The sequence below is a fragment of the Cyanobacterium sp. Dongsha4 genome (assembly GCF_036345015.1).
Classification (GTDB): Bacteria; Cyanobacteriota; Cyanobacteriia; order Cyanobacteriales; family Cyanobacteriaceae; genus PCC-10605.
Window position 1 is genome coordinate 1095759 of sequence record NZ_CP084098.1, and the last position, 461373, is coordinate 1557131.

General features: G+C 35.1%; 364 protein-coding genes, 6 tRNA genes, 6 pseudogenes and 1 riboswitch (1 of these 377 cut by a window edge). Of the genes and pseudogenes, 171 read left to right on the plus strand and 205 right to left on the minus strand.

The features are described from left to right. The 5 genes from Dongsha4_RS04690 to Dongsha4_RS04710 form a co-directional block, all read right to left on the minus strand. Positions 1-727, minus strand: partial view of a hypothetical protein gene (locus tag Dongsha4_RS04690; protein WP_330204571.1) — the 5' portion only. Its footprint begins 173 nt before the window's first position; the window shows 727 of its 900 coding nt (coding positions 1-727); the start codon lies at positions 725-727; the stop codon falls past the left edge of the window. 183 nt (positions 728-910) lie between these two features. After that, positions 911-1813 (minus strand): apolipoprotein acyltransferase, encoded by a 903-nt coding sequence (locus Dongsha4_RS04695; protein ID WP_330204572.1) that lies wholly within the window; start codon positions 1811-1813, stop codon positions 911-913. A gap of 173 nt (positions 1814-1986) precedes the next feature. Next, entirely contained in the window at positions 1987-2919 is a 933-nt protein-coding gene (locus Dongsha4_RS04700) for a hypothetical protein (protein WP_330204573.1), read from the minus strand. A gap of 49 nt (positions 2920-2968) precedes the next feature. Then, a complete protein-coding gene (locus Dongsha4_RS04705) occupies positions 2969-3961 on the minus strand; it encodes a hypothetical protein (protein ID WP_330204574.1) in 993 nt (330 codons plus the stop codon). 132 nt (positions 3962-4093) lie between these two features. Further along, positions 4094-4990, minus strand: a complete 897-nt coding sequence (locus tag Dongsha4_RS04710; RefSeq protein WP_330204575.1) for a hypothetical protein — start codon at positions 4988-4990, stop codon at positions 4094-4096. Between the two features lie 304 nt (positions 4991-5294). On the opposite strand from Dongsha4_RS04710, the gene Dongsha4_RS04715 reads away from it, so the two are divergent. Further along, a complete protein-coding gene (locus tag Dongsha4_RS04715) occupies positions 5295-6464 on the plus strand; it encodes a transporter substrate-binding domain-containing protein (RefSeq protein WP_330204576.1) in 1170 nt (389 codons plus the stop codon). Between the two features lie 142 nt (positions 6465-6606). Beyond that, on the plus strand, positions 6607-8340 hold the full coding sequence (locus Dongsha4_RS04720; RefSeq protein ID WP_330204577.1) for a serine/threonine protein kinase: 1734 nt from the start codon (positions 6607-6609) through the stop codon (positions 8338-8340). 22 nt (positions 8341-8362) lie between these two features. On the opposite strand, the gene Dongsha4_RS04725 is transcribed toward Dongsha4_RS04720, so the two are convergent. Beyond that, entirely contained in the window at positions 8363-9127 is a 765-nt protein-coding gene (locus Dongsha4_RS04725; protein ID WP_330204578.1) for an NUDIX hydrolase, read from the minus strand. A gap of 373 nt (positions 9128-9500) precedes the next feature. Between Dongsha4_RS04725 and Dongsha4_RS04730 the strand changes: the two genes are divergently transcribed. Together Dongsha4_RS04730 and Dongsha4_RS04735 are read left to right on the plus strand one after the other, a co-directional pair. Continuing rightward, positions 9501-10523 carry a metal ABC transporter solute-binding protein, Zn/Mn family gene (locus tag Dongsha4_RS04730; protein ID WP_330204579.1) on the plus strand — a complete coding sequence of 341 codons (1023 nt, stop codon included), beginning with the start codon at positions 9501-9503 and terminating at the stop codon, positions 10521-10523. A gap of 82 nt (positions 10524-10605) precedes the next feature. Further along, positions 10606-11364: an ABC transporter ATP-binding protein gene (locus tag Dongsha4_RS04735; RefSeq protein ID WP_330204580.1), complete on the plus strand. Its 759-nt coding sequence runs from the start codon at positions 10606-10608 to the stop codon at positions 11362-11364. Positions 11365-11585: 221 nt separating this feature from the next. Here the strand turns inward: Dongsha4_RS04735 and Dongsha4_RS04740 are convergent, their stop codons facing one another. Next, the gene (locus Dongsha4_RS04740; protein WP_330204581.1) at positions 11586-12341 is read right to left on the minus strand and encodes a sulfite exporter TauE/SafE family protein; all 756 of its coding nucleotides are present in this window, start codon (positions 12339-12341) and stop codon (positions 11586-11588) included. Positions 12342-12352: 11 nt separating this feature from the next. Continuing rightward, positions 12353-14101 (minus strand): ABC transporter ATP-binding protein, encoded by a 1749-nt coding sequence (locus Dongsha4_RS04745; protein WP_330204582.1) that lies wholly within the window; start codon positions 14099-14101, stop codon positions 12353-12355. A gap of 317 nt (positions 14102-14418) precedes the next feature. Here Dongsha4_RS04745 and Dongsha4_RS04750 point away from each other — a divergent pair, with 317 nt between their 5' ends. The 3 genes from Dongsha4_RS04750 (at position 14419) to ald (ending at position 17012) form a co-directional block, all read left to right on the plus strand. Beyond that, positions 14419-14886, plus strand: a complete 468-nt coding sequence (locus Dongsha4_RS04750; protein WP_330204583.1) for an NAD(P)H-quinone oxidoreductase subunit N — start codon at positions 14419-14421, stop codon at positions 14884-14886. A 693-nt stretch (positions 14887-15579) separates the two neighbouring features. After that, entirely contained in the window at positions 15580-15798 is a 219-nt protein-coding gene (locus tag Dongsha4_RS04755; RefSeq protein WP_330204584.1) for a hypothetical protein, read from the plus strand. Between the two features lie 125 nt (positions 15799-15923). Then, entirely contained in the window at positions 15924-17012 is a 1089-nt protein-coding gene (ald, locus tag Dongsha4_RS04760; RefSeq protein ID WP_330204585.1) for an alanine dehydrogenase, read from the plus strand. A 234-nt stretch (positions 17013-17246) separates the two neighbouring features. Here the strand turns inward: ald and Dongsha4_RS04765 are convergent, their stop codons facing one another. The 3 genes from Dongsha4_RS04765 to Dongsha4_RS04775 all read right to left on the minus strand — a co-directional run bounded on the left by Dongsha4_RS04765 (position 17247) and on the right by Dongsha4_RS04775 (position 19907). Continuing rightward, positions 17247-18017, minus strand: a complete 771-nt coding sequence (locus Dongsha4_RS04765) for an ABC transporter ATP-binding protein (RefSeq protein WP_330204586.1) — start codon at positions 18015-18017, stop codon at positions 17247-17249. Between the two features lie 72 nt (positions 18018-18089). Then, a complete protein-coding gene (locus Dongsha4_RS04770; RefSeq protein ID WP_330204587.1) occupies positions 18090-18917 on the minus strand; it encodes an ABC transporter permease in 828 nt (275 codons plus the stop codon). 264 nt (positions 18918-19181) lie between these two features. Beyond that, the gene (locus tag Dongsha4_RS04775; protein WP_330204588.1) at positions 19182-19907 is read right to left on the minus strand and encodes a response regulator; all 726 of its coding nucleotides are present in this window, start codon (positions 19905-19907) and stop codon (positions 19182-19184) included. Positions 19908-20441: 534 nt separating this feature from the next. Here Dongsha4_RS04775 and Dongsha4_RS04780 point away from each other — a divergent pair. Both Dongsha4_RS04780 and Dongsha4_RS04785 read left to right on the plus strand, forming a co-directional pair. Continuing rightward, the gene (locus tag Dongsha4_RS04780; RefSeq protein WP_330204589.1) at positions 20442-26567 is read left to right on the plus strand and encodes a PAS domain-containing protein; all 6126 of its coding nucleotides are present in this window, start codon (positions 20442-20444) and stop codon (positions 26565-26567) included. Positions 26568-26730: 163 nt separating this feature from the next. Further along, the gene (locus Dongsha4_RS04785) at positions 26731-30069 is read left to right on the plus strand and encodes a response regulator (RefSeq protein WP_330204590.1); all 3339 of its coding nucleotides are present in this window, start codon (positions 26731-26733) and stop codon (positions 30067-30069) included. 110 nt (positions 30070-30179) lie between these two features. On the opposite strand, the gene Dongsha4_RS04790 is transcribed toward Dongsha4_RS04785, so the two are convergent. From Dongsha4_RS04790 to Dongsha4_RS04810, 5 genes are all read right to left on the minus strand, one after another. Continuing rightward, positions 30180-31175 carry a nitrate ABC transporter ATP-binding protein gene (locus tag Dongsha4_RS04790; protein WP_330204591.1) on the minus strand — a complete coding sequence of 332 codons (996 nt, stop codon included), beginning with the start codon at positions 31173-31175 and terminating at the stop codon, positions 30180-30182. 223 nt (positions 31176-31398) lie between these two features. Then, positions 31399-33396 carry a nitrate ABC transporter ATP-binding protein gene (locus Dongsha4_RS04795; protein WP_330204592.1) on the minus strand — a complete coding sequence of 666 codons (1998 nt, stop codon included), beginning with the start codon at positions 33394-33396 and terminating at the stop codon, positions 31399-31401. 194 nt (positions 33397-33590) lie between these two features. Beyond that, positions 33591-34415, minus strand: a complete 825-nt coding sequence (gene ntrB / locus Dongsha4_RS04800; protein ID WP_330204593.1) for a nitrate ABC transporter permease — start codon at positions 34413-34415, stop codon at positions 33591-33593. Positions 34416-34620: 205 nt separating this feature from the next. After that, complete coding sequence (locus tag Dongsha4_RS04805; protein ID WP_330204594.1) at positions 34621-35943, minus strand: CmpA/NrtA family ABC transporter substrate-binding protein; 1323 nt, start codon at positions 35941-35943, stop codon at positions 34621-34623. Positions 35944-36106: 163 nt separating this feature from the next. Next, entirely contained in the window at positions 36107-36823 is a 717-nt protein-coding gene (locus Dongsha4_RS04810; protein WP_330204595.1) for a DUF2993 domain-containing protein, read from the minus strand. Between the two features lie 172 nt (positions 36824-36995). Between Dongsha4_RS04810 and Dongsha4_RS04815 the strand changes: the two genes are divergently transcribed. From Dongsha4_RS04815 to Dongsha4_RS04825, 3 genes are all read left to right on the plus strand, one after another. Beyond that, entirely contained in the window at positions 36996-37730 is a 735-nt protein-coding gene (locus tag Dongsha4_RS04815; RefSeq protein WP_330205391.1) for a pseudouridine synthase, read from the plus strand. Between the two features lie 89 nt (positions 37731-37819). Continuing rightward, positions 37820-38638 carry a helix-turn-helix domain-containing protein gene (locus Dongsha4_RS04820; RefSeq protein WP_330204596.1) on the plus strand — a complete coding sequence of 273 codons (819 nt, stop codon included), beginning with the start codon at positions 37820-37822 and terminating at the stop codon, positions 38636-38638. Between the two features lie 800 nt (positions 38639-39438). After that, entirely contained in the window at positions 39439-39906 is a 468-nt protein-coding gene (locus tag Dongsha4_RS04825) for a YbjN domain-containing protein (RefSeq protein WP_330204597.1), read from the plus strand. Between the two features lie 157 nt (positions 39907-40063). Here the strand turns inward: Dongsha4_RS04825 and Dongsha4_RS04830 are convergent. Continuing rightward, positions 40064-40138, minus strand: a tRNA-Arg gene (locus Dongsha4_RS04830). 130 nt (positions 40139-40268) lie between these two features. Between Dongsha4_RS04830 and Dongsha4_RS04835 the strand changes: the two genes are divergently transcribed. Then, positions 40269-41528 carry a hypothetical protein gene (locus tag Dongsha4_RS04835; RefSeq protein ID WP_330204598.1) on the plus strand — a complete coding sequence of 420 codons (1260 nt, stop codon included), beginning with the start codon at positions 40269-40271 and terminating at the stop codon, positions 41526-41528. A 147-nt stretch (positions 41529-41675) separates the two neighbouring features. On the opposite strand, the gene Dongsha4_RS04840 is transcribed toward Dongsha4_RS04835, so the two are convergent. From Dongsha4_RS04840 to Dongsha4_RS04855, 4 genes are all read right to left on the minus strand, one after another. Next, positions 41676-42389 (minus strand): hypothetical protein, encoded by a 714-nt coding sequence (locus Dongsha4_RS04840; RefSeq protein WP_330204599.1) that lies wholly within the window; start codon positions 42387-42389, stop codon positions 41676-41678. Between the two features lie 93 nt (positions 42390-42482). Beyond that, the gene (locus tag Dongsha4_RS04845; RefSeq protein ID WP_330204600.1) at positions 42483-44681 is read right to left on the minus strand and encodes an MASE1 domain-containing protein; all 2199 of its coding nucleotides are present in this window, start codon (positions 44679-44681) and stop codon (positions 42483-42485) included. Between the two features lie 26 nt (positions 44682-44707). Next, the gene (locus Dongsha4_RS04850; RefSeq protein WP_330204601.1) at positions 44708-45862 is read right to left on the minus strand and encodes a glycosyltransferase; all 1155 of its coding nucleotides are present in this window, start codon (positions 45860-45862) and stop codon (positions 44708-44710) included. 85 nt (positions 45863-45947) lie between these two features. Beyond that, on the minus strand, positions 45948-46892 hold the full coding sequence (locus tag Dongsha4_RS04855; RefSeq protein ID WP_330204602.1) for an isoaspartyl peptidase/L-asparaginase: 945 nt from the start codon (positions 46890-46892) through the stop codon (positions 45948-45950). A 92-nt stretch (positions 46893-46984) separates the two neighbouring features. Between Dongsha4_RS04855 and Dongsha4_RS04860 the strand changes: the two genes are divergently transcribed. Then, positions 46985-47296 carry a DUF2499 domain-containing protein gene (locus tag Dongsha4_RS04860; RefSeq protein WP_330204603.1) on the plus strand — a complete coding sequence of 104 codons (312 nt, stop codon included), beginning with the start codon at positions 46985-46987 and terminating at the stop codon, positions 47294-47296. Between the two features lie 135 nt (positions 47297-47431). Here Dongsha4_RS04860 and Dongsha4_RS04865 read toward each other — a convergent pair whose 3' ends face one another. The 8 genes from Dongsha4_RS04865 to Dongsha4_RS04900 all read right to left on the minus strand — a co-directional run bounded on the left by Dongsha4_RS04865 (position 47432) and on the right by Dongsha4_RS04900 (position 54967). Beyond that, the gene (locus Dongsha4_RS04865) at positions 47432-48094 is read right to left on the minus strand and encodes a DUF4079 domain-containing protein (RefSeq protein WP_330204604.1); all 663 of its coding nucleotides are present in this window, start codon (positions 48092-48094) and stop codon (positions 47432-47434) included. Positions 48095-48235: 141 nt separating this feature from the next. Next, complete coding sequence (locus tag Dongsha4_RS04870) at positions 48236-48634, minus strand: PPC domain-containing protein (protein ID WP_330205392.1); 399 nt, start codon at positions 48632-48634, stop codon at positions 48236-48238. A gap of 199 nt (positions 48635-48833) precedes the next feature. Further along, positions 48834-50081, minus strand: a complete 1248-nt coding sequence (locus tag Dongsha4_RS04875) for a GAF domain-containing sensor histidine kinase (RefSeq protein ID WP_330204605.1) — start codon at positions 50079-50081, stop codon at positions 48834-48836. A gap of 158 nt (positions 50082-50239) precedes the next feature. Continuing rightward, positions 50240-51820 (minus strand): S8 family serine peptidase, encoded by a 1581-nt coding sequence (locus tag Dongsha4_RS04880; RefSeq protein ID WP_330204606.1) that lies wholly within the window; start codon positions 51818-51820, stop codon positions 50240-50242. Positions 51821-51826: 6 nt separating this feature from the next. Then, positions 51827-52024: a heavy-metal-associated domain-containing protein gene (locus Dongsha4_RS04885; RefSeq protein ID WP_330204607.1), complete on the minus strand. Its 198-nt coding sequence runs from the start codon at positions 52022-52024 to the stop codon at positions 51827-51829. A gap of 138 nt (positions 52025-52162) precedes the next feature. Then, on the minus strand, positions 52163-52843 hold the full coding sequence (gene cysE / locus Dongsha4_RS04890) for a serine O-acetyltransferase (protein ID WP_330204608.1): 681 nt from the start codon (positions 52841-52843) through the stop codon (positions 52163-52165). Positions 52844-53054: 211 nt separating this feature from the next. Next, positions 53055-54305, minus strand: coding sequence for an aspartate aminotransferase family protein (locus Dongsha4_RS04895; protein WP_330204609.1), 1251 nt, complete (start codon positions 54303-54305; stop codon positions 53055-53057). A 224-nt stretch (positions 54306-54529) separates the two neighbouring features. Beyond that, positions 54530-54967 carry a pentapeptide repeat-containing protein gene (locus Dongsha4_RS04900; RefSeq protein ID WP_330204610.1) on the minus strand — a complete coding sequence of 146 codons (438 nt, stop codon included), beginning with the start codon at positions 54965-54967 and terminating at the stop codon, positions 54530-54532. Positions 54968-55271: 304 nt separating this feature from the next. Between Dongsha4_RS04900 and Dongsha4_RS04905 the strand changes: the two genes are divergently transcribed. Then, complete coding sequence (locus Dongsha4_RS04905) at positions 55272-56285, plus strand: type I glyceraldehyde-3-phosphate dehydrogenase (protein WP_330204611.1); 1014 nt, start codon at positions 55272-55274, stop codon at positions 56283-56285. 159 nt (positions 56286-56444) lie between these two features. Here Dongsha4_RS04905 and Dongsha4_RS04910 read toward each other — a convergent pair whose 3' ends face one another. Together Dongsha4_RS04910 and Dongsha4_RS04915 are read right to left on the minus strand one after the other, a co-directional pair. Further along, entirely contained in the window at positions 56445-57044 is a 600-nt protein-coding gene (locus tag Dongsha4_RS04910; protein ID WP_015220849.1) for an ATP-dependent Clp protease proteolytic subunit, read from the minus strand. 77 nt (positions 57045-57121) lie between these two features. Next, positions 57122-57805 (minus strand): ATP-dependent Clp protease proteolytic subunit, encoded by a 684-nt coding sequence (locus tag Dongsha4_RS04915; protein ID WP_330204612.1) that lies wholly within the window; start codon positions 57803-57805, stop codon positions 57122-57124. A gap of 188 nt (positions 57806-57993) precedes the next feature. Here Dongsha4_RS04915 and Dongsha4_RS04920 point away from each other — a divergent pair, with 188 nt between their 5' ends. From Dongsha4_RS04920 to Dongsha4_RS04930, 3 genes are all read left to right on the plus strand, one after another. Next, positions 57994-58464, plus strand: coding sequence for a DUF4079 domain-containing protein (locus Dongsha4_RS04920; protein WP_330204613.1), 471 nt, complete (start codon positions 57994-57996; stop codon positions 58462-58464). A 179-nt stretch (positions 58465-58643) separates the two neighbouring features. Next, positions 58644-59783: a DNA-processing protein DprA gene (gene dprA / locus Dongsha4_RS04925; protein ID WP_330205393.1), complete on the plus strand. Its 1140-nt coding sequence runs from the start codon at positions 58644-58646 to the stop codon at positions 59781-59783. 103 nt (positions 59784-59886) lie between these two features. Continuing rightward, positions 59887-60315 (plus strand): restriction endonuclease subunit S, encoded by a 429-nt coding sequence (locus Dongsha4_RS04930; RefSeq protein ID WP_330204614.1) that lies wholly within the window; start codon positions 59887-59889, stop codon positions 60313-60315. Positions 60316-60616: 301 nt separating this feature from the next. Here Dongsha4_RS04930 and hrcA read toward each other — a convergent pair whose 3' ends face one another. Then, positions 60617-61693 carry a heat-inducible transcriptional repressor HrcA gene (hrcA, locus tag Dongsha4_RS04935; protein ID WP_330204615.1) on the minus strand — a complete coding sequence of 359 codons (1077 nt, stop codon included), beginning with the start codon at positions 61691-61693 and terminating at the stop codon, positions 60617-60619. Positions 61694-61939: 246 nt separating this feature from the next. On the opposite strand from hrcA, the gene glnA reads away from it, so the two are divergent. From glnA to Dongsha4_RS04950, 3 genes are all read left to right on the plus strand, one after another. Beyond that, positions 61940-63361: a type I glutamate--ammonia ligase gene (glnA, locus tag Dongsha4_RS04940; protein ID WP_330204616.1), complete on the plus strand. Its 1422-nt coding sequence runs from the start codon at positions 61940-61942 to the stop codon at positions 63359-63361. A 269-nt stretch (positions 63362-63630) separates the two neighbouring features. After that, on the plus strand, positions 63631-64302 hold the full coding sequence (locus tag Dongsha4_RS04945; RefSeq protein WP_330204617.1) for a response regulator transcription factor: 672 nt from the start codon (positions 63631-63633) through the stop codon (positions 64300-64302). Positions 64303-64408: 106 nt separating this feature from the next. Continuing rightward, a tRNA-Gly gene (locus tag Dongsha4_RS04950) sits at positions 64409-64480 on the plus strand. A gap of 326 nt (positions 64481-64806) precedes the next feature. Here Dongsha4_RS04950 and Dongsha4_RS04955 read toward each other — a convergent pair. Then, positions 64807-65205, minus strand: a complete 399-nt coding sequence (locus Dongsha4_RS04955) for a universal stress protein (RefSeq protein WP_330204618.1) — start codon at positions 65203-65205, stop codon at positions 64807-64809. Between the two features lie 100 nt (positions 65206-65305). On the opposite strand from Dongsha4_RS04955, the gene Dongsha4_RS04960 reads away from it, so the two are divergent. Beyond that, on the plus strand, positions 65306-66508 hold the full coding sequence (locus Dongsha4_RS04960; protein ID WP_330204619.1) for a phosphoglycerate kinase: 1203 nt from the start codon (positions 65306-65308) through the stop codon (positions 66506-66508). 245 nt (positions 66509-66753) lie between these two features. On the opposite strand, the gene Dongsha4_RS04965 is transcribed toward Dongsha4_RS04960, so the two are convergent. From Dongsha4_RS04965 to pheS, 3 genes are all read right to left on the minus strand, one after another. Next, positions 66754-68523, minus strand: coding sequence for a hypothetical protein (locus Dongsha4_RS04965; RefSeq protein ID WP_330204620.1), 1770 nt, complete (start codon positions 68521-68523; stop codon positions 66754-66756). 111 nt (positions 68524-68634) lie between these two features. Continuing rightward, the gene (locus tag Dongsha4_RS04970; RefSeq protein ID WP_330204621.1) at positions 68635-69570 is read right to left on the minus strand and encodes a glycosyltransferase family 2 protein; all 936 of its coding nucleotides are present in this window, start codon (positions 69568-69570) and stop codon (positions 68635-68637) included. A gap of 195 nt (positions 69571-69765) precedes the next feature. Continuing rightward, positions 69766-70761, minus strand: a complete 996-nt coding sequence (gene pheS, locus Dongsha4_RS04975; protein ID WP_330204622.1) for a phenylalanine--tRNA ligase subunit alpha — start codon at positions 70759-70761, stop codon at positions 69766-69768. A 248-nt stretch (positions 70762-71009) separates the two neighbouring features. Here pheS and Dongsha4_RS04980 point away from each other — a divergent pair, with 248 nt between their 5' ends. Beyond that, positions 71010-71612, plus strand: coding sequence for a response regulator transcription factor (locus tag Dongsha4_RS04980; protein ID WP_330204623.1), 603 nt, complete (start codon positions 71010-71012; stop codon positions 71610-71612). Positions 71613-71843: 231 nt separating this feature from the next. Further along, on the plus strand, positions 71844-72374 hold the full coding sequence (locus Dongsha4_RS04985; protein ID WP_330204624.1) for a Dps family protein: 531 nt from the start codon (positions 71844-71846) through the stop codon (positions 72372-72374). A gap of 131 nt (positions 72375-72505) precedes the next feature. Here the strand turns inward: Dongsha4_RS04985 and ovoA are convergent, their stop codons facing one another. Both ovoA and nagA read right to left on the minus strand, forming a co-directional pair. Beyond that, the gene (ovoA, locus tag Dongsha4_RS04990; protein ID WP_330204625.1) at positions 72506-73846 is read right to left on the minus strand and encodes a 5-histidylcysteine sulfoxide synthase; all 1341 of its coding nucleotides are present in this window, start codon (positions 73844-73846) and stop codon (positions 72506-72508) included. A 69-nt stretch (positions 73847-73915) separates the two neighbouring features. Further along, a complete protein-coding gene (gene nagA, locus Dongsha4_RS04995) occupies positions 73916-75073 on the minus strand; it encodes an N-acetylglucosamine-6-phosphate deacetylase (protein WP_330204626.1) in 1158 nt (385 codons plus the stop codon). Positions 75074-75255: 182 nt separating this feature from the next. On the opposite strand from nagA, the gene Dongsha4_RS05000 reads away from it, so the two are divergent. Further along, positions 75256-75759, plus strand: coding sequence for a bifunctional nuclease family protein (locus Dongsha4_RS05000; protein ID WP_330204627.1), 504 nt, complete (start codon positions 75256-75258; stop codon positions 75757-75759). Between the two features lie 29 nt (positions 75760-75788). Then, positions 75789-76916, plus strand: a complete 1128-nt coding sequence (locus Dongsha4_RS05005; RefSeq protein WP_330204628.1) for an aldo/keto reductase — start codon at positions 75789-75791, stop codon at positions 76914-76916. Positions 76917-77187: 271 nt separating this feature from the next. Here Dongsha4_RS05005 and cofH read toward each other — a convergent pair whose 3' ends face one another. Then, on the minus strand, positions 77188-78294 hold the full coding sequence (gene cofH, locus Dongsha4_RS05010; RefSeq protein WP_330204629.1) for a 7,8-didemethyl-8-hydroxy-5-deazariboflavin synthase subunit CofH: 1107 nt from the start codon (positions 78292-78294) through the stop codon (positions 77188-77190). A gap of 282 nt (positions 78295-78576) precedes the next feature. Here cofH and Dongsha4_RS05015 point away from each other — a divergent pair, with 282 nt between their 5' ends. Further along, the gene (locus Dongsha4_RS05015; RefSeq protein ID WP_330204630.1) at positions 78577-79212 is read left to right on the plus strand and encodes an L-threonylcarbamoyladenylate synthase; all 636 of its coding nucleotides are present in this window, start codon (positions 78577-78579) and stop codon (positions 79210-79212) included. Between the two features lie 82 nt (positions 79213-79294). On the opposite strand, the gene pstB is transcribed toward Dongsha4_RS05015, so the two are convergent. The 4 genes from pstB to pstS form a co-directional block, all read right to left on the minus strand. Next, positions 79295-80113: a phosphate ABC transporter ATP-binding protein PstB gene (pstB, locus tag Dongsha4_RS05020; protein WP_330204631.1), complete on the minus strand. Its 819-nt coding sequence runs from the start codon at positions 80111-80113 to the stop codon at positions 79295-79297. Between the two features lie 77 nt (positions 80114-80190). Beyond that, the gene (gene pstA / locus Dongsha4_RS05025) at positions 80191-81075 is read right to left on the minus strand and encodes a phosphate ABC transporter permease PstA (protein ID WP_330204632.1); all 885 of its coding nucleotides are present in this window, start codon (positions 81073-81075) and stop codon (positions 80191-80193) included. A 187-nt stretch (positions 81076-81262) separates the two neighbouring features. Next, positions 81263-82222 carry a phosphate ABC transporter permease subunit PstC gene (gene pstC, locus Dongsha4_RS05030; protein ID WP_330204633.1) on the minus strand — a complete coding sequence of 320 codons (960 nt, stop codon included), beginning with the start codon at positions 82220-82222 and terminating at the stop codon, positions 81263-81265. A gap of 142 nt (positions 82223-82364) precedes the next feature. Further along, entirely contained in the window at positions 82365-83507 is a 1143-nt protein-coding gene (pstS, locus tag Dongsha4_RS05035; RefSeq protein ID WP_330204634.1) for a phosphate ABC transporter substrate-binding protein PstS, read from the minus strand. An 828-nt stretch (positions 83508-84335) separates the two neighbouring features. Between pstS and Dongsha4_RS05040 the strand changes: the two genes are divergently transcribed. Further along, positions 84336-85496 carry an aminotransferase class V-fold PLP-dependent enzyme gene (locus tag Dongsha4_RS05040; protein WP_330204635.1) on the plus strand — a complete coding sequence of 387 codons (1161 nt, stop codon included), beginning with the start codon at positions 84336-84338 and terminating at the stop codon, positions 85494-85496. 120 nt (positions 85497-85616) lie between these two features. Here Dongsha4_RS05040 and Dongsha4_RS05045 read toward each other — a convergent pair whose 3' ends face one another. From Dongsha4_RS05045 to cobS, 4 genes are all read right to left on the minus strand, one after another. Continuing rightward, positions 85617-86804 (minus strand): M20 family metallopeptidase, encoded by a 1188-nt coding sequence (locus tag Dongsha4_RS05045; protein ID WP_330204636.1) that lies wholly within the window; start codon positions 86802-86804, stop codon positions 85617-85619. A 172-nt stretch (positions 86805-86976) separates the two neighbouring features. Continuing rightward, positions 86977-87561: an ATP-dependent Clp endopeptidase proteolytic subunit ClpP gene (gene clpP / locus Dongsha4_RS05050; RefSeq protein ID WP_330204637.1), complete on the minus strand. Its 585-nt coding sequence runs from the start codon at positions 87559-87561 to the stop codon at positions 86977-86979. A gap of 114 nt (positions 87562-87675) precedes the next feature. Further along, on the minus strand, positions 87676-90558 hold the full coding sequence (locus tag Dongsha4_RS05055) for a glycerol-3-phosphate acyltransferase (RefSeq protein WP_330204638.1): 2883 nt from the start codon (positions 90556-90558) through the stop codon (positions 87676-87678). Between the two features lie 108 nt (positions 90559-90666). Beyond that, a complete protein-coding gene (gene cobS, locus Dongsha4_RS05060; RefSeq protein WP_330204639.1) occupies positions 90667-91425 on the minus strand; it encodes an adenosylcobinamide-GDP ribazoletransferase in 759 nt (252 codons plus the stop codon). 596 nt (positions 91426-92021) lie between these two features. Here cobS and Dongsha4_RS05065 point away from each other — a divergent pair. The 5 genes from Dongsha4_RS05065 to Dongsha4_RS05085 all read left to right on the plus strand — a co-directional run bounded on the left by Dongsha4_RS05065 (position 92022) and on the right by Dongsha4_RS05085 (position 97741). Next, a complete protein-coding gene (locus Dongsha4_RS05065) occupies positions 92022-92465 on the plus strand; it encodes a hypothetical protein (RefSeq protein WP_015220245.1) in 444 nt (147 codons plus the stop codon). Between the two features lie 608 nt (positions 92466-93073). Then, the gene (egtD, locus tag Dongsha4_RS05070) at positions 93074-94069 is read left to right on the plus strand and encodes an L-histidine N(alpha)-methyltransferase (RefSeq protein WP_330204640.1); all 996 of its coding nucleotides are present in this window, start codon (positions 93074-93076) and stop codon (positions 94067-94069) included. 253 nt (positions 94070-94322) lie between these two features. Further along, entirely contained in the window at positions 94323-95504 is a 1182-nt protein-coding gene (locus Dongsha4_RS05075) for an aspartate aminotransferase (RefSeq protein WP_330204641.1), read from the plus strand. Between the two features lie 77 nt (positions 95505-95581). After that, positions 95582-96016 carry a tRNA (adenosine(37)-N6)-threonylcarbamoyltransferase complex ATPase subunit type 1 TsaE gene (gene tsaE / locus Dongsha4_RS05080; protein WP_330204642.1) on the plus strand — a complete coding sequence of 145 codons (435 nt, stop codon included), beginning with the start codon at positions 95582-95584 and terminating at the stop codon, positions 96014-96016. A gap of 234 nt (positions 96017-96250) precedes the next feature. Continuing rightward, complete coding sequence (locus Dongsha4_RS05085) at positions 96251-97741, plus strand: UDP-N-acetylmuramoyl-L-alanyl-D-glutamate--2,6-diaminopimelate ligase (protein ID WP_330204643.1); 1491 nt, start codon at positions 96251-96253, stop codon at positions 97739-97741. A gap of 140 nt (positions 97742-97881) precedes the next feature. Here Dongsha4_RS05085 and Dongsha4_RS05090 read toward each other — a convergent pair whose 3' ends face one another. Both Dongsha4_RS05090 and Dongsha4_RS05095 read right to left on the minus strand, forming a co-directional pair. After that, complete coding sequence (locus Dongsha4_RS05090; RefSeq protein ID WP_330204644.1) at positions 97882-98277, minus strand: MAPEG family protein; 396 nt, start codon at positions 98275-98277, stop codon at positions 97882-97884. Positions 98278-98481: 204 nt separating this feature from the next. Next, a complete protein-coding gene (locus tag Dongsha4_RS05095) occupies positions 98482-98826 on the minus strand; it encodes a c-type cytochrome (protein WP_330204645.1) in 345 nt (114 codons plus the stop codon). A 173-nt stretch (positions 98827-98999) separates the two neighbouring features. Here Dongsha4_RS05095 and Dongsha4_RS05100 point away from each other — a divergent pair, with 173 nt between their 5' ends. Together Dongsha4_RS05100 and Dongsha4_RS05105 are read left to right on the plus strand one after the other, a co-directional pair. After that, complete coding sequence (locus Dongsha4_RS05100; protein WP_015219914.1) at positions 99000-99995, plus strand: adenosine kinase; 996 nt, start codon at positions 99000-99002, stop codon at positions 99993-99995. Positions 99996-100301: 306 nt separating this feature from the next. Then, complete coding sequence (locus tag Dongsha4_RS05105; protein WP_330204646.1) at positions 100302-102485, plus strand: phosphoketolase; 2184 nt, start codon at positions 100302-100304, stop codon at positions 102483-102485. Between the two features lie 186 nt (positions 102486-102671). Here the strand turns inward: Dongsha4_RS05105 and Dongsha4_RS05110 are convergent, their stop codons facing one another. Further along, a complete protein-coding gene (locus Dongsha4_RS05110) occupies positions 102672-103664 on the minus strand; it encodes a hypothetical protein (protein WP_330204647.1) in 993 nt (330 codons plus the stop codon). A 131-nt stretch (positions 103665-103795) separates the two neighbouring features. Here Dongsha4_RS05110 and pdxH (Dongsha4_RS05115) point away from each other — a divergent pair, with 131 nt between their 5' ends. After that, positions 103796-104440 (plus strand): pyridoxamine 5'-phosphate oxidase, encoded by a 645-nt coding sequence (gene pdxH, locus Dongsha4_RS05115; RefSeq protein WP_330204648.1) that lies wholly within the window; start codon positions 103796-103798, stop codon positions 104438-104440. A 229-nt stretch (positions 104441-104669) separates the two neighbouring features. Here pdxH (Dongsha4_RS05115) and Dongsha4_RS05120 read toward each other — a convergent pair whose 3' ends face one another. Both Dongsha4_RS05120 and Dongsha4_RS05125 read right to left on the minus strand, forming a co-directional pair. Continuing rightward, a complete protein-coding gene (locus Dongsha4_RS05120) occupies positions 104670-107828 on the minus strand; it encodes a beta strand repeat-containing protein (RefSeq protein WP_330204649.1) in 3159 nt (1052 codons plus the stop codon). 463 nt (positions 107829-108291) lie between these two features. Continuing rightward, on the minus strand, positions 108292-113886 hold the full coding sequence (locus Dongsha4_RS05125) for a choice-of-anchor Q domain-containing protein (RefSeq protein WP_330204650.1): 5595 nt from the start codon (positions 113884-113886) through the stop codon (positions 108292-108294). Positions 113887-114042: 156 nt separating this feature from the next. Between Dongsha4_RS05125 and Dongsha4_RS05130 the strand changes: the two genes are divergently transcribed. Beyond that, positions 114043-116376, plus strand: a complete 2334-nt coding sequence (locus tag Dongsha4_RS05130; protein ID WP_330204651.1) for a TIGR03032 family protein — start codon at positions 114043-114045, stop codon at positions 116374-116376. Between the two features lie 143 nt (positions 116377-116519). Here the strand turns inward: Dongsha4_RS05130 and corA are convergent, their stop codons facing one another. The 6 genes from corA to Dongsha4_RS05160 all read right to left on the minus strand — a co-directional run bounded on the left by corA (position 116520) and on the right by Dongsha4_RS05160 (position 124596). Continuing rightward, a complete protein-coding gene (gene corA / locus Dongsha4_RS05135; protein ID WP_330204652.1) occupies positions 116520-117647 on the minus strand; it encodes a magnesium/cobalt transporter CorA in 1128 nt (375 codons plus the stop codon). 129 nt (positions 117648-117776) lie between these two features. Continuing rightward, positions 117777-118886: an S-(hydroxymethyl)glutathione dehydrogenase/class III alcohol dehydrogenase gene (locus Dongsha4_RS05140; protein ID WP_330204653.1), complete on the minus strand. Its 1110-nt coding sequence runs from the start codon at positions 118884-118886 to the stop codon at positions 117777-117779. Between the two features lie 182 nt (positions 118887-119068). Beyond that, entirely contained in the window at positions 119069-120799 is a 1731-nt protein-coding gene (locus tag Dongsha4_RS05145) for a diflavin flavoprotein (RefSeq protein ID WP_330204654.1), read from the minus strand. 145 nt (positions 120800-120944) lie between these two features. After that, positions 120945-121436, minus strand: a complete 492-nt coding sequence (locus Dongsha4_RS05150) for a phosphate-starvation-inducible PsiE family protein (protein WP_330204655.1) — start codon at positions 121434-121436, stop codon at positions 120945-120947. A 69-nt stretch (positions 121437-121505) separates the two neighbouring features. Next, the gene (locus Dongsha4_RS05155; protein WP_330204656.1) at positions 121506-123227 is read right to left on the minus strand and encodes a diflavin flavoprotein; all 1722 of its coding nucleotides are present in this window, start codon (positions 123225-123227) and stop codon (positions 121506-121508) included. A 754-nt stretch (positions 123228-123981) separates the two neighbouring features. Next, positions 123982-124596, minus strand: coding sequence for a WcaF family extracellular polysaccharide biosynthesis acetyltransferase (locus tag Dongsha4_RS05160; RefSeq protein WP_330204657.1), 615 nt, complete (start codon positions 124594-124596; stop codon positions 123982-123984). 70 nt (positions 124597-124666) lie between these two features. On the opposite strand from Dongsha4_RS05160, the gene cobU reads away from it, so the two are divergent. Next, positions 124667-125230 (plus strand): bifunctional adenosylcobinamide kinase/adenosylcobinamide-phosphate guanylyltransferase, encoded by a 564-nt coding sequence (cobU, locus tag Dongsha4_RS05165; RefSeq protein WP_330204658.1) that lies wholly within the window; start codon positions 124667-124669, stop codon positions 125228-125230. Positions 125231-125332: 102 nt separating this feature from the next. Here the strand turns inward: cobU and mtnA are convergent, their stop codons facing one another. The 3 genes from mtnA to thrC all read right to left on the minus strand — a co-directional run bounded on the left by mtnA (position 125333) and on the right by thrC (position 128264). Next, positions 125333-126451 (minus strand): S-methyl-5-thioribose-1-phosphate isomerase, encoded by a 1119-nt coding sequence (mtnA, locus tag Dongsha4_RS05170; protein WP_330204659.1) that lies wholly within the window; start codon positions 126449-126451, stop codon positions 125333-125335. 100 nt (positions 126452-126551) lie between these two features. Further along, on the minus strand, positions 126552-126827 hold the full coding sequence (locus Dongsha4_RS05175) for a MoaD/ThiS family protein (protein WP_330204660.1): 276 nt from the start codon (positions 126825-126827) through the stop codon (positions 126552-126554). Between the two features lie 129 nt (positions 126828-126956). Further along, positions 126957-128264, minus strand: a complete 1308-nt coding sequence (gene thrC / locus Dongsha4_RS05180) for a threonine synthase (RefSeq protein WP_330204661.1) — start codon at positions 128262-128264, stop codon at positions 126957-126959. Between the two features lie 453 nt (positions 128265-128717). Here thrC and Dongsha4_RS05185 point away from each other — a divergent pair, with 453 nt between their 5' ends. Continuing rightward, entirely contained in the window at positions 128718-128927 is a 210-nt protein-coding gene (locus Dongsha4_RS05185; protein WP_015220020.1) for a hypothetical protein, read from the plus strand. Between the two features lie 299 nt (positions 128928-129226). Here the strand turns inward: Dongsha4_RS05185 and Dongsha4_RS05190 are convergent, their stop codons facing one another. Both Dongsha4_RS05190 and Dongsha4_RS05195 read right to left on the minus strand, forming a co-directional pair. Continuing rightward, entirely contained in the window at positions 129227-131443 is a 2217-nt protein-coding gene (locus Dongsha4_RS05190; protein WP_330204662.1) for a DUF1796 family putative cysteine peptidase, read from the minus strand. A 278-nt stretch (positions 131444-131721) separates the two neighbouring features. Next, positions 131722-132021, minus strand: a pseudogene (locus tag Dongsha4_RS05195) (ISAs1 family transposase); the annotation flags it as partial. Between the two features lie 175 nt (positions 132022-132196). On the opposite strand from Dongsha4_RS05195, the gene rplI reads away from it, so the two are divergent. After that, complete coding sequence (gene rplI, locus Dongsha4_RS05200) at positions 132197-132655, plus strand: 50S ribosomal protein L9 (protein ID WP_330204663.1); 459 nt, start codon at positions 132197-132199, stop codon at positions 132653-132655. A gap of 251 nt (positions 132656-132906) precedes the next feature. On the opposite strand, the gene Dongsha4_RS05205 is transcribed toward rplI, so the two are convergent. The 3 genes from Dongsha4_RS05205 to Dongsha4_RS05215 form a co-directional block, all read right to left on the minus strand. Next, complete coding sequence (locus Dongsha4_RS05205) at positions 132907-134067, minus strand: metallophosphoesterase family protein (protein WP_330204664.1); 1161 nt, start codon at positions 134065-134067, stop codon at positions 132907-132909. 52 nt (positions 134068-134119) lie between these two features. After that, positions 134120-135094, minus strand: coding sequence for a DNA polymerase III subunit delta (gene holA / locus Dongsha4_RS05210; RefSeq protein ID WP_330204665.1), 975 nt, complete (start codon positions 135092-135094; stop codon positions 134120-134122). Positions 135095-135211: 117 nt separating this feature from the next. Beyond that, positions 135212-135355, minus strand: coding sequence for a high light inducible protein (locus Dongsha4_RS05215; protein WP_330204666.1), 144 nt, complete (start codon positions 135353-135355; stop codon positions 135212-135214). Positions 135356-135587: 232 nt separating this feature from the next. Between Dongsha4_RS05215 and Dongsha4_RS05220 the strand changes: the two genes are divergently transcribed. The 3 genes from Dongsha4_RS05220 (at position 135588) to Dongsha4_RS05230 (ending at position 141408) form a co-directional block, all read left to right on the plus strand. Continuing rightward, entirely contained in the window at positions 135588-137759 is a 2172-nt protein-coding gene (locus tag Dongsha4_RS05220) for a sigma 54-interacting transcriptional regulator (protein WP_330204667.1), read from the plus strand. Positions 137760-137915: 156 nt separating this feature from the next. After that, entirely contained in the window at positions 137916-138578 is a 663-nt protein-coding gene (locus Dongsha4_RS05225; RefSeq protein ID WP_330204668.1) for a queuosine precursor transporter, read from the plus strand. 601 nt (positions 138579-139179) lie between these two features. After that, positions 139180-141408, plus strand: coding sequence for a choice-of-anchor Q domain-containing protein (locus tag Dongsha4_RS05230; RefSeq protein WP_330204669.1), 2229 nt, complete (start codon positions 139180-139182; stop codon positions 141406-141408). 33 nt (positions 141409-141441) lie between these two features. Here the strand turns inward: Dongsha4_RS05230 and xth are convergent, their stop codons facing one another. The 3 genes from xth to Dongsha4_RS05245 form a co-directional block, all read right to left on the minus strand. Continuing rightward, positions 141442-142233, minus strand: a complete 792-nt coding sequence (gene xth, locus Dongsha4_RS05235) for an exodeoxyribonuclease III (RefSeq protein WP_330204670.1) — start codon at positions 142231-142233, stop codon at positions 141442-141444. 220 nt (positions 142234-142453) lie between these two features. Next, positions 142454-143194 (minus strand): phycocyanobilin:ferredoxin oxidoreductase, encoded by a 741-nt coding sequence (locus Dongsha4_RS05240; protein ID WP_330204671.1) that lies wholly within the window; start codon positions 143192-143194, stop codon positions 142454-142456. A gap of 41 nt (positions 143195-143235) precedes the next feature. After that, positions 143236-144573 (minus strand): TRAP transporter large permease subunit, encoded by a 1338-nt coding sequence (locus tag Dongsha4_RS05245; RefSeq protein ID WP_330204672.1) that lies wholly within the window; start codon positions 144571-144573, stop codon positions 143236-143238. 236 nt (positions 144574-144809) lie between these two features. Between Dongsha4_RS05245 and Dongsha4_RS05250 the strand changes: the two genes are divergently transcribed. Continuing rightward, entirely contained in the window at positions 144810-146093 is a 1284-nt protein-coding gene (locus tag Dongsha4_RS05250) for a glutamyl-tRNA reductase (RefSeq protein ID WP_330204673.1), read from the plus strand. Between the two features lie 202 nt (positions 146094-146295). On the opposite strand, the gene Dongsha4_RS05255 is transcribed toward Dongsha4_RS05250, so the two are convergent. From Dongsha4_RS05255 to Dongsha4_RS05275, 5 genes are all read right to left on the minus strand, one after another. Beyond that, positions 146296-151671, minus strand: coding sequence for a hypothetical protein (locus Dongsha4_RS05255; RefSeq protein WP_330204674.1), 5376 nt, complete (start codon positions 151669-151671; stop codon positions 146296-146298). A gap of 380 nt (positions 151672-152051) precedes the next feature. Further along, a complete protein-coding gene (locus Dongsha4_RS05260; RefSeq protein ID WP_015218801.1) occupies positions 152052-152222 on the minus strand; it encodes a hypothetical protein in 171 nt (56 codons plus the stop codon). Between the two features lie 178 nt (positions 152223-152400). Next, positions 152401-154050, minus strand: coding sequence for an MBL fold metallo-hydrolase (locus Dongsha4_RS05265; protein WP_330204675.1), 1650 nt, complete (start codon positions 154048-154050; stop codon positions 152401-152403). Between the two features lie 15 nt (positions 154051-154065). Beyond that, positions 154066-154188 (minus strand): hypothetical protein, encoded by a 123-nt coding sequence (locus Dongsha4_RS05270; RefSeq protein ID WP_015218803.1) that lies wholly within the window; start codon positions 154186-154188, stop codon positions 154066-154068. A 164-nt stretch (positions 154189-154352) separates the two neighbouring features. After that, positions 154353-155384: an NAD(P)/FAD-dependent oxidoreductase gene (locus tag Dongsha4_RS05275; protein WP_330204676.1), complete on the minus strand. Its 1032-nt coding sequence runs from the start codon at positions 155382-155384 to the stop codon at positions 154353-154355. Positions 155385-155997: 613 nt separating this feature from the next. Here Dongsha4_RS05275 and Dongsha4_RS05280 point away from each other — a divergent pair. Both Dongsha4_RS05280 and Dongsha4_RS05285 read left to right on the plus strand, forming a co-directional pair. Beyond that, positions 155998-156144 (plus strand): hypothetical protein, encoded by a 147-nt coding sequence (locus Dongsha4_RS05280; RefSeq protein WP_015221022.1) that lies wholly within the window; start codon positions 155998-156000, stop codon positions 156142-156144. A gap of 367 nt (positions 156145-156511) precedes the next feature. Beyond that, entirely contained in the window at positions 156512-157846 is a 1335-nt protein-coding gene (locus Dongsha4_RS05285) for a Rieske 2Fe-2S domain-containing protein (RefSeq protein ID WP_330204677.1), read from the plus strand. A 129-nt stretch (positions 157847-157975) separates the two neighbouring features. On the opposite strand, the gene urtE is transcribed toward Dongsha4_RS05285, so the two are convergent. Both urtE and urtD read right to left on the minus strand, forming a co-directional pair. Continuing rightward, positions 157976-158677 (minus strand): urea ABC transporter ATP-binding subunit UrtE, encoded by a 702-nt coding sequence (gene urtE / locus Dongsha4_RS05290; RefSeq protein ID WP_330204678.1) that lies wholly within the window; start codon positions 158675-158677, stop codon positions 157976-157978. A 447-nt stretch (positions 158678-159124) separates the two neighbouring features. Beyond that, positions 159125-159856 (minus strand): annotated as a pseudogene (urtD, locus tag Dongsha4_RS05295) (urea ABC transporter ATP-binding protein UrtD); the annotation flags it as partial. A gap of 244 nt (positions 159857-160100) precedes the next feature. On the opposite strand from urtD, the gene Dongsha4_RS05300 reads away from it, so the two are divergent. From Dongsha4_RS05300 to Dongsha4_RS05320, 5 genes are all read left to right on the plus strand, one after another. Further along, positions 160101-160808, plus strand: a complete 708-nt coding sequence (locus Dongsha4_RS05300) for a hypothetical protein (protein ID WP_330204680.1) — start codon at positions 160101-160103, stop codon at positions 160806-160808. Positions 160809-160903: 95 nt separating this feature from the next. Beyond that, a complete protein-coding gene (locus Dongsha4_RS05305; RefSeq protein ID WP_330204681.1) occupies positions 160904-161776 on the plus strand; it encodes a mechanosensitive ion channel family protein in 873 nt (290 codons plus the stop codon). Between the two features lie 74 nt (positions 161777-161850). Beyond that, the gene (petL, locus tag Dongsha4_RS05310) at positions 161851-161946 is read left to right on the plus strand and encodes a cytochrome b6-f complex subunit PetL (protein WP_330204682.1); all 96 of its coding nucleotides are present in this window, start codon (positions 161851-161853) and stop codon (positions 161944-161946) included. A gap of 235 nt (positions 161947-162181) precedes the next feature. Next, positions 162182-168364, plus strand: a complete 6183-nt coding sequence (locus tag Dongsha4_RS05315) for a hypothetical protein (RefSeq protein ID WP_330204683.1) — start codon at positions 162182-162184, stop codon at positions 168362-168364. A 216-nt stretch (positions 168365-168580) separates the two neighbouring features. Continuing rightward, positions 168581-169582: a zinc-dependent alcohol dehydrogenase family protein gene (locus tag Dongsha4_RS05320; RefSeq protein WP_330204684.1), complete on the plus strand. Its 1002-nt coding sequence runs from the start codon at positions 168581-168583 to the stop codon at positions 169580-169582. Between the two features lie 215 nt (positions 169583-169797). On the opposite strand, the gene Dongsha4_RS05325 is transcribed toward Dongsha4_RS05320, so the two are convergent. Beyond that, a complete protein-coding gene (locus Dongsha4_RS05325; protein ID WP_330204685.1) occupies positions 169798-170949 on the minus strand; it encodes an NAD-dependent epimerase/dehydratase family protein in 1152 nt (383 codons plus the stop codon). A gap of 182 nt (positions 170950-171131) precedes the next feature. Continuing rightward, entirely contained in the window at positions 171132-171974 is an 843-nt protein-coding gene (locus Dongsha4_RS05330) for a DNA-binding domain-containing protein (protein WP_330204686.1), read from the minus strand. A 240-nt stretch (positions 171975-172214) separates the two neighbouring features. Between Dongsha4_RS05330 and Dongsha4_RS05335 the strand changes: the two genes are divergently transcribed. Next, entirely contained in the window at positions 172215-172688 is a 474-nt protein-coding gene (locus Dongsha4_RS05335) for an Hsp20/alpha crystallin family protein (protein WP_330204687.1), read from the plus strand. A gap of 350 nt (positions 172689-173038) precedes the next feature. Continuing rightward, entirely contained in the window at positions 173039-175246 is a 2208-nt protein-coding gene (locus Dongsha4_RS05340) for a molybdopterin oxidoreductase family protein (RefSeq protein ID WP_425590790.1), read from the plus strand. Positions 175247-175340: 94 nt separating this feature from the next. Here Dongsha4_RS05340 and Dongsha4_RS05345 read toward each other — a convergent pair whose 3' ends face one another. Further along, positions 175341-176147 carry a DUF3598 family protein gene (locus tag Dongsha4_RS05345; RefSeq protein WP_330204689.1) on the minus strand — a complete coding sequence of 269 codons (807 nt, stop codon included), beginning with the start codon at positions 176145-176147 and terminating at the stop codon, positions 175341-175343. Positions 176148-176271: 124 nt separating this feature from the next. Between Dongsha4_RS05345 and Dongsha4_RS05350 the strand changes: the two genes are divergently transcribed. Beyond that, on the plus strand, positions 176272-177006 hold the full coding sequence (locus tag Dongsha4_RS05350) for a DUF1698 domain-containing protein (protein WP_330204690.1): 735 nt from the start codon (positions 176272-176274) through the stop codon (positions 177004-177006). Between the two features lie 8 nt (positions 177007-177014). Here Dongsha4_RS05350 and Dongsha4_RS05355 read toward each other — a convergent pair whose 3' ends face one another. From Dongsha4_RS05355 to Dongsha4_RS05380, 6 genes are all read right to left on the minus strand, one after another. Further along, complete coding sequence (locus tag Dongsha4_RS05355) at positions 177015-178064, minus strand: DNA (cytosine-5-)-methyltransferase (protein WP_330204691.1); 1050 nt, start codon at positions 178062-178064, stop codon at positions 177015-177017. A 20-nt stretch (positions 178065-178084) separates the two neighbouring features. Then, positions 178085-178429, minus strand: coding sequence for a hypothetical protein (locus tag Dongsha4_RS05360; RefSeq protein WP_330204692.1), 345 nt, complete (start codon positions 178427-178429; stop codon positions 178085-178087). A 104-nt stretch (positions 178430-178533) separates the two neighbouring features. After that, entirely contained in the window at positions 178534-178863 is a 330-nt protein-coding gene (locus Dongsha4_RS05365) for an MgPME-cyclase complex family protein (RefSeq protein ID WP_330204693.1), read from the minus strand. A 111-nt stretch (positions 178864-178974) separates the two neighbouring features. Further along, positions 178975-179697: a pyridoxine 5'-phosphate synthase gene (locus Dongsha4_RS05370; protein ID WP_330204694.1), complete on the minus strand. Its 723-nt coding sequence runs from the start codon at positions 179695-179697 to the stop codon at positions 178975-178977. 196 nt (positions 179698-179893) lie between these two features. Then, positions 179894-180034, minus strand: a complete 141-nt coding sequence (locus Dongsha4_RS05375; protein WP_015219945.1) for a hypothetical protein — start codon at positions 180032-180034, stop codon at positions 179894-179896. A gap of 109 nt (positions 180035-180143) precedes the next feature. Next, complete coding sequence (locus Dongsha4_RS05380; protein ID WP_330204695.1) at positions 180144-182390, minus strand: heavy metal translocating P-type ATPase; 2247 nt, start codon at positions 182388-182390, stop codon at positions 180144-180146. 484 nt (positions 182391-182874) lie between these two features. On the opposite strand from Dongsha4_RS05380, the gene Dongsha4_RS05385 reads away from it, so the two are divergent. The 3 genes from Dongsha4_RS05385 to glgX all read left to right on the plus strand — a co-directional run bounded on the left by Dongsha4_RS05385 (position 182875) and on the right by glgX (position 186477). Further along, positions 182875-183519, plus strand: a complete 645-nt coding sequence (locus Dongsha4_RS05385) for a class I SAM-dependent methyltransferase (protein WP_330204696.1) — start codon at positions 182875-182877, stop codon at positions 183517-183519. Between the two features lie 115 nt (positions 183520-183634). Beyond that, a complete protein-coding gene (locus tag Dongsha4_RS05390; protein ID WP_330204697.1) occupies positions 183635-184345 on the plus strand; it encodes a M15 family metallopeptidase in 711 nt (236 codons plus the stop codon). 65 nt (positions 184346-184410) lie between these two features. Then, the gene (glgX, locus tag Dongsha4_RS05395) at positions 184411-186477 is read left to right on the plus strand and encodes a glycogen debranching protein GlgX (protein ID WP_330204698.1); all 2067 of its coding nucleotides are present in this window, start codon (positions 184411-184413) and stop codon (positions 186475-186477) included. Between the two features lie 73 nt (positions 186478-186550). Here the strand turns inward: glgX and Dongsha4_RS05400 are convergent, their stop codons facing one another. From Dongsha4_RS05400 to Dongsha4_RS05415, 4 genes are all read right to left on the minus strand, one after another. Then, positions 186551-187453, minus strand: coding sequence for a histone deacetylase (locus Dongsha4_RS05400; protein ID WP_330204699.1), 903 nt, complete (start codon positions 187451-187453; stop codon positions 186551-186553). Between the two features lie 130 nt (positions 187454-187583). After that, the gene (locus tag Dongsha4_RS05405; protein WP_330204700.1) at positions 187584-188786 is read right to left on the minus strand and encodes a glucosyl-3-phosphoglycerate synthase; all 1203 of its coding nucleotides are present in this window, start codon (positions 188784-188786) and stop codon (positions 187584-187586) included. Positions 188787-188866: 80 nt separating this feature from the next. Next, the gene (locus Dongsha4_RS05410) at positions 188867-190138 is read right to left on the minus strand and encodes a pitrilysin family protein (protein ID WP_330204701.1); all 1272 of its coding nucleotides are present in this window, start codon (positions 190136-190138) and stop codon (positions 188867-188869) included. 185 nt (positions 190139-190323) lie between these two features. After that, complete coding sequence (locus Dongsha4_RS05415; RefSeq protein WP_330204702.1) at positions 190324-192021, minus strand: DUF262 domain-containing HNH endonuclease family protein; 1698 nt, start codon at positions 192019-192021, stop codon at positions 190324-190326. 188 nt (positions 192022-192209) lie between these two features. On the opposite strand from Dongsha4_RS05415, the gene Dongsha4_RS05420 reads away from it, so the two are divergent. Next, complete coding sequence (locus tag Dongsha4_RS05420; RefSeq protein ID WP_330204703.1) at positions 192210-194999, plus strand: DNA methyltransferase; 2790 nt, start codon at positions 192210-192212, stop codon at positions 194997-194999. 114 nt (positions 195000-195113) lie between these two features. Here Dongsha4_RS05420 and Dongsha4_RS05425 read toward each other — a convergent pair whose 3' ends face one another. After that, entirely contained in the window at positions 195114-195977 is an 864-nt protein-coding gene (locus Dongsha4_RS05425) for a shikimate dehydrogenase (protein ID WP_330204704.1), read from the minus strand. A 197-nt stretch (positions 195978-196174) separates the two neighbouring features. On the opposite strand from Dongsha4_RS05425, the gene cax reads away from it, so the two are divergent. The 4 genes from cax to aroC all read left to right on the plus strand — a co-directional run bounded on the left by cax (position 196175) and on the right by aroC (position 201079). Next, complete coding sequence (gene cax / locus Dongsha4_RS05430) at positions 196175-197269, plus strand: calcium/proton exchanger (RefSeq protein ID WP_330204705.1); 1095 nt, start codon at positions 196175-196177, stop codon at positions 197267-197269. Positions 197270-197452: 183 nt separating this feature from the next. Further along, positions 197453-198586: an ACR3 family arsenite efflux transporter gene (gene arsB, locus Dongsha4_RS05435; protein WP_330204706.1), complete on the plus strand. Its 1134-nt coding sequence runs from the start codon at positions 197453-197455 to the stop codon at positions 198584-198586. A gap of 383 nt (positions 198587-198969) precedes the next feature. Then, positions 198970-199833 carry a 6-carboxytetrahydropterin synthase gene (locus Dongsha4_RS05440; RefSeq protein WP_330204707.1) on the plus strand — a complete coding sequence of 288 codons (864 nt, stop codon included), beginning with the start codon at positions 198970-198972 and terminating at the stop codon, positions 199831-199833. A 154-nt stretch (positions 199834-199987) separates the two neighbouring features. Then, positions 199988-201079: a chorismate synthase gene (gene aroC / locus Dongsha4_RS05445; protein ID WP_330204708.1), complete on the plus strand. Its 1092-nt coding sequence runs from the start codon at positions 199988-199990 to the stop codon at positions 201077-201079. Positions 201080-201166: 87 nt separating this feature from the next. Here the strand turns inward: aroC and Dongsha4_RS05450 are convergent, their stop codons facing one another. After that, on the minus strand, positions 201167-201847 hold the full coding sequence (locus tag Dongsha4_RS05450; RefSeq protein ID WP_330204709.1) for an urease accessory protein UreF: 681 nt from the start codon (positions 201845-201847) through the stop codon (positions 201167-201169). A gap of 102 nt (positions 201848-201949) precedes the next feature. Between Dongsha4_RS05450 and Dongsha4_RS05455 the strand changes: the two genes are divergently transcribed. The 10 genes from Dongsha4_RS05455 to Dongsha4_RS05500 all read left to right on the plus strand — a co-directional run bounded on the left by Dongsha4_RS05455 (position 201950) and on the right by Dongsha4_RS05500 (position 213866). Continuing rightward, positions 201950-202459, plus strand: coding sequence for a TIGR02652 family protein (locus Dongsha4_RS05455; RefSeq protein WP_330204710.1), 510 nt, complete (start codon positions 201950-201952; stop codon positions 202457-202459). A gap of 206 nt (positions 202460-202665) precedes the next feature. Further along, complete coding sequence (locus tag Dongsha4_RS05460; protein WP_330204711.1) at positions 202666-203112, plus strand: VOC family protein; 447 nt, start codon at positions 202666-202668, stop codon at positions 203110-203112. A 125-nt stretch (positions 203113-203237) separates the two neighbouring features. Next, positions 203238-205268, plus strand: coding sequence for a thioredoxin domain-containing protein (locus Dongsha4_RS05465; RefSeq protein WP_330204712.1), 2031 nt, complete (start codon positions 203238-203240; stop codon positions 205266-205268). Positions 205269-205508: 240 nt separating this feature from the next. Beyond that, positions 205509-208646 (plus strand): DEAD/DEAH box helicase, encoded by a 3138-nt coding sequence (locus tag Dongsha4_RS05470; RefSeq protein ID WP_330204713.1) that lies wholly within the window; start codon positions 205509-205511, stop codon positions 208644-208646. A 56-nt stretch (positions 208647-208702) separates the two neighbouring features. Further along, the gene (locus tag Dongsha4_RS05475) at positions 208703-210232 is read left to right on the plus strand and encodes a hypothetical protein (protein ID WP_330204714.1); all 1530 of its coding nucleotides are present in this window, start codon (positions 208703-208705) and stop codon (positions 210230-210232) included. A gap of 62 nt (positions 210233-210294) precedes the next feature. Beyond that, positions 210295-210522 carry a hypothetical protein gene (locus Dongsha4_RS05480; RefSeq protein WP_330204715.1) on the plus strand — a complete coding sequence of 76 codons (228 nt, stop codon included), beginning with the start codon at positions 210295-210297 and terminating at the stop codon, positions 210520-210522. 46 nt (positions 210523-210568) lie between these two features. Next, positions 210569-211399, plus strand: a complete 831-nt coding sequence (locus Dongsha4_RS05485; RefSeq protein WP_330204716.1) for an SWIM zinc finger family protein — start codon at positions 210569-210571, stop codon at positions 211397-211399. A 177-nt stretch (positions 211400-211576) separates the two neighbouring features. Further along, the gene (locus tag Dongsha4_RS05490) at positions 211577-213214 is read left to right on the plus strand and encodes a TonB family protein (RefSeq protein WP_330204717.1); all 1638 of its coding nucleotides are present in this window, start codon (positions 211577-211579) and stop codon (positions 213212-213214) included. A 130-nt stretch (positions 213215-213344) separates the two neighbouring features. Beyond that, positions 213345-213728, plus strand: coding sequence for a PilZ domain-containing protein (locus tag Dongsha4_RS05495; protein ID WP_330204718.1), 384 nt, complete (start codon positions 213345-213347; stop codon positions 213726-213728). A 57-nt stretch (positions 213729-213785) separates the two neighbouring features. Then, positions 213786-213866: transfer RNA gene (locus Dongsha4_RS05500), tRNA-Leu, on the plus strand. A gap of 8 nt (positions 213867-213874) precedes the next feature. Here the strand turns inward: Dongsha4_RS05500 and Dongsha4_RS05505 are convergent. From Dongsha4_RS05505 to Dongsha4_RS05530, 6 genes are all read right to left on the minus strand, one after another. Then, positions 213875-215443 carry a serine/threonine-protein kinase gene (locus Dongsha4_RS05505; protein WP_330204719.1) on the minus strand — a complete coding sequence of 523 codons (1569 nt, stop codon included), beginning with the start codon at positions 215441-215443 and terminating at the stop codon, positions 213875-213877. A 97-nt stretch (positions 215444-215540) separates the two neighbouring features. Then, on the minus strand, positions 215541-215741 hold the full coding sequence (locus Dongsha4_RS05510; protein WP_015220336.1) for a hypothetical protein: 201 nt from the start codon (positions 215739-215741) through the stop codon (positions 215541-215543). Positions 215742-215879: 138 nt separating this feature from the next. Then, the gene (lexA, locus tag Dongsha4_RS05515; protein ID WP_330204720.1) at positions 215880-216485 is read right to left on the minus strand and encodes a transcriptional repressor LexA; all 606 of its coding nucleotides are present in this window, start codon (positions 216483-216485) and stop codon (positions 215880-215882) included. 90 nt (positions 216486-216575) lie between these two features. Next, the gene (gene queG, locus Dongsha4_RS05520; protein ID WP_330204721.1) at positions 216576-217514 is read right to left on the minus strand and encodes a tRNA epoxyqueuosine(34) reductase QueG; all 939 of its coding nucleotides are present in this window, start codon (positions 217512-217514) and stop codon (positions 216576-216578) included. A gap of 87 nt (positions 217515-217601) precedes the next feature. Continuing rightward, positions 217602-218585, minus strand: a complete 984-nt coding sequence (locus tag Dongsha4_RS05525) for a GntR family transcriptional regulator (protein ID WP_330204722.1) — start codon at positions 218583-218585, stop codon at positions 217602-217604. A gap of 160 nt (positions 218586-218745) precedes the next feature. Beyond that, positions 218746-219180, minus strand: a complete 435-nt coding sequence (locus Dongsha4_RS05530; RefSeq protein ID WP_015218263.1) for a CAAD domain-containing protein — start codon at positions 219178-219180, stop codon at positions 218746-218748. A 271-nt stretch (positions 219181-219451) separates the two neighbouring features. On the opposite strand from Dongsha4_RS05530, the gene lepB reads away from it, so the two are divergent. Continuing rightward, positions 219452-220015 carry a signal peptidase I gene (gene lepB, locus Dongsha4_RS05535; RefSeq protein WP_330204723.1) on the plus strand — a complete coding sequence of 188 codons (564 nt, stop codon included), beginning with the start codon at positions 219452-219454 and terminating at the stop codon, positions 220013-220015. Positions 220016-220152: 137 nt separating this feature from the next. Then, positions 220153-221109 (plus strand): PhoH family protein, encoded by a 957-nt coding sequence (locus tag Dongsha4_RS05540; protein ID WP_330204724.1) that lies wholly within the window; start codon positions 220153-220155, stop codon positions 221107-221109. A gap of 117 nt (positions 221110-221226) precedes the next feature. On the opposite strand, the gene Dongsha4_RS05545 is transcribed toward Dongsha4_RS05540, so the two are convergent. Then, a complete protein-coding gene (locus Dongsha4_RS05545; RefSeq protein WP_330204725.1) occupies positions 221227-222711 on the minus strand; it encodes a RecQ family ATP-dependent DNA helicase in 1485 nt (494 codons plus the stop codon). A 221-nt stretch (positions 222712-222932) separates the two neighbouring features. On the opposite strand from Dongsha4_RS05545, the gene Dongsha4_RS05550 reads away from it, so the two are divergent. Beyond that, positions 222933-223700: a DUF928 domain-containing protein gene (locus tag Dongsha4_RS05550; RefSeq protein WP_330204726.1), complete on the plus strand. Its 768-nt coding sequence runs from the start codon at positions 222933-222935 to the stop codon at positions 223698-223700. A 226-nt stretch (positions 223701-223926) separates the two neighbouring features. After that, positions 223927-224598: an HAS-barrel domain-containing protein gene (locus Dongsha4_RS05555; protein ID WP_330204727.1), complete on the plus strand. Its 672-nt coding sequence runs from the start codon at positions 223927-223929 to the stop codon at positions 224596-224598. A 23-nt stretch (positions 224599-224621) separates the two neighbouring features. On the opposite strand, the gene Dongsha4_RS05560 is transcribed toward Dongsha4_RS05555, so the two are convergent. Further along, the gene (locus Dongsha4_RS05560) at positions 224622-225680 is read right to left on the minus strand and encodes a mechanosensitive ion channel family protein (protein WP_330204728.1); all 1059 of its coding nucleotides are present in this window, start codon (positions 225678-225680) and stop codon (positions 224622-224624) included. A gap of 97 nt (positions 225681-225777) precedes the next feature. On the opposite strand from Dongsha4_RS05560, the gene Dongsha4_RS05565 reads away from it, so the two are divergent. After that, positions 225778-227556: an ABC transporter substrate-binding protein gene (locus Dongsha4_RS05565; protein WP_330204729.1), complete on the plus strand. Its 1779-nt coding sequence runs from the start codon at positions 225778-225780 to the stop codon at positions 227554-227556. 144 nt (positions 227557-227700) lie between these two features. On the opposite strand, the gene Dongsha4_RS05570 is transcribed toward Dongsha4_RS05565, so the two are convergent. From Dongsha4_RS05570 to Dongsha4_RS05585, 4 genes are all read right to left on the minus strand, one after another. Next, positions 227701-229047 carry a cytochrome P450 gene (locus Dongsha4_RS05570; protein ID WP_330204730.1) on the minus strand — a complete coding sequence of 449 codons (1347 nt, stop codon included), beginning with the start codon at positions 229045-229047 and terminating at the stop codon, positions 227701-227703. A gap of 19 nt (positions 229048-229066) precedes the next feature. Further along, positions 229067-229381: a hypothetical protein gene (locus Dongsha4_RS05575; RefSeq protein ID WP_330204731.1), complete on the minus strand. Its 315-nt coding sequence runs from the start codon at positions 229379-229381 to the stop codon at positions 229067-229069. A gap of 274 nt (positions 229382-229655) precedes the next feature. Beyond that, entirely contained in the window at positions 229656-231560 is a 1905-nt protein-coding gene (dnaK, locus tag Dongsha4_RS05580) for a molecular chaperone DnaK (protein ID WP_330204732.1), read from the minus strand. 284 nt (positions 231561-231844) lie between these two features. Next, positions 231845-232123, minus strand: a complete 279-nt coding sequence (locus tag Dongsha4_RS05585; RefSeq protein WP_330204733.1) for an addiction module antidote protein — start codon at positions 232121-232123, stop codon at positions 231845-231847. 237 nt (positions 232124-232360) lie between these two features. Here Dongsha4_RS05585 and Dongsha4_RS05590 point away from each other — a divergent pair, with 237 nt between their 5' ends. Further along, the gene (locus Dongsha4_RS05590; protein ID WP_330204734.1) at positions 232361-234433 is read left to right on the plus strand and encodes a response regulator; all 2073 of its coding nucleotides are present in this window, start codon (positions 232361-232363) and stop codon (positions 234431-234433) included. A gap of 78 nt (positions 234434-234511) precedes the next feature. On the opposite strand, the gene Dongsha4_RS05595 is transcribed toward Dongsha4_RS05590, so the two are convergent. Next, on the minus strand, positions 234512-235960 hold the full coding sequence (locus Dongsha4_RS05595) for a glycosyl hydrolase family 57 (protein WP_330204735.1): 1449 nt from the start codon (positions 235958-235960) through the stop codon (positions 234512-234514). A gap of 360 nt (positions 235961-236320) precedes the next feature. On the opposite strand from Dongsha4_RS05595, the gene Dongsha4_RS05600 reads away from it, so the two are divergent. Further along, positions 236321-236914: an Npun_F5749 family FMN-dependent PPOX-type flavoprotein gene (locus Dongsha4_RS05600; protein ID WP_330204736.1), complete on the plus strand. Its 594-nt coding sequence runs from the start codon at positions 236321-236323 to the stop codon at positions 236912-236914. Positions 236915-236958: 44 nt separating this feature from the next. Here the strand turns inward: Dongsha4_RS05600 and ispD are convergent, their stop codons facing one another. The 3 genes from ispD to Dongsha4_RS05615 all read right to left on the minus strand — a co-directional run bounded on the left by ispD (position 236959) and on the right by Dongsha4_RS05615 (position 238911). After that, positions 236959-237645, minus strand: coding sequence for a 2-C-methyl-D-erythritol 4-phosphate cytidylyltransferase (gene ispD, locus Dongsha4_RS05605; protein ID WP_330204737.1), 687 nt, complete (start codon positions 237643-237645; stop codon positions 236959-236961). A gap of 255 nt (positions 237646-237900) precedes the next feature. Continuing rightward, entirely contained in the window at positions 237901-238380 is a 480-nt protein-coding gene (locus Dongsha4_RS05610) for a DM13 domain-containing protein (RefSeq protein ID WP_330204738.1), read from the minus strand. A 207-nt stretch (positions 238381-238587) separates the two neighbouring features. Then, complete coding sequence (locus Dongsha4_RS05615) at positions 238588-238911, minus strand: phasin family protein (protein WP_015219300.1); 324 nt, start codon at positions 238909-238911, stop codon at positions 238588-238590. 191 nt (positions 238912-239102) lie between these two features. On the opposite strand from Dongsha4_RS05615, the gene Dongsha4_RS05620 reads away from it, so the two are divergent. Next, positions 239103-240083 carry an ABC transporter ATP-binding protein gene (locus Dongsha4_RS05620; RefSeq protein ID WP_330204739.1) on the plus strand — a complete coding sequence of 327 codons (981 nt, stop codon included), beginning with the start codon at positions 239103-239105 and terminating at the stop codon, positions 240081-240083. Positions 240084-240105: 22 nt separating this feature from the next. Here Dongsha4_RS05620 and Dongsha4_RS05625 read toward each other — a convergent pair whose 3' ends face one another. The 3 genes from Dongsha4_RS05625 to Dongsha4_RS05635 form a co-directional block, all read right to left on the minus strand. Further along, on the minus strand, positions 240106-240381 hold the full coding sequence (locus Dongsha4_RS05625; RefSeq protein ID WP_330204740.1) for a hypothetical protein: 276 nt from the start codon (positions 240379-240381) through the stop codon (positions 240106-240108). Between the two features lie 76 nt (positions 240382-240457). Then, entirely contained in the window at positions 240458-241651 is a 1194-nt protein-coding gene (gene tnpB / locus Dongsha4_RS05630) for an IS200/IS605 family element RNA-guided endonuclease TnpB (RefSeq protein WP_330204741.1), read from the minus strand. Between the two features lie 155 nt (positions 241652-241806). Then, positions 241807-242259, minus strand: a complete 453-nt coding sequence (locus tag Dongsha4_RS05635) for an SRPBCC family protein (RefSeq protein WP_330204742.1) — start codon at positions 242257-242259, stop codon at positions 241807-241809. A gap of 369 nt (positions 242260-242628) precedes the next feature. Between Dongsha4_RS05635 and Dongsha4_RS05640 the strand changes: the two genes are divergently transcribed. From Dongsha4_RS05640 to Dongsha4_RS05655, 4 genes are all read left to right on the plus strand, one after another. Further along, positions 242629-245553 carry a DEAD/DEAH box helicase gene (locus Dongsha4_RS05640; protein WP_330204743.1) on the plus strand — a complete coding sequence of 975 codons (2925 nt, stop codon included), beginning with the start codon at positions 242629-242631 and terminating at the stop codon, positions 245551-245553. Between the two features lie 556 nt (positions 245554-246109). Then, a complete protein-coding gene (locus Dongsha4_RS05645) occupies positions 246110-246808 on the plus strand; it encodes a response regulator transcription factor (protein WP_330204744.1) in 699 nt (232 codons plus the stop codon). Continuing rightward, entirely contained in the window at positions 246805-247941 is a 1137-nt protein-coding gene (gene alr, locus Dongsha4_RS05650) for an alanine racemase (protein ID WP_330204745.1), read from the plus strand. Before Dongsha4_RS05645 ends, alr begins: the two co-directional genes overlap by 4 nt. Positions 247942-248176: 235 nt before the next feature. Continuing rightward, positions 248177-248827: a MotA/TolQ/ExbB proton channel family protein gene (locus Dongsha4_RS05655; RefSeq protein WP_330204746.1), complete on the plus strand. Its 651-nt coding sequence runs from the start codon at positions 248177-248179 to the stop codon at positions 248825-248827. Positions 248828-249042: 215 nt separating this feature from the next. On the opposite strand, the gene Dongsha4_RS05660 is transcribed toward Dongsha4_RS05655, so the two are convergent. Next, complete coding sequence (locus Dongsha4_RS05660) at positions 249043-251202, minus strand: EAL domain-containing protein (protein WP_330204747.1); 2160 nt, start codon at positions 251200-251202, stop codon at positions 249043-249045. A gap of 363 nt (positions 251203-251565) precedes the next feature. Here Dongsha4_RS05660 and Dongsha4_RS05665 point away from each other — a divergent pair, with 363 nt between their 5' ends. From Dongsha4_RS05665 to gcvT, 3 genes are all read left to right on the plus strand, one after another. After that, positions 251566-252228, plus strand: coding sequence for a sigma-70 family RNA polymerase sigma factor (locus tag Dongsha4_RS05665; protein WP_155082809.1), 663 nt, complete (start codon positions 251566-251568; stop codon positions 252226-252228). A 36-nt stretch (positions 252229-252264) separates the two neighbouring features. Then, positions 252265-252765, plus strand: coding sequence for a hypothetical protein (locus Dongsha4_RS05670; RefSeq protein WP_330204748.1), 501 nt, complete (start codon positions 252265-252267; stop codon positions 252763-252765). 171 nt (positions 252766-252936) lie between these two features. Next, entirely contained in the window at positions 252937-254052 is a 1116-nt protein-coding gene (gene gcvT / locus Dongsha4_RS05675; protein WP_330204749.1) for a glycine cleavage system aminomethyltransferase GcvT, read from the plus strand. A gap of 165 nt (positions 254053-254217) precedes the next feature. On the opposite strand, the gene Dongsha4_RS05680 is transcribed toward gcvT, so the two are convergent. Next, the gene (locus Dongsha4_RS05680) at positions 254218-255555 is read right to left on the minus strand and encodes a Mur ligase family protein (RefSeq protein WP_330204750.1); all 1338 of its coding nucleotides are present in this window, start codon (positions 255553-255555) and stop codon (positions 254218-254220) included. 208 nt (positions 255556-255763) lie between these two features. Between Dongsha4_RS05680 and Dongsha4_RS05685 the strand changes: the two genes are divergently transcribed. Both Dongsha4_RS05685 and Dongsha4_RS05690 read left to right on the plus strand, forming a co-directional pair. After that, the gene (locus tag Dongsha4_RS05685; RefSeq protein ID WP_330204751.1) at positions 255764-257554 is read left to right on the plus strand and encodes a sodium:solute symporter family protein; all 1791 of its coding nucleotides are present in this window, start codon (positions 255764-255766) and stop codon (positions 257552-257554) included. A 120-nt stretch (positions 257555-257674) separates the two neighbouring features. Then, positions 257675-258643 carry a glycosyltransferase gene (locus Dongsha4_RS05690; RefSeq protein ID WP_330204752.1) on the plus strand — a complete coding sequence of 323 codons (969 nt, stop codon included), beginning with the start codon at positions 257675-257677 and terminating at the stop codon, positions 258641-258643. A gap of 137 nt (positions 258644-258780) precedes the next feature. Here the strand turns inward: Dongsha4_RS05690 and Dongsha4_RS05695 are convergent, their stop codons facing one another. Both Dongsha4_RS05695 and recF read right to left on the minus strand, forming a co-directional pair. Further along, entirely contained in the window at positions 258781-259722 is a 942-nt protein-coding gene (locus tag Dongsha4_RS05695) for a diguanylate cyclase (protein WP_330204753.1), read from the minus strand. Positions 259723-259987: 265 nt separating this feature from the next. Next, positions 259988-261121, minus strand: a complete 1134-nt coding sequence (gene recF, locus Dongsha4_RS05700; RefSeq protein WP_330204754.1) for a DNA replication/repair protein RecF — start codon at positions 261119-261121, stop codon at positions 259988-259990. A gap of 118 nt (positions 261122-261239) precedes the next feature. On the opposite strand from recF, the gene Dongsha4_RS05705 reads away from it, so the two are divergent. Next, positions 261240-262157 (plus strand): pentapeptide repeat-containing protein, encoded by a 918-nt coding sequence (locus tag Dongsha4_RS05705; protein ID WP_330204755.1) that lies wholly within the window; start codon positions 261240-261242, stop codon positions 262155-262157. Positions 262158-262280: 123 nt separating this feature from the next. Here Dongsha4_RS05705 and Dongsha4_RS05710 read toward each other — a convergent pair whose 3' ends face one another. Beyond that, on the minus strand, positions 262281-262910 hold the full coding sequence (locus Dongsha4_RS05710; protein WP_330204756.1) for a CPP1-like family protein: 630 nt from the start codon (positions 262908-262910) through the stop codon (positions 262281-262283). A 312-nt stretch (positions 262911-263222) separates the two neighbouring features. On the opposite strand from Dongsha4_RS05710, the gene Dongsha4_RS05715 reads away from it, so the two are divergent. From Dongsha4_RS05715 to aroF, 4 genes are all read left to right on the plus strand, one after another. Continuing rightward, a complete protein-coding gene (locus tag Dongsha4_RS05715) occupies positions 263223-263924 on the plus strand; it encodes a response regulator transcription factor (RefSeq protein ID WP_330204757.1) in 702 nt (233 codons plus the stop codon). Between the two features lie 144 nt (positions 263925-264068). After that, positions 264069-264338, plus strand: a complete 270-nt coding sequence (rpsO, locus tag Dongsha4_RS05720) for a 30S ribosomal protein S15 (protein ID WP_330204758.1) — start codon at positions 264069-264071, stop codon at positions 264336-264338. Between the two features lie 21 nt (positions 264339-264359). Beyond that, positions 264360-264845, plus strand: coding sequence for a PAM68 family protein (locus Dongsha4_RS05725; protein ID WP_330204759.1), 486 nt, complete (start codon positions 264360-264362; stop codon positions 264843-264845). A 132-nt stretch (positions 264846-264977) separates the two neighbouring features. Next, positions 264978-266036 (plus strand): 3-deoxy-7-phosphoheptulonate synthase, encoded by a 1059-nt coding sequence (gene aroF / locus Dongsha4_RS05730; protein ID WP_330204760.1) that lies wholly within the window; start codon positions 264978-264980, stop codon positions 266034-266036. A 162-nt stretch (positions 266037-266198) separates the two neighbouring features. Here aroF and Dongsha4_RS05735 read toward each other — a convergent pair whose 3' ends face one another. Further along, on the minus strand, positions 266199-266603 hold the full coding sequence (locus Dongsha4_RS05735; RefSeq protein WP_330204761.1) for a hypothetical protein: 405 nt from the start codon (positions 266601-266603) through the stop codon (positions 266199-266201). A gap of 328 nt (positions 266604-266931) precedes the next feature. Between Dongsha4_RS05735 and Dongsha4_RS05740 the strand changes: the two genes are divergently transcribed. Both Dongsha4_RS05740 and lysA read left to right on the plus strand, forming a co-directional pair. Then, entirely contained in the window at positions 266932-267675 is a 744-nt protein-coding gene (locus Dongsha4_RS05740; protein WP_330204762.1) for an alpha/beta fold hydrolase, read from the plus strand. A 232-nt stretch (positions 267676-267907) separates the two neighbouring features. After that, entirely contained in the window at positions 267908-269308 is a 1401-nt protein-coding gene (gene lysA / locus Dongsha4_RS05745) for a diaminopimelate decarboxylase (RefSeq protein ID WP_330204763.1), read from the plus strand. Between the two features lie 130 nt (positions 269309-269438). Here the strand turns inward: lysA and Dongsha4_RS05750 are convergent, their stop codons facing one another. The 3 genes from Dongsha4_RS05750 to Dongsha4_RS05760 form a co-directional block, all read right to left on the minus strand. Beyond that, positions 269439-270731 carry an ABC transporter substrate-binding protein gene (locus Dongsha4_RS05750; RefSeq protein ID WP_330204764.1) on the minus strand — a complete coding sequence of 431 codons (1293 nt, stop codon included), beginning with the start codon at positions 270729-270731 and terminating at the stop codon, positions 269439-269441. Positions 270732-270928: 197 nt separating this feature from the next. Further along, positions 270929-271627, minus strand: a complete 699-nt coding sequence (locus Dongsha4_RS05755; RefSeq protein WP_330204765.1) for a TIGR04283 family arsenosugar biosynthesis glycosyltransferase — start codon at positions 271625-271627, stop codon at positions 270929-270931. Continuing rightward, positions 271605-272315 (minus strand): ATP-dependent Zn protease, encoded by a 711-nt coding sequence (locus Dongsha4_RS05760; protein ID WP_330204766.1) that lies wholly within the window; start codon positions 272313-272315, stop codon positions 271605-271607. Before Dongsha4_RS05760 ends, Dongsha4_RS05755 begins: the two co-directional genes overlap by 23 nt. 210 nt (positions 272316-272525) lie before the next feature. On the opposite strand from Dongsha4_RS05760, the gene Dongsha4_RS05765 reads away from it, so the two are divergent. Continuing rightward, on the plus strand, positions 272526-274700 hold the full coding sequence (locus Dongsha4_RS05765) for a glutamine synthetase III (protein WP_330204767.1): 2175 nt from the start codon (positions 272526-272528) through the stop codon (positions 274698-274700). 185 nt (positions 274701-274885) lie between these two features. Here the strand turns inward: Dongsha4_RS05765 and Dongsha4_RS05770 are convergent, their stop codons facing one another. From Dongsha4_RS05770 to Dongsha4_RS05785, 4 genes are all read right to left on the minus strand, one after another. Then, a complete protein-coding gene (locus Dongsha4_RS05770) occupies positions 274886-276643 on the minus strand; it encodes a S8 family peptidase (protein ID WP_330204768.1) in 1758 nt (585 codons plus the stop codon). 184 nt (positions 276644-276827) lie between these two features. Continuing rightward, the gene (locus Dongsha4_RS05775) at positions 276828-277412 is read right to left on the minus strand and encodes a hypothetical protein (protein ID WP_330204769.1); all 585 of its coding nucleotides are present in this window, start codon (positions 277410-277412) and stop codon (positions 276828-276830) included. A gap of 109 nt (positions 277413-277521) precedes the next feature. Further along, positions 277522-277794 carry a type II toxin-antitoxin system PemK/MazF family toxin gene (locus tag Dongsha4_RS05780; RefSeq protein ID WP_330204770.1) on the minus strand — a complete coding sequence of 91 codons (273 nt, stop codon included), beginning with the start codon at positions 277792-277794 and terminating at the stop codon, positions 277522-277524. A gap of 252 nt (positions 277795-278046) precedes the next feature. After that, a complete protein-coding gene (locus tag Dongsha4_RS05785) occupies positions 278047-280302 on the minus strand; it encodes a bifunctional (p)ppGpp synthetase/guanosine-3',5'-bis(diphosphate) 3'-pyrophosphohydrolase (protein WP_330204771.1) in 2256 nt (751 codons plus the stop codon). A gap of 353 nt (positions 280303-280655) precedes the next feature. On the opposite strand from Dongsha4_RS05785, the gene patD reads away from it, so the two are divergent. After that, the gene (gene patD, locus Dongsha4_RS05790; protein WP_330204772.1) at positions 280656-281009 is read left to right on the plus strand and encodes a heterocyst frequency control protein PatD; all 354 of its coding nucleotides are present in this window, start codon (positions 280656-280658) and stop codon (positions 281007-281009) included. Positions 281010-281056: 47 nt separating this feature from the next. Here patD and Dongsha4_RS05795 read toward each other — a convergent pair whose 3' ends face one another. Then, the gene (locus Dongsha4_RS05795) at positions 281057-281638 is read right to left on the minus strand and encodes a Uma2 family endonuclease (RefSeq protein ID WP_330204773.1); all 582 of its coding nucleotides are present in this window, start codon (positions 281636-281638) and stop codon (positions 281057-281059) included. Between the two features lie 162 nt (positions 281639-281800). On the opposite strand from Dongsha4_RS05795, the gene speA reads away from it, so the two are divergent. After that, positions 281801-283747 carry a biosynthetic arginine decarboxylase gene (gene speA / locus Dongsha4_RS05800; protein ID WP_330204774.1) on the plus strand — a complete coding sequence of 649 codons (1947 nt, stop codon included), beginning with the start codon at positions 281801-281803 and terminating at the stop codon, positions 283745-283747. A gap of 438 nt (positions 283748-284185) precedes the next feature. Next, positions 284186-285640 carry a pitrilysin family protein gene (locus tag Dongsha4_RS05805; protein ID WP_330204775.1) on the plus strand — a complete coding sequence of 485 codons (1455 nt, stop codon included), beginning with the start codon at positions 284186-284188 and terminating at the stop codon, positions 285638-285640. Between the two features lie 125 nt (positions 285641-285765). On the opposite strand, the gene Dongsha4_RS05810 is transcribed toward Dongsha4_RS05805, so the two are convergent. The 5 genes from Dongsha4_RS05810 to Dongsha4_RS05830 all read right to left on the minus strand — a co-directional run bounded on the left by Dongsha4_RS05810 (position 285766) and on the right by Dongsha4_RS05830 (position 287927). Next, the gene (locus Dongsha4_RS05810; RefSeq protein WP_330204776.1) at positions 285766-286416 is read right to left on the minus strand and encodes a PAP/fibrillin family protein; all 651 of its coding nucleotides are present in this window, start codon (positions 286414-286416) and stop codon (positions 285766-285768) included. A 105-nt stretch (positions 286417-286521) separates the two neighbouring features. Beyond that, on the minus strand, positions 286522-286815 hold the full coding sequence (locus Dongsha4_RS05815) for a type II toxin-antitoxin system RelE/ParE family toxin (RefSeq protein ID WP_330204777.1): 294 nt from the start codon (positions 286813-286815) through the stop codon (positions 286522-286524). Next, the gene (locus tag Dongsha4_RS05820; RefSeq protein ID WP_015219598.1) at positions 286800-286988 is read right to left on the minus strand and encodes a hypothetical protein; all 189 of its coding nucleotides are present in this window, start codon (positions 286986-286988) and stop codon (positions 286800-286802) included. Before Dongsha4_RS05820 ends, Dongsha4_RS05815 begins: the two co-directional genes overlap by 16 nt. Before the next feature lie 142 nt (positions 286989-287130). Then, complete coding sequence (locus Dongsha4_RS05825) at positions 287131-287403, minus strand: DUF3143 domain-containing protein (protein ID WP_330204778.1); 273 nt, start codon at positions 287401-287403, stop codon at positions 287131-287133. Positions 287404-287456: 53 nt separating this feature from the next. Further along, positions 287457-287927, minus strand: a complete 471-nt coding sequence (locus tag Dongsha4_RS05830; RefSeq protein ID WP_330204779.1) for a J domain-containing protein — start codon at positions 287925-287927, stop codon at positions 287457-287459. 85 nt (positions 287928-288012) lie between these two features. On the opposite strand from Dongsha4_RS05830, the gene Dongsha4_RS05835 reads away from it, so the two are divergent. Continuing rightward, positions 288013-288603 carry a thylakoid membrane photosystem I accumulation factor gene (locus Dongsha4_RS05835; protein ID WP_330204780.1) on the plus strand — a complete coding sequence of 197 codons (591 nt, stop codon included), beginning with the start codon at positions 288013-288015 and terminating at the stop codon, positions 288601-288603. A gap of 109 nt (positions 288604-288712) precedes the next feature. On the opposite strand, the gene topA is transcribed toward Dongsha4_RS05835, so the two are convergent. After that, positions 288713-291337, minus strand: coding sequence for a type I DNA topoisomerase (gene topA / locus Dongsha4_RS05840; RefSeq protein ID WP_330204781.1), 2625 nt, complete (start codon positions 291335-291337; stop codon positions 288713-288715). A 677-nt stretch (positions 291338-292014) separates the two neighbouring features. Beyond that, positions 292015-293106, minus strand: coding sequence for an AbrB family transcriptional regulator (locus tag Dongsha4_RS05845; protein ID WP_330204782.1), 1092 nt, complete (start codon positions 293104-293106; stop codon positions 292015-292017). A gap of 169 nt (positions 293107-293275) precedes the next feature. Here Dongsha4_RS05845 and Dongsha4_RS05850 point away from each other — a divergent pair, with 169 nt between their 5' ends. Further along, entirely contained in the window at positions 293276-294853 is a 1578-nt protein-coding gene (locus tag Dongsha4_RS05850) for a Na+/H+ antiporter (protein WP_330204783.1), read from the plus strand. Between the two features lie 326 nt (positions 294854-295179). On the opposite strand, the gene Dongsha4_RS05855 is transcribed toward Dongsha4_RS05850, so the two are convergent. The 3 genes from Dongsha4_RS05855 to pdxH (Dongsha4_RS05865) all read right to left on the minus strand — a co-directional run bounded on the left by Dongsha4_RS05855 (position 295180) and on the right by pdxH (Dongsha4_RS05865) (position 310609). Next, complete coding sequence (locus tag Dongsha4_RS05855; protein WP_330204784.1) at positions 295180-301047, minus strand: ExeM/NucH family extracellular endonuclease; 5868 nt, start codon at positions 301045-301047, stop codon at positions 295180-295182. Between the two features lie 548 nt (positions 301048-301595). After that, positions 301596-309794: a choice-of-anchor I family protein gene (locus tag Dongsha4_RS05860; protein WP_330204785.1), complete on the minus strand. Its 8199-nt coding sequence runs from the start codon at positions 309792-309794 to the stop codon at positions 301596-301598. Between the two features lie 170 nt (positions 309795-309964). Continuing rightward, positions 309965-310609 carry a pyridoxamine 5'-phosphate oxidase gene (gene pdxH, locus Dongsha4_RS05865; protein WP_330204786.1) on the minus strand — a complete coding sequence of 215 codons (645 nt, stop codon included), beginning with the start codon at positions 310607-310609 and terminating at the stop codon, positions 309965-309967. Positions 310610-311064: 455 nt separating this feature from the next. On the opposite strand from pdxH (Dongsha4_RS05865), the gene ileS reads away from it, so the two are divergent. Next, positions 311065-314049, plus strand: a complete 2985-nt coding sequence (ileS, locus tag Dongsha4_RS05870) for an isoleucine--tRNA ligase (protein ID WP_330204787.1) — start codon at positions 311065-311067, stop codon at positions 314047-314049. A 213-nt stretch (positions 314050-314262) separates the two neighbouring features. Here ileS and Dongsha4_RS05875 read toward each other — a convergent pair whose 3' ends face one another. Continuing rightward, the gene (locus Dongsha4_RS05875; protein ID WP_330204788.1) at positions 314263-314844 is read right to left on the minus strand and encodes a CAP domain-containing protein; all 582 of its coding nucleotides are present in this window, start codon (positions 314842-314844) and stop codon (positions 314263-314265) included. Between the two features lie 183 nt (positions 314845-315027). Between Dongsha4_RS05875 and Dongsha4_RS18975 the strand changes: the two are divergent. From Dongsha4_RS18975 to Dongsha4_RS05915, 8 genes and pseudogenes are all read left to right on the plus strand, one after another. Beyond that, positions 315028-315147, plus strand: a pseudogene (locus Dongsha4_RS18975) (zinc finger domain-containing protein); the annotation flags it as partial. A 68-nt stretch (positions 315148-315215) separates the two neighbouring features. Next, on the plus strand, positions 315216-315458 hold the full coding sequence (locus Dongsha4_RS05885; protein WP_330204790.1) for a hypothetical protein: 243 nt from the start codon (positions 315216-315218) through the stop codon (positions 315456-315458). Further along, positions 315455-315673 carry a DUF2283 domain-containing protein gene (locus tag Dongsha4_RS05890; protein ID WP_330204791.1) on the plus strand — a complete coding sequence of 73 codons (219 nt, stop codon included), beginning with the start codon at positions 315455-315457 and terminating at the stop codon, positions 315671-315673. Before Dongsha4_RS05885 ends, Dongsha4_RS05890 begins: the two co-directional genes overlap by 4 nt. Before the next feature lie 14 nt (positions 315674-315687). Beyond that, positions 315688-315918: a type II toxin-antitoxin system MqsA family antitoxin gene (locus Dongsha4_RS05895; RefSeq protein WP_330204792.1), complete on the plus strand. Its 231-nt coding sequence runs from the start codon at positions 315688-315690 to the stop codon at positions 315916-315918. 28 nt (positions 315919-315946) lie between these two features. Further along, on the plus strand, positions 315947-316810 hold the full coding sequence (locus Dongsha4_RS05900; RefSeq protein ID WP_330204793.1) for a type II restriction endonuclease: 864 nt from the start codon (positions 315947-315949) through the stop codon (positions 316808-316810). 2 nt (positions 316811-316812) lie between these two features. Next, complete coding sequence (locus tag Dongsha4_RS05905; protein WP_330204794.1) at positions 316813-317826, plus strand: Dam family site-specific DNA-(adenine-N6)-methyltransferase; 1014 nt, start codon at positions 316813-316815, stop codon at positions 317824-317826. Between the two features lie 62 nt (positions 317827-317888). Then, positions 317889-318083 (plus strand): hypothetical protein, encoded by a 195-nt coding sequence (locus tag Dongsha4_RS05910; protein ID WP_425590791.1) that lies wholly within the window; start codon positions 317889-317891, stop codon positions 318081-318083. 388 nt (positions 318084-318471) lie between these two features. Continuing rightward, complete coding sequence (locus Dongsha4_RS05915; protein WP_330204796.1) at positions 318472-319503, plus strand: AI-2E family transporter; 1032 nt, start codon at positions 318472-318474, stop codon at positions 319501-319503. A gap of 103 nt (positions 319504-319606) precedes the next feature. Here the strand turns inward: Dongsha4_RS05915 and Dongsha4_RS05920 are convergent. Then, a pseudogene (locus Dongsha4_RS05920) lies at positions 319607-319774 on the minus strand (transposase); the annotation flags it as partial. Positions 319775-320124: 350 nt separating this feature from the next. Between Dongsha4_RS05920 and Dongsha4_RS05925 the strand changes: the two are divergent. Then, complete coding sequence (locus Dongsha4_RS05925) at positions 320125-321189, plus strand: mannose-1-phosphate guanylyltransferase (RefSeq protein ID WP_330204797.1); 1065 nt, start codon at positions 320125-320127, stop codon at positions 321187-321189. Positions 321190-321277: 88 nt separating this feature from the next. Here the strand turns inward: Dongsha4_RS05925 and Dongsha4_RS05930 are convergent, their stop codons facing one another. The 4 genes from Dongsha4_RS05930 to Dongsha4_RS05945 form a co-directional block, all read right to left on the minus strand. Beyond that, a complete protein-coding gene (locus Dongsha4_RS05930) occupies positions 321278-322627 on the minus strand; it encodes a hypothetical protein (protein ID WP_330204798.1) in 1350 nt (449 codons plus the stop codon). Between the two features lie 148 nt (positions 322628-322775). Continuing rightward, positions 322776-323165 (minus strand): hypothetical protein, encoded by a 390-nt coding sequence (locus Dongsha4_RS05935; RefSeq protein ID WP_330204799.1) that lies wholly within the window; start codon positions 323163-323165, stop codon positions 322776-322778. Positions 323166-323231: 66 nt separating this feature from the next. Continuing rightward, positions 323232-323777: an HAD family hydrolase gene (locus Dongsha4_RS05940; RefSeq protein ID WP_330204800.1), complete on the minus strand. Its 546-nt coding sequence runs from the start codon at positions 323775-323777 to the stop codon at positions 323232-323234. Positions 323778-323970: 193 nt separating this feature from the next. After that, positions 323971-325068, minus strand: a complete 1098-nt coding sequence (locus tag Dongsha4_RS05945) for a glycosyltransferase family 1 protein (protein ID WP_330204801.1) — start codon at positions 325066-325068, stop codon at positions 323971-323973. A 241-nt stretch (positions 325069-325309) separates the two neighbouring features. Between Dongsha4_RS05945 and msrB the strand changes: the two genes are divergently transcribed. The 3 genes from msrB to Dongsha4_RS05960 all read left to right on the plus strand — a co-directional run bounded on the left by msrB (position 325310) and on the right by Dongsha4_RS05960 (position 327949). After that, positions 325310-325708: a peptide-methionine (R)-S-oxide reductase MsrB gene (gene msrB, locus Dongsha4_RS05950; RefSeq protein WP_330204802.1), complete on the plus strand. Its 399-nt coding sequence runs from the start codon at positions 325310-325312 to the stop codon at positions 325706-325708. Between the two features lie 289 nt (positions 325709-325997). Further along, complete coding sequence (locus Dongsha4_RS05955; protein WP_425590778.1) at positions 325998-327266, plus strand: serine hydrolase; 1269 nt, start codon at positions 325998-326000, stop codon at positions 327264-327266. A gap of 125 nt (positions 327267-327391) precedes the next feature. Beyond that, entirely contained in the window at positions 327392-327949 is a 558-nt protein-coding gene (locus Dongsha4_RS05960; RefSeq protein WP_330204803.1) for a cobalt chelatase, read from the plus strand. 154 nt (positions 327950-328103) lie between these two features. Here Dongsha4_RS05960 and Dongsha4_RS05965 read toward each other — a convergent pair whose 3' ends face one another. The 3 genes from Dongsha4_RS05965 to Dongsha4_RS05975 all read right to left on the minus strand — a co-directional run bounded on the left by Dongsha4_RS05965 (position 328104) and on the right by Dongsha4_RS05975 (position 329791). Continuing rightward, entirely contained in the window at positions 328104-329240 is a 1137-nt protein-coding gene (locus Dongsha4_RS05965; RefSeq protein ID WP_330204804.1) for an esterase-like activity of phytase family protein, read from the minus strand. Positions 329241-329360: 120 nt separating this feature from the next. After that, positions 329361-329555, minus strand: coding sequence for a Txe/YoeB family addiction module toxin (locus Dongsha4_RS05970; RefSeq protein WP_330204805.1), 195 nt, complete (start codon positions 329553-329555; stop codon positions 329361-329363). 17 nt (positions 329556-329572) lie between these two features. After that, positions 329573-329791 carry a hypothetical protein gene (locus Dongsha4_RS05975; protein ID WP_330204806.1) on the minus strand — a complete coding sequence of 73 codons (219 nt, stop codon included), beginning with the start codon at positions 329789-329791 and terminating at the stop codon, positions 329573-329575. A gap of 208 nt (positions 329792-329999) precedes the next feature. On the opposite strand from Dongsha4_RS05975, the gene secA reads away from it, so the two are divergent. The 3 genes from secA to plsX all read left to right on the plus strand — a co-directional run bounded on the left by secA (position 330000) and on the right by plsX (position 334541). After that, complete coding sequence (gene secA / locus Dongsha4_RS05980) at positions 330000-332819, plus strand: preprotein translocase subunit SecA (protein ID WP_330204807.1); 2820 nt, start codon at positions 330000-330002, stop codon at positions 332817-332819. Between the two features lie 294 nt (positions 332820-333113). Continuing rightward, a complete protein-coding gene (locus Dongsha4_RS05985) occupies positions 333114-333443 on the plus strand; it encodes a hypothetical protein (RefSeq protein ID WP_330204808.1) in 330 nt (109 codons plus the stop codon). Between the two features lie 51 nt (positions 333444-333494). Beyond that, complete coding sequence (gene plsX / locus Dongsha4_RS05990; RefSeq protein WP_330204809.1) at positions 333495-334541, plus strand: phosphate acyltransferase PlsX; 1047 nt, start codon at positions 333495-333497, stop codon at positions 334539-334541. 180 nt (positions 334542-334721) lie between these two features. Here the strand turns inward: plsX and Dongsha4_RS05995 are convergent, their stop codons facing one another. Beyond that, on the minus strand, positions 334722-335555 hold the full coding sequence (locus tag Dongsha4_RS05995; RefSeq protein ID WP_330204810.1) for a carbon dioxide-concentrating mechanism protein: 834 nt from the start codon (positions 335553-335555) through the stop codon (positions 334722-334724). Between the two features lie 153 nt (positions 335556-335708). Beyond that, a riboswitch (TPP riboswitch) is annotated at positions 335709-335804 on the plus strand. Positions 335805-335809: 5 nt separating this feature from the next. Between Dongsha4_RS05995 and thiC the strand changes: the two genes are divergently transcribed. Continuing rightward, positions 335810-337192, plus strand: a complete 1383-nt coding sequence (gene thiC, locus Dongsha4_RS06000) for a phosphomethylpyrimidine synthase (protein WP_330204811.1) — start codon at positions 335810-335812, stop codon at positions 337190-337192. A gap of 58 nt (positions 337193-337250) precedes the next feature. On the opposite strand, the gene recJ is transcribed toward thiC, so the two are convergent. From recJ to Dongsha4_RS06020, 4 genes are all read right to left on the minus strand, one after another. After that, the gene (gene recJ, locus Dongsha4_RS06005) at positions 337251-338978 is read right to left on the minus strand and encodes a single-stranded-DNA-specific exonuclease RecJ (RefSeq protein ID WP_330204812.1); all 1728 of its coding nucleotides are present in this window, start codon (positions 338976-338978) and stop codon (positions 337251-337253) included. Between the two features lie 38 nt (positions 338979-339016). Then, on the minus strand, positions 339017-339769 hold the full coding sequence (locus tag Dongsha4_RS06010; protein WP_330204813.1) for an isoprenyl transferase: 753 nt from the start codon (positions 339767-339769) through the stop codon (positions 339017-339019). A gap of 137 nt (positions 339770-339906) precedes the next feature. Next, a complete protein-coding gene (argH, locus tag Dongsha4_RS06015; protein WP_330204814.1) occupies positions 339907-341292 on the minus strand; it encodes an argininosuccinate lyase in 1386 nt (461 codons plus the stop codon). A gap of 255 nt (positions 341293-341547) precedes the next feature. Continuing rightward, positions 341548-341733 (minus strand): hypothetical protein, encoded by a 186-nt coding sequence (locus tag Dongsha4_RS06020; protein ID WP_330204815.1) that lies wholly within the window; start codon positions 341731-341733, stop codon positions 341548-341550. Between the two features lie 174 nt (positions 341734-341907). Here Dongsha4_RS06020 and Dongsha4_RS06025 point away from each other — a divergent pair, with 174 nt between their 5' ends. Both Dongsha4_RS06025 and Dongsha4_RS06030 read left to right on the plus strand, forming a co-directional pair. Beyond that, positions 341908-342645 carry a DUF2993 domain-containing protein gene (locus Dongsha4_RS06025; protein WP_330204816.1) on the plus strand — a complete coding sequence of 246 codons (738 nt, stop codon included), beginning with the start codon at positions 341908-341910 and terminating at the stop codon, positions 342643-342645. Between the two features lie 242 nt (positions 342646-342887). Continuing rightward, positions 342888-343892, plus strand: coding sequence for an aldo/keto reductase (locus Dongsha4_RS06030; RefSeq protein WP_330204817.1), 1005 nt, complete (start codon positions 342888-342890; stop codon positions 343890-343892). A gap of 9 nt (positions 343893-343901) precedes the next feature. Here Dongsha4_RS06030 and Dongsha4_RS06035 read toward each other — a convergent pair whose 3' ends face one another. From Dongsha4_RS06035 to tsaD, 4 genes are all read right to left on the minus strand, one after another. Beyond that, positions 343902-344525 (minus strand): exopolysaccharide biosynthesis protein, encoded by a 624-nt coding sequence (locus Dongsha4_RS06035; protein WP_015218147.1) that lies wholly within the window; start codon positions 344523-344525, stop codon positions 343902-343904. 123 nt (positions 344526-344648) lie between these two features. Next, positions 344649-345863, minus strand: a complete 1215-nt coding sequence (locus Dongsha4_RS06040; RefSeq protein WP_330204818.1) for an ATP phosphoribosyltransferase regulatory subunit — start codon at positions 345861-345863, stop codon at positions 344649-344651. 48 nt (positions 345864-345911) lie between these two features. Next, on the minus strand, positions 345912-346931 hold the full coding sequence (locus Dongsha4_RS06045) for a DnaJ domain-containing protein (protein WP_330204819.1): 1020 nt from the start codon (positions 346929-346931) through the stop codon (positions 345912-345914). A gap of 360 nt (positions 346932-347291) precedes the next feature. Continuing rightward, complete coding sequence (gene tsaD, locus Dongsha4_RS06050; protein ID WP_330204820.1) at positions 347292-348344, minus strand: tRNA (adenosine(37)-N6)-threonylcarbamoyltransferase complex transferase subunit TsaD; 1053 nt, start codon at positions 348342-348344, stop codon at positions 347292-347294. A 149-nt stretch (positions 348345-348493) separates the two neighbouring features. On the opposite strand from tsaD, the gene Dongsha4_RS06055 reads away from it, so the two are divergent. The 3 genes from Dongsha4_RS06055 to Dongsha4_RS06065 all read left to right on the plus strand — a co-directional run bounded on the left by Dongsha4_RS06055 (position 348494) and on the right by Dongsha4_RS06065 (position 350588). Beyond that, entirely contained in the window at positions 348494-349000 is a 507-nt protein-coding gene (locus Dongsha4_RS06055) for a Photosystem I reaction center subunit III (protein WP_099434611.1), read from the plus strand. 42 nt (positions 349001-349042) lie between these two features. Further along, positions 349043-349171, plus strand: coding sequence for a photosystem I reaction center subunit IX (gene psaJ, locus Dongsha4_RS06060; protein WP_015218142.1), 129 nt, complete (start codon positions 349043-349045; stop codon positions 349169-349171). A 346-nt stretch (positions 349172-349517) separates the two neighbouring features. Next, positions 349518-350588: an MraY family glycosyltransferase gene (locus Dongsha4_RS06065; protein WP_330204821.1), complete on the plus strand. Its 1071-nt coding sequence runs from the start codon at positions 349518-349520 to the stop codon at positions 350586-350588. Between the two features lie 207 nt (positions 350589-350795). Here Dongsha4_RS06065 and Dongsha4_RS06070 read toward each other — a convergent pair. The 3 genes from Dongsha4_RS06070 to Dongsha4_RS06080 all read right to left on the minus strand — a co-directional run bounded on the left by Dongsha4_RS06070 (position 350796) and on the right by Dongsha4_RS06080 (position 353814). Then, positions 350796-350869: transfer RNA gene (locus Dongsha4_RS06070), tRNA-Pro, on the minus strand. A gap of 52 nt (positions 350870-350921) precedes the next feature. Beyond that, positions 350922-351446 (minus strand): GNAT family N-acetyltransferase, encoded by a 525-nt coding sequence (locus Dongsha4_RS06075; RefSeq protein WP_330204822.1) that lies wholly within the window; start codon positions 351444-351446, stop codon positions 350922-350924. Between the two features lie 415 nt (positions 351447-351861). Continuing rightward, the gene (locus tag Dongsha4_RS06080) at positions 351862-353814 is read right to left on the minus strand and encodes a glycogen-branching protein (protein ID WP_330204823.1); all 1953 of its coding nucleotides are present in this window, start codon (positions 353812-353814) and stop codon (positions 351862-351864) included. A gap of 48 nt (positions 353815-353862) precedes the next feature. Here Dongsha4_RS06080 and Dongsha4_RS06085 point away from each other — a divergent pair, with 48 nt between their 5' ends. The 10 genes from Dongsha4_RS06085 to Dongsha4_RS06130 all read left to right on the plus strand — a co-directional run bounded on the left by Dongsha4_RS06085 (position 353863) and on the right by Dongsha4_RS06130 (position 362825). Continuing rightward, positions 353863-355383: a hypothetical protein gene (locus tag Dongsha4_RS06085; protein ID WP_330204824.1), complete on the plus strand. Its 1521-nt coding sequence runs from the start codon at positions 353863-353865 to the stop codon at positions 355381-355383. A 258-nt stretch (positions 355384-355641) separates the two neighbouring features. Beyond that, complete coding sequence (locus Dongsha4_RS06090) at positions 355642-356073, plus strand: ATP synthase subunit I (protein ID WP_330204825.1); 432 nt, start codon at positions 355642-355644, stop codon at positions 356071-356073. Between the two features lie 50 nt (positions 356074-356123). After that, positions 356124-356879: a F0F1 ATP synthase subunit A gene (gene atpB, locus Dongsha4_RS06095; RefSeq protein WP_330204826.1), complete on the plus strand. Its 756-nt coding sequence runs from the start codon at positions 356124-356126 to the stop codon at positions 356877-356879. Between the two features lie 232 nt (positions 356880-357111). Continuing rightward, complete coding sequence (gene atpE / locus Dongsha4_RS06100) at positions 357112-357357, plus strand: ATP synthase F0 subunit C (protein ID WP_015218634.1); 246 nt, start codon at positions 357112-357114, stop codon at positions 357355-357357. Positions 357358-357556: 199 nt separating this feature from the next. After that, positions 357557-358036: a F0F1 ATP synthase subunit B' gene (locus Dongsha4_RS06105; protein WP_330205395.1), complete on the plus strand. Its 480-nt coding sequence runs from the start codon at positions 357557-357559 to the stop codon at positions 358034-358036. A 91-nt stretch (positions 358037-358127) separates the two neighbouring features. Further along, positions 358128-358652, plus strand: coding sequence for a F0F1 ATP synthase subunit B (locus tag Dongsha4_RS06110; protein ID WP_330204827.1), 525 nt, complete (start codon positions 358128-358130; stop codon positions 358650-358652). A 6-nt stretch (positions 358653-358658) separates the two neighbouring features. Continuing rightward, on the plus strand, positions 358659-359213 hold the full coding sequence (gene atpH / locus Dongsha4_RS06115; RefSeq protein WP_330204828.1) for an ATP synthase F1 subunit delta: 555 nt from the start codon (positions 358659-358661) through the stop codon (positions 359211-359213). 162 nt (positions 359214-359375) lie between these two features. After that, positions 359376-360887 (plus strand): F0F1 ATP synthase subunit alpha, encoded by a 1512-nt coding sequence (atpA, locus tag Dongsha4_RS06120; protein ID WP_330204829.1) that lies wholly within the window; start codon positions 359376-359378, stop codon positions 360885-360887. A gap of 286 nt (positions 360888-361173) precedes the next feature. After that, positions 361174-362121 carry a F0F1 ATP synthase subunit gamma gene (locus tag Dongsha4_RS06125; RefSeq protein ID WP_330204830.1) on the plus strand — a complete coding sequence of 316 codons (948 nt, stop codon included), beginning with the start codon at positions 361174-361176 and terminating at the stop codon, positions 362119-362121. A gap of 242 nt (positions 362122-362363) precedes the next feature. Further along, a complete protein-coding gene (locus Dongsha4_RS06130; RefSeq protein WP_330204831.1) occupies positions 362364-362825 on the plus strand; it encodes an ATP-binding protein in 462 nt (153 codons plus the stop codon). 50 nt (positions 362826-362875) lie between these two features. On the opposite strand, the gene Dongsha4_RS06135 is transcribed toward Dongsha4_RS06130, so the two are convergent. Both Dongsha4_RS06135 and Dongsha4_RS06140 read right to left on the minus strand, forming a co-directional pair. After that, on the minus strand, positions 362876-363865 hold the full coding sequence (locus Dongsha4_RS06135; protein WP_330205396.1) for a sugar transferase: 990 nt from the start codon (positions 363863-363865) through the stop codon (positions 362876-362878). A gap of 87 nt (positions 363866-363952) precedes the next feature. Then, a pseudogene (locus Dongsha4_RS06140) lies at positions 363953-364297 on the minus strand (glycosyltransferase); the annotation flags it as partial. 172 nt (positions 364298-364469) lie between these two features. Between Dongsha4_RS06140 and Dongsha4_RS06145 the strand changes: the two are divergent. Together Dongsha4_RS06145 and Dongsha4_RS06150 are read left to right on the plus strand one after the other, a co-directional pair. Next, positions 364470-364540: transfer RNA gene (locus Dongsha4_RS06145), tRNA-Gly, on the plus strand. Between the two features lie 253 nt (positions 364541-364793). Further along, complete coding sequence (locus Dongsha4_RS06150; RefSeq protein ID WP_330204832.1) at positions 364794-366680, plus strand: PP2C family protein-serine/threonine phosphatase; 1887 nt, start codon at positions 364794-364796, stop codon at positions 366678-366680. A 61-nt stretch (positions 366681-366741) separates the two neighbouring features. Here the strand turns inward: Dongsha4_RS06150 and Dongsha4_RS06155 are convergent, their stop codons facing one another. From Dongsha4_RS06155 to Dongsha4_RS06165, 3 genes are all read right to left on the minus strand, one after another. After that, positions 366742-367185, minus strand: coding sequence for an RrF2 family transcriptional regulator (locus tag Dongsha4_RS06155; RefSeq protein WP_330204833.1), 444 nt, complete (start codon positions 367183-367185; stop codon positions 366742-366744). Positions 367186-367270: 85 nt separating this feature from the next. Next, positions 367271-368713 carry a family 10 glycosylhydrolase gene (locus Dongsha4_RS06160; RefSeq protein ID WP_330204834.1) on the minus strand — a complete coding sequence of 481 codons (1443 nt, stop codon included), beginning with the start codon at positions 368711-368713 and terminating at the stop codon, positions 367271-367273. A 123-nt stretch (positions 368714-368836) separates the two neighbouring features. Then, on the minus strand, positions 368837-370471 hold the full coding sequence (locus Dongsha4_RS06165) for a CocE/NonD family hydrolase (RefSeq protein ID WP_330204835.1): 1635 nt from the start codon (positions 370469-370471) through the stop codon (positions 368837-368839). Positions 370472-370657: 186 nt separating this feature from the next. Between Dongsha4_RS06165 and Dongsha4_RS06170 the strand changes: the two genes are divergently transcribed. Then, positions 370658-371746, plus strand: a complete 1089-nt coding sequence (locus Dongsha4_RS06170; protein ID WP_330204836.1) for a GTP-binding protein — start codon at positions 370658-370660, stop codon at positions 371744-371746. A gap of 183 nt (positions 371747-371929) precedes the next feature. Next, positions 371930-373351 carry a phosphoglucosamine mutase gene (gene glmM / locus Dongsha4_RS06175; protein ID WP_425590779.1) on the plus strand — a complete coding sequence of 474 codons (1422 nt, stop codon included), beginning with the start codon at positions 371930-371932 and terminating at the stop codon, positions 373349-373351. 140 nt (positions 373352-373491) lie between these two features. Here glmM and wecB read toward each other — a convergent pair whose 3' ends face one another. From wecB to Dongsha4_RS06195, 4 genes are all read right to left on the minus strand, one after another. Further along, the gene (gene wecB / locus Dongsha4_RS06180; protein ID WP_330204837.1) at positions 373492-374607 is read right to left on the minus strand and encodes a non-hydrolyzing UDP-N-acetylglucosamine 2-epimerase; all 1116 of its coding nucleotides are present in this window, start codon (positions 374605-374607) and stop codon (positions 373492-373494) included. Positions 374608-374826: 219 nt separating this feature from the next. Further along, positions 374827-375642, minus strand: a complete 816-nt coding sequence (locus Dongsha4_RS06185) for a mechanosensitive ion channel family protein (protein WP_330204838.1) — start codon at positions 375640-375642, stop codon at positions 374827-374829. Between the two features lie 201 nt (positions 375643-375843). After that, positions 375844-376563, minus strand: coding sequence for an ABC transporter ATP-binding protein (locus Dongsha4_RS06190; RefSeq protein ID WP_330204839.1), 720 nt, complete (start codon positions 376561-376563; stop codon positions 375844-375846). An 84-nt stretch (positions 376564-376647) separates the two neighbouring features. Further along, positions 376648-376875, minus strand: coding sequence for an indolepyruvate ferredoxin oxidoreductase subunit alpha (locus Dongsha4_RS06195; RefSeq protein ID WP_041922657.1), 228 nt, complete (start codon positions 376873-376875; stop codon positions 376648-376650). Between the two features lie 91 nt (positions 376876-376966). Here Dongsha4_RS06195 and Dongsha4_RS06200 point away from each other — a divergent pair, with 91 nt between their 5' ends. Then, positions 376967-377587, plus strand: coding sequence for a hypothetical protein (locus Dongsha4_RS06200; RefSeq protein WP_330204840.1), 621 nt, complete (start codon positions 376967-376969; stop codon positions 377585-377587). Between the two features lie 38 nt (positions 377588-377625). On the opposite strand, the gene Dongsha4_RS06205 is transcribed toward Dongsha4_RS06200, so the two are convergent. After that, complete coding sequence (locus Dongsha4_RS06205; RefSeq protein ID WP_099435395.1) at positions 377626-378060, minus strand: Fur family transcriptional regulator; 435 nt, start codon at positions 378058-378060, stop codon at positions 377626-377628. A 279-nt stretch (positions 378061-378339) separates the two neighbouring features. Here Dongsha4_RS06205 and dxr point away from each other — a divergent pair, with 279 nt between their 5' ends. Both dxr and Dongsha4_RS06215 read left to right on the plus strand, forming a co-directional pair. Continuing rightward, positions 378340-379509, plus strand: a complete 1170-nt coding sequence (dxr, locus tag Dongsha4_RS06210) for a 1-deoxy-D-xylulose-5-phosphate reductoisomerase (protein ID WP_330204841.1) — start codon at positions 378340-378342, stop codon at positions 379507-379509. A gap of 99 nt (positions 379510-379608) precedes the next feature. Further along, complete coding sequence (locus tag Dongsha4_RS06215) at positions 379609-380493, plus strand: hypothetical protein (RefSeq protein ID WP_330204842.1); 885 nt, start codon at positions 379609-379611, stop codon at positions 380491-380493. A gap of 558 nt (positions 380494-381051) precedes the next feature. On the opposite strand, the gene Dongsha4_RS06220 is transcribed toward Dongsha4_RS06215, so the two are convergent. Continuing rightward, entirely contained in the window at positions 381052-382251 is a 1200-nt protein-coding gene (locus Dongsha4_RS06220) for an RNA polymerase sigma factor, RpoD/SigA family (RefSeq protein WP_330204843.1), read from the minus strand. A gap of 282 nt (positions 382252-382533) precedes the next feature. Here Dongsha4_RS06220 and Dongsha4_RS06225 point away from each other — a divergent pair, with 282 nt between their 5' ends. Next, positions 382534-383700, plus strand: coding sequence for a ferrochelatase (locus tag Dongsha4_RS06225; RefSeq protein ID WP_330204844.1), 1167 nt, complete (start codon positions 382534-382536; stop codon positions 383698-383700). A 202-nt stretch (positions 383701-383902) separates the two neighbouring features. Here the strand turns inward: Dongsha4_RS06225 and Dongsha4_RS06230 are convergent, their stop codons facing one another. Continuing rightward, complete coding sequence (locus Dongsha4_RS06230; RefSeq protein ID WP_330204845.1) at positions 383903-385162, minus strand: DUF481 domain-containing protein; 1260 nt, start codon at positions 385160-385162, stop codon at positions 383903-383905. 152 nt (positions 385163-385314) lie between these two features. Further along, positions 385315-386679 (minus strand): NAD(P)/FAD-dependent oxidoreductase, encoded by a 1365-nt coding sequence (locus Dongsha4_RS06235; RefSeq protein ID WP_330204846.1) that lies wholly within the window; start codon positions 386677-386679, stop codon positions 385315-385317. A gap of 374 nt (positions 386680-387053) precedes the next feature. On the opposite strand from Dongsha4_RS06235, the gene hemJ reads away from it, so the two are divergent. After that, the gene (hemJ, locus tag Dongsha4_RS06240) at positions 387054-387629 is read left to right on the plus strand and encodes a protoporphyrinogen oxidase HemJ (protein WP_099436221.1); all 576 of its coding nucleotides are present in this window, start codon (positions 387054-387056) and stop codon (positions 387627-387629) included. An 80-nt stretch (positions 387630-387709) separates the two neighbouring features. Then, positions 387710-388180 (plus strand): hypothetical protein, encoded by a 471-nt coding sequence (locus Dongsha4_RS06245; protein ID WP_330204847.1) that lies wholly within the window; start codon positions 387710-387712, stop codon positions 388178-388180. Between the two features lie 408 nt (positions 388181-388588). On the opposite strand, the gene Dongsha4_RS06250 is transcribed toward Dongsha4_RS06245, so the two are convergent. Further along, positions 388589-388759 carry a hypothetical protein gene (locus tag Dongsha4_RS06250; RefSeq protein ID WP_015219291.1) on the minus strand — a complete coding sequence of 57 codons (171 nt, stop codon included), beginning with the start codon at positions 388757-388759 and terminating at the stop codon, positions 388589-388591. A gap of 446 nt (positions 388760-389205) precedes the next feature. On the opposite strand from Dongsha4_RS06250, the gene Dongsha4_RS06255 reads away from it, so the two are divergent. Continuing rightward, positions 389206-390903 carry a potassium channel family protein gene (locus Dongsha4_RS06255; protein ID WP_330204848.1) on the plus strand — a complete coding sequence of 566 codons (1698 nt, stop codon included), beginning with the start codon at positions 389206-389208 and terminating at the stop codon, positions 390901-390903. Positions 390904-390915: 12 nt separating this feature from the next. Here the strand turns inward: Dongsha4_RS06255 and Dongsha4_RS06260 are convergent. Then, positions 390916-391640, minus strand: a protein-coding gene (locus Dongsha4_RS06260) for an IS1 family transposase (RefSeq protein ID WP_330202302.1) whose coding sequence is annotated in 2 segments (ribosomal slippage) — positions 390916-391316 and positions 391316-391640 — 726 coding nt in all. Because the reading frame shifts where the segments join, the coding sequence is not laid out codon by codon here. 241 nt (positions 391641-391881) lie between these two features. Between Dongsha4_RS06260 and petJ the strand changes: the two genes are divergently transcribed. Then, entirely contained in the window at positions 391882-392217 is a 336-nt protein-coding gene (gene petJ, locus Dongsha4_RS06265; RefSeq protein ID WP_330204849.1) for a cytochrome c6 PetJ, read from the plus strand. A gap of 89 nt (positions 392218-392306) precedes the next feature. Here the strand turns inward: petJ and nusB are convergent, their stop codons facing one another. From nusB to larE, 5 genes are all read right to left on the minus strand, one after another. Then, positions 392307-392936, minus strand: coding sequence for a transcription antitermination factor NusB (nusB, locus tag Dongsha4_RS06270; protein ID WP_330204850.1), 630 nt, complete (start codon positions 392934-392936; stop codon positions 392307-392309). 642 nt (positions 392937-393578) lie between these two features. Further along, on the minus strand, positions 393579-394739 hold the full coding sequence (locus Dongsha4_RS06275) for an LptF/LptG family permease (RefSeq protein ID WP_324283107.1): 1161 nt from the start codon (positions 394737-394739) through the stop codon (positions 393579-393581). 5 nt (positions 394740-394744) lie between these two features. Beyond that, a complete protein-coding gene (gene lptB / locus Dongsha4_RS06280) occupies positions 394745-395473 on the minus strand; it encodes an LPS export ABC transporter ATP-binding protein (RefSeq protein WP_324283108.1) in 729 nt (242 codons plus the stop codon). A gap of 37 nt (positions 395474-395510) precedes the next feature. Next, positions 395511-395936, minus strand: a complete 426-nt coding sequence (locus tag Dongsha4_RS06285; protein ID WP_324283109.1) for an LptA/OstA family protein — start codon at positions 395934-395936, stop codon at positions 395511-395513. 55 nt (positions 395937-395991) lie between these two features. Next, entirely contained in the window at positions 395992-396807 is an 816-nt protein-coding gene (larE, locus tag Dongsha4_RS06290; protein ID WP_330204851.1) for an ATP-dependent sacrificial sulfur transferase LarE, read from the minus strand. A gap of 345 nt (positions 396808-397152) precedes the next feature. On the opposite strand from larE, the gene Dongsha4_RS06295 reads away from it, so the two are divergent. After that, positions 397153-398952 (plus strand): diguanylate cyclase domain-containing protein, encoded by a 1800-nt coding sequence (locus tag Dongsha4_RS06295; RefSeq protein WP_330204852.1) that lies wholly within the window; start codon positions 397153-397155, stop codon positions 398950-398952. A gap of 77 nt (positions 398953-399029) precedes the next feature. Here Dongsha4_RS06295 and Dongsha4_RS06300 read toward each other — a convergent pair whose 3' ends face one another. Continuing rightward, positions 399030-400214 carry a class I SAM-dependent methyltransferase gene (locus Dongsha4_RS06300; RefSeq protein WP_330204853.1) on the minus strand — a complete coding sequence of 395 codons (1185 nt, stop codon included), beginning with the start codon at positions 400212-400214 and terminating at the stop codon, positions 399030-399032. A 184-nt stretch (positions 400215-400398) separates the two neighbouring features. After that, on the minus strand, positions 400399-400641 hold the full coding sequence (locus Dongsha4_RS06305) for a hypothetical protein (RefSeq protein ID WP_330204854.1): 243 nt from the start codon (positions 400639-400641) through the stop codon (positions 400399-400401). Between the two features lie 110 nt (positions 400642-400751). On the opposite strand from Dongsha4_RS06305, the gene Dongsha4_RS06310 reads away from it, so the two are divergent. Together Dongsha4_RS06310 and Dongsha4_RS06315 are read left to right on the plus strand one after the other, a co-directional pair. Beyond that, positions 400752-402380, plus strand: coding sequence for an MFS transporter (locus Dongsha4_RS06310; RefSeq protein ID WP_330204855.1), 1629 nt, complete (start codon positions 400752-400754; stop codon positions 402378-402380). Between the two features lie 165 nt (positions 402381-402545). Continuing rightward, positions 402546-402701, plus strand: a complete 156-nt coding sequence (locus tag Dongsha4_RS06315; RefSeq protein WP_330204856.1) for a hypothetical protein — start codon at positions 402546-402548, stop codon at positions 402699-402701. A 58-nt stretch (positions 402702-402759) separates the two neighbouring features. On the opposite strand, the gene Dongsha4_RS06320 is transcribed toward Dongsha4_RS06315, so the two are convergent. The 9 genes from Dongsha4_RS06320 to Dongsha4_RS06360 all read right to left on the minus strand — a co-directional run bounded on the left by Dongsha4_RS06320 (position 402760) and on the right by Dongsha4_RS06360 (position 415512). Beyond that, positions 402760-402933: a hypothetical protein gene (locus tag Dongsha4_RS06320; RefSeq protein WP_330204857.1), complete on the minus strand. Its 174-nt coding sequence runs from the start codon at positions 402931-402933 to the stop codon at positions 402760-402762. Between the two features lie 27 nt (positions 402934-402960). Then, positions 402961-403125, minus strand: a complete 165-nt coding sequence (locus tag Dongsha4_RS06325; RefSeq protein ID WP_330204858.1) for a hypothetical protein — start codon at positions 403123-403125, stop codon at positions 402961-402963. 57 nt (positions 403126-403182) lie between these two features. Further along, positions 403183-403401: a DUF2283 domain-containing protein gene (locus Dongsha4_RS06330; RefSeq protein ID WP_330204859.1), complete on the minus strand. Its 219-nt coding sequence runs from the start codon at positions 403399-403401 to the stop codon at positions 403183-403185. Positions 403402-403403: 2 nt separating this feature from the next. After that, positions 403404-403691 carry a hypothetical protein gene (locus tag Dongsha4_RS06335; protein WP_330204860.1) on the minus strand — a complete coding sequence of 96 codons (288 nt, stop codon included), beginning with the start codon at positions 403689-403691 and terminating at the stop codon, positions 403404-403406. Between the two features lie 108 nt (positions 403692-403799). Continuing rightward, positions 403800-406421, minus strand: a complete 2622-nt coding sequence (gene mutS, locus Dongsha4_RS06340) for a DNA mismatch repair protein MutS (RefSeq protein WP_330204861.1) — start codon at positions 406419-406421, stop codon at positions 403800-403802. An 84-nt stretch (positions 406422-406505) separates the two neighbouring features. Beyond that, positions 406506-407999 (minus strand): SAM-dependent methyltransferase, encoded by a 1494-nt coding sequence (locus Dongsha4_RS06345; protein ID WP_330204862.1) that lies wholly within the window; start codon positions 407997-407999, stop codon positions 406506-406508. Positions 408000-408002: 3 nt separating this feature from the next. Then, a complete protein-coding gene (locus tag Dongsha4_RS06350) occupies positions 408003-408656 on the minus strand; it encodes a restriction endonuclease (protein WP_330204863.1) in 654 nt (217 codons plus the stop codon). 149 nt (positions 408657-408805) lie between these two features. Continuing rightward, the gene (locus Dongsha4_RS06355) at positions 408806-414628 is read right to left on the minus strand and encodes a PAS domain S-box protein (RefSeq protein WP_330204864.1); all 5823 of its coding nucleotides are present in this window, start codon (positions 414626-414628) and stop codon (positions 408806-408808) included. Positions 414629-414834: 206 nt separating this feature from the next. Next, positions 414835-415512, minus strand: coding sequence for a beta-carotene isomerase domain-containing protein (locus tag Dongsha4_RS06360; protein WP_330204865.1), 678 nt, complete (start codon positions 415510-415512; stop codon positions 414835-414837). Positions 415513-415806: 294 nt separating this feature from the next. On the opposite strand from Dongsha4_RS06360, the gene Dongsha4_RS06365 reads away from it, so the two are divergent. Next, the gene (locus Dongsha4_RS06365; RefSeq protein ID WP_015220761.1) at positions 415807-415992 is read left to right on the plus strand and encodes a DUF3285 domain-containing protein; all 186 of its coding nucleotides are present in this window, start codon (positions 415807-415809) and stop codon (positions 415990-415992) included. Between the two features lie 59 nt (positions 415993-416051). Here Dongsha4_RS06365 and murJ read toward each other — a convergent pair whose 3' ends face one another. The 4 genes from murJ to Dongsha4_RS06385 all read right to left on the minus strand — a co-directional run bounded on the left by murJ (position 416052) and on the right by Dongsha4_RS06385 (position 421880). After that, a complete protein-coding gene (gene murJ, locus Dongsha4_RS06370) occupies positions 416052-417647 on the minus strand; it encodes a murein biosynthesis integral membrane protein MurJ (protein ID WP_330204866.1) in 1596 nt (531 codons plus the stop codon). Between the two features lie 64 nt (positions 417648-417711). Continuing rightward, positions 417712-418164 (minus strand): tRNA (cytidine(34)-2'-O)-methyltransferase, encoded by a 453-nt coding sequence (locus Dongsha4_RS06375; protein WP_015220763.1) that lies wholly within the window; start codon positions 418162-418164, stop codon positions 417712-417714. A 56-nt stretch (positions 418165-418220) separates the two neighbouring features. Next, entirely contained in the window at positions 418221-420488 is a 2268-nt protein-coding gene (locus Dongsha4_RS06380; RefSeq protein WP_330204867.1) for a hybrid sensor histidine kinase/response regulator, read from the minus strand. 309 nt (positions 420489-420797) lie between these two features. After that, positions 420798-421880: a metallophosphoesterase family protein gene (locus Dongsha4_RS06385; RefSeq protein WP_330204868.1), complete on the minus strand. Its 1083-nt coding sequence runs from the start codon at positions 421878-421880 to the stop codon at positions 420798-420800. Between the two features lie 46 nt (positions 421881-421926). On the opposite strand from Dongsha4_RS06385, the gene trmB reads away from it, so the two are divergent. From trmB to Dongsha4_RS06450, 13 genes are all read left to right on the plus strand, one after another. Then, complete coding sequence (gene trmB / locus Dongsha4_RS06390; RefSeq protein WP_330204869.1) at positions 421927-422562, plus strand: tRNA (guanosine(46)-N7)-methyltransferase TrmB; 636 nt, start codon at positions 421927-421929, stop codon at positions 422560-422562. Between the two features lie 111 nt (positions 422563-422673). Then, entirely contained in the window at positions 422674-423243 is a 570-nt protein-coding gene (locus Dongsha4_RS06395; protein ID WP_330204870.1) for a DUF3611 family protein, read from the plus strand. Positions 423244-423389: 146 nt separating this feature from the next. Further along, positions 423390-423863, plus strand: coding sequence for a tRNA adenosine(34) deaminase TadA (gene tadA, locus Dongsha4_RS06400; protein WP_330204871.1), 474 nt, complete (start codon positions 423390-423392; stop codon positions 423861-423863). A 235-nt stretch (positions 423864-424098) separates the two neighbouring features. Next, a complete protein-coding gene (locus tag Dongsha4_RS06405; protein WP_330204872.1) occupies positions 424099-424998 on the plus strand; it encodes a LysR family transcriptional regulator in 900 nt (299 codons plus the stop codon). A 498-nt stretch (positions 424999-425496) separates the two neighbouring features. Next, positions 425497-427317, plus strand: coding sequence for an NAD(P)H-quinone oxidoreductase subunit F (locus Dongsha4_RS06410; protein ID WP_330204873.1), 1821 nt, complete (start codon positions 425497-425499; stop codon positions 427315-427317). Positions 427318-427589: 272 nt separating this feature from the next. Continuing rightward, entirely contained in the window at positions 427590-429104 is a 1515-nt protein-coding gene (locus Dongsha4_RS06415; RefSeq protein ID WP_330204874.1) for an NADH-quinone oxidoreductase subunit M, read from the plus strand. A gap of 113 nt (positions 429105-429217) precedes the next feature. Further along, positions 429218-430504, plus strand: coding sequence for a CO2 hydration protein (locus Dongsha4_RS06420; RefSeq protein WP_330204875.1), 1287 nt, complete (start codon positions 429218-429220; stop codon positions 430502-430504). Positions 430505-430643: 139 nt separating this feature from the next. Next, positions 430644-431045, plus strand: a complete 402-nt coding sequence (locus tag Dongsha4_RS06425) for a fasciclin domain-containing protein (RefSeq protein ID WP_330204876.1) — start codon at positions 430644-430646, stop codon at positions 431043-431045. 177 nt (positions 431046-431222) lie between these two features. Continuing rightward, positions 431223-432539, plus strand: a complete 1317-nt coding sequence (gene bioA, locus Dongsha4_RS06430) for an adenosylmethionine--8-amino-7-oxononanoate transaminase (RefSeq protein ID WP_330204877.1) — start codon at positions 431223-431225, stop codon at positions 432537-432539. Between the two features lie 301 nt (positions 432540-432840). Further along, complete coding sequence (locus Dongsha4_RS06435) at positions 432841-433047, plus strand: hypothetical protein (protein WP_330204878.1); 207 nt, start codon at positions 432841-432843, stop codon at positions 433045-433047. A 268-nt stretch (positions 433048-433315) separates the two neighbouring features. Continuing rightward, positions 433316-434899, plus strand: coding sequence for an Hsp70 family protein (locus Dongsha4_RS06440; protein ID WP_330204879.1), 1584 nt, complete (start codon positions 433316-433318; stop codon positions 434897-434899). Positions 434900-434930: 31 nt separating this feature from the next. After that, positions 434931-435425 (plus strand): SMC-Scp complex subunit ScpB, encoded by a 495-nt coding sequence (scpB, locus tag Dongsha4_RS06445; RefSeq protein WP_330204880.1) that lies wholly within the window; start codon positions 434931-434933, stop codon positions 435423-435425. Between the two features lie 37 nt (positions 435426-435462). Next, positions 435463-435906, plus strand: coding sequence for a hypothetical protein (locus tag Dongsha4_RS06450; protein WP_330204881.1), 444 nt, complete (start codon positions 435463-435465; stop codon positions 435904-435906). Positions 435907-436268: 362 nt separating this feature from the next. On the opposite strand, the gene larB is transcribed toward Dongsha4_RS06450, so the two are convergent. The 3 genes from larB to Dongsha4_RS06465 all read right to left on the minus strand — a co-directional run bounded on the left by larB (position 436269) and on the right by Dongsha4_RS06465 (position 439095). Next, positions 436269-437045 (minus strand): nickel pincer cofactor biosynthesis protein LarB, encoded by a 777-nt coding sequence (gene larB / locus Dongsha4_RS06455; protein WP_330204882.1) that lies wholly within the window; start codon positions 437043-437045, stop codon positions 436269-436271. A gap of 85 nt (positions 437046-437130) precedes the next feature. After that, positions 437131-438093 (minus strand): glycosyltransferase family 9 protein, encoded by a 963-nt coding sequence (locus Dongsha4_RS06460; protein WP_330204883.1) that lies wholly within the window; start codon positions 438091-438093, stop codon positions 437131-437133. 384 nt (positions 438094-438477) lie between these two features. Continuing rightward, positions 438478-439095, minus strand: coding sequence for a VWA domain-containing protein (locus tag Dongsha4_RS06465; RefSeq protein WP_330204884.1), 618 nt, complete (start codon positions 439093-439095; stop codon positions 438478-438480). Positions 439096-439254: 159 nt separating this feature from the next. Between Dongsha4_RS06465 and Dongsha4_RS06470 the strand changes: the two genes are divergently transcribed. After that, positions 439255-439566 (plus strand): hypothetical protein, encoded by a 312-nt coding sequence (locus tag Dongsha4_RS06470; protein WP_330204885.1) that lies wholly within the window; start codon positions 439255-439257, stop codon positions 439564-439566. Positions 439567-439659: 93 nt separating this feature from the next. Here Dongsha4_RS06470 and urtC read toward each other — a convergent pair whose 3' ends face one another. The 5 genes from urtC to Dongsha4_RS06495 all read right to left on the minus strand — a co-directional run bounded on the left by urtC (position 439660) and on the right by Dongsha4_RS06495 (position 445318). After that, entirely contained in the window at positions 439660-440817 is a 1158-nt protein-coding gene (urtC, locus tag Dongsha4_RS06475; protein WP_330204886.1) for an urea ABC transporter permease subunit UrtC, read from the minus strand. A 124-nt stretch (positions 440818-440941) separates the two neighbouring features. Continuing rightward, a complete protein-coding gene (locus Dongsha4_RS06480; RefSeq protein ID WP_330204887.1) occupies positions 440942-441478 on the minus strand; it encodes a chemotaxis protein CheW in 537 nt (178 codons plus the stop codon). Between the two features lie 344 nt (positions 441479-441822). Beyond that, complete coding sequence (locus Dongsha4_RS06485) at positions 441823-442182, minus strand: response regulator transcription factor (protein WP_015220395.1); 360 nt, start codon at positions 442180-442182, stop codon at positions 441823-441825. A gap of 141 nt (positions 442183-442323) precedes the next feature. Beyond that, positions 442324-443526: a response regulator gene (locus Dongsha4_RS06490; RefSeq protein WP_330204888.1), complete on the minus strand. Its 1203-nt coding sequence runs from the start codon at positions 443524-443526 to the stop codon at positions 442324-442326. A 292-nt stretch (positions 443527-443818) separates the two neighbouring features. Further along, complete coding sequence (locus Dongsha4_RS06495; protein ID WP_330204889.1) at positions 443819-445318, minus strand: AAA family ATPase; 1500 nt, start codon at positions 445316-445318, stop codon at positions 443819-443821. Positions 445319-445837: 519 nt separating this feature from the next. On the opposite strand from Dongsha4_RS06495, the gene ppc reads away from it, so the two are divergent. Beyond that, on the plus strand, positions 445838-448867 hold the full coding sequence (gene ppc / locus Dongsha4_RS06500) for a phosphoenolpyruvate carboxylase (protein WP_330204890.1): 3030 nt from the start codon (positions 445838-445840) through the stop codon (positions 448865-448867). A 122-nt stretch (positions 448868-448989) separates the two neighbouring features. Here ppc and purF read toward each other — a convergent pair whose 3' ends face one another. Continuing rightward, positions 448990-450462: an amidophosphoribosyltransferase gene (purF, locus tag Dongsha4_RS06505; RefSeq protein WP_330204891.1), complete on the minus strand. Its 1473-nt coding sequence runs from the start codon at positions 450460-450462 to the stop codon at positions 448990-448992. A 255-nt stretch (positions 450463-450717) separates the two neighbouring features. On the opposite strand from purF, the gene Dongsha4_RS06510 reads away from it, so the two are divergent. Beyond that, positions 450718-450791 (plus strand) — tRNA-Arg (locus Dongsha4_RS06510). A gap of 396 nt (positions 450792-451187) precedes the next feature. Here Dongsha4_RS06510 and cas12k read toward each other — a convergent pair. Then, positions 451188-452705: pseudogene (cas12k, locus tag Dongsha4_RS06515) on the minus strand (type V CRISPR-associated protein Cas12k); the annotation flags it as partial. A gap of 142 nt (positions 452706-452847) precedes the next feature. On the opposite strand from cas12k, the gene Dongsha4_RS06520 reads away from it, so the two are divergent. Next, a complete protein-coding gene (locus Dongsha4_RS06520) occupies positions 452848-453726 on the plus strand; it encodes an IS982 family transposase (protein ID WP_217983190.1) in 879 nt (292 codons plus the stop codon). On the opposite strand, the gene Dongsha4_RS06525 is transcribed toward Dongsha4_RS06520, so the two are convergent. Continuing rightward, positions 453709-453831 carry a hypothetical protein gene (locus Dongsha4_RS06525; protein ID WP_330204892.1) on the minus strand — a complete coding sequence of 41 codons (123 nt, stop codon included), beginning with the start codon at positions 453829-453831 and terminating at the stop codon, positions 453709-453711. The two genes, Dongsha4_RS06520 and Dongsha4_RS06525, sit on opposite strands and share 18 nt — an antisense overlap. A gap of 64 nt (positions 453832-453895) precedes the next feature. On the opposite strand from Dongsha4_RS06525, the gene Dongsha4_RS06530 reads away from it, so the two are divergent. From Dongsha4_RS06530 to Dongsha4_RS06545, 4 genes are read left to right on the plus strand one after another with little or no spacing between them, the layout of a single operon-like run. Then, positions 453896-454342, plus strand: a complete 447-nt coding sequence (locus tag Dongsha4_RS06530; RefSeq protein ID WP_330204893.1) for a MerR family transcriptional regulator — start codon at positions 453896-453898, stop codon at positions 454340-454342. Position 454343: 1 nt separating this feature from the next. After that, positions 454344-456299 (plus strand): restriction endonuclease subunit M, encoded by a 1956-nt coding sequence (locus tag Dongsha4_RS06535; protein WP_330204894.1) that lies wholly within the window; start codon positions 454344-454346, stop codon positions 456297-456299. Further along, positions 456292-457812, plus strand: coding sequence for a restriction endonuclease subunit S (locus Dongsha4_RS06540; RefSeq protein ID WP_330204895.1), 1521 nt, complete (start codon positions 456292-456294; stop codon positions 457810-457812). Before Dongsha4_RS06535 ends, Dongsha4_RS06540 begins: the two co-directional genes overlap by 8 nt. A 36-nt stretch (positions 457813-457848) precedes the next feature. After that, on the plus strand, positions 457849-459306 hold the full coding sequence (locus tag Dongsha4_RS06545; RefSeq protein ID WP_330204896.1) for an ATP-binding protein: 1458 nt from the start codon (positions 457849-457851) through the stop codon (positions 459304-459306). Positions 459307-459479: 173 nt separating this feature from the next. On the opposite strand, the gene Dongsha4_RS06550 is transcribed toward Dongsha4_RS06545, so the two are convergent. From Dongsha4_RS06550 to Dongsha4_RS06565, 4 genes are all read right to left on the minus strand, one after another. Then, positions 459480-459875 (minus strand): TniQ family protein, encoded by a 396-nt coding sequence (locus tag Dongsha4_RS06550; RefSeq protein WP_330204897.1) that lies wholly within the window; start codon positions 459873-459875, stop codon positions 459480-459482. Positions 459876-460004: 129 nt separating this feature from the next. Then, positions 460005-460736, minus strand: coding sequence for a TniB family NTP-binding protein (locus Dongsha4_RS06555; protein ID WP_330204898.1), 732 nt, complete (start codon positions 460734-460736; stop codon positions 460005-460007). Between the two features lie 21 nt (positions 460737-460757). Next, positions 460758-461177 carry a hypothetical protein gene (locus Dongsha4_RS06560; RefSeq protein ID WP_330204899.1) on the minus strand — a complete coding sequence of 140 codons (420 nt, stop codon included), beginning with the start codon at positions 461175-461177 and terminating at the stop codon, positions 460758-460760. Beyond that, positions 461178-461348 (minus strand): hypothetical protein, encoded by a 171-nt coding sequence (locus tag Dongsha4_RS06565; RefSeq protein ID WP_330204900.1) that lies wholly within the window; start codon positions 461346-461348, stop codon positions 461178-461180. Between the last annotated feature and the right edge of the window lie 25 nt (positions 461349-461373).

The following is a 461373-nucleotide window of genomic DNA, read 5'->3' on the forward strand; positions in this document are numbered from 1 at the left end:
TTATTTCCTCAATAATCTCTTTAAATTCTCTTTGTTTAATATTCATATTTACCCAATTATTGAGTTGTTGATTTTCTTCTTTATATACTTGTTTTATTTCCTCTAAATTGTCTTCAATACTGTTAAATAATTCGGGAATTAAATTTTTAATTTTTACTGTTTTTTCTTTAGACAAATTTTGTAAGTTATCACTTTTACTTGTTAAATCTTCTCGTTGTTGTCTAAATTGCGATCGCATCTTTTCACTAATATCTTGAAGACTGTTTAAATTATTATTGGTTTCTTCTGAATAATTTTTTAAATCATTATCTAAAGTTTCTATTCTGTTTTGCCATTCATTAATATTATCTTTTAAACTATCAGTAATGGCATCAGTTTTTTGATTAATATTATCGATATTTTCTTGAAAAATTGAAGAGTGCGATCGCATCTTTGTCATTAAATCATCAGCAATATTATCAATGAATTTAACTTGCTCATTTAATTTTACCAACGTAGCTTGAGAAACCCCTGTTTGAGTCAGTAAATTTTCTTGTATTCTCATCATTTTTTTACTCAAACTCACAGTTGTGTTTTTAGTATTTTCTTGGAGATTAATAATACTTTGACGCAGAGAAGAAACACCGTTATTAATCTTAGAAAAAGAGCCAGAAGACAACTCCAATTTAGATTGCATTACCTCTAAACGCTCAGTCATAGTATCTATTAAATCATTTATTTTTTCCATTGTTTAATTCCTACTTAGTAGGGGAATAAAAGATAACTCTGAAGCGAGAGAAAAAGATAAAGGGTAAAGACAATTAAAAATTAGTAATTAACCAAAACCTAAAACCTGCTACCGGAAACCTACCCCAATTAAATATTCTTGTCATCAAACTGAGGTTATAAAAACTCCTAACTTCTCTTTTTTCTAAAATCTTCCCAATAACTCTTGCACCTCCTCAAATACTCCCAAAGCAGTATTTAAACCAATATTAGTGGTATCCATCGCCGTCATTAAAGTATCTTTAGTGGTGTCAACAGTGCCACCTAAATCTGTCACCAACTCACTCAAAGTAGTTAAAGCATCCTCAATATCTTCTGCCGTAGAAAGTAAATCCCCAAACATACCCTCTGCATTGCCCGTAAACTCATCTAAAGCTGAATTAGCAGACTCTTGAGTATTATTCGCTTCCTCTTCCGCTTTTTCCCTCACACTGGCAGTAATTTCCTGTAATTGAGTCGTTAAATTACTTACCATATCATTAACGCGAGAAACAGCCTCTTGAGTGATTTCTTGTTCCATTTCTCCCGCCCTGCCTTCGATTTCTTCCTCATTACTACTGAGGGCAGAATTAAAATCATTTTCCAACTTACCTTGAGACTCCGAGACAGTTTCCTCTAAATCCTGCTGCACTTCCTCAATCTTAGTTTGTAAAGTTTCTAATGCCTCTTTAACCGAATTAAATACTTCCTCAAACTCAGAAGACTTGGTATCACTATCTTCTCCTAAAGCAGTTATCTCAGTTTTAGTATCTTCCACTACCTGATTGGCTTCATCCTGTGCAGACTGTAGATTCATTTGTAAATCACTGATTCCCTGTCTTAAATTTTCTGTTTCCCCATTTAACTCATCTCTAGCATTAGAAATGCGCTCAAGTAAACCATCTGCACGAGTTGATAACTCATCCCAATTATTATCAAATTGCTGACTGACTTCTGCTAACCTCTCCCTTGCCTGATTTAAGTTTTCTTCAGCCTCATCCGCACGATTCAACAATTCCTGTAACTGAGTTACGGTTTCGGCTATACTTTGTTCTAAATCTACCGCCATAATTTTTACTCCTTAATTTATTAATAATTGACTTTTATCAATGATTTGTAGTAAGGGCTAAAGCCTTTATTTTGACTATTCTTATCGATGTCTAATAGAAATCTGGCAAAAACGCAGGTATCCTGACTGTTTCACAGAGAAAAATCGTAAATGTTTTGAAAATTTATTTCAAATCATCCGAAATCAATACCAAATTTTTCTGCCGCAGATTTAACTCCATCAATACCTGCCTCAACGGGCTCTTTAAATGCGTCTAAATCATCAATTAAACCAGCTACAACCTCTCGAATACCCGAAGATTCACTTTCAGCATCAGTAACTTTCTGCACCATATCTTCCACAGAGTCTGTCACCTTACTTACCGCAGAAGCAATCAACTCTTGTAATTGAGCCTCTATCTCACTTTGAGCCTTATCCATCAAGCCACTGACACCGCCAGACATCGCCTCAGAAGTCGAACCTAAAACACTGGTAAAATTCTCACTAATAGTAGTAAACTCATCCGCCATCGTCTGAATTTCACTATTAACGGTTTCTTGCCCTTGATTGACTTGCTCAGAAAAATTCTGCATTTCCTCATCCATACGACTACTAACATCTTCTAGTTTTTCCCTCAAAGCCTCCATTGCAGATAAACTAGACTCAAAAGCACTTCTTAACTGCTCTTGACTAGCTTGTAAAGCGGTTTGAGATTCCGTCATAGCACTTTTTGCACTTTCTTCGGTTTCTTCAGTAGATGCTTTACCCTCCTCAAGATTGGTTTTCAACTGATTCATTTTTTCCATTGCAGTCTGTAACTCTTGCACCATCTCCTCTTGAGCCTGTGTCATAAAGTTACCCAACTCCGTAGCACTACCCTCAAACTCATTAACGGCGGTTTCCGTTTCCGTTTGATTGTCTGCCATTTCCTGTTGCATTTCCCCTAACGCACTTTGCACTTCTCCTAATGTTTCTGATACCTGTGCCTGTTTTTCCTGCACATTGGCAACTAATTCGTTAGCTTCCGCTTCCACCTCTTGCGCCAGAGTAATTAAATTTTCTAAACGCTCAGGAAATTCCATAATTAGTTGAGATAGTAGATTGAGACTGTCACTTAATTCACTCATAAATATTTCCTTGTAATGGATTAATTGTTAATGATTAATTAATGATTAATTAGAGAGAAAATGCGTCAAGCACAGCATTAATAGCTCCGATCGCAATTTTCGCCGCCGCAATTTGTGGTAAGATAGGGCTTATACTAGCGGTAACGGAAGTACCAACGGTAGTCATGGAAATTTGCTCAACCATTTCACTAGCAAGAGACGACACCGCATCTTCCATAGCTTGTTCAAAAGTTTGTGTTAATTCATCTTTAGTGGTTTGCCCTGCATATTCGCTAGAGTTTGTCATGATTTCGTTGAGTCTTTCTTTTAACTCATCTGCTAAATTCATGTTTTCATCTTCAAAGGAGGAGAGTAAATCATCAAAACTGCTAGTTAAATTTTCCAGTTGACTGGTTAACTCGCTCAATTGCTCACCCGTAAGATTTCCACTAAAATCAGTTAAAAGAGAATCCATTTCTCCTTTATTAGTTTCTCCAATATTAGTAGCGGTTTCTTCAAATTTAGCCTCTGTTTCCTCTTGGGTGCTTTCTAAATCACCTTGTAAATTACTGGTGTTGTCACTGAAACTGTTAAAAAACTCCTCTGCTTCGCTATTACTGTTAGTAAGAGAATCTTCAAGACTACTAATCCCCTCAGCTAAATCAGCAAAAGTTTGGGTTAATTGTGCAAAAAAGTCGTCTAACTCCCCTTGTTGATTATCAATTTCGGTTTCTACCTCCGTCTCTTTTTCCTCCACCGATTGACTAATTTCCTCAAGCCTTACCTGAAGTTGAGTGAGGGCGGATTGTAAATCGGTTAACTCCGTTATCATTGCTTCGGAGTCTTCGGTAAATTCCTTCTTGGAGTTTTCAAATTCACTACTAGCTGTTTCTAAACTATTAGTAACTTCTTCCAAACAATTATCTAAGGATTGATTAGTTTCCTCTAATTGCTGAGTAAACTCCGTCATCTGATTGTTTGCTAAATCGAGGGCGGTGAGTAATTCTTCTAGCTTCTCCACCGACTCATCAATATTCTGCTCCATTACTTGTGCATCTGCCATGATTTTCCCCTTTTGTGTGCTAATTTGTTAATACTTGATAAGCCAAAATTTATTTAACTTAAATTGTCTATTCATGTTTGAAGATAAATAAAACTTTTGCTTGTCTTCACCAAATAAAATAAATTGAGATTACTAAGCCAAAACCGTTTGAATCGCATCTAAAACGGGTTTAATATCCTCAATCAAATCAGTAACTTCGTCAACCTTATCAACTATGTCACCGATACCGCCATCGAGTAATTCTCCCGATTCTTCTCCTGCGTCTTTGAGAAAACCTAAAGCATCCGTTAAACCTCCTGCAGATTCTGTTAAATCTCCCATTAATTCTTCTGTGAATTTAGAGGTTAGATTACTGATTAAGTCTCCTGCTTGAGATTCTAAATTTTGAGTGAGATTTTCTGCCCCGGATTTACTTTGCTCTGCAACATCTTCAAATTCAGATTGTAAGCTCTCAAGTTTATTGCTTAACTCTTCAGCTAAATCGCTAAATTGTTGTAGGATGTTTTCTTTTTGAGTTTGGAAACTTTCAGTAGCGGTATCCACTGCACCATTAAATTCTTCAATATTTCCTTTTACCACTTCTTGATAGCTTCCCATTTGCTCCTCAGTTTGTTGTATATTTTGGGAATATTGCTCAAATCCTGATTTATTCTCTTCAGTTTGAGAGTCTATTTCTTCGGTAATTTCCTGTTTACGGGCTAGTAAATCTTGTAAACGGGTTTGAAAATCTGTCATTAGTTGAGTAATTTGTTGATTAACCTCATGGGTTTTTCCTTCAAATTCTCCCATAATTCCCTTGGTATTTTCTAATTCCGTTTCAAGGGTGTTTTCGGCTTCTTCTAATTCACTAATCATTGCTTCCCATTTAGCTTGGGCTTCTTCTCCTGCTTGAGATAAATTTTCAGCAATTTCTGTAGCTTTTGTAACTATTTCTTCTACTTGAGTAAAAGATTTTTCTCCTTCTAAAATTAAAGCCTGTGCCCTTTCATCTACTTGCTCAATCAAGGCATTAATTTCGTCTGTCGCCATTATTTTTCCTCCATAGCAAGGTAGTTTTAATTAATATTTTTTATTTTTGGTTAGTGGTAGTTATACTTAATAAGGTTGTATTTAGATTATTTAAAAACTTTTTCCAAACTTATCAGTTACTTTTATTCTTGACAATCAGTATCTTAATTTTTATGTGATTGAATAGTTATAATTTGTTTATACAGTAATATTTTAAATTTTTTTTTAGGTGTCGTATTAAACCATAGAAAATTTTAAGGTTTATATTAATTTTTATTGCACTTTTTTGGATTATTTTACTTTTTGTTAAGTTTTTTTTACAGTCATGTTTTTTCCTCCTAAATTTCTTGAGCAAATTTTTCTTAAGTTGGTGTTATTTTTTCTTCTTTGTATAAGGGTTGGAGAAGCAAAAGCGTTAACAAACAAGATGATTGGGCAAAATAGTTTTCTAAGGGAGATAAATAGTAGTGAGTCGCAGATAATAGCTGAAAAGAAAAGGGAAAGGTTAAGGGTTGCAACAAAGTCTTTCCCTCCTTTTGCTTTTGAAGAAAATGGGCAGTTTGTCGGTTTTAGTATTGATTTGTGGAAGGAAATCGCTAATGAGTTGGATGTCGATTTTAATATTTATGGGGAAAAAACTATTTCTGATTTGCTTAATTCTGTGACTGATGGTTATACCGATGTGGGAGTGGCAGGTATTACTATTACTTGGGCAAGGGAAAAAGATATTGACTTTTCTCACTCTTTTTTTGAATCTGGTTTACAAATTCTTGTGCCGATGGAAACGGTTTATCCTTGGCAGTTTTTCTTTGCTTTTATTTTTTCTCCTATTCTTTGGAGTACTGTTGCCATAATACTTATTGTAATCGCGATCGCATCTCATCTAATTTGGTGGTTAGAGAGGAAAAATAATCCACAAATGTTTCCTGAAAATTATAAAGATGGTATTTGGGAGGCTTTTTGGTGGGCGGTTGTTACCGTTGTGACAGTGGGCTATGGAGATAAAACCCCAACGGGAAAGGCGGGGAGAATTATAGCGACAATTTGGATGTTTACGGGGGTGTTATTAATTTCCTATTTCACCGCCTCAGTAAGCTCAATTTTAACAGTGCAGAGACTTGATAATAACATTACTACCATTCAAGATTTATATAACAAATCCGTTGGCACGGTTAAAGATACCACTGCCGCAGAATTTTTGGCTTCAACCAAAAGCTATGTTGTTTTATTTAATTCTATTGAGGATGCTTACCTTGCCCTTGATGATGGTAAGATAAAAGCGATTGTCTATGATGCACCAGTTTTACGTTACTATTCTCGCAGTGATGGTGCTGGGAAAGTGAAAATTGTTGGCTCAGTTTTTGAGAGACAAAGCTACGGAATTGCTTTACAATCTAATAGCCCTTACCGAGAATCCATTAATCAAGCTATTCTTAAATTAAAAGAAGATGGCACTTATGAGCGTATTTATCAACAATGGTTTGGTGCTGATTAAAAAGTTGCTAACTAATATAAACTCAATTCTGCTTAAGAATATCTGATAAAGGCAGGTAACGGGTTGTAGGTTGCAGGTTTTAGGTTTTATGTCTCAAAAATCATTCTTGATTGCCATAACTAATTCCTCATAATTTATCACGATGAAAGATAAGACAATTATTCATAGTCAATACCAAATAATTCAAACTCTTGAGAATTTCAATGAGGAAAAGATTTATTTAGTCAACAATATTGTAAATAATCAAAAATATCTACTTCAGTCATTGGATTTGTCATTAATTACCCCAGAAGAAATTAATCATATAAGAGAGAAAATAGAATTCATTAAAAATATCGCTAAACAATCTGAAAATAATCAAAGATTTCCTTCTCTTGTTGATGTATTGGATGAAGAAAAAGTAATAATTATTGTTTATGAAAAATTTGAGGGAAACAATCTTCAAGAAACTCTCAATAATCGACAATTATGGACAGAATTAGAAGCTGTTAATTATCTTTACCATTTATTAGAGAGTTTAGATTTAATTCATCGTGAAAACTTAATTCATCAAATAATTAAACCTCAAAACTTAACCATCACTAATCAAAAAATATTTATTAACAATTATGGTAAATTAAGCAATTTAAAATCGTCTTTGATGGAAACAGTAACTCTTGAAGATAAATTATATATCGCTCCTGAACAAATTAGAGGCAAAATTAAGATTAGTAGTGATATTTATGCTTTAGGTATGGTAATCATTAGCCTAGTTACGGGAAAAAATATTCTTAGTTTAGAGGAAGATGACACGGGTAAAATAATTTGGAGTGAAGGAGAAACATTGACAGCAAATTTTATTCAAATTATCGATAAAATGATTGCTTATCAAACACAAAACCGATATAACAACTGTCGAGAAGTTATGGCGGATATAGCTAAGTTTTTCCCCCAAAGTGTTTCAGAAAAATCTCTTGATTATTCAACAGAAAATATTGCTCATTATACCCCCACTGAAATTATAATTCCAACGGAAAAAGAGGAATTTAGTCAGGAAGAAAATCATAGTAAATCAAGTTATCTTAATCCCACAGAATTTGTAAATTCAAATAATTTTCATCAAAAAGAAAAGGAAATTATAGTTAATGATACTGAGTTAATTAATGGTGAAGATGATATTAAATCTTTATTACCTTTAGCAGAAGAATATTTATCAGAGGAAAGCAACTCTTTTTCTAGCAGAATCGAAAGTCAAAATCAACAAGAAATTAGTAATAATACTACCAATAATTCATCATCTTTCTTACCTTATTCTGAGCATAAATTCAATTTAATTCGTCAGATTAAGACTCCTAAAGGAATTTTAATTAGTTTTATTATTTGCATTTTAATAATTTTCTCTTTTTCTTGGCTAAAAAATTATTTATATCAAAAAAAAGTAGAGAGTTTAATTACAGAAATTCAGAGTTATTATGAGCAGGAAAATTTTGATGAATGTATTGCATTAATTAACTCAAATACAGTACAATCTTTACCTATTGCTAATAGTTTAACAGATGAATTTTTAGGGAAATGTTGGTTAGGTTTAGGGGAAATTCAAGCAGTAGATGGTAACTTTGCTGAGGCGATTAATATAGCTATACAAATTAATCGTAATTCTTCTGATTATGAAAGGGCAAGACAATTTATTGATGATTGGTCTGAACAACTTTTTTTAGAAGCTAAAATTCTTTGTCAAACTAAGAGTGAATTGTCTTTAGTAGAGGAAAAATTAGCTCCTATTCCTGAAAGCAGTAAATGGAAAAAAGATGCTTTAAATTTGTTAGATCAATGCGAAAATAATACTAATAATAATCAAGTTATTCCTCTTTGTCCAGGTCCTTTATGTCCTGAATAATAAATTAGTATTTTTGTTTGTTTTAAGTTGCTCCTTCTATATTTCTTAAAAAAAAGTAGGTATCAATATTTTCTTTTAAACAATATAGTTGGGCAGGGCGTTTAACATCTTGACGGGTTTCTCCTGTGGGTTCGAGAATATTCGCTCTTTCAATGCGACGACGAAAAGATTTGCTTTCTAAAGTGCGATCGAGTATGATTTCATATACAGTTTGTAAATCTCTAAGGGTGAATTTTTCTGGCATTAAATAGGCAGGTAAGGAAGTATATAGCACTTTATTACGTAAACGTTCGATCGCTTTTTCCAGAATATAATTATGATCAAATGCTAGAGATTCTTTAATTTTGTTATTTTTTATGGGAGACCATTTAACAGCACTCACCGAGGATGAAGTTATATTGTCGGAATCTGTCTTTAATTGGATGTTTTCTGAGGGTAATAAGGCAAAATAAACTGTTGTGACAGACCATCCTCTAGGATCTCGTATTTTATTGCCAATAGTAAAACATTGCTCTAAATAGGGCGTTTTTACTCCAGTTTTCTCCTCTAATTTTCTTTTGGCGGTATCTTCTAAAGTTTGATCATTTTCTAAATCGATAAATCCTCCTACTAATGTCCATTGATTCTTGAAAGGATATTCTCCTCGCTTTACTAATAAAACCTGTAATGCCAAATCAAAAACCGTGAAGATGACTGTATCTACAGAAGTAGAAGGGCGATCGAATTTACTAGGGTCATAATTTTTAAAAAACTCTGTTTCTGAATTGTAGTTTTGATTTTTATTCATTTATTCTCAATAAAAATGACTCTCTCAATTGGGATATGATAAATTATCTCAAAAAAAGGTGTCAGGTTTCAGATGGTTGATTTTAGGTTTAATTAAATATGTTTTATCAGACAAAATTAATTTTAATTTCATTATATAGTGTTAGTGAAAAAATAAAAATTTTACTCTATTTTTCAATAATTATTAAGTTTAAACAATATTGTTTTCAATAATTAATCATCAATTTAAACATATCTACAAGTATCTATAAAATCCGACAAAACGTTCTCATTTACCAAGAGTGAAAACTGAATAAACGCTCATGTGAACAGACTAACAAAACAAAGTAAGTAAATTTGGATATAATTCTCTATTATGGTTAATTCAGAAAACTATGAAAAGAATTAGTTACCCCATACTAAAAATATTCTTAATTTTAACAATTTTTAATTTAGTTGCTTGTAACCAAGAAAAAATATCAACATCTACGGAAGAAAACACGACAGAAATAAATCAGAATCAAACAGAAAATCATCAAGAAAAATTAAATATAACCGTTACAATTCCTCCTCAGAAATACTTTGTTGAAAAAATTGGCGGCGAGTTAGTCAATGTTAATGTGATGATAGGACCAGGATTAGAACCTCATACCTATGAGCCACAACCTCAACAGTTAAGCAGTTTAGCCGAATCCAGTGCTTATGTTGCCATTGGTGTCCCTTTTGAAGAAGTATGGTTGAATAAAATCACAACAGCCAACTCTCAAATTGTCATGATTAATTCTGGAGAAGGCATTGATAAAATACCTTTAGTCGGTCACGATCATGATCACAGTCATGAAAATGATAATCATAATCATGAAGATGAACACAATGAAGATGATGAACATAATAAAAATAATCATACATCAGAAACGAGTAGTCCAGATCCCCATATTTGGCTATCTCCAAAATTAGCTAAAATTCAGGCAGAGAATATTTATCAAGGTTTAGTTAAAATAAATCCAGAAAATCAGCAAATATATCAAGAAAATTTAACCAAGTTTTTAGCGGAAATTGATAGTATTGACCAAAAAATAAAAGAAAAATTAGCACCAATTAATAATAGAACTTTTTTCATTTATCATCCTGCATGGGGATACTTTGCTCAAGAATATAATTTACAACAAATACCATTAGAATTTGAAGGGCAAGAAGTCACTTCTCAGGAGTTAAGTAATTTAATCAAACAAGCAAAAGCAGAAAAAGTTAATACGGTATTTGCTCAACCTCAATTTAATAATAAAACCATGGAAATATTTGCTAAAGAAATTGGGGCGGAAATCGTTTTATTAGATGATTTAGCTCAAAATTGGTCTGAGAATATGTTATCTACTGCGGACAAATTAGCGAAAGCTATGACAAAAAATACTAATTAGTACTGAATAATTCTATAAAGAATAAATTAGATTTGGGAAAATAAAAATAGTTATTTATATCTGATTTTCTACTCATAAATATATGCTCAATGAATGTGTCATCAAATTAAAAAATATTCATGTTAGTTATGGAAAAAATCTAGTATTAGAGAATATTAATTTAGAGGTAAAAGAAAAAGATTTTATCGGCATAATCGGGCCTAATGGTGGTGGAAAAACTACTTTATTAAAAACTTTATTAGGATTAATCAAACCCCAACAAGGGGAAATTTCTGTTATGAATTATCCTCTAAATAAAGGTAGAAAATATATTGGTTATGTCCCTCAAGCCTTAGAGTTCGATCGCACCTTTCCTATTTTTGTGGAAGATGTAGTAAGAATGGGCAGACTATCGACAAAACATCTATTTAAACCCTACAATCACTATGATGAAGAAATTGTTAGCCATTGCCTTCAACAGGTAGGAATGGAAAAATTGCGATCGCGCCCTATAGGGGAATTATCAGGGGGAGAAAGACAGAGAGTATATATAGCCCGTGCTTTAGCCACTAAACCGAATATTTTACTATTAGATGAGCCTACCGCTAATGTTGACTCAAAAGTACAAAACAATATTTATGAGTTACTAAGAGAATTAAATGAATATATGACCATATTACTAATATCTCATGATTTAGCGGCAATTTCTAGCTATGTAAAAACCATTGCTTGTTTAAATCGTCGCCTACACTATCACCAAGATAAACTTATTACCCCAGAAATGATTCAAGCAACTTATCAATGCCCTGTGGATTTAATTGCTCATGGTATTCCCCATCGAGTGTTACCGAAACATAAATAACCTGAGTTAGGGATAAATTTTCATCTATGAGTAATGGAGAAAAGGGCAAAGGTAAATAAGGAATAGGGAATAAGGTTAGGGGCAATGGTTTAATAATTAAGAATTAAGAATTAAAAACCCCGAACTCCGAATTCCGAACTCCGAACTCCGAACTCCGTAACGCTTTGCGGAACGAGCGCAGCGAACTCTCATTTCCCCCCAATCCCCTAATCGAGATTAATTTAAAACCAACCAATTATATTTCTGATAGCTAAAATAATTACCGTAATCATAAAGATTCTTCTTAACCATAAATTACTCATTTTTAAAGCCCATTTTGCTCCTAAAATAGCCCCAAAAAACATAGTTATTCCTAAAATAATACCGAGTTGATAATCAACTAATCCTTGACTCATAAAAATAGCTGTAGCAATAAGGGAAGAAAAAATATTTAAAACCTTTGTAATTGCCACTGCTTCTACAAATGTCATGTTTAAACAGCCGATAAAAGTAGCGGTTAAAGTAGTTACATAACCTCCACTAAAAAAACCACCATAAACTCCCAATAAGAAAGTAAGAAAATAGCCTATTTTTTCCATTAAAGGTGAAGATTTTTCCTGTTTTTCTACTCCTTTATTTTTGTTAATTATAGAAAAAATTAACACGGCTATCATAAAGACAGAAATCAGCAAAGGCATTGTTTCAGCAGGTATTATTAATACTAATAACGCTCCTAAAATTGAACCAATAACCGTCAAAATTGAGAGTAGAGGTATATCTTGCCTCTGTTTGAGAATATCTCCCTTCAAAAAAGGTATTGTTCCCCCAATACTCATAAAAATTAGTGCAAACATATTAGTTGCGATCGCATCTGGGGGAGAAATCCCAAACTCTAACATTACAGGCACGGTAATGAGGGAATTACTACCCGTCACCACCCCAATAATGCTTGTGACAAGAAAAATAAAGACTAAAAAAAATAATTGAAATAAGGTCACAATTGATAAAATTAAGCCAAGATTTCTTCTAGTTGATGTTTTTGCCACAGAGATTTATATAAACCCTCTTGAGACAATAGTTGCTCATGGCTACCTATTTGTACAATATTACCATCTTCCATAACTAAGATGCGATCGGCATTTTGAGCCGCCGACATTTGATGGGTGATGAAAATAACAGTTTTATTTTTCTCCTGCTTGAGATTTTCTAAAATTTGCGTAGCAGTCTTATTATCGACACTAGACAGAGCATCATCTAAAATCAGAATGGGAGCATCCGTGTATAAAGCCCTAGCTAATGAGCTTCGCTGTCTTTGGCCACCAGATAAAGCAATTCCCCTTTCTCCCACCAAAGTATCGTATTTTTGCGGAAAATTGACAATTTCTGGGTGAATTTGGGCTTGTTTTGCCGCATATTCTACCTCTGTTATTTCACCCACAGGATCACTATAGGCGATATTATTTTTAATAGTAGTGGAAAATAAGAAGCTATCTTGAGGCACATATGCGATCGCACCTCTCAAATCGGTTAAATTAATGGTAGTAATATCGACACCATCCAAAAATAACTGCCCTTGAGAAATATCAATTAAGCGAGGAATAGCATTAGCTAAAGTAGATTTTCCTGAGCCAATTAAGCCCACAATTGCCACTGTTTCACCCGCATTAATTTGAAAATTCAAACCATTTAAAGCAGGTTGAAAAGCATTGGGATAAGTATAAGTTAAATTAACAGCTTCAATATTCCCTTTGATATTATCTATGGATAAATTTACATTATCAATATCATTTTTAATTTTGGGTTCAACTTCCATAATTGCTTCAACCCTATCAATACTAACCTCACCCCGTTGATAAGTAGTAATAGTAAAACCAAGTAAGGCAGTAGGGAAAACTAACCTTTCTACATAAATAATTAAAGCAATAAAATCTCCAACAGTAATTAAACCTTTTTCAATATCAGAAGTGCCAAACCATAGTAAAACTAATAAACTAATATTGGCAATACCACCAATAATAGGAAACAGTAAATTGCGAGTTCTTGCTAAACTTAAATTAGCCTTAAGGAGACGTTGATTTTTTTGAGAAAAAGCCCTTCTTTCATTATCTTCTTGAGCATAAATTTTAATCAGAGAAATACCGCTCATATCTTCCTGAATTAACTCACTAATATCCGATAGTTTCTCTTGTACTTCAGCTTGATCAACTCTTAATTTATCACTAAATAACTGTACTGTGACTAACATTAAAGGATAAATAGCCAATGCCATTAAACTTAATTTAACATTGATAAATAACATGGCAGGTAAAGTCAAACCATAGGCAAAAATAGTATTAATTAAACTTAAAATTGCAAAACCAACTAAACGACGAATATTGTCCACATCGCTGGTAGCACGGTTAATTAAATCACCAGAAGTATTAGTATTAAAGTAAGCAGGTTCTAGTTTTAAAAGGTGTTCAAAAATTCTTTGTTTTAAATCAAACTCTACCTGTCTGCCAATACCAAAAATAAGCACACGGGAAGCCATACGAATCGCCCACATTATACAGGCTAAAACGAACAAAATGACCACATAACTAACAAGACGATTAAAGTCAAAATTAGCTTGTAAATCATCGAAAATATCCCTAATCAACCAAGGAATATAAACACCAATGACATTGACAACAAATAAAGCGGAAATGCCCCAATATAAACTTTTTAAATGAGGTTTTAAATATGATATTAACTTTGATAATCGATTAGCCTTAGCCATGCTTTACCATCTTTATTTTTTCTTCATTTTTATATGATAAGCCAGTCTGCATTGAAGTTTCATCATAGTGTTGGGGTGAATGGATTTGAAAAGGGCAAAGGGCTAGGGGCAAAGGTAAAAGGGCAAGGGTAAATAGTTAAGAATTAAAAACCCCTAACTCCTAACTCCTAACTCCTAACTCATTTCCCCCCAATCCCCATTCAGAAGTATAGAGATCTTATGAAAGAAAAAACAGTGGTAATATAACTTTATGATCAAAGACTTAAATGTCTGTTGGACTAAATTAAATCTTTTCATATTCAAAATAAGTAAAAATTATGCCATTATTGACCACTGGAAAAGCATTTATTAAAGATTTAGAAAAATCTGGTTCTGTTGCAGTTTATGCTCCTTTAGAGGGCGGTTTTGAAGGACGTTACCAGAGAAGGTTAAGAAGCTATGGTTATCAAACTTTTAATCTTTCTGCTAGGGGTTTAGGAGATTTAAGTGCTTATTTGATGAATGTTCATGGGGTGCGCCCTCCTCATTTAGGAAAGAAAAATATCGGACAAGAGGGAGCGGTAGGACCTACTTATTTTGTACCACCTATTGCGGGTTATCAGTTAGAAAATTTACCTGCTAAGGCTAAAGGTTTAGTTTTGTGGATTATTGAGGGTTTTGTGCTTTCTAATCAAGAAAAACAGTATCTAGTTGATTTAACGAAACAAGAACCAAAAATTAAAGTAGTATTGGAGTTAGGTGGCGATCGCTTCTTCCGTTGGCAATCTTTATCCGAAGCATTTTAAATATTTAACAATTAGCAATTAGCAATTAGGAAAAGACAAAAGGTTAAGGGTGAATGGTTCTTCATAATTGATCATAAAAAAACATGAAACCTAACACCTGATACCTCTTTCTGAACTCCTCACTCAGGTGATTTTATTTTTCTGGGTTAAAAAAAGGTAAAGTTTTGTAAATTAATCACTCATTAACCTAGAAAATATTGTTATATTATTCATATAGAAATCAGATAAAGATTTCTACTCGAAAGACAAAACAGCTCATTGTAAACTTTGAATAAATTGAGGTAAAAAGGCTGAAAACAAGATTAAATCTTTGTCTTTTGCAATCCGAAACAGCTTGTATTCTGTTCGAGATTTTCTGACCTATTAGTAATGAGAGCAAGGGAACTAATCGATGGTCAAAGTTAAATAATTGACTACTTAGTGCAACTCTATATAGTGTTAATTTAAGGTAGAAAATATAGTCTAAAAATAAGGAGGTTAATTAAGCTGTTTACGGTAAGTTACGTTGTCCATAAAATCAATAGCAGTAGCCAGTACCAGAGTCTTGAGTTTTCTAAAATGTGGCTTTAAGGGAGTAAGATGATAAGCTAGAACGTATAGTTGTTATCTCTCTGAATATTATCACCAAGGATAGAAAGCAAAAAAAGGACGGGTCAACTTTCGGGCTACTGTTGTTGTTATGAGAGGTTTTTTATGATTACGGTTAAAGGTGAAATTCAATATCGTGCGATCGCATCTGGCACATGGGTTTTAGTAAGCGACACAGGAGAAACCTATGAGTTGTATAAGCCTTCAGAAAATTTGCGTCAAGAAGGATTAAAGGTAGAAATAAAAGGTAATATTAGAAGCGATGTTATGACTATTGCAATGGTGGGGCAAATCCTTGAAGTGAAGGAATTTCATATCTACTAACAAGTCTGAAAATTAGGAATATCCCTTAAAACTAATCATCCTAGCATCCGCGATTATCCAAACATTTTTTCATCAAAGCCCAATTACCTTATAATTTATCAAGGATAATGACTTAAGAGGTTAAGATGAAAATCGGTGTCCCTAAAGAAATAAAAGATCGAGAGTTTCGAGTCGGTTTAACTCCTGCTAGTGCAAAAGTTCTGATTGAACAGAATCACCAAGTATTTATCGAAGATAATGCAGGTCTCGGTTCTGGTTTTACTAATCAAGATTATGAAAGTATAGGGGCAAATATCGTTGATCAAAGCACTGCATGGAATCAAGAATTAATTATTAAAGTCAAAGAACCTCTATCAGAAGAATATCAATATATTAATCAGGGACAAATATTATTTACATATCTTCACTTAGCCGCCGATCGCATCTTAACAGAATTTTTAATTAAAAGTGGCGTAACTGCGATCGCATATGAAACAGTACAATTAGCAGATGGCAGACTACCTCTTTTAACACCCATGAGTATTATCGCAGGGCGACTCTCTGTGCAAATTGGTGCGAGATATTTAGAAAAACAGCAGGGCGGTAAAGGGATTCTATTAGGGGGAATGCCGGGGGTTACTCAAGGCAATGTTGTCATTCTTGGAGGAGGCATCGTTGGCACAGAAGCGGCGAAAATAGCAGTAGGAATGGGGGCAAAAGTAACTATTTTAGATGTGAATATTGATCGTCTTTCTTACTTAGAAACTCTATTTGGTTCAAGAGTTGAACTACTTTACAGTAATTCCCAACACATAGCCCAAGTTGTGCCTCATGCTGATTTATTAATTGGAGCTGTGTTAATTACAGGTAGAAAAGCACCTATTCTGGTTTCACGGGATTTAGTTAAACAAATGTCCCCCGGCTCGGTTATTCTTGATGTAGCGGTGGATCAAGGTGGTTGTATTGAAACTTTACGCACAACATCCCATAGTCAACCTAGTTATGAAGAAGAAGGAATAATTCATTTAGGTATTCCCAATTTACCCGGTGCAGTACCTCGCACGGCAACTCAAGCCTTAAATAACAATACTTTACCCTATATTGTTAAATTAGCAAATCAAGGTATCGGGGCTTTAAAACAAGATCCCAGCCTAGCACAAGGGTTGAATATACAATACCATCGTTTAGTGCATCCTGCGGTACAACAAGTTTTTCCTGATTTAGTCACGACCTAATCAGACTATACTTTAACTGGTCGGTTAAGGTAAAAAGGGCAAGGGGCAATCATTTGAGTTAGGAGTTCAGGGTTCGGAGTTAAAATTAACAGATTTCGAGAAAAAAACTCATAAATCGATTTTCTCTTTTTAATCGTTTGAGTAACGAACCAACATTCAGAAAATCAAACCTGAAACCTGACACCTGAAACCCGACACCTATTCCCTAACCCTATCTTTAACACCAAAACAAAGTTAATTAACGGGGGGGGCAATATACTCTTTAATACCAACATAATCTAGGTAACGCTTAATAGCTTCTTCCGTATCCCCTGCAAAGGCAACTTGTCCTTTATTTAACCAAATACTGCGATCGCACAAATCTTGGACATAGTCTAAACTATGAGAAACAAATAAAATAGTGCTACTTTTTTCCCACAAATCTTGAATTCTTTGCCTTGACTTTTGGGTAAAACGAGCATCTCCCACAGATAAAACCTCATCTAAAATGAGAATATCAGGCTCAACATCCGTCGCTACAGAAAAACCTAAACGAGCTTTCATACCAGAAGATAAGGCTTTAACAGGTATTTCTGCATAGTCTTCTAACTCCGCAAACTCCAAAATTTCCCGAATACGCCCCTTCATGTCTTCCTTACGATAACCAAGCAAAACTCCATAAAGAATAATATTATCTCGCACCGACATTTCCATGTTAAAACCAGCTCCTAACTCAATTAAAGGGGCAATTCTTCCCCTAACTCGAACACTTCCTTCTGTGGGTGGTAAAATACCACAAATTACCTTTAAAAGAGTTGATTTCCCTGCACCATTAGAGCCAATTATCCCGATTTTTTCTCCAGCACTAACAGAAAAGTCAACATCTTGCAAAACCTGTTTTTTAGCGGGTTTAATATGTTTCCCTTGTAAAAAAGAAAAAATAGTTCTTTTCAAATCATAAGAAAATTCCTCTTGGGTTCTACGCCACAAAGAAACTTGATCTAATCTAATAACTTCTTGAGTCATTTTTTATTTAATAAAATATTAATTTATTTAAGTAATATCGAATAATTAAAATATCAATAAAATCAATTAGTTTTATAACAAATCCATAAAAGCAGATTCAAATTTTCGGAAAAACAAAATTCCTAAAGTTAGAATAATAACTCCTGCTAAAATTCCTTTAAACAATAACATAGCACTGGGTATATTTCCCATGAGGCTAATATCTCTTAAACTTTCAATAATTGATACTAAGGGATTTAAGCCAAGGATAGGTTGAATTCTGGGTGGTACGATTTCCGCAGGATAAAAAACGGGACTGGTAATCCACATAACGAAAGTAGTAATTTCATAGAAGTAGCCTAAATCTCGAAAGAAAACAAATAAAGCACTAACAAATAAACCTACTCCTGTACACACCAAAACTAAAGAAAAGAAGGGAATTAATAATAAGAATATATATAGAGGGTTTTTGCTATTAATAAGAGTTACTATGGCTAGTAAAGGAAAAGAACTAATCATAAATTGAAAAATATTCGCCGCAATCATTGACAGAGGAAAAACGGGAATAGGTAATTTAATTTTATTCAGTAAATCTCCATTAACAACAATACTACTGAGCGCCTGTGTAGTGGAAGAATTATAAAAGTTGATGACTAATAAACCTGTGAAAGCCGCTAAAATATAACTAATTAACGAGTCATTGTAGTAAGAAGCAAAAGTCGAACCAAAAATAGTAGTATATAATCCTGTCATAATAATAGGATTTAACAATGACCAATACACACCCAAATAAGAACCACGATAACGAGTATTAAGATTTTGTGGTACTAAGACGGAAAGTAAATCCCAATAACGATGAAAATTTCGCCAAAACACTGACTGCTCTTTTTCTTTAATCTTTTTCTTTCCCGCTAAAATCATAGACAATAACAACACATCAATTGAGTAACTCCCTTTGGAATAGGTCTATTGTATCCTAGAGTTACCTCCCCTCGATATGAAATTTTTGGGTTGTGATAAGCAAAGAGCAAAGTTAAAAGGGCAAGGGGCAAAGGTAATAAACAATTAGTAATTAGTAACTTCAGCACTTTAAGAATTAATTTCTCCCTCATACCCCAATCCCCTGACACCTGATACCTATTCAAATCTGATATTCTTACAATATTGAACTGAGGTTAATTTCAGTTACTTAAGTAGGTTAAATTGTAGCAACACAGATATATTTTCAGGGGTCAGAATTTTTTGTAATTCTTTGATTTCGTTTAACAAGCCTATTTCTTTTGAGCATTCTTCTTGTAATATTCTTAGGTAGGATTGGCGTTTTTCCTCAGATTCTGCGTCTGCTAACATTCTGATAGCCATATTCATGTTGTTAACTGGATTGCTCATATTGACAATGAGTTTACTAATGATTTCGTCTTTTAGTTCCAGCATATTTTCATTATTTTTGATTTTTTTATCTTTTTCCTTAATTTTTTCGAGAATATCTTGGACTAATTTGCGGTTTTTCTCTAGTTTTGCGTCAAATTCTTGCTCTAGTTCTTTTTTTCTTTGTAATCTCACGTCCACTGCTTCTAGTAATTCATCAGGGGTAAAGGGCTTGGTTAAATAGTCGTCTGCCCCCAATCTCATGCCCATACGAATGTCTTTTTTATCGACTTTAGCTGTAACAAAGATGCAGGGAGTCATTAGGGTTTTTTCGTCTATTCTCAGTCTTTCGATAAATTGATAGCCGTCCATCTCTGGCATCATAATATCGCAGATAACTAAGTCTGGGGGATTTTCTCTGGCTACTTCCCAACCTAATTTTCCGTTTTCTACTCCTGTGGCTTCATAATTATTCAATCTCAATATTTGCAGGATATTTTCTCTAATTTCTTTTTCATCTTCGATGACTAAAATTTTAACCATTAATCTTTAAATTTATGTTTGTTAATAAAATTAATACGTATTAAATGATAATTCTATTTTTAAGGGTTTTTAATATTATTACATAAATTCTTTGATGATTTTTAGATCTTTTCTTAATCTTCATCTAAAGTTCAGCATTGTAATGATAAAATCTCTTTTGCTTTTGTGAACATACTTAGTTTTATCCGCCTATTCCCTTAAGTATTTGCTAATAATTTATAAATTTCCTGTAAACTAAGTTAACTAAATTTATATTCAACTTATGTATTTCTACATAAACATTTATTAAAAAGAGTAAATAGAATGCTTAAGAGTTTTAATTATTGTGTCTAATCTAATTATTTTTGATAGGATATAAATAGATATTTAAAAAATTATTCAATGTGAATATTAACTTTAATTAAGTTTTTTTTGCTGTTTAAAATGGGAAATCTTAGCTGACCTTTATTAGCAAAAGAATTTCTTTAATTGTTGTCTGTGTTAATTTTTTTGCTCTTTCTTGAAAAATCTATTTATTATTCTTCTTTATTTTCTATGACTTATCAGTTTTTGGAACTACAGTCTCTTATTATTTCTTGTTTTTATACTGTTTCCCCTGATGTGAGTATCGAGGATGCGATTACGAAGTGGCACTGTACGATCGCATCTTCTCCGCAATTTAATCTATCTCAGCCTAATACCCATGATTATTTATTTGTCACGGATCAAGAAAAACTCGTAGGCATAATTACTTACAAAGCTCTATGTAAACTATGTATTAATCATGATGGAGAGGGAGAAATCTTGGTTAGGGAAGTGATGGAGATTCCGAAGCTAATTTGTGAGAGGGAAAGAATTAGAAATGTTGAAGAAATTATTAATATTTTCAAGGAAAGTGATATTAGTTGTTTGCCCATTGTTAATCAAGAGGGAGATTTAGAGGGATTTATAAGTTGTGAAGATGTGGCAAAAGTTTGTTATCAATCTCGGCAAAAACAAGAAGGGCTTTTAAAAGAGTCTAACAATGACCTTGACAATTATAGTTCCATAATGTCATCGGAAAAAGAAAAACAGTGGGAAATTGATTCTTTATATAAAAGGTTAGAAAGAGAAAAATTAGTTTATCAAATTACTTCACAAATTCACAACACCATTAAATTAGAAGATACCCTCAATGTCACCGTTAACCTAGTTCGAGATTTCATGAAGTGCGATCGCATCTTAATTTATAAATTTGAAGGTCATTGGGGAGGACAAATTATTGCTGAATCAGTAGATGAAAAATTTAGCAGTGCTTTAGGTAATTATGTAGAAGATAGTTGTTTTCAAGATCAAGTTTGTAACTTATATCAAGGAAAAGACCCCATTATTACCAATAACATTTATGAACAAGGTTACACCCCCTGTCACATTCAATTATTAGAACAATATCAAGTTAAAGCTAATTTGATTGTCCCCCTAGAAGTATCAGGAGAACTGTGGGGCTTACTTATCGGTCATCAATGTGAAACTTATCGAGAGTGGCAATTAGAAGATGTAGAGCTATTAAAAGAAATTAGTTATCAAGTTGCCATCGCAATTTATCAAAGTGAAATTAATCAAAAATTACAAAAAGAAATCTATGAACGTATAGTTGCAGAAAAATTATTACAGCGACAAAAAAGGCAGTATCGAAACCTCATGGAAATTTTACCAGTGGGGATATTTCGCAATGATTTACGGGGAAATTGTACTTATGTCAACGAGCAGTATTGTCGAATCACTGGCTTAACCCCAGAATTAGCCGATGGTATTGGTTGGCAAAAAATTATTCATCCAGAAGATTGGGAAAAAGTATTTCAGGCATGGGAAAACTTAGTTAATTATCATCAACCTTGTGAGCAGGAGTGCCGTTTTTTACATCCCAATGGTGATATTGTTTGGGGTTATGTTCAATGTATCCTCGATCGAGATATTTCAGGAAAAATAATTGGTTTTGTTGGTAGCATAACAGATATAACGGATCGCAAAATAAACGAACGACAACTCAAAGAAAACGAAGCCAGATTTGAGAAAATAGCCACAACCTTACCCGGTATTTTATATCTTTCCCGTCAACAACAAGATGGAAGTATTGAGTTTGACTATATCAGTGAAGAAGTTACCTCTATTTTTGAGTTAAGTGTAGAGGAAGTAATGCAAGATGGAAGTCTAATTTTTCAACAATTTCATCCCGAAGATATAGAAGAACATTATCAACGAGTAAAATATTGCTTAGAAAATGATTCTTTATTTTTCCATGAGTGGAGAATTATAACTCCGTCAGGCAAAATTAAATGGTTACAAGGACATTGTCGAGCAGAAAAACTGGCAGATGGGCAAATATATTGGGTTGGTTTAGCCATCGACATTACCGAGAAAAAAGAGACTCAAGCAAAATTAGCCAAAACAGAATCCTTATTCCGTCAGGCGGAAAAAATCGCCAAAATTGGTAGTTGGGAATACGATGCCATTACGGGTAATATTTATTGGTCAGATGAAATTTATAATATTTTTGAAGTAGATCCCAAACAATCTCCTCCTAACTATACTAATTTCTTTGATTTTATTCATCCTGATGATCGTGCCTATGTAGATCAAGCCTTTCAACAACATTTGAGGGAAGATACTTACTATAACATTGTCCATCGTTTACTTATGACAGATGGTAGAGTCAAATATGTAAGAGAACATTGTGAAACCTACCGAGATCAACAAGGTAACGCCATTAAATCCATTGGTACAGTACAGGACATTACAGAGCAACAAATAGCGGAAAACGTCATTAAAAATATCATTCAAGGAACTTCCACTGCCGTTAGTGGGAAAGAGTTTTTTGAAAACCTTGTTACTAACATTGCTTTATCTGTTGAGCAACCCTGTGTCGTTATTAGCAAACTTAAGGGGGAAATGCTTGAAAGTTTAGCCTATTGTTATCAAGGAAAATTACAAGCTGATGATACTATTCCTCTCCAAAATACCCCCTGTGAATGTGCTATGAAGGAAGGATATTATTATTGTACAGAAAAAGTAGCTCAGAAATTCCCCACAGATCCCTTTTTAGAAGCCATCAAAGCCGAGAGTTATGTGGGTATTCCCTTAATTAATAAAGGTGAGATTTTAGGAACAATTTGTGTTCTTAATGATAAGCCAACACCCCATGAAACCATTGAAAAGATTAAAAGGATTTTGGATGTATTTGCACCCCGTGCTGTGGCGGAATTTATCCGTATGAGAGCGGAGGAAGAACTACAAACCATTAATTTAACCTTAGAATCTCAAGTTAATGAGCGCACGAAACAACTTAGTGAATCTCAACAATTTATTAAAACTATTCTTGATACTATACCTCTACCAGTACTGTGGAAAGATAAACAGTCGAAATATTTAGGTTGTAATCGTGAATTTTTGGAGTTTGTAAATTTATCCACAAAAGAGGAGATTATCGGTAAGAGTGATGGAGATTTTGCCCTTCCTCCTGAAGAAATACAACGTTATCAAGAAAAAGATTCCATCGTTATGACGACAGCTAAACCGATGTTAGGCTTTGAGGAAACGGTAACAGTTGATGGAAAACAAAGATGGATTGAGAGTAATAAAGTACCTTTAAGAAATTCCCAAGGAGAAATTATTGGAGTTTTAACCATCTTTAAGGATATTACCCAAGAAAAAGCCATTCAAACTGCCTTAAGAACAAGTGAAGCTCGTTGGCAATTTGCCCTTGATGGTGCAAGTCATGGAGTATGGGATGTTAATTTAATCACTAACGAAACCTATTATTCTCCTAAATTTATGGAAATCCTTGGTTATGAACTTGGAGAATGGGGAAATAGTGTCGAGGATTGGCAAAACCGTATTCATCCTGATGATAAAGAAGTAACCCTTAATACGGCGCAAAAATATCTCAATGGTGAAATACCCACTTATCAAACAGAACATCGTCTCCGTTGTAAAGATGGCAGTTATAGATGGATTTTAGCAAGAGGTAAGTTTGTGGAATGGGATGAAAATGGTAATCCCACGAGAATGATTGGCACGAATACGGATATAAGCGATCGCATCCTCATGGAGCAGGAATTGCTTAAAAGTAAAAATAATTTTCAACGCTTGGTGGAAGAAATAGGTAATAACTTTGTTATTTTTAGTCATACCCTAGAAGATGTTATTACTTACGTTAGCGGTGGCATAGAATCAATTTTTGGACTAACTAAAGAGGAGATAATTGGTAAATCGTGGGTGGAAGCGGTTAACTGGCATGAAACTAGCTTAGAAAGAGCCTTGACATCCACATCGTTAATTCTTAATGCCGAAGATATACTATTAGATGAATTTGATATGTCTTTTACCCACAAATCAGGGGAAGAAAAAATAATTCGTGTTTGCCATCATGTGGTGAAAAATGATCAACAAGATGCGATCGCCATTGAAGGTATATTAGAAGACATTACCGAGAGTAAAAAAGCCTTGAGTGCATTAAAACGAAAAACCCAAGAACTCGATCGCTTTTTCTCCCTAGCCCTAGATTTACTATGTATCGCCAATGCTGATGGTTATTTTCTCCGTCTTAATCCCCAGTGGGAGAATGTTCTCGGTTATAAAATAGAAGACTTAGAAAACTCAAGATTTCTTGACTATGTTCATCCAGATGATGTGCAGAAGACCCTAGATGCGATGGAACATCTCAAAAACAATGTCGAATTACCCTACTTTGTTAATCGTTATCGTTGTGCTGATGGTAGCTATCGTTGGATTGAGTGGCGTAGTGCTTCCGACGGTAATTTATTCTATACTGCCGCCAGAGATATAACCGAAAAGCTCAAAACAGAAGCGGAAAAGCAAACTCTCATTAACGCCCTAGAAAACAGTAATCATCTCCTGCAATGTATTAGTAATGCTCAATCTCAATTTATCACTGCTGAAAACCGTCTGACTATTTTTGAAGACCTATTGGCTAATTTATTGGAATTAACGGACAGCGAATATGGCTTTATTGGAGAGGTTTTATTTAGAGATGATGGTAGTGCGGAAATGAAAGAAACTTTTTTGAAAATAAAAGGAGTACCTTACATCAAAACCCATAGTATTACTAATATTGCTTGGAATGAAGAAACCCAGAAATTCTATGAGGAAAATTATGAGCTGGGAATGGAGTTCAGCAATATGAATACTCTATTTGGGGCAGTGATTATGACGGGCAAACCAGTGATTACCAATAGTCCAAAAACCGATCCCCGTAGTGGTGGCACTCCTGACGGGCATCCCCCTTTAAATGCTTTTTTAGGATTACCTTTCTTTAACAAAAACCAATTACTTGGTATCGTTGGTATTGCTAATCGTCTTGGTGGTTATGATCAATCTATTGTTGACTATTTACAACCGTTTTTAGTGACTTGTAGTAACCTCATTGAAGGTTATAGGCTCGATCGCGATCGCCGTAAAACAGAGGAAAAATTAGCCCTAAGTAATCAGGAATTAATCAGAGCAACCCGTCTCAAAGATGAATTTCTAGCCAATATGAGCCATGAATTAAGAACCCCTCTTAATGCTATTTTGGGTAATACCGAAATTCTCACAGAACAAGTTTTTGGAGAACTCAATAACAGACAAATCAAATCTCTCAAGACCATTGAAAGCAGTAGCAATCATTTATTATCATTAATTAACGATATTTTAGACGTTGCCAAAATAGAAGCAGGACAAATCACCCTAGAATGTGTGTCCACCGACATTAAAAATTTGAGTCAATCCGCTTTAGTGTTTGTGCAACAACAAGCCCAAAAAAAAGGTATTCAGTTAGAATCTCGGTTTGCTGATAATCTTCCTTACTTACCATTAGACCAAAGACGCATTCGCCAAGCCCTGATTAATCTACTTAATAATGCGGTGAAATTTACCCCACAGGGAGGGAAAATCACATTAGAAATCAGTATATGTAAAGAAGAAAGGAGTCAGGAATCTTTAGTAACGGGAGAAGAGAATAACATCATGAAAACTTTTATTCGTTTTGCGGTGATTGATACGGGTATTGGTATTGCCCCAGAAAATATAGAAAAGCTATTTAAACCTTTTATCCAGATAGACAGTGCCTTAAATCGTAAATATTCGGGTACAGGCTTAGGATTATCTTTAGTTAAGCAAATTGCAGAACTTCATGGCGGTAGTGTCAGGGTAGAGAGTCAACTAGGAAAAGGTAGTTGTTTTTATCTTGATTTACCTTATATTTTTGCCTCTTGTAATTTAAGTCAAAGTCCTGCATCACCATCGCAAAATGTTTCTAATTCCGTTCAATTAAATACTACTTCTAGGGTTATTCTTGTGGCTGAAGATAACGAAAATAATATTTCAACTATGACAGATTATTTAAAAGCGAAAGGTTATCAACTCCTAATCGCCAGAAATGGTTTAGAGGCTTTATCCCTAACTAAAAATCATCATCCAGATGTCATTATTATGGATATTCAAATGCCTGAAATGGATGGCTTAGATGCGATCGCAGCTATTCGTCAAGATGAAAACATTAAGAATATACCCATTATTGCCGCCACCGCCCTAACTATGAAAGGAGATGAACAACGTTGCTTAGATGCAGGAGCAAATGACTACCTGAGTAAACCCTTACGACTCCGAGAATTAATCGATAAAATCGAGACTTTATTACAATAGATTTCTTGCAGAATTCAGGGAACAGGGAACAGTATAAAATTCAGAGGTGTTAAATAAATATTTCTCCCCACTCCCCACTCCCTACTCCCTACTCCCCTACTAAAAAAAACCTACTCCCCATTTTCATCAACTCCAAACTCCGAACTCCGAACTCAACTGAATCATGTCAAAAAAAATACCACTTTATATCTTATTATCCCTACAATTTGCCATTCAAGTAATTGGTATCGTGGGGATAGTGGGTTATTTATCTTATCGTAGTGGTCGTGAAGCAGTTAATAATTTAGTAGAACATTTAATGAATGATACGGGCGATCGCATCGATCAAGAATTAGATAACTATTTACAACAAGCCCATCAAATCAACCAATTAAACATTTCTGCCCTCAAATCAGGGGTGATTAATCTGAATAACTTAGATCAATTACATCGTTACTTAATCCTTCAGCATCAACAAATCCCCAATATTACCAGCCTACTTCTAGGCACAGAAAAAGGAGATTTTAGAACCATTCATCGAGTTGATGGAGAAGAAATAAAAAAAGGAATAACGATGATTAAACCCACCGATTTACCCCTAGAAGCAGGAATATCCGAGATTACCCCCACAGGAAACAGCCTTAAACTTTATACCGTTGACAAAAACGGAAACTTCGATCGCTATTTAGAAACCCTCCATAATTTTGATGTGAGAAAGCGCCCTTGGTATCTTGATGCAGTTAAATCTAATCAGCAAGGATGGACTCAACCTTTTCAAATTGGCAATACTAACATCTTAACCATTAACGCTTATGCCCCTTTTTATAATTCTTCCCAAGCCATAGAAGGGGTATTTTCAGTTCATTTATCTCTTAGTCAATTAAATAAATTCCTAAAAAAATTATCCACTAATCAACACGGAGAAATATTTATTCTTGAACGCAACGGCTTACTAATTGCCGACTCCTATCACCATACTCCTTTTCATTATCAAATAGATAATATTCCCCAACCGCCACAGCAAGAAAATTTTAAGATCAAATTTGAGCGTATTTCAGCTTTTGATAATAAAGACAATGGGATTCTTTACCCCCTAGCAGAAAAACTAAAAGCAAATAAAACTAATTTAGATCATATTCAGCACAAACAACTATTTGAGATTAAATTTGAGAATCAGAATTACTACTCTGCTGTTATTCCCTATCAAGATTCCCACGGCTTAGATTGGCTCATTATTATTGCTGTTCCCGAATCTCAATTTCTCGATACCATTAAAGATAATGCTTACCATACAGTTTTTTTATCTATTATCGCTTTAATTATCGCAATTATCAGTAGTATTATCACCTCTCGCAAAATAACTCGCTCTTTATCAGATTTAAGCCACATTGCTGATAATTTTAATCCTAAATCTGAACCTCCATCACTACCGCTATCTTATATTGAAGAAATATCTAGCTTCTCAGATTCATTACATCACATGATGTTAAACCTTAGTGAAGCGGACAAATTTAAACGTGAATATACAACCAAATTAGAACAAGAAGTCAAAGAAAAAACAGAAATTTTAGTCCAAGCCCAAAAAATAGCCAATATGGGTAATTGGGAATACAATGTTATCACTCAGGAGGTGATTTGGTCAGAAGAACTATACAATATCTATGAAGCTCAAAATATAATGCCCGTACCTCGTCCTGATCAAAGTATTGTCAAAATACACCCAGATGATATAGAGCTTTATCAAGATTTAGTTTTAAAAGCCGTTGAAAAGGGTCAAGATTTTGATCTCGACTTAAAGATTATTACTACTGAAAATAATATTCGCTATATTCAAACAAAAGGAAAGCCGATATTTAATCCAGAAGGAAAAATTATTAAATACATTGGCATTGTCTTAGATGTAACAGAGCGGAAACAGACAGAAATAAAAATCGCCCGTCAGCAAGAAATGCTGGAAATGATGAGTAACTTAGGGCGCATTGGAGCATGGGAATATAATCTTATCAATCAAAAACTATCTCTTTCTAGGATGACAAAAGAAATTCATGAATTACCCTTAGACTGTGAACTTGATTTAGATAAAGCCTTTGATTTTTATAAAGAAGGAGAAAATAGAGAGCAAATTCGTCGGGCGGTTCAATGGGGCATAGAAAGGGGATTTAATTGGGATCTCGAATTAGAGTTTATCACGGCAAAAGGAAGAGAAATTTGGGTAAGAGCCATTGGTAATCCAGAGTTTAAAAACGGTGTTTGTGTGAGATTGTTTGGCTCATTACAAGATATTACCTATCGCAAAAAAGCAGAAATCCAGCTATATCTAAGTAATCAAGAGTTAATCAGAGCAACACGCCTTAAAGATGAATTTTTAGCTAATATGAGTCACGAATTACGCACTCCTCTTAATGCTATTCTTGGTAACTCGGAAATTTTAACCGAACAAGTATTTGGTACATTAAATGCTCGTCAATTAAAGGCGATCGCAACCATAGAAAGTAGTGCGACTCATCTATTAACCCTAATCAATGATATTTTAGACATTGCCAAAATTGAAGCAGGAGAAACAACCCTTGATTGTAGTCCTACGGATATGAGCAGTTTATGTCAATCAGCTTTAACTTTTCTTCAACAACAAGCCCACAAAAAAAATATTCAACTCGTCACGGATTTACCCCCAGAATTACCTTATTTGTTAATAGATCAAAGACGAATTCGTCAAGCCTTAATTAATCTTCTCAATAATGCTGTTAAATTCACTCCAGAAGGAGGAAAAATTACCTTACAGGTGAGTGAGTATCAAGAAAGGGAACAGGATATTTCCCCCAATTTTTCTGATAATGTGAAGAATAATCCTAATATCATAAAAACCTTTATTCACATTGCGGTGATTGATACGGGTATTGGCATTGCCCCGGAAAATACAGAAAAGTTATTCAAGCCTTTTATTCAGATAGATAGTGCCTTAAATCGTAAATATACAGGTACAGGCTTAGGTTTATCGTTGGTGAAACAAATTGTTGAGCTTCATGGAGGAAATGTAGGAGTATCAAGCGAGTTAGGCAAAGGTAGTTGTTTTTATTTCGATCTTCCCTCCAATTATTGTAATATCCCTCAATCTTCCATCAAGGAGCAAGAAAAATTCCCCATAGAAGATAGGATGATAACTCCTTCGGTGATTTTGTTAGTAGATGATGAAGAAAGTAATATTCTCACTATTTCTGATTATTTAGAAGCCAAAGGCTATAAACTATTAATTGCTAAAAATGGTTTACAAGCGGTACAAATAACTAAAACTCAACATCCTGACCTAATTATCATGGATATTCAAATGCCTGAAATGCACGGCTTAGAAGCGATCGCACTTATTCGTCAAGATGAAGATATTAAGGATATACCCATTATCGCCGCCACCGCCTTAACCATGGAAGGAGATGAACAACGTTGCTTAAACGCAGGAGCGAATAGCTATATGAGTAAACCCTTACGACTTCGAGAATTAGTTGATAAAATTGAGGCTTTATTATAACCTCTGTTCGGTTTAAGAATATCTAAATAAGGGCAGGTTTTAGGTTTCAGGTATTAAGGTTCGTGTTAATTAAAAACTTTGAACTCAGCTAGGTTAATGAAAAAGTGATTTCAATTGCTTAACTGTTCAGTACGATTAGGGGTTTCTGTATTGCTTCCTGTAAAACTTTGGAAAAGGGCAAAACCTGTGATCGCAGCTATAACAATACCGCCAACAATACCCGCCATTTTCAGTTTATTATTTTTTGGTTCGGGTTCAATGGTATCCTCCGTTGGGTCTTCTGAATGGGCATAACGATGGAATAAGAAATCTAAAGCATAATTTCGTAATTCATAATATCTAGGATCTTCCGTGATTTGGGAACGATTACGGGGACGAGAAAAGGGAATATCAAGAATTTCGCCAATTTTTGCACTAGGACCATTGGTCATCATCACGAGGCGATCGCACAAAAAGAGAGCTTCATCAATATCATGGGTAATCATCATTACCGTTAAATTGTGTTCAGCACAAATTTGTAATAATTCCTCTTGTAACTCTTCCTTGGTAATAGCATCCAACGCCCCAAAAGGTTCATCTAAAATCAAAACTTCAGGACGAATCGCCAAGGCACGGGCAATGGCAACCCTTTGTTTCATACCCCCAGAGATTTGATTAGGCTTTTTCTGAGCGGCTTCGGTTAAACCAACCATTGCTAAATGCTCTTTAACAATAGTGTCTTTTTCCTGTTTATTTTTGTCAGGATAAACTGCATTAACCGCTAAATAAACGTTTTCATAGACCGTTTTCCAAGGAAGCAGACAGTAGTTCTGAAATACCATCATGCGATCGGGTCCGGGTTCAGCAATTACTTTATCTTTGAGAGTTACTTTACCAGTGGTGGGCTGATTGAAACCTGAAACCATGTTAAGCATAGTTGATTTACCGCACCCCGAATGTCCGATAACACAGATAAATTCTCCTTCCTTAACGGTTAGGTTGACTCCTTCCAAAACTGTGTAATTTCCGTTGGCAGTAGGATACACTTTGGAAATATCTTCAATGGTTAAAAATTCTGTTTTGGCTAAAGTAGTAGTTTTTTCCTCAGTATTCATTAAACTTTGCATGGCGTTTTAGTAGTGAATAAGTGTTAATTAAGAAAGTAAAAGGGTAAAGTAAAAGGGAGAAAGATCAAAGGTAAATAGTGAATAGTAAATAGTTGAGAATTAAGAATTAAAAACTCCGAACACTCACTACTTGTTTGCCCCCCTTACCTCATCACCTCATTTCCCTCTCCCCCGAACTCCGTGCCGCTTTGCGGAACGAGCGCTCGAGCGTTCTCCCAGAACCTTAACTCCTGACTCCTGCGTTAATTTCGATTTCCGATACTTCAAAATCACGGCTGATGGTGAATCTTTCTAAATAACCGATGGGGTCATCTGGATTGAATACCATCTTGTCAAAGAGTTGGAAGGAGGTGCGATCGCTCTCTAGGTCTGGAATACCTAATTGACGACAGGCTTCCCCAAATAAATCGGGGCGACGAACTCGATCGATTATTTCTACCCAGTTGCGGGGGAAAGGAGTATAACCCCATCTTGCTAATTGAGTTAAAATCCAGAGGGCTTCTACTCTCCCCGGACAGTTGGCGCGATCGACATGAAACTGATTAAACCTCAACAGGGGTTCAATTTTCGTGCCGTAATTGTAAGGGTCAACAAAACCGGGGCGAATATATTTTGGCTCAACTCCTACATATTCGGGACGAGCTAATATTTCCACAATTTCTTCTCGATTACGGCGATCATCACAGTAAGCACAAGCCTCTATCAATGCTTTAATTAAAGCCAAGTGAGTTTGCGGATATGCTTGAGCCCAATCTTCTCTCACTCCCAATACTTTTTCTGGATGACTAGCCCAGATGTCCAAATCAGTGGCAATGACATAGCCAACGTCCTGTAAAACTGCCTCAGAGTTCCAAGGTTCGCCGACGCAATAACCGTCAATATTACCTGCTTTTAGGTTTGCTATCATCTGTGGAGGAGGAATCACCGTTAAATTGACATCATTATCAGGGTCAATTCCCCCCGAAGCTAACCAGTAACGCAACATCAGGTTGTGCATAGAAGCGGGATGTACCATGCCAAATGTGTGTACAGTATCTGGAGTTTGATGGATAATTTCCCTTAACCCATGAACATCGGTAACTCCCATTTCTTGAAATTTTTTCCCTAGGGTAATAGCGTTACCATTACGACTTAAAACAAGGGAAGTGATGATGGGAATAGGTGTTTTACCTCCTGCTCCCACAGTCATACTAAGAGGCATTCCTGCTACCATTTGCGCCCCGTCAAGGCGTTTTTCGGCTACTCCTCTAGCGATATGTTGCCATGAATCCTCCCTAATAAGGTTTACTTCTTCTAAGCCATATTCAGCAAAAATACCTTTTTCTTTGGCAATAACTAAAGGTGCACAGTCGGTTAAGGGAATAAAACCGATATTGAGATTAATTTTTTCTAAACCGTTACGGGCAATTACTTGAGGACTAGCAGTAACTTTGTTTTTGTTCGATCGCTTCTGTTGATTGAGGAAGTAAACGATTTCATTACGGAGACTGTAATAACTGGGATGATTTACCACTTCTAACCGTTGCCTTGGTCGGGGGATTGGTACTTCGAGAATCTGCCCAATATGAGCCTCTGGCCCCGTAGTTAACATGACAATGCGATCGCTCAATAATAATGCCTCGTCCACATCATGAGTTACCATGACACAGGTTACATGATTTTCCTGCACAATCTGCATTAAACTTTCTTGCAAATTCCCTCTAGTTAAAGCATCCAACGCCCCAAAAGGTTCATCTAATAGTAATACTTTTGGTTTTGTTGCCAAAGCACGTGCGATCGCAACTCTTTGTTTCATCCCCCCAGAAAGTTGATTAGGACGCTTATTAGCGGCGTGTCTTAATCCGACAAGAGCAATATTTTCCTCGATAATTGCCTTTCTTTCTCCTTCGGGATAATGACGTAAAACTCGATTAACCGCAAGGGCGATGTTTTCCCTAACCGTCAACCAAGGTAGCAAAGAGTAATTTTGAAATACTACCATGCGTTCGGGACCGGGTTCAGTAACTTCCTTACCTTCAAGAATAACTCCCCCATGAGTAGGATTGAGTAAACCTGCGATCATATTTAACAGCGTTGATTTACCACAACCAGAATGTCCCACAAGAGAAATAAACTCACCTTTTTGAATGGAAAAATCAATATTTCTTAGGGCAATATATTCACCACCATTAGCCAGAGGAAATATTTTATCAACGTGATCAATTTCAATAAAATTTGACATCTTTTTTAATGAATAATTAATAATAATTAAAAGGTTTCAGGTTTCAGGTTTCAGGTTTCAGGTTTTATTTCTCTGACATTGGCATTAATGAGTAAGATATTTTTTAATTTCTCCCCATGCTTCCCATGCCTCCCTCTCTCCCCACTCCCCACTCCCTACTCCTAACCCCGAACTCCGAACTCCGAACTCGTTATCTATTTTTGTTCACCCGGAACAACAATACTAGCGATAAAACCAACGAATCTATCTAGCAATAAACCGACTATACCAACATAAATTAAAGCAATAATAATTTCACTCATTAAAGAGCTGTTATAAGCATCCCAAATAAAGAAGCCAATACCCACACCACCAATTAACATTTCTGCGGCCACAATTGCTAACCAAGATAAACCGATACCGATTCTTAAACCAGTGAAAATATAGGGAACTGAAGCAGGAAATAAGATGTTAAAAAAGTATTCAGTTTTAGATAATTTTAACACCCTAGAAACGTTAGTATAATCTTGAGGAATTTTTTGTACTCCTACGGTTGTATTGATAATAATAGGCCAAATAGCAGTAATGAAAATAACAAAAATAGCCGAGGGTTCTGCTTCTTGAAATGCGGCTAAAGCAATGGGTAGCCAAGCAAGAGGAGGAATAGTTCTTAATACTTGAAAAATAGGATCTACCGCATCATAAATAACTTTATTTGCCCCAATTAGAATACCTAAACCAATCCCAACTATTGCCGCTAAAGAAAATCCGATCGCAACTCTTGTTAAACTGGCAAAAATTTGAATTGCCAACCCTTTATCTGTACCGCCATTATCAAAAAAGGGATCAATAATTAACGGATAAGTATCTTCAAAAACCTGAACAGGACTAGGTAAATTTGAGGATTCACCACTGCAAACAATTTGCCAAATTACTAAAAATACGATGATAGCAACCGCAGGACGAATTACTTTTTTAGAATACAAAAAGCTGAGGGGATTTTTTTTGCGGAGTTTTAAATTAATACTAGAATTAGCCATAGTTAAAAAAGGAATGATTTGAATAAAAAATAAAATATAAGGTGATCATTTTTAGCTAAGTTGTTGTGGCAAAGAGAAGTAAGTTAGACGCATTTTACTTATATTATTTATTGGTTGATAGAAAATAAATAATACTCATAATTATTGCCCCTTGCCTCTCGCCTCTTGCCTACCTTAACTGAGGATTATTGATGTGAAGTTTATGTTAAGCCTTAATAGCTTTGATTTTGAGACTATCTAAATAGGCTTGAGGATTTTCTGGATCAAATGTGACACCATCAAAGAAGGTTTCAACCCCACGAGATGGGCTACTAGGTATTTCCGACTCAGGCACACCTAAAGCCGTTGCCGCTTCTCTCCATAAGTCTTCCCTATTAACTTCATCCACAATTTTCTTGGTATCAGTGGAAGCAGGAATATAACCCCAACGGATATTTTCTGTTAAAAACCATAAGTCATGACTCTTGTAAGGATAAGAAGCGTTATCAGTCCAGTATTTTTGCATTAACTCTGTATCTTCAAAAGTTGGGTCTCCATTACCAAAGTTATATATACCCTTGGAGCGATCGATAATATCTTCAAAAGGTACTTTAAACCATTCCCGTTTAGAGACAATTTGACACATTTCCTCTTTATTTTCGGGCTTATCACACCACTGTTGAGCTTCCAACACAGCCATTAATAGGGCTTTAGCGGCTTTAGGATTAGCGTCAACCCAATCTTTGCGCATACCAAAGGCTTTTTCAGGATGGTCTTTCCAAAGTTGCCCTGTGGTAATTGCTTGATAACCTACTCCCTGATTGACGGTTTGTAAAGGCCAAGGCTCACCCACACAGAATGATTCCATTGCATTAACTTTAACGTTTGCTACCATTTGAGCAGGAGGTACAACAATAGTGGAAAACTCTTTACCCGGTTCTAATCCACCTGCGGCTAACCAGTAACGAATCCAGCAGTCATGAGTTCCTCCGGGGAATGTCATTGCTACTTTTGGATCAGTTACTTTGGCAAATGCTTCTTTGAGAGGGGATGTATCTAAACCAACTTTAAGATCTTTATAGTTATTTCCCAACATGATACCCTGACCATTGACGTTTAACCGTGCCAAAATATACATTGGAGTGGGTTTACCATCAGTTACAGTTCCCATACTAATTAAGTAGGGCATGGGGGTTAAAATATGGGCTCCATCTATACCGCCACTAGCTGAACCTAAAACTAAGTTATCACGGGTTGTTCCCCAAGAAGCCTGTTTAATTACTTCGACATCAGGCATCCCGTATTTTGCATAAAAACCCTTTTCTTTAGCGATAATTAAGGGGGCGGCATCAGTGAGGGCGATAAAGCCTAATTTTGCTCCAGTTACTTCGGGTGCATCTTCTGGAGAAATAACGGGGGTGTTTTCAGGAGTGGTATTTTCAGTGGTGGTTTGATTTCCCCCTCCTTGGGCACAACCGTGTAAAATTGCAGTGGTTAGGGCTGTTGCCCCTGTGGTGAAGATAAATTTACGTCGGGATAGTTTGGACATGAACTATAAATTTCTAAGTAATTTAAACATTTCTTAAGTTTGATGTACATAAATTTAAAACTTTATTTTTTCTTTATTTTGTATGTTTAGTCACATTTTCTTGAAAATTTGCAGTAAATGAATTTTATTTATTCTAAATCTGCATATTGATGAAAAATAATGGTTAATCACTAACAATTTTGATTTTTCCTTGGCAGGATAATTCCTCTTCATTAAGGATTAAATTGCTAATAGCAACATCATTTCCTAGATCTACTTCAAATTCTTTAATAACTACTATTTCTGGGAATAAAATGCTGTTAATTTCAATGGGATTAAAAAGTAAAGTATGGTCATTTTTCAAGGTTAAACCAGTGGTAATATTTATATCTGATAATTCTTCTTTTTGATTTTTTATTTGTCCTTTTATAATCACTTTTTCTGTATATAAACTAATATTTTGCCAATAAAAGCTATATTTTTCTAAGATTGATACTGGATTGTTTATTTCTTTATAATCTAATAGTAAAGCTAATAAATCTATTAATCCTTGGGTTAGCAATTTTGAAGCTAATGATTTTTGAATATCTTTTTTCTTTAGTTTAATTTCTCCTTCTGCAAAAATAGGATGTAATAATTTTAATGGTTTTCCTCTTAATATGCCTCCTAAATTAACTGCTATTTCTTCAGTTTTTACTTGGGCATGATTAATATAAATTCCCTGATAGTTGGCTTTTTCTGCTGATAGAAAAACTCGCTCTATTTTTCCTCTTAAAATTTGTCTATCTCCTGCATGAATTTCTATGTTTAATGTTTCAATTTCTTGCAGTTGCGATCGCACCCATAGTTTAATAGCAGGGGTAAGGATGTGAGAAATAATCTCTGATTTATGTTTTACCATCAGCTTTCAGGATATAGTTATTAAATTTTTGGTTTGAGCTTTGAATTTTATCATTGATTAATTGATAATTGAAACTAGCAGGGTGAATTAATCACAACAAACTAATTGTTGATGAAGAATAACTAAAAACAAACAAGGGATTGAGACTTTTTAGTCTAATTAAAATAAGCCAATTATGGAAAGAGTACAAAAAATTTTAAGGGAATGGGGTATTGCTTCTCGTCGAGAAGGGGAAAAAATGATTTTAGAAGGGCGGGTAAAAGTTAATGGTGTCACGGTGAAATTAGGTGATCTTGCTTCGGCTCAAAGAGATAAAATAGAGGTAGATGGAAAGTTGTTAACCCCACAGCGAAAACCATCTTTAATTTATTTATTACTCAACAAACCAAAAGGATATATATGTACTTGCGATGATCCCCGTCAAAGAAAAACAGTTATGGATTTGTTACCAGCAGAATTAAGAATGGGTTGCGGTATTCATCCTGTGGGAAGACTCGATCGCAATTCCACTGGAGCGTTAATATTAACTAATGATGGTGCATTAACTGTTCATTTAACTCATCCTCGGTATAATCATCCCAAAACCTATTCAGTGACACTTAGAGGTAAAATCCCCCATAGATTCATCAAGAAATGGGCAGAGGGGTTTATGTGGGAAGGGAAAAAAACTCTCCCAGCAGAGATTAATATTAATTACCAAGATGAGCAGAAAACTCAAATGCAAATCACCCTCACAGAAGGAAGAAATAGACAAATCCGAAAAATTGCCGAACTTTTTGGCTATCCTGTAATTAGTTTACATAGAAGTGCGATCGCATTTTTGAATGTTTCGGCTCTTTCAACGGGAGAATATCGCTATCTAACCACAAAAGAAGTTAATTATCTAAAACAATTACATTCTCAATAATTGTCCTTATTTTACTTACTTAATCCGTTTAATTATCCCAACTAATTTAATTAATTTTTTTATACTGTTTTATCTTTCTAGTAACAATTATGTTATTCCCTCGATTTTTTGCTTCTAAATCATCCTCTGAAACTATAGATTACGACGCTATCAGAAAAACAAAATTAGAAGAAATTGGTCAGATACTAAAACAAAAAAGACTGGATTTAGATTATAGTAAAGAACTTATCAGTAATCAAGTTCATATTCCTATTACTACAATAAACGCGATCGAGAATGCAGATTTAACTCATTTACCTGAACCTGTTTTTATTAAACAAATTATCAAAAAATATGCTAATTACTTAAAGATAAATGGAGAAGAATTAAGTAACAATTTTCCCTTAGAAAATAATCAAAAAGTACAAAAAAAACATCTCAAAAAATCATCTAACTTTAAGTTTAATATTCAACTATCTCCTAAATATTTATATCTAATTTACTTATTTTTAATCCTATTTTCTATTAAAAGTTTGAGCAATATTTTAGAATTTAGAGAATTTCAAGAAACTAAACTACCCCAAACAAAAATAGTAGAAACAGATTCCACCAAGCAAAATAAACAACCCCAAGCCATTCCTGCCGTAGAAAAAAAAGAAGAACCAGTTAAATCCGAGCCAGAAGAATTAAACTTAAAACTCACCGTTAAACAAGATGCTTGGGTAAGAATAATTGTTGATGGTAAACCAGTTTACGAAGGAATTTTAAATCAAGGAACAGAGAAAGAATGGATAGCAAAAGAAAAATTAACCATTCGCACAGGTAACGCAGGAGGAGTAATGATTAGTTTAAACGAGCAAAAAGCAAAAGAATTAGGAAAATTGGGGCAAGTTGAGGAGGTTACTTTTGAACTACCAAAAAGATCGTGAAATTTGTGAATCGTGAAATTTGTGAAATTAAGTAACCTGAGTTCAGGATAAATTTTGTTCTGTGAGTGATAGCGAAAAGAGCAATAATTTGAGTTCGGAGTTCGGAGTTCGGAGTTCGGAGTTAAAATTTAAGATAAAAAAGAAATTTCCCCCCAATACCCTAATCCCCCTAACTAATCTCAGGGCTGTTTCAAAGTAGAAATACAAAAACGCTAAAACTATTGCCAGTAAAAGAATATAGGGTTTTAGAGCTTTGAGGATTAAGAAGTAGTTAAAAATGTTGAGATTATCAATTTATAACCAACCATAAACCATTAAAAACTATTGCCCATTGCAAGAGTGCCTATTCCCTACCTGAGTTCGATGAAAAAAGTATCGAAAAATAAAGCGCCCTCGAGTTATCATCGAGCCAATTTTGGAATAAAAAATTATTAAATTTAGGAAAAACTCATTGAAAATCAATTTATTCAGCTTTTTTGTCAATAATTATTACTTTTAACTCCGTTCACGACCGAAGGGAGTGCATGAGAGCAGCGAACTCTCCGAACTCCGAACTCCGAACTCAAGTATTCCCTGCCTTAACCAGAAAATTTTAGAATGAAACAGCCCTGGGTCTTGAACGGAGTTCGGAGTTAAGATAAAAAAGAATTTTCTCCCTAAAACCTGACACCCGACACCTACTCGGTATTCTTAAACCAAACTGAGTTTAAGTAGGGATTGTTGAAAAACGAATGTCGGGGGTGGGTATAAAACAAGAAACTACTATACAATAAATCTTAATTGAATATACATAATTAACTATGACTACTCCAGAACTTGAAATCAATCAGGAATTTAGCGATTTAGAAGATTTTACCCCCTCTAAAATCAGTCATAAAGACGAAATAGAAACTGTTATTTACAGTTTGGAAGAAAACGATAGTGCCATGGTGCAAAAAACTGATGAGGGATATATCTGGAAATTTCAATATGGCACAGTAGAAGTATTTGTACAGTTGACAGGAGAAACAGACGAAGATTTATTCACGGTTTGGTCTGTTGTTTTACCCTTACCCGCAAAAAATGAAGCTGAATTAATGCGTGTATTATTAGAAATGAATTGGAGTGGAACTTTTGAAACAAATTTCGGTATTTTTAATAATCAAATAGTGCTTTCCACTCAAAGAACAGTTGATGACCTTTCTGCCAGTGAAATATCCCGTGCTATTACCTTAGTGGCAACTCTGGCAGATGAATATGATGAGGAGTTACAGTCTAAATATTTGTAACATTGAATCTACATCTTTCATCAACATGACAACATTTAACAGATTTACTTTTTTCGGTTATTTCGGTTATGGTGAAAACTGAATTCTCTTACTTTGTTTTAACTAATTAAAAGATGTGTCGAGTAGGTGCAAAATTCTGATTTAATCCAAATTAAAGCGGGACTGAACGGACTTGAACCGTTGCTAACAGCGCTTAGGAGGCGCTTGCTCTATCCATCTGAGCTACAGCCCCAAATTTTAAGTTTTGTAAAGAAGATAATTCTAGTTTAGCTAATTTATCGGGTCTTGAACAATTTTTTCTGGTAATTGGGGGAGATTAAATTTCCCGATTAGTTATTAATCAATTTTTACAATCAAAGATTATGATGAGTCGAATCAAAATTTTATCTTGGTTAACTGTGATTTTTTTCAGTTGGACATTGGTAGGTTGTAGTGATACGATCGAAAGTGTTCAAGCCTTCAACAGTGAATCAAAGTCTCCGATTCCAAGGGTGGAAAATATCAGTGAAGTTGCACCCCCTAGACTAATTCAAGAATTAAATAAAAACTTTAGTCAAACTAAACCAGAGGTAAAGATTCTTTCCCCTCAAATAGATGAAATCATTAATTCTCAAGATGTTACTGTTAGTTTACAGGTTAAGGGGTTAGATATATTTAAGGATGAAGAATTAGGAATGGGACCTCATTTACATTTTTTCCTAGATGATCAACCTTATCAAGCTATTTATAGTGCAAGTGAACCTATCATATTGGAAGGTTTAGCCCCCGGTACTCATACTATTAGGGTTTTTGCTTCTCGTCCATGGCATGAAAGTTTTAAAAATCCCACAGCCTACGCTCAAACAACTTTTCATGTTTTTACTGCTACTGAAGACAATAATCCTTCTCAAGATGAGCCTTTACTCACCTATAGCAGACCTCAAGGCACTTATGGAGCAGAGCCGATTATGTTAGACTTTTATTTAACTAATGCTCCCCTTCATGTGGTTGCCCAAGAAAATCCTGCGGATGATATTGCTGACTGGCGCATCAGAGTCACTATTAACGGAGAATCTTTTTTATTGGATACGTGGCAACCCATTTATCTAACTGGTTTTAATGAAGGTCAAAACTGGGTTAAGTTAGAGTATATTGACGAAAATGGTAATGTGATTCAGAATGCTTTTAATAGTACAGTAAGGGCGATAAATTATGATCTTTCCTTTCAGGATACCTTGGCTAAATTGGTGACAGATAAAATTAGTTTAGAGAAGGTGAAAGCTATTGCCCTAAAAGATTATCAAGGGTTACAAGAGGCGAATAGTCAAGAGAAAGAAGAAATTGTTGAGGAAAAAGTAGAAGAAGTGAAAGAAGAAAAATCGGAGATTGTGGAAGAAGAGTTAACTCCAGAAGTCATAGAGGATGAATTAGTTGAAGATGCGGAGGATATAGTCGAACCTTCTGTGAATGAATATAAGCCAGAAAACATAGAGGTAGAAAAGGATAAAAATGTTTTACCGCAAGAAGAAATTGAACCTACCGCAAATTTAACAGAGGAGCAAAATGAGCAAGAAAACATAAGCCAAGAACTAGAAACAAAAGAAAGTCAGCAGGAGGAAATGAATAATTCTGATAATCAATAATCGGTAAAAGTTATTACTAACATCGTTAAAAGGGCAAGGGGTAAAGGGCAATTAAGGATTAGGAATTAAAAACTCCGTTTACGACTTAAAGGAGTGTACGAGCAAAGCGAACTCTTGTCTTCCCTAATACCCTAATCCCCCAATCCCTTACTTCTGTTTCATCACCATCGAAGGATAAATTATTTCAGACAAGGGTTGATGAGATAAGCAATGCCAATGACAGGTAAATAAATCTGGTTCTTGTGTACCTATAGATGCGATCGCAGGTGTGGCAGGGAAAGGCCAAAGACGGTCAAAAATTATCTGTTGCTCTAATAAACGAAATTGCAATAGGTAAACAGAGGGAATTGCTTCGATAGAATCTAATAAATTATCAGCTAAATGACACAGTTTTCGGAAAATATCTGGAGATAAATTACAAGGTTGCTGATAGTCGTTAGGAATCATTCCTTCACTAATTACTGAACCATAAATCAATTTTTCATGGGTAAAAATAATAGGCAACCATAAATCCCCTAAATATTGATTATCTTGACTGGTGTGATAACCAAAATTCTTTTCTACCCATTGTCGTCTTTTTTCTAATTCACGACAAGCAAAATAAATCTTCTGTGCTGGAAAAACAAACCAATCGGGTAATTTAATCGTCAAAGGACAATATACTAAGTTAGATGAAGGGGATGATAACTGTAGAGATTTTGACCACAAATCGGCACCACTAACAATCTCAATTTCTGAATGGGAATTAGACTTTTTCACCCCTCTCGCTAAAGCTCTAGCCATCCTCTCCGCCACAGGGGCATTAGGACTAATTTTACCTCCTTCCACTTGAGCATTGACGATAATGATAACTTTTGACATTCTTTAACTGATGTAGTTCTATACTTTATTATCTCAGTAACGGTAACTTAATTCTTGATTTAACTTGAACTTCTTAGTATTTTTTCATTATTTTTAACCTCGCCATTGATAATAACTTTTCAGGGCATTGCAAATATCCTCTATTTTTACTGGTTTAGAAATATAATCATTCATTCCCACTGCTAAACATTTTTCTTTATCCCCTTCCATAGCATTTGCTGTCATCGCAATAATATAGGGTGATTGTTTTATTGTACATTTCTCTCGTATTTTTTGGGTGGCAGTTATTCCATCTAAAATGGGCATTTGCACATCCATAAAAATTATCTCATATTTTATCTCATTTAATCTATCTAATACTTCCTGTCCATTGTTTACTAAATCTATTTTATAACCTAATTTTGACAAAATTTTTACAGTTATTTTTTGAATGACAAGATTATCTTCTGCTAACAAAATTTTTATATTCTTTTTAAATTGCTCAAGGTTAGACGGCGGTGAATAAATCTTTTCATCAGTTTTGAGAATCTCATTTTTTTCTGCTATAACTTCTAAGCTAATAGAAAAAAGACTGCCCTGATTTAAGGTACTTTTAACTTCGATTTTACCCCCCATCATTTGAATCAATTTTTGACTGATTGCTAATCCTAAACCTGTGCCTTGAGAATGTAAACGAGTTGATTCTACCTGCTCAAATGCCATGAAAATTTTTTCTAATTTGTCTGAAGGAATACCCAAGCCTGTATCCTCAACGACAAAATTTAATTCAACTTTATTTTCAGAGATTGGAATGGCAATAGTTTTAAAAATAATCTTTCCTTGAGGGGTAAATTTAACAGCATTCCCTAAAATATTAATTAGTATTTGTCTTAATCTTTTTTCATCTATTTTGATAGTAACAGGTAAAAAATGACTGTGTTCAATAATAAAATCTAACTTTTTCTTTTGGGCGGCTACTTTAAACATTCCTTCTAGTAAAGTAAGAAAATCCTTAAAATTTACTAATTTTTCTTCTAAAAATAGTTTCCCTGCTTCGATTTTTGATAAGTCTAAAATGTCATTAATTAATGTTAATAAATGTTCTCCCGATTCGTGAATTACCCTTAAATCATGTCTTTGTTTTTCTGTTAAAGCTGTTATGTTATCGAATATTTGTGTTGTTCCTAGAATAATATTTAAAGGTGTTCTTAATTCATGGCTCATATTGGTTAGAAAATTACTTTTCGCTAGGTTAGCAACCTCTGCTTCTCGCTTGGTTTTCTCTAATTCAATATTTTTTTCAATTAAATAATTCCTAGATAATTTTAATTCTTGCAGGGTTTTATCTCTTTCGTGTAGTAAAGCAATAATTAATAAATTAACACAAGCCATTACCGTAATAAAAATTTGTAAGTCAACAAGGGCTTGTTCTTTATTTACACCATCTAAAATAGAGATATTAATGATAGTTTTATTGATACATAAAATTGAAATTAACGCACTAAAATGGTTGGCAATTAAAGCCTTAAATCTAAAAGTACACCAGACTAATGGAAGTAATAAAAAATATTTTAAATGTAAAGAATAGTCAAAGGTAAAATAAACAAAAATAATAGTTATAGAAACAAAAAATATAAGTTCTTTTGTGTTGTTTATATCATTATAAATTAAACTATTTAATTTTCTTTTAAAAGAAGTAAAATTTTTAATGTGATTAAAATATAGCCAGTCTTTCCAAGTAAAAAATAAAGGGGTTATGAGCAGAATTGCTGTAATATTAGAAATCCACCACGTAAACCATGAAGAAACTATCAAGTCTGAACTAATTTTTCCTTGTGAAAATAAAATACTAATACCAAAAGTTGCATTTAATATTGGTGCTAATAAAGCAGAAAAAAAGATAAATTTTCCTACTCTTTGTAGATTTTGTAAAGGAGATTCTTTGCGATTGCCATGGCGAAGATAATAAGCAGATACACCAGTACCAAACATTGTTCCCAATGCCATAATACTAATAGCGATAGTATAAGATATAACAGACCAAAAATTATTAAGGTTAGAAAATGCCCAAAAATTGGCTAAAAATGAACCTAAAAACACACTAGGTAAAACTTTATAACCCCATAAATAGACAAAAGCAACGGCAAAGCCATCGGGAAACCAAACAGGGGTAACGGAATCGGGAGTCGATGCTAACCAACGACATAACAGGGAAATAGCATAATATAGTAGGGCGAAGAGAAGTAAGACAAAAGGATTGCCTATTTTTCTAATCTCAAAACCATTGATGAGGTTTTTTGCTTTAAATATCATCGTTGATTAGGCATGGTGCTTCAATGTTATATAAAACTTAATACCTGTGCTAAGGTATGGGTAAGGTTATTGATACTGTAATAATTTTCGCATCTCTGACGGGCTAGTTTGCCCCTTTGTTGTGCCTCTTCATAGTCACTGAAAAGAAGACTTATTTGTTGTGCAATTTCTGTGGGAGATTGGGGATTGATTAAGTAGCCTGTATCGCTCAAAATGTGGGGAATTTCTCCTACTTTCGTGGCGATTATGGGTTTTGCCATTGCCATTGCTTCAATCAATTCTAAGGGGCATTTAGCAATATTTGCTGGAAGATTATGGGGGGTTATCATCATTATATGGGAAAGTGCGATCGCATTTTGAATTTGGTCAAAAGATTGAGGTTGTATAGTAATTATCCATTTTCCCCATTTTTGCTGTAACTGTTGATAGTAGTCTTTATTTTCTGGATTTCCCCCCACTAAAATTAATCTTAACTGAGGATTATTTAATTGATCTAAGGCGGTTAGTATATCTTCTATGCCTTGCCCTGTTTTACAAGTGCCTGTTACCATTAAGAGTTTATAGTTATTTAAGCCGTATTTTTCTCTCAATTCCTCTTCATTAAAATTGTCAGGGTTAAATACTTGAGTATCTCTAACATTAGGTAAATAAGTGCCACCATAACGGTATTCGAGAAACTTACTACTAACCGTAATGCCACCAACACGATTCATTGCCTTTTCCAACCATTTCAAATAAAGAGGATGCCCCGGTTTTCTCAAATCGCTATTTTGATTAAAAACATCATGGAAAATCTGCCCTTGATATTGCCAATCATCTCCGCCCCATTCTCCCATTTCCCAATCATCTAAATCGAGAATTAAAGGCCTTTTCCCTCGCCATGCTTTTATCAAACCAACTCCAAAACTACTTAATTGCGGTTTAATAACATATAAAATATCTCCGTCAATTTCCCCACTTAAGTCAAACATCGTTTTTACCAAAGAGGGTAAGGGTTTACCATGAAAATAAGTGATAGGCAAACCATAAGGGGGAGAAGGATAAATTTCATCACCGAAAAGAAAGCCATAGATATTTACCTGATAACCTAACTTTTGTAACCCTTGAGAAATAGTGTAACCCCTTGTTGTGCCGTGAAGGGATAAATCGGGTATTAAGACAGAGATTTTTTTTTCACTCATCAGTTTCAGGTTAAATAAAAAGGTATCAGGAGTCAGAATTTAGGGTGTTAGGGTATTAGATTTAGCCAACCACAAGTATCTTAAATTAATAATTACTGATTACTAATTCTCCACCTTTCCATTCTAAACAATCGCTCATTTTTTCTCCATCATGATAGGCGGCAAGTAATATTTCGCTAGTTTTTCCCAATACTATATTACCTGTGTGAGAAATTGCGATCGCACCTAAGTCTCTTTTATTTTCCAACGCCTCTTTCATGGATTTTCCCATTGCTTCAGTTAAAGACAAACCATCAGTAACACGAATAACAATTTTTGCCGCTAAACACTCATCGATAATATCTTCTCCAATACCCGTGCAACTTACCCCTGCATAACTATTGGCATAATTACCCGCAGGCATAGCCGAATCGCTAACCCTTCCCACCTTTTCTAAACCTTTACCGCCTGTGGAAGTACCTGCACTTATCCTACCATATTGATCTAATGCTACCACCCCAATAGTACCCCTACGAGCATTCGAGTTAACTTCTGCTACCACTCCAGCCATTTTCCTTGTAAAATTATCTTTTCTTTCTTCCATCCACTCTTGCAAACGTAAGTCTGTTAAAGGATCATAAATAGGTAACTGTAATTCTCTGAGTAATTCTGCACTCCCGTAATCTGATAAAACTCTATCTTCTTTATTTTGAAGGATATTCGCTAAATTAATCGGATTTTTGACCTTAGAAACATTAATTACACCACTAAATCTCTGTCTTTCTCCATCCATTAAAGAAGCACTCATTCTAATTTGTCCATCTGATTGTAATACAGAACCTGTACCAGCATTAAAACGGGGGTTATCCTCCAATAGTTGACAACCTTTGATAACTGCTTCTGTGGAACTTTTCCCCTCTAACAACAAATTATAAACTTCTGTAACGATACCATAAAGAGATTCTCGTATTGCTGTTAATCCTCCCTCACCCTTTAATGAACTTCCTGCTCCGCCATGTATAATAAGTTTTGGTTGTACTTTACTGGTCATAATTATTGTCCACTAATATATATATAAGTCAATCCCTATATTTTACAAATATTTATATTCTCCAGTTATAATCATTTAGAGGATTTATTGTGATGCACTCTCTCTCGATTCCCACATGGATAGTTCATGTTTCCAGTGTTATTGAATGGATAGCGGCAATTTGGTTTGTATGGCGTTATGGAGAGGTAAGTGGCGATCGCAGTTGGTATTGGTTAGCATATGGTATGTTACCCGCCCTAATTAGCGCTATGTGTGCTTGTACATGGCATCTATTTGACAATGCTGAATCTTGGCAATGGTTAGTAACTATTCAGGCTTTAACTACTGTTATCGGCAACATAACTCTTTGTATCGGTGCTTGGAAAATTTGGCAATCATCTACAACCAATCAAAAAGAATATTAAACTTCTTACTTTCTGAGAGCAAAAGAAAAAGGAAAGAAAGTTTTTTGAAAACACTCCAATTATGACCTCGCTCAGTATAATTAAAACCTAAAACCTGCCACCTGATACCTGCATAAATATATCAATTAAATATTATCAAGAAGGAGGAGGAGACCACAAACCGATTTCAAATAAGTCTCTAGCCCCTGTATATCCTTGTCCAATAAATAATAGTAAAGCCAAACAATTAAGGATGATGTGAACATTGCGCCACTTTAAAGATTTATCTCGGTAAATATCATCAATAATTGCTACAGAAAAAATCATTAATAAAGTGACAATTACACCATAATAATAATGTGACCAATACCACTCATTAGTACGGCGAAAAATACCATCTTGACAACCTAATATTACTACTCCCATGCCACTCAAAGTCGCAAATACTCCCCGCCATAATTTGTTTCTAGCACGAAATAAAAGGATAAAAGTAATAATGGTAAAAAGAAAAATAAGAATCAAGAAAATAAATTGAAAAGTATTAGTTGCCCACAGAGTATTCTTAACTATATTTTTAGCAATAATTGGTCTTGCTAATCCAATTAAACTAACAATAATTACTGCGGTGGATAGCCATTTACCAATTTCCACATGGTTTTTGCCTACAAGGGGAGGAATTTTACTTTTTTCTCCTGCTTTTATTTGTAGTCTCCTTTGACGAGTTTCCCATGCAAAATAGCAAACTATTCCAATCAGTGGAAAAACACCTATTACCACTAATGTAGGATGAATTAAAAGAGTAAATTGTTCTGCTGTCATGACTTTCTGAGAGTATTAAATTAAGTATGTTCAGAAATAGATAATTTCAGTAAAGCGAAACAACTTTATTCTAATAGATGTTTATAAAATTTCTCTGAAAAGAACTATCAGAAATCAATAATTATTTTTACTAACTAATATTTACGGTTTTATCGGTTGTAAACGAGTAACTTTTAATTGAAAATTACCGTTTCCTGTTTGTCCAAAAGCCCTAACTCTAATAATATACTTTCCTGTTTCCGCAATTCTGGTAAATAATAAAGAATTAGTGCTACTGTCTGGGGCATCATCATTTTCTGCGATAGTTGTACCGTCTTCTGACATCAATACAACAATACTATCAAATTCATCAGAAATAAGATCGATCGCAATTTGGTCGCCTTTTTGTAAAAAAATGTAATAATCTCTAGCAAATCCCCCCTCTCCCGTAGGAATATCATCGGCAGTTAATTGGTCATTGATAGGTTGATTTTCGGGAATAGGTATGGGATTATAGATTTTAGATTGAGCAGTTTGTAATGTTTCCTCTTCTGCCTTCATAAAGTTACTCTGCTCGTTCACTGAAGATGCGGCCAAGGTTATCGCATTTTTTCCCCATAAAAATATATTAACAATGGTAAACAGAAAATAAAAGGAAATAACAAAATTTCTATTTTTAAAAATCATTTTTTTTGATTAATTATTAACCAGATTTTATTAAAATTAAATGTTTACTTAATCAGGCAATTATTATTTACTTCTAGTCAGTATAGGTAGGCATTTCTAAAATAAATTGTGTTCCATAGTCAACTTGATTTTCTAACCATTGAAAAGGACTAATTAACTTAATTTTTATATTAATTTTATCAGCTAATTCTTTAACAATAGCTAAACCTAAACCAGTGCCAGAGATGTTGCCATTAATTTGACTCCCTCGATAATGTCTTTCAAATATATGTTTTTGGTCTTCTAAAGGAATACCATAGCCTGTATCCGCAATTTTCACTATGATTTTATCATCTTTGTTTTGTTCAATTTCTATTCTTACTTTACCATTATTAGGAGTATATTTCACGGCATTATCTAGTAAATTATTGATTATTTCTCTTAATGCTTTTCTGTTAGTTAGTATAGATTCTCTATTAACATTTATTTTTTCTAAGATTTGAATATTTTTTTCTTCTGCAATAATTCTGATATTTTCTAAAATTGGCTTAATAATATTAATGATATTTATTACCTCTAAATTTTCTATATTTTCCGTTAAAAAAAAGCTAGTATGAAGAGTATCTAAAGTTAAAATTTCTTCTTCATTTTTTCCTTGCCACTGTTGACTAAAATCAGCAATTAGTTCCTTGATGCGATCGCTTTCTCGATAAATGCTTTGACTGGTACTATAATTAGGATCATCGGCAAAAAGACGCTTAAGTAATAATTTTGCAAAAGTACGAATTGCCGTTAAAGGATTGCGTAACTGATGTAAAAAATCATCTAAATGATCATTTTCTAGTTGTCTGAATTTTTGCAGTTGACTTAGTTTTTCGGCGGTTATTTGTTGTTTTTGTTCTAAAATACGTGCGATCGCAATTGTGTTAGTAATTTCTTTAATTTGTAAAATTTCTGTGGGTTGCCAAGGAGAGTTTTTTCTTGTAGTTGCTAATAATCCTAAAACAATATTTTGATAAATTAAGGGTAAAATAAGTTGATGAGGAGCTTGGGAATTAGGATAATAATTAATTAAAGGCTCACTATTTTTTTTCTCATCTAAAGCATAGGAAAACCCATCTTCCCATGAATTTTCTTGAAGAGGGGGTAAACTAGGGAAATCCTGAGAAGAAGAATCTGGATAGACTAAAATAGGAATTAACTTGGGCTCTTCTGCTTGGCTATCAGTTAAATAAATAGCACTTTCTTGAGCAAAAAATTTTGTAAATAAAAGATTTAATTGAGAATGACATAATTGCAGAAATTCATCACTAATTTTAATATTTTCATCATCTTTATTCATTATCTTTTGTTTTGTTAAAATCCTAAGTATTTGGTTTTGAAATATGAGAAATTAGGGAGAAACGAGTAATGAGTAGAAATAAGAAGTTTTTAATTATGAATTATCAACTATTTAACTTTGCCCTGTGCATCGTTGCCCCTTGCCCTTTGCCACCCTTTTTATTCACTAATTGAAATACCGTGCCAAGCAATAGCATAAGGTTGAATTGAATCATTTTCCTTTTCTGTAAATTTTACCCTGATTTTATACTCTCCTGTCACGGGAATAGGGCAAAAAATATGCTCAACGCTATCAACTTTACTAATAGATGAACAAACTATTTCCTTTTTTTTATCATTATTAATTAAGTATAAATCTAAATTATTTAAACCCTTATTAATAAAATTTTCTCCTAAGTCATATCGATCATTTTTATTTTTATCATTTAATTCAATTTTTCGATTCCATGCAACAGTTATACTGATAAAACTTTCTGCTTTTAAAGGAGTATTAATTATATAATCATGAACTGTATTTTCCGCTATATCATCATAGTTCCACCCCATACTTGGTACTTTTTCCAAATAGTTCCATTTTCTTGCTGATAATTGTTGATAAGCTCTCATTGCATTCAAATGACCTGTTCCCATTTCCATATCAAGGGGGATTTCTGGGTTTAAATAAGCATCACTTTCCAACCAAGTACTATTTTTTTGAGTTAAAACTGTTCTTGTCATTCCTAATAAATTGCCATCGCCTTTATCTTGCAATTTATCGGCAGAATTGAGCAAAATAGCTTTCATTACCTCAGCCTGACGATAATCACTATCAAGAAATTTACCTTGGGAAAAAAATCGATTTCCTGCTTCTTGTAATAAAGCAACCGTAGCGGTGACATGAGGTGAGGCAAAACTACTACCAGATACAGTCTCTATTTTCCCGTCTAAATTATAAACCCGAATGCGATTACCCGGAGCTAGTAAACCTATACTACGGCGATCGCCCACATTAATTTCTTGAGAAATAAGGGCTTTAGCAACGCCCCTTACAGAAACACTAAGATTGGCAAAATCAACCTTACGAAAAACCCCATTTTGACGACGACTATAAGCAGTAGTGATACCATTATAATTGTCTGTAGGAATTGGGATACCTCCCATGCCCTGATTACCAGCTACCACATATAAAACATTATGTACCCTTGCAGACCAATCAACACATTGAGTAAATAAAGCATTACCATCTAATAAGGGTTTTTCCCTTTCATCCCTCGCCAAAGACTCTCCAAAACTGAGATTAATTGCCTGAACAGTGTTACCATTCTGAGAAGCAATATTTTGAATTGTCAGACATTCTTCGGGCTGTTTTGCTGTTTTCAAAGATCCGATCGCACCTACATAAAGATTAGCAGAAGGAGCAACTCCCGGCAACTTTTTACTATTACTAACCATAACCCCAGCCACCATCATGGCATGATTATCGATATGAGTATTAGAAATGGCAGGTTGATCACGATAAAATAATCGAATAATAGGCAACTTACGATGGAGAGGAGGCAACTTATCCAAACCGAATTTTTTTGGTCTGCCGATTTCCACTTGCCCTATACTAATTTTACGTCCCAACAGATTATAAGGGGCTTCATGTAATCTTCTTGCATCTATACCCTTTTCCGAAAGAGAATCTTCTAAAGCATATCCAGCAAAAGTACAACTAAACCAAGACAGCCCCGTCAATAAAATTAAATCAAGTCGTTTCATTCAATATTAAGCTAAATCATGCCCTGCATCAAGGATTGCTTGTTTAATAATTTCTTCTGCTTTTTGAGTAGTAACATTTACCATTTTTGTCTTAACATCCACATTAATTTCAGCTATGTTATCTACATTTTGAATAGCTTTAGTAATGGTTTTTGCACAAACTTCACAAGCTATACTGGGAACATTTAAAGTAATATTTACCATAAAAAACTAATAATTTAAAATTAAGAATTGAGAACAAGGAGTCAAAAACTCAGAAGAATATAAAATTTTTTTCTCTATCTTCTCATGCCTCCTATAAAATTAAATATAACTCTGAACTCCTAACTCCTAACTCCTAACTCATTTAATATATCTTGCTTCTAAAGATTGCTTTTGTAACTCACTAACTTGTTTTTCCAACTGTTCGATGCGATCGCGCAGAGCCGCTTCGTGATCGAGTAAAGTACGAATCACTTTTGCTTCGGAGTCTGGTAAATTACTATGATCAAGAGGATCTACTTTTGCCCCCGCACGATAGACAACCCTCCCCGGAATACCGACTACTGTACAATCAGATGGAACATCTTTAAGAACGACAGAACCAGCTCCGATTCTCACCTCATTACCAATTAGGATATTCCCTAAAACTTTTGCCCCTGCTCCAACAACAACATTTTCCCCTAGAGTGGGATGTCTTTTTCCTTTTTCTTTTCCTGTACCACCAAGAGTTACTCCCTGATAGATTAAACAATAATCCCCCAGTATAGCCGTCTCTCCAATGACAACTCCCATACCATGATCTATGAAAACGCCCTTTCCAATGGTTGCCCCGGGATGAATTTCAACGCCAGTGAAAAAGCGCCCGAAATGAGATAACAAACGAGGAATTAATGGTAAACCGAGATTATATAACCAATGGGAAAAACGATGTAACAATAATGCTTGTAAACCCGGATAGCAGAGTAAAACCTCTAACCAATTGCGCGCTGCGGGATCTCTTTCAAATATTATTTTAAAGTCAGCGATAATTGATGAAAACACGGTTAGTTAGTTTTGTGATAGTTTCTTTTTCATTCTACCTTAAACCATAGGTGTTTAGAATAAAGAATTAAAAATTAGCCAGTCTATTCACCTGATATTATTGTATTGGATTGAGGTAAGGATTTTACATACTCAACCCTTACCCTTCAACTACTTAACGCTGTAACTATAAACCAGACAAGAAAGTTCTATTCCAAGTTTTGAGATTACATTAGATTAATTGAGACACAGTTTTTTCTAAAATATCACTCGCTTGGTCAATTTCTTCAGCAGAAACAATCAAAGGAGGCACAAAACGAATAACTTTAGGTCCTGCAGGGGCTAATAATAAGCCGTTTTCCATCGCTTTTTTAACTACTTCAATGGATGTTAATTCGGCATTATTGTTGATTTCCATTCCGTTAATTAATCCCCATCCTCTCACATCTATAAATGTATCAGAATATTTCTGTGCGATCGCTCTTAAACGAGTGCGTAGTTGCTCACCTCTTGCCTGTACATTTTGCAATAAATTATCCTTCTCAATGGTTTGTAAAACTGCCAAAGCAGAAGCACAAGCAAAGGGATTACCTCCAAATGTACTCGCATGATTTCCTGGCTCAAAAACATCACAGGAAGCCTTACACATCATCGCACCGATAGGAATACCACCAGCTAAACCCTTCGCACTGGTGAAAATATCAGGCTCAATACCGAGATTCTCATAACCCCACATTTTACCAGTTCTGCCAACACCGGCTTGAACCTCATCAAAAACTAATAAAATACCTGTGTCATCACAAATTTTTCTCAATCTCAAGAAATATTCCAACTCTCCGGGGCGCACTCCCCCTTCTCCTTGTAATGGCTCAATCATAATAGCGGCTACACGGCGATCTCCCTCATCAATATCAGTGATAGCCTCTTCTATTGCGGTAATGTCATTGTAGGGAACATATTCAAAACCCGGCACTAAAGGCTCAAAATTCTTTTGATACTTAGGTTGACCTGTAGCGGTGATAGTTGCAAGAGTGCGTCCATGAAAGCTAGATTTAGCAGTAAGAATCACAGGTTGTTCCAAAAATTCTAAAACCGTGTGAGCATATTTTCTTACTAATTTAATTGCCGCTTCGTTAGCTTCAGCCCCAGAATTACAGAAAAAGACTTTATCGGCACAGGAATGATCAACAATCCACTTAGCTAGTTCCCCTTGTTCGGGAATATAATATAAATTAGAAACATGATGCAACTTTTTGATTTGTTCTGTCACTGTTTCAATTAAAGCAGGATGTGCGTGTCCTAAAGTACAAGTAGCAATACCCGCCACAAAATCAAGATATTCTTTCCCCTCGGTATCCCATAATTTGCAACCTTCTCCTTTTTCAATGGCAACGGGAAAACGCCCGTAAGTATTCATTACATATTGATTGAAAGTATCTTGACTAAAACCTGTCTTAGTTGTCTCTAATGTTGCTGTAGTCACAAAATTCGCTCCCTTTTGAGTATATCTTCTATTCTCAGAATAAATTACCTTTATTTTGTCATATTCATTTCTTTTCCGATTCTAAATATAAGGAGATGTGGACAATTTAAGGTAAGGAAGAAAAGACAACAGTGTATAGTTAACAATTAATAATGAAAAACACCAAACACCAAATTAATCTGTATTATTAATACTCCAAATACAATACTTGACCTAGGAATTAATTATGGATATTCACCACCTACTGCAATACCTGTTTCAGCAATACTGGCATTTTCAATATTCATATTATTCATGATTGCCCCTTCTACTTGAGCATCAAAAATGGTAGCGTAGCTTAAATCAACATTATTCAAATTAGAATTGTTAAGAGTAGCATTAGTCAAAAAAGTATTGCTTAAATCTGCACCCTGTAAGTTAGCACCGTCTAAATCTGCTCCCTCTAAGTTAGCCGAATTTAAGTTGGCATTACGCAAATCTGCATTTCTCAAGTCTGCACCAATGAGATGAGCCCCTTCTAAGTTTGCTCCCACTAAATCACAGCCCATACAAAGATTGGTTTCTAATAACTGTTGAACATGGGCGGGATTTTCGGCTCTGCTATATCCTGAAACAACGAATGTACTTATAAGTGCGATCGCACCTGCGATATATTTTTTCATGATAAAAACTCCTTTGCTGAGTCTAGTTATATTATACCCGATCCATAGGCGAACACCGAAAGTGTGGTTATACCTAACACTGCATTTTTGACTTAATTACTTCCTAAAGGTAAAATTGCTAGGGAATTATTCCTACTAACAAAAAATCTTCTGACCTATCTTGTCTAAATGAGGTTATAGTTCTGTTTTGCCAACGGAAAAAAATTTCCAAATGGGTATTGCATTAGACAGGCTTTACGATATGATTAGGGTCATTAGAAAAATTTACTTGATTTAGTTTAAATATTAAAAGAGGAAAAAAACTGTGGTTAGAGTAGCTATTAATGGTTTTGGACGAATCGGGCGTAATTTTTTACGTTGCTGGTTAGGACGTGAAAACAGTGGTTTAGAAGTTGTTGGTATTAACGATACTTCTGATCCCCATACTAACGCACATCTGCTCAAATATGACTCTATGTTAGGTCGTTTAGATGCAGACATCCAAGCCGATGAAAATTCTATTATTGTCAATGGTAAAACTATCAAGTGTGTATCAGACCGCAACCCCCTCAATCTACCTTGGAAAGATTGGGATATTGACTTAATTATTGAGTCCACTGGTGTATTTGTTACCGAAGAAGGTGCATCCAAACATATCGAAGCTGGTGCGAAAAAAGTGTTAATTACCGCCCCCGGTAAAGGTGGAAATATCGGCACTTACGTAGTGGGAGTTAACGATAAAGACTATGACCACGATAAACAGAATATTGTTAGTAACGCTAGTTGTACCACTAACTGTTTAGCACCTATTGTTAAAGTCATTCATGAACACTTTGGTATCATCAAGGGTACAATGACTACAACTCACAGCTACACAGGAGATCAACGCATTTTAGATGCTTCTCACCGTGATTTACGTCGTGCTAGAGCGGCCGCAGTTAATATTGTTCCTACTTCCACAGGTGCGGCAAAAGCAGTGGCTTTAGTAATCCCTGAAATGAAAGGTAAATTGAATGGTATCGCTTTGCGTGTTCCTACTCCTAATGTTTCCGTTGTGGATTTAGTTGCTCAGGTTGAGAAGAAAACCATTGCCGAAGAAGTTAACAGCGTTTTGAGAGAGGCGGCTAGTGGCTCTATGAAAGGTATTCTTGACTATACTGATTTAGAACTTGTTTCTAGTGACTTCCGTGCAACTGATTGTTCTTCCACTGTTGATGGTAAATTAACCCTTGTTATGGACGGTGACATGGTTAAAGTTGTTGCTTGGTATGATAATGAATGGGGTTATTCTCAAAGAGTTGTTGATTTAGCTGAAGTTGTTGCTTCCAACTGGAAATAATTATCACTACTTGAACAGTAATTAGTAATGGGTTAGGAGTTAGGAAAAGGGTTTCAGGTATTAGGTAGCAGGTTTCAGGTTTTAATTAGTTACTAATTGTTAATTGTCTTTGTTTTTTGCTCTTTTCTTAATTACTAATTGCTAATTGCTAATTGATATTTACACCCTATCCTCAATAACTTTATCGATTAAGCCATATTCTTTAGCTTCCGCCGCAGACATAAAGTAATCCCTATCGGTATCTTTTTCAATTTTTTCAATAGGTTGACCTGTATGTAAAGCCATCATCTCGTTTAAATCGTGTTTGATGCGCAGAATTTCTTTTGCTTCAATTTCAATATCAGTGGCTTGTCTTCTTCCCTGAATACCTCCTAGGGGTTGGTGAATCATAATTCGGGAGTGGGGCAAAGCTAAACGCTTTCCTTTTGTCCCAGCAGATAGTAAAAAAGCCCCCATAGAAGCGGCTAACCCAACACAAATTGTTACTACCTCTGACTTAATGTGTTGCATGGTGTCATAAATTGCTAAACCTGCGGTAACAGAACCACCGGGAGAATTTATGTATAGGTAAATAGGTTTGCTATTATCTTCAGAATCAAGATATAACATCACCGCAATAATCTGATTCGCTAAAGAGTCGTTTACTCCTCTACCTAAAAATATAATTCTTTCTCTATAGAGGCGATCGTAAATGTTTACCCAGTCGCTGTAAGGTTGACCGGGTAGTTGATAGGGAACTCTAGGTACTCCAATAGGCATGATTTTTCCTCTTGATTATATGTGTATTTGATAAATGCGAACAATTATTGACTAATAAAATCCTTTTTAAGAGAATTTTAGATGGCAGGTACAGGGGTTGGTAACTGTTTGGTACTTTCCAAAATTTTATCAATAATACCGTATTCTTTTGCCTGTTGGGGATTCATGTAAAACATTCTATCGGTATCTTTCTCAATTTTTTCTTTGGGTTGTCCTGTTTTTGCCGATAAAATATCTAACATTACCCTCTTATTGGCGATAACTTCTTTTGCCCGAATTTGAATATCTGTGGCTTGTCCTTGTGCTCCTTGACGGGCTTGGTGCAGAATAATAGTTGCATGGGGTAAACTGGCTCGACAACCTTTTGTGCCAGATGCTAAAATCATGGCGGCTGTTCCCATTGCTTGACCTAAACAGATAGTATGAACAGGAGGTTTAATATAGTTGATAGTGTCGCAAATAGCGAAGGCTTCTGTTTCAAATCCGATCGAATCTCCTCCATACCATGATGTACCTGTAGAATTAATATACAAGTAAATAGGCTTTTCTGGATCGTCAAATTGTAAGTACAATAATTGAGCGATAATTAATTCTGTCACATCCACCCCTAATTGATCTTTATACTCATCAGGAGAGACGAGGGGTAAACCTAAATAAACGATTCTCTCTTTCAGTAATAAAGATGGTAAATCTGGGGGAGGAGTGCGGTAATAGGCATCACCTCGATAAGGTGCACTTACGGCTTGAATGGGTGAATTCATCTTAATTTTTCCTCAATCAGCTTTAATTTATTCTCTTTCTGATTGTGACATAATCTTGTTACTCTGTGCATTTACGGTTATTGCGATGAAATTTTTTTTCTGTTGTCAATGGGTACTAGATTCCTTATGGGATCGCACCTTAATTATGTTAAATTATATGAAGTTATTTTAAATGTTTTCTCAAAACCATGAATTTTGAAATACCCGAAGCAGTGAAAACTTGGTCTCAATTTGGACACCCCGTTATGATGTGGGTGTTATTTGCTATGGCAATTTATGCTTTATATCTTGGCATCAAAGTCAAAAAAACCCGTCAAGCTAGTAAAGAAGACAGAAAAGAATTAATCAAAGGCAATTTTGCTAACCGTCATCACAAAGTAGGTTCAATTTTTATGGCATTGGTGGTATTAGGTACAGTAGGGGGAATGGCTGTCACCTATATTAATAATGGTAAATTATTTGTAGGTCCTCATTTACTGGCAGGTTTAGGTATGATGGCAATGGTTGCTTTATCTGTTTCTCTTGTGCCTTATATGCAGAAAGGTAATGATTTTGCCAGATTTACCCATGTTGGCTTAAATATGAGTATGTTATTGATTTTTGGTTGGCAAGCGGTGACTGGTATGCAAATTGTACAGAAAATAATTAGCAATCTCTAGTCAAATCAGTTAGGGAATATCAAAGATACTGAGAAAAAAGAGGGAAAGGAAAAAGAAGTTTGTAAATCACTCAAGTTATAAGTTTCTTCAGTATGGTTAGGGTATTAAGGTGTTGGGGGATATGGAAAGGTTAAAGTAAAAGGGGCAAAGGGCAAAAAAAGAATCAAAGAATGAAGAATATTGAAAAGGAAAAAATATATTGGTTGGCTTGGTCAAAAATAAAAGGAATTGGGGCAGTTTCTTTAAAAAAAATTTATGATTGCTTTGGCAGTGTTGAAGTCGCTTGGAATATAAATGAGTCAGAATTGCTAAAAATAGAGGGAATAGGGAAAAAATTAGTTAATAAAATTAAAGAAGAAAAGGGAAAAATAAATCCTGAAGAACTATACATAAAACATAGGGAAAAAAATTCGCAATTCTTCACCCCTTCTGAAAGAGAATATCCACAATTATTATTAGAAATTCCTAGTCCTCCTCCCATTTTATACTATCAAGGAGAAATCAACATTTCTGAAAATCAAGGTTTAACCCCTCTTATCGGTATTGTTGGCACTAGAAAACCCACTGAACACGGTAAAAGATGGACTTATAATATTAGCAAGGCTTTGGCACAAAACGGCTTTACTATTGTCTCTGGATTGGCGGAAGGAATCGATACTATAGCTCATCGTGGTTGCTTGGATGGGGGCGGAAGAACTATTGCAGTTTTAGGAAATGGACTCGATCGAGTTTATCCTAGCAATAATAAGCAATTAATGGCAGAAATCGCCGAAAAAGGACTAATTTTGACTGAATATGATTATGGAAGTCTTCCAGAAAGGGGAAATTTTCCTGCTCGAAATCGGATTGTGGCGGGTTTATGTCGTGCGATACTGGTGATGGAAGCTCCTGAAAAGTCGGGTGCTTTGATTACTGCCCATTATGCAACAGAATTTAATCGAGATGTTTATACTTTACCAGACAGTCCTAACAATATTCAAGCAAGGGGGTGTCTGCGTTTAATTCATAATGGGGCAGAAATAATTATTACTGAACAAGAGTTATTATCTAGTTTAGGAGCTATTCCCGACTTAAATTCCCCTCAGCAGTTGTCCCTTTTTGCCCAAACTTCTGCTCCTCCTGTTTTGTCTGAAACACCGAAACCTAATTTATCAGAGCCTTTGAGTATAGTATATAATGCGATCGCATATTCTCCCACTCCCTTTGATGTTATTGTTAATCAATCGAATTTAACATCGGCGGAGGTATCGGGCATTTTACTACAGTTGGAATTAGAAGGATTAGTTACCCAATTACCCGGTATGATGTATAAAAAATAAGTCTTTGGGAAACACTATAGCTCTCTTTTGTCAAACTGCGAACCAACTATCACGAAATAGCTAAAACTATCCTGTAGAAAAATATAATTTTGACTCATGTGCTATGGATAGTAAATTATTGAATCCCTCTAATAATACAGATGAATTTGCTACTTTTAACCATGGTGTTATTAACCAAAATAAAATTAATGGCTCAATCATCATCATTATTTTCTTTAAACTTTTTTTCCAACTATTTATTTGCTCTTTTTCTTCATATTATTTTATAACCGAACATGACAAAAGAGGGCTAGAAAGGGTCGCACTTAATCAAGAGAATCTGAAAACCCTTGAAATTCTTTTACCGCCGATAGATGAACAAAAACGCATCGCATCGATATTGAATGAGCAAATGTCAGCAGTGGAAAGGGCAAGAAAAGCCATAGAAGCTCAATTAGAATCGGCTTTAGCTTTACCGTCTGCTTATCGGTACTTTGAGAAATTTTTGTACAAAAATAGCCTAAAATACAGTCAGCGTAAGGGATTTAGGTAAACACGATAAAAATGGCTGAAACTCCTACTATCAAAGGAAAAGTTATCAATCGATGTAAAATCTTTGATTAATAAGGATTTGAGACTCATAGTTTGATATTTTTAGTTTAAGTACCGTTATATACAATTAATCATCTGAGTCTATATTATTGTTAAAAAAGCTCTAGTACATCATCTGTTTTAATTAGCATTTACTCTCTGTGATGGTCTGTTCATAGATACTTTGCCGTCTGAAAATAACTCGATGAATGAAAAATTCCCTACTGTTAGGTGTAGGGTTTAGTGATGAAAACCTCAACCAATTACATTTTTTCAGAAAGATAATTAGCTGTACATTCTACAAGAGCGATCGCTTGTTCATAAGGCATTCTAGTAGGTCCAATAATACCAACACTACCCACGGGATAATCTTCTTGAAAATAATAGGCAGATATTAAACTACAAGAACGCATTGATTCCAATGGATTTTCCGAACCAATATGAATTTTTACTCTCTTTTCTTCCAGATTTTCGTTAATATTAAATAAAAGAGGTAGAAGCTGTTTTTGCTCTGTTTCTAAGAAATTTAATAGTATTTTTACCTGATCTATACTTGAAAATTCAGGTTGTTGCACTAATTGTGAGAATCCCTGTAGTAAAATTGGTGTACTTTGAGCCAAATGATAGCTAGACTTTATTTTTATTAGTAAATGGTTAATAAAATCTGTGTAAAGTTTAAAATCATTGTCCAATTCACCACCATCTAAATGATTAATTTCTTTTAGAGATTTACCCTTTAATTTATGATTTAAAAAGTTCGATAAAATTTCCAATTCACTATCAAAGACTTCAGTGTGTAACTTTTGCGAATCAGACCTTAACTCCTGACTATCTAGGACAAAAGATTCTGCTTGGTAATTATCTATAACGATCACCAACATAATTTTATCATCGGCAACTCGGACTAACTGCAAGTGACGAATAATATTCCCTGAGACTTGAGGCAGGGTAATTAAGGCGATACAACCACTTACTTCCGCAAGAATTTTGGTTATTTTTTGAAATAGAATTTCATAACGCCCAGATAAATTGAGCCAAGTGGCATCGAGAAAAGGATCAAGGGAAATTTTAACTGTATTTTGTTCCGTTAAAAGTTGATCCACATAAACACGATAACCTGAATCTGAGGGGATACGCCCGGCAGAAGTATAAGGTTGATATAAAAAACCAGCCTTTTCTAATTTCCCCATCGCATTACGAATTGTCGCCGAACTGACGCTAAAGTCATACTCTTTCATCAAAGTTTTTGACCCCACTGGTTCAGCCGTTGCTATGTAATGTTTGATAGTTGCCTGTAATACTTTATGATGGCGTTCATTGAGTTTAATTTGAACAGTCATCTTATGCTTGATTGGAGTAATTAAATATAAAAAGATTATAAAAATTGTTTGTTTATATGGTGCTAGTATAACTTTTCTTTACATATTTGCTATGTCTTCCATCAGTTATGCAAAATTAGCATAAAGAAAATAAATATTTATATAGATGTATCAATCGCTACAAAACTTAGGTTTGACTGTGCTTAGGATTAAGACTTGTGAGTAAGACATAAAAGTAACGACAAGAAATAAAGGAGAAATAATTTAATGCCCGGAACTCCCCAAGAAGTCTTGAAAATGATTCAAGATCAGAATATCAAAATTATCGACCTCAAATTTATCGATTTACCCGGTACTTGGCAACATTGCTCTTTTTACTACGATCAAATAGACGAGTCTTCTTTTGTGGATGGTGTGCCTTTTGATGGTTCTAGTATTCGTGGTTGGAAAGCGATTAATGAATCTGATATGGCAATGGTTCCAGATCCTACCACTGCATGGATTGATCCTTTCTGCAAAGAACCTACCCTTAGTATGATTTGTAGTATCAAAGAACCTCGTACTGGGGAATGGTACTCCAGAGATCCTCGTAGTATCGCTCAAAAAGCTGTAGAGTATTTAGCTCAAAGTGGCATCGGAGATACTGCTTATTTTGGTCCTGAGGCGGAGTTTTTCGTGTTTGATGATGTTCGTTTTGATCAAACGGAAAACAAGGGATACTATTATGTTGACAGTGTAGAAGGACGTTGGAATTCTGGAAAAGAAGAAGAAGGCGGAAATTTAGGTTATAAACCGGGTTACAAACAAGGCTATTTCCCCGTACCTCCCACAGATACGATGCAGGATATGCGTACGGAAATGCTTTTAACTATGGCTGAATGTGGTGTTCCCATTGAAAAGCATCACCATGAGGTTGCGACTGGTGGACAGAATGAGTTAGGTTTTCGTTTTGCTACTTTGATAGAGGCGGCAGACTATTTAATGACTTATAAGTATGTGATTAAAAATGTTGCTAAGAAGTACGGCAGAACTGTCACCTTCATGCCAAAGCCTTTATTTAATGATAATGGTTCAGGTATGCATACTCACCAGTCTATTTGGAGAGATGGTCAACCTTTATTCTGGGGCGATGGTTATGCCAACTTAAGCAAAATGGCTTTACACTATATCGGTGGTATTTTAAAACACGCTCCTGCGATTTTAGCTTTTAGTAATCCTTCCACTAACTCCTATAAGCGTTTAGTTCCGGGTTTTGAAGCTCCTGTTAACTTAGCTTACTCTCAAGGTAATCGTTCGGCTTCTGTGCGTATCCCTTTATCTGGTGCAAATCCTAAAGCCAAACGCTTAGAATTCCGTTGTCCTGATGCTACTAGCAATCCTTACTTAGCTTTTGCGGCAATGCTTTGTGCTGGTATTGATGGCATTAAAAATGAAATTGATCCGGGTGAACCTTTAGATGTGGATATTTACGATCTCTCCCCCGAAGAATTAAGTAAAATTCCTTCTACTCCTGGCTCTTTAGAACAGGCTTTAGAGGCTTTGGAAAAAGATAATGCTTTCTTAACAGAAGGTGGTGTATTTACGAGCGACTTTATCAATAATTGGATTGAGTATAAGTTAGACAATGAAATTAACCCCATGCGTCTTCGTCCTCATCCTTATGAGTTTGCATTGTATTACGATGTCTAAACAAAATATTTGATAACTTCTCTTTTTTCTGGAGGTATTGTTGCCTCCTTTTTTATTGGGTAATTGGATTCTTAAAAAAGGTTTTCGATGACAGGTAGCACGTATCAGGCTAAATAAAAATAAAAAGTTTATAAATGATTATTTGATAATTCTTTTTTCTCTTACATCATCGGACAATTATATATCGAACTTAGGTCTTAATGGGTTCTATATTCTTGAATCACGAATTGAGGTTAAAATATAAACCATAGAGAAAGATTGAGAGAAAGATGAGTAAGATTTTAGTGGTAGAGGATGAGCAAAAATTAGCTAAGTTTTTGGAGTTAGAATTGCAGTATGAGGGTTATGAAGTAGCGATCGCACTAGATGGAAAAGAAGGGTTAAAAGTTGCTCAAAAAGTTAACCCTGACCTGATTTTACTCGATTGGATGTTGCCTCAAATGTCTGGTTTTGATGTTTGTCGTCAATTGCGTAGTATTGGTTGTATGATTCCTGTTATTCTTTTAATGGCAAAAGATGAAATTAGTGATCGTGTGGCTGGTTTAGATGCAGGGGCGGATGACTATATAGTTAAACCTTTTGGGATTGAAGAGTTATTGACAAGATTACGGGTTCACTTGCGTAAAAATAGTGAAGAAGACCCTGATGAGTTGCATTTTCTTGATTTGAGCTTAAATCGTCGTACCCGTGAAGTTAAAAGAGGCGATCGCATCATCGATTTAACCGCCACTGAATATGACTTAATGGAATATTTAATTTCCCACCCTCGACAAGTATTAACCCGTGACCAAATTTTGGAAAAAGTCTGGGGTTATGATTTTGGCGGAGATTCCAATATTATTGAAGTGTATGTGAGATACTTGCGACTGAAATTAGAATCAAATAAGGAAAAAAGAATTATTCAGACTGTTAGAGGAGTGGGTTATGTATTGAAAGACTGACTTTCACTTTCTTAAGAGTTTAGCTTGAGAATGGGAAATTTTTTAAGAAAAACCTTGACATTTTTTTATTTTTTTGACACAATATTAAATGTCGCAAACAAAAAATGCGGGTATAGCTCAGTGGTAGAGCGTCACCTTGCCAAGGTGAATGTCGCGCGTTCGAATCGCGTTACCCGCTTACTTGAAATTTAAAAAATAATTAATCTTAATTCTTGCTTCTTTTATCTGTATGATTTCAGATAGCAGGTTTCAGAGAAACAAGTAATATATCTCTTACAAAATAAAATTTAAAGTAACCTCAGTTCGGTTTAAGAATATCGGATAAGGGTTCGGAGTTCGGAGTTCAGAGTTTTTAATATTTAATTTTTAATTATCAACTATTCACCCCAACACTATTCACCTTTGCCCTTTTTACTTTGCCCTTTGCCCTTTTCGCCATCACTCATAGATGAAAGAAAATTTATACCGAACTCAGGTTATTAATTAGAATAGTTCCTAATTTATCTAAGGTACAACTAAAACAGGACAGGGGGCAAGATTAATCACCCGATTAGTGACGCTATCTTCAACTCCTTCTTGAGTTAAACCTAAGCCACGACATCCCATAATAATTAAATTAGCCTCAATCTCATCAGCAACATCACAAATAACAAAAGGAGGCATTCCTTCTCTTTCTATGACTTCTGCCATAATTTCAGCTTGGGAAAATAAATCTTGAGCATTTTTGAGTAATTGAGCAACGGTTTTCATATCGCTCATAACCTCATCTTGTTCTTTATTTGTTTCTACAACTGATAGCAGATATAGTTTACTTTCATAGGTTTTAACGATGTTGCTTACAACGGCAACTGCTTCTCTGGCTTCTCTACTTTGGTCAATGGGAAATAGAATGTTTTTGAACATAGCACTTACCTCTAGTGACATTGTCAGGTAAAATCGGCAAAGAGTAATTTTTTTTACTTCTTCTATTTTTATTGTCTGATAAATATTCCAAAATATCACTATGGCTAAAAAAAGTGTTGCAAATTTAACAAAATCTGATTTAGAAGGTAAAAGAGTATTAATGCGCGTAGATTTTAACGTGCCTATGGATAATGGTGCGATTACCGATGATACTCGTATCAAAGCGGCTTTACCTACTATTAATGATTTAATTTCTAAAGGTGCTAAAGTAATTTTATGTAGTCACATGGGTCGTCCCAAAGGGCAAGTAAAGGATAGTCTCCGTTTAACTCCTGTGGCAGTTCGTCTTTCTGAGTTATTGGGTAAAAATGTAGTTAAGTGTGATGACTGTATTGGTGATGATGTTACTAATGCGGTTAATGGGATGGCTAACGGTGATGTTGTCTTATTAGAAAACCTCCGTTTTTACAATGAAGAAGAGGCCAATGACCCTGAATTTGCGAAAAAATTAGCTAGTAATGCTGATTTATACGTTAATGATGCTTTTGGTACTGCTCACCGCGCCCATGCTTCCACTGAAGGGGTTACTCACTATTTATCCCCTAATGTGGCTGGTTTCCTGATCGAGAAAGAGTTAAAATTCTTACAAAGTGCGATCGAATCTCCTAAACGTCCTCTAGTAGCTATTATTGGTGGTTCTAAAGTTTCTAGTAAAATTGGTGTTATCGAAACCTTATTAGAAAAATGCGATAAATTAATCATCGGCGGTGGTATGATTTTCACCTTCTACAAAGCTCGTGGTTTAAGTGTTGGTAAGTCTTTAGTAGAAGAAGATAAATTAGATTTAGCTAAGGCTTTAGAAGCAAAAGCAAAAGAAAGAGGTGTAGAATTTTTATTACCTACTGACGTAATTGTAGCCGATAATTTTGCTCCCGATGCAAACGCTCAAACTGTTGATATTAAAAGTATTCCCGATGGTTGGATGGGCTTAGATATTGGTCCTGATTCCATCAAAACATTCCAAGATGCCCTTGCTGATTGTCAGTCTGTAGTATGGAATGGTCCTATGGGTGTATTTGAGTTTGAGAAATTCGCAAAAGGCACAGAGGCGATCGCACATAGTTTAGCAGAAATTACCGCAAAAGGAGCAACTACTATCATTGGTGGTGGTGATTCCGTTGCCGCCGTAGAAAAAGTCGGTGTTGCTGAGAAAATGAGTCATATTTCTACTGGTGGCGGTGCTAGTTTAGAGTTATTAGAAGGTAAAGTTTTACCCGGTATTGCCGCTTTAGATGAAGCCTAATTGACTTTAGTAATAAGTAACGAGTAATGAGTTAGGGGTTTTTACCCCTGATTTTTTTGTTATCTTGTTGAGGTAAGACTTCTATTAAATAAGGAGTTTGAGTGGAGTTACAGTAGGTGACGACAAACAATGTTATTAATCGTTTAGTTTATCAAATTTATGAAAAACCAACCCATTATTATAAAACAAGTTTTTATTTAACCTGACACCCGATACCTGCAACCTAACACCTCTTGTCTTAATTATTAATTCTTATCAGAATCTTCTAAAAGACTATCTAAGTCAAAATCCTCCTCATCAGAATCATCATCCAAGCCAAAATCTAAACCTAAATCATTATCATCATTGTCAGACAATTCTAGGTTTCCTAAAATATCATCTTGCTCATCATTATCGATGGATGCAGAAGCACTGGCAGATTCAGTAGTATAATCAAAATTAAATTCATCATCGGAATCACTACTAATTTCTAACAATTCATCATCAGTGGAAGAAAAATCAGAATCATCAGAAAAAATATCTAATTCATCTTGACTAGAAGTTGTTTGAGATTCTCCAAAAGCATCTAAATTCAAATCATCTCCTAAATCATCTTCACTAGACATATCCATTTCAGAAGAAAACATATCTATTTCTGTTTCATTTTCATCCATCACAAAATCTAAGCTAGAATCATCTTCATCAATTTCTTCTAAAGAAAAATCAGAGGTTTCACTCTCGCTTTCATCTGCACCAAAGTCAAAAGATGATTCTTCCTCAACTTCGCTAATTTCTTCTAAAGCAAAATCAGAGGTTTCACTCTCGCTTTCATCTGCACCAAAGTCAAAAGGTGATTCTTCCTCAACTTCGCTAATTTCTTCTAAAGAAAAATCAGGGGTTTCACTCTCGCTTTCATCTGCACCAAAGTCAAAAGGTGATTCTTCCTCAACTTCGCTAATTTCTTCCAAAGCAAAATCAGGGGTTTCACCCTCGCTTTCATCTGCACCAAAGTCAAAAGGTGATTCTTCCTCAACTTCATTACTAACCTCTTCTTGCACCTCTTCTAAATCAAGAGGGGGATAAATTTCTGTGGCTATATTAGCTTCCTCTTCAGAAAAGTCGAGAGAAGATTCTTCAGAAGTATCATCTTGAGTAAATACAAAATCTTGACCTTCTTCTTCCACTTCTGCAAAGGTTAAAGAGGCTTCTTCAACTTCTTCTACACTATCAAAAGGTGTTGCGATTTCAGTGGCAAGACTAGATTCTTCTGACATATCAAAAGAAGATTCTTCTTCGGAAAAAGCACCAAAATCAGGAGTTTCTTCTATTAGGGATTCTTCTTGATTATTAATATCTGAGTTTTCTTCTTGTAAAAATTCTTCTGAAGTGTCTTCCGTACCTGCAATAGAATCTATAATAGCGTTAGGATCTGGAATTAATCTTTCAAGCTGTTGAATTCTTATGTTGTAGCTCTCTACTTCCGTTTGATGATTATTTTGTAAATCTTCTATCTGGCTTTGAAAAGACTGTTGTAGCTGATTTTGATAATCTTCAAATTGCTGTTGCTGTAATTGTAATTGAGTTTCTAGTTCTGCTATTCTGCTATTTAATCCATCCACCTCATCAGAATCACCATTACCTGCCTCTAATTCGGCAATTTTGGCTTGTAACTGTGAAATCTGAGTTTCTGCATTTTCTAACTCACTGATTCTGCTTTGTATGTCTGTTACTTGCTCTGTTTGTGATTCTAGGTAGGTAATATTTGTTTGTAATTGACTAATTTGATTTTGATATTCTTGAATTTGGTTACTGTAACTACTTTCAACTTCAGCAATTTTTTCATTAGCTTGGTTTTCATATTCTCGAGTTAAAGAAGCAATTAATTCTTGTTTTCGGGCTTCAAATTCTCCCTCGGCTTGGTTTAAAACTTTCTGCCTTTCTGCTTCAACTAGAGAAGCATCAACTTTATCTTTGTTAATAAACCACAATATTGCCGCACCAACGACTAAACCTATAAGTAAGAATAAAACTGGCATTAATTTTTCCTCCGTGTTTTCTTATAAGAGTTTTTTTATGAGTATTTATTTATTTTTGGTCTAACAGTATTATATGGATAAATCTTATTTACTTATTTTTTTTAATAAAATTTAAGTGTTTTTACTTAACTTATAAGCATCATAGACTCCTTGCACGTTGTACCAATTAAGAAAGATTCTGGCTATTTCAAGGGCTAGTTGGGGTTTTCCTTGATTAATTAACCATTGCAAAAGGGGTTTCATTGTTTTTTCATTCAAACTACCGCCAAGGGAAAGAATACCCCATAATAGTCTATGCAACCATGTCATTTGAATCATCATTTTAACTTCATAGGTGGGATGTTTCTGATAAAAAATTACCCCCATTTTGCCTCTTTCTATCTCTTTTTCAATTAATTGGGGTATTTGTTCGAGATTGAAGGGAGGATGCCAATGATAACCTACTGCTGATGGACATTTAATTAGTTTTAAGCCTAGTTTTTTCAGTCTTACTCCTAATTCTAAGTCTTCCCAACCATATTGACTAAACATGGTGTCAAACATTCCTGCTTCTATTAACCACTTTTTTTTGATGGCTACATTACCTGTCGCAAAATAAGCGGCGGAGAAGTCTGTAATTTTATAAGGTTCTGAGGTAGGATTATCAAAGTTGCAAGTGTTGATAACCGCACCATAGGTAAAAATCAAGTCAGATTGTAATTTGTTTTCGGCGGTAACTAGGGCTTGAGCGTGACTTTGTAAAAAGCTCTCTGTCACTACTAAATCGCTATCAATAAAGATGATGCGATCGCCTCTAGCATTTTCTACTCCTAAATTACGAGCCGCTCCTGCTCCTCGATGATTTTGGATAAATAGTCTAACATGGGGTAAATTGGCTTTTTCCGTGTCTAACCATGAGATAGTAGCATCTGTTGAGCCATCATCCACCACGACAATTTCATAATTAGAGATTAATTCTGTATCAAATTGTTGGTTTTCTAATGCCCTCAGACATTTTTGTAAAATCGGTAAACGATTATAGGTAGGAATTACGACGCTAAAAAACACAAATAAATCCCAAAAACGACTATTATTTAATCCTAATCTATTAGTAGCTCTCTGAGATATAAATTTATTGGACTTCTTGCAGAAGTCACAGAAAAAGGGAAAAGGGAACAGGGAAAAGTGATATAATTTCCGCTAAATATTCTTTTAAGTTTAACTCCGAACCCCGAACTCCGAACTCCGAACTCCGAACTCATGTTAGAATTGTTGTAGAAAACGGAGATCACTATTATATAAACGACGAATATCATCGATTTTGTGTAAAATCATAGCAAAACGCTCAACTCCTAACCCTGCGGCGAATCCTGTGTAAATTTCTGGATCATAACCTACAGCTTTGAGTACATTAGGATCAACCATACCGCATCCTAACACCTCTAGCCATTTACCCTGCCATTGTACATCAACTTCTGCTGACGGTTCGGTGAAGGGGAAGTAACTGGCACGGAAAACAGTGGGTAAATCGTCTCCAAACATTTGTCTGAGAAACTCTTTGATTGTACCTTTTAAGTCGGTGAAGGTTAAGCCTTTCCCTACGGCTAATATCTCGATTTGGTGAAATACGGCGGAATGGGTGGCATCAACGGTATCTCGTCGGTAAACTCTACCCGGTGCGATAATCCTAATGGGTGGGTCATTTTTCTCCATGTAGCGAATTTGTACGGATGATGTATGAGTGCGTAGGAGACTACCATCTTCAAAATAAAAAGTATCTTGCATATCCCTAGCAGGATGATCTTCTGGGGTATTTAAGGCCGTAAAATTGTAGTAGTCGCTCTCAATTTGTGGTCCTTCGGCAACTGTATATCCTAAGCCGACAAATATATCTAAGATGCGATCAATAGTACTTTGTAGGGGGTGGGATTTGCCCAAGGGATAGCTTACCCCCGGCATGGTGACATCTAGGGTTTCTGCTAAAATCTGCTTTTCGATTTCTGCTTGTTGTAAATTTTGTTGTTTATGACTTAAGTTATCTTGAATAGTAGTTTTGATTTCATTTGCGATCGCACCGATACGGGGTCTTTCTTCGGCGGATAGTTTACCCATTTCTTTTAAAATGAGGGATAATTGACCTTTTTTACCTAAATAACTAACTCTTAATTCTTCTAGTTGTGATAAACTCTCGGAAGATGCGATCGCTTCTTGGGCTTCCTCGGCAAGAGTTTTAAGTCGAGATTCTATATCTGTTACCATAAATTTTAATTTTAGCTTAATAGTCGTTTATCAGTAAATAATTATTCAGCATTTTGGCAACTTTATCAAATAGCAATGAGTGATAATAAAAGAAAAAAATAAGCATAAATTGTTACATTTAAAACAATCTAATTATTATTTTAATTATTGTTAAATAAACATTCGTAAACAAATAAAAATGGATATAGAATGAAATTATCGAGAAGGTAAATAGCCTAACACAAAAATATTTTCAAATTGTGATAATTATGACATGGCAAATTTTGGTGGCTGACGATGACTTAATTATTAGAAATTTACTTAAAGAATGTTTAGAATTACAAGGTTATTCAGTCATTCTAGCGGGGAATGGAGACGAAGCGATTTCTCTAGCAAAAACTTATTATCCCCATTTATTAATCTCTGATATAATTATGCCTTTCAAAAATGGTTTTGAGCTAGTAAAAGAATTAAGAGATATAAAAGAGTTTGAATTATTACCTGTTATTTTTTTAACTAATAAAGACGGTATTCAAGATAGGGTAAATGGTTATCAAGCAGGATGTGATATTTATTTAGAAAAACCTTTTAATCCACCAGAATTAATTGCCATCGTCAAACATTTATTTACTCGTCATAATATTCAATTAAGTCAAACTAAGTCTGATAAAAAATTAGAGATTTCATTAACTAATAGGGAAAAGCAAGTTTTAGGGCTATTGATAAAAGGATTGTCTAACTTAAAAATAGGAGAGGAATTATATTTAAGCTCAAAAACAGTAGAAAAATATGTGAGTAATTTGTTAAGAAAAACAGGGTCAACTAATCGTACTGAATTAGCTAGTTTTGCTTGTAAAAATAAAATAATTTGAAAAATTCAATAAATCAAAGAGATATATTGATATAGTCTGTGCTAGTAACTAGAACTTTTGCCGTTAAATTTATATTCCAAAAATTACTTATCTTAAAAGATTAGATTTTTAATCTATTTTTCTGTAATAAAATACTTCTTTCGATAGAGATATTTAATACTTTTGAGAGATGAAAATAACTTCAATAATTGTCATGATAGAGAGTAAGTACAGATAAGAAAAAATTAATTTATGAATACTATTAATATCGGATTAAGCAAAACAGAAATTCAGGAAGTTGTTAAATTATTAAATCAAAACTTAGCAGATTTCTACCTACTGCAAATCAAAACTAAAAAATACCATTGGGATGTGGTTGGCCCCCAATTTTTAACTCTCCATGAAATTTGGCAAGGTCAATATGAGATCATTTCAGATAACATAGATAATTGTGCGGAAAGAATTAGAGCTTTAGGAGAATACCCCATTGGCACGGCACAACTATTTTTAGAAAACACAACTTTGAAAGAACATCCCAGCGACTTACCAAATTCTACAGAAATGGTACAGCGTTTAGTAATAAACCACGAACATATAATTCGCAACCTTCGTAGGCATATTGATTTATGTTCTCAAAAATTTCATGATGAAGGTACAGCAGATTTCTTAACGGGTATTATGGAACAACACGAAGAAATGGCATGGATGTTACGCTCTTTCATTGGTGGTAAAAATATTGAGCCAAGAATCAGAGAGGAGAGAGAATTGATTACAGAAAGTTAAATTAATCTCAGTTTAGCTTAATCATAAAGTATTGGGGTGTTAGGGTGCTAGTAGGGTATTAGGGAGAATTTTATTAAACATAGCCCCGTCATTACCCTTAACCTCATCTAAATGAGAAATCATATCTAAAATCAACAACACTGATGTGATATTCTAAATCCTGCGTGTTGAAAGAAATGAGGACGAAACCAATTACGATAATAGAGGGTGGCTTCATAACCATTGGTAGCCCACGAACCACCTTTTAAAAGATAATGACGATTATCAAAAAATGGAGCAGAATAGTCTTGATATAGATAATGAGGTTGAAAGTCTGTTAGGGGTGTAAATATATCCGCTAACCATTCCCAGACATTTCCTCTTAAATCGTAAATTCCTACATCACTTTGTGCTGTTTCTATGCTACCAACAGGGGTAGGGGAAATATATTGTAGGTTGAGGTTATAGTTATTATCATCATCTTGGTTTTTCCTACTAGCTAAGTGCCACTGTGCCTCACTCATCATGGTACATTTTTGACCTATTTTCTGACTATTATAATTACAAAATGCGATCGCTTCATGATAGTTTACTTCCACAGGAAAATCGAGGGGTAAATCTATCTCGTCAAACATGAGACGATAACGGTAACTATTTTTATTCAGTATCCAAAATTTAGGATGGGTAACTTGATTTGTTTCTCGCCATTGCCATCCTTCTTCTTGCCAATAGTTTGGATTTTGATAACCTCCAGATTCCACAAATTGGAGAAATTCATAGTTAGTAATGGGGTATTTACTGACGGCAAAATCATTGACAATTACTTCTCTTGTACCGAAATCAACATCCCAACCGTAGAGATAAGCCTTTTCTGGGTTGCCTAGGTTCACGACTCCTCCTTTGACTGTTATCATGGCATTTTCGGGGGGTTTTCCTTTGCTTGAGGCATAATGCCAAGATGAAGGTTTTGCGACTAATTCTACGGGTAATTGTCGTATTAACATAGAGGAAGTTTCTATGTGTATCCTTTGATGTTCTATCCCCATAATTATCGCCCACCATTGACTTTCTGGAGTTATCGGTAAATCTAGGGGAGTTTTTTCTATTATCTCTATTACTTTATTCCGTGCTTGGTGACGATATGCCCACAATGCTTCTACATCATGCCATTGAATAGATGCGATCGCATTTTGTAACTCATCTGGGGTATCTGGATCAACTCCCATTTCATATAACTTTTCATAAAGAGGATTAATTCCAGTGTTTAATAAACCAACAATTAGTAATTTATTGATGTAAAATACTGCCGAATGACCGAGATAAAAAATAAGAGGATTACGCAGAGAATCAGGGTTTAAATAGAAAGTTTTATCATCTTGAATACTCTTAAATAAACTATCTTCTGTTTTCCAAGCACTGTTTAAATAATTAATAATTTCTTGTTTTTTACAATTATTTAAAATTAAGTTTTTATGATTATTTGTTAATAACATTTTTTGATGATAGGCGAAGATGATTGTGTTTCTTCATTATATTGAATCTCAATTCCCAAAAAATTATATTCAAATCAGGTTATTGATTCTTTGCCAATGGAGTTTTTTCTTTTGCTTATCTTCTCTCCAACGGATTAAATTAGCAGGGGAATTAACCTCTAAACAAGGTAAATTGATGGCTTTTCTTGGTGCATCAGTCACAAGTGCGATCGCATCTTCTATATTACAAATACCCCATTCATACAAATTTTGTACTCCCACAAATAAAGGCAAAGTAGTACCAGACAACGTACCATCAGGAAGCCTAGCAGTGCCATTTTTAACCTCAATAGTACGACTATCCCAAGGATAAATACCATCACCCAAGCCAATGGGGGCTAAAGCATCACTAACGACAAATATCCCTTGATGATAATTACTAGCTTGTAGAATCAATTTAAGCATAGTCGGACAAACATGATTCCCATCTGCTATCAAACCACAATAAACATGAGGATTAACAATAGCTTCCCCCAATAACCCCGCCTGTCGATGATGAAGATTAGGCATGGCATTAAAAGCATGAGTAACCATGGATGCCCCTTGCTGAAAAGCAATCATTGCCTCTTCTGCTGTAGCCTGAGAATGTCCTAAACTTACCACTATGTCCAAAGACTGCAAATAGGGGATAACGTCTTTTTTCTCATCCAATTCAGGAGCAAGAGTAATTATTATCACTACATCTGCATATTCTTCTAAAACCATTTTGACGTTATCAAGGGTTAAAGGTAACAGATATTCTGGGGGGTGAGCTCCTCTTTTCTCATAGTTTAAAAAAGGTCCTTCTAAATGAACTCCAATAATTTCAGCCTCATTTTTTCTTGGTTTTTCCCGTTTAAACTCTTGAATAACCTTGAGAGATTGATGAATTTTTTCAACAGAAGTGGTGACAATAGTGGGTAAAAATTGATCTACTCCTGTTGACCACAAATAAGCACAAATATCATGTAATTTATCTATATCATCAAAACAAAGATCAGGAAAAGCTAATCCCAATCCGCCATTAATTTGTAAATCAACTCCCCCTAAAGAAAGATAATCTCCTTCTAAATCCAAATCTGAATTAGTGTCTAAATGAGAGGGTTGTATGGATTTTATTTTACCATTCTCAATCACTAGAGTTTGCAAGTCAGAATAACCTACTAGCCTCCCGTTAGTGATGATAAAGCTAGTTTTTGTAAATGTCATACTTTATTTTTTATGAATAGTTTATAAGAATAGGTTTTCAAGAATTATGAATGAATAATTAAATAACTCTGAACCCTGAACTCCAAACTCTGAACTATCTCAAATTTTTGGTCAAACTTGGTACAAAATGCAATTATAATGGAATTATTGACCTGCTAAAATTCTTTTCGAGGAATAAATCAATGATTGAAATGAAAGTGGCGGCGATCGCACTTGATGCTATTAGTAGGAGTCCGATCATTCTCTTAAAGGATGCTACAGAACGCCGTGCATTGCCAATATATATCGGACAGGATCAAGCAAGGTCAATTATTGGGGCATTAGAACAACAGGTTTCCCCCCGTCCTTTAACTCATGATTTAGTGGTTAATATTCTTTCTGCTTGGAATTTAAGACTTGATCGCATTATTATTAATGCTTTAGAAGATAACACATTTTATGCTCTTTTATGTCTCAAAGGCGGGGAATTAGAACAGCAAATCGATTGTCGTCCCAGTGATGCGATCGCCCTTGCCTTACGTGCTGGTTGTCCTATTTGGGTGATGGAAGAAGTAGTGTTAGATGCTTCAATTCCTGTTGATCGGGATGCAGACGAGGAAGAAAGAGAGGCATTTCGAGATTTTGTTTCCAATTTAAGCCCTGAAGAATTAATCCGTCGAGCCAGAAAAAGCAACAGCGAAGATTAAGAAAGGGCAAAGGGCAAAGGTAATTAACAATGAAATATCGCCGTTTTGGCAAAACAGAACTAAATATATCCGTGTTTTCCCTCGGTTTAATGCGTTGTTGCTATAGTCAATCTCAGTTATTGTCAACGGTAGCAAAAGCCTTTGAGTTAGGTATTAATCATTTAGAATTAGCAAGAGGATATGGTAACAGCGAAGCCTATTTAGGTCATGCTTTAAGGGAGTTAAATATTCCCCGTGAAAAAGTTATTATTACAACTAAATTAACCCCCCATGAAGATAAAAATACTTTTAATCAATGGTTAGATGAGTCTCTTTTGAATCTACAAACTGATTATATAGATTGTCTTGCTATTCACGGAATAAATACACCATTACACTTAGATTTAATACAAAAAACAGATTTTTTAGAAATATTAACTAAGGCAAAAAATGAAGGAAAAATTAAACATATTGGCTTTTCTAGTCATGGCAGTTTAGAGCTAATTAAAGAAGCAATTTTAACTAATTTGTTTGAATTTATTAATATCCATTATTATTATTTTTTTCAACGTAATTATTCAGCATTAGAATTAGCAAAAAAACTAGATTTAGGAGTATTTATTATTTCCCCAGCCGACAAAGGAGGGCTTCTATATCAACCCTCTCCGAAATTAGAAAACCTTTGTAAACCTTTTTCTCCTCTACATCTAACTTATCGCTTTTTACTGTGCGATCGCCGTATTTCAACCCTAAGTCTAGGTGCTAGTAACCCAGAAGAATTAATTTATCCTCTCACAATTGCCGACAAAGATGAACCCTTAAATAAGGAAGAAATAGACACATTTAACCATATAGAAAATACCCTTAAGCAAACTCTAAAAACAGATCATTGCTCTCAATGTTATCAATGTCTTCCTTGCCCCGAAAATATTAATATTCCTGAAATCTTGAGATTACGAAATTTAGGAGTTGGCTTAGAAATGACAGAATATGCAAAATATCGCTATCAAATGTTTGAAAATGCAGGACATTGGTTTTGGGGGAGAAAAGGAGATAAATGTACTGAATGCGGTGAATGTTTACCAAAATGCCCAGAAAAACTCAATATACCCGCATTATTAGCCGATAGTCATGATCGCTTGAAAGGGAGTGCAAGAAGACGTTTATGGGAAAGCTGAAATATTTAGGTTTTAGAGACAGAAAAATCAGTGATGATTAACAATGGAATTAGATGGGAGGTTGGAATGTCGAAGAATTGGGGTATTGGGATGTCAGGGAAAAGTTAATTAACCTCAGTTTTGGATAAGAAAACAGGCAGATAGTAAGCTGAATATAGCAAACCATCAACTAACTACTGCCCTATGTTTAATTTAGATTATTTATTTTGTCATGTCGATGATTTCTGCCAACAATTTGAACCTCAATCCTCTTTTATAACTCCAAACTCAGTTAAAGTAAGGTATAAAGGGTATTTCTTTGACGGGAAGGACGATTAATAGATGCGATCGCATCTTGTATTTCTTGAACTTCTAAACAAGTACCGCCTTTCGCACCAGCCATAGTGGTAATATGTTCTTCCATCAGAGTGCCACCAATATCATTACAACCCCATGAAAGAGCTTCAATAGCACCATGTAAACCCAATTTAACCCAACTGGGCTGATGATTGGGGATAATATCACCGAGGAATAAACGGGCAACTGCTGTTAACTTGAGAGTGGCATCTAAATCTGGTTGGATTTTACCGACTCTTTTTCTCAAGGGTTGAGGGGCGTATTCTCCCACGAAAGGTAATAAAATAAACTCTGTAATTCTGGCAGGATAACCTTTTTCTAAAGCTAACTCTTGAAGCGATCGAACTTTTGTTAAATGTAACATTTCCTGCTCATAAGTTTCAACATGACCACATAGCATTGTGCTAGTAGTATATAACCCCCAACGATGTGCTTTAGAAATAATATCCATCCATGTCTGAGTATCTATTTTTTCAGGACAAATAATTTTTCGCACAGTATCATCTAAAACTTCAGCCGCCGTACCTGGTAAAGAATTGACTCCCCCATCACGCAAGGCAACGATGACATCATCATAGCTCAAACCGTCCTCACGGGCGATAAACTGTACTTCTTGGGGGGAGAAAGCGTGTAAATGCAGTTGAGGAAAAGATTTTTTGATTTCACCAATAAGTTTTAAATAGTATTTCAAACTGCTACCATCAACCTTTGCCAAAGGATTTAAACCCCCCTGCATACAAATTTCCGTTGCTCCCTTTTCCACCGCTAACGATGACTTAGCTATAATATCTTCAATTTCTAGCCAAAAAGCCCCTTCTTCTCCTTGATCACGACGAAAAGCACAAAAACTACAATGTTGCTCACAAATATTCGTGAAATTAATATTACGGTTAATTACGTAGGTGACAGTATCCCCTACTTGTTGATGTCTCATTTCATCAGCAGTGTTTTGTAACCATTGTTTATTCTCCTGACGATTTGATTGAAGCACCCTTACACCCTCGGAGAAAGAAATAAAAGGAGAAACCGTCTTTAAAACCATAAACTTTGCACCAATGAAGATAAGCAATCATATAAATATTAACCTACCTAAGTTCAATAACATCCCCCAATCTCGAAATTGCCAATATTTCTAATTTCGTAAAAAAGCATTTTGCCCATATTTTTACAACCACCCTAAAATGCAATTAAAACATAAATATAATGCAATTTTAAAATCATGCAATTATCGCAAATGATATTATAAAAACTGATGCATAATAATCTATCTGTTTAGATTAACTAATCAAATATAGCTAGATAACTATTTAGAAAAATAATAACCATGAGTCAAATTTGTCCCAAATCTGTCAATATAATCCCTCAAATTATCGATGTTTTAAGTAGAGGAGAAATTGTCGTTTTACATACAGATATTGTTTATATCTTTTTAGCCAATGGTTTAAACGAAAATTCAGCAAGTAAGATTCATGAGTTAAAACGATGGAATCCCAGAAAACCTCTAGTTTTGCTTTCTAACCAAGAGAGAATTTCTGAATATAGCAATTTAACTAAAGACGCTCAAATATTAGTTAATCAATTTCCCTACCCGATTAGTGTGATTATCCCTCACCGCAATAATTTACCTGAAACGGTAACGGCTGGCCATAATACTATTTTCGTTTCTTGTCCTGATGATTTTATTTATAATCTAGTGAATAGATGTCCTTTTCCGATTGTTTCTGGTACAGCAAGTTTGGGGGGTGACTATCGAGCAGTAAATGCAAAAACTGCACAAGACTTATTTGGTAAGGAAGTAAGTTTAATTGTCGATGGGGGTAAACCTAAATATGGCATTAGAACCACTTTAATTGATTGTAGTTTACCGCTACCAACGATTATGAATTTCGGCATTATTTCCTATGATGATTTACGCCCTTTAATACCTCATATCGAGTTACCTTCTCATTTGCGTAAATAACCTGAATTTATCTGATAAGAGAAGGGGTAAGGGCAGGTTTGACAGTTTGACAGTTCAACAGTCCAACAGATTCAAGAAGAGCTTAACCAAATCTACCGCTAACATAATCTCTAGTGGCTTCTTCACGGGGATCACTAAAGATTTTTTCAGTGCGATCGAACTCTACCAAATAACCGATTTTGTTACCCTTATCCCCAATAGCTTCAGCATTAAAAAATGCAGTCATATCAGCAACTCTAGTGGCTTGTTGCATATTGTGAGTAACAATAACAATGGTATAATTTTCTTTAAGTTCGTGCATTAGTTCCTCAATTTTCAGAGTGGAAATGGGGTCTAAAGCAGAACAGGGTTCATCCATTAATACTACTTCGGGTTGAGCGGCAATGGTACGGGCAATACAAAGCCTTTGCTGTTGCCCTCCTGAAAGGGAAAAGCCACTTTCTCCCAATTTGTCTTTTACCTCATCCCACAATACAGCACGGCGTAAAGAAGTTTCAACTAACTCGTCCATATCTCCTTTATAACCATTAATTCTCGCACCGTAGGCAATATTATCATAGATAGTTTTTGGGAAAGGATTAGGACGTTGAAATACCATACCAATTCTTTTTCTCACTTCCACAGGGTCAATATCTTTATGGTATAAATCCTGTCCGTGATAGGTAACTCTACCTTTTAATTTAAAAGAACTAATTAAGTCGTTGAGACGGTTTAAACATCTCAAAATGGTACTTTTACCGCACCCCGAAGGACCAATAAAAGCAGTAATTTGATTTTTGGCAATGTCGAGGTTAACGCTTCTAACTGCTTTATAAGTGCCATAGTATATATCAACATCCCTTAATTGCAATACAGGTTCTGGTTGTTGATATTCTTCTTGATTCTTGTAAGATTCTTCCATTGTTTTTTCTCTCTAGTTAGGTTTTGGGTGATGATAGGGATTAAATTCTAAAGGGTAATTTCTAATTTATTACGGAATTAATAAACTTTTTTACGGGTTACTAAACGAGCGATAATGCTAGTTCCCAATACTAAAAAGACTAAAATTAACGATCCAGCCCATGCTAATTCTTGTTGGGGTTTAAAGGGGAGAATAGCAAAGTTATAAACTAATACTGATAAGGTGGCAATGGGTTCGAGTAAACCTTGGAAAGAAACATTAGGCCAGAAATTAGAGAATAACGCGGTGAAAATTAAGGGGGCTGTTTCTCCTGCCGCTCGTGCGATCGCAAGGGTTACACCTGTAACGATACCGGGTAAAGCCGCAGGTAATACTATTTTAATTACAGTTTGATAGTTATAAGCCCCAACTCCTAAAGCCGCCCAACGCACCTCTTGAGGAACAATTTTTAAGGCTTCATCAGTAGTACGGATAATGGTAGGTAACATTAATACGGCTAAAGCAACACCCCCAGCCACAGAGGAAAAACCCACGATACCGCTAGAAACCAATAAACCAAAAGCGAAAACCCCAGCGATAATTGAGGGTACACCACTTAAAACATTAGTCGCAAAACGAATGCTTAAAGCTAATTTATTGTTCCCGCTAAACTCCGATAAATATACTGCCGCTAATACTCCAATGGGTACAGCGATAATAGTGGCAATTCCGACTACTACTAAAGTTCCAATTAAAGCGTTGGCAATTCCTCCCTCACTTAATCCTGGAGGTGGAGGTAGTTGGGTAAATAAGTTAGTGTTCAAACGGCTAAAACCTTGAATAATTACAAAGTAAAGCACTGCAAATAAGGGTATAACCGTACAAATTAAACATAGAGCGGAAATTCCAGTCATAATTGAGCCAAAAACTGCTCTTTTACTCGATGGATTTCTTTTTAGACTGCCAATAGTTGATGCTGTCATAAGTGTTTTTGAATAAAAATAGAAAGTTACAATAAAAATTAAGGTGTCAGGTGTCAGGTTTTAGATATTTTTTCACTCTCCCCACTCCCTACTCCCCATTCCACAAGGGTTGAATATATTCAACCTCAACCCCTACTCACTCTTAACTCCGAACTCCGAACCCCGAACTCCGAACCCTGAACTATGATTACTCATATCTTGCTTTAACTTGATTAACGATATATTCAGCACCGACATTGACTATTAAGGTTAAAATCATTAATACCAAACCGGCATACATCAAAGCTGATACTTGTAAACCACTAGCTTCAGCAAATTGGTTGGCGATTAAAGATGCGATCGTATTTGCAGGGGCAAGGATGGAAATATTCAGGTTATTAGAGTTCCCAATAATCATGGTTGCCGCCATAGTTTCTCCCATAGCACGACCTAAAGCTAACATAACACCACCGACAATACCAGAAATTGCGGCAGGAATTAGGACTCGGAAAATGGTTTCCCAACGAGTTGCACCTAATCCGAGAGAGGCTTGTCTTAAATCGGGTGGTAAGGAAGCTAGAGAGTCACGGGAAATAGCAATGATAATGGGTAAAATCATAATTGCTAAGATGATACCCGCAGGAAGCATTCCTGGCCCCGTGGGGGGAGTGCTAAATAAAGGAAACCAACCAAAGTTACCGTTTAACCAAGTGCCTAAACTTTTGGTAAGAGGAATTAAAACAAATATCCCCCAGAGTCCATAAACAACACTAGGAATTGCGGCTAAAAGTTCCACTAAAAAGACAAGAATGGTTCGTATTTCTTCTGGTAAAAAATCTTCGCTCAGGAAAACGGCCGCACCAACTCCCAAAGGAATAGCAATAATTAGGGCAATCAGAGAACTTACGAGTGTACCATAAACCACTGCAATAACACCATATTCATCTTCAACGGGATTCCAGTTGCTATTATTGAAGAAGGTGAAGTTAAATTCTTTAATGGCCGGCCAAGCTCCGATCGCAACAATTATTGCTATGCTAAGAAGAATTAAGCCAATACTAATGGCTAAAATAAGGGTAAGCCAACGAAAACCTATATCAAGATTTTTTTCCACTCCCCTAGGAGAATCCCCGATACTGTAGGAATCGTTACCATTTGATCTGGACATAGTGGGATTATTATTTAATAAATAAGTTTATGAGATAGACAAATTCAATTTATAAGGCTAAAGAGAAGACGACTAAAAATAGTTAGTTATTTCAATCTATCTTCTCTAACTTTTCTTAAAACTAAAAGATGAAGGTTAAATTCTAGTTAATGGTAATGGTGTAATCTGGGGTAATTTGATCGGCGGCGGCGGCTACTTTTTCCACCACATTAGCGGGTAAAGGAATATAACCCAGTGCAGGAGCGGCTTTTTGTCCTTCGGTTAAACCGTACTGAATCATTGCTTCAACTGCGATCGCTTTATTGGGATCATCATAGGTTTTGTATGCTAACATCCAAGTATAAGTAACGATAGGATAAGAATCGTCTCCTTCAGGATCAGTAATAAATGCTCTTAAGTTTTCTGGCAATTCTACGTTAGCAAGAGTTTTGGAAGCACTTTCGTCACTAGGTGCAATAAAGTTTCCTGCCTGATTTTGTAAAGAAGCCATCATTAAGCCGTTGTTTTTCGCATAACCATACTCTACATATCCGATCGCACCTTCAGTTTGAGTGATAGCGGCAGTTACACCCTCATTTCCTTTCCCACCAATAAAGTTTCCAGTGCTAGGCCATTGTACAGTTTTACCCTCACCAATAGTATCTTTCCATTCAGGACTAATGGCACTTAAGTGCATTGTAAATACACCAGTAGTTCCACTACCATCGGATCTATGAACAAAAGTAATAGGTAAATCAGGTAAAGTTGCACCCTCGTTATCGGCGGCAATTTTAGGGTCATTCCAATTTGTAATTTTACCCAATGCAATATCTACATAGGTTTCCCTACTGAGTTTCAAGCCTTCTACTCCGGGTAGATTATAGGCATAAACAATACTACCTGCGGTCATAGGTAATAACAATACCCCTCTGTCAATAGCATCAATTTCTTCGTCTTTCATGGCTACATCACTAGCACCGAAATCAACCGTTTGCTGAGTAAATTGTTCGACTCCAGCACCACTACCCACAGACTGATAATTTACTTGTAATTTAGGTTGAACTTGAGCAAGGGAAACAAACCAGTTTTGATACAAAGGAGCGGGGAAAGATGCACCAGCACCATTTAATGTTACTGTACTTTCAAAAGGTACTTCAATAGTTGTACTAGAAGCAGTTTCGCCGCCACCAGTAGTTTCGCCACCACCAGTAGTATTATCGGTGGGCTGTCCACCACCGCCACAAGCTGTCAAACTAAGAGCTACAAATAGAGCGGATACTGATCCAAATAATTGTTTTGTTTTCATTTTCATTATCGTTTATGAATGTATTTTTACTTAGTCTTTATTTAGTCTCTCATCATAATATGACTATTCCTATCCTGTGGTAAAGAAAAGGTTAAGAAATGGTGGGGAAATCATCAAAAAATATATTATTGATTATGGTTTAAAAATATTATAAATAGTGGTAAATCATTCACCAATCTTGTTTTTTATTAAATGGATAAATTCAGTTTGAAAGTTATTAGTAAAAATCTATAAAATCTTTTCTGACAAAGAGTTAGCACTTTTTTTATACTGTGATTAAAATAATAAAAGATATTTTTCCAGTGTAGCATCTGTAACAAATAATTGCGTTTGTAAGTAAAGAGGTTTGAAATATTTGATGATTTTTAAATTATATTTATTTTTAATATTTTATATCTAATAAAAATGATAAATATAAGTTAATAAGTAGGAATATTATTTTTATAAAATAGTTATAATTATTTTGTTTATTCAAAAAAATAAAAAGTTTTTACTTAGTATTAGAAATTTAAGATATTGAATATATTAATGAGCCTCATAATATTTATTAACCTTGACAAATTTTCCGAAAAAATGTTATTCATAAATATAGATTATATAAGTAAAAAAGACTTGTTGAATAAATACTGATTATATAAAAAATTTAATTATTATTAAATAATAGTTGCCTATACCTAATATTAATAAAGGGTGTAGGCTATATAATTGAACATCTATAGCCATTATCTTGATTTATATATCCCAATAATAAAACTCTAAATCATTAGAGATACTGACTTATCAATGAATATTTATTAATTATTGAACATACTATTTTTCCTCAGAATTATGACTTCAGAAATAAACACTCAGAGACAAAATTTTATCGGTTTACAAGATAAATATTATTTTAATTATGGAGGTCAAGGTATTTTACCTCAATCCGCTTTAAATAAGATTATTGATACCTACAAATTTATCGACAAAATTGGTGCTTTTGGTATCAAAATTAACAGTTGGATTCAAGAAAATATTAATAAGACTAAAATTGCGATCGCATCTGAAGTAGGAGCGAAACCAAAAACAATAGTTTTAACAGAAAATGTTACCAGTAGTTGTAATATTGCTCTTTGGGGTATTGAATGGCAAGAAGGAGATGAAATTTTGTTAACTGATGCGGAGCATCCGGGGGTAATTGCGAGTATCAAAGAGATAGCCCGTCGTTTCGGGGTTAAAATGGCAGTTTGTCCCATTATACAGACTTTAAATAACGGCAATCCTGTAGAAATAATCAAAAATCATCTCACAGCAAAAACTCGCTTATTAGTTATCAGTCATGTTCTCTGGAATACTGGGCAAGTGCTACCGTTAAAAGAGATAGTCCAAGTTTGTCATAATTACCCTCATCAGAATAAGCCCATACAAGTATTAGTAGATGGGGCGCAGTCAGCAGGAGGAATACCTTTAAACTTAATAGAATCCGAAGTTGATTACTATGGTTGCACGGGGCATAAATGGTTATGTGGTGCTTCTGGAGTAGGTTTTCTTTATATTAGGGAAGATTTACTTACTTCTCTTCGCCCTACTTTTATCGGTTGGCGTGGTTTAGATTTCACCAACTCAGATTTGACATTTATAGATGATGGCAGTCGTTTTGAAGTGGCAACCTCGGCCTATCCTTTATATACTGGCTTACAAGAAGCGATCGCAATTCATCAATCATGGGGTACAATAGAGGAACGCTACGATCGAATCAAAAAACTAAGTGCTTATCTCTGGTCAAAATTACAACAGATAGAAGGTATTGAGTGCTTAAAAAAAGATACTCCTCCAGAGTCAGGTTTAGTGTCATTCTATCCAAAACCGGGGCAAGATCCACAAAAAATCGTCAAAATGTTGGAAGAAAAGGGTTTTTTCTTGAGAACTTTAGCTAATCCTTACTGTATTAGAGCTTGTGTCCATTATCTAACTTTAGAATCTGAAATTGATGAATTGATTGCACAACTTTAAATAAGGTTAGGTATCAGGTGTCAGATTGCAGGTTGCAGGTGTTAGGGAGAAACGAGAGTTCGCCTTCGGCTCTTGTACTCCCTTCGGTTGTGAACGGGGTTTTTAATTCTTAATTCTCAACTATTCACTATTAAACTTTTCCACACAACGGGCAAAAATTTCCACTCCCATACTCAAGACAGTTTCATCAAAATCAAAACGGGGATGATGGTGAGGATAATTGAGCTTTTTATCAGCATTGGCTGAACCAAGAAAGAAATAACACCCCGGCACTTCTTGCAAGAAAAAGGACATATCTTCCCCCCCCATAGTTTGGCATTCAGGTACAACACCCATAGGAGTTTCTACCACTTCCATCGCCACAGATTTAACTAATTGAGTAATTTGAGGATTATTGATAACGGGAGGATATAACTGCCAATAATCTAATTCATATTCAGCCCCATGACTTTGACAAATGCCACCGATAATGTCTTTGATTCTTTGACCAATGAATGATTCTAGTTTTGGATTAAAATAACGTACAGTGCCACTCATCTTTGCCGTGTCAGCAATAACATTAAGGGCTGTACCTGCATGAAACTCTCCCACTGTCACTACAGCACTATCTACAGGGGCGATATTTCTGGCAACAATAGTTTGTAAGGCATTAACTATTTGAGAACCAACCACCACAGAATCAATGGTTTGATCTGGCATAGCACCATGGCCTCCCTTGCCAAAAATAGTGCATTTAAAGCACTCTACCGCCGCCATTAATGCTCCTTCTCTAACTCCGATAGTACCAACGGGTAAATTGTTCCATAAATGTAAGCCAATGATAGCATCAACATCGGGATTCGATAGCACCCCCTGTTCAATCATCGGTTTCGCACCCCCTGGCCCTTCCTCGGCGGGTTGAAAAATGATTTTTACCGTTCCCCGCCATTTATCTCGATTATGAGCTAAATAATGGGCAATTCCAAGGGCGATCGCAGTATGACCATCATGACCACAGGCGTGCATAATACCATCGTGTTTAGAACAGTAAGAAACGGAGTTTTCTTCTTGAATGGGTAAAGCATCCATATCCGCACGAATACCTAATACTTTACCTACATAATTACTTTTGATAACTGCAACAATACCTGTTTTGGCAACACCTTTTTCATGGGCAATACCCCACTGGCTTAATTTCTCACTGACGAAATTAGCAGTCAAAATTTCTTTAAATCCTAACTCTGGGTATTGATGAATTTGACGGCGCCATTGTACTAATTCTGGTTGCAAAAGTGCGATTTTATCTCTAATTTGAGATTCGTTAGGCATACAATTAATAATAAATAATTAGTAATTAGCAATTAATATAAAATAGACTAGGGGCAAACCTCTCTGTGTCTTCCCTTAAAAGGGGAGAAGAGTAAAAGTGTTTAATTAACTCTAACCCCAACACCTTAATACCTGAAACCCGAAACCCGACACCTCTTACCCAAATCAAGTACTATTTAATTTGACTTCTAGTAACAACTCGGTCAATTAAACCATAATCTCTTGCTTCTTCGGCAGACATGAAAAAGTCTCTTTCTGTGTCTTCTTCGATTTTGTCTAGGGGTTGCCCTGTGTGAGAAGCCATATAGTGATTTAACTGTTTTTTCAGGTAGAGGATTTCTTTGGCTTGAATCTCTATGTCTGTAGCTTGTCCTTGCGCACCTCCGAGGGGTTGGTGAATCATGATGCGAGAATTAGGAAGGCTCATTCTTTTTCCTTTTGCACCAGCACTGAGCAAGAATGCTCCCATACTTGCCGCTAGTCCTACACAAATAGTACAAACATCAGGCTTAATTTGATTCATAGTATCAAAAATACCTAATCCTGCGGAAACTGATCCACCGGGGGAGTTGATGTATAGATAAATATCTTTTTCTGGGTCTTCTGCTTCGAGCAATAACAATTGTGCTACTAAGGAATTAGCTAATTCATCAGTGACTTGTTGTCCTAAAAAAATAATTCTCTCTCTAAGTAGTCTTGAATATATATCAAAAGCGCGATCGCCACGTCCTGATGTTTCAATAACGGTTGGTATCATTACAGTTAATCTCTATATAATTTTGCTACGGTTTTTTATGTTGATTTTAACTTATTAAGCTATCAACAAAAGATAGGGAAAAATAAAATACAACTCTTAATGCTCGATTGTTATTTACGATAGGATTGTTACTATTCCATTATTACCATTAACTTTGACTAATTGACCATCCTGGAAAATTTCTGTGGCATGGGGAATGTCCATCACGGCAGGAATGTGGTATTCTCTGGCAATAATTGCACCGTGAGATAGTTTGCCTCCTACTTCGGAAATAATTGCTCCTGCTTGAGTTAGAATTGTTGTCCATCCTGCATCTGTATAGGGTACAACCATTATGGTTTCTTGATCGATGTTTTTTGCTTCTATTAAACTTTTAATTATTTTTATTTTTCCTTCTTTTATTCCCATACTAGCTGGGATTCCTTGCAGAATTTTTTTTGTTGTCGATATATCATTCTGATTTGTTAAATCTATTTGGGGTGTTTCTCCATAGATAAGGTAAGGAATTTTCTTGATTTTTTTATTTTCTTCCCATGTCCATTTTCTGGCTTTTATTAAGTTATAAATTTTATCGATATTGACATTTTTATCTTTAATTAAATCTCTCAATTCTGTTGATTTTAAGAAGAATAAATCTCCTTGCTCTAATACTTTTCTTTCTTTAATTAATTTGTTTTCTATCTCCACAAAACTATAACGAAGATAAGCTAAAAGTTTAGAATAAATTTCGGCAACTTGTCCTTTTAAATCTAGTCGAGGTTGAACGATAGAAGTTTTCCATGATTTATTTTTATCTTTATTTACTTTTAAATTAATCTCTTTTTCTCCAACAAATTTAGAAAACATTAAACGCATATGGCGTTGATCTTCTGACCATCGAGAGACGGCTATATCTGTGGCAGTTTCGCTTAAATATCCATATTCTTCTAACCATTTTTCTAGGCGATTTAAAATGGATTCTCCTTCTGTTGATTCAGATAAATAAGAAAAAAAGGCAGGATAATTATTACAATCTAGTTGATTTAATTCAGCTTCTGATAATAAATTTTGAGTTTCGATCGCAATTTTTTGTAGAGATTTTATGGAAGTTATTTCAGGAATTTTATCATAGTCTAAATCATTGGGATTAACCTGAAAAATTGTTTGTCTTAAACTATAACTTAAAGGGGCGAGAATACTATAATAAGTTGCTTTTTTTAATATTTCTAAAATATGATCGATGCGATCGAGCAATTCTATGGTAGATAAAGTTTCACAGGGAATATCTTTTAATTCATCTAAAATTGGTCTAAAATGACGATCATTATCATGGGCAAAATCTGCAATCAATCGCCACTCTTTTCTTAACAAACGCCATAAACCTCCTAAATTACTGATGGTTGCCGTCAGTGGAGGTTTACTAAATTTACTACCACGGGTGAGAAATTCCAAACTTTCTGGAGGTAAACCCATTAATAGAAAAATCTCTCCTAAGAGGGTAGCATTAAAATAAGCATGGTCATAATGAAGAGTTGCTGTTTGACTAAAATCTAATGTGCGAGACTTTTTGCCTAAAACAATGGTAAAAATTTCACCCCAAACACCACAGGTAAGAGGTTGATTAATTGACCATGTTAAAGGGCGTATGACTCCGGGGATAACTTCGGCGGCAATTTTTCTTGTCCATACTGGTTTAAGAGTAGTAATAGGACGAGTTTGCAGTAACCAAATTTTTTCGCCATCGTAAGTCCATTCTATATCTTGGGGAACGCCTTGGCACAAATGTTCAATTTCCCTTGCTATTTTGCCTAAATTGAGTACAACTTCTTGGGATATATCCCCTTCTCCTTCCACTTTTTCTTCAGGAAAAAAGACTCTATACTGTTGCGGTGTCACCTCCCCTGAAACTAATTTTAAACCCATGCCCGACACTGCTTCAATGCAAACGGTATCTTCTAGTTGATTAACAGGATCTCTACTAAAAATTACTCCCGAACATATGCCATTGATTTGTTTTTGAATAATAACCGCAATACCTTTTTCTGACTGCTTTTGTCTTTGTCGATAATCAAGTGCGATCGCACTATTATAAGATGAAAAACAATTAACAATAGCTTGAGAAAGACTATCAAAATCTGTCAAATTTACAAAACTATCATAAATACCAGCCGCCGATGCCCAATTAGTATCTTCATCTAAAGCAGAAGAACGAACTACATAAGGGTTACTAGAAGAAGGATTGATAAATTCTTGTAGCTTATGAATATCATCTCCAACTTTTAAAACCCAACCATCAGGAACATTATAACCCCACTTTTTTAACCGAGAAAGATTAGTGGCTTTTGCCCCCACTTTTTGGGGATTAAGGGTTTCATTCAAACTGACAATACCACTGTCGCCCCGAAAAAAACGAAACATTTTTGCTGATTCCCCATTGACTTCACTAGGATTTAATTCTAAATCATCTGCCATTTGCCGATAAATCCAAATCATCAAACTAGCTAAAATAATGGTGAGTAAAATGTATTCAGGATGATTAATATTTTGTGCTGATAAAACCACCACCATTAAAAACAACACACTAATTCTTCCTGCTTGTTTCTCACGCCAAATAGTGAAACTAACTCCCCCCAAAATAAAAATTAACAATGCCGCAACGGGATTATGAGTAACAATACCCCAAGTTAAATTAGTTGCACCTGCCCCTTTACCAAAGTAATAACGTCCTAAAATAAGCATTATTAGGGTAATAATCTCCCAAAACGAACCAGAAGGGAAAAATATTCTCGATAATAAAACTACTCCTACCCCTTTTCCTGCTTCCGATAACACTGCCAAAATTCCTGCTAATTTACCACCATGATAAAAAGCGGCGGATACAGAGATGTTTCCTGTACCTAATTTGGTCAATTCCTTTCCTGAAACTGCATAGGTAAACCAATCTATTAAAGGTATCGCTCCAATTATAGGGGGAATAATTAAGATACTTAAAATTCCGCCAATTTGTGTCATAGTCATAATTGATTAATACAAAATTAGTTCAGTAATGGATAGAGTATTTTGCTCTTTGAAAAACTCATTATCGTCAACTTTTGGTTGTCAATTCTGTTATTTTTATGTTGATTGTCAACTTTTAATACTCAAACAACAAAGAATTAAAGCCTCACTCCATTCAACAGTAGCACCATAAGTATCCCCTGTATGACCTCCTAATGGTTTTTGAATTAACCATCCCGTCATTAAAGAAATACTAGCACCAATTATATTTGTAGTAATAATTTGAGTGAGTGAATTTCCTAGAAAGTAAAATTGAATAATTATCAAGAAAATCATAAATAAAGAACCAATAAACCCATCTAAAGGGAAATTTAAGTCTTTTTTCAGAAAAGCTCCTTTTCCTTCTTCTCTCACATAAGGATAAAGTGCGATCGCACCTAATTGTCCCCACCTTCCCCAACTCATAGAAATCATTAAGCCCCACCATAAAGGTATAGAAAGCTCATATAAACTGGCAATTTTAAGCAAAACTAAAAAAATACCAGAAATTAACCCATAAGCACCAACACGACTATCCTGCATCACTTCTAAGCGTTTTTTTTGATCCCCCTGCACCCCCCAAGCATCCCCAGCATCGATCGCACCATCGAAATGTAATCCACCAGTTACACAAATCCAAGCAAAGACAAGTAAAACAATTTTAGTTAAAGGAGGAAAACCAATGACATCGAGCATTAGAGCAAAAATACTGAGCAAACTGGCTAACAAAACTCCAATCCAAGGTAGCCATAAAGCAGTCTTAAAAAAACTTATTGAAATAAAAGAGGGAAGGGGAATACGACTATAGAAAATGACTGCCCCAAAAAAAGAGGATACAAAGTTTTTCATTAGATTTTTGCAAAAGTTAGGCAAGAGGTAAACCGAAATAGAGAGAAAGACATGAGGCAAAAGTTAAGAAAATCTACTGTTTCTCTATGGAAATAGATTTTAATTTTCATTTTGCATATAGGTCAATCATAAAGAAAACAAAAGCGAACCTGAACAAATATTTAATTTTAGGTTAAGATTGTGTGGTAGCAAAAAAATAAAATTCGTAAAATCCCAAATTTGCTATTAACATAAGAATAGAAATTGACTGTTTTGTCAAAAAAAGTCTCAGCTTGAAATCATATTAAGACTAGCTTCTAGCAGTCCTAAAATAGAGTATGAGTTAAATAATTCGACATTTGGGATGGTTAAATACTCTTTAAGAGTAAAACCGTAGAATCTTGATACAAAATCGCAGAGTTGAGAAGGATTGTTTCTTGTCTTGAATAAGTTTAATCCCTACACCTCTGTCTGTTTTTGGGAAGGATAGCCCATGTATTTTTCAGTGAAAAAAAATAAAAGTGCTAACTTTTTTCTCGGACAATAAATTAAGTGATAGTATCAAAATCTATTCAATTTAGACAAAATAAATTAGGAGCAAAAAAGGGTTAATAACTATGAATCATCAACCAAATTATCGTCAATTACCTGCCCCCTGTATCATAGAAACAGGGATGTTAGTAAACAAAGAAGATATGAAACGCCTTATTAATGATTTAACTCAAGTGCGTTACCTACACAGCATTGACGGAGTAATTCAAAATCAAGGGCAAGGTTGGATTTTAGAAGTTTTTAATGACCCAAATCAAGCAACAGTAGTAGTTAATAATAGTCTTTACATCAACGTTCAAAGTTTTGATTATTTACAATTAAATCAAGTCTCTCCTCAAGAAACTCACTTTGATTTAGTCCAAGATAATCGTATTCTTAAGTTAATTCCTTTCGTAAATACCAGTCAAGAGCAACAAGTTTCTAAAAATTTAGGCTTTGATAGTTTAGAAGAAATGTTAGGGGAAGTTTTCTCGGCTAAGTGGGATGTTCAGCTAGATGAAGATTTTTAAGAGTTTTCCTTTTTAGATTATAGGGTTTAAGGTGTTGGTGAGGAAGGAAAGAGAGGGGATTGGGGTTCTGATAAAGGTAGTTTTTGATAGGAATTAACCAACATTGTGGCATATTTGATTAGTGATCAAATTATCTGCTTTCATCATTTATTTCTTACAATCATCTTTTAGCTTCAATAGTTCTTAAAACTGTTCATTGAAAGTGTAACTACCATCACTCTTAAAGTGTATGATCTTAGATAGTTTGTGAAAATCTATTCTTGTGAGCTCATCTTCCAATTCCCCAAAACTCAGAATAGAATTGTAACAACATTTCAGAACCTCGAACCTCTTAACTTTACCTGAGTTCGATATAAAATTTTCGGTTAAGGTGGGGAAAAGAGAAAAGTTAAAAGAATTAATGAAAAATATTATTCTATAGATTTTAGCTGATTTTTAACTAAATCCAATTACTGTTCCATCTTTCTTGGAATGGGTCTTGCCTCAAGATATAATCAATTTATCTACTTTTTTCATCCATATCTAGTTATTTTAACTCCGAACCCTGAACCCTGAACTCCGAACTCAGACTTGTCTTGGGATTTGAATTATTATTTATTTATATATCTATGATTGTCAGTAACCAGAAGCGTTCGATCGAAATTCAGTATTTAGAAAACATTTTACCCATAGCTAATGATGGTCAAGATGTAATTGAGGGATTGAATTCCACACCAAAAACAATACCCGCAAAATATTTTTATGACGCTTATGGTTCAGAATTGTTTGAACAAATTTGCCTCTTACCTGAATATTATCCCACCCGCACCGAAACAGAAATTTTACAACAAGCTAGTACTGAAATTGCTGAGCTCACAGGAGTTTGTGAATTAGTGGAATTGGGCAGTGGTAGCTCCACAAAAACTCGTTTGTTACTATCTGCTTATGAAAATTTAGGGCAACCGTGGCAATATGTGCCCATTGATGTTAGTAGCGAAATCCTCAAAGAAAGTGCTTTACAACTCCATAGCGAATATCCCCATTTATCAATTCTTGGTTTGGTAGGTACTTATGAACAAGCCTTATTGCAACTGCCTCCTTCTTCTTTACCTAAACGTATGATAGTTTTTCTCGGTAGTACATTAGGTAATTTTACTCAAGAAGAGTGCGATCGCCTCTTTAATGAAGTGAGGGATATTTTACAAGTAGGGGATTATTTTTTATTAGGTATAGACTTGCAGAAACCGAAGGAGATATTAGAAAAAGCCTATAACGATAGCCAAGGGGTGACGGCAAAATTTAACTTAAATATGTTATCTCATCTCAATCAACGCTATGAGGGTAATTTTGATCTCGATTCATTCCAACACCATGCTATTTATAATCAAAATGAACAACAAATAGAAATGTATTTAAAAGCAAAACAAGCGCAGACAATACAATTGAAAAAAATAGATTTAAAGATAGAAATAGAAGCAGGAGAAAGCATATTAACGGAAATTTCTCGTAAATTTAATTTAGAGCAAATGGAAGAATTTTTAGCCCAACATCGTTTAAAACCTATCAAATATTGGACTGATGAAAAACAGTGGTTTGGTTTAATTCTCTCACAATTAAAAGAGTAAGCTAGTTTGTTGCATCTAAGTCTGCTGGTTGAGGTAGGTAAGAGGAGACAATAGGTAAGTGCTTTCGTTATTTTCAATAACATGGTGAATAATTAAGAATTAAAAACTCATTAACTCATTAACTCATTAACTTCCCTAAACCTTCAAACCTGATTTAAAAAGAATACTCCCTTGATGTAGAATAAATCATTGCTGATCAATATGTTGGGGCATACTCAATCTATTTATTTGTTAAGAGAGATTTAATATACCTATGAAAACCAGTTGGATTAATCGTGCTAATCGTTTAAGTGCCTTACCCCCCTATGTGTTTGCCCGTTTAGATGAATTAAAAGCCAAAGCCAGAGAACAAGGTTTAGATTTGATAGACTTAGGGATGGGTAATCCAGACGGTTTCGCCCCAACTCCTGTAATTGAAGCGGCAAAAGAGGCGTTAAATGTGGCAAAATATCACGGTTATCCACCCTTTGAAGGAACTGCCAATTTCAGAAATGCGATCGCATCTTGGTATCAAAGACGCTATCAAGTAGAATTAAATCCAGATAGTGAAGCCTTACCATTACTAGGATCAAAAGAAGGATTATCCCATTTAGCCTTAGCCTATGTTAACCCCGGTGACACCGTTATTGTACCAAGTCCATCTTATCCTGCACACTACCGAGGACCTGCCATTGCCGGAGCGGACATATATGCGTTGAAACTAAGTGCTGAAAATGATTGGTTAATCGATTTAACACAAATTCCCGAAGATATAGCCCGTAAAACAAAAATTCTTTACTTCAACTATCCTAATAACCCTACCACCGCCACCGCACCGAGGGCTTTTTTTGAAGAAGTGGTGTCGTGGGCAAAACATTATGAGGTGATGTTAGTTCATGATTTAGCCTATGCTGAGTTAGCATTTGAAGGCTATGAACCTACTAGCTTACTGCAAATTAAAGGTGCAAAAGAAATAGGAGTTGAATTTCACACCCTTTCTAAAACCTATAATATGGCTGGTTGGCGTGTTGGTTTTGTGGTAGGTAATAGCGATATTATTCAAGGTTTGCGCACCCTGAAAACTAATCTTGACTATGGCATTTTTAGCGTGATTCAGGCGGCGGCGCAGACAGCTTTACAATTGCCTGATAGTTACATCCATGAGGTGCAACAACGGTATCAAAAACGCCGTGATTTTCTCATCGAAGGTTTAAGTAAAATGGGATGGAATGTAAAACCATCTTCCGCTACGATGTATTTGTGGATACCAGTACCCCGCAATTCTAATTCTACTGACTTCGCCCTTGATTTATTACAAAAAACAGGAGTTGTTGTCACCCCCGGTAATGCTTTTGGTGATGGTGGAGAAGGTTATGTGAGAGTTAGTTTAATAGCAGATTGCGATCGCCTTTCTGAAGCCTTACAACGTTGGGAAAAAGCGAATATTCGATATTAAATTAATAATTAATAAGTTTTTCATTTCTATTACCTGACTCCTCTTTTTTTCGTACCTAAATTTTTTATTCAAGAATAATGGAAACCCAAAAAAAAATATTTCTTCCTGATGAGGAATCCACAAAAAAACTAGGTAAAGAATTTGCTCAAAAATTAACCCCTAATTCCGTCTTGTTATTGCAAGGTAATTTAGGGGCAGGAAAAACCACTTTTATTCAAGGTTTAGGGGAAGGTTTAGGTATAAATGAACCTATTGTTAGCCCTACTTTCACCCTCATTAACGAGTATTTAGAAGGGAAAATCCCCCTTTACCATATTGACTTATATCGCTTAAATCCAGAGCAGGTAAAATATTTACATTTGCAAAATTACTGGGAAGGTATAGAAGTAGAAGCAGGTATTACCGCCATCGAATGGTCTGATTTACTACCTCAACTGCCACCACACTATTGGCAAATTATTTTGGAATTAACCCCAGATTCTGGCAGAAACGCCTTTATTACTTATATTTAATAGAAAAAGGTTTCAGAGTGTTTAGGTGTTGGGGTATTAGGGTGTTAAGGAGAAACTAATGACTTTTGCCCTCCCCCCTCTCGAGGGGGGATAAAGGGGGGTTTGCCCTTTGCTTTTTGTCCAATATTACGTCTGATTTCAGGAAATTGTGATCAGTTTCACTAACTATCAATCTATTTTCGCTATTATTAAATAATTCTAAAATCCTGTATATCAGCCCTGGAGGGATATTTTATGAAATTACGTCAATTATTAGCTGATTTAAACTATTTAACCCCTCTTACAAATCATCCTAACTTGGATCAGGAAGTTAAAGGTATTACGACAAATTCTCATAGTTGTGGTATTGGTGATGTTTTTATTGGTATGCCCGGCACTAGAGTTGATGGAGGTGAGTTTTGGCAAAGTGCATTGACAGAAGGTGCGATCGCATCTATTATTAGTCAGGAAGCTAGTGAGAAAATCCCCCCTACGGATAATGATTGTGTGATAGTTGCCGATGATATACCCTCAGTCTGTGCAGATATAGCCTCTAAATTTTATGGTTATCCTAGTGAAAAATTAAAGATGGTGGGGGTTACAGGTACTAATGGAAAAACTACCACTACTCATTTAATCGAATTTTTTTTGAATCAGGCTGTTCAGAAAACCGCTCTTTTTGGCACTTTATACGCCCGTTGGCAAGATTATCAGAAAACTGCAACCCATACCACCCCTTTTGCGGTAGATTTACAAGCACAGTTAGCAGAAGCCTTAGAGGCAAAGAATGAATATGTAGTGATGGAAGTAAGTTCCCATGCTCTAGCTCAAAAAAGAATCAGAGGTTGTCATTTTGATGTCGCTGTGTTCACTAATTTAACTCAAGATCATCTTGACTACCATAAAGATATGGAAGATTATTTTGAAGCCAAAGCCTTACTATTTTCTGAAGACTATTTAAGGGGAAGAGCAATTATTAATTATGATGATGATTATGGACAAAGATTAATTCAGCGTCTTGCTCAAAAACAAGTTTGGAGTTACAGCGTCAACAACACCTCGGCTGATTTATACACCAGTGATTTAACTTATCAGGCAGATGGAGTTAAAGGGATTTTGCATACCCCAGAGGGTAATATCAATTTTAGTTCTCCCCTAGTGGGGCAATTTAACCTCTCGAATTTACTTGCTAGTGTCGGAGCAGTATTATCTTTAGGGATGAGTTTAGAAGTGATTGCAGAAAATCTCTCTAGTTTTGTTGGTGTGCCAGGAAGAATGGAAAGGGTGCAAGTTAATACTCATCAAGATATAAGTGTGATAGTGGATTATGCTCATACTCCTGATAGTTTAGAAAACCTTTTACAAGCCGCTCGTCCTTTTATTTCTGGTAAGATGATTTGTGTATTTGGTTGTGGAGGCGATCGCGATCGTACCAAACGTCCTATAATGGGTAAAATAGCCGCTCAGGGTGCTGATATAGTGGTAGTAACTTCAGATAATCCTCGCACCGAAAATCCTGAACAAATTCTTGCAGATATTCTCACAGGTATTCCCGAAGATGTTAAACCTATTGTACAGTGCGATCGAGCTTTAGCAATTTCTATGGCAATTTCTATGGCACAATCAGGAGACGGAGTTTTAATTGCTGGAAAAGGCCATGAAGACTATCAAATCCTTGGTACGGAAAAAATCCATTTTGATGATAGAGAAGAAGCAAGAAAAGCTCTAAGTCAAAAAGGCAATTAAAAATTAGTAATTAGTAATTAGTAATTAGTAATTAATTAAAACTGTCAAACCTGACACCTTTTTCTAAACTCCTAACTCCTAACCCCGAACCCTAATACCTATCCTTATCCAATATTTTTAAACCAAACTGAGGTTAAGAATTAAAAACTCCCAACTAAAGCCATTGTTAAACTGTATAAACAAGCCAACAGTAAAACCATCCCACTCAAACTACTAATACCAAAACCAACCATTCTTTTTTTCGCTTCTTGATAGTAACCCCAAGCATATAAAACCCTTCCTAAAATCCAAACTCCGCCAATAATTGCTCCCCATAATTCACTAACATAATACGAAAAAATCCACATTATGGGTAGAAACAAAACAAGTTGCTCTAACATATTTTGTTGTACTCTCAATGCCCTTTCAAAGTTTTCATCTCCCGTCATTGCAGGAGGCATAACTTTATATTTTGCCCTTGCCCTACCAACATTGATGATTGTGACAAAATAAACTAATAAAGCTGAAACTGTAATTAAACTTGCACCCAACAACATTTGTTTGACTCCTTAAAAAAATAAAAGCTCTATAAATAAATAATAAGCTAGTTTATATTTAAGTTGTCTGGTTAAGACAGGGAATAGGTAATAGGCAATAGGTAAAGGTAAGCGTTGGAGTTATTTTCAAGAATTAAGAAAAAATGTAAGTTAAATGCGTCTTAGCTTAGTGGTAAGTTTTTTTCCTAACAAGTCAAGAAACTGTTAACCTTTCCAATTATTCTCAGCTTGTTGTAAAACATACTCGGCAACTTGCTTAATTTCCCTTTCACTCAGACGATTAGAAAAAGCAGACATATTATTTTTACCATTACTTACTATTTGAGTAATAGCTTCTAATGAATCATAGCCGTTACGATGAAGGGCTTTTAATTTTAAATTTTTTCCCCGTCTAATAATATTATTGCCATTGGGGTGACATCCAGCACAATTTAACTCAAATATTTTTTCAGGCTGATTATTAATAACCGTTTCTGCATTAACAGGAAAAATAAATAAAAGATTAATTGTCAAAATTAGAGGAATAATAATAGTAAAATATTTTGCCATAGTTGATTTAGGTTGAAGAAAAAATAACTTAATTATCATAACATCAAGAATTTAGCATTTTTTCAGGTTTCAATATCAAGGTAAAATTAAATTTTCTATCTCAAAAAGTAAAATCACTTATATTCCAAAAGGATAGAAAAAATTATGTATTTTAATTTGGAAAAATAATGGCAATGACTAAAAAATACGACGTTTATGGTATGGGTAACGCCCTAATGGATATGGAATTTTCCGTTACTCCTGAATTACTTGCTCAACTCAACATTGATAAAGGGGTAATGACATTAATGGATGAAACCCAACAAAAAGAAGTCTTAACTCATCTTCCTAACCCTTGTAAACAATCCTCTGGTGGTTCTGCGGCTAACACATTAGTGGCAATTAGTCAACTAGGTGGTAAGGGTTTTTATTCCTGCAAAGTGGCGGCGGATGAAGTGGGTAAAGCCTATCTTGAAGATTTGGTGAATTGTGGTTTAGATACTAATTTAGCTTTAGACAATCGCCCAGAAGGTATTACGGGTAAATGTTTAGTTTTAGTTACCCCAGATGCCGATCGCACCATGAATACTTTTTTAGGTATTACAAGTGATTTAGGTTTAACAGAAATAGATGATGAAGCCTTAAAAGACTCTCAATATCTTTACATAGAAGGTTATTTAGTTTCCTCTCCTGTGGCAAAAGCAACGGCAATTCATGGCAAAAAAGTAGCAGAGTCGGCAGGGGTAAAAACTTCTTTTTCTCTTTCCGATGCTAATATGGTGGATTTTTTCCGTGATGGTATCCTTGAGATTATCGGTGATGGAGTTGATTTATTATTCTCCAATGAAATTGAAGCTCTAAAAATGGCTAATACGGATAAATTAGAAGATGCGATCGCATTTTTACAAACCCTAGCCAAAACCTTTACTATCACCCGTGGCAAAGAAGGCTCATTAATTTTTGACGGTGAAAAAATCATTGAAATTGAACCTTATCCAGTCAATGCAGTCGATACGGTTGGTGCAGGAGATATGTATGCAGGTTGTCTGTTATATGGTATTACCAATGGTTTAGGTTGGGAAAAAGCTGGAAAACTAGCCTCCCTAGCCTCCTCCAAATTAGTTACCAGTTTTGGAGCTAGATTAGACACCAGTGTTTTACAATCTTTGCTTGAGCAAATTAAAAATTAGATTTCAATTAAGAGGGAAGTAAAGGGCAAGGGGCAAAGGTAATAAACCATTAGTAATTAGTAACGATGATGCACTTTAAGCATTAGTTTCTTCTAATCCCCTAACACAATGCCCCTAACTCCTAACTCGTTTCTCCTCAATACCCCAATACCCTAACCTGCCTCTGTTTATCCTCCCAACACTCTGAACCTAGATCATATACAATTACCTATTCAAATGTAATTAATTATTTATTGGACTGAATGACAAAAAAATGTAACAATGAATGAAAGATTGCAGTAAATAAGAACATAGAGCGAACTTAATATGACAACTAGCCCATTTTATCAAGGTATCCAATATTTTAAAGAAGAATTACCCTATTTTAACGAATACGGTCAAGAAAATGCGATCGCATCTGAAGAAAAGGCTATTTCTAGCACAGGGGACAAAAAAGCCATTTATCAAACCCTACTAGGTGCAGACGCTTTACGATATTTAACCCTTCACATTACCGCTAGTAAACAATCTGGACACCCCGGTGGTTTCGCTAGTAGTGCAGATGTTATCTCCGCCCTAGTCATGTTAGGACATAAAAATTTGATTACCGAAGTAGGACACCACGCTCCCGGTTACTATAGCACCGTATTTCTGGACAAATCCCTTGAAAAAATGGGCATTCACACCGTAGAGGACATGAGTGAGCGTTTTCGGGAAATGCACGGGCTTTTAGGGCATTTATCAGGGCAAATCCCCGGATTACTCAATCCTGCTGGACCTCTTGGGCAAGGACAACATTTTGCTATGGCAGGGGCGAAATTACACCCCAACGTTTTATTTCCCGTTACTATCGGTGATGGTGGTTTAGGTGAACCTTATGTTATGAGTAGCTTTGGACACTTCAATACTGCCTATCCTCAAGCTACCAACTTCTTACCCATCTTAGTATGGAATGGTTACTCCCAAGAGCATCATAGTATGGTATCCACCAAAACCAACGAAGAAATGATTGCTTATTGGCAAGGTAACGGTTTTAAAGAAGTCATCCTCGTTAACGCTAAAGACTTCGACGACGCAAACCAAGAGGGGGATTATGTTGATAGCACCAGATTTTCCTTTGAAAAACGCTTAGAATTTACTCAAGCCGTGTTAGAAGCCACCGACAAAGCCGCTAAATCCGCATTAGGTGGCACATTAACCGTTTTAATCATTAAACAACTCAAAGGAGCTGGAGTCCACAAAACAGGGGCAAAATCCCATAACCTCTACCCCGGAGATAGCCTTGATAAAGATTATATCGCTTCCGCTTTACAGGAAAGAGCCTTAACGAAAGAAGCATGGGAATTAGTACGCACTAACTTTGTTCGCTCTAATGGTGGCTCAAACGTCGATGTAGCCGTTACTGAATCTGTTTTACCCCTTCCCGACTTAGGCACATTACCCTTAACCGAATATGAAGTAGGGGGAGAGAAAAAAGTTGCCACTACCGCTATGGGTGAAATTGTCGTTCATGTCGGTAAAAATGACCCCAATTTTGTCGTAACAAATGCCGATGGTAACGCCGCATCGGGTATCAATAACATCAATATCGGCTTAAATATCGTCCATCCTACCACCGATGAAACCTACTTCCAACAACCTCAAGGGCAAGTATATGAGCCTTTAAGTGAGGATGCCTGTGCAGGTTTAGCGGTTGCTTTATCCTTGTTTGGAGCTCGTACGTTATGGTGTTCTTATGAATCCTTTGCAATTAATGGCTTACCCATTTGGCAAACCGTCACCCAAGCTATGGCAGAATTGAGACGGGAAACCCCTTCTACTATTACTTTATTCACCGCAGGGGCATTAGAGCAAGGGCGTAATGGTTGGACTCATCAACGCCCCGAAATTGAGAATTACTTTGCCGCTATGATGCGTAATGGTAACGTTTTCCCTCTTTTTCCCTGTGATGCTAATAGTATTCAAGCCTGTTATGAGTGGGCATTAGGCACGAAAAATAAAGGTATCACGATTACTGCTAGTAAATCTCCTTTACCGATTTTAACTACTTTTGAGCAAACCAGAGAAGCCTTAGAAAAAGGTGGGGTTATCTTACATGACTCTGAAGGTAGCAAAAAAATCGTCTTTGCAGTTATCGGTGATATGACTTTAATTCCCGTGTTTGAAGCGGCTAAGACATTGGAAAGCGAAGGCTATGGAGTGCGTATCGTTTCTGTTATCAATCCTCGTCGTTTATATCGCCCCACTGATGTGGCTTGGGATACTTGCACAGCTTCTGATGGTAACTTCTTGGATGATGCTGGTTTTGAGGCTTTATTCGGTGGTGATGCAGTTATCGGAGTTACTGGTGGCACAAGTGCGATGTTAGAGCCGATTATGTTGCGTAGTAATGCGAAAAGAGATACGTTTGCCTGGAAACGGGGTGAAACAACCGCTAGTGCAGGGCAATTAATGGAATTTAATGGTTTAACTGCTTCTGCTTTAGTTTCCAGAGCGAAACAATTAGCATAGTACGTGAGTTAAGGGTTAGGGGTTAGGAGTTATTAACTATTTACCTTTGCCCCTTGCCCCTCACCCATTTCCTCTCTAAACTAAAAATCATAGCTTAATTCGCCAACGGCAAAATTGATTATAAAAAACACCTGCAACCTCTAACTTGTAACCTAAACATACCAAAAATTTTTCTTTCAAATAGAGTTAAATATGAGTTTGATATTTGTTATAAATTTCTAAACCCGGAATATCGGCTTTAAATATATCAGGTTGTTTATATTCATTGGGAGGGTACTCTTTTGCGATCGCCATTATGGGATTATAGAAGTTTTCCCACTGTCTTAGTAAGCCTAATAGTTGTTGAAACTGGGCAAAAGAGTTTTGATGACGATTCCGTAAAGCAATATATTGTAAAGTTATAGCATAGGTTTCAGGAACATTTTTCTTTTGAGGTACTTGAATAATTTGCCCTAATTTTAAGAAAATATCTGCGTTAACCTGCACTACAACCATAAATTCTTTGAGAGAATCCAAATCTTTATCATAAAAACTATCTGCAATCTCACCCACAGTGCGCAGTAGGGAAAAATTACTCATGTCATACTGTTTAAACAAGTAGAGTAATTTTAAACCTAATTTATCTTTACAAACTGTTTCTAGGTGATTAACATAGGATTGAATTGCCGCTTTCCCTTCATCACTTTTAATTTTAGGAATAACTCTAACTAACTGTTTCTGTACTGCTTCTTGAAACTCAGTAACTTCCAGATCCTTAACAAGCAAATTATAAACATAATCGTAAAATTCCTGTTGAGAAAAGCTACGATAACGGGTTTCAGTTGCCTCAATTTTCAAAAAACTTTCTTTTGTTTCTAAAGCTACCCTTAATAATTCGATACTATTTCTTAACCCTTCATAAGCTCCTGTATCTGATTCAAATTGACGATTGAGCATTAGAAAGTTAATAAATTCTCTACTGGTAAATTTTTCTTTATCAATGGTACGTGCGATCGCAGCTATATTTTTTAATTGACCAAAAGAGTTTGTATATAGTAGTATCGTACTTTCTGGGATTTCCTGCTTAGACTGAAAAGAAAGAACTTCTTTCAACCACTGTAACAAAGACTGATTGCCCCACAGAGGACGATTCCACCAAGGTTGAGCTGGAGTTTGAACTCCCGGAATACCGCTTTTCATGACAATATCAATAGGTAATGATCCTAAATGTTTGTTAAAATTAACCTCAGTATTACATAAAAAACTCAAAACAGATCTATCAATTTTGATAAATTAAAGAAAATTATTATTTTCACCGAAAGCACACATATATGAAAATATCCTTAGCTGATTTAAGAAAAAACTATACCCAAGGAGGTTTAACAGAAGAAGAAATTTGTCAGAATCCCTTTGAGCAATTTCGCCATTGGTTTGAACAAGCATTGGAGTCGCAAATCTTAGAACCAAATGCCATGACTCTTGCCACTGTTAATGAAACTGGAAAACCAACAGCAAGAATTGTTCTCTTAAAAAACCTTGATGAGAAAGGATTTGTTTTCTTTACTAATTATGAAAGTAAGAAAGGTAAAAATATTGCTGTCAATCCCTTTGGTTGTTTGGTGTTTTTGTGGGGAGAATTAGAAAGACAAGTGAGAGTTGAAGGAAAAATAGAAAAAATTACCCCAGAAGAGTCAGATCAATATTTTCATTCTCGCCCCATCGGTTCACAGTTAGGGGCGCATATTTCCCCCCAAAGTCAGATTATCCCTAACCGAGAATATCTTGATAAGCGTTTACAGGAAGTAACTCAAAAATATCAAAATCAAACTATTCCTCGTCCTTCTCATTGGGGAGGTTATAGATTAGTACCAGATGCGATCGAATTTTGGCAGGGTAGAGAAAACCGTTTGCACGATCGCCTTGAATACCGTTTAAATGATAATAAACAATGGCAAATAGTGCGTTTAGCACCTTAATTTAACTGAGTTTGGGATGAATTTTCATCTATGAGTGATGGTGAAAAGGACAAGGGGCAAAGGGCAAAGGTAAATAGTTGATAATTAATAAATTCTAACTCCGAACCCCGAACCCCGAACTCAGGTGATATTAACCATAGTTAATGTCAATTATAAATACTATTATCTATGGGCAGATCCAAGGTAGCCTACCTTAACCAACAATTTTAGATCGAATTCGGGTTAAATTCTATGAGAAGCTAGGACTGTCAAAGGCTATGATAGCATCAAGAGAGCTAGAGAAAGACGATGAGCCACCATTGATGGCAAGATAAGTATTAGAATCTCCCATCACACTAAAGAAAATATAGTCATTCACTCCTACTCTTTGGCTTCTGAATAAACTCGTCATTGCAGTGGTTGTTAATGCAGAAATTGCCACAGGAGAATTGCCATCATTCCAAGTAATAGTTCTTATCCCATGAGGTAGAGATAAAGTATCACTGGCATTGGCGAAGTCGGTGATGGTGTCAATACCAGAAGTCAAACTAGACTCGTTTAAATTGTTATAGATAAAAGTATCATTTCCATTACCCCCAGTGAGGGTATCTGCACCCAAACCACCAGTGAGGGTGTCATCATCATCACCACCGATTAGGGTATCGTTGCCACTACCACCGTTAAGGTTGTCATTACCTGCATCACCAGTGAGGCTATCATTACCACTGCCACCAGTAAGGGTGTCATCATCATCACCACCTTCAAGAGAATCATTGCCAATACCACCAATCAGGATGTCATCACCAATGCCACCAGTAAGAGAATCATTGCCTCCGTCACCATCAATGGAGTCATCACCTCCGCTACCGATTAGGGTGTTATCACCACTTTGTCCGATAAGAGTGTCATTACCGCTTCCGCCAGTAACAGTACCTGTATAGAAGTATCTCGTTCCGATGGTTCTGTCAAAGCTACCATTTGAGCCATCATCAATGCGAATGGTACTACGGGTACTGGCTAAATTTATGAGTAAGTTACCTGTAAAACTTGATGCGTCTATATCATTGGGAGCAGTGCGATCGCCTGTTACCGTATTTTGAGAGCCAGTCAAAGTGTAGTTATTTCCGTTAGAATTGGCAGTGATGAGGTTATCGGTGATAACGATCGCCGCATTATTATCATTGTCAGTAATATTGGCAGTAATGGAGTCGATCGCAATGTTATTATAATTGTTATCGCTACTGGTAGCAGAATGTTGAATGGTGCTGGAGTGATTTCCCTCAGCAACATTGTCGTCGATTGCTGTGACTGTTACAGTTTGAGGTATATTCCAGTTCTGGGGTGTAAAAACCAGTGGGTTGACATTGGTTGTGCTTTGACTGTCGGGATTAATAGTAATGGTTACATCAGCAGTGGGTTGAGAATTTAAAAGCACAGTGTAGCTATCGGTTGCTCCGCCTTCCGTCAGGGTTGTGTTGCCTCCAGATTGATTTATTATTACTCCTGCGGTGTCATTGTCCGTAATGGTTATATTTCGGTTGGTGTTTGTACCCAGTAAAATACCTGCAGAAGGGTTGCTAATAGTCAGTATGGCAGTTTCTGTACCTTCTACGAGGGCATCATTTTGAACTGTAAAGGTGATAGTTCCTGTGGTTGAACCATCGGGAATGGTGATGGTGCTATTACTGAGGCTATAATCTCCAGTAGTGATACCAGTACCACTTACTCCTAAGCTAACAGTTTGGTTTCCAGAAACCGCACTAGAAGCAGTTGCCGTAACGGTGATAACGGTTTGTCCGTCTTCTGAGCCAGTGTTGCTACTAACAGAGAGGTCAACAGTAGGAAAAGGCGAGATGGCAGTGAATAAGGTATTACCCGATATGTTTTGAGCAGAGAAGCTAATGTTGGTGTTGGAGTCATTTCCCAGATGGATTGTCACTTCGACGTCGGCGAAATCAGTGCCGTTGGTGTCGATCTCGACTTTGTTTGAATTAATGCGGATATTAGCCCCTGAGAGGGAGATAAAATTTAGCTGGATCGCATCACCAATATTAAGGTCAGTGATGGTGTCACCGTTAAGACCATTGACAGTATCTCTGAAAGTGTCATTACCGTCATTGCCAGTCAATGTATCCTCCCCATTTGAACCTGTTAGAACATCATTGTAATCCGAACCAATCAGTGTGTTGTTGCCGTTCTGGCCAGTGAGGACTACCCCGTTAGAAAGTGTAACTTCGGAGGCGTTGATGCCTGAATTAACGTTTGTAATGCCTCCAGAGGCGTTACTTGCGATCGATATCCGTAATGTTTGATCTTCATCAACAATCACAATTTGCTTCAGAACTAGTATCTCATCGTCCACACCAGTAAAGATGATGAAATCATTGCCCGCACCACCATCGAGGGTGTCTCCATAAGCATGATCGGCCCGATTAAAATAGAAGCGATCGTCGCCTGCACCACCAATCAGACTGTCATCTCCTGTTGAGCCAAACAAGGTATCGTTGCCCTCTCCGCCATCGAGTGTGTCGTTGCCACCCTCATTATAATCACTACTCGTTCCGAGTCTATCGTTGCCTGCACCACCGACTAGGCTGTCATTACCGGTACCACCGACTAGGCTGTCATTGTCCGTCCCACCGATCAAACTATCGTCTCCCGCACCACCGATCAAACTATCATTGCCGGTACCACCATCAAGTGTGTCGTTGCCCTCTCCGCCATTAAGTGTATCGTTGCCCTCTCCGCCAAGGATGCTGTTATTTTCACTTGTTCCTGTAAGGGCTGTACCATTACTGTTGAAAGTCCTGAAAATAGAGTTAGGACTAATGAGGGTGAGTTGGCTTGCGTTTAGTGTCACTCCCGTTACTGTCAGCAAGTTATTGAGGTCGAGACTACCCCCATTACCTGACAGGGTGCCGACGGTCTCGTTTCCACTCTTGACGGTAAGGTTTCCTCCATTTACCTCAACGTCAACTGTATCGGCGATCGCTTCTCCTCCATTTAGTTCTAAAGTGCCTGCCAAGATCTGGACGCTACCAGTGAAGCTGTTATTAGCTGAGAGTTTGAGGATACCAGCACCATTCTTGATCAGCGATCCTACACCTGCGATCACAGAGTCGATAGTCAAAGAATTGCCTGATTCATTAGTAATTGTAACGGAGCCAAGAAAATTGAGTGGCTCAATACCATCAATAGTGAGATTTGTCAGGGAGGAGCTATCAAGGATGACTCCATCAGGAACGTCCAAATCCGAATTCAAATAAATCGTAGAGTTGTTTAAATTGGGGTCAAAAGTGATGGTGTCACCTGTTGTGAAAGAAGCTAGAGCTTCACGCAAGCTGACTCCCCCTACTCCAATGCCATCATTTTCATCTAGGAAAGTATTAACCGTAATTATTTGTGCCATAATCAATTAAATTCCTTACTTTGTTTGATGATTCTTTTAGACTTGGATACTAAATAGATATTGTATATTTTTTCCGTAAAAATTAATTGTTTTATTTATGAAGTTTTTGACGCTTCTTTTTTTTTTGCTAGGTGCAAGGTCTGAGTTAACTGGAGCATAGGGGATTCGAACCCCTGACCTCTGCGGTGCGATCGCACTTACCCTAACATAGCTTTATGGTTAAACATACTTTGAGGATGTAAACAGAAATGAATTGTGCAAATGCGATCGAAGTCATCAACTAGAAAATGATTTTATTAATTGTCGATCGAGCTTATGATGACGTTAGGGTTTATGCCTAAGCAAAATAATTTGATATAAACCTTATGTTCTCTTAGCCCGATATACAGCCCACCATTATAAGATTGTGGGGTTTTGGTGGGTAATGCCCACCCTACAAATTTTATTGAATTCGGGTTGAATTCTATGAGAAGTTAGGACTGTCAAAGGCTATGATAGCATCAAGAGAGCTAGAGAAAGACGATGAGCCACCATTGATGGCAAGATAAGTATTAGAATCTCCCATCACACTAAAGAAAATATAGTCATTCACTCCTACTCTTTGGCTTCTGAATAAACTCGTCATTGCAGTGGTTGTTAATGCAGAGATTGCCACAGGAGAATTACCATCATTCCAAGTAATAGTTCTTATCCCATGAGGTAGAGATAAAGTATCACTGGCATTTGCAAAGTCGGTGATGGTGTCAATACCATAAGTCAAACTAGACTCGTTTAAATTGTTATAAATAAAAGTATCATTTCCATTACCCCCAGTGAGGGTATCTGCACCCAAACCACCAGTGAGGGTGTCATCATCATCGCCACCGATTAGAGTATCGTTGCCACTACCACCATTAAGGTTGTCATTACCTGCATCACCAGTAAGGCTATCATTACCACTGCCACCAGTGAGGGTATCATCATCATCACCACCTTCAAGAGAATCATTGCCAATACCACCAATCAGGATGTCATCACCAATGCCACCAGTAAGAGAATCATTGCCTCCGTCACCATCAATGGAGTCATCACCTCCGCCACCAATTAAGGTGTTATCACCACTTTGTCCTAACAGGGTATCATTACCGCTTCCACCAGTAACAGTACCTGTATAGAAGTATCTCGTTCCGATGGTTTTGTCAAAGCTACCATTTGAGTCCTCATCAATGCGAATGGTACTACGGGTACTAGCCAAATTTATTAATAAGTTACCTGTAAAACTTGATGCGTCTATGTTGTTCGGCACTGTAGGATCGCCTGTTACCGTATTTTGAGAGCCAGTTAAGGTATCTTCATTTCCGTTAATACTAACAGTGATGAGATTATCCATAATTTTTATGGTTGTTTGATTAAGAATATACTGAACTTCAAATGCCCCTATATCAACTCCACTACCTACTTTTCTGTCGAATCCTGCACCCCTTTGATCAGTGCTTAAGTTATCATCGTTGTTACCTGCATCAATAGCTGGAGAACCACTTACAAGCGCGATGGTCTCTGTTGCACCGCCATTATCTTGTAAACCATTGGGATCAAGAATGTTGTTTAAAGCTACGTTAATACCGTCAGTGGTGGCATTAATATCATTTGCACCGGGGTTGAAACCTTCAAAAGCACCGAGATCAGATTTACTATTATCACCAAAAAGATTATTTGCATTGGCATTTATTGTGCCAGAATAGTTATAAACTTCGTCACCACCATTTGCACTATTACCAGAAATGATACTACTGCTTATATTTGTTGTTCCATCATAGTTATAAATTCCACCGCCATATTCAGTAGCGTTATTACCAGAAACCGTGCTGTTATGGATATTCGTTGTTCCATAATAGTTGTTGTGAATTGCACCGCCACTGTAATTTGCTGTGTTGTTTGCGAGGGTACTGTTGCTAATGGTTGTCGTTCCATAATAGTTGTAAATCCCGCCGCCATCCTCTCCAGCGTAATTGCCAGAAATGTTGCTATTACTTATGTTTGCGATTCCACCATAGTGACCAATGCCCCCTCCAGAATATAAAGACTCATTCCCAGTAACGGTAGCACTATTGAGGCTTAGATTGCCATAGTTCCAAATACCACCACCACCACCGTCGGCAGTGTTATTGGACAAGATTGAGGTAAAAATGGATAGATTCGCTAGGTAATTATTTATACCACCACCATCGCCATAATTTGTAACACTTCGGCTTGTGTTACCTGTGATAGTGCTGTCAATAATGGTTGCCTCGGAATAAAACCCATTATCAATGCCTCCACCAGAGCCATCAGTTGCCTCATTACCAGAAATAGTTGTGCCTACAACGACCAAAAGGGCACCACCGAAATAACCATCACTATAAATGCCCCCACCGTATTCACTGGCAGTATTATTGAGAATGGAACTTTGGTATATATATGTATTGGCAGAATAATTAGCTATCCCTCCTCCATCATCACCTGATAAGTTTCCACTGATAATACTATCGATAATTAATGAGGTTGCATAGTAACTAGCAATGCCACCACCATCATCATCTGCTTGGTTATTACTAATAGTTGTACCGTATATTCCGACAAAACCATCTTGATTATAGACACCTCCTCCTTGTTCAGCAGAAGTGTTGCCCGTTATCTGACTATTAGTTATGGTCACTGTTGCGAAATCTCCTTCGTTTGCGATTCCGCCACCATCATTATATGTTTGGTTATTACTAATAGTTGTACCGTCTATCCCTATAAATCCTTCTAAATTACTGACACCCCCTCCTTGGTCAACAGAAGTATTGCCCGTTATCTGACTGTCGGTTATGGTCGCATATCCTTCATTTGCTAAACCTCCTCCCTCATCGTAGGAATAATTTCCAGTTAACACACTATTAACAACTGAAAGATAGCCATATTCGTTATTAAATATACCAGCTCCATCATTCTCAGCAATATTTCCCGTAATTTGTGAGTTAGAAACAGTCAAATCTTCCGCATTAAATATCCCTGCACCATCCCCTGTGGGAGAATTTCCTGCTGTTCTTCCTCCAGTAATGTTCAATCCCTTCATGGTTACGGTGCTGTTACTGAGGTTATTTCCATCATCTACAGTAAAGACTCGACTGCTGTTATTCCCGTCTATGGTGACATTGTTATTCCCGTCTATGGTGACACTTTTATTGACAGTTAATTCTGTGCCGTTGAGGACAATATTGGTAACGGTGGGAGCGAAGGTAATTGTTCCTCCGTCTGCTATTAATCGTAATGCCTCCCGTAAAGAGCGATCGCCTTCACTAAAGTCCCCATCGTCAATATCTTCTTCCGTATCGACGACAATCTCAGTGAGCAATTCAAACGCCCCAATATCAATGCCCCCGCCAACTATTCTGTCAAACCCTGTCCCCCGTTGATCTGTGGTTAAATTATTGGGATTAATACCTGCATTAATAGCAGGAGAACCAGAAACAAGCGCGATCGTCTTTGTTGCACCACCATTATCTTGTAAGCCGTTGGGATCTAAAATATTAGATAACTCTGTAGGATTACTACCATTAGATGTAGCATTAATATCACTTGCACCCGTGGTGAAATTAACAAAAGCCTGACTATTTGTCTTACTACTATCACCAAAAAGATTGTTGCTATCAGCTATTACTGTGCCACTATTATTAACTTCGTCTCCTAAGTTAGTGGCATTATTACCAGAAATAATACTACTACGGATATTTGTTGTTCCAAAGTTTAAAATTCCCCCGCCATTATTAGCAGAGTTAGCAGAAACAGTGCTATTACTGATATTTATCGTTCCATTTTGGTTGAAAATTCCCCCACCATTATAAGTGGCAAAGTTACCAGAAATGCTGCTATTACTGATATTTATCGTTCCGGAGTTGAAAATTCCCCCCCCGCTATAATAAGTAGTAGAGTTACCAGAAAGGGTACTGTTGCTGATATTTATTGTTCCTAAGAAGTTGAAAATTCCCCCACCTCTATCAGCAGAGTTACCAGAAACAGTACTATTGCTCAGTGTTAAATTTTCTCGGGTGTAAATTCCCCCGCCACGACCTGATGTTTGACCTCCTGTAATAGTTAAGTTGCTCATATTCACTACTTGAGATACGCTACTATTACTATCATCAATATTAAACACTCGACTAAGACTGTTGCCACTGACTGTAATGTTATTAGTACCGCCATTAATAGTCACTGATTTATTAATCACTAATTCTGTGCCGTTGAGGGTAATTGTACCGTTGGCAAGAGTATTAGCAAAAGTAATTGTTCCCCCGTCAGAGATCGCTTTTAAGGCTTCTCTTAAGGATATATCCCCTGCACTTAAATCTCCATTGTCCACATCGTCAATGGTGTCAACTTCGATCGCAGTGAGCAATTCAAACGCCCCAATATCTACCCCATTACCGTCGTCTCTAGGTAATCCCCTTTGATCTGTGGTTAAATTATTGGGATTAATACCTGCATTAATAGCAGGAGAACCAGAAACAAGCGCGATCGTCTTTGTTGCACCACCATTATCCTGTAAACCGTTTGGGTCAAGAATATTGTTTAAAGCTACGTTAATACCGTCAGTGGTGGCATTAATATCATTTGTGCCAGGGTTGAAACCGTCAAAAGCATCTAGGTCAGATTTACTATTATCGCCAAAGAGATTATTAGCATCAGCATTTACCGTGCCAACAAAGTTGAACACTTCATCTCCACTATTAGTTGCAGTATTACCAGAGATGAGCGTGCTTCTTACAGTTGCCGTTCCACTGAAGTTGTAAATCCCCCCGCCAGAAAAATCCGCAGAGTTAGCGAACAGGGTACTATTGGTAATATTTGCCTCTCCACTGTTATAAATCCCCCCGCCAGAAACGTCTGTGGAGTTATTTGACAGGGTACTATTGGTAATATTTGCCTCTCCAACGTTGAAAATTCCCCCGCCTTTAATATCAACGGAGTTATTTGACAGGGTACTATTGGTAATACTTGCCTCTCCAACGTTGTAAATCCCCCCACCACTGTCAGATGCGGAGTTATTTGACAGGGTACTATTGGTAATATTTACCGTTCCAAACTTGTTATAAATCCCCCCGCCAAAAATGTTAGCGGAGTTATTTGACAGGGTACTATTGGTAATATTTGCCGTTGCCCCATCGTTGTTATAAATCCCCCCACCACGATTAGATGAGGAGTTAGAAGAGAGATTACTGTTGCTTAAGGTTAGATTCTCTGCATTGAAGATTCCCGCTCCGTTTGTCTCCTGACCATTCTGGATTGTTAATCCTTCCAAAGTGACATCCAAAACCGTTGCAGTTACATCGTCAATGTTAAAGACTCGACTGTTGTTATTTCCATCTATGATTACATCTGCTACCCCATCATCATTGTTATCGCCGTCAATGATTACTGAATCTGTAATTAACAATTCTCCAGTAGTTAGGGTAATAGTGCCACTCACATTGAAAACGATCGTATCTACGCCGAGTGAAGCATTAGCATCTAACACAGCTTGTCGCAGACTGCCAGCCCCTGAATCGTTTAAACTCGTTACGATGAAGATAGCCGCCTCTGCCTGATAAATTTGCCCATCAATTATTACTTCTATTTCGTCATTTTCTGCTTTTACTAAAGCTAATTCTTCATTCGTAAGAGTTTCTCCTCGCACTAAAGAAGAAAAAATAAACCCTTCGTCTCCTTGACTGTCTTGAGAGTTAATTAATTTATCTATACCATGCCCATATTCTTCCAAAAGTACCGCTACTATTTGACTTTCCGAGGCATTATCAACAAATTCTTGAGCAAGAAATATTTTATTTAATTCACTAACATAAACCCCATTCGCACCACCTAAATCAGTCTGTGACTTAATTTCCACTGTGGGCAAACAAGTAAAATTACCTTGGATTAACTGTAGAGTTAAATTTTCAAGTATAAGAGCATCAAACTCGTTTCCAAAGGCTAGAGTGATACTTTCGGAGTTAAAACCTTGATTAAGGGCAAAGTTTTGTAAGAGATTTTGGGCAGTAGCAATATTAGAGGCAATTGACATGGCGGCAGTGAGTGATCTTACTGGGAGAAAATTTTTTAAGAGTAAAGTAATTCTAACTTATAAGTTTTGATAAGATAAAAAAATTCACATTTTTTAAAAACAATTTATAAATAATGCAATCATTGATTTAATTCGTGAAAAACCATTTAATTTTAGATGAAATCTTTTAATCCTCCATTACAAAAACCACAACCTTTACGCAGTATTCACAGCGATTCCCTTACAAAAATCTTAAAACAAATGGGAATTTCCTTACTTGTTTCCACTTATCAAGCAGGTAAATTAATTATTGTACGAAGCGATGGTGTCGCTATTAACACCCACTTCAAAATGTTTAGTAAACCCATGGGAATTGCAGTTAAAAATAATCGTATGGCATTGGGGGTGCAATCATCAATTTGGGAGTTCCATAATAACCCTTCGGCGGCTTCCCGTCTTGAACCTCAAGGTAAACACGATGGTTGTTTTATCCCTCGCAATATACACTTCACAGGGGATATTGATATTCATGAAATGTCGTGGTGTAATCAAGAATTATGGTTTATTAATACTCGTTTTTCTTGTCTTTGCACCCTTGATAAGGAATATAGTTTTGTACCTCGCTGGAAACCGCCTTTTATTACTGCCTACGATTTGCGAGATAAATGTCATCTTAATGGCTTGGGTATTAGAAATGGTAAGCCGAGATATGTTACCGCTTTGGGTGAAACGGATAAACCTAGTGGATGGCGTAGTAATAAAGCTAATGGCGGTATTTTGATGGATATTGACACCAATGAAATACTGATGAGAGGGTTGTCGATGCCTCACTCTCCCCGTTGGTATGACAATCGATTGTGGGTATTAGAATCAGGCAATGGGGGTTTATGCTATTTAGATCATAGTTCAGGGAAGTTAATTACGATCGCACAGTTACCGGGGTTTACTCGTGGTTTAGATTTTTATGGCAATTTAGCTTTTGTCGGTTTATCGCAAATTAGAGAGTCAGCAGTTTTTGCTGGTTTACCCCTAACTCAAAGATTAGATGAAAGAATTTGTGGGGTTTGGGTTGTAGATATTCGCAATGGTAATATTGTTGGCTTTTTAAAGTTTGAACAAGCTGTACAAGAAATTTTTGCTGTATCTGTGTTACCCGATATGGTTTTCCCTGAAGTTATTGACGCAGACATGGGGTTAATTGGTAGAACTTATGTTTTACCTGATGAGGCTATTACCCAAGCACAAATGCCTTCATCGGATTGGGAATTTGCAGAAAGTTATTTTGCCAAAGGTAATCAACTTTATCAACAAGGTAAATTACAAGATGCGATCGTATCTTTTCAAAAATGCTTAGAATTAGATAGTAGCTACTTACCTGCCCGTTTCAACTTAGGAGTTATTTTGGGCAATTTAGGTCAATATTCCGAAGCCATTGAGCAATTAGAACAAGTTATTCAAGCAGAAGCGAGACACGCAGAAGCCTATAATAGTTTGGGTTTTGTCTATTATCAACAAAGAAACTTAGAAGAGGCTGTTAAATATTACAGACAAGCTATTGCTGTAGCTCCCAACTTTGCTCAAGCCCACTACAATTTAGGTCTGACATTACTGCAACTAGGAGAGTATCAAGAAGGTTGGGCAGAATATGAATGGCGTTTACAGACTCCACAATTTCGGGCATTTAATCCTCCTCAACCCCGTTGGCAAGGGGAAGATATTAGTGATAAAAACTTATTAGTACATACTGAACAAGGTATAGGAGATGCGATTAAATTTGTTCGTTATTTGCCTATAACAGCCCAAAAATGTAAAAAACTTATTTTAGTTGCTCCTGCTAATCTTATACCTGTATTTAAAAAAGTAGAAGGGGTTGCTGAAATTTACACCGCCCAAGATATTCCCTTAAAAAGTTTTGATACCTATATTTCTTTGATGAGTCTGCCCCATATTTTTGCCACAACTTTAGAGAATATTCCTGATAAAGTACCTTATTTAACTGCACCCACAGAGGGAAAAGAAGAATTAATTACTTTTATCGAAACCGAAAAAAAACCTGATTCACTAAAAGTAGGTATAGTTTGGGTAAGTAATAACATAAATAGCCATAATAATAACTCTTGTCCTCTGGAAGAATTTTTACCCATTTTACAATTACCTCATATTACTTTTTATAGCTTACAAATAGGAGATTATTCTAAAGATATTAAAGAACTCCCTTCAGAAACAAAAGTAATTGATTTAAGTTCTCATCTAAAAGATTATGGAGATATTGCTGTAGCCATTAATCAACTGGATTTAGTAATTACAGTAGATTCACCTGTTGCTCATCTAGCAGGGGCATTAAATAAAAAAGTTTGGACAATTCTACCCTATAATTCAGACTGGCGTTGGTTACTAGAAAGAAAAGATAGTCCTTGGTATCCTTCTATGGAGTTATTCAGACAATCTCAATCAATTTACCTTATAAAGTATTTACTAGAGAAGAAGCTAGAAGAATACTCTCAAAGTTAACCTTAATCGTAATTCCTCTCTGTTGTTCAGCAAGAATGATGATTAGATGCAAGTTTTAGCAAATAAAACTAAAAACCGATAAGCTAGTTTGCATTAAGTTATCTGGTTAAGACAGGGAATAAGCAAACTGAAGTAATTTGAAATTACCACTTAGTTTTTTTGGAAAAATAGAACTTAAACCATCCTCTTTGCCAGAAAAAGAAAAGCATTAATAAAGCAATACTTAACATTAATAATAAACACAAAAAATATCCCCAATGCCACTGTAATTCTGGCATAAATTCAAAATTCATACCGTAAATTCCTGCAATAAAAGTTAGGGGGATAAAAATACTAGAAATAATAGTTAATAAGGTAACAACTTCATTCATTTTGTTACTCATAGAGGACATTAAAACATCCATTAAACTAGAGGCTAATTCTCTGTAAGTTTCTAATATATCTAGTATCTGAATAGTATGGTAATAACAATCTCTAAAATAGATGTAAACCTCTTTGCTTATAAGTTTATTTTCTTCTCTTGTCAGTTGATTAAATAAATTTCTGAGAGGCCAAATAGAGCGTCTTAAAGCTAATAATTCTCTCCTAATATTATAGATTTCTTTGAGAGTTTTTTGACTAGGATTTGCTACTATTAAATCCTCTAATAATTCTATTCTTTCTCCATAATCTTCTAATACAGGAAAGTAATTATCAATCAATGTATCTAAGATTAAATATGCTAAATAATCTGCTCCTAAATTTCTAACTTTGCCCTGATTATTTTTGATGCGATCGCGCAATTTAGAAAAATCATCTATGGTATCTTCTTGAAAAGTTAATAAATAATTTTTTCCCAAAACAAGGCTAATTTGTTCAGAAGTAAAACCCATTTCATTGGAATTAGGTTTAATGCAATGTAAAATTATCAATAATTGATTTTGACAATCCTCTAATTTTGGTCTTTGAGGCACATTGACCACATCTTCAAGAATTAAAGGATGTAATCTAAAAACCTCAGCAATTTCACGTAAAATCTTTTCACTGCCCAAACCCTGAATATCCGCCCAAGAAACTAAGTCATTATTCAAACAAGATTGACAGTCTTTCGGTTGAATATCAGATTTCTTATAAGCCTTAATGGGATTATACTCAATTAGATTAATATGAGTGGGTAAAGCCTCTGGATCGATTATAATGCTACCGGGTTCGCTACCGGGTTCATCATAGTAATAATCGAAGTAGTCTTCTTCTTGGATTTCTATTTCTGGAGGGGAAGGCTGCGATCGCATTTTCACTTAATTGGAAGATTTATTTTCCATCATATTAAGAAAACATTTTTAATTCAATATTACATAATCTCGGTTCAGCATAAAAATAAGAAAACAAAAAAGGCGGGTTACAACCCACCCTACAAAGGTTTAGAAAGTAATAACACTGCGGATAGATTCCCCTTTGTGCATTAAATCAAATGCCGTATTAATTTCCTCTAAAGGCATCACATGGGTAATTAAATCATCAATATTAATTTTTCCTGACTGATACCATTCAACTATCTTAGGTACATCAGTTCTTCCTTTTGCTCCTCCAAAAGCTGTTCCTTTCCAGACTCTACCTGTCACTAACTGGAAAGGTCTTGTACTAATTTCTTCTCCCGCCCCTGCCACACCGACAATGGTAGAAACTCCCCAACCCTTATGACAAGATTCTAGGGCTTGACGCATAACATTAACATTACCAATACACTCAAAAGTATAGTCTGCACCGCCTTTGGTTAATTCCACTAAATAAGAGACTAAATCCCCTTCTATTTCTTGAGGATTAACAAAGTGAGTCATACCAAACTTAGATGCGATCGCTTTTTTGCTATTATTAATATCCACACCGATAATCATATCCGCCCCCACCATACGACAGGCTTGAATTACATTTAAACCAATACCCCCCAAACCAAATACAATCACATTCGCACCAGCTTCCACCTTCGCAGTATTAATTACCGCCCCGATACCCGTAGTAACACCACAACCGATATAACAAACCTTTTCAAAAGGTACATCAGAAGGAATTTTGGCTAAAGCAATTTCAGGGACAACGGTATAATTAGCAAAAGTAGAAGTTCCCATATAATGGTATAAGGGCTTACCATCAAGGGAAAAACGGGAAGTACCATCAGGCATTACCCCTTTACCCTGAGTTACTCGAATTGCCTGACAAAGATTTGTTTTAAAACTAAGACAATATTCGCACTCACGACATTCAGGAATATATAAAGGAATAACACAATCTCCCACCTTCAAACTTTTGACATCCTTGCCTACTTCCACCACAACCCCAGCCCCTTCATGACCTAAAATACTAGGAAATAATCCTTCGGGGTCTTTTCCTGATAAAGTATAGGCATCTGTATGACAAACCCCAGTGGCTTTAATTTCTACTAACACTTCTCCTGCTTGAGGAGGTTGTAAATCAACCGTTTCAATGGTGAGGGGTTTTCCAGCTTCTAAGGCTACTGCGGTTTTTACTTTCATTACGATTAATATTTTATGGGTAATTTTTAATTAATTTTCCCCCTTTATTTTAATTTCTCAAAGTCAATTGGGTAAATTCTTAGACAAAATTTAATTCCAATGTTATGAGCTAGTCAGTATTTAACGTTCGGTTTAAGAATATCGGGTAAGGGTAGGTTTCAGGTGTTAGGAAGAATAATATTTTATTTGGAATGAACAATAGCTGTTATACCTGTTGTTGCTAACAAATCACCTTGATTAACTCTGGCATAAATTAACCATTTTCCCTCTAATTCTATAGCTTGTTCTACCGTACATTGCAAATGAGCTAAAGCCTCGGTTAAAATTAAGCAGTTGTTATCAGCAGTTTGAGCTTCAAGGTCAGCAAATGATTCACGGGAAACAGCAAAACGAGGATCAAAATAACGACGAATATTACGCCCTTCTTTAAGAATATTAACGACAAAAGGTTTATTAATTTCTTTGAGCAATTCCCCTTTTTGTTCTTGACTGACTGAAAGCATAATACCGGGAGGAGTAAAACTGGCTTGGGAAATATGACTGGTGAGAATTCCCCAGTTTGTGTCTCCTTGCCTAAAGGTAACTACACACAGAGAGCCAATAATACGATTAACTGCTTGTTCAGTACGAGCAGAACTAAGATTATTACTCGATTCTAAAGTAAAGGAACGATTTTTTTTCGCTTTTTGTAGAGTTTGGGCAAAATCTGAGCCGAGCTTTTGTGCCTTTGCTAAGTCTGCTCCATTTGGAGTAAAGCGAATTCTGAGAGTTTCACAACCGAAGCGATAGTTTGCATCACGCAATTTTCCCTCAATTATATCCACTGCTTCACCGCTCCAACCATAAGAGCCAAATACTCCTGCTAATTTATTTTTGGTTGCTGTGTTGAGAATAATACCTAAAGCTGTTTGTATTTGTACTGGAGCATGACCCCCTAAAGTGGGAGAACCAATTATAAACCCGTCGGCGGTTTGAACTGCTGTGGTAATTTCTTCAGGGGTAGCCAGTTCACAATTAATTAATTCAACATTAACTTGTTGAGCGGATAACCCTTGTGCGATCGCATTTGCCAATTTTGTAGTGCTTCCATAAGCAGAAGCGTAAAATAAAGCTACAGTTAAGGTTTTGTTTTGTTGTTCTTGACACCATTGACTATAATCATGGGTTAAACGACTGAGGCTATAGCGAATCATAGGACCATGATTGGGAGCATAATACTTAATAGTAAAATACTTTAATTTATCGAGAGTGGTTTCCACCTGTTTGGTTTGATTACTATGAAGACAATTAAAATAATAACTGCGATCGCTATCTAATTTTTTCCAATCCTCATCCCAAAGAGCATCACTGCACACATGAACCCCAAAGAATTTATCGGTATAAAGAATGGTAGTAGTGCGATCGTACGTAAATAAAGCATCGGGCCAACGGGGAGTAGGTACAGAAATAAACTTTAACTGATGCCCTTGTCCTAAATCTAAACAGAAATCATGGTTAGCAATTTGGAATTTATCCTGCCATTGAGGAAAAACAGTTTTTAAACTTTTAGCGGCAGGTTTAGAGCAAATAATCTGAATATGAGGAGCAATCGTTAAAATACGCTTTAAAGTAGTCATGCGATTAGCATTAATATGACCCAAAATCACATAATCTAATTTTTTTATATTGAAACATTTTTGCAACTTATTGAGAAATATGTCAGTAAATGATTCTCCAGGAGGATCAATTAAAGCCGTTTTGTCTGCCTGAATTAAATAAGAATTAGCGGTTGTGCCTTTTTGTCTAGCATATTCAATTTCAAATTTAAGACGATCCCAAGTGCGAGATCTAAAAATGGTGGTATTATTGGCAATTTCTTCCACTTGAACATCACGGATGTTGGTATTTTGATTGTTTAAAGTTACAGTGGTCATGATTTTCCGCTCCGATAATTGATAAGTTGATTATTGTAATTCGTAGGGTTTGAAAAATAGCTTGAGCTTGGTTTAGTAGTGAAGCCCTTAGCCCTTATCTCAAGAGAGTAATTAACCCCTTTAGGGGTAACTACAAACCTTAGTTCTAACTAAGTTGCTTTTTTTGATGTTTTTCTGATACTTTTTTTTCGGGATCAATTCCTTCAAAAGTGGCAGGTAGCCAAACTCTTAGTACCATTAATACTCCCAACACCAGTAGAAATGCACAGGTAGCTAGAACTTGAGTTGAGCCTGTTTCTAAAACACCTTTAACAAATACTTCCCTTAAGACAGAAACAATAGAGACTTCCACGGCAACACCGATCGAAATTCGTTGTTCTTTGAGATAAATAATTAGTAATCGAAATAGCTCTACCAAAATTAGTAAAGAAAGAATATCGGCGGTAATGGTATCAAACTTTAAAGGAGTTAGCAGAGCTACAAACATGATCTTTATTTGCAATACCATAAAGGCAAATAATCCAAAACAAAGACTGATAACGATTAGATCTTGAATTAGCTCTAAAGTATAGACAATGCGGTTAAGATTTAACCAACTATCTCTTTCTACGGGGGAATTGGATATTGATTTGTACATGATTAGAGTGTGTATTAGTTATTATTTGGTAACAAGCAAGGGTATCTAAGGTTGAACTCCGAACTCTGATTAATAATGATTTCCCACTTTGCGATGATGTACGGCGGTTTTGGCTTCAGGATGAGCAACCCTACCATTTTCTACTTTGCTATAGACAATCCAATGATCGTGACAATCCTGACGACTTTCTACCTGACATTCCATATAGGCTAAGGCTTCCGCTAAAATGGGTGAACCAGAACTACTTTGATAAGTTTTGATTCCTTCAAATCGATCTTGCCCCGGGGCAAAACGCTTGAGAAAGTGCTTCATTAAGCCTTGATAGTTGTCTTCTTCTAATACGTTTAATACAAATTTATCTCCCACTTTTAATAAAGATTCGATCGCTCTATCTTTAGCAACTGCGATCGCAACTCCCAAGGGTGTAGCCTGAATAACCCAAGACGCAAGCATAGCACTAGAAACATCGCCTTTCATCGCAGTGATAATATACAAACCTCCACAAAGGCGTCCTAGGGCTTTGTCTAAACTATTATCAAGAGATTTCATTTTTTTGACGTTCTCATTACGGCTTAACCATTGCCCTAAATCAACTCCTGCCTCCTCTGCCCATTGGGCGATGGTTGGATTGAAAGTTTCTTTAATCAAAATCGGGGGAAATGCTTCAGTTAAACCAATTTCTTGAAATTTATTGCGTAAAGGGTAAATAGGTTCATCTTGCCAACCGCCTGTTTCAAAAAGCCCAATAGCCTGTTTTGGATGAGCAGAAGCTAAGATGGTACTCAAAATAGCATGACTTCTAACATCATTTTGACGGGGCATTCCAATTACTATACCTCCTGCCTGACTGACAATTTCTCTGGTTTCTGTGGTGTCAATCTCCTCATATTCAAGCAATTCTACCCCAATTCCTGTTTTTTCCATGCCAAGGGCGATCGCTCTAGTAATATCTTCACTATACCCATACTCAGAACTATAAAACACCACCCCATAAGTTTGGGTTTTAGTTTGGGCTTCACTCCATTGTTGATAAGAATTAACCCAATCAGAGAGAAAATGTTTTAATAAAGGACCATGACCAGTGGCAATTAAGTTAATATCAAAGCTATTCATCCGTTTAATTGCCGCTAATACTGATCGCGCATTGGGACTCATTAAACAGTCATAATAATATTGGAAATCTTCTCGCAATAAATCAGGTTCTTCATCGTAGGTGTAATCATCGCAATAGTGCATCCCAAAAGCATCACAGGTGAACAAAGTATGAATTTTCTGATCATAAGTAAAGATAGTATCAGGCCAGTGTAAATTAGGAGCAGAAAGAAATTCTAATTCATGACCATTCCCTAAATCTAATTTATCCCCACTTTTAACCATTTGTGATTTAAAGGGTTGATGTACCATATCTTGTAAAAATTTAATGGCAACTTTCGCCCCAATAACCGTTACATTCGGTGCTAATTCCAAAATCTCTTTAACCAATCCACTATGATCAGGTTCAGTATGACTAATGATGAGATAATCTAAAGTGGATAAATCCATTAAATCTTTTATGGTTTCAAGGTATAAAGACTCAAATTTACGGTGCGAAGTATCAATCAGAGCTGTTTTTTCTCCCTGAATAATAAAAGAATTGTAGGTTGTGCCATTTTTTAAACTAAATTCAATATCAAAACGCTCTCTATCCCAATCCAAGCAACGGATAGCAGTGCTATCTTCTCCAATATTTGCCGTTTGAATCGTTAATCGATGGGAAGTTTTCTGGCTTTCTTCCTGTAATAGTATAACCATATCTAATATTCAATTAGCTAAATTATTTAATTATCTTATGTTCTATTTTTACGTTTACTTCCTGTTTTTGTAAAATACCAATTATTGAAGATAATGATAATTTTTAATTATGACTAGAATATTAATTATAAGTTAAGCCTATTTAAAAACTACTATAAGACAGATTGAGGATTGAGTAATTGGGGTGTTAGGGGATTAGAGGGAAATTAATTAAACACTTTTTTTTGCCCTTCCCCGTTTAAAAGGGCAGGGCTGTTTCAAAGTAGAAATACAAAAACGCTAAAACTATTGCCAGTAAAAAAATATAGGGTTTTAGAGCTTTGAGGATTAAAAAGTAGTTAAAAATGTTGAGATTATCAATTTATAACCATAAACCATTAAAAACTATTGCAAGAGTGCCTATTCCCTACCTGAGTTCGATGAAAAAAGTATAGAAAAATAAAGGGTCCTCGAGTTATCATCGAGCCAATTTTGGAATAAAAAATTATTAAATTTAGGAAAAACTCATTGAAAATCAATTTATTCAGCTTTTTTGTCAATAATTATTACTTTTAACTCCGTTCACGACCGAAGGGAGTGCATGAGAGCAGCGAACTCTCCGAACTCCGAACTCCGAACTCAGGTATTCCCTGCCTTAACCAGAAAATTTTAGAATGAAACAGCCCTGCGTTTAAAAGGGGAGACACGGAGAGGTTTGCCTCTTGCCCTTTTCTCAATAACTTCCTATGAAAATTTCTTCCCAACTCAGGTAATATTAAGACTCAATATCACTAAAAATGCGATCTTTGATGGGTTTACAAGGGTTTCCCCAAGCTATTTTTCGAGAGGGAATACTTTTCAAAACTGTGCTTCTAGCACCAATAATTGTATTTGCACCTATTTTTACTCCGAGGCTAATAAAACAGTCACTAGCAATCCAAACACCATTACCAATAAATATGGGGGCGGTAGTTAGCTCAAAATTAGCATTCTTGATATTGTGACTACCTGTACAGAGATAACTTTTTTGAGAAATTACAGTATGACTACCAATTTTTACATTATCTAAGTTGTAAATATACACATTCTCTCCAATCCAACTATAATCACCTATTTCTAACTTCCAAGGAAAATAAACCCTAGCACTAGCCCTAATTACCACTCCTTGACCAATTTTTGCACCGAATAATCTTAATAAGGAACAACGTAAACTACTAAAATTATGAGGAGTTAAAGGAAATATCAAACCTTCTAGCAACCACCATAAAAAAATAAACCACTGAGGCTTACCTCTATCTAGTTTTGCTTTATATCCTTTTAGGTTTATCCATGGTTTTTCTTCGAAAATAATAGAATCTTGTTGTGCTTTTATGTTATCCTTCTCAGTCATAATTTAGAGATGAGTCGTCAATAATCTTTAATGGATGTTTAATCTTATTAGTTTAATTCTTATTTAGCAAATGTCTATAATTCTGGTTACTGGTGCGGCAAATTCTGGTAAAAGTGAATGGGCGGAATATTTAGCCTCCCAAAGTCAAAAGTCTGTCATTTATATTGCGACAGGACTTAAAAATGATCATGATGTAGAATGGCAAAAAAAAATTGAGCAACATCAAATCAGAAGACCAAAAAACTGGCAAACATTAGAAATTCCTTATAATTTAGCAGATGCGATCGCACTTAGTCATCCTGATAACTGTATTTTAGTTGACTCTTTAGGAACATGGGTTGCTAATTATTTAGATAAAAATAATGATGATTGGCAGAAAGAAATTAATCATCTCTTAGAAACTTGCCGAGAATATAAGGGAGAAATAATCTTTGTCGGAGAAGAAACAGGCTGGGGAGTTGTACCTGCTTATGAGTTAGGGCGATTGTTTCGCTCTCGTTTGGGTAATTTAATTCGTCTAGTGGGGGGAGTCGCTAATTCAGTTTACTTGATGGTGGGCGGTTATGCGGTAGATGTAGCTAAATTAGGAATTAATCTTACTTCTATTGAACTTCTTGCACAAGTCAGGCAATAGGCAACAGGCAATAGTGATAAAACTGGTTTTAAACTGCACTAATTTTATCTTAATTCTTATTTTGCAAAAGAGGTCGATTGAAAAGGGCAAATAAAAAATTCCCTAGTTGATTTTTTCAGGATATAAACTGAAAATTCCCTCTTTTGATGCTTGACAAATTCCCCTTTCTGTGATGAGACCTGTAATTAGTCGAGCAGGTGTGACATCAAAACCGTAGTTTGCCGCCGGGCTGTTTTCAGGAGCAATTAACACTTCTTTTATTTCTCCCTCATGTAAACCCTTGATATATTTCACTTCTGTTGCGTCTCTTTGCTCAATGGGAATCTGTTTGACTCCGTCGCTAATATTCCAGTCAAAGGCAGAATAAGTCAAAGCCACATAGAAAGGCACATTATTATCTTTGGCGGCAACGGCTTTTAAATATGTACCTATTTTGTTGGCAACATCTCCCGTGTAAGTGGTGCGATCGCTTCCTACGATTACAATATCAACTAACCCGTGTTGCATAAGATGCCCCCCTGCATTATCAGGGATAATCGTATGATTTACACCTTGTTGCCCTAACTCCCAAGCAGTAAGGGTTGAGCCTTGATTACGGGGACGAGTTTCATCCACCCACACATGAACTTTTATACCCCTGCGATGAGCTTCATAAATAGGAGAAGTGGCAGTGCCATTATCCACACACCCCAACCAACCTGCATTACAGTGGGTGAGAATATTAACGGTTTCTCCTCCTTTCCGTTGACTAATTTCTTCAATCAATTTAACGCCGTGTTTGCCGATATTTTGACAGAAATCCACATCTTCATCAGCGACAGTTTTAGCAATTTCCAGAGTTTTACCAATAATTGCCTCTATATCATCCTTTAAGGGAATAATTGCCTCTAATTGACGATTTACTGCCCAAGACAAATTTACCGCCGTAGGGCGAGTTGCCTTTAATTTCTCACTAGCAGAAACCAAAAAAGACTGAATATCACTAATATTATTTCTTTTCGCTTCTAAACTGGCAATATACATTCCATAAGCACCAGAAGCACCAATAACTCCTGCTCCTCTAACGTGCATAGATGCGATCGCATCACAAACATCCTCTAAAGTGGCTAAATCTTCAATGACAAACTGATGAGGTAAAAAACGTTGATCAATAACTTGAACTATATTAGGGTTATCCGACTTTAACCAAATCGTGCGATAAAGCTTACCATTTACATCCATGTAGCGATTTTGAGTAATGAGTAACGAGTTTTTAAGAGTAGGGGAGTGGGGAGTGAGGAGTGGGGAGAGTTTTTTAAATTCTTAATTTTTAATTCCTTACTTAGCCTCCAGCAACAGCAGGTACAATACTTACCTCATCACCATCAGATAAAGGAGTAGCGGTATTATCAAGAAAACGAATATCCTCGCTATTAACGTAGAAATTTAGGAAACGACGAGGCGCACCAGTTTCATCACAAAGACGAGCTTTAATACCGGGGCAATTTGCCTCTAAAGCATCAATTAATTCTTGAATAGTGGTAGCAGAACACTCGATGGTTGCTTGATCTTTGGTAAATTTTTGTAAAGGAGTGGGAATTAATACTTTTACGGACATATTTTCTTGAACTTAAATTTATTTGTATATTTTTTTAGTGGTGGAATATCTTAAAACAATTTGGGTATTAAGAGACGGAGAAAATTATTTATTTCTAACTCCGAACTCCGAACTCCGAACTCCGAACTCTTATACTAATACTTGTTGCCATTCTAAGCGATCGAGGGTGCGAGAACGCTCTAAAGCACGTTCAAAACTGTCTAATTTAGGCTCAATGATTAAAGGTTCGCTGATGTATCCTTGCACTGCTTCTTGGGTTTTCAAGCCGTTACCAGTAATATAAACAACGGTGCTTTCTTCAGGATCAATTTTTCCTGCTTCTACCAATTTTTTCAATACAGCAACGGTTGTACCTCCTGCAGTTTCAGTGAAGATACCTTCAGTCTCTGCTAAGAGTTTGATACCTTCAACAATTTCTGCATCGGTGACAGATTCGATATTACCGTTAGTTTTACGAGCAATATCTAAAGCATACATACCGTCAGCAGGATTACCGATCGCAATGGATTTAGCAATGGTATTGGGTTTAACAGGGGTAACAAAATCTCTGCCTTCTCTGAATGCTTGGGCAATAGGAGAACATCCTTCCGCTTGTGCACCACTGAAACGCACTGCTTTGTCATCCACTAAACCGACTTTGACGAACTCTTGGAAACCTTTGTAAATCTTGGTGAAAAGAGAACCAGAGGCTAAAGGTGCAACGATATGATCAGGTAATTTCCAGCCTAATTGTTCCGCTACCTCAAAACCGAGGGTTTTTGAACCTTCAGAGTAGTAAGGACGTAAGTTAATATTAACAAATCCCCAACCGTAGGTATTACCAACTTCGCAACAGAGGCGGTTAACTTGATCATAGTTACCTTTAACAGCCATGACAGTGGGGTTATAGATTAATGTGCCTAAAACCTTTCCTGCTTCTAAATCGGAAGGAATGAAGACACAACAGTCTAAACCAGCATGAGCAGCGATCGCAGCTGTAGAATTGGCTAAATTACCAGTACTAGCACAGGAAACGGTGGTAAAACCTAACTCTCTAGCACGGGTTAGAGCCACGGAAACGACTCTATCCTTAAAGCTGAGGGTAGGCATATTAACAGCATCATTTTTAATATAAAGATTTTTCAGACCTAAACGACGAGCCAAGCGGGTAGATTTGACCAAAGGAGTCATACCTGTACCCACATCAATAGGATTCTCACTTTCCACGGGCAAAAATGCTTTGTAACGCCAGATGGAATTGGGACCGGCGGCGATGGATTCACGACTGACTTGAGCTTTTATAGCGTCATAGTCGTAGGCTACTTCTAGGGGTGCAAAGGTTTCCTCACAAATATGAATCGCTTTGAGAGGGTATTCTGCACTTCCTTCTTTAGATACTAATTTGGTGAAAGTGGGTTTTAATTTATTGTCCGTGGTACGTGCGATCGCTTGTGTCATTTTTTACTCTCCTGTGCTTTACGAGTGATAAATCTGAAAATTGATCTTTAAAATGATTGCTTTTTCAAAAGTATAACAGCAATAAAATTTGTTGGCAAATATATCCGACTAAAATAGTCGGGATTAAAAATTAAGTGAATAATTGTTGGGGAAGATGGGGGAGTTTGTTAATTCTTATACTTATTACTACCTCTAACTCCGAACTCATAATAGAAATGTTTAGATATTTAACTAAATTGTCAACTAATAATAAATTTTGGGCATACTGAAATTAGGAGTATTAAGTGTGAATATTCCTGTTTTTGTACTAAATGGCTTTTTTTTGACTAATTTTCCTTGTTGTCTCACATTGAGAATATTTGCCAAATTATTATGTAAAAGCACTTTGGTGATGAGGTAGTGAATCGAAACAAAAATTAATTTCTGGATTCATCAAATAAGGAGGTATGTACCATGATGTATAGTTTTCGCAGAGTTACTCATGCAGTTTGGAGTTATCTTAATCAATCTATTACTCCCACAGAAGAAGAATATTCCGTTTGGAAGCCGAGTAGATTTTGGTATATTTACAAGATTAGAATTTTAGAGAAGTGTTGGTTACAGAAGTCTTTTATACCTGCCCATGAGATTCGTGGACAAGATGAGTATAGAGCGGGAAATTAATTGCTGACGTTATGCACTTACCTTGTCATGTTAAATTGGGGTAGGTTTCGGATTTCAGGTAGCAGGTTTCAGGTTTTTTCTTTCTGGCATTTTTCTGGCATTTAGTTATTCAGTTAAAAGATTAGACAAGAATGCAAAATTAAAATCAATTTTTAGAAATAGTCGATTTTTTTTACTGTTGTCTGTTGCCTGACTTCTGCTATAAGTCTATTAAAAAGAAGAAAATCAATAAACATACATTTTTTATAGATTATTGTTGCGTTTTCCTCTTTCCTTGTGTTCAACATCTTTATAAATGACTAAATAGTACACCAAAAGAGGTTTTTACTGGTGACACCTAAAGAGTCAAGAAGCGATCGCATCTTTTGTGAACATTCCCACCAATAGTCATGATTATCATACATCCAATCGGGATTGTAATAGATATTTTCGTGTAAAACTCCTTCTAAGTTGAAAAAATCTTCTGAATCTTGTTCAGACATTATCAATAAACGAAAGGGTTTTCCCTGACATTTTTCTTTTAATTTGCCCATTATATCGATGACTTGCTCTCTATCTGCTCTCCCAGTACGAATAAAAAGCACTTCATCACACTTATCAATAGTAGCCCAAAAACGGTGCGATCGCCCCTGATAACGTTTTTTCATTCTCTTGAATACAGGAGTCATATCATTAATGGGATCATCCGTATTTTCTACTTCATGGGCAAAAGATAATCCTGTCCATTTACCGTGATATATTCGACCATGATCGTCATTATAGTGGAGATATTCGGGATTCCACATATCTTCAAAACCTGTGTCAATAATGTCCGCCACATCACTTAAATTAGTGGTACGAGTTAAATCAAAAGGATAAGCAGGTCCATCATACTGAATTTTATGTAACAACATTCTGACCGCACAGCGATCGCCCAATGGTAAAATAGCAATGCGTTTTAATTCTGATAGGGGGCATTTATACTGAAAAGGTAAAGCTGACTTCGGAGGTACTTTTATACGACTTTCTAACCCCGTTTCTCCCAACATCATACGGCGAAAAGGAATATCAGGATGAAGCAAATCATCATAAACCCCTTGTTTCATATCCCTTAAAGCCTCAGAAACCTCTTTCCACATTGGTTGAACATTATATTCATGTTCTGATTCATTAATCAAATAGAGATTATTTTCATCTATTTTTAAAATTCCTAACGAACCATCATAGAATAATACCTCGCTCTTATCGGGAGAAAAGAAAGCCGACAGGGGTAAATATTCCAAAGCGTGGGAAGGGGGGATGTTGACGATGGTATCAATAGTTTTCTTCTCCCCCACCCAGAGGGAAAAATTTGCTACCCTTCTGGTATTAGCTAGATATATCCCCTGCTCTAATAATTGATTATTCTGTAAGCAATCCTGTAACTCTAGGCGATAAGGATTAATTTGAAAATCAACTTTACTATTGTTTGTGAATAAGAGGCTATGATTTTTTTCTCTCCAAGCTATTTTAAAACCTTTTTGGTCATCAAATAAGCAAGTGTCTATTGGCTTAAGAGATAGTTTTTTTTTTCCTGCTTCCTCTTTATCAAGATCAAAAATAGGTACATTAATCGCTGAAAACATTGCCCGATGCCCCTCACTATTGGGGTGTGCCACATCAAAAGATAAACCTTCCCCAAAACGCCCATTACCATCATTCAATTCTGTTAACCAATCCAAAACAGGTACATCCCAAGTTAACATACGGCTATGGGTATCATATAAAAACCAATTATGTTCAGCACTGTATTCACCGTGAGGATAAACTGAGCCTAACATGGGAATTGCACCTATTTCCTTTGTCATCTGGATTAACCTCTGCAATCCACTTTCAAACCTTTGTTGCAATGCTTTTCTTTCGTGGGGTTGACAATAGGCAAAACCTTCATTGCCGAGAGAAAGGGCAATAATCACAATATCGGGTTTTTGGGGAATAACTACCGACTCAAATCTTTTAATAGTAGTAGAAACACTCGCTCCTAATTCAGATACATTAATTAATTGATGACCATATTTATCTGCTAGAGTCTCTTTTAATAATTCTGCCCATCCTTTCAATAGCCAAGCACTACAGCCCATAGCAACAGAACTACCGATAACTAAAATTCTTAAACCATTTTTACCCTTAAGAGGAGGATTTTGTATCAGAGGCTTTTCCCAATAACCATAAGGATGGGGTTGTAAGTGTCCAAACCAACCATCTTCGACAATTAAAGTGGTTTCTTTTGCTTCTTTTTCAAGGGGTATCCAACGATTATCATTACCTAAAGATTCCCAAATCACTTCTCCTTCAGCAGAGAATTTGAGATATTTATATTCTATTTTTGAGTCAATATAGGGAATGTCCACATCTGCCCACCATAAAGGATAGCGATCGCTCTTTGTTTGTAATGGGATACAATTAGAAATGTTCCAAGATCCTAATTCAGCCGTTGAACCAAGAAGGGCAATTGATTCCCCCATATTAGTATGTGCACTTACCTGAAAACGATACATAAAATCCCCAGCCTAGTAATGAGTAAAATCTAGTTTATGCCCTAATTTTTAACATGAATTGTCCCAAAAGTTTCAATTACCTTGCCTGAATTCGATATAAAATTATTGGTTGAGGTAGGTTTCAGGTTTCAGGTTTCAGGTTCAGGGCAAACGCATACTCAAGCAGACAAAATCTTAAGTAAATAATCGTTATCCCATCCTGCCTTAATTTGACTCCAATCATAAGAGCTGCGTAATGTTTTACCATCAATGGCTATTATTTCTCTTTGTATTATTTAAGTAGTATGGTTAATCCAATCTAGGAAAACTGATTGCAATTGCTTTGGACATAGACGAGCAAATAAACGAGCGATAGTATCATGAGAAGGAATACCATTGGGCAATTCAAGAAACCTTTCGAGCCAAGATTGTTTACTTTTGCCATATTCTTCAATTTCTACCCAAGAGTCGGCACCACAAATTACCGCCAGAATTGTTAATGCTACAATATCAACTAATTTATGTTCAATTAAGTAACTGGTTCGTGGATCTTCAATATTTTCAAAATGTTTCCACAGGTATGATTTCTCAGAAATCACGGCTATTAATTACCTCTATAATCTTTACTATATTACTTTCTCATAAATTTTTGGTATGCGTTTGCCCTGGATAGCGATTGTAGGTAATTCTCAAAAGATTGAAAAATAAGTTAAAATGATAATTTGTGACTAAATATGCTAACTATAAGAAATTATTTATTACTAAGAGGTAATCATGGCTCAGAAAGTACAACTATTATTAAATAAGAATGTTGAGAAATTAGGTAAAAGAGGGGATGTGGTTGATGTTGCTCCCGGTTATGCTCGTAACTATCTTGTACCTCAAGGTTTTGCCGTGGTAGTAACCCCCGGTATTTTGCGTCAAGTAGAGCAGAGAAGAGAGAAAGAAAGACAACGCTTACAAGCTATTTTAGAGGAAGCGAAATCTCGTAAAACTGCCTTACAAACCATCAACAATTTTGTTATTCGTAAGCAAGTAGGTGAACAAGATGCTATCTTTGGAACTGTAACCACTCAAGACGTGGTAGATGTAATTAAACAAAGTGCTGGTTTAGATATTGAGCGTCAAGATATTACTGTACCTGAAATCAAAAAAACTGGTAAATATAGTGTTGCTATTAAACTTCATGCAGAAGTAACCGCAGAAATTACAGTAGAAGTTGCTCCTTTATAACCTCACTTCAGTATAAGAGTATTGGATTTAGGACGGTTTGGTAAAGTTAGAGCGAAATAAGTAATGAGTAGAGAAAAAGGGATATGAGGTGTTGGGGTATTGGAGTATTGAGGTATTGGGGTTTTAGGGGAAAATTTCTTTTTATCTTTTTTTATCTTAACTCTGAACTCCGTACCGCTTTGCGGAACGAGCGCAACGAACTCTCCGAACTCCGAACTCAAATTATTGCCCTTTGCCCCTTTAACTTTGACTTAGTTTTCATTACATTTTTTTAGGTCTTGAAATTTATTTAGACAGGTTTTCTTCTCTTCTTCTGTTAGGTTTTGAATAGATATATCTCGTCTTAAAATCATTCCATTATGTCCCATAATTAAGCGGGGTAACTGCTCATATTTTATGAGGGAGAAATCTTGCATATTATAGGTTGTATAAGTTGTGTAATCGGGGTCATTGAAATCCACATCTACGACGGTGATTGTTTTTCTGGGAGGAATATTATTGTCAATATATGGGCGTGCGCCTGAACCTAATGCACCTGTATGTAATAGTTGTAATTCTCCTTTATGGGCAGGGTAATAAGCGTGATGATGACCGCTTATATAAGTGTGTACATTATATTTTTCTAAGAGTTGACGCAATTCATCGGCATTGTTTAAAACTTCTCCGGGATAGTCTCTCCCTTCAGACACCGCATAGAGAGGTAGATGTCCGATAATTATTCTCATTTTTGCCTGTTGTGCTTTTTCTGATGCAAGGCTTTTTTCTACCCATGATAATTTATCCTTGGGAATACGACTAGATGAACCATCCCACACTAAAAAGAAAATATCATCTTGTTCAAAGGTATAATAGAAGGGAAATTGATTGCGATCGAGGAATTTTACTCCTGAATTATGCTTCGGATTTTGCCAATATTCTACTGCTAAGTCTCTTTCCTGTTGAAATAGAAATTTATTGTTAGGTGCGATCGCACTTGAAGCATCATGATTACCGATAGTGAAACCAAAGGGAATATTGAGGTTTCTGATAGGTTGAGCTATTTGAGTGTCAAACGCCTTCCACATTGCCCGAATCTGAGCCTGAGTTAAAGAGGGTTTTTGACCTGCAATCATATCACCACTACATAATATTAAATCAGGTTGCCAAAAAGGGAGCATTTTTAGGGCGAGATGTACTTCATCATCATATTCTGTTGAACCATAGGCACTATTAAGATCGCTAATTACTAAAATTCTGACATCTTTTTTTTCAGGCTTAAATGGTTGATATTTATTAATTAATTCTTGAGTTTGAGGGGGAATATTTTCCTGTCCTTGTACTGATTTTAGAAAAATAAAGTCATTGATAAAGTAACTAAAAATACAAATAAAAATAGTTGCCAATAATATTATTAAAAATTTTCTATTATTCATATAAAATAAAACATATTTAGGTCTTTTACAGTAGTTATGATAATTTATTTGATTATAAAGTACATAGTTGAATAATTTTGGTTTCTAGGGCAATAAGAGGATCATGACCTAATTTTAAATTTGCTTCTAATTCTAACAAAATAGGTAAAGAAGATAATAATTTTTGTGCGGAGATATTTTTTGTTTCTTGTTTGAGGAAATAAATTCTTTTTGGATTGCTAATATCAGCATTTTCGGCGATCGCTTTTTCGTCTTTTTCTCCACTTTCAACCATTGTTTTTACGATTGCCCAAGTGCGAAATTGACCGACTAAAGTAGCAACAATTCTCAGGGCGGGTTCATTGAGACTAATTAAATCTTGTACTAATTGTAAAGCAAGGGGTATATTTTGCTGTAAAATTGCTTGAGCTAATTGTAAACTATTTTGATTACTAACATTAACTAATGATTTAACAATTTCTTCGTTAATGGGTTGTTTATTTTCTCCTTGATAAAGGGATAATTTATCTAATTCTTGCCACAACAAACGGCTATCATTTCCTACGCAATTAGCTAATATTTTGATTCCTTCTTTGGTAATTTTTAACTCTTTTTGAGCAACTATTTCTTCCACTTTTTTAATTAAAATATCTGTCTGCCATGGTGGAATTAAACTAAATTCTTTAACTTGAGCGTATTGATTTATTAATTTAGTGCTTTTTATCCTGCCATCGGGCTTTTTCTCGCTCGTTAAAAGCAAATGGGTTGTGTCGGGAATTTGTTTGATGGTACGTTGAATTTCTGTTAATAAATCTTCAGAACAAGATTGACATATATTTGTATTAATCAGCCACACTATGCGATCGCCACTTCCAAAAGGAGGAGTCATAGCCTGTAAAAAGGCTTCACGAATAAACTCTTCTTTATCCCCTGCGAATTTTTCAAAGTTAAATTGTAACCAATTAAGATCGAGATTTTTTTCTTTTAGGGCATTGATTTCTTGCATCATCGTGAAATCATCATCACCCCAAAAATAGTAAATAGGCATTCTTTGCGCTCATCATTAATCCAAAACTTTGCTTATTATATCTAAACAATAAAAAAGGAGGCTAAAGCCCCCTTGAGATTAATTCAGTTCAATTTCAATCAAATGTGTTTTTTTCAATTACATTAAACCTAATTGAGCTAAAATACCTTTACCAGTCATTAACTCAGTGGCAATACCAATTAAGAAACCTAACATTGCTAAACGACCATTCCAGTTTTCAGCAAATGCGGTGAAGCCTAATTTACCGTCTTTGTTTTCCATGATTGATCTCCTTATAGTAAAAATGCTTTTGTGTCAATTAATTTAATACTAACTTAACATAAATTTTTAAAAGCAACAATAAAACTTTACATTCACTGGTGTGGATTTCCGTAAAAGAATTGTTTTTTAGATAATGACAGTCAAAAATTAGTTTTATTTATTTCCAATGGTTAATAAGCTAATATCCCGATGAGTTCAAGATAAAATGGAAAAATATTGATCAAAAATTGAGATGACAGACAAAGAATTTAATAACAATTTGGAGCAAGAATTAGCAGATTTATCTTCACAATTGAGTTTTGAGAGAGAGAGACAGACTGTTTTGCGTCCTTATCTGGTAACAAAAGCCAAGCGAGGAATTGTGGGTAGAAGTCGCTATGCGGTAAGGCTACGACAAGAAATTAAAAAAGTTACTAATAGTCGAGAATCTGTATTGATTTTTGGTGAGCCGGGTTTAGAAAAAGATAACTTGGCGGCGTTAATTCACTATGGATCGTGCGATCGCCGTGAACCTATTATTAAGGTCAATTGTGGCAAACTTCAAGCTAGTGGAGCGGAATTGTTTGGACGGGAAGGGGGAAAATATGGATTAATTGAGGCACTGGGTAAAGGTACTCTCATTTTTAATAATATTCAAGAATTGCCCTCAGAATTGCATCAACCTCTTTGCCAACTGTTAGCAGAACAAATATACTTTCCTGTTCAACGTTCGGAAAACACTACCCCTCAACAAAAAAAATGTCACGCTCGAATTATTCTCATTACAGAAAAAGCAATACCCGAAATTAGTAACCTCGTCACCCATACCATTAAAGTTCCCCCTCTGAGGGTGAGAAAGAGCGATTTAGAGGATCAGGTTAATTACTACATCAGTTTAATTGCCCGTAGCCGTAAAATTAGCAAACCAACCATTACTGCTGATGCCTTACGCCGTTTACAAACCTATGATTTTCCCAATAATCTTCGAGAGCTAGAAAATTTGATAGAAAGGGCAATAGTTCAATTATCTGGTAGTAATCAATTAACAGAAGATATTATTTGGCCTTCAAGGGGAAAAAAACAGCAATTTCGTCTCAATTTACTTAATATGTATCCCCGTGTGCGTAACTTTCTTCGCAGTAAATGGTATCCCGATCGCATCAACTATGGTTTTACCGTTGCCGCCTTTGCTTTTATTGTTGCCATTTTATTCTTTGCACCCCAGATGCGATCGCACAATTTTGCCCTTAACTTCTTTTGGGCATGGTGGTGGCCTTTAATCCTGATTGGTTTTCCCTTAGTTGGGAGGTTATGGTGTTCCATTTGTCCCTTTATGATTTATGGCGAAATCACCCAAAAATTAAGAATCTGGCTACTTCCTCATATTCCCTTACAAAAATGGCCTCGTCAAACCGCCGAAAAATGGGGAGGATGGTTTTTATTTACCCTCTTTACCCTAATTTTACTCTGGGAAGAATTATGGGACTTACCCAACACCGCCTATTTATCAGCTTGTTTACTACTGCTAATTACCGCAGGAGCAATGATTTGTTCAGCAATCTTTGAAAGAAGATTTTGGTGTCGCTACTTATGTCCCATTGGGGGCATGAATGGAATGTTTGCCAAACTAGCCATAACCGAATTAAGGGCACAACAGGGTATTTGCTCTGCCGAATGCACCACCTATCAATGTTATAAGGGGGGGGTACAAAAAGGAGAAGGATTAGCCACCGATGGATGCCCCCTATACTCCCACCCCGCACAGCTACAAGATAATCGAGACTGTGTATTATGTATGACTTGTTTAAAAGCCTGTCCTCATCGTTCTGTTAGCTTTAATTTACGTCCTCCCGGGATAGAATTATGGACAACCCATCAACCTCGAAGTTACGAAGTAGCCTTATTATTTTTACTGTTAAACGCCGTTTTTCTGCACCAACTACCACAAATTAATCAACTATTTAACTTAAATTTCGACTTAACCAATTTTTGGCAACACACCCTTTTATCTATTATCATCTTATTTACCCCTGCTCTAATTCCCTTATTTTGTTATGGAATTATTAGAATAATTAATTCTATCTATCCCCAAATTCAACCTCGCTCATTTATTGAATTAGCCTACGGTTATTTACCTTTAGCCTTAATGGCAAATCTCGCTTATTATTTACAACTAGGGTTAACCGAAGCGGGGAGAATTTTACCCGTAACATGGGCAACCTTTGGCTTTGACGGCAGTAATTTACCCATTTTGGTTGCACATCCCGCAGTCATTAATTTTTTACAAGGTACAGCCTTAATTTTAGGAGTCCTTTTTGCTATCATTCTCAGTCAAAAAATTGCCCGTCAATCTTTTAAATTACTTTTACCTCAACATTTTTCTTTAATTCTATTGGGTTTTTTGTTTTGGCAAATTAACAACTAACGTTACTCACTTATTAAAAATCTCCCCTTGCCTGTGGGAGAGGGGTTGGGGGTGAGGGCAAGTCATAGTAACGAGTTTGATTGTTTTATGCTTCTAATATTTAATAAATCAGTTAAGACATTAAAAAGAAGAAAATTAATAAAATCTATTTTTCAGATGAAACAAAATTTTTCCTCTCACCAAGAAACTATATTCCTAATTTTGTCCGCCATTTTTATCGGTTGTTTAATATGCTCTAATCTAATCATTCAAAAGTTTTTTACAGCTAACATATTTTCTCTCAATTTTGAACTTTCAGTTGGTATTATTCCCTATCCTATTACTTTTCTCTGTACTGATTTAATTTCAGAAATTTACGGTAAAAATAAAGCGAATCAAGTAGTAATTGCAGGTTTTATAAGTAGCCTTTTTATTTTACTAATTATGACTATTGCCAACACAGTAGAAGCCGTTTCATGGTCTCCCATTAGTCAAGAAACATTTAATCAAGTATTTGGCTTATTTACACCAGCAGTAATCGCATCCTTATTAGCTTATTTAGTTGCTCAATTCATTGATATTAGAATGTTTCATTTTTGGAAAAATTTAACGGAAGGAAAACATTTATGGCTAAGGAATAATGGTTCAACAATTGTTTCTCAGCTTATTGATACTAGCTTAGTTTTATTAGTTTTATGTATTTTTGGCGTGATAGCTTGGGATAAATTCTCAGACTTATTTATTAACGGTTTCACTTTTAAATTATTATTTGCTCTGGCAGATACTCCTTTTTTTTACTTAGGTGTATGGTTAATTCAGCCCAAATTAGTTCATAATTAATTACCAAGATAAGTAATACCTGAGTTCGGAGTTCGGAGAGTTCGTTGCTCTCATGCACTCCCTTCGGTCGTGAACGGAGTTAAAAGTAATAATTATTGACAAAAAAGCTGAATAAATTGATTTTAAATGAGTTTTTCCTAAATTTAATAATTTTTTATTCCAAAATTGACTCGATGATAACTCTCAACGCTTTATTTTTCGATACTTTTTTCATCGAACTCAGGTAAGTAATAAATTACATCAAATGTATAAATAAAAGAATTTAGGTTTATTCTAACCAATATTTATCGATTATCACATCTTAATTATCTGTTTATACTTAATAAAAAATAATAGGATTAAATTTATTGATTGAAAAAACGTTGCATTTTTAACTAACACCAATCCCTCTAAATATTTACGTTATTTTAATAGTGACAGCAACTTAACTTTTATTTAACCAAGATTCACAATAATAAATATCAATACCATGTTGAATTAAAGGATGTTTTTGGGCATATTTTTGATAGAAAGCAATATACACAAAAAATAATATTTGTTTTCTCTTTTTTGAATTACAATTAAAACAAATAAAAAATACTTAAGTAATTTCTTAGATATTATGGCAGACGAAACTATATTGTTAAATGTCACTACAACCCTGGATCAAAATGACGGTAGTGATTTTCAGGGTTTATCTTTAAGGGATGCTATTCTTATCGCTAATGCTGATCCTGACAACCATTACACAATTAATCTTCCTGCAGGAACATATAATCTAACAATTAAAAATGTTTTATTACCGACTACTGATACCAGTGCAGATGCGGCGACTTTATTTCAAAGCCGTTTAGCAACAGGTGACTTGGATATTATTGGTAATATCACCATAATTGGGGAAGATCCAGAAAATACCATTATTGATGCCGAGCCTTTAACTCAACCCTTACCCCCTGATGATAGTACAAATCCTTTTCCTGATGATCCTCCAGTTATTACCCCAACTATAGGCGATCGCGTCTTTGACGTTTTATCAGGAGCGCGATCGGGAAAAACATTACAAGATGGAAGTCCTGCTAATGGTAGTTTAAATCTTCAAAATGTCACTATTAAAAATGGAGTGATTAGTCCTGATAATATAGATGCACTGTTTGCAGAAGGTACAACAAATGGTGGAGCGTTGAATATTGATTTGAATGCTCAAGCCACTATCACTAACAGTGTTATATCCAGTAGCACTACGATTATCAATCCAGGTGCTGGAGGACAAGGTGGCGGAATAAATAACTCTGGCACTTTAACCTTAGATAAATCAATTGTTCGTGATAACAACTCAGGGGACAATGCAGGAGGTATCTACAACACTGGCATTATGACCATTCGAGATAGTGCCATTATCAATAACTTAGCAGATGCAGCCGCACCCGACATAATCGAAGGTGGTGGTGGGGGTATTCTCAACGAAGCAGGAGCAACCCTTATCATGGTTAATACCACCGTTTCAGGTAATATTAGTGCTTCTACGGATCCAAATGATCCCCCTAGTGGTCCGCCTAGTGGTCCGGGAGATGGTGGTGGAGGTATTTTGTCCAGAGGAACTACCCGTATTATCAACTCAACCATCGTCAATAATGCCGCCCAGGTGGGTTCAGGTATCTATTCAGAAACAACTACTGCCAACACAATTTTATATAACACCATCGTAGGTAATAATAATGGCAGTCCAGACTTAGACGGGTTTTTTGACTTCCGTAGCGGATTCAATTTAGTTACTAACGCCAATGGCTCAATTCTTGATGCTAAAAACGGCAATATTGTTGGTGGTGATACAACTCAACGTCTCGATCTAAAAATAGGTCCTTTACAAGATAATGGTGGTCCTACTCCCACTCATGCACTATTACCCGATAGTCTAGCTATTAATGCAGGAGACACCGAACAGGTTAATATTCTATTCTATTTCCCCGATGATCCACCATTAGATCAAAGAGGCTCAGAAAGAATTAGCGGTGGCAGAATCGATATTGGTTCTTATGAAGTTTTTGTTGAAGCAACAGGAAATCAAGAAACAGTAGATAATTCATCGACTCCTGACACCACTACCACTGGGGTAAATAGCACCAATACAGGAACAGAAAATCCTGAAACTAACCCTAATACTACTACCACTGGGGTGAATAATACCAATACAGGAACAGAAAACCCTGATACTAATCCTGACACTACTACCACTGGGGTAAATAATACCAATACAGGAACAGAAAATCCTGAAACTAACCCTGATACTACTACCACTGGAGTAAATGAAAGTACTGGGACAGAAACCAATTCTGAAACAACTACAAATATCCCTGATAACACCAATCCAGAAGTAGTGGGGAGTGAAACAACAGACTCATTGTTAAATGATCCTTTCTATCGTTTTCAAAACAGCGATCGCGCTGGTACTTATCTATATGTAGGAGCAGAAGAACGCACCGATATTCTTAATAATTATTCACCTCCTTTTATAGAAGAAGGATTCGCATTCAATGTGTCTTATCAACAACAAGATGGATTAATTCGCTTTAATCGCTTCCAAAGCATGGAAACCCCCGGTACTTACTTATTTGCCAGTGAAGAAGAAAGCGTTAGTATTCGTCAAAATCATTCAAACACATTTGATGAAGAAGGTGTTGCTTTCTATGCTTATGGTGCTGATGCTGGTATCGGACAAGATGTATTCCGTTATCAAAGTAAAGTTAACCCCGGTACTTACTTATTTGTTTTAGAAGCGGAGAAAAATACTATTGACTCTCAATATGCTTCTGATTTCACCTATGAAGGGGTTGCTTTTGAAGTTATTGTTTAAGGTTATTGTTAGGTGGGCATTGCCCACCATTAATTAGTCGGGAAATTCACATACTACAGGGGCGTGGTCACTGGGTTTTTCTAATTTCCTAGGATTAATATCTATATAACAATTACTAGCTTTTTCATAAAGACTACTGGTTAAGTAAATATGATCAATACGCCACCCTCTATTTTTACTGAAGCCACCATGACGATAATCCCACCAACTGTAATAATTTCCTTCTTGAGTAAACTTACGAAACGCATCTCTAAAGCCTAAATCCATAATGTTGGTTAAAGAATCTCTTTCGGGAATAGAAGCCATGATATGATCTTTTTTCCCCTTGGGATTATAAATATCTATATCTTCTAAAGCTATATTAAAGTCTCCACAGACTAAAATTTCTTCGCTGTGTTTATTTTTTAGCTCCATCAAATACTCTGATAATTTCTTCAGCCAAGTTAGCTTATACTCATATTTTTCAGAGCCAACAGAATTACCATTAGGCACGTATAGGTTAACGATTCTAATATTATTAAAAACTCCACTAATTACTCTTTTTTGTTCATCTAAATTATCTATATTTTCTTCTAATATTCCAGAGAAACCATAGTCAATTTTATCTGGAGATTTTTTACTAAAAATAGCTACTCCATTATAAGATTTTTGACCATATATATAAGTTTTATAACCTATATCATTAAAAGTTTCTACAGGAAAATCTTGATCTATAACTTTTGTTTCTTGCAAACAAATAACATCAATATCATTTTCTAATAACCAGTTTTTTACGTGTTCTTGTCTAGTTCTGATAGAATTAACATTCCATGTCGCTATTTTCATATATTTACTTTATTTGAATATTTTGATTAACTTTTTATTGATAAATAATTGATTAAATAATAGATAGGTTTTATTAAAACTATAAGTACTGTTTTTTATGCTATTTTCCATTGCTTATTACTTATTTACCGATACCATAAGCCGTGCGAGTTACAATAACACAAAGTGCTATATATTTTTAGTTTTAAACATCGATAAAATTCCTCATTTCTCTAATTAACTAAGTTAATGATGGCAAATCAAATAAAACTGAAGTCATATAATTCTCCGCCCATTCTTCTCCAAAGGCTTTTTCTAAGACTCGTCGAGTTTTATCGTTTTGCTGTTGTTGACTGCAATAGTTTTTTTGTCCTTCCCAATAAATTAATTTTTCTTCTTCAGAAATAGCTTGAGACTTTTCGGCAATTTGACAATGAATAGTTAAAAAATTTCGGACACGATTCAAAAATTGCATTTCCTCCTCTTCATTTGCAGGGCGAATAAATAAACAAAAAGGGGAAAAAATATCACCCCAAACAGGTAAATCTCTCACATCACTAAATGGAGTATTTTCTAGGGCAGATAAGGCATTATTGTAATCTTCACCAAGATTTTTTTCGGCATTAGTAGGAGATAAATCAACAATGGCGGCACTAATTCCCGCTTTTCCTGCTACGATGTCACAACCAAACATAGGCAGGGGATAATTGACGTGGGGAAACATAACACAATGAAGAATATCTAAATTAGTTCCCACCTTGGCTAATTCTAGGTGCATTTTCCGAAATTGGGTGGTTTGATAGCAACGATTTTCAATGGTTAGTCTTTCTCCTTCTAATTTTCCTTCAACATATCCTAATCCTTCTGGTAGTTGGTAGGGAGACAGAGAAAGGTTTTCTTGCCATGTTGTAATAATTGTTTCTGCTAATTGATTAATTAAAGGGTGTAATCTATCTTTTAAATCAGAGGAAATATTGACCATGAATAAATTTTATATTTTATATATTTTGTCTTAAATTTACTTTAATTTGCTGAGGATAAAGAAGGCAAGAAATTAACAAGGGCAGGAAAAATGATTATTAGGATTAAAACAAATAATTGCAATAAAATAAAAGGTATTGCACCTTTGTATATATCTTCTGTGGAAACTTCAGGGGGGGCTACTCCTCTCAAATAAAAGAGGGCAAAACCGAAAGGGGGAGTAAGAAAGGAGGTTTGTAAATTAGCACCTAAAATAACTCCATACCATAATAAATCAATTCCTAAAATTTGAGCGGCAGGGGCAAATAATGGGATAACAATGAATGCGATTTCAAAAAAGTCAATAAAGAAGCCGAGAATAAAAATCAACAACATATTAACTGCTAGAAATCCCCATACTCCACCGGGTAAGTTAACTAATAACTCTTCGATGAAGCGATCGCCTCCGATACCTCTAAATACTAAACTAAAAGCAGTAGAACCGAGCAAAATAAACATAACCATTGTGGTAATCAACATAGTTGACTTACAAGCCTTAACCACCATTTGCCAAGTTAAACGCCCATTTAACATTGCTAAAATCATAGCACCAAAAGATCCGATCGCACCTGCTTCTGTGGGAGTGGCAATACCCCAAAAAATACTACCTAAAACTAAAAAAATTAAAATTAGAGGAGGAAACATCGCCTGAGTAACCCTAACCCACAACTGTTTCCCACTTATTTTTCTCACCTCTAAAGGCAAAGCAGGAGCGCAATCAGGTCTTAACCATGCTACAATCAGCACATGAGCCGCAAAAACTCCCGCCATCAATAACCCCGGAATTAAAGAACCAATAAATAAATCCCCCACGGGTAAACCCAGTTGATCCGCCAACACCACAAGGACTACACTAGGAGGAATAATCTGCCCCAAAGTGCCACTAGCCGCAATCACTCCAGTTGCCAATTGTTTGTTATATCCATAACGTAACATGATGGGTAAGGAAATCAAGCCCATAGCCACCACCGTAGCCGCAACCACCCCTGTAGTAGCCGCCAATAAAGCACCCACCACCACCACCGCTAAAGCTAATCCCCCCCTCATCCTGCCGAATAAAATTCCCATCGTTTCTAATAATTTCTCAGCTATCCCTGTAGTTTCTAACATTGAGCCGAGAAAAATAAAATAAGGAATTGCCAACAAAGTATAATTAGACATAATGCCAAAAATACGAGAAGGCATTGCCGTCAAAAAAATGGGGTCAAAAACACCCAATAAACTACCAATCAAGGCAAAAACAAGGGCAACTCCTCCTAGTGAAAACGCCACAGGATAGCCCAAAGAAAGGAATACTAATGCCCCAACAAACATTAACAAACCTAACCAATCATAAGACATAATCTAAGACCCTATTGAAACAGAATAAAGTTTTGATAACTAAGAGTTTAAGGGAAACTAGAGAGAAATATAAAATAAACAATAAATTGAAAATTAATAAGATTTCTGAAACCTTGTAAATATATGTAAAGATTATTTAAAGACGTTAGGAAATAACCTCTACCATAAACAATAATTTAAAATTGTTAAAAAGCATTTATAGTAACCCGATTATTTAAAGAGCATAAAAATAGAAAATGAATATTGTAGTAGTAGGACTTTCTCACAAAACTGCCGCAGTGGAAGTAAGAGAAAAATTGAGTATTCCTGAAGCGAAAATAGAAGACTCCATTCGTCATTTACTCACTTACCCCCACATAGAAGAAGTTGCCATTATTAGCACTTGTAACCGCTTAGAAATTTATGCTGTAGTCAAAGAAACAGAGCAAGGGGTGAAAGAAATAACCCAATTTTTGGCAGAAATAGGTAATTTAGCCCTATTGGAGTTACGTCGTCACTTATTCATTCTTCTTCACCAAGATGCTATTCGTCACTTAATGCGTGTTGCCGCCGGATTAGAAAGTTTAGTTTTAGGGGAAGGGCAAATTCTTGCACAAGTAAAAACAACCCATAAACTGGGAATGAAATATAATGGTATGAGTAGATTGCTCGATCGCCTCTTTAAACAAGCAATTAGTGCAGGGAAAAGAGTTCGTACAGAAACCAATATCGGTACTGGTGCAGTATCTATTAGCTCGGCGGCAGTGGAATTAGTCGATACAAAAATAGAAGATTTATCCTCCCAGAAAGTTACCATTATCGGTGCGGGAAAAATGTCCCGTTTATTGGTTCAACATCTCTTAGCAAAAGGAGTTGAGGATATTATAATCGTTAATCGCTCCCATAATCGTTCTCAAGAATTAGCAAAACAATTTCCCCAAGCTAACTTAAAGCTACATCTGCTTGAAGATATGATGACCATGATTGCTCAGTCTGATATAGTGTTTACCAGTACAGGCGCAACTCAACCAATTCTCGACAAAAATAATCTTTCCTCTCTATCCATTAATCATTCACTGATGTTAGTTGATATATCAGTACCGAGAAATGTAGCTAGTGATGTAACAGAATTAGAATTTATTAAATCCTACAATGTAGATGATTTAAAAGCTGTAGTAGCACAAAATCACGCCAGTCGCCGAGAAATGGCAAGGGAAGCCGAAAACTTATTAGAAGAAGAAATAGAAGCCTTTGAATTGTGGTGGCAATCCTTAGAAACCGTACCAACCATTAGCTGTTTAAGAAGTAAAATAGAGCAAATCCGAGAGCAGGAATTAGAGAAAGCCTTATCGAGATTAGGTTCTGAGTTTGCAGAAAAACATCAAGAGGTAATTGAAGCCTTAACCAGAGGTATTGTTAATAAAATATTACATGATCCAATGGTGCAATTGCGCACCCAAAAAGACATCGAAGCCAGAAGAAAAGCATTACATACCTTACAGACTTTGTTTGACCTTGAAGTGTCTGAGCAGTTAATCTAAGTTGGGTTATTGGGGAGAAACGAGTTCGGAGTTCGGAGTTCGGAGTTCGGAGTTCGGAGTTCGGAGAGTTCGCTGTACTCATGCACTCCCTTCGGTCGTGAACGGAGTTATTAATTCTTAATTATTAAACCATTGCCTATTTCCTATTCCCTATTCCCTATTTACCTTTGCCCTTTTAACTTTGCCCCTTGCACTAATTGAATCAACCCTTGAAAGTGAGAGTTAAAGCCGCTTCTTTCCACCTGCCCATTTTTCTCAAAAGATTTGCCGCCTTCAGACGGTTTCCTGCTTTTAACCACGCCTCAATGGCTAAATCCCATTTATCTTCCCCTTGTTGTTCACATATTAGTGCCACTTTTTCCCAATTGTGCACTATACGCCAACATTGTTCTGCTTTTTCCCAGTCTAACCCTTGCTCATAACAAACCCCAGCTTTTGCTTCTTTATCTTCTATATCACTTTTTAACCATAAGTCTCCTGCTTTGTGCCATTCTTGGAGTGTCTCGTAGGCAGAGGCTTCTAAATCATATCTTCTTAACTGATGCCAACAGTCGGCGGTTTTTTGCCACAGTTGTGCTTTTTGATAACAGTAAGCCGCTTTCTCCCATTTTTCAATCAATTCCCATAACTCCCCTGCTTCTTGCCATTTTTCCTGTTTCTCTCTCATCAAAGCAACTTTTTCCTGATTACCTACTTTTTGCCAACAAGATTCTGCTAAGGCAAAAGATTGTAAATTTTCGTAAATTTTTGCACCATTTTCCCATTTTTGTGCTATGCAAAAGGCTTCTGCCGCCCTATCCCATTGATTTTGTTTTTCACACATAAAAGCGACATTTTCCCAATTGTCTAGTTTACGCCATAAATCTTCTGCTTTTTGCCAGTTTTCGGCTTTTTCATAACAAATAACGGCTTTTTCTTCTTCATCAATGGTTAGCCATGCTTTAGCCGCTTTCTCCCATTTTTCAATCAATTCCCACATTTGTGCCGCACCTTGCCAGTTTTCCCGTTTTTCTCTCGCTAAAGCAACTTTTTGCCAATCTTCCAGCATTAACCAACAGGATTCTGCTTTTTCCCAGTTTTCAGCATTTTCGTAGCAAATTCCTGCCTTTACTTTCGCTTCTGTGGATAACCAAGCCTCTGCGGCTTCTTCCCATGCCCCTTGTTTTTCACGCATTACTGCAACTTTTTCCCAGTCACCAAATTTTAACCAACAGAATTCGGCTATTTGCCAATTTTCAGCTTTTTCATAACAGCTACCAGCTTTTTCATAGGCTTTGATTTGTAACCATGCCTCTCCTGCGGTTTCCCATGTTTCTTGCTTTTCCCTGACTAAAGCAACTTTTTGCCAATCTTCTAATTTTAACCAACATGATTCGGCTGTTTGCCAATTTTCAGCTTTTTCATAACAGCTACCGGCTTTTTCATAGGCTTTGATTTGTAACCATGCCTCTCCTGCGATTTCCCATGTTTCTTGTTTTTCTCTAACTAAGGCAACTTTTTGCCAATCTTCTAGTTGTAACCAACAGGATTCTGCTGTTTGCCAATTTTCAGCTTTTTCGTAACAGCTACCAGCTTTTTCATAGGCTTTGATTTGTAACCATGCCTCTCCTGCAGTTTCCCAGATGTTTTCTTTTTCCCAGAGTAATGCAGCCTCTTGCCATTTTCCTTGTTGTTGATAGTTTTGGGCTAATTTTTGCCAATCTTTTAATTGTCGCCAACAGTTTTCTGCCAGTTTCCATAATTTTCCTTTTTCGTAGCAAATTCCCCCTTTCTCTAAGTCTGGTATTTTTAACCATGTTTCTCCTGCTTTTTGCCATTGGGATAACTTTTCCCATTCTTTAGCTGATTCTTGCCATTTTTCTTGTTTTTCACACATTAAAGCTACTTGTTGCCAGTTTTCTAATTCTCGCCAACATTCTTTTGCTTTTTCCCACATGGATATATTTTCATAACAATAGGCGGCTTTTTCGATAGGTGAGACTTTTTGCCATGCTTGGGCGGCTTTTTGCCATGCTTGTTGTTTTTCACACATTAAAGCCACATTTACCCATTGTTGAATTTGTCGCCAACATTCTTCTGCTTTTTCCCAATTTCTTGCTAGTTGATAGTCTTCTCCTGCTTGGTAATATTCTTTTAACTCTAGCCAAATATCAGCAGATTCTTGCCATTTTCCTTGTTTTTGACACAGAATAGCCACATTTTTCCAGTCTTGAAGTTGACGACAACAGGCTTCAGCTTTATTCAAGTCTCCTGCTTTTTCATAACATTCCATGGCTAGGGAATATTCTTTTTGTTTTTCCCATGCTTTTCCTGCTAAAGCAAATTGATTCAATTTTTGCCATAGTTTTCCTGCGGATTCATAGTCTTGTTGTTGATAGCAACAGAAAGCTACTTTTTCCCATTCGTTTAGTTGTCGCCATAATTTTTCTGCTTGTTGCCATTGGTTTAATTTTTCTAAGCATTGGGCGGCTTTGGCTTTTTCTTCAATTTTTAGCCATGCTTTAACAGCATTTTCCCAATTTTCTTTTCTCTCACAACAAATAGCTACTTTTTCCCACTGTGATAATTTTAACCAAGATGCGATCGCATCTTCCCAATTTTTTGCCTTTTCGTAACAAATAGCCGCTTTTTCAAATTGTTTTATTTGTAACCATGCCTCTCCTGCTTTTTGCCAAGACTCTAAACTTTCCCAGATAATTGCGGCATCTTGCCATTTATTTTGTGCCTGACAACAATAAGCTACTTGAGGAAGATTCTTTAACTTACGCCAACAAACCTCCGCCTTTTTCCATTCCATTCCCCATTGATAACACCGCGCCGCCTTCTCCAGTTGAGAAATTTTTAGATAGGCTTGTGCCGCTTTTTGCCACTGTTGTAGATGTTGCCATATTTTCCCCGCCTCTTGCCATCTATTTTGTCTTTCACAACAAATCGCTACTTTTTCCCAATGCTTTATGTTTTGCCAACATTGTTGTGCCTTTTGCCATTGAAAGACTTTTTCATAACAAACGGCCGCTTTTTCCCAATTACCTACTTGTTGCCATATTTCCCCTGCCATCAGCCATTGCTTTTCTTCCTCTCTAATTAAAGCCACCTTCTCCCAATCTTCTAGTTTTTCCCACATAGAAGCGATAAGAGATAGTTGTTGATGAAGACGATAATTTTTTTCAGCCTGAAGATAACACTCTTTTGCTTGAGAATAATTGCCTTGAATACGATATTCATCACCTGCTTTTTCCCACTCATAATTTAACTGTAAACATCGCAAATAATCTTCCCTTGCTTCACCTTTTTGATAACAGATACTAGCTTGATGAAATTCTTGATTATCTTCAAAATATTTACCTTTTTCCTGCCATTGAAATTCACTGAGATGATGCCATTTAGTCAACCATAATTTTTCTGCCACTTCTTGCCAACAGTTAACCGCTTTTTCCTCTTTCCCTAATCTTTGCCATATATCCCCCGCTTTTTCCCACTGATTTTCAACTTCTGCTTGATAAGCCTCCATCAATAAATAGTTGTACTCTAGGGAGTTATAAGTTAGATTTTCATTACTCAACTCTTGGCTATTGGGGAGAGATAAAAGGGGATTTGTTTCTTGCCTACTTTCAACATTTAGTTGTTGTTTATCCCTCATAATCTGATAACATTCTTTTGCTTGAAGAAACGCACCTTGATGATGATAAAACTTAGCAATGGTTTCAACGGTGAGAAAAAGAGAGGGTTGCCAAAAATCGTTTATATCCTCTGGGTTGATAGTGTGTAAATAATTTATTAAAGCAGGATATTGACTTTCTGGGTTAAATTCAGTTTCAGCAAAAATAATTTTGTGGTTAACACTACTCAAACACAAATAAAGATATTCGGATAAAAGTTTTTCTCCTTCTTGGTTATTTTGTAGATGTTGAAAGTAACTAAAAAAATTCCATAACAAAATAGTATCAAAAGTTAATCCTTCTAATTCATGGAGAGTGAGAATACGACTTAAGCTATTTGCTGAGGATAAGTTAAGTTTTTGTGATAGTTTTTCTTTTTCTAGTTGATGAGTAACAACAATACACTTATCAAAACCAAATGTTTTCCCTTTAGCAAAGATTTTTTCTTCATTAGAAATTAGTAAACAGCAGTCAGAATTATTTGTAAGGGGATGATTAATGTCTGGTGTTTCTTTTAACCATAGTTTGTTATTAATTAAGGCTTTGGTTAATTTAACTATTTCTTTGGAAGGAGTAAAACTGGCTTTTAATTTACTGAAATTAAGAATTGTCTCTGATGTTGTGTTGGTATATTCCCTTATTTTTTCTTGTAGGGTTGCAGAAGAATAAATTATTTTCCGAGAGTCATAGTTAAAGCAAAAGTTTTTTTCTGCGGTGGTTAATTGGCAAATTAATTTAAGACTAATTTCACTCCAGTGATGAATATTATCGCCATAGATATAATATTTCCCGATATTATCTTCGTGTAGATGAGTTAATAAATATCTACTTAAGTCGTTGTCATCCCAATAGTTATTTTCTTTTAACCATTGTTGATATTTTTCTGCTAGTTTATATATTTTTTTGTGATTGACATTGAGAGGGAGAAAACTATAGTTTTGAATTTGTTGTTGGTAGTCTTCTAAGGTAATTAATCCTTTTTCATTGATGGGATAAGCGGCATTTCCCTTGAGGAGATAATATATTTCTTGCCATAAATGCTTTGAGTCTATTTCTTCGAGATTATACTGGGTGCTAAATTTTTCTTTGAAGAGATGAAAATTAATTTGTTTACTTCTAACAAACTGGTTATTGTCTCCTTGATATGTTTCTGTTAATAGTTTTTTCAGTAATTCTGTAAGAGATAATATCTCTAGGTAATTATTTTTTTTTAAGGCTTCTCCTGTTAATTTTTTATAGTTGTTAATGATTTGATATTTATTTATTAAACTATCACTAATCAAAATAGTTTTTTGACTATCATTTTCTCTATTTTTAGCATTTAAAATGGCTTTAATTAATAGGATAGTTGTTTTACCTGTTTTTTTTATTCCCGATAATATCAGAGGATTTTTTTGATTAATATTTACAAATTCTTCTTGATTTAAAAATATATCCTTTTTCTTTTTATTTTGATTACTTAATAAATTACTTAATTTAACAAAATCATTATGATTAATTGTTAAATCTTTCTGATTAATTTTCAAACTTTCTTTAGTTTTGAAGTGGTTGATTGTTCCAGTATCTAAGTTATTATTAACAGGGTTATTATTAATATTAATATCGATAATACTGGTTTTCTCTAAGTCATTAGCAAAAGTAACAATTCTTTTTAATTTACTGCGATCGAATATATTGATAATTTTAAGATATATTTTCTGCTCATCAATAATTTTAGTTAAAAATATTTCTAATTTAAAAAAGTAATTTATTCGATAAATAATATTATTTTCTTGATATTTATTTATTTCTAATTGTATGGCAGGATTAATGATAATTTCTTCTAAAACATTGATAATATTATCAAAATAGATACTTTCTTCTAGTTTTTTTATTTTTTGGTATAAGTTATAACTAATTAATAGTAAATAATTATTCATCGCTATTATTCAATAAGTAATATCATAAAATTCTTTAATTAACCTACCACAAAAATGAACTAAAGCACTTATATTAAGGTTATGATATTTAGGGTTTATTAAAACTAATAGGTACAGTTTTTCATTTCATTTACCATTGCAAGAGTGCTGAAATTTTCCTATCCCTCGATACCGATAAGTTTTGTATCTCACCATAACTAAAATGGCTATAGTCAATGATAGTAGAGTATAGAAATAAAAACTAGCAATTCGGTATCTAGTATTTTGAATATATTTACTATTTTCAATTATCAATTGATTACAAGAGAGGATTTAGTTTTACCATTGGAGATTTTTCGGTAAAACCGATAGCTGATAGCTGACAATTAGGGCTTATAAAGCTAAGAAGGAAAAGTTTTATTTAACTCTTCAATTAACTCCTCTAATTCTTCTAAAGCCTGATTAACATCAAGACGAAGATTGCCTAAATCTGGTTTTTCTAAAAGTTGTTCTAATACTTCTTTTTTAGATGCGATCGCTCTTATTTTTTCTGCAATAATAGGTGTAGTCATGATGGCAAATAATTAATTTTTTTTGACAATATCATTCTAATATACACTCACTGCCCCCGCATAACTTTATCTAGGGGAGGGTAAGCAAAAGGAAAAGGGTAACAGTTTTCTTGTTGCAGAGCAATTATGACCTTGAATAATATAATAATCTTCAGATTGATATTACTATAGCATAATCTCAATTATTATCAACTTCAAATAGAGGACAATAACCATCGTGAGGCACAGTAAAACCATTAAGGGGAGATTCTTGATTATGACAATGTTGATTATCAAAATGACGACAGTTACCGCAGGATTCTGGATTTAGTTGTCTTCTCAAGAGACTATTTTGCTGTAGTAATTCCCGTTGAGATAATCCCCTTAAAACTAATTCTTCTCCTTGCCATCTTGCTTCAATTAAGCCTGTGTCAGCGAAATTTTGCCATCGAGGGTCTTTATTAATTTGTTCTGGTAAGGTAATAGTAACATAAGCCCCCGTTTCGTTCAATTCTCCTTCATAGTTATTTTGAGTGGTGATTTTTGGTTGCATGAATTGGGCGCCAATGGGTAAATCGACTTTTACCCCAACAGCAGGAGAATGGAGTTGATAGCGATTTTGTAATTCTTCTAAACTGGTTAAATCCGCTAGGTAATTGGGTAAACCGTGAACAAATATAATATGTTGAGGGCGTAAGTTATGAATGAGTTGGGTTGTATTTCTGCCGTCGCTATGTTCTGCTAAAAGATAGTCTTCGATAATTATTCTTTCTGGGTCATATTTTTGAGTTAATGACTTAAATTCATCAGTTTGCTTTATTTTTGATTGTTCTGGGATTAATATCAGCCATTTTTGTCCATTATCTTGACAATATTCCTGTAAATGACTTATTTTGTCTGTTAAAACGATACTTGGTTCAATAATTAATTGGTGACGGGCAGTATTTTTCGTTACCCGTCTCATGCGAGGTTTTATTTTATCATCCCAAAAAAGAGGTTGATGTTTAGCAAAATTCTGGACATTTTCGGGAAAATAGCCAATTAAATCTAAATACAAGTCACAAGCTGAAGCTAAGTCTCCATCTACCCATATATCAAGGTTTCTCCCTGTAAATTCATGATGCGATCGCAATAATTTCAGTAATTCTTGTCCTAAACCAAAGGTAGGTACAGGCATAATAACATTAACCTGAGATTCGATCGCAGTTTTTATTCTTGCCATCAACTGTTTTTCTTGGTGACGGCGATGGGGATGTCTGGCTGTGCCATAACTTCCTTCAATAATTAATATATCAGGATTTAAACCCCGTAAGCTATCCAGAGATAAACCCTCTACTAACTGTAGATTAGAAAGACAAAAATCTCCTGTATAGAAAATTTTATAAACCCTATCTCGATGATGATATTGAAATAAGAAAGCCGATGCACCTGGTAAATGGCCAGCAGGATACAATTCTACCGTTAAATCTGATTGTAAATGAAAAGGCGATCGCCAAGGTAACACTTGAGGAAAAGAAATGGAGGCAGAATCCTTTTTATCCAACCAATTAAGGGGTAATAACTTCCCTGTGACATCGCTGGTATAAATGGGCAAATCTGGGTAACACTGATGTAGAGCAAGTAACCCACGAGCATGATCCTGATGGGCATGAGTACAAAAAACCCAATCAAAAGGAGGTTGACCTTGATTAACTAATAAGCTAATATCTTCAACACCACAATCAAGTAATAGTCTATAATTACCCAGAGTAAGTTGTAAGGCAACCCCCTCGGTGTAATGCCCAACACCAAAGGGATAACAAGAAAAGCTAATTTCAGGTGCGGAAAATTTTTCTTGCCGCTTAATCATAAAAAAACTACTACTTTAATGAGCCGAACCGTTACCATCATAGTAATCGGTGTCATAGTAACCGTTTCTAGTACCGAAAAATAAAGCCGATACAATAAATAAGCCAGTTAAGATGACCATTAGCATTTTAACATCCATGATTGCTTAACACTCCGAGATATTTAGAACTGTTACTTGTATCATAAATCATTGTTTTCTCAGTTACCTTAGTTTGATATAAAATTTATTGGATTGTAGTAGGTAAGAGGCAAAGCCCTCTTTCTTTACCCCTTGCCTTTTTATTATTCCTCAATTGAATTGAATTAAAATTCCTCTGTAGCTAATAAATAAGCACTTAAAAAAGCTGATTCAACTTTACCCTGAAAACACCAATCCCCACAAACAGCTAATTGATTAGATTTATCCATATAGTATTTTTGAGTATTCGGTTTTTTTGGTAAGGCATAACGCCATAAATGTAAAGATTCGTATAAAATCCCCTCAAAATTATGAGATAAAACTTTTTCTGCTTCTTTTTTCAATATTTCTGCCACTAAATTACGGCCATCTCCATCGTGCTGTAATACTTCTTGATTAGAAGCTAAATTATTTTCCGCCCAATGAAAATTAGATTGAATAATTAAACTCAGTTGTTTACTCCTTGCAGGTTTACTACTATTAACCCCTATCCAACCTAAAATCGGATGCTCTAATTGCAAACCGTCAAAACCAAAATCTTTTTCCTCTGCGATAACTAAGATTAAACTATAGCAGGGATACATTTGCACTGATTCAATAGATGCGATTCCTCTGCAACCCTCCTCTGTCGAGACTAAATCTATGATATTGCTATGATTCTTAATTAAATCCCATGTTTGCATTGGCGGTGCAGTGATAATTACCCAATCATAATTTTCATGGTGGTTTGATTGTTCGTCAACTAAAATCCATTTATCTTCTTGTTGCTGTAAAGAAACGATACGAGTTTGTAAACAAATATTGATATTTAAAGCCATCTGTTTACATAAAGTATTCATGCTTGTAATAGGCAAATAACGACTTTTTTCCTCGGCAACTTCCTGAAAATTACCTTCTATCCAAGAAAAAAAACGTCCCTGCCATACAGTAATTGAAGAATTATATTCTTGCAAAAACTCTTTAAACAAAGGATCTTTCACCGTAAAATATTGACAACCGTGATCTAAATAACCCCATTCTGTTCTTCTGCTAGACATTCTACCACCAACCCCACGCCCTTTATCAAAAATATCAACAGAAAACCCTTTTTTACATAGGATTTTACCCACTGTCAATCCTGCCATTCCTGCCCCAATAACAGCAATTTTTTGTGTCATAATACCTGCTAAGTTGTGTGATATTTAAGATTGTACAAAAACTAATTCTATATTCTCAACATATTCTCAATTTCACTTTTTGAAAATTTATCAGTTAGAAAAAATTAAATGAGTATTTTTACTGATATTTATATCATGAAGTTTTTTTGCCCCCTAAAATTCAAGAAAATATGGAAATTATAATTAATTATTTATTTACAAATTAAATATTTTTTTGAATTCTCTTGAAAATAACACACTTTATCAAAAATAGTTATTTTTAAATTGTTTTGTGGCGATATTTGTAGCCTATTAATAATGCTGATTTATTATAAATTAATAAAAAATAGATTAATTAGACAAAAAAATAAATTACTAATAATTACTAATTATCTTTTAAAGAAAAACTATAAGCTCGATCGCAACTATTCTGTAAAGTATTGCAAAAAAATACTAATTTTTATAAAGAATCAATGTCAAAACACTAATTTCATAGAATAATAAAAAGTAGAGGGACTTAGATAAAAAGATAACTAAAAACCCAGAACAATTAAAGAAATATTCAAACGTTATCTATGAATTTGAGTTCACAACCGTTCTCATAAAATATTAGAAGCATGGGAGGTATAAGGTTATGAACATCATGAAAATGTTAGAAAATATGACTAAATATTTAACGGAAGGATTTGCCAGAATTTTTAGTCCTCCAGAAGAATCCCCTCCAGAAATTGGCGTACAACCTTTTGAATGCGCCCCTTATCGGGAAAAACCTTCTGCATAATCTCAAATCAAAAATTTTCATAAATTTAAAGATGGGGCAGTCTCTCCATCTAATTTTTTGTCAATACATATTAGTTTTATTGGTGTTGCTGATTTTCTATATGATTTATCATTTAGGTAGGATTAGGGAAAATAATTCACTAGGCAATAGTAATAATAAATATTTTGATGTCTCATGTCTCAATATAGGTTGTGGTAATATCTTCTAATAAAATAATTAGACCTAAATCTCTTATTTTCTGCACAGTTTTTTTCATTTTTTAATAGGATAATAGTTAGTTAATCGAGGAAAATCTTTCTTTTTTTAATATAATCAAAAATAAAGTAATATACAATAAATTAAATCAACTTTTAACCGTATATGTGAAATGTCATCAGAATTTAATTTTTTTCAAAATTGGTATCCTATTTTTCCGTTAGAAGACTTAGAAATAAACAAACCTCAATCTTTTACTTTATTGGGACAACGCCTAGTTATTTGGAAAGGAGAAAAACAAAAAAAATATCAGGTATTCTTAGATTTATGTCCCCATCGTTTAGCCCCTTTAAGTGAAGGGCGTATTGATGAAGAAACGGGAAATTTAATGTGTAGTTATCATGGTTGGCAATTTAACGAAAAAGGAATTTGCACTTGTATCCCCCAAGCTGAAAATCAGGAATTAGTTATCAAAAATCAACATAATTTTGCTGTTAAAGTTTTCCCTACCCGTGAAGAAAATGATTTACTTTGGGTTTGGGCGGATGCCAATACACCTGATTTAGCAGAAAAACAACCTCTACCTCTGTCACCGCAGATAGATAAAGAAAAAGGTTTTGTGTGGTCATCTATGGTAAGGGATTTAGAATATGATTGGCAAACTTTCATTGAAAATGTTGCAGACCCCAGTCATGTACCTTTTGCACATCACGGACTACAAGGTAATCGAAAACAGGCTCAACCGATTGCGATCGAAATTGTTAAATCTTCAGTAAACTTAATAGAAGCTCAAGTAAGCCGTCTATTTACCACTACTATTACTTTTGAACCTCCTTCCCGTTTAGAGTATGCCATTGGTTTTGGCGATAAAGGACAACAACTAGGACTGATAACCTATTGTATTCCCATAGAACCCGGAAAGTGCAGAATTGTTGCTCAATTTGCTCGTAATTTCGCCTACAGTCTTCATAAAATTACCCCTCGATGGTGGGAGCATATAAAAACTAGAAATGCGGTGCTAGATGGCGATATGATTTTATTGCACCAACAGGAGCGTTTTTTACAACAAAAATTAGCAGGAGAAAATTGGAAAAATGCCTATAAAATGCCTACCAAAGCAGACCGTTTAGTGATTGAATTTCGTCGCTGGTTTGATATTTATTGTGATGGAAAATTACCTTGGGAAAAAGTAGGATTTTCTAATTTTGAAAACTTAAAAATAAGTGATAATCGTCAACAAATTCTTGATCGCTATTCTCAACATACTAAGTATTGTAAAAGTTGTCGTAATGCTTTAAAAACTAACTATATTTTGCAAATAGTATCGATTGTTTACTTTATTTTATCACTGTCTATTACTGCTGTTTTACCTGATACTTATAGGATTAGTTGGGGACTTTATTTAATTATTACTGGTTTAATTTCTGTAGGTTTTTTTAGTTGGTTAAAATTTTGGTTTGAGCCTCAATTTTATTTTGTTGACTATATCCATGCAGATAAAAAATAGAATTATCAATTGGGAATTAAAAATTAAGAATTAGCTTCTCCCTAACACCCCAAGCCCCTATCTTTTCATTACTCCCCTAAACCTGATACCTGCCCTCATCTAATATTTTGAAACCCAACTGAGGTTAAACTATACTGCTAAAAATTCTTGGATTACTCTTTGGCTTAATTCTCTTGTTTTACCTGATGCAACTATTCCTCCTTTTTGCATCGCATAATAACGATCTGCTTGACGAACAAAATGTAAATGTTGCTCAACTAAAAGTACAGAAATACCAGTTTCTTTAATGATTTTTTTCACTGCTGTTTCTATTTCTAAGATAATTGATGGTTGAATACCTTCTGTTGGCTCATCTAATAATAATAATTGAGGTCTTCCCATTAAGGCACGTGCGATCGCAAGTTGCTGTTGTTGACCTCCACTTAAGTCTCCTCCCATACGATTGAGCATTGTTTTTAAAACAGGAAATAAATCAAATATTTCAGCAGGAATAACTTTTTTAACTTTGGTGTTATTGGGTAAGGCTTCTAAACCTAAAAGTAGATTTTCTTTCACCGTTAAACGAGGGATAATTTCTCGCCCTTGAGGTACATATCCAATCCCTAATTTTGCTCTTTTATCTGTAGTTAATTTCTGTAAAGGTTGCTCTTTAAAAATTAAATTTCCAGTCCGAGATTGCAATAATCCCATAATAGTTTTTAGTAGTGTCGTTTTACCTACCCCATTTCTGCCAATTAGACAAACCATTTCCCCACTATTAATACTTAAATCAACATTTCTTAATATATGACTTTCACCGTAATAAACATTCAAATTGGATAAATTTAACATCGTTTTTATTTTGGATTATGATTCAATTTATTATAAATTAATTATCTTTGCTTCTTATTCTTTTGAATTAGTTTTTAGATTATTTATAATTGTGGCTAACCTCTCCGAAGGTAATTGCAATAAATCTAGTAATTCTTGATAAGCTAAATTTTCTAATTCATTCATCTCATGATCCTGTAAAATTTGATAGCTTAATTCTAAAACCTGTTCTTTTTCATCATCTGTTTCCAGTAAAGGAATTAAATCAGCAAGGGGGATATTTTCTGCTAAAAAGTTTCTTAATTCCTCTTTAAAAATATCTTCTTCTTCTGAAGATGAAGCAAATTTTTGACTTAAGTTGTTAATAATTAAATCCTGCTCTTTTGGGGTTAAATTAAAATCTGACCAACCTATTGTTGCCGCAATTCTTGCCCATAAAATTTGATTATTATCAAGGGATGTTTCTTCACCTAAATAAACTTCAATTACACGAGGATTGTTTTGAATTTCATTCATGTTGCCCTCACAAAGAACTGTACCTTGGTGCAATACAGTTACACGTCTAGCTATTTGTCTGACAAACTCCATATCATGCTCTATAACGATAATAGAATGGCTTTGAGCTAAAGCAAGGAGCAAATTACCCACATTTTCCGTTTCCTCGTCAGTTAAACCAGCTACAGGCTCATCTACTAATAATAAATCAGGGGATTGAGCGACTAACATACCGATTTCTAAGCGTTGTTTTTCTCCATGAGAAAGTAAAGCGGCTTGTAAATTTGCTTTTGCCGTCAAACCAATGGTTTCTAATAGACTAGCAAGACTATGTCTATCTTGTTGATTAGCTTTTTGAAAGAGGGTGGAAAAGACATTTTTATTTCTGTTAATAACTAAATCTAAATTTTCTTTTACTGTTAAATTCAGATAAACTCTAGGTGTTTGAAATTTTCTACCAACACCGAATCTAGCTATTTGATGTTCGCTCATTTTTTTGAGATTTTTTCCCTTAAAATAAACGTTTCCTTCTGTTGGTTGAGTTTTTCCAGTAATAACATCGAGAAAGGTGGTTTTCCCCGCTCCATTAGGTCCTATAATTACTCTTAATTCTCCCTTCTCCATTTTAAAGTTAAGATTATTTAACGCCTTAAAACCATCAAAACTTACGCTTAAATTGTCAATTTCTAATATTGTTTCATTCATTGAAAAACTATATTTAATTTTGATCTCAATATAAATAGGAACTATAATTGTTGGCAATAGTCTATTTCGGTAGTGACTGTTACAAAAACTGAGATAAGTGTTGTAGCATTGAATAAAAGAAAAAGGACAATGAAAAAATTTTTTTAACAATCCAGCAATATAAAAACTAACCATCACTATTTTAGTTAGATATTTACTATAAATATAGCTAAACTTTTAGTCTAAATTTAATAGATACTAAATCATGAAAAAACAGATTATTTTTTACTTTTATATATTTTTATTTGGCATATTTAACTTAATATTTAAAAATATTTTTATTGCCTATTCTTTCTCTTTATCCTCAAATAATCTCATAGCTAAGGATACAGATAATTTTACAAAAATTGGAGAAGCATTGGGGGATTTAGATAATGATTCAATCCCTGAAAAAGTTATTGTTTATGATACTGGTAAAGAAACTGAATTTGGGACACAAAGGGATATTTATATTTTCAAAAATACAGAAGACAGTTGGACTTTATGGTATAAGAATACAGGAGCTGTACTTCCCAGTCAACACGGTGGTGTTTGGGGAGATCCTTTTCAAGAAATAAACATAGACAATGGAGCAATAAAAATTTATCATTTTGGTGGTAGTCGTTATAAATGGCAATATATACATCAATATAAATATATTGAAAATGATTGGAAATTAATTGAAGCAACAGTGGAGTTTGGAGCTTTTTGTGATTACGATGAAACTCTTAATTATGATTTAATTACTGGAAATATTATCTATAAAAAAGAACAAGAAAAGTGCGATCGAGCTAATAATATTAACCAAGAAAAAGAAATTATAGAGTTACTAGAATTTACTCAAAAACTCGAACAGCTACCCAATATGAATGGATTTTATCCCGGTAATAATGAAATAGTGATTCCTCAGAATAACAATACTATTTACTATTAAATTTGGTAGCGATGATTATGATTCACAAAAAACAATTTATTATACTGTTATATTATCGTTAAAATCTAACGAAAGCAAATAGAATATTCATCGTCATGATTAATAAATTTCTTAATACAGTCATTGATGCTATTAATGATTTAATTGCAGATACTATCAAAATTATACCGGGGTTAATAGGTGGTTTAATCGTTATTTTTCTTACTCGCTATATTGCCCATTGGACAGAAAATTTTGCTAATCAAATAGCGATAAAAACCATTAAAAGTAGATCATTACAAATCTTATTTACTAAATCAATTTATATAACCACATGGGTAGTAGGTATTTTTCTTGCCGCAATTATGTCATTTCCCGGACTAAGTTTAGGCAATGTTATCGGTGCGCTAGGATTAGGCTCAGTTGCTATTGGTTTTGCATTTCAAGACATTTTCAAAAACTTTTTAGCAGGTATATTACTCTTATTACAAGAGCCATTTAGGATAGGAGATGAGGTTGTTGTACAAGATTATCAAGGTTTTGTGGAACATATTGACATTCGCACCACCACTATTCGTACTTATCAAGGGGAAAAAATATTGATTCCTAATGCCACTATATTTACAAATTCCGTTCAGGTTAGAACCGGTTACGATAGAAGAAGAACAGATTTAGGAGTGGGAGTGGACTACAATACTTCCTTAGCTCAAGCTCAAAACTTGCTATTCGATGTTATAACCAGTCTTGATGGAGTTTTAAAAGAACCTAAACCAGAAATTGATTTAATCAACTTTGGTGATAGTTCTATTGATTTTGTCGTGCGTTATTGGACTTCGCCTCAACAAAAAACAGTTAGGTATATTCAAACAAAAGCTATTATTGCCATTAAAAAAGCCTTTGATAACGCTTCTATTACCATCCCCTATCCTATTAGAACCTTATACTATTTCGATCAAGATAAATACAGTGATTACATTCCTAATCAATAACAAAAACGAACCTTAACCGTTGCTAATATATGATAAAATATCAAATTGTCTTATAACAAATAGGAGTTTTAAAAATGTCTGGAATTATTGCTTACGCAGGATTTATCATCGCTTTTTCCGTTATTGCCTTAACTCTATACTACGGATTAAAAGCAGTTAAATTTCTCTAAAAAACTTTTTTTCATTGATTAGTGAATATTAATTCATTGATCAGTGAACATTAGTACTATTTTAGAAAATTAAAAAGGCTACCCCATTTTTATCTTAAATATTCAAATATTCTCATCAATGTGAGAAATTGTCAAGAAAAAAAACGGAAAAATTGACAGTCAAAATTAAATCTTCTATCCTCAAAGTAGCGAGACTATAAGTTAAGAAAAAACAAAGGCTAATTAGAGTGAGGAAATGACAAGTCAACGCCCCCCAGAATCTGAATCTAACCAAGAGTCGTCAACCACCATTACTCAGAAAGTATTTTCTGCCATTCAACAACCTCGTAACCAAATTATTGCCTTAGCCACCCTAAGCACAATGGGAGTAATAGGTTATTTTGGGGGGAAATGGGTATTAACTCAGTTTATTCCCGACAGATTAGAAACCGAATTAGAAAAACTGTTAGCCAGAGATGTCAATATTGGAGAGATAAATAACTTTTCCTTTTTCCATCAATTAGTTGTTAATGATATAAAAATTCCCCCTACCATTGATGATCCTAGTTTTATTAACATTTCTGCCGCTAAAATAGACTTAGACTTATGGTCATTAATTTTCCGTCAGCGTTTACCCATACATATCATTGCTGATGATGTGGAAGGTTATGCCCAACTAGACACTTTAATTCCACCTTCAGAAGACGAAAAACCCTTACCCAAATCTTTTCTTTTACCTTCCTTACCCATTACCGCCGAAGTCAATCTTCGTTTACAAGATACACTTATAAAAATCACTCCCAATGCCGAAACTCAACCAGTGGAGTTAGACAGCAAAGGAAAATTACAGTTAATTTATGATCAAGAAACTCAACCCCTTAACTATAATATAGAAACTCGCCTTAATAATAGTAGCGGATTAATTACCCTAGAGGGGAAAACCTTATTAAGCAATACCCAGAGTGAAAACAAGTTAGATATTCGCAATCTTTACCTACCCGAAGTAGCTGGTTTAATTCCTCAACTCCCTCTAAATCTTCAAGAAGGGAGAGTCAATGCTAATCTCAAAACTCAAACGACTTCTTTACCCGAATATTTGGCTTCTGATATTCAAGGAAATGTAAAAATAGAAGATGTGAGGGGAAAAGTTATTCCTTCTCTAATTAGCAAGGAGGAGACATTTATTAATTTACCTCTGATGGCGAAAGAGTTTACTGCCAACACTCAATTAACCATTACTGACTCTCAAACATTAATTATTGATGAAGCAAGACTTAACTGGGAAGAAATTAAAGCTGTTGCCAAAGGAGGGGTTAGTTTAAATAATGGTTATAATCTTTCTGCCAGTATTAATCCTTTACAGTTGAGTAGGTTATTCCCTCTTCTAAATATCAAATCAAATCTTGCCTTGGATGGTTTAACCGCAACCAATGTCACAGTAACAGGAAATATTGACAACCCTCAAGTTAAAGGAAATTTGAGAATCAAAGATGGTTTAGTGGATAAAGTTGCCATCGATACTATTGATACTAAGTTTACAGCTAACTTAGATACCGTTAATGTTAATGCTGTAAAAATCCAACCTCAAGCAGGAGGGGAGATAGTTTCTCAAGGTTTATTAAATATTAACTTACGCCCAACAATTTTTGAGGGGAAGGCTTTTTCTCTCGGTAAAATTCCCTTAAATTTTCAATTCACTGCTAACTTATTACCCACTGCTATCCTTGAAAAATATAATATCTCTCCCTTTGGTATTAATTTAGGTAATTTATCAGCGAGGGGAAGTCTCACGGGAAATTTAGATAATCCATTAGGAAAAGTGGCTTTTTCTCTCCCTAATATAGAAGGAGATACTTTGAATAATGTGAGTGTCGAGGGGGAGTTGTTAGTTAATGCCAATGAGGTAGAAATAGTTAACACCGCTTTGATAACAGATAACAGTCAATTAAATGTTAATGGTAATGGTAATTGGCGTAATAATAATTGGTTAGTTAATGTCACGGGGAATAATTTTTATCTCACTCCTTTTGTTAATCAGTTATGTCAAAATCTGACGGCTTGTGTTGACTCTTCTATAAATACTATTCTTCCTCTCGACGTTGCTAGTTTAGATGTTGATTTGCAGGGGAATTTCTCTAACTGGAATCTGACTCATATTGATGGTAGAGGAGATATTCAGTTAGTGGTGAATAATGAGGGTAATCTCAATTTAGATACTCGATTAAGTAATGGTAATTTACGAATAACTGGTAATGGCAATGATGTGGCTTTCAATCCCTTACTTCCTTCTCTTTCCAATAATGTCAAATTAGTCAGGGGCGATTTTGAGTTATCTACCAATATTGATGAGTTGTTAACGGCTAATCAAAATAACTTTGATAATCTTCCTTCTAGTTTAAATATAAATGCCGATACTCAGTTAATGATTGATGATGGAGTGGTGTTAGCTAATTCTGTTGTTAATGAAAATCAAACAAAGATTAATCTTGACGTTAGTCAGCTTCCATTAAATAATATCATCAATAACCTTCCTGCTCAAATTACCTCCAGTCAAATCAGAATTAACTTAGCCACTGCGGAATTATTCCTATTAACTCAACAACCTTTTAACTCAGAGACTATCACAACCTTAGATAGTTTAACCGTTAATGCTGATGTGAGAGGAGAATTTGCGGGAGGAAGACTATCAACAGAAGCAGTAGTCAAAGACGGAATTTTATCCTTATCAGGGGAAACAGAAAATATCGTCTTATCCCAACTCTTACCGAATCTGAAGAATACCAATCTTAATAATATTCAAGCAGAAAATATTAGAGGAAACTTTCAACTCAAAGCCGGTGTATCAGAATTAATCACCTTCGGTAAAAACTATCTCAACAATCAAAATATATCCTTAGCCTCTCTTCCTAGTTTAAATATTAAAGGTGATGGAAGATTAAATATAGCAGGAGGAGAAGTCAAAATATCAGGCAATCTGAGAGGGAATCAATGGCAAAGCAATATAGATACCCAAAATCTTAACATCGAAAAAATTGCTTCTCAACTTTCCTTACCCTTCCTTAATAATAATGATAGTTTTAACCTCGCCTCTCTTGGTAATCTAAATACCAGTATTAACTTAGGTGGTAGTCTGACGGATTTATCTTTTGATAACCTATCTTTACCTATTACTATTCAACCCACCAAGATTAATATCGGTGATAATCTTGTTACCCTTGCAGGAAATTTTCTTTTAATTAATCCTTTCACCCAACCTGATATAAATAACCTCCGACTGCAAGTAACAACAAAAGCCAATTTAGCAACCCTTCCCCTTAACAGTCTTCTTGCTTCCCTAGATGAAAATAATAATAAGGGTATTAACTATCTTCCTTCAGAAGTTAACTTAAATGGTATCGCTAAATTTAATGGCGTTATAACCGCTAACAATGTCTTAACTAATCCCCTCGGTTTTAACTTAATAGGAGATTTAAGTCTCAATAACTTTGCTTTTAATCAAATAGCCTTTGAATCTTCCCTCTCAGGAAAAGTTAATGTTAATCCCCGTGAGAAAATAGCTGTTAATCTTAAAGGTAAGGAAGACATCATCGCTACCAGCTTAATTAGAAAGGATTTAACTTTACCCAATCAAGCAACTATTCCCTTTACTCTTTCTTCTATTACTATCAATCAACAAGATAACTTTTTCTTAGAAGGAAAACTAGCGGAAAATAATCAATTTATCGCAACGGTAAAAAACTTATCCTTAGAAAATTTGGCTTTACAACCAGTGGCTAACTATGGCATCAAAGGCAAATTAAAGGGAGACTTTAGCAGTCAGTTAACCCTTAACTTAAATGATTTCACCGCCGAGGGAAATATTGCCATTAATAATCCAGCCATTGGGGTAGTGGAAGGAAAAGAAATTAAAGCAGATTTTAACTATCAAAATAATATCGCTCAATTAAATCAAGGAAGGTTATCATTTGCTAATACGCAATATGATTTGAGTGGCAAAGTTAATCTCGTTACTCAGGAAATAGAAGGCAAAGTTAACTTACAAGGAGAGATGGAAGATATTTTTTCCACTCTGAGAATAACCGATGTTGCTAGTGTCTCGGCTTTATGGCAACAATTACAAAATCAAGACACCTTCTCCTCGGCGGATAATATTCCTTCTCAATCTATCGGTAATAGTGATGATAGTATCAAAACCCAAGTTAATTTACTCACTCAAGTTGATAAACAAATCCAAACCCTAGCGAGAAAAGTTGAATCAGGAAGCATTCCCAATGATTTAGATATTCAAGGGAAATATCAAGGGGAAATTCTTATCGCTGGAAAGTTAACTAATCCCGAAATTCAACTAGATTTTGAAGGCAATCAATGGCAGTGGCTACCGCAACAAAACTATCCTGTGATTCTTGATTCTTTAGGCTTAGTAATGAAACAAACCCAAGCAATAGCTATTCCTAAACTTGCTATTAATGCCAATTTTGTCAATAATAATTTAACCTTAAAACCTTTTCTTTTAAATATCGGTGGAAGTGAAGTTGCTTTTGCAGGAAATTTATCTTTAGATAGTCAAGAGGGAGAATTTAAAGTTGCTAATTTACCCGTAGATTTTATTACAGATATTATCTCTTCTCCTTTGGATGTGGATGGTTTAATTAATGTCAACGGAAAAATCACAGGTAATCTGTTAAATCCTTCCATTGTCGGTAATTTTGCTCTTAATAATGCAGCCGTAGAAGGTTCAATTTTAGCAAACCAAATTCTCGCTGATTTTCAATATCAGAATTATACTTTAAGTGTGGAAAGTAGTCAACCAGAATATTTACAGTTTAAGGCAATTTTACCCTATTATCCTTTAATGGAGTTGGATAAACCTGCTTTAATTAGTTTAAATTTACGCCCAGAATCGAGAGGGTTGGTTAAGGGATTAACTCAAGGAAAAATAGATTTGGTTGATGGTGATTTTCAAGGAAATTTAGAAATAACTACCGCTTCTTTAAATCAATTGGTAAATAATTTTAATTTTGAAGATATTGCCGTTAAAGGAAATCTTAATTTTGAAAATACTCAAATTAAAACAAGTTTAATAGATGAATCAATTTTCTTGACAGGAAATATTAATTTACAAGAAAATAGGGTTATTAATGCTGATAATTTACTCGCAAAAGTTAATCAAACTGAGGTTAATATTAATGGGAATCTACCTGTTTTTAATTCAAATAATATTCAGGGTGATAATTTAATAGTAAATATTCCTCAACAATCTCTGAATTTAGAGGGTTTATATTCAGGCAATATTGATGCAAATATTGAAATAAATGGCACTGCTTTCTATCCTAAAATTGGTGGATATTTGGCGTTAAATAATGGTAATTTTACTATTCCATCTCAAGAAAGATTGTCATCTTTTAATAATAGTAAAAATTCTGGTTTAATTGCTAATAATTGGCTTAATAGTAATCCCTCAAGTAATAGAAGTAATGCTATTATTCAACCAAATTTAGATAATTTTCAACTAAAATTAGTTAACTCACAATTAGCTCAATGGGGGTTCTATCGCTTTCTTTTTGAAGGTGATGTGGAGGTTAATGGGAATCCTCTTGATTTTGAAAACCTAAGAGCAAATGGGGCTGTAAACGTCCGTAGGGGAAATATTTATATAGGGGGTGCAAATCCTTTACCTAATGCCGTGTCAGGGGTTGGTTTTGGTGATACTACTTTCTTTTTATCTCGTACTAATGAGAATAGAATTGTGTTTGATCCTAATGATAGTATTCTTAATCCCAGTATCGATATAGAAGTACAGGCAGATATAGTGGATTATTCTCGTCAATTACCTGTTACAGGTAGCAATGAAATTGCAGATCCCATTGTTAGGGGGGGGAGAGGAGATAATATTCAAGTTGTTTTAAATATTGATGGTGAATTGGGTCAACTGTTACCAGTATTGTCGAGTCAAGTTAATCAATTTTGCTACTTGCCTACTTCTGAAACTCTTATCGGGGATAAAATTTCCTCTGAGCGCTTAAAAGAAGTAGAAACTTGCGTCAATTTAGCGGTTTTAAATCAGCAGGGAGCTAATTTTAATTTATTTAATTCTCCGATTGTTTCTCTCAGTAGTACTCCTAATCGTAGTGAGGGGGAATTGATTAATTTGATTGTGGGAGGTCAATTAATTAATATTGCAGACCAGTTACAAAATTTGAGTGGAGAACAATTGTTTGAAAATGGTTTAGTACAATTTTTCTTAGTACCCATTGCTAATAATTTAAGTTTTGGAGTAAATGAAAGAGTTAGTACTTGGGGAAAACCTTTAGGAATGAAAGATTTGCGTATTTTTCCTCTGGTGGAGGGAGTTTATGAGGTGCAGGAGAAATCTAGCGTTTCTGTATCTTATGATTATATTTATGGGGAGTTCAAAGTACGTTATCAGATGCAGTTTTAAGTTGATGTAATTTGAGTCAAATAGACAAAACTATTCTTGGTAGGTGTCGGGTGTCAAGTTGTAGGTTTCAGGTTACTGGTGTTAGGGTGTTAGGGAGAAGTTAATTAAACACTTTTGTCCCTTGCCCTTTTCATCATCACTCATAGATGAAAATTTATCCTGAACTCAGGTTATTTATAATAAATTTAGAATAATATTTGAGTAATAATTTAGTTTATGAAAGCAATTTTAATGACTGAAGCTGGGGGAGTGGATGTTCTGCAATTAAGAGATATTCCCACTCCACACATCAAAAGTCCTACGGAAATTTTAGTTGAGTTGAAGGCGGCAGGGGTTAATCCTATTGATACAAAAATTAGAAAGCGTGGTAGTTTTTATCCTGAATTTTCTTCTCCTGTTTTAGGTTGTGATGGTGCAGGAATAGTTGTAGAAGTAGGCGATGGGGTGACAAGGTTTAGGAAGGGTGATGAAGTGTATTTTTGTGTTGGTGGCTTAGGGAAGCCTGAAACGGGAAATTATGCTCAATATACTGTAGTTGAGGAGGATTATGTTGCAAAAAAACCTCAATCTCTTTCTTTTGCGGAAGCGGCTTGCGCTCCTTTAGTGTTAATTACGGCTTGGGAAGCTATTTGCGATCGCATCTCTTTAAGTGCTAATGATAAAATTTTAATTCATGGTGGAGCAGGGGGAGTTGGTCATGTAGCTATTCAGTTGGCAAAATTGAGAGGAGTAGAAGTAGCCACAACGGTGGGTAATCTTGATAAAGAAAGATTAGTGAGAAAATTGGGGGCAGACTATCCTATTCTTTATAAACAACAAGATTTTATCAGTGCAATCATGGATTGGACAAAGGGAAAGGGAGTAGATGCGGCTTTCGATACTGTGGGGGGGAAAACTTTTTTTGATACTTGTCAAGTAGTAAGGGTATATGGAGATATAGTCACAATACTTGAACCAGATTGCCATAGCTCAAGTTTAAAAACAGCCCGTAATCGTAACTTAAGAATCAGTTTAGAGTTGATGCTAACTCCCGCTTTGATGAATTTACAAGAAGGGTTGAAACATCAAAGAAAAATTTTAGAACAATGTGCAGTGTGGTTTGATGAAGGGAAATTAACCATACATTTAGAACATACTTTTCCGTTGGAATCAGCGTCGGTAGCCCATCAAATGATTGAGTCTGGTTCAACCACTGGAAAAATAGCCCTGATAATTTAACTTTGGTTCACCTGAAGAATATCGAATAAGGGGAGGTTTCAGGTGTCAGAGTATTTAGAGGAGGAGAGAAGGAAAAACAAGTAATGAATGAGTAATGAGGTATTCAGAGTTAGAAATTATTAATTATCACTATCAACTATTTACCATTGCCTGTTGCCTATCAGCGTCGCTTTATGAATCAAAGGTGGTGGGGAATGCCCACCTTACCATTATTTTTATCTACGCCAAGAAACTTTGGGTAATATTTGCTCCATATCTACTCTACCTTTATATTTATTAGCAAAGTTAAGTAAGGAGTCAAGGAGAGAATCAGAGAGATAATGAGGTTGCAAACCTAAATCTAAGAGTTTAGTGTTTTTAGCATTGAAATAGTGATCCTCTAATTCTACTCGGGGATTTTCTAAATTGTTAATTTCGACTTTTAAGCCTAAAGTTGCCCCAGCTTTTTGCACCATGGTGGCTAAATCTTTGATACTGAATAACTCGGTAAATTGGTTAAACACTCTAAATTGTCCAGCCTCCGCAGGATTTGCGATCGCAAGTTCCATACATCTGACAGTATCACGAATATCCAAGAAAGCACGAGTTTGTCCACCTTTACCATAAACAGTAAGAGGATGTCCGATAGCCGCTTGAATACAAAAACGGTTTAAGGCAGTACCAAAAACACCATCATAATCAAGACGGTTAATTAATAACTCATCCATGCCTGTTTCTTCGGTTAAAACCCCATAAACCACCCCTTGGTTTAAATCGGTGGCACGAATACCCCAAATTTTACAAGCAAAATGGATATTATGACTATCGTGTACTTTACTTAAATGATAGAAGCTACCGGGCTGTTTAGGATAAGGTAAAATATCCTTACGTCCGTTATGTTCAATTTCGATATAACCTTCTTCAATATCAATATTAGGAGTACCATATTCCCCCATAGTACCTAACTTAACGAGGTGAGAGTCGGGAAACTCCTCTTTCATGGCATAGAGAATGTTTAAAGTACCTACCACATTATTAACTTGGGTAAATACAGCGTGTTCTCTGTCAATCATTGAATAAGGGGCGCTACGTTGCTCCCCGAAATGTACAATAGACTCAGGCTCAAATTTGCGGAAAGCCTTAATTAAGAAATCATAGTTAGTAATATCACCGACAAAAAGCTCAATTTTTTTACCAGTTAATTCATACCAACGATTAATTCTTTTTTGAATAGAGGCAATGGGAGTTAAAGTATTTACACCTAATTTATCATCCCAGTGACGACGGCCTAAATTGTCTAAAATAGCAACATCATAACCTTTATTAGAGAGATGAAGGGCCGTTGCCCAACCGCAATAACCATCCCCGCCTATTACTAATGCTTTCATTGTGACTATTTTTCTTGTTATTATCTCAACATATTTAGGTTAATGTACCAAATTATTGACACAAAAAAGATCATTTAATTAAGATTTTTATTAACCTTTGCCCCTTGCCCCTTGCTCATTGCCCTTTTAACTTTGCCTTTTAACCCTTACCTATTGCTCTTTGTATGACTTGTTGGAGAAGTCTATTGATAACTCATGGGGTCAAATAGAGACACTATCCAACCTAATTTTATCGCTTCTGAGATGCGATCGAGGGTTTCTTCTCGACTAAAACCAAAATGAGTTTCTTCCTGAAGAATAGCGGTAACGCTTAAGTGTCCATTGCAACTTCTTAACAAACGGGCTTCATCTTCGCTAATGGTTCTTATTTCCACTTGATTATCAGGTTTGCGCCAAATCAAATAAGGCTTTCTTTCTCCTGCAATGAGGTGTCTGGGTTCAATGGGGCATTTATAGGCTTTGGTGAGGGGAATTAAGCAATAGCAAGAAAAAGGAATGCGAGTACCATGTTCTAATTTGGGGCGATAACCATGAAGTTTTTTTACTCGGAGACGGTGTAATAATTCCTCTGGATCATTTTTTCTCAAAGTAGGGGCGGTTTCTGCTCTTCTTAATCGCCATTCGGTGAGAGCAACATCAATTAATAGTCTTGACCAATCGATCTTTTGTTCTTCTATAGTGGGTATCAAAGGCTCAAAAAATTCTGGTTTAACTACAGTGAGATAATCCATAAAACTATTGGCATAGTCTAAAACGGTGACATTATCACAATGACTATGAAGGTAAAAATCATCCACAAAGCGATCGAATAATTCTGCTCCCATAATCGCTTCACAGGCAGGAAATATCTCATGAAAAGGTGCGATCGTTCTCGTTCTAGCTCTATTTAAGTATAAGTCTAAAACCTCTTCTGTGTTTCTGTGATGAGCGGGAATAATAATACTTTCTAACCAAGGAGAATTTTTGTCTGCTCTCAAACTTTTGAGAAATTGCTGTTCTAGCTTTAAAAGAGTGGGTGATTTCATGAAATTTTAGGAATATTAACCAATGTAAAGAAGAATGGATATTTTATAGACCAAGTTTATCATATGGATTCGGAAGAAAATAATTAAGCAATGATTAAAATCAGGGAAAATACGGAAAACAATACCTAGATATTTTCGGTTTTCTCCCCCCATTAAATAAGAAGGATATGACAAGATAAAAATAACAGTTGAAGATTAAATAAATATCAATTGAAGCAGAATTTATTAGGAAGTAAAAATATGGCTATTGTTCGTTTTAATCCTTTGTATGAAATTAATAGCTTACATCGTCAAATGAATCGATTACTAGATGAAATAACTGCATGGGATGATACTCCTAATTCTTTGGTTAAACCCGCAGTGGAATTGTTGGATAACAACGACAGTTTAATGCTTAAAGTTTTAGTACCCGGAATTGACAAAAAAGATCTTGATGTCAGTGTTACCCGTGATAGTGTAAAAGTAAGTGGTGAATACCATCGTCAAGAGGAAAGTAAAGATACTGGTTACTACATTTCTGAATTTAATTACGGTAAATTTGAACGGACAATTAATTTACCATTACCAGTCAAAAATGACCAAGTAAAAGCAGAATATAATGACGGTGTCTTAACGTTAATTCTACCAAAACTTGAAGACGAAAAAAATAAGGTATTTAAAGTTAGTTTAGGAGCAGAGGAAAAACCAGCTTTAGAATCAGAAATTAATGGCTAATATTATTCTAAAAAAGGTTTAATGCTTACTAAATAAATGACTAATTTGCCTGTCTCAAAAAGACAGGTTTTTTTTATGAAAGTAATAGGTAACGAGTGTTCGGAGATTTTAATTCCTAAAACTATCAACTATTAACCATTGCCCATTTCCTATTCCCTATTCCTCTCCCAAATGAGAAATCATCTCTAAAATCAGCAACGCCAAATTTAGATGCAAAATAACCATAAATAAAATGCAGAAAAAAGAATACTTTGGATGTTCAGTATCAGAAGATACATTTCTTAACAAAATCTGGTGACAAGATTAAACACACAAAATCCGAGGTTGTATATATTGATTAGTTCTAGATGATAAGTGAAAAAGTTACCACAGTTTGCCCTTATTGCGGTGTTGGTTGCGGTTTAGAAGTTCAGCCCCCTGCTTCTCAAGGAAAAGCGACAAATAGAGATTCTGAGGGTACTCCCATTTGGAAAGTAATGGGCGATCGCACCCATCCTTCTAGTTTAGGAAAAGTTTGTGTGAAAGGAGCAACGGTAACAGAAGCGATCAATAAAAGTCGTCTTAAATATCCTTTATATAGAGAAACACTACAGCAAGATTTTCGACAAATTGACTGGGAAGAAGCCTTTAACCTAATTGTTAAACAAATTCAGTTAGTGAGCAAAACTATCGGGGTTGATGGTATTTGTATGTATGGCTCAGGGCAGTTTCAAACAGAAGATTATTATGTTGCCCAAAAATTACTTAAAGGTTGCTTAGGAACAAATAATTTCGATGCCAATTCCCGTTTATGTATGTCCTCGGCGGTTTCAGGTTATATGGGCAGTTTTGGGGCGGATGGTCCTCCTTGTACCTATGAGGATTTAGAATTAACAGACTGTGCTTTTTTGGTGGGAACGAATACCGCAGAATGTCATCCCATCGTTTTTAATCGTTTACGGGCATATCATAAGAAAAATCGTCATGTTAAAATGATTGTGGTTGATCCTCGTCGTACAGCTACCGCAGAAGCGGCGGATCTTCATTTAGCTATTAAACCCGGTACAGATATTGATTTATTTAATGGTATTGCTTATTTATTATTACAGTGGGGTGCGATCGATACTTTTTTTATTGATGAATGTACAAGGGATTTTCCTGCCTATGCAGAAGTAATTAGTAATTATCCTCCTCAAATTGTTGCCGATAAATGCGGTATTGAAGTTAAAGATTTAGAAATTGCCGCCCGTTATTGGGCAGAATCGGAAAAGGTGTTATCTTTATGGTCGATGGGGTTAAACCAGTCTTCTGAGGGTACAGCAAAAGTAAGAACTTTAATTAATCTTCATTTGATGACTGCTACAATCGGTAAAGCAGGATGTGGCCCTTTTTCTCTGACAGGTCAACCTAATGCCATGGGAGGAAGAGAGGCAGGAGGATTATCTCATATTCTCCCGGGTTATCGCAGTGTCAAAAATCCCCTTCATCGTCGGGAATTAGAAGAAATATGGCAATTACCATCGGGGGCTATTTCCGCCAATGTGGGTAAAACAGTATGGGAAATGATTATGGGTTTGGAAAATGGGGATGTGGGTTTATTGTGGATTGCGGCCACTAACCCTGCGGTGAGTATGCCCGATTTAGAAAGGACAAAACAAGCCCTATTAAAATCTCCTTTCACTATCTATCAAGATGCTTATTACCCCACAGAAACCGCCTATTATGCTCATTTAGTCTTACCTACCACCCAATGGAGTGAAAAAGCGGGTACTATGACTAACTCCGAAAGGGTTGTAACTTACTGTCCTGCTTTCAATAGTTCTGTTCCTTCTCAGGCAAAAGCGGATTGGGAAATTTTTGCGGAGGTAGGTAAAAGATTAGGATTTGAACAGTATTTTGGTTTTAACGATTCTGCTCAAGTATATCAAGAATTTGTCAAAACAACGCGCGATCGCCCCTGTGATATGTCTGGTTTAACTCATGATTTATTAGCTAAACATGGTTCGATACAATGGCCTTTTCCTCTCCGAAGCGATCCCAAAAATCGTTACGGTAGAAGACTTTACAGCGATTGGCACTTTCACACCGAAGATGGCAGGGCAAAATTTGCCGCTTTCCATAGCCGAGGTTTAGCCGAACCTCCTAACCCAGATTATCCCCTTGTTTTGACGGTGGGCAGACTTTATGGACATTGGCACACTATGACTCGCACTGGTAGAATTGACAAAATAGTAAAAATGCACCCTGAGCCGTTCCTCGAAATCCATCCTAAAGATGCTCGTAAATATGAATTAGAAGACGGTGAATTAGTTAGAGTTGTATCTGTTCGAGGAGAAGCTAAATTTAAAGTGAAAATAACAAGTGCGATCGCACCTTCCACCGTCTTTGCACCCATGCACTGGGGTTTTCTCTGGGCAGAAAATGCCGAAGCCAATAGCCTAACCCATCCCCATTCTTGTCCTATTTCCAAACAGCCAGAATTAAAAGCCTGTGCCGTCAATTTAGTTAAAGTTAATCCAATTCCTACAGAAATCAAGCAAGAGACAAAAGGCAAGGGGGAATTGACAATTAAAAATTAAGAATTAAGAATCAAAAACTCTGAACACTCATTACTTTTTTCTCCCTAACACCCCAATACCCGAATACTCTGATACCTCTCTCCCTATCCCCCTATCAGGACTTAATTTCCTGTACCAAAGTGATACTAACCCATCTTCCTTGATCATCATATTGTCTAATTAAACGTAATCTCATATTCGTTTCTACTAACCAACCAAATTCAAGAAAGAAACTTTGACGATTTTCAATTTTTACAGGAGTAGTGGAAGATGCACCATCGGGCAAAAGTAAAACTCGATTTTCTTTATTTCCCTGATTAAATGTAATAATGTTGTCGTTGATAGTGCCTTCAGAAGAATAGTTCATAAAAGGAGTTTTTAGGGTTTGTTTGAGTATGTTTCCTTCTCTTTTTAAAGTTAATTGAGTTTGATATGGTTCACTATTACGCCAATCTGGATATAATGTTAGCGCTTCTCCTCGCCATTTCCCTTCTAGTTGCTCAATGGTAAGATGCTCCCTCTCTATACCTTCTCCCCCCTCCCGAAATTCTCGAATAAGAGTGACAGAGTCGAAGTGACTATCTTTGTTAAACAATTGTACTAACCTGCAACGGCGATCGCACCTTACATAACCATATTCTGCCCCAAAAACGGAAAAAGGACTAAACTGTTGAGAGCCTTTGGCAAAATGACCATCTTCAAATAAAAATATATTACGATTCAGGCTACTAAATTCATTGACTATAGGATTAGGGTTTCCATCTCTAGCTAGAGTAAATTTAATGGTTTTACCATCATCACTGCCGAGAGTTAATTTACTGGAAGTCTCTTTGAGCAATTTACCATGAGGAGAAAACTGACTGAATGAACCTAACCAAACTCCTGAGTTTTTTAGTAAATAAGACCACTGTGAGGAAGACATAAGACGATATTTTAATTAAATTAACTTAGATTATTTTGTCATAAAACTACGAACATCAGGCTATAATATACTATCATAAATATTGCTAAAATTTCCCTTAATTGATACTAATAAAATTGCTATAATGAACCAGTCAAAAGAAATAGATAAAGAGAATTTAGTTAAAGAAGTTGCTAAAATAAAATACTGGCATCATTACATGGATTTTGGTGCGGGGGTAGAAACAAAAACAGGAAAAGAAGGACGATTTTGTAAGAAATTTCAAAACTGGATTTTAAGTGGTATTCCTCAAGATTTAACGGGAAAAACTGTTTTAGATATTGGTGCATGGGATGGTTTTTATTCTTTTTCTGCGGAAAAAAGGGGTGCAAAAAGAGTTTTAGCTACAGATTCTTTTATTTGGGAGCAGAGGCAACTATATGGTTTAGATGATAATTTTTGGCGTGATTTTGGTGCGGGAAAACAGGGTTTTGAATTAGCAAGAAAAATGTTTAATTCCCAAGTGGAGGATTACAATATTGATGTTTTAGAGCTTAATCCTGAAAAAATTGGTACTTTTGATGTGGTATTTTTTTTAGGGGTTTTATATCATATGAAATATCCTCTTTATGCTTTAGAAAAAGTAAGAAGTGTTACCAAAGAATTGCTTATTTTAGAAACTCATATAAGTTTATTTTTTAGCTTATTTCCTATGCCTTTAATGCGTTTTTATCCTACTAATGAATTAAGTCAAGACGTAACAAATTGGACTGGTGCAAATATTGCTTTGGTTAAGTCATGGTTACTAACTGCAGGTTTTGGTAAAGTGGAATTAGTCAAATGGCGAAAAGATAGAGCTATTTTTCACGCATGGGTGTAATTTCTTATTTAATGATAAATTAATTCACTATCAAATAAAGATATTTGTTTTGGTTTAAATTGATTTTTATTAAGATAATTAGTCTCAAAAAATTGCCCCTTGACTTGCTGTGCGATCGCTTCTATCATAGGTACAACAACAGAATTTCCAATGCGATTATAGAGCTTTGCTTTACTACCAATTAATTTAAAATCATCTGGAAAACCCATCAACCGATAACATTCTCTTAAAGTTAATTTTCTTACCCTGCCATTATGTAAGATGTAATATCTTCCTGCCGATTCTTGAGATGATAAAGTAGGATGATTTCCCTCAGAGGAGTAAATTCGATTCGGTTGTTTATGAACTCTGGATAAATGCTTAGTATTTGGTTTTGTACCTTTTAATCGAATATTCTTATTTCTATAACCTGCAAATATTAAACCTGATAACTGTTTTTTCGGATTTTCAATTAGAGTATATTCTTCTTCTTTTAAATACTCGAAATCTGGGGAATCTTTTTCTAAAATATCGGCTAATTTATTACATTTTTGTTGTTTTAAATAATCAAAATTAAATTCTTTTTGACCTAAATAACCAATAATAATTGTTCTCTCTCTATTTTGAGGGACACCAAAATCTTTACCATTTAATAATGCCCAATTAATTGTGTAACCTAAGTCATTTAATGTGGTTAAAACTATTTTTAAAGTTCTACCTTTATCATGACTTTTAAAATGCTTAACATTTTCTAAAACAATAACTTTTGGACGATGATATTCTAATATTTTAGCAATATCAAAAAATAATGTACCCCTAATATCGTTAAAACCTTTTTTTTCTCCAGCAATACTAAAAGGTTGACAAGGAAAACCAGCTAATAAAATGTCAAAATGGGGAATAGATTCAAGTTCAATTTTTTTTATATCTCCAAAAGGTAAATCTCCAAAATTAAGTTGATACATTTCCCTTGCATGATTATCTATTTCTGAGCTAAATACACACTGAAATCCTACTTTTTCAAAACCTAATCTAAATCCACCTATTCCGGCAAACAAATCAACAAATTTATAACACATTACCTAAATCTCTTAATAACTCATTTTTCTGCCATTGATAGTAAGTCTAATTCTTTTAAAGTAGGTGTGATATATTGTGTATCAATAGTTCTACCTGAAAAACCATTTTTTATTTGTGTTTGATGATTTCTAATATCCTGTTGAGGATGAAAAATTTTATAAATGGATAAAGTTATTAAAACCGTATAAACAGCTTTTTGTTGAAAGCATTTTTCCGCAATAATTTTTATATTTTCTAATGTGGATTCTTCTAATTTTTGCTTAGGTTCTTTATCTTGTAGTGCTTGGTAGTAAATACTTTTTAATAACTGGCTATAATTATTATTTCCCTCTTTCTTTTCTGCTCGATAATTGCCAGTATTCATTGCTAAAAAATTTTATTATTTTATCTTTAAATCTTGAGAATTTAGGTATGAATAAATTTTTAAAGACGTTAAATAAAAGGTGGGAAAAACCCACCCAAAAACTCTTATACAGTGGTTAAAGATGCTAAAGGTTCAGGAATATCTGCTGAAGGTGCATCAAATTGACCAGTAATAACATACTCTAAACGCAATTTTAAAAAAGTAATCCATTGCTCATTTAGAGATACAATCGCCGCAGTCGGCTGAGGACATTTTGCTTTAATTTCTTTAAATTCTGGAGCATCTAAAAATGCAGGTTGTTTAATAAACCAAAAATCTTTTTCTTTATTTTTTTCCTTGTAGTCTCTTTCTTTTTCTTCTAAGACTTCATGGAGATTTTCATTGTCACTGGTTAAGAATTTTTCACTGGCAACAAGATAGTAATAAGTAGTCATAAATTTATCTATTTTCGAGTTAATTATAAAATTTGTTAGTTATTAGAAAGGTTATTTTGACACGGTTGTTAATTATATCCTACTTAATAGGAATATAGCTTTGTATCTTAATTAAAGTTGATTTTTCATGGCTAGTTTCATTTCTTTAACCGCTCTTTCTAACCCTACCAAAACAGCACGGCTAATGATACTATGACCAATATTCAATTCTTCCATGCCTTCAATACAAGCAACGGGATATACATTCCAATAGGTTAAACCATGACCTGCATTTACTCTTAAACCCAACTCTAAAGCCTGTTTAGTGCCTTTTTCTAAAGCGATTAATTCCTGTTGACGGATTGACTCATTTTCCGCATCCGCATATTTACCTGTATGTAATTCAATAAAGATAGCTTTAGTTTTCGCCGCCGCTTCAATTTGTGCCTCATCCGCATCAATAAACCAACTCACTGGTATATCCGCCGACTGCATTTTATCGACAATGGCGGTAAATTTTTCAAGATTATTAACAATATCAATACCCCCTTCCGTTGTTACCTCTTCTCTTTTTTCAGGAACTAAAGTAACATAGTCAGGTTTCAAGGAAAGTGCGATCGCAACCATTTCTTCTGTGGGTGCCATCTCTAAATTCAAATGAGTACGCACAGTTTCTCTTAAAATACGCACATCTCGATCTTGAATATGACGACGATCTTCTCTTAAATGGGTAGTGATACCATCAGCACCGCCCAACTCTGCTAAAACTGCGGCCGCAACTGGGTCTGGTTCAACAGTACGCCTAGCTTGACGAATGGTCGCTACGTGGTCTATGTTGACCCCTAATGTTAACAATGTATCTCTCCTCTATGAATAATAAATAGGTTTCAGGTGTCAGGTTGCAGGTTGCAGGTTTCAGGTGTCAGGTTTTAGGTTTCAGATAAACAAGTTTTCTCCCCACTCCCTACTCCCCTACTTTGAAAACCTCTCTACCCCCTACTATCTATATTAGTTTAACTCTGAACTCCGAACTCCGAACTCCGAACTCAGGTTACTTCTTGGCGGTTTTGATTTGTTGTAAGAGTAGTTCTAATTCAGCTTCTAAGCTCATATATTTAACTTGTTGATCTGCTTGATAGGCTTTTTGTAACTGTTCTAGGTTATAGTTAGTGGTTTTTAACTCGGTTTTCATAAGTATATATGCTTAATTATATTTTTATTAAATAATTGATTTTAACTCAAATCTCATCATAGATGATATTTTAAGAAATGTAAACGAGAAAAATTGAGCTAGTCTCCCGTCAAATCTTAACTTTTTTCAGTCTTAAAGCATTTGTAACTACAGAAACGGAACTAAAAGCCATTGCCCCTCCTGCAATAATGGGGTTTAATAACAGTCCGAAAATAGGATAAAAAATTCCTGCGGCCACTGGAATACCTATCACATTATATATATATGCAAAGAAAAGGTTTTGTTGAATATTTCTCATGGTAGCTTTACTCAATTTGATGGCGGAAACAAGGGTCTGTAAGTCTCCTGAAATTAAGGTTATATCACTAGATGCGATCGCAACATCTGTTCCCGTACCAATAGCAAAGCCTACATCTGCTTGAGCAAGAGCAGGAGCATCATTAATACCATCTCCCACCATAGCCACTAATTTACCTTTATTTTGCTGAATTTCTTTAATTTTTGCTGTTTTTTCATCAGGGCGTACTTGAGCAAAAAATCTTCTAATACCAGCTTCTTGGGCAATTTTTTCCGCCGTTTTCTCATTATCCCCCGTTAACATGATTACTTCTAAACCCATTTTTTGCAATTTTTCCACTGCGAATTTAGATGAGGGTTTGAGACTGTCAGCAAGGGCTATTAAGCCTACTATCTCGCTCTCTATGGCTATCCAAGCGTTAGTTTTAGCAAAAAGTTCATTATGACATAAACTCTCTAATTTGCCCGTATTAATGCCCAATTCCTGAAACCATTTTTTTGTCCCCATGCGTACTAATTTACCTTCGATAAATCCTTGCACACCGCAACCAGAAACTGCCTCAAAGCTACCTACTTCTGATGGATTTACCCCCTGTCTTTGGGTATATTCGACAATAGCTTCAGCAATGGGATGTTCGGAATTTGCCTCTAAACTGGCAACATAGGTTAATATCTCTTTCTCCGTTTCAATACCATTAACCGTGATAAAGTCCGTTACTACTGGTTTTCCGATGGTTAAAGTACCTGTTTTATCTAAAACGATAGTTTTGATTTTGTGGGCTTTTTCCAAACTACTAGCATCCTTAATCAAAATACCGTGACTTGCCCCTAAACCAGTACCAACCATAATCGATGTAGGGGTAGCTAATCCTAATGCACAAGGACAAGCGATAATTAAAACATTGATAGAAGCGATTAAGGCTAAAGTAAAATTACCCCCTATCAACCACCAGATAAGAAAAGTAACAACAGCAATGACGATAACCACAGGTACGAACCAACCTGTAATTTGATCAGCTAATTTTTGAATCGGTGCTTTACTGGATTGGGCTTGTTTAACTAATTCTACTATTTGGGCTAATACCGTATCTTTGCCGATTCTTGTGGCTTTAAACTGAAAACTACCAGTTTTATTAATAGTCGCCCCAATTACTTCATCTCCCACTGTTTTTTTTACTGGTTCAGACTCTCCCGTCACCATACTCTCATCAATAGAAGACTCCCCCTTGATTATTTCTCCGTCCACTGGTATTTTTTCCCCCGGACGTACTATAATAATTTCATCAATTTTAACTTTCATAATGGGAATTTCCTGCTCATTTCCGTCTCGAATGACTCTAGCAGTTTTTGCTCCTAACTGTAATAACTTTTTAATGGCTTCAGAAGTCTGACTTTTAGCCCTATGTTCAAAAAATCTCCCCAAGAGAATTAAAGTAATAATCACCGCCGCCGATTCATAGTAAACATCTGCTCGTAAACCTTGATTTTTTAGCCATTGAGGAAAAATGGTGACTGCCAAAGAATAAATATAAGCCGCCCCTGTACCTAAAGCCACAAGGGTATTCATGTTAAAACTACGATGTTGAAGGGCAGAAATTGCCCCCGTAAAAAATGATTGTCCACACCAAAACATGACGGGAGTAGTTACCAATAACTGTAACCAAGGATTATGTAGCCACATAGGAATGAAGGGAATATGTAAACCTGTCATCATGGGCAGTGAGGTAATAACTAAAAAAGCACTTATTACTCCTCCGAAGATTAATTTATTGATGAAATCTTGGCTTTCTTGCTGTTTACTTTCTTCTTCATCGGTGAAAAAATTGTCTTCTTCATCAACAAAGGCTTGATAACCAATATTTTCTACTACTTGCTCAATAGTTTCAATATTCGTTGATTGAGGATTATAAGTTACACTAGCTTCCTCTAGGGCATAGTTAACGATACATTCTTCTACTCCTTCTATACGACTAATGGCTTTTTGAATACTGTTAGCACAAGCCGCACAACTCATGCCTCTTAATTGTAGAGTTTGTTTTTCTAATGGTTGGGTTATCATCTTTCTCTCTGGATATAGTTAGTTATACCGAAGGCAATATCAATATTATTTTTAGCTTAAACCTTCTAGTTAACTAGAATGTCCATCAAGAATTATTTAGATGTGATTGAAACAAAAATTAATTAACTCGATCGAAAAAAATTTCTACACTATTGCATAAATGGGTAAAAAGTAACTGATAAATAAGTAAGAAAGTTTTAGGAGTATAAATCATGATTGATGAACAACAATCTCAACCCAAATTAGAACAAGAAGAAGAGATTAATTGGGATGATTACCTTGATGAAGAAGAGGAGGAAGGAGAAACTAAAGATTAAAGAGGGTTTGCAGGAAAATATAGCTTTGTAGTAGCTTTCAGGTTTTAGGTTTCGGGTTGATTTTTTTCTTTATTCTGTCAACTATTTTTTTACCCGTATATTTTTTTCTCAGTAATAGAATGGCAGATGTATAATTAATTAAAGATTTTCCCTTCCTGCTTGGATTCATGCTATTACAACCCCATCAAAGAACTAAATTAGATCAGAGTGATGATAATTTATTTTACTCTTTCCCTCGTTTTGTCACCCATGTGGATGAGAATTTTATTAGTCAGTTAACGGATTTATATAGGCAACTTTTGCAACCACAGACGAGGATTTTAGACTTGATGAGTAGTTGGGTATCTCATTTACCCCCTGAGATGGAATTTGCTCATGTGGAAGGTCACGGAATGAATGAAGAAGAATTAAGGAGAAATACTCGTTTAAATAGTTATTTTGTCCAGAATTTGAATGAAAATCCTAAATTACCGTTAAATGATGCTGATTTTGATGGAGTTTTGTGTGCGGTTTCTGTGCAGTATTTGCAGTATCCTGAAGCCATTTTTAGCGAAATTGCTCGTATTCTTAAGCCCAATGGGGTGGCAATTTTTAGCTTCTCTAATCGAATGTTTTATCAAAAAGCGATCGCAGTTTGGAGAGATGCAACGGATAGACAGAGAATTCATCTTGTTAAATCTTACTTCCAATCGGTTAAAGAATTCAATACTCCTCAGATAGTTGCTACTCAACCTGAATTACCTGCTATTTTACAAATGTTCGGAATTGGGGGAAAAGATCCTTTTTATGGAATTTTTGCTAGAAAAAATTAGGTTTTTATTTGTGATTATGGATTTTTTTAAATAAGGCTTTACTAATTAATTTTAGGGGGATTATACTATTTTAAATAGAAAAAATATAGATTTATAAATATTAGTAATTTAGAAAATGAAGCCCTATCAAAAAATTATTATTCAAGAATGTGGTGAGCCATTAGTGCAGATTCCTGAGCAGGATTTTTATTTAGAGATACCTTCTGCTTACGCCAGATTGGGGGCAGATTATCAAGGAAAGTCTCCCTATTTTCTTCGTGCAGGAGTATTAGATAAGTTATTGATAGCAAAAAAAGAGTTAAAAAAAATAAATCCTCATTGGAAAATTAAAATTTTTGATGCTTATCGACCTGTTTCAATTCAAAAATTTATGGTGGAATATACCTTTAATTCTATTTGTAAAGAGAGAGAAATTAATGTTGATATTTTAATAGAAGAAGAGAAAGAAAAAATTTATCAAGAAGTATTTAAAATTTGGGCAATTCCTAGCGATAATCCCCTTACTCCTCCTCCTCATAGTACGGGAGGTGCGATCGACCTTACAATTATGGATGAGAATAGGCAATCGATTCCGATGGGGGGAGAAATTGATGAGTTATCTCCAGTATCTTTACCTGACTATTATCTTAATGCCCAAGACGAACCAGAGAAAACTTATCATCAACATCGACAAATACTCTGGCACATTATGACTAAAGCAGGATTTCGCCGTCATCGTGAAGAATGGTGGCATTTTTCTTATGGTGATCAAATGTGGGCATGGTTAGAAAATGAAGCTAATCCCCAAAGTCATTGTATCGCTAAATATGGAAAATACGAACAATGATCGCTATATAATGATTTTGAGATATAAATACGAGCTTATAAAAAGCAAGGCGTTTCTTTTCAACTATGAATTATAAAATATCGGAGGGTAAAACCTATCCCCTCGGTTCAAGGGTAGAAGATGGGGGGGTAAATTTTTCTCTCTTTTCTAAACACGCTGAAAGAGTAGAATTATTATTATTTGATCATCCTGATAGTGAACCTAGTCACGTTATCCCTTTAGATCCTAAACTGAACAAAACTTATCATTATTGGCATATATTCGTTCATGGTATTAAGGGCGGACAAATTTATGCTTATCGGGTTTATGGGGCTTTTCAACCAGAGAAGGGACATCGTTTTGATGGTTCAAAAGTATTATTAGATCCCTATTCTAAGGATGTGGTAAATACAGAAAAATTCGATCGCAATTTAGCGAAACAATATGGGGTTGATAATTGTCGTCAAGCCTTAAAAAGCGTGGTGGTAGATACTCGTCATTATGACTGGGAAGGAACAACTCATCCTCGTATTCCTTTTGCTTCCACAGTAATTTATGAGATGCACGTTGGTGGTTTTACGAGAAGGGAAAATTCGGGAGTAAATGCGAAAAAACGGGGAACTTTTGCTGGATTGGTGGAAAAAATACCTTATTTAAAAGATTTGGGCGTTACTGCGGTGGAATTATTGCCAATACATCAATTTGACGTGAAAGATGTGGTGAAGCCTGAGTTGGAAAATTATTGGGGTTATAGTACTATTAGCTTCTTTGCGCCCCATCGCCAATATAGTTATGACCAAAGTTTAACAGGTCCGGTGGATGAATTTCGAGACATGGTTAAAGCCTTCCACAAAGAAGGAATTGAGGTTATTTTAGATGTGGTTTTCAACCATACTGCGGAGGGGGATGACACTGGCCCTACTATTTGTTTTAAGGGTTTAGATAACTCTATTTACTATCTTTTAGAGGATAATCAAGCAAAATATAAGAATTTTAGTGGTTGTGGAAATACTTTCAAGGCAAATCAACCCGTTGCTCGTAATTTAATTATCGATGCCCTCCGTTATTGGGTGTCAGAAATGCACATTGATGGTTTTCGTTTTGACCTTGCTTCTATTTTAGGGCGAGATCATCTTGGTGAACCCATGTTAATTACTTCTGTTTTAGCGGAGATGGAATCTGACCCCATTTTAGCTGGTACTAAGTTGATTGCAGAGGCTTGGGATGCGGCAGGATTATATCAGGTGGGAGAATTTATCAATCATGGGGATTGGTTTGCAGAATGGAATGGCCCTTTTCGAGATGATGTGCGACGTTTTGTGCGAGGGGATGAAAAAACGGTTAAACTTCTAGCGGCAAGGATTTTGAGTAGTTCTGATATTTATACTAAACCTGATCGAGAGCCTAACCGTAGTATCCATTTTGTCACCTGTCATGATGGTTTTACCCTTGCTGATTTAGTTTCCTATGGCAAAAAAAATAACTATGCCAATGGAGAAGATAATCGAGATGGTTGCAGTAATAACTTTAGTGCCAATTATGGGGTAGAAGGTTATACCAATGACGGGCATATCAATCGCCTCAGAGAAAGACAGATGAAAAACTTTTGGGTGATTCTACTTTTAGCTCAAGGAACACCTATGATTACAATGGGTGACGAAGTAGGGCGATCGCAACATGGAAATAATAATGCCTACTGTCAAAATAATGAACTCAGTTGGTTTAATTGGGATGATGTTGAGAAAAATAAAGGCTTGTTGCGGTTTGTGAAAGGTTTAATCAAATTGATTCAATCCCTTGATGTGTTTCAGCAGGAGAGATTACTTAAAACCGAGGAAAATGGGGGTAATCCTTATTTAATTTGGCATGGTACACAGCTTTATAAGCCTGATTGGAGTGATTATTCTCATAGTATTGCTTTCACTTTACATCATCCTCAAAAGGGAGAATTTCTCCATGTAATGTTTAATGCTTATTGGGAATGTCTTGATTTTCAGATTCCTCAACCGCCTGATGGTAAGAAATGGTTTCGCATTATTGATACTTCTGCCCCTCCTAATGATGATTTTTATGAGCTTAAAGATGCGATCGAAATTAATGGACATACATATTTAGTACACGATCGCACTTCTGTGGTTTTGATTGCAAAATAGGTTCGGGGTTCGGGGTTAGGAGTTCGGGGTTAGGAGTTATTAATTATCAACTTTTACCCTTGCCCTTTGCCCTTTATATACATTCGGCGGCGGCACGATGAATCAGGGAATGACGATAAACTAACTCATCTAAGTCTTTGCAATATCCCCCTCCAATAACTCCTGCAACGGGATAGCCTTCTGCTAAACAGGTACTTAAAACCATCATTTCTCGTCGATAAATTCCTGTATCTGTTAAGGATAATTTACCGAGGCGATCGCATCCTGAAACATCTACTCCAGCATCATATATGACAATATCAGGTTTAACTTGTTTGAGTAAATCTGTTAAATGAAAGGCTAATATTTGCAAATAACCATCATCATCTAAACCAATGGGTAGGGGTATATCTAAATCGCTCTTTTGTTTACGGTAAGGGAAATTAGCTTCGCAGTGCATGGAAAAAGTAAACACTCTTTCATCACCTCTAAAAATAAAAGCTGTGCCGTCTCCTTGGTGGACATCTAAGTCAATTATCAAAATTTTATTAACTATATTTCCTAATAATAAATAGCGAGATGCGATCGCAATATCATTGAAAATACAAAAGCCTGAACCATAATCAGGAAAAGCATGATGAGTACCTCCAGCGAGATTACAACAAATTCCATGCTCCAATGCTAATTGCACAGTTAAAATAGTTCCCCCCACCGCAGTGCAAGTTCTTTTCACTAAGCCTTCACTCCAAGGCAAACCAATACGGCGTTTACTTTTATCGTCTAAAGTACCATCACAAAATTGACTTACATAGGTTTCATTATGCACTAATTGCAATAAATTATTACTAGCAATAGTTGGTTTATAGGTAGATTCTTGAGTAATAATTTGATCCTTTAACAACAACTCATAGAGAAGTTTAAACTTCGGCATCGGAAAGCGGTGTTGTTCAGGTAATGGAGTAACATAGTCAGAATGATAAACAACGGGAAGATTCATTCAAATTGAGCTTGATATAATGTAATGCTGTGCCTGTTAATTTAGCTTATCACTTAGGTTGCAGTTTGATTGCAATGTTAGAGGGGAAGACTGGTTTATGTTCAAAAACATTCACTCAACTATCATTATTTTAAATTTGACTATCTTCAATGACAGCCTTTTGTAGTTGTTCTCGCAAATCGGGCATAACAGCCAAAGCCCTTGTCCAATCAGGGATTAAAGCACCAGAAGGATCAGCAAAAAAGTATTCTCCAGATTCTCCTATCACTTGTTGGAAAATTTCGATGATGACTTCTTCTTGATGACGATCGTAGCTTAAACCATTAAAACGAGCATCTAGGGAATATTGACGAGTGTAGTCTTGAGCTTCCCGACGATATTTGATTCTGAGGGCATGAATGTGATCTCTAGTAATGATAACTTGTTCTGTTTCAGTTAGAGTACGAAAGAGCGATCGCAGTATATCTAAACACATTTTCTGTAAACCTTCGTTAGTGGATTTACCAATTTTTTGATGTTTATGGTCAAATATACCTAAGTCAATTTGAGAGATTCTTTTTTCGGCTACGTTGCGATAAACTTCTGCTAACAAACCGATTTCTAAGCCCCAATTAGCAGGAATACGAATATTTAAGGCTAAGTCACTATTTAAAGCAAATTCTCCCGATAAGGGGTAACGAAAAGCATTAAGATAGCGTAGATAGTTTTGATAACCAAACATATCCGTTAAGGCGCTTAACAGAGGAGTTACGAACAAACGTACAGCTCTACCGTTCAAATTATGAGAATTTTCCCCAATACGGGCATAATAGGCTTTATTAAAGGCAATACCAAATTCTTTTTCTATCAGAGGATAAAGGAGTTTGAGAGGGTAAGACTTATCATAGGTAATTATATCAGCATCATGGAGTGCGATCGCTTCTCCTGCTAAGGTAGCCAATCCTAAACCTAACCATACAGCTTTACCTTTCCCTTTATATCTCATTAAATCAAGGTCTTTTGCTCGTAAACATTCGAGAATATTGGTGATTCTTTGACCATTTTCCCAGAGAATATAGGTTTTTTGGGGTAAGGATTGAAAAAACTGTACTGTTTCTCTGTATTCTTCTATGGTTTTAGCATAGACACAGATAATGACTGTTTGCACAAATTGACATTTTCCTAATTCCTGACGAATAATGTGTAAAGCAGGGCGTTTTATTTCTTCATATAAAGCGGGGATTAAAACAACTGTTTTTGTTTCTTTTGTTAAGTCAATTAATTTTAATTCTAGCTCTTTAATATCACAACCAAAATCGTGAATTGTGGTGATTAATTCTTGTTTGTAATCCATTTTTTTGAGAAATTAATTCCATCTTTATGATTATTTTTGAGTGATAAATTTAACTCTAAACTCCTAACTCCTAACTCAGATTAGTTTTTGGCAATTACAACTCCATAAGCATCAAGAGAAAGGTATTTAATGGTAGTTTCTTGGATTTCTTCTACAGTAATATTTTTTACCTTTTCACTATATTCTAAAGCCGGGGTAATAGTTCTTAATTGAGAATAATAATAACCATATAAATTAGTGCGATCGCATGGTTTTTCACTTTGAAAAATAAATTGACTAGCAACATTTTGTTTAACTCTATTTAACTCTGCTTCAGTAACTCCAAATTGCTGAATTTCTTGAATATGTTTAATAATTTCTGCTTGGACAATTTCTATATTTTCTTGAGATAATTGAGCAGAAACATAAAATCCTCCTTGAATTTTATAAGTGGTATTAGATGCAGATATACGGGTAACTAATCGACGATTTTCTCTTAAATCACGAAATAAACGGGAAAGTTTACCTCTACCTAAAATTACCGCCAACACGTCTAAAGCAATGGTTTCCTCCAGATGATTCAAACCAGGCACACGCCACAAAATCATTAAACGTGATTGTTGTAAATTAGTGTCTGTATATTCTTCGGTAGTTATGTTTGTAAATGGCAATTCGGGGAAATACTCAGGGGAAGGAGGTTGAAGTTGATTAGATTTTGAAGACAGGGTATCGAGAATATTTTCGGTTAATTCTTCCACAGGCAAATTACCCACCGCCACAATAGTCATCCCAGAGGGTTGATACCATGAATGGTGAAATGACTGCATTTGTTCAAGTTTCAAATTTTCTATAATTTCCTCTGTGCCTAAAATGGGGCGATGATAGGGTAAATTGGGGAAACAAAGATTCATCATTTTGTCAAAAACACGACGGCGGGGGTTATCATGAGAGCGACGAATTTCCTCTAAAACAACTTTTTTCTCCCGTGTAAATTCTGCCGAAGGTAGGGAAGGGTTAGAAACTAAATCTAGTTGTAATGGTAATATATCTGCAAAATCTTGGGGAGCGCAAGTAAAGTAAAAATGGGTATATTCTTGGCTAGTTGCCGCATTTGTCATCGCACCTCTAGCTTCTAATAAACGCTCAAATTCCCCTAAACCTAATTTTTGGCTACCTTTGAAGATCATGTGTTCTAAAAAATGTGCCATACCATTGATATTATCCGCTTCTACTGCCGAGCCCATATTAAACCAAATATTTAATGTTACGGCCGCAACGGGTATTTGTTCAGCGATAATGGTTAAGTTATTCTCTGGTAGGGTAGTAATAGTGGGTAGATGAAGGGATTGAGGTTTATTTAGAGTTATAGTCATGGAGTTGCGATCGTCAATAGTTGAGTAACAATTCTTATTGTAAATGCGATCGAGTCTCTTAATTTATTAAATTCATCACAAAACAGCTAAATTTTTCAACATTAAGCCTTAAAGATATAGAATTAAATATTAATCAATGGCTTTCTATCACTATTTATTGTCTTAATTTTTTCTCCCACAGATAGTCAAAAACTTGATCGCCATATCTGTATTGCTTTTTTTGCTAACTCTATTTGTCTCCTGTTTAAACTCTGAGGATTCCATTCTTCAGCCTGAATTTTTTGAGTTAACTGATAATTACTTTGTTGATAAATTTCTCTTTTTAAAGTATATTTTTTATTCCCTATTTCACGGTTTAAATTAGGTTCTAAAAGAGTCATATTTCCTAAACGATAAACCATTTCTTCTATTTGATTATCGGTAAAATATTCTTGCCATTGATTACTAGGAGATTCGGGTAAAATATGTTCGATAGAAAAACTGTCTTCATTGATTTCTAATCCAGAAATATAGCTTTCTAATTTGCAGAGAATATACTTAACTAATTTTTTCTTTTGCCCTTTGGTAGAAATAGACATAATAGAGAAATCCTGACTAAATTTATCATCAGATACATAAATAGATCGCACCTTTTCAAAAACTTGTCGAGGGTTGGTAATGTCATTTTGACTAATTCCCACTGCTACTTTATTGTAAATAGCTTCCAATTCATTGGGATTTAAACTACTAACAATGTGATAACGAAAAGAAATAACCGAGACTAATCTTAATAAACGAGTAAAATCTTCCCGTGAAAACTTGTCATAGGCACTAAAAAAGATAGGATAGGCTTGTTTGACTCTGAATAAATCCAATTCACGAATATAAGAGCGATTTTCAGGGGTATCAAGCCAAAAATCATCATGGGGATTACTCAAAGCCATAAATAAACCACTATAGTCTTCCAACTCATCGAGTAAGTTAAAGGCTTGTAACCCATTTTTCACCGATTCTCGCACTATTTTAAATAGTCTTTCCCGTCTGACTCGAATCTCTTTGGTGCTAAGATAATATCGCAGAAATTCAGGGAATTTAGCCATCGAGACAGTATTAATGATTCTTCGCCACTGTCTTTGTGCTTCTTGCAAATCATGGTTTGATTCAAATAAAGAGAATAGATAATTTTTGAGTAAATCGGTGGCGCTTAATTCAATACCTCTGGCATTAAGGGTTTCAAAGACGGTATAGGCGTTTAATTCATCTTCCACATTGATTTGAATAAATAGCAGTTTTTGGGCGATAACATCCGTTAAAAATTCTGTCAGTTTTTCTCCCGTAGCGATAACATCTGTTAACTTTTCTAATTCACGAGTAAAATACTCAAAGGCATTCCACAACAGTTGATTCGACTTGGAAAGTATCCTCGCATTACGGGGTTTTCTGAGGTTAATTAAGTGACTTTGGTAAAAATCGTTATTATTCTCATTTAACAGTATCTTACTCGAATAACGGAGCGATCGAGGATCTTTATCTCCTAGATAAGTGCGTCTTAAAATTTCTTGTCTTTCCTGATTGGCTTCTTTATCTTTATCGGCTTCTACTAATTTCTTAATTCCTTCAATGACGGTAATGGCGATAATGCTCAAGGTTGCTAATCTCTGTTGACCATCAATAATAGTAAACTGTTTATCAGAAGTAGTAGAATTTTGCAGTACGATCGCACCCATATAGTGACTAGAGGGTGGATTATGATAAAGTATGAGTATATCCTGCCATAAATCTTCCCAATTTTCCTCCTGCCAAGAATAATCCCGTTGAAATAAAGGCACTTGGTAGATTTTACCATTACCGAGTAAGTCTCCAAAACTGCTAGTACGAGTGTCAAGAAGATTAATTTGCCCCATAAATTATTACAACTTTTTTGCTTTTTATCACTAAATAAGCGTTTGAAAAAACTTTTTCTCTTAATATTTTATCATCACATTATATTCCTATTTTTATATGTATGCCCCAAGACATTATTAGACCTCTTACAAAACAAAAACTAAGATAAAATTTGAATAGTTTAAGACCAATTTTATTTACTTTTTCCATGACAACTAATTCACAACAAAACCTTGAGAAATTTATTACTTTTTGTCAACAACACATTAAAGGGCAAGAAAGAAAAGAAGCTCAGATTTTTTTAGACAGATTTTTCCAAGGGTTTGGTTATGATGGTGCATTGGAAGCAGGGGCAAAATACGAAGAAGCCATTAAAAAGGGTAGCAAGAAGAAAAATACAGGATTTGCCGATTTAGTCTGGAAACCCAAGCTACTGATTGAGATGAAAAAGCGAGGGGAAGACCTTAGTAAACATTATGCCCAAGCCTTTGAATATTGGTCAAGGTTAGTACCTAATCGCCCTCGTTATGTGATACTGTGCAATTTTGATGAGTTTTGGATTTTTGATTTTAATTTACAATTAGATGAACCCGTTGATATAGTTAAGATTGAGGATTTAACCCACCGACAATCCGCCTTTAACTTCATGATGAGAGGGGATGTCAAATCTATCTTTAAAAATAATCAAGTTGACGTTACCGAAAAAGCAGGGCGACGACTAGGGGAGTTATTCCAAATCCTGCAACAAAGACTTAATTTTCGCCCCCCTACCCCCAATTCTGGGGGAGTAATAACAGAAAAAGTCACCACACTTGGGGATTTAGGGGTAAATCAAACCCTCAAAATTCAACGTTTCATTTTGCAATGTGTCTTAGCCATGTTTGCAGAAGATAGAGGATTGTTACCCCATAATCTCTTTATTCGTTGTGTGGAAGAATGCCTAGAGGGTGCTAGTAGTTATGATGTGTTGGGGGGTTTATTCCGTGAAATGAATAATCGGGGTGTCACTCCTGCGGGAAAATATCAAGGAGTCGAATATTTTAACGGTGGTTTATTTAGTATAGTAGATGCGATCGAACTTACCAAGCCTGAATTAGAGATATTGGCAACCGTTGCAAGGCAAGATTGGAGTAAAGTACGCCCTGCAATTTTTGGTAATATTTTTGAAGGTACAGTCAACGCCCAACAACGTCACAGTTATGGTATTCACTACACCTCTGAGGCGGATATTATGAAAATTGTGCGCCCCACCATTAGTAAGTATTGGGAAGATTTAATCGACAGTGCAAATACCATCAAAGATTTAACTAATTTACAACTTAAATTACAGGAATATAAAGTTTTAGATCCTGCTTGTGGTAGTGGAAATTTTCTCTATATTGCCTATCAAGAATTAAAAAGAATTGAGCAGTTATTATTAGATAAAATAAAAAGTAAAACTAAGGGCAATAATCAACAATTTAATCTCAGTTTTGTTACTCCTAATCAGTTTTATGGTATGGATGTTAACCCCTTCGCTGTGGAGTTGGCAAAGGTTACTTTAATGATAGCCCGAAAAGTTGCGATCGACAAATTTAATTTAACTGAACCTGCCTTACCTTTAGACAGTTTAGATAACAATATTATTTGTTGTGATGCCTTATTTACTGATTGGGTAAAAGTCGATGCTATTATCGGAAATCCTCCCTTTTTAGGTGGGAAAAAATTAAGACAAGAATTAGGAGATGATTATGTAGAAAAAGTTTATCAGCAATTTAAAGAAGTAAAAGGGCAACCTGATTTTTGCATTTATTGGTTTAGAAAAAGTCACGATAATTTAGCTACAAATATTAGAGTTGGATTAGTGGCAACTAATTCTATTTCTCAAAATGTTGGGCGTATTGCTAGTTTAGATTATATAGTCAATAATAATGGTTATATTTACGAGGCATTTGCTCACCAAAAATGGTCAGGTGATGCTGCCGTTTATGTTAATATCGTAAATTGGTGCTATGAAAAACCAAAGGAATATTATTTGAATAATAAATTAGTTAAACAGATAAATTCTTCTCTCACAAATTCTGTTGATGTCAGTCAAGCACAAAAATTAAAGAATAATAAAAATTTAGCTTTTAAGGGTGTTTCTCCTTGTGGCAAAGGTTTTATTCTTACGGAAAAAGAGGCACAAAAATGGATTAATCAAAATAGTATCTATAAAACAGTTATTAAGCCTTTTTTAGATGCAAAAGATTTAGCAAGAAATCCTCATGGAAAACCAAGTCGATGGATTATTGATTTTAATAATTTAACTTTAGAAGAAGCAAGTAACTATCCCTTAGCTTTTGAAAGAGTTAAAAAAACCATCCCTGAAGAAAGGAAAAATAATCGCAATGAAAAATTAAAAGTTAATTGGTGGCAGTATGAAGGAAATCGACTAAATATGAGAGATGTTATTACACCTTTATCTTATTATTTTGCTATTCCTAGACACTCTAAATGGTTTATTTTTCTTCCAATAACAGTTAATAATTTACCAGCAGATTCAACAGTTATTGTTGCATCAGATGATTTTTATATATTAGGTATTTTAACCTCAAAAATACATCGTCTTTGGGTTAAAGCTCAATCATCAACTTTAAAAGGAGATACAAGATATACTAATACCACTTGTTTTGAAACTTTCCCATTTCCTTTCGTATGCCCCCCTGCCCCCAATTCTGGGGGAGTAATACCAGAAAAAGTATCCACTATTGGGGATTTAGGGGCAGAAAAAATAGTGCAACAAATAAGGGATAAAATGATAGAATTACACAATTATCGCACTGAGCAAATGGAGAGAAAATCATGGGGAATTACTCAGTTATATAATGCGTTTTTTCATGAGCCTAGTAGTAAGTTATATCAACTTCATCAACAGTTAGATAAGTTAGTAATGAAGGCTTATAATTTTGATGAAAATGGAGATATTTTAGAGCAATTATTAACCTTAAATTTAGCTATTTCTGAAAAAGAAAATTAAGGAAAAAATGTCCTACTGAGAGTAAGATAATAAAGCGAAATATCTCGCCAGATTCCTCGTGACTATTTTAGAAAAAATACCACCATTGAATAATTCAAGAGAATTGAAGTCTAATTAATTGAGAATCTGCAATAAACTTTCCCTCATGATGGTAACGGGGGCGGGGTGATGAGTCCAAATTTCAAAAGCAACTGCCCCTTGTTGTACTAACATTTCACTACCATCAATAATTTTTGCTCCTTGTTTTTCTGCTTGTTGTAAGAAAAGAGTCGGACGAGGGTTATAAATTAAATCATATGCGATCGCATCTTCACAAATCAACTCTGCTTGAGAGGAAGTTAGGGGAGATTGAGAAATATGGGGATACATTCCCATAGGAGTGGTATTAACAATAAGTTGACTATGGGGGATTAAATCCGTAAGCTCATCCCAAGTATAAATTGAAATTTCGGCTTTAAGGGTTGTATTGGCAAAACTAGCTTTAAATTGCTTTAATTTATCTAAATTACGCCCAATAACTTTAATTTCCTTGCATCCTAACTCACTGCAACCCACAATTACCGCCCGACTAGCACCACCGTTACCCAACACCAAAGGGGTGATATTTGCCCAATTTTTAGCCAATGATTTTAAAGGAGAGATAAACCCATCAATATCCGTATTTGTGCCGTGCCATTGATGATTTTCTGTCAACCACACAGTGTTAACCGCACCAATAATTTTTGCTGTTTCAGTAATATAATCTAAAAAAGGTAAAACATTTTCTTTATGAGGAATAGTTACATTAAATCCTCTTATTTTTACTGCTTTAAAAGTATTAAATAATTCCTGTAAATTTTCTTTTTCTACAGCAAAAGGAACATAAATATAATCTAAATTTAAAGATGCGATCGCATCATTTTGAAATACTGGGGACATTGAATGTTCAATGGGATTACCAATAATTCCTAATAATTTTGTTTTACCTGTAATCTTCATAAAATAACCTTAACTATTGTTGAATTTTATCTGTTATATAACAATATAATTTGAGTGATATTAATCATTTTAGCGTGAAAGAGAAAAGTAAATAAAGATTATGTATTTTATATTTTTTCTAATAATTAATAGATTTTTTTACATAAGATTTAGGACTGCTATATAATCAAAACCAAGAATCAAAAAACTTTGAGAAGATGAATAAAAATTTAATTTTCGGTATTTTACTTATCTTTATTCCCATATCCATCGCTGGTCATTTTTTACATTGGGGAGAGGTTGTCATTTTTCTGAGTGCCGCCCTTGCCATTGTACCATTAGCGGCATTTATGGGAGAAGCTACGGAAAATATTGCGGTTGTCGTAGGACCTAATTTAGGAGGATTACTTAATGCTACTTTTGGTAACGCTACAGAATTAATTTTGGCTTTTATCGCTTTAAAAAGTGGTTTTGTGCAAGTAGTAAAAGCAACTTTGACAGGTTCGATAATTGGTAATTTACTATTAGTTATGGGATTTGCCATGTTTTTGGGAGGTTTACGTTTCAAAGAGCAAAATTTCCAACCAGCTACTGCCCGTTTAAATGCCTCTGCCATGAATTTAGCCGTTATCGCTATTTTACTGCCCACTGCGGTGCAATACACTTCTCAAGGTATTCCTAGCACCACGATGCAAACTCTTTCTGTGGCGGTAGCGGTAGTTTTGATTAGTGTTTATCTGTTGACTCTCCTTTTCTCTATGAAAACCCATTCCTATCTTTATGATGTTGGTATAGCAGAAAATGAAACGGAGGAAGAGTCAGAATCTTCTCATCAACCTAATATTGTATTTTGGATTTTTATCTTACTTATTGTTACAATTGGAGTTGCGATCGAATCTGAGTTATTAGTGGATTCGTTGGAAGAAGCTACCGCCGATTTAGGTTTACCTGCACTATTTACAGGGGTGATATTTTTACCCATTATTGGTAATGCCGCCGAACACGCTACGGCTGTAACTGTTGCGATTAAAAATAAAATGGATTTATCTGTCTCTGTGGCTGTAGGTTCAAGTTTACAAATTGCCTTATTTGTTGCCCCAGTTTTAGTAATTATAGGTTGGTTTATTGGGCAACCGATGGATTTAAACTTTAATCCCTTTGAATTGGTGGCAGTGGCAGTATCCGTATTAATTGCCAATTCTATTAGCTCTGATGGTAACTCTAATTGGTTAGAAGGTATCTTATTATTGGCTACCTATGTGGTAATCGGATTAGCTTTCTATTTTCACCCAGTCATTGAAGGATTAGCTTAAGTTATTGACTACTATCACTTCCTTCTCCTCAACCCCCAACATCCCAAGATTTTTTCCATCTCAGCTACTTTCGACTCTTGTGCAACAAATAATCAAATCAATTTTTGTTGTTAAGTAATAAGCTAGAATTTTAGATATAAGAGCATTATTTATAAATAACATCAACTCTAATTGATTAATTTTATGGGAAAGTCATTGAATAAGTGTGCGGAAAAAGCAGGAAGTGATTTAAGTTTTTTTGAGAAATATCTTACCCTCTGGATTCTGATTTGTATTGTTATCGGTATTGGTTTGGGGCGTATATTTCCATCTTTAGCACAAAACCTCGATCGCCTCAACGTTTATAATGTTTCTATTCCTATTGCCATATGTCTATTTTTCATGATGTATCCAATTATGGTGAAGATAGACTTTTCTCAAGCGGTAAAAGCAGTCAAAACACCAAAGCCTGTAATTTTAACCTTGGTTGTTAACTGGTTGATAAAACCCTTTTCCATGGTAATCTTTGCCCAATTTTTCTTGGGATGGCTATTTGTTGGTTGGTTACAGGAAACCGAGATAATTAGAGGAGTAGAAGTCAGTTTGAGTAATTCCTATATTGCAGGATGTATCTTGTTAGGTATTGCTCCTTGTACAGCAATGGTGTTAATGTGGGGTTATCTTTCCTATAGTAATCAGGCTCATACTTTGGTAATGGTAGCGGTAAACTCTTTGACGATGTTACTGCTTTATGCACCGTTAGGAAAATGGTTATTATCCGCTAATGATTTAATTGTACCATGGCAAACAATTGTTTTATCAGTCATCATCTATGTGGGTTTACCATTAATAACTGCTTTGTTAAGTCGCTACTGGATTTTTAAATATAAAGGCAGACAATGGTTTGAAAATAGTTTCCTTTCTTATCTCACTCCTATTTCCATTACTGCTTTATTAGCTACTTTGATTCTCCTATTTGCGTTTAAAGGGGAATTAATCATTAATAATCCTTTTCATATTATCCTCATTGCTATTCCCTTATTAGTGCAAACCAACTTTATCTTCTTGATTACCTATGCCATAGCCCTAAAACTGGACTTAGTTTATGAAGATGCCGCCCCTACAGCTTTGATTGGTGCTAGTAATCATTTTGAAGTTGCGATCGCAACTGCGGTGATGTTATTTGGTTTAAATTCAGGAGCGGCTTTAGCCACAGTGGTAGGGGTATTAATAGAAGTGCCAGTAATGTTATTTTTAGTGGAAATTTGCAAAAAAACAGCATCATGGTTTAAAAGAGAGCCAGAAAAAGCCACTTTACTAGACCCTAGACTAATTTAACCTGAATTCGATTTCAAATTGTCGGTTAGAGTAGGCAAGAGGCAAAGAAAAAAGGTCAAAGGGCAAAGGTAAATAGTGAATAGGGAATAGGCAATGGTTTAATAATATGGTTTAATAATTAAGAATTAATAACTCCGAACCCCGAACTCCGAACTCCGAACTCCGAACCCCGAACCCCGAACCCCGAACTCCGAACTCCGAACCCCGAACTCCGAACTCCGAACTCCGAACCCCGAACTCCGAACTCCGAACTCCGAACCCCGAACTCCGAACCCCGAACTCCGAACTCCGAACTCCGAACTCCGAACCCCGAACCAACCTTATTATGGTAAATTAAAAAAGGAATCTTAAAAAATCTTAAAATTTAAGCCATAATATTTTTCATGGAATGTATCGTCAATCGTCGAGCGAAATTCAGTGCCAGTCATCGCTATTGGTTGCCAGAGTTATCAGAAGCGGAAAATCAACAGCGTTTCGGGGCAAATAGTCGTTTTCCGGGGCATGGACACAATTATGTCTTATATGTTTCTCTCATCGGGGAATTAGACAAGTATGGAATGGTACAGAATTTATCTGAAGTCAAAAAAGTCATTAAGGATGAAGTAACCAGCCAATTAGATTACAGCTATCTTAATGATACTTGGGCAGAATTTCAACAAACTTTACCAACCACAGAAAATATTGCTAAGGTGATATGGGAGCGTTTATCGCCTCATTTACCACTTGTTGATATACAACTATACGAACATCCTCAACTTTGGGTTAATTATCAAGGAAATAATATGGAAGCTACTTTAACTGTTCAAACTCATTTTAGCGCCGCTCATCGTTTAGCTTTACCTGAATTAAGTTTAGAAGAAAATACGGAAATTTATGGTAAGTGCGCACGTGTCAATGGTCATGGACATAATTATCATTTAGAAGTGTCAGTAACGGGAGAAATGGATGCTCGTACTGGTATGATTGTGGACTTAGGAGAGTTACAAAAAGCCATTAATGATTATGTAGTTGAACCTTTTGATCATACTTTTCTTAATAAGGATATTCCATATTTTGCTGATGTTGTGCCTACGGCGGAAAATATTGCTGTATATATTGCTCAATTATTAAAAGATCCGATCGCATCTTTGGGAGTAGAATTAGATAAAGTCAAATTGATTGAAAGTCCTAATAATTCCTGTGAGATTTACTGCCGCAAAGGGGTTTTAAATCAGTCACCAGCAAACCATCAAGTAGCCCTTGTTTAGTGAATAAAAGGGCGGTATTGGGCAAGGGGCAAAAGTAAATAGTTGATAATTAATAACCCCGAACCCCGAACTCCTAACCCCGAACTCTGGTAACGTTGCTTATTGCTTATGGTAACCAGTAAACTTAAACCCAGACTATATTGATAAATTATTCATGAGCAGTATATTTGGAAAATTATTCACTATATCAACTTTTGGAGAATCTCACGGTGGCGGAGTAGGGGTAATAGTGGATGGTTGCCCTCCCCGTGTTGAAATTAGTGCCGAAGAAATTCAAGAAGAATTAAACCGTCGTAAACCCGGACAGAGCAAAATTACTACTCCCCGTCAAGAATCTGATTTGTGCGAAATTGTATCAGGAGTTTTTCAAGGGAAAACATTAGGCACTCCCATCGCCATTTTAGTTAGAAATAAGGATGCTCGTTCCCAAGATTACGATGAAATGGCGGTTAAATATCGACCTTCTCACGCTGATGCTACCTATGATGCTAAATATGGTATTCGTAATTGGCAAGGTGGTGGACGTTCTTCCGCAAGGGAAACTATCGGTAGAGTGGCAGGAGGTGCGATCGCAAAAAAAATTCTCCATCAAATCGCAGGAGTTGAAATTATCGCCTATGTCAAAACTATCAAGGATATTAGTGCCAATGTGGATCAAGAAACTGTTACTCTCGAACAAGTAGAAAGTAATATAGTTAGATGTCCTGATAGTGTAGCCGCCGAAAAGATGATCGAGTTAATTGATCAAATTAGACGGGAAAAAGACTCTTTAGGTGGTGTTGTGGAATGTGTAGTCAGAAACGTGCCTAAAGGTTTGGGTGAACCTGTGTTCGATAAATTAGAAGCTGATTTAGCTAAAGCAATTATGTCATTACCAGCTACTAAAGGCTTTGAAATTGGTTCTGGGTTTGAAGGAACATTATTAACAGGCAGTCAACATAATGATGAGTTTTATCTTGATGAAGCAGGAAATACTCGTACTATGACAAACCGCTCTGGAGGTATTCAGGGGGGAATCAGTAACGGAGAGAATATTGTTATCAGGGCGGCATTTAAACCCACTGCTACCATTGGCAAAGAACAAAAAACCGTTACTAAAGAGGGAGAAGAAACTGTTTTAGCCGCAAAAGGCAGACATGATCCTTGTGTGTTACCAAGGGCTGTACCAATGGTTGAAGCAATGGTTGCGTTGGTACTATGTGATCATTTATTACGTCATCATGCTCAATGTGAGTTAGATATTTAGGATTTGCTTATTGCCCTCACTCCCCTTAAAAGGGGAGACACAGAGGAGTTTCCCTATTGCATTGTCTTTATTACTAATTGTTAATTGTTAACTACGAAAAAGCCTACTATATAAAGTTTCGTGATGGATACTGGCAAAAGATAAACCCCAACTACAGGAGGCTAATTGATCATCTTGAAGATTAATTATTTGTTGAGTAGTATTAATAATAGATTCATGTAAATTAAAAATCAATTTTTGTCCTTCTGTTTGTCCTAAAGGTATTAATTTAACTCCTCCATTTACTAGGTTATTGAGCCAACTGTGAAGATAGCCCCATAGCATTTCTTTAGGGGGTATTTGACTATAAGCACTTATAATCCCAAATGCGATCGCACTATTGCAGGGAGAATCAAAATTATCAATAACGGATTTTAGTTTCTTATCATCTGGTATTAGCTGGAGAGTTAGACGACATAAACTTTTCCCCATCTGCCAACTTTGCTCTCTTAATTCTTTGGTTTCACGGGAGGCACTTAGCCAGTTATTCCAATAATATAACCCCTCACAATCATCATTGAGATAACAATCATAAGCTCGGAGTGCGATCGCACCCTCAATCCGAATTGAACCGTAAAATAACTCATTTTCTAGCCATTGTCGTAAACTTTCACCATTGGTGATATTGCCGTTTTCCACCAAAAACTCTAAGCCTTCAGAATAACTATAAGCCCCCAAAGGTAAGCTAGAATTACATAGCTGTAGTAAAGATAATAAATAATTTGACATTACAAGTGCTTAATAAATGAGCAGAAATAAACTGATGATTAACTAGAGAACTATAATAAAAAAAATCAAAGCCATTGCTTAAGCTATTTACCCACCATAATTATGACTAATACCAATCTACAATATCCTATCTTTGGACCTCAAATAAAATGCCCCCATTGTCGTCAAACCATAGATGCTTTAACCCTGACAGATAGTTACCTATGTCCTCGTCATGGAGCTTTTGAGGCTAATCCTGAAACAGAAGTATTAGTTCATTTACAGTCGGGCAGACAATGGCGTTTGTGGGAGCATAAATGGTATCGTCAACATACTCATCCTGATGGTATTCGCTTTGAAATTCATGAAGCCTTAGATCGTCTTTATACTGAGGGATACCGTGCAACAAAAGTAATTATAGCAGAACGTTACTATAACCTAATTAGTTCTTATTTAGATAAAGGCAACAATTGGCAAGGAAATCAAGAAAGCAAGTTATATAAACTATATGGGTTGCCCGTAGAATTTAGTCATAAATCTGATGCCGAGCCTTGTTGGGAAGTGATTAACTTTGTGTTAGAAAAGGAAAAAGGCACTCCTTCCCGTTATCCTTATTTTCGTCTTTTTGAATAATATACTTAATCTTAGTTAAATATGGGAATATCGGATAAGGGTAGGTATCAGGAGGTTGCAGGTTGCAAGTTGCAGGTTGCAGGTATTGGGAAGAAATGAGTTCGGAGTTTTTAATTATTCACTATTTACCTTTGCCCTTTTTACTTTGCCCCTTGCCCTTTTCTCATCATTCATCGAAGAAAATTTATCCCGAATTCAGGTTAATTATGATTCATCATATTTCAATTCGCACTGCTGATATAATGAGTGCGATCGCATTTTATGAATTATTAGGTTTTACGGTAAAGGAAAGATTCACCACAGGTTACACCCTTGCTTGTTGGCTAGAAGGGGAAGGAGGAAGACTAGAATTAATGCAAATACCACAACCAAAACCAGCCCCAGATGCTTTTAATGATGAACACTATGTTGGTTACTATCACTTCACTTTAGATATTACAGAAAAAAGAATAGATTTACCCACATGGTTAGAACAATTAAAACAAAAATTTTGGCGTGAAAGTCAAATAGATAATTCTAAAATTTCACCGTTAAAAATTCTGCTTCCCCCTCAACAACAAATGATTGAAAATCAACTGTATGAAGTAGCTTTTATTGCTGATACAGATAACCTACCCATTGAAATAATTCGGCTTTGTGAAAAAAGTCCTTGAATAATGGGAAAGTAATAATTAAACTCTTTTGCCCTCCCCCCTCTCGAGGGGGGATAAAGGGGGGTTTGCCTCTTGCCTTTTTACTTTTGCATTGTTGCCCGTTAAAAATTTATTCATTAACTACCATGACAAATCATCTTATTAATACTCAAAGTTTATACTTACAAAAACACGCCCATAATCCGATTAATTGGTGGTATTGGTGCGATGAAGCCCTTAATTTAGCAAAGCAGGAGGATAAGCCTATTTTTCTCTCTATTGGTTATTCTAGCTGTCACTGGTGTACCGTTATGGAGGGAGAAGCCTTTTCTGATGATGCGATCGCATCTTACCTTAACGATAATTTTATCTCAATAAAGGTCGATCGGGAAGAACGCCCCGACATTGATAGTATCTATATGACAGCTTTACAGATGATGACAGGGCAAGGAGGATGGCCTTTAAATATATTTCTTTCCCCCGACGATTTAGCACCTTTTTACGGTGGTACATATTTCCCTATTGAACCTCGTTATGGCAGACCAGGATTTTTACAGATTTTACAAGCTCTTCATGATTTTTATCATGATAAATCAGATAAATTTTTATCATTGAAAAACGAAATTGTCAAGGGTTTAGAAACAAATAGTAATATAATTTTTACCTCAGAAAATCAACTAACTCCAGAATTATTACAACAAGGTATTACCAATAATAGTAAGGTTATCGCCAGAAATGATTATGGTTCGCCCCGTTTCCCGATGATGCCTTACAGTAATATTACGTTGCAAGGGGGAGTTAAAGACGAAAATTGTCGAGATTTGGCAATCAGAAGAGCCTTAGACTTAGTTAATGGGGGTATTTATGATCATGTGGGTGGTGGTTTTCATCGCTATACCGTTGATGCTACTTGGACTGTACCTCACTTTGAAAAAATGCTCTATGATAATGGCTTAATTATGGAGTTTTTAGCGAATTTATGGGCTAATGGTGCTGAAATACCAGAAATAAAAAGAGCTTGTGAGGGTATAAAAGATTGGTTAAAAAGAGAAATGACTTCGGAAAAAGGTTATTTTTATGCGGCACAGGATGCGGATAATTTTGCCGATATTCATCACATTGAACCAGAAGAAGGAGAATTTTATGTCTGGAGTTATCACCAATTAAAAGAGATATTATCAGCAGAAGAATTTAATGCTTTTATTGATACTTTTATCATTAGTGAAGATGGAAATTTTGAAAGTAAAAATATTTTACAAAAAAGAGAAGATAAGCCCATTAATGAGATAATTAATAATGCCTTAGATAAACTCTTTAAAGTTCGTTATGGAGAAGAAAGAAACTCCTTAGAAAAGTTTTCTCCTGCTAAAAATAATCAAGAAGCAAAAACTGTTCAATGGTTAGGTAGAATACCCCCCGTAACCGATACAAAAATGATTCTTGCTTGGAATAGTTTAATGATTTCTGGGTTAGCTACTGCTTATGGTGTTTTTCAAGATGCTAGTTATTTAGATTTAGCAGAAAAAGCAACGGAATTTATCCTTAATCATCAATGGGAAAATGGACGTTTACATCGTCTTAATTATGAGGGAAATGTTGCCGTTTTCGCCCAAAGTGAAGACTATAGTTTATTTATTAAAGCCTTATTAGATTTAGCCCAAAATCATCCCACTAATACATATTTTTACTTGAATCAAGCCATAAAAATTCAAGCTGAATTTAATCAATTTTGTCAGGATAAACAACAAGGAGGATATTATAACAATGCCCATGATAATAGCAGTGATTTATTAATTAGAGAAAAAAGTTATATCGATAATGCTACGCCTTCTCCCAATGGAATTGCGATCGCAAATTTAGTTCGTTTGCACCTATTTACTGATGAAGAAAAATACCTAGATGAAGCAGAAAAAACCCTAAAATTATTTAGTGACATTATGAATAAAGCAAGTACCAGTTGTCCTAGTTTATTTACCGCCTTAAACTGGTATTTAAACCGCACCAGTGTCAAAACCACAAAAAACACAAAACTACAACTTATCAAAAAATACTTACCTAATACGGTTATTCGTACCGATGAGGAATTACCATCTAATAGTATTGCTGTGGTGTGTCGAGGAGTATCTTGTTTTGAACCAGCAACCACTATAACCCAATTGTGGCAACAATTAAGCTAGTTTAAAAAGATAATTTTTGCTACATTTTGGGCTTCTAGCCTTCATTAACCTCTGTTAGGCTTAAACATATCCGATAAAAGTAGGTGTCAAGTTTTGAGGGGATGAGAGGAGAGGAGGAAACAAGTAATAAGTAATGATTAATTAAAGATTAAACTAATAATTTACATACTTAAAGTAATAGAGTCTTAAATATTTTTTTCAGTAAAATAAGATTTAGACTTTGAGACAAATTAGCTGAGTATGAAAATTGTTCACGGTACATGGATTCCCTCCTCAGAAGATAATTTTATTCAGAATGGTACGTTTTATTTATGGGTAGAAATTGCCAAAAATAATCGCAGAATTACCAAAATTAATAATCTTTATCCCCGTCAACTAACCTCAGAAGATTTAGCTAATTTTTTAGTCAAAGATTTAGGAGTTTCATCTAATAATTATCAAGATCCTGTTAAACTAATAAGCAGTAAATATTTTCTTCTTCCTAGTAGTGATAATCAACCTCTCCCCTCTTTAACATTAAGTCGTTATTTAGAAACAGAATATCCTGAAAATACTGAATTACAGTACTGGGCGATCGAATCTTTTCCTTTAAATGAAATAATTAAAACTCTCAATGATTTGCATTTTTTATCACTTTATCAAACTCAAGAATGGGTATTAGGAATTGATTTACTTTTTTGGTATTATTATACCCAAAACTTTAGACAAATTATTCTCAAAGATCAATATATTCCTGCCTTAAAATATCGAGAAATTAATACAAAGAAAAAAACATCTAAATCTAAATCCTTATCTGGGGAAATTTATCCGAGTTGGGCGATTGTTTCCCATAATTATGAACAATTAATTAAGCAATGTGTTGAGATGATGCCCCTTGCTTGTGTGGCAGGTTTTGATGAATTGTCTGAGTCAATTAATTTTTATGACAAAGAAACTTTATTACATCATTTTTCCGAATATTTACTGCAACAAATAATAAAAAACACCTCTTTACCCCAAGTTTTTACTAAAAAAATTAACAATTCTTCTTTACTTCATAACTGTCTTTTTTCGCTGGAAAAACCTTTAACCGATAAAGCTAGTTTAGAAACTTATCAACAATGGCAAACATGGTATCAAAAAATAATTGCCGGTAGTAATAATAGCGATTTTAATCTATGTTTTCGACTGAAAGAAGCATCGGAAGAAAATCCCGATAAATGGTATTTAGAATTTTTGGTGGCATCAAAAAAAGATCCTTCTTTAAAATTAAATTTGGAAGATTATTGGCATTTTGACAAAAAAACAAAACAATTAGTTACAGAACAATTTGGCAAGGAATTTGAAAAAAACTTACTTTTAAACTTAGGTTATGGAGCGAGAATTTATCCTAAATTATGGGCTGGATTAGAAACAGATAAACCAGTAGGATTGTCTTTAACTTTAACAGAAGCATTTGATTTTCTCAAAGAGGTGGCATGGATTTTACAAGATGCAGGTTATACTGTGATTGTACCAGCATGGTGGACTCCGAGCGGTCGTCAAAAAGCTAAAATTCGCTTACAAGCATCCACAAAAAAATCATCTTCTTCTAGTAGTAAAAATGAGAAAGGTTACTTTAGTTTAGACACGATTATTCAATATCAATATCAGTTAGCCATTGGCAATGAAGTTGTTACACCTCAAGAATGGCGACAATTATTAGAGGCAAAAATACCTCTAGTTAAATTTAGGGGAGAATGGGTAGAATTAGACCAAAATCAGATGCAAAAAATGCTAGAATTTTGGCAAAATAGTCAGGAAGAAAATAACGAAAAGAGTTTACTAGAATTGATGAAAATTGCCACAGAAGAAGTGGATATGTTTGAGGTTTCTCATGATGAGAGTTTAGCCCAAATGATGGCAAAATTAACAGATTATACTCAACTAGAATTAACTAATAATCCTGATAATTTTCAAGGGGATTTAAGGGAATATCAAAAGAGAGGTGTTTCTTGGTTAAAATTTTTAGAGCTATTAGGTTTAAATGGTTGTTTAGCAGATGATATGGGGTTAGGAAAAACGGTACAAGTTATCGCCCATTTAGTTCAGGAAAAAAATGAAAATAAACAGTTATTACCTACTTTATTAATTGCCCCTACTTCGGTGGTAGGAAATTGGTATAAGGAAGTGGAAAAATTTGCTCCTCATCTTCAGGTAATGATTCATCATGGGGGCGATCGCATCTCTGAGGAAAAAACCTTTACAACTGAGGCAAAAAATTATGATTTAATTATTACTTCTTTTACTTTAGCTCGGAAAGATTTAAAATTATTAAATCAGGTAAAATGGCAAAGAATTGTCTTAGATGAAGCTCAAAATATTAAGAATCCTAGCACTGCTCAAACTAAAGCTATTTTAAAATTAAATGCTAATTATCGTTTAGCTTTAACCGGTACTCCTGTAGAAAATCGTCTCTTGGATTTATGGTCAATTTTTAACTTTCTTAATCCGGGTTATTTGGGTAAAAAAACTCAGTTTCGTAAATCTTTTGAGATACCAATTCAGAAGAATAATGATAAAAAACAGTCTATTGTATTGAAAAAATTAGTTGAACCGTTTATTTTAAGAAGATTAAAAACTGATAAAAATATTATTAAAGATTTGCCCGATAAAGTAGAGCATAAACAATATTGTAATTTAACCAAAGAACAGGCTTCTTTATATGAATTAGTGGTGAAAGAAGTATCGGGAGAATTAGAAGAAGCGGAAGGAATGCAAAGGAAGGGTTTAATACTTTCTACTCTGATGCGTCTTAAACAAATTTGCAATCATCCTCGTCAATTTTTGCAGGATAATAGTGATTTTAATGCCCAACGTTCACATAAATTAGAAAGGTTAGGAGAGATGGTTGAGGAGGTAATTGCGGAAGGTGAAAGTCTTTTAATTTTTACTCAATTTACGGAAATTGGTGAGGCTTTACAGCATTATTTTAAACAAAAATTTTACTATAATACTTACTATTTGTATGGGGGTACTTCTCGCAAAAAAAGGGAGCAAATGATTGAGGAATTTCAAGCCGAAAATACTGAACCTTCTTTATTTATTTTGTCGTTAAAAGCAGGGGGTGTGGGGATAACTTTAACTAAGGCAAATCATGTGTTTCATTTTGATCGCTGGTGGAATCCTGCGGTGGAAAATCAAGCCACTGATAGGGCTTTTAGAATAGGACAAAAAAAGAATGTATTTGTTCATAAATTCGTCACTTTAGGTACACTAGAGGAGAAAATTGATTTGATGATTGAGGATAAGAAAAAAATAGCAGATGCGATCGTTACCTCAGATGAATCGTGGTTAACGGAATTAGATAATGATAGTTTTAAACAGTTAATTGCTCTAAATCGTCAGACTATTATTTAGATTATTTTTGTATTATTTTTTGTATTTTTTATATTTTTTATTTAATAGAGTATTGTATGAATATTTCATCTCTTTCTGATTTAGAAAAATTAGAGTCTAAGATCAAGGGGAATTTAAAAAAACATAAATTAGGCGATACTCTAAATTCTCTTTATGTAAAACAAAAATCACAAAATCTTCAACCATTTATGGTAGCAGGATTTGCTTTATTTGCTATTAGGTTTTGTCCTCCTAGCAAATCATCCGAGTTGATAAGAAGATATGATATTACATCTTTGATTGATTTATCTAATGATTACTATCTAGCTGATCCAATAACTTTTGATACAGATTTATCTGATGAATTTAAAGATTCAAATCCAGTCTTCATGATACTACGACTTGTTAGTAGTCAATTTCCTTTTAATCAGGGTCTTTTTAGCGAGTTTGCACGTCCAGCTTTACTATTTGACGAAATTCCAAAAAAGCTAAAAGGTTTATCCCATATTCCAGAATTTGATTTTGAAAATAAGTTTCAAGCAATAACAGGTGTTTCTGTCCTTGATTTTATAACTACAGGTTTTGTAATTTATGTTGTATCGAAACATAACTTTACATTCAGTTCTAATTATTTGAAGAAATTTCGTGAAAAAGGTATAAGCATACCAGATGATTGTACACTCCAAAATATTATCAATCAACTTTCTGCTGATAAATCTCAGTTAATTAAATTATATGAACAAAGAAAAAATCAAGATCATCGTTTTAGAATGCATGATTTTAATCCGATTATACAGTATCCATTAATAAAGCCTTGTCAAAATAAAGGATTCTCTAACTCATATAAAGATTTTTTTCATGCACCAGTACCTGATTTAGTTGCTTCAAGAATTTCTACGGGAATTTACTATCAAATGTTTAATGAATATAAAACCCAATTTTCTGAATATTTTGGTCATGTATTTGAATACTATGTTGGAAAGGTACTAGGTAATAGTATTACGTCAGAAAAATTATTTTCAGAATCGGAAATTCGTAACTCTTATCCAAAGGAGAGAGGAAAAGTTCCTGACTGGATTTTGATTGATGGAACAACACTAATTGTCTTTGAATGTAAAGCTACTCGTTTTTCGAGAGCAGCACAAGTAATTGCTAGTGAAAAGGCTGTAAATGATAGTTTAAAACAAGTTGAAAAAGGTTTGAAACAACTCGGTTGTTTTATTAAGGCTTGTCAAAATAAAGTTTTAGGGTTAGAACAATTTTATAATTGCACTACTTTTCTCGCAATTCTCGTATCCTTAGAGCCTTTGTATTTAGTTAATAGTATTTGTTTTCGAGAACATATAAATGCCATATTAGGAAATGAACATATTACTAATTTTCATTGGCAAATACTATCAATTGATCAATTAGAAAAATTACAGCCACATCTTGATAGTAAAATTAAACTATCTCAAGTCCTAGATGATTTACAGAAAAATAAATTTAATGATGTTTTGGAAAATTTAAGTTCTGAGACGAATAAAACTTTTAAGGATTCTTTTTTATATTCAAAACAAGAAGAATTGTACAGACGTCTTGGAGAAGTCGTTTTAGGTATCGATTGACAGGGCGTTATGATCCTTTTTAACTAGATAGAATATATTTGGTAGTTTCTTGGTTAAAAAATATGACATCAAAACCATTGCAAATTGAAGGTACTTGGGAAGAAATACTCTTACAAGGAGAGAAATTAGCAGGACATAGAGTGAGAGTAACAATTATTAATGATCATGAAATTAACTCCTCTCCAGAAGATACTTTTCGTAACTCATGGAAAGAAATAAAAGAAGGTAAAATTAGACCAATTTCTGAATTATGGAAAGGAATTGATACAGTTGGATTTAATTTTAACTAAAACAATAATCACATAAATTAATTTCTATTTATTAATAGCAATAAAAATGAGTAAATTTAGTAAAACATGGTGGGGAAAACGTTTTATCGAAGCCTTAGAATCTTTCACGGACTCAGGAAGATTAAGTCGGGGGCGTAGTTATGCCAATAACGGAAAAGCCAAAGAGTACAAAATTACTAAAGGAAAAATCACTGCTAAAGTTAGAGGTTCAGTTAATCCTTACTTTGGCGTTTATAAAGAACCTTTATACAAAACTGAAATCTCTTTAACTCCCATTTCTCAAGAAGATTGGGAAAAAGCGATCGCACTTCTTTCCTCTCAAGCCAGTTTTGTCAGTAAACTATTGATGAATGAAATGCCAGACAATATAGAGGAAGTATTTTATAAAAAATTAAAACTGCATTTACTTCCCTATAATAGTAAGGATTTTGAAACAGATTGTTCCTGCCCCGATTGGTCTAATCCATGTAAACATATAGCAGGAGTTTATTATCTTATCGCTTCAGAGATCGATCGAGATCCCTTTTTATTGTTTGAATTGCGTGGGCTTAAAAAGGAAAAACTACATCAGGAATTGATGCGATCGCCCCTCGGTCAAATTTTATCCCAAGGATTAACCACAGAGAATTTAGCACCAGAACCAGCAGAATCCTATTATACTAAACCAGTGTTAGTAACAGCTAATAGCAACATAAATCAAAAAGAATTCTGGCAAGGAGAAAAAAGAATACCAGAGCATTTACCAGATAATTCTTCTAATACCATTCTCGCTATAGTAGTCAAAAAAGCAGGAGATTATCCACCATTTTGGCATCAAGATAGTTCCTTTATCGAAGTAATGAGCGATTTTTACACCAGAATTCGGAAGACATTTTGACCTCTACCGATGGAGACAGCAACGGGGACTCAAAAAAAGGAAAATCTAATCGGGTTAAAACATTGATCTTTTAAAAATATCGTAAGTCTCAAAAGGTTTCGATACAATAAGAGAAAATTTATCCATCATTACTCATTAACTAATTTTCATTTCTCCCATACCTATAAGGAATATTCTATGACTACCATTAAAAATTTAGAAAAACCAACCATTGCTTTTAATCAAATTATCAGGGAAATTAACTGGGCGTTATTAGCTTCAATTACAGCTCATGGTCTTTTTTTCACCCTCATCTTTCCCAGATGGTATGCTCAAGGTAATTCTAATAATTCTAATGGTTTGACCAACACCCCAATTATAGAATTAAATTCCTTAGAACAAACTCGTCTGCCCAATTTAAACCCCTCAAACTCATTAGATTGGAATAGTCTTAACCCTTTACCAGAAATAGATAATTTCAACGGTTTAACAATTCCCATACCTCCTTTAGAAAGTTTGGAGAATAGTGGTTTTGATTTACCGCCACTAGATGGAGGAATGATGTATCAGGATTTTTCTGCCTTACCCCCTCCTCCTCCTGCTTCAATTAGCAACTTTTCCACCGCCCCTATCCCTCAAACATCTTTACAGTTTGAAACTAATCCCACTGCTCCCTTAGATTTGCCACCACCACCACCCATTAATCAAAATTCCCTTGCTAATTTACCGCCGATTCCTCAAGATAAAATTGATCAAATAACTCAGAAAAATAACTCCGGCACATCCACATCTTCTCCTTTTAACCAAACAGATGTTCCAATTAATCAAATTCTTGATGCGGAAAGACAAGCAGAAATCAGAAGACAATTATTTGCTAATTCTCCCATTGAGGTTACGGTTAACCCTAGAGATGTAATAAATAATCGAGATAATAAAACTGACGTTAAAGATTCTTCCTCTCAAACATCAAATCCTGACAATAACTTACCCGTTAAGTTGGAAAATCAATTTAATAATCTAACGGATAAATTAGCCCCAAATCCAGAAAATACAAGCGATGAGGAAGCTAGAAAAAATTATGTTGCATGGGCTAAAAATGTGCAGAACGTTAATCCGAAAGAAATTACTATTGTTGGTGTATATCCTAAAGATGCTTGTGTTAAGAAACTAGAAGGCACTACTACTTATGGTGTTGTTGTTAACTCTATGGGGAATGTGGTTGACACTCAACTGATTAAAAGTGCTGGATATAACTTATTTAATGAACAAGCATTAAAACAAATTAATGCCCGACAATTTGAAAATACTGGCGATGGTAATATTCCCTACCATGTTTATGTTAATTTTCAATACGATACAAAAGTATGTCCTTCTGTTTCATTGTCTAATTTGGGTAATGTTCCCCAATCTAGCCCCCAACCTTCTTCCAATCCCAATCCAGTAAAGCCCAGTAGTGTTAAACCTGCTACCCCCAACAATGTCAAAGATAGCCCTAGTCATTCTCAACCCTCGTCGGTGGCAACACCCGTAAAAAAAGAGAATTCCAATAATTCCCAAATAAAACAACCTACTACAGTCAATAAATTAAGTACACCAACTAATAGTGCAGAAGTTTTGCTGAAACCTAATCCTGAGACGAAAAAAACGACTACTCCTCCAAAATTACCTCCAATTATTGAGAATTCAACGAAAAAAGACAGTCAAGCACCATCTCCTTCTGCAAGAGAAATAATTAATCCTTCTACTAACTCTTCTGGAGAAAAAGAGCAAGAGAAGAAAAGCCCTGAAAATGAAGTTATAATCAAAGAAAAAGATCCTATGTCTTCTCCTGAATAAAAAGCTCACGAATAGGTGAGAGAAAATTATGAATTAAAATTAATGGAATAATCCCCCTATCGGGCATTACAATGAAAGTATAAAAAATAAGATTCAATATAAGTTTTTCACTCTTTTACTATTATTAATTATGAATAATAATGTTGATATTAATTCGATAAATGAACAGAGACAATTCAGACGTATTCTTGCTGTTTGTAGGGTTTTGGACTTGGATCATAAATTTTTGGGATTCACTCTCGACTTAAACCGTTCTGGTATTAAAATTATTGTTGATAAAAATTTTCAGTCTGGGGATGAGTTTGAAATTATCTTAAGTCCTGTTAAAGAAGATGAGGAAATAAGCCCTGATATTGTGGTTAAGGTAGAACAAAAATGGAGATCTTCTACCAATGAGGAGTTTGATCAAATCGGTGGGGTAATTATAGAAGTTGATTCCCCTGAATATATAGAGGAGTTAATTGATTACTGCGATCGCCGTGCTAAGGAAAGATACCAATTAGATTGGCAATAAAAGAATAGGATATTGACTTGTAAAAAAAAATTCGTTAGAATGTTGAAATGTGACCTAGCGGATGTGGCGGAATTGGTATACGCGCACGTTTGAGGGGCGTGTGGCTTTGCCTTGCGAGTTCGAGTCTCGCCATCCGCATTTTTTAGTTAGTCTTTAATGGTTAAATTATTGCCCCTCACATCATAAGTAATAGCTGGAGGCGCTTCACTAGCTTTTTGACTCATTAATTCTAGCATAGATAAAGAATAAGTATATCCTTGAGGACAAGATAGTTCTTCATAGGATAAAGGTAGGGATTCGGTTAACTTTAAGTTAGTGAAATAGGGATATTTTTTTTCTGGTTTTTCCGTTTCACAGTTATTGAATCTAATGGCATATTTTGTGTTTTGTGTGCCTAAATTAGGGGTTGCAAAAACTCCCCAATCCGTTGGTTTAGGTTTATAGTTTTTTTGCTTAGAAATATTTTCTTTTGAGTTAGGATTTCCTCCCCAAATCATGGTCACAAAATTTTTGAGATTGTCATTTTTCGCTAATGCAATGATTGCTATATGATGGGGTGATAGTTTTTGTATTTTAAAAATATGTCCTTCTCCCAATGGTAAATAAGGAGTTTTTTCTAAAAATTCTCCATTTTTTTGGTAATAACTATCTTGAATATTTGTCAATAAAATTAATCCTTCTAATGCTTCTTTTTCTAAGTCTTTATCTGATTTTAATATAATTTTTTCTGATACACTTTTATTTTGCTCTGGTAATTTTTCTTGATTATGAATTATATTTTCTTTGTTATAATCATCTTTTTTAGTTCTTTCTAAATTTTCTTCTTCTTTCTGATTATGATAATTATTTATATTGAATAATCCTAAAACTGAAACAATAACTAGGGCTGTGGTTGTCTGCCAAGATATGTGTTTTTTTTCTTCTATTTTTTCTAAATCTTTAATTATTTCTTCTACTTTTGTATAGCGTTGAGTAAGGGAAAAGCTAACCATTTTATTGAGAATTTTACAGAGATTTTTATTTATTTTTTCTCTTGCATATTCTTGCCAAATCCAATTATTATTTAGGTCAATTAAATCAAAAGGCGATCGCGCTGTGAGTAAAGATAAACAAGTGACACCTAAACTATATATGTCACTGGCAAAAACGGTTTTTCCTCTGGCTTGTTCAGGGGCAATATATTCAGGGCTACCAATGACTGTAGCGGTTTTATAGGGGTCTTGTTGACTTAATAATTTTGAAGCTCCAAAATCAACTAAATAAAGTTGTTGATTATCTATTTTCCTAATAATATTTTCTGGTTTTATATCCCTATGAATTATATTTTTATCATGAATAAATTTTAATACTGGCAAGATTTCTCGAAGTAATTTGATTATTTTTTTCTCTGAATAAATACCTTGCTTATTTAACTCTAATTTTAGATTTTCTCCGTCAATAAATTCTTGAATAATATAATAATTATTATCTTGTTCGCAGAAATCAATTAATTTTGGAATATGGGGATTAGTATTGAGAAATTGTAAACGATGAATTTCCGCAATAAATAGCTGCCAGTTTTTTGATTGAGAAGATTTTGAAGTGTTTAACAGTTGTTTAATAACACAACGACATTGATTTTGACTATGGGTATCAATGGCTAGAAAAGTTTTCCCAAAGCCCCCTTCCCCAATGATTCTTAGGGCTTGATAACGATTTTTGATCAATAACTCCATAGCCTTGCCCTCTTTTTTATTCCCTAACTAAGAGTAAATTAACCTGAAACCTAAAACCTCCCTTTATCAGATATTCTTAAGCCGAATTGATGTTAAATTAATCATCTAATTTTGACCCAAAAAAAGTTTGAGTTTTGTGACTAATAAACTTGCTAATATTTTGATCATAGTTAGATGCGATCGCAAGAAAAGCACCTCCAAAAATATAAAGCGGAAGGGGCATAAAAAAATTTTTTAACCACATAATAAACTGGGTCAAAGCAAACAAAATAAAAAAACTTACTAACCAAACTTTCATTAATTATCACTCCTCAAATAATTTTTTAGATGAATAAAATTCAACTATAAATCAGTCATTATGTTGTTTAAATAAAATATTTTTTCTCTAATTCTCTAATTCTTCAAATAGCTTATTCAACCTAACACCTAACTTTTTTTACTGATTTAAGCGGAAAACCGCTAGTAAAACCCCTTCTATTTCCACCTTATTAGATGCAATAGTAATCTTTTCTTCTTCTGGCTTAAAACCTGTCAGAATAGTTTTACTGGCATTATAATCAATTCTTTTGACCATTGTGCCGTATCCTTCTGCCTTTACCGTGACAATTTCTCCTGCTTTGATGGATTTATCGCCTTCTGTATCTCCCATAACTAAGTAATCTCCATCACTGATATGGACAGAAATCATGTTATCTCCTTCAACTTGCAACACATAAGAAGTGGAAGAAGGAAACATCGAACCAAAATCAATTTTTTCTTGTTCATCCGAGAAAGATTCAACTACACCCCCCTCTTTAACCTTACCCAACAAAGGTAAACCTTGATGATAGTTTTTGAGAATTTTTAAGGTACGTGCTTGTCCTTCTGTCCACTCAAGATAGCCTTTTTTACGCATCTTTTCCAAACGACTCTGAATCGGTGCAGGCGATCGCAAATTCATTGCTTTCATCATTTCTCGAATGGAAGGAGAATGTTTATTTGTATTGATATACTCCACCAACCAATCATATAATTGCTTTTGAGCAGGAGTCAAATTTTCCATAATTCACAAAATTTAGGTATGAGATTTAGTCTGTATTAGTTTTAATTTAACCTAGAACACTCGTACTAAACAAGTATTTTGAGAAAAAAATTAAATCTTTCTCATTTGAGTTTTTGCATTGCGTTGCCACATTTGAGGTTTGATACGTCTTAAAGCCGAACCTTGAAAGCGTTGATCCCATTCTTGTTCAGTCATGTTTGCTAAGTCTGCTAATTTAGGATAAAGATTTTTTGGGTAAGGGTGAAAATCGGTAATATCGGTTTCTTGGGCAAAGCTCTGATTCCAAGGACAAACATCTTGACAAATATCACAACCTGCCACCCAACCATTTAAGTTTTTAGCAATCTCATCAGGTAATTGAGGGCTTCTATTTTCAATGGTATGATAGGCAATACATCGGTTAGCATCCACAACAAAGGGTTCTGTAATAGCATTAGTAGGACAGGCACTTAAGCAACGGGTGCAAGTACCACAGTGGTTAGTATGGGGGTTGTCGGCTTCCAGAGGTAGGTTAGTTAAAATTTCTCCTAAAAAGACCCAACTACCATATTCTCTTGTGATCACATTAGCATTCTTCGCAATCCAACCAATACCTGCTTGTTGAGCCCAGAATTTATCTTGAATAGGTCCTGTATCTACATAGTATTTAACTTTGGCACTAGGGTCTTTTTCTGTCAACCAATGGGCGAGGATTTTGAGTTTTTTGGTGATAATGCGATGATAGTCTCTACCCCAACCATAACGAGATATTTTGCCGATTTCTGGATTATCTGAGTGTTGATGAGGAGTGTAATAGTTTAAAGCCAGACAGATAATTGATTTAACTTCTTGCCAACAAAGGGTAATATCTTTACGCCGAGGATTATCCATCCATTCCATTTGGGCATGGTAGCCGTTATTTAACCATTTTTGCAGTCTTTTTTGATTTTCTTGCTGTTTATCTTTATTTTCATTTACATCAACTATGCCGACTCGATGAAATCCTATTTCGAGGGCTTTTTCTTTAATTTGTTCACTCAATTTTTCCATATTTGAGAAATAAGTAACGAGGTTAGATAGTGGTTTAAAAAAGAGGAGTCAGGTTTTAGGTTACAGGTGTTTTTTATTATTTATTTTTTAATGGTTAATTTCTAATTCTTTTTTTAGGAGTTGAATAGATTTTTCGCTGATGTAGTTATTGGTGGCAATAATTTTTGGTATTCTGATCAAGTCTGATTCTAGTTTTTGCAGGGTTTTTTTGACAAGGGTGGAGCAGTTGCGATCGCACATTATTATATCAGCAAAACGAATAAGATGATTAAGTTTCCGTTGATCATGAATAGTAGCAGTAATCGTATTAATTTCATCTCCCCTAAGACTATGAATTAAAATTTCTGCAACTCTTAAAATACCACCACTTAAGCTAACGATTCCTAAATTCGCATTTTTGGGTAATTGTCGAATGATGGTTAATTCTTTTTTATAGTCATAAATATCGATGGGAATAACTCTTGTGGATTCAGGAGAGACAATTTCTAAAACTTGAGGCACAAAATAACGACTTGTTACCACTGTGGCAGATTTGGTTTGAGTTAGGATGTGATTTAATTCTTCTAAAGGCACTAATTGAGTGGGAACAAATAAAGCCTGTTCTAATTCTAGTACCATTAACTGTCCTGCACCTATGTCCACTTTTGGAACTGTTACTAAGATTAAGGCACTACATCTTAAACGCCATTCAATTTCCCCTAAGAAAAGTTGTTTAATTTGTTCTAGGTTATTACCTTGTTGTAATAATTGTTCAATACTTCTCTTAATAATGTCTGCCTGAGATGAATCTAATCCGACTAAATGTTTATTTTTTTTTGTGGCTTCATCTCCTTGAGATTTAACATAAATGCCTGAACCTGTGATGGATTCTACCAAACCTTTTTTTTCCAGTTGTCGATAAACCTTACTGATGGTGTTGCGATGTAAATTGGTGACTTGGGCTAGTTGTCTTGTACTAGGTAAACGATGACCGGGGGGATATTGACCAGATGCGATCGCAAACTGAATTTGATCAATTAACTGTTGAGAAGGGGAAATATGACTATCAGCTTGGATGCGAAAATTGAACATCAGCACAGATGAGTTAAAAATTAAGACAGGGCAAGGGGCAAGAGGAAAACCCCCCTTTATCCCCCTCTCGAGGGGGGAGAGCAACGGTAAATAGTTGATAATTAATAACTTCTAACTCTTAACTCCTAACTCTCTGACACCCCAAGCCCTACTACTTAGCTTAATTGTCAGCCTTACCACCTAAAACTTGTTGCTTTAAGCTATCAAACTCAGAAAATAATTCCTGACGAGTGGACGCTTTGAGTAAATAACGAGTAACAAACCAAACACTATAACCCAAACCAACTAATTCAAGAATAGAAGAAAGTAAGGGAATATTGTCGATCGCATCTAAAACAGATAAAGTAATATAAACGGTAATCGCAGACGCAACAATTAAACCAGTTGTGGTAAGGGGTTTTTGGTAATCAGAAAAGAAACTGCCTAATTGTTCAGGAACTTTTGCTAAGAAGTCCACCACCAAATCCACATATTCTTGCCAACTACTATCACCAGCAGATTTACCAGTGGTAGTCATCATTCCGGGGACATCATTACTAATTTTCTTTTCCATTGTTTCTTGTTTAGTTTCCATGTCTTGAACTTTAGATTCCATAAAATAATATCTCCTAAAGTAAATTTTTAGATAGTTCCTTTGAGTCTGATTTTGATTAAATTATTGACTCTTGCTAATATTATCAAAGAGTTTCTCTTTTATGATCCTTAACATTAATTCTTCCTAATATTAAGTTTAGAATAAGCATTTTTGGATCACTACAGAAGATTACCCTCAAGTCTTATAATTGATAATCAATAAACTTAACTTTAATTTATAGTAATAAATCCCAAAATAATAACTATATTTTTCTCAACAATACTTATAATTTATGACCAAATCCTCAGAAACGGTAAAACAAAATTTCAGTCTTCGGACAATAATCAAAGAAAACTTTACTACCATTGCCCTCGGCTTAATTCTTGCCCTATTAATTCGGATTTTTATTGCTGAACCCCGTTTTATTCCCTCTGAGTCTATGTATCCCACTTTAGCCATAGGCGATCGCCTCGTAGTGGACAAAGTATCTTATAATTTTACTAAGCCTCAAAATCAAGATATTATCGTTTTCAGCCCTCCTCCACAACTACAAATTTTGGGGTATCAACAAGATCAAGCCTTCATTAAAAGAATTATTGCCCAAGCAGGAGAAACCGTTGCCGTTAAAGAAGGAAAAGTTTATGTGAACAATCTGCCCCTAGAAGAAGACTATATTCTCAGTCCCCCACAATACAACTTAGATGCGATCGAAGTACCTCAAGGATACGTCTTTGTCATGGGAGATAATCGCAATAACAGTAACGATTCTCATATCTGGGGATTTTTGCCTGTAGAAAATATTATTGGCAAAGCTATTTTCACTTTTTGGCCTCCAGAACATATCGGTATCATTTAATATTCTTTATCTGAGATGTTAAAGTATTGGGAAGTAATGAGTAGAAATCACCCTTGTCAGAAGCTAGAAATTTTTTAACTATAAACTATTCATTATTCACCACTCACCCTTGCTCTTTTCTAATTGCTAATTGTTAAATGACTGAAAATACTCAAACTATTGCCTTACCAAACATAGAAAGTGCGATCGCACTTGCAGGTATTCAAGAAGAAAATTTACAATTTATTGCCCGTCATACAGGAGCAAATTTAATACTGCGGGGACAAGATTTAGTTATTTACGGAAAAGAAAAACCTGTACAGAGAAGTATAGATGTGATTAACTTTTTAAAACCCTATTGGGATAGTGCTAAATCTATCACTCAACCAGATATTTTAACCGCATTTCAAGCACTAGATACAGGAAGAGTGGAAGAGTATCAGGATATTCAAAATGATGTGTTAGCCAAAACCCGTCATGGAGAATTGATACGGGCAAAAACTTTTCGTCAAAGACAATACGTCAAAGCTATTAAAAAATATGATATTACCTTTGGTATTGGTCCTGCTGGAACTGGAAAAACTTTCTTAGGGGCGGTTATTGCCGTACAAGCTCTATTAAATGGAGAGTGCGATCGTCTCATTTTAACACGTCCTGCTGTAGAAGCAGGAGAAAAATTAGGATTTTTACCCGGAGACTTACAACAGAAAGTAAACCCCTTTTTACGCCCCCTTTATGATGCCCTATATGAATTTATTGAACCGATTAAAATTCCCGACTTGATGGAAAGAGGAAAAATAGAAGTTGCCCCCCTTGCGTATATGAGAGGAAGAACCCTAAGTAATGCTTTTGTCATTGTAGATGAAGCTCAGAACACCACTCCAGCACAATTAAAAATGGTATTGACTCGTTTAGGCTTTGGTTCAAAAATGATTGTCACAGGAGATATAACCCAGACAGATTTACCATCCCATCAAGAATCAGGTTTAGTAGTTGCCACCAAAATCTTAAAAAATGTAGAGGGTATTGGTTTTTGTTACCTTACTCAAGCAGATGTAGTTAGACATCCTCTCGTGCAAAAAATTGTCGCCGCCTACGAAAAAGAGCATTGCTGAATAACAGTATAAGTTAGTTGACCTCAATTTGGTTTAAGAATATCAGGTAAGTGTTAGGTTGTTGGGAGGTTGGGAGCAAATTTCTTTTTTATCTTAACTCCGAACTCAGGTTAATTACTATTTGAAATTATTGCGGATACTAGCTTCACAATTATCGCATTTCCCACAACGAAAATCTCTACCCTGTAAAAATCCAAAAGCATTGAGGAGAAAACCCCAACGACATTTTTTTGTTCTCATATATTCTTCGGTTAATTTGACTAATTTTTTTTGTTTTTGAATTAAATATTTGATATTTTCTTGAGGATTTTTGAGATTAATTTGATAGTTAAATGGGTCTAACCAATATAATTGTTTACTAAGATTTAAGATTGAAAGATATACCTGTTTATCTCTGGATAAATTTTCTATATTCCCTTGAAATGGCAATTTTTTAATTATATTAATTGCTTCTTGATATTGCTTAATTTGTCTTTGGAGAAAGTATTTTTTGATATTTTTATCTTCAGGATTAAAGAGACCCGTTTTTTCACTAATTAGGGTTATTACTTCTGCTAGTTTGCCGTCTCTGCCACCTCTACCTATTTCTTGAATATACTCAGAAAGAAAGACAGGGGCTTGATAGTGGAATATCCATCGTAGGTTAGGTTTATTAATGCCCATGCCAAAAGCAGATGTACACACCACAAATTTGATTTTTTCTTCTAACCAATCTTGCTCAATGTTTCTGCGAATACTTGCTTCTAATCCGCCATGATATGCTTTATTTTGATAACCTAATTCATTTAGTAAGTGACTAATATTTTCACTATCTTTTCTGGTTCTGACATAAATTAAGCCACTTTGTTTCTTTTTATTTTTTATGTGGTTAATTAATTGTTTTTTTCTACTTTTGGGAGTCCAAATAGTTTTAATTTTTATCTGTAAGTTATCTCGATAAGGACTAATTAAAAATTTTTCAGGATTCGATAATTGCAAATATTCTTGAATAATTTTCTGAGTATTATTATCTGCTGTAGCGGTGAAAGCGGCGATGGGCAAAATTATAGATTCTTTTTTCATACCCATTTGAGGAGAATTTAGTTTAGATTTAATTAAACTAGAACGAATTGCACCTAAACGCAAATATGTCGGGCGAAAACTATCCCCCCATTGGCTAAGACAGTGGGCTTCGTCTAAAATTAGGGCGTTGATAATCAAGTTAGGATGAGAAATTATTTTCCAAATAGGCGGAGAAAGGAGAGTTTCTGGAGAAAGATATAGCAACCTTAATTTCTGATTTTCTAGTAAGTTTAAAGTAAAGGTGCGATCGCGCTTTTTCATTTCACTATGTAAAATAGAAGCAGGTAAATTTTTTTGTCGCAACTCCAATACTTGATTTTCCATTAAAGCCACAAGGGGTGAAATCACTATAGTTAAACCTTTTTGTAATAAAGCGGGTAACTGAAAACAGAGAGACTTACCGCCACCTGTAGGCATTACTACTAAACAATCCTTGCCTGATAAAAGTGAGTTAATAATTTCCTTTTGAGGATAACGAAAATCATCATATCCCCAATATTTTTGTAGATTATATTTTAAGAATTGTAACGAATTATTCATAAATTTATGAAAGTCTAAATAGTTAAGGAGAGATTAGGAAAAAGAAGGGATATTGCATTTAATTAGAGTAAAATTGATTACAATAAATTCTGTGTTATCTTATTTTCATTTATTTACGAAAAATAGTTACTATTTCTTCCTAGTTTCTTCTTGACTAACTATTATCAACAAAATTTAGGAAAAACTTAGTTAATATAGAAAAAAGATTTGAGGAACAAAATATGTTAAAAGCGATCGCATCTATAGCTAGTATTACTTCAATTATTTTACTTAATCCCACGAATATATCAGCACAAACTCAAGACTTTAATGCAAATAGTTATCAAAAAAATACCAATAGTTCATTAATAGCCCAAACCATGCCTCGCCTACGTTTCAAATTACCAGATAGAGGAGTGCCGGGGGCAAGAATTGGGGGAGCAACCAGAAGTGGCGACAAATCAACGGTAGTAACCGCCATTATTCCCCCTGAAAAATTAGCGTTAACCATTGACGACTCACCCACAATCTTTGTTTATCTACCTAAGAATGATGCTTTTGACGCAACTGTCAAGGTGGTAGATGAAAATGGCAAAGAAATATATACCAAAAATTTTACCCCCCCCAATGAAGCAGGAGTTTTAAGAGTCAAATTACCAGCTAACATTAACCTAGAAGAAACAAAATTGTACAAATGGGAGATTCAGTTAATCTCAGAAGACGATAACCCCTTAACCGCTTTTAAATTAAGAACAGTTGGTTGGTTAGAAAAAGTTTCTTTACCCGAAGAAATGCAACAGGAAATAACAACAGATAAAGAATGGGATAGTTTAAATACCCTAGCTGAAGCAGGTATTTGGTATGACACCCTAGAAGGATTAGCTTTACTACGTGCCGAAAATCCACAAGACAATCAAATAAAAAAAGAATGGGTTGAATTGTTGAATTCCGTTGGTTTAGATAGTATTGCTGAAATTGCTATCTTCCCTGAAGTGGTACAAATCAATTAGAATAAAAAAGGGCAAGGGGCAAAGGACAAAAGGCGAAAGGCAAACCCCCCTTTATCCCCCCTCGAGAGGAGGGAGGGCAAGAGGCAAAAGTGTTTAATTAATTTCTCCCTAATCCCCTAACACCCCAATACCCGATTTCCCTATCCCCCCTCATCTCCCCAACACCTTAAAACCTGAATCCCGAACTCCGAACTCCGAACTCCGAACTCATTATTCAATTTTTTCAATGCGTTTACCATTACCAAAACAGGAAAGAGAAAATCCCCTTTCTGAACATATAGGAGAAGTAATAGAAACTTCAACCACAGAATTTTTAGCCCAATGCTTAGAGCCAGAAGAATTAAATTTTCCAACTATGCCACCCTTCGGCAGTTGGGTTAAATCTTTTGATGAAGAATCTGGAAATAAAATATTTGCTGTGGTGACAAATGTAACTACTGCTCCTGTGGATTCTGTACACAAAGCAAGAGCGTTAGGTTTAACTTTAGCAGAATTAAGGGAACAGCAACCGCAAATTTTCGCTATGTTGAGAACCGAATTTCGGGCGGTAATTATTGGTTTTGAAACTCCTGCTACTAACGACAATAATGGTTATAGTCCCAGTAATGGCAATATATATCAATATTTGCCTCCCCGTCCTCCTCAAATTCATCAAGGGGTTTTTCGTTGTGTGCCTGATGAGGTAATCAAGTTTACTGCTAATCCAGATTTTTTAAGGGTTTTATTACAAATGCAAAATACCCCCGTTGAATCTCTCATTGCCGCTACCTTAAGAGAATCATACCGTTTGAGAAATGGCGATCGCACTTGGCTGGTTAACGCAGGTAGGACTCTTAGTGTCTTATTGAAAAATGATTATGATTGTTTAAAGTATATTCTTAGTCAAGTTCATTGGTAAAGTTTAATAATTTATTTAATACTTTAATTGTTGTTGACATAAAGTGTTTGTGTGGGGTAAGCGAAAGTAATTTTATGGTGAGAAAATGCCTTTTTGATCGCAAAATTTACCTCATTTTGAGCCATGCGAGAAATATATAATTCGTTACTATGAACATAATAAATGATGTCAAAATTTAAGCTAAAATTACCAAATCCTGAGAAAAAAGCAACATCAAATGTTATATTTTTTATCCCTATTAATGCTTCTTTTATTATGTCAGGAATTGTCTCTAAAATTTCGTTTTCTGTTTCATAAACTACCCCTATTTTTAAGATTACTTGTCTGCGTTGCATTCTTTTAAAATTGCGTAATCTGGAGTTAGTTAAATCAGTATTTGCCAGAATTAATTGCTCTCCGGTTAGGGCTTTTATTCTTGTTGTTTTGATGCCGATATGTTCTACAAAACCGATATAATCATCTACTGCTACTAAGTCTGAAATTTCAAAAGGGCGATCGAATAAAATAGCAAAATAACTAAATAAATCTTGTAAAATACCTTGAGAAGCTAAAGCCAAAGCCACACCACCGATTCCCAAACCTGCAACTATAGCCCCTATATCAAAACCCAAATTACTGAGAATAAAAATAGTTGCTAATGTCCAAATTACTACTCTTAAAGCAGGAAATAAAGCATTAATTTTACGCTCAATTTCCTTATTAGAATCATGATATTTTTGACTATAATATTCGATTAAAATTCTTGCAATGTCCACTAATAATTTTCCCACGCAAAAAGTTGTGGCAATAATTGAAAATGTTTTAACAGCACCGAGAATACTTTTATGTAACTGAATTTCTTTAATGGTAAGGTAAAATAAACCAAAATAGGTAATAGGTAAAAAATGTTTTGCTAAAATATTGGTAATTTTATAAGCGAGTAAATTCTGATTATCTTTGCTGATTTTTTTTAATTGTCTAACCACAATATTTTTAGCTACCTTTAAGAAACAATAACCTAACACGAGCAGAAGAATAGAAATGATTATATCTTTAGCTAAACTAGGTAACTTTTCTGATAAATTAATAAAAAAATCTAACATAAATAACTATTGATTTAAAATATATTTTATAAAAACTATAACTAATATATAATTTTTGTATCATAGCACTGAATTGATATTTCAACTATTAATAATTATGAAAACCTTAAAATTTATACGTCCTATATTTTGCGAAAAAATAACTAAATTATTAACTATATCTCTATTATTTATAAGTTTAAATTTATCAATATCTAGTTGTAACGTTATCAATAAAACAGATAATTCCTCACGAATTATACAATCAGTTTTAAGTGATCCAAAAACCTTTAATGTAGCACTTTCTCAAGAGTCACCTAATATTTTTGGTTTAACCTATGAGGGGTTAGTAAGAGAGAATCCTTTGACGGGCGAAATTGAACCAGCATTGGCTAAAAATTGGACTATTTCTGATGATAAATTAACGATTATTTTTACTTTAAAAGAAGATTTAAAATGGTCTGACGGACAACCATTAACAGTGGATGATGTTGTCTTTAGTTATAATCAAATTTACCTTAATGAAGAGATACCTACAAATGTTAGGGATAGTTTACGCATTGGTCAAAGTCGAGCTTTTCCTACGGTAGAAAAATTAAATGAATCTCAAGTTAAATTCACAATTCCTGAACCATTCGCTCCATTTTTGGATAGCACAGGATTAGCAATTTTACCTAAACATATTTTGGAAGAAAAAGTTAATACTAAAGGCAGTGATGGAAAGCCACTTTTCTTATCTTTTTGGGGTGTGGATACTCCCCCTGAAAATTTAGTGGTTAATGGTGCTTATAAATTAAAAAACTATGTAACTTCTCAACGAATTATTTTCACAAAAAATCCTTTCTATTGGGAAAAAGATATTATGGGTAATCAGCTACCTTATATAGAAGAAGTTGTATGGGAAATTGTTGAATCAACAGACACTTCTTTATTACAATTTCGTTCGGGTAGTTTAGATTCTGTTGGCATTACACCTGAGTATTTTTCCCTTTTAAAGAAAGAAGAAAAGAGAGGAAATTTTACTATTTTTAATGGTGGTCCTGCCTATGGTACAACTTTTATGGCATTCAATCTTAATCAGGGTTCAAGAGATGGTAAGCCTTTAGTAACTCCTTATAAATCAAGATGGTTTAATAATGTCAATTTTCGGAGAGCGATCGCACATGGTATAAATAGAGAGAGAATGATCAATAATATTTATCGGGGTTTAGGAGAGCCTCAAAACTCCCCCATTTCGGTGCAGTCACCTTTTTATGATCAAACCATTAAAGGATATGATTATGACCCAGAATTAGCCAAGCAAATACTTTTAGAAGAAGGTTTTAAATATAGAGAAGATGGCAAACTTTTAGACTCAGAAAATAATGAAGTTAGATTTACTCTTTTAACCAATGCGGGGAATAAAATTAGAGAGTCTTTAGGTTCACAAATAAAGCAAGATTTAAGCCAAATTGGTATTACTGTGGACTTTACCCCGATCGCATTTAATGTTTTAGTAGATAAATTAAGTAATTCTTTAGATTGGGAAGCCCATATTATTGGTTTTACTGGCGGTAATGAGCCTAATGGTGGTGCTAATTTATGGTTTCCAGATGGAAATTTACATCTTTTTAATCAAAAACCTCAACCCGGAAGACAACCCATTGAAGGTAGAGTTATCGCTGATTGGGAAGCCAAAATTGGACAATTATATATAGACGGAGCAAGGGAATTAGACTTTGAAAAAAGAAAAGAAATTTATGATCAAACTCAACAATTAGCCTCTGAATATTTACCCTTAATTTATTTAGTGAATCCCTACTCTTTATCTGCTGTCAGAAATCGCATTGAAGGAGTTGAATATTCTGCCCTAGGTGGTGCTTTTTGGAACATACAAAAATTAACTATTAGGGATTAAGAAAAGTTAAAAAGGCAAAGGGCAAAGGTAAATAGTGAATAGTGAATAGTGAATAGTTGATAATTAAAAATTAAAAATTAAAAACTCTGAACTCCGAACTCCGAACTCCGAACCCTTATCCGATATTCTTAAACCGAACCGAGGTTATTTATGACCTAAAAATTTCATGGGAATGCCTCCTTCAGGGCTTAAAACTACTCCACGACGACGGGGTTTTACGGCTTTTTTTGTGACTAACTCCAAATCATACTCTCGCAGTATTTTAGCCACTACTAAGCGCATCTCATAGGTAGCTAATGCCTCTCCTAGACAACGGCGCACCCCTCCTCCAAAAGGTAAAAACTCATAAGGGGAATATTGTCGGTTTAAAAATCTTTCTGGTTGAAATTGATTGGGATTGGGATATAAGTCTTCTCGTTGATGGGTTAAATAAATGCACCCTGTCACTATTGTTCCTTTTTTGACTGTTTGCCCTAATATTTGCACATCTTCGGTTGCTACTCGGGGAAAAGTTAACATTGCCACTGGATAGATTCGTAGTGTTTCATTACAAACGGCAGTAAGATAGGGTTGTTTATAAATGGTCGTACCGTCACTATCTGGGGCTAAGGCGTTTAATTCTTGTAGGAGTTTTTCTTTTACTTCTGGATAATAGTAAATCCAATACAATGCCCATGACATTGCGATCGCAGTAGTTTCATGTCCTGCAAACAGAATTAACATTAATTCGTCTCTTAATTCTTGGTTGGTTAATCCTTCTCCATTTTCGTCTTTCGCTTCTAAAAGCAGGGATAACATATCTATTCTTTCTGAGTTTTTTTCTTTTCTTCTCTCTTCTATTTCACGGTAAATTAAATCATCTAATCTTTTTTTGGTTCTGAGAAAACTACCCCAAGGACTCCATTTTCCCAAGTCTTTCCGTAGCCATTCATAAAATAGGAAACTAATATTAATTGGCTGGTTGAAGCGGTCTAAAATATCTTTGATTAATTGTGCCATTTCCAAGAAGCGATCGCCTTCTGTAAGTCCAAAAACCACCTTAAGTATTACTTGTAATGAAACTTCCTGCATGGTTTCCCTAGTGATAAAAATATCATTAGTTTCAAACTTACTAAATAAATTATTAACTATCTCCTGCACCGAATTACCATAATAGATCATGCGATCGCCGTGAAAGGGAGGCATCATCAATTTTCTTTCTCGTTTGTGTCTTTTCCCATCCAAGGAAAGTAAAGAAGAATAACCCACAATAGGAGTAAGTACCGTGTTTAACTCACCGTCAGCAAAAAAGGTTTGACGATCATTCGTTAATATTTGCTGTATGGCATCTGGATGATTAACAAATAAAATATTATTACCAAACCCAGTAATTTGAGCAGTAAATAAATCTTGATACTCTTTGACTGCCTGACTCATATATTCAGGAGGATTCAAAATCCACTTTACAGTCTGTAACCATACAGGAGTTGATAATTGATTGACGTAAACCATTTTTATATTCTTCTTCTGTTTATTTTTTAGTTAATCCCCTATAAAAACACATTAATCCAGATCCAATAAAAATCGCATTAATAATCCAAATGATAATTTTTAACAAGGAAAGTATATTATTAAGACTTGAGTTTAAATTTTCTTGAACTGTAAATATTCCTAAAAATATAGAAAAGAAATAGTTAATAGCTAAAGCAATAATTAAAAACAAAAACCCATATAAAAAATATTGAGAAGGCTTATTTTCATTTTTTTTACCAAATGCGGCTTTAAATAAATCAAAAATAGCATCAAGAATAATATCTAAGGGGGAATCATCTTTTTTTTGCTTCATCGGAAAAAAACTCCCATTAAACCAAAAATGAATATTAATGTAGTTATTATATAAAAAAGAACGACTTTTCTGTACCCCTCTACAATTTTAGGCTTAAAGTTGGTAAATTCTAATTTTTTGTATTTGAAGCTGTTTTGTAATTCGCAACAACAAAATTACTTCGAGTTGATTGAAAGTTCTAAAAACATTAAGGGTTGAATAATATTCAACCCCTACAAGTTTATATTAAGACATCTTAACTCTGAACCCCTAACTCCTAACTCCTAACTCTGGTTTATTTAGTTTCGGAAAATTCTGCATCGATAACGTCATCTCCGCCATCGTTGTTATCAGAATCGTTAGTGCCTCCAGTAGCATCAGCCCCGGGAGTAGCACCACCCGCTTGTTGATAAACATTACTACCGATGGTATAGAGAGTTTGTTGTAACTCAGGCATTACAGTTTTGATTTTCTCATCATCATCTTGACCTACTGCTTCTTTTAAGTCTTTGATTAAGCCTTCCGCTTTGGCTTTATCATCGGCAGAAACTTTATCCCCTAATTCATTGAGTTGTTTTTCTGCTTGATAGACTAAAGAATCAGCTTGGTTTTTACGCTCGATTTTCTCTCGTCTTTCTTTGTCCGCCGCCGCATTGGCTTCCGCTTCTTTAACCATGCGATCGACTTCTGTGTCAGGTAAGGTAGAAGCTCCTGTAATACTGATAGATTGTTCTTTACCAGTACCTTTGTCTTTTGCAGTTACGTTTAAAATACCGTTAGCATCAATGTCGAAGGTAACTTCAATTTGAGGAATGCCACGGGGTGCAGGAGGAATACCGTCTAAGCGGAAAGTTCCCAAACTCTTGTTATCTTTGGAAAATTCACGCTCACCTTGTAATACATGAATCTCTACATTGGTTTGACCATCAACAGCAGTGGAGAAGGTTTCGGATTTTTTGGTGGGGATGGTGGTGTTTCTGGGGATAATTTTGGTCATCACACCGCCGAGGGTTTCCACCCCTAAAGATAAAGGAGTTACGTCTAATAAGAGAATATCTTTTACTTCCCCTGCTAATACGCCTCCTTGAATTGCCGCGCCAACTGCAACCACTTCATCAGGGTTAACGGTTTGATTGGGTTCTTTTCCTAGAACTTTTTTAACAACTTCTTTAACGGCAGGAATACGGGTAGAACCACCAACTAACACTACTTCATCAATATCGTTCGCACTTAGTTTCGCATCTTTAAGAGCTTGTTCTACAGGAATAGCACAGCGATCGATTAAATCAGAACATAACTCCTCGAATTTAGCTCTAGTTAAGGTTAATTCTAAGTGTTTAGGTCCTTCTTGGGTAGCGGTGATAAAGGGTAAGTTAATATCAGCCTGAGAAACGCTAGAGAGTTCTATTTTTGCTTTTTCCGCCGCTTCAGTTAAACGTTGTAAAGCCTGTTTGTCTTTGCGTAAATCAATGCCTTCTTTTCCTTTAAAGTCTTCGGCTAAGTAATCAACGATTTTTTTATCAAAGTCATCACCACCAAGGTGCGTATCACCAGAGGTTGCTAATACTTCAAATACTCCATCGCCAACTTCTAAAACAGATACGTCAAATGTACCACCACCTAAGTCGAATACTAAAATGGTTTCATTACTTTTCTTGTCTAAACCGTAAGCAAGAGATGCGGCGGTAGGTTCGTTGATGATACGTTTTACTTCGATACCTGCGATTTTACCTGCGTCTTTGGTAGCTTGACGTTGAGAGTCATTAAAGTAAGCAGGTACTGTAATAACAGCTTCTTTGACGGGTTCGCCTAAATATTTACTAGCGTCTTCTATGAGTTTGCGTAATACTTGGGCGGAGATTTCTTCGGGAGCGAATTGTTTACTCTGAGAGGGACAATCCAACTTCACGTTTCCATTTACGTTTAATACTTTATAAGATACTTCGGTGGTTTCGTTGGTAACTTCGTCAAATCTTCTACCGATGAAACGTTTTACTGAGTAGAAGGTATTTTCAGGGTTCATTACCCCTTGACGTTTAGCAATTTGACCCACGAGGCGATCGCCATTTTTGGCATAGGCAACCACAGAGGGAGTGGTTCTAAAACCTTCAGCGTTAGCAATAACAACGGGCTTACCACCTTCCATTACTGCCACACAAGAGTTAGTCGTTCCTAAATCTATACCTACAACTTTTCCCATAAATAATAACTCCGTTTTACTATAAGTTAATTTCTATCTATAAAAGCAAACAACTAAGATTGTGAATAAAAAATAGATAAATTTACTCAATTGCTTATTTCTTTCTCTATATTGAGGGAAAGTGGCTATTTTCAGGTAGTGTAGTTTTCCGTACCTATTTTCAGGGGTGTTAGCAAAGTCATGAGGTGAGGAGTAATGAATTAAGGATTTAGGAGTCATGGGGATATATTTAGACAAAGTACTTAGCTTAATAACTCTCAGAAACCACCCAGTATTACTTGTTATCAAAGATGCCGAATGGAAAGTCTTAAGCCTAAACTATGAAGAATTTTATCAATGGTTGCGAACTGAGGATTCCCCGATTCGGAAAGAGTTTTATATAAACTTTCCCTACCTAAATCTGTTTTTTCAGCAATAGAACTCATACCTCCATTCGCTTGAATTACTTCCCTTAATGCCATCAGAAAAGTAGGTAATCCCTCATTTAAACATAATTCTAAATAGCCGATAACAAAATTTGGATTTTGTAAATCATTTTCAAATGTTTCTGAAATGTTTTTCAATTTTATTTTTATATTCCTTCCAAAGATTAATCGATTTTTGTATGTCTTTACTTTGCGAATTTTTATCTCCCCCTAAGAGAAGAATAACAATCATATTTTGGTATCGACTAAAATAAATTCGTAATCCACGGTTTGTAATTTTTTAACAATAATTTCATTAATTGTCATATATTGATTGTATCCCACAAGATACAAGTCGTGTAATGGATATTTTTTTCCCTTTGGTAATATATATATATGAAAAAAAACTTGCTTCGGGTTGAACGTTTATTAAAAGGGGTGGCAGATGCGACTAATTATCTGCTAACGATGGCGGATTATTCTGAGGGTATTAATGAGGCGTTGGCAACTCTGGGAGAAGCAACAGAAGTCGATCGCATCTATATTTTTTATATACATTCTCACCCTGATACTCAAAGTTCCGCTTGTAGTCAATTATGGGAGTGGGTAGCTGAAGGCATTGTTTCCCAAATGAATAACCCCGATTTATACAATTTTCCTTTTCAGGATATTCTTCCCCGTATATATGAAATACTCAGTCAGGGAGGTGCGATCGCAGGTAATGTGCGAGATTTTCCCGAAGAAGAAAAACAAATTCTTGAACCCCAAGGGATTATTTCTATCTTACTTGTACCGATTTTAATTAAAGAAAATTTTTGGGGATTTGTTGGCTTTGACGACTGCCATCAAGAACAAAATTGGCAGGAAATAGAAATTGCGACTTTAAGGGCGATCGCAGGTAGTATTGGAGGAATTATTGCCAGACATGAAGCCGAAGAACAATTACAACTTCTCAATCAGGATTTGGAAAGAAGAATTCATCATAGAACAAGAGAACTAATTGTTGCCAAAGAAGAAGCGGATAAAGCTAATCAGGCAAAAAGTGATTTTTTAGCAAACATGAGTCATGAATTGCGGACTCCTTTAAACGGCATTCTTGGTTATGCACAAATCCTTAATCGTTCTCCCTTTATCCCAGAAAAAGAGCGTAATGGTGTTGATATTATCTACCAATGTGGTACTCATTTATTGACTTTAATCAACGATATATTAGATTTAGCAAAAATTGAAGCCCAAAAATTTGAGTTAAATACCACAGTTATTCATCTTCCTTCTTTTCTTAAAGGAGTCGTTGATATTGTGCGAGTACGTTCAGACAAAAAAGGTCTTGATTTTATTTTCAATTATGATCCTTCTTTACCAGATGCGATCGTAGCTGATGAAAAACGTCTAAGACAAGTTTTAATTAATTTACTTAACAATGCCATTAAATTTACCGATGAAGGCGGAGTTACATTTAATGTATTAGTGAATAAAAAACTAGAACACATTGAAAACCCTAAACAAGAAGAAAATAATCCCCTCATTCAAGATAAAAGACAAAAAAATACAGATTGTCAGATTAAATTTGAGATAGCAGACACAGGTATAGGTATTGCAGAGGAAGATTTAATACAAATATTTCAAGCCTTTGAACAAGTAGGTAAAGATAAAAATCGCTATGCAGAAGGTACAGGATTAGGATTGGCAATTACTCAAAAAATCGTCCATTTGATGGATAGTAATATCAAGGTTAAAAGTAAACTAGGAGAAGGAAGTAGTTTTTCTTTCACTATTAATTGTCCTGTTTCTCAGAATTGGGGACAAGATTTATTCATTCAAGATAAAGCTCAAATCATTGGTTATCAAGAAAATACTTTTACTATTTTAGTAGTTGATGATCGTTGGGAAAATCGTTCAGTTTTGGTTAATTTACTTGAACCCATTGGCTTTAATATCAGAGAAGCTATCAATGGAGAAGAAGCATTGAATATTATTAAAAACCATAGCATCGATTTAATGATTACTGATATTGTTATGCCCGTGATGAATGGCTATGAGTTAATCAAAAAAATTAAACAAAATCCACAACTGCAAGAATTGAAAATAATTGTTTCCTCTGCCTCTGTATCTGATGCGGATAGACAAATGAGTCTCAATATTGGGGGAGATGATTTTTTACCTAAACCCGTAGATGCAGAAAAACTACTAGAATTATTAAGCAAACATTTAAAATTAACTTGGCAATATAGGTCTGTAAATCCTTCATCGGCTTCTACTGCCAAGGAAGTAATTATTCCCCCCGAAAAAGACTTGCAAACCCTGTTAACTCTTGCCCAAGATGGTTTACTTACAAAATTAGTAGAGATTGCAAAATCTATCAGTGAATCTGATTCTCGATATATACCCTTTACTAATAAAATTTTAACTTTAGCTAAAGCCTTTGAAATCGAGGAGATAGAATCTTTAATTCAAGGTTATCTTGCTTAAATTGCTCTGCTAAACCTAATACCTAACACCTTCCTAAACCCAATATTCTTATTGAATAACTGAGGTTAATTTAACTGTTTATTTACAAAACTCTTCCCCACGACGATATAATTCACGGGCATAATCAGTCCATGTACCCTGTCCCCAATAACGGAAACAACTGGTTTCTACTAACATGGTGTATAGTAACGCCTCTTGATAGTCGTGTCTTTGAGTTACGCTTGGATCTTCAGCAACAGCGCGATCGAATTTTTGATGGAACATTGCACTTAATTTATTCATGGGTTCTAAAACATTTTCATAGCCTTTAACCCAACTCAAATCATTAGTCCATGACGCACCATCCATGTGGAATTGATGATCATTTTCTTGCAGATGTGCGATCGCATTTTTGACAGATTCAGGGGAAATATCATCGCCAATAGCATTCCAGATTTTGTGTTGTCCAACGGGTTGACAGACGGGGAAATCTTCTTCTTTTACCCCTAAAGACTCTACTAATTCAATATATTCCGTGCCGTTTAAACCAACAACGCCTTCGCCGCTATCTTTAATTTGATACCACACAGGATGATAACCTCCGGGAAACTCATTCATCATGACTCCACCGTTTTCACCGTCAGCAATCTGGGAAACACAAGAAGGAACAGAAATATCACCAATATTTTGTTTGCCTCTACCCTTAGCTTCATAGAAAGGTTGCATTTGTGCTACTAACTTAGTGTCAGACCCTTGAGTTTTAATTAAAGCAATAATACTAACGCTTTCACCCCTAGAATTTTTCGCCACTAAGCGATTAGGTAAATATTTATCATCATGATATAAACCGCCTCCTTCTGGACGTTCTACAGAATGCTCCTGTACTAACAACCAACGATAACCACAATCTTTCAGGGCTTTAATATATTCATAAGCAGTGTCAGGATGATTCGGTAAGTGCATTTCTGGAGGAGAGAAACCCTTAACTCTTCTTAAAGCATCATCCCCGAAAATAGAAGCAAAATGATGTTGCCAAGCCAAAATTTGCAATTTAAGATCAGGAATAGGAGTAGAAGGTGCAACGGCGTGAGACCACATTGTCCCTAACCATTCTACATAACGATTATAGTGGGGATCACAAGTAATTTTTTTCAGGTTATCAATGATGTCATTACGATTCATTTGTTGAAACCCCCATAGCAAATTACCTGAGTAATCCAGCATAATTCTTGGACTGCAACCATTGCCCACTAATTCAGGGATAAAATCCCCCATGCGACTATAGCACCAAGCAAAAGTACCAGCGTTGTGATTATCTCCTTCTCCTTGATGCTCAAACATATGTTGTAAGTTACAAATCAGACTGCCATCATGACCTGCAGGAATAGTTGGTTGGTGCATATGTAAAGCACAGGCAAAAGCAGACTTAATTTGATGAGGATTGATATTGGAATGGGGTAAAAAAATAGGATCTTGATGATTGACTATAGATAATATCCTTGCTTCTGAACCGCAAATCGGTGGCATGAAAGTTGTTTGTGTAGGCATTTTTTCTCCTAATATTTTCTCTGAAGATGTCTAGGTACTTTGAGCGATAATTCTTTATCTTAATTACAACTAAAGTGATTGATTTCACCTTGATTTTAACTCAATTATTTCTGTTTATTTTTTCAAGTTTTGATAACTTTTTTGAATATTGTTAACTTTTTATTAAATTTTACAAAGATTTTCTAATTTATTCTTCTTGCCAAAGAGAAACCTAATCTTTTATAATTGCAAAGCAAGATTTAATTAATCATAATTTAGTTTCGTAATTTTTTCAAAAATAAAGACTAAAATTTAACTTTTTATTATCTTAATTAAACAAATTAAAAATAATCTAATTCAACGAATGGAAATAACGGCAAAATGGCGGGCAGCGTAGCTGTGCCTTCGGCATCGCATCTTCAAAAAGCACTACATAAGAATCGCTCACAAGTTTTTAGTAAATATATACAACTAGCAACCATCACAAAAGAAGGTTATCCCACCAATAGAACCGTTGTGTTCCGAGGTTTCCTAGAAAATAGTAATATTATACAAATCATTACTGACACTAGAAGTGAAAAATATAGCCATTTACAAACTAATCCCATAGCGGAAATTTGTTGGTATTTTGCTAAAACTAGAGAGCAGTTTAGAATTAGAGGAAAGATAGATTTAGTAATAGAAAATAATGATAATTTGACTTGGCAAAAAGCCCGTCAACACACATGGAATAATTTAAGTAAAAATGGAAAAGAACAATTTTATTGGGATACCCCCGGAGAGGAAAAAATAGAGACAGAAAAAGAAGAACAAATCCCTATCATTGATGAGAAAAACCCCCCCGAAAATTTTTGTTTATTGTTATTAAATCCTGACAAAGTTGATTACTTAGAATTGAGAGGTAATCCTCAAAATCGACATTTATATACTTTACAAGACAATAATCAATGGTTATATACTGCGGTTAATCCTTAAGTTGAGGGAAAAAGAAGTATATGAGCGTAGTGAACTCTCCGAACTCAAATTATTGCCCTTTGATTTAGTATAAATTCAGCAATAGTTAAATCTATGGGGGTTGTAACTTTTAAGTTGGTTTCTTCTCCTGAGACTATGCGCACAGGAAAACCACATTTTTCTAATAAAGCGGCATCATCAGTAACTTGCCATCCTAATTTTAAGCCGCGATCGTGACATTCTTTTAAGAGTTTAACATCAAAACCTTGGGGAGTTTGTGCCGCCCAAAGATTATCTCTGGTGGGAGTGTCAGTAATCAATAAATTTGAGTCAACTATTTTTATAGTATCTTTTACAGGGATAGCGGCAATTAAACCCTGACATTGTTGTAAAACTTCAGCACAACGATTAAATAAATCTGGAGTTGCTAAACATCTAGCACCATCATGAATTAAGACTTTTTCCGCTTTTTCTGGCAACGCTTGTAAACCGTTATAGACAGATTCTTGACGAGTATCCCCTCCCTTTATAAGTTGAATTGGTTTACAGGGTTTAATTTTGCTAATAATTTCTTCAAATATTGGAAAATCATAGGGTTGCCCCATAATACCTATCCATTCGATACTTTCTGCTTTGTCGGCAGAAATTAAAGTCCATGCAAGTAAAGGTTTTCCTTTTAACTCTAACAATAGTTTATTACGAGAACTCCCCATTCTTTTTCCCATTCCCGCCGCCGGAATTAATAAATACATTATTTTTATACTTTGTTTTTATTGTCTATGGAACAATAGTATATTTTATGGGAATCTCAGATGATCAGTCGATAGATTTTTAAAACTTTGTGATCATTAATGGTTGACAATAAGTATTTTAAATTCATGATTGATAACTAAAAGTTGACAAACCAAACCATATCATTTTATTTAGAATCGAAAAAACAAAAACAATTAAGGGAAGCCAAAAATCTGCCACCTGAAACCTCCCTCTTGCCCAACCACTGACCCTTATTAAGGAAGTGTAGCCGCCCCAAAGGTTGCATTGAATTGACGACACCAAATGGCTACGGATTTATAATTTTCTAAATTTATCTCAGAAGGAATTTTATAACGTTGTTTACCTTTAACTTTTTTGAGAGGTTCTAAAGTAACATAATCACCTTCTTTAATACTGTGTGTTGGTGCCTTGGTTGTACCGATTACATCTTTATTCTTGTGTAAAATGACGAAAAGATCGGGTCCTGAATCGGTTTTAAAATCTTCTCCAAATTCAATATATTCGTTTTCTCCTTCTTTTACAACAGATACACTACCACTGGTGGGATGTTCTCCAGAAACAAACATTGGCATTTTCATCCCTATTAATTGCCCAGAAGTCTCAATTTGACCCGATAATGGTTGTGTTGGTTTAATCATGGCACAAACATCTGGCAACATCACCGCCACAATTGCAGGAACAACTGAAAAGACAATAATCGCAGTACGTTTCATTTTTCTTACTCCCTTATTATGAAATTCTGCTTTTTCTGATCAAGAATATTTTTCCCCATGTTAGTAGTAATCTCACGAAATTTAACTAACTACGAGAAAATAATCAATTTTAATGCCCCTAAACAGTCAATGAATAAAATTACTCAGATTGTTTCAATTTTATAGTGCCTAGATAAATAAGTAATCAAATGTAAACTTACATAGCTACTAACGCCATAACTTATTCTCTAACTCTCTAACTTGACGCTCAAGGCGATCGATTCTTCCCCTTAATTCATCTACTTCCGACTGACGAGATACTCCTAAATCCTGTAAAACATTGCGAATTTGTCTTTCCATTTGGGCTTGTAAGTTGCCTTGATCTGACTGAATTTGTTTCATAATATCATCAACCATGTTTTTTGCTTGATCAGGGTTGATTTTTCCTTCTTTAACCCATTGTTCGCTTACTTCTTTAATTTTTTCAGCGGCTAGGGATGTAGTACCAACACCTATCATTAATATTTGTTTTAACCAATCGTTATTTTCCATAATTAAACGAAATATTTATTAGTATCTATTTTTATCATAAGCCAGTCTTGATTTAAAAAGGTAAGGTATTTTCACCACCTTAGCAATGAAAAGAATATCAAAATCAGGCGCAAATCTGATTATAATTAAATTGCATAACAGTTTCCCTTGGACTATTTTAATTATTTTTAATTATTGAGATAGAGATAACAATGATTGCTACTGCAAACCTATCGGACAATAATGACACACAAAACCTTGCTGTGGTTGAAACCTATAAGTTAAGCAAGGTATATGTAACAGGTTTTTGGATGAATAAAAAAGTACCTTCTCTCAATGATTGTACTCTCAAGGTTTATAAGGGAGAAACCTTTGGTTTATTAGGTCCTAATGGTGCGGGAAAGACGACTCTTTTAAAAACTCTTTTAGGGATTATTAGACCAACTTCTGGTAAAGCATTATTATTAGGTAAACCCCTTGGAGATAGACAGGTAAAGCAAAGATTAGGTTATCTCCCAGAAAATGCTTACTATTATGATTTTCTGACTGCGTGGGAATTTCTTAGTTTTATCGCCGATTTATTTAAAATTCCTAAATCACAACAAAAGCAGAAAATTTTACAATTATTGGATTTGGTAGGATTAGCCAAACAAACAGCCCAGAAAAAACAATTAAGACAGTATTCTAAAGGAATGATGCAAAGGGTAGGTATGGCTCAAGCCTTAATTAATGATCCTGAAATAGTCTTTTTTGATGAGCCAATGTCTGGTTTAGATCCTTTAGGACGTTATCAGGTTAGGCAAATTATACTCTCTTTAAAAGAACAGGGTAAAACTATTTTTTTCAATTCCCATGTTTTATCTGATGTGGAAAAAATATGCGATCGCATCGCCATCTTAGCAAGAGGGGAATTACTGAAAGTAGGTTCTTTAGACGAAATTTTAGGCACGAAAAAAAGCTATCATGTTGTCCTTAAACAAGGAGAAAATAACATCGACTGGAATCAATGGCTAACCCACATCAAACAGGAAAATAATTTTATATCGGGAGAATTAACAGGTAATCAACAAGAATTTATCCATTATGTTAAAAGTATTTCCGCCGAGTTAATATCCATGAATCTAAGCCGTGACTCCTTGGAAGAATATTTTATTCGTATCTTAGAAGAAAAAGGAATTACCTCTAGTCAATAAGAGAGAGAAATCCTAATTTTTCCTACTTATTTTCCATCTGCTTAAGTATTTCATCGCTCTTTTTATTATTGTATTTATTATTTTGTAAAATATCCTCATTAAAAGAACCAACTAGCACACTATTAATTGTGCTTCTGGTGTTGTAACTCCACTGGTTTAAAGGGGAAGGCAAAAATTTGTCTCCGTAAGCGATAAAAACAATAATATATACAGGGAAGAACTTGACTAATCGTATAGCCATTCCTCCTAGTAAACTGCCAAAACCATTGAAGAATTTGAGATTTAGACCAATTTTCATAATCATTATCTTGGACTGATGAAACGAATTTATATGTCTTCACCTAAGATAACAAAAATTTTGACAACTCCCACCGTTAACCTTGCGATGTAACGAGGGATTCTTCCTTCCCCGAACGATGCCTTACAAAAGCAGTACCTTTGCTCGGTCTTACTCTTTCTCCAGAAGCTGAAGCGATATGCCCTACCGCCAAAATTCGTAAACCTTCATCTCTGATATTTTTCGCCGCATTCACGTCCCTGTCATGTATTGTTCCACATTTAGGACATTGCCAACTACGAATATCCAAACTTAAGTTATCTACTTGATGTAAGCAGTGATTACAGGTTTTGGAACTAGGAAAGAATCTATCCACTTCGATGTAATATTTCCCTTCCCATTCTGCTTTATATTTCAGCATAGTGCAGAATTGCCCCCAACCACAATCACTAATTGATTTAGCTAACTTGTGGTTTCCTACGATGTTTTTTACCGCCAGATTCTCAACACATACGACTTGGTTTTCGTCCACTAATTTACGACTTAGTTTATGTAAAAAATCTTCTCTACATCTAGTTATTTTTTCATGTACTTTAGCAACTGCCTTTCTTGCTTTATTGCGGTTATTAGAACCTTTCTGTTTCTTAGCTAATCGTTTTTGTTTTTTAGCTAATTTCTGCTCGTATTTACGGTAATGATTAGGATTACCATATTTGCTACCATCACTGGTAATGGCAAAATCTTTTACTCCCAAATCAATACCCACTGCTTTACCTTCTGAGTTTTGCTCTGGTAAGTCTTGCCCATCATCATAGAGACAAGAAGCAAAATACTTCCCCGATGAAGTCATGGATACCGTAACCGATTTTAGTTTACCGACTGGCAAACGAGATACCTTACAGTAAACTTTTTTTAATTTAGGTAAAGTCAAGTAATCACCGTCAAGTTTAATTCCTTGTGGGAATCGAACTGATTGCTTATTGCCTTTTTTCTTGAATTTAGGAATTGAGCATCGTTTCTCAAAGAAATTTAGGAAAGCACTGCTTAAATCTAAAGCTACTTGCTGTAAAGTCTGAGATGGAGCTTCCGTTAGCCATTCATTCTCTTTCTTTAACTCAGGTAGTTTATTAATGATTTCATTACGACTTAACCCTTTACCTGTTGCTTTGTAAGTTTCATTAGTTAAATTTAAGCTATGGTTATAGAACCAACGACAGCAACCAAAAGTCTTAGCGAGTAAGAGTTTTTGCTCATCAGTAGGATAGATTCTATATTTGTATGCTTTTAACATTTAACTATTTAATTTACTTACCTGATTATCTTAACATATATCTTGGGGAATGGTAAGGAATTGCTGTCGCAATGCTTTATTTGTGGGCTCGCTTACATGAGGGGCTGTGGGTATTTTTTAGTTGAGAAATTAAACGGGAGTCTTACGCTCACATTTCAAGATAATTTACTTTTCTTTGTCTCGATATAATTTTTAAATCTTTCCAAGTCCGCCTTCAAAGTAGATTCTACTACTTGCCCCAGAAAAAGATTATCCATTAATTTGCCGATGATACCAGGTATAGCATAAGCCACCGTCAAACGAACAATACTATTATTAGAATGGCGATCATAAAAACGCACTGCCCCCCGATTAGGTAAACCATCAACGGATTCCCATTGAATAATTTGATTTTTCTCTAATTTAACGATGCGAGATAACCAACTAAATTCAAACCCACCACTAGCTAATCGCCAACGAGACAAGTCAGGATCATCAGCTAAAATATGAACAGAATCAATCCATTTCATCCATTGGGGCATCTGTTCCAAATCAGACCATAAACTCCAAACCAAGTCAATAGGGGCGTTTACTTCTATTTGTACACTATGTTCGAGCCAATTTGTCATCGAAAATTTTGATCACTTAGTTTTACCAGAATTACTCAATCATAACAATAACCAGTAATTGATCGGTAACTTAACCGAAAAAATCCGCTAGAATTATGAATTATCAGTTAACAATTAAGAATAAAGAATGAATAGTAATAGTCCGTAAAGGAATTATTTAATTACCGATTACTAATCATTAATTACTAATTAATTTTATCTGATCTGTTAATACCCTAACTGCCCATCACTAACCGCTCTTCTTGCTTTTCTCATACCCCAAATTTATTAATCATTATCTACTTTTACCTAAAAAGGCAGAGAGGGAAAAGTTATATTTATTGAAATTTTAAAATAATCACTTTATTTCTTCTTTTTATCAACTCTAATATGAACTCAATTAAACTCGATTTTAATACTATTTTCCCTTATCAATTGGATGAATTTCAACAGGAAGCTATTAGCTATTTAGACGAAAATAAGTCTGTTGTCGTCACTGCCCCTACGGGTTCAGGAAAAACCATGATAGGAGAATATGCGATTTATCGAGCTTTAACTAATGGTAAAAGAGTTTTTTATACGACTCCTTTAAAAGCCCTTTCTAATCAGAAATTTAGAGATTTTCAGGATAAATTTGGACAGACTTGGCTAGAAAATTCAGGAGTTTATGCAGAAATTGGTTTAATTACTGGGGATACGATTATTAATCCTAATGCACCAGTGGTTATTATGACCACAGAAATTTTCCGTAATATGCTTTACAGTACCCCCATTGGAGAGGTAGGGACTTCTGTGCAGGATGTGCAAACAGTAGTGTTGGATGAATGTCATTATATCAGTGATATGTCTAGGGGAACTGTATGGGAAGAATCAATTATTTACTGCCCTTCTCATATTCAATTAGTAGCATTGTCAGCAACTATTGGTAATCCTGAAGATTTATGTCGATGGATAAATAGTGTGCGTAAAGCGAATTTACAACAAGGAAAAATCAGTGAGTGTGTTTTAGTAAATTCTGATTTTCGTCCTGTACCTCTTAAGTTTTATTTTAGTCATAGTCGGGGTTTATTTCCTCTTTTCAGTGAAAAAAATTCTCAAAATCTTAAGTTAAATTCCCAATTAAAAAGGTTATTAGCTACTAATAAAAGAGGTAGATTTAGTCAAAGGGATTGTCCTAGTATTAAAACGATTGTGCAACAATTAAGTAATAATAATATGCTCCCGGCTATCTATATAATTTTTAGTCGTAGGGGTTGTGATCAAGCCGTAGAATCTCTTAGTTATCTAAATTTAGTTACAGTAGAAGAAAGTAGAAAAATATTGCTTTATTTGCTTTATTTTCTCATGATAGAAAATTTAGAACTACAGGCTAAGATTATTGAATTTGCTAAAAAAGAACATGAAATTGCTTATAACAAGATTATTGATTTTATTGCTAATGAAAAAGAAGCAGGGGAAGCATTAGTTGACTATTTAATTGATAAGCCAATTTTTAAGGAGCGTTTATTAAGATTTTTAGCAGAACATAGTGAGGTAGCTAGAACTAATCAAATAGAACCTTTAACAAGAGGGATTGCTTCTCATCATGCTGGAATTTTACCTGCTTGGAAGGAGTTAGTAGAAAGATTGTTTGAATTGGGATTAGTTAAAATTGTTTTTGCTACGGCAACTTTGGCGGCGGGTATTAATATGCCTGCGAGAACAACGGTTATTTCTGCTTTGAAAAAACGTAGTGATGATGGACACCGTTTATTAACTCCTTCTGAGTTCTTGCAAATTGCTGGGAGGGCTGGTAGAAGGGGCATGGATAAGGTGGGGTATGTGGTGACAGTTCAAACTCCTTTTGAGGGGGCTTTAGTGGCTTCTAAATTGGCAAAAGCAACTCCTGAACCTTTACGCAGTCAGTTTACTCCTAGTTACGGCATGGTTTTGAATTTATTGCAGAAACATTCGATTGAGGAAGCAAAGGAGTTATTAGAGCTTAGTTTTGCAGAGTATTTAGCGGAAATTCAGTTATCCCCCCAAGAAGATGCGATCGCATCTTACACTACAGAAATAACTAGATTAGACATAAGTTTAGCGGACTTTAATAGTAAAGAGATTACAGCTTATGAAAAATTAAAGGAAAGAAGAAAGCAAGAAAAAAAAGTACTCAAATTATTTGAGAGAAATTGGTTGCAACAAAAACAGAAATCGATTCTTCCCCAATTAGAAGATTTAGAAATTGGTAATATTCTTGATTTAAGTCGTCATCATAAGAAAAATGCCTATGAAACTCAAGGAGTTTTTGTTAACTATGTAGTTAATGGTAATCAAAGATTTTTGCTTTGTTTAGGGAAAGATAATAAATGGTATCTCGCTTCTTTCACTGATGTGGTGGATATTAACAGTGGTAGAATACCCCATTCTTTGATTGAAAAATTATATCTCCCAGAAACTCCGGAAATTAGGGCAGGGATGATTAATCCGGGTGATGAGGAATCTTTAACGGTTTCTCAATTAATTGCCGAATATGCCCAAGAAAGTGCACCCCCTAGCGAAGAAATTATTTATCAAATTCAACGTATCGAAGAAGTAGAAAATGCGATCGCATCTCATCCTTTAGATAAAATAGATAACATCAATCAAATTGTCAAAAACAATCGTAAGCGACAACAACTCAAACAAGAATTAAGCAGAATTCAAAGTCAATATCAACGCTATAAGGCAAATAGTTCCTATTATTGGCAAGAATTTCTTGCTTTAATCGAAATATTGAGAGAATTTGGAGCATTAGAAGGCTATCAACCCACAGCCTTGGGAATCGCCGCCGCTACTATTAGGGGAGAAAACGAATTATGGCTAGGATTAGCTTTAACATCCCATCGATTAGATTATTTGACACCTCATCACCTTGCAGGAGTCATCACCGCTCTAACCACAGAATCATTACGCTCTGATACATGGGTAAGTTATCAACCATCTCCAGAAGTATTAGACGCTTTAGGGGTTCAAAAAATAGACGATGTGAGTTATAGTCCAGAATCAGAATTATGGGAAATCCGTCGCAAATTGTATCAGGCACAAACAAGACGAGATATTTCTATGCCCGTGTGGTTAGAAAGAGATTTAATCGGATTAGCCGAAGCATGGTGTTTAGGGGCTAGTTGGGAAGAAATTTGCAACAATACAACCCTTGATGAAGGAGACATCGTTCGAGTTTTAAGGCGCACTGTGGATGTGTTAGTGCAGATACCTCAAGTGCCTAGCCTAGATTTTAGTTTAATTCAAACAGCGAAAGAAGCCGCAAAATCCATGAAACGTTTTCCCATATAATTTTGATTTCATTTTTGGATTGGGGTATTAGGGTATTAGGGTATTAGGGCAGGGCTGTTTAAAAGTAGAAATACAAAAACGCTAAAACTATTGCCAGTAAAAGAATATAGGGTTTTAGAGCTTTGAGGATTAAGAAGTAGTTAAAAATGTTGAGATTATCAATTTATAACCATAAACCATTAAAAACTATTGCAAGAGTGCCTATTCCCCAACTGAGTTCGATGAAAAAAGTATCGAAAAATAAAGCGCCCTCGAGTTATCATCGAGCCAATTTTGGAATAAAAAATTATTAAATTTAGGAAAAACTCATTTAAAATCAATTTATTCAGCTTTTTTGTCAATAATTATTACTTTTAACTCCGAACTCCGAACTCCGAACTCAGGTATTCCCTGTCTTAACCAGAAAATTTTAGAGTGAAACACCCCTGCTATTTAGAGGCGATAAAGGGGGGTTTGCCTCTTACGTTTTGACCATTGCCCTTTTATTTTCTTAATTGTTAATGGAAATCTCAGGTTATTATAGTTGTTAGTTTGTCTTTGGTTAGGGTTGAATTTTATGTCTGAAGTGGAAAAAATTTTGTTAGTAGATGATGAACCAGGAATAAGAGAGTCTGTACAAGCCTACTTAAGTTGTAATGATGATTGGGATGTGAAAGTAGCTAGTAATGCAAAAGAAGCGTGGGAAAAAATACAAGAGGATATTCCCGATTTAATTATTTCCGATATTATGATGCCTGAAGTTGACGGCTTACAGTTTCTTGCTCAGTTACGTCAAGATAGTCGTTATAGTAATGTGCCAGTAGTGTTTTTGACTGCCAAAGGTATGACAAGCGATCGCATCGAGGGATATACGGCGGGATGTGATGCTTATTTACCAAAACCTTTTGATCCTGATGAATTAGAAGCCATTGTGGCTAATTTACTGGCAAAAAGGAGAAATAGTAAAGAAAATGAAGGATCTAGCAATGTGCAGTTAGATGAGTTATTAAGAGATGTTAAGGATATTAAAGATCGCTTAGAAGGTAGTGGAAAATTTACAACGGTGGACTCTCCCATCAAAATTGATTTAACTCCCAGAGAGCAAAGTGTTTTAGACTTAGTAGCACAGGGATTAATGAATAAAGAAATAGCTAAAACCTTAGACACAAGTGTCCGTAATGTGGAAAAATATGTTAGTCGTTTGTTTAGTAAAACAGGTACAAATAGTCGTACTGAGTTAGTAAGATTTGCGTTGAAACAAGGATTGACCGAATGATTCCTCTACAACAACAACGGGCGTGGGTTAACATTAATCATCACAACTTAACCCACAATGTGAAGGTGTTAAAACAATGGCTAAATTCAGGCACAAAGCTCATGACAGTTATCAAAGCGGATGCCTATGGTCATGGTGCTGTTAAAGTCGCCCAAACAGTTATCAAAGCTGGAGTTGATGCAATTGCGATCGCAACTTTACTGGAGGGAATTGAGTTAAGACAAGCAGGAATAGAAGCACCGATTTTAATTTTAGGGGCAATTAACACCGCCGATGAAGTCAAAGAAATTGTTAAACATAATCTTGAAGCCACTTTATGCAGTCCACATCAAGCTCAGGTTTTCGCTGATACTTTGCAGAGTTTAAACCATGTTTTACCAGTGCATCTGAAATTAGACACAGGAATGTCAAGATTAGGTACTCATTGGCATAATGCGGTGGATTTTGTCAAATATGTACAGCAATTTCCTCAATTACAACTCAAAAGCGTTTATTCTCATCTTGCCACCGCCGATGAAGAAGATACAACGGTGATGAAACAACAACAATCTCGTTTTGAAGAAGCAGTTTCCGCCCTTAAAAGTGCCAATATTTCCATTCCCTGCCTACATTTAGCCAATTCTGCAGGAACTCTGTGCGATCCCAGTTTGCATTATGATTTAGTCAGAGTTGGATTAGCCTTATATGGATTATATCCTGCTCCCCATTTACGTCATATAGTGCCATTGAAACCAGTTTTAGAGGTGAAAGCCCGAATTACTCAAATTAAGACCATTCCTGCTCATACAGGAGTTAGCTACGGACATACTTTTAGATGCGATCGCCCCTTGAAAATTGCCGTTGTTGGAATCGGTTACGCTGATGGAATTCCCCGTCTATTATCCAACAAAATGAACGTGATTCTGCAAGGTAAACTAGCTCCTCAAATTGGTAATATTACCATGGATCAATTAATGATAGATGTTACAGCATTTCCTGATTTAGAAGTGGGGGAAATAGTCACATTACTAGGAGAAGAAGGAGAAATAGCCATAAGTGCCGATGATTGGGCAAACGCCATTGGTACAATTTCATGGGAAATTCTCTGTAGTTTCAAACACCGTCTTCCTCGCATCAATCTATATGAAACATAAAAGCTAGGTGAAAATAAAACCAAGATTGACTTCAGTTTAGAAAAAAATCTCTCCTCTCCTGTGGGAGAGAGGTTGGGGGTGAGGGCAAAACGTTTTGATACTGACTGACTTTAACAAAGTGCCACCATTAAAATACTTTTCAGCAAACCTTAATTATTAACTTACCCTTTAGGTGATAATTAATAATTGGTAAATTAAAAACATATATTGATTTTAAGATAAGGAATAAAAATAAATGACTTTAGCTGAATTAATCGATAAAGGTGGAGTTGCCATCTGGCCTTTATTATTTCTCTCGATTCTAGCTCTAGGAACAATTATAGAGCGTATTTGGTTTTGGTCAAAAGTCTTAATTAAAGAAGAGTTGATTCTTAACAGTATTATGGATGCGGCAATGACTAATTGGGGAAAAGCAGGGGAAATCGCCTCCCGTTATCGTAATCATCCTTTAGGTAAATTTTTAAATACCCCTCTACAGTTGGACAATCCTGATCCAGACGTATTTCATTTAGCCTTAGAAACAGGGGCAGATGATGAATTGGCTTTAATGCGTAAAGGAGACAAAATTTTAGAAGGTGTTATTGCCCTCGCTCCTTTATTAGGATTATTAGGTACTGTATTAGGTTTAATTCGCTCTCTAGGTTCAATTTCTGTCAGTGATTTGGGTACAGCTTCCACTACTGGGGTAACATTAGGTATTGGCGAATCTTTAATTTCCACTGCCATGGGGTTAATTGTAGCTATTATTAGTGTGGTTTTCTATCGCCTATTTCAGGCATTCTGGTTTAACCAAGTGCGTATTTTTCGCAAGGCGGGTAGTGATTTAGAAGTTATTTACCGTCAAAGATGGCATCAAACTCATCCTCATTCAGAGTTTATCAGTTAAAAATTAGGATTCGCTGAAACCGTTTTTTTGAGAAAAGTAGGTGTCAGATGTCAGGTGTCAGGTGTCAGGCTAAAAGTAATCAGTTTTAAGTAATTAATGTTGTGCAATTATTCAGTATGTTAAGTCAAAGTAGGTTTCAGGCTTCAAGCTGACAGATATTTTCATTTTAATCAAACATTTTTCTTTAATTCCAAACTCTAATTATTGATGATTATTTAATATTCTAAAATAGCCATAATTTCTTCAAAAGGTAACGCTTTAGTAAATAAGTATCCTTGGGCATACTGACAATCTAGCTCTAAAACAATAATCCACTGTATTTCATTTTCAATGCCTTCGACAATTACTTCCATATTAAGTCCTTTTGCCATAGTAGAAATTGCTGAAACAATAGCTTTGTCTTGATAGTTATCTTTGATGTTTTTGACAAAGTCTTGAGATATTTTTAAATAGTGAAAGGGAAATTTTTTAATACTTGTAAAAAGTGTATCCTGATGACCAAAATCATCTAATGCTATTTTTAAACCTAAAGATAATAGTTTTTTTAAAATTACTTTTCCCTCTGGGTTTTCTAACCAAATATTATCTCTAATTTCTATGATTAGATTGTGAGTGTAAGCTATATTATCTTCTATTATTTTAATAAATTTTTGACTATATTTTTGGTCTTCAATTAGTTTGCGAGAAATATTGATTGCAATGGGAATATCTCGAAAAATACTTTCAGAATATGAGCATTTTTTGGCAATAATATCTTCTATCATCCAGATAGTTATGTCATTAATAATCTTCTGGTTTTCGGCAATACTTAAAAATTCATCAGGGGATAATATTCCTCTGGTGGGATGTTGCCAACGTAATAAACTTTCTAATGCAATAATTTGATGTTCTCTGTTAACTATTGGTTGGTAATAGATAATAAATTCTTGATTCTGTAATGCCTTATTAAGGTGATTACTAAGTAGAGAAAAAACCTGATTATCAAAGTTAATTTTTGCACTGAAAAAAGCATAAGTATTTGAGCCTAGTTTTTTACTATTACTTAAGGCTTGATCTGCTTTTCTAATTAAATCTGATGAATTATCTGCATCATAAGGATAAACTGAAATACCAATATTAACTTTTAATTCTGTTTTAATATTTTGATTTTCAAAAGGGGTTTTTAAAGAATCTATTACCCTTTGCGAAATTAAACCAATTTGATTATTTTCTTGTATATTTGATAGTAAAATTATGAACTGATAATTTTTCCAATATGCGATCGTATCTCCTACCCTAAACAACTTACTTAATTTATCGGCACAATAAATATAAATATTCTGCTCTTTTTGAGGAGTTAATGTATCTTTTCCTAAATCTATTTGGTCAATATCAATCAACATAATAGCAAAATTTTGCTGTATTCTTTGATGTCTAGGAATACTTGTTTGTAGAGTTTTGATGAAAAATCTGTAGTTAGGAAGTTTTGTTTTTAAATCATAGTCAAGAAGTTTTTTAATACTCTCTTGTTGTTTTTTCCTGCTAGTTATATTTAGTAGATATGTTCTGATAATTTTTTGGTCTTTGATATAGTGAACATACTGCTCAAAGTATGTCTTATCAATTTTTATTTCTCTTTTAAATAAATCTGTTTCTAAATCTTCAGGAATAGCTAAAATGTCTTTAAAAATAAGATGATTTTTGTTTTCTTTTAGGAGGGTAGGAAAGTTAATTTTTGCGGAGTTATTAAGAAAGTTTATTTTACCTGTCGTGTCAATTTCAATAATTGGATACGGAGAAAGATTTACAATAGAAGCAAATTTTAAAAGTTGATCAATACCACTACTAATAGTTGAGTTTTTTATTATTTTTGTCTTTTCTTCATCATCATTAGCAACCGTATCTATCACTAAGTTTTTTTGTTCTAAGATAGTAGTTTTTTGCTTTTCAAATTTCCCCTCATGATCAATAAAATAATTAAAAATTACTTCAGAACCAATATTTATAATATCCCCATGTTTAAGTTTTGCTCTCGATACTTTTTTACTGTTAATAATCAAGCCATTATTACTTTGTTTACCTTCAATACTGCCGTCTATTATTTCATAATATATTTCGTGGGTTTCGGGGTGAGAGAACTTTTTTAAATGAGCATGATAGCGAGATACTTCTAGGGATGATAATTGAATATTATTTTTGTCACTTCTACCAATGGTAAGGACATTTTCTTCTAGGAGAAAGGTTTTGATTAATTTTTGAATAGACGTGCTTTCTTCTAGTATTAAATAATGATTAATTAAACTTTCGGAAATGTATTTATTGAGTTCTGCTAGTGTTTCCAATTCTATATCAGAAATTACTATTTTATTTTCATCGTTGTTAAAATTATCATTCATATATAAAAATATTAACTTAATATTATTTTCATAAAATATAGCAATCAGAAATCATTTGTAAGAAATTGTATAAGCATAAAAACACTCCACCTTATTTTTAATATGAATTACTAATGAGTCAATATTCAAAAAATATAACCATCAAACCCAAAGCTCACAATCATGAGAGTTGAAAATTGTTCAACCTCTAAAACCTGCTTTTACTCGATATTCTTGCTGAAAAACTGAGGTGAGGTTATATTGAACAATTTATTATAAAAAAAATCTTAGCAAATAAATTGGTGAGGGGAACATAAACGGGACAAGGATAGTCAAGAAAAATAAAACTGTGGTTAAAACTGCATAGAATATATAGAATATATTATGGTTTTATCTATATCCCTATCTTGGTCTAATTTATCGATTCCATTTCCACAACAAAGAGTGAAAATAGAGCAATTATCAAATACTGATTTAATCTTACGTTGTCAGGAGGGTAAACAGCCTGATAGGGTAGCCTTTGCGGAATTATTGCGCCGCTATCAAGGCTATGTGGATAAAATCCTTTATAATTTAGCCCCTGATTGGCAAGATAGAGGAGATTTGGCTCAGGAAATCTGGATTAAGGTTTATCGGAAAATTAATACTTTACAAGATCCTACTAAGTTTAAGGGGTGGTTGGGCAGAATTACGACTAATTTATTTTATGATCAGTTACGTAAGAAAAAGCGTTTTGCTACTCCTATTTCTCTTGATGCTTCTATTACCACTGATGATGATGAGTTTTCTTGGGAATTGCCCTCAGATTTGCCTTTACCTGAAGAGAATCTCACCACCGTAGAATTTTATGATCAATTAAGGGATGCGATCGCATCTTTGCCAGATACTTTTAGAACAACCATTGTGTTGAGAGAGATACAGGGCTTAAGTTATGAAGAGATAGCAGAAATTACCCAAGTTTCTCTAGGTACGGTAAAATCAAGAATAGCAAGAGCTAGAAATAGACTGCAATTACTCCTAAAACCCTATTTAGACAATCAAGTATAATAATTAATTCCTCACCAAAAACCGGAGATAGAAAATATGATGACTAATCACTCTTATCCCCCCGATAAATGTACTTTCGAGCTTTTAAGTGCCTATTTAGATGGAGAAGTTACAGCTCAACAAAGAGAAGAAGTACAAGATTTATTAGCCAATGATCCCGAAATACAGTCTCTATATCGTCGATTACTTTACTTAAGGGACGAGTTTCAAAATTTACCCACTCCTCAGCCTGAATATAGCCCTCAAGAATTGTCATCAGCAGTATTTGCTAGGGTTGATCAAGAAAATAGAAGACGCAAAACCTATATTTGGGGTGGAGGTGCGATCGCAGCCGTGATTTTAGCTACCCTTGGAGGTGTTCTCAACGGGAATAGGACTCCTTTACTACAAATGGCAAACAGAGACTCTCAAATCAATTCCGATGAAAATTTAGTCATTGCCTTAAATGAACCTGTTATAACTCTTCCAGATACCACAGAAGAATCCTTAATGATACCTTTAGATCAATCTCTTATGGATATTATTGATAATAAATAGGAGTTGATGAAAAAGTGGTGTCACCGAGGGTAGGCGCACAGGCAACAGAGTATCATTAACACTGAAAAATACCTGAAACCTGAAACCTGAAAACTATTTCTGAACTCCGAACTCAAGTCAATGCTATACTGATTGATCGTTATCAAAATTATCTATCCTTAACAATTACCCGTGACACAATCATCTAACCTCCTACGCACCCCTCTATATTCTTTATCCCATGAATGTAAGGCGAAATTTACCGATTTTGCAGGTTGGGAAATGGCTTTGCAATATAGTGGCTTAAAAAAAGAACATCAAGCCGTTAGGGAATCCGTAGGAATGTTTGATATTTCTCACATGGGGAAATTCTTTCTCGAAGGGAAACAATTACGGGAAAAATTCACCTATCTTGTGCCTACAGACTTAAGAAATTTAGAATCAGGAAAGGCTCAATATACAGTTTTGTTAAATCATCATGGGGGCATCATTGATGATATTATTTTTTACTATCAAGGAGCAAACGAGCTAGAAATTGAATCTGCCGTCTTAATTGTTAATGCGGCTACCAAGGACAAAGATTGGCAATGGTTAACAGAAAACCTCATTGCAAAAAATGTTAAACTTACCGATAAATCCTCTGAATTAGCTTTAATTGCCTTACAGGGCAAAAATGGAGTAAACATCCTCAATCATCTGATTAACGAAGATTTAAGTCAATTTCCTAGCTTTTCTCACTTAGATACCACCCTCTATGAAGAACCAGTTTTTATTGCTCGAACAGGATATACGGGAGAAGATGGTTTTGAGATTATGACAACTCCTGACGTAGCACAAAAATTGTGGTATTATTTCCTTGACAATGGTGTTATTCCTTGTGGTTTAGGGGCTAGAGATACTCTTCGTTTAGAGGCGGCTATGTGTCTTTATGGTCAAGATATGAATGAAGAAATTACCCCCATAGAAGCAGGTTTAGGATGGTTAATTAATCTTGATCATGATTTTATCGGCAAAGATATTATTGCACAACAGAAACAAGAAGGGGTTAAGAAAAAGTTAGTTGCTTTAGTGATGGAAGGTAAATATATCGCCCGTCATGGTTATCCCATTTTGGTTAATGGAGAGGTGATAGGAGAAATTACAAGTGGAACTCTATCCCCTACCCTAGAAGATGCGATCGCACTTGGTTATGTTCCCTATAATTATAGTAAAATAGGGCAGAAATTAGAAGTAGAAATTAGGGGTAAACTTTATCCTGCTAAGATAGTGAAGAAGCCTTTTTATCGAAGAAAAAATAATTTTAATTAAAGACAAAACTCAATTAGTAATTAGGAGTAAAAGAAAGGTAAAAGGTCAAAAAACAGGAGATTAAAGTATTTCTCCAAGGCTTAACATTTTATGTTCAGTGTAGATTTATTTCCTCAACTTAATCTAATTACTGATTGTTAATTCCTAATTCCTCGTTTTTCCATCTTAAAGAATTTCTCGCCCTAATAGTATTTTTCTCACTTCTAACATGGCTGAATAGGTGGGAATAATATATAAAGTTTCACCCACCGCCGTTAATTCAAGGGCTTTATTAATAGCTTGGGATAATTTCTCTTCGATGATTAAATTCAAATTAGAGTTAAGAGTATCCAGACTATACTTTAATCTTAATGCCATATCATAGAGGCGATCGCCGCTTACCACAATATTTCCCCCACCCGCAACCAACTTTTCTGTATCTACATCCCAAATCCATGAAACATCTGTACCATCAGGGGTGCGATCGTTTAAAACCATTAAAATAGTGCTTTGAGGATTAATTTCTCTGATGTCATTTACTGCCCTAATAGTTTCATTCATCCCCACAGGATTTTTAGAGAGTAAAATGCGAATATTTTTGTCTTGAATGGTTAATTCTTCTGCCCTTCCGAATGCGGCTTTAAAGTTGTGAATAGTATCATTAATTATGTCTCTTTCAATGCCAATGGTTTCAGCAGTTAAACCAGCCGCTAAAGTGTTATATTTATTGTAAACTCCTATTAAAATTTGTGACCATTCTTTGCTATTTACCGATAATTTACTCTTAGTAAAATCACAACTAGGACAGTCATAATCTCCTAAATGAGAAATATAAACCCCTTTATATTCAAGAGATGTGCCACATTTAGGACAATAAATAGAATCAACAGCGTGGGGAATTTCGTCTAAATATAATTCAGGTTCATTTAAGCCAAAATAACATACTTTTTGTGGTAAATTCTGCCCTAAATAACACAAGGTAGGATCATCCCCATTAATAATAATATAAGTATCTTTATTTAAAGGAGTAATTGCATTTTGCCAACGGTAACTAATGGTATCAACTTCTCCATATCTATCTAACTGATCTCGGAATAAATTAAGAGCTAAAATATGACTAGGTTGGCATTCTTTTAATACTAGAGGTAAAACGTTTTCATCTACTTCTAAAATGCCATAATCTGCGGACAAAATTCCCCATAAGTTGCTATTGGTAACTAAACAGGTAATTAAGCCATTAATTAAATTTGCCCCTGTGGAATTATGAATAACGAGATAGCCCTTGTGGACTAAAATATCTTTAAGCAGTAAAGAAGTGGTTGTTTTTCCGTTAGTGCCGACAACCAGAATTAATCCTCCTCGAAACTGTTGAGATAAAAGTTGTAATAAGCGAGGATAGAGACGGCGAGATATTTCCCCCGGTAAAACACTAGCCGCCCCTAATTTAAACGTCTTTACTAATCCTGTAACTATTTTGGCAGTAGCTACCGCTAAACCTAATCGAAAACGCTCTACTATGTTCATCCCTATAATTAAATCAGTTAGTTAGTGGGCAATAACAAATTGTGCCACACATTAACCCTTGTTACCATTTTTAAACTACGACTCATCTAAATCGTCGGCAAGTGCTAGGCAATCGGTAACATAGTAAATATGTCTTAGGTAATAGGTGACAAGTATCAAATTTTAGATAATAATGACTAATTACTAACTGCTAATTACTAATTGGACTATGCAGACTATAGATTGGATTGTTGTTATTTGTTATCTCATTGCCACAATGGTACTTGGAGTTTATCTTTCTAAACAAGCCTCAAAAAGTATGGAAGATTTTTTCGTATCAGGTAGAAATCTTTCTTGGTGGTTGGCAGGTACAAGTATGGCGGCAACAACTTTTTCTATTGACACTCCCCTTTATATTTGCGGTGTAGTAGCTACAAGGGGTATTGCTGGTAATTGGGAATGGTGGAGTTTTGGTGTTGCCCATATTGTCTTAATTTATATTTTTGCTAGACTATGGCGGAGGGCGGAAATTGTTACCGATGCGGAGTTAACGGAAATTCGCTATGGAGGAAAAATGGCGGCGGTATTGAGGGCAACTAAAGCCTTTTTATTCGCTGTGCCAATTAACTGTATTGGCATTGGTTATGCTATGTTAGCTATGGTTAAGGTGGTTTCTGCACTGCAATTATGGGAAAGTCTGGGTTTAAATGTGGGAGAAAGCGGTAAGTTATGGAGTGTGGTGGCAGTTAGTATTTTTGTTTTAATATATTCTGGTTTTTCGGGATTGTGGGGAGTGGTGGTAACAGACTTTTTTCAATTTTTTCTGGCTCTCTTTGGCGCGATCGCAGTTGCTGTGGTGGCCGTGAATCATGTAGGTGGTATTCATGAGTTAGTACCGGCGGTGCAAAAAGCCACAGATATTGATGTACTTTCCTTTGTGCCTTTGATGAAAGGAGAAGGGTTATTGAATTGGCAATGGAGTGATGTGGCAGGAATCAGTTTAAGCACCTTTTCTGCTTATTTATTGGTGCAGTGGTGGAGTTTTCGTCGTAGCGATGGGGGAGGGGAGTTTATCCAAAGATTGGTTTCTGTCAAGGATGAGGCAGAGGCAGAGAAAGCGGCATGGTTTTTCAATATCCTTAATTATATTATCCGTACTTGGCCTTGGATTTTGGTGGCATTAGTCGGTATTGTTATCTATCCTAACTTAGAAGATCCAGAATTAGCCTATCCGAAGTTGATGCTTGATTTTCTTCCCCCTGTTATCTTAGGGATTGTGGTAGCTTCGTTAATTGCCGCTTTTATGAGCACTGTTTCTACCTCTATTAACTGGGGGGCTTCTTACATCACCAATGACTTATATCGCCGTTTTTTTGCTCCCAATGCCTCTCAAACTCAATTAGTTTTTGCGGGTAGGATAGCTTCTATTTTAGTTACATTCTTCGGTGCGATCGCAGCTTTTTATGCAAAAGACATCACAACTATTTTCCGCCTAGTAATTTCCATCGGCACAGGTCCCGGATTAGTGTTAATTTTAAGATGGTATTGGTGGCGCATTAATGCCACAGCAGAATTGGCGGCAATGGTGGCAGGATTTATCATTGGTTTAACTAGCGTCATTCCCAACTTGAACATTTTTCCCTCAGATTTTGGTTATCGATTAATGATTATTTCTGGCTCAACTGCCATTATTTGGATTACTGCCATGTATCTCACTCCCCCAGAGTCAGAAGAAACCCTCAACAAATTTTATTTAAGAGTGCGCCCGGCTGGAATTGGGTGGCAAAAACAACGGGAAACTACGGGAATAAGCCCCTTACAAAATTTACAACTAGATTGTCTAAAAGTTATTGCTTCAGTGTTACTACTATTTGGTTTAATGTTAGCTATCGGTGGCTTTTTACTCTTACAATCTGCTACTGGATGGATAGCTTTAATTATTGCTGTCATCGGTGGTTTCTGGCTAAAGCAACTCAATAAAAAACCGATTTTTCCTATGCCACGCCCCGGCAGTGAGTAATGAGTAATGAGTGAATTTTCAAATTAGGGGAGTAGGGAGTGGGAAGAAAACTTGTTCACCTGAAACCTGAAACCTGACACCTGACACCTGACACCTTTTTTCTCAGTTTACTATTCCCCTATGAATCTTTATTTTCTCTTTCCTCAAATGCACATTAATAGTGGTGGTCATATTGCTCAAATGAAATTTATGGCGATCGCACAATCTCTTACTAATGCTTATCCTGTCACCTACGAACGCAAAGAAAAGGGTGTTTTGTACTTAGAGGATATAATTAAACAGACTTCCACGGCTAATTCTGATATTTATGTTATTCACTGGGGACCTCATATAAACAAACTCTTAACAAAACTTAAACATCACAATGTTGTTTACATAGCACATAGTACGGGTTATAAATTTGAAATACCGCCACAAGTACCAATAATCGCCGTCAGTAAACATTCTCAAGCCTACTGGGGAAGATATGCCCCCAATTCCCTCATTTTCCATTTACCAAACGAAATTTCCCCTCAATATCAAAATCGACATCAAGAGCGCCCCATTGATGTTTTAATACAAAAAAGAAAATCCTCTCAATATTTACTTAAACAATTAATACCAGCCTTAAAACCTCACTGTAATTTATTTTTAATTGATTCATGGGTAGAGGATTTAGGTACATTATTTAATCAAAGTAAAGTCTATCTTTATGACTCAAGTGAATATTGGATTCAAGCAGGAGCAACAGAAGGTTTTGGTTTACCTCCCCTAGAAGCAATGGCTTGTGGTTGCACAGTTTTTTCCAGTGTAAATGACGCTTTATCAGATTATTTAGATCCTAGTTTTAACAGCTATAAATTAAGGGTTTATTCTCAAGAATATGATGTTCAAAGAATTTTAAAAGTGGTTAATAATTGGCAAGATAATGATTATGAACAGCTATTAAAACCCTACCGCATTGAATCTATAGAAGTTCGATTTAAACATATTTTATCAGAGATAAATGAGTTTTTTTTACATCAACAAAAGTATCAAAAAAATATTCCTTTAATCAAAAAAAATAGATGGCAAATCATCAAAAAAATTATCAGCAAAATCAAAAGATAAAGGCTCTATTACTTCTCGTCGTGTAACTTATTGGTGTTTGATAAGCACTTTTGCACTCATTAAATAATATTTAAACACTATTGTCTCTTGCCCTTAATTTATCATAACCACACTCTGAAGAGCCAAGATAAAGGAATTTAAAAATAACAGACACCATTCTCATCTACTACTCTATTCCTACCGCTATTTTTTGCCTGATATAATGCCATATCACCACGAATAATAGTTTGGTTTACATTTTTGTCTTCGGGGTTATATACAGTAACACCAATACTCACGGTGACTTTTATCTTCTCAGATTCAAACATAACGGATAATTCTTCTATGTCTTGACGTAAACGCTTTGCTACTGCAATGCCATCTTCCAACATACTTTCAGATAGAAAAATGATAAACTCTTCTCCCCCCCAACGGGCGCATAAATCTTCTTGGCGAATTGATAAAACACATTGTTTGGCCACAGATTTAATGACAAAATCTCCAGCAATATGGCCATGAGAGTCATTAATTTTTTTAAAATAATCAATGTCTAAAATTAATAATGCAAAATATCTTTTTTGTCTTTTTGCTAGATTAAATTCTCTTTCTGCTAAAGCACTAAAATGACGACGATTTGATATTCCTGTTAATTCATCTGTTGTTGCTAGTTTTTCCAATTCTACTAAGGCTTTTTTTAATTCATCTCTGGTGAATTTTAACTCTAAATGAGTTTTGATTCTGGCTAATAACTCACGGTTATGAAACGGTTTTGTAATATAATCTACCGCTCCTAAGTCAAAAGCCTTTAATAAATCTTGTTTTTCATCACTAGCTGTAATAAAAATGACGGGAATATCTTGAAAATGAGGATTAAGTTTTATTTGTTGACATAATTCTAAACCATTTATATTAGGCATCATTAAATCGAGTAAAATTAAGTCAGGGTTAATTTGTTCCATATATGGTAAAACTTCTTGACTATGGGCTAAAATTTTGGCTTGATAGCCTTCTTTACGAAGTATTTTCTCAATCAGAATTCTATTTACTGAATTGTCATCTACCGCCAAAATTAAAAAGTTTTTCGGGTTATAGTCAGTCATGGAAATTTTTTTGCCTTAATAGTGCTGATTTAATGGGATTCTGCTAACAGAGAGTACCTACAGTTAATAATTATCACTAATATGATAAAACTAAAATTCGATCGCTTTCAAAATTTTTTCTATCCTATTATCAAACTTAGAAATGGCCTCTAAAAATTATAAATAGATTATGATTTGGTTAATGATAGTTAAGAAAATCGAAAAAATATTATTTCTATATTCTCAATTTCCACAGCGAAAAACATCCTCAATTCAAAGATGATTACTATACAATTTTACCTTTTTCCACCCGAATAATTTGCGCTTCCTGTAGTAATTTATCGTCAAAATAATTGAGATGAGTGGTTGTAATAAAAGTTTGAAAACGATTTCCCAAACAATCTAATAGCTGTTTTTGTCTTTGTAAATCCAATTCTGCCATTACATCATCTAATAGTAGCAAAGGAGTTTCTCCGATAATCTGTTCAATTAATTGTAATTCCCCTAATTTAAGAGATAGAACTAATGTTCGTTGTTGTCCTTGAGAGCCATAATTTCTGGCTACACCTTTATTAATTACAAATTCTATTTCATCACGATGAGGACCGACTAATGTTACTCCCGTTAATAATTCTGTGTTTCTTTTCTCTTCAATTTCCCTTTGAATTTTTTGTTTAATTTCCTCTATATCATCACGATGATAAGTTACATTAGGATGATAAATAATTTCTAATTTTTCTGTTTGATTACTAATTTTATCATGCCATAATCTTGCTAATGGTTCTAATTTATTTAAAACTCTTTTTCTTCTGCGCATTACTCTACAGGCATTTTCAATTAGTTTATTTTCCCATATATTAAGTTCTAAAATAGTGGTCTGAGATAAATCTTCATAATTAGTTATACCTTGTTTTTTCAATCTTTTTAATAAACTATTTCTTTGCTTTAAAACGTGATTATATTCTTTAATAATATAGCTAAAAACTGGCTCTAATTGTAATAAAAGGTTATCCACCCAATTTCTTCTATATTCGGGAGAACCTTTCACCAAATCAAGGTCTAAACTAGAAAATAAAACTGTATTAACAATACCTAAAAAATCTATATTTCGAGATATTTTTTCATAATTTACTTTTAATTCTCTTTTACCTTTTGCGGGAAATAAGATACTTAAACTATAATCTGCATAGTTACGAGTAATTTCTCCTTTTATTTCACCATAGATGCGATCGCGGTAAACTAAATCTAAATCTTTATTAGTACGATGACTTTTTAAACAAGATAGTAGCTGTATTGCTTCTAATAAATTAGACTTTCCTTGGGCATTATTTCCCAAAATAATTATCTTATTACTAGAGAAATTAATTTCTGATTGAATATAGTTACGAAAATAGTTTAAATTTAATTTACTTAAATACATTATTGTCTTTTCTCTTATACCTATGGCAGATATTACTAATTATTAATAATATAAAAAAATGGGTTTAAAATATGATATAACATACAAAACAAAAGAGTTAGATATTCCATTATATATTATGAACAAAAATAAACAACTATTAACTATATTGGTGTTTTTAATAAGTATCGTTTTTTGTTTCTGCCAAAATCCTCTAAATGCTTACGCTTATCAAAAAGAAGATCTACTAAAGTTAGAAAACTATCACAAATGTGTAAAATGTGACTTAGAGAAATATCATTTTAACTCTAAAAAAATTGATTTACAAAAGGCAAATTTGAAAGCATCAAACTTACATCAAGCTAATTTGAAAAACAATAACATATCTCAAGCAAACTTGAATCAAGCTGACTTATCTTTTGCTAATTTAGAAAATACAATAGCCATAAAAACTAATTTTAAACAAGCTAACATATCCCATAGCAATTTAAAAAGAAGTAATTTAAGCAATAGTGATTTTTCCCAAGCTCAATTAAACAATGCTAACTTAAGTTATAGTAAACTAAATAACAGTAACTTATCTCGATCGCATTTTATATCTGCCAAATTGATTCAAACGAATTTAACCGTCACAAACTTACAAAAAGCAAATCTATCCCAAGCAGATTTAACCCAAGCTAATTTAAGCAGTAAAAGCAAAAAAGAAATCACAAATTTATCCCAAGCAGACTTAAGTGAAACAAGAATAATTAACGCTGAAATAAAAGGAGTAAATTTGACCAAAGCAAATCTTTATCAAGCTGATTTAGAAGGTAGTGACTTACAAAACTCAAACCTAGAAAAAGCTAATCTTGCACAAGCCAATTTAAGTCATGTTAACTTAACCAATGCCAACCTCAAAAAAGCTAATCTAATCAATTCTTCTTTAGTTTATGCTAATTTAGATAACTGTGATTTAAGAAAAGCAAACCTAGAAAAAGCTAATTTAACAGGAACTAACATAGAAAACTGTAATTTAAAAGGTACAGTAATGCCCGATGGCACAATTCACAATTAAATCCTTAATTTTCATTAAATTATAATTCTTTACTTACATAAAAATTAAGTAATAAGTAACATTAAAAAAGATAAAATTTAAAAGGTAATTGCAATAATTACCAATTAATTTTAACCAGAAAAATTAGCGAGTAAAATTGCTAACCAACCATAATAAACAGAAAGTAAATAAAGATGCAAATTGTTCTGCAGAAAGACTTAAATTTAATCCAGCATTAAGAGATAAACTAAATATAACATTTGCCAGACAAACACCAACAATAAAAGTAATAAAAGTTATCCCTACGGAACGCCAAAAAGCCTTTTGTTTACGATATAAAACAGCAAAACCAGTACCTACTCCCACCGTTAAAAGTAAAGGCAAAGTTTCACTACTATTATTAAAAATACTAATAACAATTAAAACCAAAAAAATTAAACTATTGATTAATATTTCTTTCCCAGAAGGTTGGTCAATTATATTATTAAACCAGAGAGAAATATTTGCCGTCTTTTGAGCATTAGAAATAACTGCCACTTTTTTCGGTTCTACAGTTTTTTCAGGAAAGCGAATTTGTTCAGGTACTTTTATTTTTCCTTCCTGTCTTAAACGTAACCTTTGCATAATGATAGCATCATAAGCAACCTCGATATTTTCCAATTGTTGAGGATTATTTTCGTATTTATCCTTCAACTTTTTTTTAGCTTTTTGTATCTCTTCAAAAGAAGCATCCTCCTTTACTCCTAATTGTTCATAAGGATTCAACTCACTCATACTCATTTACTCCTCCAATTCCTGATATTGATTTAAGTTAGCGAGAAAAAAGTTAATAAATTTTTAGATGATTATTTCAAGATAACACTACTTATTATATTCAAACAGATCAACTCGATAAGCGGAAAATTAACAATTAGTTTCTTTTGGGGAAAGTTATAGGGTAGGATTATTAAGTAAAGATTATTTAAAATTCAGTGTAAGTTCAGTAAATTTACTGATGACTGAAGGATACAAACTTACAAATCAATCTTTCAGTAAAGTAAATCTTTTTGATAATATTTTTCTCCCTAATAGATAAGAAAACAAAAAATGGAACTAGCTTTGGCAAAAATATTGGTAGTTGATGATGATATTCATATCACTAATTTAATAACTCGTTTTCTTAAACAAAAACAATATTTAGTTGAATATGCTAATGACGGACAAAAAGCAAGAGATATTTTTAAACATTTCCATCCAGACTTAGTAATTCTTGATATTAATTTACCTGACACTCTTGGATATAATCTTTGTGCAGAAATGCAGGAAAACAATGACGTATTTGTATTAATGCTCACCAGTCGCACTGATGTAGAAGATAAGAAAAAAGGTTTTTCCACAGGGGCTGATGATTACTTAACCAAACCCTTTGATTTAGAAGAATTAGAATTCAGAATACAAGCTATTTTACGTCGTCGAAGAACCATTAAAACCGTAGGGGGAGAAATTCTCAATTTTGGTGATTTAGTTATCAATCCAGATACAAGGGAGGTAAAAGTAAAAACTCAATCAATTACTTTAACAAGTCTTGAATTTGACTTACTATATTTTTTAGCCAGTAATCCCAATCGAGTCTGGAGTAGAGAAGATTTAGTGAATAACGTTTGGCAAAGTAATCCCATGGGAGATAATCGAGTGGTAGATGTTCATATTGGACAAATTCGCCGTAAAATTGAATTGGATTCAGAGACTACCCGCCATATTTCCACTGTTAGGGGAGTTGGCTACAAGTTTGATATTGAAAATAATTAAGAATTAATTTCTCTCTAAAATCCCAACATCCTAAGCCCCTACTTCTCCAATTGTCATTCTTTAGTCCGAACTCAAATAGTTCCTAATTAAAATCAGTTTATGATATAATCATAGGTTGCAGTATTTAAACTTTTAAAAGTAAAAATGAGTTTAACCCAAGAGAAAAAACAAGAAATTATTGGTCTATATCAAATTCACGAAACTGATACTGGTTCTTCTGCGTTGCAAGTTGCTTTACTCAGTGCCAGAATTAGTCAATTAACAGAACACCTAAAAATTAACAAAAAAGATCATTCCTCTCGTCGTGGATTGTTAAAATTAATTGGTCAAAGAAAACGTTTATTAGGTTACATTAAGAGAAAAAGACCTCAAGATTATCAAGAGTTAATTAAAAAGCTCGGTATTCGTGGTTAAAATCTTATCGTAAATTTTATTATGCCATCTCCCGCAAATAGAAACTCTTTACCCTTTGAACCAAAAAAGTCTAAGAATAAAAAAGTTAACGAAAAAAATTTAAGTCAACCAAAAGAAACTCAACGAAATCAGACTGAGTCTAAGGTGGCAAAATCAAATAATAGTGGTGACTCCCTTCAAGGGATTCCCGAAGTGGTTAGTAAAAGAATGGTAAGAAGAATGGCTGTTTTTAGTGGTATTCCCACAGCTATGGGTATTTTCTCCTTCTTTGCTTTTTATGCCATTGTTAGTCAGGAGTGGTTCAAGATACCAAATACAGCAGTTTTGTTGGTTAGTATGGGTTTATTTGGTTTGGGTGTGTTAGGTTTAAGTTATGGTATTCTTTCAACGTCTTGGGATGAAGAAAGAGTTGGTAGTTGGTGGGGATGGTCTGAGTTTGTCCTCAATTTTGGCAGATTTACTTCGGCTTGGAGAAATAATCGACAAAAATCTCTTAATGAAGAATAACAAAGCGTGATTAGCATAAATGTCGCCTTTAAATGTCTTCTTTGTCAACTATCTTGACCAAATTAAACTGTTATAAACCCATAACCCTTAACCGAATTTTCACCGTAGTCAATTAATAAATGGTAGTTTAATATGATTGTTGTAATGAAAGTGGGGACTCCAGAACCAGAAATCACTCGTGTGGGTGATGAGTTGGCAACATGGGGTTTAACACCTGAGAAAATCGTTGGACAACACAAAGTTGTAATTGGTTTAGTGGGAGAAACTGCTTCCCTAAATCCTGAACAGATTCAAGAAATTAGTCCTTGGATTGAAAGTGTTTTAAGAGTTGAACAACCTTTTAAAAGAGTTAGTTTAGATTATCGTCATGGACAACCTAGCGATGTGGTTGTGCCTACTCCTAATGGTGATGTAGTTTTTGGTTTAAATCATCCTGTAGTAGTGGTAGCCGGTCCTTGTTCGGTAGAAAATGAGGAAATGATTGTTGAAACGGCAAAACGAGTTAAAGCGGCAGGGGCAAAGTTTCTTAGAGGTGGTGCTTATAAACCAAGAACCTCTCCTTATGCTTTTCAGGGACATGGGGAAAGTGCTTTAGAATTATTAGCGGCGGCGAGAGAAGCAACTGGATTAGGAATTATCACAGAAGTCATGGATACTGCTGACTTAGACAAGATTGCTGAAGTAGCTGATGTATTACAAGTGGGAGCAAGAAATATGCAAAATTTCTCCCTCTTGAAAAAAATTGGGGCTCAGTCCAAACCTGTTCTCTTAAAAAGAGGAATGTCGGCAACTATTAGTGAATGGTTAATGGCGGCGGAATACATCTTGGCGGGGGGTAATTCTAATGTAATCCTTTGTGAACGTGGTATTCGTACTTTCGATCGAGAATATGCTCGTAATGTCCTTGATTTGTCTGTAATTCCTGTTTTACGTTCTTTAACTCACTTACCGATTATGATTGATCCTAGTCATGGTACTGGTAAGGCTGAGTACGTTCCTAGTATGGCAATGGCTGCGATCGCAGCAGGTACAGATTCTTTGATGATAGAAGTACATCCTAACCCTGCAAAAGCCTTATCTGATGGTCCTCAATCTTTGACTCCTGATAGATTTGTTCAAGTAATGCAGGAATTATCTGTTATTGGTAAAACTTTAAATCGTTGGGAATCTCCTGAAGCAGTATTAGCTTAATTTTTTCTCAGATGGTAAGAAATAGGAAATCGGGGCTTAGGGTATTGGGGGGTTAGGAAGCGTGTTAATTAAACACTTTTCTTTTGCCTCTTGCCCCCTAAATAGGGGGTATAAACGAGGGTTTGCCTCCTCACTCTTTGCTCCTTGCCCTTTTCTTCATCGTTAATTGCTTTTTTGTTTCTTATCAATAAAAAAAATAGGACTCAAATTAGGATCAACTTTATAAGTATTTTTTTCAATAACTTTGCGGGTTAATTTTGGATCGAAAGTATTACCAAAATCTTCCTCTAATTTCTCTACACGAGGTTTTATTTTGGCGATTTCCCCATCTATCTCTGCTAATTTTGCTTGTTGTGCTAAATGATAGGGGAGTAATTGTTTCACGCTAAAAAATGCAATAACAGTGATACTAATATTAACGGTCATTTTTAAACCAGTTTCGATCGCTTTTTCTGTATTTAAGCGTTTTTGTCGTCTCTGTTGTTGCTTTAAGGCTCGATTTTGAGAGATAGATTCTTGATAGTCTCGTCTTCTTTGTCTGGTTTTTAATGATAAATTAGAATTCATATTACACTCCTCAATTCAATCAGTTAAATAGTTAATCTTACGGCAAACTATATCAGTTATGACGCTCTTTTTTGATTCTTGATCCCAAAATTCCTCTTAAATTTATCTTTTTTCCGTCTCTTCATTTGTTGATACTCGGTTTCATGATTACTTGAATTGAAAAATAAATGATAATAACTTGCAATAAATTGGGATATTAGTTATGCTAGTTATCAACAAATTGATGCCAAAAGTTTTCAATAAGAATCGGTTACTGAGTATTAAGCATAAGGGTATAATAGCTATTTATCCTTTGCTAATACTTTTTTTTCAATAAGTTTTTAGTAAAATGTATAAAAATCCTGATATACTCTGGTTAAGCACAAATCCTTACCTAATGCGTTTTAATTTACCAGTAATTAAATATTTATCGCAATATGTCAGTATTGGTCAATGGGAATATAAACTAACAGAAGATGAAACCACCTCCCTTGATTTAGCGATCGAATTTTTGAATAATTATCTGGAAATGGTGAAAAAACCTGTTCATTTAGTAGGTCATAGTACCTGTGGACTATTAGGGTTGCAGTATGCGAACAAGTATCCAGAAAAAGTAAAATCTTTAACTCTTTTAGGTGTCGGAATTAATCCTGCTTTAGACTGGATAAGTTATTATTATTTATTGCGAAATCATTTTAAATGTAATCAAGAAGCAATTTTAACTCATTTAGCTAAATATTTATTCGGGTATCGTAATTTTTATTATCAAAAATCCTTAGTAAAAATTCTTAAAAAAGCACTAATTTACTCTCTTTCTCCTCATTCTTTATATAGAAAATGTGATTATTTTTCAGTAGAAAAAACGGCTTATCCTTTGATGGTGTCAGGTAGTAATGATGATCAAGTGGTTTTCTGGTCTGAAATTGAAAAATGGAAATCTTATCTTAAACCTGAAGATTATATCTGGCAATGTCCAAACGGAGAACATTTTTTTCACTACTTTCAACCAAAACTATTAGGTGATCAAATACTTAATTTTTGGTCATCATTAGAGCATTCTGTTAACTATAAATTAGCAATAAAAAATTATTAATAAAATTGTTTAAATCCTATTTATTGCTCAAGGGAAAAAGAATTAAAAATCATTTAACCTGACACCTCATATTTGCTATTATCACTTAGTTTCTGTGTACTATTGCAAGATTAGAATCTGGGTTTATGGTAGAAAAAGCAATTTAACAAAGAGTCTAATCGTATCAAAATTCAGTTAAAATGAGAGATTAAACAAATAAACTTACTATTATAGAAAAAATAACGTCTAGTAAATGCTATTAACGGAAAAATTAAGCGGTGAAAAATTGGTCAATTCCTCTAATTCACCTTCTCCTAACCAAAGATTATTGCCCCTCACAGCAAAAATTAACGATAAAAATCACCTCGAAATTGGTGGTTGTGATGTCGTAGATTTAGTTGAGCAGTATGGCTCTCCTTTATACATTCTTGATGAAAAAACATTGCGCACCTGTGCCATTCAATATCGGGATGCTTTTAAAGAATATTACGCAGGAGAGTCTCAGGTTATTTACGCCTCCAAAGCGTGGAGTTGTATGGCAATTGTGAGTATTCTTGCCAGTGAAGGTATTGGTTTTGACGTAGTTTCGGGAGGTGAGCTTTTCACCACAACCAAAGCCTTAGAAATGAGTGGCTATAATGGGGATGACATCAAGGGAAAAATTTATCTTCACGGAAATAATAAGTCTATAGCAGAATTAGAACTAGCTATCGATGCAGGATGTAAAGTTATAGTTGATAATTGGTTAGAATTGGAAACTCTTGCTCAATTAACCGCTAAAAAAGAACAATCAGCGAAAATTTTAATTCGTTTAACCCCCGGTATCGAATGTCATACCCATGAATATATCCGCACTGGTAGTATTGACAGCAAATTTGGCTTTGACTTAAATCAATTAGAGGCTGTTTTCACATTCATCAAAGAACAAAATTTCATTGAGTGTATTGGTTTACACGCCCATATCGGTTCACAAATTTTTGAACTTGAGCCTCACAATGATTTAGGGGGTGTATTAGCAGATTGGTTTAAAAAAGCCCTTGATTATGGTTTACCCCTCACTGAGTTAAATGTAGGCGGTGGTTTAGGAATCCGTTATACTGAATCTGATGATCCTCCAAGTATTGCTGATTGGGTTAAAACTGTTGCCACCGCAGTAACTAAAGCCTGTGAAGAAAGAGGTTTAGCTTTGCCCAAGTTAATTGCCGAACCCGGACGCTCTATGGTAGCCACCTCTTGTATTACTGCCTATACAGTGGGAGGAAAAAAAGTAATTCCTGATGTGAGAACTTATATTTCTGTTGATGGGGGAATGTCAGATAATCCTCGCCCAATTACCTATCAATCCTTGTATCAAATGGCGATCGCATCTAAAATGGATCAAGAACATAGTGAAACTGTTACTGTAGCGGGAAAACACTGCGAATCAGGGGATATTCTGATTAAAGATATTCAATTACCAGATACTAACCCCAATGATATTTTAGTTGTATTTGCCACAGGGGCTTATAACTATAGTATGGCTTCTAATTACAACCGTATTGGAAGACCCGCCGCAGTTTTAGTTAATGAAGGCGAAAGCAGTTTAATTATTCGTAGAGAAACCTATGATGATTTAGTCAGACAGGATTTGTTACCTAGCAGACTTACCCAGTAGTCATTTTATCGTTGAGGTGTTAGGGTGTTAGGGAGAAGTTAAGAAAGTGAATAAAACTCTGTTGCCAGACACGAAGTTGCCTACCAAGCACCAATAATTTACATGACGACAAGCAAGAGAGACACTTCTCTTAATTCAACAATTGTCGGGTTTCGGTGGCGGCTTTTTTCATGGCACTTTCAGGAGTCATAGTTTGAGTTAGTGCCGCACTTAAATATCTTTGTAGAATGTCTGACGCTTGGGCATATTGAGCAATAGGTGGACGCAATACGGAATTTTCTACTACTGTTAATAGTTGAGGGTAATAAGGATATTTTTCAACTATTTGAGGATCATTAAAAAGAGATTTTCGGCTAGGCACATAGCCCGTTTCTAAGATAAAATCCCTTTGTGAGTCTTCGCTAGTAATAAATTCAATAACTCGCCATGCTTCTTCTGGATGTTTCGTGTTTTTTGACATTCCTAATCCCCATCCTCCTTGACAAGCTCCGCTTTGATGTTGGGTTTGGTGTACCATTGGTTTAAGGGAGAATTTCCCCGCTATTTCTGATTTACTGGCTAATCCTGCCACATAAGGCCAGTTTCGTAAAAATACGGTTTGTCCATTTTCAAAAATGCGACGGGTTTCTTCTTCTGCATAGGTTGTGACACCAGAGGGAGAAATTCCTTTTTTAATAGTATCTAATAAAAACTGCACAGATGCGATCGCTTCTGGTGAATCTAAACCCACTTCTAAGGTGTCTGGATTAATCCAATAACCACCAAAACCCTGTAAAACTTCCACAAACATGGCAGAAAGTCCCTCATATTGTCTTCCTTGCCATACATAACCCCATTTTGCTTCCCCTTTTGCCTGTAAATCTTGAGAAATATTGATTAATTCGGTAAAAGTTTGAGGGGGATTATAACCATTTTTTTCTAACAAATCCGTACGATAATAAAGCATACCACCATCGGAGCGAAAAGGAATTCGATAAAGAGAATCTTGATATTTTCCCCCCTCTACATCTCCCTTTAAAAACTGTTTTAATTCATTTTCACTGATAAAGTTATTCAGGGGTTGTAACCAATTAGCCGCCGCAAATTTTTGAACCCAAACTATATCTAAATAAACTAAATCATAGGGTGAATCCCCCAATAAAAAAGCAGAGGTATATAAATCTTCTACTAAATTAGTGGCATTGGGTGCGGAAATAATTTCTAAATCAATATCAGGATTTTCCCTTTCAAATTTTTCCACTAAGTTTTGCCATTGTGCCGCTTCTAGGGCTTGTATCATCAAAGTTATAGTTGTTTTTTCTGTACTGTAAACAACATTTACTAACACAAAAAATAAAATTATTAATAAAATTGAAATATATCTAAATTGTTTCTTTAAAAAACTTAATAAACTATTAATTCTAAAAGAAAATTGAAAAGACATGACTTAAAATTTGTTCTCTCAATAATTCCTTTTTATCCTAAAGTAATATCCTAATCTTGTCAAAACCTTAATTTTTATTTTTAGAATGAGTAACAATAAAAATTTTATAAGATTTTCTGATGTTGTTAAGAAAAAAGCCAATTAGTAAATAACTAATAACTAATAACTAATAACTCTTAACTCTTAGCTTTGAACCCCTAATTACTTTTTATTTGCCGATAAAACCTAGCTAGTTTTTCTGTATTTATTCCCATATAATAACCAATAATAATTAATTGATTTATTAATGTGGTTTTAACTATTCCTAATTTTTCCCAACGTCTTGCAGAAGTAATTACTGCTTCGGAACTAATATAAATTTTTCCTTTTTTATTCAACCTTTTTATTAAATCAAAATCTTCCATGATTGCTAAATTTTTAAAGCCTCCTATTTCTTCAAATATTTTTTTCTTGATAAATATTCCTTGATCTCCATAGGGTAAAGAAAAAAGATGCGATCGCATTTTAATCATTGTTTCTAATAATCGGAAAATGATTTTATCACTATCTATTTTTAGTAAAAAAGCTCCTACAATGAAGTTATTTTTATTAACAATATTAATAATTATTTGAGGAAAATTATGAGGAAGAATAGTATCACCATGTAAAAATAAAAGTATATCTCCTTGGGCAGATTTTGCTCCCAAATTCATTTGATAACTACGATTCAAGATAGGAGAAGAAAGACATTTAAAACCGGCTTGATAAATTAAGTTAATAGTATTATCTTGACTACCCCCATCCACAAACAAAATTTCCACATGAGGATACTGCTTGAGAATAGGAATAGTTTTTAGTAACATCTTTTCTTCATTAATAACAGGGATAATGATACTAATTTTGAGGGGTAAGTTCATTTAATTGGGAGGATTTTACTTCTTCAATTATTGCTTGACACTCGGTAACAGATAATCTTTTTCCCATAGCTTCTACCAGAGCAAAATAAGCATCTTTATATTTTTCAATTAAAGTTTCTGCTTGTAAAATAGCTAATCTTTGTTTAATTTTTATTTGACTATAATTTATTCCTAAACTTTTATAAATTTCCGATAATTTTTGATTGTCTTCTTCTCCTCCTTCACTATTTTTATATACTAATTTTTCGGCGGCAATTCCTGCCATTAAAACAATAGCAAAACGTTCTGTTAACAAATTTAATTCCCTTAAATCTTGCCCTTTTTCTTCTAAAAAGCGGGTATCAAACATTACCCCTCCTGAACCTAAATTATTAATTTTCATATTTTCCCAAGGAGTTAAAGTATAACCAGTAATAGGAATTTCGTATAAATAAGCTGTTAAAAAATGTCCCGCTTCGTGATGAATAATCCGTTGTTTTTGCTCTTCCGAAAGAAATAAATTTAAAAATAAATTAGTTCCCTGATTTCCCCACGCTAAAGTATCCACAGTGACTAAACTCAGTAAAACAAAAGTGATTGTAGCAGGAATAAAAGGAGAAATACTTAATAAAGGACCAACTAACACTAATAAAGTAATAGAAAAAATACCGATAGCGAGAATATTTAAACCAATGTCGTTTTTTTCCATAAAGCTAATTAAAAAATTTATGTATTAATATAACAATCCTAAATGATTTCTCAAAAATTAATGGACAACAGAAAAAGTTAGGTAAATGAAAATCGGGAATCGTTATCTAAATAAATTATTAATTTTCCCAATTTTGTAGCCAAAGTATCTTCTAAAGGTTAGTAAAAGTCTGATATTGTTAACAATATCTTAATCAAAATCTATGATGTTATGAGCGGAAATAAATCACGGGTTCAAGCCATTTACGAAATCACTAATCGCAAAGTTAAGCCCTTCAAGACTCCTAAAAAACTAGAAGAAATGTGGGCTACAGATGTTTTCACCTTAGCGAAAATGCAAGAATCTTTGCCCAAAAGTGTGTTTAAATCTTTGAAAAAAACCATTCAAACTGGTGAACCTCTGGATGTATCCATTGCAGATGTAGTCGCTACAGCTATGAGAGATTGGGCAATTTCTAAGAATGCTCTCTATTATGCCCACGTGTTTTATCCTTTAACCAATTCTACGGCAGAAAAACACGATAGTTTCGTTTCAGTGCAGGGAGATGGTTCGGTAATATCTGAATTTTCGGGTAAAGTTTTAGTAAAAGGCGAACCCGACGGCTCATCTTTCCCTAATGGTGGTATTCGTTCCACTTTTGAGGCTAGAGGTTATACTGCTTGGGATGTTACTAGCCCTGCTTATGTCATGGAAACTGACAACGGTGTCACCTTGTGTATTCCTACTGTATTTGTTTCTTGGACAGGAGAAGCTCTCGATAAAAAAACCCCTCTACTGCGATCGAACTCTGCCGTTAATAAATCTGCTCGTAGAGTATTAGAATTGTTAGGACATACAGACATAGCCCCTGTGAGTTCTAGTTGTGGAGCAGAACAAGAATACTTCCTTGTGGACTCTCATTTTGCCCATTATCGTCCCGACTTACTTCTTGCAGGAAGAACCTTATTAGGAAAACCCCCGGCTAAAGGTCAAGAATTTGATGATCACTATTTTGGTGCAATTCCCGAACGAGTACAAATTTTCATGCAGGATGTGGAAGAGTGCTTATATCGCCTAGGTATTCCCGCTAAAACCCGTCATAATGAAGTTGCCCCCGGACAATTTGAAATAGCACCCTTTTTTGAATCCGCCAACGTTGCCACAGATCATCAACAGCTAACTATGACCATTTTAAGACAAATGGCGAAAAAACATGGCTTTACCTGTTTACTCCACGAAAAACCCTTTGCAGGAATTAATGGCTCTGGAAAACACGTTAACTGGTCTGTAGGAAATCGTACTCAAGGTAATTTATTAGACCCCGGAGATACTCCCCATGCCAATGCTCAATTTTTGGTCTTCTGTGGAGCAGTAATTCGAGGTGTTCATAAATACGGAACTCTCTTAAGAGCAGTGGTAGCAACCGCCAGTAATGACCATCGCTTAGGAGCAAACGAAGCACCTCCAGCTATTATCTCTATTTATTTAGGAACTCAATTAGAGGATGTATTTGAGCAGATTCGCAAAGGTGAAATAACAGGCTCTCAATTAGCACAGGTAATGAATATCGGAGTGGATACTTTACCTGAAATTCCGAAAGACCCCGGAGACAGAAATAGAACTTCCCCCTTCGCTTTTACTGGTAATCGTTTCGAGTTTCGAGCAGTGGGTTCAAATCAATCCGTTGCAGGTCCTTTAGTGGCAATGAATACCATTTTGGCAGATTCTTTGAATTGGATTGCAGACAAACTAGAGGAAGAATTAAAACAGGGTACTGAGTTAAATACGGCGATTCAGAAAATCCTCAAGGAAATAATGGAAAAACATGGCAATGTAATTTTCGGAGGCAATGGCTACTCAGAAGAATGGCATAAAATGGCAGTAGAAGAAAGAGGATTAGCAAATCTACCTACCACCGCCGATGCTTTACCTGTTCTCAAACAAAAACATATCGAAGAATTGTTCGATCGCATGGGAGTCCTTTCTCCGAAAGAGTTAGAAAGCCGTTTTGAAGTTTATTCAGAACAATATCTATTATCTTTAGAGGTAGAAGCTAAATTAGTGGTGAATATGGCAAAAACCATTGTTTATCCTACGGCAATGAAATATTTATCTCAGCTTATGAATACCCTTTCTAGTTTGAAAGATGTAGGTTTAGAAGGAGATTTAACTATTGTAAAACAAGTTTCAACCTTAACTAATGAAATGATGGTTCAGGTACAAAAATTACAAGATGCCATTTCTGTTCATGATTTTGAAAGTACCGAGGCTAAGTTACAGTATTTTGCTAAAACTGTTCGAGTTTTAATGGATGAAATTCGTCAATATACTGATGCGTTGGAAGCGGAAATTGCTGACGAATTATGGCCTTTACCAACCTATCAAGAAATGTTATTCATTAAATAATCTGGGTTTGGAGTTAAGAGCTAAGGCAAAAAAGTAGTTTTTCTGTCAACTACCACCACCCTAACTTCTAACTTTTACTCATTACTCCGCTCAACTTGATACCATCAGGGTTGAACATTGTTCAACCCCTCCTACCACCTGACACCTATCCTGATTCGATATTCTTAAACCGAAATGAGATTAGATTAACTGAAAGAGGCACTTTTACTAGCTAAATAAGCTAACCCAACACAAAGTAAGGCATTGATTAAGAGAAATACTTGAGACATTAACCCATAACCAAAACCCCACACAAAAGGATTTATAAAAGCACTAATCCCAAGACAAGATGCCACTCCTAAACTACATCCGATCGCACCCCATTTAAGTTGAGGATGTTGGAGAAATAAAACCACCAGAATAAAAGGGATTAAAACACTAGCAAATAAAGGATTTAAACTAGATGTACCCATAACCACATTACCTAATTCTGGCACAGAACTACCCATTAAACGGAAAGGCCATTGAGGTAAATCAAATAAATATAATCCCTGTAGGAAGAATAAACCACTACTGCCAGTGACTAATCCTGCACTTAAACTGAGGTTAAAAACAAGATAATTACGTAAAAACCATGCTAGTAAGTATGAACCAAGAACCATTGCTAATTTCGGTAAAAGGGTAATAGTGCCACCATTAATCCAAAAAACAGGGTTAAGATAGCCATTTTCTTTTAACCAGCGTAAAAAGTCTTTCGGGGTAATTTTTCCTTTAAGTGCCATTCTCACCGCTTGGGTTGCGTCTAATTGCCCTGCACCATAATGATTTAAGGGGTCTTTTTCTACTCTACGAGCCGATTGAATCAAAACTTCTCTTACTTCATCAGGGTTTTCCATCCCTGTAGCTTTTACTAATGCGGCTACTCCTGCTACATGGGGGGCGGCCATACTTGTTCCCTGATAACCGATAAATTCGGGTTGTTTATTCTCTGGATTGATGGTTTCTTGCAAAATTTTGCCTGTTTCACTACCTCCGGGAGCTGATATATCTACTCCTGCTCCAAAGTTAGAATAGGGTGCTTTAAGCCCCGCAGAATCGATGGCCGCTACACTAATAACTTGAGGATAACGAGCAGGAAATACCGCAGAGTTACGATTTTCATTCCCCGCCGCCGCCACGATGACAACTCCTTTATCATGGGCATATTTGATGGCAGACTGCATTAATTGACTGTCTCCTCCTCCTCCTAAACTCATATTAATTACATCAGCCCCTTTATCGGCGGCAAATTTAATGGCTTCGGCTATGTCTGCAATACTACCACCATGCTCCCCTAACACTTTTAAGGGCATAATTTTTGCTTGGTAGGCAATACCTGCCACACCATAGTTATTATTAGTAGATTGTGCGATCGTACCTGCAACGTGTGTTCCGTGACCTACATCATCGTCAGCATTAATAGTATTATCAACAAAATTATATCCTTCTACAAACTCGGTATTTTCTAAATCGGGTACTTTACTTACTCCTGTGTCAATTACTGCAACGGTGACACCTTCTCCTTTACTATCTTCCCATGCTTGTTCGATGTTGATACTGCGTAAATTCCACTGTTGAGAATAGGCAGGATCGTTGGGAACTTCTAAACTATGATAAATGTAATTAGGCTCTACATATTCAATGTCACTTTTGAAAGGAGATTTTCTGATTTTTTTGATGGTTTTCTTATCTCCCTCTACAATGTAAATTCTTTCTTCTTCAGAAAAAATACTATTTAAAATCGGCACTTGTTTCAGTTGAGATGCGATCGCACTCAGGTTGTATTCTAACTCTGTTTGAGGAATATCTTGACGGAAATTAATAATAATAGAATCAAATTTACCCTTAACTGCTAAACCCTGAAAATTAAGTAAAGCAAGGCTAACACCGACAATAAAAGCACAGGTAAGTAATAGTTTTTTCATAATTAAAGACTTAATGAGAGGCAACTAAAACCATTATAAACGCAACTAGAATGCTCAAAATCTGAAGGGGAATAAAATCAAACTTTTGTAACTTTATTTATTATTTACCTGAGTTCGATATAAAATTGTTGATTAGAGTGGATAAAGGACAACATTATTTATCAAGATGAGCGTAAAAATAGCCTTATTTTTTCTTCCAAAAAGCTAATCCTCCACCTTTACCTCTGGCACAGATAAACTTTTCATTCACTAGGAAATAACTAAAAAAAGCTAAGTCTTTTAAAGAAGCATCCCAAAAAGTAATTTCATTTTCTTTACCACCTCTAATTTCTGTTTCATATACTTTTGCTCCCAAAACAAACACTTTTAAGTATAAAAAATCAAATGCTAAGATATTTTTATTATTAATAAATTTACAAACACCACTAACATTAAACTGTACTAAGCCGAATTTAACTATATTTTCAATTATTCCTTGATTCTCATTTTCTTGGAGATTTTCAGGAATAGAATAGTTAATTATAATAGATGCGATCGCAGGTAGATAAAAGCCATTTTTTAAGAAATTTCCCCTTTGTTTCTGACTTTTTTTTGTCCCAGTAATAAAACATAATTGCCAACTACCTAATAATTGGGAAAAATCATATTTAATCTTATTTTGACTAGCGTATTTTTCTGCAGAAATTAAAGCCTCATAGACATCTTTTACGTTAGGATTAGAGGAAGAGTTATCGACAATTTGATTAAAAGTTGCTAAAAAATTAGTCATTTTTGTGATCATTAAGTTAGTTTAGTTTGTTTTTTTCAATTTATTTAGAGAATCACAACAAATATTAAAATAGATTTATCATAACTACTGTATAAAAGCTGATTTTGCTTTATAAAAAAACACCCACACTCAAAGAAATTGCCCTTTGAATTTTGGTTAAATAAGATTGACTAATTACACCATAAACACTGCATTCAAGATAATTCTTTTTTATATTAGTAATTAAATCCGCCATTGCTACAGAATCAACCATTAAACCCCCTTCACCTTTTTTAACTAAAACTCGACAAGGATTATTTTCAATTCCTTCGATAAAAGAAGAAAAAGGCACAACTAAAACGGTTGAACTATATTGATTTCTGACATCTAAAGATACCACCACTACGGGCAGGAGTGATTCAAAGTAGAAATACAAAAACAATCAAACTATTGCCAGTAAAAGAATATAGCGTTTTAGAGCTTTTAGGATTAAGAAGTAGTTAAAAATGTTGAGATTATCAATATATCATGAGTTATCAATGATCCTAAACCTTATCTGCAAAAAGCATTAGTCTAGTTTCAAGTGTCAAGTTTGATTTAATTTTTCCCTACTTCGCCACACTAAAAGTAGGGATTGTCACTCCTATTGTTAAAACTAGCCAATTTCACTAACACGACGAATATTTAAAACATCGCTCATATCTTTAATTTTACCTATCACACATTCATACTGATGATAATCCTGCACATCAATAGTTAAAGAAATTAAGGCAGGTTTACCCACATAAGTTTTTACTCCTGCATTACTAACATTAATATTTTGATCACTTAAACGTCCTAAAATATCTCGTAAAATACCAACTCTGTCAATAGTTTCAATGACTATATCAATAGGATAAGTAGAATTCCGTTGATTGGTTTTGCGAGGATTCCAACCCACTGGAATTAATCTTTCTCCGGGGATATTATGAACATTAGGGCAGTCATGATGATGAATGGAGATACCACGAGTATTCGTCACAACCCCAATAATATTTTCTCCCGGTAAGGGTTTACAACATCCGGCAATGTGATACATCAAACCCTCTATCCCCGCAATGGGATATTTATTGCCATCAATTTCTCGATAATTAGTTTTTTGTTGAGGTGTGTTAGTAAGGGTTGCACTGCTTTCTTCTGCTAAGGTTTGAGGTTTTTCCGTGGTTTGTTGTTTATTTTCCTCTCGCAGACGATTAATAATTTGGGTGCAGGTTAACTCTCCATAGCCTAAAGCCGCTAATAAGTCATCTACTTTTTGAAAATTGCATTTTTGAGCTACTTTCTGCATGGTGTCAGATTTCAGCAAAGATTCTAAACCATTTTTACCCAATTCTTTCTCTAATAACTCTCTTCCTCTGGCTATATTCTCATCACGGTGCGATCGCTTGTACCACTGACGAATACGATTCTTAGCACTGGGAGTAACAACAAAATTTAACCAATCAAGACTAGGGTGGCTATTATTTGCCGTAATAATCTCTACTATATCACCATTTTGTAGGGGTTGATCTAAAGGAGACCATTTATCGTTAATTCTTGCACCTTTCATATGATTGCCTACTTCACTATGGATGCGATAAGCAAAATCTACTGCAGTTGCACCTCTGGCTAAAGCAATGACATCCCCGTTAGGAGTGAAAGCATAAACGTCATCATCGAATAAATTTTCTTTGAGATTATCAACATATTCTTGAGCATCTTTTAAATCTTTTTGCCAATCTAGTAATTGTCTTAACCAAGTGAATTTTTCATCATCACTAGAAAGATGACTATGATTAGAATGCCCTGTTTCCTTATATTTCCAGTGGGCGGCAATCCCGTATTCAGCTACATAGTGCATCTCAAGAGTGCGAATTTGAATTTCTAAGGGGCGCCCATTACTATTAACCACTGTGGTATGTAAAGATTGGTATAAGTTGGGCTTCGGTAAACCGATATAGTCTTTAAATCTACCCGGGATAGGGCGAAAAGCATCATGCACCACTGCTAAGGCACGATAACATTCATCATTGGTATTAACAATTATACGCACGGCGGCGATGTCGTAAATTTGTTCAAATTCCTTTTTTTGACGCATCATCTTATGATATATTCCATAAAGATGCTTTGGTCTTCCTTTCACTTCTACAGGATGAATACCTAAGTTTTCTAAACGTTGGTTAATAGTATCGATAACGTTTTCAATTCTTGCCTCTCTATCAGTGCGTCTTTCGGCAATTAAGTTTTTTATTTTGTTATAGGCTTCAGGATGAATATATTTGAAAGATAAATCTTCTAATTCCCATTTAAAATGCCAAATACCTAAGCGATTGGCTAAGGGTGCAAAAATTTCTTTGGTTTCTTCGGCGATGAGGCGTTGTTTTTCAGGAGGTAAAAAATCAAGGGTGCGCATATTATGAAGTCTATCAGCCAATTTTACCACAATCACCCGTATATCCTGAGCCATAGCGATAAACATTCGGCGGAAATTTTCGGCTTGTCTTTCAGTTTTGCTAGAGAAGTTAAATTTAGATAACTTGGTAACTGCTTCTACTAATTGACGGACATTTTTTCCAAACATTACCTCGATGTCTTCGGGAGTCGTAGGAGTATCTTCTACCACATCGTGTAAGAATCCCGCCGCAATCATTTCGCTATCTCCTCCTAAGTCTCTTAATAACTCGGCAACAGCTATGGGGTGGGCAATATAAGGCTCTCCAGATTTACGCATTTGCCCTTCATGTAAGGAATAGGCGAATTGAAAAGCTCGACATATTAGGTTATTATTTTCATCGTGTTGATCACCAATTAAGCAGTTATTTAACCAATTGGGAATATAGACTTGATAAGTTTTGTTGTCTGTGGATTCTGGTATTAGTGTAATAGGACTCATAATTAAGATAATTTGGGGTAAAATAAAGATTGGATAAAGTCTAGGTATAATTAACTATTTTTGTTCTATAAATGCTTAAATAAATCACTCTCTCTCAAGCAAATTATAGATATATCAAAGAAGCCTATATTTTCACTTTCTTTGATGTTTTTACTCTCATCTGAATTAGTTACTAAGTCTTTAGTGATAAGTATTAGGACATCTCTCCCTAGTATTTTCATTAATCCTGATAATTGGGGGGAGAATTAATTTATCCTGATTTATCTTGTTTCTACTAAAGATTGTTTAAACTTTTTTTCAGAGTTGATATTAATTGTAATTAGATTTTTTAATTTTAACTCAATTTTGTATAAATGTTACCTAAATCACATTTTTCCTTATTATCTGACTGGTTAAATTTATTGGTAGAATTCCAGCAGATTTTTACGAGTAATTCTGATGATATAGATCAAATATTTTCTCAATGGCAAAAAATTCAAAATTATTTACAAACAGAGATAATGACTTTTGAGGAGAATAATATAGATATTTCTGTTTTCTCTCAATGGCAATCTTGGCAAAGGGAAACTCATCGTTATGGGAAGTTAATAAATACAGAGTTATTATTTTGGAAATCTAGCGTTTCTCCTTCAACGAAGCAACAACGGAAGGAGTCTATTTTACAACATTTACAAGGGATGATTCAGTTAACAATCAATAATCAATAATGACTTAATTTTATAAAGGCTATAATTTTTATGCAAATTACTATAAACTAAAATAAAATGCGATCGAGTCTTATGGTAATAGTTTCTGGTTGACTTAGAGTAACAACATCTTCAGAAGAGAGTTTTTTTATATTTTGATAATACTTTTTCTTCGGATTTTGATATACTTCTAATAAGTTTTGATTGAGATCAACTAACCATACTTCTTGTACTTTATTTTCTGCATAAATGGGTATTTTAAAACTGCGTGCTGCGTAGCAGATCCCTTCGGGATCGTACTCAATACTACTATCAGCAACTTCAATAAGTAAGAAAATATCCTCAACGGTAGGATGCTGATTCCCATAAAAATCATTACGAGGTTTTAATAAAACAATATCAGGTTGTGGCTCTGAATTATTATTAAGTTTAATCGGATTTTGAACGCTAATAATGGTCTTATTTCCCAATTTTAAACTTAGCAATTGATTTAATCTATTGACACAAGATGCGTGTCTAAATCCCACTGGTGACATTTCAAAAATTTCCCCATTAATTAACTCAATTAAATAGTCTTCTTTCAATACTCCTGAAGCTATTATTTGATGATATTCTTCAATAGCAAATTTCTTGCGAGGTAAAGTTAACATATTCTTCTATTTCGATCGCGCTAACTAATTCTAATATAATAATTAGCTAAGTTAAGCTGAAAAAGTCAATATTTCATTTCCTAATGATGTTCTTTTCTCGTTACAATTAGATGCGGTAATAATTTTTACTTTATACATTGGAGACTACTGGGTAAGAATAAAATGGGTGATTTATGGACTATTGAAGATAGTAATAATTTATATCAAATTGAAGGTTGGGGACATCCCTATTTTGCCATAAACGAGTTAGGAAACATTACCGTTTCTCCTCAAGGTAATGATTATAAAATTGATTTATTTGAATTAGTTAAAAATTTACAAAAAAGAGATATTCAGTTACCTTTATTAATTCGTTTTTCTGATATTTTAGCTGATCGTTTACAACGCTTACATTCTTGTATTGAAGATGCGATCGCACGTTATGATTATAACAATGTTTATCGAGGAGTTTACCCAATTAAATGTAACCAACATCGTCAATTGGTAGAGGCTTTGGTGGAGTATGGAAAACCTTATCATTTTGGCTTAGAAGTGGGTTCAAAACCAGAGTTAATGATTGCTTTGACAACTTTAGAAGTAGATGAAACGGGAGAAACTTTACTTATTTGTAATGGTTATAAAGATGAAGATTATTTAGAAACTGCTCTTCTAGCTCAACAAATAGGACATAATTTAATTATAGTAATTGAGCAAATAAATGAGCTTTATATCATCCTAGAATTAAGCAAAAAATTTAACTTAAAACCTCAATTAGGAGTAAGGGCAAAATTACAAACAAAAGGCTCTGGGCATTGGGGAGATTCTACGGGAGAAAAAGCCAAATTTGGTTTAACTATTCCCGAAATTGTTGCAGTGGTGAATAGACTAGAAAAAACTGATCAATTAGAGTGTTTAAAACTGTTACATTTTCATATTGGTTCACAAATTTCTTCCATTGCTGTTATCAAAGATGCTATTAGAGAAGCTAGTCAAATTTATGTGCAGTTGGTAACGATGGGGGCAGGTATGAAATATCTTGATGTTGGTGGTGGTTTAGCGGTGGATTATGATGGTTCAAAAACCAATTTTTATGCCTCTAAAAACTACAATATGCAAAACTATGCCAATGATATTGTGGCGGCGGTAAAAGATGCCTGTGATGAAAAAAATATTCCCCATCCAATTCTTGTGAGTGAAAGTGGAAGAGCGATCGCATCTCATCATTCTGTGTTAATATTTAACGTGGTAAATAGTAATAATCCACCCCAAGAATTACCGATTATTGGAGAAGAAAAAGAGCATCTAGTGATCAGGAATCTATGGGAAACTTACGAAAATATTGATGAGAAAAACTATCAAGAAATGTACCATGATGCGGTGCAATTTAAGGATGAAGCTATCAGTTTATTTAACTTTGGCTATTTAACCTTAAAAGAAAGGGCAAAAGCTGAACAAATTTATTGGGGATGCTGTCGTAAAATTTATGAAATTACTCAAAAAGAATCTTATGTTAGTGATGACTTAAATGATTTAGCTGACTTAATGATTTCTACTTATTACGTCAATTTGTCTGTGTTTCAATCTGCTCCTGATGCTTGGGCAATTGATCAACTATTCCCTGTTTTACCTATTCATAGACTCAATGAAAAACCAAATAAAAAGGCAATTTTAGCAGATTTAACCTGTGATAGTGATGGTAAAATAGATAAGTTTATTGATTTATTAGATGTAAAGAAATCTTTAGAATTACACTCTTTAGAAACGAATAAAAATGATGAAAATATTGATAGCTTAATTCCTGAAAGTAATGATTTTAAACCTTATTATGTAGGAATGTTTTTAGTCGGAGCTTATCAAGAAATTATGGGTAATTTGCATAATCTTTTTGGGGATATAAATGTGGTGCATATTGAATGTAAAAAAGATGCTTATCAAATCAAATATGTCGTCAAAGGAGATACTGTAACAGAGGTGTTAAAATACGTGGAATATTCTGCTGAGGATTTAACGGAAAAACTTCGTTGTTTAACAGAAAATGCTTTAGCAAAAAATCAAATTGACTTGGATAATTCTCAAAGATTGATTAAAAACTATGAGGAAAATTTACGCAGTTATACTTATTTAAGATAGTTTGCATTTAAGTTGTCTGGTTAAGATGGAAAATGGGGAATAGACAATGGTAATAATATTTTTAGTATTAAATACCCAGAAAAATTTAACAATATTTCATCTAGGTTCGATATAAAATTTTCGGCTAAGTTAGGGAAAAGGGAAACCCCCCTGTTTCCCACCTTTTTAGGGGGGAAGGGAATGTGGAAAACATTAGTCTATGGATTTTAGCTAATTTTTATAGCGCTTTCTTGGGATAGGTTTTGCCCCAAGAGATAATAAGTTTATCTACTGTTTTCGTTTATATTTAGTTATTTTAACTCCGAATTACGAACCCCAAACCCTGAACTCAGGTATGTTTTATGTAACAATTAATCAACCCCAAAATAGTTAATAATGAGTGGTTTTTAGGTGTTAGCTATTGGTTTAAATAAAAGCTATTATTTATTATTAGAAATTATGAGCAAAAAATTAGGCAAAATATGGCAATGGTTAGGATTCACTTTTATAAGCATCGCTATTGTCATTACTACCCATCATGTTGCTTTTGCGGATGTTACCCCCTCTACTTATCGAGATTTACAATTTCCCCCTCTAGCGGAAATTAAATTACCTGAATATGAACGTTATCAATTAGATAATGGTATGGTAATTTATCTGATAGAGGATCATCGTTTACCCTTAATTAGTGGTAGTGCTGTGATTCACACAGGTTCAAGGCTTGACCCCCCTTCTCAAGTCGGTTTAGCTGAATTAACTGGGAGTTTAATTCGTTTAGGTGGTACAGCTAATTATTCTCCAGAGGAGTTAAATTCCATTTTAGAGCAGAAAGCGGCTGCGATCGAATCTTCCATTGATGAAACGATGGGCAGTGTTAGTTTTTCCTCTCTCAGTTATGATTTAGATACTATTTTCCCTCTTTTTGCCGAAGTAATACAATCTCCTGCTTTTGACTCTCAACAGCTAGAAGTATTGAAAACTCAAGCAAAAGGTGCGATCGCACGTCGTAATGATGACCCCGGAGATATAGCCAGTAGGGAATTCAAAAAACTTGTTTATGGAGACAACAACCCCTATGCAAGAACAATTGAATACAATACCCTAGACAATATACAACAATCAGACATTAAAAGTTTTCACAGTAAATATGTTCGCCCAGAGGGAATTATTTTGGGTATAGTCGGAGACTTTGATTCTTCTCAAATAAAAGAAAAGATTGCCCAATACTTTGGTAACTGGCAAGGAAATTCACAAGTAAAACCAACATTTGACACAATCACTTCTAAACAAGAAAATAGCAAAGGAATATTTATCGCTGATCAACCACAACTAACTCAAAGTAATATTTTACTTGGTCATTTGGCAGGTAAATTAAATGATCCTAATTATCCCACCCTTAGCGTCATGAATGGGGTTTTAAATGGCTTTGGAGGCAGACTACACAATGAAATCAGATCCCGTCAAGGATTAGCTTATTCTGTCTATGGTGTTTGGCAAGGTGCTTATGACTACCCCGGTTTATTTGTAGCAGGAGGACAAACAAAAACTGATACAACAACTCAATTCATCAAAACTATGAAAGAGGAAATCGAGAAATTACGCACTCAACCCATTACAGAAGCAGAATTAAACTATGCCAAAGATTCTATACTTAACTCTTTTGTCTTTAAATTTCAGAATCCTAGTCAAACTCTATCTCGAATGATGACCTATGAATATTATGATTATCCCCAAAACTTTATATTTGACTATCAACAAGGGGTAAAAAATACTCAAATCGATGATGTTTTGAAGGTTGCTCAAGAATATTTACACCCAGATAAAATTGTGACTTTGGTGGTAGGAAACGAGGAAGAAATAAAGCAAGAGTTACAAACTTTAGGACAAAATATCAAACAAGTAGAAATTAAATAGGTATGAATTCAGAGAAATTAATTATTACCTATTGCCTTGTCTTAATTACTAATTGGTAACTACCCTTTGCCCTTTGCCCTTTGCCCTTTGCCCCTTGCCCTTTACTCTTTGCCCCTAAAATAAAATTATAGGTCAGCAATTTTGTCAACTTTAGAAAGTATAAATAAACTGCCGTCGCCTCCCCTACCAATACGCATTGATTCGTCAATATAAGTGACTTTTAAACTAGGTATTCGCCCTTGAGGATTTCTAGCGTTAAATACTTTGACAGGTTCAAAAATAGGAGTTTTTATATTAACTATTTTTTGAATAGCTAAAAAACGCTTATCAAAATTAACGTTAATAGTATCTTGGGGAAGCATATCACCATCTTTAATTTGAGGAGAAAAAGTAGCGGTAACTTTTACATAACCTTTAACCAAACCAGAGGAATGTTCCACAAAAGCCACGTTAAAAAAAGATGTTTTTTGAGTATCAATTATTTGATAAACTTGCCTCAATTTTAAACCTAAAGGTAATTTATTTAACGATCTAATTTCCCTTGCCGTTGAATAATTTAATTGCCAAATTCCATCCAACAAATTTACGCCATAAACTAATGGTTTAGGAAAAGGATTAAGGGCTTCTAAATTAACTGTTATTTTCTCTATGTTGATGCTATCGTCTCTGGAAATAAGGGTATCAGTAATGGGATATTGAGGATTAATATTGAGAGTTTGAGCTATTTTACTAATACTGTCTAATAATTCTTGCTTCAGAAGTAATCTACTATTCAAAGTAACCTCTTGCTTTTTGATAAAACTAACGGATGATAAGCGTCAGATAATTTTAGTTTAGAAGAGTTTGTAATCTCCTCATTCCTCATTTCCCATTGAAATAGGCTAGTCAGTCAAGTAAAGTAGTCTTTTGCCGTGAATCAGGGCGGCTACGGTTACTGTTTCTCCTTCAATGCGATACAATAAACGGTAGCTGTAAGCAAATTGTTCCATTACTTTTGATTCCTCAATTTCTGGAATTAGTCTGCCTCTGGTGGCATCTTGGGTTAATTCATCGGTTATTTCAATTACTTTTTGTACTACTGCCGCCGCATAAGACGGTGAATCCCTTGCAATATAAGCTGCGATCGCCTCTACATCTTCCACTGCTTTAGGAGACCAAACTACTCGATAAGCCATTTATTTAACAACCCTTCTACTTCTGCTTGTTGTAAAACTCCTTGAGTATCGGCTATTTGTAAGCCTTGACGAATTTTTCCCAGTACATATAAGTGATACTGTATATCTTCAATTGTGCAATCATCTGGTAATTTTCTCAACATAGATTGTACTTTTTCTTTGGTAGAATTCATAGTAATAGGGATAAAACTTAATAAATTTAATATATTGATTCATTTATCAGTTATTTTAGTCTAGTTCGGAAAGAGGTGTTAGGTTATTGAGGTGTTAGAGAAGCGTGTTAATTAAACACTTTTGCATGAGTGCCGTTTCAAGCTATGGGCCAGAAAAAACAGCATCCTCAATATCTTGACGAGAAAGAGAGTAAGGAAAAGCCCTTTTTATATCACTACCATCTGCACCTGCATTCAAATAACTGACACAAATATCCTCTATATCTAGGGTAATTTCTGCCTCCCAAGTTCCTTTTTTTACATACCAACAGTTCAATTCTTGGGGATTTTGGTCACACCCCATTTTTTTCAACCATGCTTCTATTTCAGGTAAGGGAAAATTGTACAGTGGACTTTGTGGTGTTAATTGTGCCATTATTTTTAGATCAAAAGTGCCAAAGTTATTAATTCTCGGTCAAACACTTATCACTATATATTAGAAGTTCTCCACCAAGCAAGACAAAAAGCTAATATCATACATCCGAATATGGTTAAACCCATTAACAATAAGGCAAACAATTCTCCTGCAGATAAAGGGCGATCGCTCGGATCTAAATAACTAGCTTTTGAGCTATCATACTCATTAGCCCGTGAAAAATCATAAGGACTCTGAATCACATTCCAACGAGAATAACCTATTTGTAAATCGTATTTTAAACGGGTTTCAGGATTAGCAAGAACCCCATAAGCCTCATTCAAACGCTGAAATTTTTGTTTTGCTTCTTCTGGGGGCAAATCCGTTGTATCAGGATGGTAAAATTTACTCAACTCTCGATATGCCCTTCTAATCTCTATAACAGAAGCCGAGGGATGTAATTTCAATAAGCCATAGTGAGTATCCGCAAAATATTCCTTTGTAATAGTTGTATATTGGGTTTTGCGATTATAATCAGAATTCACTTTTTTCTTTTGACAATGACTATTTGTTTCAATATTCTAGTACAAGGTTTTATTTTTTTACCTTAACCAAATTTTAGATAAATATATGTCGATCGCACCTTTTATTTCTGGTTTAATTAAAGTCTGTTTAATCTTATTTTGTTCTTTCTCAATTTGGCTAACTAATACCTCCTCTAGCTATGCCGACATCAATAATGATCGTTACGATGGAAATATTTTTGTGGTTTATGCCGGTAATGGTTCTCTTGTTCCCCCTAAACTGACTTTAAAACAGTCCTTTGACAGAAACATTCCCGTTATTTTGGTTTACTACCTTGATGACAATAGCGATTCTAAACAATTTGCCTTTATTGTCTCTCGCCTACAAGAGTTTTATGGAAAGGCCGCTAGTATTATTCCCGTTTCTGTAGATAGTATTCCTGTAAAAGAAAAATATCAACCTGATGAAGTGGGTTACTATTACCGTGGTGCAATTCCTCAAACCGTTGTCTTAGACGAAAATCGCAAAAAAGTATTTGATGAAGAAGGTGTTATTCAGTTTGAAGCCGTTGACGATGTATTAAGAAAAGTATTCAATTTATTACCTCGATCGCAATCTGTAGAATTAAAACGTAAAACCTTTAATGAATTTAACAGTGAATTAGTCCCAGAAGAAAAAGGCAATGGGCAAAGTTAAAAGGGGCAGGAGGTAAGGATGAATAATTAAGAATTAAGAATTAAGAATTAAAAATCCAGAACTCCGAACCCCGAACCCCGAACCCCGAACCCCGAACCCCGAACTCTGTTTATTTCTTGGTTGTTTTCCTTCTAGTTGTCTTTTTAGCGGTAGTTGCCTTTTTCCTTTTAGTGGTGGTTTTTTTCCCCCCCTCTTTCTCTTGGAGTAAAGCTAAGGCTTTTTCTAAAGACATACTTTCTACCGTTTCCCCTTCTGGTAATTTAACGTTGGTTTTACCATGTTGAAAATAGACCCCATAAGGACCTTGATAAATGTTAATAGGTTCATTATCTTCTGGATGATTACCCAATTCTCTCAAGGGAGTCTTTGTTTTGCCTCGTTTGCCTCTGGTAGATTTAGGTTGTGCTAAAATTTCCAAGGCTCTTTCCAAAGTGACGGTTAAAACATCATCTTCTTTGAGAGAGCGATAGTCTTTACCATCTTTTCCTTGATCATGCACAATATAGGGTCCATAACGACCGAGAGCGGCTTTAATGGGTTTACCTGTTTCTGGATGTTCTCCTAAAGTTCGAGGAAGTTGCAAGTAAGCTAAAGCCATTTCTAGGTTAATATCTTCTAGTTGTACCCCTTTAGGAAAAGACGAGGTTTTCGGTTTTTTTGCCCTGCCGATGGGTTCATCTCCTAGCTGTACATAAGGTCCATAAGTGCCAATTAAAAGATAGACGGGAAAGTCTGTTTCTGGATCGTGTCCTAAGACTGTAGGTCCTTCTTTTTTTTGTTTTAAAAGGGTTTGGATTTGCTCAGGATCTAAATCGGCAGGAGTTAGGTCTTCTGGCAAGGATGACTTAATGATTTCCTCCCCTTCCTGAGATTCGATATAGGGGCCAAATTTGCCTATTTTAACGGTTGCCCCTTCAAGGTTTGCTAGATCGATTACTTTAGCAGATTGAGGATCGATCGCAGTTTCTCTTTCTTTAACTTGATTTTCTAAGCCGTTTTCCCCTTGATAAAAGTTTTTTAAATAGGGAAGCCATTGTTCCTGTCCAGAAGCAATATCATCAAGGGTTTGCTCCATTTTGGAAGTGAATTTAGTATCGACTAATTCTTGGAAATTTTTTTCTAACAAATCAGTGACAGCAAAAGCGGTAAAAGTTGGAATTAAGGCTTTTTGACGAATTTGGGCATAGCCTCGATCGATAATTGTGCCAATAATACTTGCGTATGTACTAGGACGACCCACGCTTTCACTTTCAAGGGTTTTAACTAAGGATGCCTCGGTGTAACGGGCTGGAGGTTGGGTTTCATGTCCTACTACGTCCAATTTTTTACAATCGGGGCGATCACCTATTTTTAAATCAGGGAGAATCACCTCTTGGTTTTCTAATGCCGCTTCTGGATCGTCTGAACCCTCTACATAGGCACGGAAAAACCCCGCAAAATCAATGCGTTTACCGCTAGAACGAAATACAGCATTTTCGACGGCAATATTAACGGCAATCTGGGTTAATTGGGCATCAGCCATTTGACAAGCAACGGTGCGCTTCCAAATTAAGTCATAGAGGGCAAATTCTCTGTCTCTTAACCCTGTTTCTTTCGGCAGTTTAAAGCTACTTCCTGCAGGGCGTATGGCTTCGTGGGCTTCCTGTGCTCCTTTGGCTTTGGTTTTATACTGTTTCGGTTTTGGACTTAAATATTCTTTTCCGTACATTTGTTCTACACAGTTCCGAGCGGCTGCGATCGCCTGTTCGGAAAGATGTACCGAGTCAGTTCTCATGTAGGTAATATAACCATTTTCATAGAGACTTTGAGCAATGCGCATGGTATCTTTTGCCCCTAAACCGAGTTTACGATTCGCCTCCTGTTGTAAAGTAGAAGTAGTAAAGGGAGGATAAGGCGATCGCTTCGTGGGTTTTTCCTCACAATCAGTTACTTGCCAAGTTTTACCTTTCAACTGTTTTTGTAAAGCTGTGGCTTCTTCCTCTGATAAAACAACGACTTTCTTATTCTTAATTAACTGCCCTGTTTTAGGATCAAAATCGCTCCCAGTAGCTAATTTTTTGCCGTCTAAGGTGATTAATTTTGCCTCAAAATCACTTTTATCCTGACATAATAAAGCCTTTAAATCCCAGTATTTAGCCTGTACAAAAGCCCTTCTTTCTCTTTCTCTTTGCACCAACAAACGCACTGCCACCGATTGCACTCTACCAGCCGATAAACCCCTTGCAATTTTTTTCCAAAGTAAAGGAGAGAGAGTATAGCCCACTAAACGATCTAAAATTCTTCTGGTTTCTTGAGCATGAACCAAATTTTCATCAATATCCCGACAATTAGATAAAGCCTTGTTAATCGCTTCTTTGGTAATCTCATGGAAAACCATTCTTTTTATCGGCACATTGGGCTTTAATAACTGTAACAAATGCCAACTAATACTTTCCCCTTCTCTGTCTTCATCTGTAGCAAGGATTAATTCTTCTGCATTGGCTAAAGCCTTTTTCAACTGTTGTACAACTTTATTCTTCCCTTTAGGAATTACATAAATAGGCTCAAAATTCTGCTCAACATTCACCCCCAAACGACTCCAAGGGTATTGTTTATACTCGGCTGGAACTTCCGCAGAAGAAGAAGGCAAATCCCGCACATGACCCATGGACGCTTCTACAATATAATCTTTTGGTAAATAGTTACGGATGGTTTTGGCTTTGGTAGGTGATTCAACTATAACTAATGTTGACATAGAAAATTCTTATACTCTCTCTGACTCTACTTTACATAATTTATATAACTTATTCTTTTAGCATAACCAAGATCGATCGCCTTTAGGAATTTTTCAATTAGTGAGTAGTGAATAGATTAAAAAGGGGCAAAGAAAAAAGGTCAAAGGGCAAGGGGCAAAGGGCAAAGGTAAATAGTTGATAATTAATAACTTCGAACTCTTAACTCTGATTCATTGCTAAATATTAACTAAAATCAACAAATATTACAAAAACAGATTTTTTCTGGCTATTTAAACTTAGGTTATTTAAACTAATTATTAGGTACAAAAAAGGCTAACAACCTTTCTTAAATGAGTGATTAGAGCTAGTACCGCCCCTCTGATCCACGATTGATCTCTCTTGATCTCAAAATTGTAGAGCATAATTCTCCTTGATCTACTTATGTTTGATGGAGTTATTTCTTATTCAAGTGGAAGCGATAAGACGAAGTGTTGTGAAATGTAGATAGATGGTTTCTATCATGTCGCTCTTTCTCTGAATTAAGAGTTTCTTGATAAGTGGGTTGAGAAACGGTGAGATGTCAAGGGCAGTTTCAGATGTTCATTGTCAACCTTTAGTAAGATTTTTCTGGAAATTAATTTTTGAGTTCAATTTCATTATCAAATGTGTGATACCCGCCTAACTTTCTATGGCGGGTTTAATTTTGTGTAGTTTCCGATGATTTTTTCATCAGGGATGCGGCAAAAAATGGACTGAGGGTAAGTATTAATAGCATTCTCATCATTTGCATTGTTAGTACTAGAGCTGAATCTCCTCCTAACTCTATTACTGTTGCCATCATGGCAGTTAATCCTCCGGGGGTTGAACCCAATAAGGCTGTTAAGGTGTCAATTTTGGTCATGAGGTGAAATCCGTAACCTGCAAGAAAACAGGTAAAAATAAGCAATAATACCAAACCGACTTCAATGAGAACTGCTTTTAAGAGTTTTTGGATTGTTTCCACTTCAAATTTAACACCGATTGATAGTCCTAATAACAGTAATCCTCCTCGAAAGATATAACTAGGAATGTCGATTTCATAAGGAGAAAAGGAAAAGATAAGTAAGCCACAAAAAAAGGGTGCAAGAAATAAGTTGGAAGGCAGTTGAATTTTTTCGCCGATTTTAATACTAATAAAAACAAAAATACTGATTAGAATAATATTAACGATTAAGGGAAGGGAAGGTAATAACTGTTGATTTGTAGTAACTATTATTGGCGAGGTGGATGTTTGATTGCTATAAAAACTAGCAATGATGGGAATAATCACTGATACCATTAAGATTCTTAGATATTGTAACACAGCAACTGCGATCGCATCTGCACCCATATCTTCACTCATAGCCACTAAACTAGGTCCTGCCCCCGGAATACAACCTAAAAAGCTCGTAGCTAAGTCAATATTAGCCCATTTATAGATAATGTATCCATTGATTAAACTTAACGTTGCAGTAATGAGAATGCAGAATAGTAAGGGAAAGAAGAAATCTTGTGCTTGGGTGAATGTTTCCACAGAAAAGCGACTGGCTGTAACAATGGCAATAATAGCTTGTCCGATAATACTAAATAGTTTAGGTAAAGGCTGAGGTTTTTTTTCAATGACTACCACTAGCACCCCAAGAAACAGGGGTATAAGTAAATAAGGTATGGGTAAATTAAGTATTTCTCCGAACCAAGAAAAAGCGATAGCTAAAATGATTAAACCAATGATGCGAATAATATTTTTATAGTCCAAAATTGCTGATGACATTCTTCCCTTAATTATAAAGTGATAATGGAAATAATTTTTATCTTATGTTATATCTAATAGGGTATAGCAATGCTATTTTCGTAATAAAAAATCATTAGTAAGAGATTAAAAATTTAATAATTCAAGTTTTTTTAAATAGCATTTTAATCATCAATTCAGTTGTTTAATTATGAGCTTATCATTTTTTTTAGCAGAGATTTCTATAGAAGAAAATTTGCAACAATTTTTAATTGTTTTATCTGTTTCTTTAACTGTGGCGACTATCTCTCGATTTTTCAGTTGGTTTAGACAAATTCCCTATACGTTACTATTAGTAATAGTTGGTTTAGGATTAGCTTTTGTAAATATTAGGTTAATTGATTTATCCCCTGAATTAATCCTAGAAATATTTTTACCTCCTCTACTTTTTGAAGCGGCTTGGAATATTAAATGGGATGAATTAAAAAAGAATTTTCTCCCCGTGATTCTTTTAGCTACTATCGGGGTAATTATTTGTGTGGTAGGAGTTTCATTTTCTCTGAGTTATTTTACCACTATGCCAATTGCGATCGCGCTTTTAGTGGGGGCAAGTTTATCGGCAAGTGATCCTGTTGCTGTGGTAGCATTATTTCGGGAATTGGGAGCAAGTAAAAAATTAACAACTCTGTTAGAAGGGGAGAGTTTATTAAACGATGGAGTTGCGGTTGTTGCTTTTGTTTTATTGGTAGGTATTCCTCTCGGAAAAAATACATTTTCTCTGACTAATTCCATTACTCAATTTAGTGCTTTTGTAGGTATTGGAGTAGCTATAGGTTTATTAATCGGCTTTGGAATTTCTTATTTAACCCAAAGATTTGATTTACCCTTAGTTGAACAATCATTAACATTAGTGTCTGCTTATGGAGCTTATTTAGTAACAGAAAAATTAGGAGGTTCTGGGGTAATTGGAGTTGTGGTAGTGGGCTTAATTTTAGGTAATTTTGGCTCAAGAATTGGCATGAATCCTCGTACTCGTTTAATCGTTTCTGAGTTTTGGGAGTTTCTCGCATTTTTAGTCAATTCTATTATCTTTTTATTAATAGGTGATCAGATTAATTTTACTGATTTAATTACTCATTTAGACTTAATTTTTGTGGCGATTATTGCCCTAATTGTTACTCGTTTAATTGCTGTTTTTGCTTTATCATATATTAGTAATTTAATTACAGTAGTCGATATTAATTTGAGAGAACAAACAATCCTTTGGTGGGGAGGATTAAGGGGATCAGTATCGATTGCGATCGCCCTTAGTGTACCTACAATTTTATCCGAGCGTCAAGAAGTGATAGAAACAGTTTTTGGAGTAGTTTTATTCACTTTATTAGTACAAGGATTAACCACTAAATTATTTTTAGAAAAGTTAAATTTAATTGGTAATCAAGCTATTAAACAAGAGTATTCCGAATTGTTAGCCAGAAGATTTGCTTTAAGCAAAGTTTTAGATTATTTAACATCTATTCCCCCTGATAAAAACCCAGATATTGATCCCGAATTTTACAGTTATGAACAGAAATTGATCGAAGGACAACGGACAACTATTGAAGAAAAAATAGTGGATTTACAACAGAAAAACCCTGAATTAAAAGATATTTCTATGAAAAAACTGCGGGAGAATTTATTGAATATTGAAGCGGATACCTATGCTGAATTAATCCTCAAGGGGGAATTAAACAACGATTTATCGCCCATTCTACAAGAAATTATCGCACAAGAAAAATCAGATTTATGATCTGACATTCTTCTTTTAAGGGGGATTGAGTTAAAGTGGGGATAACAATTTTTTGCCCTCACCCCCAACCCCTCTCCCACAGAGGGAGGGGAGACTTTTTTCGGGATAAATTTTCATCTATGAGTGATAGCGAAAAGAGAAAAGGGCAAAAGTGAATAGTGAATAGTTGATAATTAAGAATTAAAAATTAAGAATTAAAAACTCTGAACTCTGAACTCTGAACTCCGAACTCCGTTCACGACTGGAAGGAGTGTACGAGCGCAGCGAACTCTCCGAACCCTTATTCGATATTCTTAAACCGAACTGAAGTTGAAGTAATATCGAGGTTATGCTAAAGTCTCAAAAGCAGTTCCTTCTTCTGTGAAGTTGAAACCACTATCTAAGATACTTTGACGTTCTGCTTCTCCTACAAATATGTATCCTCCGAGTTGAGTTTGGAAGCGGAAAATATCATCAGCTTTTTGGGCATCTGCACCATAGGTATAAAACGCTAAACCTTCTTCAACAAAGTTAGTATAGTTTTCTTTGATGCTTTGACGCTCTGCTTCTCCTACATACAAATATGCTCCTCCAAGGTTACTATTACGAAAACGGTAAATTGGTTCTAAGTTTTCTCCGTCTTCTAATGCGACTTTGAAGGCTTCTCCTTCTTCGGTGAAGTTAAAACCACCTTGTAAGATACGTTGTCTTTCTTCGTTCTCTACATAAATGTAAGTTCCCTCACCAGTGCGAAAACGATAAATACTGGTGTTAAGTAAGTTTTCTGTAATCAGGTCATCTACAGCAATGGTGCGATCGCTGAATTGTAGTTGTTCCACATTGCTTAATGTGTCTGTATTTGTGCCAACGGTGACAACACCATTCTCCACAGTGATGGAAAATTCATTAAATGCACCATCATAGATAACCGTGTCGAAGCCTTCTCCGCCGTCAATTTGATTATTAACGCCACTTTGTCCGCTACCGATAATAACGTCATTCCCTGCACCAGTATTAACAATGTTATTTCCACCCGCAGGATTAATGCGATCGCCTCCTGAACCAGTGGTAATATTATCATCACCATCCCCAGTGGTTACTTGATTATTTCCATTACCGAGGTTAATAACATTATTGCCATTTCCTGTGATAATGATATTGTTTCCATTTCCACCTGCAATAGTATAATTGTCATCGCCGAGATTTAATTCTCTGTCTTCGTCATCAAAGTTGATGTTTTCATTATTAACAGGATTAACTGTCACATTAACTGTTGCCGTATCAGCGCCACCATTGCCGTCACTAATAGTATAGGTAAAGCTATCTTCGCCATTAAAATCAGCATTAGGAGTGTAAGTAACAGTACCATCATCATTGTTTGTTACTGTGCCATTTTCGCCGTTAGTAATTTCTGTAATGGTTAAATCATCCCCATCAATGTCCGTATCATTGGTTAAGAGTGCGATCGCATCTGGTGTATCTTCATCTGTAGTTAATTCATCATCTACAGCTATGGGATTATCATTAACAGAATTAACTGTTACATTAACTGTTGCCGTGTCAGCGCCACCATTGCCGTCACTAATGGTATAGGTAAAGCTATCTTCACCATTAAAATCAGCATTAGGAGTATAAGTAACAGTACCATAATTATTGTTTGTTACTGTGCCATTTTCGCCGTTAGTAACTTCTGTAATGGTTAAATCATCTCCGTCAATGTCTGTATCATTTATTAAGAGTGCGTGCTGCGAAGCAGATCCCTTCGGGATCGCATCTGGTGTATCTTCATCTATAATTAATTCATCATCTACAGCTATGGGATTATTGTTTACTCCTTCAATGGTGACGGTAACTATGGCAGTATCTACTCCTCCACGATTATCAGTGACGGTATATTCAAAAGTAGTAGTTGCCGTTTCTCCTTGGGATAGGGATTCAAACTTACCATCAGGATTATAAGTCACTATACCATCATTGTTAAGAGTGACAAGACCAATAGTATTGCTAGAGTTAATACTCTTAATGACTAGGTTATCTCCATCAGTATCACTATCATTATCCAATAAGTTATCGATACTAACAGGACTATTCTCTTGTGTTGTAATAGTATCGTCCTCAGCGATTACGCTGTTATTGGAGTTAAGATCCACATATACTAAACGGTGATCAGAAGTAGGAAATTCTGCTAAATCAAATAAAGGATCATCGCTAGGTTTCCAGAAAACTTCAGCGTTAACTATTTCCAAATTGTAAGAAGGTAGGACATAATCAACTCTTAAGTTACCGGGGGGAATATCCGAGTTAGGATCATTAAAGTTAAATCCAAAATCCGCCGTATCAAAAGCAGGATTACCTGTATGGCTATCATTTGCTCCATTTTGACGGATAGAAGCATCTACCCCGCCTTCACTGATAGGAGTAATCGATTCATCGGTAGCTGAACCTTGAATAATGGGATTATTTAATAATTGGTTAATGGCTTGGGGATAGTTAGCTTTTACCTCATCTGAAGCATTAACATCGGGGAAACTGTCACCATCAAAGGGATCTGCATTATAATCCCCAACGATAACAAAACGCTCTCCTGCACTCAATCCTCCTGTGTTACCTTGATCATCATAAATATAATCGCTAGTGTTAGGGTTAACATAATCTGACCAGAATTTAATTTCATCATAATTACGTTTACCATTACGATCCTCTGTACCGTCAAAAACAGGTGGGGTAGGATGAGCCGCTAAAATATGGACAATTTCACCGTTAACATTAACAGGTACATCCCAATGACTCTTAGAAGATAGCCTTAAAATTTCGATTTCTTCGGGGGAATAATAACCATTAAGGTTTTCATTTACTTCTGTATTGGGGTCATCAATGGTAGGATCATTGGTTAACAAGTTATTGGGCATATCCTTCCATAAAAATTCTTGGAAAGTACGCACACCTTCTTCCATAATGGGATATTTGGATAACAATACCATACCGTATTGCCCTTCATAGTTACCGAATCCGAAGGCATCTCCTGCACCACCTATAACCCCATTGTTATCTAAGTCGAAACCAGAGGCAATACCCGTATTTGAAGGAGCAAAATAAACATAAGGATACTCGACAGGATTAACCCCATTTTGACTAACACCGAGATAGTTTTCTTGGAATAAAAGAATTGCATCGCCGTTGGCATCGTAGTCAAACTCGTTTAATAGGATAATATCAGGGTTAGCACGTTGGATTATTTCTGCAACTTTTTGGGCTTGAGCATCATCAGGAGTTGATAAATCCTCGATTAATTCCCCAACACTGTTACGATTTAGGGAAGCATTGAAAGTAGCAACCCGTAAATTATCATCTAAATTTAAACCGACAATCAGAGGATCATGATCAGAAGTACGATAGGGGACACTACCATCAAAAATATCCGCATCTCTGCCAAAATCTAGGTTATAGTCTAATGCGTCTGCTTCATCAGAGTTAATCTGCCATTCTGTCACCCCTGTAACTTGTTGTGCTAAACGAGGAGAAGCTAAAGCATAATCTAATGTGCCTAATTGTCCATCAAAGACGTAAGAGTAAGCAGAATCCCCTATTTTGTCTTGTATTAGGTTAATATAGTTGTTTTCTAGGGTTTTTATGGGATCTTCTTGGGCGTAGGCGTTCAAATCACCCAAAATTAATATGTCTTGATCATTACTACCTGTGGGATTAGTTCTTAACCAAGCATTAAGTGCGATCGCAGTTTCGGTACGGCGGAAATTCCAAAATCCTTGCCCGTCTAATTGGTCAAAGTTTGGATTATTAGGATCATTTAAGCCCGAACTTCCCTTCGATTTAAAATGATTAACGGCAACGGTAAAAGTTTCTCCTGTGGCGATTTCCTCAAAAGTAACAGCAAGAGGTACTCGACTGGTGGCTTCTCCTGTAAAAAGAGGTTCACCACTTAAGCCCAAATCTCCCAATTGAGCAACAATAGTGTCATCTAAATAAGCAACGGTAGTATTCGGTGCAATTCTGACGGTATCTTGTCGATAAATAGCCCCAACTGCGATCGCATCTGTACCGAGAAAATCCATACCCGGATCAACATAGGCGTAAATATCCGCCCCAAGACGCTCATTTAAAGCATTTACTAAAGTAGCAATGGGAGGTTCAGAGTCACTACCAAAATAATTTTCTAACTCTTGTAAACCGATGACATCCGCATCTAATTGAACTAAAGTGGTGAGTAACTTGTCTAATTGACGCTCAAATTCCGCATTAGGATTGTCACTAGCAGGAGGATTACCCCCAAAACGGGTTAAATCATCTGCCCCTCTTGGTTCTTGCCCTATAGCTGTATCTGTTTGTCCGTCATCAATGGTCGTAAAAAAGTTCAATGGGTTGAAACTAGCTACTTTTAAACGTCCTCCCACATCTTCAGGAGTTTCAGGGCGGGGGTTAACCTGCTCAAATTCTGGATTTTCTGTGGGCATAATACGGAAGGTTTCGTCACCAGATCCGCCACTGCCACGACTAAAACGCACTACTCCCGTTAAATTGTTAACCGCATCACCCATACGGAAAGAGTCAGCAGTATCTAAATCACCGTCGGGGAAAATAATCGGATTGGGATTTTGTACTGTTGTGCCGTCATCAATGGTAATAGTACGACTAGCTACATCCTGTAAATGAGCATCAAAGTTATCAACATCAGGCTCATTAATTTGAGTAAACTGAAAAGCGCGATCGCCCTGAATGGCTCTAAATTCTCCAAAACGGTCTAAATTGAACATTTCTGAGATGGTTAGAGTATCAGGGAAATTCACTAACATTCCCTCATAAGCCTCTAAATCAGCAATATATCTACCATCGGCATTAATCACCGTGGCAACGGGCAACATTACTTCTGTCGGTGCGATTTCCCCTGTGCCTGTGATTTGAATAGAAAGAGGTTCAAATTGAGTTTCACCGAAAAACTCGCTTACTTCTCCAGTAATATAAACTTTATCACCGACATTAACATCGACACCAAAGTTATTATCAAAAACGAAAATTCCTTCAGAAGTAAAAGGATTATCATCCATATCCGTGTCTTCTTCCTGAACATAAAAACCTCTCAGGAAATCATTACCTTGAAAATCCCCTGTAACAATGGCTTCGATCGCAAATTGTTGTCCGACAACAGGGCTAACTTCCCCATCTCCTTGAATTTCATGGATTTTGACTAAATTAAAATCGTCATTAACTACCATGCCATTAGCAGAGTTAACCGAAATAGTTGCATTATTAGTAGCATTAGATAAAGTTACCGTTACAGTCTCATCAGATTCAGCATCGGTATCTCCTATCACAGACAGGGTAATAATTTTACTGGTTTCGCCGTCAGCAAAAGTGATGGTTTCAGAAGGTAAAACTCCGCCAAAATCTGTACCATCTACATCTCCAGAAACAGTATAGTCAACGGAAACCTCACCACTGGTATTTCCAGAGCGATTTACGGTAAAAGTATATTCTGTAACCCCTGTATTTCCCTCTGCTTTTTCTGCATCCGTGGCGCTAATCTCTAAAGATGAACCGATTAAAGAAGCTAAACGGACATTATCAATACCGATGTCTTCAAAACCTGCCTCAACCCTAATTTGTAACCTTAAATCAAGGGTATTGCCATTAGTAGTGAAATTTTTTGAGAATGTTTGAGCGGAAGATGTTAAAGCCACACCATCGCCAATACCATCAAAATCGGTATCTTCTAAAAATGTAGTTTGATTAAAACTAGAGTCATCAGCAGTTTCAAAAGCTAAAAGATTTTGCCATAACCCACCATCGACTCGATACTCAAATTTGACAAAATCATCGAAATCTAGGCCGTTATCAGTATCTTGAGTGGCAATATCGACCAATAACACCAAATTCGACAGTCCAGCGATATTTAAGCTCGACCAAGTAAGAATTGCAGGAGGTGCGATCGTACTTGATGAACCGTCAATGTCAGAAGCTACTAAATAGTTATCATCAAATCCTGTATAAGTATTAAAACCATTGGTAGGATTACCATTGAAGTCTGCTCCCCCGTCACCGTCACCATCAAAAATGCCTAAATAGTCAAAGTTGGACGTGCCATAGAAAAAAGTTTCCTCATCACCATCATTATCCGTAATGGTAAATAAGGGCAATTCCCCATTTTCTTGGTAATCAAAACCTTCATGAAGAATTAAATTATTTTGTGAATCATTAACCATAATTTTCATTCCAAAAGCTAATAATAAATATGAATTTCGTTCATTACACAGTTGATAAAGCTATCAGTATAGCTAGTAATCTTTTATTAACTTTTTTACTTATTACTTACTCTTTAAAATCAAATTATTTAGTGCAGTAAACACATACGTATAATCATAATTCGGAGATTTTACCGCAACAAAAAACAGGCTTATTTCATCCTCAGTTTAAATTAATTTTAAGGATGAACATAAATTGTAAACCTTGCCAAATAAAAGATACAAAACGATTTTATTCAGTTAAATAGATGCTATATTTTACTTTTTATGAAGATTAAGCCTTCAGCAATAGTATATAACTTTTTTAAATTTTTTTATATTTTATTTTTATGTTTAAATACTTAATTTATTCTTAAACAAAAGATAATTTATAATTAATATTTTTTTGATAAAGGTACTGGAAATTTTTATATATAAAAATAATATATGGTGATTTTTATTCATAAAAAAAGGTGGGCATGACCCACCAATATCAAACTAAAATTTAAGGATGTTTTCTTCTGTCGAGATTATACTAACGCCTCAAAAGCAGTTCCTTCTTCTGTGAAGTTAAAACCACCTTGTAAGATACTTTGACGTTCTGCATTATCTACAAAGATGTATCCTCCGGGTTGAGTTTGGAAACGGAAAATATCATCAGCTTGTTGGGCATCTGCACCATAGGTATAGAATGCTAAACCTTCTTCGATAAAGTTCGTGAAGTTTTGTCTGATGCTTTGACGCTCTTCTTCTCCTACATACAGATAAGCTCCTCCAAGGTCATTGTTACGGAAACGGTAAATGGGTTCTAAGTTTTCTCCGTCTTCTAATGCGACTTTGAAGGCTTCTCCTTCTTCGGTGAAGTTAAAACCACCTTGTAAGATACGTTGTCTTTCTTCGTTCTCTACATAGATGTAAGTTCCTTCACCTGTACGGAAACGATAAATAGTGGTATCCAATAAAGGATCAGTAGGATCAGCTATTATTGTGTCTTCACGGAAGTTAAGATTTTGAATGCGAGTATCTTCTTCGATGGGGGTATCAACTTGATTAAAGGGTTGAGAACCATCTGGGAAAAACTCGGCTAAGTATTCCGCTAAAGCATCTTGCTCTCCTGCAATAGGTAGATCTGAATTATTAGGTAAGCTATCTGGATTTAAGCTATCAAGTCTGACTACATTTTCAAAGTAGAAAGCAGGATAACCGTCACCACCACCAGCTAAGAAATCAAGAATAACCATTTTGTAGGTAGTGCTAGGATCAACTACTAACTCCCCATCAACCACAATTGCTTCTTGAGTACCATCTTCACGGTTTAAAACAAGGTTTTGGATTCTTGCACCAGGAGTTTCCACACCAGTAGCATCACCATTTTCATCTCTGGTAAACTCAATGGGGGTATTATCAGGATCGAAACTGAAACTAAAGCCACCAATTTGACCAAACTGTCCGGGGGTTGCTCCTTCTGCCCATTGTGCCACAAGATGTTCTGCTAAGTCTTTGATACCCTGAGCGGAAATATCAGCAACGGAGAGCTTATTATCGAAGCGGAGAGAATTTTCTATATCTAATTGAGAAACATCTCCTTCTTCTTTACCCACCGCAGGATTAGCTTGGGGAGGCAACTGGATTAACTCGTTTGTACCACCATCGATGAAAGAAACACCGATTTGATCTCTGATACCACCACCGTTTTTCACGGAAATATCAATTTCTAAGCCATATTGTTCCGCATACCAGAGGTTAGCATCAGCAGTTAAGTTACCGAGGTTGGTTTCTTCTGTGCGGACACTAGAGCGTAAACCGTTGAGCCAAACTTCAGTATTACCGAAGATGTTGCCATCTTTGCCGTTAATGAAGTTACCTACTCCGTCCACAATTTCCACTACTTCAGGATCTGCAACGGCTTTTACTTGTTCAAAAGTAGTAATATCAGCAGTATAGAGGCGATCGACTCCTGCGATGTCCGTAGCAAAAGCACCACTTTCATCACCAACACTGATAATATTTCCTTCTGCGTCAAAATCAACGATTAACTGTCCTACATAACGATAGTTAGCGGCAGTGTTGACTAAGTAAATATCGTTACCGTCAGCATCTTGGAAAACTTGGGGATAGGGCTGTAATAACTCAGGAGGAGTTTGGGTTTCGTCTTGACGAAGGGTATCATCATTATTTGCCATAACACGGTGAGAACCGCCACCCATTAAAATATCCACATGACGTAATTTAGAAGCTAAGGCTTGTTCAATCTCGAACTGTTGTAAATGAGTCATCACAACAATTTTGTTGATACCTTGCTCGACTAAATCATCTACGAAAGGTTGGACACTTTGAGCGATTAACTCGGCATTAGTTTCAATATCACGGCTATTGGGATTAGTTAACATGGTAATGCCACCAATATTCGCAATTTGCGGTAAATAAGGCACTACTGCACCGATTACACCAATTTGCTCTCCGTTTACATCCACTACCACGCTTTGAGTTAAACTAGCGGGTTTAGGGGCTTCTCCTGCTGGTACTACTAAATCTTTGAGGTTAGAACTATCAGTAGAATAGTCAAGATTAGTTGCTAAATAAGGGAAATTCGCACCAGTGAAACCAGTGTTAGGATCAATACCTGTACCTTGAATATTGGCATTAGGTGCGATCGCATTATAGAAAGCGGAAGTTCCAGCGTCAAATTCATGATTACCAACGGCAGCCGCATCCCAACCTAATTCATTTTGAATGAGAATATCGGCGATACCTTGACGACCATAAATGTCTTGACTAGCATTGAAGAAAGGTCCTGCAATGAATAAATCCCCTGAAGATAGTTTCAAGGTGTTCTCATACTGTGCATCTAAGGCATTTAAGACCGCAGAAAATCCGATCGCATCTTGTAAAGCGGGGATACCTGCTTCTTGATCCGAAGCGTGAAGTAGTTGTAAAGTGAAAGGCTCAGGAGTAATTGCATTTATTTCATAGATGCTTGTTGATCCACTAATTTCGTTAGATACTACTAATAAAGGAATACCATTAGGACTATCTTCAGCACTGATAAACACTAAACCTTCTGGTCCTAAATCTCCTGCATCTGGGTTAGATGAACCGTCTTCTAATTGAGCGTCAACGGTAAAGTCACGATTATTCATATATTGAACGAATTGAGCATTAGTAGGATCGCTAATATCATAAACCATCACACCGCCTACTCTTTCTAAACCGATGAAGGCATAGGGAACACCATTTACCTCGCCGATTGTTACTCCTTCGGGTTCAGGTCCTTTATCGTCAGAACGGTTATCAAAGGAATCGTTATCATCGTTAGTGGAGTTGAAGTATTCGGGAATGTTTTGTGCCACAATTTGCTCGAAATCATCACCACTATCAAAGACTAAGTTACCGTTGCTATCCCAGATAGAGAAGGATCTTGCACCATAAGCATAAAGTTCTTCATATTCTCCATCGCCGTCAATATCCCCTAAAGTATTGGTAACGTTTAAGCGACCTAATTGCTCATCTTGTTGTAATCTTCCAGCATTGGGGAAGGCAATAGGATCTAACGTTAAATCACCGATTCGGTTTTCTTCGTTGAAAACTTCTCCTTCCTCAAGGATAACGTTACCCTGATCATCTTCTAAATCCCCATCAGGACGGATTCTTGCGTCTCCCTCGTTAGCAGTAACTAAGTAGGTTTGACCATTCACTTCATAAGATGCGATCGCATCTGGCTGATACATTCCAAAGATGGGCCAGTTTTCAATATTGATGAAGCCGTCACGGTTACTAGCATCAAGACCATTACCTGCAAGACTATGATTTTTGAATCCTAAAGGTACAATACCTGAAACCGTACCAGTAGCAATGTCAACAACTGCTAACGCATTGTTTTCCTGCAATGTAACGTAGGCAGTCTGAGAATCAGCAGAAATGGCGATATATTCGGGTTCTAAATCTTGAGATACACTAGCGTTTAAACCGAAAATGCGGACACCCTGAGCAATTAAAGCATCTTTTTGAGCAGTAAAGGCGTTGAAAGTGGCATTGGTAACAGTAGCATTTTCCACTCCCGTACTAATGTCAATGACACTAATAGAACCTTCTGGATCAACGCTGTAATCGTCATTGGGTTCACCCTCATTAGCCGTTAATACTTTCATTCCGTCTGGGCTAAATGTCACCATGTCAGGTAATGCCCCAACTGTCACCGTATTAATTGGGTTAACAGGGTTACTGAAATCACTGTCACTGTTAAAGAAAGCAACACTACCATTATCGGTTTTTACATTAGCTTCAAGGGCGATCGCAACTATACCATTTTTAACGGCAACACTATTAGCTACACCACCTAAAGCAGAAGCATCGATCGCACCAATTTTAACGGGATTACTAGGATCAGAAAGATCTAAAACATCAACGGTTACGGCTTGAGCATTGACTACAAACAAACGGTTGGTGGAAGGATCAAACGCAGGAATTTCCGCCGCACTCTCATCAAACTGGCCAGTGGCATAAGTTCCCACTAAATTTAGACTAAGGATACCAGAACCCGGAACTTCAACAATAGGACTAGGTATATCAACATCAAACATGAAGATTTGACCACCTTGATCCCCTTGACGTTCAGCAACAATACCGCCAGACTCACCACTGTGTTGCACAACACCGATAAAAGTTTGTTCACGGAGAGGCACATTATTGATGATTTCTTGAGCTCCCGTTCCTGCAATTTCCTCCTGAGTGTAGAAACTACCATCTTCTTTTCTGGCAACCAAAGGAGTTACGTTCCAAGTACCAGAAAACTCAGAGCTTGTGGCACGGGTAAAAGTACCGGGGATAGCCGCAACACCTGCCAATCCACGAGGGTTATCACTACCACCTGCTGAAGCTAGAAAATAGCCCGTATTTGGTTCACTTAGTTGCAAATCCTCTGAATCAATAGGCAGGATCATTTTTCTTTCCCCTGCATCGTTACCAGAGTCTTCGTCTAAAATGAGATAGTCACCATCAGAGGTTTTAACCCACTGAAGACCATCAGGTTGATTTAACCGAGCTTCTCCTGCTTCGATGTGAATAGCATGAGTTAAAGTTCCATCAGGATTGAGATCATCGCTCTGGTGTCCTAAACCCTTACCATTGGTTTCTAAAGTTAATGCACCATCAACCCCTGCAACAACACGGGTTACATCGGCGGATAAATAATCTGGTAATCCGTTACCATCAAGATCATTTTCTAAGTCGTTAACAATGTTGCTAAAGTCAATACCGAGAATGGTACTAGCATCGGTTAAGTTAATTACATAGCGAGAGTTATTAATATCGGGATCTACCGCAGGATGTTCAACTTTACTGTCACCGTTAAAGAAGGTGTAGCCATCTGGCTGTTCATTTGGTTCACCATTATCACCGTCTTGCAACCACTTATAGACATCGGTTTCTCCAGCATTTTCGGGAGTATCAAAACCATCCCACTGATAGCTAGTAGCGTAGTAGCGAACGCTGAAGTTATCGGGTGCATCTCCGTTGGTAGCATAAGCATTAAGCATTTCGGTGTCAGCATCAACTTCGGTAATACCTAAAGCCGCATAGGTTTCAGGGGTAGCCGCCATACCATAGAGTTGACCAAATAACAAACCATTACGAGCTAGAAAAGCGTCTCGCTCTGATGCAGTGCCATAGTCAATGACGTTACCAGAAGCATCCATATCTTTTTTACCAATGTAGATGCGTAGAGGTGCAGGTTCAACTTCTAAGTTATAACCCGACATAACGAGAACTACATAGTCTTCGTGACCAGAGTTGATGGGTAGAATTTTCTCATAGCCTGATTGACCCAAAGCAGGTACAGTGTAGGCAGTTTCATTGGCAATGTCCACCACCATAGAAGCCAAGCCCATAGTGCTGTTGATGAAAAATTCCTCACCACCATCAAACATAGCACCGATGTTCCACTCTTCAGCCATGAACCACACATCATCTTCAAAGCCGATGCCTTCACCATATTTATAGGCAGGTTCGTAGTAAGCACCACAGAAGGAGTGGAAGAACCAATCCGCTTGGGTTAATTGTAGAGGTTCGATAAACTCATAAACCGTTCCATCCGCACCAGTCTGGTTGCCCCATTTAGCACTTAAATCACTCTGATCGGTATTTTTACCATCAACGATTTCACCAAAGACGTTATAAACAACATTGAATAGATTTCCAGAACCCTCAAACATTTCACTAGCGGCACTGTCATTGTTAAGGAAATTGGCGAAACCTTCACGGTTATAATCAATGGTGTGGATATGAGAACCCGTAAAAGTTGCTCCATTACTCATTACCCAAGGATAAGTCTCATTGGAGAGAGTACCATAGGATTCGGATTGATAAACCACTCTTACAGTATCTTCATCCAACAACCAAGCGGCTTGACCATCGGGATAACCCGTTAAAACACGACCAGTGTTAGGATCAATTTCACCTATTGTTGCTAAGGCTTTAAAAGTTCCGTAAGGAAAATCAGTGTCTCCGCTTCCACCATCGAGTAAATGTTCAGGTGCAGTGGAAGTACCTGCTTGAGGAATTAATGCAGTGGTTTCACCAATTCTTGTACCAAAGTCTAATTTGACAAGTTGAGTTTCGCCACTGTTATCATCAACGCCATCATTATCGTTAATTACCCAAATGGCATCGTCAGTAACGGCTAAACCTTCGAGTTTTTCGGGCATTAAACCACCAGTTGCAGTAAAGGCAGGAATTAAATCCCTAACAAACTGTTTCTCAAGGGTATCACCATTTTCTGCTTCGGAGAGATTAATGGAATATAAGCGTTTAACCGCCGCATCAGGACCACCTTGATTATCTCTTTCTATGATAAGAAAGTTACCATTACCGAGGGGGGAAATATCGGAAAGACCAACCCAACCGCCATTTTGAGACTCAACCGCATCGAGGGGATAGAAATAATCACCTACCCATTCAGAGGTATTGGTATCATAAACCAAAACACGAGGATTAGGATCACCTGTCCAAGCCCGTTGAAGAATGGTTACGAGTTTACCATCATCATAAGCAACACCTTCTAAACCGAAGCGGATTTGTTTAGCGTTGATGTCATCAGGAAGGGTGACAACCTCTTCTATATTTCCTGTGTTGGCTTCGACTTTGAACAAATAGTTAAGAATTTGTCCAGCTTCTCCTGCTGCACCTGCACCTTCAGAGGCAATCCAGAGATAACCGTCTCCTGTGGCGGCAATGCCTTCGGGATCGATGTTAACAGTGTTGTCAGGGTTAACTAGATCAGGTCGTAAAGCGGCAAAAATACCATTAGTGTCTTTGATGGTTGTTGCGGTGGTTAATGTCGCTGGTGTGGTAGAAGTATCAATTTCAAAGAAACGATTTGATTTATAGAAGCTATCTTCGACGGCATAAAGGGTATTATCAGATCCTGCCGCTAAACCAGACATCGCACCCCAAGGAATGGGAATACCATTTTCTTCCATGGTTGATTGAATATCAGGGTAAGAGGCAGGGGCATTTGAATATTCATAAATATTGATCACCGAGCGAATTACATCACCACGGGAATCAGCTTCAGAAGCCGCAACAAAAAGATTTCTCTCAGGGATAGCTTTTCCCCCTTCGGGAGCTACTCCTGCTGGTAGAACTTGAACAAATTGGGGATTTGTGGGATCATTAACGTTGTACACGAAAACGACACTAGAGCGTTCGGAGTTGATGAATAAATAATCTGTACCATTGTAGGTAGCATATTCAATATTTTCAGACTCGTTACCCTTATTCTCAGAACGTGCTTCTGGGTAATGACCAATACTAGCAACAATGTGTTCTAACTCATTCCCAGAGGTATAAACAATATTGCCTTCTAAGTCATAAATGGTGAAGCCACGACTACCGCCATTCCAATCTCCTTCATCGGCAGTGGCAATGTATTGTGTACCAATGAAGGTAATGCCATCGGGTTCACGGGGAACATTGTTGAGAGAAGAAGTTTGATTGATAATGTCATCTTCTACGGTGTCAATATTGGTCAAATTAACAGAACCAGTAGAGAAACTTCTAATAACAGTGGCCGTTGCTAGATCAATCAATACAATGGCGTTGTTTTCCTGAAGGGTAATAGCCGCAATATTATCACTACTAATGTCCACAAATTCAGGTTCGGGGTCTTCTGGAACGGTCAAACCTTCAAGACCAGTTACGGGAACTACGCTTGGTGTCCAGTCAATAAGATTATTACTGGAAGTATCGACAATAACCACAAAACCTGCTGGTAATTGAGGTAATCCACCATCCCCTAAATCTTCATCTCTTTCGTTTTCGATCGCAATTACTGCATAGTTACCATCTGGACTAAGCGCGATCGAATCTGGTTGTCCTCCCAAACCCCATCTATTGACAATCACCTGAGAGGAGATGTCCACTGCTAAAAGCTCTCCTGAAGGATTTACAAAGCTCTCGCTCGTGTTGACAGCAACGAGGGCGTAATTTCCCTTTACAATAACGCTAGTGGGTTCTCCATCAACATTAACTTCTCCGAGGGGCTGTGGATTGGACGGATCGGTAATGTCCACAAATCCCACTGTTCCTTGAGGAGAATTAGAATAGATAAGAGTATTGCCATCAGTACTGTTAGCAACAATTTCGGCGGCAGTTTCCAGATCGGTATTACTGTTGGGATCAATCTGACTAGCGACCACAAAAGACGCAATACGGTTAAAATTTCCAGCTTCCATAAATATCCTTAATCTTGGTACTGAGAATGATCAAATCCTTCAAAATAAAGACAGATCACCCTATAGAGTAACCAGAAGATATTAAGTAAAAGTTAATGGATAGTTAAGACATGGATAAATTCATGGGGAAAAATAATTAAAAAACAAACAATGGCAGTAAAAATCAAAATTTACGGGGCTAATCTCCTAATTTCCCAATCATTCTCATTATTGTCTAGTTTAGTATAATAGAAGCGATCGTGAAGTCTGTTTTCTCGCCCTTGCCAAAATTCAAAACTATTCGGCACTACCCGATAACCTCCCCAAGAAGCAGGAAGGGGAATTTCTTGATTATGAAATTTCTGTTTAATTTGCTCAAACTGTAACTCTAATATTTTTCGAGAAGAAATGATACTACTTTGCTGAGAACACCATGCACCAATTTGACTACCACGAGGACGAGTTGTAAAGTATTTTAGAGATTCTATCGTGGAAATTTTTTCAGCACTACCGCAAATTTGCACTTGACGCTGTAAACCTATCCAAAAAAACAATAGGGAAACTTGATTATTACTATTGATTTGAAGGGCTTTCCTACTTCCATAGTTGGTAAAAAAAACAAATCCCCTTCTATCAAAATATTTTAACAGAACTATTCTTTGGGTCGGTTGTCCTTCTGAAGAAACAGTTGCTAAATTCATCGCATTAGGTTCTGGCAAATCAGCATCACAGGCTTGTTGAAACCATAATTCAAACTGTTTAAAAGGATCTTCTTGTAGTTGTTTTCTTTGTAAACCATTGAGGGTATATTCGTTTCTTAAGTTTGCAAGATCCATGATATTTTATAACAAAACTTTCTCTTAATTTCATTATCCCACTAATGCAGAATAAGGGGCAAAGGACGAATGAAAATTGCTTGAAGAAATAATCTGTGGGAAAAAATAGAAGAAAAAAAATAAGTAAATACTTGAAAAAAGTTTAAAGAAAATAGTGAAGATGATTGAACGATTAATCTTATTTAGGTTAATAAAATCGTGTTTAAAAATGATAAATTCATCAGGATTATGAAAAGATTAAATAATTTATTATCGATCGCACATAGTTCTAAATGATATTTTCCTACAGGATAATTGTTTCTATTTTTTGATAGCTGATTCGGAATTTGACAGAGGGTTATTTCAATCTTTTACAGGCAAGATACCCGTTTTACCCTTAGATGATTGAGAGATGAGCCTAGTTCGCAATACAATAACAGAATGTGAAAATATTATATTAATTAATTTCCCTCGCTATGACTGAACAGAAAAATTATAAAGATACAGTAAATTTACCAAAAACAGGCTTTGACATGAGAGCCAATGCTGTCAAAAAAGAGCCAGAATTGCAGGAATTTTGGGCAAAAGAGCAGGTTTATGAGAAATTAGGGCAAAACAATCCTAAAGACCTTTTTATCCTTCATGATGGACCTCCTTACGCTAATGGTAGCTTACACATGGGTCATGCTTTAAATAAAGTTCTCAAAGATATTATCAATAAATATAAGTTATTACAAGGTCATAAAGTTCGCTATGTACCGGGGTGGGATTGTCACGGACTGCCGATCGAGCTTAAAGTATTACAGAGTTTAAAACAGAAAGAAAGAGAAGCCTTAACCCCCATTACCCTCCGTCACAAAGCCCGTGATTTCGCTCTCAAAGCCCAACAAGAACAAGCAGAAGGGTTTAAACGTTATGGCATCTGGGGTGATTGGGAAAACCCCTATTTAACCTTATTACCCGAATACGAAGCCGCCCAAATCGAAGTATTTGGCAAAATGGCATTAAATGGCTATATTTATAGAGGCTTAAAACCAGTCCATTGGAGTCCTAGTTCGCAAACCGCTTTAGCGGAAGCTGAGTTAGAATATCCTGAAGGACATACTTCTCGCAGTATCTACGCTAGTTTTCCTATCATCAAATTAACCGAAAAAGCGTCAAATTTAGCAGAATTTATGCCCAATCTCGCTGTAGCTATCTGGACGACAACGCCTTGGACAATCCCCGGTAATCTCGCCGTTGCTGTCAATGGGCATTTAGATTATGCAGTAGTGGAAATGATCCCCCCTAACCCCCCTTCGCAAGGGGGGAATGATGCAGAGAATGAACCCTCCCAACCTACCTTAAAAGGAGAAAATGATCCCCCCCAACCCCCCTTAATAAGGGGGGAGAAATATTTGATTGTTGCTAAAGATTTAGTAGAAAGTTTAGGCAATACCCTCGGTTGTGAGTTAACCATCAAAACCATTATCAAAGGGGAAGAGTTAGAATTATCCACATATAAGCATCCCCTCTTTGACAGAGAAAGTCCAGTAGTCATTGGCGGGGATTATATTACCACCGAATCTGGTACTGGATTAGTACACACTGCCCCCGGTCATGGTTTGGAAGACTATATGACAGGACAAAAATATCACTTACCTATTCTTTCTCCAGTGGATGATAAAGGTAACTTTACGGAGGAAGCTGGAGAATTTCAGGGTTTAAATGTATTAAAAGACGCAAATCAGGCGATAATTGACGCTTTAACCGCAAAAGGTAGTTTATTAAAAGAAGAAGCCTACGCCCATAAATATCCCTACGATTGGCGCACAAAAAAACCAACTATTTTCCGTGCTACAGAGCAATGGTTCGCCTCTGTTGATGGTTTCCGTGATTTGGCATTGAAGGCAATTAAAGAGGTTAAGTGGATTCCCTCTCAAGGAGAAAATCGTATTACTCCAATGGTAGGCGATCGCAGTGACTGGTGTATTTCTCGTCAACGCAGTTGGGGTTTACCGATTCCCGTGTTTTACGATGAGGAAACAAATGAACCATTATTGAATGAGGAGACGATTAACCACGTTAGAGATATTATCAGGGAAAAAGGCTCGGATGCTTGGTGGGAGTTGTCGGTAGAGGAATTGTTACCTGAAAGTTATCGCAACAACGGCAAAATCTACCGTAAAGGGATGGATACGATGGATGTATGGTTCGATTCTGGTTCATCTTGGGCGGCGGTTGCCAATCAACGAGAGGAGTTGAAATACCCTGTGGACTTATATTTGGAAGGTTCTGATCAACATCGGGGATGGTTTCAGTCGAGCTTATTAACCAGTGTAGCAGTTAACGGCATTGCTCCTTATAAAACTGTGTTAACTCATGGTTTCGTCTTGGATGAAAAGGGCATGAAGATGAGTAAATCTTTGGGTAACGTTGTTGATCCGAATCTTATCATCAATGGTGGCAAAAATCAGAAACAACAACCGCCCTATGGTGCTGATGTACTGCGTTTATGGGTGTCTTCTACGGATTACTCTGGGGATGTGCGCATCGGTGATAATATCATCAAACAACTTGCAGACGTTTACCGCAAAATTCGCAATACTGCCCGTTTTTTAATTGGTAATTTGCATGATTTTGATCCGAAAAAAGATGCAGTTAGTTATGAAAATTTGCCCGAATTAGATAAGTATATTCTCCACGAAACCCATTTAGTTTTTAGTGAAATTACTGAGGCTTTTGAGAGTTATCAATTCTTTAAATTTTTCCAAAAAGTACAAAATTTCTGTGTAGTTGATCTCTCTAATTTTTACCTTGATATTGCTAAGGATAGACTCTATATTTCTGATCCTAATTCTCCTCGTCGTCGCAGTTGTCAAACTGTCATGGCAATCATTCTCGAAAATCTAGCAAGGGCGATCGCGCCTGTTTTATGTCACATGGCGGAGGATATTTGGCAAAATCTGCCCTATGAGAAGCCCTATAATTCTGTGTTTGAAGGCGGTTGGGTTAAATTAGAGTCTGAGTGGGTACAAAGCCCCGAATTTGCTCAAAAATGGGCGGAATTACGCAAGATTCGTACGGGGGTGAATAAGGTATTAGATGATGCTCGTAATCAAAAGGCGATCGGTGCATCCTTAGAAGCTAAAGTGTTGATGTATGACACCACTGGCAAGTTGATAGAAACCTTAACCAGTCTAAATCCTAGCGATGGGGTGAATGATGGTAACAGGGTTGATGAGTTGCGTTATCTTCTCCTTGTGTCGCAAGTGGAGTTAGTAACGGATGAATCGGCTTTAAGTGTCAGTCAATATCTCGGCGATATTCAGCTTGAGGAGACGACTTTAAAGATTGCCGTAGTTAATGCCGATGGTCATAAGTGCGATCGATGCTGGAATTATTCTACCACAGTGGGTACTTTTAGTGATGAACCTTTGATCTGCGACAGGTGTAAGGAAGCCTTAACAGGTAATTTCTAATTTATTAATTTCTTGGGGATTTACATCCCCATTATTATATATTTATTTATCTGACAAACCTAATAAAGAAGTAAAATGCTAGAAAATATAACTGATTATATTAGTTCTACTTTTTGGTAATCCTATTATAAATTATCCCTTACAATTTTTAAAATACTTATAGTCTATTGACGAGCAATATAGGATAAAATTTTTTGACAAATTCCTCTATAATTATTGAAAGTTCTGAACAGCATATATTTTTCGAGACAACGGATCAACTGCAATGCCATATCCAAATTTAGTATAGTTAGGATTTAAAAGATTTTGTCTATGACCATCACTATACATTAAACTCCGTTGAAACACCTCAACTATGGCATAGCTTAGTCTGGATGCACCTCCTTCTCTAAAAACGATATTTTCACCAATTCCATTTAATCCTCCTAGTTTAACATAACGATCTGTCGGGGATAATCCTTCAGGTGTTCCATGACTAAAATAATTTCTTTTTGCCATATCTTCTGCATGAAGTTGAGCAGTTTTTGTTATTAATGAATCTTTTTCTAAAGGTGATAATCCATTAAGTTGTCTATCTCTATTGACTAACATAAGGGCAAAATCTGACAATTCTGTTAAACTTCTGCCAGGTAAACTATTGCCAATATTTGCTTTAGCAAAACCTATTGTCCAATTTTCACCTCCTAAGCCGTTAAAAAAATAAACTTCATCTCTACCATAAGTAAGTAAAACAACAAAAATTGTAATTAAATATTGCCACTTGAATTTCTTAAATTTAGAAGAAGAATATCTCATATTTCTGCGATAACAATAATAAACTATATACAGTATAAATCTATATTTGCTAGTAATAACGATTTGTATGATAGTGTCGCCACAACAAAAGTAATAAAGAGGTTAGATATATTATCGGCTTTAAGTGTCAGTCAATATCTTGGCGATATTCAGCTTGAGGAGACTGATTTAAAGATTGCCGTTGTTAATGCGGATGGTCATAAGTGCGATCGATGCTGGAATTATTCTACCACAGTGGGTACTTTTAGCGATGAACCTTTAATTTGCGATCGGTGTAAGGAAGCCTTAACGGGTAATTTCTAATTTATTAGTTAAGATGGAGGAATAAACTAACTTAATATTTCTCCATTTATTATGACAAAAATAAGTAAATGACTGAATATAAATTTACACAATACTTTGAAAATGATGTTTTATTAAAACGTCCTTATCTCAAAAAAGAATGGTGTATTCGTGTTATCAAAAATCCGTTAAAATGTGAACCACAAGAAAATAATCGATTTCGTTTTTGGGGTATAATTCCAGAATTTGATAATAAAATTTTGCGAGTAATAACGTTAGAAGATAAAACAACTATTCATAATGCTTTTCCCGATAGGAGATTTAAACTATGAAAATTAACTATTATCCTGATACCGATTCTTTATATATTCATTTATCGGATAAACCAAGTATTGATAGTCAGGAAATTTCGGAAGGAGTTGTACTTGACTATGATGAAAACGGTAATTTAGTCGGGATTGATATTGATAATGCTAGTAATAAAGTTCAACTAAATGAATTAATTTTAAATCAATTACCTTCTAATATTATGAAAGTTCCTGCTTAAAAAACTTAAATTTTATGAAATGTGATCTTTGTGGTTCAGAAAAAGCTAAAATCCGCTATATTTCTCGCAGTTATGGTAATAATGAAGAAATTTTTATTATTGAAAATATACCTTTAATAAGTTGCCCTGATTGTGGAGAAAGTTATTTTACTGCTGAAACTATGAGAAAAATTGAAGCTATTAAACAACTGAGAAATTCGAGCACAATTACTAGGAATATACCAGTAGCTAAATTTGCATCCTAACATACTCTATTATTAAAAAAAACTAAATTTGATTATCAAAAAACAAATGACACTAGAAAAAGAAGAATTTTTACATGAATTAAAAAAATTTGCTCAAACTTTAACAGAATATGTTTCAACAAAAAGTGGTGATTGGAAAATAAAAGGCTTTATTGATACGGAACAAAATATTTACACTATTTCCTCAGATTCAAAAATTATTTCTAAAATTTTAGAGATACAATTATTTCCAAAATTTAGACAATTTGCAGAAAAGATAAACTTTGAGATTGTCTTAGCAGAAAAACAAAACTGGTATCCAGATTTATCTTTTATTTCTAAAACAAATTCATCTATAAAATATGCTGTTGACATCAAAACAACATATCGTTTAAAAGAATATCAGGGATTTTGTAATGGTTTTACTTTAGGTTCTCATGGAGAGTATTTTCGCAATCGTTCTAGTAAAAAAAATATACAATATCCTTATAGTGAGTATCAAGCTCATTTGTGTCTAGGAATATTATATACAAGAGCATTAGCAGGAGATATTGATGAAACAAAAATTTTAAATTTATTAGAACTTAATAATATAACTTCTGTTATTAAAGATTTACTCTTTTTTGCGGAAGAAAAATGGAAAATTGCTAGTGATAAAGGAGGAAGTGGAAATACAGCTAATATAGGTAGTGTTGATTATATTGAAGACATTTTAAATGGAAATGGAGTTTTTATTAATTTAGGAGAACAAATATTTGATGAATATTGGATTAATCAAGGAATATTGCAAGTTCCTGATTCTAATAATCAAAAGAAGTTTAAAAAACTAACTAAACTGACAGAGTTTTTAGAATTTAAGGGCATAGATAAAACTTTAATTAATAGGCAAAAACCAAAGAAAAAAAATTTATAATCATGACTATAATACCACCAATAAAATCTCAAGGAATAAAAACAAAATTAGTTCCCATAATTAAAGCTATGATTCCAAAAAATTATGATGGCATCTGGATTGAGCCTTTTATGGGTACTGGAGTTGTTGGTTTTAATGTTGATATTCATAATATGATTTTATGTGATAACAACCCTCATCTGATTAATTTTTATTTTTCTATTCAAGAAGGAATAATTAATAGTAGTATTGTTCGTAAATTCCTAGAATATGAGGGTGCGCAACTACTAGAAATAGGAGAAAATCACTACTATAAAATCAGAGATAGATTTAATCAAAAACACTGCCCATTAGATTTTTTATTTCTCAATCGCTCAGGTTTTAATGGCATGATACGGTTTAATAAAAAAGGAGAATTTAATATACCTTTTTGCCGAAAACCTCAGAGATTTGCCCGTGCTTACATAACAAAAATTGTTAATCAAATTGAGAAGATTTCTCAGATTATTAAATCTAAAAATATTACTTTTATTCATCAAAGTTTTGAAAAAACAATCAAGGATTGTGATCTAAATAGTTTAATTTATTGTGACCCACCTTATATAGATAGAAATGTTGATTATTATAATAGTTGGAATATTACAGATGAACAAAAATTGTCTAATTGTTTAAATAATATAAATAGCCCTTTTATTTTATCAACTTGGCATCATAATAATTACCGAAAAAATGAGTATATCGATAAATTATGGTCTAAGTTTAATATCATTACTTATGATCATTTTTACTTCGTAGGTGGAAAAGAAACTAATAGAAATTCAATCAAAGAAGCTATAATTACAAATTATAATACTGATTTTATACATCTATCTAATTTATTAGGTAATGAACAAAAAGAGTTATTTAATTGGATAGATGAATATAGAGATAATCAATGGGATAAACAAATAGAGGAAGATTTAGATAAGGGAAGATTAAATAAGTTGATTGCACAAGCTAAACAGGAATTTAAAGAAGGGAAGTGCCAGAAAATATAAATCATTATACCAGTTCTAGCTTTTGGTAATCCTATTATAAATTACCCCTAAAAATTCAAAAAATAGCAGATCAAAAATATAAATTATTGAAAGAAAATTATCGTCATCCTTCATTAAAGTTGAAAATAATTAGAACTTTATGGGCTGTTAGAGTTACTGATAATTATAGGGCTTTAGGTGTTGATGAATCTGATGGTATTTTATGGTTTTGGATTGGGGATCATGATCAATATGAACAGATTTTATCAGATTTATAATAGATTAGTTGATCGGTGTAAACAAGCCTTATCAGGTAATTTCTAAATCAATGAAGTGGGATTTTCTCACCCTAATGACAAAAACAGCTTAATCTTTTATTCAATAGGCTTTATGACTACTTTATGTCCCCCACCGTGCCATAGTTTTGCTATTGAATTTATTTCTTTACATTTTCATTTACCCATTATTATAGCGGCATAGGTTAATACAATAATCTTCATAATCTCATTCAAACAAAGACTTTTGGCTCTCGCACTTCTGGGAACACCATTGGATAAGAGTTTTTTTATCACTCAGGCTGATATTTTGGAGTTCAATCATCGACACAGTAGAATAATTCATCTAAATTAGAAATAATAATTATAAAATAATAGTTAGCTTATCAATATGAATTTTGGTCAATCTTTGGGGTTTTTAGCCTTTGTTATTTCCCTGTATATTCTTTGGCAAATTCGTCATCTACTTCTTCTCGTTTTCTCAGCGATGATTTTTGCAGTTGCTTTAAATCGTTTAGTAAAAAAATTAGAAAATATTGGTTGGAGTCGTTATCAATCTGTTTCTTTTACAGTTTTTAGTCTTCTGGCTATTATTTTTATTTTAGTATTATTAATTTTTCCTCCTTTTATTGATCAATTTCAATTACTAATTAATGCTTTACCTAAAGTCCCAATTAAAATTAATGAGTTACTGAAAAACATTACGGGAGATAATTACCAAATTTTTGATACTTTTTTAAATAATCTTAATAAGATAATTAATGATAACAATTTATTACCAGCTCAAGTTATAAATAATTTTATTGCTTTATTTTCTAATTTTTTTAATGTCACATTTCAGGTAATATTTGTTTTTGTTTTAACAGTTGTTTTCCTTCTTAATCCTCTTAAATACCGTCGTTATTTATTAAAAGTTTTTCCTGCTTTTTATCGTTATCGTATTGATGAAATTTTAAACAAAACAGAAATTGCGATCGTAAATTGGTTAGGAGGAATATTGATTAATTGTATCTTTATTGGGGTTTTAAGTGGGGTAGGTTTATTTTTTTTACAAGTAAAATTAGTTTTAGTTCATGCACTTTTAGCAGGTTTATTAAATTTTATTCCGAATATAGGACCTACTCTCAGTGTTGTTTTTCCCATCACCATTGCAGTGGTTGATTCTCCTTGGCAAATTATCCCGATTATTGTGTGGTATTTCATTATTCAAAATATTGAGAGTTATTGGCTAACTCCAAAAGTGATGGCGGATAAGGTTTCTTTGTTACCGGCGGTGACTCTTTTTGCCCAAATTTTCTTTGCTACGGTTTTTGGTTTATTAGGATTATTATTAGCTTTACCTCTTACTGTAGTTGTAAAAACGTGGATGGAAGAAATTTTATTTAAAGATATTTTGGATAATTGGCAATTAGAAGAAGTTTAGAATTAGCATAAACATCAGAATAAAATCATTGCAATAATAATTATAGTAATTTCAAATAAGAGAATTACATTTAATTTGTGCAATAATCACGGATAATTTCATCTCAAGATGTTCCTGAAGGGGCATACATTCTCATTTTCTTTAATGCGGCAAAATCATGTTCAATATCATTTAAATCTTGAGAGTATTTTGGCAAAAATAAAATTATGTGTCCTGATTCTTCTACTAATTGTTTAATTACATTTTTCCGGTGAATTGGTGCATTATCCATCCTTCCCACATTGCAACCCTTTTCTTTATTTTTTTGTCCTGTACTGAGCTCAAAACTATTTTTTCTTTAGGAGGAACTAATAATGATATTTTAGAAGCAGTACAATCATTGAGTAATTAATAATTGATAAGGATTTATCGCATTTTGTGGGGGGAGGTGCGATCGAATCTATAACTTAACACAAAAGAGTTAAAATAAAATGGTCATGATTATCATAAGATGAATTAAGCGAAACATTTGATTTATCGAAAAAAGAAGATTAGAATGCGCTTATTAACTGACATATTCTACATCAAGACTTTTCAAACATATTTTTAGATTTTATATAGAATTAACAAACATTTTTAATCATGAAAAATAGCAAATTTATACCTGTTATTTTAGCAGGAGGAAAAGGAGAAAGATTTTGGCCTTTAAGTCGTTTAAAACGTCCAAAACAGTTTCTGTGTTTAGATAATAGTGGTGAGAGTTTATTGCAAACTACGGCGAATCGTCTATTAAACTTAGCAGGAGGTTGGCAAAATTTACTGGTTATTACCTCAGAGTTATTAGCTGAGGGAGTGAAACAGCAGTTACCCTTATTACCACCCCATAACATTTTAGTTGAACCCACAGCAAAAGACACAGCCCCAGCAGTCACATGGGCTAGTTTAGAAGTTAAGCATCGCTATGGTGAAGATGCAATTACCGCTTTTTTTCCTGCAGATCATTATATAGGGAATCAAGAACAATTTGAGAAAATCATTGAGACTGGCATAAAATATGCTCAAGAAAAACAATGTATCATCACTTTAGGAATTAAACCTGATTATCCTTCTACGGGTTATGGTTATATTGAACAAGGAGAGAAACAAGGAGAAGATGATGATATTTCCTACTATCGAGTAACTCGATTTACTGAAAAACCCGACGAGAAAACGGCAACGGAGTTTATTGCAACACAAAAATATAGTTGGAATAGTGGAATGTTTATTTTTCCCGTAGAAGTGGTGTTAGAAGAATTACAAAAACACGCACCACAAATTTTACAACCCTTACAGGAGAAAGGAAAGTCAGCTTATACACAATTAGAAAAAATTAGTATTGACTATGCCTTAATGGAAAAAACTAATTTAGCCTATGTGATTCGGGCTGAATTTGGTTGGGATGATTTAGGAGATTGGAATGCTTTAGAAAGACTTTTAGCGAAAGAAAATAGCAATATTCTGGTAGGAGATTCCCTTAATCAAAATAGTGAAAATAATATTATTTATAACAATCAGTCTGATGAAATTATCATGACGATTGGGGTAGAAGATTTAGTTATTGTGAGAGAGGGAAATGCGACTCTAATTGCCCATAAAAATAAAACACAGGATATTAAAAAAGCTCTCAAATTATTGCAACAAAGAGAAAATAAAGATAATTTCCTATAAATATCTATATAAGTTAGAGTGTTGAGGTGTTGAGAGAAAATTAACTATAAACTGAAAATTTATTCATTATTTGTTGTCGTTTACTTTGTCAAAAAAAGCTACTAAGCGCCTCATCAAAGCAATGTGCGATCGCATCTGCTATTATTTGTATTAAAGAGGAGGGGAATAAATTTAAAAAATCATCGTGAGATATTTCTCCTTCAAAAAATAAAAAGCATTTATCCATAAAAATTAGGCTATCTTTTAGTGTTAAATAATTGAAGATAAGCATAACAAAATTACTTAAGTCACTATAAGGAAAAAAAGAGGGTTGAAACTCTGCACTAATTAAACTACTTACTATATCTTCAACGGAATTAGAGATAAATTTTTTCTTATTAACGGGAAGAATATAATCAACAAAAGATGAATTATTTGGAGATAAATTACATTTGCTAGGAAATAAAAAAGATAATGGTAAAGAGAAAGTAAAGCGAGAAATAAATGCCTGTAAAATACTTAAACTAATTATTTGATACGCAAAATAATATTGAGCAATATTTAAGTTATATTTACTTCTATTAATCAATGATTCATAAACATCAAAACTAGGGTAATTCTGATAACAATGGAAAATACTTTCTGGTAATAAACATTGGATAAATTTCGTGGTTTTAATCAGGGCAATACAACAATCTTTAATTAAATAATGATCTTGATCATTTAAAATATGATTAGTTTCTGGTAAAAGTAACCAAGTATTGTTAATAAAATCTTTAACATTGTTTGAAGCAAAACCGCTAACATCTAAATTAGCTAATTTAATGCCTTGAATAATTGTTAAAATAATTTCATCGTTTTTTAACCCTAATTGAAATTGTTGATTGACTTTAGATAGACGTTTTTCTAGTTGTTGAGATACAGAGATGTTATTTTCTGAGCGTCGAAAAGGAATAGTTAATTCAATAATTGTTACGATACGAACTATAATAGTTAAGGGTAAATAATTATCTAAAATTTTAGCTGTACATAAAGCACTTAAAAATTCATTATAACCTCGAAAATTTGATAAGTTATCTCCGATATTTAAACCAAATATTTTTAAAATAATTTCTAAATATTTATCTTTTTTACCTCGACAAGATTTTATATATAAACCGTCTATTTTTTCTTGAATCAAAGGTGCTAAATAAGGAGTTAAATTGAAGGGAATTTTACGATCGACTTGTATATAAATTAGGTCATGAAATAAACCTGCTATAGTAATGATAGGGTCTTCTTGATCCTTAAACATTAACAAATGTTCAAAATTGTGAAAACAACGATAGTTTCCTCCCATCACTTCGGTAATTAAGCCAGAGATTTCGCAGATTTTATCATCTTGCAAAGGAAACCCTAGTCTGCTAGTGGCATCTGTCAGAATTTCCCGACATTGATCATAATAATCTGCGTTATTCATGAATTTTATGGAAAGAATATCTGTGAACTACCAACACGAAATAAAAATTATTGTGTAGGTTTCTCCAATAAGCTAAATGGAAATAAGTATCTCCAATTTGAGATCAATACTTACAGTTTATCTCTCCATCTTAGAAAATATTTGTTAATTATTCAAATAATATTTCTTCAAAACAAATTTCTCCAACCTCTCTCAATTGATTGGCTATTTTTTTATCAGTTTCTGATTTTTTGGTTATTTCCCTAAATTTTTGTGTGGTATATTTATTTCTAAAAGTTTTAATGGTACAGTCACATACACTTTTTGCCGCTTCAGCGTGTAATCCTTCTTTTTGCGATCGCACTAAGCATTGTTCATTATAATTACACCATACGGAGGCATCTTCGCTTTTTAAACCATCCTTGACTAAATTTTGAATACACTGTTGACGATTAAATTTATTAGAAGATTGAGCGATCGCTTCTTTGGTAACAGAAAAGCCAGAAAAAGTCAAGAGCAAAAGACTAGAAAAAGTAAATAAAGTATTAGTTTTTAACATATAAATAATCAGATAACTTTTGAGTGAATGTATTTAGATAAAGAGACGGGAAGGAATCAAAAAAGTTCATTTTTCTGCAAACGTCTTTAATAAAGAAATAGTATCTTTCATTTGCTCAAAAACAGGAATAGAAAGGGAATATTGAGATAAATGAGTTAATGTTTCTCTACCTCTTCCCGTCAAAAGTAACACGGGTTGACACTTAGCATTGATGGCACATTCAATATCGCTAGGGGCATCGCCGATGAAGTAAGACTGACTTAAATCAATACCATTATTTTCTGCATAGGTTTTAATGAGAAAAGGAGAAGGTTTACGACAAAGACAGTTATCCGAAGGTTGATGAGGACAAATTAAAATATCCGTAAAATAAACATCAAAACTAGCATATTCTGCCATTAATTGCTCATGTATTGCCCTAACTTCTTCTAAGGTGAAATAACCTCGACTAATTCCCGATTGATTTGTGACGATAACTAAGCGATACCCTTGATTTTGCCATTGTTGTAATGCAAATGGCGCGTTTTCAGGTATTTTTACTTGTTCGGGCTTACTCAAGTAAGGTATATACTCAATGACAACTCCATCTCTGTCTAAAAATAAGGCTTTCATTATTGTTAAATAATTAATAAGTGATAAATAATAATTGAAGTTAAGGTTTTAGGTGTCAGGTTTCAGTTGCAGATATTAGGTGTTTTTAATTGTTAATTATTACTCTTATCTTAACTCCGAACCCCTAACTCTGAACTCCGAACTCAAATGATTGCCTTGTCTTAATTACTAATTCTTATTTGCCCATAATTGATTATCTGACATTAGACAAAAGTTCGATAGTAGCTTGGGCGGTTTTTTGCCAACTAAACTTCTGTGCTTGTTTTAAGCCTAATTCCCTTAATTGTTGTCTTAATTTATCATCTTCTGCCATTAAGTTCATAGCTGAAGCGATTTCCTTTACTTCCAACGGATTTACTAAAATTCCCGCATCCCCCACCACTTCAGGTAAAGAAGAGATATTAGAGGTAATTACAGGAGTACCAGATGCGATCGCTTCTAATACAGGGAAACCAAAACCCTCCCATAGAGTGGGAAAAACTAAGGCTTGAGCTTGATTAATAATAATAGGTAAATCTTCTCTTTTTACATAATCTAAAAACTTAACCAAATGAGCAATATTTAACTCTTTTGCTTGTTGCTTTATTAAAGGTGTATAACGAGGATCCGTAGGACCTGCTAACCATAATTCATAATCTTTATGATGTTTAAATTGAGCAAAAGCAGATACAATTCTTTCAACATTTTTATGAGGATCATGTCTGCCTAAATAGAGGAAAAAAGGTTGTTTAGTAATAGGTTTAATTTTATCAACAACTTTAAACATCTCAGGATTATAACCTAAATAAATAGGAGTAATTTTACTAGCACTAATCCCAAAAAAGTTAATAATATCATCGGCTGTAGCTTTAGAATTGCAAATAATATGCTCTGCTTGTTGACAAACTTGGGGAATATAATAACGAAAATAAGGAGTAAGAGGAGAATTTTTTTTCGGAAATCTTAACGGAATTAAGTCATGCACCATTACTACTGATTTAACTTTAGAAAATAACGGCATTTCTGGCACAGGAGAAAAAAGTAGATTACTATCTGATTGCTGATAAATATTAGGTACTTTTAATTGAGTCCATAATAATCTTAAAAAATGACCCTTACTACCATAATCTGGACTATATTTTTCACTAATAAAATAGGGATTTTTGTATATATTTTCCTGATAATATTTTTTAGCAACTAAACTGGTATATTCCAAAGAATCAAAATAAGGTAGAATGTTGATAACATAATTGGCTATTCCCGTGGGTTTTGCCAACAACATCGATAAATTAATTAGCAAAGGCTTTTCCATAAACTCTCAGAGATAAAAAGATCAAAAACTTATCATTAAACTTCTGGCAAAATCATAATTTCTGCTGTATTTTGGGCTTATAGCTTGAATTTGGTTGATGTTTATTTTTTATCCTCACTCATTTCTCTTAATCTCTTGCTCAAAGACTTTTCCTCTAAAAGATAATTATCTTTACTAACCATGTTTTAAAATAAAGATGGTATTTTTTGCAAATCTTAACATTAAATCAACTTTTAAAATTATGGTAGAGAAAATAAAAAAAACAGAACAAGAGTGGAAAGAAATTCTTACTCCTGAACAATTTGAAGTTACCAGAAAACACGGCACAGAAAGAGCTTTTACAGGAGAATATCACGACTTTAAAGGTAAGGGCATTTATAAATGTGTTTGTTGTGGAAATGAATTATTTGTTTCTGATACTAAATACAATTCTGGTACAGGATGGCCTAGTTTTTGGCAACCAATTAGAGAGGATAGTGTTGCTTACAAAAATGATTTTAGCTTCTTCATGAAACGTACTGAAGTTTTATGTAATGCTTGTGATGCTCATTTAGGTCATGTTTTCAATGATGGCCCTGAGCCAACAGGACAACGCTATTGTATGAACTCTGCGGCTTTGAAATTTGAACCCAAAAACTAAAATTCTAAATAAGATAAGGGTTAAGGGCAATTAGTAATTAGTAATTAGCAATTAGCAATTAATACAAGGGAATAGACAACAGACAACAGGCAATAAAATAGTGTTTCATTAACTTGTACTTAATACCGTAAGGGTTGAATATACTTAACCCCTACCCCCCAATCCGAGTAAAATCACCTTAGTTTAATTTCATCGATAAAAATTGACTACTCACAACTGTACAAGTTGGGTTATAACTAGATAATTAAAGAAACTTTGACCGTAGATAGTAATTAATGGGGGGAATATTTTGGCTATTTTTTTATCTCGAACTCATGGGGAAAATAATTATAGACGTAAGGCTTCAAGCACGAAAGCAAATAGAAGAAATATAAAATCAAAAGTAGCCCAAACACAAACTAATAAAAGGCTAATTAGGAAAACAAACGCCCCATACACATCTATTACTCAGGAAAATGTTGTCACTCAGGCAAAAGAGCAACAGAATTTAGTCAATACTATCTTTAACAATGTTTTTCGTTTAACAATTTTTGGTGTAGGTATTGGAACTATTTTTGGTAGTGTCTTGGCTAATACTGATTTAACTAAACCCCTCTTTCCGAAAATTGATATTCCCTTTGTTGATAAAGTTGCACAAAATACATCTCTGAATCAAGAAACAAATGCCAGTCAAGAGAGTCAACCTCTCGCCTACACTCCTGAAGTAAATAGCAATCCAGAAGAATTAAGATTTTCTGAAGAATTAACAGCTTTAAGAAGTAAATTTGATGCTCTTAAGGCAAAATATCCTAAATTAGAACCCGGAGCGTTTTTTGTTGATTTGGATAATGGTGCTTATGTTAACTATAATGGCATTGCTCCTTTTCCTGCCGCCAGTACCATTAAAATACCCGTTTTAGTCGCTTTTCTTCAAGATATTGATGAGGGAAAAATTTATCTTGATGAAAAGTTAACTATGACAGAAGCGAATAGAGTTCCTCATTCTGGTAATATGCAATATAAACCGTTAGGAACACAGTTTACTGCTCTTTATACTGCCACAGAAATGATCATTAATAGTGATAATACTGCCACAGAAATGATTATTGAGCGATTGGGGGGTAAAGATGAGTTAAATAAGCGTTTTCAAGAATGGGGTTTAGAAAATACTGTTATTCGTAATCTTCTGCCTGATTTAGAAGGTACAAATACCACTAGCCCTAGAGATTTGGGGATTCTCTTAGCTAAAGTTAATCAGGGTGATTTGTTGTCTGTGCGATCGCGCGATCGCCTCTTAGAAATAATGCGACGGACAAAAACTCAAACCTTACTACCTCAAGGATTAGAAAATAATGCCATCATTGCCCATAAAACAGGAGATATAGGCATAGTATTAGGAGACGCAGGTATAATCGATATGCCCACAGGAAAACGTTATATTGGAGCAGTTTTAGTCAAACGTCCTCATAATGATTACTCAGCTAGAACTTTAATTCAAGAGATTTCCCGCACTGCCTATCAACATTTTAAATGGTATCTTGCCCGTCCTCCCATAAATAATAATGAAACTAGCCAATAAATAAGGGGTTTGGGCTTCGGAGTTAGGGGTTAAGGGTTCGGAGTTAAGAGTTAGAAATTATTAATTATCATCAACTATTTACCTTTGCCCTTTTGCCTTTTATTCAACAACTTTTTAATTGAAATATGCACCGCATACCAGCTACACCGGGGGGATGGAATCCTGATACAGAAGGGGTAATTTTCATCGAACAAAATCCCGCTCCAATTATTTTTATTACCAGCGCCGATACAGATATTCAAACTACTGCCGCCTGTTTAGAAAAACTGCCAGAAGATTTTCCGCCCATGAGAGTAGTAAATTTATTACAATTGCAACAAGAATTAACTATTGATACCTATGCAGAAGAAGTTTTATCCCATGCCAAAGTAATTATTCTGCGACTGTTAGGAGGGAGAAGTTATTGGAGTTATGGTTTAGAAGTTTGTAAAGATACTGTTTCTCAAACTAAAGCATCCTTATTTATTCTACCGGGAGACGATCGCCCCGATGCAGAATTATTTAGTCAGTCGAATATGTCCATTTCTCAAGTTAGTTTATTATGGCGTTACTTAACAGAGGGAGGATTAGAAAACTTCGCTAACGGTTTTAAATTTATGGCGAATACTTGCTTAAATACTAATTATTCTTATCAACTTCCTTTAGAAATTCCTCGCTTAGGCATTTATAATTGTTTCAATTAAGTTTAAGATAAATTGATAAATTTTGTTAGGACTAATAAATGTTTATAAAAGATTTGACTGAAACTTAGAACTTGTCTAAACCGGATATTTTGCTGAACAACTAAAGTAATTTTTACTTTCAATCCTAAACTCTAAACTCCGAACTTAAGTTGAATTACTTACTAATTTTGAATAATAAAAACTGATTTTTTTGTTTACTATTCCCAGAAAAATTATTATCACTAACAAGAATCAAACTTTGACTACCATCAGGAAAACGACCACCAAGAGTCATTCCTTCTAAATTATCTAATTTTATTCCTAATTGTTTTAAATCTAATAGTAATTTTTTCTTAATAGGAATAATATTTTCAATGTTTCCAGAAATTGATTTTTGACCAGAAATATCACTAGCATTTCCTATTACCAATTGAAAAATTTTCGCACCATATCCCCTTAAGCCAAAAGTTCTTTCTAAACTTAATAAATAACCTTCATCTGGTAGTGATAATAAATCGGCAACACCATTATATAAGGTGCTAAAAGAAGGTTCATCAATGGTGTATAAATGTTCTCCAATCAATACAGGATCGCCAAAAGGATTGATCACATAATGTAAAAAACGAGATCTTAAAACGGTTAAAGGATTTTTCAAATCGACATCTTGAACTAATGCTGATTCTGTAACGGTGAATAAGCGAAAAGGGTCATCTGGCATAAATCCATTAGCTTTAATGGTTAAAGATTCTAATCCTAAATTATTTTCAATACCTTTTTTTTCACCTGTTTTGGGAATGTATCTTTCTGGTATTCTTATAGAATTTAATAAATTTCCTTCTAAATCATATTCATTAATAAAAGCAGGAATATTTTTATTTGTAAGCCCTTCACTACTAATAAATAAACTGTTGCGAGGACTAAATGCTATTCCCTCTGTATCAGTAGTATTTTTTTGATACAGTTCTCCTTTTTTGTCCTTTAAAAAGGTAACATTTTCTATTTTTATATTTTCTATTTTTTCTTCTTCAATATTTATTTTAGCTGTGTAAAAACGAGCAGGAGAAATATTAGCTCTATCATCAGAAATTAAATAGTAAACATCTTCTTTTGGGTTATAAGTTATTCCTGATAAGCCACCAATAACAGTATCTTGATAATTAATTTCTTTGAGGGTATATTCCCCTAAAAATTCTATCTTTAAATCTAAGAAAGTGCGATCGACTTCTGCTAAAGACTTTAAATCATAAAAGGGGAAAAGAAAAAAGAATAAAACTAAAATAAAACCGATAAATCTAGTTCGAGAAATAGACATAAAAAATAAAAGGGGCAAGTTTATAACAATTTTAATCTTAATACGTGTAATCTATACAAAACTCGATCGCATCAATCATAATAAGTCCATATTCGATATATCTTAATCAATTTTTCTTCTTCAGATCACTTCATAAACTAACCTATGTTGCTTATTAATTCTTCTACTAATTAATCCTTTCATATCCCCTTTGAGTAGCTCATATTCAGGTGGATATTGATAAGGGTTATGGGTTATGATTTCAATTAGTTTCAATGTTTTTTGTTTCAATCCGCTTGAAGATAACTTTTTCGCATCTTTCTGCGCTTGTGTCATAAAAATTATCTTATACACTACCAATCTAGTTCCTCTAAGGTAACACCATTTTCAATCGGTTCTTTTCTAGCTTCTTTTATACTTTCAACCATTCCTGATAGAGACCTCAAATATTCATTATCACTAATATATTCAGATTCTTCTAAAATCCTTAATTCATTCTCCGAAAAATTCTTAAGAAGACTTATAAATTGTTCTTTAATGCGATCGTCGATTCTCAGAGTAATAGTTTTCATCTCACTTAATATTATTCCCCGATTGTTCGCCCATTCATTATATCCCAATAATTTATAAAATTGAAGAGCGATCGCATCTTATGTTTATTAGGGAATAAATTAATTTAACCTTAATGTGCAAGAAATCCACTGAATCAAATTAGCCATAGCCATAAATGATATGATTAAAAACTAATAGATATATTTAAAGAAACTATAAAAACTGGCTATGTTTAAAAAGCTATTTGGAGATCCTAACACTCGTAAACTAAAAAAACTACAACCTTACATTGCAGAAATAAATCTTTTAGAAGAAGACATAAAGAAATTAACCGACGATGAAATGAGGGCAAAAACCGCATCTTTTCAAGAGATGTTAGCAAAAGCCACCACAAAAGAAGAAAAAGATACTATCTTAGATGAAATTTTACCCGAAGCCTTTGCTCTAGTGAGAGAAGCAGGGGTAAGAGTTTTGGGAATGCGTCATTATGATGTGCAGTTACTAGGGGGTATTGTATTACACACAGGGCAGATTGCCGAGATGAAAACAGGGGAGGGTAAAACCCTTGTCGCAACTTTACCCGCCTATCTTAATGGTTTAACAGGAGAAGGTGTACACGTTGTCACCGTTAACGATTACCTTGCTCGTCGTGATGCTGAATGGATGGGGCAAATTCATCGTTTTTTAGGCTTAAGTGTGGGCTTAATTCAAAGTGGGATGACATCCCCTGAAAGACAGAAAAATTACAGTGCCGATATTACCTATGCGACTAATAGTGAGTTAGGCTTTGATTATCTTCGAGATAATATGGCTACGGATATGGCTGATGTGGTACAACGTCCTCCTAATTACTGTATTATTGACGAAGTTGACTCTATTTTAGTGGATGAGGCTCGTACTCCTTTGATTATATCAGGACAGGTTGAGCGTCCTATGGAAAAATATATGGAAGCGGCGAAAATTGCTCAAATGCTTACCCGTCAAAATGAAGAGGGTGACGGCGGTGATTATGAAGTGGACGAAAAAGCAAGAAATGTTTTATTGACTGATGAAGGCTTTGCCCATGCTGAGGAGTTATTAGGAGTTACAGATTTATATGATCAAGAGAATCCTTGGGCTCATTATATTTTCAATGCCATTAAAGCTAAAGAATTATTTACTCGTGATGTTAATTATATCGTCCGTAATAATGAAGTGGTAATCGTGGATGAGTTTACGGGGAGAGTTTTAGCTGGAAGAAGATGGAGCGATGGTTTACATCAGGCTATTGAGGCAAAAGAAGGAGTAGAAATTCAAAAAGAAACCCAAACCTTAGCGAGTATCACCTATCAAAACTTCTTCTTACTCTATCCTAAACTATCGGGTATGACTGGTACTGCCAAAACCGAGGAAACGGAATTTGAAAAAGTATATAACCTTGAAGTTACCATTATTCCAACTAATCGCCCCTCCGATAGAAACGATTTACCTGACGTAGTTTATAAAAATGAAATCGCAAAATGGAAAGCTGTTGCGGAAGAATGCAAAGAAATGCACGAAACGGGCAGACCTGTACTTGTAGGTACTACCAGCGTAGAAAAATCTGAGGTTTTATCTCGTTTATTACAAGAAAGAGAAATTCCTCATAATATCCTTAATGCTAGACCAGAAAACGTGGAAAGGGAATCAGAAATTGTTGCTCAGGCTGGTAGAAAAGGGGCTGTAACCATTGCAACTAACATGGCAGGGCGTGGTACAGATATTATTCTTGGTGGTAACTCTGACTATATGGCAAGGTTAAAGTTAAGAGAGTATTTTATGCCCCAAATTGTAACTCCTGAAGATGATCAATTAATGGTGACTGTGCCAGGTGTTGATATGGCTAAACGTTCTAAAGGGCAGGGTTTTAGTGGTAATGGCGACGGTAAAAAACAAAAAAACTGGAAGCCTTCCTCAGATTTATTTCCCTGTCAGTTATCAACAGATACTGAGGCTCTTTTGAAAGAGGCCGTGAAATTTGCGGTGGAAAAATATGGGCAACAGAGTTTATCCGAATTGGAGGCAGAAGAAAAAATTGCGATCGCAGCCGAAAAAGCACCGACAGAAGATCCCGTCATACAAAAATTAAGAGAAGTCTATCAAGCCATTCGTAGAGAATATGATGAGGTAACAGATAAAGAACATGATTTAGTAGTCGATAAAGGCGGTTTGCACGTCATTGGGACAGAAAGACACGAATCAAGAAGGATTGATAACCAATTAAGAGGTAGAGCAGGAAGACAAGGAGATCCCGGTTCAACCCGTTTCTTTTTGAGCTTAGAAGATAATTTATTACGGATTTTTGGCGGAGATAGAGTTGCAGGTTTAATGAATGCCTTTCGAGTGGAAGAGGATATGCCCATTGAATCGGGAATGCTCACCCGTAGCTTAGAAGGGGCACAGAAAAAAGTAGAAACCTTCTACTATGATGCACGGAAAAACGTCTTTGAGTACGATGAAGTTATGAATAACCAACGTCGTGCTATATATGCTGAACGTCGTCGAGTTTTAGAAGGAAGAGACTTAAAAGGTCAAGTATTGCAATACGCAACCCAAACGATGGATGAAATTGTCGATGCTTACGTCAATCCTGATTTACCCCCTGATGAGTGGAATTTAGAAGCGTTGGTAGAAAAAGCTAAAGAATTTATTTATCTTCTCCAAGACATCACCGTCAAAGACTTAGAGGATATGACTGTTGCAGAGATGAAAACATTTCTCCATGAAGAAGTCCACAAGGCTTATGATTTAAAAGAAAATCAAATTGAACAAATCCAAACAGGGTTAATGCGTCAAGCGGAAAGATTCTTTATTCTGCAACAAATAGATACCCTTTGGCGTGAACACTTGCAAAAAATGGACGGTTTACGAGAATCCGTTGGTTTAAGGGGTTATGGACAAAAAGATCCCTTAATTGAATATAAACAAGAAGGCTATGAAATGTTCTTAGAGATGATGATAGACATTCGCCGTAACGTGGTTTACTCCTTATTCCAATTCCAACCCCAAGTACAACCTCAAGCCGTCTAACAAAATAGGCTGTCAGATATTCAATAAAATACTTGCTATTGGGTAGGGTTTGGGAGTCACCTCTCTTCCCTGCCTTAAGAATCGTGCGTGACTGTTTCCAATCACACGGCTCAAGCCTTATTTCAAGTCTTCAACTCTATCTCTCACGGTTGGGATTCGGATGGGATGTTTCTTGCCGTTTGATTTGGGTATATAAACCCGTTTTGTCGCAACTGCTTTCTTTTGGCATCTCGCACATGGTGAGGGCTTTCTGCTAACATTTTAGGTAAATATCCGCAAAAAACTTAAACCATCATGAGTGAACCAGAAAACCTTTTACAAAAAGCATTTTATCTAGGAGTCGGTATTGCAGGATTTGCCGTAGAAAAAGCTAACGATGCCCTACAGGAATTAAAAGAACAAGCCGATAAATTAGTCATTAATGGTGAGTTTCCCCACAGACTACAACAAATAGCCGATGAAATGGTCAATAAGGGAAAAATGAATACCGAAGAAGCCCGTAAATTTGTCGATGAAATTCTCCAACAACAAAATAATCAAAAAGCCAACAAAGAAGAAAATAGCAATTCTTCAGAGCCTCGCATCATTGAAATTATCACAGACGAAGAAGAAGACAAGGCATAAAGACTCAATTATGATATAATTTGAGAGATTTTAAACCCAATAGATTGACCAATGGCAGAGACGCGCGCAAAAATAGCAGTGGATGCAATGGGCGGAGATAATGCCCCTCAAGAAATCGTAGCTGGTGCAATTAGAGCCTCAGCAGAACTAGATGTCGATATACTCTTAGTCGGCGATCCTGAAGCTATTCAGGCACAATTAGATCATCATGGTTGTACCTCTACCAATATTGAAATAGTCCCCGCCGATGGAGTTGTCTCAATGGAAGAAGAGGCACTTGTAGGGGTTCGTCGTAAGCCGAATGCTTCTATTAACGTGGCAATGGGGTTAGTAAGGGAAAATAGAGCCCAAGCAGTTGTTTCCGCAGGACATTCAGGAGCGGCAATGGCCGCCGCTTTACTGGGACTCGGCAGACTCAAAGGAATCGATCGCCCCGCTATTGGTGCTGTTTTTCCCACTATGTATGCCAATAAATCGGTAATTGTCCTCGACGTGGGAGCAAATGTGGACTCTAAACCTAAATACTTAGAACAGTTTGCCCTCATGGGAACAGTTTATAGTAAATACGTACTAGGAGTTGAAGATCCAAAAGTAGGCTTGATCAATATCGGTGAGGAATCAAGCAAAGGAAATGAATTAGCCAAAGAAACTTATAAATTGCTCTCACAGAATCCGAAAATCCCCTTTATCGGTAATGCGGAAGGCAGAGACGTTCTTTCAGGAGACTTTGATGTTATCGTTTGTGATGGCTTTGTCGGTAATGTCTTATTAAAATTTGCCGAGGCAGTAGGGGAGATTATGTTACAAATAATCAAAGAGGAATTACCCTATGGAGTCAGAGGTAAAATCGGTACAGGTATTTTAAAGCCAAATTTGCGTCGCATCAAGCAAAGAATTGATCACGCAGAGCATGGAGGTGCTTTATTGTTCGGGGTAAATGGGGTTTGTATTATAAGTCACGGTAGTTCCCAAGCACCTTCTATTTTTAGTGCTATTCGTATTGCTAAAGAAGCGGTGGATAATCAAGTATTAGACCGTATTCGCAATTTTCAAGGAGAGAAATCCGTTAGTAATGAGCAGTTAGGGATTACTAATTAACCATTGTAATAGGTTTAGGTATCGGGTTTCGGGTGGCAAGTTTCTAGTGTAGATTAAATGACAAAGGAAAAGGGTAGGGAAAAAGGTGAATCGTTGATAATTAAAAACTTATTGTTCCCCAATGTCCTAAACCAATAGCTAATAGTTTGAATGTAATATCAGATTATAACCTTTATCAGTTTAATCTTCCTTATTTTCATTGTCAGGACTTAACTCTAATTCAGCACTCAACTCCAACTGAGATTCTAATTTTGCCTCTTGTTTAACTTTTTCTCTTGTTTCAAAAGTAAGAGGGATTTTTTCTAGTTCAGGTAGAGCAACTAATTTACGTTTTGTTCTTTCTTTTTGTCTTGATGTAAATGTTGGTAAAGGATGTTCTTTGTTTTCTTGTTCTAACCAATAATTCGCAACAGGTAACGTATGCTCTAAGTCTTCTAGGAGTCGAGGAATAATCATCACGGCATTTAAGTCGCCAATCCTTTCTGCTTCAGCCATTCCAGCTTCGATCGCAACTGCTACATTTGCCACTGAACCTCTAACTATTACTGTACACAACCCCGCCCCAATAGTTTCATAAGAAGCTAACTGTACATCCGCCGATTTTAACATTGCATCCGCCGCTCCCACCATGGCGGGAAATCCTTTGGTTTCCAATAAGCCAATAGAACGATTACTTAAACGGCTAAACCCTCTTTTTTGTTGTGCTACCTCTACCAAACGGCTACCAATGGGAAATACTGCCTCTAAATTAGGCATCGGGCGAGGAATAATCAATTTTGTGTGTAATTGACCTATTTGCTCCGCCATTTTCGCCCCTTCTTCCACCGCCAAACGCACATCTGCAATTCTCCCCCTGACAATAGCAGTACAATGTCCCGCACCAATTTTCTCATAACCTACTAACATCACCTCAGCAGATTTCAACATCATGTCAGCCGTTCCCACGATGGCAGGAAAGCTGTAAGTAGAAACCAAACCAAGGGCGCTATCGGGACTAATGTGCCTATGTCTCATGAAAATGATACGATTGTTTTAAGTAAGTAGTGTGATTGTTTAAGATTTTCTTAACTGTATCTACTCTATAATCATACATCTATTGTTGAGAAATAGCAATTGAGGATTAGAGTTGACCATTAGCCATTCTCACTCAAATAATGATACAATTTAGCACATAGCTAGGGGTGTCTAATTTGTTAGGCTGAGAAAAACCCTTAGAACCTGAGACTGGGTAATACCAGCGTAGGAAAGCTGTTTATAGAGGAAAAAATATGCGTACAGAATGGATAGCGAAACGTCGTGGACAAGCTAACGTGTCTCAAATGCACTATGCTCGTCAAGGTGTTATTACCGAAGAAATGCACTATGTAGCGACAAGAGAAAACTTACCTGCTGATTTGATTCGAGATGAAGTGGCAAGGGGCAGAATGATTATTCCTGCTAATATTAATCACCCCAATCTTGAGCCTATGTGCATCGGTATTGCCTCTCAATGTAAAGTGAATGCGAATATTGGGGCTTCTCCTAATTCATCCAATATTGATGAAGAGGTAGCTAAATTAAACTTAGCGGTAAAATATGGTGCAGATACCGTTATGGATTTATCCACCGGTGGCGGTAATTTAGATGAAATTCGCACAGCAATTATTAATGCTTCTCCTGTCCCCATTGGTACAGTTCCCATTTACCAAGCCCTAGAAAGTGTACACGGAAAAATCGAAAATCTTACCGCCGATGACTTTTTACACATCATCGAAAAACACGCTCAACAAGGTGTTGATTATATGACTATTCATGCAGGTATTTTAATTGAATACTTGCCTTTAGTACGTAATCGTATCACTGGTATTGTATCCCGTGGTGGTGGTATTATTGCCCGTTGGATGTTGCATCATCATAAACAAAATCCCCTTTACACTCATTTTGATGATATTATCGAAATCTTTAAGAAATATGATGTTTCTTTCAGTTTGGGTGATTCTTTGCGCCCCGGTTGTACCCATGATGCTTCTGATGAGGCTCAATTATCTGAGTTAAAAACTTTAGGACAATTAACCCGCCGTGCGTGGGAACATGATGTACAAGTAATGGTAGAAGGCCCTGGCCATGTACCGATGGATCAAATTGAGTTCAATGTGAAAAAACAAATGGAAGAATGCTCAGAAGCTCCTTTCTATGTTTTAGGTCCTTTGGTGACAGATATTGCCCCCGGTTATGATCATATCACAAGTGCGATCGGAGCGGCTATGGCTGGTTGGTATGGTACTGCGATGCTATGCTATGTTACTCCGAAAGAACATTTGGGCTTACCTAACGCCGAAGATGTGCGTAATGGCTTAATTGCTTATAAAATTGCGGCTCATGCGGCAGATATTGCCCGTCATCGCCCCGGTGCAAGAGATAGAGATGATGAACTTTCTAAAGCTCGTTATAACTTTGACTGGAATCGTCAGTTTGAGCTATCTTTAGATCCAGACAGAGCAAGAGAATACCATGATGAGACATTACCTGCAGATATTTATAAAGAAGCAGAATTTTGTTCTATGTGTGGTCCTAAATTCTGTCCTATGCAAACTAAAGTAGATGCGGATGCTTTAACAGAGTTGGAAAAATTCTTAGCAAAAGAAGCTAGTAGTAAGCAACCTGTGGCATAGTTTTTTCTTTGAGTCTTAATGGTGGGCATTGCCCACCCTACTCTACAATCTAATAAACTCAAAGATTTTGTCGGATGCCAACTAATTCTAGTTGAATAGATTTTTCTCCTTGCCACTCATTTTCTTTTAGTTTATAGGCAATATCTACTATTTTAGGTAGAGGTGAATATACCGCCCAACGCCATGCGATCGCTTTTAGTTCCCTTGTACCATCAGAAATAAATAGTTGCAAATGCTCTCCTGTTTTAGTAATTCTTTCAGACTTGATTTCTACGTGGGGAGTCCAAAAAATGGGGGCTTTATTTTCAATACCCCAAGGGTATAAATCCTCAATTTCTTGTAATAGTTTGAAGGTTATTTGTTCAAAGGTTATTTGAGCATCTATTTTGATTAAAGGTTTTAAATATTCAGGTAGTAAACATTGATAGGAAAATTCTTTTAAACGTTGATGAATTAAATCTAAATTTTTCGCTTCAAAACTAAAACCTCCTGCGGCTTTATGACCTCCATATTTCTTTAATAAATCATCACAATATTGTAAAGCAGAAAATATATTATATTCTTCAATTCCTCTCGCTGAACCTCTTATTATGCTTGGGTCTTCATCTTCATAAGTACCGATAAAAACTGGCACTCCATAACGTTCTACTAAACGAGAGGCAACGATGCCTATTACACCATGATGCCAATGATTATTAATAATTAATAATACTCTATCTTCTTGCCATTTAATTGGTTTTGTTTCAATAATTTCTATGGCTTCTTTTTCTATTTGTTTGCATAATTCTTGACGAGTATGATTAGTTTGCTCACATTGCAATGCTTTCGTAATGGCGATTTGTTCGTCATCAGTGGTGAATAATTCAATTACAATTTGTGGGTCATCTAATCTACCAATAGCATTGACTCTTGGCCCTAATTTAAAACCTATATCATCAGAATGCAACTGTTTTTTTTCTTCTGTTAATCCTGCACATTTACTTAGGGCTTGAATTCCCAGAATATCTGATTTAGGAAGTAGTTTTAAACCTCTTTTTAACCAACGGCGATTCACTCCAGTTAAAGGGGCAAGATCTGCGATCGTACCTATGGTGTATAATTCTAAAAGAGATTTGGTCAAACCGTCTAATTTTCCTAAAGATTGAGCCAAACAAACTCCTAAGACATAAGCGACTCCTACTCCTGCTAATCCATAATAGGGAGAAGTTTCTGGGAGAAGTTTGGGATTGAGAATAGCATCGGCAGGGGGTAATTTTTCTGGGAGGTCATGATGGTCGGTTATAATAACCTTTAAACCTAATTCTTTTGCCCTTTTGATGGGATTATAAGCAGAAATACCATTATCTACTGTCAGAATTAAACTTACTCCTTCTTGCTTAAACTCTTCGACAATACGTTCATTAATACCATAACCGTCTTTCATACGACTAGGAATAGCATAATCTACTTTTGCCTCAAGGTGTTTTAAGGCTCTAATTAGTAAAGCTGTACTTGTCATCCCGTCTGCATCATAGTCTCCACAGATGGCTATTTTTGCTCCAGATGCGATCGCATCTTTTAATAATTGAATACTATAGGGTAAATCAGGAAATTCTGCGAGGGGAGAAGGTAAGTTAACGGTTTCGGGGGTGATATAGGCTTGGGCGGAATCTATATCGTCAATGCCACGATTAGCGATAACCTGAGCCATAATGAGGGAAACCCCAAAGTGCTTAACAATATCTGTGACGATGTGAGGTTGAGAAGGATAAAATTTCCAACGTTGACGGGGTAGATTATGTGTCATTCCTGAATAAATTAATGATTTACGGTACTTGATTATTGTTATTCTTTCACCTTGCCGAAACGTCTGTCTCTTTGTTGATAATTGAGTAAAGCCAGATGGAATTCTTCCCGACTAAAATCAGGCCACAAAGTATTAGTTACATAAATTTCGCTGTATGCCATTTGCCATAACAAAAAGTTACTTAAGCGCATTTCACCACTGGTGCGAATTAATAAATCTGGGGATTCTAAGCCGTTAGTGTAAAGGTGACTTTCAAATAATTCCTCGTCTATATCTTCTAAATTTATTTTACCCTCTTGAACAGAAGATGCGATCGTACGACAGGCTTGGAGAATTTCCTGACGACTACCATAATTAGTGGCAATATTAAACTTAATACCCTTATTATATTTAGTTTCTTCCATTGAATGATAGATTTCTGCCTGTAAAGACTCTGGTAAAGCCTTTAAATCGCCGATAAAACGGATTTTGACATTTTTTTCCATCATTTGTGCTAATTCCTTTCTCAAAACCCTTTCAAAGAGAGTTAAGAGAAATTCTACCTCAGTTATAGGCCTTCCCCAGTTTTCCGTAGAAAAAGCATAGGCAGTTAAAACTTTAATACCCCAATCATCACAGCAACGTAATAAACTTTTCAGAGTGTCAACACCTTTTTGATGTCCTACAATACGAGGAAAGCCCCGACGTTTTGCCCAACGCCCATTACCATCCATTATCACTGCTACATGATGAGGAATTATTTTTGCATTCAAATCCGAAGGCAATTCAATTAGATTCTGTTTTAAATTCATGTTCAATTAGCTGTAGGAAATCAAAACACCCTAACCTTTAAAGTTTACTAGAATTTTGACTAAATCACGATTAGTTGATCATGAATGATGAATAGTTGATAATTAACAATATTACTCCCAACTCCGAACCGTAAACCCTAACCTCTCATTTTGCTTTTCAAATTTGCGATCGCATCTTTTATTTGTTCAAAACCCGTACCACCATAGCTATTACGGGCGGAAACTACCTGTTTCGGTTTGATTGCTTCATAAATATCCACCTCAAAAGCAGGGTGTAATTGCTTCCATTCTTCGAGGGTTAAATCCTTGAGTAACTTATTTGCCGCTAAACTGGTTTTCACGACTTTACCCACTAGATTATAAGCCTCACGGAAAGGCACACCTTTACTAGCTAAATAATCAGCAACATCGGTGGCATTGGAAAAATCCTCGTCAACGGCTTCGGCGAGGCGTTGGGTACGAAATTCTAACCCTTCTGACATTAAGATAGTCATAGCGGTTAAACTACCCTTAACGGTTTTCACCGTGTCGAAAATGCCCTCTTTATCCTCCTGCAAGTCTTTGTTATAGGCAAGAGGTAAACCTTTCATAATGGTTAAAAGTGCCTGTAAATGCCCGAAAACTCGCCCTGTTTTTCCTCTCACCAATTCGGGAATGTCGGGGTTTTTCTTCTGAGGCATGATACTTGAGCCAGTAGAGCAGTTGTCTTTAAGAGTAATAAAACTAAATTCTTGGGATGCCCACAAAATCAATTCTTCACTGATACGGCTAAGATGTACCATAATCAAACTGGAAGCACAAAGAAATTCAATGGCAAAGTCTCGATCGCTCACTCCATCTAAGCTATTCTCATAAATAGAGGCAAAATCTAACTCTTGGGCGCTAAAATGACGATCTATGGGGAAAGTTGTACCTGCCAATGCACCACAACCGAGGGGAGAAACATTGGTGCGATCGTAAATTTGTGCTAATCTTTCCCAATCCCGTTGCGCCATTTGACAATAAGCCATTAAATGGTGTGCTAAACTGATGGGTTGCGCCCGTTGTAAGTGAGTATAACCCGGGATGAGGGTTTCAATGTGGTTTTCTGCGTGGTTTAATAATGTCTTTTGCCAATCCCTTAATAAATCCTGAATTTGGCGAATTTGATCCCGCAAATAAAGTCTTATATCTGTACCCACTTGGTCATTGCGCGATCGCCCCGTGTGTAATTTTTTGCCGACATCGCCGACAATTTCTGTTAACCTTCTTTCAACGGCAAAATGGACATCTTCTTGCTCAATGCCGGGGTTAAAGTTACCATCTCTATATTCTTGACGAATTTGGCTTAATCCTTTTATCAGTGTTTCTGCTTCTTCTGGGGTGATAATTCCTGTTTTACCGAGCATTTTGGCGTGAGCCATAGAACCAGTGAGATCATACTCAATTAATTCAATATCAAAGCCAATACTAGCATTAAATTCCGCAATAATAGGATTTAAAGACGTTTCAAAGCGATCGCTCCAAGTTTGTTGTTTAGTCACAGTTCAAAATTAATAATCAACTAACGTAGTAAATATTATTGAATCAAATATTAAAAATGTCATCTAGTTAGTGTTGTAATTGACCAAAATCATCTCAGTTTTTCGGCAATAATATTCAGATAAGGGCAGATTGTAGGGGTTGAATATTCTTCAACCCTCATGACGGCAAGTTTGACAGTAAAGATTTTCTGAACATTTATTAATCAATCAAAGAGGTGAAAATAAACAAATTAATTATTTATGGCTTTAATTGTTCTAAAAACGAGTAAAAGAAGCAAAAATATAACCAAAAAACACACCAATCAACAAAGCCCAAATTTGTCCAGACTCAACAAAATTTTTCCAAGCATCAGACATTTGACCCAAAATATCAGGGTCTTCTATCATTTGAGCTAATAATCCATTATTAATCACTAAATCATAAATGGGTAACTCTGTCATCGAATTAATCTCCGTCAAGTATCAATATTTTTCACATTGAGTTAATCTTACTTAAATCTTGTACTCTCAGTTAAACTACTTTTTTATTAAGTTTTATTAAACCTTATTCTCAGAAAAATGTTAAAATAACTCTAAAAATTTAAGTAAAAACCCTTATTTTTATAATAAATCCATATGTTACTGAGCAAATTTGACACTATTGGGGAAAAAACTATCAATAAAATTGCGGAAATGGCTTTTAAAAGTCAAATCAAATCAGCTAAATACTTAAGTGTACAAGTAAAAACAAATCCACAACAATTAGCTAAGGGAATCTTAGAATCATTAGATATTGATGGAAATGGTTTAATGATGCGGGAAAATCTCCCTTTAGAAAAAATGAGAATCACTCTCAATGATATTGCGGTTAGTCCTTTTAAGGCTTTAATGGGAAATGTGGAATTAACCCAACCTAGTCGTGGAAAAGCCCGTATTATTCTTAACGAAACAGATATTGAAACAATCTTAAATGTTGATAATCTTAACAGTAAATTAAGACAATACTCTAGCGTATCAAAAGCATTTTTTAAAAGAGTAGATTTTCGGATTTTATCTGATGGTAGAATTGCGATAAAAGCTAAATTAAAAGAAAAAAATAGCAATAAATTAGAGAGTATCTGTTTAGTTATAAGACCTCGTATTTGTCAGCATAAAAAAGGTATCATCTTAGATGAATTTGCTTGTACTCAAGGAAAAAACTGGTCAGCAAAAGTAGTTAAGATTTTATTAGCAGAAGTGGGAAAAGTTTTAAATTTAGAAAATTTATTAATAGATGGAATTTATTTACAGGTAGATAAAATTAACATCTCAGAAGGCAAACTTAATTTATTTGCTAATGCTGGTATTACTCATCTACCTAAGTCAAAGAAGTAGTGTTTAATAATCAATAAAATTTTATTTATCCATATTTATCTTTTTTACACACTTTATTAACTCTTTAAAAATCAATTTATTATGACGTTTTTTATTTTTATGAATACCCGAGTAAAATGAAACTATTATCTATTGCTTAGTTTCTAAATTTTTTTATTATAATCTCTGTAAAGAAGCTGAAAATATGTTTTAATAAGATTGTAAATAATAGTTAAATATATAGTTAATTATTCATTGAATAAATGAATTTTATTGTTGAATCAAAAATTAAAGTAGCAGAAAATTTATATTTGTCCCCGATGGGTTGCGGTACTTGGGCTTGGGGAAATCGTTTTCTCTGGGGTTATGAGCCAGAAATGGACACTCAATTGCAGGAAACTTTTAATTTGTTGGTATCTCAAGGGGTTACTTGGTTTGATACGGGGGATTCCTATGGTACAGGTAAACTAAATGGGCGTAGTGAGACTTTATTAGGTAAGTTTAGCAAAGAATATCAAGGGGATCATCAATCTGAAATTGCGATCGCAACTAAGTTGGCTGTATATCCTTGGCGTTTGACACCCCAATCAATGATTAATGCTTGTGAAAAATCCGCTCAAAGGTTGGGTAGAAAGGTTGATTTAGTACAGTTGCATTGGTCTCCTGCAAAATATCTTCCTTGGCAAGAAAAGCCTTTATTAGAGGGTTTAGCAAGGTTATCGCAAGAGGGATTAGTAAAGGCAGTTGGGTTGTCTAATTATGGGTCAAAAAATCTGTTGAGTGCTTATGAATTTTTCCGAGAAAGAGGAGTAAAAATTAGTACCCTACAAGTGCAGTATTCCCTTCTTTCTACTTATCCTTTTGTCAAATTAGGCTTAAAAGAATTATGTCAGCAGTTGGATATTAAAATTATTGCCTATAGCCCCTTAACTTTAGGGCTTTTAACGGGAAAATACCGAGATTTGAACAATTTACCCTCTGGCGCTCGTCGTGGCTTATTTAAGCAGTTATTACCAGCCATTAAACCTCTTTTATTAACCCTAGATGCGATCGCATCTGATAATGGAAAAACCATGGCACAAACAGCAATTAACTGGTGTATTTGTAAAGGTACAATTCCTATACCGGGGGCAAAAAATCCCCGTCAGGCGAGGGAAAATTTAGGGGCATTGGGATGGCGTTTATCGAGAGGGGAAGTAGAAGAATTAGAGAGAGTGGCTTTAGGTTTAAATAAACAAATGATTCAAAATATTTTTCAAACCCGTTAACCTTGGAAACTATTTCTTAAAGTATTGCTCAATCCAATCAATAATACTCAAGCCCCCCCAAATGGTTGCAAAAATAATAGACGCAGAAACGACTCCAGCAATTAAACAAAGACTTAATCCAGCTAAAACAATAAAACCATCATCCTCCTGCATCCCAAAAGCTGTAACAAAAATACCCATCGCAGGAGCAGTATTAGTGCCAGGAATTGGTATCATCATGGAAATAGCCATAAGTGCGATCGCAATTCCAATCACAATTCTTCCTGAAAAGCTAGTACAAATATAAGTAAGCCGAGGTTTTGTTAAATTCTCAATTCTCTTTAGCCAAGGTAAACCCATTTGCACAAACTTACGAGCAGTGCTGGTTTTCATAGCCCCTTTAAGCATTTTATCTGGCAACCAAGGTGTTTTATGCCCAATTACTAACTGAATCGCCAGTAAAAAAATCAGAATCCCAAAGGGTATAGAATAGCCCGGTGCAGGTATGGGTAAAGCAGAAGGTAGCGATAAAATAACTAAGAGAAAACCAAATATTCTTTCTCCTGCAAGGCTTAATATCTCCTCTAGGGTAATTTTTTCTTCCCTTTCTTGTACAAAAAAATAGTCGTTTAGCTCTTGAGACAATTTGGACATAAATTTAATTATTAAGTAGTTATTGGGAGATTAGAGAAGCGGGGGGGTTAGGAGTTAGGAGTTAGAAGTTCGGGGTTATTAATTATCATCAACTATTTACCTTTGCCCCTTGCCCTTTGCCCTTTAATTAGCAGTTTCAATTGTTGTATTCCCATTTTCATCAACCCATGCTAAATAAGAAATACCTTCCTCAAGAGCATAGTTACGAATTTCATCAGGAGTACGCATTTTTAGGTCAATTTCCACTCTGACGATGTGGTTAGTATTTCTCAATTTTTGGGCATAAGCAAAAGCTGAATTTGATGCTTTTATGTTGGTAGGTATCACTAACCAATCACTGGGGGGAGTGCTTTGAGGTAAATTAGGGCTATTTAATAAGCAATTATGTAAGTCTTGAATGTTAAAGCAAAAACCAATCCCGGGAGCATTTTTTTTCTGGGGGTGATACACTTCCAAAAGTTGATCGTATCTTCCTCCTTGCCCTAATACATAGGGTTTATTGCCCATAACTTGGACTATCTCGAAAACAATACCCGTATAGTAGTCAAAAGTCTGAATTAAACTTAAATCTAAGGTTATAGGTAGAGGTTTTTCACAGCTATGGTTGATTAAATCCATCAATGAGTGTAAATGATTAACGGCTTTTTGGGCGGTTTCGTCTAAGTCAAAATCGGCAACTTTGGCTAACACTTCTTGGGGATTTCCTCTTAAATCGAATAATTGCAATGCCTTAGCCTTGAGATTATCTTCTAAATCTAGTTTTTGTAACTTAACTCGATCTAAAGATGCGATCGCATCTAAAATTTGTTCACGAAAAGCACAAGGAAAAGTATTAAGCAATGAGCGGGTTAAACCTGCATCTCCTAAAAGTAATTGTGCGCCTTCAATGCCTAAAGATTGTAAACAATTAATCAACAGTAAAATAATTTCCCCATCGGCCAAAACACCATCAGCGTATAATAATTCGACTCCTGCTTGATAAAATTCTAATTGTTTTCCATGATGGCCTGCAGGAGGATTCCGAAATACATTTGCTCGATAACAAAGTCTTTGAATAGTTTGATTGCTGAGACGATTAACCGCCGCCCTAGCAATAGAAGCAGTTAACTCAGGGCGTAAACCTAAACGCCCCTCACCGATGTTTTGCAGTTGAACTACAGTAGAAGGTTCGATCGCCCCTCCCGCCATCAGAGTATCCACCCATTCAATGGTAGAAGTGACGATTCTTTTGTATCCCCAACGCTGGAAAACCTCTTGTAAGCGATCATTAATCCAACTTTTTTGGGCTACTTCTAAAGGTAGTAAATCTCTTGCTCCGGCGGGTGCTTGATGAATCATACTGAAAATTTGTAAGTCTAAGGGATGGATGATAAATCATGGTTAATCCTACCACAAAGGAATGCCAAAAATTTTAGGTGGTTCTTTTTTACCTTTTTTATCTTTCTTATCCTTAGATTTTCCTTTATCTGAATCTTTACTTTCTGTTTTTTTACCATCAGTTTTACCTGCGGAGGATTTTTTCTCTTTCTGTTTTAATTCTTCCTGAGCCTTTTTCACGGTAGGATCATTGCTATCAAGACCTACAGCTTTATTAATATGAATACGTCCATAGGGTAAATTATTCTGTAACAAATAAACAGAACCTAACATAGCATGAGCCTCCGCACTATTTGCATCTATTTTTACCGCCTCTCTCAAGTCAAAAAGTGCCGCATCAGGGTTAAACTGCTCGATATGATTTTTTGCACTATTGATTAGTTTTTCTAAACGAGAAACAGGTACTTTTTCCTCTTTTTCTTCTACCTGTTGAGAAACGCCTGTATTACCAGATTGACCCGGTGCGGCAGTAATTATTGGCTCAGAAACAGCAATTTTAGGCTCAACATTAGACGAAGCACCACCCATTACTTTTCCTAACTCCCCTTGTTTTTGACGAACTAAAAAAATCATATTCAATTCGCTTAATAAACCTATTTTGAGAGCTAATTTACTTAAGTCCTGATATTGATCTTTAGCCAAGGTTTCAATTAAATCTTGATACATTTTGTCGAAATTAGCTTCTTCCCGCAGTAATTTTTTGGGAATTTCACCGCTAAGAGTCATTTCGTTAGCCATAGGTGCTAATCTCATGGAAATCTCAGAAAAGATAAGTTGACATTCTTTCCTTAACTTATCCTTATATAGATTTTCATAAGCTGGATTGACCAATTTAGATAAAATGGTACTGGCTTTTTCTCTATTTTCTTTCGTTTCAGCTTGATTGGTGTCTGGATGAAGTTGATAAGCTAATTTTAAATAACGCAGACGAATATCCTTGGGATTTGCAGAAATAGGTAAACCCAAAATGGCATAGTAGTCTTTAACCTCATACTTGAACAATCCACCTTTCAAATCAGAAATTAACATATCTTACACAACCTCTTTAAAATTTATTTAGATGATTTTTATAATTGCCAGAAATCAAACTTAGGTTTTTTCCTCAGATAGTATGCTATTTTACTAATAAATAAATTATCCAATCTTGTTACAGTTCAGATTTGACGATAAAAGGTGAGAATCCGATGACAATTTAAAAGTATATATGTCATTTATTTTTCACTCTTACAAATCAAATTCGGAATCAGTTTCTATTTCCTGCCTTTATATCTATAGTAAGCAAAGAAACAAGATAATTTCGCTTTAAAATAAGGGAGTTGGTATTAATATTACAAGAATCTCCAAAATCCAAAATTATTTAAAACAAATAATCATTATTGTAATCTTGGATTAATTGACATTGTAGAGTTGCTCGATATTTTCAAGGTTCATTCTTGATGATACCCCCAAACTAAGAGGCGATCGCATCTTATTAATAAAATGTTCTTCTCCAGCACAAGCAATCATCGCTCCATTATCGGTACAGTATTTCAGAGGAGGAAAGAAGACTTGAAGATTATGCTTTTGAGCTTCTGCTTGTAAGGTATTTCTTAAAGCAGTATTTGCCGCCACTCCGCCCCCTACTGCAATGGTATCCAAATTAAGGTCTAAACAAGCTCTAATTGCTCTTTTTGTTAATGCCCCAGCAACGGTATATTGAAAACTAGCACATAAATCCGCTACAGGTAAAGAATCGGAATTTTCTTTTTGTAAACCTTGAATAAGTCTTAACATGGCTGTTTTTAAACCGCTAAAACTACTGTCATAGGGGTGAAAACCTTGATTATTCGGTAGAGATACTTTTCCTTCTGGCAATTTAAAAGCATGGGGATTTCCTTCCTTTGCTAACTTGTCGATAATAGGACCTCCGGGATAGCTAAGGTTGAGTAGTCTCGCCACCTTATCAAAGGCCTCCCCTGCCGCATCGTCACGAGTTGAGCCAATGGTTTTGTAAACTCCGCTTTCGATGACGTGAATTAAGCTAGTATGCCCCCCTGAAACCAATAAACACAAAAATGGTGGTTTGAGACTCGGTTCACCCAGATAAGAAGCGTAAATATGACCTTCCAAATGATGAATCCCTAAAAATGGCTTATTATGAACCATTGCCAATGTTTTCGCCGCCGTAACTCCCACAATTAAAGAACCCACTAACCCCGGAGTTACTGTAGATGCGATCGCATCTATGTCAGACCATGATAAACCAGATTCAGTCATCGCTTGATCAATACAAGGGTTAATCATTTCCAAATGACGACGGGAAGCTAACTCAGGTACAACTCCGCCATACTGCTCATGTAGCTTGATTTGCGAAGCCACTACATTAGCGATAACATTACGATTTGTTACAATGGCGACGCTAGTTTCATCACAACTACTTTCAACTGCTAAAATTGTGGGCATTATTTTCTTGATTTGTTAAGAATAATAAATTTTCTAACTATTACTTTACTCCATTTACTAATCACAGTAAAATCGCATTTGAAGTCATTTTTTCGGCTTCATTTTTTGTAACAAAAACTTATTGTTTCGTAGCAAAAGGAAACAATTTTATGAGAAAAATATTCAGTTTAGTATTAGCATTTACGCTATCGATTACCCTCTGGTTCAATTTCGCACCTGCGGCACAAGCCGATTTATCTCACTTAACTCCTTGTAGTGAGTCTCCTGCTTATCAAGCGAAAGCAAAAAGTTTCCGTAATACCACCAGTGATCCTGAGTCTGGTCAAAAACGTGCTGAAAGTTATGCCGAAGCCCTTTGTGGTCCTGAAGGCTATCCCCATTTAGTCGTTGATGGCAGATTAGATCACGCTGGTGACTTTATCATCCCCGGATTATTATTCCTTTACGTTGCTGGTTGGATTGGTTGGGTAGGACGTTCTTACTTAATCGCCATCCGTGAGGAAAAAGACACCGAGATGAAAGAAATTATCATCGATGTACCTCTTGCCATTAATAAAATGTTATTCGGTTTTATGTGGCCTCTACAGGCTTTCGGTGAGTTTACTTCTGGTAAATTAACGGTTAAAGATTCCGAAATTCCTGTTTCCCCTCGTTAATTTCTCGGTCAAATTTTAGTTATTTTTTTAGGAGAAAATTAGATGAAAGGTCTAACTACTTTTTTATCCACTGCACCAGTTTTAATTACTGCTTTATTAGTTTTTACTGCTGGTTTATTAATCGAATTTAATCGTTTTTATCCCGATCTTTTATTCCATCCTATGGGATAAATATCTGTCTCATAGTTTAAACTCAAAGTCGCCTCTTAAGTAATAATTTTTGGGGCGATTTTTTTTCTGCTCTCTTATTTTTAAGTATGTAAATTATTGGTTAAGGTAAGCAATAGGCAACGGGAAATAGCAAATGAAATGAGTTAACATTCAAAAAATAACACCGTCAAACCTGTCTTTAACTAATATTTTTGCCAAACAACTGAGGTAAATCGAGGTTTTAAATCTCCACAACAAAAAAAATTAGCTGTCTCTGATTATTTTGTGAACCAGATCAAGTTAACATTAACTAGATAGAAAATGTTGTTTTATTATTTGTTCAATCTCCCAGTCAGATAGCTAACTTATGTTACCAAAAACCTCCCATGTAAATGAAATTTACCATCTAATTGCTTTTCTTGTTTCAATGAATGTGGTAATGTGGAGTACTCCTGTCGTTAAAAATATTGGTTTAAGAAGTGGTCATGTAGATAAACCAGATGCAAGAAAAATTCATAGTCAACCAATTGTTAGAATTGGCGGAATAGCTATTTTTGCAGGTACAACAGCAGGTTTACTAATTGTCTGGTGGTTAGGAGGTTTTGGAGTCTTATCCCCAGAGAAAGACGCAGAAATTTGGGGGGTTACTATTGGGGCAATTTTCTTTTTTTTCATTGGCTTGGCAGATGATTTATTTAATCTTTCTCCTCAATCCCGCTTATTAGTTCAATCTATTGTTGCCTCTTTTGCTTGGTATAAAGGGGTGAGAATTGATTTTTTTACAATTCCCTTTGGTGATTTAATCCAAATTGATATGTGGTGGCTGAGTTTACCCATTACCGTAATTTGGTTAGTGGGAATGGTAAATGCAGTTAACTGGATTGATGGTTTAGATGGTTTAGCCGCAGGAGTTTGTGGTATTGCGGCAGTGGTAATGTTAATTGTTAGTTTATTCATGAATCAACCGGCGGCGGCATTGTTAGCGGCAGGTTTAGCAGGAGGTGCTTTAGGTTTTTTGAGGTACAATTTTAACCCAGCCGAAATTTTTATGGGAGATGGTGGTGCTTATTTCATGGGTTTTATGTTGGCAGGAGTTGCGGTAATTGGCATTTCTAAGACTGCGGCAGTAACGGCAGTGCTTTTGCCCTATGTTATTTTAGCTGTGCCTATTTTAGATATGTCTTGGGTAATTTTATCCCGTGTTTTGCAGGGAAAATCTCCTTTTTTGCCCGATAAGCGTCATTTACATCATCGTTTATTACAAGCAGGAATTTCTCAAAGACTAACAGCTATTTATATTTATTCTTTAACATTATGGGCAGGTAGTCTTGCTCTGGCTTTTTCTGGTTTTCCTAGTGGTGGGGTTTATGCTTTGGGAGCAACTATGTTGCTTATTTACACTACTTGGCAGGTGTGGAGAAATTCTATTAGGAATTAGTGAAAGAGTTATACACTTCCTGAGTATAAATTGATTTAGGTTAGGGTAGGCAACCGACAAGAGTTTTCTTACAGGACAAAATCATACCCTTGGACAATATATATCACTTTCTATTTATTTTGAAGTGTATTATAGAGAAAAACTTAAGAGCAAGACCTACTAGCAAACAAAACAGAGGTAGGAGTAGCTAACGTAAAAAATAGTTTATCGGGATGACAGGATTTGAACCTGCGGCATCCTGCTCCCAAAGCAGGCGCGCTACCAAGCTGCGCTACATCCCGTGATGAACCTTTACCATAATAACTTAAAAATCTTGACTTCGGCAAGGATTTATTACTCTGGATAGTAAAACATTCCTCTAATGCCTTCAGGGTCAGGAATAAAGCCCAATCTTTGGTAAAATTCAACGACATGGGCATCAGCGAAAAGAGTCACATTGCTAATATCATCCTTGCGTAGTTTTTTGATCACATATTTCATAAAGGCTTTGCCCAATCCTTTGTTTTGAAAACGAGGATGAATAACAACATCCCAAATAGTCGCATTAAAAGCATGATCTGAAGTAGCACGAGCAAACCCAATCAAAGAAGTTTTCGCTCCCCTTACTTCCCATGCAGAAGCTACTAAATAACTATGATCTAGGGCTTTCTTTACTTTTCTTAATGGTCTTCTCGCCCAGCCTACAGAGTCGCACAATTCCTCCAGTTCATATAAATCAATGGATTGATTGGTGCTAAAAAAAATTTTGCTACGACCAAATATTTGTGGGTCAAGATTTAACCAGTCTCTCTCATCGGTTTTATCGGAGAGAATATTATCATTATCGGTTTTTGTGAACAGTTTTTGTAACCAAACCATGTTTGGAGAGAGCTAATGATTTATTTTTTATAGATACAATAAGTTTTTATCCTTGAATTAGATGATAATAGCATAATTTACTCTTTTTCGATAAGTTAGTTTGCTACGAAAGATTTAAGCGGAATTGATAAGTCTCAGAAAAGAATAATAAAGATTTATTTTTTATCGACGTTCCTAATTTTATATTACGAGGTGCTGGTGAATTAAGCTACGATTTTTATTTCAGATCGGGAATAGGGAGCAAGGGAACAGGAAATGATAGTCAATAGTGATAATATTTTAAGTAATTCAATAATGTTTTATACCAAAATTAAGCAACCTCTATTACAAAAATTCTGCTAGAAAGAAATTTTTACTAGGCTTATTTTCAGGAATAGGTTACTGAGAGTTGACCCAATCCCCGAAATTTTAATGTTTAATTCTTAACTTGTTTAAACGCTATATTCTGATTGGGGTGTAGATCTATATACATAAATTGACCATCGACTTTAATAGTCCAATAAGGATCATGTTGATTGTAAGAATGAACCCCTATATAACGCTGATCAATGGAATTATAGATCACTTTATATTCCCCTGAACAAGGAAGATAAATTTCTGCTTTACACTCTACTGTATAAGGGCTTTCATTACGGACAAAAATTATATCATCTTTGTGATCTTCTGGATTATTAGACTCAAAGCCCACATCTCCTCCCCAACGAATGAAGCTAAACCATTTACGCTCATTATTTGAACCATTACGCACCATTGATTTTATATCATGACGGGCTAAAGCAGGTTCGGTATTTAATAGCTTATTCAAATCATAGAAGTTATTGGCAATTTGTTGCTCATGGAGGGCGGCATTTGCCCCAGTTTTACCCCAATTTAAGCCGTGAAACACATCAAACCAACCCTCTTCCCCAAATTCATCTCCTTGAAATATCATAGGCGCACCGGGGCGAAACCAACATAAGGCGGCTAATCCAATAAGGGGTATATGACTACCTAATTCGGTGATTAAACGGGTTTTACCGTTGGCGCATTCATCATGGGTATTCATGGCGTTAACCATTTTTTCCGCACTGTTATTATGAATGAGGATTTCGATATGTTCGATTTTTCTGTCAGCAACGGGGATTTGTAAGTATTTGCGGATGCGGTGCATTTCTCCCATATTTTGGGCATAGGTAAACCCTAACCCCCCTTCTGATACTGAACAGGCTAAACGGGGGAATACTCGTCTCGATTCTTCTGCTATAGTAATAAAATCAGGGGCAGTATGGTTTAAACGGGCGTGTAAGTCTCTTAAAAATAGCAATCCTGCAAAGTCAACGGCTTCCGATAGCCAATAGCCTCGCTCTTCAAAGAAGCGATCGCCTCCTATACTATTAAATAAGTCCCAATTTTCAAGGGGTATAGCCTCTTTATCATTTTTAGGCCAATCCCAAAAGCCTCGATCGTAATCATAGAATATTTGTGCCGAAACCGCATCAATTCTCGCCCCATCAATGCCTAATTCGTGGTGAAGATAAGTACAAATTCCTCCTAAATAATTCTTCACATATTCATCACCAATATTATAAATACGGCTTTGCCATTGATTATTCCAACCCTTCGCACCATGATGATGATAAAGATCAGTACCATCATAACTTGCTAAACCACAATCCCAATCCTGCACCCCAAAACCGAGAGGAATATCCACAATCACCCCGATACCATGTTGATGACAATGATTCACCAAATATTTAAAATCATCAATCGTGCCGTGTCGCTCATAAATAGCATAAGGGCAACCCACCAAATAACCCCAAGAAGAATGAATCGGTGTTTGAAAAGGAGGCATAATTTGCACATGGGTAAATCCCATATAACCCACATGATCAACTATTTTATGGGCAATGTCTCGATAATTTCCATCGTGAAAAGTTGATAGGTGCATTTCATAAATACTCATGGGTTCATGACCCTTATTAAGATGTTTATGAGTCCACTGGAAGTGGCTAGGATTGCCTACAATGCTGTTAAAATTGCGACTGCCACCAACACCCCAAGTAACCGCTAATTGAGAGGAAAATGGGTCAATTCTCGCCATTTTATAAGGCGTTTCGAGGTAATTGTTCGTATTTTCTATATAATATTTATATTCAGTCCAAGTTAAATTTTCGGGGATGGTAATTTCCCAGATTCCTTCGGGATTACGAGTCAGAGGTTCGGCTTTGCTATTCCATCCATTACCATCTCGGATAAGGGAAACATAAGTAGCATGGGGTGCATAAACACGGAAAATCGTTTCTTTTTCCTTAGCATGAGCGCCAAAATATTGATAGGGGTAATCACGTTTAATAACTTCGAGGGGGGGTTGTTGATTTTCTTTTTTCACGGGTATTTCTGGATTATATTAGAGGGATAACTCTTTAAAGATAACAAGATGGTGACTCATTTTTCTGTGGATACTTCTGTAAATATTCCTGCAACGGTGAATGATTTTGTCAAACACCTATCCGGAGGCGTTACTGTTAGGGATGTTTCTCTTTGCGGTGATATTGATGAAGTGAAGCAGTTTATTTTGAGTTACTTGCAGATGGTGAAGGGGATAAAAGATGCGGATGGAAATAAATTCCCCCTTAATCCTACCTTAATAAGGGGGGGAAGTGATAAGCAAGAAGGGTTTTTGAATAATTCAGTTGATGAGCTTGTTGAGTATATCAGCATCATTACTTTACCCTATTTAGAGAGGGAAAATCAGGTTAATTTAACCATAGTGGGTGATACTCTCTATAGCTATGATTCTCAGAGGATAGCGGTTTCTTTTGTCAATGTTGAGAGGTTAGTTAGCTATCTTCAGCAAGGTTTGCCGTTGTTGGCTATTGATGGGGTTCATGTTGGTACAAGTGTTCCTTATCCTGTAGAGGGTTTAATTAATCCGAAAATTCTCACGGATAAGCCTATTTATCAAGCGTCTGCTTATACGGCGATTAGACAAGCAGATTTAGGGGTAAAAGAAATTATTGGGCAATTATGGCGGGGAAATGAAGAAGTATCCCCCCTTAATCCCCCCTTAATAAGGGGGGAAGGTAAGAGGTATAATTCTCCCCTAATAAGTGGGGAAAGTAGAATGCCTGTTATGGGTACGGCTTTTTTATGGAATTTGATTGTTTGTAATGGTAATCGTCCTATTCCTACTCCTGAAGAAACTACTGTTGACTATCTACTACAAAGAAAAATTGATTGTTGGTTTCCTACTTATACTTATAGGGGCGATCGCATCTACGAAGATAATTTATTACCTAGTGAGGAAATTAGGAAGCAAATACAAGACGGGCATTATTTCAGTATCAAAGTGGCAGGGGCATTAAGAGCCTCATTATATCACTTAAACCCGAATAAACCCTTAATTATCGAACCCCATAGCTATTCTGGTTTCTCCCATGAATTTCTCAATCAATATGTGGGTAAATCTTTATTGCCTCAAGATTGGCTACCGTTGGCGAAAAAAGAAAACGCTTTAAGACCTTTAGTTTCAGTGCTAGATGTGCAAAAATTAGATCAGGATGGATATTGGACAACTACCCAAAAAGAAGCGGAAAACTTTTATGAGGGGTTTTTGCAAGAGTTAAAATCCCATTGGGATGAATTACCTTTTCTTGAAGGTATCCCCGAATCCATGAATGATGTTTATGGTTATGGAGGGGGGATTTTAACCAGATTAGCACAAGTGATGGAACAGACTTCCTATTATGCTAATACTGATTTTAATTCCATAAAGGCTTTTTATGACAAAAATATTTTAACGATAGAAATTAATCGTTTATTGGTGCAGTTATCGGAATTTGAGGATGTATCTTCTATCACGGAAGAAGTTTATCTTCAGCGATGTCAAATCGTGGGTAATGCTTTGATGGCAGGGATTAACAATATGTTGAATTATATGAACACAAATCTTACTTAGAGGTTACTGAAAAAGCATTATTGGTAAAGATAAAGGTAGAAATCAGGGGTCAGTAAAAGCAATTATAAATCAATGTATCTATATCTTACCTTTCGTTTTTAGGGAATATTTTTTAGGGAATATTCTTACTGATCAATGGAAGTTGATTAATAAAAGTTTACATCATTGCCCCTTGCCATGATAAAATTAGCCTTGATTTAGCTTGACGTTTGAACGTGGAGAAAAATCAATTTCCTTTCAAATATCCCTGAGCTTACTATGAATACCCTTGGAACATCACCTGAGCAAGAAAAGGAGCAACAACCGATAGACAATTCTATGGGGGAATACTATCAACTCCGAAATAATCTGCTTATTGGTACTGTTGTAATCGCCATTGTCAGCTTTATTTTAGTTTGGGTGTTTTACAGCTTACAAACAAGCCTTAGTTATTTGTTAGGTGCTTGTGTGAGTTTAGTTTATCTCAATATGTTAGCAAGGGAAGTAGAAAGAGTCGGGGTATATAAAAAGAAAATTGGTTCAACTCGTCTGGCGATTTTTGTTGGTTTGATTGTGGTGGCTACCCAATGGCAACAATTAGAGGTATTACCCGTTTTTTTAGGTTTTTTAACTTATAAGGCGGCTATTTTATTGTATGTAATTCCTACTAGCTTATTGGGTAATCTGCAAAAAACCGAGCAAAACGGCTAAATCTATGGTACATTGTCATCGATTCTTCTAATCAGGACAAATCTTGTTCAATGGATTTCGCAAACACTTTAAATTTGTTTCATCAGTTTAATTTAGCGGCGATCGAAGTTGGAGAACATTTTTACTGGGAGATCGGTAAATACAAAGTTCACGGACAAGTATTTATGGTTTCTTGGTTCGTTATCGGTGTTCTACTCATCGCATCTATTGCCGCCACTCGCAACGTTCAAAGAATTCCCAGTGGTTTTCAAAACTTCATGGAATACGTCTTGGATTTCTTGCGTGGTTTAGCCAAAGACCAAATTGGCGAAAAAGAATACCGCCCTTGGGTACCTTTTATTGGTACATTATTCTTGTTTATTTTTGTTTCTAACTGGTCTGGTGCTTTAATTCCTTGGAAGTTAATTGAAATTCCCGAAGGTGAATTAAGTGCTCCTACGGTTGATATTAACACTACTGTAGCTTTCGCTTTATTAACTTCTCTTGCTTATTTTTATGCAGGGATTAGTAAAAAAGGCTTAGGTTACTTTGCTGATTATGCTCAACCTTCTCCTATTATGGTACCATTTAGGGCGATCGAAGACTTCACTCGTCCTTTATCCCTAAGTTTCCGTTTATTCGGTAACATCTTAGCGGATGAATTAGCAGTGGGAGTATTAGTCTTACTCGTACCTTTGATTATTCCCTTACCTTTGATGATCTTAGGTCTATTTACCAGTGCTATCCAAGCCCTCATTTTCGCAACCTTAGCCGCATCTTATATTGGTGAGGCCATGGAAGGTCATGGAGAAGAACACCACGAATAGGTTAAAATACCTAGATAGCTAATCGAGAGAAAATTGGTTCTTAGAAAAAAGTCAGAATTTAATCAAACTGACTATCATAAAAACCCAAAATATAGTTAAATACATTGTGGGATTAAATTAATCACCATTGTGTGGTTAACTAAACAGAAGGGAAAGACACTTAAGCTCTTCCCCGACGTAAAAACAAAATTGTATTATTGTAGTAAATTAATTAAAAAGGAAAAAAAGAATTATGAATCCAACAATTGCTGCTGCTTCCGTAATCGCTGCTGCTTTAGCTGTAGGTTTAGGTGCGATCGGACCTGGTATTGGTCAAGGTAACGCTGCTGGTCAAGCGGTAGAAGGTATTGCTCGTCAGCCTGAAGCTGAAGGAAAAATTCGTGCAACCTTACTTCTTAGTTTAGCGTTCATGGAAGCGTTAACCATTTACGGTTTAGTTGTAGCATTAGTATTATTGTTCGCTAACCCCTTCTCCTAATTAAATAACTTAGATCTAGGATAACTGATAGCAATAAATTCAGGTTTTAGGTTTTAGGTTCAATAGGATCATCGTGTAACGAAACCTAGTGCCTAAAGCCTAAGCACTGAACAAAATACACAATTGCAGTAATACTTCTAAGCATAGTTCTAGTTTAGAAAAACGGCACAAGTAAATTCTGACTTCGAGTCAAATTATGATGACACAATGGATTTTATTAGCGGCTGAAACCGCAGAATCAGGGGGCTTGTTTGATATTGACGCTACTTTGCCTTTAATGGCAATTCAATTTTTGATTTTAGCGGCAATTCTCAACGCTCTGTTTTACAAACCACTGGGTAAAGCCATCGATGAAAGAGCCGGTTATGTTCAAGGGCAGTTAGATCAAGCAAAAAAACAAAAGCAAGATGCGATCGCCCTAGCCGAACAGTATGAGCAAGAATTAAGAGAAGTACGTAAAGAATCTCAAACTATTATTGCTCAGGCACAGGCCGAAGCTCAAAAAATTGTTTCCGAACAAGTACAACAAACTCAACAAGAGGTAATTGCTGAGCGTCAGAAAGCCTCAGAACAAATCGAGGCTGAAAGAAAAGAAGCATTATCTGCCTTAGAACAACAAGTTAAGGCTTTGAGTGGTCAAATTGTTGAGAAAGTCATCGGTGCTGAGTTTGCCAAATAATTTTAGGTAAAATGCCTATTTTAGGTTAACAGACTTTCAGATCTGGTTTTCTCAGAAAACAATCTACCCCTAGTTTAAATAGAGATTAATTATGATTAATTTATTCTACTTAGCAGTTGAAGAAGCAGGTGGTGGATTTGGTATTAGTTCAGATATTCTTGGTTCTAACCTAATCAACTTGGTTATTGTGATTGGGTTACTGGTAGTATATGGCGGAAAATTTGTGGGTAATATTCTCACAGAAAGACGTAATCGTATTGCCGAGGAAATAAAAGAAGCTGAAGAACGTGCTAAAACTGCCGCTAAGGCATTGGCAGAAGCTAAGGAAAATTTAAGTCAAGCTCAAGCAAAGGCAAAACAAATTAAGGTCGATGCTGAAGCCACTGCTAAAACCACCAGAGAGCAAATTTTAGCTCAAGGTGAAAAAGAAATTGAAAGAATGAAAGCTACTGCTGTTCAGGAGTTAGATTCTGAAAGAGCAAGAGTGGTGGCTGAATTAAAACGTACTATTGCTGTTTTAGCTTTACAAAAAGCGGAACAAGAATTACAAGATCGCTTAAACGATGACATTCAGGGTAAGTTGATCAGTCGTGCTGTTGAGCAATTAGGAGGTTAAAAACAGATGCAAAGTGCTATTACAGCCGAAGTAGTTGAACCTTATGCAGAAGCCTTAATGTCTCTAACTAAGTCCCACGACATTACCGATGAGGTTGCTTTTAGTGTCCGTGAATTGAAGAACTTGTTTGAAGAGTCTGAAGATTTACGGAGTTTTTTCGCTAGTCCCTTAGTTAGTCCCGAAGATAAAAAAGAGGTTATTAAAACAATTGCAGAAGGACAAGTTCATCCTTTCTTGCTTAATTTTTTATTACTGTTAGTCGATCGCAAACGTATTGGTTTTGTGGAAGGCATTTTCGGTAAATATTTAGAAATTGTACGCCAATTAAATAACGTTGTTTTAGCAGAAGTTACCTCTGCGGTGCGTCTCTATGAAGGAGAAGCGGAAAAATTGGTAGAAAAAATTAAACAACTCACCGGTGCTAGTGGAGTGGAAATCGAAACAAAGATCGATCCCGACATTATCGGCGGTGTTATTATCAAGGTTGGTTCTCAAGTATATGATGCAAGTTTGAAAGGACAATTGCGTCGTATTAGTTTGAGTATGCTTGGTAAGGCATAAGATTAAACAAAGTTAATTTCTGCTTTGATAAGGGTAAGCAATCATTTATGCAAAGGGCAAAAAAATTGTCACATTGTAAATGCTAGTTGTTTTCCCTCCAAATCATTTCTTGATCAAAATTGATAAGCAAACTGTTATTTTAGTAACTAAAAATAAGGAAAAATGGTAGCAATCAGACCAGACGAAATTAGTAGCATTATTCGCCAACAGATTGAATCCTATGACCAACAGGTTCAAGTTTCCAACGTTGGTACTGTTTTACAAGTAGGTGACGGTACTGCCCGTATTTATGGTTTAGACCAAGCTATGGCGGGTGAATTATTAGAATTTGAAGATGGCACTGTCGGTATCGCTCTTAACCTCGAACAAGATAATGTTGGTGCGGTGTTAATGGGTGATGGTTTAGACATCCAAGAAGGTAGCAGTGTTAAAGCTACTGGTAAAATTGCTCAAATCCCCGTAGGGGATGCTTTAGTGGGTAGAGTTTTAGATGCTTTGGCTCGTCCCATTGATGGTAAAGGTGACATCGATACTTCCGAAACTCGTTTAATTGAATCTCCTGCTCCTGGTATTGTTGCTCGTAAGTCCGTTTGTGAACCTATGCAAACTGGTATTACTGCGATCGATGCTATGATTCCCGTAGGTAGAGGACAGCGTGAGTTAATTATCGGTGACAGACAAACTGGTAAAACTGCGATCGCTGTTGACACCATCATTAACCAACAATCCGAAGATGTAATTTGTGTTTACGTTGCTATTGGACAAAAGGCTTCCACCGTTGCTAACGTGGTTGATACCTTAAGAGAAAAAGGTGCGTTAGATTATACCATCGTTGTTGCCGCTAACGCTAACGATCCTGCTACCTTACAATATTTAGCACCCTACACAGGAGCTGCGATCGCTGAGTACTTTATGTACAAAGGAAAAGCAACCCTCGTAATTTACGATGACTTATCCAAACAAGCTCAGGCTTACCGTCAGATGTCCTTGTTATTACGTCGTCCTCCCGGACGTGAAGCGTATCCCGGTGACGTATTCTACTTGCACTCTCGCTTATTAGAAAGAGCGGCTAAACTTAATGATGAGTTAGGTGGTGGAAGTATGACTGCATTACCTATCATCGAAACCCAAGCAGGGGACGTATCCGCTTACATTCCTACCAACGTAATTTCTATTACTGACGGACAAATCTTCTTATCCTCCGACTTATTCAACGCAGGTTTCCGCCCTGCAATTAACGCTGGTATCTCCGTATCCCGTGTTGGTTCTGCGGCTCAAACCAAAGCAATGAAACAGGTTGCAGGTAAATTAAAATTAGAATTAGCACAGTTTGCTGAATTAGAGGCATTCTCTCAATTCGCTTCTGACTTAGACGCAGCCACCCAAGCACAACTCGCTCGTGGTCAACGTTTACGCCAGTTACTCAAACAGCCTCAAAACTCTCCTTTAGCGGTTTGGGAACAAGTAGCACAGGTTTACACTGGTATTAACGGTTTATTAGATGATATTGCCGTTGATAAAGTACAAGACTTTGTGACTAGCTTACGTAACTACATCAAGAACAGTAAGCCTAAATTCGTAGAAATCGTTTCTGCCGAGAAAAAATTAACCGATGAAGCAGAAGCCTTATTAAAAGAAGCAGTTGCTGAAGCTAAACAAGCATTTAACGCTTAATTAATTTCTTGTTTACAGGCAAAATGCCTGTGTTACGGGTTTTGATTGGTGGGCAATGCCCACCCTACTTGTACTCTGAACGGGTAAAAACTGAACTTTTGTAGGTTGGGTTAGCGGTAGCGTAACCCAACAACATGAAAAAGAGTTTATGTCGGGCTTAGAACCCCTACCCAATCTTAGGATAAATAAACAGTTTACAGTAAATTAACCCCGAACTCCTAACTCCGAACCCCGAACTCAAACAAATAGTTGTCAATTATCAACTGTTAACCTCAATATTAAGATTATGTCTAACTTAAAAGCAATTCGAGATCGGATTGATTCAGTAAAAAATACTAAGAAAATTACTGAAGCGATGCGATTGGTAGCGGCGGCAAAGGTAAGACGGGCGCAAGAACAAGTTACTGCTACTCGTCCTTTTGCTGATACCCTCGCTCAAGTTTTATACGGTTTACAAAATCGTCTCCGTTTTGAGGATGTGGACTTACCCTTACTCAAAGAAAGAGAAGTTAATACCGTTGCCCTCTTAGTCGTAACAGGCGATCGCGGCTTATGTGGTAGCTATAATGCTAGTGTAATTAAAAGAGCTGAACAAAGAGCGGCAGAACTAAAAAGTCAAGGTATCAACTATACTTATATTACTGTGGGTAGAAAAGCGGAACAGTATTTTAAACGCCGTGAAGAATCCATTAGTAGTACATTTTATGGTTTAGAGCAAATTCCTACTGCTCAAGACTCTCAGGCGATCGCAGATGAGTTAATTTCTTTATTTTTCTCCAATGTGGTAGATAGAGTTGAATTAATTTACACTCGCTTTGTGTCTTTAATTAGTTCTAAACCCGTCATTCAAACCCTTTTACCCTTGACTCCTCAAGGCTTAGAGGTGAAAGATGATGAAATATTCCGTTTAACTGTGCGTGGCGGTAATTTTCAGGTGGAAAGAGAATCTGTTACTACTCCTGTTGCAGATTTCCCCAGAGATATGATTTTTGAACAAGACCCCGTTCAAATTTTAGATTCTTTGTTACCCTTGTATATAAATAACCAGTTATTAAGAGCTTTACAAGAATCTGCCGCTAGTGAATTAGCCGCAAGAATGACAGCTATGAACAATGCTAGTGATAACGCTAGTGATTTAATGAAAACTCTAACATTATCTTATAACAAAGCTCGTCAGGCTTCTATTACTCAGCAAATTCTTGAGGTTGTGGCTGGTGCTAACTCTTTAGAATAATAATTATTCACTGAGGAATTAGGAATTAGGAATTAAAACAACTAATAAAAAAAGTTTCTCTTTAAACGATTTCGTTACCTCAATTCAAAGCAAAAAGAGTTGGGGATGAGTTTTTTTATTTTGAAATAGTCTTTTCACTACCGCAAATTTATAAAATCAAACTGATATTTCATCATACTTTACTTTTTATTTTTTGTTTTCAGCAAAGTATTTTCTTTGGCATTTTTAATTATGACTTATAAATGATGCAACCTGCTAAACATAATTTTCGGTTAGAAATCATCAGCAATCTTGAGGAAATAGAAGAAATAATAGCTTGGTTTGAAGAATGTCATCAAAGTCATATACCAGAAAAAATTTGGTTACAAGCTGAGACAGTTTTAATTGAAGGTTTTACAAATGTGGTACGTCATGCCCATGCAAATCAAGATACGGAAACCTTAATTAATTTAGAGCTAGAAATTGCCGGTGATTATTTACAAATCAAAATTTGGGATCAGGGAATATTTTTTGATTTGACTTCTGCCCTACATAATTTAGACCGGAAAATTCGCTCCAGTCAGATTGATTTATGGGAAAGAGAGTCTCAATGGGGCTTTATTTTTTTCCTAAAATTAAGAGATGAATTTGGTTGGAAGATTGATTATACTCAAGAATCAGATCAACGTAATTGTTTTAAGATTCAATCTCCTAAGTTTGATTAATTTCATACTATTCAAACTCACCTGAGTTCGGGATAAACAGGAAGATAAAATTAAACCGCCCCAGAATCTTTAGAAAAAATAACAATGATAGTCTTGAATATTAACTTTAAATCATACATTAGACTCCAGTTTTCTTGATAACGTAAATCAAGTTTAATCACGTCTTCAAAACTCTTAATTTTCGATCGCCCATTTACTTGCCATTCACCGCTTAACCCCGGACGCACATCCAATCTTTGCCAATTGGGAATTTCATACTTTTCTACTTCATCGGGAGTCGGAGGGCGAGTACCAACTAAACTCATTTCTCCTTTTACCACGTTCCAAAACTGAGGGAATTCATCTAAACTGGTTTTGCGTAAAAAGCGACCGACACGAGTAATACGAGGATCATTTTCATTTTTGAAGAATGCTCCTTGAGCCTCATTATCAATCTTGTCTTTTAGAGCTTCTGCATTAGTAACCATAGAGCGAAACTTCCAAATTTTAAATCTCTTACCCATCCAACCGCAACGGGTTTGACTAAATAAAATAGGACCTGGACTATCTAACTTAATTGCGATCGCAATAGGAATAAATAAAACCCCAACGAATGTTAAACCGATTAAACCACCAACAATATCCATTAAACGCTTAGTTTTCGATCGCACCGAAGGATGAGTTAAAGGAGGAGAATCTACTAATCGAGACTCAGAAATAGGTATGGTTGGCTCTGTATGACTAATAATTGGTAACACTTTTTCCATGCCAATCAGAGAAAACACTTCTGCTACTTGAGGATTAACACTCCATATTTGTAAAGTAATATTTTTTTCCTTGGCAGATTTCATCAAAGCAACTAAAGAACCAACTCCACTACTATCTATAATTTTAGTTTTGCCAAAATCTAAAATAATTTTTTTAACTCCTACTTTGTCCATCCATTGAGGATATTCTCTTTTAAATGCGATCGCTTCAACAACAGTTAGTTTATTGGGTATCTGTACTAATAAATTATTCTTAGAGACAACTATCGGCTCAAAATGACAGGAAGCCTTCAACTGGTTTTGAGCAGAAATATCATTGATAGATTCTTTTAAAGGATTAGAGATGAAACGAATCAAATCCCCTAAACTCCAAGCTACAGGAACATTAATTTTTTCCATAGCCATAGCTAACTCAATTTGACGCTCATCATGATATTCCCTAAATTTGTGAGAGCGAGGAACTAAAATATAAGGTTTATCATAGGCATCTAACAAAAAACATTCTTTGCCACAATCACTAATCACTAAACGAGCTTGACTAATTAATTCCTGAAACAGATCTTTTTTGAGCAAACGATAAACCTTTGCACCTTCTGGCAAAACTGTACAATTACCATATTGAACAACGATTTCCTCTTCAATCATTCCCGACTCCTGTAGAACCCTAATCCAGCACATAAGGCGATTGAAAGGCTGTTTTTCCGTACCAACAGTCACAAAAATCATCTATTTTTCACAGGAATAACTATAATGAACTGTATTAATTCCCTTTATTTTATAATAAGCTAATTCACCGAAAAAGTTTAGAAGTCTCAATTATTTCAGCAAATTTAACAATTTTTATCTTGTAAAATCAGAATTTTATTGTTATAATGATAAAAGTGTTAAATAAAAACCTGCGGGTGTAGTTTAGTGGTAAAACCTTAGCCTTCCAAGCTAATGATAGGGGTTCGATTCCCCTCACCCGCTTATTAGTTTCTAAAATTCTATAAGTATCCCATTAATTGGAATCTACAAGATTATTGTTTTTTCTAGCTTATCTTGTGAGAATTGACTATTTATGATGAAGAATTGATTTATTTTCTATACTTTTAGCAATTAGAGTTATGATCAATAAATAAGATTATTGCACAGGAGTGAATATTATAAATTTGCTTGAAAAGACAAATTATTTATTCCGAAGTGTCAACGGTAAAAATACCCTAATTTTCTGAATGAGATAATGACTAATAGGATTACACAAATTCGATGCGTTAACAAAAGATGTAAGAATCTAAATTCTCTTGAAGATACTTTTTGTCATAAGTGTGAAACCCCATTAGTTAAACGTTACTTAAAAATTGCGGGAAAGTTAAGCCGAGAATATAAAATAGGTGATTCGATCAGCGATCGCTTCTTAGTGTGTTATTCTGATATTGTCTTAGATACAAAACCCTATCTACTGCCTTATTCTCCTGAAAATCTCCCCCCAGAAGTTATACCTTATCTCAAATTATTTTCTCATCGTCTTCATTTGCCACAAATTTACGGCTTTATCAATCAAGAAAATCAGGGATGGTTATTAGAGTATAATAATATACCCTTAGATAGTCGGGGTAAATTGATTTATCCTCAATTATTTCCTTTGCTAGAAAAAAGTATTTGTCATGCCTCTCCTTTACGGCAAATTAACTGGTTATGGCAAATGATACAGTTATGGAAACCTTTAGCCAAACAAAAAGTTTTATCTAGTTTTTTTGATAGTAATAACCTGAGAGTTAATGGAGCAATTATTAAGGTTATTGATTTAAAATGTGATGAAGAATTAACACCTAATTTAAAAAACTTAGCAGACTTATGGCAGAGTTGGTTAAAAGATTTTGATCCTTTAATTAAAAACTTAATCGAAAAAATTATTTTATCTATTCAACAAAATCTAATTACAGATATTGATAAACTATTAGCAATATTAGATCAAATTATTTATCTATTAGGAAATAACTATTATCGTCGCAAATTTAGCTTAATTACTGCAACTGATGCAGGAAAAAAACGAGGTAATAATGAAGATTCTTGTTATCCCAATGTTGATGAGTTTAAAGAAACCTTAGGCGGAATCGATACTTTGATTATGGTTTGTGATGGCTTGGGAGGACAAAAATCAGGAGAAGTTGCATCAAATTTAGCTATCAATATTATCAAAGAAGAATTAAATAATAGCTATCAAAAAACTCTTAGAGAAACTTTAAATAATAAAAACTGGATTCCCTTAATTGATGCGGTTAAAATTCACAATGCAATTTCTAAAGCTAATGACAGAATTACTCATATTAATAATCAGGAAAAACGACAGGATCGTGACAGGATGGGGACAACTGTAGTCACATCAATGGCGATCGCACATGAAATATATTTTGCCAATGTAGGAGATTCTCGTATTTATTGGATTACAAAAGATGGTTGCCATCAAGTTACCGTAGATGACGACTTAGCCACCAAAGAAGTAAGAATGGGATGCGGTTTATATCGTCTAGTTTCTGCAAATCCTCGTACTGGTGCATTATTACAAGCATTGGGTATGGAATCATCAAAAAAACTCAAAGTACATATTAGACGATTTATCACTGATGAAGACAGTATTTTTTTACTATGTTCCGATGGTTTATCCGATTATGATCGAGTGGAGCAGTATTGGCAATCAGAAATTTTACCTATTCTCACGGAGGATGTTAGTCTTAAAACAGCTTGTGAAAAATTACTTCATATCGGTTTAAAGAAAAATGGCCATGATAATATTACCGTTGCCTTACTTCAGTGCCAAATAGAATCAAAACAACCAGACAAAAAAGAGGGAGAATTATCTTGGCAATATTTAGGGGAAATTATCCCTGATTTACCTCAGCCAAAAATAAGTAATTCCTTTGTAAAAAAAATTACAAATAAGCCTTTATTCTCTCCAAAAAACATCATTATCACTGCAATAATTATAGTTTGTTTTGGTGCTGTAACTTGGTTTATTTTTCAAAACAAATCTTCTCAAAATAAATCGATAAAAATACTACCTATCAGAACTTTTAGTTTAATATTATCAAATCGACATCAAATTAATCATGACATTAATATTATCTAAAATCTCTTTTTCGAGCTACTGAAAGTAAGGTTATAAAAGCGTCAATAATAGTCAATAATAATCAAACAATAAAATTATTGCCCTCTCCCAAATCAGCCTGACGACTACGGGCATCATAATATAAATCTGCCAAGGAAATCTCGAAAACCGCCTCTTTTAACTTGCGATTTAAACGCTTCCATAAAGTAACTGTTACCCAGTCTTCTGGTGAATCGGCTATGTTATCTACATTTGGTAAAGGCTCTATCTTATCACCCACTGCTGTCAAAATTTCCCCCAAAGAAATCTTTTCAGGAGAAATTGCTAGTTGATAACCCCCTTGTGAACCTCTAATGGATTTTATTAAACCAGCACGACGTATTTGAATTAATATTTTCTCTAAATAAGGTGCAGGTATATTTTGACGATTAGCAATTTTGCTAACAGATATTGGTTGATTGAGAGGACTCAGGCTTAAATCTAATAGTGCTTTCACTGCATAGTGTCCCTTTGTGGTTAATTTCATAAGTTAAGCTAAGGGTTACTGAAAAAGTGTTTAGGATAGGAAAAGAGAAAAGATAAGCATTTAACAGTTAGTAAAAAAAGAAAGTTTAAAAATTACAACTTTGTCTTTCTCTGGTGTGTTCAGGTTCTAACCATGAGTAAGCGAAGTGACTAACAGATTGTACTCCTTTTACTGAGTTTCTAATGCCTTCCATTTGAGATTCTAAAGAGGGGCGTTTGCCATCGTTTCTCCCCCAAAATCCTGCTAATACGGGTTTTACATTGCTATCTTGTGCTGAGGCTTGAGTTACCCTTTTTACTTGATCAACGATACATTTGGGACTACCACATAGAGCATAAGACATGGGATGCCATTCTATACGAGGAGAAAAACTATCCCAAGGTTGTAAACGAGAGTCAAAACCAATTTCTCCTACCACTTGATTACCGTCTGGAAAAAATACTGCTCCTGCGGGTATTCCTCTTTGTTGAACTTGGCTTGAGACAAAGTCGAGAAAATCAATGACTCCTTGGGCGGCATGGGCAACAGTAAAGTACCAAATTTCAATCTGTAAGTTACTTAAATTGTTGGGGGCGTTAGGATTTCTCCCTTGCCAAAGGGGAGTTTTTTCATCTGGGTATAGTCTTTTCATTTCTTCTATGTCATTACCATTGATTGAGCCTTTAGTAATGTATCTTTCTAATAACCATCTTCCTTGTTTATTTGTTGCCCTATTTAATAAGGTTTCTTTGGAGGCAGAGCTATAAATCCATAAATCTTTAACTTTGCCCACCACCGATTCATTGCCACTACCACGAGGATAACGAATATAGTCGAATAACACCCCATCAGGGCGACGTTGCAATATAGCTTGTAACATTTGGCTATAGTCTTGTCTTGCTTGACGATTATAGGGATCTACAAAAGCCTGTGATTGATCATGAACAAAGTCTATGCTATTTTCTCCTTTACCATTACGAGCTAATACAGAGGTGCGATCGCTTCTTTGAGCATAAACATAACCAAAATTGAGACTAAATAACCAAGCATAAATTTTTAAGCCTCTTTGTCTAGCTTTTTCTAAAGTTTCCGCATATAAATCTCTATTTTCGTACCCCGGAGCGTCTAAAACACTATCCCATGCTGTGAAATTTCCATTTTTAGGTAGTAATACTCTACCATCAAAAAATACTTCTAAATAAACGGTATTATAACCTAAATTAACAATTTGATCTAAAACGCGATCGATTGAACCAGCTTTTGCATCGCAGGGGTAAAGTCTTAACCAGATGGCTTGTTCTTTTAGCCAATGATTACGACGACAATTATTTAGTTGTTGGCTATGTTGTTGAATAATCTGTTGGTATTCTCTTTGGGCATTATTGTCTCCAGAAATTGCTTTTTCCCTTAAGTTATTTTTGATGTTGATGGAGTTTTGATCTAATTGACAATAAGTATTAGTAACTCCATAGCTAGGTAACTGAAATAAGGTTTGACTAATAAGGGAAATGAAACTGAGACTAATATTTAACCAAGAGAGTTTGCGCATTTGTTTCCGAAGGAATAGAAGGAATTAAAAATTAATAGATGTAATTATACTTTTATGAGTAAATGTTAATAACTAGGAACTAATTTAACAAAATATATTATTAATTGGATTATCTCAAAGGAGTTAAGTATTGAATATTATTTTAGACGGCTTGTCTTTCCCTGAAAATATATTTACTGTTAATGGAGTAGTTTCTAAATTTAGGAATGAATGATTATAGTTTTTCTTATCTCCTGTATTTACCAAATAAGCAGGAAAATTAGTTGTGCTAATACTTAGACGCAGAGCTGTATTTTTTTCTAATTTTATACAAGTTGGCTGTAATTTAAACTTAATCGGTTGCTCACAATTGTTTTGAATAATTCTAATATGCCCTTGGGTAAAATTATAAACTTTACCATCAGGAAATACCTGAGATAAAATTGCTGATAAGTCAAAACTGTCTTTATCACTTTGAGCAAAAATTTCTAATTCTATATCTCCAATAATTTCAAAATCTTCAGTTAAAAAGTTAGAGGTATAGGTAACAATATCACTGCGATTATCTAATTCAGATCTGTTAAAAACACCACTTGGTACAAAACTATGACCTCCTAAACTTGGAACATTTCGCCAAAAATCTTGCACAATTATATCTTGTTGAAAGTGATGAGTTTCTTGGTTATTTGCTAATAATAAACCATCATTATCTTTGATATTAGCTAATCCTGTACTTTTTAAATATAAATACTTATTTTTTCTACTGTTTAAATTATCTTTAGTTATCCATTTATTGCTACCCATTTGAAATAAAGTAATATTTTCTTTTGGTAAATAATTATTTTCAATACCTTTTAAATATTTGTCAAACCAAGCTATTTGCATTTGATCAATATTAGAATTAGCAGAGTTAGAAAATGAGCGAGAACCAAGGGTATTTCCCCAAGGAATATGACCCCAAACACCAACTATTAAGCACTGTTGAAATTTACTTTTAGTTTTCATTTCTTGATATAAATTCAGTGTACCTCGCAAATAAGCGTCAAACCAACCACCAATATGAAGCATGGGTAAATCTATATATTGAAAATAAGTTTTGGGGGAGAGTTTTTGCCAATATTCGTTATTTTCTGTATTACTTAACCATTGATAATAAAAATTACTGGGACAATATTTTCTTAAGGCTTCATCAACGGTAATAGGTATATCATAAATAGGTAGATTCCGACTGGCTAAATAAAGGGTTTTATAAGCATATAAATCTCTTTTTAAACGGGCAGTTTCTGCGGCTAATTGAATCGCCCATGCTAAGTTTAATTGATAACAAAAAGCTCCATTTTCATAAGCCCAATCGGTGTATAAATCATAGCCAATCATTGCTGGGCAAATGGTTTTTAAGGCAGGATGTTGACTAATTGCCGCATACAATTGTGTCATTCCCTGATAGGAAAAACCGTACATTCCCACATTGCCATTGCTACCCTCTAAGTTTGCTATCCAGTCAAGGGTATCGTAACCATCTTCAATTTCCGATTCAAATAACCTAAATTCTCCTTCAGAATCTCCTCTTCCTCTTATGTCTTGAATCACAACTATATAACCATGATTTGCATACCAACGAGGATGGGCATAAACTACAGTAGATGCGATCGCACGTCCGTAGGGTTGACGCATTAGTAAAACGGGCAATTTTTCTGAGGTATTGGGGCGATAAATGTCAGATACTAATTTAATGCCATTACGAGTGGAAAATGATTGAGTTGTTTTGATAATGGACATTGTTTTTTCTACCAAGCTAGTTTTTATTTCAAAGAGTAAGAATTTGGAAAATACTGAAATTTGAAAACTTTACCCTTCCTAAAATATTATGAATCAAATAGAATTGCGATATTATTCATGGGCAATATTTTTTTGCTAAGATCAAGGGTTAATAATCAATTTCAAAAAGAATAAATAATCATTGTTATGACCACTGTAGAATCAGTAACAAATTCAGATCATGGTATGGATGCTCCTAAACATGGTTTACCCGTGACTATCATTACAGGATTTTTAGGTAGCGGCAAAACAACTTTACTTAACCACATTTTACAGAATCAACAAGGTGTTAAAACCGCAGTTTTAGTTAATGAATTTGGTGAAATTGGTATTGATAATGATTTAATTATTGCCAGTGATGACTCTATGGTAGAGTTGAGCAATGGTTGTATTTGTTGTACTATTAACACCGATTTAATTGATGCAGTTTATCGGGTATTAGAAAGAGAAGAAAAAATAGATTATTTAGTCGTAGAAACTACTGGTGTAGCTGATCCTTTACCTGTAGCTTTAACTTTTTTGGGGACAGAATTAAGAGACATGACAAGGTTAGATTCTATTGTCACAGTGGTGGATAGTGAGAATTTTAGCCTTGATTTATTCAACAGTGAAGCGGCGTATAATCAAATTGCCTATGGTGATATTATTTTGCTCAACAAAACTGATTTAGTTGATTCTGCCGATGTTGATTTATTAGAAGTAAGACTTAGAGACATTAAAAAAGATGCGAGGATTTTACGTACAGCTAAATCTCAAGTGCCTTTACCTTTAATTCTTAGTGTGGGTTTATTTGAGTCTGATAAATACTATAATTCTGACAATAGCAGTCATGACCATGAACATGATCACCATCACCACGATCATGACCATCACCATCATGAGGAACATAATCACCATCACCACGATCACGATCATGACCATCATCATCATTCTGATCACTTAGAAAATGATGGTTTTGTTTCCGTATCTTTTGTTAGTGATAAGCCTTTTTATATCCGTAAATTACAAGATTTTCTTGATAATAAGTTACCTGCTAACGTTTTTCGAGCAAAAGGTGTATTATGGTTCAAAGAAAGTCCCGATCGCCACATTTTTCATTTAAGTGGTAAGCGTTTCACCATTGAAGATGATGTCTGGAAACCCAATCAAACCAAACAAAATAAATTAGTTTTTATTGGACAAGATATAGATTGCGATCGCATCTTAACTCAATTACAGCAATGTGTGGTTGATTAATTTGAACTTCAGTTGTTAATTATCAACTATTTACCTTTCTTTGCCCTTTGCCCCTTCCTTGTCTCTTGCCTTTTTTCCTTCACTCATCGATGAAAATTTATCCCGAACTCAAGTTATCTATATATGTCGAACTGAGTTAATATAACCTAATAAAAGAAAATATTTGTGTGAGGATGTTTTAAAATGGTTGTCTCTTTCTCTCGACCTCAAGGGGAGGTCAAAAACACTCATTTTCAGGCTTTACCAGCGAAATTATTTGGCACGGATGGTATTAGAGGCAAAGTAGGAGATTTATTAACAGCTAACTTAGCTTTAGAAGTAGGTTTGGCGGCGGGAAAGGTTTTTCAAGACTATCATTCTACTTCTGGGGTGGTCATTATTGGGCAAGATTCTCGTAATTCTAGTGATATGTTAAGTATGGCGATCGCATCTGGCTTAACTTCTATGGGTTTAGAGGTCTGGAATGTGGGTTTGTGTCCTACTCCCTGTGTGGCTTATTTAGCAAAAACAACGGAAGCCATTGGTGGTGTGATGATTTCTGCTAGTCATAATCCCCCTCAAGATAATGGAATTAAATTTTTTGGCGACAAAGGAACGAAGTTAGATACTATTTTAACAGGTGCGATCGAAAAGACCATTCGTCAACACGTTTCAGGAGACATTAACCTACAAGGAGGAAAATGTGGTCATATTCGCCAATATCATGATTTAACTCAAAATTACGCTTCTTTTCTGCAAGATTCTATTCCTAATCATCTCGATTTTTCAGGTATCAAAATTGTTTTAGATTTAGCATGGGGAGCATCGGTAGAGTTAGCCCCTTCAATGTTTAAGGCTTTGGGTGCAGAGGTTATCTGTTTAAATTCCCAAGCAGATGGCGATCGCATCAACGTTAACTGTGGTTCAACCCATTTAGAGCAGTTAAAACAAGCAGTAAAAGATCACCAAGCCGATATTGGTTATGCCTTTGACGGAGATGCAGATCGAGTTATGGCGGTAGATAATCAAGGGCGAGTAGTCTGTGGAGACTATATTCTTTACCTCTGGGGTAAATATTTACAGAATAAGGGTTTACTGCCCAACAACCTTTTAATTGGCACAGTTATGGCAAATTTGGGGTTTGAGATGGCATGGCAAAAATTAGGTGGAAAATTGACACGCACCGCCGTAGGAGATCAAAATGTACAAGCGGCCATGTGGGAAACAGGGGCAATGTTAGGAGGAGAACAATCTGGACATATTCTCTGTCACCATCATCATTTTTCAGGAGATGGTATTCAAACTGCCCTACAATTAACCGCCCTCGTACGTCAAGAAGGAAATTGTCTCAAATCTTTAGTTAATGATAGCTTTACTCCCTATCCTCAAGTTTTAAAGAATGTGCGGGTAGAAGACCGAGAAAAACGTCTTAATTGGCAAGATAATGATACAATTCAAAGTGCGATCGCATCTGCTGAATCAGCTATGGGTGATCAAGGGAGAGTCTTAGTAAGAGCCTCTGGCACAGAACCCTTAATTCGAGTCATGGTAGAAGCCCAAAATTGTGATTTAGTTAACTACTGGACAAATCACTTAGTTAAAGTAGTAGAAGATAATTTGGCTTAATCCATTAGACTTCTGGTAAAAATTGCGAATTTACCACCGTAAAACAGGCATCTTGCCTGTACTTCTGGAGATGTCTATTAATTAAGAAAGGGCAAGGGGTAAAGGTTAATAATTAATCGTGAATAGTTGATAATTACTCATTACATTAAAAAATATTTGCGAACAATATCTAATATCCTTTGACTAGCCTTACCATCTCCAAAAGGATTAATTGCCTCCGCCATTTGCCGATAATTATTGTCACTGTCCAATAATTCACTGCCAGAAAAAAGTATTTGCTCCGCCTTAGTTCCTATCAGTTTTGCCGTTCCAGCAATAACCGCCTCTGGTCTTTCCGTCGTTTCTCGTAAAACTAGAACAGGTTTTCCTAAACTGGGGGCTTCTTCCTGAATACCTCCCGAATCAGTTAATAGTAAAAAACAACGTTTTATTGCACCCACTAATTCTTTATAATCTAAAGGCTCTGTTAAAAACACCCTTTCATGATCACCTAATTGTTTTTGCAAAGGTTCTCTTACAATAGGGTTACGATGCAAAGGTAACAAAATTGCAGTATCAGGAAATTTAGTAAGGATTAACTTTAAACCTGAAATTATATCTTGCAAAGGTTCACCCCAATTTTCTCGGCGATGAACTGTAACTAATAAAACTCGGTATTTATTCCAATCTAAACCTTCAACATCGCAAGGAGGATTTTTTTGAGCAACAGACAATAAAGCATCAATAACAGTATTTCCCGTGTGGTGAATTTCCCCTGTTACCCCTGACTTATGTAAATTTTCCACTGCCAAAGTCGTTGGAGCAAAATGTAATTGTGCAATTTGAGATATTAAACGGCGATTTGCCTCTTCTGGAAAAGGATTATAAATGTTATCTGTACGTAAACCAGCCTCCACATGACCCACAGGTATTTGTTGATAAAATGCCGCCAAACTTGCCGCAAAAGCCGTTGTTGTATCCCCTTGAGTAATGACTAAATCAGGCTTAATGTCTTGATATATTTTTTCTAACCCTTGTAAACTGCGACAAGTAATATCTCCTAGAGTCTGTTTTGTTTGCATAATATCGAGATCAAAATCTGCATTCAAATCAAATAAGTCCATAACCTGTGCCACCATTTCTCGGTGTTGTCCAGTCAAAATCACCTTAGTATCAAAATCTTCTGTATTTTGAAAACACTTAATTACTGGTGCTAATTTGATGGCTTCGGGACGAGTGCCAAGAGTGATACAAATTGTTTTTTTGGAGAATGTCATGGATTAGTTATGAATTGATAATACTTAGTGAGAAATTACTCTGGTCTTTATTTTACTCAGATTTTGTAACCATTTTAGCTATACTTAACCTGAGTTCGGAGTTAAAAGTTAGAAGTTAAGATAAAAAAGAAATTTCCCGTAAGGATTGAATATATTTAACCCCTACCAACCCAATACCTGAAACCTGACACCTTATTTTCCTAACACCCTAATTATGGTTTAATTATGGTTGTAAATATGAACATCTCTTTGGGGAAAGGGAATATTAATGCCTTCTTCATCAAAACGTTTCTTAATGGTTTCCGTTAAATCACAGTAAGTATCCCAGTAATCAGAAGTTTTCACCCAAGGGCGTACCGCAAAATTAACACTGCTATCCGCTAATTCAAACAAATGAATAGTAAAAGCTGGATTAGCTAAAATGCGGGAATCATTACTTAAAATCTCTTTTACTAACTGTTTTGCTTTGTCTATATCGTCCCCATAACCAATGCCAACGACTAAATCAACTCGACGAATGGGTTTGAGAGAGTAGTTGATGATTTTCTCATTACGAATTTTATCATTGGGAATGATAATAGTTAAATTATCTAAAGTTTTGATAGTTGTATTAAACAAACCTACTTCTTCCACAATACCAAAACTTCCCCCTCCATCAATGAGATCACCTATTTTGAAAGGACGAAGTATAATCAGAGAAATTCCAGCCGCTAAACTAGAGAGTGAACCTTGTAACGCTAAACCAACGGTTAAACTAGCCGCACCAAAAATAGCAATAATCGATGTTACAGCTACTCCAGCTTGATTTAAAGCAATGATTATGACAAAAGAAATAAGGGCAATATAAAGAATTTTTCCGAGAAATTTAACTAAGGTTGACTCAACTTCTTTCTTGGTTAATGCTGTTTCGAGTAAATTTTTAATCCATTTTGCTACCTGTAAGCCGATAAGAAAGATAATTAAAGCTGTAAGGATTTTCAAGCCGACAGTAGTGCCTACTTCGACTAATTTGTTGATTATTTGTTCCGAAATCATGGGTTAATTTTCTAATTATGATGATTTTCTTGCTAAAAGGTTACTATTATATTCAGATATAATCAACCAAAATCATATAAACAGTAATAATAACAACAGTAAAACCATGATATAAATAAGGAAATAAACAGTAAATTATTAATAATTAGTCGGCAAAAATTATTAGTGAAAGTTAATAAAATATAAACCAATTATTTATGATTAATTGTGGCTTGTACCTAAATATAATTCTCCCACTTGAGGATTATTTAATAAATCACTTCCCTTACCTTCGATCGCATCTTTTCCACTTTCTAAAACATAACCACGATGTGCCATCATGAGAGCTTTTTTAGCATTTTGTTCTACTAAAATAATGGCTTTTCCTGCTTCATTAATAGCTTTAATTTGTTCAAAAACACTGCTTACTAAAATGGGTGACAAAGCGGCGGATGGTTCATCTAAAATTAGTAAATCAGGATCTAACATTAAAGCCCTTCCCATAGCTAACATTTGCCTTTCTCCTCCAGACAAAGTACCAGCTTTTTGCCTTGCTCTTTCTTTCAATTTGGGAAACATTGTATAGATTAAATCTTTTTGTCTCTTACTGCTTCCAGAAAGAATATAAGCCCCCATTTCTAAATTTTCTTCTATGGTTAAACTAGGAAAAACATTAACTATTTGAGGCACATAACACATCCCCAATTTAACGATTTCATTAGGTTTTAAACCTGTAATATTTTCTCCCTTAAAAATAATTTTTCCCTCATTAGGAGTTAACAAACCAAAAATGGTTTTAGCCAAAGTAGATTTTCCTGCACCATTAGGCCCAATTACCGTTACTAATTCATGGGATTCGATGCAAAAATTAATCCCTTGTAAAATGTTTAAATCTTTGATATATCCTGCGTAAACGTCCTGAACTTCTAGTAAATTTGTCATAATTAATCATGGGTAACAAGTAATAAGTTTTTTTGCCCCACTCCCTACTTCTTAACCCCTAAACTCCGAATTCCTAACTTCTAACTAAACAGGGGTTTTCTGTAATTCTGGACGCTCTTCTGCTAGAATAGCACCTTCCACAGGGCAAACTTGCAGACAGATACCACAGTCAATGCAGGTGTCAAAATCAATCCAGTACCAATCTGTACCCTTGATATTTTTACTAGGTCCTTCATGAATACAAGCAACAGGACAAGCGGAAACGCAATCTGCAATCCCTTCGCAAACGTCAGTTACAATAGTGTGTGGCAATGTTTTCTCTCCTGATTGACTATCTTTTTCTGTCGAAAATATTATACTTTAAGGTGAGTTTGTTCTGCAATTTATAATTGAGCTTAAAACATTGAGTTATTCTAGTTACAATTCTTCCCATAGTAATTCACAACAATTGAGTTTATTTGAGTCAACTTCAATTTATGAAGTGAAGAAAAAGCCCTTAAAAGCTGATTTTGTTATGAGCGAAAGTTTTTTAAATCAGTGGAAAAAGCGTATTTTAAATTATCAAGAAAGTCAAAGAAATAACAATATTAATCAAGTTAATTTAAGCGAAGAATTATCTTTAAATATAGATAATAAAAATAGTGATTTATCTATTATTGAATCCTTAGATCCTTTTAGCCTAAAAACCCATACTGATCAGTTTTATAATTTACCTGAATATGCTTTGAGTGAAAGTTGTCTTTATTTTATTTTAGATACCCATTGGAATTTGCTTTTATATGTAGGAGAAACGAAATTATCTCCTTATCACAGATGGATGAATCATGACTGTAAAAGTTACATCCAAAGCTACATAGAATTACATCGAAAATACAAGTTGCCTGTATTAATTAGAAGTGCTTTTTGTTGGGGTGTTCCTACTTCCAGAAAAGTAAGACAGTTTTTAGAAAAACAATTAATTCTAAAGTGGCGATCGCCCTTCAATAAAGAATCTTGGCAATATTGGGGACAACCTTTTAAATAATTATAAATAGAGAATTAAACAAGAAAAATAGTAGATAATTAATTTTTATAACCATAGAAATCAATACGATAATGAGCTACTTTTACCCCCGTTTTTGCTTCAATATTTTTAATTAAATCAGGGGGTAATTCTACTTGAATATCAACAATTTGGTCTGTATCAATAATGTTAAGATGACTATGCTCATCCCCTAAGTTGCTGTAAAGTCGGCTTCCATGTCTATCAACACATTCAATTATTCCATTTTGAGAAAGAATTTCTAAATTTTGGTAAACCGCAGTATAACCTATATGCTTACCCTGTTGACTTAACTTTTCGTAAATTTCCTTGGCACAGAGATGATTTTTCTCCTCCCACAACAATTCAAGAATAAAGCGTCTCTGACGGGAAATCCTTAAGCCTAATTCTTGACAACGATTTAAGGCATCTTTGAGGGAACGCATTTTTTTTGTTTCTACCCCGTGAGGTTTCATTGTTTATAACTGATGATTTTAAATGAATATTTATATTAATAATTACACTCAGTGATTATATCACTACCTGAGTTAGGAGAGTTCGCTCCGCTCGTACACTCCTTTCAGTCGTGAACGGGGTTCGGAGTTATAAAATAGGTTTCAGGTTTCGGGTGTTTTTTATTCTCAATTATCAACTATAAGCGATTCTCCTTTGTCGATTGCCCTATTAACTTTGCCCTTTTCTTAATAGGGATTTTTTCGGGTAAGATATTGATATTCTTATTAATATATTTGTTTATGAAATTAATTACTATACTAGGTTCTACAGGTTCAATTGGGACTCAAACATTGGATATAGTTAGAGACCATCCTGATAAATTTAAAGTAGTGGGATTAGCCGCAGGAAATAATATTAGTCTTTTAGCAGAACAAATTCGAGAATTTAAACCAGAAATTGTCGCCATTCGTGATAGTAATAAATTATCAGAATTAAAAGATGTTATAACTTCTGTTTCTCCTCAACCTATTCTTTTAGCAGGAGAAGAGGCGATTTGTGAGGTGGCTAGTTACGGTGAAGCTCAAAGTGTTGTAACGGGAATTGTCGGTTGTGCAGGGCTATTACCCACTATTGCGGCGATTAAAGCGAAAAAAGATATTGCCTTAGCCAACAAAGAAACCTTAATTGCTGGAGGTCCTGTTGTATTACCGTTAATTGAAAAATACGGGGTAAAATTGTTACCTGCTGACTCGGAACATTCGGCTATTTTTCAGTGTTTACAGGGTGTTCCTGAAAGAGGATTAAGACGTATTATTTTAACTGCATCTGGGGGATCATTCCGTGATTTACCTGTAGAAAAATTGGCTTCTGTGACGGTGCAAGATGCTTTAAAACATCCTAATTGGTCTATGGGTCAAAAAATTACGATTGACTCGGCTACTCTAATGAATAAAGGTTTAGAGGTTATTGAAGCACATTTTCTCTTTGGTTTAGACTATGAGAATATAGATATTGTTATTCATCCTCAAAGTATCATTCATTCTTTAATTGAATTAGAAGATACATCAGTATTAGCTCAATTAGGATGGGCGGATATGCGTTTACCTTTACTTTATGCTTTGTCGTATCCCGATCGCATCTCTACTAATTGGAAAGCCCTAGATTTAGTACAAGTAGGTAGTTTGACCTTCCGTGAACCTGATCATAATAAATATCCTTGTATGCAATTAGCCTATGAAGCAGGAAAAGCAGGAGGTTGTATGCCTGCGGTCTTAAATGCGGCAAATGAACAGGCTGTAGCGTTATTCTTACAGGAAAAAATTACTTTCTTGGATATTCCCCGTTTAATTGAATTAGTGTGCGATCGCTTCTCCAATGATAACAGACCTAATCCTAGTTTAGAGGATATTCTACACGCTGACAGTTGGGCAAGAGAGGCGGTTGTAGAACAGGTTTCTGTTTTAGCATAACCAATTAATTAGATTTCAATTAAAAATTACAAATAAATTCCTTCCTTTTCTCTCTCCTATTATCTCCCTGACATCCTACTCATTACCCATTATTGAATCATGAATTGGAATTTTTCACCACGCATTTTAATACAAGGAATTGACCAAGATTGCGCCCAAGAATATTTACAACAGTTTGATGGTCATAGAAAAGATATTGTAGCGGGTATTACTGATCAAAATTTAGATTTTACCTTTGATGAAATTCCTGTTTTTAGTTTAATTACAGATGCAATTTCTTCCGCAAAGGGAATGACCACAAGTTTAATTTTTAGTCACCCATATTTAGTATTAAATGCAGTTTATGAAGCCATTACTGCTCAAATAAAACAAATTGTTATTTATTCTGAATCAGTTCCACCTTTAGATTTGTTTAAAATTTATCAAAAAGCAAAACTAAAAGATGTCAAAATATTAGGAATTTCTCAGGGAGGAATCTTAATTCCAGAAGAGTATTATTGTGGCTTCAATTACGGTAATATTTTTCAGAAAGGAAATATCGCCATGATCAATTATGCTGATCAAATAATTGCTGTAACCATTGCACAATACTTACAAAAATTTGATTTAGGTTTTTCTAAAGTCATTAACGTAGGAAATAATCTCTTATCACAAATAGATTGGGATTTATGGTTACAAATGCTAGATGAAGATAAAAATACTGAGGTTATTTTAATAAATCTCGGAGAAATCTCTACCAAAGAAACAAAAAATTTAGCCACATCCATAGAAAAAATATCTAAGCCTGTTATCACCTATTTATTAGATAAAAATCATCTCAAATCAAAAATTAATAATAACAAAGCAAAAGTCATATCAGACCAAATTTTTAACAATCTATATACAGCTAATTCCTCGGAACTAATTCAAGAATATTTACAAAATAGTAAAGGAATTATAACCGAAGATTATCAAGCAATTAGTGAACTTTTAATTTCTCAATAAAAACCTGTTTGAAAAGTGATGATTTTGATTGTTAATCCCCCCTAATCTTTCAGGGCTGTTTCATTCTAAAATTTTCTGGTTAAGGCAGGGAATATCGGAGTTCGGAGTTCGGAGAGTTCGCTGCTCTCATGCACTCCCTTCGGTCGTGAACGGAGTTAAAAGTAATAATTATTGACAAAAAAGCTGAATAAATTGATTTTCAATGAGTTTTTCCTAAATTTAATAATTTTTTATTCCAAAATTGGCTCGATGATAACTCGAGGACGCTTTATTTTTCGATACTTTTTTCATCGAACTCAGGTAGGGAATAGGCACTCTTGCAATAGTTTTTAATGGTTTATGGTTATAAATTGATAATCTCAACATTTTTAACTACTTCTTAATCCTCAAAGCTCTAAAACCCTATATTCTTTTACTGGCAATAGTTTTAGCGTTTTTGTATTTCTACTTTGAAACAGCCCTGCCCTAATCTTTTCTTCATAAGGAGGTAAACATGATGGAAAATTTCCTTTATTAAGGGGGATTGAGGGGAATTGGAAAGATTTAATTTTTAAAAACTTAACCGATAATTTCTAAATAATCTTTTAAGCTCTTTTTCTGATTTGGTTGACGTAGTTTTTGAATAGCTTTTGCCTGAATTTGTCTAACCCTTTCCCTTGATAAATTCATAATTGAAGCAGTATCACTGAGGGAATAAATTTTGCCATTTTCAAACCCATAACGCAGTCTCAGAATTTTTTGTTCTCTTTCATTGAGTAAAGAAAGCATAGAACGTAAATCCTTTTGCATAGATACTCTCATTAAGTTTTCTTCAGGAGTTGCGGATTCTGTCTCAATTAATTCCACTAATTCAGTGTTATAGTCTTCTCCCACTTTCATTTCTAAGGATATAGAGCGAGGTATTTGATTTAAAAATTGACGTAAATCAAGGGAAGTCATATCCATTTCTTTGGCTATTTCATCCACCGTGGCGATTCTACCTAATTTTTGGGATAGTTGTCTCTGTACTTTCTTTAATTGATTTAATCTCTCAGTAATGTGAATAGGAAGACGAATAGTTCTAGCCTGAGTTGCGATCGCTCTTGTCATTCCCTGACGAATCCACCAATAAGCGTAAGTGCTGAAATGATAGCCTTTGGTATGATCAAATTTTTCGACCGCCTTTTCTAAACCGAGAGTCCCTTCTTGAATCAAGTCTAATAATTCTAACCCTCTATTTTGATATTTTTTCGCAATAGATACCACTAAACGCAAATTAGCATTAATCATTTTCTGTTTTGCTTTAATGCCATTAGCCAAAATAGTTTCTAACTCCGATACTTTAAATTGTGCTAAATTAGCCCATGTTTCCTTTCCTTCTGCAATAATCGATTCTACTGTTTTTGGAGTTAAATTGAGTTGTTGGGCGATTTTTCCCATTTTAACCGCCTCAGAGTGATTCGCTACCAAAGAATCAAATAGTGTCATGATTTCCAGATATTTGGCAAGAACTGGCAGTTCCCTATTTTTGTCTCTGATTGCCAATAAATTTTGAGAGGCTTTAATTTCTTTAGCTAAAGTAATTTCTTCTTCTTTGGTTAATAAAGGAATGCGCCCAATATCACGAAGATACAGGCGCATTAAATCACGAGAATTTATATAGGGACTATTTTGGGTTGACGGTGGAGAGTATGTCGCCCTCGAATTATGACCCGAAGATGAAGATGTCGGGGAGGTGGAAGGACGGTCTTTAAGAGGTTTAACATCAAAGTTGGTCATAATCTCTGTCCCTGTGTGATAACTACTATTTAATTTTGAGTTGTTTTAGGTACATTAAATACCCAAATCCTTACTCTCCCCCCAATATACAACAAAAAAAACTTTTTGATTCACTTTAGTCACAAAAATTAGAATTTATCTACCGAAATATTACATAAATGTAATGTATATATTTTCTGGTTTATTGCTTGTGAGTCATAGTTCATAATTTATAATTCATAATTTCTAAATATGCCCCTACAATGGATATAGAATGTCATTTTAATTATAGGTATCATAATTGTGGTAGTTACTCCAGACAAAACTATTGAATCAAATTCAGTCTCACCCGCTACAGATAGAGTAGCCGTTATTCTTATGGGATATGGAGAGGTGGAAAGTTATGATGATTTTGCCAACTATAATGAACAAGCCTTAAACCTACTTACCGCAAAGTTTGCTCCTGTGCCAACATGGTTATATCCCCCCCTTGCTAAGTTGTTGGCGATTTTTGATTTACATGAATGGAGTCATCAACACGGGAATTTTGTTTCTCCTCATAATGCTATTTTCGAGCGTCAAAGAGCAAAAATTGAGCATCAGTTGCAACATACTTGGGGAGAAAAAGTCAAAGTATTTAAGGCTTTCAACTTCTGTAAACCTCATCTACCCTATCAAGTTTTAGAACAGGTTAAAGCGGAAGGGTTCGAGAAAATTCTCATTTATCCCCTCTTAGTAGTAGATTCTATCTTCACCAGTGGAATTGCGATCGAGCAAATAAACGAGGCATTAGCACAAAAAGACAGAAAAGAAGACCATTGGGTTAAAGCCTTACGTTATATACCTTCTTTCTACAATAAATCAGATTATATCGATTTATTGGCCAAATTAGTAGAAGAAGAAATCGACGCAAAATTAGGCAATGCTTATTTACCTTCAGAAATTGGTATTGTTTTAATGAATCACGGCTGCCCTCATGAAGCAAAAGGATTTACTTCGGGTATTGATGAAAGTCAAGCATTATATGAATTGGTAAGAGAAAAACTTATTTATCGTTATCCCTTAATTTCAGTAGGTTGGCTCAACCATCAAACCCCTTTAATTAAATGGACTCAACCGAATGCAGAGTTAGCAGGAAGAAACTTGATTGAGTTAGGGGCAAAAGCTCTAATATTTATGCCCATTGGCTTTGCAACGGAAAACCATGAAACCTTGTTAGATGTGGAGCACATTATTCAAGCGTTATATGTTAAGTATCCTGACATCAATTATGTGCAGATGGAATGCGTTAACGATAATGAGGAATTTTGTGCAATGGCGGCACAATGGGTTAATCCCTTGATTGAATCCTTATTAACGGAAGAAGGAGCAGTAATTAATCCTAGTTTTGCCAAAACCCATTATCATGGTCATCATCACCACGATCATAATCATAATCATAATCATAATCATAATCACCATCATCATTAAAAATTGACGTTGTTGATTTTGGATACGATTTCTCATTTGGGTGGGGTTAGGGGGAATAGGAAATAGGCAATAGTGATAATATGGGGTAGGCAAGGGGCAAGAGGCAAACCCCTCTTGTCTTCCCTCTAAATAAGGGGGAGGGCAAAAGTGTTTAATTACCACTAACTCCGAACCCTGAAATCCGAACTCATCCACCAATTCCCTAAAATGTATATTTTACCCCTGTGGAAAAGAAAAACTGCACTTTTGGATTGTTTTCATAAATTAATTGATTACGATACCTTACAAATAAACGATTGGTAAAAGACCATTTTTCACTTAGTGGAATGGATAAGTTAGAGTCTGAGGTGATGGTATAGTTTTCTAGATCGTTTAAGGCTGGTATAATGGCTAGAATATGGTTTAATTCAGCGTTACCGAGTTTTAGACCTCGACTTTGAAGCAAAATACCTAAAGCGGGAGATAGTTGATTTCGTCTCTTTTCTCCATCAAAAAAGTCGTACTCATAAATACTTCCTAAGCCTATTTGTAAGTCAACAGAATTATTGGGAGTTTCTCCCCTCCAGAGGTTATAACCCCCTCCCAAAAGTAAGTTTCCTAAAATACTTAAGTCATCATCATCATTTTGAGATGCGAAAAAATCTTGATTAGCGGTTATTAAAGTATTAGTAAAAAAACTCCAATCTTTGTCGAAGTGATAGCGATAAACGGAGTTAATTAAACCAGTAGGACGAAATTTATTAAAAGTGCGATCGCTATCATAGCCGATAAAAGCTGTACCGTTCACAAAAATATCGCTAATTTCCCATTGTTTTTCATAGTTAACATCAAAGCCGAAGGTAGCAGTAGTTTTACGAAAAGAGTTGACATTTGCTAGTAATCCTATTTGAAATTTTGTAGGGGTTTGCTCGAAGGGAAATTCTGGTTGGGGTTGACTGATTTGAGTTTGAATTATTTGACTCTGTTGATATATATTGTTTGCTATTTCTATTTCCCCTAATTTTTCGTACTCAAGGGCAATATTTAGTAATAAAGATGCTTGTAGAGATTTATCTTTTATTTGTTTCGTTTTTTCTTTCGCTAAGTTCAAAGATGCGATCGCGTAGTGGCACTTTGTGTTCACACTTTCTCTATTATTGATTTCTCCGTAAGTTTGAGCAACTTGGGTTAAACTAACTATCTGTTGATAATTATCTGTTAATTGTAAAGATACTTGTTGTGCTTTTGCTAATATTTTTAAGGCTTTTTTCTGATTATTTTGTCTAGCATATTTAAGAGCAAGATTCGTAAGAATCATTACTTTTAATGGTGAATCATCCATAGACAAAATGCTCTTATAATTATTATCTATCGAACTGATTGTATTTAAGTCATCCGTTGCACTGATAGGTAGATTAATTCCATTAACAATTGTTAAAAGTGAACTAAGAAAAAGAGATAAATAAGCTAATGATTTTTTCACGGTATTTATATACTGAAATAATTGAAACTTCAGACATTAAAATATCATATACCGATTCTTTCTATTTGAATTGTGAGATTACTATGAATGTATGAGTCAGGATTGAGGATAAGAGCAAGAGTAAGTTTACTCCCATCCTGCTTTGGTTGAAATTAACTTTTGACTAGCTCTTTTTCTGAATTAGAGACGGAGTTACCATTATTAAAAGATTGAGAAACAAGGTTTTTCTCGCTAATTTCTCCTGTGATTAAACGAGCACCTCTACCACGAGTAAAGTAATTCCATCCCCATTGCAACATTACCAACAGTTTATTATCAAATTCAATCAGGTAATAAATATGAGCAAATACCCATACAAGCCATGCAGAAATACCAGATAATTTCACAAAACCTAAGTTAGCAACTGCATGATTATTACCAATGACGGCTAAACTACCTTTATCCATATAGCTAAAAGGTTCTATTTGCCTTCCTTTTTCTTTCGCCACAACTAACCTAGCTACATACCTACCTTCTTCCATTGCTACGGGAGCAATACCAGGTAAAGGTTTATTGTCTTGATGAGCAAAATGGGCTAAGTCTCCCACCACAAAAATATTGGGATGATTTTTGATACTGAGATCCGATTCTACTATTATTCTACCAGCTCGATCGGTTTCGGCTGAAGTGCGATCGGCAATTATTTCTGATAAACCAGATGCCTTAACCCCCGCCGCCCACAAAATAGTTCTAGCTTTGATGGTTTCTTCTTGTTCTCCATGACGAATATTGAGGGTGTTTTTATCAATATTTGTTACCATACGGTTAGTCAATACCTCAACTCCTAATTCTTCTAAAGAGGCTTGAGCTTTTGCAGATAAATCTTCGGGATAAGGGGGTAATACTCGATTCATACCTTCAATTAAGACAATTCTTGCTTTTGTCGTGTCAATTTCTTTGAAATCCTTTTTAATACTTTTATGAGCAATTTCTGCGATCGCACCTGCTAACTCAACTCCTGTAGGGCCTCCTCCAACAATGGCAAAAGTTAACCATTCTTGTTTTTCTTGAGGAGAAGATAATTTTTCAGCTTCTTCAAAAGCGAGGAAAATTTTGCGACGAATATCAAGGGCATTTTCAATACTCTTTAAACCAGGAGCATCTTGTTCCCAATGATCATTTCCGAAATAATGATGACTAACTCCAGTACCAATAACTAAATAATCATAATTTAACACCCCCTCCCTCATAATTACCTGTTTTTGTTCAGGATTAATGTCAACTACCTCATCTAAAACTACATGGGTATTTTTATTTCTCCCCACAATTAAACGCAAGGGAGAACAAATTTCTGCAGGAGATAAACTACCCGTTGCCACTTGATAAAGGAGAGGTTGAAAAAGGTGAAAATTGCGTTTGTCAATCAAAGTTACTTTTACAGGGGCATTACCTAATTCCTTGGCGGCATAAAGTCCAGCAAATCCACCGCCCACAATTACCACATGGGGCAAGGATGATCTTTTTTCTAAATTAGACATGGCTACTATGAATTTTTGTAAACGAATGTTAAATATTACTACGTTGATGAGATTTTTTCTAGCCTATCTAACTTTTTTCGATGATTCAGTGACTAAGCATACAAATAAATAAGGGTTTCTTAAAAAAACGCTGTCAGGAGAGTAGGTGTCAGGCTTTAATTACTAATTGTTAATTGCTAGGTTTTAGATTTTTTTTGATTTAAGAGGTAAGAATGCTTGATTTTGAGGAAAAAATTGCAAAATTAAGGAATCAAAGAAATTTTTATCCACCACTAATAGAAAATACAAAATGAAACTAACAGTATTGAAGCCACAAAGAGTTAACCCAATTAACCTTAAAATAGATTAGGTATTCACAAACTTTATTAAAAATTATGGCTTATTATTGGTTTAAAGCATTTCACATCATCGGCATAGTTGTATGGTTTGCAGGATTATTTTACTTAGTGCGCTTATTTGTTTACCACGCAGAAGCCCAAGAAAAACCTGAACCTGCTCAATCTATTCTCAAAAAACAATATGAGCTAATGGAAAAAAGGCTCTACAATATCATCACCACCCCCGGTATGGTTGTTACCGTGGCAATGGCTATTGGTTTAATTTCCACTGAACCAGAAATTCTCAAATCAGGATGGCTACATATAAAATTGCTTTTCGTTGCTTTATTGCTTATTTATCATTTCTGGTGCGGTAGGATTATGAAACAGTTAGAAAAAGGTGAAAATAACTGGAATGGACAGAAATTTAGAGCCTTAAATGAAGCCCCTACTTTATTATTAGTCGTAATTGTGTTGTTGGCTATCTTTAAAAATAATTTGCCTTTAGATATTACCACTTGGCTAATTGTTGGTTTAGTAGTTTTAATGGCAGCAAGTATTCAATACTATGCAAAAATTCGCCGTCAAAATGAAGAAAAATTAAATCAATCAGAAAATTTAGTTAATAGTTAATCAAATTAAAATTTTTATATTCTTAATATTTTTTTAGGTTAGAATACTAGCGATATTTACTGATTTTTTAATAAAAAATTATGTGGAAAACCCTTTTGTATTCCTCTTTATTAATCGCTAGTGCTAACTTAAGTTTATTGCCTTATTCCGCCAACGCCCAGACAGAAACCAATAATCCCCCTGCCTCAACTTATCAACCCGGTTTTTGGCAACCTGTCGCTAGAGTTAACACTGAAAAGCCCATTAGTTTAAAAATTATTAACGAGACAGGAATTGCTTTAGATTATTCTTTTACAGACGAAACTCTAACTCCCACTGTTTTAAGAGCTGATGACAATGTTACCGTAAAAAGTCTTAACCCAGAAGATTCAATATATTTAGTCATTTACCCCGACTTGAATACTCCTAACGCCTCTCGCATTAACCTTCAATATTTAGTGGAGGTAACAGAAAATAATATGATTAATTTAACGGTGAAACAGATAGAAGATGTTGGTAAAGGTAATCGTACTTTCAACTTACAGCCAACTGGAGCAATTTTTGTTTATTAAACTCAATATCTAAGACTCATATCTAATAACTTTTATAGATAAAAGTATATCAGTGTTTTATTTGAGTGATCAGATTATTCATAGAATAAAATTAGAAATTAAGGAGACAAAAGTCAAGACTCTCTAAAAGGTTAACAGACAATTGTCTCCTGATATGTGTTGTTGACTTCTAAAGATAAATTAATAGCTTAATTGAATCAGTAATTATGAAAAATAAAAGTGAGTTTATATGTGTAAATATTTTATCTGTATGAAATTTTTTCACAGCCACATGGATAACTAATGTTTATAGATGAGCCGTTATATTTTCTTGTAAATATCTATTCTTAAAATTGAGTAAAAAATTGATCTTATTTTAAATTTGTTGTAATAAATTTTGATTCCTAATTCCTTAATTCTAAAATTAATTTAATTTAATCCTAACCAGCTTAATAAACCTTGTCCACTAAAATACTCAATAGCTAAAGTGATTATAAAACCAATCATTGCGGCTCTTCCGTTTAATTTCTCAGCATAGTCATTAAAACCAAATTTAGGATCTTCCACATTAGGGGTTTTTGTTGGTTCAGGTTGATTCATGGTTTTATACTCCTTGTCAGTATTTGTATAAAAAAATATTAACTTTTGTTAAAATCTTACCACAAAACCTTGACGAAAAAATTTATCGCACTCACAGAAAATGAAGATAAAGTAGCATTAGAAATCCTTACCAGCATGAAAAGGGCCGATGCAGATTTGATTTTAATTTATTTTGCTAAACACGTAGTTCGACGATTAAGCCTATATTTACATAGCATATTACTTTTGCTACACTTGTATATAGTAACCTCTTGAGGAGTTATTAGACTAATATAATTAAGGTTTATTGCCTGTTAATTACTTCCTCCACCACTGCTTTTTCCTCAATCCCTAATTACTAATTGCCTTAGCTAATTGTTTTGTGGATTACAGTTAATTTCTTGGTGCTAGAGGATAATTTTGATCAAGTTAATAGAGGTTTGATAAAAAAATTAGCAGATAGGGCAATGAAACCACTTATTATAGTTTCGGGTTTAGGGCGTACAGGATACAAAATTTATCAGTTGTTAAAGCAACAGGGTGCTGAAGTTGTGGGTTTGAGCGATCGCACCTTGGTAGTTCAAGAAGATGATAGAATTATTGTGGGAGATTTACGTTCACCACAGGTATTAATAGAAGCGGGAATAAAAGCCGCAACCACGATTGTTTTAGCTAGTAATGATGATGCTTTAAACATAGCTATATTAACTCAAGCAAAGACTTTAAACCCGAAAATTCGCATAGTTAATCGTCTTTATAATCAAACTCTCGGACAAAGATTAGATTATACTGTTACTGATCATTTAACCATGAGTGTTGCCCGTTTAGCCGCTCCCATTTTCGCTTTTTCGGCATTGGGCAGTAAAACTATTGGACATTTACGACTATTTGAGCAAACTTGGTCATTACATGAAGAAATTATCGACACTAATCATCCTTGGTATGGCGTTAGTTTGGCTCACTTATGGGAAAACCTTGAACAAATGTTAATTTATTATCTGCCTAAAAAAGGGGAGATGGACTTAGTAACGGGGGTAAAAACAGGGCAAAAATTACAATTAGGGGATCATTTAATTGTTGCTCATCAAACTAAATTCAAGCGCAAATCTCGTTTTTTATGGAAGCAATGGTTCAAATTTTTTTTCAATTTAAGCACCTATAAGCAATATGTGCGCCCTGTCATCATGGTGACATTAATTTTGATAATTCTCATTGCCCTTGCCAGTATTATTTATTTAATGGTTAATTGGAGTATTTCCCCAGTAGATGCTCTTTATTTTAGTGTGGGAATGATTACAGGAGCTGGAGGAAAGGAGGAAGTAGCTGAATCCGCCCCCGATGGGATTAAAATTTTTACGGCTGTCATGATGATTATTGGGGCTGGAATTGTGGGTATTTTTTATGCTTTAATCAATGATTTTGTTTTAGGTAGTCGTTTTAAACAGTTTTTAGATGCGGCAAGGGTAGCAACGGTTAATCATTATGTTGTTTGTGGTTTGGGTAATGTGGGTATGGAGGTCATTCGGGAATTAAAACAGCAAGGACATGATATAGTAGTAATTGAGTCTGATCATAGTAATCGTTTTTTACACTCGGTGCGATCGCTCGGTATTCCGATTATTCTCGAAGATGCAACCCTAGCAGAAACCTTACAATCTGCCCATATTGAGGGAGCAAATGGTATCATAGTCGTTACTAGCAATGATATGGTAAATGTGGAAATTGCTCTAACAGCAAAAGCCCTAATGCCTAAATTACCCGTAGTTTTACGTATCCAAGATAATCAATTTACTGAATCTGTGCAGGATGTCTTTCAATTTGAAAATGTTTTTTCTCCCAGTGAATTAGCAACTTATTCTTTTGCGGCGGCGGCTCTGGGCGGTAGAATTTTAGGTAATGGTATGACTGATGATTTATTATGGGTTGCGATCGCAACTTTAATTACTCCGAATCATCCCTTTTGTGGAAAAATCGTTGAAAATATAGCACCAGACGGAGATTTTGTTCCCTTATACATTGCCAGAGAAGATAAAAATATTCACGGTTGGAATTTACTCTCCACAGAATTAAAAAATCAAGATGTATTATACTTGACAGTCCCCGCCACAAAATTAAAACAATTATGGCAAAGCAATTCAAATCAAATTCTACAAATGATCTATTAATCTTAGAGAGCTTCAACTAAGTAATGTTAGTCTTTGATTTATTAACGAATCGATCGTTCCATTTACTCTAAATTTTGCAAATAGTCCCATTGTTAAATCCACCATTTCTATTGATTTTGATACTACTTTTGTTTTTCTATGAAAGCGAGCAAACCAATGACGATTATCGGAATTATTTCTTTCTATGGCTATAGTTTCGCTTTTTGTCATCACATGATACGCATCTGGATGTTTAGATAATAACTCTTGGTACGGTTTCCAATCATCAGTACAGTAGACTGTTACATCCCATTTTAGTAATCTAATTAAAAGTTTTTTGAGGGTTTCACTATCACGCTTTCCCAATTCCCAGTCGATAAGTCTGTTAGTATTACGGTCATAAGCTTTCCAGATCCATAACTTGTTTTTTTTGACTCTATAAAATGCCAAAGTTCATCTAGTTCCACAACCACCGCTTCGCAGGGTTCAGGCTTTTCATAATTTTCTAGTGCCAAAGCTCTAATCCAATTTAAAATAGTCTGAGCAGAAACATTGAGAAGCTTTGCGATCGAATTCATAGACATTCCACTGCAATACAGAATTGCTGTTTCTAGTTTCATCCACATAGGTTTACCTCGATCAATCTTATCAGTGGTGAACTGATAGTTACAGTGCTTACATTTAAACCTTTGTTGACCACGAGCAAAACCGTTTTTGATGATTTTAGTATTATGACATCGAGGGCATTGATGAGACATGGTTAATTAATGATGATAGGATCAGTCTATATCATAACATTACTTAATTGATACTCTCTAATCTTATTAGGGTATTAGGATGTTAGGGTTAATGTTAACTCCGAACAACCCAATACTCTAAAACCCGACTTTCTCCTCATCATTAAGAAAAGTAACAAATTTTGACAAGTAGTCTTTTGACAGGAAAAAGCAAATTCTCGAAGATGAAAACAATAGAAAAAAATTCAATCTTACAGTAACGATGAAAAAACTTTTAGGCTTAATTTTGTTATTAATCACAGCAGTTAACTTTTTCTTTGCAACTCCCGCTTTAGCAGGTGATGTAACTAAAGGTGCGGCTATTTTCAGTGCTAATTGTGCATCCTGTCATATGGGGGGTAAAAACGTAGTTAACCCTGCAAAGACTTTACAAAAAGAAGATTTAGAAAAATACGGAATGTATGATATTGAGCAGATAAAAACTCAAGTCATGAATGGAAAAGCGGCGATGCCTTCCTTTTTAAGTCGTTTAAGTAATGAAGACATTGACAATGTGGCTTCTTACGTTTTAGCACAAGCTGATAACGGCTGGAAATAAAACGCTAATCATTAATCCCACCGTTAATCTCTATTGGGAGGTAAAACGGCGGGTATATTATCAAACACTTCCCAATAAATGTGTCTTTTTTAATTTTCTAAGAGTTTATTACTAACCTTTCTTAAAACTCCGTTAATAAACCGATAACCGTCATCATCCGAATATTGTTTCGCAATTTCAACCGCTTCATTGATGGCAATTTTATGATCCTGTTGAAAAAATTTCATTTCTGCCACCGCTAAACGTAGAATATTAGCGTCAATTTGAGTAAGACGATTAACTGTCCAATCAGTCATTAAACCATCAATTAACAAGTCTATTTCCTCTTTGTTATTGCGAATACAACTAATTAAATCAATAGCGTATTGTTTTACCTCTGTTTCCCTTGATACTTGTATAAATTCTGGTATTTCAACAATTGTACCCACACGATTAATTGCTTTTTGAGTAAGTGCGATCGCATCTTTAAGCATAGTACGAGCTGAAGTAACATCGCTAGTACGAGTTTCACTTTTAAAAATCTTGTCATTACTGCGATTCAATTCATCCGCCGCCGTTTCCAGAGTGTTTTCCACCTCAATAGTAAGAGTACGAATTGCCGCTAAAATAAGATCATTTATCTCTAAATCTTCTAACTGATCTGACTTTACCCTAATCTGACTTAAACTTAATAAAGCTAGAACTCTCGCAGTTCTTCTCGGTTGTTGACGACTTGCCATGTATCTTGAAAAGTTAAATAATTAATGTATTTTATTGCCCGTATCTCATTCTCTATCTTTCCCTGTTGATTGTCAATTATTTAAGTTAAGGCAAAAGTTGAAAGGGCAAGGGGCAAAGGTAATAAACAAACAATTAGTAATTAGTAACTTCAGCACTTTAAGAATTAGTTTCTCCCTAAAGCCTCCATTTTCCTCAACCCCAGAATCTCCCCAGGGCTGTTTCAAAGTAGAAATACAAAAACGCTAAAACTATTGCCAGTAAAAGAATATAGGGTTTTAGAGCTTTGAGGATTAAGAAGTAGTTAAAAATGTTGAGATTATCAATTTATAACCATAAACCATTAAAAACTATTGCAAGAGTGCCTATTCCCTACCTGAGTTCGATGAAAAAAGTATCGAAAAATAAAGCGCCCTCGAGTTATCATCGAGCCAATTTTGGAATAAAAAATTATTAAATTTAGGAAAAACTCATTTAAAATCAATTTATTCAGCTTTTTTGTCAATAATTATTACTTTTAACTCCGTTCACGACCGAAGGGAGTGCATGAGAGCAGCGAACTCTCCGAACTCCGAACTCAGGTATTCCCTGCCTTAACCAGAAAATTTTAGAATGAAACAGCCCTGCAGAACCTCCCTCATCAGTTATTTTGCCGACTGAACCAATAACCATGTACCAACCCCTAAACCTAGCAAATTAGGCAACCATGCCGCCATTAAAGGAGTTAAAATTCCCCAAATCCCCATAGACTCACTCACGAAAGAAAGCAAATAGTAAGAAAAAATTAAACCAACACAAATACCAAAACTGGTTGCTTTGTTAGTATTTTGCGGACGTAAACCCAAAGCTGAACCAATTAAACCAAAGACTACACACACAAACGGTAGAGAGATTTTTCCCTGAATTCGCACCATCATTTTACGAATTTCTTTTTCATCTGCTTGTAATTTAACCACCTCAAGATATTCTCTTGCCTGAGTAATGCTCATTTCATCAGGATTGGGGGGGCGTTGAGCTAAATCTAAAGGAGCTCTTGATAAAGCTAGTTGTTGATGTTCAAATCTAACGATATTACGATAAGCACCATCTGGAGAGATAAGATAAATTGTACCATTAAAAAAATCCCAAACATTATCCCCAATATTCCATGTGGCAGTTTTTGCCGTTAAAATTTGGTTCAAACCTTCCCGAGAAAGATCCAAAATAGTTAAATCTTTCATTTCTTCCCCGTTGAATTCTTGGGCGTAAAATAATCTTTCTAAAACTGAGTGTCTGCTTCCATCCTCATACTGCACTGTTTTGTATTCTGGATATAGGATATTTCTATCCTTAAAAGTAGGTCTGACTCTGTTTAAGGCTCTTTGCATAGTTAAAGTCGCTTCTCGGTTAGCAGAGGGTGTCACCACATCGTTAATAAAAAAAGTCATTCCTGTGACACATAAGCTCAGAATTACTGCGGGTATTACCAAACGATAGATATTAACTCCGACACTGCGTAAAGCGATAATCTCACTATCACTGGATAAACGACTATAAGCCATCAGAGTTGCGAGTAATAGAGACATGGGGAAGGCAAGGGCGATAAACCCCGGCATCCTGAGAAAAAGGATTTTGAAAGCAACACTCAATAGTAATCCTGATTCGGTAACTTTACGAATTAACTCAAATAATGTGCCTATGGATAAACCCAAAGAAGTAAATAAACCTATACCGAATAAAAAAGGTAATAATAGCTCAACCGTAACATATCGATCCATCACCGATATTTTTGGTAAGGGTAAGAAAAATTTGGGTTCTTTGTCCATTAGATTTAAGCCTGAAAATTATCTCCTAAATAATATTGTCTAACTAGGGGGTTATTGTAAAGTTCTTCTCCTGTACCAGAGGCTAGAATTTGACCCTCTCTCATGATATACGATCGCCCCGTAATTGCCAAAGTTTCCCGAACATTATGATCTGTAATTAAGATACCCATGCCGTTATCTTTGAGTTTAGCAATCATTTCTTGAATCTCTGATACTGCAATGGGATCAACCCCTGCAAAGGGTTCATCAAGGAGTAAAAATTTCGGTCCTTCTTTGCCCACCGCCAAAGCCCTTGCTAGTTCGGTTCTGCGTCTTTCTCCTCCTGAAACTTGAGAACCTTTGGTATTGACAATTTTTTCTAAGCGAAATTCAGCGATCAATTGTTCTAAACGCATTTGTTGAAAACGGGGAGAATTATTGGTTTGTTCTAAGACTAATTGAATATTCTCTTTTACTGTCAAATTACGAAAAATACTGGCTTGTTGGGTTAAGTAACCAATACCTAGTTTTGCTCTTTTATTTAACTGCAATTTGGTAATATCTTCTTGATCTAGGTACACATTACCCTCGTTCGGTTTGATTAGCCCCGTTGTAATATAAAAAGTTGTTGTTTTTCCTGCACCATTAGGCCCTAGTAACCCGACAATTTCCCCTTGGGAAACTTTAAGATTAACTCGATTAACAATACATCTTTTATTGTAATATTTATGAATGTTTTGTAAAAATAGCTCCATTTTCAATTAGGAATAAAGAATGATAGGTTATGAATGGTTAATTGTTTTCTTCTTCATCTACTAGATAGATAGATTCTACTTGTTGTTGAGTTTCAGGGGTAGCGATAAAGCGTCCTTCGTCAATTAAATAGGTCATGGTTTCTGCTCTCATGGTGTTTCCATCTTGTAAAACATAAACGTTTCCTGTTAACACTAATCGTCTTTCTTTACTAAAATATTGTGCTTGGGCAGAGGTTGCCTGAATGTTTCGGGCGGGATAATTAATATAAACGTTTCCTCTAGCGGTTATGACTCCTGTTTCGGAGTTAGCTTCTTGAATATCTGAACGCACGGTTAAGGGTTGTCTGGGGGCTACATTTTGGGCTTTTACTTGAGCAAATTTTGCCTCTGTGAGGGTATTAAATACCAAAGGCACGGTTAAGGATAATGACAATAAAGCTAAAGAATAGAATTTTTTTAACATAGAAATATATATACAGTTATGGATAAGTATTAGGTTGAAAGTGATAATTCTCTAACTATGAACTCTGAACACTTAATATTTGATTTAATTTTCCACTACGATAACCTTCTAAGTCTAGGGTGACATAGGTGAAGCCAAGATTCTGAAAATCTTTTACTAGGTCTGGGATGTTGACATTGACGACAAAATGGCTAATTTGTTCGGGCAGTAATTCAATTCTAGCGGTGTTTCCATCAGATCTAACTCTGAGGTTACTATAACCTAATTTACGAAGATATATTTCGGCTCTTCCCACTCGATGTAATTTTTCATAGGTGATTTCTTCTCCGTAGGGGAAACGGGATGAGAGGCAGGGCTGAGAGGGTTTTTCCCACCAAGGTAAGCCTAAATGTTTACTTATTTCTCTTACTTCCATTTTGGTGATACCAACTTCTGCTAGAGGCGATCGCACCCCCCTTTCTTTAGCGGCTTGTATTCCGGGGCGATAGTCCTGTAAATCATCGGCATTTACCCCATCAATAATGTAAGGATAACCTCGCTCTTGGGCGATTTGTTTTAACTTGTCGTGCAGTTCACTTTTACAAAAATAGCAACGATTAACAGGATTTGACGTGTAGTTGGGGTTATTCATCTCCTCGGTTTCGATTAGTTCATGGTTAATCCCCATAAATTCTGCTTGTTGTTGGGCTTCGTCTAATTCTTCTGGTAATAATGATGGTGATACGGCTGTAATTGCTAAGGTGCGATCGCTCAGACAATCATAAGCAATTTTCGCAACTAATGTACTATCTATCCCTCCCGAATAGGCAACCAAAGCCTGTCCCATTTCTTGGAAAATCTTTTTTAAATTGGTTAATTTATCTTGAATCATAATCCCCTAATTCTTAATCTATTTCTATTTATTTTTAGCAGGTTTCAGGTTGTGGGTATCAAGGTGTTGGGTATTGGGGTTGAATATATTCAAACCTTACGGGAAATTTATTTTTTATCTTAACTCCTAACTCCTAACTCAAATGATTGCCCATTGCCCTCTCACTCTTCTCAAATCTGTCACCACAACCAAAAAAACTTATTCCAAACTCAGGTCAACTAACATTTTAAACATTAATTAACAAATCGTTACTCTTGTTTTTCTAATTTTAGACAGTCATTAACAAAATATATAATTAGAATAGTAGGCACAGAAAAAATACTGCAAATCTATAATAATGCTCAAATGGAAAAAATATCACCTTCATCTGCACAAAATTCAGAGGAGTGGCAAAAAAAAGAAATACTAAAAAAAGAAATTAAACAAAAAATAAATAATTACATAAACAATTTAGATGATTCTTCTTATAATCAATATTTATATTTACTAATTTTTGAAGATAATCAAGAGCATCATCTTTGTTATTTAGAAAATTCTATTTATGAAATCGGTAGAAGGCACGATGCAGATATAATCCTTCGAGACCTCTCTGTGTCTAGGACTCACGCAACTATTGTTAAAGAATATAATCAAGAAGAAAACCTATTTTTTTATAAAATTATAGATGGTAGTTTATCAGGAAATAAAAGTAAAAATGGTTTAGTTATTAACAATAGAAAATTTGAGAGTAAATATTTAGAACATGGCGACTTAATTATTTTTGGAGATCATGCTAAAGCTAGATTTTTTGTCATCGATAAAAATTCTCAAAATCAAGATTTTTTTAACATAGTCAATTTTGAGAAAGTTAATAATTTAGATGAAGATAGTTATGCAAAAAAAACTTTAAATAATAATAACTATATCATCAAAGATCTTAATTCTCAATCGGAAAATATAAGCGATTATATTGAAAAACTGGGTTCTTTTGCTGAGTTGAGTCCTTATCCCATTATAGAAATTAATTTACAGGGAAAGATTACTTACTATAACCCAGCAACTGGATTTTTATTTCCTGATTTAAAGGATGAAAAAATGAATCATCCTATTCTGATTAACCTCTTAAAAGCTGAACATAAAATTCATGGAAACTTATTCGTAAGAGAGGTTTGTTATCAAGATAAAATTTTTGAGCAATATATTCATTATTTGCCAGAATTAAAAGTAATTAGAATTTATATTTTTGATTTTACTAAAAGAAAACAAATAGAAGCTAAACTTAAAGATAGTGAAGCTAAATACCGTGCCGTTGTTGAGCAAATATCAGAAGGAATTTTCCTTTTTAATGCGGAGAATAACAAAATAATTGAGGCTAATGAGTCTGTAACTAGAATATTAGGTTTTTCTTTAGAAGAATTAATAGGAGAAAATATAGAAACTTTTTTAAATAATAAAAATTTTGATTTTCGTCATAAATTGAGATTATTAAAACAAACTAAGGCTAGTTTTAGAGAAGAATTGAAACTTAAAGCGAAAAATAGAGAATCAGTATATGTAGAATTGAGTATTAGTATTATTAATTATCAAAATCAACTGGTATTTTGTTCTGTTTTTAGAGATATTGGTCAAAGAAAACTTTTAGAGGAACAACTTAAATTTCAGGCTTATCATGATAGTCTAACTGGTTTATATAAAAGAAATTATTTCCGTGAGTATGCGGCAAAAAAAATAAATACTTTTCAAAGAAAAAAATATTATTTAGCAGTAGCTTTTTTTGATGTTGATTATTTTAAAGAAATTAATGATTCTTATGGCCATGATGTAGGTGATTTGTTATTACAAAAGTTTACAGAAAGAGTTAAATACTGTTTGAAAAAAAGAGATTGTCTTGCCCGTTGGGGGGGAGATGAGTTTGTTGCTTTACTTGCGAATATCAAGGAGATTAAAGATTTAATTGTCATTGTTGAAAGAATTTTACAATCTATTCGTCGTCCTTTTATTTTCGATGGAGTAACGATAAATGCTTCTACTAGCATTGGGGTTGCTGTTTATCCTTTGCATGGAGATAGTGTGGATTGTTTGTTGAAAAAAGCTGATGAGGCGTTATACGAGACTAAACGTAATGGCAGAGACAGTTATACTATTGCCGGTTCGATTATGGATTAGTAAAGGGAATGATGAGGGATTGGGAGGGCTAGGGCTTGAATATATTTAACTCTTAGGGTGTTGAAGGAAAGTAGCTATTAACTAATACTTAAATTTTTGAATCCTTTTAAAGAGTAGTTTTTTTGTTCTTTACTTAAGTTTTTTCCTTGAAGTAAAATGCCAAAATTACCTAATCCTTCTGGGTTAATTAAGCTATGAAGTTGATTTCTACGCTCAATTATTTCTCCAATGGGTATTTTACCACTAGATAAGTCAGAGATGCGATCGCCTAATCCTAAATTCATTAAAAATAATGCTTGAGGAGTATAAGCAATATTGGATAACCCGTATCTTTCTCCGTAAATTTCTAGGGCTGTGAAATTGATGTGACTGGTAATATCTTGATAACCAATATTCACATAGGGATTGTTATGATGACGATGTTGATAATAACATTTTAAAGTTCCCTGAAATCGTTGAGGATGATAGTATTTATTCCCTTGATAGCCATAATCGATAGTTAAAATATAACCTTTCTTTAGTTTTTTCATCACGGTTTCTAGCCAATTTAGAGCTTGGATATTAACTTCTGTTCTATATTTTTCTGGGTAAATATCTTGACTAAAATTAATGTTTAATGTTTCAAAAAAATCTTCTATTTCTACAGTTGATAAATTTCCTAAAACTTCTGTTAAATTGCCCTCACTATTTGTCAGATAAACTTCTTGTAAAATGCCTTGATTAAATTCAACTAAATGCACGGGAAAAGCATCAATTAATTCATTACTAAAAATACATCCTTGTAGAGAATTGTTTTCTATATTTTCCCATTGACACCATTTGCTAATTAAAGATTTATCGAAATTCTCTTTAATAATTTGTTTCTGTTTGTCTGCTAATATTTTAGATTTTTCGATGATTATATATTCTATGCTTTGAAAAAAATTAGGATAATGAGTTTTTAAATAGTTTAAAACGTTGATTGTTAAATTCCCTTCCCCCGCTCCTACTTCCACTAAATGAAAAGGGTTTGGCTTATCCATAACACGCCAAAATTCCTCTAACTGAATAGCTAATAATTCGCCAAAATCAGAGGATAAAGACGCAGAAGTATAAAAATCGCCACTCTTACCAATCAGGATATTTTCCGAATTATAATAACCATATTCAGGATCATATAAACACAAGTTCATATAATCAGCAAAAGTAATTTTTTTCTGGTTTGAAGAGTCAATTAATTCAGTAATTTTTTTCTGTAAAAGATTCGATTTATTATTCGTCATCAATCAATTTAGATTATATTGTTGAGTTAATATTCTATAGCAGTTTTTGTTATGATGAGGTACAAAATTTATTGGTATCAGGAAATAGAGAATAATGCACTAAACAATGGTAAATGGGATGAAAAACAGTATCTTATATTTTTAATAAACGCTGTATGATTATTTTACTTACAATTAACAGTAATTAATTGAGATTATTGTCAAAAGAAGGACGCTCATTACTCCAAGCCCACCAAACTTGTTCACATTCACACAAATAAAATTCTTGCCATTTTCGTTGATAATCCTCCATAGTAACAGGAGCATATCGATTAAGCCATACTTTTTTTGCCTCTCTTGAAGAAGCCTCACAACGGGGGCAACAAAAATTAAACGCATGAGTGGCGGTTTTTGTCCAGTCTGGGGCATTACGAGTAAAGGCTTCCATAATTAATAGTCAAAAATTGATAGTTAATAATTCACTGTTGAAAGTTAAACTAAATGATTATTCCTAAATTAAGCTAGTTAGCTATTTCATATTAGTATAGAATCAGTTTTATGACATCTCAACAAAAATTATCAGAAAAACTTTATTTAACGACAAAATTAGCTTTTGGGGCTGGAGATATGGGGCCTGCTTTAACTGCTAATATTTTGGTCTTTTTTTTACTTCCTTTTTTAACCAATGTTGCGGGGTTAAATCCTACTTTAGCAGGTAGTGTTTTATTTGTGGGAAAGGTTAGTGATGCTATAAATGATCCTATCATAGGTATGATGAGCGATCGCACTTCAACAAAATGGGGTAGAAGAATACCATGGATTATTTTTTCAGCAATACCCTTTGGTTTAATTTTTTTTCTACAGTGGATAGTACCTCATTTTAGCGATAATTCTAGTTTGAATAATACCCTTTTATTTATTTATTATTTAATCATTGGTATTGTTTTTAATATTTTTTATACGGCGGTAAATTTACCTTATCAAGCTCTCACTCCAGAGTTAACTCAAGATTATAATGAAAGAACAAGTTTAAATAGTTTTCGTTTCAGTTTTTCTATTGGTGCAAGTATTTTTTCTCTCATTTTAGCAGGAATAGTTTTTCAAATTTTTCAGGGAAGTGACCAACAAAAATATATAATTTTAGGATTAATTTGTAGCATCTTTGCGATTATTCCTTTATTTTGGTGTCCTTTAATTATTAGAGAGAGAGGTTATCAACCTTTATTAAATTCTAATCAGAAAAAAATAGGTGGTTATTTATTATTAAGTATTTCTACAATTTTAGTCATTTATGGTATTTTAAATATCTTGGCAAAAAATAGTGAAGCAACCTTTTTTGGCTTAATTGCTCTCGCTTTAAGTCTTTTATTAGGTACGATAGCATGGAGTTTAATTACTGCTAAAACAGAATCTCATTTAGAATCAAAAATTATTACTCAAATTCAGGATGGCAATGAAAATCATAATTTAACATTCAAACAACAGCTAATAATAGTTTTTCAAAATAAGGCTTTTTTATTTGTTGTTGGCATCTATTTATGCTCATGGTTAGCTGTACAATTAACTGCTTCTATTCTCTTATTTTTTGTGGTAAATTGGATGGGACTTTCAGAGGCTTCTTTTCCAAAAGTTGCGATCGCAGTTCAAGGAACAGCTTTAATAATGTTATTTATTTGGCAAAAAATTAGTGAAAAATTAGATAAAAAAATCGTTTATTTTCTCGGTTCAACTATTTGGATAATTGCTCAAATTGGTTTATTTATGGTACAACCCGGACAAACTTTTTTACTTTATTTCCTAGCAATATTAGCAGGGGTTGGAGTATCTGTAGCTTACTTAATACCTTGGTCAATGATACCCGATGTTATCGATTTAGATGAACTAAAAACAGGAGAAAGAAGAGAAGGTATTTTTTATGGCTTTATGGTATTGTTGCAAAAATTCGGTTTAGCCTTTGGACTATTTTTAGTGGGCATAGCGTTAGATACATCAGGATTTGTGAAAACTGTGGCAGGAGAAGCACCCCCCATTCAACCCGAAAGTGCTTTATGGGCAATTCGCTTTGTTGTCGCCCCCTTACCTGCCATAATTTTGTTTTTGGGTATTATCTTGGCTTATTTTTATCCTATTACCAGAGAATATCACGCTAAAATACGTTTAGAATTAGACCAAAGAAAACAAGGTTGAGTCTAAATACATTTAGTCCTATTTTTTTGTTAATAATTAAGTTGTGAAAACTGACAAAAAAGCGATAATTGATTTAATCAGATAAAAGATTTTTCCATCAAGTTTATGTAAGTTCTGTTGATTTGTGGCAAAATGATATTAGTGACCACTTAACAAAAGTTAACAATGAAAGATCTCGATCGAGAAAACAACAACTTAAATAATTGTTCAGAAAATCAAGATCAAAAACAAGAGGAGAAAATTTTGTGTCCTCACTGTAAACGTACAGCAACTAATGGGATTAAATGTAAAGGGATTTGTGTTGCGGATAGTGATTATTAAACTTTTTGGTAATTAAATAAGATGAATGATATCTGATTCTAACTTTAATATCTAATTCTTATTTTTGGGACAAATGATCATTATCATTAATTTCTCTTTCCATAATCTCTCTTTCCATTTTTTCAAAGTCAGATAATGGTAAAGTTGGTTGAAAATTAGGTAGTATAGAACGAGATTGTTTTTGTTCTGTTTTATCAATTTCTGTCGGAAGTTGACTAAGTTGAGATTCCAAACTTTTAACTTTATCGATGTATAAATTTTATTGTAAAGAAGCCTCTTTTAATAAATCAAATCGGTTATTTTCTAGTGATAAATTTACTCTTTTTGACCACATCAATAGCTTAGATTTGTCTTCCTCTAATTCTTCCGATACTTGTTTTTTTCTACGGTTTAATATAATTATTGATTGTGCAAAATTATTCATTTTATTATAACTCCTAATTTTTTATTTTTCAAATATGTTGATTTACATAATCGAGAATTAAGATATTTGCATCAATTTAACTTGAGAAGAATCTAAAATTGAATCCCGAATAAAATTACTAGCTTTAATAATTTCCAAGCCAATAATTTCACCATTGTGATTTAATTCTAATGTGATATTAGGACTAATTTCGACACTTTGAAACTCATCTTCTTCCGATATAGTTAAGTGTAAAATATCTTCTTTTTCAAAATAAACCATTTTTGTTTTATTCATAGTTATTCGATAATAAATCTACCTGTTTTTAAACGAAATTTAATTTGCTGACGACTGGTTGCATGAATTGTTATAGGTTGTATATTATCATTATAATCATCATAAGGAATTATGACTAAAGTTTGTTCATGTTTCCCTACTACAATTAACCGATTTGTTTCTATGTCATAGTATCTTTCTGTTGAAAATCTTAAAATTTCTTCTATTTTATCTAAATTAAATCCCCTTAATTTAGCTCTATATTTAATATAATCTGACCAAATTATATTTTTCATAGTAAATGTTGACAATTCTTGTTAAACAAGGTTTATAGAGCTTAAATATTATTCAATTATTCAATCATTCAACCCATCAAAGATTTAGCCTTAATATGTATGCCCTAAAGGGCGAACTACAAACTATTCAAAAATGTCTAATTGATTCATTATTTCCTCTGTATTTTCCTGTTTGGAAGGGGTTAATTTTTTGATATTTTTCCTCAAGCCGATCGCAATTTTACTGTGTTTTTCAATTTGACTCATTACCTGTTTTGCCCTTTTTATCACAACTGGGGGTAAACCTGCTAGTCGCCCTGCCTCGATACCATAGGATTTATCTGCTCCTCCTGCCTTGACTTCGTGTAGAAAAATAATCTCATTTTCTAGCTCTTTTACTGTTACTTGATAATTAGCTACATTATCCAAAATAGATGCTAATTCATTCAATTCATGGTAGTGGGTAGCAAAAATCGTACGGCTCTGGATTTCAATAGCTAAATATTCCGCTACTGCCCAAGCAATAGACAAACCATCAAATGTCGCTGTGCCTCTCCCAATTTCATCCAATAAAACTAAAGATTTTTCTGTAGCGTGATTCAGAATATTTGCGGTTTCATTCATCTCCACCATAAAGGTTGATTGCCCTGTCGCTATGTCATCCACCGCACCCACACGGGTAAAGATGCGATCGCAGATCGATAATTTTGCACTTTCAGCAGGGATAAAACTACCAATTTGAGCCATTAATTGAATTAAACCTACTTGACGCAAATAACAACTTTTGCCACTGGCGTTAGGTCCTGTTAAAATAATTAAATCAGGTGCTTTTTCTGTTCCTAAAAGAGTCGAATTAGGCACAAACATCCCAAAACCTAATAATTTTTCGACTACGGGATGACGACCATTTTTAATTTTAATAATTCTATCTTCGGTAATCTCAGGGCGGTTATAATCTTGATATACAGCTAATTCAGCTAATCCGCTCAAAACATCCATAGCTGCGATCGCCCTTGCAATTTTTCTAATTTCTTCAGTTTTTTCTGCTACTAAAGAGCGTAAATTAACAAAGATTTCATATTCAAATTTTGCTAAATCATCCTTAGCATTTAAAATGCGATTTTCCTTTTCTTTTAACTCAGCAGTAATGTATCTTTCTTCATTTAATAAAGTTTGTTTTCGCTGATAATTTTCAGGGGCTAAATTAGCTTTGGAACGAGGCATACTGATATAATAGCCGAAGGTTTTATTATACCCTACTTTTAAATTACTAATGCCCGTACGTTCCCTTTCTGTCACCTCCAGATTCGCTAACCACTCCTTATCGCCGTCAATGAGTTTACGCATCTCGTCTAACTGCGGATTCACTCCATCCCGAATAATTCCCCCTTCCTTAACGTGTTGGGGTGGAAACTCAACAATAGAATCAATTACCTTTTTGCCCAATTCTTCCAATTCTGAAGGCACATCCTGTAACGCCTGAAAATAAGGGGATTTTCCTTCTTTCGCCAACTCCGCTAATTCCCTCAATTTTAATAAAGAATCCGCTAAATTGAGCAATTCCTTCGGATTTGCCGTACCTGCACTCACTCGCCCCGTTATCCTCTCTAAATCGTAAATACTCTTCAGAATTTCCCTAATAGCTTCCCTCAAAGGCAAATTATCCATCAATTCTGCGATCGAATCTTGTCTGGCAATAATTCCTCTTTTATTGAGTAAAGGTTGCAATAACCAACGTCTTAACGCTCTACCTCCCATCGCCGTACAAGTTCTATCCAAAGCCCAAAGCAGAGACCCGTGAAAGGTGTTATCTCGCACTGTGCTAGTGATTTCGAGGTTTCGTCTAGTGGTGCTGTCTAAGACTAAATAATCACTGATATTATAACTGCGAATAAGTTGTAACGGTACTTGATTGGCTTTTTGGGTATCCTGTACATATTCCAATAATCCTCCCGCCGCACGAATAGCTAAAGGTAAATGCTCACAACCCACACCCTCTAAGGATTTGAGGTTAAATTCCACCAATAATCTGGGCTTGGCTTCGTGAATATCAAAGGCTTTGTGCGATCGCAACGAGTAACAGAAACAATCGGGGAGAAAGTTAGGAAGATGATCAGATTTTTGCCCCGGACGGAGTAAACTATTAATATCAGGAGCATTGACGGGAAAAAGTATCTCTGCTGGTTGTAAACGCAGTAATTCAGTGGATAAAGAGCTTAAATCCTTGCTTTGAGTCGTAAAAAATTCCCCTGTGGAGATGTCTGCATAAGCTAACCCCCAATGTTCCTTTACAACTACAACCGCCGCTAAGAAGTTGTTTTGTTTAGAGGGTAACATCTCATCTTCGGTTATTGTACCGGGGGTTAATAACTTAGTTATGGCACGTTTTACCAACCGTTTTTCTGCCGTTGCCGTTGCCGCATCTTCCACTTGATCACAGATTACCACCGCATAGCCCTTTTCTACCAACTGTCTTGCGTATCTGTCTAAAGCGTGGTGAGGCACACCCGTCATGGCGATTCTACCTACATTTTTTCCTGCATCCTTACTGGTGATGACTAATTCCAATTCTTGGGCGATGGTGACTGCATCCTGAAAAAAGCACTCGAAAAAGTCTCCGACTCTGTACAATAATAAAGCATTAGGATACTGTTCTTTTACCTCCACATAATGCTGATACATAGGAGTTAATTCTTGGGGATTGATGGGGCGATAATCTTCGTGGGGGGCGTTTCTGGTGGCTTTAGTGGAAGCGGATTCAGTCATTATTCAATCACATTTTTAGATACTGCTTTATCCTATTATTAATGAAATTCGGTGAGCTAATCAATATTCACACTTAAAAATTTTTTAAAACAAGCTATATTGAACTATTTTTTCCTTTTTAAAACACTCATTATATTCTTTTTCTTTTCCTAAATGAAGTGCGATCGCTTTTAAATTAATTCTATTTAATAGACTGGCAGTAATGAATCTTTTATTATCTTCGAAAACTAGAGATTTAAGAAAATTTTGTGTTATCTCTGAGGAGAGTAAACTTAAGACAAAATCAGCTTGATATTCATAGTCAAAAGATAACATATAACAGGTATCATCTAAAACTATGGGCTTATTATTAAAACAACCAACTTTAGTAAAGTGTAAATTTTTATAAAGACCTGAAATTGCTATTTTAAAGGGTTTAAAAGTATATTCTCCCACTCCAAAAATGGCAAATTGAGGAGCAGATTTATAAATAGAACTTTTACGAGAGTCCAATAAATAAGCGTATTTTTGTAAATAAATCCATGTTTTAGGTGCTAAAATTGAGATATTTGCAGTGTTATCTCCTATTTTTTTTTGGGTAACTAATAGATATTTTCTTGGTAAAATCAAGGTATTTTTAGCTATATCTGAACTTTTATACATGGGATAAATATAGGTATTTTCCAGATTAACTAAATCATCAAAACCATTTTTTAAATTACCTTCTCTTAACTCAAATTCCATAACCTTATTACAATCATGTTTAATACCTGATCGCCACTTAAATTCACAGCCTTGATCTATATCAATCAATTTTTTATACATAGTAATATTAGCAATTAATTTTTGATTAATAAAGCCAATGTTATGATTAGGTATGGTTTCATTTAAGGAATTATATACAGGACATAAAAGATTTTTGATATGACAACTATTACCTTGAGCAAAAAATAGACAAGCTGATACATTAACTTGAAAATATTTCCAAGCATCAATTTTATGGATAGAAACTTCTGAAATAGCTAATTCATTTTTACAAATATAAGCATATAGTTTTCTTGCCACCGATGTTTTAATCAAAAAAGCCATTGCTGACTTACCACCAGAAATGAAAATTAATATTTTTATCAGCATCGATTCTGATATATCAAAATTACTTTTACCTGTAATAGCATCTAAACCTTGATAATGATAAAAATTACTTTTATCGGGAGTATTTTTACTATTTAATTTGGCTAATTCTGTATTTGTTACCCAGGGAGGATTACCAATAAAAAGACTTGGTTTTTGTAATTGGCAATTGAGTAAATCCCAGTTTAAAGAAAAAAAATCTTGTCTGTCAATTTTGACTTGACTATATTTAGATGTATCTTGTTTTAAAAATTTTATATAATCCTTATTAATATCCCAACCAATTATTTTTTTATAATTCTTATTAGTAGATAAGATAGCTTTAACAAAATTACCTAACCCACAGTTAGGCTCAATAATTACCTCAAAATTCAACGACTTTTTATCAATAAAATTAACTACTTGTTTTGCTAAAGGTAAAGGTGTTTGAAAATCCCCAAAAGCAATAGTAGATTTTGTTTTTTTCATTTTTTACTTAATTCTCAAAATACATGAAATTTCATCTGCTTTGTCTATCACTCGACTATATTGTAATCGCCATTGCAAAGCATTAGAAATTGTTAGATAACCTATATTAAAAGATTTTTCGAGTAATTCTTCCGCAATTAGATTAGCTTCAATATCATCAACAGGCAACATTCTTTCTTGAAAAAAAGCAAGTAAATCATCTTTATTTCCATCATTTTCAATTATTTTTTTAATTCCTGATGTGGTTTGATAATCAGCAGTTCTTGACTGATCAACATAGATAGTGTGTATAATATTTAATTGACCAGTTTTATTAAGATTATTATCTTTTTTTTGATAGATAAAAATTAGCAAAGAATATCCTAAACCAAATATTTTTTGTCTAGCGGATTTAAAAGGACATGATGATTGAGGTTGCTTAATACTGGTAACTTTTATATCAACCATTAATTCGGGAAAATCAATTCCTTTTGCTGAATTTCCTTTTTCAAATTCATATTTTTCTGCCAAATAAGATTGAAATTTTTGTTCAAGATATGTGCCAATAGCTTTTCCATCGGTAACTCCAAATAAGGATGATTCTTGATGGTTTGATTCTATTTGAGAAAATTCTTTTGCTTCCTCACAAAGTAATTTATTGGTTAACGAAATTCCCATAAATAATTAATAAAATAAACTATATTACTTCTTGTCGTGTAAATTATTGGTTAGGGTAGGCTGAAAGGCACTCTTGCAATTATTAAATAATATTTTAACACTCTTATCTTTTGCCTTTAATTTATCATAACAACTGTAGAAAAGCCATATTAATGATTAATTGTTAGAAAAATATTGAGTAATGAATTAATATTTTTATTCATTTTTTCTAAATTAAAGTTATCAAAATTAGTTCTAATTTCTTTTATTTTTATACTTATTTCACTATTTTGTGCCATTGTTTCGACTTTTTCTAATTTCTTTTGTGCCTCCATTAAGTCTATTTCCGATACTTTTATAATCTCAATTAATAATTCTTTTATTTGTGCATAGTCAATGTTTTGATTTTTGACTATATTTACAGATGACTGTGGAGGTTTATTTTCTAATTCTTGCAAGGAATTGATGACTAAGTCAAAAGATAGATAAAATTTTTCTGCTAAAGATGGTATATTCTTAATGTCTTCTTGTTTTAATGCTGACTCTAATTCTTGGGCAATATTAAAAAGATTTTCAGCACCGATATTTCCTGCTGTTCCTTTGATAGAATGAACTATCTCTCTAGCTTTACTATAATCATTTCTTGCAATAGCAGAGATTATCAATTCTTTTTTGACAAAATTATGGGAATTGAATTGTTTTAATAATCTTAGATATAACTCCTTATTGCCCACAAGACGTTGTAAAGCGTTTTCAATATTAATCTCTGCCAAGGGAGGAATATATACATCTTCATTTTGGTTACACTTAAAAGTTGATGAAGATTTATTGGTTTCTTCCGATTCTATTTTATTTTGAGGTAGCCACTGCATTAGAGTTTCTTTTAGTTGATTAGGGTTAATAGGTTTGGTAATATGATCATTCATACCTGCTTTGAGACTTAATTCTTTATCTCCTGTCATGGCATGGGCAGTCATGGCAATAATGGGAAGTTGTTGGAAGTATTCCCCTTCTAGTTTTCTAATTCTTTTTGTGGCTTCTAATCCATCCATTTCAGGCATAGATATATCCATTAATATAGCGTCATAATTTTGAGTCATAATTTTTTCTAGGGCTTCTAAGCCGTTGTTTGCTATATCTATATCAATTTCTCGTAACAATTCCACTACAATTTCTTGATTAATTTCATTGTCTTCTACTAGCAAAAGGTGGCAATTCTGGAAACATTGAAAAGAAGGATAGGAATTAACCATGACACACGAAGTATCTTTGAGATAACTTTTGCGATTAAATACTTCGAGAATGGCATTAAAGAGACTTGATTTGGTAACTGGTTTACTAAGAAAATGTTTTAACTCTTGTTTTTTCTTTAACTCCTCTAGTTCACTAATATGGTGGGCTGTTATCATTAAAATTGGTGGGATATTCGCAATATAGGGATTAGCCTTAATAGCTTGGATAGTTTCAATGCCATTGAGGTAGGGCATTTGCCAATCGATAATAATTAATTTATAGTCTTTTTCTCCTTTTTCTAATTCCTTAATGGCTTCTAATCCTGAGTTAACTGCTTTCACAGCAAAGGAAAAGGATTCTAAAAAGCGAGTAATTACCTGACGAGTTATGGAATTGTCATCAACTACTAAAATGGGATTAGAAGTTAAGTGAGACAGATTACGAGGAATAAGATTAGATGTAGAAGCACCTCTGTTGAGATTGATGGTGAAATGAAACTTACTACCCTTATTTTCTTGACTTTCTGCCCAAATTTTTCCTCCCATCATCTCAATTAAACGTCGGCTAATGACTAATCCTAAACCAGTGCCGCCATATTTACGAGTAATGGAATTGTCTGCTTGAGAAAAAGGTTTGAATAGAAGAGAGAGTTTATCTTTAGCAATACCAACTCCCGTATCTTCTACACAAAAATATAGGGTGATTTTTTCCTTGGCAATTTTTTCCTGTCGCACTTTTACGACAATTTGACCTTTTTCGGTAAATTTGATAGCGTTATTAATTAAATTAGTCAGGATTTGGGATAGACGGAGAGAATCTCCCAAAAAACTACAATCTAAATGGTCATCTATATCAAAAACTAATTCTAGTCCTTTTTCTTGAATTTTTGGATGCAGTAAATTTGCAACATCTGTTAGTATATTGTCCAATAGAAAATTATTTGTTTCTAAATCCAGTTTTCCTGCTTCTATTTTGGAAAAGTCGAGAATATCGTTGATTATAAGCAATAAAGACTCACAGGCTTTTTGAATTTTGATTAAATAACTTTTTTGCTTTTCTTTTAATTCCTCTTTTAATGCTAAATGGGTAAAGCCAAGAATGGCATTCATGGGGGTGCGAATTTCATGACTCATACTGGCTAAAAACTCGCTTTTGGCTTTGTTAGCAGAATCTGCTTCTTCTTTTGCTAGTTCTAATTCTTGTTGTACTCGTTTGATTTCAGAAATATCACGAGAAATAGCTAAAACCATCTTATTTTTTTGGCTAGGAATAGCACTAAGGGAAACTAAGCAGGGGAAAATAGTGCCGTCTTTTTTTTGTAAACTCCACTCGAAAAAACATCCTCCATTTTTGGCGGCATGGCGAATATATTTAAAAGCTAAATTATCTGATAATTCACCGTTGGGCTGATGTTGGGGGGAAAAGTCAGGGGGAGTTTTACCGATAAATTCTGTGCGATTAATGCAGTCATGCAATCTGATGGAGGCTTCATTACAGTCTATATATTGCCCTGTTTTAGCATCAATTAAGGATAAAGCATCATGGGAAGATTCAAATAATGTTCTATATCTTGTTTCACTTTGTTGTAACTTGTTATATAGGGCTTCTCTTTCTTTTACTTCTTCCATTAAAACTTGATTGGTGGCGAATAAAGCCTCTTGGGTTTCTTTGAGGGCTGTTTCTGATTTTTTCCTTGCAATGGCATTACTAAAAAGTTTTCCTGTTAACTGTAGTAAGTTGGTTTCTCCTTGATTCCATTCATGATGATTTTCTGCAGAGATTGCGGTTAAAAAACCGACTACTCGCCGAGAAAATTCGATGGGTAAAGCAATAAAAGATTTGAGGTTAAGTTGCTCAAATAACATTCTCTCATTAACGGCTAACTCTGGTAAATCCTCTGCCGAGTTAATCATAACTATCCATTTGGTTTGCAGTTGATTAACTAGCCATGAAATTACACGGGTGGATATGTGCCATTCTCTCAAATCTTGATGAATTAAGGATGATTGACTTTGATGGGATAAACAAAAAGTTTCATTTCCTTTATCAAACTCAAAAATGGTAATTTGCTCTACTTTCAAGAATAAAGCAATAGCTGTTAACGCATCATTAATATACTCATCAACTTTTTCGGCTTCTACCATGAATAGACTGGTAGAAATATCCGAGAGTAATCTTTCTATTTCATTAAGATAGCGCAATGCGATCGCTTTTTCTTCGGCATTTTCTTTCGCTTCTTCCAATTCAAGGGTGCGTTGTTTTACGTTGGCTTCTAACTGTTGATTAAATTCTTCTAATTGCAATCTGGCTTTTCTTCTTTCTAATTCTCCTGAAGCACTAGAGGCAAATATCTGGAAAATTTCTCGATTAATGGATGTGTTGGGGATAGACTTGCTACTTAGGGCAACTAAACAGCCAATGGGTTTTTGATTGCTGTCAAATAAGCCCATACCCATATAGGTTTGAGCATGAATGGTTTGCAGTAGTAAGCTATGAGGATATTCTCTTTGAATGTTGTCAGAATATAGACAGAAGCTAGGATTTTCACTATATATAACTTGTTGACAGGGAGTATTGTTGACTTGGTAACTGAAGTTTGCTTGGAATTCTTGATTATGATAACAAACCAATGTGGTGGCAAAATCGGGTATTTCGGGATGTATTTCTGAGAGAAAAACAACGTCTGCTTGTAAAACTTCGGCTAGGTATTTTACTAGAGATTGAAAAAAAGTTTCTTCTGATTTAAAGGAAACGGCTTTTGCTATATGACGAATGGCTAATTCAACACGTTTGCGATCGCATATATTCATCACAACACCTGTGACTTTTTTCAAGTTTCCCCCGCCGTCATACTCCATAATGCCTCTATCTAATACCCAAAGATAGTCATCATTTTTGGTTTGAAGTCGATATTCAAGGGAGAAAAAACGCTCAGGAATAGGATTAGGGCTTAATTCAGCATTAACTATAGCCAAATCATCAGGATGAATTCTCTCAAGCCAGAAAGTTTCTGATATGCCAATTTCTTCGGGTAAATAACCTAATAACTCTGTATATGCACCATCCCAAATAATCTCATGATTAGTTACATCATGCTCATAAACTATTTCTCCTAAAGTTTTAACAAGAGTTTCATTTCTGCGTTTTAGTGCTTGTTTTTCACTTTCTATTTCTCTTTTTTTAGTAACATCCCTTGCTGAGTAAAGAATAATTCCTTCTTCTTGGGGAAATAATTTGACATTGAGTAATAAATAATGCTCCCGATTAAATTTATCTTTTACTACTATTTCTATATTGTTTATTTCTTCTTGTTTTTCCAAAGTATCTAAATCATAAATATTTTCTCCTAGCAATTGTTTGACATTCTTCATGGCTTCCACTTCTTCCCAAGAATATTCAAAAATAAAATGCACATTAGGACAAATAAAAGTAAGATTGCCTTGTTTATCACTTAAAAAAACAGTATCAGAGATATTATTCAATATCATGCGGTGTAATTTTTCTGACTCTTCCAAAGCTAATTGAGCAAATTTACTCTCACTTATATCCCTTGCACAACCAACAATAAATAATTCTTTCGTTAAAGTATCGTTGATAGGATAGCCTCTATCTTCAATCCAGCGAATATCACCATTGGGGCGAATAATGCGAAATTCCTCATGATAAATTCCTTTATCAACTACTTCTGCAAAGGCTTTTTCAACTCTGGCGCGATCTTCAGGATGGACACTTTCTAACCAAATGCTATAATTTTGATATAATTCCTCACAAGAATGTTGCCAAATATCTTCAAATGCGTTACTGACATATAATGTTTGCTTTTGATACCAATTCATCATCCAAAACACATCATTAATAGTTTCGGTGATAAGTTCCAATTTTTGCTTACTTTCTTTTATCTCTTGTTCTGTTTGTTTCCTTGAGGTTATATTATCTTCTATACCTCTAAAACCGAGTAATTTTCCCTCTTGGTTAAAAATAGGTAATCCTTTAGAATCTAACCAAATATATTGTTGTATAGGCAATAAATAATAGCGTTTAATACGGTGAAAAAACCGAGGATTTTTTAATAAGTCATCCCAAGTTTTTTGCATTTCTTCTCTATCTGATTCTTCAATAATTTCAAAAATACTTTTTCCGATTAATTGTTCTGATTTTAAGCCTAAATGCTCTTCAATTTTAGGACTTACATAAGTAAAAATTCCTTCCAAATTAACTTCCCAAAACCACCCATCAATTAATTGAATTACACTATTAAAACGTTTTTCACACTCTGTTAAAATACTCTTTTCTTTCTCATATTTTCCTGTTTTACTATTACATTCTTTTTCTTTTATTCCTTCATTAAGGATAGATGAATTTAGTTTGATATTTTTACAAGTTGACAACTCTTGCCAATAGGATATTTTAGTTAATATTTCTTCCTTACATAAAGGCTCAGTCAAAAATTCGATCGCACCTAATTTAAAAGCGAGTTCCTTATTCTGGTAATCATCACTTATAAATGCTATAAAAACTTGCTCATTTTCTAAGAAAAAATTAGAAGAATTTATTTTATTTTTTAAATCAAAAAAAGACTCAATAAAGCTAGTAAAAATAATAGGAATATCATTAATTTCTTGTAGATAATTACAAATATCTTGCTCAGTGTGAAAATGTAAATAAGTAATATTATTTTCCTCAAGAATTACCCTCAAAGAATGCAAAGAATACTGGTAATTATCTAAAATTAAGACGGGATGATCACTAGAGTGAGACATTTTGAAAAAGCATAAAAATCCTATTCAATTTACTCACACTATAACAATCCCATTTAAGTTATGACGAGATTTTAACAAATATTTGCGATTAACTTAGTCACACCTTATAGTAATGGAGACTTTTTATTTTATCGAGAAAAAACCAGATAGCAATTCCCAAATTTATTAGATTCAATTTTTCTATACCATTGCCCGTTGCCCATTGCCTACCCCAGCGACACCACTTTTTCATCAACCCCCAACTTATGACAAGGTTGACTTGTGACACTAGCTGTAGGACAAATATGTTTTAAACAAGACTGCCTACTAGCCTCCTCATCCTCAAAAGCAGGAGGCACTTGCCCAAAAACCATCTCACAACTAAAATCATCAAAATTAGGAGTCATAGTCAAAGGAATACCAAAAGACTTTGTAAAAAACTCTTGAGTGGGTAATTTACACATATTCACGCACATTCCCACACATCCACTGGCTTCCAAGTAACGACATTTTTTGATATAAACACCGCTTTTCTGTATTCTTACTTGATTATCCTCCGTCACAACCTCCGCCTCTCTAATTTCTGATTCCCCCACCAACCACTCAAACAAAACCGTCGCAAACCAAGCATTAGATTCACATACCCACTTAGTAGGAGAAAAGAGATTACGAATTAAAAATAAAACAGGAGAAGGCACAAGAGATTGTAAAACAATAGCCACTAACTCCTGTTGTTGTTGAGAATTTCGCCCTTCCATTATTTGCATCGACAAATCTACAAAACCCTCATAACCTTTCTTTTGACTCTTTTTTCCTACCGCCTTCGCCATTTTTCGGGAAAACAAAGCAATAAATAGTTTATCAAACCAGTTATCTTTATATTCTGTTTTGTCTGTAACATTCATAAAATAATTATCCGATTATTCCTAATAACATTAATCCTATCTTAAGTCTCTTGCCCAAACTTGTTAATATTCTTGCTCAGGTTAGAATAGAATAAGTTAAAAAAAGGTTGTAGGTGGCAGGTTTCAGGTTTAGGGGAGTAATGAGTAATGAGAGTTAGGAGTTTTTAATTCTTAATTCTTAATTATCAACTATTCACCTTGCCCATTCTTTATTCCCAATCTAAGCTAAAAATCAGACCTTAATTCAGCAACGCTAAAAAACAATTATAGGAAAATATCCAATTCATATTAACTATGACTAATTCTAGTAAAATTGAACCAGAAAACATCGACAATTCCCAAGAAAAAGGAAAAGATAGCTATGTTAAATTAGCTATGCGTAACATGGTAAAAAAAAGAGGAACATCATTAAAACACTTTTTCCTAACTACATTTGGCTTATTAGTTTTTCTTGTGGGAATTTCTTACTTAACTCGTTAAAAATAGAATAAGGGATTAGGAAATAATTAAATTAAGAATGAGTAATCAAAAGTTTTCAATTAAGACTTAGAAATTTTGGCATTAATTTTACTTAATAAGATACTCAACTCTGGTAACTTTAAAGGAATAGTAAATAATAAAAATATCCCTAAAGCAATTAAACAAGAAAAAAGTAAATTAACACCTTGTAATAATAGACTTTCTTTGAGCAAAAAAGAGGATATGAAACCGTAAAATCCCCAACAACTAAAACCTGAGATAATAGTAGCCAAAATTAAGCCTAAAAATATCCCACTCCATTCTTTTAATGGTAAGCCATTAAGTCTTTTATTTAAAATAAATAACATAATTATCATAGAAAAAACATTGACTCCAATAGTGGCAAAAACTAATCCTTGGGTTGCAAAGCTCTTGACTAAAAAATAATCTAAAATAACGTTAATAAAAATATTAATAATACTAATTTTAAAGGGAGTTTGTCCATCTCCTAAAGCATAAAAAACCCTTACTAAAACATCTCTAGCTAGATAAAAAAACATCCCTACACCATAGGCAAATAAAACAGGGGCAACAATGGCAGAAGCAGAAGATTTAAACACCCCTCTCTCGTAAATCAGGGCAACAATAGGCTGAGATAAGGCGACAAAAATTGCAGTTAAAGGTAGCATTGTTAAAGCTGTTAAAATTAAACCCTGTCTAATTCTTAACTTTAATTCGTCCCAATTTTCTGGACTCGCTAAACGAGAAAAAATGGGTAAAAAAGGTACTAAAATCATGTTAGAAATAATACCCAATGGAGTTAAAACGATAAAGTTGGCGTAACGCATTGCCGCCGCCGCATTTTCAATATAAGAAGCAAAATATAAGTCTGTATAAACATTAATATGCAACATCCCAGAAGATAAAGTCGCAGGCGCCATAACTTTAACAACTTCGTTAACTCCTTCTTGACGAAAGTTAAATCTTAGCTTGAGGGTGCTGATACCGCTTTTTATTTGGGCGGTTTGTTGTGCTAACCACTGCCAAACACCACCAACTAGGGTTGTACCTGCTAACATGATGCTACCCCATTGTAAGTATTCAGGGGTGTTAATTTTTTCGCCTAAAAACCAAAATAGTCCGCCAACACCTACAACTATTGTTAAACTAGAAAATAGAGGGCTAATACTGGGTAGCCAATATTGATCTGAAGCGTTAAGACTACCAAAACCAATGCCAATTAATCCTGCAAAAATTGCCAGAGGTGCCATAATTTGTAATTGTAGAATCGCCATTTCTCGGACGTTGCTTTCTAATCCGGGGGCGAGTAAGTCGATAAATTTGTCTGCATAGATGATTAAAATAACCGTAACTAAGAGTAAAATGCCGCTAACTAGGGTTGTGATGGTTTCGATGAGAGGGGCGGCGGATTTTTGATCTTTTTTGGCTAAAACACTCACTAAGGCACTATGAAATGGCCCATTAATGCCTCCTAGAAGGATTAAAAGAAATCCGGGGATAACATAAGCGTAAGCATAAGCATTAACAACGGGGCCTATCCCAAAAGCGGCGGCAACAATTTGCTCTCTGACTAAGCCGAATAGTTTGCTGATGAGGGTAGCAACTGCCACGATTCCCGCTATTCCTGCTAAGGATTTTTTCCCTTTTTTATTCACACCATTAAAATTAATAACTATTTGGTCTATTATTATAATGGTCAGGGGATATATAATATAGTCTTTAGCTTAATTGGCGTATCGATTCAAATAAAACCACAGAAACACTGACGGATAAGTTTAAGCTGCGCACATTGTTGCTTTTCATGGTGATATAAGAGGTTAAGTCACATTCTTTTAATACAAATGGTGGTAAGCCGTCTATTTCACTACCAAATAGTAACCAATCGTCTTCTTGATATTGACATTTGAGGTAGTTTTCTTTTCCCCTAACGCTTAAGCCTATTATTCTTCCTCCTTTTTCTTTGGCAAATTGTAAAAACTCTGAGGCACTAGAATGGTATGTTAATTTTACATGAGGCCAGTAATCTAGTCCAGCTCTTTTTAAGGTGCGATCGCTTATTTCAAATCCTAAAGGTGCAACTAAGTGTAATTCGGTTTCTGTAGCGGCACAAGTTCTGGCAATATTACCAGTATTAGGGGGAATCTGAGGATGCACTAAGACAACTCTGGGCATAGTATGACAATAGATAATGAACAATTAATAATTAATAGTTAAGTTATGGTGAGTTGTCAATCTTCTAAGCAACAATGCTGATTAATCACTTGATTGATTTTTTTGAGAAAGATGCGAGGCTGTAAAGGTTTGAGCAAATATTCATCAATACCTGAGCTTACTAAATTTTCCCACTCATTTCCCTGTATTTGGTCTTTTATGACTATTAGATAGAGGGGATAATCGGCTTGAGATTTGATATTTTCGGCAATAGTTAAATAAGTATCTTGCTCTTGTTGTAAAATTACGATCGCAGGATTAATTAAGTTAATTCTACTAATGGCTTCTTGAACATCTACTAGCCAAATTACTTGATAATCGGCGGCGGTTAATAACTCACACAGAAATGTACCGACTTCTTCATCATCACAAATAATTGCAATGGTTTTATTAATTTTAGATTTATTGATAATATTCTGATTACATTCATTTTTCAGACTATTTTTTTGTTCGTAATTGGGTAAAAAAACGGTGAAAGTTGAACCACTTCCAATCACAGATTCTACTTCAATCATTCCTCCGTGTAATTCCACCAAATGCTTAGTCAATGCTAATCCTAAACCTGTGCCAGAATAACTGCGACTACGATAATTTTCTAGCTGTTGAAATTCAGTAAATAATAAGGGAATTTGTTTTTTGTCAATACCAATGCCTGTATCTTCTACTTGAAAAATGGCTTGATGTTGATTTCTCATGACTCTAATGATAACTTGTCCTCCACTAGGAGTAAATTTAATGGCATTATCTACCAGATTTAATAATATTTGATATAGTCTTTCTTCATCAGCATAAAATACATCTAATTCTGGAGCTACTTGATAATCTAGTCTTACTTTAATGCCTTGATTTTTAGCTATTTCTAAACCTGAAATATAAACAAATTTGCTCAAATTTTCTAAAGAAATTCTTTCAATATATAATAGAGATTTCCCTGCTTCTAAGTCAGCAAAATCGAGCATATTATTAATTAATTGAAGCAGTTTTCTACCACTATCTTGAATAATTTGTAAGTATCTAACTTGTTTTTCTGGGGATAAATTCTCTCTTTTTTTCTCTTTTGACCAGTGTAGTAGTGTGCCTGACAAACCAATAATACAAGTTAAAGGAGTTCTCAATTCATGGCTAATACTTCCTAAAAATTCTGTTTTGGATTGATGGGCTATTTGTGCCACTACTAAGGCATCTTGTAATTGTTTTGCTTTTTTTTCTATTTGTTGTTCTAGTAAATTTTTTTGTTCTTCTAGTTTTTGATAGGAGTTATATTGATATATAGCTAAAGATAAATATTCGGCAATATTTTTGAGAAATTTAATTTCACTATTTTTCCATTTTCTAATAGTAAAACATTGGTGGGCAATTAATAAACCCCATAGTTGATTTTTGACAATAATAGGAATAACAACTTTTGCTTTTACTCCTAATTTTTCCATCATCATTTTTAAGCAAATATCTGTGTTTGATTCATGGATATTATCAATAACTAAAGTATATCCTTCTAAATATTTTTTTTGAAATTCTTGGTTATTATGAAAGCAACTTTCTTCATGAAAATTTAAAACGGAGGGAATTACATTGGATGCTTTTGCTTCGTAGGTTACGGTGTCAATAAAACTAATATTATTTTCTGATTTTTCTCTGACGGGGACATTTATTTGATATACTAAAAGGCGATCGAGTTGTAATAATGACTGCACTTGTTCAATGGTCATTTTAACGATAATTAATGGGTCTAAATCCTGCTGAATTTGTTGAGTTACTTGTCTAATAATTCTTTCTTGGGCTATCTTATTTCTTAAAATAACTTCTATGGGTTGACTTTGATAATGTTCGTTAACATAACTTTCTTGTAACTCTAAAGGTTCTGTGAGAATTTTGAGCAGGGAAAAAATAAAATTTTGTTTAATAATATGATAATTATTTTTATGTTGAAGAATAGTTTTGATATTAATTAATTCTTCGTTGGAAATAGATAATTCTGACTGACTAATTTCCAAAAAGTCTAATATTTCTTCTGTTTCTAAAGTGATAGTTATTTGATAATATAGCTCATTAATTTGTTTTTCAACTATTAAAAGACACTGCAATTCTTCGGATATAAAGAGTTGAAAGCTATGAAATTTTTGCCCTTTATTTCTAATATTTTTGGCATTAGTTAAATTTTCTTCATTCAAGTACATTACACCATGACAATTCTCTTTTACTAATTCTCGCCAAAGATGAGATATTTTAGTAAATATAGGATGAGAGATGATGATGCTAATTAAGGATTGATTAGAAATAAACATTAATAAGAATTTGTGCCAAGAATTTTGTTTGACCAGCCTCAACCATAGTTATCTATTATTATGATGTCTTCTTTTTTTTTATTTTGGATAAACTGTAATCTTTTCTAAAGATTAAACTATATTTTAGTTAAGATTTTTTACTTATTAAGTAAGCTAATAGTAACAGACTATGAGTTATTATTCAATAGAACTATTAATTTCAACTAAATAATTCCTTATCAAGAAAATAAATAAATAAAAATGTAAAGATTAAACCAGTAAAATTAGAGGATAACGTTTCTTGGTAATTCTTGAAATATCACCTTAAAGTCACAGTTCAATTATAGTATTATTATCCTTCTTAACGGGTTTTCCCTGTTCATCGACAGCACCAAATGCTTGAAAATATTTATTTATTTCTGGGGGAAATTGGGGAAAGTCAAATTGTTTATCACCATGGGCAATGTCAGCCCAAAAATTTCTTAATATAGGTGCATACTTTTTCGCTTCCTCTTCTTTGAGATTGAGAGGAGGAGAGGTTAACATCATCATCATAAAAGAAAAAGAGCGATCGCCCATCCATTTTTGAGAAAATTCGGCTAAATTATCCATTTCCGGCAGTTTTGTGATATGATGAGACTCAATAATTAGCCTGTCCCGTGTCAATGACAGAATGCGGTAAGGATGAGGGTAGGTGATTAATGAGCCAGTAGTAATTTCTTGTATATCCCCATACTTAGCAACATCTTGAATATGTAAATGTCCTGTAAAAATCAACTTTACTCCATACTTTTCTAAAATAGACAATAAACGAGGGGCATTATCTAACATATATCGTCTTCCGAGAATATGAGTTGACTGTTGAGGTAAATGCTCAATTACATTATGATGTATCATCAACAAAACTAATTTATCGGTAAGATTAGCTAAAGTTTGTTCTAACCATGAAAATTGCTCATCTTTTAAATACCCTTGCTGTTTACCACCTCGATCGAAATTGTTAGAATTTAAAGCTACTAACTGTAAATTGGGTGCAATCTCACAAGTATAGTCAAGATTCTTTGTCGCACTCTGATAACCGCACTTTTGATAATACAGAGGAAAATCTTGAAAAGCAATTATATCTTCATTGCCATTTATGCTAGGTATATCATGATTACCCGGTATCACATACACAGGGAAGGGTAATTTTTCCAGTTGAGTCTTCAGCCAACAATGATTAAGTATTTCCCCATCTTGAGTTAAATCCCCCGGCAAAAGAAGAAAATCTAAATTCAGATTTTGGAGATGTTGTAAAACTACTTCTAAGGCTGGTATGCTGAATTGAGTTAAATGAAAACGTTTAGCCTCAGCATCAATAGTTTCTGGCAAGGCAATATGTAAATCACTAGCAATAGCAAAACGAATATTCATAAAAATTGAAAATAAAGATAACGTCAAGATTAAGGAGGAAAATTCATTGGCTAGAGTGAGAGTGCGTCAACACGTTAATCCCCTAAGTAGTAAATATCAACAATCTATTTCTTTCCCTGATTGGAGTCAAGTATATTCTAATCTATCCTTGCCTTTTTATCTTGATTTAGGTTGTGCAAGGGGGCGTTTTTTATTACAGATGGCACAACAATATCCTGAGAAAAACTATTTGGGTATAGAAATCAGAGAGGCTTTAGTGGATGAAGCTAATGAGATGAAAACTGATCATAATCTTACCAATCTTCATTATCTATTCGCTAATATTAATTCTTCTTTAGAACAACTATTGACTTCTTTACCTCCGAATAGTTTAGAATTAGTTATGATTCAATTTCCTGATCCTTGGTTTAAGAAGAAACATCATAAGCGTAGAGTGGTACAACCTGAGATAGTGAAAATTTTAGCTAAATTTTTGAGAAAGGATGGACGTATTTTTATTCAATCTGACATAAAAGAATTAGCAGAGGAAATGTGCCAGATATTTTTAGAAAATCCTAATTTTATCTCTCTCTCCCCTGATATTTGGTTGTCAGAAAATCCTTTAGGAATAATGACAGAAAGGGAAATTGCTACCTTGAATAAAGGTGAAAATGTTTATCGTGCAGTTATGATGATGAAATAAGGCAAACTAGCTGATAATTTATTGTTAATCTCAAGTTATACTTAAGAAGAATATAATTCGTATTTTTTAACGGCTTTTTCTTGCCTTAATAATCCTAGTGTAATAACCAACATGACTAGAGAATCACAAATTACTCAATCTTTGCCTCCAGCAATTCAAAAAGTGTCTAGGAATCTCCAACTGTGGGGATTTTGGAGTTTTTGGTTACAGCTAGTCTTGGGGATTATTTCTGCAGTCACGCTTCTTTTTGCAACACCTGCGTTATTTGAAGCGAAAGAAAATACTAGGGGTATTCAGTTTGGCATTTTTTCGGCTTTTATCAGTGTATTGTTATTAACGGTTGCTATTGTTTTAGCTTTCCGTTATGGTAAAATAGGCAGGAAAATAGAAAATCGAGATCCTGCTCTACGTCCTAAGAAGTCGGAAACGATACGTTTAATAAGAATTGGTTTGATTTTTAATTTAGTGGGAATGCTGTTTGCTATTATTGGGGCGGAAACTCTAGTAGGCTTGGCTTTGGCAAAGTTATTAACTCTAGCACCTCAATTAATTAGCCCTAACCCTCAACAGTTTGTTAACTCTCTTGATTTATTGATTATTCAGGCAAATACTAATACTATTACTGCCCATTTTACAGGTATTGTGACATCTTTAATCTTACTCGATCGCATCAGCAATTAGTCTGTAGTGAATGGTGAATAATTGATAATTAATAGTTGATAATTAATAATTCAAAATCCCTAACACCCTAAGCCCTTATCTTCTCCTCTCACCCTCTCCCTCTACTTATTACTTCCTTCTGACTCCTACTTATTTATTTCAACATCATGGAAGAATTAGAAAATCATCAATATTGGATGAGTCAAGCCTTAATTATGGCAAAAGAAGCAGGAGATAGAGGAGATATTCCTGTTGGGGCGATAATTGTCGATAATCACAATAATTTAATTGCAAAAGCGAGTAATCAGAAAGAACTACAAAAAAGTGCGATCGCCCATGCAGAAATTTTAGCGATAAATCAAGCTAATCAAAAGTTAGGCAAGTGGCGTTTAGATAATTGTACATTATATGTCACTCTTGAACCATGTCCCATGTGTATTGGTGCAATCATTCAAGCTAGAATCAAAACTCTTGTTTATGGGGTAGATGATTTCAAAACAGGTGCAGTGCGCACTATTTTAAACATTCCAGACAGTGAAGTTTCTAACCATCGCTTACAAGTTTTTGCAGGAATTCAAGCAGTCGCCTGTGGAGATTTATTGAAATCATGGTTTAATCAATTAAGACAAGGTAAAGAGTAAAGGGCAATGGACAAAAGTAAATAATTAATAACTTCTAACTATTAAATCCTAACTCTTAACTCTCATCCTCATTACTCATTAATTATTTCTCCCTCTCAACCCTCCCCTCATCCCCTTATCCCCCTATCTCTCTAACCATCCATTACCTCTTATTCTCTCTTGATTTGATATTGACAAAAATCTATCCATTGATTATTATGGATTAACAAAGGTCAATAGATAAGGAGATAGATGTTTGATACAAGCCACCCTACATCAATTAAAAGTATTTGAAACCACTGCGAGACTAGGCAGTTTTACCAAAGCCGCAGAGGAGTTAGAAATAACCCAACCCACCGTATCTAGTCAAGTGAAGCAGTTAACAAAAACCGTTGGTTTACCTTTATTTGAACAAATTGGCAAGCAACTTTATCTCACCGATGCGGGAAAAGAATTATTAAAAACCTGTCAAGATGTCTTTTCTCAGTTGGAAAACTTTGAGATGAAAGTCGCTGATTTAAAAGGCACGAAAGAAGGTAAATTACGTTTATCCGTGATTACTACAGCTACCTATTTTATGCCTCGTATTTTAGGGGCTTTTTGTCAACTCTATCCAAATATTGATGTCGCTCTACAAGTTACAAATCATGAGCAGATGCAACAAAGGATGAGTAATAATCAAGATGATTTATATATTTTAAGTCAACCGCCAGAGGATATGGATTTAAAAAGTCAACCTTTTATTGATAATCCCTTAGTTATGATAGCAAGAAAGGATCATCCTTTGGCTACCCGTCAAAATATTTCTCTTGAGGATTTACAATCTTATCCTTTTATTATGCGCGAATCTGGTTCGGGTACACGTCAAGCTGTACAAAATTTGTTCAAGGAGCATAATATCAGTGTTAAGGTGCGATTGGAATTAGGTAGTAATGAGGCAATTAAACAAGCAATTTTAGGTGATTTAGGAATTTCTGTATTGTCTAAACATACCCTAACTACTGCTTGTCATGAGGATTTAACTATTTTAGATGTTCAACATTTTCCCATTTCTCGACACTGGTATATTAACTATTTGAGTGGAAAACAATTATCAGTTATCGCACAAACTTTCCTCGATTTCTTATTAGATAGAACCCAGTTAATGGAGGTTTAAATATTTAATGAAAAGCACTTAGACTGTGTTTTAACTATTCCTTAAATTTACCGCTTATTTTAAATCAAGTATTTTTATATCAACATATTTAAAGCTATTTAATAGCTATAAATTCTCTTGAGTGCGATAGAGTTTTTATTTTATATTTATAGTAGCACAAAAGAGATAGTAATACTCAAGTGCTAAAAGCAGATTTCTAATTTTTAGCGATGAAAGTCCATATTTTTGCTCTTGATAGATTCAAGAAAATTATTATTTTTGAATAAGTATGATAGCTTATTTGAATAATAATTGTGCGCTTGTGTCTTTTTGTATTTTCAAAAGAAATGAGTTTACTTTTCCTTAAACAGACTAGGTAAAAATACTCTTATTTATTATTTTGATGTCTAGTATAAAATAATTCTTATCCAAAAAGTTGGACAGAAGAAAGAAATTTATGATTAAGTATAGATAGATTTTTAAATACACAATTGCTGTAAGTAAATGATATAAAAAAACATGAATTTTTTTAGTGAAACTATCTGGTTTATCCCTTGTTATACCCTGATTGGGGGCTTAATTGCACTATTATGGTCGCCCGGTATCATACGCAAAACGGGATCTCGCCCCGCAGGTTACGTTAACATTGTGATGACTTCTCTTGCGTTTATTCATAGCGTTGTTGCTTTGTACCAAATTTGGGAAAAACCTGCCCAAGAATTCCGGTTTACCTGGTTAGAAGCGGCAGGAGTAAACATTTCCTTTGATTTACAGATTTCTTCTGTGAGTGTCGGTGCTTTGGCATTGATTACGGGATTAAATGTTTTATCTCAAATTTATGCTATTGGTTATTTGGAAATGGATTGGGGATGGGCAAGATTTTACGCCCTCATGGGTTTCTTTGAAGCAGGGATGTGTGGTTTAGTCTTGTGTAATTCCCTTTTCTTTAGCTATGTCTATCTGGAAATTCTCACTCTTGGCACGTATTTATTGGTGGGGTTTTGGTTTGCACAACCTTTAGTTATTTCTGGGGCTAGAGATGCTTTTTGGACAAAGCGAGTGGGTGATATTCTATTATTGATGGGAGTAATTGCTATTTATCCTTTTTCTAATACATGGAATTATAATTATTTAGCTTTTTGGGCGGAAAATTCCCCCATCGATAGCACTCTTTCTACTTTACTTTGTTTAGCTCTGATTTCAGGTCCGATCGCAAAATGTGCCCAAGTACCGTTACAATTATGGTTAGATGAGGCGATGGAAGGCCCTTTACCTGCTTCTATCCTTCGGAATGCCATTGTGGTGACGGTTGGTGCTTATGTTATCATCCAGTTACAGCCTGTTTTGGCAATGTCTCCTATTGCATCCCAAGCATTAACAATTATTGGAGTCATAACTGCTATTTTAGCTAGTCTTATTTCTATTGCTCAAGTGGATATAAAACGAGTTTTATCCTATATTGTTAGTGCTTATATGGGGTTAGTTTTTATCGCTGTCGGCACAAATCACGAAAAAACGGCATTAGTTTTAATCGCAGTGTATGCAGTGGCAATGGCTTTGTTGTACATGAGCATCGGTGCAATTATTATTAGTAATATCACTCAGGATTTAACCCAATTGGGGGGATTATGGAAAAAACGCCCCTTAGCAGGTATTGCTTTTTTGGTGGGTAGTTTTGGTTTAGTGGCTTTTCCTCCTTTGGGTGGTTTCTGGATATTACCCCAGTTAGGAAATGATTTTTTTGTTTCTCAACCTTGGTTAGTAGGGGTGTTATTAATCGTCGATGCTTTAACGGCTTTTTCTCTCCTGCGAACTTTTTGCCTCATATTCTTAGGTGATTCCAAACAAATGACAGTGCGATCGCCTGAAGTTTTGTGGGCAATGGTATTACCAATGATGATTTTAACGGGAGTGACATTACATTTACCTTTAGTTTTAGCCCAATTTAATTTAATTAGTTTCCAAGGAAATTTAAACATTTTCTTTAGTGTTTCTACTTTAATTGGGGTGGTATTAGCAATGTTAATTTATGGCAAAAAACCAGCCGATAAAAGTGTTGATATAGTGCCTGAATTTATCCGTAATTTCTTTGCTAATGATTTATATATTCAAGACATTTATAAAGTCACAATTGTGGGCATAGTAAATGTTACTGCAAAATTAGCTTATTGGTTCGATCGTTATATTGTTGATGGAGTCGTTAATTTAGTGGGTTTAAGCACTATTTTTGGTGGACAAGCCTTAAAATATAGCACATCTGGACAATCGCAATTGTATATTTTTTCTATTCTTTTAGGCTTAATATTTGTTGCTATTATTTTTGGTCTAACTCAGTTTTAGATGTTAGATTTTTGCTAAATATTACATGATAAACTTTCTCAGAGTAATACTTTTTTAAAAGTAAGAAAAGAGAAAAACTAGAGATTTAATTATTCGATTTTGTTTCTGTGATGCTTAAGATTTTTCAGCAATTATTCTTTCATCGCAACCCCAAATCAGTCATCAAAGTTACTCCTCCCTTAACTACTCAGAGTTTTTTGGAGGAATGTCCTAAAATCATTTAGGACTCATATATTAAGTCAACTAATAAACATTATTACAATGCTATCATCATGATTAATTTGTTGTTAATTTTTCCGATTTTAGGGGCGATTATAATTGCTATTTTGCCCCCGCAGAAAGAGAGTCATATTTCCAAAAGCATTGCTTTAATAACAAGTGCGATCGCATTTTTTATTAGTATAATAATAGCCCTAAATTTTGATTATCAAGCAGTAGGATTACAACAGTCTTTATCCTTAGAATGGTTACCCTTTTTAGGCTTGAATTATACCGTAGGAATAGACGGCTTATCTTTACCCTTAATTATTCTCAATTGTCTAACTGTAACCTTGACATTTTACAACGGAGAATTAGATAGTAAAACTCTTAATAAGCCCAAACTTTATTACATCCTCATTTTACTTTTAACTACCTGTGTTAATGGTTCATTAATCGCCCAAAATCTACTATTATTTTTCATATTTTATGAAATTAAATTAGTGCCGATTTACCTTTTAATTTCCATTTGGGGTAGAGATAAAAGAAACTATGCGGCAACAAAATATTTATTATATACAGCCTTCTCTGGTATCTTTCTACTGACTGGTTTTTTAGGTTTAAATTTTCTTACCAATGCCAATAGTTTTGACATTGAGATGATTTCCAGCGAAGTCTTACCCCAAGCAAAACAGATACTTTTACTTTTAGCTATTGTCATTAGTTTTGCCATCAAAATTCCTATATTCCCCTTCCACACATGGCTACCTGATGCCTATACCGAATCCTCAACCCCTTTATCTATGTTATTAGGGGGAGTTATCTCAAAATTAGGCACTTACGGTTTAATTCGTTTTGGTTTACAACTATTTCCAGATGTTTGGGGTAATGTATCACCTTATTTAGCCATTTTAGCGGTAGTCAGTGCTATTTACGGCTCATTAGTAGCAATTTCCCAAACAGACATCAAAAAAATGGTTGCCTATGCCTCTCTCGCCCATATCAATTTTGTGGTGTTAGCGACGGCCGCAGGTTCATCTTTGAGTATATTAGGCGCAATTTGTCAAATGTTTGCTCACGGTTTGATAGTGGCTTTGCTATTCCATTTAGTAGGCATTATCGAAGCGAAAACAGGCACAAGGGAATTATCAGAATTACATGGTTTAATGAATCCCTATCGAGGTTTACCTTTTGTGGGGGGTTTAATGATTGCCGCCGTAATGGCTAGTGCTGGAATTCCGGGGATGATTGGTTTTATCGGAGAATTTCTTTCTTTTCAGGGTAGCTTTAGTGTTTTCCCTATTTATACCCTAGTTTGCTTAATTGCAACAGGTTTAACTGCTGTTTACTTTGTCATTCTCCTCAACCGTGTTTTCTTTGGCAGAATGGAGAATAAGACAGGGTATTTACCGAAAGTAGAATCTTTTGAGCGTTTACCCGCAGTTATTTTGGCGGTGATGATTATTTTCTTCGGCTTACAGCCTTCTTTTTTAACTAATCTTAGCGTTAATACTAGCAGTGCTATCAGTATCACTGTGCCTTCAGTGACTGCACAAAGTGTGGCACCGCAAACGGCACTTTTTCAGTAATTAGCTATAAATTTTCATCCTGAAAAGGTGAGCTAGGAATTGAAAAATATTCAAATCTTATGGAATTAGGATGTTAGAAAGATTTAGATGTCATTAATTATCAATTATCAATCATGAAAACAGCAACAAAAATTCCTCCTTCCACTCACGAATTTGCCGAAGTTATCCATCGTTTGGAAGCTGGTGGCTCAATGTTACCAGATACCCCAGAAAATTTAATGCAAATTATCGGTATCTATAAGGCTTATGCTATCCCGATGGATTTTTACTGGCGTGATTTACTCTATATTGCCGAAAGAGTTTTTCTTAATCCCCTTCCTTTCTTTAAATATTTTATTTCTCAAGAGTATCTCGATTTACCTAATCATTACGCTGGAGATACTGCCGATTTGAGAATATGGCGAGGGCAAGCTAGCGCCCATCCTGAATTACTTGCCTTCATGGAAAAAGGAGAAACAAGTAAAATGCCTAAATTATTCCATCATTTGATGCACGATCGCGTTAATATGGAGTTTGCTGAGGCTTGTATGCGGGCGATGTTATGGCATGGTAGAGATATGGGTATGGGCAAGTTTGACGCTTATCTCGACAGTGATGAGTATAAAGCCAATGCTGATAAAGCCATTAAAGCCTATTTCAAGGGCAATCCTCTGATGTTAGGCTTATATAAATTATTCCCTGAAATGTTCCTAGAACAAGTACGCCAACTATCCTATTATGCTAATCTGGGTTTATTCTGGGAAATTATGACCGCAGTATTTCTGGAAATGTCAGATATTTACGATGAAGGCGGTTTTAAAGGAGTGCCAGATGCCATGGATTTTCTGGTTAACGGCATATTTGCGATCGCAGGTCGTCCCATATATCATCATGTATATATAAAAGGGGAATGCTATGAGATTATACCCAAATCCAAAGGCTTTACATGGTTATACGAAGCCGCCCTTCCCTATGTAGAAGCGGTATTTTATCGCACCGCCCCCTTTCGAGGTACAAAATCTTACAATGCCCAAGCCCATCAAGTACCCCACGAACAAAAAGACTTCCATTATGGTATTCTCTATGCAGATGTTTTCCCCGTTGGTAGTGCAGGAATTCCCCCCACATTACTAATGGATGATATGTTGCATTTTCTCCCTGACTATTTGGTGGAATACTATCAAAAACACTGTCGAGGGGAAGATGATATGTTAATTCAATTAGGGGTAACATTTCAACGATCAATGTATAATGTTACTTCGGCGGTAATCCAAGCATTACGCACCGCTCTTTTGTATCCCCTTGATGACGATAATCCCAAGCACTTAATGAAAAATCGTCAATTTTTTGAAATGCAAATGGATAGATTTAAGCGCCCAGAAGCAAGATTAAGGGATATTCAATCTCAAGATTACCGTTAATACCAGAGTTCGGATTTTGGAGTTAAAAGTGGTAAATATTGACAAAAAACATTGATAAATTGATTTTTTGCTTCTATTTCCCTTGTGTCAATGGATTCATAAATTCTTCATTTTACATTCTTAATTCTTAATTTTTATTATGCCTACCATCGTTGATATTGCCGTTAATAACGATAACTTTAAAACTTTAGTTGCCGCAGTTCAAGCCGCTAACCTAGTGGATGTGTTACAAAGTGAAGGACCTTTTACCGTGTTTGCCCCTACCGATGATGCTTTTGCGAAACTACCTCCCGGCACAGTTACCACTTTAGTACAAAATCCTCCTCAACTGGCTCGAATCTTAACTTATCATGTGGTTGCAGGAAAACTCATGAAAACTGATTTAGAAAAAGTTGACGCTGTCACCTCTGTGGAGGGTTCACCAATTACTGTTGATTGTAGTGATAGTTTTGAGGTAAAAAATGCAACAGTCATTATGGCGGATATTGAAGCTGATAACGGAGTCATTCATGTGATTGATAATGTTATTTTGATGGGGTAGATTGGGGTATTAGGTGTTAGGGGTTCAGAGTTCGGAGAGTTCGCTGCGCTCGTTCCGCAAAGCGGTACGGGGTTAGGAGAGTTCGCTCCTTTCAGTAGTGAATGGAGTTATTAATTATTATCAACTATTTACCTTTGCCCAATGCCGCCCTTTTAAATCTTCTTTTCATCGAACATAATGAGTGACAATTTATCTAATCATTTTAGTCAAGAATTATTGGATTTCGATCGCAATCATATTTGGCATCCCTACACGTCATTAATTAATCCTTTACCCACTTATCCCATTGTCTGTGCCGAAGGAGTGAGGTTAATAATGGATAATGGGAAACAACTTATCGATGGAATGTCTAGTTGGTGGACTGCAATTCATGGGTATAACGTGCCAGAATTAAATCAGGTGGCAAATGAGCAGTTACAGAAAATGTCTCATGTTATGTTCGGAGGGATTACCCATAAACCAGCCATCTTACTATGTCAAAAATTGGTGGAAATTACCCCAAAGGGTTTAGATAAAGTTTTTTTAGCGGATTCGGGTTCGGTTTCCGTAGAAGTAGCTCTGAAAATGGCGATACAATTTCAACACTCCCTAGGGCAACCCCAGAAAAATAAGTTTATGACCATTAGAAGGGGCTATCATGGTGATACAACGGGAGCAATGTCTGTATGTGATCCTGAAGGGGGTATGCACCACTTATTTAGGGATTTTTTACCGAAACATTTTTTTATAGACAAGCCTCAAAAAAGATTTGGCGAAACCTATGAGGAGGAGGAGTTTTTTTTCTTAGAAGAATTTTTCCGTCTTCATAGTCATCAATGTGCAGGTTTTATTTTAGAGCCGATTGTGCAAGGGGCGGGGGGAATGTGGTTTTATTCTTCTCAATTTTTAGGGAAAATAAAAAGTCTGTGCGAAGCCCATGATATGCTTCTAATTGCCGATGAAATCGCCACTGGTTTTGGGAGAACGGGAAAACTGTTTGCTTGTGAACACGCTGGTATTTCTCCTGATATTCTTTGTCTGGGAAAAGCCTTAACGGGGGGTTATATGACTCTTGCGGCGACTATTTGCACCCAACGGGTAGCGGAAACTATTTGTCGGGGAGAAGCGGGTGTATTCATGCACGGTCCTACTTTTATGGCTAATCCTTTGGCTTGTGCGATCGCATCTAAAAGTATTGAATTATTATTGAATTCTGATTGGCAATCTAGGATATTAACCATTGAAAAAGAGTTAAAACAAGGGCTGAGTAAAGCAAAAACCCTAGAAAAGGTGAAAGATGTTAGAGTATTAGGTGCGATCGGTGTAATCGAACTTCATCAACCCGTTAATGTTGCCCATGCTCAAAAATTCTTTGTAGAAAAAGGGGTTTGGATTAGACCATTCAGAAATTTAATTTATATTATGCCTCCCTATATTATCAACCAAAAGGATCTCAGATTATTAACTTCTACTATGGTTGACTATTGCCAAAAAATTAACACGTTGGTGAATTAAGCTATTATTTCTAACAAACCTGACACCTACCGTTATCCGATATTCTTAAACTCAAATAAGGTTACTTAGAATCGAAAGGAAAATGCTAATCTAACCTGAGTTTTGGATAAGCTGAAAGTATTATTGTCTCGTAGTCAGAGATATAGCTTATTAGAAATAACGATAAAATTGCCTTAAACCGAACTAACGTAAAATCAATTTATTCAGCTTTTTTGTCAATAATTATTGCTTTTAACTCCGAACTCCGAACTCCGAACTCCGAACTCAGGTTAATCTATAGAAAACGTACAAAAAAACAAGTATGTGGAAAGCATTAATTAGTTTGGTTATTTTTATCACTGCTGGTTACTGGTTTGTAAATCAATACTTAAGTCAACAATCATCTGAGCCAACTCCAGAAGAAAAAGCAAAAGAAAATAAGGTTGTAGAAGAATATAAAGACAAACTTAATGAGAATCTGGAAAAAGGTAGTAAAAGATTTAAAAATTTAGATCCCCAGAATCAATAAATATAGCTCTATCACTTCTCGTCGTGTAAATTATTGGTTAGGGTAGGCGGCAATAGGCAAAAGTCAAGGGGTAACAAGGGGCTTAAACCTCTTGCTAATTAACCCTAACACCTGCAACCTGATACCTAATCTTATCCGATATTCTTAAACCACACCGAGGTTACTTATTTTAATTCCGAACTCAGATGAGGTTGATTTAATCCTAGTACGACAGTAAAGTATAATTGAGAATTATTTTCTATCCATAATTAACTTTATTTTCCTAAAAATGGCGATCGCAATTGATTTTGGTACAAGTAACACTGTCATTACTCGCATCAACCCTGTGACAGGGGAATCAGAAATTGTAAAATTAGCCAATCTTGCTCAAAAAAATAGCAGTATTCCCCCGATAATTCCTAGTTTAGTATATATAAATAATGCTCATAATGATGATGTAATTATTGGTCAAAAAGTTAGAGATAAAGGTTTAGATAGTAAAAATAATCAGCGTTTCTTTAGTAATTTTAAAAGAGGTATCGGTACTGATATTCAAGGATTTTTACCTATTTTAGATGATAAACAATTAGATTTTGAAAAAGTTGGAGATTTATTTTTAAGTAATATTTTACAAGAATTAAAGGGCGAATTAGACTCTTTAATTATGACTGTGCCAGTAGATAGCTTTGAAAGTTATCGCTATTGGTTAACGGGGGTTTGTGAAAAGTGGAATATCGACAAAGTCAGAATTATTGATGAACCAACGGCGGCGGCTTTGGGTTATGGTACAGAGGAAAATAATTTAATTTTAGTGGTAGATTTCGGCGGAGGTACGATCGATTTTTCCTTAGTAGAGTTAGATTTAGGAGAAAAGAAAAAACCTCAAGGATTTATATTGAAATGGGGTGAGAAGCTATTAGGAGAAAGCTCGGCTCAAAAAACAAAGTTAGCCAAAGTTATCGCCAAGGCAGGGGCAAATTTAGGGGGTTGTGATATAGATAACTGGATTTTGAACTATTTTCACGAAAAACAAGGGGTAACAAAGTCTTCTCTAACTAGCCGTTTAGTAGAAAGAATTAAGATTCGTCTTTCTCAGACTGAAGAGGCTCAGGAGGTCTTTTTTAATGATTTGACCCTAGAAACTTCCGATTTAAGCCTAAATAGAGAAACTTTTGAAGAAATACTCAACCATAATCAGTTTTTTGCTCAACTAGATACTCTGATGGAAGGAGTCTTACAACAAGCAAGAGGTAACGGTGTCAACATCAATGATGTTAATCGAGTTTTATTAGTGGGAGGAAGTGGACAAATTCCCGCCGTTAATCAATGGTTACAGCAATATTTCCCTCTCGAAAAAATAAAATGCGATCGCCCTTTTGACGCTATTGCCATGGGTGCATTAAAATTAGAGCAGAATTTACAGATCAAAGACTTTCTTTATCATAGCTACGGAATTAGATATTGGAATCGTCGGCAAAAACGTCATGATTGGCACACCATTATTCCTAGTGGGCAACCTTACCCTATGACACAACCCAGAGAATTAATTTTGGGGGCTTCAGTGGAAAATCAGCCTAGTATTGAATTGATTATTGGTGAGTTAGGGCAAGAAAATACCTCTACGGAAGTTTATTTCGATGGTGAGCGTTTAGTTACTCGTAGTATAAATCGAGGAACAAGTCAAGTACAACCGTTAAATGATACGGAAGGAGGGAAAACCATCGCCCAATTAAATCCTTTAGGCAACCCAGGGAGCGATCGCATTAAGGTATTATTTAAAGTAGATGAGGACAGGTGTTTAAAAATTACTGTGGAAGACTTATTAACCGATGAAATTTTGTTAGATAATGTTATGGTGGCCGAGTTGAGTTAAAGCAAGACACTTTTTTTATAGTCAATAAAATATGGATCAAAAAATATTTTCTCCTAGTTTAAGTCAACACATCGAAGCGATTTTATATCTAAAGGCTCAACCAACTACTCTACAAGAAATTGTTACCCTAACCAATCATTCTACAGAAGAAGTACAAGAGGCTCTCATTCAATTAATGTCTGATTATGCTTATCGTAACAGTGCCTTAGAAATTATTGAAACAGAACAAGGTTATAGTTTACAATTGCAGTCAGAATATTTATCTCTACTTGCTAATCTTGTACCCGCAGAATTAAATACAGCTACCCTTAAAACCTTAGCTGCGATCGCACTTCAAAGCCCTATACTTCAGAGTGACTTAATAAATCTAAGGGGAAGCACCGCTTATCAACACGTTAGCGAATTAGTGGAATCTGGCTTTATCCGTAAACGGCGACAAGAAGAGGGGCGATCGTACTGGTTAGAGGTTACTGACAAGTTTCATAAATATTTTGAATTTAATCAAGCTCAAACAGAAGAAGAATGAAATGAAATTCAATTAGAAATTAATTATAAATGAAACAATGAATTTAACTCCATTAATAGGCATTACAACCTCAATCTTTCTCCTTAGTCAAAACCCGACTCAAGATAAATTCAACACCTTAAAAAACACCCTAGAAAACTATAATTTCAATGTAAAAATAGAGCCTCCCCCCCTGAGAAGCACCTATGGTTTATTGCAAGTAAAAACCCGCACGATTTGGATAAATCCTATTGTATTTGATTTACATATTGCCCTCCCTACCTTAATTCATGAAGCAACCCACGCCGCCCAACTATGTGCGGGGAAAAACGAAATTACCGCTCTTAATCTGTCTTTATCTCCTCCCAATATTGCTCGTCCTTATTTTACTCACTACAATCATGGTTTAAGGAGACATTTAGAAGCCGAAGCTTATGCCGTACAAACTCACTCTGAAGGCTATGATTTAGTTATATCTTTATTGAATAAACATTGTCGATAATTTAATTTATAGCGTTTCCCAAAAATATGAGGTACAGTTTTTTTACACCATTGCAATTGTTGCCTATTCCCCATTCCCGAATGTAGATAAGTGGTGTGCCTCATCATGATAAAAATTACAGAATTACTATATTATTAAACCTAACTGAAGTTATCTCAATTAGTTCCGTAAAAAAACCCCAAGAGTAAATATCATGGTCAAAACATACTCAACGTCTTACAATTAATATATATATTAATCACCATGAGTAGCATTCAGCTACTAAAATATTTACCCTTTTGGGAACTAAAAAAATGTCATATATTGATATATCAGTGGCAAAATTGAATTTTATGCAGTATTTCACAAGAAATTTATGTGCTTTACTCTTTTTTTCTCGAAAATCTATTGGCTAATCTCAAAATTTGTCCTGCTAACATGGCGGCCCCAAAACCATTATCGATATTAACCACTCCTATACCAGTGGCACAAGAATTAAGCATAGTTAACAATGCTGATAAACCTCCAAAACTTGTACCATAACCAATGCTTGTTGGCACGGCAATGACTGGGCAATTAGCCAAACCTGCTACAACACTGGGTAAAGCCCCTTCCATTCCCGCAACCACAATTAAAATATCTGCTTGGGTGATGAGATGACGATGATTCAATAAACGATGTATTCCTGCCACTCCCACATCCCATAAACGCTCAACGGTAAATCCACATAATTCCCCCGTTATAGCGGCTTCTTCGGCTACTGGTAAGTCGGCTGTACCCGCAGTCACGATCGAAATTTTACCTTTGTATTTATCACTATTTTGCCCGATCGCAGCTATTTTTGCCAGAGGGTAGTAACGTAAATCTTGTATCTGTTCTTGTAAAGTTTCTGCTACATCAGCTTCTAAACGGGTAGCCATCACAAGGGGAGAATTTTGTCTCATGACATGGATAATTTGTCTAATTTGTTCTGGAGTTTTGCCCTGACTCCAAATCACTTCTGGAAAGCCCGTGCGTAGCTGACGATGATGATCAATTTTTGCAAAGTTGTCTATGGCCTCAAAATTCAAATGTTTCAGCTTTTCCACCCCTTCACTGGGGGAAATTTTTCCTTCTGCTATCTGGTTTAATAGTATCTCTAATGAGGTGCGATCGACCATTATTAATGATTAGGTAATGAGTAAGAAGATTCGGAGTTCAGAGTTATTAATTGTTAATTGCTAATTGCTAATTACTAATTCTTCATTATTGTTTCCAGATTTGTTCTAGGATTTTATCTGTGGGAATATCGGCAATTTGAGAACTTAAAGACTGAATACCAAAAACTCGATCGCATTTTGGTGGTAATAATTTGGTTGTTTTGGTAGGACCGAATAAAGCAATAGTATAGACTCCCACTGCAATAGCTAACTGCATGGGTGCGCTGTCACTACAAAGCATTAAATTTGCTCCAGCAATTATTGCCGCTAATTTACCAATATCGGGAGGGCTAACCACTTTCACATAAGGACATAAAGAAACTATTTCCGTTGTCCATTCCAAATCATCTGGCCCGCATAACAAGACAATAGGAATGTCAGGTTGCTTCATGTGAATGTCCTCAATCACCCTTTGCCACTTAGGTACAGGATAAATCTTATTAATACCTTGATAAGCCGTTAAAATACTAGCACCACCGTGAATAATAATATAGCCACTATCTTTAATTCTCAATCTTTTTTGTTCATACTCCGCCCATTCAATATCTTCTTTTGGTACGTTTATACTTAAATCAGGACAGGGAACATCAATCTTTAAACCCTTAAGTAAATCATGATACATAAAAGGGATATACTGATCGGTATTTTTGGGAACAGTACAATTGAGAAACCAAGAATTAGAACTTTGATAGCCCACCCGAGTCGGAATCCCATCAAGCCAAAGCAAGAAACTTACAATCCAATTTTTTTCGAGAGTAATTACTAACTCATATTCTCTATCTCTAATCATGCCCAAGAGATTAAGATAGTCTGCCAATCCATTTCTATCTTGAAAATCAAAAACCAACACCTCTTGCACATACTTACAAATACGATAACTATTTTTACTCCTCGGTTCAACAATCACATCAATAGTTGCTTGAGGGTATTTATTTTTTAGGGTTTGTAGAGTTGGGAAAAAGAGAATTTGATCGCTAATGCCACCCGGAATCAAAACTAAAACACGCATAATAAAAATATTTTATAAATAATTTCTGAGGATAATTTTAACCTTTAAATAGCACCTAAAACCCAACATCAACAATTATGAATTATGAATTACAAATTATAAATTAAGGGCAAAGGGCATAAAAATTATTCCTTAGTTTATAATAATCCCTTACCCCTCACTGATAGGCAGGGCTGTTTCAAAGTAGAAATACAAAAAAGCTAAAACTATTGCCAGTAAAAGAATATAGCGTTTTAGAGCTTTGAGGATTAAGAAGTAGTTAAAAATGTTTAGATTATCAATTTATAACCATAAACCATTAAAAACTATTGCAAGAGTGCCTATTCCCCATTCCCTGCCTTAACCAGAAAATTTTAGAATGAAACAGCCCTGCTCACTGATAGGTTAGTCAATAACTGCATTAAGTAAAACATCAGTCAAACTCATATTGTCCAAATCATCCATTGTGATGGTATCAACAATATCAAATTTTGCCCCCGCTTCTTGTAATAAATCATCAAGGGCTTTGAAATATTCCTTCGCTTTGGCATCTTGCCCAATTTGGATAAAAGAAATTCCTAATTCTTCATCTCGATCGATTTTTTGACTAGCATTAATAATTAAACGAATTATCTCTTTTGGTTCATCAGGAATACCATCAGTAATAACTAAAATAGTTTCCCCATTTTCCTTCGCTTTGCCTTCCGCCTTACGTTGAAAATAATTATCCAAAGCATCTTGTAAAACACTCTTTAAATCTGAACTGCCCATTGGCTCGTTTTGAGCGTAGATTTCCCTAATCTTGTCAGAGTTAACATTATCATAACGTCTAAAACGCCCTGAAAATAAATAAACAGTAATACCATCACTATCTAATTCATCGCATTTTTGGGCTAACGCAATGGTGGACTCTTGGGCAATTTCCCATCTAGTTTTTCCCGTACCATCATCACTGTTTAAACTACCACTTTTATCGATGATTAAAGTATAGTCTCGATTAGTAACAATTGATTCAATATTCATAAAATATTATTCCTTGTATTGCCTTCTAATCAAAATCATAGCTAAAAAATTTGTTTTGGAATTGTAAATTATTCTTGCGATTTTTTTCAGAAATTTTAGATCTAAGTTACAACGGATTTATGAGTAAAATTTACAGTTCGTAAAATTATTATTTTCACTATGGAAAATCAGCAAAAATATCGTATGATTTGTACCCTAACTTTTGGGGATATTTATGGTCAAATAATTGTATGGTTAGGAGTCATTTTTATTAGCCTTGCTAGTACATTAGCTCTATGGAGTAGCACCCGTCAAATTTATGCTTTTGCTACCGTTGCCATTGTTTTGGTTTTATCTCTGCCTTTCCTGTTATTTGCATTTGTAACCACTTTATTTAATCATATTGAATTTGTACCTATGGAACAAACCGAGAGCAGTAAATCCTCTAATCGTGCTAAATTTAGTGGCAAAACTGCTCAAGTATCTAGTTAACATTAATTCTTCAGCAATAATATTGGGGTTAGGTCGGTTTGACGGTTTCAGGTGGCAGGTTTTAGGTAAATATCTGATGAATGAGTAGTAGGATTAGCCAATGTTTTCTTTTTCCATTTCAACTTCGGGATTTTGTTCAATGGCAGGATAGGTAGTGAGTTTGGGTTGTAAGCCTAGAACCGATTTTAATTTGAGCCATGCCCAATTATTCCACCATCCCACAATACCATCAGGTAATACCGTCACTACCATCAGGAATAATGCTCCCTGAAAGAAAAGCCAAATTTCTGGAAATTCTTCACTCAGGAATGTTTGTCCAAATCTTACTAATAAAGTACCTATTATCGCTCCTAATAATGTTCCTCTACCGCCGACGGCAACCCAGATAACCATTTCAATGGAGAAAGCAACTTCCATAATACTGGGAGTAATAATCCCCGTTTGTAGAGTGTATAAAGCCCCTGAAACTCCCGCGATCGCACCTGAAACCGCAAATACTAAAACCTTGAATCCTGTGGGATTATAGCCAGAAAATCTAACTCTATTTTCATCATCTCGAATAGCTATCAACAAACGTCCGAATCTGCCACTGGTTAACCAACGACAAAGAAGATAAGCCAAAAGTAAAAAAAGAATTGTAAATTGATAAAAGGCAAATTGAGCAGTTTGAGAACTAGCAACCACACCAAAAATAGTTTCAGTATCTGTTTTTAAACCATTAGTACCATTAATTAGTTTCTGTTGTCCGTTGAAGAAGTTAAAAAACACAATGAGTGCCGCTTGAGTAATAATCGAAAAATAAACCCCCTTGATGCGATTACGAAAAACTAAATACCCCAATATACCAGCAACAATAGCCGGAATGACAAAAATGGCAACCACAGTAAAAGGGAAAGAATAAAAAGGTTTCCAAAACCAAGGCAACTCACTCACACCATACAGAGTAAAAAATTCTGGTAACTGCCCATCGGGTAATTGTAATTTAAGGTACATGGCAATACCATAACCACCTAAAGCAAAGAAAATTCCATGACCTAAACTGAGTAACCCTGTATATCCCCAAATTAAATCAATCCCTAAAGCAACAATAGTCAAAGCTAAAAACCTACCCAATAACTGCAATCGAAAAGGGCTGAGTATAAGAGGCAAAATCAACGACAGAATAATTATTGCCCCAACGGCTATAGCTATTTCTATTAAAATTTTACGCTTTTGTTCTTGTCTAATTTGAGAAAACGTAATATTAGTCACAGTTTTTAATTCGTCATGAAGTTTACTTTTTGATCATCTCATTATCAATAAAAGTGTATGTATATTTAGTTAATTTGAATACATTTTTGCCTTTACTCTTTATCTTTGCCAACATCTCCAAACTTTATTCCTTCGGCATAGCCGCAAAAATAGCGTCTGCATCCACCGTCACAATAATTTCACCATTATTTTTAATCCAATAACCTCTCAAAAATGGTGCTAATTCAGGAGTGACTGCCGAAGCAGGAGGAGAATGAATTTCGCTGGTGTCGCACAATTCAATATCATTTACATCGCTAACAATTAAACCAATTAAATCACCAGAAGCACTATTTCTTAAATTTTGACTGCTAGGATGAATAACAACTGCTTTATGATTGGAGGCAACCACTGATTGTTGATACCAAGGAGTAAAACCTAATAACTGTCCTAAATCTATCATCCAAACAATTTGCCCCCGCCAATTATATACTCCTATTACCCATGAGGGCATTTCAGGAATCGGAATAATTTGCCCCAAAGGTATTTTCAACACTGCGGCAATTTCTGATAAAGAAATCATTAAGTTTGTGTCTGGTAATAAGACAAATTTGAGAAACTGTTGTTGAAAAACAGTATTTTGACGGGAAGACTTCGCAACAGATAAAGGAGATTCACTCATGATATTTTACGTGTCGAATCTAAAAAACATTGTATAACAGTTCTATGTTAGGTTGTGATATGTCGAACAATAACAAAAAATGTGCAGTAATTATTGTTTTTCAAACCTCACTTTTAAATTTTTACCCCTAAAAGTGATACAACTCAAATAGAATCAATATAGACAACTCCTACCCCAAATATTGTTTGTAATGGGGATTTGTGATCATGAATGAGTCAATAACTATAATTTTCCAAGACATAACCCGTAAAATCAGATTATGACTTTTGCCTGTATAATTTTTACTTAAATATTATTTAAAGATTAACTCATTGGAGATGTCTAATTTTTTGCAGGTTGATCAACTAAATTAGTTTTTTGACGGCACTGAGGAATTCTTCTTTATCCACTGGTTTTGGAATATAAGCATCTGCACCCTGCTTCATTCCCCAAAATTTGTCCATCTCGCTACCTTTTGTAGAACACATAATAATAGGTATTTTACCTGTATTTGTACCTGATTTTATTTCTCGACATACTTCAAAGCCACTTTTCCCCGGCAAAACCACATCTAAAACCACTAGATCAGGTGTATTACCTTTAATTTTTTCAAGGGCTTCCTCTCCACTTTCGGCGGTTGTAACACTAATACCCAATTCCTGTAAATAACCTGTTAAAATTTTTCTTTCAGTGGAAGAATCATCAACAATTAATGCGTTTCCCATATTTTTATTACCTCTATATGTTTGTTATTTGGATACTGCTTAACAATTAAATAATAATAATTATGATATAACAATACCTAGCGTCATTTTTGCGAAATTCGTTGTTATTCCCTCATAAAACAATGATTTGGAAAGAATAACTTAAGCAACACCTATTTTTAAATGTTTACGGATGGTTTCTAAAACCAAAGCAGGATCAATGGGTTTACCTAAAAAGTCTGATGAGCCAACCATTTTCGCTCTTACTCTATCGACAATACCATCATTTCCTGTGAGGATGACAATGGGGGTATGTTTAAAAAATGTTAGTTTGCGCAGTTGGCTACAAATTTCATAACCGTTGGCATTAGGCATAATCAAGTCGAGAAAGATAATATCTGGTTTTTTTGATAGTAAAATTGCGATCGCTCTTAAAGCATCATTAATACCAACAAAGTTATAACCAGCTTCAGTGATAATTTTTTCCATGGTTTGACAAATCAAGGGGCTATCGTCAACACAGGCAACAGTTATTTTCTGATTGTTGAGAATACCACTGTCAGAATCATTCCTTTGAGGTAATTTAGGGGGTTCTATATCATTGATTTCAATTAGTCTAACTAATCCCCTTTGGATATAGGGTAAAAGAGAGCGAGTCACTGTAACAACATCTCTTTTCATTCTTACAGATAAATCTCTAAGAGTCTGCTGTCCATCTAAAAGTTGACTGAGGGTTTGATAAATTTGTGGATTAGTTTGCTGTTGCAACTCTTGAGGTTGTGCTATGATAGGTGCCATATCAGGAGAGCGATCGGCAATTTTTGCCCCTTGCCATGCTTGCCACAATTTTTGAGCTTCTGCAATTAATTGTTCTGCATCAATTAAAACTAAACGAGTGGAAAAAGGTAAGTTTTTATCCGGTTTTAACTGACAAGTTACCTGCATAGCCTGAGTAACATCAAACAAAACCTCAACAATATTTTGACGAATCATTTTCGCCGCTTGTTCAAGAGTTATTTTCTGTTGCTCTACCCAAAAACATAACAACTCATATTCCCAACAATTATTTTCTCCTGTCAAATCCAAACTATCTACATCAGCTTGAATTGCCGCCATGTGAGAAGGAATATTAGGTAAGTGGGCAACTAAATTACGACGCCACCTTCTGACGGGGTGATTTCCTCCTGTGGCATAAACCAATCTTCCTAAATACAGATAAAACACCCATTTACTGTGATTGGGTCCTGTGAGCAGAAGTTGACCACTAAAACGGGGCTGTTTTAAATTCTCAAAAAAACCCGTTTGTTTGACACCTGTAAACTCTTTAAACGGTATTGGGTTAGAAGCGTTTTCGTTAGAATTCATTTACTCTTATATGTTTTAATATATTGACCGATGATAGCTTGAAGAATAATTAAAAATAAACAATCAACTTTACTTACCTATGATAATATCCTAGCTTGATTTAGCATAGAGGAATTAGATTTCAATATTCAGAGTTTGAGGATTGGGGAGAAACGAGTTCAGAGTTAGGAAAGAGGTTTCAGGTTTCAGAGTATTGTGAGGTATTGGGATATTGGGGTTTATTTTAAGGGGAGACACAGAGGGGTTTGCCTCTTGCGTTGCCCCTTGCTTTATTTTACTTTGCTCTTTGCCTTCACTTTCCTAATATAGATTGATTGCGAGAAGCTAAACGGGCTTTTCCTGAAGTTGCCCAATTTTGTAAAAATTCGATCTGTTCTTTGGCAGTACGGGCTAAAGGTATAATTTGACTGGCGGCACTTAATATATCTTCGGTGGTGAAGTCTCGATTTTCACTGAAGCCAATGTGCATTGCTTCTATTATAGTTTGTTCGATTTCCGCTCCCGAAAATTCTGGAGTTTCATAGGCAAGGCGTTTAATATCGTAGGTTTGCAGGTTATGGGGGCGTAGTCTGTTTAAATGTACTGTAAAAATAGCCTCTCTTTCTGCTTGGGAGGGTAAGCCCACGAAAAAGACTTCATCAAAACGCCCTTTTCTGAGTATTTCAGGGGGAAGGGTTTGAATATTATTGGCAGTGGCGACAACAAAAACGGGGCTTTGTTTTTCTGCTAACCAAGTGATAAATGTACCAAATACCCTTGAGGTTGTACCAGAATCCCCTTTACCGTCTGCTCCTGCAAAACCTTTGTCTATTTCGTCAATCCAGAGAATACAGGGAGATAGGGCTTCAGCTATTTGTATCATTTGTCGGGTACGGGATTCAGATTCTCCCACTAAACCACTAAATAGTCTTCCGACATCTAGCCTTAATAGGGGTAAATGCCAATGATGAGCGATCGCTTTTGCGGTTAATGATTTTCCTGTACCCTGAATACCCACAAGTAGTAATCCTCTGGGATAAGGTAAACCATAGGCTCTGGCAGATTCACTGAATGCCCCTCCTCTTCGCAATAACCACTCTTTGAGGTTGTCTAAACCGCCAATGTCGGATATTTGTTCTTTGGTGGGGTAGTAGTCAAGGATTTGTGTTTGCCGTATGGACTGTTTTTTTTCCTCTAGTATCAGTTCCACGTCTTCTCCTTCTAATTTGCCATTTTGTGCGATCGCCCTTGTTATGACCCTTCTAATGCGTTCTAAAGACAATCCCTGAGCAGAGCGAACTAACTCTCCTAAAAATTGTTCGCTAAGATTTTGACGGGTAGCCGATAAAAGTCGTTGAATTTCACTCTTGATTTCTTCGGCTTGGGGTAAGGCAAACTCGATAATGGTAAATACTTCTCTTAATTCTGTGGGCAGATTAACTTCAGGGGCAATAATAACGATATTTTTTGGTTGGGCTTTGAGACTACGAGCCAAATTACGCAATTTACGAGAGATAGAAATGTCTTCCAAAAAACGGTGAAAATCCCTCAAAATAAATACTCCTCCTGTGTTAGATGGTAATTTTTCTAAAAACTCTAACGCTTGTAATGGATTACGTCTGCCAAAATTGGCATTGTTAGGATTATCTTGATAACCTTCCACAAAATCCCAGATATATGTATGACGATTACCTAAACTTTGTGCCACAGATGTGATCGCTTTTTCTACTCTTTCTTCTTCCTGACTGGGAATATAAATGAGGGGATAACAAGCCCTTAACAAGAGGGAAAATTCTTGATTAAATTGGTTCATGATAATCTTTTGTATTTATTATGATCAATATCTATATAGGTTAAAAATAATTTAATTGATCTTAACCTTATAATTTGCTTTCAAAGTTTGAGCGTTTCCTGATTTATAAAGAGCAAAGTAAAAAGAGCAAGAGGCAAACCCCTCTGTGTCTCCCCTTAACCTTTTAGTTAAAATGTATCGAAAAAAACTGTCTTGAGTAAAGGATTAGAGCTAAGATAATAAGGTTATATAAAAAATGTCTATGATGAGATAAAATTTGGTGAGTTTTCCTATGTTTTGGGAAAAAATAACCATTTGACCAACATATCTTCATTATTTAATAATGATTAATTGCTACCTAAGTTAGATTAGTAAAATAAAATAAGAGCAAGTTGTTCGTAACTAGACAAGAAATAAACTAGAGAAAAACTTGCTTCTGTGTGTGCTGTGAATCATTTTAGGTTAGTGATATTTTCTTTTCTGTGGTTAAATCAGTAAGTAACATCGAGAGTTAAAGTAGAGATTAAGCTAAAAAATATTATGACTTCAGTGACTACTAATTATCAAGAAGATTTGAGTATATATTCGAGTTCAGAATTATTACTACGCCACCGACTGAAATTAGTTGAAAATTTGTGGGAATCAGTATTAGCTAATGAATGTGGACAAGAGTTGATAGATTTGTTAGAAAGATTAAAGTCGGCTTGTTCTCCAGAAGGTCAAACCACCGAAACTGAGAATTTTTCTGTGAGCAAATGGATTGAGGAATTAGAATTAGATGATGCCATTAAAGCCGCCCGTGCTTTTGCTTTATATTTCCAGTTAATTAATATTGTTGAACAGCATTACGAACAAAGAACACAAAAACTTATTCGTCGTACTACCACTGAAGCTCAGGTTAACGCTATACAAAAACCGTCAGTAAATAATAAGACTTCTTCTATCGATGAGGATAGTTATTTTCATCCTAAGCTCAATCCTAGCAGTGGTGGAACTTTTCACTGGCTTTTTCCCCATTTAAAAACTTTGAATGTGCCTCCCCAGAAAATTCAAAAGTTATTGGATGAGTTGGATATTAGCTTAGTTTTTACTGCACACCCCACAGAAATTGTGCGTCATACTATTCGTAAAAAACAAAGACGTATTTCTTATATTTTAGAGCATCTGGACAGAGCAGAAGAGTCTTATCGAGCCATGGGATTAACGAATTCTTGGGAGGCAGAAAATTATCGTCAATGCCTATTAGATGAAATTCGCATTTGGTGGCGTACAGATGAATTGCATCAGTTTAAGCCCACTGTGTTAGATGAAGTTGATTACGCTTTACACTACTTCCAAGAGGTTTTATTCGACACTATTCCTGAGTTAACTGTGCGTTTAAAACAGGCTTTAAATAACACCTTTCCTAAATTAAATTCACCCACTCACAAATTCTGTTATTTTGGTTCATGGGTAGGGGGCGATCGCGATGGAAATCCATTTGTAACTCCAGAAGTAACATGGTCAACCGCTTGTTATCAGAGAAATTTGGTGTTAGAGAAGTATATTGACTCTGTGAATCAGTTGGGGGATATTCTCAGTTTGTCTCTCCATTGGAGTAATGTTTTACCTGAGTTGTTAGACTCCCTAGAGCGCGATCGCATCTTTATGCCAGAAGTATATGACAAATATTATGTTCGTTATCGTCAAGAGCCTTATCGCTTGAAATTAGCCTATATTGAGCAAAAATTAGAAAATACAAAGGCAAGAAATGAAGCCTTATCCAATCCTGAAACAAGAAAGTCGATTAAACTAGCTCATAAAGATGATAATGTTTATCCCACCACCGCCGACTTTTTGACAGATTTAAACTTAATTAAAGCTAATCTCGAACATACTGGCTTAAATTGTAAAGAATTAGAACATTTAATTTGTCAGGTAGAAATTTTTGGTTTCCATCTAACTCCCTTAGATTTTCGTCAAGATTCTTCCCGTCACTCAGAAGCATTAAACGAAATAGCTGAATATTTAGGAGTTTTAGATAAACCCTACAATGAATTATCAGAAGACGAAAAAACCGCATGGTTAACCCAAGAATTAAAAACCCGTCGCCCCTTAATCCCCGGTGAAGTAACTTTTTCTGATAATACCAAAGAGACGATCGAAACTTTGAAAGTTTTAAGAGGATTACAATTAGAATTTGGCTTAGATATATGTCATACCTATATTATTAGCATGACTAACTATGTCAGTGACGTATTAGAAGTATTATTACTAGCAAAAGAAGCAGGATTATATGATCCAATTTTGGGAGTAACAACTATTCGCATCGTGCCTCTGTTTGAAACCGTGGAAGACTTGAAACGAGCTCCAGAGGTAATGACAGAATTATTTGAATTACCACTCTATCGTGCCTGTTTAGCAGGTGGTTACGACAATGTGGACAAATCATCTTCTTTCCTCAATCTACCCGAATTAGAGCCAAAAAACCTCCAAGAAATAATGCTAGGTTACTCCGACAGTAACAAAGACTCAGGATTTATGAGTAGTAACTGGGAAATTCACAAAGCCCAAAAAAATCTAGCAAGAATCGGCGATAAATACGGCTTAAACATTAAAATCTTTCATGGCAGGGGTGGTTCAGTCGGTAGAGGGGGAGGCCCCGCTTATGCGGCTATCTTAGCACAACCCACATCCACCATTAACGGTAGAATAAAAATTACCGAACAAGGGGAAGTTTTAGCCTCTAAATACTCCTTACCAGAACTAGCACTGTACAACCTCGAAACCATTAGCACTGCCGTTATTCAAGCTAGTTTATTAGGCAGTGGATTCGATGATATTGAGCCTTGGAATGAAATCATGGAAGAAATATCCGTTGCTTCTCGTAAGGCTTACCGTCAACTAATTTACGAACAACCAGACTTCCTTGACTTCTTCTTATCTGTTACCCCTATCGAGGAAATCAGTAAATTACAAATAAGTTCACGTCCAGCTCGTCGTAGTAGTGGCAAAAAAGATATATCATCTTTAAGAGCGATTCCTTGGGTATTTAGTTGGACACAAAGCCGTTTCTTACTTCCTGCTTGGTATGGTGTCGGTACAGCATTACAGCAATTTTTAGATCAAGAGCCAGAAGAAAACTTAAAATTACTAAGATATTTCTACCTCAAATGGCCTTTCTTCAAAATGGTTATTTCTAAAGTAGAAATGACACTTTCTAAAGTTGATTTGCAAATGGCGAGTCACTATATTGAAGAATTAGCAAAATCTGAAGATAAAGAACGTTTCTTAAAGGTATTTAACCAAATTGCAAAAGAATACTACTTAAGTCGAGAAATGGTGCTCAAAATCAACGAACAGGATAGATTATTAGATAATGATCCCGATTTACAACGCTCTGTACAATTGAGAAACGGTACAATTGTGCCATTAGGATTCTTACAAGTATCATTGTTAAAACGCCTGAGACAATACGCCAATCAAAACAAAGCAGGTTTGATTCACTTCCGTTATAGCAAAGAGGAGTTATTACGGGGGGCATTGTTAACCATTAACGGTATCGCCGCAGGAATGCGTAACACCGGTTGATGTAAAGATTAAGTATTATTAGGGTATTAAGGTGTTAGGGTATTAGGGGGAAATTTCTTTTTTATCTTAACTCCTAACTCCTAACTCCTAACTCTGAACTCAAAATATCCCCTAGTTCCTAATTAAACAGTTTCTAACATTAACTTAGAACGTTTAATATTCTCTGGTATCTCAATGGGATAATTGCCATTAAAACAAGCAGTACAGAAACTCTGAGGATTTTGAGAGGTAACTTTTAACATTCCTTCCTCTGAGAGATAAGTTAAAGAATCTACCTCTATTTGACGGGCAATTTCTTCAACGCTCTTTGTAGCGGCAATGAGATGATCTTGACTATCTGTGTCTATACCATAGAAACAAGGATGAGTAACAGGAGGAGATGAGATTTTCATGTGAACTTCGATCGCACCTGCATCTCTTAAGGCACGAACAATTTTACGGCTAGTTGTACCCCTCACAATAGAATCATCAATAATAATAACTCGTTTTCCTTCTAAAACATCCTTAAGAGGATTTAATTTCATACGGATACCGTGTTCACGCATATGTTGGGTAGGTTGAATAAAAGTTCTTCCCACATAACGATTTTTAATTAAGCCTTCTTGATAAGTAATGCCTGAATGACGAGAATAACCAATGGCCGCAGGAATACCAGAATCAGGCACACCCATAACAATATCTGCATCCGTCAAAGATTCTTTTGCTAACTGTTCTCCTAATCTGAGACGATAAGCATATAAACTATCATGACCCATAATACTATCAGGACGGGCAAAATAAATCATTTCAAATACGCATAGCTTAGGATTGGAAGCCTCAGTCCACTTTTTAGAGGTCAAACCATTATCATCAATCCAGACTAATTCACCTGGTTCAACATCTCGAATATATTCAGCGCCAATAATATCTAAAGCACAGGTTTCAGAAGCCAAAACGTAGCGATTAATATTATTTTCTTGACTGATAGTGCCAATGACTAAAGGACGAACACCATGAGGATCTCTTGCACCAATTATACCATCAGGCGTACCAATCACTAAACTGTAAGCACCCTGACACCACTTAAAAGAACTAATAGCCGCCTCAATCCAATCTTTACCCGTGTCCACTTCCTTCCCAATCATAATCGCAATCATTTCTGAATCAGTAGTAGAAACGTATTGACCATTGCGGCGATCGAGTTCTTGTCTCAATTCTAAAGTATTAACTAAGTTACCATTATGGGCGAGGGCTAACTTTCCTAAACGGGTATCAACAACAGCAGGTTGTGCATTGACTTTCAAACTTGATCCAGTGGTAGAGTAACGGGTATGACCAACAGCAATCTGACCTTGTAAATTTGATAAAATAGACTCATTAAATACTTGGGAAACCAAGCCCATATCCTTGTAAGAATAACAAGAACCATTATCAAAAGTAGCAATTCCTGCTGATTCCTGTCCCCGATGTTGGAGGGCATATAAACCAAAGTAAGCTAATTTGGCAACAGTTTCTTCTGGTGCGTAAACCCCAAAAACCCCACAGGCTTCTTCTGGTTTATCGACCTGTAAAAAAGAATGCTCGTTTACTGATGAATTATGTTGATTATCCTTCATATTGTGACCTGATTTCTCTCTACCTGATCAGTTGATGATTTTGACATTGCACAAGCTAGATCTTAACAGAATTTTCGGGCTATTTGTCTTTTTTTTTAACCAATCCTTAAACAATAGTTAAGTGGGTGAGTAAAATTGATTGTATGCTTATGTTAAGAAAGGCAACAACGGGCAACAGCGAATTAACAACTATTTTAAAAATTTTTCTTGCTTTTTCAAATCCGATAAGTTATGATAGATAAGTGTCAATTAGCTGGGTGTGTAGCTTAGTGGATTAGAGCGGCTGACTACGGATCAGCAGGTCGGGGGTTCGAGTCCCTCCACGCCCGTACATGAAATAAATTCTGAGTAACTCACACGTTAACAAACTTGTTTATACAGTAACAAATTATTTGTCATCGGTAACAGATTAATGTCGTCTTAACAAATTAAATGACGTGATCACAAGTTAGTGTCGTTTAATTGGGAGCGGAGAGACTTGCTTTCAATTCTCAAAGAGAATTCTTCCTCGATCGGAAGTGATTAGCTAACCGCTATAGCAGTACACCTGCACCCTTATTGTGGGGAGTGCGCCTAGTTTCTCTATCTTTAGATGGACAGCATCAGGGCAAGTGGTTAGCAGGAGCAGAAAGCAAACTTCTTAGAAGATGTAAACCACTCCTCATTTTTCACAGAACAGAGGTTGACAACAACTTGATCTGCGGCACGATTTCCCTCATTGTAACTTAAGAATTTGTCTTTGTGGGATTATTTTGGCGATTATTTTTCTGGGTACTCAATGCTAACTGTAATGCCTTATCGGTAAACTTTCCCTGTTTGGGTTGTTTGCCTTCCTCTACGACAATACCCAATTTAGAAGAAATTGCTTTGATATTATTAATCAATCTACCATAACTCCATTGATGCACCTGTACACGATAATCCTGTGCATATTTTCGTTGCCCTTCCTTATATTCTGGGATTCTCTCCTCTGCCCTTGCTTGTATTTCTGCCTCAGTAATCGATCGCATCTCTTTGAGTCGAGGAATGATAATAGTCGAAACTTGGTATTCTTTAGCTATTTGGAGAATGGATTTAGCAATGAGGCGATCGAGGTATTCACCCAGATTAGATTCCCCTTTTTGCTGAAAATTAGCTCTTTTCCTTGCTTTATGGTTTTGGCGATTCAACTTCTGTTTCTCATTTCGTCTTCTCCTGATGAGATGGTAATTATCTCCCAATAATTGCTTGATATTACGATAGAGAATAACTTTATTCGTGGTGACATCCACAAGTGCAATGGTAACTGGTTCTTGTAAACCCATTGCTACTCCAAGAAAAAAATTAGGATTACCTTGATAAAGAAGATATAGTTTATTTTTGTGCCAAGGCTCACCTTTTCCATCATCTTCTTTCCAAATAATCATAGCCGAACGCAAGGTAAATAAAGCACTTGAAAACTGATCTTTACTGGCTTTTTTCAATTCCTGATCCTCATAAAAACGCCAGAAATAAGGAAGTTGACGAGAATCACAATAGATTTGAAAAATATGGTCACTCAAACCACTAAATTTAATACAAATACGGTTTTGATCATTCAAACACCATTTTAAATCCTCATTGGTTTCATAAACGATAGGATAAGGAATTGACGGAGAATTTCGTTTCAATGCCGAAAACCAACTATCACTCTCACTTTGATCTACTGGCATCGTGTTAGAAGCAAGGATGAGAGTGTGCAACCATTTTTCTCCCTCTAAATCTCTGCCAGAAGGAATAGACATCTCAATCTGTCTTTTCAATCTCTGAATTTTGATCTCCAATTTCCGTTTTATCTTTTGATATTTTTCTTTTGTCTCAAGCCTATTTTTAGGAACGCTACAACCATTCTTAATTAAATAAACGATCGCATCCCTCATTTGACAATCTTCTGTTTTTTCATATTTTTGAAATAAATAATTAGCAATACCCTCTTGAGTAGAAGTCGTTTCAATATTATCGAGAATCTGTTGAGCCTGATTTTGCAGTGCTTCCATTGAACCATCAAAGGATTCTATTAATAAACTATCGGGTTTCAACATTTCTAACCAACGGCTATTTCCTTCTAATTGCATTTTGTAACTCTTTTGCACTTTGAACCAAGATTTATAGATGTAGTCAATGATTTTACCGACAGAAGCATAAAACCGAGATGGTTGTCCTTGAAAACGAGAATCATTTTTTAGCTCTTGAATTTGTTGGGCAATAAAGTTTTTCGGCAGTCTTCCCTTCTCTCGTCATTGAAGAAAATCGGGATGATGTTTAATTCGGGTAAGGATTTCATTGATCAAAGGAACCTCAGTTTTGGATAAGAAAACAGGCAGATAGTAAGCTGAATATAACAAACCATCAACTAACTACTGCCCTATGTTTAATTTAGATTATTTATTTTGTCATGTCGATGATTTCTGCCAACAATTTGAGCCTCAATGGCAACAAAAACTTATCTCTCATGGTGCTGTCCAACGTGTTCGTACTAAAAGTCTCTGTTTAAGTGAAATTATGACTATTCTCATTGCTTTTCACCAAAATCATTACCGTAATTTCAAACATTTTTATCTTAATCACGTTCAACAATATTGGACTTCTGCTTTTCCCAAACTTCCCAGTTATCAACGTTTTGTCCAATGGATTCCATCAACGATTATTCCCTTGTGTGTTTACCTCAAGCACTGTTTTGGTAACTGTACCGGAATTAGTTTTATTGATTCTACTAAGATCCAAGTTTGTCATAATCGCCGTATTCGCCAACATAAAGTATTTAAAAATTTAGCTCAAAGAGGCAAAACCTCTGTGGATTGGTTTTTTGGTTTTAAACTCCATCTGGTAGTCAATGAACTGGGGGAAATTGTGAATATGAGTTTAACCCCAGGTAATGTCGATGACCGTAAACCTGTAGTCGATCTTTTAAAAGAGCTTTGGGGAAAAGTTTTTGGTGATAGAGGTTATGTCTCACAAAAATTAGCCACAAAGCTACTGAAAGATTTTGGTATTGAGTTTTTTGCTAAACCCAGACGCAATATGAAGAACAAATTAATGAGACTTCATGACAAACTTTTATCTCGGAAACGAGCGATTGTCGAAACAATCAATGATCAGCTCAAAAACATATCACAAATAGAACATTCTCGTCATCGTTCACCAATAAATTTCTGTGTCAATATATTATGTGGGTTAATCGCATATTGTCATCAACCAAAAAAGCCCCACCTTTCCTTAGAATGGATTTTACCTCAATCTGCTTAACCAAAACTCAGGTAAAGGAGTATTTTTCTTGCTCATCAACAACCAGAGAGATTGACGAGTATCAGCAGAAGCGATTAAACGAGATTGAATAGTTACCTGAACCATCGCTTTACATAATTGTTTAATTGGACATATTTGTATAATAGCAGATCATTTTATAATTGTGGGTATGAAACAGGAACTATTTTTTAGTAGCAAAGATATATCAAAGATTACGGGTTGTTCTCTCCGACAATTGCAGTATTGGAGGGATAAGGAGATTATTGTGCCTTTGATTATGGCGACGGGTACGGGAAAGACGATCTACTATTCTTTTGTGGAGTTGGTAGAGGTGTCGGTAATGGTATATATGCTGTCTGTTGGTTTGAATTTAGAGATGGTACAAAAAATCATCAATGATTTGAGGGAAAAAGAACCATCATTTACCGATGCGGACTTTAAGAAGCGTTTTATGGTAATTGCTCATGATGGTACTGTTGAGTTATTGCCTTATCAACGGGAAGATGCGATCGCACTTCTGGAAGAGGGGAAGGCGATCGTGCCTTTGTGGATTGATGAAATTCATCAAACTTTAAAGGGCAGTGATACTATTAAGCAAATAAAGGAGAAAAATTAACATGAGTAATGAAGATATATTACTAATACCATCAGGAAAGTTGAGATGTGTTGTTTCTGGCAAACTTCGCAAAGATACTCCTGAAGAAAATGTTAGACAAAGAATAGCTCGTAGTTTGTTGGATAATTATGCTTATGATAAAGCTGATATGGAAATTGAATTTACCATTAATCAAGGCTCTAAAAAACCCAGAGTAGATGTTGCTATTTTTCCTCCTAATACAGAACATAAACAGGAAAATATTAAAATAATTGTTGAATGTAAAAGAGAAGAAATTAAGCCAACTGATAAAGATAATGGTGTTGAACAACTAAAATCTTATATTTCTGCTTGTTTAAATGCTAAATATGGGATGTGGGTTGGCTCAGAATTACAAGTCTGGGAAAAAATTACTGATAAAAACCAATATAAGTTGGAAACTGCGACAGATATTCCTCGTTTTGGTTTAGAAGCACCTCAACCTTTAACTTTTGCCGAACTTGTCCCCGCTCAAGACGAATTAATTGATGTTTTTAAACGTTGTCATAATTACATTTATGGTAATCAAGGTTTTCAAAAAGAACAAGCATTTCAAGAGTTGTTAAAAATAATTTTTTGCAAAGTTTATGATGAAGATACAGCTATTGATACCATGAGATTTTTCATTGGTAATCAGGAAAGAAGATCGGAAATTGGTCAACGTCAATTAAAGCAGACTATAGAGAAGATTTTTGAAGAAGTAAAAACTCGTTATCCTTATATTTTTGATAAAGAAGAATCTATCCGTTTAGAAAATCGAGTATTGGCTTATTTAGTTGGTGAAATGCAAAGATTTTCTTTTTTATTAACGGAAGCAGATGTTAAAGGAACAGCTTATGAACAGCTAGTGGGTTCTAATTTACGGGGTGATCGAGGTGAATTTTTTACGCCTCGTAACGTTTGTGAAATGGCATCGAAAATGGCTTTATTGACATATCCACGAAAACAATGGCTTAAATTAAAAATAATCGATCCCACTTGCGGTACAGGTGGTTTTTTAGTCGCAACAATGAATGTTTTAAGAGAAGTTATTAGGGAGCAACAAATCAAAAAATGGCGTAAAAATGAAAATAAAGCTGAAGAAGAAACGATCAGAATTTTAAAAGAAACAGCTAATGCTAATTTACTAGGTATAGATTTTAATCCTATTTTAGTTAGAGCCGCTCAAATGAATTTAGTTATGCACGGCGATGGTTCAACTAATATTTTTCATGCAAATTCTTTGTTACCACCAGGGGAATGGTCATCAACACCTCCTAATGATGTAGCTAATTATGTTAAACCCAATAGTTTTGATGTTATTGTTACTAATCCTCCCTTTGGTTCTAATATTGCCGTCGATGATTCTCATATTTTGGCTCAATTTGAAATCGCTCGTTTATCGACAACAGGAAATCAAGCTAGTGGTTTACCCCCAGAGCAACTTTTTATTGAACGATGTTTATATTTACTTAAACCCAGTGGAAGATTAGCTATTGTTTTACCTGATAGCATTTTGTCTAATCCAGGATTGGCTAATTTACGGCGTTGGATTTTGAAAAAAGCTCGTATTATTGCCAGTGTTGATTTACCTGCGGTAACTTTTGAACCTTATACAGGTACTCAAACAAGTGTGTTGTTGCTTCAGAAAAAAACAGAAGCGGAAATGCAATTAGAAGACAAGTCAGGGCAACCATTAGATTATGAAATTTTTATGACTATGCCTGAAGCAGTGGGACACGATCGCCGAGGAAATGTTCATTATCTACGAACTCCTCAAGGTGAATTAATTGAATATGAGGAAGAATACTCGGTATCTCGACGTACAGCAGATGGAGAGCAAGTCGTAGAACATCGCCGACAAAGAAAAAGGCTTGTTCATGATGACTTACCTGAAGTTGTCAAATATTTCGAGCAATGGTTACAAGAAAATAATCGTATGGAGTGGTTAAATGACTAAGTTAAAACAACAAAGTTTGGAAAATTCTGTTCCTACGACTCGTCATGAGTTATGGGAAAAATTGTTAGCACAAGATTATATTGCTCCTCCTCTTATAACTTCGGTTTCTGCTAATTGGTTATATGAAGGGGATTATCGTTTAGATGGCTGTTTCTATGGCAGTAATGCTCAAACTGCGAAAAGAATTGTCACTGAAAGTATTTATCCAGTGGAAACTTTAGGAGATATTACTCAAGATATTTTTTTTCCTGGTCGTTATAAAAGAATTTATGCTAGAGATAAACAAGCAGGTTATCCCTTTTTGAGTGCTTCCGAAGCTCTACAATTCCGTCCAACTAGCGATCGTTATCTTGCTAAAGATCATCTTCCCAGTAATTCTGAAAAACATTTCATCGAAAAAGATTGGATTTTGATGACTCGTTCAGGTACTGTGGGAAGAGGTGTAATTTCAACTAAAAGACTGGCAAAATATTTTATTAGTGATGATTTAATTCGCATTATCCCGAAAAAGTTTCCTTTAGTGGGCTATCTTTATGCTTTTCTGAGTTCTTGGATTGGACAGGCGTTAGTAACAAAAGATCAATATGGTTCAGCTATAAAACATTTAGAATCCCATCATATTGCTAGTGTACCAGTTCCGATTCTTCCTGAATCTGAGCAAGAGCTTATTCATAATGAAATTCTCCATGTTTATCAGTTACGGGAAAAAGCTAATCAATTATTAGATGAAGCTAATGAGTTGTTGCATCAAGAGTTAGGTTTACCTTATTTTGATGAAAGTTTAGTTCCTTACTTACCTCAACCCCCATATCACCCCTCTCATCGCCCGAAAATGCTCCCTGTAAAATCATTTACGACTAAACTATCAGAATTAGGCGATCGCTTTGATTGTTCTTTTCATGTACCAGTAGCAAAAACGGCAATTGAATTATTACATAAAGCTAAGTATCCAGTTACTTTATTGGAAAATTTAGCAGAAGACATTTTTATACCTCCACGATTTAAACGTATCTATGTAACTAAAAAATATGGTGTTCCTTTTTTACAAGGTTCTCATTTGGCACAGATTAGACCATATGATCTTCAATATCTATCTGAACAAGCAAATAAAAACCATATTGAACAATGTTTAATAAAATCAGGTTATTTGCTCATAACTCGCTCAGGTACGATTGGGCGTGTGATGCTAGTAACATCATTTCACAATAACTGGGGTGCTTCTGAACATTTATTAAGAGTTGTAGCAAATTCTGATAAAACCTATTGCGGTTATTTAACAGCATTTATGATGACACCTTACGGACAAAATCAATTAACAGCAAAAATTTATGGTGCAGTGGTTGATGAATTAACAGAAGATGATACTAAAAATATTTTTATTCCTGAACCCCCATTAGATATTCAAAAAGAAATAGGAGACAAGGTAGTTAAAGCATTTGAATATAAAGAACAAGCAAATTTATTAGAGGAACAAACAATCAATAAATTAGAGAAAATATTAGAACAAGATTAAAGGGCTATTTAAAAATTTTATGTTCAGAAAAAAATTATGGATTTCAATCAATTGTCAATTTTAATTCAACAACTTATTGCACTGCCAAAGGAAACTGAATGGGTAGAATTTAAGTATAATAATGAAAATCCAGAAACTATTGGTGAGTATATTTCTGCGTTATCAAATTCGGCTACTTTACATAATCAAAATACAGCATATCTTGTGTGGGGAATCAAAGATGATAGTCATGAAATAATAGGAACTAAATTCAAACCTAAACAAGCAAAAAAAGGAAGTGAAGAATTAGAAAATTGGTTATTAAGAAACCTATCTCCAAGAGTAAATTTTAAAATTTATGAATTTATTTTTCAAGATAAAAACTTAGTTTTATTTGAAATTCCTTGTGCTAATAATCAACCAGTAAGTTTCCACGATATAGAATATATTAGAGTTGGCAGTTATAAAAAGAAACTCAAAGAGTACCCTGAAAAGGAAAAAGAATTATGGAATTTATTTTCATTTCAAACTTTTGAAAAAAGAATAGCCTTAGAAAATATAACAGCAGATGAAGTTTTAGCAAAAATTAATTATCCGAGTTATTTTGAGTTAACTGAACAAAATCTTCCTGACAATAAACAGGGTATTTTACAACGTTTAGCTGATGAAAAATTAATCAATATTAAACCTAGTAATTATTTCGATATAACCAATTTTGGAGCAATTCTCTTTGCTAAAAAATTAAGTGATTTTGATAGGTTAAGTAGAAAAGCAATGAGAGTTATTATTTATAAAGATAAAAGTCGAATTTATACTCAAAGAGAAAAATTATTTGATAAAGGATATGCTGTTAGTTATGAAGAAATTATCAATTTTATTAATGATCAATTACCAGAAAATGAAGAAATTGGTCAAGCATTAAGACAAAATATAAAAATGTATCCTGAAATTGCCATTAGAGAATTAGTTGCTAATGCTATGATTCATCAGGATTTTAATATGACAGGTGTAAGCTCTACTGTAGAAATATTTTCTGACAGAATAGAAATTAGAAATCCAGGTGAACCATTAGTTGATACGATGCGGTTTATTGATACCCCTCCTCAATCTCGTAATGAAGATTTAGCCGCATTTATGAGAAGGATTCATATTTGTGAAGAGCGTGGTAGTGGTATTGATAAAGTAATCGATGCCGTTGAGTTTTGCCAATTACCAGCCCCTGAGTTTAACGTTAATAATCAACATACAGAAGCTATTTTGTTTTCTTATCGAGAATTGAAAGATATGGATAAGAGCGATCGTATTAGAGCTTGTTACCAACACGCTTGTTTACGTTTCGTTTGTAGAGAACAAATGACCAATGAATCTCTGCGAAAAAGATTTGCTATTGAAGATAAAAATTATTCTATGGCTTCCCGAATTATTTCCGATACAATTGAAGAAGGATTAATCAAGCCTTATGATCCTGAAAATAAATCAAAGAAACACGCCAAATATATACCCTGTTGGGCTTAAAAACCGATTTGAGATTAAATATTAAAAAAACTGTAAGTGTTTATAAAAAAAGTTTATGTGATGGTTATGTGATTGACAAACAAAATTGAGTGGTAAAAAAATATGCTTCGATGGCTCTAAATAATAGTAAATAAGGGAATTGAAAATTTTTAGTTAAATGGGGTTTATGTGATTTAACCTTCAATTTTATTTTTTATTACCTTTCTACTCATCTCCGCAAAAGGAGTAAAACATCTATGACACCAACCATCAACCCATAAAGCAGGAAACTTAAACCTTGCCCCACAATTGGGACATTCTGATAAAAGTTTCAGTTGATGTCGATCGCACTTGTAAATCTCCTTATACTGCCATTCCATCTTATGATAGGGCTTTTCCCCATAACAAGCAGAACAAATACGAATAGGAGTCATTTTCATAGGGGCGGAAGGAAACATTGTTTGTAAGGTTTCTACTTCTACTTGTACGATCGCACTTAATTTTTCCAACTGTTCAGGGGAAGGAGGAGGATTAAAACGGAATTTTTCCCAACGGGCGGGAGCGCAAGCGCTGCTGCAAGCAGTAAGCATTAGATAAACCTGTTACCTTGCCCAAAGCAGAAGGAGTAAGCTCATTTTCTCGTCTAAACCGCCCTAAGAAATGACTAATGCTCTCCCCCTCATAAGGTGCAATCGTAAACCACCAAGGTTGAATTTCCATTACTTATACTCCTGTACAACTTCTTTTAAAGTGTCATAATCAATCTTGTTAAGTCCTTTCTTGAGGGAACGAATTGCCGCCTCACGCAAAACCATATCCATAATGCCGATATAGCCGCTCGTTGCCTCCCCAATTAGCTTCAACATTTTTTTATTTGTTAAGTTAGAAGCTACAGGTAACTTCAACACCTGCTTTTCCCAAATATTCACAGTACGAACAAAATCTTCCCCTGACAACTTTCCAAAACGATAACAAGCACGAAAACGATTATATACCTGCTCATCCTTCTTCATAACTGCATCCAAACGATCTGTTCCTACAAGTACAATAGCGATATTAAGATGATCAAAAATATCCCGAATTTCCGCAAAAGTCTTTGGTTTACAGCGATCCGCTTCATCTAAAATAATCATCTCCACACCGCATCTTTGCAATACTGTCATGGTTCTTTTTCTGATTTCTGACACCGTACCCTTCGTCATTTGATACTTTAAGTGTTCAATGATTGCTTGAAACAAATCCTTTGCTCCACACTCTTGAGGGACTTGCACGTAAATCACAGGTACTTGAGGCGGTTTTCCAACTTCTTGCTTTGGTTTATGTCTTAAACGATAAGAATTACAGGCGATGGTTTTTCCTGTACGAGATTCTCCCACAATCCGACAAGATTGCTTTGATTGACGTTTACTTTCAAGCCATTCATGGAGAGTGGCAACTTGTTCTAAACTCACTACAGTTTTACGTTCTAGTCTTTAATTAGAACTGTAACTTTTAAGCAAAATGGCATGACGTAAAGCAAGAGCAACCACTTGAGAACTGGGAGCATCAAAACCAAGATTGATTCCCATAATACAGCGAGAATAAGTATCTATAACTGTAGTTAGCCAAGGTCTGCCTAATAATTGACCAAATTGATCTACCAAAAGAATATCAGCACGAGTATGGTTACATTGCCAGACATGGTTGCTATATTGCACATCGATTTCAGTTCCTGAACGAGTAGAAACTACCAATTGAGAACCCCTCCAACCAGAACTTCTAATTCTTTTCTTATTTTCTTTTTCGGCGATAATCGGATTGAGAATACGATACACCGTCATGTGAGAAGGAGGTTTGATCCCCCAATTTTCAGCTTGGGCAACTGCTCGTAAATAAACCTGTTTAGGAGTCATTCATTTACTACCTTTATTTCCTTCACGATAGGTTTTAAGAATGAAATCTTGTAAGCGAGGATCGATACGATAAGAGCCTTTATCGGCTCGATTATTTTGAAGAATACCGAGTAAACCATTTTCTTCCCATTGCTTAACGTATCTTTGGATAGTTCTAACTGACTTATTCAATTGAGTTGATGCTTGTTTCAACTTT

Bases quoted from the DNA above. Each gene is read 5' to 3' on its own strand.
- Dongsha4_RS04695 (WP_330204572.1), bottom strand. From the start codon at position 1,813: ATGGCGGTAGATTTAGAACAAAGTATAGCCGAAACCGTAACTCAGTTA.
- Dongsha4_RS04700 (WP_330204573.1), bottom strand. From the start codon at position 2,919: ATGAGTGAATTAAGTGACAGTCTCAATCTACTATCTCAACTAATTATG.
- Dongsha4_RS04705 (WP_330204574.1), bottom strand. From the start codon at position 3,961: ATGGCAGATGCACAAGTAATGGAGCAGAATATTGATGAGTCGGTGGAG.
- Dongsha4_RS04710 (WP_330204575.1), bottom strand. From the start codon at position 4,990: ATGGCGACAGACGAAATTAATGCCTTGATTGAGCAAGTAGATGAAAGG.
- Dongsha4_RS04715 (WP_330204576.1), top strand. From the start codon at position 5,295: ATGTTTTTTCCTCCTAAATTTCTTGAGCAAATTTTTCTTAAGTTGGTG.
- Dongsha4_RS04720 (WP_330204577.1), top strand. From the start codon at position 6,607: ATGAAAGATAAGACAATTATTCATAGTCAATACCAAATAATTCAAACT.
- Dongsha4_RS04725 (WP_330204578.1), bottom strand. From the start codon at position 9,127: ATGAATAAAAATCAAAACTACAATTCAGAAACAGAGTTTTTTAAAAAT.
- Dongsha4_RS04730 (WP_330204579.1), top strand. From the start codon at position 9,501: ATGAAAAGAATTAGTTACCCCATACTAAAAATATTCTTAATTTTAACA.
- Dongsha4_RS04735 (WP_330204580.1), top strand. From the start codon at position 10,606: ATGCTCAATGAATGTGTCATCAAATTAAAAAATATTCATGTTAGTTAT.
- Dongsha4_RS04745 (WP_330204582.1), bottom strand. From the start codon at position 14,101: ATGGCTAAGGCTAATCGATTATCAAAGTTAATATCATATTTAAAACCT.
- Dongsha4_RS04750 (WP_330204583.1), top strand. From the start codon at position 14,419: ATGCCATTATTGACCACTGGAAAAGCATTTATTAAAGATTTAGAAAAA.
- Dongsha4_RS04755 (WP_330204584.1), top strand. From the start codon at position 15,580: ATGATTACGGTTAAAGGTGAAATTCAATATCGTGCGATCGCATCTGGC.
- ald (WP_330204585.1), top strand. From the start codon at position 15,924: ATGAAAATCGGTGTCCCTAAAGAAATAAAAGATCGAGAGTTTCGAGTC.
- Dongsha4_RS04765 (WP_330204586.1), bottom strand. From the start codon at position 18,017: ATGACTCAAGAAGTTATTAGATTAGATCAAGTTTCTTTGTGGCGTAGA.
- Dongsha4_RS04770 (WP_330204587.1), bottom strand. From the start codon at position 18,917: ATGATTTTAGCGGGAAAGAAAAAGATTAAAGAAAAAGAGCAGTCAGTG.
- Dongsha4_RS04775 (WP_330204588.1), bottom strand. From the start codon at position 19,907: ATGGTTAAAATTTTAGTCATCGAAGATGAAAAAGAAATTAGAGAAAAT.
- Dongsha4_RS04780 (WP_330204589.1), top strand. From the start codon at position 20,442: ATGACTTATCAGTTTTTGGAACTACAGTCTCTTATTATTTCTTGTTTT.
- Dongsha4_RS04785 (WP_330204590.1), top strand. From the start codon at position 26,731: ATGTCAAAAAAAATACCACTTTATATCTTATTATCCCTACAATTTGCC.
- Dongsha4_RS04790 (WP_330204591.1), bottom strand. From the start codon at position 31,175: ATGCAAAGTTTAATGAATACTGAGGAAAAAACTACTACTTTAGCCAAA.
- Dongsha4_RS04795 (WP_330204592.1), bottom strand. From the start codon at position 33,396: ATGTCAAATTTTATTGAAATTGATCACGTTGATAAAATATTTCCTCTG.
- ntrB (WP_330204593.1), bottom strand. From the start codon at position 34,415: ATGGCTAATTCTAGTATTAATTTAAAACTCCGCAAAAAAAATCCCCTC.
- Dongsha4_RS04805 (WP_330204594.1), bottom strand. From the start codon at position 35,943: ATGTCCAAACTATCCCGACGTAAATTTATCTTCACCACAGGGGCAACA.
- Dongsha4_RS04810 (WP_330204595.1), bottom strand. From the start codon at position 36,823: ATGGTAAAACATAAATCAGAGATTATTTCTCACATCCTTACCCCTGCT.
- Dongsha4_RS04820 (WP_330204596.1), top strand. From the start codon at position 37,820: ATGTTATTCCCTCGATTTTTTGCTTCTAAATCATCCTCTGAAACTATA.
- Dongsha4_RS04825 (WP_330204597.1), top strand. From the start codon at position 39,439: ATGACTACTCCAGAACTTGAAATCAATCAGGAATTTAGCGATTTAGAA.
- Dongsha4_RS04835 (WP_330204598.1), top strand. From the start codon at position 40,269: ATGATGAGTCGAATCAAAATTTTATCTTGGTTAACTGTGATTTTTTTC.
- Dongsha4_RS04840 (WP_330204599.1), bottom strand. From the start codon at position 42,389: ATGTCAAAAGTTATCATTATCGTCAATGCTCAAGTGGAAGGAGGTAAA.
- Dongsha4_RS04845 (WP_330204600.1), bottom strand. From the start codon at position 44,681: ATGATATTTAAAGCAAAAAACCTCATCAATGGTTTTGAGATTAGAAAA.
- Dongsha4_RS04850 (WP_330204601.1), bottom strand. From the start codon at position 45,862: ATGAGTGAAAAAAAAATCTCTGTCTTAATACCCGATTTATCCCTTCAC.
- Dongsha4_RS04855 (WP_330204602.1), bottom strand. From the start codon at position 46,892: ATGACCAGTAAAGTACAACCAAAACTTATTATACATGGCGGAGCAGGA.
- Dongsha4_RS04860 (WP_330204603.1), top strand. From the start codon at position 46,985: ATGCACTCTCTCTCGATTCCCACATGGATAGTTCATGTTTCCAGTGTT.
- Dongsha4_RS04865 (WP_330204604.1), bottom strand. From the start codon at position 48,094: ATGACAGCAGAACAATTTACTCTTTTAATTCATCCTACATTAGTGGTA.
- Dongsha4_RS04870 (WP_330205392.1), bottom strand. From the start codon at position 48,634: ATGAAGGCAGAAGAGGAAACATTACAAACTGCTCAATCTAAAATCTAT.
- Dongsha4_RS04875 (WP_330204605.1), bottom strand. From the start codon at position 50,081: ATGAATAAAGATGATGAAAATATTAAAATTAGTGATGAATTTCTGCAA.
- Dongsha4_RS04880 (WP_330204606.1), bottom strand. From the start codon at position 51,820: ATGAAACGACTTGATTTAATTTTATTGACGGGGCTGTCTTGGTTTAGT.
- Dongsha4_RS04885 (WP_330204607.1), bottom strand. From the start codon at position 52,024: ATGGTAAATATTACTTTAAATGTTCCCAGTATAGCTTGTGAAGTTTGT.
- Dongsha4_RS04900 (WP_330204610.1), bottom strand. From the start codon at position 54,967: ATGAAAAAATATATCGCAGGTGCGATCGCACTTATAAGTACATTCGTT.
- Dongsha4_RS04910 (WP_015220849.1), bottom strand. From the start codon at position 57,044: ATGCCTATTGGAGTACCTAGAGTTCCCTATCAACTACCCGGTCAACCT.
- Dongsha4_RS04915 (WP_330204612.1), bottom strand. From the start codon at position 57,805: ATGAATTCACCCATTCAAGCCGTAAGTGCACCTTATCGAGGTGATGCC.
- Dongsha4_RS04920 (WP_330204613.1), top strand. From the start codon at position 57,994: ATGAATTTTGAAATACCCGAAGCAGTGAAAACTTGGTCTCAATTTGGA.
- Dongsha4_RS04930 (WP_330204614.1), top strand. From the start codon at position 59,887: ATGGATAGTAAATTATTGAATCCCTCTAATAATACAGATGAATTTGCT.
- hrcA (WP_330204615.1), bottom strand. From the start codon at position 61,693: ATGACTGTTCAAATTAAACTCAATGAACGCCATCATAAAGTATTACAG.
- glnA (WP_330204616.1), top strand. From the start codon at position 61,940: ATGCCCGGAACTCCCCAAGAAGTCTTGAAAATGATTCAAGATCAGAAT.
- Dongsha4_RS04945 (WP_330204617.1), top strand. From the start codon at position 63,631: ATGAGTAAGATTTTAGTGGTAGAGGATGAGCAAAAATTAGCTAAGTTT.
- Dongsha4_RS04955 (WP_330204618.1), bottom strand. From the start codon at position 65,205: ATGTTCAAAAACATTCTATTTCCCATTGACCAAAGTAGAGAAGCCAGA.
- Dongsha4_RS04960 (WP_330204619.1), top strand. From the start codon at position 65,306: ATGGCTAAAAAAAGTGTTGCAAATTTAACAAAATCTGATTTAGAAGGT.
- Dongsha4_RS04965 (WP_330204620.1), bottom strand. From the start codon at position 68,523: ATGCCAGTTTTATTCTTACTTATAGGTTTAGTCGTTGGTGCGGCAATA.
- pheS (WP_330204622.1), bottom strand. From the start codon at position 70,761: ATGGTAACAGATATAGAATCTCGACTTAAAACTCTTGCCGAGGAAGCC.
- Dongsha4_RS04980 (WP_330204623.1), top strand. From the start codon at position 71,010: ATGACATGGCAAATTTTGGTGGCTGACGATGACTTAATTATTAGAAAT.
- Dongsha4_RS04985 (WP_330204624.1), top strand. From the start codon at position 71,844: ATGAATACTATTAATATCGGATTAAGCAAAACAGAAATTCAGGAAGTT.
- ovoA (WP_330204625.1), bottom strand. From the start codon at position 73,846: ATGTTATTAACAAATAATCATAAAAACTTAATTTTAAATAATTGTAAA.
- nagA (WP_330204626.1), bottom strand. From the start codon at position 75,073: ATGACATTTACAAAAACTAGCTTTATCATCACTAACGGGAGGCTAGTA.
- Dongsha4_RS05000 (WP_330204627.1), top strand. From the start codon at position 75,256: ATGATTGAAATGAAAGTGGCGGCGATCGCACTTGATGCTATTAGTAGG.
- Dongsha4_RS05005 (WP_330204628.1), top strand. From the start codon at position 75,789: ATGAAATATCGCCGTTTTGGCAAAACAGAACTAAATATATCCGTGTTT.
- cofH (WP_330204629.1), bottom strand. From the start codon at position 78,294: ATGGTTTTAAAGACGGTTTCTCCTTTTATTTCTTTCTCCGAGGGTGTA.
- Dongsha4_RS05015 (WP_330204630.1), top strand. From the start codon at position 78,577: ATGAGTCAAATTTGTCCCAAATCTGTCAATATAATCCCTCAAATTATC.
- pstB (WP_330204631.1), bottom strand. From the start codon at position 80,113: ATGGAAGAATCTTACAAGAATCAAGAAGAATATCAACAACCAGAACCT.
- pstA (WP_330204632.1), bottom strand. From the start codon at position 81,075: ATGACAGCATCAACTATTGGCAGTCTAAAAAGAAATCCATCGAGTAAA.
- pstC (WP_330204633.1), bottom strand. From the start codon at position 82,222: ATGTCCAGATCAAATGGTAACGATTCCTACAGTATCGGGGATTCTCCT.
- pstS (WP_330204634.1), bottom strand. From the start codon at position 83,507: ATGAAAACAAAACAATTATTTGGATCAGTATCCGCTCTATTTGTAGCT.
- Dongsha4_RS05040 (WP_330204635.1), top strand. From the start codon at position 84,336: ATGACTTCAGAAATAAACACTCAGAGACAAAATTTTATCGGTTTACAA.
- Dongsha4_RS05045 (WP_330204636.1), bottom strand. From the start codon at position 86,804: ATGCCTAACGAATCTCAAATTAGAGATAAAATCGCACTTTTGCAACCA.
- clpP (WP_330204637.1), bottom strand. From the start codon at position 87,561: ATGATACCAACCGTTATTGAAACATCAGGACGTGGCGATCGCGCTTTT.
- Dongsha4_RS05055 (WP_330204638.1), bottom strand. From the start codon at position 90,558: ATGACTATGACACAAATTGGCGGAATTTTAAGTATCTTAATTATTCCC.
- cobS (WP_330204639.1), bottom strand. From the start codon at position 91,425: ATGAAAAACTTTGTATCCTCTTTTTTTGGGGCAGTCATTTTCTATAGT.
- Dongsha4_RS05065 (WP_015220245.1), top strand. From the start codon at position 92,022: ATGAATCATCAACCAAATTATCGTCAATTACCTGCCCCCTGTATCATA.
- egtD (WP_330204640.1), top strand. From the start codon at position 93,074: ATGATTGTCAGTAACCAGAAGCGTTCGATCGAAATTCAGTATTTAGAA.
- Dongsha4_RS05075 (WP_330204641.1), top strand. From the start codon at position 94,323: ATGAAAACCAGTTGGATTAATCGTGCTAATCGTTTAAGTGCCTTACCC.
- tsaE (WP_330204642.1), top strand. From the start codon at position 95,582: ATGGAAACCCAAAAAAAAATATTTCTTCCTGATGAGGAATCCACAAAA.
- Dongsha4_RS05085 (WP_330204643.1), top strand. From the start codon at position 96,251: ATGAAATTACGTCAATTATTAGCTGATTTAAACTATTTAACCCCTCTT.
- Dongsha4_RS05090 (WP_330204644.1), bottom strand. From the start codon at position 98,277: ATGTTGTTGGGTGCAAGTTTAATTACAGTTTCAGCTTTATTAGTTTAT.
- Dongsha4_RS05095 (WP_330204645.1), bottom strand. From the start codon at position 98,826: ATGGCAAAATATTTTACTATTATTATTCCTCTAATTTTGACAATTAAT.
- Dongsha4_RS05100 (WP_015219914.1), top strand. From the start codon at position 99,000: ATGACTAAAAAATACGACGTTTATGGTATGGGTAACGCCCTAATGGAT.
- Dongsha4_RS05105 (WP_330204646.1), top strand. From the start codon at position 100,302: ATGACAACTAGCCCATTTTATCAAGGTATCCAATATTTTAAAGAAGAA.
- Dongsha4_RS05110 (WP_330204647.1), bottom strand. From the start codon at position 103,664: ATGAAAAGCGGTATTCCGGGAGTTCAAACTCCAGCTCAACCTTGGTGG.
- pdxH (WP_330204648.1), top strand. From the start codon at position 103,796: ATGAAAATATCCTTAGCTGATTTAAGAAAAAACTATACCCAAGGAGGT.
- Dongsha4_RS05120 (WP_330204649.1), bottom strand. From the start codon at position 107,828: ATGGCACAAATAATTACGGTTAATACTTTCCTAGATGAAAATGATGGC.
- Dongsha4_RS05125 (WP_330204650.1), bottom strand. From the start codon at position 113,886: ATGTCAATTGCCTCTAATATTGCTACTGCCCAAAATCTCTTACAAAAC.
- Dongsha4_RS05130 (WP_330204651.1), top strand. From the start codon at position 114,043: ATGAAATCTTTTAATCCTCCATTACAAAAACCACAACCTTTACGCAGT.
- corA (WP_330204652.1), bottom strand. From the start codon at position 117,647: ATGCGATCGCAGCCTTCCCCTCCAGAAATAGAAATCCAAGAAGAAGAC.
- Dongsha4_RS05140 (WP_330204653.1), bottom strand. From the start codon at position 118,886: ATGAAAGTAAAAACCGCAGTAGCCTTAGAAGCTGGAAAACCCCTCACC.
- Dongsha4_RS05145 (WP_330204654.1), bottom strand. From the start codon at position 120,799: ATGACCACTGTAACTTTAAACAATCAAAATACCAACATCCGTGATGTT.
- Dongsha4_RS05150 (WP_330204655.1), bottom strand. From the start codon at position 121,436: ATGTACAAATCAATATCCAATTCCCCCGTAGAAAGAGATAGTTGGTTA.
- Dongsha4_RS05155 (WP_330204656.1), bottom strand. From the start codon at position 123,227: ATGGTTATACTATTACAGGAAGAAAGCCAGAAAACTTCCCATCGATTA.
- Dongsha4_RS05160 (WP_330204657.1), bottom strand. From the start codon at position 124,596: ATGACTGAGAAGGATAACATAAAAGCACAACAAGATTCTATTATTTTC.
- cobU (WP_330204658.1), top strand. From the start codon at position 124,667: ATGTCTATAATTCTGGTTACTGGTGCGGCAAATTCTGGTAAAAGTGAA.
- mtnA (WP_330204659.1), bottom strand. From the start codon at position 126,451: ATGGATGTAAATGGTAAGCTTTATCGCACGATTTGGTTAAAGTCGGAT.
- Dongsha4_RS05175 (WP_330204660.1), bottom strand. From the start codon at position 126,827: ATGTCCGTAAAAGTATTAATTCCCACTCCTTTACAAAAATTTACCAAA.
- thrC (WP_330204661.1), bottom strand. From the start codon at position 128,264: ATGACACAAGCGATCGCACGTACCACGGACAATAAATTAAAACCCACT.
- Dongsha4_RS05185 (WP_015220020.1), top strand. From the start codon at position 128,718: ATGATGTATAGTTTTCGCAGAGTTACTCATGCAGTTTGGAGTTATCTT.
- Dongsha4_RS05190 (WP_330204662.1), bottom strand. From the start codon at position 131,443: ATGTATCGTTTTCAGGTAAGTGCACATACTAATATGGGGGAATCAATT.
- rplI (WP_330204663.1), top strand. From the start codon at position 132,197: ATGGCTCAGAAAGTACAACTATTATTAAATAAGAATGTTGAGAAATTA.
- Dongsha4_RS05205 (WP_330204664.1), bottom strand. From the start codon at position 134,067: ATGAATAATAGAAAATTTTTAATAATATTATTGGCAACTATTTTTATT.
- holA (WP_330204665.1), bottom strand. From the start codon at position 135,094: ATGCCTATTTACTATTTTTGGGGTGATGATGATTTCACGATGATGCAA.
- Dongsha4_RS05215 (WP_330204666.1), bottom strand. From the start codon at position 135,355: ATGGAAAACAAAGACGGTAAATTAGGCTTCACCGCATTTGCTGAAAAC.
- Dongsha4_RS05220 (WP_330204667.1), top strand. From the start codon at position 135,588: ATGACAGACAAAGAATTTAATAACAATTTGGAGCAAGAATTAGCAGAT.
- Dongsha4_RS05225 (WP_330204668.1), top strand. From the start codon at position 137,916: ATGAAACAAAATTTTTCCTCTCACCAAGAAACTATATTCCTAATTTTG.
- Dongsha4_RS05230 (WP_330204669.1), top strand. From the start codon at position 139,180: ATGGCAGACGAAACTATATTGTTAAATGTCACTACAACCCTGGATCAA.
- xth (WP_330204670.1), bottom strand. From the start codon at position 142,233: ATGAAAATAGCGACATGGAATGTTAATTCTATCAGAACTAGACAAGAA.
- Dongsha4_RS05240 (WP_330204671.1), bottom strand. From the start codon at position 143,194: ATGGTCAATATTTCCTCTGATTTAAAAGATAGATTACACCCTTTAATT.
- Dongsha4_RS05245 (WP_330204672.1), bottom strand. From the start codon at position 144,573: ATGTCTTATGATTGGTTAGGTTTGTTAATGTTTGTTGGGGCATTAGTA.
- Dongsha4_RS05250 (WP_330204673.1), top strand. From the start codon at position 144,810: ATGAATATTGTAGTAGTAGGACTTTCTCACAAAACTGCCGCAGTGGAA.
- Dongsha4_RS05255 (WP_330204674.1), bottom strand. From the start codon at position 151,671: ATGAATAATTATTTACTATTAATTAGTTATAACTTATACCAAAAAATA.
- Dongsha4_RS05260 (WP_015218801.1), bottom strand. From the start codon at position 152,222: ATGACTACACCTATTATTGCAGAAAAAATAAGAGCGATCGCATCTAAA.
- Dongsha4_RS05265 (WP_330204675.1), bottom strand. From the start codon at position 154,050: ATGATTAAGCGGCAAGAAAAATTTTCCGCACCTGAAATTAGCTTTTCT.
- Dongsha4_RS05270 (WP_015218803.1), bottom strand. From the start codon at position 154,188: ATGGATGTTAAAATGCTAATGGTCATCTTAACTGGCTTATTTATTGTA.
- Dongsha4_RS05275 (WP_330204676.1), bottom strand. From the start codon at position 155,384: ATGACACAAAAAATTGCTGTTATTGGGGCAGGAATGGCAGGATTGACA.
- Dongsha4_RS05280 (WP_015221022.1), top strand. From the start codon at position 155,998: ATGAACATCATGAAAATGTTAGAAAATATGACTAAATATTTAACGGAA.
- Dongsha4_RS05285 (WP_330204677.1), top strand. From the start codon at position 156,512: ATGTCATCAGAATTTAATTTTTTTCAAAATTGGTATCCTATTTTTCCG.
- urtE (WP_330204678.1), bottom strand. From the start codon at position 158,677: ATGTTAAATTTATCCAATTTGAATGTTTATTACGGTGAAAGTCATATA.
- Dongsha4_RS05300 (WP_330204680.1), top strand. From the start codon at position 160,101: ATGAAAAAACAGATTATTTTTTACTTTTATATATTTTTATTTGGCATA.
- Dongsha4_RS05305 (WP_330204681.1), top strand. From the start codon at position 160,904: ATGATTAATAAATTTCTTAATACAGTCATTGATGCTATTAATGATTTA.
- petL (WP_330204682.1), top strand. From the start codon at position 161,851: ATGTCTGGAATTATTGCTTACGCAGGATTTATCATCGCTTTTTCCGTT.
- Dongsha4_RS05315 (WP_330204683.1), top strand. From the start codon at position 162,182: ATGACAAGTCAACGCCCCCCAGAATCTGAATCTAACCAAGAGTCGTCA.
- Dongsha4_RS05320 (WP_330204684.1), top strand. From the start codon at position 168,581: ATGAAAGCAATTTTAATGACTGAAGCTGGGGGAGTGGATGTTCTGCAA.
- Dongsha4_RS05325 (WP_330204685.1), bottom strand. From the start codon at position 170,949: ATGAAAGCATTAGTAATAGGCGGGGATGGTTATTGCGGTTGGGCAACG.
- Dongsha4_RS05330 (WP_330204686.1), bottom strand. From the start codon at position 171,974: ATGAAATCACCCACTCTTTTAAAGCTAGAACAGCAATTTCTCAAAAGT.
- Dongsha4_RS05335 (WP_330204687.1), top strand. From the start codon at position 172,215: ATGGCTATTGTTCGTTTTAATCCTTTGTATGAAATTAATAGCTTACAT.
- Dongsha4_RS05345 (WP_330204689.1), bottom strand. From the start codon at position 176,147: ATGTCTTCCTCACAGTGGTCTTATTTACTAAAAAACTCAGGAGTTTGG.
- Dongsha4_RS05350 (WP_330204690.1), top strand. From the start codon at position 176,272: ATGAACCAGTCAAAAGAAATAGATAAAGAGAATTTAGTTAAAGAAGTT.
- Dongsha4_RS05355 (WP_330204691.1), bottom strand. From the start codon at position 178,064: ATGTGTTATAAATTTGTTGATTTGTTTGCCGGAATAGGTGGATTTAGA.
- Dongsha4_RS05360 (WP_330204692.1), bottom strand. From the start codon at position 178,429: ATGAATACTGGCAATTATCGAGCAGAAAAGAAAGAGGGAAATAATAAT.
- Dongsha4_RS05365 (WP_330204693.1), bottom strand. From the start codon at position 178,863: ATGACTACTTATTACTATCTTGTTGCCAGTGAAAAATTCTTAACCAGT.
- Dongsha4_RS05375 (WP_015219945.1), bottom strand. From the start codon at position 180,034: ATGAAAACCGAGTTAAAAACCACTAACTATAACCTAGAACAGTTACAA.
- Dongsha4_RS05380 (WP_330204695.1), bottom strand. From the start codon at position 182,390: ATGATAACCCAACCATTAGAAAAACAAACTCTACAATTAAGAGGCATG.
- Dongsha4_RS05385 (WP_330204696.1), top strand. From the start codon at position 182,875: ATGCTATTACAACCCCATCAAAGAACTAAATTAGATCAGAGTGATGAT.
- Dongsha4_RS05390 (WP_330204697.1), top strand. From the start codon at position 183,635: ATGAAGCCCTATCAAAAAATTATTATTCAAGAATGTGGTGAGCCATTA.
- glgX (WP_330204698.1), top strand. From the start codon at position 184,411: ATGAATTATAAAATATCGGAGGGTAAAACCTATCCCCTCGGTTCAAGG.
- Dongsha4_RS05400 (WP_330204699.1), bottom strand. From the start codon at position 187,453: ATGAATCTTCCCGTTGTTTATCATTCTGACTATGTTACTCCATTACCT.
- Dongsha4_RS05405 (WP_330204700.1), bottom strand. From the start codon at position 188,786: ATGGATTACAAACAAGAATTAATCACCACAATTCACGATTTTGGTTGT.
- Dongsha4_RS05410 (WP_330204701.1), bottom strand. From the start codon at position 190,138: ATGACTATAACTCTAAATAAACCTCAATCCCTTCATCTACCCACTATT.
- Dongsha4_RS05415 (WP_330204702.1), bottom strand. From the start codon at position 192,021: ATGGGGCAAATTAATCTTCTTGACACTCGTACTAGCAGTTTTGGAGAC.
- Dongsha4_RS05420 (WP_330204703.1), top strand. From the start codon at position 192,210: ATGACAACTAATTCACAACAAAACCTTGAGAAATTTATTACTTTTTGT.
- Dongsha4_RS05425 (WP_330204704.1), bottom strand. From the start codon at position 195,977: ATGAAGATTACAGGTAAAACAAAATTATTAGGAATTATTGGTAATCCC.
- cax (WP_330204705.1), top strand. From the start codon at position 196,175: ATGAATAAAAATTTAATTTTCGGTATTTTACTTATCTTTATTCCCATA.
- arsB (WP_330204706.1), top strand. From the start codon at position 197,453: ATGGGAAAGTCATTGAATAAGTGTGCGGAAAAAGCAGGAAGTGATTTA.
- Dongsha4_RS05440 (WP_330204707.1), top strand. From the start codon at position 198,970: ATGGAATGTATCGTCAATCGTCGAGCGAAATTCAGTGCCAGTCATCGC.
- aroC (WP_330204708.1), top strand. From the start codon at position 199,988: ATGAGCAGTATATTTGGAAAATTATTCACTATATCAACTTTTGGAGAA.
- Dongsha4_RS05450 (WP_330204709.1), bottom strand. From the start codon at position 201,847: ATGTCAAATTATTTATTATCTTTACTACAGCTATGTAATTCTAGCTTA.
- Dongsha4_RS05455 (WP_330204710.1), top strand. From the start codon at position 201,950: ATGACTAATACCAATCTACAATATCCTATCTTTGGACCTCAAATAAAA.
- Dongsha4_RS05460 (WP_330204711.1), top strand. From the start codon at position 202,666: ATGATTCATCATATTTCAATTCGCACTGCTGATATAATGAGTGCGATC.
- Dongsha4_RS05465 (WP_330204712.1), top strand. From the start codon at position 203,238: ATGACAAATCATCTTATTAATACTCAAAGTTTATACTTACAAAAACAC.
- Dongsha4_RS05470 (WP_330204713.1), top strand. From the start codon at position 205,509: ATGAAAATTGTTCACGGTACATGGATTCCCTCCTCAGAAGATAATTTT.
- Dongsha4_RS05475 (WP_330204714.1), top strand. From the start codon at position 208,703: ATGAATATTTCATCTCTTTCTGATTTAGAAAAATTAGAGTCTAAGATC.
- Dongsha4_RS05480 (WP_330204715.1), top strand. From the start codon at position 210,295: ATGACATCAAAACCATTGCAAATTGAAGGTACTTGGGAAGAAATACTC.
- Dongsha4_RS05485 (WP_330204716.1), top strand. From the start codon at position 210,569: ATGAGTAAATTTAGTAAAACATGGTGGGGAAAACGTTTTATCGAAGCC.
- Dongsha4_RS05490 (WP_330204717.1), top strand. From the start codon at position 211,577: ATGACTACCATTAAAAATTTAGAAAAACCAACCATTGCTTTTAATCAA.
- Dongsha4_RS05495 (WP_330204718.1), top strand. From the start codon at position 213,345: ATGAATAATAATGTTGATATTAATTCGATAAATGAACAGAGACAATTC.
- Dongsha4_RS05505 (WP_330204719.1), bottom strand. From the start codon at position 215,443: ATGGAGTTATTGATCAAAAATCGTTATCAAGCCCTAAGAATCATTGGG.
- Dongsha4_RS05510 (WP_015220336.1), bottom strand. From the start codon at position 215,741: ATGAAAGTTTGGTTAGTAAGTTTTTTTATTTTGTTTGCTTTGACCCAG.
- lexA (WP_330204720.1), bottom strand. From the start codon at position 216,485: ATGGAAAATTTGACTCCTGCTCAAAAGCAATTATATGATTGGTTGGTG.
- queG (WP_330204721.1), bottom strand. From the start codon at position 217,514: ATGGAAAAATTGAGTGAACAAATTAAAGAAAAAGCCCTCGAAATAGGA.
- Dongsha4_RS05525 (WP_330204722.1), bottom strand. From the start codon at position 218,585: ATGTTCAATTTTCGCATCCAAGCTGATAGTCATATTTCCCCTTCTCAA.
- Dongsha4_RS05530 (WP_015218263.1), bottom strand. From the start codon at position 219,180: ATGGAATCTAAAGTTCAAGACATGGAAACTAAACAAGAAACAATGGAA.
- lepB (WP_330204723.1), top strand. From the start codon at position 219,452: ATGACCAAATCCTCAGAAACGGTAAAACAAAATTTCAGTCTTCGGACA.
- Dongsha4_RS05540 (WP_330204724.1), top strand. From the start codon at position 220,153: ATGACTGAAAATACTCAAACTATTGCCTTACCAAACATAGAAAGTGCG.
- Dongsha4_RS05545 (WP_330204725.1), bottom strand. From the start codon at position 222,711: ATGAATAATTCGTTACAATTCTTAAAATATAATCTACAAAAATATTGG.
- Dongsha4_RS05550 (WP_330204726.1), top strand. From the start codon at position 222,933: ATGTTAAAAGCGATCGCATCTATAGCTAGTATTACTTCAATTATTTTA.
- Dongsha4_RS05555 (WP_330204727.1), top strand. From the start codon at position 223,927: ATGCGTTTACCATTACCAAAACAGGAAAGAGAAAATCCCCTTTCTGAA.
- Dongsha4_RS05560 (WP_330204728.1), bottom strand. From the start codon at position 225,680: ATGTTAGATTTTTTTATTAATTTATCAGAAAAGTTACCTAGTTTAGCT.
- Dongsha4_RS05565 (WP_330204729.1), top strand. From the start codon at position 225,778: ATGAAAACCTTAAAATTTATACGTCCTATATTTTGCGAAAAAATAACT.
- Dongsha4_RS05570 (WP_330204730.1), bottom strand. From the start codon at position 229,047: ATGGTTTACGTCAATCAATTATCAACTCCTGTATGGTTACAGACTGTA.
- Dongsha4_RS05575 (WP_330204731.1), bottom strand. From the start codon at position 229,381: ATGAAGCAAAAAAAAGATGATTCCCCCTTAGATATTATTCTTGATGCT.
- dnaK (WP_330204732.1), bottom strand. From the start codon at position 231,560: ATGGGAAAAGTTGTAGGTATAGATTTAGGAACGACTAACTCTTGTGTG.
- Dongsha4_RS05590 (WP_330204734.1), top strand. From the start codon at position 232,361: ATGAAAAAAAACTTGCTTCGGGTTGAACGTTTATTAAAAGGGGTGGCA.
- Dongsha4_RS05595 (WP_330204735.1), bottom strand. From the start codon at position 235,960: ATGCCTACACAAACAACTTTCATGCCACCGATTTGCGGTTCAGAAGCA.
- Dongsha4_RS05600 (WP_330204736.1), top strand. From the start codon at position 236,321: ATGGCGGGCAGCGTAGCTGTGCCTTCGGCATCGCATCTTCAAAAAGCA.
- ispD (WP_330204737.1), bottom strand. From the start codon at position 237,645: ATGTATTTATTAATTCCGGCGGCGGGAATGGGAAAAAGAATGGGGAGT.
- Dongsha4_RS05610 (WP_330204738.1), bottom strand. From the start codon at position 238,380: ATGAAACGTACTGCGATTATTGTCTTTTCAGTTGTTCCTGCAATTGTG.
- Dongsha4_RS05615 (WP_015219300.1), bottom strand. From the start codon at position 238,911: ATGGAAAATAACGATTGGTTAAAACAAATATTAATGATAGGTGTTGGT.
- Dongsha4_RS05620 (WP_330204739.1), top strand. From the start codon at position 239,103: ATGATTGCTACTGCAAACCTATCGGACAATAATGACACACAAAACCTT.
- Dongsha4_RS05625 (WP_330204740.1), bottom strand. From the start codon at position 240,381: ATGAAAATTGGTCTAAATCTCAAATTCTTCAATGGTTTTGGCAGTTTA.
- tnpB (WP_330204741.1), bottom strand. From the start codon at position 241,651: ATGTTAAAAGCATACAAATATAGAATCTATCCTACTGATGAGCAAAAA.
- Dongsha4_RS05635 (WP_330204742.1), bottom strand. From the start codon at position 242,259: ATGACAAATTGGCTCGAACATAGTGTACAAATAGAAGTAAACGCCCCT.
- Dongsha4_RS05640 (WP_330204743.1), top strand. From the start codon at position 242,629: ATGAACTCAATTAAACTCGATTTTAATACTATTTTCCCTTATCAATTG.
- Dongsha4_RS05645 (WP_330204744.1), top strand. From the start codon at position 246,110: ATGTCTGAAGTGGAAAAAATTTTGTTAGTAGATGATGAACCAGGAATA.
- alr (WP_330204745.1), top strand. From the start codon at position 246,805: ATGATTCCTCTACAACAACAACGGGCGTGGGTTAACATTAATCATCAC.
- Dongsha4_RS05655 (WP_330204746.1), top strand. From the start codon at position 248,177: ATGACTTTAGCTGAATTAATCGATAAAGGTGGAGTTGCCATCTGGCCT.
- Dongsha4_RS05660 (WP_330204747.1), bottom strand. From the start codon at position 251,202: ATGAATGATAATTTTAACAACGATGAAAATAAAATAGTAATTTCTGAT.
- Dongsha4_RS05665 (WP_155082809.1), top strand. From the start codon at position 251,566: ATGGTTTTATCTATATCCCTATCTTGGTCTAATTTATCGATTCCATTT.
- Dongsha4_RS05670 (WP_330204748.1), top strand. From the start codon at position 252,265: ATGATGACTAATCACTCTTATCCCCCCGATAAATGTACTTTCGAGCTT.
- Dongsha4_RS05680 (WP_330204750.1), bottom strand. From the start codon at position 255,555: ATGAACATAGTAGAGCGTTTTCGATTAGGTTTAGCGGTAGCTACTGCC.
- Dongsha4_RS05685 (WP_330204751.1), top strand. From the start codon at position 255,764: ATGCAGACTATAGATTGGATTGTTGTTATTTGTTATCTCATTGCCACA.
- Dongsha4_RS05690 (WP_330204752.1), top strand. From the start codon at position 257,675: ATGAATCTTTATTTTCTCTTTCCTCAAATGCACATTAATAGTGGTGGT.
- Dongsha4_RS05695 (WP_330204753.1), bottom strand. From the start codon at position 259,722: ATGACTGACTATAACCCGAAAAACTTTTTAATTTTGGCGGTAGATGAC.
- recF (WP_330204754.1), bottom strand. From the start codon at position 261,121: ATGTATTTAAGTAAATTAAATTTAAACTATTTTCGTAACTATATTCAA.
- Dongsha4_RS05705 (WP_330204755.1), top strand. From the start codon at position 261,240: ATGAACAAAAATAAACAACTATTAACTATATTGGTGTTTTTAATAAGT.
- Dongsha4_RS05710 (WP_330204756.1), bottom strand. From the start codon at position 262,910: ATGAGTGAGTTGAATCCTTATGAACAATTAGGAGTAAAGGAGGATGCT.
- Dongsha4_RS05715 (WP_330204757.1), top strand. From the start codon at position 263,223: ATGGAACTAGCTTTGGCAAAAATATTGGTAGTTGATGATGATATTCAT.
- rpsO (WP_330204758.1), top strand. From the start codon at position 264,069: ATGAGTTTAACCCAAGAGAAAAAACAAGAAATTATTGGTCTATATCAA.
- Dongsha4_RS05725 (WP_330204759.1), top strand. From the start codon at position 264,360: ATGCCATCTCCCGCAAATAGAAACTCTTTACCCTTTGAACCAAAAAAG.
- aroF (WP_330204760.1), top strand. From the start codon at position 264,978: ATGATTGTTGTAATGAAAGTGGGGACTCCAGAACCAGAAATCACTCGT.
- Dongsha4_RS05735 (WP_330204761.1), bottom strand. From the start codon at position 266,603: ATGAATTCTAATTTATCATTAAAAACCAGACAAAGAAGACGAGACTAT.
- Dongsha4_RS05740 (WP_330204762.1), top strand. From the start codon at position 266,932: ATGTATAAAAATCCTGATATACTCTGGTTAAGCACAAATCCTTACCTA.
- lysA (WP_330204763.1), top strand. From the start codon at position 267,908: ATGCTATTAACGGAAAAATTAAGCGGTGAAAAATTGGTCAATTCCTCT.
- Dongsha4_RS05750 (WP_330204764.1), bottom strand. From the start codon at position 270,731: ATGTCTTTTCAATTTTCTTTTAGAATTAATAGTTTATTAAGTTTTTTA.
- Dongsha4_RS05755 (WP_330204765.1), bottom strand. From the start codon at position 271,627: ATGAACTTACCCCTCAAAATTAGTATCATTATCCCTGTTATTAATGAA.
- Dongsha4_RS05760 (WP_330204766.1), bottom strand. From the start codon at position 272,315: ATGGAAAAAAACGACATTGGTTTAAATATTCTCGCTATCGGTATTTTT.
- Dongsha4_RS05765 (WP_330204767.1), top strand. From the start codon at position 272,526: ATGAGCGGAAATAAATCACGGGTTCAAGCCATTTACGAAATCACTAAT.
- Dongsha4_RS05770 (WP_330204768.1), bottom strand. From the start codon at position 276,643: ATGAAAAAACTATTACTTACCTGTGCTTTTATTGTCGGTGTTAGCCTT.
- Dongsha4_RS05775 (WP_330204769.1), bottom strand. From the start codon at position 277,412: ATGACTAATTTTTTAGCAACTTTTAATCAAATTGTCGATAACTCTTCC.
- Dongsha4_RS05785 (WP_330204771.1), bottom strand. From the start codon at position 280,302: ATGAGTCCTATTACACTAATACCAGAATCCACAGACAACAAAACTTAT.
- patD (WP_330204772.1), top strand. From the start codon at position 280,656: ATGTTACCTAAATCACATTTTTCCTTATTATCTGACTGGTTAAATTTA.
- Dongsha4_RS05795 (WP_330204773.1), bottom strand. From the start codon at position 281,638: ATGTTAACTTTACCTCGCAAGAAATTTGCTATTGAAGAATATCATCAA.
- speA (WP_330204774.1), top strand. From the start codon at position 281,801: ATGGGTGATTTATGGACTATTGAAGATAGTAATAATTTATATCAAATT.
- Dongsha4_RS05805 (WP_330204775.1), top strand. From the start codon at position 284,186: ATGAGCAAAAAATTAGGCAAAATATGGCAATGGTTAGGATTCACTTTT.
- Dongsha4_RS05815 (WP_330204777.1), bottom strand. From the start codon at position 286,815: ATGGCTTATCGAGTAGTTTGGTCTCCTAAAGCAGTGGAAGATGTAGAG.
- Dongsha4_RS05820 (WP_015219598.1), bottom strand. From the start codon at position 286,988: ATGAATTCTACCAAAGAAAAAGTACAATCTATGTTGAGAAAATTACCA.
- Dongsha4_RS05825 (WP_330204778.1), bottom strand. From the start codon at position 287,403: ATGGCACAATTAACACCACAAAGTCCACTGTACAATTTTCCCTTACCT.
- Dongsha4_RS05835 (WP_330204780.1), top strand. From the start codon at position 288,013: ATGTCGATCGCACCTTTTATTTCTGGTTTAATTAAAGTCTGTTTAATC.
- topA (WP_330204781.1), bottom strand. From the start codon at position 291,337: ATGTCAACATTAGTTATAGTTGAATCACCTACCAAAGCCAAAACCATC.
- Dongsha4_RS05845 (WP_330204782.1), bottom strand. From the start codon at position 293,106: ATGTCATCAGCAATTTTGGACTATAAAAATATTATTCGCATCATTGGT.
- Dongsha4_RS05850 (WP_330204783.1), top strand. From the start codon at position 293,276: ATGAGCTTATCATTTTTTTTAGCAGAGATTTCTATAGAAGAAAATTTG.
- Dongsha4_RS05855 (WP_330204784.1), bottom strand. From the start codon at position 301,047: ATGGTTAATGATTCACAAAATAATTTAATTCTTCATGAAGGTTTTGAT.
- Dongsha4_RS05860 (WP_330204785.1), bottom strand. From the start codon at position 309,794: ATGGAAGCTGGAAATTTTAACCGTATTGCGTCTTTTGTGGTCGCTAGT.
- pdxH (WP_330204786.1), bottom strand. From the start codon at position 310,609: ATGGATCTTGCAAACTTAAGAAACGAATATACCCTCAATGGTTTACAA.
- ileS (WP_330204787.1), top strand. From the start codon at position 311,065: ATGACTGAACAGAAAAATTATAAAGATACAGTAAATTTACCAAAAACA.
- Dongsha4_RS05875 (WP_330204788.1), bottom strand. From the start codon at position 314,844: ATGAGATATTCTTCTTCTAAATTTAAGAAATTCAAGTGGCAATATTTA.
- Dongsha4_RS05885 (WP_330204790.1), top strand. From the start codon at position 315,216: ATGACTGAATATAAATTTACACAATACTTTGAAAATGATGTTTTATTA.
- Dongsha4_RS05890 (WP_330204791.1), top strand. From the start codon at position 315,455: ATGAAAATTAACTATTATCCTGATACCGATTCTTTATATATTCATTTA.
- Dongsha4_RS05895 (WP_330204792.1), top strand. From the start codon at position 315,688: ATGAAATGTGATCTTTGTGGTTCAGAAAAAGCTAAAATCCGCTATATT.
- Dongsha4_RS05905 (WP_330204794.1), top strand. From the start codon at position 316,813: ATGACTATAATACCACCAATAAAATCTCAAGGAATAAAAACAAAATTA.
- Dongsha4_RS05915 (WP_330204796.1), top strand. From the start codon at position 318,472: ATGAATTTTGGTCAATCTTTGGGGTTTTTAGCCTTTGTTATTTCCCTG.
- Dongsha4_RS05925 (WP_330204797.1), top strand. From the start codon at position 320,125: ATGAAAAATAGCAAATTTATACCTGTTATTTTAGCAGGAGGAAAAGGA.
- Dongsha4_RS05930 (WP_330204798.1), bottom strand. From the start codon at position 322,627: ATGAATAACGCAGATTATTATGATCAATGTCGGGAAATTCTGACAGAT.
- Dongsha4_RS05935 (WP_330204799.1), bottom strand. From the start codon at position 323,165: ATGTTAAAAACTAATACTTTATTTACTTTTTCTAGTCTTTTGCTCTTG.
- Dongsha4_RS05940 (WP_330204800.1), bottom strand. From the start codon at position 323,777: ATGAAAGCCTTATTTTTAGACAGAGATGGAGTTGTCATTGAGTATATA.
- Dongsha4_RS05945 (WP_330204801.1), bottom strand. From the start codon at position 325,068: ATGGAAAAGCCTTTGCTAATTAATTTATCGATGTTGTTGGCAAAACCC.
- msrB (WP_330204802.1), top strand. From the start codon at position 325,310: ATGGTAGAGAAAATAAAAAAAACAGAACAAGAGTGGAAAGAAATTCTT.
- Dongsha4_RS05960 (WP_330204803.1), top strand. From the start codon at position 327,392: ATGCACCGCATACCAGCTACACCGGGGGGATGGAATCCTGATACAGAA.
- Dongsha4_RS05965 (WP_330204804.1), bottom strand. From the start codon at position 329,240: ATGTCTATTTCTCGAACTAGATTTATCGGTTTTATTTTAGTTTTATTC.
- Dongsha4_RS05970 (WP_330204805.1), bottom strand. From the start codon at position 329,555: ATGACACAAGCGCAGAAAGATGCGAAAAAGTTATCTTCAAGCGGATTG.
- Dongsha4_RS05975 (WP_330204806.1), bottom strand. From the start codon at position 329,791: ATGAAAACTATTACTCTGAGAATCGACGATCGCATTAAAGAACAATTT.
- secA (WP_330204807.1), top strand. From the start codon at position 330,000: ATGTTTAAAAAGCTATTTGGAGATCCTAACACTCGTAAACTAAAAAAA.
- Dongsha4_RS05985 (WP_330204808.1), top strand. From the start codon at position 333,114: ATGAGTGAACCAGAAAACCTTTTACAAAAAGCATTTTATCTAGGAGTC.
- plsX (WP_330204809.1), top strand. From the start codon at position 333,495: ATGGCAGAGACGCGCGCAAAAATAGCAGTGGATGCAATGGGCGGAGAT.
- Dongsha4_RS05995 (WP_330204810.1), bottom strand. From the start codon at position 335,555: ATGAGACATAGGCACATTAGTCCCGATAGCGCCCTTGGTTTGGTTTCT.
- thiC (WP_330204811.1), top strand. From the start codon at position 335,810: ATGCGTACAGAATGGATAGCGAAACGTCGTGGACAAGCTAACGTGTCT.
- recJ (WP_330204812.1), bottom strand. From the start codon at position 338,978: ATGACACATAATCTACCCCGTCAACGTTGGAAATTTTATCCTTCTCAA.
- Dongsha4_RS06010 (WP_330204813.1), bottom strand. From the start codon at position 339,769: ATGAATTTAAAACAGAATCTAATTGAATTGCCTTCGGATTTGAATGCA.
- Dongsha4_RS06020 (WP_330204815.1), bottom strand. From the start codon at position 341,733: ATGACAGAGTTACCCATTTATGATTTAGTGATTAATAATGGATTATTA.
- Dongsha4_RS06025 (WP_330204816.1), top strand. From the start codon at position 341,908: ATGTTACTGAGCAAATTTGACACTATTGGGGAAAAAACTATCAATAAA.
- Dongsha4_RS06030 (WP_330204817.1), top strand. From the start codon at position 342,888: ATGAATTTTATTGTTGAATCAAAAATTAAAGTAGCAGAAAATTTATAT.
- Dongsha4_RS06035 (WP_015218147.1), bottom strand. From the start codon at position 344,525: ATGTCCAAATTGTCTCAAGAGCTAAACGACTATTTTTTTGTACAAGAA.
- Dongsha4_RS06040 (WP_330204818.1), bottom strand. From the start codon at position 345,863: ATGATTCATCAAGCACCCGCCGGAGCAAGAGATTTACTACCTTTAGAA.
- Dongsha4_RS06045 (WP_330204819.1), bottom strand. From the start codon at position 346,931: ATGTTAATTTCTGATTTGAAAGGTGGATTGTTCAAGTATGAGGTTAAA.
- tsaD (WP_330204820.1), bottom strand. From the start codon at position 348,344: ATGCCCACAATTTTAGCAGTTGAAAGTAGTTGTGATGAAACTAGCGTC.
- Dongsha4_RS06055 (WP_099434611.1), top strand. From the start codon at position 348,494: ATGAGAAAAATATTCAGTTTAGTATTAGCATTTACGCTATCGATTACC.
- psaJ (WP_015218142.1), top strand. From the start codon at position 349,043: ATGAAAGGTCTAACTACTTTTTTATCCACTGCACCAGTTTTAATTACT.
- Dongsha4_RS06065 (WP_330204821.1), top strand. From the start codon at position 349,518: ATGTTACCAAAAACCTCCCATGTAAATGAAATTTACCATCTAATTGCT.
- Dongsha4_RS06075 (WP_330204822.1), bottom strand. From the start codon at position 351,446: ATGGTTTGGTTACAAAAACTGTTCACAAAAACCGATAATGATAATATT.
- Dongsha4_RS06085 (WP_330204824.1), top strand. From the start codon at position 353,863: ATGGTGACTCATTTTTCTGTGGATACTTCTGTAAATATTCCTGCAACG.
- Dongsha4_RS06090 (WP_330204825.1), top strand. From the start codon at position 355,642: ATGAATACCCTTGGAACATCACCTGAGCAAGAAAAGGAGCAACAACCG.
- atpB (WP_330204826.1), top strand. From the start codon at position 356,124: ATGGATTTCGCAAACACTTTAAATTTGTTTCATCAGTTTAATTTAGCG.
- atpE (WP_015218634.1), top strand. From the start codon at position 357,112: ATGAATCCAACAATTGCTGCTGCTTCCGTAATCGCTGCTGCTTTAGCT.
- Dongsha4_RS06105 (WP_330205395.1), top strand. From the start codon at position 357,557: ATGACACAATGGATTTTATTAGCGGCTGAAACCGCAGAATCAGGGGGC.
- Dongsha4_RS06110 (WP_330204827.1), top strand. From the start codon at position 358,128: ATGATTAATTTATTCTACTTAGCAGTTGAAGAAGCAGGTGGTGGATTT.
- atpH (WP_330204828.1), top strand. From the start codon at position 358,659: ATGCAAAGTGCTATTACAGCCGAAGTAGTTGAACCTTATGCAGAAGCC.
- atpA (WP_330204829.1), top strand. From the start codon at position 359,376: ATGGTAGCAATCAGACCAGACGAAATTAGTAGCATTATTCGCCAACAG.
- Dongsha4_RS06125 (WP_330204830.1), top strand. From the start codon at position 361,174: ATGTCTAACTTAAAAGCAATTCGAGATCGGATTGATTCAGTAAAAAAT.
- Dongsha4_RS06130 (WP_330204831.1), top strand. From the start codon at position 362,364: ATGATGCAACCTGCTAAACATAATTTTCGGTTAGAAATCATCAGCAAT.
- Dongsha4_RS06150 (WP_330204832.1), top strand. From the start codon at position 364,794: ATGACTAATAGGATTACACAAATTCGATGCGTTAACAAAAGATGTAAG.
- Dongsha4_RS06155 (WP_330204833.1), bottom strand. From the start codon at position 367,185: ATGAAATTAACCACAAAGGGACACTATGCAGTGAAAGCACTATTAGAT.
- Dongsha4_RS06160 (WP_330204834.1), bottom strand. From the start codon at position 368,713: ATGCGCAAACTCTCTTGGTTAAATATTAGTCTCAGTTTCATTTCCCTT.
- Dongsha4_RS06165 (WP_330204835.1), bottom strand. From the start codon at position 370,471: ATGTCCATTATCAAAACAACTCAATCATTTTCCACTCGTAATGGCATT.
- Dongsha4_RS06170 (WP_330204836.1), top strand. From the start codon at position 370,658: ATGACCACTGTAGAATCAGTAACAAATTCAGATCATGGTATGGATGCT.
- glmM (WP_425590779.1), top strand. From the start codon at position 371,930: ATGGTTGTCTCTTTCTCTCGACCTCAAGGGGAGGTCAAAAACACTCAT.
- wecB (WP_330204837.1), bottom strand. From the start codon at position 374,607: ATGACATTCTCCAAAAAAACAATTTGTATCACTCTTGGCACTCGTCCC.
- Dongsha4_RS06185 (WP_330204838.1), bottom strand. From the start codon at position 375,642: ATGATTTCGGAACAAATAATCAACAAATTAGTCGAAGTAGGCACTACT.
- Dongsha4_RS06190 (WP_330204839.1), bottom strand. From the start codon at position 376,563: ATGACAAATTTACTAGAAGTTCAGGACGTTTACGCAGGATATATCAAA.
- Dongsha4_RS06205 (WP_099435395.1), bottom strand. From the start codon at position 378,060: ATGAAACCTCACGGGGTAGAAACAAAAAAAATGCGTTCCCTCAAAGAT.
- dxr (WP_330204841.1), top strand. From the start codon at position 378,340: ATGAAATTAATTACTATACTAGGTTCTACAGGTTCAATTGGGACTCAA.
- Dongsha4_RS06215 (WP_330204842.1), top strand. From the start codon at position 379,609: ATGAATTGGAATTTTTCACCACGCATTTTAATACAAGGAATTGACCAA.
- Dongsha4_RS06220 (WP_330204843.1), bottom strand. From the start codon at position 382,251: ATGACCAACTTTGATGTTAAACCTCTTAAAGACCGTCCTTCCACCTCC.
- Dongsha4_RS06235 (WP_330204846.1), bottom strand. From the start codon at position 386,679: ATGTCTAATTTAGAAAAAAGATCATCCTTGCCCCATGTGGTAATTGTG.
- hemJ (WP_099436221.1), top strand. From the start codon at position 387,054: ATGGCTTATTATTGGTTTAAAGCATTTCACATCATCGGCATAGTTGTA.
- Dongsha4_RS06245 (WP_330204847.1), top strand. From the start codon at position 387,710: ATGTGGAAAACCCTTTTGTATTCCTCTTTATTAATCGCTAGTGCTAAC.
- Dongsha4_RS06250 (WP_015219291.1), bottom strand. From the start codon at position 388,759: ATGAATCAACCTGAACCAACAAAAACCCCTAATGTGGAAGATCCTAAA.
- Dongsha4_RS06255 (WP_330204848.1), top strand. From the start codon at position 389,206: ATGAAACCACTTATTATAGTTTCGGGTTTAGGGCGTACAGGATACAAA.
- petJ (WP_330204849.1), top strand. From the start codon at position 391,882: ATGAAAAAACTTTTAGGCTTAATTTTGTTATTAATCACAGCAGTTAAC.
- nusB (WP_330204850.1), bottom strand. From the start codon at position 392,936: ATGGCAAGTCGTCAACAACCGAGAAGAACTGCGAGAGTTCTAGCTTTA.
- Dongsha4_RS06275 (WP_324283107.1), bottom strand. From the start codon at position 394,739: ATGGACAAAGAACCCAAATTTTTCTTACCCTTACCAAAAATATCGGTG.
- lptB (WP_324283108.1), bottom strand. From the start codon at position 395,473: ATGGAGCTATTTTTACAAAACATTCATAAATATTACAATAAAAGATGT.
- Dongsha4_RS06285 (WP_324283109.1), bottom strand. From the start codon at position 395,936: ATGTTAAAAAAATTCTATTCTTTAGCTTTATTGTCATTATCCTTAACC.
- larE (WP_330204851.1), bottom strand. From the start codon at position 396,807: ATGATTCAAGATAAATTAACCAATTTAAAAAAGATTTTCCAAGAAATG.
- Dongsha4_RS06295 (WP_330204852.1), top strand. From the start codon at position 397,153: ATGGAAAAAATATCACCTTCATCTGCACAAAATTCAGAGGAGTGGCAA.
- Dongsha4_RS06300 (WP_330204853.1), bottom strand. From the start codon at position 400,214: ATGACGAATAATAAATCGAATCTTTTACAGAAAAAAATTACTGAATTA.
- Dongsha4_RS06305 (WP_330204854.1), bottom strand. From the start codon at position 400,641: ATGGAAGCCTTTACTCGTAATGCCCCAGACTGGACAAAAACCGCCACT.
- Dongsha4_RS06310 (WP_330204855.1), top strand. From the start codon at position 400,752: ATGACATCTCAACAAAAATTATCAGAAAAACTTTATTTAACGACAAAA.
- Dongsha4_RS06315 (WP_330204856.1), top strand. From the start codon at position 402,546: ATGAAAGATCTCGATCGAGAAAACAACAACTTAAATAATTGTTCAGAA.
- Dongsha4_RS06325 (WP_330204858.1), bottom strand. From the start codon at position 403,125: ATGAATAATTTTGCACAATCAATAATTATATTAAACCGTAGAAAAAAA.
- Dongsha4_RS06330 (WP_330204859.1), bottom strand. From the start codon at position 403,401: ATGAATAAAACAAAAATGGTTTATTTTGAAAAAGAAGATATTTTACAC.
- mutS (WP_330204861.1), bottom strand. From the start codon at position 406,421: ATGACTGAATCCGCTTCCACTAAAGCCACCAGAAACGCCCCCCACGAA.
- Dongsha4_RS06345 (WP_330204862.1), bottom strand. From the start codon at position 407,999: ATGAAAAAAACAAAATCTACTATTGCTTTTGGGGATTTTCAAACACCT.
- Dongsha4_RS06350 (WP_330204863.1), bottom strand. From the start codon at position 408,656: ATGGGAATTTCGTTAACCAATAAATTACTTTGTGAGGAAGCAAAAGAA.
- Dongsha4_RS06355 (WP_330204864.1), bottom strand. From the start codon at position 414,628: ATGTCTCACTCTAGTGATCATCCCGTCTTAATTTTAGATAATTACCAG.
- Dongsha4_RS06360 (WP_330204865.1), bottom strand. From the start codon at position 415,512: ATGAATGTTACAGACAAAACAGAATATAAAGATAACTGGTTTGATAAA.
- Dongsha4_RS06365 (WP_015220761.1), top strand. From the start codon at position 415,807: ATGACTAATTCTAGTAAAATTGAACCAGAAAACATCGACAATTCCCAA.
- Dongsha4_RS06375 (WP_015220763.1), bottom strand. From the start codon at position 418,164: ATGCCCAGAGTTGTCTTAGTGCATCCTCAGATTCCCCCTAATACTGGT.
- Dongsha4_RS06380 (WP_330204867.1), bottom strand. From the start codon at position 420,488: ATGTTTATTTCTAATCAATCCTTAATTAGCATCATCATCTCTCATCCT.
- Dongsha4_RS06385 (WP_330204868.1), bottom strand. From the start codon at position 421,880: ATGAATATTCGTTTTGCTATTGCTAGTGATTTACATATTGCCTTGCCA.
- Dongsha4_RS06395 (WP_330204870.1), top strand. From the start codon at position 422,674: ATGACTAGAGAATCACAAATTACTCAATCTTTGCCTCCAGCAATTCAA.
- tadA (WP_330204871.1), top strand. From the start codon at position 423,390: ATGGAAGAATTAGAAAATCATCAATATTGGATGAGTCAAGCCTTAATT.
- Dongsha4_RS06410 (WP_330204873.1), top strand. From the start codon at position 425,497: ATGAATTTTTTTAGTGAAACTATCTGGTTTATCCCTTGTTATACCCTG.
- Dongsha4_RS06415 (WP_330204874.1), top strand. From the start codon at position 427,590: ATGATTAATTTGTTGTTAATTTTTCCGATTTTAGGGGCGATTATAATT.
- Dongsha4_RS06420 (WP_330204875.1), top strand. From the start codon at position 429,218: ATGAAAACAGCAACAAAAATTCCTCCTTCCACTCACGAATTTGCCGAA.
- Dongsha4_RS06425 (WP_330204876.1), top strand. From the start codon at position 430,644: ATGCCTACCATCGTTGATATTGCCGTTAATAACGATAACTTTAAAACT.
- bioA (WP_330204877.1), top strand. From the start codon at position 431,223: ATGAGTGACAATTTATCTAATCATTTTAGTCAAGAATTATTGGATTTC.
- Dongsha4_RS06435 (WP_330204878.1), top strand. From the start codon at position 432,841: ATGTGGAAAGCATTAATTAGTTTGGTTATTTTTATCACTGCTGGTTAC.
- Dongsha4_RS06440 (WP_330204879.1), top strand. From the start codon at position 433,316: ATGGCGATCGCAATTGATTTTGGTACAAGTAACACTGTCATTACTCGC.
- scpB (WP_330204880.1), top strand. From the start codon at position 434,931: ATGGATCAAAAAATATTTTCTCCTAGTTTAAGTCAACACATCGAAGCG.
- Dongsha4_RS06450 (WP_330204881.1), top strand. From the start codon at position 435,463: ATGAATTTAACTCCATTAATAGGCATTACAACCTCAATCTTTCTCCTT.
- larB (WP_330204882.1), bottom strand. From the start codon at position 437,045: ATGGTCGATCGCACCTCATTAGAGATACTATTAAACCAGATAGCAGAA.
- Dongsha4_RS06460 (WP_330204883.1), bottom strand. From the start codon at position 438,093: ATGCGTGTTTTAGTTTTGATTCCGGGTGGCATTAGCGATCAAATTCTC.
- Dongsha4_RS06465 (WP_330204884.1), bottom strand. From the start codon at position 439,095: ATGAATATTGAATCAATTGTTACTAATCGAGACTATACTTTAATCATC.
- Dongsha4_RS06470 (WP_330204885.1), top strand. From the start codon at position 439,255: ATGGAAAATCAGCAAAAATATCGTATGATTTGTACCCTAACTTTTGGG.
- Dongsha4_RS06480 (WP_330204887.1), bottom strand. From the start codon at position 441,478: ATGAGTGAATCTCCTTTATCTGTTGCGAAGTCTTCCCGTCAAAATACT.
- Dongsha4_RS06485 (WP_015220395.1), bottom strand. From the start codon at position 442,182: ATGGGAAACGCATTAATTGTTGATGATTCTTCCACTGAAAGAAAAATT.
- Dongsha4_RS06490 (WP_330204888.1), bottom strand. From the start codon at position 443,526: ATGAATTCTAACGAAAACGCTTCTAACCCAATACCGTTTAAAGAGTTT.
- Dongsha4_RS06495 (WP_330204889.1), bottom strand. From the start codon at position 445,318: ATGAACCAATTTAATCAAGAATTTTCCCTCTTGTTAAGGGCTTGTTAT.
- ppc (WP_330204890.1), top strand. From the start codon at position 445,838: ATGACTTCAGTGACTACTAATTATCAAGAAGATTTGAGTATATATTCG.
- purF (WP_330204891.1), bottom strand. From the start codon at position 450,462: ATGAAGGATAATCAACATAATTCATCAGTAAACGAGCATTCTTTTTTA.
- Dongsha4_RS06520 (WP_217983190.1), top strand. From the start codon at position 452,848: ATGTTTAATTTAGATTATTTATTTTGTCATGTCGATGATTTCTGCCAA.
- Dongsha4_RS06525 (WP_330204892.1), bottom strand. From the start codon at position 453,831: ATGGTTCAGGTAACTATTCAATCTCGTTTAATCGCTTCTGCTGATACT.
- Dongsha4_RS06530 (WP_330204893.1), top strand. From the start codon at position 453,896: ATGAAACAGGAACTATTTTTTAGTAGCAAAGATATATCAAAGATTACG.
- Dongsha4_RS06535 (WP_330204894.1), top strand. From the start codon at position 454,344: ATGAGTAATGAAGATATATTACTAATACCATCAGGAAAGTTGAGATGT.
- Dongsha4_RS06540 (WP_330204895.1), top strand. From the start codon at position 456,292: ATGACTAAGTTAAAACAACAAAGTTTGGAAAATTCTGTTCCTACGACT.
- Dongsha4_RS06545 (WP_330204896.1), top strand. From the start codon at position 457,849: ATGGATTTCAATCAATTGTCAATTTTAATTCAACAACTTATTGCACTG.
- Dongsha4_RS06550 (WP_330204897.1), bottom strand. From the start codon at position 459,875: ATGCTTACTGCTTGCAGCAGCGCTTGCGCTCCCGCCCGTTGGGAAAAA.
- Dongsha4_RS06560 (WP_330204899.1), bottom strand. From the start codon at position 461,177: ATGACTCCTAAACAGGTTTATTTACGAGCAGTTGCCCAAGCTGAAAAT.